Annotated in this window: 411 protein-coding genes, 2 tRNA genes, 1 other RNA gene and 1 pseudogene (1 of these 415 only partly in view); 219 read left to right on the top strand and 196 right to left on the bottom strand. The window is 68.4% G+C overall.

The genetic code is table 11. The features are described from left to right. Positions 1-223 precede the first annotated feature (223 nt). On the top strand, positions 224-1,324 hold the full coding sequence (locus tag GA0116996_RS05845) for an NAD(P)-dependent alcohol dehydrogenase (protein WP_092308127.1): 1,101 nt from the start codon (positions 224-226) through the stop codon (positions 1,322-1,324). Between the two features lie 26 nt (positions 1,325-1,350). On the opposite strand, the gene GA0116996_RS05840 is transcribed toward GA0116996_RS05845, so the two are convergent. The 3 genes from GA0116996_RS05840 to GA0116996_RS05830 form a co-directional block, all read right to left on the bottom strand. Continuing rightward, positions 1,351-1,788: a hypothetical protein gene (locus GA0116996_RS05840; RefSeq protein WP_092308125.1), complete on the bottom strand. Its 438-nt coding sequence runs from the start codon at positions 1,786-1,788 to the stop codon at positions 1,351-1,353. Positions 1,789-1,796: 8 nt separating this feature from the next. Continuing rightward, positions 1,797-2,432: an outer membrane lipoprotein chaperone LolA gene (gene lolA, locus GA0116996_RS05835; protein ID WP_018007095.1), complete on the bottom strand. Its 636-nt coding sequence runs from the start codon at positions 2,430-2,432 to the stop codon at positions 1,797-1,799. 174 nt (positions 2,433-2,606) lie between these two features. After that, on the bottom strand, positions 2,607-4,943 hold the full coding sequence (locus GA0116996_RS05830; RefSeq protein WP_092308123.1) for a DNA translocase FtsK: 2,337 nt from the start codon (positions 4,941-4,943) through the stop codon (positions 2,607-2,609). Positions 4,944-5,175: 232 nt separating this feature from the next. On the opposite strand from GA0116996_RS05830, the gene trxB reads away from it, so the two are divergent. The 3 genes from trxB (at position 5,176) to GA0116996_RS05815 (ending at position 7,582) form a co-directional block, all read left to right on the top strand. Then, the gene (gene trxB / locus GA0116996_RS05825; RefSeq protein WP_092308402.1) at positions 5,176-6,141 is read left to right on the top strand and encodes a thioredoxin-disulfide reductase; all 966 of its coding nucleotides are present in this window, start codon (positions 5,176-5,178) and stop codon (positions 6,139-6,141) included. A gap of 112 nt (positions 6,142-6,253) precedes the next feature. Beyond that, positions 6,254-6,928, top strand: a complete 675-nt coding sequence (locus GA0116996_RS05820; protein ID WP_092308121.1) for a Smr/MutS family protein — start codon at positions 6,254-6,256, stop codon at positions 6,926-6,928. A gap of 12 nt (positions 6,929-6,940) precedes the next feature. Further along, positions 6,941-7,582, top strand: a complete 642-nt coding sequence (locus GA0116996_RS05815) for a trimeric intracellular cation channel family protein (RefSeq protein WP_092308119.1) — start codon at positions 6,941-6,943, stop codon at positions 7,580-7,582. Positions 7,583-7,656: 74 nt separating this feature from the next. On the opposite strand, the gene glnK is transcribed toward GA0116996_RS05815, so the two are convergent. Next, positions 7,657-7,995 carry a P-II family nitrogen regulator gene (gene glnK, locus GA0116996_RS05810; RefSeq protein WP_006162803.1) on the bottom strand — a complete coding sequence of 113 codons (339 nt, stop codon included), beginning with the start codon at positions 7,993-7,995 and terminating at the stop codon, positions 7,657-7,659. Positions 7,996-8,241: 246 nt separating this feature from the next. Then, positions 8,242-10,290: an NAD(+) synthase gene (locus tag GA0116996_RS05805; protein ID WP_092308117.1), complete on the bottom strand. Its 2,049-nt coding sequence runs from the start codon at positions 10,288-10,290 to the stop codon at positions 8,242-8,244. A gap of 182 nt (positions 10,291-10,472) precedes the next feature. On the opposite strand from GA0116996_RS05805, the gene GA0116996_RS05800 reads away from it, so the two are divergent. Further along, positions 10,473-11,714, top strand: coding sequence for a GNAT family N-acetyltransferase (locus GA0116996_RS05800; RefSeq protein WP_092308115.1), 1,242 nt, complete (start codon positions 10,473-10,475; stop codon positions 11,712-11,714). 17 nt (positions 11,715-11,731) lie between these two features. Here the strand turns inward: GA0116996_RS05800 and GA0116996_RS05795 are convergent, their stop codons facing one another. Next, the gene (locus tag GA0116996_RS05795) at positions 11,732-12,304 is read right to left on the bottom strand and encodes a cytochrome b (RefSeq protein WP_092308113.1); all 573 of its coding nucleotides are present in this window, start codon (positions 12,302-12,304) and stop codon (positions 11,732-11,734) included. A gap of 125 nt (positions 12,305-12,429) precedes the next feature. Beyond that, positions 12,430-12,957 carry an inorganic diphosphatase gene (ppa, locus tag GA0116996_RS05790; protein ID WP_012352043.1) on the bottom strand — a complete coding sequence of 176 codons (528 nt, stop codon included), beginning with the start codon at positions 12,955-12,957 and terminating at the stop codon, positions 12,430-12,432. Between the two features lie 204 nt (positions 12,958-13,161). Between ppa and GA0116996_RS05785 the strand changes: the two genes are divergently transcribed. The 5 genes from GA0116996_RS05785 (at position 13,162) to GA0116996_RS05765 (ending at position 18,161) form a co-directional block, all read left to right on the top strand. Next, complete coding sequence (locus GA0116996_RS05785; RefSeq protein WP_092308111.1) at positions 13,162-14,598, top strand: aldehyde dehydrogenase family protein; 1,437 nt, start codon at positions 13,162-13,164, stop codon at positions 14,596-14,598. Next, on the top strand, positions 14,591-14,833 hold the full coding sequence (locus GA0116996_RS05780) for a hypothetical protein (protein ID WP_010813008.1): 243 nt from the start codon (positions 14,591-14,593) through the stop codon (positions 14,831-14,833). The genes GA0116996_RS05785 and GA0116996_RS05780 overlap by 8 nt, the downstream gene beginning before the upstream one ends. Positions 14,834-14,982: 149 nt before the next feature. Continuing rightward, positions 14,983-15,741 (top strand): SDR family oxidoreductase, encoded by a 759-nt coding sequence (locus GA0116996_RS05775; protein ID WP_092308109.1) that lies wholly within the window; start codon positions 14,983-14,985, stop codon positions 15,739-15,741. Between the two features lie 84 nt (positions 15,742-15,825). Then, positions 15,826-17,133, top strand: coding sequence for an MFS transporter (locus GA0116996_RS05770; protein ID WP_092308107.1), 1,308 nt, complete (start codon positions 15,826-15,828; stop codon positions 17,131-17,133). A 173-nt stretch (positions 17,134-17,306) separates the two neighbouring features. Beyond that, the gene (locus tag GA0116996_RS05765; RefSeq protein ID WP_092308105.1) at positions 17,307-18,161 is read left to right on the top strand and encodes a hypothetical protein; all 855 of its coding nucleotides are present in this window, start codon (positions 17,307-17,309) and stop codon (positions 18,159-18,161) included. A gap of 117 nt (positions 18,162-18,278) precedes the next feature. On the opposite strand, the gene GA0116996_RS05760 is transcribed toward GA0116996_RS05765, so the two are convergent. The 6 genes from GA0116996_RS05760 to GA0116996_RS05735 form a co-directional block, all read right to left on the bottom strand. After that, the gene (locus GA0116996_RS05760; RefSeq protein WP_092308103.1) at positions 18,279-24,239 is read right to left on the bottom strand and encodes a hybrid sensor histidine kinase/response regulator; all 5,961 of its coding nucleotides are present in this window, start codon (positions 24,237-24,239) and stop codon (positions 18,279-18,281) included. 127 nt (positions 24,240-24,366) lie between these two features. After that, complete coding sequence (locus tag GA0116996_RS05755) at positions 24,367-26,589, bottom strand: methyl-accepting chemotaxis protein (RefSeq protein ID WP_092308101.1); 2,223 nt, start codon at positions 26,587-26,589, stop codon at positions 24,367-24,369. 111 nt (positions 26,590-26,700) lie between these two features. After that, on the bottom strand, positions 26,701-27,264 hold the full coding sequence (locus GA0116996_RS05750; protein ID WP_092308100.1) for a chemotaxis protein CheW: 564 nt from the start codon (positions 27,262-27,264) through the stop codon (positions 26,701-26,703). 53 nt (positions 27,265-27,317) lie between these two features. After that, a complete protein-coding gene (locus GA0116996_RS05745) occupies positions 27,318-27,689 on the bottom strand; it encodes a response regulator (protein WP_012352035.1) in 372 nt (123 codons plus the stop codon). 38 nt (positions 27,690-27,727) lie between these two features. Beyond that, a complete protein-coding gene (locus tag GA0116996_RS05740; protein ID WP_092308098.1) occupies positions 27,728-28,255 on the bottom strand; it encodes a response regulator in 528 nt (175 codons plus the stop codon). A gap of 338 nt (positions 28,256-28,593) precedes the next feature. Then, positions 28,594-28,764: a rubredoxin gene (locus GA0116996_RS05735; RefSeq protein WP_010813017.1), complete on the bottom strand. Its 171-nt coding sequence runs from the start codon at positions 28,762-28,764 to the stop codon at positions 28,594-28,596. A gap of 242 nt (positions 28,765-29,006) precedes the next feature. Between GA0116996_RS05735 and hemL the strand changes: the two genes are divergently transcribed. From hemL to GA0116996_RS05715, 4 genes are all read left to right on the top strand, one after another. After that, positions 29,007-30,299 carry a glutamate-1-semialdehyde 2,1-aminomutase gene (gene hemL / locus GA0116996_RS05730; RefSeq protein WP_092308096.1) on the top strand — a complete coding sequence of 431 codons (1,293 nt, stop codon included), beginning with the start codon at positions 29,007-29,009 and terminating at the stop codon, positions 30,297-30,299. 99 nt (positions 30,300-30,398) lie between these two features. Further along, complete coding sequence (locus GA0116996_RS05725) at positions 30,399-31,037, top strand: LemA family protein (protein ID WP_092308095.1); 639 nt, start codon at positions 30,399-30,401, stop codon at positions 31,035-31,037. 14 nt (positions 31,038-31,051) lie between these two features. Then, positions 31,052-31,918: a TPM domain-containing protein gene (locus tag GA0116996_RS05720; protein ID WP_092308094.1), complete on the top strand. Its 867-nt coding sequence runs from the start codon at positions 31,052-31,054 to the stop codon at positions 31,916-31,918. 20 nt (positions 31,919-31,938) lie between these two features. Then, complete coding sequence (locus tag GA0116996_RS05715) at positions 31,939-32,442, top strand: TPM domain-containing protein (RefSeq protein WP_092308092.1); 504 nt, start codon at positions 31,939-31,941, stop codon at positions 32,440-32,442. Positions 32,443-32,458: 16 nt separating this feature from the next. Here GA0116996_RS05715 and GA0116996_RS05710 read toward each other — a convergent pair whose 3' ends face one another. Continuing rightward, the gene (locus tag GA0116996_RS05710) at positions 32,459-33,757 is read right to left on the bottom strand and encodes an MFS transporter (protein ID WP_092308400.1); all 1,299 of its coding nucleotides are present in this window, start codon (positions 33,755-33,757) and stop codon (positions 32,459-32,461) included. An 81-nt stretch (positions 33,758-33,838) separates the two neighbouring features. Here GA0116996_RS05710 and GA0116996_RS05705 point away from each other — a divergent pair, with 81 nt between their 5' ends. The 4 genes from GA0116996_RS05705 (at position 33,839) to GA0116996_RS05690 (ending at position 38,477) form a co-directional block, all read left to right on the top strand. Then, positions 33,839-34,807 carry a LysR substrate-binding domain-containing protein gene (locus GA0116996_RS05705; protein WP_092308090.1) on the top strand — a complete coding sequence of 323 codons (969 nt, stop codon included), beginning with the start codon at positions 33,839-33,841 and terminating at the stop codon, positions 34,805-34,807. A 1,141-nt stretch (positions 34,808-35,948) separates the two neighbouring features. Continuing rightward, complete coding sequence (locus GA0116996_RS05700) at positions 35,949-37,325, top strand: sigma-54 dependent transcriptional regulator (protein WP_092308088.1); 1,377 nt, start codon at positions 35,949-35,951, stop codon at positions 37,323-37,325. Between the two features lie 31 nt (positions 37,326-37,356). Next, positions 37,357-38,091, top strand: a complete 735-nt coding sequence (locus GA0116996_RS05695) for a class I SAM-dependent methyltransferase (RefSeq protein ID WP_092308086.1) — start codon at positions 37,357-37,359, stop codon at positions 38,089-38,091. Further along, positions 38,088-38,477: a GtrA family protein gene (locus GA0116996_RS05690; RefSeq protein WP_092308084.1), complete on the top strand. Its 390-nt coding sequence runs from the start codon at positions 38,088-38,090 to the stop codon at positions 38,475-38,477. The genes GA0116996_RS05695 and GA0116996_RS05690 overlap by 4 nt, the downstream gene beginning before the upstream one ends. Before the next feature lie 30 nt (positions 38,478-38,507). Here the strand turns inward: GA0116996_RS05690 and GA0116996_RS05685 are convergent, their stop codons facing one another. Both GA0116996_RS05685 and GA0116996_RS05680 read right to left on the bottom strand, forming a co-directional pair. After that, the gene (locus tag GA0116996_RS05685) at positions 38,508-39,527 is read right to left on the bottom strand and encodes a glycosyltransferase family 2 protein (RefSeq protein ID WP_092308082.1); all 1,020 of its coding nucleotides are present in this window, start codon (positions 39,525-39,527) and stop codon (positions 38,508-38,510) included. 38 nt (positions 39,528-39,565) lie between these two features. Beyond that, the gene (locus GA0116996_RS05680; RefSeq protein ID WP_244159765.1) at positions 39,566-40,846 is read right to left on the bottom strand and encodes a glycosyltransferase family 87 protein; all 1,281 of its coding nucleotides are present in this window, start codon (positions 40,844-40,846) and stop codon (positions 39,566-39,568) included. Positions 40,847-41,888: 1,042 nt separating this feature from the next. Here GA0116996_RS05680 and GA0116996_RS05675 point away from each other — a divergent pair. The 15 genes from GA0116996_RS05675 (at position 41,889) to GA0116996_RS05605 (ending at position 55,644) form a co-directional block, all read left to right on the top strand. Beyond that, the gene (locus tag GA0116996_RS05675; protein ID WP_092308078.1) at positions 41,889-42,092 is read left to right on the top strand and encodes a Flp family type IVb pilin; all 204 of its coding nucleotides are present in this window, start codon (positions 41,889-41,891) and stop codon (positions 42,090-42,092) included. An 85-nt stretch (positions 42,093-42,177) separates the two neighbouring features. Continuing rightward, a complete protein-coding gene (locus GA0116996_RS05670) occupies positions 42,178-42,360 on the top strand; it encodes a Flp family type IVb pilin (RefSeq protein ID WP_092308076.1) in 183 nt (60 codons plus the stop codon). A 15-nt stretch (positions 42,361-42,375) separates the two neighbouring features. Continuing rightward, a complete protein-coding gene (locus GA0116996_RS05665; RefSeq protein ID WP_092308074.1) occupies positions 42,376-42,879 on the top strand; it encodes an A24 family peptidase in 504 nt (167 codons plus the stop codon). A 73-nt stretch (positions 42,880-42,952) separates the two neighbouring features. Further along, complete coding sequence (locus GA0116996_RS05660; RefSeq protein ID WP_092308072.1) at positions 42,953-44,374, top strand: ATP-binding protein; 1,422 nt, start codon at positions 42,953-42,955, stop codon at positions 44,372-44,374. Positions 44,375-44,416: 42 nt separating this feature from the next. Further along, positions 44,417-45,262, top strand: a complete 846-nt coding sequence (gene cpaB, locus GA0116996_RS05655) for a Flp pilus assembly protein CpaB (RefSeq protein WP_092308070.1) — start codon at positions 44,417-44,419, stop codon at positions 45,260-45,262. A gap of 71 nt (positions 45,263-45,333) precedes the next feature. Further along, positions 45,334-47,199, top strand: a complete 1,866-nt coding sequence (locus GA0116996_RS05650) for a type II and III secretion system protein family protein (RefSeq protein ID WP_092308068.1) — start codon at positions 45,334-45,336, stop codon at positions 47,197-47,199. Between the two features lie 23 nt (positions 47,200-47,222). After that, positions 47,223-47,558, top strand: coding sequence for a hypothetical protein (locus GA0116996_RS05645; RefSeq protein WP_092308066.1), 336 nt, complete (start codon positions 47,223-47,225; stop codon positions 47,556-47,558). A 25-nt stretch (positions 47,559-47,583) separates the two neighbouring features. Continuing rightward, a complete protein-coding gene (locus GA0116996_RS05640; RefSeq protein ID WP_167355476.1) occupies positions 47,584-48,885 on the top strand; it encodes a pilus assembly protein TadG-related protein in 1,302 nt (433 codons plus the stop codon). Positions 48,886-48,894: 9 nt separating this feature from the next. Further along, positions 48,895-49,428 carry a TadE/TadG family type IV pilus assembly protein gene (locus GA0116996_RS05635; protein WP_244159763.1) on the top strand — a complete coding sequence of 178 codons (534 nt, stop codon included), beginning with the start codon at positions 48,895-48,897 and terminating at the stop codon, positions 49,426-49,428. After that, the gene (locus GA0116996_RS05630; protein WP_092308062.1) at positions 49,425-49,892 is read left to right on the top strand and encodes a TadE/TadG family type IV pilus assembly protein; all 468 of its coding nucleotides are present in this window, start codon (positions 49,425-49,427) and stop codon (positions 49,890-49,892) included. The genes GA0116996_RS05635 and GA0116996_RS05630 overlap by 4 nt, the downstream gene beginning before the upstream one ends. Before the next feature lie 70 nt (positions 49,893-49,962). Beyond that, positions 49,963-51,156 carry a CpaE/TadZ family protein gene (locus GA0116996_RS05625; protein WP_092308396.1) on the top strand — a complete coding sequence of 398 codons (1,194 nt, stop codon included), beginning with the start codon at positions 49,963-49,965 and terminating at the stop codon, positions 51,154-51,156. Positions 51,157-51,217: 61 nt separating this feature from the next. Further along, positions 51,218-52,591 carry a TadA family conjugal transfer-associated ATPase gene (locus GA0116996_RS05620; RefSeq protein ID WP_092308060.1) on the top strand — a complete coding sequence of 458 codons (1,374 nt, stop codon included), beginning with the start codon at positions 51,218-51,220 and terminating at the stop codon, positions 52,589-52,591. A 44-nt stretch (positions 52,592-52,635) separates the two neighbouring features. Continuing rightward, positions 52,636-53,613 carry a type II secretion system F family protein gene (locus GA0116996_RS05615; RefSeq protein WP_092308058.1) on the top strand — a complete coding sequence of 326 codons (978 nt, stop codon included), beginning with the start codon at positions 52,636-52,638 and terminating at the stop codon, positions 53,611-53,613. Between the two features lie 74 nt (positions 53,614-53,687). Then, positions 53,688-54,659, top strand: a complete 972-nt coding sequence (locus GA0116996_RS05610; protein WP_092308056.1) for a type II secretion system F family protein — start codon at positions 53,688-53,690, stop codon at positions 54,657-54,659. A 211-nt stretch (positions 54,660-54,870) separates the two neighbouring features. Next, positions 54,871-55,644, top strand: coding sequence for a metallophosphoesterase (locus GA0116996_RS05605; RefSeq protein ID WP_092308054.1), 774 nt, complete (start codon positions 54,871-54,873; stop codon positions 55,642-55,644). Positions 55,645-55,758: 114 nt separating this feature from the next. Here the strand turns inward: GA0116996_RS05605 and groL are convergent, their stop codons facing one another. The 3 genes from groL to GA0116996_RS05590 all read right to left on the bottom strand — a co-directional run bounded on the left by groL (position 55,759) and on the right by GA0116996_RS05590 (position 58,930). Further along, a complete protein-coding gene (gene groL, locus GA0116996_RS05600; protein WP_092308052.1) occupies positions 55,759-57,402 on the bottom strand; it encodes a chaperonin GroEL in 1,644 nt (547 codons plus the stop codon). Positions 57,403-57,449: 47 nt separating this feature from the next. Next, entirely contained in the window at positions 57,450-57,740 is a 291-nt protein-coding gene (gene groES, locus GA0116996_RS05595) for a co-chaperone GroES (RefSeq protein ID WP_008644494.1), read from the bottom strand. Positions 57,741-57,979: 239 nt separating this feature from the next. Continuing rightward, positions 57,980-58,930 (bottom strand): LysR family transcriptional regulator, encoded by a 951-nt coding sequence (locus GA0116996_RS05590; protein WP_208601235.1) that lies wholly within the window; start codon positions 58,928-58,930, stop codon positions 57,980-57,982. Positions 58,931-59,069: 139 nt separating this feature from the next. Here GA0116996_RS05590 and GA0116996_RS05585 point away from each other — a divergent pair, with 139 nt between their 5' ends. The 5 genes from GA0116996_RS05585 (at position 59,070) to GA0116996_RS05565 (ending at position 62,897) form a co-directional block, all read left to right on the top strand. Further along, positions 59,070-59,993, top strand: a complete 924-nt coding sequence (locus GA0116996_RS05585; RefSeq protein ID WP_244159761.1) for a hydroxyacid dehydrogenase — start codon at positions 59,070-59,072, stop codon at positions 59,991-59,993. A gap of 99 nt (positions 59,994-60,092) precedes the next feature. Beyond that, positions 60,093-61,106, top strand: coding sequence for a Bug family tripartite tricarboxylate transporter substrate binding protein (locus GA0116996_RS05580; RefSeq protein WP_092308046.1), 1,014 nt, complete (start codon positions 60,093-60,095; stop codon positions 61,104-61,106). A 68-nt stretch (positions 61,107-61,174) separates the two neighbouring features. Further along, positions 61,175-61,465, top strand: coding sequence for an antibiotic biosynthesis monooxygenase family protein (locus tag GA0116996_RS05575; RefSeq protein WP_092308044.1), 291 nt, complete (start codon positions 61,175-61,177; stop codon positions 61,463-61,465). 265 nt (positions 61,466-61,730) lie between these two features. Beyond that, positions 61,731-62,504, top strand: a complete 774-nt coding sequence (locus GA0116996_RS05570; protein ID WP_092308042.1) for an SDR family NAD(P)-dependent oxidoreductase — start codon at positions 61,731-61,733, stop codon at positions 62,502-62,504. Positions 62,505-62,555: 51 nt separating this feature from the next. Then, complete coding sequence (locus GA0116996_RS05565) at positions 62,556-62,897, top strand: carboxymuconolactone decarboxylase family protein (RefSeq protein WP_092308040.1); 342 nt, start codon at positions 62,556-62,558, stop codon at positions 62,895-62,897. Positions 62,898-62,974: 77 nt separating this feature from the next. Here GA0116996_RS05565 and gcvA read toward each other — a convergent pair whose 3' ends face one another. Then, entirely contained in the window at positions 62,975-63,895 is a 921-nt protein-coding gene (gcvA, locus tag GA0116996_RS05560; RefSeq protein ID WP_092308038.1) for a transcriptional regulator GcvA, read from the bottom strand. 155 nt (positions 63,896-64,050) lie between these two features. After that, on the bottom strand, positions 64,051-65,010 hold the full coding sequence (locus GA0116996_RS05555; protein ID WP_221221465.1) for a hypothetical protein: 960 nt from the start codon (positions 65,008-65,010) through the stop codon (positions 64,051-64,053). Between the two features lie 423 nt (positions 65,011-65,433). Here GA0116996_RS05555 and GA0116996_RS28215 point away from each other — a divergent pair, with 423 nt between their 5' ends. After that, entirely contained in the window at positions 65,434-65,865 is a 432-nt protein-coding gene (locus GA0116996_RS28215; RefSeq protein ID WP_092308034.1) for a hypothetical protein, read from the top strand. Positions 65,866-65,945: 80 nt separating this feature from the next. On the opposite strand, the gene GA0116996_RS05545 is transcribed toward GA0116996_RS28215, so the two are convergent. The 3 genes from GA0116996_RS05545 to GA0116996_RS05535 all read right to left on the bottom strand — a co-directional run bounded on the left by GA0116996_RS05545 (position 65,946) and on the right by GA0116996_RS05535 (position 69,181). Then, positions 65,946-66,233, bottom strand: coding sequence for a helix-turn-helix domain-containing protein (locus GA0116996_RS05545; protein ID WP_092308394.1), 288 nt, complete (start codon positions 66,231-66,233; stop codon positions 65,946-65,948). A 208-nt stretch (positions 66,234-66,441) separates the two neighbouring features. Next, positions 66,442-68,700, bottom strand: a complete 2,259-nt coding sequence (locus tag GA0116996_RS05540; protein WP_092308032.1) for a xanthine dehydrogenase family protein molybdopterin-binding subunit — start codon at positions 68,698-68,700, stop codon at positions 66,442-66,444. A gap of 16 nt (positions 68,701-68,716) precedes the next feature. Further along, entirely contained in the window at positions 68,717-69,181 is a 465-nt protein-coding gene (locus GA0116996_RS05535) for a (2Fe-2S)-binding protein (RefSeq protein ID WP_092308030.1), read from the bottom strand. 352 nt (positions 69,182-69,533) lie between these two features. On the opposite strand from GA0116996_RS05535, the gene GA0116996_RS05530 reads away from it, so the two are divergent. Beyond that, positions 69,534-70,598 carry an acyltransferase family protein gene (locus GA0116996_RS05530; protein ID WP_208601234.1) on the top strand — a complete coding sequence of 355 codons (1,065 nt, stop codon included), beginning with the start codon at positions 69,534-69,536 and terminating at the stop codon, positions 70,596-70,598. Here the strand turns inward: GA0116996_RS05530 and GA0116996_RS05525 are convergent. Both GA0116996_RS05525 and GA0116996_RS05520 read right to left on the bottom strand, forming a co-directional pair. After that, positions 70,595-71,482, bottom strand: coding sequence for a c-type cytochrome (locus GA0116996_RS05525; protein WP_092308028.1), 888 nt, complete (start codon positions 71,480-71,482; stop codon positions 70,595-70,597). The genes GA0116996_RS05530 and GA0116996_RS05525 overlap by 4 nt on opposite strands. 98 nt (positions 71,483-71,580) lie before the next feature. Then, positions 71,581-71,979, bottom strand: a complete 399-nt coding sequence (locus tag GA0116996_RS05520; RefSeq protein ID WP_092308026.1) for a nuclear transport factor 2 family protein — start codon at positions 71,977-71,979, stop codon at positions 71,581-71,583. 352 nt (positions 71,980-72,331) lie between these two features. On the opposite strand from GA0116996_RS05520, the gene GA0116996_RS05515 reads away from it, so the two are divergent. From GA0116996_RS05515 to GA0116996_RS05475, 9 genes are all read left to right on the top strand, one after another. Next, positions 72,332-75,715, top strand: coding sequence for a diguanylate cyclase (locus GA0116996_RS05515; protein WP_092308390.1), 3,384 nt, complete (start codon positions 72,332-72,334; stop codon positions 75,713-75,715). A gap of 102 nt (positions 75,716-75,817) precedes the next feature. Continuing rightward, positions 75,818-76,519, top strand: a complete 702-nt coding sequence (hutC, locus tag GA0116996_RS05510; protein WP_181486957.1) for a histidine utilization repressor — start codon at positions 75,818-75,820, stop codon at positions 76,517-76,519. Between the two features lie 173 nt (positions 76,520-76,692). Then, the gene (gene hutU, locus GA0116996_RS05505) at positions 76,693-78,378 is read left to right on the top strand and encodes a urocanate hydratase (RefSeq protein WP_092308022.1); all 1,686 of its coding nucleotides are present in this window, start codon (positions 76,693-76,695) and stop codon (positions 78,376-78,378) included. Positions 78,379-78,465: 87 nt separating this feature from the next. Then, complete coding sequence (locus GA0116996_RS05500) at positions 78,466-79,764, top strand: MFS transporter (RefSeq protein ID WP_092308020.1); 1,299 nt, start codon at positions 78,466-78,468, stop codon at positions 79,762-79,764. Further along, positions 79,761-80,753: a formimidoylglutamase gene (hutG, locus tag GA0116996_RS05495; RefSeq protein ID WP_092308018.1), complete on the top strand. Its 993-nt coding sequence runs from the start codon at positions 79,761-79,763 to the stop codon at positions 80,751-80,753. Before GA0116996_RS05500 ends, hutG begins: the two co-directional genes overlap by 4 nt. 644 nt (positions 80,754-81,397) lie before the next feature. Continuing rightward, complete coding sequence (locus GA0116996_RS05490; protein ID WP_092308017.1) at positions 81,398-82,708, top strand: dicarboxylate/amino acid:cation symporter; 1,311 nt, start codon at positions 81,398-81,400, stop codon at positions 82,706-82,708. A gap of 165 nt (positions 82,709-82,873) precedes the next feature. After that, on the top strand, positions 82,874-84,859 hold the full coding sequence (locus GA0116996_RS05485; RefSeq protein WP_092308014.1) for a sensor histidine kinase: 1,986 nt from the start codon (positions 82,874-82,876) through the stop codon (positions 84,857-84,859). Next, positions 84,849-86,168, top strand: a complete 1,320-nt coding sequence (locus GA0116996_RS05480; protein WP_092308389.1) for a sigma-54-dependent transcriptional regulator — start codon at positions 84,849-84,851, stop codon at positions 86,166-86,168. The genes GA0116996_RS05485 and GA0116996_RS05480 overlap by 11 nt, the downstream gene beginning before the upstream one ends. A 470-nt stretch (positions 86,169-86,638) precedes the next feature. Then, positions 86,639-87,235, top strand: coding sequence for a helix-turn-helix domain-containing protein (locus GA0116996_RS05475; protein ID WP_092308012.1), 597 nt, complete (start codon positions 86,639-86,641; stop codon positions 87,233-87,235). Positions 87,236-87,251: 16 nt separating this feature from the next. Here GA0116996_RS05475 and GA0116996_RS05470 read toward each other — a convergent pair whose 3' ends face one another. Both GA0116996_RS05470 and GA0116996_RS05465 read right to left on the bottom strand, forming a co-directional pair. Next, entirely contained in the window at positions 87,252-88,337 is a 1,086-nt protein-coding gene (locus GA0116996_RS05470; RefSeq protein ID WP_092308010.1) for an ornithine cyclodeaminase, read from the bottom strand. Between the two features lie 35 nt (positions 88,338-88,372). Beyond that, positions 88,373-89,251, bottom strand: a complete 879-nt coding sequence (locus tag GA0116996_RS05465; RefSeq protein WP_092308008.1) for a dimethylarginine dimethylaminohydrolase family protein — start codon at positions 89,249-89,251, stop codon at positions 88,373-88,375. Between the two features lie 173 nt (positions 89,252-89,424). On the opposite strand from GA0116996_RS05465, the gene GA0116996_RS05460 reads away from it, so the two are divergent. The 7 genes from GA0116996_RS05460 (at position 89,425) to GA0116996_RS05430 (ending at position 97,064) form a co-directional block, all read left to right on the top strand. After that, complete coding sequence (locus tag GA0116996_RS05460; RefSeq protein WP_092308006.1) at positions 89,425-89,844, top strand: Lrp/AsnC family transcriptional regulator; 420 nt, start codon at positions 89,425-89,427, stop codon at positions 89,842-89,844. Between the two features lie 158 nt (positions 89,845-90,002). Further along, a complete protein-coding gene (locus tag GA0116996_RS05455) occupies positions 90,003-91,139 on the top strand; it encodes an HPP family protein (RefSeq protein ID WP_092308004.1) in 1,137 nt (378 codons plus the stop codon). A gap of 1,043 nt (positions 91,140-92,182) precedes the next feature. Further along, a complete protein-coding gene (locus tag GA0116996_RS05450) occupies positions 92,183-93,343 on the top strand; it encodes an AI-2E family transporter (RefSeq protein WP_092308002.1) in 1,161 nt (386 codons plus the stop codon). Then, positions 93,343-94,041, top strand: a complete 699-nt coding sequence (locus tag GA0116996_RS05445; protein ID WP_092308000.1) for a paraquat-inducible protein A — start codon at positions 93,343-93,345, stop codon at positions 94,039-94,041. Before GA0116996_RS05450 ends, GA0116996_RS05445 begins: the two co-directional genes overlap by 1 nt. Further along, positions 94,038-94,784 carry a paraquat-inducible protein A gene (locus tag GA0116996_RS05440; protein ID WP_092307998.1) on the top strand — a complete coding sequence of 249 codons (747 nt, stop codon included), beginning with the start codon at positions 94,038-94,040 and terminating at the stop codon, positions 94,782-94,784. The genes GA0116996_RS05445 and GA0116996_RS05440 overlap by 4 nt, the downstream gene beginning before the upstream one ends. Further along, positions 94,771-96,435 (top strand): PqiB family protein, encoded by a 1,665-nt coding sequence (locus GA0116996_RS05435; protein ID WP_092307996.1) that lies wholly within the window; start codon positions 94,771-94,773, stop codon positions 96,433-96,435. Before GA0116996_RS05440 ends, GA0116996_RS05435 begins: the two co-directional genes overlap by 14 nt. Continuing rightward, positions 96,432-97,064 (top strand): PqiC family protein, encoded by a 633-nt coding sequence (locus GA0116996_RS05430; protein ID WP_092307994.1) that lies wholly within the window; start codon positions 96,432-96,434, stop codon positions 97,062-97,064. The genes GA0116996_RS05435 and GA0116996_RS05430 overlap by 4 nt, the downstream gene beginning before the upstream one ends. Here GA0116996_RS05430 and GA0116996_RS05425 read toward each other — a convergent pair. Then, a complete protein-coding gene (locus tag GA0116996_RS05425) occupies positions 97,061-97,591 on the bottom strand; it encodes a nucleoside 2-deoxyribosyltransferase (RefSeq protein WP_092307992.1) in 531 nt (176 codons plus the stop codon). The genes GA0116996_RS05430 and GA0116996_RS05425 overlap by 4 nt on opposite strands. A gap of 187 nt (positions 97,592-97,778) precedes the next feature. On the opposite strand from GA0116996_RS05425, the gene GA0116996_RS05420 reads away from it, so the two are divergent. From GA0116996_RS05420 to GA0116996_RS05400, 5 genes are all read left to right on the top strand, one after another. After that, positions 97,779-98,720 carry a 2-hydroxyacid dehydrogenase gene (locus tag GA0116996_RS05420; protein WP_092307990.1) on the top strand — a complete coding sequence of 314 codons (942 nt, stop codon included), beginning with the start codon at positions 97,779-97,781 and terminating at the stop codon, positions 98,718-98,720. A gap of 80 nt (positions 98,721-98,800) precedes the next feature. Continuing rightward, complete coding sequence (locus GA0116996_RS05415; RefSeq protein WP_062797129.1) at positions 98,801-98,995, top strand: DUF1059 domain-containing protein; 195 nt, start codon at positions 98,801-98,803, stop codon at positions 98,993-98,995. Positions 98,996-99,213: 218 nt separating this feature from the next. Beyond that, positions 99,214-99,984, top strand: coding sequence for a molybdate ABC transporter substrate-binding protein (gene modA, locus GA0116996_RS05410; protein WP_092307987.1), 771 nt, complete (start codon positions 99,214-99,216; stop codon positions 99,982-99,984). Between the two features lie 18 nt (positions 99,985-100,002). Then, on the top strand, positions 100,003-100,713 hold the full coding sequence (modB, locus tag GA0116996_RS05405; RefSeq protein ID WP_062797125.1) for a molybdate ABC transporter permease subunit: 711 nt from the start codon (positions 100,003-100,005) through the stop codon (positions 100,711-100,713). Positions 100,714-100,735: 22 nt separating this feature from the next. Then, positions 100,736-101,458, top strand: a complete 723-nt coding sequence (locus GA0116996_RS05400) for a sulfate/molybdate ABC transporter ATP-binding protein (RefSeq protein ID WP_092307985.1) — start codon at positions 100,736-100,738, stop codon at positions 101,456-101,458. Here GA0116996_RS05400 and GA0116996_RS05395 read toward each other — a convergent pair. The 4 genes from GA0116996_RS05395 to GA0116996_RS05380 are packed head-to-tail and all read right to left on the bottom strand — an operon-like array spanning position 101,428 to position 105,782. After that, positions 101,428-101,967, bottom strand: coding sequence for a class IV adenylate cyclase (locus tag GA0116996_RS05395; RefSeq protein WP_092307983.1), 540 nt, complete (start codon positions 101,965-101,967; stop codon positions 101,428-101,430). The genes GA0116996_RS05400 and GA0116996_RS05395 overlap by 31 nt on opposite strands. Positions 101,968-101,982: 15 nt before the next feature. After that, entirely contained in the window at positions 101,983-102,582 is a 600-nt protein-coding gene (locus GA0116996_RS05390; RefSeq protein WP_092307981.1) for a LysE/ArgO family amino acid transporter, read from the bottom strand. A gap of 52 nt (positions 102,583-102,634) precedes the next feature. Further along, positions 102,635-103,429, bottom strand: a complete 795-nt coding sequence (locus GA0116996_RS05385; protein ID WP_092307979.1) for a TOBE domain-containing protein — start codon at positions 103,427-103,429, stop codon at positions 102,635-102,637. A 49-nt stretch (positions 103,430-103,478) separates the two neighbouring features. Beyond that, positions 103,479-105,782, bottom strand: a complete 2,304-nt coding sequence (locus GA0116996_RS05380; protein ID WP_092307977.1) for a DUF3141 domain-containing protein — start codon at positions 105,780-105,782, stop codon at positions 103,479-103,481. Between the two features lie 310 nt (positions 105,783-106,092). Here GA0116996_RS05380 and GA0116996_RS05375 point away from each other — a divergent pair, with 310 nt between their 5' ends. Together GA0116996_RS05375 and GA0116996_RS05370 are read left to right on the top strand one after the other, a co-directional pair. Next, positions 106,093-107,085, top strand: coding sequence for a phosphate acetyltransferase (locus GA0116996_RS05375; protein ID WP_092307975.1), 993 nt, complete (start codon positions 106,093-106,095; stop codon positions 107,083-107,085). A gap of 40 nt (positions 107,086-107,125) precedes the next feature. Then, positions 107,126-108,361: an acetate/propionate family kinase gene (locus tag GA0116996_RS05370; RefSeq protein ID WP_092307973.1), complete on the top strand. Its 1,236-nt coding sequence runs from the start codon at positions 107,126-107,128 to the stop codon at positions 108,359-108,361. 20 nt (positions 108,362-108,381) lie between these two features. Here GA0116996_RS05370 and GA0116996_RS05365 read toward each other — a convergent pair whose 3' ends face one another. Both GA0116996_RS05365 and GA0116996_RS05360 read right to left on the bottom strand, forming a co-directional pair. Further along, entirely contained in the window at positions 108,382-109,206 is an 825-nt protein-coding gene (locus tag GA0116996_RS05365; RefSeq protein WP_092307971.1) for a tyrosine-protein phosphatase, read from the bottom strand. 45 nt (positions 109,207-109,251) lie between these two features. Beyond that, positions 109,252-109,497 (bottom strand): RNA recognition motif domain-containing protein, encoded by a 246-nt coding sequence (locus tag GA0116996_RS05360; RefSeq protein ID WP_092307969.1) that lies wholly within the window; start codon positions 109,495-109,497, stop codon positions 109,252-109,254. Between the two features lie 265 nt (positions 109,498-109,762). On the opposite strand from GA0116996_RS05360, the gene GA0116996_RS05355 reads away from it, so the two are divergent. Next, a complete protein-coding gene (locus GA0116996_RS05355; RefSeq protein ID WP_092307967.1) occupies positions 109,763-111,283 on the top strand; it encodes a DASS family sodium-coupled anion symporter in 1,521 nt (506 codons plus the stop codon). Positions 111,284-111,326: 43 nt separating this feature from the next. After that, a complete protein-coding gene (locus tag GA0116996_RS05350) occupies positions 111,327-112,022 on the top strand; it encodes a transglycosylase domain-containing protein (RefSeq protein ID WP_092307965.1) in 696 nt (231 codons plus the stop codon). A gap of 25 nt (positions 112,023-112,047) precedes the next feature. Here the strand turns inward: GA0116996_RS05350 and GA0116996_RS05345 are convergent, their stop codons facing one another. Genes GA0116996_RS05345 through GA0116996_RS05325 form a run of 5 tightly spaced genes read right to left on the bottom strand, consistent with a single transcriptional unit; the run spans position 112,048 to position 118,168 of the window. Continuing rightward, positions 112,048-112,272, bottom strand: coding sequence for a formate dehydrogenase subunit delta (locus tag GA0116996_RS05345; protein ID WP_018008943.1), 225 nt, complete (start codon positions 112,270-112,272; stop codon positions 112,048-112,050). Beyond that, positions 112,269-113,144 (bottom strand): formate dehydrogenase accessory sulfurtransferase FdhD, encoded by an 876-nt coding sequence (gene fdhD, locus GA0116996_RS05340; protein WP_092307963.1) that lies wholly within the window; start codon positions 113,142-113,144, stop codon positions 112,269-112,271. The genes GA0116996_RS05345 and fdhD overlap by 4 nt, the downstream gene beginning before the upstream one ends. A gap of 15 nt (positions 113,145-113,159) precedes the next feature. After that, entirely contained in the window at positions 113,160-116,039 is a 2,880-nt protein-coding gene (gene fdhF / locus GA0116996_RS05335; RefSeq protein WP_092307961.1) for a formate dehydrogenase subunit alpha, read from the bottom strand. Positions 116,040-116,069: 30 nt separating this feature from the next. After that, positions 116,070-117,632: a formate dehydrogenase beta subunit gene (locus GA0116996_RS05330; protein ID WP_092307960.1), complete on the bottom strand. Its 1,563-nt coding sequence runs from the start codon at positions 117,630-117,632 to the stop codon at positions 116,070-116,072. Further along, positions 117,629-118,168 carry a formate dehydrogenase subunit gamma gene (locus GA0116996_RS05325; RefSeq protein WP_092307958.1) on the bottom strand — a complete coding sequence of 180 codons (540 nt, stop codon included), beginning with the start codon at positions 118,166-118,168 and terminating at the stop codon, positions 117,629-117,631. The genes GA0116996_RS05330 and GA0116996_RS05325 overlap by 4 nt, the downstream gene beginning before the upstream one ends. 160 nt (positions 118,169-118,328) lie before the next feature. Here GA0116996_RS05325 and GA0116996_RS05320 point away from each other — a divergent pair, with 160 nt between their 5' ends. Beyond that, entirely contained in the window at positions 118,329-119,429 is a 1,101-nt protein-coding gene (locus GA0116996_RS05320; RefSeq protein ID WP_092307956.1) for a substrate-binding domain-containing protein, read from the top strand. On the opposite strand, the gene fdxA is transcribed toward GA0116996_RS05320, so the two are convergent. Next, on the bottom strand, positions 119,426-119,755 hold the full coding sequence (fdxA, locus tag GA0116996_RS05315; RefSeq protein WP_092307955.1) for a ferredoxin FdxA: 330 nt from the start codon (positions 119,753-119,755) through the stop codon (positions 119,426-119,428). The two genes, GA0116996_RS05320 and fdxA, sit on opposite strands and share 4 nt — an antisense overlap. A 141-nt stretch (positions 119,756-119,896) precedes the next feature. After that, positions 119,897-120,364, bottom strand: a complete 468-nt coding sequence (locus GA0116996_RS05310; RefSeq protein WP_092307953.1) for a hemerythrin domain-containing protein — start codon at positions 120,362-120,364, stop codon at positions 119,897-119,899. A gap of 260 nt (positions 120,365-120,624) precedes the next feature. On the opposite strand from GA0116996_RS05310, the gene GA0116996_RS05305 reads away from it, so the two are divergent. Together GA0116996_RS05305 and GA0116996_RS05300 are read left to right on the top strand one after the other, a co-directional pair. After that, the gene (locus tag GA0116996_RS05305; protein ID WP_243419793.1) at positions 120,625-121,365 is read left to right on the top strand and encodes a recombinase family protein; all 741 of its coding nucleotides are present in this window, start codon (positions 120,625-120,627) and stop codon (positions 121,363-121,365) included. A gap of 73 nt (positions 121,366-121,438) precedes the next feature. After that, entirely contained in the window at positions 121,439-121,888 is a 450-nt protein-coding gene (locus GA0116996_RS05300) for a hypothetical protein (protein WP_092307951.1), read from the top strand. Between the two features lie 16 nt (positions 121,889-121,904). On the opposite strand, the gene GA0116996_RS05295 is transcribed toward GA0116996_RS05300, so the two are convergent. The 8 genes from GA0116996_RS05295 to GA0116996_RS05260 all read right to left on the bottom strand — a co-directional run bounded on the left by GA0116996_RS05295 (position 121,905) and on the right by GA0116996_RS05260 (position 130,047). Continuing rightward, complete coding sequence (locus GA0116996_RS05295) at positions 121,905-122,852, bottom strand: glycosyltransferase (protein ID WP_092307949.1); 948 nt, start codon at positions 122,850-122,852, stop codon at positions 121,905-121,907. After that, on the bottom strand, positions 122,845-123,846 hold the full coding sequence (locus GA0116996_RS05290; RefSeq protein ID WP_244159771.1) for a glycosyltransferase family 9 protein: 1,002 nt from the start codon (positions 123,844-123,846) through the stop codon (positions 122,845-122,847). The genes GA0116996_RS05295 and GA0116996_RS05290 overlap by 8 nt, the downstream gene beginning before the upstream one ends. A 125-nt stretch (positions 123,847-123,971) precedes the next feature. Further along, positions 123,972-124,958, bottom strand: coding sequence for a glycosyltransferase family 2 protein (locus tag GA0116996_RS05285; RefSeq protein WP_092307947.1), 987 nt, complete (start codon positions 124,956-124,958; stop codon positions 123,972-123,974). Beyond that, on the bottom strand, positions 124,945-126,726 hold the full coding sequence (locus GA0116996_RS05280; RefSeq protein ID WP_092307945.1) for a carbamoyltransferase family protein: 1,782 nt from the start codon (positions 126,724-126,726) through the stop codon (positions 124,945-124,947). The genes GA0116996_RS05285 and GA0116996_RS05280 overlap by 14 nt, the downstream gene beginning before the upstream one ends. Then, entirely contained in the window at positions 126,707-127,945 is a 1,239-nt protein-coding gene (locus GA0116996_RS05275) for a glycosyltransferase family 9 protein (RefSeq protein WP_092307944.1), read from the bottom strand. Before GA0116996_RS05275 ends, GA0116996_RS05280 begins: the two co-directional genes overlap by 20 nt. Continuing rightward, the gene (locus tag GA0116996_RS05270; RefSeq protein WP_092307942.1) at positions 127,942-128,583 is read right to left on the bottom strand and encodes a D-glycero-alpha-D-manno-heptose-1,7-bisphosphate 7-phosphatase; all 642 of its coding nucleotides are present in this window, start codon (positions 128,581-128,583) and stop codon (positions 127,942-127,944) included. Before GA0116996_RS05270 ends, GA0116996_RS05275 begins: the two co-directional genes overlap by 4 nt. Then, complete coding sequence (locus GA0116996_RS05265; RefSeq protein ID WP_092307940.1) at positions 128,580-129,350, bottom strand: SDR family oxidoreductase; 771 nt, start codon at positions 129,348-129,350, stop codon at positions 128,580-128,582. The genes GA0116996_RS05270 and GA0116996_RS05265 overlap by 4 nt, the downstream gene beginning before the upstream one ends. Before the next feature lie 184 nt (positions 129,351-129,534). After that, positions 129,535-130,047, bottom strand: coding sequence for a hypothetical protein (locus tag GA0116996_RS05260; RefSeq protein ID WP_092307938.1), 513 nt, complete (start codon positions 130,045-130,047; stop codon positions 129,535-129,537). Positions 130,048-130,438: 391 nt separating this feature from the next. Here GA0116996_RS05260 and GA0116996_RS05255 point away from each other — a divergent pair, with 391 nt between their 5' ends. Genes GA0116996_RS05255 through GA0116996_RS05240 form a run of 4 tightly spaced genes read left to right on the top strand, consistent with a single transcriptional unit; the run spans position 130,439 to position 134,515 of the window. Beyond that, positions 130,439-131,710, top strand: a complete 1,272-nt coding sequence (locus GA0116996_RS05255; protein ID WP_092307936.1) for a glycosyltransferase — start codon at positions 130,439-130,441, stop codon at positions 131,708-131,710. Positions 131,711-131,761: 51 nt separating this feature from the next. Then, positions 131,762-132,790 carry a UDP-glucuronic acid decarboxylase family protein gene (locus GA0116996_RS05250; RefSeq protein WP_092307934.1) on the top strand — a complete coding sequence of 343 codons (1,029 nt, stop codon included), beginning with the start codon at positions 131,762-131,764 and terminating at the stop codon, positions 132,788-132,790. A gap of 27 nt (positions 132,791-132,817) precedes the next feature. Further along, positions 132,818-133,591, top strand: a complete 774-nt coding sequence (locus GA0116996_RS05245; RefSeq protein ID WP_092307932.1) for a PIG-L family deacetylase — start codon at positions 132,818-132,820, stop codon at positions 133,589-133,591. A gap of 15 nt (positions 133,592-133,606) precedes the next feature. Next, positions 133,607-134,515, top strand: a complete 909-nt coding sequence (locus GA0116996_RS05240; protein WP_092307930.1) for a glycosyltransferase family 2 protein — start codon at positions 133,607-133,609, stop codon at positions 134,513-134,515. Between the two features lie 26 nt (positions 134,516-134,541). Here GA0116996_RS05240 and GA0116996_RS05235 read toward each other — a convergent pair whose 3' ends face one another. Beyond that, positions 134,542-137,250, bottom strand: a complete 2,709-nt coding sequence (locus GA0116996_RS05235) for an ABC transporter transmembrane domain-containing protein (RefSeq protein WP_092307928.1) — start codon at positions 137,248-137,250, stop codon at positions 134,542-134,544. Between the two features lie 176 nt (positions 137,251-137,426). On the opposite strand from GA0116996_RS05235, the gene GA0116996_RS05230 reads away from it, so the two are divergent. Further along, positions 137,427-138,035: a UdgX family uracil-DNA binding protein gene (locus GA0116996_RS05230; protein ID WP_092307926.1), complete on the top strand. Its 609-nt coding sequence runs from the start codon at positions 137,427-137,429 to the stop codon at positions 138,033-138,035. Positions 138,036-138,039: 4 nt separating this feature from the next. Here the strand turns inward: GA0116996_RS05230 and GA0116996_RS05225 are convergent, their stop codons facing one another. Beyond that, positions 138,040-138,321: a hypothetical protein gene (locus GA0116996_RS05225; protein WP_092307924.1), complete on the bottom strand. Its 282-nt coding sequence runs from the start codon at positions 138,319-138,321 to the stop codon at positions 138,040-138,042. Between the two features lie 258 nt (positions 138,322-138,579). Between GA0116996_RS05225 and GA0116996_RS05220 the strand changes: the two genes are divergently transcribed. After that, on the top strand, positions 138,580-138,963 hold the full coding sequence (locus GA0116996_RS05220; protein ID WP_092307923.1) for a hypothetical protein: 384 nt from the start codon (positions 138,580-138,582) through the stop codon (positions 138,961-138,963). A 13-nt stretch (positions 138,964-138,976) separates the two neighbouring features. Here GA0116996_RS05220 and GA0116996_RS05215 read toward each other — a convergent pair whose 3' ends face one another. Then, on the bottom strand, positions 138,977-139,918 hold the full coding sequence (locus GA0116996_RS05215; RefSeq protein ID WP_092307921.1) for a zinc-binding dehydrogenase: 942 nt from the start codon (positions 139,916-139,918) through the stop codon (positions 138,977-138,979). Positions 139,919-140,129: 211 nt separating this feature from the next. On the opposite strand from GA0116996_RS05215, the gene GA0116996_RS05210 reads away from it, so the two are divergent. Together GA0116996_RS05210 and GA0116996_RS05205 are read left to right on the top strand one after the other, a co-directional pair. After that, on the top strand, positions 140,130-141,143 hold the full coding sequence (locus tag GA0116996_RS05210; protein WP_092307919.1) for a LacI family DNA-binding transcriptional regulator: 1,014 nt from the start codon (positions 140,130-140,132) through the stop codon (positions 141,141-141,143). 79 nt (positions 141,144-141,222) lie between these two features. Further along, complete coding sequence (locus tag GA0116996_RS05205) at positions 141,223-142,167, top strand: LysR family transcriptional regulator (RefSeq protein ID WP_092307917.1); 945 nt, start codon at positions 141,223-141,225, stop codon at positions 142,165-142,167. 230 nt (positions 142,168-142,397) lie between these two features. On the opposite strand, the gene GA0116996_RS05200 is transcribed toward GA0116996_RS05205, so the two are convergent. The 5 genes from GA0116996_RS05200 to xseA all read right to left on the bottom strand — a co-directional run bounded on the left by GA0116996_RS05200 (position 142,398) and on the right by xseA (position 148,930). Beyond that, positions 142,398-144,110 carry an amidohydrolase gene (locus GA0116996_RS05200; RefSeq protein ID WP_092307915.1) on the bottom strand — a complete coding sequence of 571 codons (1,713 nt, stop codon included), beginning with the start codon at positions 144,108-144,110 and terminating at the stop codon, positions 142,398-142,400. A gap of 60 nt (positions 144,111-144,170) precedes the next feature. Continuing rightward, complete coding sequence (locus GA0116996_RS05195; protein ID WP_092307913.1) at positions 144,171-145,151, bottom strand: tripartite tricarboxylate transporter substrate binding protein; 981 nt, start codon at positions 145,149-145,151, stop codon at positions 144,171-144,173. A gap of 53 nt (positions 145,152-145,204) precedes the next feature. Beyond that, a complete protein-coding gene (locus GA0116996_RS05190; RefSeq protein ID WP_092307911.1) occupies positions 145,205-146,299 on the bottom strand; it encodes a porin in 1,095 nt (364 codons plus the stop codon). A gap of 463 nt (positions 146,300-146,762) precedes the next feature. Further along, positions 146,763-147,344: a superoxide dismutase [Fe] gene (gene sodB, locus GA0116996_RS05185; RefSeq protein ID WP_012351891.1), complete on the bottom strand. Its 582-nt coding sequence runs from the start codon at positions 147,342-147,344 to the stop codon at positions 146,763-146,765. A gap of 200 nt (positions 147,345-147,544) precedes the next feature. Further along, on the bottom strand, positions 147,545-148,930 hold the full coding sequence (xseA, locus tag GA0116996_RS05180; RefSeq protein ID WP_092307910.1) for an exodeoxyribonuclease VII large subunit: 1,386 nt from the start codon (positions 148,928-148,930) through the stop codon (positions 147,545-147,547). Between the two features lie 1,083 nt (positions 148,931-150,013). Here xseA and GA0116996_RS05175 point away from each other — a divergent pair. The 7 genes from GA0116996_RS05175 (at position 150,014) to GA0116996_RS05145 (ending at position 155,347) form a co-directional block, all read left to right on the top strand. Continuing rightward, the gene (locus GA0116996_RS05175; protein WP_026164567.1) at positions 150,014-150,634 is read left to right on the top strand and encodes a MotA/TolQ/ExbB proton channel family protein; all 621 of its coding nucleotides are present in this window, start codon (positions 150,014-150,016) and stop codon (positions 150,632-150,634) included. 24 nt (positions 150,635-150,658) lie between these two features. Then, complete coding sequence (locus tag GA0116996_RS05170) at positions 150,659-151,084, top strand: ExbD/TolR family protein (RefSeq protein WP_092307908.1); 426 nt, start codon at positions 150,659-150,661, stop codon at positions 151,082-151,084. A gap of 153 nt (positions 151,085-151,237) precedes the next feature. Continuing rightward, entirely contained in the window at positions 151,238-152,341 is a 1,104-nt protein-coding gene (gene lpxK, locus GA0116996_RS05165) for a tetraacyldisaccharide 4'-kinase (RefSeq protein WP_092307907.1), read from the top strand. Continuing rightward, on the top strand, positions 152,322-152,525 hold the full coding sequence (locus tag GA0116996_RS05160) for a Trm112 family protein (RefSeq protein WP_012351886.1): 204 nt from the start codon (positions 152,322-152,324) through the stop codon (positions 152,523-152,525). Before lpxK ends, GA0116996_RS05160 begins: the two co-directional genes overlap by 20 nt. 11 nt (positions 152,526-152,536) lie before the next feature. Continuing rightward, positions 152,537-153,346 (top strand): 3-deoxy-manno-octulosonate cytidylyltransferase, encoded by an 810-nt coding sequence (kdsB, locus tag GA0116996_RS05155; protein WP_092307905.1) that lies wholly within the window; start codon positions 152,537-152,539, stop codon positions 153,344-153,346. A gap of 402 nt (positions 153,347-153,748) precedes the next feature. After that, positions 153,749-154,414, top strand: a complete 666-nt coding sequence (gene adk, locus GA0116996_RS05150; protein WP_018008913.1) for an adenylate kinase — start codon at positions 153,749-153,751, stop codon at positions 154,412-154,414. A gap of 174 nt (positions 154,415-154,588) precedes the next feature. Beyond that, positions 154,589-155,347, top strand: a complete 759-nt coding sequence (locus GA0116996_RS05145) for a 3-hydroxyacyl-CoA dehydrogenase (RefSeq protein ID WP_092307903.1) — start codon at positions 154,589-154,591, stop codon at positions 155,345-155,347. Positions 155,348-155,365: 18 nt separating this feature from the next. Here the strand turns inward: GA0116996_RS05145 and GA0116996_RS05140 are convergent, their stop codons facing one another. Beyond that, the gene (locus GA0116996_RS05140) at positions 155,366-156,175 is read right to left on the bottom strand and encodes an MmyB family transcriptional regulator (protein ID WP_092307902.1); all 810 of its coding nucleotides are present in this window, start codon (positions 156,173-156,175) and stop codon (positions 155,366-155,368) included. Positions 156,176-156,334: 159 nt separating this feature from the next. Here GA0116996_RS05140 and GA0116996_RS05135 point away from each other — a divergent pair, with 159 nt between their 5' ends. Then, positions 156,335-157,114 (top strand): class I SAM-dependent methyltransferase, encoded by a 780-nt coding sequence (locus GA0116996_RS05135; protein ID WP_092307900.1) that lies wholly within the window; start codon positions 156,335-156,337, stop codon positions 157,112-157,114. Positions 157,115-157,147: 33 nt separating this feature from the next. Here GA0116996_RS05135 and GA0116996_RS05130 read toward each other — a convergent pair whose 3' ends face one another. Further along, positions 157,148-158,065 carry a LysR family transcriptional regulator gene (locus GA0116996_RS05130; RefSeq protein WP_092307899.1) on the bottom strand — a complete coding sequence of 306 codons (918 nt, stop codon included), beginning with the start codon at positions 158,063-158,065 and terminating at the stop codon, positions 157,148-157,150. A 103-nt stretch (positions 158,066-158,168) separates the two neighbouring features. Here GA0116996_RS05130 and GA0116996_RS05125 point away from each other — a divergent pair, with 103 nt between their 5' ends. Continuing rightward, positions 158,169-159,194: a bile acid:sodium symporter family protein gene (locus tag GA0116996_RS05125; RefSeq protein WP_092307897.1), complete on the top strand. Its 1,026-nt coding sequence runs from the start codon at positions 158,169-158,171 to the stop codon at positions 159,192-159,194. A gap of 66 nt (positions 159,195-159,260) precedes the next feature. Here the strand turns inward: GA0116996_RS05125 and GA0116996_RS05120 are convergent, their stop codons facing one another. Both GA0116996_RS05120 and tsaE read right to left on the bottom strand, forming a co-directional pair. Further along, complete coding sequence (locus GA0116996_RS05120) at positions 159,261-160,763, bottom strand: N-acetylmuramoyl-L-alanine amidase (RefSeq protein ID WP_092307895.1); 1,503 nt, start codon at positions 160,761-160,763, stop codon at positions 159,261-159,263. Beyond that, positions 160,757-161,269: a tRNA (adenosine(37)-N6)-threonylcarbamoyltransferase complex ATPase subunit type 1 TsaE gene (gene tsaE / locus GA0116996_RS05115; protein ID WP_092307893.1), complete on the bottom strand. Its 513-nt coding sequence runs from the start codon at positions 161,267-161,269 to the stop codon at positions 160,757-160,759. Before tsaE ends, GA0116996_RS05120 begins: the two co-directional genes overlap by 7 nt. A gap of 16 nt (positions 161,270-161,285) precedes the next feature. On the opposite strand from tsaE, the gene queG reads away from it, so the two are divergent. Beyond that, on the top strand, positions 161,286-162,500 hold the full coding sequence (gene queG / locus GA0116996_RS05110) for a tRNA epoxyqueuosine(34) reductase QueG (RefSeq protein ID WP_092307891.1): 1,215 nt from the start codon (positions 161,286-161,288) through the stop codon (positions 162,498-162,500). A 21-nt stretch (positions 162,501-162,521) separates the two neighbouring features. Here the strand turns inward: queG and GA0116996_RS05105 are convergent, their stop codons facing one another. Then, positions 162,522-163,415 (bottom strand): AEC family transporter, encoded by an 894-nt coding sequence (locus GA0116996_RS05105; RefSeq protein ID WP_092307889.1) that lies wholly within the window; start codon positions 163,413-163,415, stop codon positions 162,522-162,524. Between the two features lie 158 nt (positions 163,416-163,573). Between GA0116996_RS05105 and GA0116996_RS05100 the strand changes: the two genes are divergently transcribed. From GA0116996_RS05100 to plsY, 6 genes are all read left to right on the top strand, one after another. Further along, positions 163,574-164,269, top strand: a complete 696-nt coding sequence (locus GA0116996_RS05100; protein ID WP_092307887.1) for a chalcone isomerase family protein — start codon at positions 163,574-163,576, stop codon at positions 164,267-164,269. A 103-nt stretch (positions 164,270-164,372) separates the two neighbouring features. Then, the gene (locus GA0116996_RS05095) at positions 164,373-165,341 is read left to right on the top strand and encodes a tripartite tricarboxylate transporter substrate binding protein BugE (protein WP_092307885.1); all 969 of its coding nucleotides are present in this window, start codon (positions 164,373-164,375) and stop codon (positions 165,339-165,341) included. 105 nt (positions 165,342-165,446) lie between these two features. Beyond that, on the top strand, positions 165,447-165,926 hold the full coding sequence (locus GA0116996_RS05090) for a methylated-DNA--[protein]-cysteine S-methyltransferase (protein ID WP_092307883.1): 480 nt from the start codon (positions 165,447-165,449) through the stop codon (positions 165,924-165,926). Then, entirely contained in the window at positions 165,923-166,861 is a 939-nt protein-coding gene (gene xerD / locus GA0116996_RS05085) for a site-specific tyrosine recombinase XerD (protein WP_092307881.1), read from the top strand. Before GA0116996_RS05090 ends, xerD begins: the two co-directional genes overlap by 4 nt. A gap of 24 nt (positions 166,862-166,885) precedes the next feature. After that, positions 166,886-167,377: an aminoacyl-tRNA deacylase gene (locus GA0116996_RS05080; RefSeq protein ID WP_092307879.1), complete on the top strand. Its 492-nt coding sequence runs from the start codon at positions 166,886-166,888 to the stop codon at positions 167,375-167,377. A 124-nt stretch (positions 167,378-167,501) separates the two neighbouring features. Next, a complete protein-coding gene (gene plsY, locus GA0116996_RS05075) occupies positions 167,502-168,110 on the top strand; it encodes a glycerol-3-phosphate 1-O-acyltransferase PlsY (RefSeq protein WP_092307877.1) in 609 nt (202 codons plus the stop codon). Positions 168,111-168,218: 108 nt separating this feature from the next. Here the strand turns inward: plsY and GA0116996_RS05070 are convergent, their stop codons facing one another. Further along, entirely contained in the window at positions 168,219-169,490 is a 1,272-nt protein-coding gene (locus GA0116996_RS05070; RefSeq protein WP_092307875.1) for an ATP-binding protein, read from the bottom strand. Between the two features lie 47 nt (positions 169,491-169,537). Beyond that, a complete protein-coding gene (locus GA0116996_RS05065) occupies positions 169,538-170,281 on the bottom strand; it encodes a response regulator (RefSeq protein WP_092307873.1) in 744 nt (247 codons plus the stop codon). Between the two features lie 335 nt (positions 170,282-170,616). On the opposite strand from GA0116996_RS05065, the gene GA0116996_RS05060 reads away from it, so the two are divergent. Genes GA0116996_RS05060 through GA0116996_RS05045 form a run of 4 tightly spaced genes read left to right on the top strand, consistent with a single transcriptional unit; the run spans position 170,617 to position 180,006 of the window. After that, a complete protein-coding gene (locus GA0116996_RS05060) occupies positions 170,617-172,053 on the top strand; it encodes an MdtA/MuxA family multidrug efflux RND transporter periplasmic adaptor subunit (protein ID WP_092307871.1) in 1,437 nt (478 codons plus the stop codon). A 9-nt stretch (positions 172,054-172,062) separates the two neighbouring features. After that, on the top strand, positions 172,063-175,185 hold the full coding sequence (locus tag GA0116996_RS05055) for an MdtB/MuxB family multidrug efflux RND transporter permease subunit (protein WP_092307869.1): 3,123 nt from the start codon (positions 172,063-172,065) through the stop codon (positions 175,183-175,185). Between the two features lie 2 nt (positions 175,186-175,187). Continuing rightward, the gene (locus tag GA0116996_RS05050; RefSeq protein ID WP_092307867.1) at positions 175,188-178,496 is read left to right on the top strand and encodes an efflux RND transporter permease subunit; all 3,309 of its coding nucleotides are present in this window, start codon (positions 175,188-175,190) and stop codon (positions 178,494-178,496) included. 16 nt (positions 178,497-178,512) lie between these two features. Beyond that, positions 178,513-180,006, top strand: a complete 1,494-nt coding sequence (locus tag GA0116996_RS05045; RefSeq protein WP_092307865.1) for an efflux transporter outer membrane subunit — start codon at positions 178,513-178,515, stop codon at positions 180,004-180,006. On the opposite strand, the gene GA0116996_RS05040 is transcribed toward GA0116996_RS05045, so the two are convergent. Continuing rightward, positions 180,003-180,905, bottom strand: a complete 903-nt coding sequence (locus tag GA0116996_RS05040; protein ID WP_092307863.1) for a LysR family transcriptional regulator — start codon at positions 180,903-180,905, stop codon at positions 180,003-180,005. The genes GA0116996_RS05045 and GA0116996_RS05040 overlap by 4 nt on opposite strands. A gap of 108 nt (positions 180,906-181,013) precedes the next feature. Here GA0116996_RS05040 and GA0116996_RS05035 point away from each other — a divergent pair, with 108 nt between their 5' ends. The 7 genes from GA0116996_RS05035 (at position 181,014) to GA0116996_RS05005 (ending at position 187,701) form a co-directional block, all read left to right on the top strand. Continuing rightward, a complete protein-coding gene (locus GA0116996_RS05035) occupies positions 181,014-181,478 on the top strand; it encodes a PACE efflux transporter (RefSeq protein WP_092307861.1) in 465 nt (154 codons plus the stop codon). Positions 181,479-181,632: 154 nt separating this feature from the next. Beyond that, on the top strand, positions 181,633-182,886 hold the full coding sequence (locus GA0116996_RS05030; RefSeq protein WP_092307859.1) for a flavin-dependent oxidoreductase: 1,254 nt from the start codon (positions 181,633-181,635) through the stop codon (positions 182,884-182,886). Between the two features lie 65 nt (positions 182,887-182,951). Continuing rightward, the gene (locus GA0116996_RS05025) at positions 182,952-184,103 is read left to right on the top strand and encodes an ABC transporter substrate-binding protein (RefSeq protein ID WP_092307857.1); all 1,152 of its coding nucleotides are present in this window, start codon (positions 182,952-182,954) and stop codon (positions 184,101-184,103) included. Next, entirely contained in the window at positions 184,100-184,687 is a 588-nt protein-coding gene (locus GA0116996_RS05020) for a MarR family winged helix-turn-helix transcriptional regulator (protein WP_092307855.1), read from the top strand. The genes GA0116996_RS05025 and GA0116996_RS05020 overlap by 4 nt, the downstream gene beginning before the upstream one ends. Positions 184,688-184,738: 51 nt before the next feature. Beyond that, the gene (dacB, locus tag GA0116996_RS05015) at positions 184,739-186,352 is read left to right on the top strand and encodes a D-alanyl-D-alanine carboxypeptidase/D-alanyl-D-alanine endopeptidase (protein ID WP_092307853.1); all 1,614 of its coding nucleotides are present in this window, start codon (positions 184,739-184,741) and stop codon (positions 186,350-186,352) included. 189 nt (positions 186,353-186,541) lie between these two features. Beyond that, positions 186,542-187,378 (top strand): AzlC family ABC transporter permease, encoded by an 837-nt coding sequence (locus tag GA0116996_RS05010; protein ID WP_092307850.1) that lies wholly within the window; start codon positions 186,542-186,544, stop codon positions 187,376-187,378. Next, positions 187,375-187,701, top strand: a complete 327-nt coding sequence (locus GA0116996_RS05005) for an AzlD domain-containing protein (RefSeq protein WP_092307849.1) — start codon at positions 187,375-187,377, stop codon at positions 187,699-187,701. Before GA0116996_RS05010 ends, GA0116996_RS05005 begins: the two co-directional genes overlap by 4 nt. 164 nt (positions 187,702-187,865) lie before the next feature. On the opposite strand, the gene GA0116996_RS05000 is transcribed toward GA0116996_RS05005, so the two are convergent. The 7 genes from GA0116996_RS05000 to GA0116996_RS04970 all read right to left on the bottom strand — a co-directional run bounded on the left by GA0116996_RS05000 (position 187,866) and on the right by GA0116996_RS04970 (position 195,603). Further along, complete coding sequence (locus GA0116996_RS05000; protein ID WP_092307847.1) at positions 187,866-188,855, bottom strand: L-threonylcarbamoyladenylate synthase; 990 nt, start codon at positions 188,853-188,855, stop codon at positions 187,866-187,868. A gap of 39 nt (positions 188,856-188,894) precedes the next feature. Continuing rightward, on the bottom strand, positions 188,895-190,139 hold the full coding sequence (locus GA0116996_RS04995; RefSeq protein WP_092307845.1) for a 5-(carboxyamino)imidazole ribonucleotide synthase: 1,245 nt from the start codon (positions 190,137-190,139) through the stop codon (positions 188,895-188,897). A gap of 34 nt (positions 190,140-190,173) precedes the next feature. Then, positions 190,174-190,671, bottom strand: coding sequence for a 5-(carboxyamino)imidazole ribonucleotide mutase (purE, locus tag GA0116996_RS04990; RefSeq protein WP_092307844.1), 498 nt, complete (start codon positions 190,669-190,671; stop codon positions 190,174-190,176). 80 nt (positions 190,672-190,751) lie between these two features. Continuing rightward, complete coding sequence (locus GA0116996_RS04985; RefSeq protein ID WP_092307842.1) at positions 190,752-191,660, bottom strand: phosphoribosylaminoimidazolesuccinocarboxamide synthase; 909 nt, start codon at positions 191,658-191,660, stop codon at positions 190,752-190,754. Positions 191,661-191,763: 103 nt separating this feature from the next. Then, on the bottom strand, positions 191,764-192,828 hold the full coding sequence (fba, locus tag GA0116996_RS04980; protein ID WP_018008879.1) for a class II fructose-bisphosphate aldolase: 1,065 nt from the start codon (positions 192,826-192,828) through the stop codon (positions 191,764-191,766). A gap of 50 nt (positions 192,829-192,878) precedes the next feature. After that, positions 192,879-194,315, bottom strand: a complete 1,437-nt coding sequence (pyk, locus tag GA0116996_RS04975) for a pyruvate kinase (RefSeq protein WP_092307840.1) — start codon at positions 194,313-194,315, stop codon at positions 192,879-192,881. Positions 194,316-194,406: 91 nt separating this feature from the next. Beyond that, complete coding sequence (locus GA0116996_RS04970; protein ID WP_092307838.1) at positions 194,407-195,603, bottom strand: phosphoglycerate kinase; 1,197 nt, start codon at positions 195,601-195,603, stop codon at positions 194,407-194,409. A gap of 416 nt (positions 195,604-196,019) precedes the next feature. Here GA0116996_RS04970 and GA0116996_RS04965 point away from each other — a divergent pair, with 416 nt between their 5' ends. Together GA0116996_RS04965 and GA0116996_RS04960 are read left to right on the top strand one after the other, a co-directional pair. Further along, positions 196,020-197,123: a helix-turn-helix transcriptional regulator gene (locus GA0116996_RS04965; RefSeq protein ID WP_092307836.1), complete on the top strand. Its 1,104-nt coding sequence runs from the start codon at positions 196,020-196,022 to the stop codon at positions 197,121-197,123. Positions 197,124-197,222: 99 nt separating this feature from the next. Further along, positions 197,223-198,362, top strand: coding sequence for a helix-turn-helix transcriptional regulator (locus GA0116996_RS04960; RefSeq protein WP_092307834.1), 1,140 nt, complete (start codon positions 197,223-197,225; stop codon positions 198,360-198,362). Positions 198,363-198,396: 34 nt separating this feature from the next. Here the strand turns inward: GA0116996_RS04960 and GA0116996_RS04955 are convergent, their stop codons facing one another. Beyond that, positions 198,397-199,425 carry a Bug family tripartite tricarboxylate transporter substrate binding protein gene (locus GA0116996_RS04955; RefSeq protein WP_092307833.1) on the bottom strand — a complete coding sequence of 343 codons (1,029 nt, stop codon included), beginning with the start codon at positions 199,423-199,425 and terminating at the stop codon, positions 198,397-198,399. A 196-nt stretch (positions 199,426-199,621) separates the two neighbouring features. Next, a complete protein-coding gene (locus GA0116996_RS04950) occupies positions 199,622-202,621 on the bottom strand; it encodes a DEAD/DEAH box helicase (protein WP_092307831.1) in 3,000 nt (999 codons plus the stop codon). Positions 202,622-202,784: 163 nt separating this feature from the next. On the opposite strand from GA0116996_RS04950, the gene GA0116996_RS04945 reads away from it, so the two are divergent. The 6 genes from GA0116996_RS04945 (at position 202,785) to GA0116996_RS04920 (ending at position 207,324) form a co-directional block, all read left to right on the top strand. Further along, positions 202,785-203,705: a branched-chain amino acid transaminase gene (locus tag GA0116996_RS04945; RefSeq protein WP_062796961.1), complete on the top strand. Its 921-nt coding sequence runs from the start codon at positions 202,785-202,787 to the stop codon at positions 203,703-203,705. Between the two features lie 95 nt (positions 203,706-203,800). Next, positions 203,801-203,995 (top strand): zinc-finger domain-containing protein, encoded by a 195-nt coding sequence (locus GA0116996_RS04940; RefSeq protein ID WP_010812205.1) that lies wholly within the window; start codon positions 203,801-203,803, stop codon positions 203,993-203,995. A gap of 118 nt (positions 203,996-204,113) precedes the next feature. Next, on the top strand, positions 204,114-205,136 hold the full coding sequence (waaF, locus tag GA0116996_RS04935) for a lipopolysaccharide heptosyltransferase II (protein ID WP_092307829.1): 1,023 nt from the start codon (positions 204,114-204,116) through the stop codon (positions 205,134-205,136). Positions 205,137-205,167: 31 nt separating this feature from the next. Continuing rightward, positions 205,168-205,608 carry a YybH family protein gene (locus tag GA0116996_RS04930; RefSeq protein WP_012351840.1) on the top strand — a complete coding sequence of 147 codons (441 nt, stop codon included), beginning with the start codon at positions 205,168-205,170 and terminating at the stop codon, positions 205,606-205,608. A 40-nt stretch (positions 205,609-205,648) separates the two neighbouring features. Beyond that, positions 205,649-206,728, top strand: coding sequence for a YheT family hydrolase (locus GA0116996_RS04925; protein WP_092307827.1), 1,080 nt, complete (start codon positions 205,649-205,651; stop codon positions 206,726-206,728). 29 nt (positions 206,729-206,757) lie between these two features. Further along, positions 206,758-207,324 (top strand): DUF2946 family protein, encoded by a 567-nt coding sequence (locus GA0116996_RS04920; protein ID WP_092307825.1) that lies wholly within the window; start codon positions 206,758-206,760, stop codon positions 207,322-207,324. Positions 207,325-207,340: 16 nt separating this feature from the next. On the opposite strand, the gene GA0116996_RS04915 is transcribed toward GA0116996_RS04920, so the two are convergent. Both GA0116996_RS04915 and GA0116996_RS04910 read right to left on the bottom strand, forming a co-directional pair. Beyond that, on the bottom strand, positions 207,341-208,366 hold the full coding sequence (locus tag GA0116996_RS04915; RefSeq protein WP_092307824.1) for a serine hydrolase: 1,026 nt from the start codon (positions 208,364-208,366) through the stop codon (positions 207,341-207,343). Between the two features lie 140 nt (positions 208,367-208,506). After that, positions 208,507-210,330 (bottom strand): beta-barrel assembly-enhancing protease, encoded by a 1,824-nt coding sequence (locus GA0116996_RS04910; RefSeq protein ID WP_092307822.1) that lies wholly within the window; start codon positions 210,328-210,330, stop codon positions 208,507-208,509. A gap of 100 nt (positions 210,331-210,430) precedes the next feature. On the opposite strand from GA0116996_RS04910, the gene moaC reads away from it, so the two are divergent. The 3 genes from moaC (at position 210,431) to GA0116996_RS04895 (ending at position 212,118) form a co-directional block, all read left to right on the top strand. Next, entirely contained in the window at positions 210,431-210,910 is a 480-nt protein-coding gene (gene moaC / locus GA0116996_RS04905; protein WP_035816150.1) for a cyclic pyranopterin monophosphate synthase MoaC, read from the top strand. A gap of 234 nt (positions 210,911-211,144) precedes the next feature. Further along, the gene (locus tag GA0116996_RS04900; RefSeq protein ID WP_092307820.1) at positions 211,145-211,588 is read left to right on the top strand and encodes a hypothetical protein; all 444 of its coding nucleotides are present in this window, start codon (positions 211,145-211,147) and stop codon (positions 211,586-211,588) included. A 14-nt stretch (positions 211,589-211,602) separates the two neighbouring features. Then, positions 211,603-212,118: a hypothetical protein gene (locus GA0116996_RS04895; protein WP_092307818.1), complete on the top strand. Its 516-nt coding sequence runs from the start codon at positions 211,603-211,605 to the stop codon at positions 212,116-212,118. A 1-nt stretch (position 212,119) separates the two neighbouring features. On the opposite strand, the gene GA0116996_RS04890 is transcribed toward GA0116996_RS04895, so the two are convergent. The 8 genes from GA0116996_RS04890 to recA all read right to left on the bottom strand — a co-directional run bounded on the left by GA0116996_RS04890 (position 212,120) and on the right by recA (position 220,654). Beyond that, positions 212,120-213,922, bottom strand: a complete 1,803-nt coding sequence (locus GA0116996_RS04890) for a PglL family O-oligosaccharyltransferase (RefSeq protein ID WP_092307817.1) — start codon at positions 213,920-213,922, stop codon at positions 212,120-212,122. 97 nt (positions 213,923-214,019) lie between these two features. Beyond that, positions 214,020-214,493: a pilin gene (locus GA0116996_RS28535; protein ID WP_092307815.1), complete on the bottom strand. Its 474-nt coding sequence runs from the start codon at positions 214,491-214,493 to the stop codon at positions 214,020-214,022. A gap of 316 nt (positions 214,494-214,809) precedes the next feature. Beyond that, on the bottom strand, positions 214,810-215,505 hold the full coding sequence (locus tag GA0116996_RS04880) for a TerC family protein (protein WP_092307813.1): 696 nt from the start codon (positions 215,503-215,505) through the stop codon (positions 214,810-214,812). A gap of 245 nt (positions 215,506-215,750) precedes the next feature. Next, positions 215,751-216,632 (bottom strand): succinate--CoA ligase subunit alpha, encoded by an 882-nt coding sequence (gene sucD / locus GA0116996_RS04875; RefSeq protein WP_092307811.1) that lies wholly within the window; start codon positions 216,630-216,632, stop codon positions 215,751-215,753. Between the two features lie 88 nt (positions 216,633-216,720). After that, complete coding sequence (gene sucC / locus GA0116996_RS04870; RefSeq protein WP_092307810.1) at positions 216,721-217,887, bottom strand: ADP-forming succinate--CoA ligase subunit beta; 1,167 nt, start codon at positions 217,885-217,887, stop codon at positions 216,721-216,723. 89 nt (positions 217,888-217,976) lie between these two features. After that, positions 217,977-218,684 carry a DUF2889 domain-containing protein gene (locus tag GA0116996_RS04865; protein ID WP_092307808.1) on the bottom strand — a complete coding sequence of 236 codons (708 nt, stop codon included), beginning with the start codon at positions 218,682-218,684 and terminating at the stop codon, positions 217,977-217,979. Between the two features lie 328 nt (positions 218,685-219,012). Then, the gene (recX, locus tag GA0116996_RS04860) at positions 219,013-219,480 is read right to left on the bottom strand and encodes a recombination regulator RecX (protein WP_092307806.1); all 468 of its coding nucleotides are present in this window, start codon (positions 219,478-219,480) and stop codon (positions 219,013-219,015) included. A gap of 109 nt (positions 219,481-219,589) precedes the next feature. After that, the gene (gene recA / locus GA0116996_RS04855; protein ID WP_092307804.1) at positions 219,590-220,654 is read right to left on the bottom strand and encodes a recombinase RecA; all 1,065 of its coding nucleotides are present in this window, start codon (positions 220,652-220,654) and stop codon (positions 219,590-219,592) included. 236 nt (positions 220,655-220,890) lie between these two features. On the opposite strand from recA, the gene GA0116996_RS04850 reads away from it, so the two are divergent. From GA0116996_RS04850 to GA0116996_RS04830, 5 genes are all read left to right on the top strand, one after another. Beyond that, a complete protein-coding gene (locus tag GA0116996_RS04850) occupies positions 220,891-221,580 on the top strand; it encodes a response regulator (RefSeq protein WP_092307802.1) in 690 nt (229 codons plus the stop codon). A gap of 48 nt (positions 221,581-221,628) precedes the next feature. Continuing rightward, positions 221,629-223,176: a sensor histidine kinase gene (locus tag GA0116996_RS04845; protein ID WP_092307800.1), complete on the top strand. Its 1,548-nt coding sequence runs from the start codon at positions 221,629-221,631 to the stop codon at positions 223,174-223,176. Then, positions 223,173-223,505 carry a DUF4212 domain-containing protein gene (locus tag GA0116996_RS04840; protein ID WP_092307798.1) on the top strand — a complete coding sequence of 111 codons (333 nt, stop codon included), beginning with the start codon at positions 223,173-223,175 and terminating at the stop codon, positions 223,503-223,505. Before GA0116996_RS04845 ends, GA0116996_RS04840 begins: the two co-directional genes overlap by 4 nt. Before the next feature lie 247 nt (positions 223,506-223,752). Continuing rightward, positions 223,753-225,450 (top strand): MFS transporter, encoded by a 1,698-nt coding sequence (locus GA0116996_RS04835; protein ID WP_092307796.1) that lies wholly within the window; start codon positions 223,753-223,755, stop codon positions 225,448-225,450. Positions 225,451-225,583: 133 nt separating this feature from the next. Then, a tRNA-Met gene (locus tag GA0116996_RS04830) sits at positions 225,584-225,660 on the top strand. Positions 225,661-225,778: 118 nt separating this feature from the next. On the opposite strand, the gene mepK is transcribed toward GA0116996_RS04830, so the two are convergent. The 4 genes from mepK to GA0116996_RS04810 form a co-directional block, all read right to left on the bottom strand. Further along, a complete protein-coding gene (mepK, locus tag GA0116996_RS04825) occupies positions 225,779-226,366 on the bottom strand; it encodes a peptidoglycan L,D-endopeptidase MepK (RefSeq protein WP_092307794.1) in 588 nt (195 codons plus the stop codon). Between the two features lie 33 nt (positions 226,367-226,399). Continuing rightward, positions 226,400-227,989: a L,D-transpeptidase family protein gene (locus GA0116996_RS04820; protein WP_092307792.1), complete on the bottom strand. Its 1,590-nt coding sequence runs from the start codon at positions 227,987-227,989 to the stop codon at positions 226,400-226,402. Positions 227,990-228,091: 102 nt separating this feature from the next. Further along, positions 228,092-228,718 (bottom strand): response regulator transcription factor, encoded by a 627-nt coding sequence (locus GA0116996_RS04815; RefSeq protein ID WP_092307790.1) that lies wholly within the window; start codon positions 228,716-228,718, stop codon positions 228,092-228,094. 176 nt (positions 228,719-228,894) lie between these two features. Next, on the bottom strand, positions 228,895-229,962 hold the full coding sequence (locus tag GA0116996_RS04810) for a CaiB/BaiF CoA transferase family protein (protein ID WP_092307788.1): 1,068 nt from the start codon (positions 229,960-229,962) through the stop codon (positions 228,895-228,897). Positions 229,963-230,312: 350 nt separating this feature from the next. On the opposite strand from GA0116996_RS04810, the gene GA0116996_RS04805 reads away from it, so the two are divergent. Next, on the top strand, positions 230,313-230,753 hold the full coding sequence (locus GA0116996_RS04805; protein WP_092307786.1) for a universal stress protein: 441 nt from the start codon (positions 230,313-230,315) through the stop codon (positions 230,751-230,753). Positions 230,754-230,802: 49 nt separating this feature from the next. Here GA0116996_RS04805 and GA0116996_RS04800 read toward each other — a convergent pair whose 3' ends face one another. Then, on the bottom strand, positions 230,803-231,849 hold the full coding sequence (locus GA0116996_RS04800; protein WP_092307784.1) for a serine/threonine protein kinase: 1,047 nt from the start codon (positions 231,847-231,849) through the stop codon (positions 230,803-230,805). Positions 231,850-231,868: 19 nt separating this feature from the next. Then, entirely contained in the window at positions 231,869-233,419 is a 1,551-nt protein-coding gene (locus GA0116996_RS04795; RefSeq protein WP_092307782.1) for a DEAD/DEAH box helicase, read from the bottom strand. A 310-nt stretch (positions 233,420-233,729) separates the two neighbouring features. Here GA0116996_RS04795 and GA0116996_RS04790 point away from each other — a divergent pair, with 310 nt between their 5' ends. The 15 genes from GA0116996_RS04790 (at position 233,730) to GA0116996_RS04720 (ending at position 249,857) form a co-directional block, all read left to right on the top strand. Beyond that, the gene (locus tag GA0116996_RS04790) at positions 233,730-235,415 is read left to right on the top strand and encodes a ClcB-like voltage-gated chloride channel protein (RefSeq protein WP_092307780.1); all 1,686 of its coding nucleotides are present in this window, start codon (positions 233,730-233,732) and stop codon (positions 235,413-235,415) included. 130 nt (positions 235,416-235,545) lie between these two features. After that, entirely contained in the window at positions 235,546-235,941 is a 396-nt protein-coding gene (locus GA0116996_RS04785; protein WP_092307778.1) for a hypothetical protein, read from the top strand. Between the two features lie 90 nt (positions 235,942-236,031). Then, a complete protein-coding gene (gene miaB / locus GA0116996_RS04780; protein ID WP_092307776.1) occupies positions 236,032-237,384 on the top strand; it encodes a tRNA (N6-isopentenyl adenosine(37)-C2)-methylthiotransferase MiaB in 1,353 nt (450 codons plus the stop codon). 50 nt (positions 237,385-237,434) lie between these two features. Beyond that, positions 237,435-238,442 (top strand): PhoH family protein, encoded by a 1,008-nt coding sequence (locus tag GA0116996_RS04775; RefSeq protein WP_092307774.1) that lies wholly within the window; start codon positions 237,435-237,437, stop codon positions 238,440-238,442. Beyond that, positions 238,443-239,198: an rRNA maturation RNase YbeY gene (gene ybeY / locus GA0116996_RS04770; RefSeq protein ID WP_092307772.1), complete on the top strand. Its 756-nt coding sequence runs from the start codon at positions 238,443-238,445 to the stop codon at positions 239,196-239,198. It abuts the gene before it with no gap. A 132-nt stretch (positions 239,199-239,330) separates the two neighbouring features. Further along, a complete protein-coding gene (locus GA0116996_RS04765) occupies positions 239,331-240,218 on the top strand; it encodes an HlyC/CorC family transporter (protein ID WP_092307770.1) in 888 nt (295 codons plus the stop codon). Further along, positions 240,215-241,822 (top strand): apolipoprotein N-acyltransferase, encoded by a 1,608-nt coding sequence (lnt, locus tag GA0116996_RS04760; RefSeq protein ID WP_092307768.1) that lies wholly within the window; start codon positions 240,215-240,217, stop codon positions 241,820-241,822. Before GA0116996_RS04765 ends, lnt begins: the two co-directional genes overlap by 4 nt. A 557-nt stretch (positions 241,823-242,379) precedes the next feature. Next, the gene (gene glyQ / locus GA0116996_RS04755) at positions 242,380-243,327 is read left to right on the top strand and encodes a glycine--tRNA ligase subunit alpha (RefSeq protein ID WP_092307766.1); all 948 of its coding nucleotides are present in this window, start codon (positions 242,380-242,382) and stop codon (positions 243,325-243,327) included. Then, a complete protein-coding gene (locus GA0116996_RS04750; protein ID WP_092307764.1) occupies positions 243,324-243,953 on the top strand; it encodes a hypothetical protein in 630 nt (209 codons plus the stop codon). Before glyQ ends, GA0116996_RS04750 begins: the two co-directional genes overlap by 4 nt. A 38-nt stretch (positions 243,954-243,991) precedes the next feature. Further along, complete coding sequence (gene glyS / locus GA0116996_RS04745) at positions 243,992-246,115, top strand: glycine--tRNA ligase subunit beta (protein WP_092307762.1); 2,124 nt, start codon at positions 243,992-243,994, stop codon at positions 246,113-246,115. A 38-nt stretch (positions 246,116-246,153) separates the two neighbouring features. Further along, positions 246,154-246,762, top strand: coding sequence for a D-glycero-beta-D-manno-heptose 1,7-bisphosphate 7-phosphatase (gene gmhB, locus GA0116996_RS04740; RefSeq protein ID WP_092307760.1), 609 nt, complete (start codon positions 246,154-246,156; stop codon positions 246,760-246,762). A gap of 50 nt (positions 246,763-246,812) precedes the next feature. Continuing rightward, complete coding sequence (locus GA0116996_RS04735) at positions 246,813-247,580, top strand: lysophospholipid acyltransferase family protein (RefSeq protein WP_092307758.1); 768 nt, start codon at positions 246,813-246,815, stop codon at positions 247,578-247,580. After that, positions 247,577-248,449, top strand: a complete 873-nt coding sequence (locus tag GA0116996_RS04730) for a M48 family metallopeptidase (RefSeq protein ID WP_092307756.1) — start codon at positions 247,577-247,579, stop codon at positions 248,447-248,449. The genes GA0116996_RS04735 and GA0116996_RS04730 overlap by 4 nt, the downstream gene beginning before the upstream one ends. Before the next feature lie 83 nt (positions 248,450-248,532). Further along, positions 248,533-248,940, top strand: coding sequence for a lactoylglutathione lyase (gene gloA, locus GA0116996_RS04725; RefSeq protein WP_092307754.1), 408 nt, complete (start codon positions 248,533-248,535; stop codon positions 248,938-248,940). 65 nt (positions 248,941-249,005) lie between these two features. After that, on the top strand, positions 249,006-249,857 hold the full coding sequence (locus tag GA0116996_RS04720) for a DMT family transporter (RefSeq protein WP_167355478.1): 852 nt from the start codon (positions 249,006-249,008) through the stop codon (positions 249,855-249,857). Between the two features lie 173 nt (positions 249,858-250,030). Here the strand turns inward: GA0116996_RS04720 and trpS are convergent, their stop codons facing one another. From trpS to GA0116996_RS04695, 5 genes are all read right to left on the bottom strand, one after another. Then, positions 250,031-251,068 (bottom strand): tryptophan--tRNA ligase, encoded by a 1,038-nt coding sequence (gene trpS, locus GA0116996_RS04715; protein ID WP_092307750.1) that lies wholly within the window; start codon positions 251,066-251,068, stop codon positions 250,031-250,033. Positions 251,069-251,136: 68 nt separating this feature from the next. Then, the gene (gene rsmA / locus GA0116996_RS04710) at positions 251,137-251,970 is read right to left on the bottom strand and encodes a 16S rRNA (adenine(1518)-N(6)/adenine(1519)-N(6))-dimethyltransferase RsmA (protein WP_092307748.1); all 834 of its coding nucleotides are present in this window, start codon (positions 251,968-251,970) and stop codon (positions 251,137-251,139) included. Between the two features lie 17 nt (positions 251,971-251,987). Continuing rightward, the gene (gene pdxA / locus GA0116996_RS04705) at positions 251,988-253,076 is read right to left on the bottom strand and encodes a 4-hydroxythreonine-4-phosphate dehydrogenase PdxA (RefSeq protein ID WP_092307746.1); all 1,089 of its coding nucleotides are present in this window, start codon (positions 253,074-253,076) and stop codon (positions 251,988-251,990) included. Between the two features lie 49 nt (positions 253,077-253,125). Next, positions 253,126-254,598, bottom strand: a complete 1,473-nt coding sequence (locus GA0116996_RS04700) for a peptidylprolyl isomerase (RefSeq protein WP_092307744.1) — start codon at positions 254,596-254,598, stop codon at positions 253,126-253,128. 9 nt (positions 254,599-254,607) lie between these two features. Next, positions 254,608-257,049 carry an LPS-assembly protein LptD gene (locus GA0116996_RS04695; RefSeq protein WP_092307742.1) on the bottom strand — a complete coding sequence of 814 codons (2,442 nt, stop codon included), beginning with the start codon at positions 257,047-257,049 and terminating at the stop codon, positions 254,608-254,610. Between the two features lie 252 nt (positions 257,050-257,301). Between GA0116996_RS04695 and GA0116996_RS04690 the strand changes: the two genes are divergently transcribed. From GA0116996_RS04690 to GA0116996_RS04610, 17 genes are all read left to right on the top strand, one after another. Then, positions 257,302-258,336: an aminoglycoside phosphotransferase family protein gene (locus tag GA0116996_RS04690; protein ID WP_092307740.1), complete on the top strand. Its 1,035-nt coding sequence runs from the start codon at positions 257,302-257,304 to the stop codon at positions 258,334-258,336. Between the two features lie 4 nt (positions 258,337-258,340). Further along, positions 258,341-259,144: an AzlC family ABC transporter permease gene (locus tag GA0116996_RS04685; protein WP_092307738.1), complete on the top strand. Its 804-nt coding sequence runs from the start codon at positions 258,341-258,343 to the stop codon at positions 259,142-259,144. After that, a complete protein-coding gene (locus GA0116996_RS04680) occupies positions 259,141-259,467 on the top strand; it encodes an AzlD domain-containing protein (RefSeq protein WP_012351792.1) in 327 nt (108 codons plus the stop codon). Before GA0116996_RS04685 ends, GA0116996_RS04680 begins: the two co-directional genes overlap by 4 nt. Continuing rightward, on the top strand, positions 259,464-260,189 hold the full coding sequence (gene murU, locus GA0116996_RS04675; protein ID WP_092307737.1) for an N-acetylmuramate alpha-1-phosphate uridylyltransferase MurU: 726 nt from the start codon (positions 259,464-259,466) through the stop codon (positions 260,187-260,189). The genes GA0116996_RS04680 and murU overlap by 4 nt, the downstream gene beginning before the upstream one ends. A gap of 81 nt (positions 260,190-260,270) precedes the next feature. Next, positions 260,271-261,683 carry an aminopeptidase P N-terminal domain-containing protein gene (locus GA0116996_RS04670; RefSeq protein WP_092307735.1) on the top strand — a complete coding sequence of 471 codons (1,413 nt, stop codon included), beginning with the start codon at positions 260,271-260,273 and terminating at the stop codon, positions 261,681-261,683. Beyond that, positions 261,680-262,159: a hypothetical protein gene (locus GA0116996_RS04665; RefSeq protein ID WP_092307733.1), complete on the top strand. Its 480-nt coding sequence runs from the start codon at positions 261,680-261,682 to the stop codon at positions 262,157-262,159. The genes GA0116996_RS04670 and GA0116996_RS04665 overlap by 4 nt, the downstream gene beginning before the upstream one ends. Continuing rightward, positions 262,140-263,378, top strand: coding sequence for a UbiH/UbiF/VisC/COQ6 family ubiquinone biosynthesis hydroxylase (locus tag GA0116996_RS04660; RefSeq protein WP_092307731.1), 1,239 nt, complete (start codon positions 262,140-262,142; stop codon positions 263,376-263,378). Before GA0116996_RS04665 ends, GA0116996_RS04660 begins: the two co-directional genes overlap by 20 nt. 334 nt (positions 263,379-263,712) lie before the next feature. After that, complete coding sequence (gene dusB, locus GA0116996_RS04655; protein ID WP_092307729.1) at positions 263,713-264,774, top strand: tRNA dihydrouridine synthase DusB; 1,062 nt, start codon at positions 263,713-263,715, stop codon at positions 264,772-264,774. Beyond that, positions 264,771-265,004, top strand: a complete 234-nt coding sequence (locus GA0116996_RS04650) for a Fis family transcriptional regulator (RefSeq protein ID WP_010813887.1) — start codon at positions 264,771-264,773, stop codon at positions 265,002-265,004. The genes dusB and GA0116996_RS04650 overlap by 4 nt, the downstream gene beginning before the upstream one ends. 22 nt (positions 265,005-265,026) lie before the next feature. Further along, a complete protein-coding gene (purH, locus tag GA0116996_RS04645; protein WP_092307727.1) occupies positions 265,027-266,601 on the top strand; it encodes a bifunctional phosphoribosylaminoimidazolecarboxamide formyltransferase/IMP cyclohydrolase in 1,575 nt (524 codons plus the stop codon). Between the two features lie 170 nt (positions 266,602-266,771). After that, positions 266,772-267,317 carry a crossover junction endodeoxyribonuclease RuvC gene (gene ruvC, locus GA0116996_RS04640; protein WP_018008809.1) on the top strand — a complete coding sequence of 182 codons (546 nt, stop codon included), beginning with the start codon at positions 266,772-266,774 and terminating at the stop codon, positions 267,315-267,317. Between the two features lie 84 nt (positions 267,318-267,401). Then, positions 267,402-268,643, top strand: coding sequence for a glycerophosphodiester phosphodiesterase (locus GA0116996_RS04635; protein WP_092307725.1), 1,242 nt, complete (start codon positions 267,402-267,404; stop codon positions 268,641-268,643). Between the two features lie 65 nt (positions 268,644-268,708). Next, positions 268,709-269,290: a Holliday junction branch migration protein RuvA gene (gene ruvA / locus GA0116996_RS04630; protein WP_092307723.1), complete on the top strand. Its 582-nt coding sequence runs from the start codon at positions 268,709-268,711 to the stop codon at positions 269,288-269,290. A gap of 70 nt (positions 269,291-269,360) precedes the next feature. Then, a complete protein-coding gene (gene ruvB, locus GA0116996_RS04625) occupies positions 269,361-270,425 on the top strand; it encodes a Holliday junction branch migration DNA helicase RuvB (protein ID WP_092308384.1) in 1,065 nt (354 codons plus the stop codon). A 199-nt stretch (positions 270,426-270,624) separates the two neighbouring features. Then, on the top strand, positions 270,625-271,218 hold the full coding sequence (locus tag GA0116996_RS04620) for a hypothetical protein (RefSeq protein WP_092307721.1): 594 nt from the start codon (positions 270,625-270,627) through the stop codon (positions 271,216-271,218). A gap of 44 nt (positions 271,219-271,262) precedes the next feature. Further along, a complete protein-coding gene (locus tag GA0116996_RS04615; RefSeq protein WP_092307719.1) occupies positions 271,263-271,847 on the top strand; it encodes a BPSL1445 family SYLF domain-containing lipoprotein in 585 nt (194 codons plus the stop codon). A gap of 188 nt (positions 271,848-272,035) precedes the next feature. Next, complete coding sequence (locus GA0116996_RS04610; RefSeq protein ID WP_092307717.1) at positions 272,036-272,761, top strand: queuosine precursor transporter; 726 nt, start codon at positions 272,036-272,038, stop codon at positions 272,759-272,761. Positions 272,762-272,769: 8 nt separating this feature from the next. Here the strand turns inward: GA0116996_RS04610 and GA0116996_RS04605 are convergent, their stop codons facing one another. The 4 genes from GA0116996_RS04605 to tyrS form a co-directional block, all read right to left on the bottom strand. Continuing rightward, entirely contained in the window at positions 272,770-273,444 is a 675-nt protein-coding gene (locus tag GA0116996_RS04605) for a histidine phosphatase family protein (protein WP_092307715.1), read from the bottom strand. An 83-nt stretch (positions 273,445-273,527) separates the two neighbouring features. Continuing rightward, entirely contained in the window at positions 273,528-274,187 is a 660-nt protein-coding gene (locus GA0116996_RS04600; RefSeq protein WP_092307713.1) for a YbhB/YbcL family Raf kinase inhibitor-like protein, read from the bottom strand. Between the two features lie 52 nt (positions 274,188-274,239). Further along, on the bottom strand, positions 274,240-274,701 hold the full coding sequence (gene dtd, locus GA0116996_RS04595; RefSeq protein ID WP_092307711.1) for a D-aminoacyl-tRNA deacylase: 462 nt from the start codon (positions 274,699-274,701) through the stop codon (positions 274,240-274,242). Between the two features lie 7 nt (positions 274,702-274,708). Beyond that, the gene (gene tyrS / locus GA0116996_RS04590; protein WP_092307709.1) at positions 274,709-275,950 is read right to left on the bottom strand and encodes a tyrosine--tRNA ligase; all 1,242 of its coding nucleotides are present in this window, start codon (positions 275,948-275,950) and stop codon (positions 274,709-274,711) included. A 249-nt stretch (positions 275,951-276,199) separates the two neighbouring features. On the opposite strand from tyrS, the gene GA0116996_RS04585 reads away from it, so the two are divergent. Further along, complete coding sequence (locus GA0116996_RS04585; protein ID WP_092307707.1) at positions 276,200-277,591, top strand: M23 family metallopeptidase; 1,392 nt, start codon at positions 276,200-276,202, stop codon at positions 277,589-277,591. Positions 277,592-277,641: 50 nt separating this feature from the next. Further along, the gene (locus tag GA0116996_RS04580; protein ID WP_221221495.1) at positions 277,642-278,730 is read left to right on the top strand and encodes an anhydro-N-acetylmuramic acid kinase; all 1,089 of its coding nucleotides are present in this window, start codon (positions 277,642-277,644) and stop codon (positions 278,728-278,730) included. On the opposite strand, the gene GA0116996_RS04575 is transcribed toward GA0116996_RS04580, so the two are convergent. Continuing rightward, the gene (locus tag GA0116996_RS04575; protein ID WP_092307703.1) at positions 278,718-279,632 is read right to left on the bottom strand and encodes a LysR family transcriptional regulator; all 915 of its coding nucleotides are present in this window, start codon (positions 279,630-279,632) and stop codon (positions 278,718-278,720) included. The genes GA0116996_RS04580 and GA0116996_RS04575 overlap by 13 nt on opposite strands. Positions 279,633-279,721: 89 nt before the next feature. On the opposite strand from GA0116996_RS04575, the gene GA0116996_RS04570 reads away from it, so the two are divergent. Then, the gene (locus GA0116996_RS04570; protein ID WP_092307701.1) at positions 279,722-280,519 is read left to right on the top strand and encodes a phytanoyl-CoA dioxygenase family protein; all 798 of its coding nucleotides are present in this window, start codon (positions 279,722-279,724) and stop codon (positions 280,517-280,519) included. A gap of 61 nt (positions 280,520-280,580) precedes the next feature. Here GA0116996_RS04570 and erpA read toward each other — a convergent pair whose 3' ends face one another. The 4 genes from erpA to rplM form a co-directional block, all read right to left on the bottom strand. Further along, a complete protein-coding gene (erpA, locus tag GA0116996_RS04565; protein ID WP_010813904.1) occupies positions 280,581-280,949 on the bottom strand; it encodes an iron-sulfur cluster insertion protein ErpA in 369 nt (122 codons plus the stop codon). A gap of 100 nt (positions 280,950-281,049) precedes the next feature. Further along, a complete protein-coding gene (locus GA0116996_RS04560; protein WP_092307699.1) occupies positions 281,050-281,547 on the bottom strand; it encodes a bactofilin family protein in 498 nt (165 codons plus the stop codon). 259 nt (positions 281,548-281,806) lie between these two features. Then, on the bottom strand, positions 281,807-282,199 hold the full coding sequence (gene rpsI / locus GA0116996_RS04555; RefSeq protein ID WP_012351769.1) for a 30S ribosomal protein S9: 393 nt from the start codon (positions 282,197-282,199) through the stop codon (positions 281,807-281,809). Between the two features lie 12 nt (positions 282,200-282,211). Further along, on the bottom strand, positions 282,212-282,640 hold the full coding sequence (gene rplM, locus GA0116996_RS04550) for a 50S ribosomal protein L13 (RefSeq protein WP_010813907.1): 429 nt from the start codon (positions 282,638-282,640) through the stop codon (positions 282,212-282,214). Positions 282,641-283,362: 722 nt separating this feature from the next. Here rplM and GA0116996_RS04545 point away from each other — a divergent pair. Beyond that, positions 283,363-283,785: an OsmC family protein gene (locus GA0116996_RS04545; RefSeq protein ID WP_092307697.1), complete on the top strand. Its 423-nt coding sequence runs from the start codon at positions 283,363-283,365 to the stop codon at positions 283,783-283,785. 55 nt (positions 283,786-283,840) lie between these two features. On the opposite strand, the gene rnpB is transcribed toward GA0116996_RS04545, so the two are convergent. The 5 genes from rnpB to GA0116996_RS04520 all read right to left on the bottom strand — a co-directional run bounded on the left by rnpB (position 283,841) and on the right by GA0116996_RS04520 (position 288,523). Then, positions 283,841-284,181: RNase P RNA component class A (gene rnpB / locus GA0116996_RS04540), an RNA gene on the bottom strand. 43 nt (positions 284,182-284,224) lie between these two features. Further along, positions 284,225-285,061 carry a DUF3025 domain-containing protein gene (locus tag GA0116996_RS04535; RefSeq protein ID WP_092307695.1) on the bottom strand — a complete coding sequence of 279 codons (837 nt, stop codon included), beginning with the start codon at positions 285,059-285,061 and terminating at the stop codon, positions 284,225-284,227. A 4-nt stretch (positions 285,062-285,065) separates the two neighbouring features. Beyond that, complete coding sequence (pyrC, locus tag GA0116996_RS04530) at positions 285,066-286,100, bottom strand: dihydroorotase (RefSeq protein ID WP_092307693.1); 1,035 nt, start codon at positions 286,098-286,100, stop codon at positions 285,066-285,068. Positions 286,101-286,145: 45 nt separating this feature from the next. Continuing rightward, complete coding sequence (locus GA0116996_RS04525) at positions 286,146-287,453, bottom strand: glycerate kinase type-2 family protein (protein ID WP_092307691.1); 1,308 nt, start codon at positions 287,451-287,453, stop codon at positions 286,146-286,148. After that, entirely contained in the window at positions 287,450-288,523 is a 1,074-nt protein-coding gene (locus GA0116996_RS04520; RefSeq protein ID WP_062796822.1) for a tartrate dehydrogenase, read from the bottom strand. Before GA0116996_RS04520 ends, GA0116996_RS04525 begins: the two co-directional genes overlap by 4 nt. 156 nt (positions 288,524-288,679) lie before the next feature. Here GA0116996_RS04520 and GA0116996_RS04515 point away from each other — a divergent pair, with 156 nt between their 5' ends. Beyond that, a complete protein-coding gene (locus GA0116996_RS04515; RefSeq protein ID WP_062796820.1) occupies positions 288,680-289,510 on the top strand; it encodes a class II glutamine amidotransferase in 831 nt (276 codons plus the stop codon). 79 nt (positions 289,511-289,589) lie between these two features. On the opposite strand, the gene GA0116996_RS04510 is transcribed toward GA0116996_RS04515, so the two are convergent. The 10 genes from GA0116996_RS04510 to GA0116996_RS04465 all read right to left on the bottom strand — a co-directional run bounded on the left by GA0116996_RS04510 (position 289,590) and on the right by GA0116996_RS04465 (position 300,284). Then, the gene (locus GA0116996_RS04510; RefSeq protein ID WP_092307689.1) at positions 289,590-290,324 is read right to left on the bottom strand and encodes an amino acid ABC transporter ATP-binding protein; all 735 of its coding nucleotides are present in this window, start codon (positions 290,322-290,324) and stop codon (positions 289,590-289,592) included. Beyond that, positions 290,321-291,004, bottom strand: a complete 684-nt coding sequence (gltK, locus tag GA0116996_RS04505) for a glutamate/aspartate ABC transporter permease GltK (RefSeq protein ID WP_092307687.1) — start codon at positions 291,002-291,004, stop codon at positions 290,321-290,323. The genes GA0116996_RS04510 and gltK overlap by 4 nt, the downstream gene beginning before the upstream one ends. A gap of 9 nt (positions 291,005-291,013) precedes the next feature. Beyond that, entirely contained in the window at positions 291,014-291,742 is a 729-nt protein-coding gene (locus GA0116996_RS04500; RefSeq protein ID WP_092307685.1) for an amino acid ABC transporter permease, read from the bottom strand. Positions 291,743-291,805: 63 nt separating this feature from the next. Continuing rightward, positions 291,806-292,705, bottom strand: a complete 900-nt coding sequence (locus tag GA0116996_RS04495) for a glutamate/aspartate ABC transporter substrate-binding protein (RefSeq protein WP_092307683.1) — start codon at positions 292,703-292,705, stop codon at positions 291,806-291,808. A gap of 267 nt (positions 292,706-292,972) precedes the next feature. After that, positions 292,973-294,280 carry a Glu/Leu/Phe/Val family dehydrogenase gene (locus GA0116996_RS04490; protein WP_092307681.1) on the bottom strand — a complete coding sequence of 436 codons (1,308 nt, stop codon included), beginning with the start codon at positions 294,278-294,280 and terminating at the stop codon, positions 292,973-292,975. A 117-nt stretch (positions 294,281-294,397) separates the two neighbouring features. Next, positions 294,398-295,342 carry a LysR family transcriptional regulator gene (locus GA0116996_RS04485; RefSeq protein ID WP_092307679.1) on the bottom strand — a complete coding sequence of 315 codons (945 nt, stop codon included), beginning with the start codon at positions 295,340-295,342 and terminating at the stop codon, positions 294,398-294,400. 45 nt (positions 295,343-295,387) lie between these two features. Continuing rightward, positions 295,388-296,161, bottom strand: coding sequence for an ABC transporter permease (locus GA0116996_RS04480; RefSeq protein ID WP_174549307.1), 774 nt, complete (start codon positions 296,159-296,161; stop codon positions 295,388-295,390). 24 nt (positions 296,162-296,185) lie between these two features. After that, positions 296,186-297,046: an ABC transporter ATP-binding protein gene (locus GA0116996_RS04475; protein ID WP_092307677.1), complete on the bottom strand. Its 861-nt coding sequence runs from the start codon at positions 297,044-297,046 to the stop codon at positions 296,186-296,188. Next, the gene (locus GA0116996_RS04470) at positions 297,043-298,185 is read right to left on the bottom strand and encodes an ABC transporter substrate-binding protein (protein WP_208601233.1); all 1,143 of its coding nucleotides are present in this window, start codon (positions 298,183-298,185) and stop codon (positions 297,043-297,045) included. Before GA0116996_RS04470 ends, GA0116996_RS04475 begins: the two co-directional genes overlap by 4 nt. 200 nt (positions 298,186-298,385) lie before the next feature. After that, positions 298,386-300,284 (bottom strand): ABCB family ABC transporter ATP-binding protein/permease, encoded by a 1,899-nt coding sequence (locus GA0116996_RS04465; protein ID WP_092307673.1) that lies wholly within the window; start codon positions 300,282-300,284, stop codon positions 298,386-298,388. A gap of 112 nt (positions 300,285-300,396) precedes the next feature. Between GA0116996_RS04465 and GA0116996_RS04460 the strand changes: the two genes are divergently transcribed. Beyond that, on the top strand, positions 300,397-300,801 hold the full coding sequence (locus tag GA0116996_RS04460) for an acyl-CoA thioesterase (protein ID WP_062796782.1): 405 nt from the start codon (positions 300,397-300,399) through the stop codon (positions 300,799-300,801). A 137-nt stretch (positions 300,802-300,938) separates the two neighbouring features. Here GA0116996_RS04460 and GA0116996_RS04455 read toward each other — a convergent pair whose 3' ends face one another. The 7 genes from GA0116996_RS04455 to clsB all read right to left on the bottom strand — a co-directional run bounded on the left by GA0116996_RS04455 (position 300,939) and on the right by clsB (position 310,679). Then, on the bottom strand, positions 300,939-301,715 hold the full coding sequence (locus tag GA0116996_RS04455) for an enoyl-CoA hydratase (protein WP_092307671.1): 777 nt from the start codon (positions 301,713-301,715) through the stop codon (positions 300,939-300,941). Between the two features lie 20 nt (positions 301,716-301,735). Beyond that, positions 301,736-302,692, bottom strand: a complete 957-nt coding sequence (locus tag GA0116996_RS04450; RefSeq protein WP_092307669.1) for a DegV family protein — start codon at positions 302,690-302,692, stop codon at positions 301,736-301,738. Positions 302,693-302,809: 117 nt separating this feature from the next. Continuing rightward, the gene (locus GA0116996_RS04445) at positions 302,810-304,009 is read right to left on the bottom strand and encodes an acetyl-CoA C-acyltransferase (RefSeq protein WP_092307667.1); all 1,200 of its coding nucleotides are present in this window, start codon (positions 304,007-304,009) and stop codon (positions 302,810-302,812) included. Positions 304,010-304,030: 21 nt separating this feature from the next. Continuing rightward, positions 304,031-306,454, bottom strand: coding sequence for a 3-hydroxyacyl-CoA dehydrogenase/enoyl-CoA hydratase family protein (locus GA0116996_RS04440; RefSeq protein ID WP_092307665.1), 2,424 nt, complete (start codon positions 306,452-306,454; stop codon positions 304,031-304,033). Between the two features lie 76 nt (positions 306,455-306,530). Next, positions 306,531-308,318: an acyl-CoA dehydrogenase C-terminal domain-containing protein gene (locus GA0116996_RS04435; RefSeq protein WP_092307663.1), complete on the bottom strand. Its 1,788-nt coding sequence runs from the start codon at positions 308,316-308,318 to the stop codon at positions 306,531-306,533. 75 nt (positions 308,319-308,393) lie between these two features. Then, positions 308,394-308,984, bottom strand: coding sequence for a TetR/AcrR family transcriptional regulator (locus tag GA0116996_RS04430; protein WP_025583452.1), 591 nt, complete (start codon positions 308,982-308,984; stop codon positions 308,394-308,396). A gap of 348 nt (positions 308,985-309,332) precedes the next feature. Next, positions 309,333-310,679, bottom strand: a complete 1,347-nt coding sequence (gene clsB / locus GA0116996_RS04425) for a cardiolipin synthase ClsB (protein WP_092307661.1) — start codon at positions 310,677-310,679, stop codon at positions 309,333-309,335. A gap of 90 nt (positions 310,680-310,769) precedes the next feature. On the opposite strand from clsB, the gene mobB reads away from it, so the two are divergent. Next, on the top strand, positions 310,770-311,300 hold the full coding sequence (mobB, locus tag GA0116996_RS04420; protein WP_092308382.1) for a molybdopterin-guanine dinucleotide biosynthesis protein B: 531 nt from the start codon (positions 310,770-310,772) through the stop codon (positions 311,298-311,300). Positions 311,301-311,320: 20 nt separating this feature from the next. Here mobB and GA0116996_RS04415 read toward each other — a convergent pair whose 3' ends face one another. From GA0116996_RS04415 to GA0116996_RS04335, 17 genes are all read right to left on the bottom strand, one after another. Beyond that, positions 311,321-312,103 (bottom strand): endonuclease/exonuclease/phosphatase family protein, encoded by a 783-nt coding sequence (locus tag GA0116996_RS04415; RefSeq protein ID WP_062796766.1) that lies wholly within the window; start codon positions 312,101-312,103, stop codon positions 311,321-311,323. Next, positions 312,100-312,609: a dihydroneopterin triphosphate diphosphatase gene (nudB, locus tag GA0116996_RS04410; RefSeq protein ID WP_092307659.1), complete on the bottom strand. Its 510-nt coding sequence runs from the start codon at positions 312,607-312,609 to the stop codon at positions 312,100-312,102. The genes GA0116996_RS04415 and nudB overlap by 4 nt, the downstream gene beginning before the upstream one ends. Before the next feature lie 103 nt (positions 312,610-312,712). Next, on the bottom strand, positions 312,713-313,624 hold the full coding sequence (locus tag GA0116996_RS04405; RefSeq protein ID WP_092308380.1) for a hypothetical protein: 912 nt from the start codon (positions 313,622-313,624) through the stop codon (positions 312,713-312,715). Between the two features lie 219 nt (positions 313,625-313,843). Next, positions 313,844-315,652: an aspartate--tRNA ligase gene (aspS, locus tag GA0116996_RS04400; protein WP_092307657.1), complete on the bottom strand. Its 1,809-nt coding sequence runs from the start codon at positions 315,650-315,652 to the stop codon at positions 313,844-313,846. Between the two features lie 65 nt (positions 315,653-315,717). Next, a complete protein-coding gene (locus GA0116996_RS04395; protein ID WP_092307655.1) occupies positions 315,718-316,440 on the bottom strand; it encodes a DUF502 domain-containing protein in 723 nt (240 codons plus the stop codon). Between the two features lie 13 nt (positions 316,441-316,453). Further along, positions 316,454-316,789, bottom strand: coding sequence for an FmdB family zinc ribbon protein (locus GA0116996_RS04390; RefSeq protein WP_092307653.1), 336 nt, complete (start codon positions 316,787-316,789; stop codon positions 316,454-316,456). A 167-nt stretch (positions 316,790-316,956) separates the two neighbouring features. Continuing rightward, entirely contained in the window at positions 316,957-318,393 is a 1,437-nt protein-coding gene (locus GA0116996_RS04385) for a high affinity choline transporter 1 (protein WP_092307651.1), read from the bottom strand. 292 nt (positions 318,394-318,685) lie between these two features. Then, positions 318,686-319,306 (bottom strand): methyltransferase domain-containing protein, encoded by a 621-nt coding sequence (locus tag GA0116996_RS04380; protein ID WP_092307649.1) that lies wholly within the window; start codon positions 319,304-319,306, stop codon positions 318,686-318,688. A 36-nt stretch (positions 319,307-319,342) separates the two neighbouring features. Next, positions 319,343-320,920, bottom strand: a complete 1,578-nt coding sequence (ubiB, locus tag GA0116996_RS04375; protein ID WP_092307647.1) for a ubiquinone biosynthesis regulatory protein kinase UbiB — start codon at positions 320,918-320,920, stop codon at positions 319,343-319,345. A gap of 67 nt (positions 320,921-320,987) precedes the next feature. Beyond that, a complete protein-coding gene (locus GA0116996_RS04370; protein WP_092307645.1) occupies positions 320,988-321,668 on the bottom strand; it encodes a ubiquinone biosynthesis accessory factor UbiJ in 681 nt (226 codons plus the stop codon). A 128-nt stretch (positions 321,669-321,796) separates the two neighbouring features. Next, on the bottom strand, positions 321,797-322,765 hold the full coding sequence (locus GA0116996_RS04365) for a Tim44 domain-containing protein (protein WP_092307643.1): 969 nt from the start codon (positions 322,763-322,765) through the stop codon (positions 321,797-321,799). A gap of 73 nt (positions 322,766-322,838) precedes the next feature. Continuing rightward, positions 322,839-323,570: a bifunctional demethylmenaquinone methyltransferase/2-methoxy-6-polyprenyl-1,4-benzoquinol methylase UbiE gene (ubiE, locus tag GA0116996_RS04360; protein WP_092307641.1), complete on the bottom strand. Its 732-nt coding sequence runs from the start codon at positions 323,568-323,570 to the stop codon at positions 322,839-322,841. A 31-nt stretch (positions 323,571-323,601) separates the two neighbouring features. After that, complete coding sequence (locus GA0116996_RS04355; RefSeq protein ID WP_092307640.1) at positions 323,602-324,018, bottom strand: gamma-butyrobetaine hydroxylase family protein; 417 nt, start codon at positions 324,016-324,018, stop codon at positions 323,602-323,604. Between the two features lie 79 nt (positions 324,019-324,097). Then, complete coding sequence (locus GA0116996_RS04350; protein ID WP_092307639.1) at positions 324,098-325,963, bottom strand: ABC transporter ATP-binding protein/permease; 1,866 nt, start codon at positions 325,961-325,963, stop codon at positions 324,098-324,100. A gap of 130 nt (positions 325,964-326,093) precedes the next feature. Further along, positions 326,094-326,531, bottom strand: coding sequence for an HIT family protein (locus GA0116996_RS04345; RefSeq protein ID WP_092307638.1), 438 nt, complete (start codon positions 326,529-326,531; stop codon positions 326,094-326,096). 32 nt (positions 326,532-326,563) lie between these two features. Then, a complete protein-coding gene (locus GA0116996_RS04340; protein WP_092307637.1) occupies positions 326,564-330,538 on the bottom strand; it encodes a DUF3683 domain-containing protein in 3,975 nt (1,324 codons plus the stop codon). A gap of 181 nt (positions 330,539-330,719) precedes the next feature. Next, positions 330,720-331,298, bottom strand: coding sequence for a YqaA family protein (locus GA0116996_RS04335; protein WP_092307636.1), 579 nt, complete (start codon positions 331,296-331,298; stop codon positions 330,720-330,722). Positions 331,299-331,617: 319 nt separating this feature from the next. Between GA0116996_RS04335 and GA0116996_RS04330 the strand changes: the two genes are divergently transcribed. The 8 genes from GA0116996_RS04330 (at position 331,618) to GA0116996_RS04295 (ending at position 339,776) form a co-directional block, all read left to right on the top strand. Further along, positions 331,618-332,115, top strand: coding sequence for a (2Fe-2S)-binding protein (locus tag GA0116996_RS04330; protein WP_092307635.1), 498 nt, complete (start codon positions 331,618-331,620; stop codon positions 332,113-332,115). Positions 332,116-332,126: 11 nt separating this feature from the next. Continuing rightward, the gene (locus tag GA0116996_RS04325; RefSeq protein ID WP_092307634.1) at positions 332,127-334,508 is read left to right on the top strand and encodes a xanthine dehydrogenase family protein molybdopterin-binding subunit; all 2,382 of its coding nucleotides are present in this window, start codon (positions 332,127-332,129) and stop codon (positions 334,506-334,508) included. A gap of 26 nt (positions 334,509-334,534) precedes the next feature. Beyond that, positions 334,535-335,335, top strand: coding sequence for an FAD binding domain-containing protein (locus GA0116996_RS04320; RefSeq protein WP_092307632.1), 801 nt, complete (start codon positions 334,535-334,537; stop codon positions 335,333-335,335). Positions 335,336-335,436: 101 nt separating this feature from the next. Further along, positions 335,437-336,333, top strand: coding sequence for an AAA family ATPase (locus GA0116996_RS04315; RefSeq protein WP_092307630.1), 897 nt, complete (start codon positions 335,437-335,439; stop codon positions 336,331-336,333). A gap of 9 nt (positions 336,334-336,342) precedes the next feature. After that, a complete protein-coding gene (locus tag GA0116996_RS04310; protein ID WP_092307628.1) occupies positions 336,343-337,593 on the top strand; it encodes a vWA domain-containing protein in 1,251 nt (416 codons plus the stop codon). Continuing rightward, positions 337,584-338,141, top strand: a complete 558-nt coding sequence (locus GA0116996_RS04305) for an SRPBCC family protein (protein ID WP_092307626.1) — start codon at positions 337,584-337,586, stop codon at positions 338,139-338,141. The genes GA0116996_RS04310 and GA0116996_RS04305 overlap by 10 nt, the downstream gene beginning before the upstream one ends. Next, positions 338,114-339,151 (top strand): XdhC family protein, encoded by a 1,038-nt coding sequence (locus GA0116996_RS04300; protein WP_092307624.1) that lies wholly within the window; start codon positions 338,114-338,116, stop codon positions 339,149-339,151. Before GA0116996_RS04305 ends, GA0116996_RS04300 begins: the two co-directional genes overlap by 28 nt. A gap of 19 nt (positions 339,152-339,170) precedes the next feature. Continuing rightward, positions 339,171-339,776: a nucleotidyltransferase family protein gene (locus GA0116996_RS04295; RefSeq protein WP_092307623.1), complete on the top strand. Its 606-nt coding sequence runs from the start codon at positions 339,171-339,173 to the stop codon at positions 339,774-339,776. Positions 339,777-339,893: 117 nt separating this feature from the next. Here the strand turns inward: GA0116996_RS04295 and GA0116996_RS04290 are convergent, their stop codons facing one another. The 4 genes from GA0116996_RS04290 to otsB all read right to left on the bottom strand — a co-directional run bounded on the left by GA0116996_RS04290 (position 339,894) and on the right by otsB (position 344,455). Then, positions 339,894-340,247, bottom strand: coding sequence for a 4a-hydroxytetrahydrobiopterin dehydratase (locus GA0116996_RS04290; protein WP_092307621.1), 354 nt, complete (start codon positions 340,245-340,247; stop codon positions 339,894-339,896). Between the two features lie 54 nt (positions 340,248-340,301). Beyond that, the gene (gene otsA, locus GA0116996_RS04285; RefSeq protein WP_018008747.1) at positions 340,302-341,693 is read right to left on the bottom strand and encodes an alpha,alpha-trehalose-phosphate synthase (UDP-forming); all 1,392 of its coding nucleotides are present in this window, start codon (positions 341,691-341,693) and stop codon (positions 340,302-340,304) included. A gap of 76 nt (positions 341,694-341,769) precedes the next feature. Further along, on the bottom strand, positions 341,770-343,635 hold the full coding sequence (locus GA0116996_RS04280; RefSeq protein ID WP_092307619.1) for a glycoside hydrolase family 15 protein: 1,866 nt from the start codon (positions 343,633-343,635) through the stop codon (positions 341,770-341,772). Positions 343,636-343,648: 13 nt separating this feature from the next. Further along, complete coding sequence (gene otsB / locus GA0116996_RS04275; RefSeq protein ID WP_092307618.1) at positions 343,649-344,455, bottom strand: trehalose-phosphatase; 807 nt, start codon at positions 344,453-344,455, stop codon at positions 343,649-343,651. Between the two features lie 305 nt (positions 344,456-344,760). Here otsB and ilvA point away from each other — a divergent pair, with 305 nt between their 5' ends. The 7 genes from ilvA (at position 344,761) to GA0116996_RS04240 (ending at position 352,799) form a co-directional block, all read left to right on the top strand. Beyond that, a complete protein-coding gene (gene ilvA, locus GA0116996_RS04270; protein ID WP_092307616.1) occupies positions 344,761-346,299 on the top strand; it encodes a threonine ammonia-lyase, biosynthetic in 1,539 nt (512 codons plus the stop codon). 16 nt (positions 346,300-346,315) lie between these two features. Next, the gene (queF, locus tag GA0116996_RS04265) at positions 346,316-347,149 is read left to right on the top strand and encodes an NADPH-dependent 7-cyano-7-deazaguanine reductase QueF (RefSeq protein WP_018008743.1); all 834 of its coding nucleotides are present in this window, start codon (positions 346,316-346,318) and stop codon (positions 347,147-347,149) included. Between the two features lie 323 nt (positions 347,150-347,472). Beyond that, positions 347,473-348,210, top strand: a complete 738-nt coding sequence (locus GA0116996_RS04260) for a TetR/AcrR family transcriptional regulator (protein ID WP_092307614.1) — start codon at positions 347,473-347,475, stop codon at positions 348,208-348,210. Next, on the top strand, positions 348,207-349,196 hold the full coding sequence (locus GA0116996_RS04255) for an HlyD family secretion protein (protein ID WP_092307613.1): 990 nt from the start codon (positions 348,207-348,209) through the stop codon (positions 349,194-349,196). Before GA0116996_RS04260 ends, GA0116996_RS04255 begins: the two co-directional genes overlap by 4 nt. After that, positions 349,193-350,152, top strand: coding sequence for an ABC transporter ATP-binding protein (locus tag GA0116996_RS04250; RefSeq protein WP_092307611.1), 960 nt, complete (start codon positions 349,193-349,195; stop codon positions 350,150-350,152). Before GA0116996_RS04255 ends, GA0116996_RS04250 begins: the two co-directional genes overlap by 4 nt. Beyond that, positions 350,149-351,294: an ABC transporter permease gene (locus tag GA0116996_RS04245; protein WP_092307609.1), complete on the top strand. Its 1,146-nt coding sequence runs from the start codon at positions 350,149-350,151 to the stop codon at positions 351,292-351,294. The genes GA0116996_RS04250 and GA0116996_RS04245 overlap by 4 nt, the downstream gene beginning before the upstream one ends. An 11-nt stretch (positions 351,295-351,305) precedes the next feature. Continuing rightward, entirely contained in the window at positions 351,306-352,799 is a 1,494-nt protein-coding gene (locus tag GA0116996_RS04240; RefSeq protein ID WP_092307607.1) for an efflux transporter outer membrane subunit, read from the top strand. Between the two features lie 20 nt (positions 352,800-352,819). Here the strand turns inward: GA0116996_RS04240 and GA0116996_RS04235 are convergent, their stop codons facing one another. From GA0116996_RS04235 to GA0116996_RS04210, 6 genes are all read right to left on the bottom strand, one after another. Beyond that, positions 352,820-356,020, bottom strand: coding sequence for a pilus assembly protein (locus GA0116996_RS04235; protein ID WP_092308378.1), 3,201 nt, complete (start codon positions 356,018-356,020; stop codon positions 352,820-352,822). Between the two features lie 131 nt (positions 356,021-356,151). Beyond that, positions 356,152-356,703, bottom strand: coding sequence for a pilus assembly PilX family protein (locus GA0116996_RS04230; RefSeq protein WP_092307605.1), 552 nt, complete (start codon positions 356,701-356,703; stop codon positions 356,152-356,154). 39 nt (positions 356,704-356,742) lie between these two features. Next, positions 356,743-357,798 (bottom strand): PilW family protein, encoded by a 1,056-nt coding sequence (locus GA0116996_RS04225; protein WP_092307603.1) that lies wholly within the window; start codon positions 357,796-357,798, stop codon positions 356,743-356,745. Continuing rightward, complete coding sequence (pilV, locus tag GA0116996_RS04220; RefSeq protein ID WP_092307602.1) at positions 357,795-358,415, bottom strand: type IV pilus modification protein PilV; 621 nt, start codon at positions 358,413-358,415, stop codon at positions 357,795-357,797. Before pilV ends, GA0116996_RS04225 begins: the two co-directional genes overlap by 4 nt. Next, positions 358,412-358,906, bottom strand: coding sequence for a GspH/FimT family pseudopilin (locus GA0116996_RS04215; protein ID WP_092307600.1), 495 nt, complete (start codon positions 358,904-358,906; stop codon positions 358,412-358,414). The genes pilV and GA0116996_RS04215 overlap by 4 nt, the downstream gene beginning before the upstream one ends. Positions 358,907-358,908: 2 nt before the next feature. Then, positions 358,909-359,325 carry a type IV pilin protein gene (locus GA0116996_RS04210; protein WP_243419613.1) on the bottom strand — a complete coding sequence of 139 codons (417 nt, stop codon included), beginning with the start codon at positions 359,323-359,325 and terminating at the stop codon, positions 358,909-358,911. 397 nt (positions 359,326-359,722) lie between these two features. On the opposite strand from GA0116996_RS04210, the gene GA0116996_RS04205 reads away from it, so the two are divergent. Then, a complete protein-coding gene (locus GA0116996_RS04205; protein WP_092307597.1) occupies positions 359,723-360,658 on the top strand; it encodes a MurR/RpiR family transcriptional regulator in 936 nt (311 codons plus the stop codon). Between the two features lie 50 nt (positions 360,659-360,708). Here the strand turns inward: GA0116996_RS04205 and GA0116996_RS04200 are convergent, their stop codons facing one another. From GA0116996_RS04200 to GA0116996_RS04185, 4 genes are all read right to left on the bottom strand, one after another. After that, positions 360,709-361,056, bottom strand: a complete 348-nt coding sequence (locus tag GA0116996_RS04200) for a hypothetical protein (RefSeq protein ID WP_092307595.1) — start codon at positions 361,054-361,056, stop codon at positions 360,709-360,711. 48 nt (positions 361,057-361,104) lie between these two features. Then, positions 361,105-362,550, bottom strand: coding sequence for an HdeD family acid-resistance protein (locus tag GA0116996_RS04195; RefSeq protein ID WP_092307593.1), 1,446 nt, complete (start codon positions 362,548-362,550; stop codon positions 361,105-361,107). Between the two features lie 96 nt (positions 362,551-362,646). Further along, complete coding sequence (locus GA0116996_RS04190) at positions 362,647-363,147, bottom strand: ion channel (RefSeq protein ID WP_092307591.1); 501 nt, start codon at positions 363,145-363,147, stop codon at positions 362,647-362,649. 216 nt (positions 363,148-363,363) lie between these two features. Then, positions 363,364-364,356 carry a collagen-like domain-containing protein gene (locus tag GA0116996_RS04185; protein WP_092307578.1) on the bottom strand — a complete coding sequence of 331 codons (993 nt, stop codon included), beginning with the start codon at positions 364,354-364,356 and terminating at the stop codon, positions 363,364-363,366. A gap of 445 nt (positions 364,357-364,801) precedes the next feature. Between GA0116996_RS04185 and GA0116996_RS04180 the strand changes: the two genes are divergently transcribed. Continuing rightward, positions 364,802-365,050 carry a hypothetical protein gene (locus tag GA0116996_RS04180; protein ID WP_092307576.1) on the top strand — a complete coding sequence of 83 codons (249 nt, stop codon included), beginning with the start codon at positions 364,802-364,804 and terminating at the stop codon, positions 365,048-365,050. A 64-nt stretch (positions 365,051-365,114) separates the two neighbouring features. On the opposite strand, the gene GA0116996_RS04175 is transcribed toward GA0116996_RS04180, so the two are convergent. Continuing rightward, entirely contained in the window at positions 365,115-365,453 is a 339-nt protein-coding gene (locus GA0116996_RS04175; RefSeq protein WP_092307574.1) for an RcnB family protein, read from the bottom strand. Positions 365,454-365,849: 396 nt separating this feature from the next. Here GA0116996_RS04175 and GA0116996_RS04170 point away from each other — a divergent pair, with 396 nt between their 5' ends. From GA0116996_RS04170 to GA0116996_RS04150, 5 genes are all read left to right on the top strand, one after another. Next, positions 365,850-367,022, top strand: coding sequence for a GGDEF domain-containing protein (locus tag GA0116996_RS04170; protein ID WP_092307572.1), 1,173 nt, complete (start codon positions 365,850-365,852; stop codon positions 367,020-367,022). 795 nt (positions 367,023-367,817) lie between these two features. Next, entirely contained in the window at positions 367,818-369,641 is a 1,824-nt protein-coding gene (locus GA0116996_RS04165) for an AAA family ATPase (protein WP_092307570.1), read from the top strand. Positions 369,642-369,643: 2 nt separating this feature from the next. Further along, complete coding sequence (locus tag GA0116996_RS04160; protein ID WP_092307568.1) at positions 369,644-370,288, top strand: 4Fe-4S single cluster domain-containing protein; 645 nt, start codon at positions 369,644-369,646, stop codon at positions 370,286-370,288. A gap of 17 nt (positions 370,289-370,305) precedes the next feature. Beyond that, on the top strand, positions 370,306-376,614 hold the full coding sequence (locus GA0116996_RS04155; protein WP_092307566.1) for an AAA domain-containing protein: 6,309 nt from the start codon (positions 370,306-370,308) through the stop codon (positions 376,612-376,614). Then, positions 376,611-377,972 (top strand): hypothetical protein, encoded by a 1,362-nt coding sequence (locus GA0116996_RS04150; RefSeq protein WP_092307564.1) that lies wholly within the window; start codon positions 376,611-376,613, stop codon positions 377,970-377,972. The genes GA0116996_RS04155 and GA0116996_RS04150 overlap by 4 nt, the downstream gene beginning before the upstream one ends. 114 nt (positions 377,973-378,086) lie before the next feature. Here the strand turns inward: GA0116996_RS04150 and GA0116996_RS04145 are convergent, their stop codons facing one another. Further along, positions 378,087-378,623, bottom strand: coding sequence for a single-stranded DNA-binding protein (locus GA0116996_RS04145; protein ID WP_092307562.1), 537 nt, complete (start codon positions 378,621-378,623; stop codon positions 378,087-378,089). Positions 378,624-378,847: 224 nt separating this feature from the next. After that, complete coding sequence (locus GA0116996_RS04140) at positions 378,848-380,098, bottom strand: MFS transporter (protein WP_092307560.1); 1,251 nt, start codon at positions 380,096-380,098, stop codon at positions 378,848-378,850. A 225-nt stretch (positions 380,099-380,323) separates the two neighbouring features. Between GA0116996_RS04140 and uvrA the strand changes: the two genes are divergently transcribed. Then, entirely contained in the window at positions 380,324-383,188 is a 2,865-nt protein-coding gene (gene uvrA / locus GA0116996_RS04135; RefSeq protein ID WP_092307558.1) for an excinuclease ABC subunit UvrA, read from the top strand. A gap of 27 nt (positions 383,189-383,215) precedes the next feature. On the opposite strand, the gene GA0116996_RS04130 is transcribed toward uvrA, so the two are convergent. Continuing rightward, positions 383,216-383,809: a histidine phosphatase family protein gene (locus GA0116996_RS04130; RefSeq protein ID WP_092307556.1), complete on the bottom strand. Its 594-nt coding sequence runs from the start codon at positions 383,807-383,809 to the stop codon at positions 383,216-383,218. Positions 383,810-383,926: 117 nt separating this feature from the next. On the opposite strand from GA0116996_RS04130, the gene GA0116996_RS04125 reads away from it, so the two are divergent. Then, on the top strand, positions 383,927-384,412 hold the full coding sequence (locus GA0116996_RS04125) for an adenosine-specific kinase (RefSeq protein ID WP_092307554.1): 486 nt from the start codon (positions 383,927-383,929) through the stop codon (positions 384,410-384,412). A 9-nt stretch (positions 384,413-384,421) separates the two neighbouring features. On the opposite strand, the gene GA0116996_RS04120 is transcribed toward GA0116996_RS04125, so the two are convergent. From GA0116996_RS04120 to GA0116996_RS04110, 3 genes are all read right to left on the bottom strand, one after another. Further along, on the bottom strand, positions 384,422-386,101 hold the full coding sequence (locus tag GA0116996_RS04120) for a Na/Pi cotransporter family protein (RefSeq protein ID WP_092307552.1): 1,680 nt from the start codon (positions 386,099-386,101) through the stop codon (positions 384,422-384,424). A gap of 211 nt (positions 386,102-386,312) precedes the next feature. Beyond that, on the bottom strand, positions 386,313-386,924 hold the full coding sequence (locus GA0116996_RS04115; RefSeq protein ID WP_092307550.1) for a LysE family translocator: 612 nt from the start codon (positions 386,922-386,924) through the stop codon (positions 386,313-386,315). A gap of 40 nt (positions 386,925-386,964) precedes the next feature. Then, positions 386,965-387,537 (bottom strand): adenine phosphoribosyltransferase, encoded by a 573-nt coding sequence (locus tag GA0116996_RS04110; RefSeq protein ID WP_092307548.1) that lies wholly within the window; start codon positions 387,535-387,537, stop codon positions 386,965-386,967. Positions 387,538-387,745: 208 nt separating this feature from the next. Here GA0116996_RS04110 and GA0116996_RS04105 point away from each other — a divergent pair, with 208 nt between their 5' ends. Further along, positions 387,746-388,324: a DJ-1/PfpI family protein gene (locus GA0116996_RS04105; protein ID WP_092307546.1), complete on the top strand. Its 579-nt coding sequence runs from the start codon at positions 387,746-387,748 to the stop codon at positions 388,322-388,324. 98 nt (positions 388,325-388,422) lie between these two features. Next, positions 388,423-388,797, top strand: coding sequence for a ribbon-helix-helix domain-containing protein (locus GA0116996_RS04100; protein ID WP_062802030.1), 375 nt, complete (start codon positions 388,423-388,425; stop codon positions 388,795-388,797). A 27-nt stretch (positions 388,798-388,824) separates the two neighbouring features. Here the strand turns inward: GA0116996_RS04100 and GA0116996_RS04095 are convergent, their stop codons facing one another. Together GA0116996_RS04095 and GA0116996_RS28210 are read right to left on the bottom strand one after the other, a co-directional pair. Continuing rightward, positions 388,825-390,804 carry a monovalent cation:proton antiporter family protein gene (locus GA0116996_RS04095; protein WP_092307544.1) on the bottom strand — a complete coding sequence of 660 codons (1,980 nt, stop codon included), beginning with the start codon at positions 390,802-390,804 and terminating at the stop codon, positions 388,825-388,827. After that, positions 390,804-391,061: a hypothetical protein gene (locus GA0116996_RS28210; RefSeq protein ID WP_165835130.1), complete on the bottom strand. Its 258-nt coding sequence runs from the start codon at positions 391,059-391,061 to the stop codon at positions 390,804-390,806. The genes GA0116996_RS04095 and GA0116996_RS28210 overlap by 1 nt, the downstream gene beginning before the upstream one ends. Here GA0116996_RS28210 and GA0116996_RS04090 point away from each other — a divergent pair. The 11 genes from GA0116996_RS04090 to GA0116996_RS04040 all read left to right on the top strand — a co-directional run bounded on the left by GA0116996_RS04090 (position 390,948) and on the right by GA0116996_RS04040 (position 400,352). Beyond that, entirely contained in the window at positions 390,948-391,931 is a 984-nt protein-coding gene (locus GA0116996_RS04090; RefSeq protein ID WP_092308376.1) for a KpsF/GutQ family sugar-phosphate isomerase, read from the top strand. The two genes, GA0116996_RS28210 and GA0116996_RS04090, sit on opposite strands and share 114 nt — an antisense overlap. A 46-nt stretch (positions 391,932-391,977) precedes the next feature. Then, positions 391,978-392,607, top strand: coding sequence for an LPS export ABC transporter periplasmic protein LptC (gene lptC / locus GA0116996_RS04085; protein ID WP_062796657.1), 630 nt, complete (start codon positions 391,978-391,980; stop codon positions 392,605-392,607). A gap of 119 nt (positions 392,608-392,726) precedes the next feature. Next, positions 392,727-393,371 carry a lipopolysaccharide transport periplasmic protein LptA gene (gene lptA / locus GA0116996_RS04080; protein ID WP_092307542.1) on the top strand — a complete coding sequence of 215 codons (645 nt, stop codon included), beginning with the start codon at positions 392,727-392,729 and terminating at the stop codon, positions 393,369-393,371. Positions 393,372-393,379: 8 nt separating this feature from the next. Next, positions 393,380-394,180 carry an LPS export ABC transporter ATP-binding protein gene (gene lptB / locus GA0116996_RS04075; protein ID WP_092307540.1) on the top strand — a complete coding sequence of 267 codons (801 nt, stop codon included), beginning with the start codon at positions 393,380-393,382 and terminating at the stop codon, positions 394,178-394,180. A 123-nt stretch (positions 394,181-394,303) separates the two neighbouring features. Continuing rightward, positions 394,304-395,782, top strand: a complete 1,479-nt coding sequence (locus tag GA0116996_RS04070) for an RNA polymerase factor sigma-54 (protein ID WP_092307538.1) — start codon at positions 394,304-394,306, stop codon at positions 395,780-395,782. Positions 395,783-395,830: 48 nt separating this feature from the next. Continuing rightward, on the top strand, positions 395,831-396,181 hold the full coding sequence (gene hpf, locus GA0116996_RS04065; protein WP_010814386.1) for a ribosome hibernation-promoting factor, HPF/YfiA family: 351 nt from the start codon (positions 395,831-395,833) through the stop codon (positions 396,179-396,181). A 350-nt stretch (positions 396,182-396,531) separates the two neighbouring features. Then, the gene (locus tag GA0116996_RS04060) at positions 396,532-396,987 is read left to right on the top strand and encodes a PTS sugar transporter subunit IIA (protein ID WP_018008706.1); all 456 of its coding nucleotides are present in this window, start codon (positions 396,532-396,534) and stop codon (positions 396,985-396,987) included. A gap of 82 nt (positions 396,988-397,069) precedes the next feature. Next, positions 397,070-398,041: an HPr(Ser) kinase/phosphatase gene (gene hprK / locus GA0116996_RS04055; RefSeq protein WP_012351664.1), complete on the top strand. Its 972-nt coding sequence runs from the start codon at positions 397,070-397,072 to the stop codon at positions 398,039-398,041. Between the two features lie 171 nt (positions 398,042-398,212). Then, positions 398,213-398,605, top strand: coding sequence for a PsiF family protein (locus tag GA0116996_RS04050; protein ID WP_092307536.1), 393 nt, complete (start codon positions 398,213-398,215; stop codon positions 398,603-398,605). Between the two features lie 116 nt (positions 398,606-398,721). After that, complete coding sequence (gene rapZ / locus GA0116996_RS04045) at positions 398,722-399,600, top strand: RNase adapter RapZ (RefSeq protein ID WP_092307534.1); 879 nt, start codon at positions 398,722-398,724, stop codon at positions 399,598-399,600. 92 nt (positions 399,601-399,692) lie between these two features. Then, entirely contained in the window at positions 399,693-400,352 is a 660-nt protein-coding gene (locus tag GA0116996_RS04040) for an LON peptidase substrate-binding domain-containing protein (protein ID WP_092307532.1), read from the top strand. Positions 400,353-400,383: 31 nt separating this feature from the next. Here GA0116996_RS04040 and mutY read toward each other — a convergent pair whose 3' ends face one another. The 3 genes from mutY to mutM all read right to left on the bottom strand — a co-directional run bounded on the left by mutY (position 400,384) and on the right by mutM (position 404,772). After that, positions 400,384-401,559, bottom strand: coding sequence for an A/G-specific adenine glycosylase (gene mutY, locus GA0116996_RS04035; protein WP_092307530.1), 1,176 nt, complete (start codon positions 401,557-401,559; stop codon positions 400,384-400,386). Positions 401,560-401,668: 109 nt separating this feature from the next. Further along, positions 401,669-403,621 carry a dynamin family protein gene (locus GA0116996_RS04030; RefSeq protein ID WP_092307528.1) on the bottom strand — a complete coding sequence of 651 codons (1,953 nt, stop codon included), beginning with the start codon at positions 403,619-403,621 and terminating at the stop codon, positions 401,669-401,671. A 260-nt stretch (positions 403,622-403,881) separates the two neighbouring features. Then, on the bottom strand, positions 403,882-404,772 hold the full coding sequence (mutM, locus tag GA0116996_RS04025) for a bifunctional DNA-formamidopyrimidine glycosylase/DNA-(apurinic or apyrimidinic site) lyase (protein ID WP_092307527.1): 891 nt from the start codon (positions 404,770-404,772) through the stop codon (positions 403,882-403,884). A gap of 153 nt (positions 404,773-404,925) precedes the next feature. Here mutM and GA0116996_RS04020 point away from each other — a divergent pair, with 153 nt between their 5' ends. From GA0116996_RS04020 to GA0116996_RS03985, 8 genes are all read left to right on the top strand, one after another. Further along, positions 404,926-406,866 carry a tetratricopeptide repeat protein gene (locus tag GA0116996_RS04020; RefSeq protein WP_092307525.1) on the top strand — a complete coding sequence of 647 codons (1,941 nt, stop codon included), beginning with the start codon at positions 404,926-404,928 and terminating at the stop codon, positions 406,864-406,866. A 91-nt stretch (positions 406,867-406,957) separates the two neighbouring features. After that, positions 406,958-407,569, top strand: coding sequence for a lipoprotein insertase outer membrane protein LolB (gene lolB / locus GA0116996_RS04015; RefSeq protein ID WP_092307523.1), 612 nt, complete (start codon positions 406,958-406,960; stop codon positions 407,567-407,569). Positions 407,570-407,592: 23 nt separating this feature from the next. Then, positions 407,593-408,471: a 4-(cytidine 5'-diphospho)-2-C-methyl-D-erythritol kinase gene (ispE, locus tag GA0116996_RS04010; protein ID WP_092308374.1), complete on the top strand. Its 879-nt coding sequence runs from the start codon at positions 407,593-407,595 to the stop codon at positions 408,469-408,471. Positions 408,472-408,530: 59 nt separating this feature from the next. Beyond that, a tRNA-Gln gene (locus tag GA0116996_RS04005) sits at positions 408,531-408,607 on the top strand. 96 nt (positions 408,608-408,703) lie between these two features. After that, positions 408,704-409,657, top strand: coding sequence for a ribose-phosphate pyrophosphokinase (locus GA0116996_RS04000; protein ID WP_018008696.1), 954 nt, complete (start codon positions 408,704-408,706; stop codon positions 409,655-409,657). 144 nt (positions 409,658-409,801) lie between these two features. Continuing rightward, a complete protein-coding gene (locus GA0116996_RS03995) occupies positions 409,802-410,419 on the top strand; it encodes a 50S ribosomal protein L25/general stress protein Ctc (protein WP_012351653.1) in 618 nt (205 codons plus the stop codon). A 150-nt stretch (positions 410,420-410,569) separates the two neighbouring features. Further along, positions 410,570-411,166: an aminoacyl-tRNA hydrolase gene (gene pth, locus GA0116996_RS03990; RefSeq protein ID WP_092307521.1), complete on the top strand. Its 597-nt coding sequence runs from the start codon at positions 410,570-410,572 to the stop codon at positions 411,164-411,166. 206 nt (positions 411,167-411,372) lie between these two features. Continuing rightward, positions 411,373-413,232 carry a PhoX family protein gene (locus GA0116996_RS03985; RefSeq protein ID WP_092307520.1) on the top strand — a complete coding sequence of 620 codons (1,860 nt, stop codon included), beginning with the start codon at positions 411,373-411,375 and terminating at the stop codon, positions 413,230-413,232. 140 nt (positions 413,233-413,372) lie between these two features. Here GA0116996_RS03985 and GA0116996_RS03980 read toward each other — a convergent pair whose 3' ends face one another. The 5 genes from GA0116996_RS03980 to GA0116996_RS03960 all read right to left on the bottom strand — a co-directional run bounded on the left by GA0116996_RS03980 (position 413,373) and on the right by GA0116996_RS03960 (position 418,069). Then, entirely contained in the window at positions 413,373-413,633 is a 261-nt protein-coding gene (locus tag GA0116996_RS03980; RefSeq protein ID WP_092307518.1) for a YfhL family 4Fe-4S dicluster ferredoxin, read from the bottom strand. 67 nt (positions 413,634-413,700) lie between these two features. Further along, a complete protein-coding gene (gene coaD / locus GA0116996_RS03975; RefSeq protein ID WP_092307516.1) occupies positions 413,701-414,186 on the bottom strand; it encodes a pantetheine-phosphate adenylyltransferase in 486 nt (161 codons plus the stop codon). Positions 414,187-414,419: 233 nt separating this feature from the next. Continuing rightward, complete coding sequence (gene rsmD / locus GA0116996_RS03970; protein WP_165835131.1) at positions 414,420-415,067, bottom strand: 16S rRNA (guanine(966)-N(2))-methyltransferase RsmD; 648 nt, start codon at positions 415,065-415,067, stop codon at positions 414,420-414,422. A gap of 61 nt (positions 415,068-415,128) precedes the next feature. Then, a complete protein-coding gene (locus GA0116996_RS03965) occupies positions 415,129-416,511 on the bottom strand; it encodes a M16 family metallopeptidase (protein WP_092307512.1) in 1,383 nt (460 codons plus the stop codon). 10 nt (positions 416,512-416,521) lie between these two features. Beyond that, positions 416,522-418,069 (bottom strand): M16 family metallopeptidase, encoded by a 1,548-nt coding sequence (locus GA0116996_RS03960; protein ID WP_092307511.1) that lies wholly within the window; start codon positions 418,067-418,069, stop codon positions 416,522-416,524. A 227-nt stretch (positions 418,070-418,296) separates the two neighbouring features. On the opposite strand from GA0116996_RS03960, the gene ftsY reads away from it, so the two are divergent. Then, entirely contained in the window at positions 418,297-419,466 is a 1,170-nt protein-coding gene (ftsY, locus tag GA0116996_RS03955) for a signal recognition particle-docking protein FtsY (protein WP_092307509.1), read from the top strand. Positions 419,467-419,535: 69 nt separating this feature from the next. Here ftsY and maiA read toward each other — a convergent pair whose 3' ends face one another. Then, positions 419,536-420,183, bottom strand: a complete 648-nt coding sequence (gene maiA / locus GA0116996_RS03950) for a maleylacetoacetate isomerase (protein WP_092307507.1) — start codon at positions 420,181-420,183, stop codon at positions 419,536-419,538. Between the two features lie 4 nt (positions 420,184-420,187). Continuing rightward, entirely contained in the window at positions 420,188-420,889 is a 702-nt protein-coding gene (locus GA0116996_RS03945; RefSeq protein WP_092307505.1) for a fumarylacetoacetate hydrolase family protein, read from the bottom strand. Positions 420,890-421,096: 207 nt separating this feature from the next. Between GA0116996_RS03945 and GA0116996_RS03940 the strand changes: the two genes are divergently transcribed. The 5 genes from GA0116996_RS03940 to ybiB all read left to right on the top strand — a co-directional run bounded on the left by GA0116996_RS03940 (position 421,097) and on the right by ybiB (position 426,314). Then, positions 421,097-421,735 carry an ANTAR domain-containing response regulator gene (locus GA0116996_RS03940; protein ID WP_092307503.1) on the top strand — a complete coding sequence of 213 codons (639 nt, stop codon included), beginning with the start codon at positions 421,097-421,099 and terminating at the stop codon, positions 421,733-421,735. A gap of 421 nt (positions 421,736-422,156) precedes the next feature. Beyond that, positions 422,157-423,485 (top strand): CmpA/NrtA family ABC transporter substrate-binding protein, encoded by a 1,329-nt coding sequence (locus tag GA0116996_RS03935; RefSeq protein ID WP_092307501.1) that lies wholly within the window; start codon positions 422,157-422,159, stop codon positions 423,483-423,485. Between the two features lie 31 nt (positions 423,486-423,516). Beyond that, entirely contained in the window at positions 423,517-424,407 is an 891-nt protein-coding gene (gene ntrB, locus GA0116996_RS03930) for a nitrate ABC transporter permease (RefSeq protein ID WP_092307499.1), read from the top strand. 19 nt (positions 424,408-424,426) lie between these two features. Then, positions 424,427-425,230 carry an ABC transporter ATP-binding protein gene (locus GA0116996_RS03925; protein ID WP_092307497.1) on the top strand — a complete coding sequence of 268 codons (804 nt, stop codon included), beginning with the start codon at positions 424,427-424,429 and terminating at the stop codon, positions 425,228-425,230. Positions 425,231-425,321: 91 nt separating this feature from the next. Then, the gene (ybiB, locus tag GA0116996_RS03920; protein ID WP_092307495.1) at positions 425,322-426,314 is read left to right on the top strand and encodes a DNA-binding protein YbiB; all 993 of its coding nucleotides are present in this window, start codon (positions 425,322-425,324) and stop codon (positions 426,312-426,314) included. Positions 426,315-426,333: 19 nt separating this feature from the next. On the opposite strand, the gene GA0116996_RS03915 is transcribed toward ybiB, so the two are convergent. Further along, entirely contained in the window at positions 426,334-427,209 is an 876-nt protein-coding gene (locus GA0116996_RS03915) for a pirin family protein (RefSeq protein ID WP_092307493.1), read from the bottom strand. Between the two features lie 344 nt (positions 427,210-427,553). Here GA0116996_RS03915 and rpoH point away from each other — a divergent pair, with 344 nt between their 5' ends. Beyond that, entirely contained in the window at positions 427,554-428,483 is a 930-nt protein-coding gene (gene rpoH / locus GA0116996_RS03910; RefSeq protein WP_092307491.1) for an RNA polymerase sigma factor RpoH, read from the top strand. Between the two features lie 103 nt (positions 428,484-428,586). Here rpoH and GA0116996_RS03905 read toward each other — a convergent pair whose 3' ends face one another. The 5 genes from GA0116996_RS03905 to GA0116996_RS03885 all read right to left on the bottom strand — a co-directional run bounded on the left by GA0116996_RS03905 (position 428,587) and on the right by GA0116996_RS03885 (position 432,853). Further along, positions 428,587-429,207 carry an SCO family protein gene (locus tag GA0116996_RS03905; RefSeq protein ID WP_092307490.1) on the bottom strand — a complete coding sequence of 207 codons (621 nt, stop codon included), beginning with the start codon at positions 429,205-429,207 and terminating at the stop codon, positions 428,587-428,589. A 112-nt stretch (positions 429,208-429,319) separates the two neighbouring features. Continuing rightward, positions 429,320-430,264, bottom strand: a complete 945-nt coding sequence (cyoE, locus tag GA0116996_RS03900; protein WP_092307488.1) for a heme o synthase — start codon at positions 430,262-430,264, stop codon at positions 429,320-429,322. Continuing rightward, positions 430,261-431,364 carry a COX15/CtaA family protein gene (locus GA0116996_RS03895; RefSeq protein ID WP_092307486.1) on the bottom strand — a complete coding sequence of 368 codons (1,104 nt, stop codon included), beginning with the start codon at positions 431,362-431,364 and terminating at the stop codon, positions 430,261-430,263. Before GA0116996_RS03895 ends, cyoE begins: the two co-directional genes overlap by 4 nt. A gap of 9 nt (positions 431,365-431,373) precedes the next feature. Continuing rightward, entirely contained in the window at positions 431,374-432,024 is a 651-nt protein-coding gene (locus tag GA0116996_RS03890) for an SCO family protein (RefSeq protein WP_092307484.1), read from the bottom strand. A gap of 73 nt (positions 432,025-432,097) precedes the next feature. Then, complete coding sequence (locus GA0116996_RS03885) at positions 432,098-432,853, bottom strand: SURF1 family protein (RefSeq protein WP_092307482.1); 756 nt, start codon at positions 432,851-432,853, stop codon at positions 432,098-432,100. Between the two features lie 93 nt (positions 432,854-432,946). Here GA0116996_RS03885 and GA0116996_RS03880 point away from each other — a divergent pair, with 93 nt between their 5' ends. Then, positions 432,947-433,156 (top strand): twin transmembrane helix small protein, encoded by a 210-nt coding sequence (locus GA0116996_RS03880; RefSeq protein WP_012351630.1) that lies wholly within the window; start codon positions 432,947-432,949, stop codon positions 433,154-433,156. A 142-nt stretch (positions 433,157-433,298) separates the two neighbouring features. Here GA0116996_RS03880 and GA0116996_RS03875 read toward each other — a convergent pair whose 3' ends face one another. The 8 genes from GA0116996_RS03875 to GA0116996_RS03845 all read right to left on the bottom strand — a co-directional run bounded on the left by GA0116996_RS03875 (position 433,299) and on the right by GA0116996_RS03845 (position 440,114). Beyond that, on the bottom strand, positions 433,299-434,159 hold the full coding sequence (locus GA0116996_RS03875) for a cytochrome c oxidase subunit 3 (protein WP_092307480.1): 861 nt from the start codon (positions 434,157-434,159) through the stop codon (positions 433,299-433,301). A 145-nt stretch (positions 434,160-434,304) separates the two neighbouring features. After that, positions 434,305-434,529 (bottom strand): DUF2970 domain-containing protein, encoded by a 225-nt coding sequence (locus GA0116996_RS03870; RefSeq protein WP_012351628.1) that lies wholly within the window; start codon positions 434,527-434,529, stop codon positions 434,305-434,307. A gap of 52 nt (positions 434,530-434,581) precedes the next feature. Beyond that, positions 434,582-435,193, bottom strand: a complete 612-nt coding sequence (locus tag GA0116996_RS03865) for a cytochrome c oxidase assembly protein (protein WP_092307477.1) — start codon at positions 435,191-435,193, stop codon at positions 434,582-434,584. 17 nt (positions 435,194-435,210) lie between these two features. Continuing rightward, on the bottom strand, positions 435,211-435,342 hold the full coding sequence (locus tag GA0116996_RS28420; RefSeq protein WP_217449847.1) for a cytochrome oxidase small assembly protein: 132 nt from the start codon (positions 435,340-435,342) through the stop codon (positions 435,211-435,213). A gap of 75 nt (positions 435,343-435,417) precedes the next feature. Then, positions 435,418-437,025: a cytochrome c oxidase subunit I gene (gene ctaD / locus GA0116996_RS03860; RefSeq protein WP_092307475.1), complete on the bottom strand. Its 1,608-nt coding sequence runs from the start codon at positions 437,023-437,025 to the stop codon at positions 435,418-435,420. Positions 437,026-437,063: 38 nt separating this feature from the next. Continuing rightward, complete coding sequence (gene coxB / locus GA0116996_RS03855; RefSeq protein ID WP_092307473.1) at positions 437,064-438,323, bottom strand: cytochrome c oxidase subunit II; 1,260 nt, start codon at positions 438,321-438,323, stop codon at positions 437,064-437,066. Positions 438,324-438,381: 58 nt separating this feature from the next. Further along, entirely contained in the window at positions 438,382-438,891 is a 510-nt protein-coding gene (locus GA0116996_RS03850) for a DUF2244 domain-containing protein (RefSeq protein ID WP_092307471.1), read from the bottom strand. Between the two features lie 269 nt (positions 438,892-439,160). Continuing rightward, positions 439,161-440,114, bottom strand: coding sequence for a methyltransferase domain-containing protein (locus GA0116996_RS03845; protein WP_183300831.1), 954 nt, complete (start codon positions 440,112-440,114; stop codon positions 439,161-439,163). Between GA0116996_RS03845 and GA0116996_RS03840 the strand changes: the two genes are divergently transcribed. Then, positions 440,103-440,960, top strand: coding sequence for a ComF family protein (locus tag GA0116996_RS03840; protein ID WP_244159758.1), 858 nt, complete (start codon positions 440,103-440,105; stop codon positions 440,958-440,960). The genes GA0116996_RS03845 and GA0116996_RS03840 overlap by 12 nt on opposite strands. A 98-nt stretch (positions 440,961-441,058) precedes the next feature. Beyond that, positions 441,059-441,529, top strand: coding sequence for a tRNA (uridine(34)/cytosine(34)/5-carboxymethylaminomethyluridine(34)-2'-O)-methyltransferase TrmL (gene trmL, locus GA0116996_RS03835; RefSeq protein ID WP_092307467.1), 471 nt, complete (start codon positions 441,059-441,061; stop codon positions 441,527-441,529). 15 nt (positions 441,530-441,544) lie between these two features. On the opposite strand, the gene GA0116996_RS03830 is transcribed toward trmL, so the two are convergent. The 5 genes from GA0116996_RS03830 to GA0116996_RS03810 form a co-directional block, all read right to left on the bottom strand. Then, complete coding sequence (locus GA0116996_RS03830) at positions 441,545-442,522, bottom strand: Bug family tripartite tricarboxylate transporter substrate binding protein (RefSeq protein ID WP_092307465.1); 978 nt, start codon at positions 442,520-442,522, stop codon at positions 441,545-441,547. Positions 442,523-442,562: 40 nt separating this feature from the next. Further along, complete coding sequence (locus GA0116996_RS03825) at positions 442,563-443,579, bottom strand: NAD(P)H-dependent glycerol-3-phosphate dehydrogenase (RefSeq protein ID WP_092307463.1); 1,017 nt, start codon at positions 443,577-443,579, stop codon at positions 442,563-442,565. Between the two features lie 114 nt (positions 443,580-443,693). After that, positions 443,694-444,212 (bottom strand): protein-export chaperone SecB, encoded by a 519-nt coding sequence (gene secB / locus GA0116996_RS03820; protein WP_012351616.1) that lies wholly within the window; start codon positions 444,210-444,212, stop codon positions 443,694-443,696. Positions 444,213-444,404: 192 nt separating this feature from the next. Further along, positions 444,405-444,662 (bottom strand): glutaredoxin 3, encoded by a 258-nt coding sequence (gene grxC / locus GA0116996_RS03815; protein ID WP_092307461.1) that lies wholly within the window; start codon positions 444,660-444,662, stop codon positions 444,405-444,407. 78 nt (positions 444,663-444,740) lie between these two features. Then, positions 444,741-445,154, bottom strand: a complete 414-nt coding sequence (locus tag GA0116996_RS03810; RefSeq protein WP_012351614.1) for a rhodanese-like domain-containing protein — start codon at positions 445,152-445,154, stop codon at positions 444,741-444,743. Positions 445,155-445,355: 201 nt separating this feature from the next. On the opposite strand from GA0116996_RS03810, the gene gpmA reads away from it, so the two are divergent. The 5 genes and pseudogenes from gpmA to GA0116996_RS03785 form a co-directional block, all read left to right on the top strand. Continuing rightward, a complete protein-coding gene (gene gpmA, locus GA0116996_RS03805) occupies positions 445,356-446,102 on the top strand; it encodes a 2,3-diphosphoglycerate-dependent phosphoglycerate mutase (RefSeq protein WP_092307459.1) in 747 nt (248 codons plus the stop codon). Between the two features lie 179 nt (positions 446,103-446,281). Next, positions 446,282-447,889 carry a S41 family peptidase gene (locus GA0116996_RS03800; RefSeq protein ID WP_092307457.1) on the top strand — a complete coding sequence of 536 codons (1,608 nt, stop codon included), beginning with the start codon at positions 446,282-446,284 and terminating at the stop codon, positions 447,887-447,889. Between the two features lie 31 nt (positions 447,890-447,920). Continuing rightward, entirely contained in the window at positions 447,921-448,718 is a 798-nt protein-coding gene (locus GA0116996_RS03795; RefSeq protein ID WP_092307455.1) for a HesA/MoeB/ThiF family protein, read from the top strand. Positions 448,719-448,988: 270 nt separating this feature from the next. Then, a pseudogene (locus tag GA0116996_RS03790) lies at positions 448,989-452,041 on the top strand (type VI secretion system Vgr family protein). Between the two features lie 7 nt (positions 452,042-452,048). Continuing rightward, on the top strand, positions 452,049-452,536 hold the start of the coding sequence (locus tag GA0116996_RS03785; protein WP_092307453.1) for an esterase/lipase family protein. The gene runs 1,174 nt beyond the window's last position; the window shows 488 of its 1,662 coding nt (coding positions 1-488); it begins with the start codon at positions 452,049-452,051; its stop codon lies beyond the right edge, outside the window.

Below are 452,536 nucleotides of genomic sequence, written 5' to 3'. Positions count from 1 at the left end.
GAGTCAGAGGATTCTGGGACACATGGCGCCGCATGGGGTTCAGTTTCTTTTCATTCAGATCTGAAACTTTTGCCGAATCGGCGCGACGCCGGCGTTTTCCGCTGTCTGATCCGCGCTTGACCTGGATAAACCAGCCTATAACCCATGGGTGCTATCAAGGAATCAGGCGGGCCCGGCAACGGCCGGGCCCATTCGCCACACCCGTACCCACTGGGAGAAACGCATGACCGCAATGATGAAAGCTGCCATCTTTGTCGAGCCCGGCCGGATCGAACTGGCCGACAAGCCCATCCCCGATGTCGGCCCCAACGATGCGCTGGTCCGCATCACCACCACCACGATCTGTGGCACCGACGTGCACATCCTCAAGGGCGAATACCCGGTCGCCCGGGGCCTGACGGTGGGCCACGAGCCGGTCGGCGTGATCGAGAAGCTGGGCAGCGCGGTGGCCGGCTACCGCGAAGGCCAGCGCGTCATTGCCGGCGCGATCTGCCCCAACTTCAATTCCTACGCCGCGCAGGATGGCGCGGCCTCGCAGGACGGCAGCTACCTGGTGCAACAGGGGCTGTGCGGCTGCCATGGCTACAAGGCCACCGCGGGCTGGCGCTTCGGCAACCTGATCGACGGCACGCAGGCGGAATATGTGCTGGTGCCCGATGCGCAGGCCAACCTCGCACCGATTCCGGACGGGCTCACCGACGAACAGGTGCTGATGTGCCCCGACATCATGTCGACCGGCTTCAAGGGCGCGGAGAATGCCAACATCCGCATCGGCGACACCGTCGCGGTGTTCGCCCAGGGCCCGATCGGCCTGTGCGCGACGGCCGGTGCCCGGCTATGCGGCGCGACCACCATCATCGCCATCGACGGCAACGACCACCGGCTCGAGATCGCGCGCAAGATGGGCGCAGACGTCACGCTCAATTTCCGCAACTGCGACGTGGTGGATGAAATCATGAAGCTGACCGGCGGCCGCGGCGTCGATGCCTCGATCGAGGCGCTCGGCACGCAGGCGACCTTCGAGCAGGCCTTGCGCGTGCTCAAGCCCGGCGGCACGCTGTCCAGCCTGGGCGTGTACTCGAGCGACCTGACCATCCCGCTGGCGGCCTTTGCCGCCGGGCTGGGCGACCACAAGATCAACACGGCGCTGTGCCCCGGCGGCAAGGAGCGCATGCGCCGGCTGGTCAATGTGATCGAATCGGGCCGCGTCGACCTGGGCCTGCTGGTGACCCACCACTACCCGCTGGAGGATATCGTCGCGGCGTACGACCTGTTCGCCAACCAGCGCGACGGCGTGCTGAAGATCGCCATCAAGCCGCACTGAGCCGCGCCGCGCGCCGGCAGGGGGACTCAGCCCCGGGCGCGGCTGGCCAGGGTCTTCATCGCGTCGGCCGGCAGCGGGCCGTGGCAGGTACGTTCGCCGCCGGCCTCGCTGACCACCAGCCATACCTGGCCGGGCTTGTCTTTCGGATGCAGCAGCCAGGCCGGGCCGCGCGCGTTGCTGCTCGGCGGCAGGTCTTCCAGCACGCCGGTGCTGGTCGATTGCAGCATCACCGCGCATTCGGTGGCGGGCACGCGGGTGGCTGCGAGGAAGGCCGGATTGCCGACCACTTCGGGCAACGCCGAATCCGGCGCGCGCAGGAAGGCATCGACATCGAACTTGCTGGCGCCACCGCCGCTGCTGGCGCACGCCGCCAGCGCGAGCACGCCAGCGCCGGCCAGCAACGCCACGCCACCGCGACGATACGTTCTTCCCGATCCTGCCGACCCTTCGTGCGCATCGATCATGGCGGCCCTCATTGCTTCATCACGTCGGCGCCCTTGGGCACCGTGAACCGGAACGCATCGGCTGCCAGAGGCGGGTTCTTCTGCATGCCGGTGAAGGTCAGCAGCGTGGTGTTGCCGAACGCGTCGCGCAGCTCCATCGCCTCGAGATTGCCGGCCTTGAAACCGATGCCGATGCGCTCGAACTGCGTGTCCTTGGCCTTGGGCGTCAGCTCCAGCCATTCCACGCCATCGCGCGTCGGCCCGTTCCTGACCACGAAATTCTTGTCGAGGTCGTTGCTGCCGAACAGGATTGCCGCCGGGCTGGAACCCAGCGCGCCGTCGAGCTTGCGCTCGGTGACCTGGTTCAGGTCCTTGTCATAGATGTACAGGGTCTGGCCGTCGGCCTGCAGCAGTTGCTCGTAGGGCTTGGTATAGCGCCATGTGAACTTGCCCGGACGCGAGAACACGAAGGTGCCGCTGGACGTGCCGGTCACCTTGACGTTGGCGCCCTGCCCCTTGACCTGACGCTGCGTGAATTCGCCGCGCGCGCTCTTCACGCCGGTCACAAAGCTCTGCAACTGGTCGGTGGCGGCGGCGTGGGCCGGCGCCTGCAGCGCAAACATCGCCAGCGCGGCGCAAGCCGACACGAGGATGCGGTTTCGCATGGTTGGGATCCTGGTAGTGGTAGGGGTGGTGCCGCGCCCCGCCGTATCGCATCGGGGCCGGGCGCGTGCGACCTGTCCTTTTAGAGCCGCCGTCAGCGCGGGGATTCCGCGCGCCACGCGCCGGCGGGTAACTGGATATTACGAGCGATATTCCGAAGGCCGCGCGAGCGACGCTCAGTCATCTTCGCGCGCGGCGCCGCCACCCTGCACCAGGATGTCGCGGTTGCCGTTGCCCGACATGGCCGAGACCAGCCCGGCCTTCTCCATGTCCTCGAGCAGCCGCGCGGCGCGGTTATAGCCGATGCGCAGGTGGCGCTGCACCAGCGAGATCGACGCGCGCCGGTTCTTCAGCACCACCTCGACCGCCTGGTCGTACAGCGGATCGGCTTCGCCGCCGCCTCCACCGATGCCGGCGCCGCCGCCAAACCCGTCGCCACCGGCGCCGTCATCGGTCAGCCCGCCTTCCAGGATGCCCTCGATGTAGTTGGCCTCGCCGGATTCCTTGAGCTTCTCCACCACCCGGTGGACTTCTTCGTCCGAGACAAAGGCGCCGTGCACGCGCACCGGCAAGCCGGTGCCGGGCGCCAGGTAGAGCATGTCGCCCATGCCCAGCAGGGTTTCGGCGCCCTGCTGGTCGAGAATGGTGCGCGAATCGATCTTGCTGCTGACCTGGAATGCGATCCGGGTCGGCACGTTGGCCTTGATCAGGCCGGTGATCACGTCCACCGACGGGCGCTGCGTGGCCAGCACCAGGTGCAGGCCGGCGGCGCGCGCCTTCTGCGCGATGCGGGCGATCAGTTCTTCCACCTTCTTGCCGACCACCATCATCAGGTCGGCCAGCTCGTCGATGACGATGACGATGGTGGGCAGCTTTTCCAGCGGTTCCGGCGCGTCCGGGGTCAGGCTGAACGGATTCGGGATCTTCTCTTCCTTCGCCGCGGCCTCGTCGATCTTCTTGTTGTAGCCGGCCAGGTTGCGCACGCCCAGCTTGCTCATCAGCTTGTAGCGGCGCTCCATCTCGCCGACGGCCCAGTTCAGCGCGTTGCCGGCCTGGCGCATGTCCGTCACCACCGGGCACAGCAGGTGCGGGATGCCCTCGTAGACGCTCATTTCGAGCATCTTCGGGTCGATCAGGATCAGGCGCACGCTTTCGGGCTTGGCCTTGTACAGCAGCGACAGGATCATCGCGTTGATGCCCACCGACTTGCCCGAGCCGGTGGTGCCGGCCACCATGCAGTGCGGCATGCGCGCCAGGTCGGCCACCATCGGCTTGCCGGCAATGTCCTTGCCCAGCGCCATGGTCAGGCTGGACGCGCTCTCGTTGTAGACCTGCGAGCCCAGGATTTCCGACAGGCGCACGGTCTGGCGCTTCGGGTTGGGCAGCTCCAGCCCCATGTAGTTCTTGCCGGGGATGGTCTCGACCACGCGGATCGACACCAGCGACAGCGAACGCGCTAGGTCGCGCGCCAGGTTCACCACCTGGCTGCCCTTGACCCCGGTGGCGGGCTCGATCTCGTACCGGGTGATGACCGGGCCCGGGTAGGCCGCCACCACCTTGACCTCGACGCCGAAGTCCTTGAGCTTTTTCTCGATCAGGCGCGAGGTGAATTCGAGGGTCTCGGCGCTGACGGTTTCCTGGTGCGGCGGGATCGGGTCCAGCAGCGACAGCGGCGGCAGGTCCGAGTCCTGGATATCGGCGAACAGCGGCTGCTGCTTCTCGCGCTCGACGCGCTCGTGCTTGGGCACCGCCTGCGGTCGCACGATCTGCACCGGCGCGGCCTCTTCGATGCGCACACGCTGGACCTCGACGGTTTCCTTGCGCTCGGTCTTGGCGGCCTCGCCGATGATGCGGTCCTGCTTGCTCTCGCGGCGGGCCTTGAAGCCAAGGAACAGGGTCTCGACAAAGCCGCCGATCTGCTCGGCCACGGTCAGCCACGAGAAATGGAAGAACAGCGACAGCCCGATTGCCAGCAGCAGCAACAGCAGCAGGGTTGCGCCGGTAAAGCCCAGCGCCACCTGCAGCCAGCCGCCGAGCAGGTCGCCCAGCACCCCGCCGGGCGCGCGCGGCAGCGCGGCCCGCAGCGGGTACATGCGGATCGCCTCCAGGCCCATGCTGGAGAACAGGGTCAGCACAAAGCCGATCCAGCTGACGGTCACACCCTGGCGGTGCAGGCTGTGGTCGGTGCGCTCCGGCAGCTCGGCGGTCAGCGTGCGCCAGCCGCGCCAGCAGCGGCGCACCAGCAGCACCGCCAGCCAGTAGGCCGAAAAGCCGAAGATGAAGAACAGCACATCCGCCACCCAGGCGCCGACGCGGCCGCCCAGGTTGTGGATATCGGCCACCTGGTTGGCATGCGACCAGCCGGGATCGGTCTTGCTGTAGCTGGCCAGCACGCACAGGAAACCCAGCGTGACGGCCAGCAGCAGGAACCAGCGGACCTCGCCCAGCAGTTTGCCGATGCGGGATGGCAAGGCTGAGGGATCGGTGCGGGTGGTCGTGGTAGCTCGGGCCATGCCTGGTTGAAACTCGCGTGTTAGGGATTCCGGATGGGTTCGGACCGATACCGCCAGCGGCCGGGGCTCGCTCGCCAGGTGACTGGCAGGCATCGTGGCGGCCATTTTAACGTGGCCCGAGACTATCGCACCCATTGGAATTTGCAACAGTGAGCAAATGCGGCTCCTCTTATAATGTCGCTTTCGAGCAATGCCGGTGGGCACCATGCCGCACCGGCCACAGGAACGCATCATGGCAAAACACGCAAAAGTGCTGATTCTCGGTTCCGGTCCCGCCGGCTACACCGCCGCGGTCTACGCGGCCCGCGCCAACCTGGAACCGGTGCTGATCACCGGCCTGGCCCAGGGCGGCCAGCTGATGACCACCACCGACGTCGAGAACTGGCCGGGCGATGCCAAGGGCGTCCAGGGCCCCGAGCTGATGCAGCGCCTGCTGGCGCACGCCGAGGAATTCAAGACCGAAATCATCTTCGATCACATCCATACCGCCAAGCTGGTGGACGAACGCGGCCAGCCGGCCCGCCCCTTCACGCTGATCGGCGACGCCGGCGAGTACACCTGCGACGCGCTGATCATCGCCACCGGCGCTTCGGCCCAGTACCTGGGCCTGCCGTCGGAAGAATCGTTCATGGGCCGCGGCGTGTCGGCCTGCGCCACCTGCGACGGCTTCTTCTACAAGAACCAGGAAGTGGCCGTGGTCGGCGGCGGCAATACCGCCGTGGAAGAAGCGCTGTACCTGTCGCATATCGCCAGCAAGGTCACCGTGATCCACCGCCGCGACAGCTTCCGCGCCGAACCGATCCTGGTCGACCGCCTGCTGCAGCGCGAGAAGGAAGGCCGCGTGGTGATCCGCTACGACAGCGTGCTGGACGAAGTGCTGGGCGACGACTCCGGCGTGACCGGCATCCGCGTGCGCGGCACCAAGACCGGCCAGACCGAAGACCTGAAGCTGGCCGGCGTCTTTATCGCCATCGGCCACAAGCCCAACACCGACCTGTTCACCGGCCAGCTGGCCATGGAAAACGGCTACCTGGTGACCAAGTCGGGCCTGCAGGGCGATGCCACCGCCACCAGCGTGCCGGGCGTGTTCGCCGCGGGCGACGTGCAGGACCACGTCTACCGCCAGGCCATCACCAGCGCCGGCACCGGCTGCATGGCCGCGCTCGACGCGCAGCGCTTCGTCGAAGCCCTGAAGTAAGCAACCCCTCCGCCGGCGGCCATCACCGCCGCCGGCGCGTCACACGGGCGCGGGCCCGCCCGCGGCCCCGCCAGTCGATATAATCGGCGCCGAGCCTCCGGAGATTTTTTCAATGACGCACGGCGCCCGCAAACCCGACCGACCGCCCCAACGACTCGGCCTGAACGACCTTGCCAGGCTGCGCGACACCCTCAAGGCCGATACCGAGCGCCGCGAAGCCGAGCGCCTTGCCGCCGAGCAGGCGGCCGAGCGCGCCCGCGCCGAAGCCGATGTGTTCCGCACCAGCGTGGGCCAGGTCAGCCAGCTGCGCGACCGCAACCGCGCCCACCATCCCCCCAGCAAGCCCGCGCCCGTGCCGGTGCAGTCGCAGCGCAACGACCAGGCCGTGCTGCAGGCGTCGCTGTCCGACGAGTTCGATGTCGAAAGCCTGCTCGAGACCGACGAGACGCTGTCGTTCCGCCGGCCCGGCATTGGCATGGACGTGGTGCGCAAGCTGCGCCGCGGCGAATGGGTGCCGCAGGACAAGGTCGACCTGCACGGCCTGCGCAGCGACGAGGCGCGCGAGGCGCTGGCCGAGTTCCTGCGCCGCTCGGTGCGCAACGGCGTGCGCTGCGTGCGCGTGATCCATGGCAAGGGCCTGGGCTCGCCGGACAAGCTGCCGGTGCTCAAGGGCAAGGTGCGCAGCTGGCTGGTGCAGAAGGAGGAGGTGCTGGCCTTCGTGCAGGCACGCGAGGCCGAAGGCGGCGCCGGCGCGCTGATGGTGCTGCTGCGCCAGCCGCGCGCCTGACGCCGCGCCCGGATGCATCTTCCGCTCGAGTTGCTGATGGGGCGGCTGCCCCTGATCCTCCACATCATGGAGGTGATCGGCGTGCTCGCCTTCGCGGTCTCGGGCGTGGTCGACGCGCGCAAGCAGCGCCTGGACGTGGTCGGCACCTTCGTGGTGGCCTTTGCCACCGCCTTCGGCGGCGGCACCGTGCGCGACGTGCTGCTCGACCGGCGCCCGTTCTACTGGGTCGACCACGAGGGCTACGTGCTGCTGATCTTCGTGATGTCGTTCGGCGCGTCGTTCGTGCTGCGCGTGGTCAGCCGGGTGGCCTCGGACCGGGCCATGATCGTGGCCGACGCCATCGGGCTCGGGCTGTTCTCGGTGACCGGCGCCTCGCTGGCGCTGGTGGCGCAGATGACGCCCACCGTGGCAGTCATGATGGGCATCATCTCGGCCGTGTTCGGCGGCGTGGTGCGCGACGTGCTGTGCAATGAAGTGCCGATGATCCTGCGCGACCGCTCGCCCTATGCCACCTGCTCGTTCATCGGCTGCTGGATCTATATCGGCCTGACCTGGGTCGAGGTACAGCAGGAGGCGGCGCTGCTGACCGGCGCGCTGGCGATCATCGCCATGCGCCTGGCGTCGGTGCGCTACGGCTGGAAGCTGCCCAGCTGAGCTGGCGGCTCACGCGTACCCACCAATGAAAACGCCGCCCTGCAGGGCGGCGTGTCGCTGAGCTGGCCGGTGGCTCAGACCGCGGCTTCGTCCTGCTCGCCGGTGCGGATGCGGATCACGCGCTCGATCTCGGTGACGAAGATCTTGCCGTCGCCGATCTTGCCGGTGTGGGCGGCCTTGACGATGGCGTCCAGCACGGTATCGAGCTGGTTCTCGGCCACCACCACTTCAATCTTGATCTTGGGCAGGAAGTCGACCACGTACTCGGCGCCGCGGTACAGCTCGGTATGCCCTTTCTGGCGGCCAAATCCCTTTACTTCGGTCACCGTCAGCCCGGTCACGCCGACGTCAGCCAGGGCTTCGCGCACCTCGTCGAGCTTGAACGGTTTGATGATGGCGGTAATCTGCTTCATGACTGGCCCCTGTTTATCGTTTGTTCACGCGCCTGGCGGCGCATCGCCGCGGACGCGGCGCTCTCCGGAGGGCATTTTAACAGCCCTTGCGCGCTTGCATTTCCGCCAGGGCAACAGCCGGCGCGGCCGTTGCGTGGGTTGGCGCGCATCCGGAGCCGTCCGCGCCTGTGGATAACCCTGTGGGCAGCCGCTGGAGAACCTGTGCATAAACCGGCACTCCAGCGCCACGCCAACCGGGCCCGGCGCTCAATCCGGCACCTTCTCCAGATCCGCCAGCCACACCACGGACTCCGAATCACTGGGCGCGCGCCAGTCGCCGCGTGGCGACAGCGAGCCGCCCGACCCCACCTTGGGCGCATTCGGCACGCATGAGCGCTTGAACTGGCTGGTGCGGAAGAAGCGGTCCAGGAAGATCGCCAGGTTGCGCTTGATGTCGGGCAGGCCGTACTGGTTGCGCACCACGTGCGGGCCGTTGGGCCAGATGCCGCGCTCGCGGTCGCCCCAGGCATGCTGCGCCAGGAAGGCGATCTTGGACGGGGCAAAGCCGAAGCGCAGCGTGTAGTAGAGGTTGAAGTCCTGCAACTCGTACGGGCCGATGGTGCTCTCGGTCTTCTGCTCGGGCCCATGGTTGCTGTCGCCGGGGATCAGCTCCGGGCTGATGTCGGTGTCGAGCACGGCCAGCAGCACGTCCGAGCCGCCCTCGCCCACCTGCCCGGTCTCGGCGACCCAGCGCACCAGGTGCGAGATCAGCGTCTTGGGCACGCTGGCGTTGACGTTGTAGTGCGACATGTGGTCGCCCACGCCGTAGGTGCACCAGCCCAGCGCCAGCTCGCTCAGATCGCCGGTGCCGATCACGATGGCATGGTGGAAGTTGGCCAGCCGGAACAGGTGGTTGGTGCGCTCGCCCGCCTGCACGTTCTCGAAGGTCACGTCGTAGACCTTCTCGCCGGCGGCATAGGGGTGGCCCAGGTCCTTCAGCATCGCCAGGCACGACGGCCGGATATCGATCTCGGTCGCGCTGCAGCCCACCACCTGCATCAGCTGGCGCGCCTGCTGCAGCGTGCGCCCGCTGGTGGCAAAGCCGGGCATGGTGTAGGCAAGGATATTGGCGCGCGGCAGGCCCAGCCGGTCCATCGCCTTGGCGCACACCAGCAGCGCGTGAGTGGAATCGAGCCCGCCCGAGACGCCGATCACCACCTTGCTGATCTTGCTCGCCGACAGCCGCTGCACCAGGGCCTGCACCTGGATGTTGTAGACCTCCATGCAGCGTTCGTCGCGCTGGCGCGGATCGGCCGGCACGTACGGGAAGCGCGCCACGTTGCGCTCCAGCGGCAGCGACTTTTCCAGCGTCAGGTCGAGCGGGAAGCGGACCACGCGGAACTGGTCCACCTCGGCCTTGTGCCGCCGCACCGAGTGGCCGAAGGTCACCTGGTGCATGCGCTCGCGCGACAGCCGCTCGACGTCGATATCGGCGAACAGCAGGTGCGAGGTGTCGGCAAAGCGCTCGGACTCGGCCAGCAGCTCGCCGTTCTCGCAGATCAGCGCCTGGCCGTCCCAGGCCAGGTCGGTGGACGACTCGCCCTTGCCGGCCGAGGTGTACAGGTAGGCCGCCAGGCAGCGCGCCGACTGCTGCGACACCAGCTGGTGCCGGTAGCCCGACTTGCCCACCACGATATTCGATGCCGACAGGTTGACCAGCACGGTGGCCCCGGCCAGCGCCGCGAACGACGACGGCGGGATCGGCACCCATACGTCCTCGCAGATTTCGGCGTGGAAGCGGAAGTCGGGGATGTCTTCGATGTCGAACAGCAGGCCGGCGCCGAACGGCACCTCCTGGCCCAGCAGCTGGATCGACGTGACCGCGGCGTTGTCGGCGGCGCTGAACTGCCGGGCCTCGTAGAACTCCCAGTAGTTGGGCAGGTAGGTCTTGGGCACCACGCCCTGGATGCGCCCGCGCGCCACCACCACGGCGCAGTTGAACAGCTGGTGCTCGACCCGCAGCGGCATGCCCACCACCACCGCCGCCGGCAGCTTGCGCGAGGCCTCGACGATGGTGGCCAGCGCCGCCTGGCAGGCATCCAGCAGCGCGCGCTGGTGGAACAGGTCGTCGCAGGTGTAGGCCGACAGCCCCAGTTCCGGGAACGCGACCAGCACGGCGCCGCGCTGCGCCGCCTGCGTCGCCAGGGCAATGGTCTCGTTGGCGTTGAAGGCCGGGTCGGCCACGCGGCAGACCGGCACGCCCACCGCGACGCGCGCAAAGCCGTGCGAATACAGGTTGAAAAACAGGTTTTTCATATCGGGCCTTGGTGTTGGGAGTGGTGCGGCGGCCCGTTGGACCAGCCGCAAGCGTGCGGGTCGCCCGGTGCATCCGTGGATGCCTGCGAAAGCACTATTGACCAGGATGCTCCATTTTACGACGCCGGCCCCGGAGCGGGGTTTCCGGTAGACTCGACCGGTCCACAGAGGGAACTGGTGCAATGCAGTCTGAATCATGCGTGCCCGGACAGGGCCAGCCGGCACGGCAAACGCGCAGCGAAGCGGGCGATGCCGCCCCGCAATACCGTACCGAGATCGTCTCCGACCTGGGCCAGGTCGATGCCGCGGCCTGGGACGCCCTGGTGGCCCGCCACGCCGACGCCACGCCCTTCCTCAAGCATGCCTTCCTGCACGCGCTGCACGCCAGCGGCAGCGCCTGCCCGGACACCGGATGGCATCCGCGCTACCTGACGTTATGGGCGCCGCCCGCGGCCGGCCGCCCGCAACGGCTGGCCGCCGCCATGCCGCTGTATGCCAAGGCGCATTCCTATGGCGAGTATGTCTTCGACTGGGCCTGGGCCGACGCCTACGCGCGCAACGGCATCGAGTACTACCCCAAGTGGCTGGCGGCGATCCCGTTCACGCCGGTGCGCGGCGCGCGGCTGCTGGCCGAAGACGCCGAGGCGCGCCGGCTGTTGCTGCAGATGGCGCTGGCGCTCGCCGCCGACAGCCAGATGTCGTCGCTGCACATCCTGTTTCCGGACGAGGCCGAGGCCGCGCTGATGGCGCAGGCCGGCATGCTGATGCGGCACGGCGTGCAGTTCCACTGGACCAATGACGGCTACGGCAGCTTCGACGACTTTCTCGCCACGCTGTCGCAGAAGAAACGCAAGAACATCCGCGCCGAGCGCCGCCAGGTGGCCCAGGCCGGCATCACCTTGCGCCGCCTGCGCGGCGCGGAGATCGACGACGACGCCTGGCAGTTCTTCAACCGCTGCTATCGCCAGACCTACCGCGAGCACCATTCCACGCCTTACCTGAACCTGGATTTCTTCCGCCGCATCGGCGCCGCCATGCCGCAGCACCTGCTGCTGGTGATCGCCGAGCGCGCGGGCCAGCCCATCGCCAGTTCGCTGCTGGTCTATGACGCGGCGCCCGAGGTCAGCACGCTCTACGGACGCTACTGGGGCGCGCTCGAATACCACCCGTGCCTGCATTTCGAGACCGCTTACTACCAGCCGCTCGAGTTCTGCATCGAACACGGCATCGGCACCTTCGAGGGCGGCGCGCAGGGCGAGCACAAGATGGCGCGCGGCTTCCTGCCGGTGGCCACGCGCTCGGCCCACTGGCTGGCGCACCCGGCCTTTGCCGATGCCGTCGAGCGCTTCCTGGCGCGCGAACGCCAGGGCATCGACGCCTACCTGGACGAGCTGGGCGAGCGCAACCCGTTCGCGCGCGCCTGAGGCTTATGTGCTGGCGCTCAGCGCCACATGCGCCGCAGCGTGTCGTCGCCCAGCATGTAGTGATGGAACAGCGATGCCATCGCATGCAGGCCGATGACCATGTAGAACGCGGTGCCGAGGGTTTCGTGCAGGTCCTTGACGCTGTTCTTCAGCGCCGGGTCGGCCGCGACCAGCGCGGGCACTTCGATCCCCAGAGCCGGCAGCGCCAGCAGGTGGCCGCCGGCATTCATCGCCAGCAGGCCCAGCAGCGGCTGGGCCAGGATGAACAGGTACAGTACCCAGTGCATGGCCGCGCCGGCCAGCTGCATCCAGCGCGCGCCCGGCTCCGGCGCGGGCGCGCCGCGCAGCAGGCGCCACAGCAGGCGCGGCAGCGCCAGCACCAGCACCAGCGCGCCGGCCCATTCATGCACCGCCATGGCCAGCGCGCGCGGCGGCGTGCCCCTGGCGAAGCTGCCCTTCAGCTCGATCGCGGCATAGGCCAGTGCCACCAGCACGAACACCGCCCAATGGAAGGACACCGCCAGCCGGTCATAGCGGCGCGCCGACGGCAGGGCCTGCGGCGATACCTGGATTTCGGTCACGGGTTGCATGGGGGACTCCTGTTGTCAGTACCGGCCTAGCGTAGCGTGCGCCACCCGGACGGGTGCTAACGCGCATCAAGCGCGCGGCAATAAAAAACCCCGCCGGAGCGGGGCTGATTCAGCGGCGGTTCAGCTTACTTCTTGTAGTTCGCCACGCCGTCGGTGATTTCCTTGTGGGCTTCCTCGATGCCGGCCCAGCCTTCGACCTTGACCCACTTGCCGGCTTCCAGTGCCTTGTAGTGCTCAAAGAAGTGCTTGATCTGGTCCAGCAGGTTCTGCGGCACGTCGGACAGGCCCTTCATGTAGGCCGTAGCCGGCGACAGCTTGTCGACCGGAACCGCCACCAGCTTGGCGTCGACGCCGGACTCATCGGTCATCTTCAGCATGCCGAGTGCGCGGCAACGCACCACGGCCCCGGCCAGGATCGGGAACGGCGACAGCACCAGCACGTCGACCGGGTCGCCATCGCCCGACAGCGTCTGCGGGATGTAGCCGTAGTTGGCCGGGTAGCGCATGCCGGTGCCGATGAAGCGGTCGACGAACAGCAGGCCGGTTTCCTTGTCGGCCTCGTACTTCACCGGATCGCTCTGGGCCGAGATCTCGATGATGACGTTGAAATCGTTGGGGATGTCCTTGCCCGGGGATACGAGGTTGAAGCTCATGCGGTTCTCCAGATGCCTGCGCTGTGTTGTCGGATGGCGGGCATTATAGCGGCTCGCGCCTGACCGGTTGCTGACAAGCCCTCGCCCGTCCTGGCTTCGCTGGCCCGCTGCAACGCGTTGCAGCGACGCCAGCGTCGGCGATAATGGCGCATTCTTCAGCCGACACTGAATAGCCGCAGCCCTTATGCTGCCCCGGAGCCACCCATGCACGCCCAGCACTTCGTCGCCAACCGCCTGATCGCGCCCGACAACGGCCTGCGCATCAAGGTTTTCGATCCCTCCAACGGCGAGCCGTTCGCCGAGATCGCGCGCGGCAACGCCACCGATATCAATGTCGCCGTCCACGCGGCGCGCCAGGCCGCCGACGGCGCCTGGGGCCAGATGGCCCCGGCCGAGCGGGTGCGCCTGCTCAACCGCGTCGCCGTGGCGCTGATCGCCCACGAGGAAGAACTCGCCGCGCTCGAGGCCCGCGACACCGGCAAGCCGCTGCGCCAGGCGCGCGCCGACGCCCGCGCGGTGGCGCGCTACTTCGAGTTCTACGCCGGCGCGGTCGACAAGCTGCACGGCCAGACCATTCCCTACAACCCGGGCTATACCGTGCTGACGGTGCGCGAGCCGCACGGCGTGACCGGCCATATCATCCCGTGGAACTACCCCCTGCAGATCTTCGGGCGCAGCGTCGGCGCGGCGCTGGCCGCCGGCAACGCCTGCGTGGTCAAGCCGGCCGAGGACGCCTGCCTGTCGCTGCTGCGCGTGGCCGAGATCGCCGCCGAAGCCGGCCTGCCCGAAGGCGCGCTCAACCTCATCACCGGCTACGGCCACGAGGCCGGCGCCGCGCTGGCGCGCCACCCCGGCATCAACCACATCTCGTTCACCGGCTCGCCGCAGACCGGCAAGCTGGTGTCGCAGCTGGCCGCCGAGAACCATGTTCCCGTCACGCTGGAACTGGGCGGCAAGTCGCCGCAGATCGTCTTTGCCGATGCCGACCTCGACGCGCTGGTGCCGGTGGTGGTCAACGGCATCGTGCAGAACGCCGGCCAGACCTGCTCGGCCGGCAGCCGCCTGCTGGTGGAGCGCCCGGTCTACGACGTGCTGCTGGACCGGCTCGCGTCGGTATTCGAATCGCTGCGCGTGGGCCCGTCCGAGCTGGACCTGGAATGCGGCCCGCTGATCAGCCGCAAGCAGCAGCAGCGCGTGTGGGACTTCGTCTCCGACGCGCAGCACGCCGGCGTGGCGGTGATGGCGCAGGGCCAGATCGTGGCCGAGGCGCCCGAGGCCGGCTACTACCAGGTGCCGATGCTGTTCCGCGACGTGCCGCCCGCGCACCGGCTGGCGCAGGAAGAAGTGTTCGGCCCGCTGCTGGCGGCGATGCCGTTCGACACCGAGGCCGAAGCCATCGCGCTGGCCAACGGCACGCCGTACGGGCTGGTCGCCGGGGTCTGGACCCGCGACGGCGGGCGCCAGCTGCGCCTGGCGCACAAGCTGCGCGCGGGCCAGGTCTTTATCAACAACTACGGCGCCGGCGGCGGCGTGGAGCTGCCCTTCGGCGGCAGCGGCCAGTCCGGCTACGGCCGCGAAAAGGGCTTCGAGGCCCTGTACGGATTCACCACCCTGAAAACCATCGCCATTCAACATGGGTAACATCAATTTCCTGTCGGTCGCCTTTGCCATCTTCTTTTTCTGGATGGCATGGCATGTCCGCAACAAGCGCGCCACCAATCCTTCGGGCATGCCGCGGCTGCAGGTGTTCAAGCGCAAGTGGGGCGACGTGGTCGGTGACCGCGTGCACTGGTGCCTGTACGTGGCGCTGCCGTTTTTGCTGGCGCTGATGATGGTGGCGAATGCCTTGAGGGGGCGCGGGCCGTTTTCGCATTGAACGAACGGGACTCACGCACTGCTGTCGCTTGATTGCCCACCACCCGTAGCAAAGGCTCCCCTCTCCCGCGAGCGGGAGAGGGGAGCAAACCCGCAGGACTTGATCACTCGGCAGCAAACACAGTACCCACACCAGAAAGGAGACAACCCATGAGACTGGCCAACAAGGTAGCGATCGTCACCGGCGGCGGTTCCGGCTTCGGCGAAGGCATTGCCCATACCTTTGCGCGCGAAGGTGCCAACGTGGTGGTGGCCGACCTGCGCGAGGATGCCGCCGAGCGTGTCGCCGCGGCGATCCGCGACGCCGGCGGGCGCGCCCGCGCGGTGCGCGCCGATGTCTCGCGCGAAGCCGATACCGAGGCCATGCGCGACGCCGCGCTGGCCGTCTTCGGCGACGTGCATATCGTGGTCAACAACGCCGGCACCACCCATCGCAACAAGCCGATCCTGGATGTCGCCGAAGACGAGTTCGATCGCGTCTATGCCGTCAACGTCAAGAGCATCTACTGGTCGGCGCGCGCCTTTATCCCGCATTTCCGCCAGCGCGGTGGCGGCGTGTTCGTCAACATCGCCTCCACCGCCGGCATCCGGCCGCGCCCGGGCCTGGTCTGGTACAACGGCAGCAAGGGTGCGGTGATCACCGCCAGCAAGGCCATGGCCGCGGAGCTGGGCCCGGACAATATCCGCGTCAACTGCGTCAACCCGGTGATCGGCGCCACCGCGCTGCTCGAAGAATTCATGGGCATGCCCGACACGCCCGAGAACCGCGCGAAGTTCCTCGCCACCATCCCGATGGGGCGCATGTCGACGCCGCAGGACGTGGCCAACGCCTGCCTCTACCTGGCCTCGGACGAAGCCGCCTTCATCACGGGCACCTGCATCGAAGTGGACGGCGGCCGCTGCGTCTAAGCCGCGCGCCCTGGCCTGCTTGCCCAGTCGTACGGTAGCTGTAAGAACGCGTCACACAGAAACGCCAATTCCTCAGGAGACAGCATGACAACGACCGCAGTAAACCCCGGCGTCAGCGACGCCGCCTTTGAAGACGCAACGTACCGCAAGGTCAGCTGGCGCCTGGTGCCCTTCCTGCTGCTGTGCTACGTGGTGGCCTACCTGGACCGCGTCAACGTGGGCTTCGCCAAGCTGCAGATGCTGAACGACCTGCAGTTCAGCGAGACCGTCTACGGCCTGGGCGCCGGCATCTTCTTCATCGGCTACTTCCTGTTCGAAGTGCCGAGCAACGTGATCCTGCACAAGGTGGGCGCGCGCGTCTGGATCGCGCGCATCATGATCACCTGGGGCGCGATCTCGGCGGCGATGATGTTCGTCACCACGCCGACCATGTTCTATGTGCTGCGCTTCTTGCTGGGCATCGCCGAGGCCGGCTTCTTTCCCGGCATCATCCTGTACCTGACCTACTGGTACCCGGCCAACCGGCGCGGGCGCACCACCACCTTCTTCATGACCGCGATCGCGCTGTCGGGCGTGATCGGCGGGCCGCTGTCGGGCTGGATCATGCAGTCGTTCGACGGCCACAACGGCTGGTCGGGCTGGCAGTGGATGTTCCTGCTGGAAGGCATTCCGTCGATCCTGGTGGGGCTGTGGGTGCTGGCCTACCTGGATGACCGCATCGCCCACGCCAAATGGCTGTCGTCCGAGGAAAAGGCACTGCTGGAGCGCAATATCGCCAGCGAGAACGCGCACAAGGAAGACCCGCCGATCCGCACCGTGCTGTCGAGCCCGCGCGTGTGGCTGATGAGCGCGATCTACTTCTGCTTCGTCATGGGCCTGTACGGCGTCAGCTTCTGGCTGCCGACCATCATCAAGCAGACCGGCGTCAAGGGCGCGCTCGATATCGGGCTGCTGACCGCCATCCCCTATGGCTGCGCGGTAATCGGCATGGTGCTGGTGGCCTACAGCGCCGACCGCAGCGGCGAGCGCCGCTGGCATATCGCAGTGCCGGCGCTGGCCGGCGCTGTCGGGCTGCTGCTGTCGGTGCAATGGCACGGCGACACCACGCTGGCGATGGTGGCGCTGACGCTGGCGACGATCGGCATCCTGACCACGCTGCCGCTGTTCTGGAGCCTGCCCACGGCGTTCCTGGCCGGCACCGGCGCGGCCGCGGGCATTGCGCTGATCAATTCGCTGGGCAACCTTGCCGGCTTTCTCAGCCCCTACGCGGTGGGCTGGCTCAAGGACCTCACCCGCAGCACGGATTCCGGCATGTACCTGCTGGCCGCGTGCCTGGTGGTGGGCGCGGCGCTGACGCTGTCGGTGCCGAAGCGGCTGGTGAGCCGGCAGTGAAGTCGCGCGCGCGCCGCTTGCCGGCGCGAATGCGCCGTCGGCTGACGCGGATGTAGGACCACGCCCGGCAGTGTCGCCTATTCCTGGGCCCTAGCATGGAAAAGAGACACCCGGAGTGATCCCCACGGGGTCCTCCGGGGCATCTGATTCCCAAGCTTGCCAAGGAGGCCACGATGCCGCAACTGCTTCCGTTTGCCCCTACCCGTTCGCTCAAAGTCATCGAAGCGCGCCTGGCGCGCCGCTCGCGCGTGAAGCGCCTGGTGCTCGCGCTCAGCGCCGGTGTGGTCGCGCTGCTGGCCCTGGTGCCCGCCGCCAGCCATGCGCAGGCACCCGTGGTCGATGCCAGCCCCGTGCCGGCAACGCCGGCCGCGCCAGCGACTGCTGCACCGGCCCCTGCGCCAGGCACGATGGCACCGACGCCGGGCGCCACCGCGCCGCCCGCCACCACTGTGCCGCCGGCCGCAACCGTGCCGCCCTCCACCACCGTGCCGCCCTCCACCACAGTGCCGCCAGCGGCCACCATGCCGCCTGCCACCCAGCCCGCGCCCGGCATAGCGGCGCCGGCCACGGCAGCGCCGCCGCCAACCGCTTCACCGATGCCCGCGCCCACCGGCACGCCGCCGGCAATGCCCGCGCCGCCGCCCGTGGCAGCCCCGGGGCAACCCCGGCCGCCTTTGACGGTACCGCCCCCGCCGCCGCCGCGCGACGCGATGGTGCAGCGCCAGGCCGGCCCGGTGGCTTATATCTGCGGCGGCGTGGCCGAGGACGAGCAGGTCGCGCTGCAGTCGCAGGCGCGCAAGTACAACATGAGCCTGCTGTTCACGCAGGGCGCGCGCGGCGAATATCTGTCGGATGTCGACGTCAAGCTGATGCGCGGCGGCAAGGAAGTCGCCAGCTTTGTCGCCGACGGCCCGCGCTGCCTGCTGAAGGCGCCGTCGGGCACCTACAACGTGCGCGCGACGTACCAGGGCCGGACCAAGACCATGACGGTCAGTACCAACAGCAAGAATGCGCAGATGCGGTGGTAGTGCGCTGAAGCAGTGAACCCTGGATGCGCCTCGGGTGATCGCGTGGGGTACTCCCTCTCCCGCATGCGGGAGAGGGTTGGGGTGAGCGCGGGAGCATCCACGAAGTGAAGGTTGTCGCTATTGCGCGCGCCCGCCTTCCCCCCCCTGCCCGTCCCCCAGCATCTGCGCCACCGACCCCGCCGTCCCCGCCGCCCGCTCACCCAGCAAGCGGTGCAGCGTCCCCAGCAGTTCATCCTCGTTATACGGTTTGCCCAGGTACACGTTGACGCCGATTTCCTCGGCATAGCGACGGTGCTTGTCGGCGGTGCGCGAGGTGATCATCACCAGCGGCAGGTGCGCGGTGCGCGCGTCGGAGCGCACGTTGCGGGTCAGGTCGAAGCCGTCCATGTGCGGCATCTCGATATCGACCAGCATCGCATCCGGCATCACGTCCTGCAGCTGCTTGAGCGCATCGACGCCGTCGCGCGCCAGCACCACGTGGTAGCCGGCGCGGCCCAGCAGGCGCTGGGTGGCCTTGCGCACGGTCAGCGAATCGTCCACCACCATCACGGTAGGCTGCGCCGCCAGCCCGGCCACGGGTTCGGCGGTGCCGTCGCCCGCCAGTTCCGCGACCGCGCCCGGTTGCGCGGCCACGGCCGGCCGTTGCTGCGATGGCGCCAGCGGCGGATCGAGCGGCAGCGACCGGCCGCGCTCGCGTATGAAGCGCTGTGCCAGCACCACCGGGTTGTAGATCAGCACGATCTCGCCATCGCCGAGCGTGGTGGCACCGGCGATGCCCTCCAGCCGCGCCAGGTGCGGGCCGATGTGCTTGACCACCACTTCGCGGTTGCCGACCACGTCGTCGACATGCACGGCAACGCGCTCGGCGCCGCTGCGCACCAGCACCACCGGCGAGTACTTGCGCCCTGCGGGCGCGGCCTCGCCCTGTTCCAGCAGCGCGCCGAAGTAGAAGAACGGCACCTCGGCGCCGGCCACGGCCAGGCGGCCGTGGTTGTACGCGTCGAGCAGCGCCGGCGCGCGCAGTTGCTGCACCTGGTCGATCATGCCGCTGGGCACCGCATAGCGGCGCGCGCCCAGCGCGATCACCAGCACCTGCGTGATGGCCGTGGTCAGCGGCAGGTGCACGGTGAAGGTGGTGCCCTGCCCCGGCTGCGATGCCAGCGTGATACGCCCGCCGAGCGCCACGGTCTCGGCGCGCACCACGTCCATGCCCACGCCGCGGCCGGCCAGTTCGGACACCGCTTCGGCGGTGGAAAAGCCGGGTGTGAAAATCATCTCGGTCAGGCGCGCCTCGCTGGCGTCGTCGTCCGGCGCCAGCAGCCGGCGTTCGACCGCGCGGGCGCGGATGCGCGCCAGGTCCAGCCCACCGCCGTCGTCGATGAAATGCAGCACCACCTCGTTGCCTTCCTGCTGCACCTCCAGCGTGAGCGCGCCGGTGGCGGGCTTGCCCGCGGCACGGCGCTGCGCGGCGGTCTCGATGCCGTGCGCCACCGCGTTGCGGATCAGGTGCTCGATCGGGCCGGCCATGCGGTCCAGCACCGAGCGGTCGATCTCCACCGTGCCGCCCTTGATCAGCAGCCGCACTTCCTTGCCGGTCTCGGCCGCGGCCTGCCGCGCCACGCGGTAGAGCCGCTCGGCGAGCGCGTCGAACTGCACCATGCGCGCCTGCATCAGGCCGCGCTGCAGCCCGCGCGTCAGCCGCGCCTGCGCGGCCAGGTCGCCGGCGGCGCGGTCGAAGCCGCGCTGCAGGTTCTGCTCGACGGTGGCGACGTCGTTGACCGACTCGGCCATCATCCGCGTCAGTTCCTGGAAGCGCGTGAAGCGGTCGAACTCGAGCGGGTCGAATTCCTGCTTGTGCTGCGCATCGGCAATGCGCGACGCCATCTGCGATTCGGCCTGGATCTCGATTTCGCGCAGCTGGCCGCGCAAGCGCGCGACGTTGTCGTTCAGTTCGCCCAGGTAGGCGCGCATCGCCTCCAGCTCGCTGTCCAGGCGCGCGCGCGTGGCACCGACCTCGCCGGCCTCGTTGATCAGCGTGTCGAGCGCGCGCGCCTGCACGCGCACCAGCGCGCGCTGCGGCTCGACCGATGCCAACGGTGCGAGCGGAGCCAGCGGCGCGGCCGGCGGCATCGGCACCATCACGTCGGACGGCCCGGGCACCGCGGGCAGGTCGGGCGCGGGGGCCTCCGCGGCGGAATCGCCGGAAACTTCGGCGGCCTCAGGCTGCGCCGTGGCCGCGTCGGCCGCCTGCGCGGGATCGGCCAGGCCGTTGACCACATCGGCATCGTCGGCCGGCAGCAGGCGGCCGGCCTGCAAGGCCTCGGCATGCGCCAGGATGCGGTCGTACCAGGCGTAGAGCCGCTCGAACACCTTCGGCGCAACCGGCTGGCGCCCCTGCCCGCGCAGCGTGCTGTCGAGCAGTGTCTCCATCTCGTGCGCGGCCTGCCCCAGCGCCATCGCGCCGGCCATGCGCGCGCTGCCCTTGAGCGTATGCAGCGCGCGCAGCACCAGCCCGCCATGGCGCGCATCGTCGGGCGCGGCTTCCCAGCCGCGCAACAGCTTGCCCAGTTCGGGCAGCGAGCCCTGCGCCTCTTCCAGGAAGATCTGCACCAGTGCCGGGTCGGGGGCGGTGCCGGCGTCGGCGGCAGGCGCTTCCGGCGCGCGCGGCACCGTCGGCAGCGCGATCACCACCGCATCATGCGCGGTGACAAGCGGCACGGCAGGGGCTTCGGCGGCTGCGTCAGCGTCGGCCGCCGGCGGCACCGCGGGTGCGGCCTGTGCCGCGGGCGGCAGCGGGCCAAATGCCTGCGCCATGGCGTCATCGGACTCGGCCGGCGGCGGCGGCGCGGGCAGCGCCACGCGCGGGCGCAGCAGCGCGCGCTCGCCGAACTCGACCAGGCTGCGGCGCAACGCGGCATCGGCCTGCGGCCAGATGCCGGCGGCAAACTGGTGCAGCATGCCGCGCATGCGCTCGGCGGCCTGCTCCAGCAGGCGGAAATCGCCCGCGTGCATCGCCACCGGATGCGCGCCCAGCTGCAGCAGCAACGCTTCCAGCGCCTCGGCGATCTCGCGCACCGGCTCCAGGCCAACGGTCGATGCGCTGCCCTGCAGCGTGTGGGCGACGCGCAGCGCCAGTTCGCTCGGGCATGGATGGGCTTCATGCCGCCATTCGGAGATATCGGTGGCGAACTGTCGCAGCAGGCCGTCGGCCTCCTGCAAATAGACGTTGTACAGCGCCAGGCCGATGCGCACCGGGCCGATGACCTTGTAATGGTCGTCCTCGTCCGACAGGCCACCGGCCAGGCGGAACGGGATCACGTTGCCGTCGGGCGTGCCGGTATCGGCGGGGGCGTCGGTATCGGCGGCGGTATCGATGTCGGTTGCGGCGTCGGTTGCGGCTGCGTCCGGATGCTCGTTCGGCGCCTCGCCGCCAGCCACGTCAGGCGCGGCCTGCGCCAGGTCCGCGGCGGTGCCGGCATCGCGCACCGCCTCGGCGGCTGCAACCAGCGGCGCGATGTCGTGCCATGCCGCGGCATCGCCGTGCAGCCGCGCCACCCACGCCGACAGTTCGGCATGCGCGCGGCGCAGCAGCGCCAGCAGCGCCGGCGCGGGCTCGCGCGCCTCGGCCAGCCACAGGTTCATCACCTGCTCCACCGCCCATGCCGCCTCGCCGTAGCGATGCAGGCCGACCATGCGGCTGGAGCCCTTCAGCGTATGGAATGCGCGCCGCAGCCGGCTGAGCATGTCGGCATCGCGCAGCGCCTCGACGCCGGCGCCAAGGTCGCCGGCGATGCCGCCCAGCACCTCGTCGGCCTCGTTGAGGAAGATGTCGAGCAGCTCGGCATCGATGGCGGCGTGGTCGCCGGCCGCGGGCATGGACGGCGTGGACGGCGTGGTCGCGACGGCCGGCACCGGCGCGGGCTCCGCCGGCATCGCGGCGAGCGCCATCACCATGCGCGCGCCGGCGTCGTCGCTGCCGGCAAGCCAGGCGTTGCACTGCGTGACGGCATCGGCGGCCAGGCGGCGCAGCGCGGCGTCGTCGTCGATCGCGGCCTGGTCGGAGAGCGCCTGCAGCGCGGCACGCAGCCGCTGCACCGCCGGCGCGTCGGAAACGGCGCCGGCACGCAGGGCCTCGTCGGCGGCGGCGCGCGCCGCGTCGAGCGGATCCTGCGGCGCATGCGCGTCGCCCGCGGCAGCGACATCCGGCAATGCCTCGGCGTGGCGGGCACGGCCGAATTCGAGCGCATCGGCGAAGGCATGGACCACGCCCAGTTCCGCCGCCACCGTGCGCAGCAGCGCCGCGCGCGCGCCGGCGTCGGCAAGCTCGCCCTCCTCGGCAAGCGTTGTCTTGACGGCCTCCACGGCAGCGCTGGCCTGTGCGGCATCGCCGGCCAGCACGTCCGGCAGCGCCGGCGACGCCTGCAGCTGCGCCAGCGTGCCCGCCAGCGCGGCGAAGGCCTGGCGCGCGTCGCGCAGGTGCGCGGCGCCGTCGGGGCGCGCCGCATTGCGGTCATAGCTGTCGAGCCAGGATTCGCCACTGTCGAGTTGCGCGCGCAGCTGCGCCACGGCTTCGCTGCGCTGCGCCTGGGCGCGCGCCTCGTCAACCATGCGCGCCAGCCAGGCCGGCGCGGCGGCGACAGGGTCCGCCAGGCAGGCGCCCAGCGCGTCGCACTGCGCGGCAAAGTGTGCCGCGGCCGGATGGGCGGACAGTCCGTGCACGCGCCACGGCAGCGCCAGCGCCCGCGACAGGAACAGCGCGATGCCGGCGGCGCCGAGCGCGTCGCCGCAGCCGCGCTCGCGCCCCGGCATGGCGGCCTGCGCCAGGCAACGCTGCAGCGCCGGCTGCGCCAGCGGCTGCGCGGCCTCGGCCAGCGCGGCCAGCGCGATCTCCCACGCGGCCTGGTCCGCGGCGGCGGCGCGTTCGAGCCCGGCCGCGGCCTGCTGCAGGTTGCGCGTGTCGATCGGATCGAGCCAGCCGTAGTAGCGCAGCCGGAAATCGGCACGGGCCTGCGCGTGGGCGGCATCGAGGCGGAACGCCGCCAGCGTGCGCGCGATGTCGGCGCGCAGCGCCGCCGCGTCGTCATTGCCGCCCTCGGCCAGCCCGGTGCAAACCAGCAGGAACACCGCGTCGTTCAGCAGCGCCTGCGGCACGCGCACATGGCCCTGCTGGTACTGGCGCAGCAGCAGATTGGCGCGGCCGGCAAAGCGCTTGGCCAGCAGGTCCGACGGCAGCAGGCCCAGCGCCAGCGCGCGGCACACCAGCCCGAGCACGTGCCAGACGCCGCGGTCGGGATGGTCGGCGGCACGGCGCGCTTCCTGCTCGTTGGCACGCAGTTCATCCAGCGCCGCGTGCAGCGGCAGCCAGGCTTCGCGCAGCAGCGCCGCGTCGGCGCATGGCGTCGGCAGGCGCAGCGCCTTGAGCAGCGCCGACTCGAACTGCTGGCGCGCGCGCGTGACCGCAGCCGGCCCCTTCGGCGGCAGCAGCATGCCGGGCAGCATCTGCAGCTCGTCGAGCCACAGGTCGGCCGGATGCACGCGTTCCTCGCCCAAGCGGGCGAGCACGGCGGCATAAGGCTGGAACAGGCGCAGCGGGGCCTCGTCGTCGCCGGCCATCAGATCGTCGACATATTCGGCCAGCGCCTGCACGCCGGCGCGGAATACCTCCAGCGCCTCGGGGCCGGCGGCAACGGTGCCGGCGTCGATGGCATCGAGCAGGCGGCGCAGCGCCTGGCAATACGGATCGGTCCCGCGCAGCCCGACGATATGCACGGCGCCGGCGGCCTGGTGCAGATGCTGGCCGGCCAGGCGCAGCGAGGTGGTATCGCGCGCGCCCAGCGCCTCGGGCGCCTGGCGCACTTCATCGACATAGTGGCCCAGCTCCGCGGCGGCGTCTTCGAGCGCGCTGCGCAGGCTGGGCGCCAGCCACGCCAGGCCGGACAGGTCACGCGCGGCGCCGCCGTCGGGCGACGGCGGCGCGCTGGCCGGCAACGGTGCGGGTTCGGGTTCAGGCAAGGCGTCGGGGCCGGCCGGCATGCCGGCTGCGGCCGCGTCGCGCGGGATCGGGGAATTCAGGGACATGACGGCTTCCAGTGCGGCGCCGGCACGGCAGCCGCAGTCCGCCCGCCGCGACGGGCGGCGGGCGCGGAGTTGGCATAAGGCGCGGGGCCGCGGTGCGCGGAAGCGGTCGCAGGCGTCATCCGGCCACTCAGGCGATCTTGAAGCGCGACACCGAGTTGCGCAGCTCCTCGCTCAGCAGCGTCAGCTGGCGCACCGACTGCGCGGTCTGGCGCGTGCCGGTGGTGGTCTGCTCCGTGACCTGCAGGATGCGTTCGATATGGCGCGCCACGGTGGTGGCCAGGTCGGCCTCGTGCGAGGTGGACTGCGAGATCTGCTCGATCAGCTCGGCGAGCTGGCGCGACACGCGCCCGATCTCGACCAGCGCGGCACCGGCGTGGTCCGACAGCCGCGCGCCCTCGACCACGCCCTGGGTGCTGCGCTCCATCGCGTGCACCGCGTCCTGGGTATCGGTCTGGATGGTGCGGATCAGCGCGCCGATCTGCTTGGTGGCCTCGCCGGAGCGTTCAGCCAGCCGCTGCACTTCTTCCGCCACCACCGAGAAGCCGCGCCCGGCCTCGCCCGCCGAGGCCGCCTGGATGGCCGCGTTGAGCGCCAGCACGTTGGTCTGCTCGGTAATGTCCGAGATCAGCTCGACGATTTCACCGATCTCCTGCGACGACTCGCCCAGCCGCTTGATCCGCTTGGAGGTTTCCTGGATCTGCTCGCGGATGTCGTTCATGCCGGCAATCGCGTTCTGCACCGCCTGCTGGCCCTGTTCCGCGGCGGACAGCGAGGCGCGCGCCACGTTGGCGGACTCGGCCGCGCCGCGCGATACCTGCGTGATGCGGTCGGCCATCTCCACCACCGACTCGCCGGTCTGGCGGATCTGGCGCGACTGCTCTTCGGTGGTCGACACCAGCTGGGTCGAGGTGGCCTGCACCTGCCCCGAGGCCTGCGTCACCTCGCCGGCGGTCTGCTGCACCCGGCCGACCAGCTCGCGCAGTTCTTCCACGGTGTAGTTGACCGAGTCGGCGATCGCGCCGGTGATGTCCTCGGTCACGGTGGCCTGGCGCGTGAGGTCGCCGTCGGCGATGTCCTGCAGCTCGTTCATCAGCTGCAGAATCGCCTTCTGGGTGTTGTCGTTGTTGCGCTTTTCGTCGAGCCGGCGGGCCTCGGCCTCGCGCTCGCGCGCCTCGGCTTCGAGCGTGCGCATGCGCGAATCGCGCAGGTACAGCGCGGCCAGGCCGACCAGGCACAGCAGCGTCAGCGCCGCCGACACCACGGTCGCGCCCAGCGTCACCGGGCGGCTTCGCGCCGACTCCGCGTAGGCGCGCTGCAGCGCCGACAGTTCGGCGCGCAGCGCCTCGTTGTCGTTGAAGATCTGCTGCTGCGCGCGCTTGGCCGCGATCAGCCCGGGCAGGTTCTGCAGGATGGTCTGGGTGGTCTTCTGCACCGCCTCGAAGCGCTGCGACAGCTGCTGCAGGTAGCCGCGTGTCTCTTCGTCGGCGGCGGCCGACAGACGCAGCGCCTCGCTGCCGTTGAGCAGGCCGTCCAGGGTCTCGCGGAAGGTGTTGGTGTCCTTGCCCAGCAGGAAGGCGGTCTCGGGGTTGACGCCTTCGCCGGCCAGGAACTCGTTCAGGTTCTTGCCCAGGCGCTGGGTCAGCATCACCAGCTGCGCCGAGGCCGCCACCTCGCGCGCGTTGGCGCCGGACTGCAGCTTGATCGCGGCCACCTGTTCGGCGGACTCGAGCAGCTCGGGGTTGGAGGCGTTGAAGATCTGCAGGGTCTGGCCGATGGTGGTCAGCACGGGCTGCTGCGCCAGCACGTCGGCGGCGCTTTTCTCGGAGCGCGCCCATGACTGCATGGCGGCCTGCAGCAGCGGTTCGGCCGCGCCGGTGGTGGCGCGCACGCGCTTTTCGTCGCTGCCCTGCTGCAGCGCCCTCAGGTCGCCCGAGAGCGCGTCCCGGGACTGGCGCAGCTGGGTGAAGGCCTGCGCATTGCCCAGCAGCGCGACCGGCACGGCCTTGCCCAGGCGCTGCGAGTGCATCAGCATGTCGCCGGCGACTTCGATCTGCGCGGCGGCATTGTTGGCGATGCGGTTATCCAGGTACACCGAGCCCAGCAGCGCCACCAGCGACACCACCACGCCCACGGTCAGCAGCCGCTGCTGCGACGCGAACGGCATGCGGCCGAGCCAGCGGCCGAGGTGCTCCAGCGGGGTCGCGCCCAGCCCCGCGGCGACGGGTGGCACGGGCGCGGGTTCCGGTCCCGCGGCATAGGCCACGCCCGGCTCGTCCGGCCCACCCGCAAGGCTGGTGGCGGCGTCGGCTGCCGGCGTGCGCCGGCCCAGGCTGAATCTGTTGAAACCCATGGCACCCTCTTCCGTTTTATCGTTGTCATGCCCGGCGGCTCGTGCCGGGTGCGGCGGGCAGTGGCCTGCGCGCCGTCTTTTTGTCTGTGCCTGGCGCTATCGGCCCGCGCGTCAGGCGGCGGCCCTGCCCGCTTGCAGGAAAGCCGGCGCGTCCAGCAGCGCGCGCACGTCCAGCACCTGCCAGTCGCGTCCCTCGCGGTCGGCATAGCGCTGCCCTTCCCATGCCGGCGCCGCGCCGGTGCCGCGGGCCGCGGCGTCGCCGTGCGGCAAAGCCAGGTCAGCCGCATGGCGCAGCCCGGCCACGCGCGTGGCCAGGATCGCGCAGGCGCGTTCCGCGTCGCGCGACAGCACCACGATCTTGCTGCCCGGCTGCAGGGGCGTCGGCGCGCCGCCGCAGAACAGGCTGAAATCGATCACCCCCAGCAGGCTGCCGCGCGCATTGACCAGGCCGCTGTACCACGGCTGCGTCAGCGGCACTGGGCTGGGCTGGCGCATGTCCAGCACCTCGCCGGCATCGGCCAGCGGCACCAGCCAGTGGCGGGCACCCACCTGCAGCGCCAGGTAGCTGTCGGCGGCCGGCAGGCTGCGCGCCTCGCGCAGGCGCCGGGCCAGCATGGCCTGGTAGTCCTGCAGGCGGGTGTGGCGGGCGCGGAGGTCTTGGCGTGGCGCGTTCATGGCGGTCCCCGGAACAGGTGGCAGTGGCGTGCCGTGCGGCCGGCGCGGGCGGCTCAGTGCGCCAGCGCGGCGATCTTGCCCAGCAGCTCTTCGCCGTCGACGGGCTTGACGATGTAGTCCGACGCGCCCTGGCGCATGCCCCAGATGCGGTCGGTGTCCAGGCCCTTGCTGGTGCACATGATCACGGGGATGTCCTTGAAGCGGTCGTCGCGCTTGATCGCGCGGGTGGCCTGGTAGCCGTTCTGGCCGGGCATCACCACGTCCATCAGGATCAGGTCGAAGGCTTCGGCCTGGAGGCGGGCGAAGGCCTGCTCGCTGTTGCTGGCGACCGCGACCTTGAAGCCGCGCTTGCCCAGCAGGTCGGACATGAACAGGGCTTCGGTCGGGGAGTCGTCGACGATCAGGATCTTGTGAATGGCGGTCATGAGGTTTTCCTTCGATTCGTACACGGCGCGCCTGCGGTTCAGGCAGGCAACGCCTCGCCCGCGGGCTGGCATGGCAGGCAGGCCTGCACGGCCTGCAGCAGCGCGTCGCGGGTGAATGGCTTGGCAAGGTGGTCATGCGCGCCGACCAGGCGGCCGCGCGAGCGGTCGAACACGCCGTCGCGCGAGGACAGCATGATCACGGGAATGGCGTGGAAACGCGGACTCTTCTTGATCAGCGAACAGGTCTGGTAACCGTCCAGCCGGGGCATCAGGATGTCGCAGAAGACCAGGTCGGGATGCAGCTCGCCCACCTTGGCCAGCGCCTCGAAGCCGTCCTCGGCCAGCATCACCTGGTATCCGGCCTGCGCCAGGAAGATCTCCGCGGTACGGCGGATGGTGCTGGAATCGTCGATCACCAGCACCTTGCGGCGCGGCTGCGGAGCGATCCCGGGCGTCAGGTCCGGCTTGATGTCCGGCGCGGTACCCGGAACAGGAACGCCAGGCGCCAGACCCTGGGCGCCGGCGGTATTGACCCGCTGGTTTTCTTCTAGATGAGCGACCCGCATGTTGTTCCCGCGACCGGCAGCTCCTGGCGGAGCGCCGGCAAGCACCAGAGAACACCCGTGCGGAGCAGCGCGACCCATGCGCGCCCCGACGGACCCCCGAAATTCTTTTTATTTCCCTTCCAAGGCCGGGCTGAGCCCGGCAGCGGCGATGCGTGATCCCCGCATCTGCCCGCCGTCCTCCCCGCCGCGGGCGGAGGGACAGCCAGTCATTTTTGCAACAGAGTGTGACAAGACGCCGGGGGGCCGTCAATCCGGTGCGGCCAGCCCCCGGCGGCGTTCTGTCGCATCGGCGCGACGGGCGCGCCGGCCGTATCGTTGTTCTTCTGGATAGTGGCCGCTCAGATCGCGACCATCTCGAAATCTTCCTTGCGCGCGCCGCATTCCGGGCAGGTCCAGTTGATCGGCACGTCTTCCCAGCGGGTGCCGGGGGCGATGCCGTCTTCCGGCGCGCCTGCGGCTTCGTCGTAGATCCAGCCGCAGATCAGGCACATCCAAGTCTTGTATTCCATAACAGGCTCTGGCCACTCTCCATTAAAATCCAGCGCAGATGGTACCGAAACCGTGCCGCCGGCGCCAGCCGCGCGAGGGCCGGAATCGGGCCAGTTCCGCCGTGTTCGCACCCGTTAGCGCCTTGTTAGCGCACGATTGGCGGGCAATTCCAGCGAACTTCCGCTGTTTTTGCCGCATGTCAACGCCAGGCCCGGAGGCCTGCCGAGCACGATCCCTGCAGTCCTGTCCTCACCTCAACGCCATGTCCCGTAATCAGCAGCTTTTCGACCGCGCCCAGCAGACCATTCCCGGGGGCGTCAATTCGCCCGTGCGCGCCTTCCGTTCGGTAGGCGGCACGCCGCGCTTCATCACGCGCGCCGAGGGCGCGTTCATGTGGGACGCGGACGGCCAGCGCTATATCGACTACATCGGCTCGTGGGGCCCGATGATCGTCGGCCACGCTCATCCGGAGGTAGTGCGCGCTGTCCAGGAAACCGCCGCGCACAGCTTCTCGTTCGGCGCCCCGACCGAGGCCGAGATCACCATGGCCGAGGAAATCTGCAAGCTGGTGCCGTCGATCGAACAGGTGCGCCTGGTCTCTTCGGGCACCGAAGCCACCATGAGCGCGCTGCGCCTGGCGCGCGGCTTCACCGGCCGCGACCTGATCATCAAGTTCGAAGGCTGCTACCACGGCCACGCCGACAGCCTGCTGGTCAAGGCCGGTTCCGGCCTGCTGACCTTTGCCGACACCACCCGCAACGCGCCGTCGTCGGCCGGCGTGCCGGCCGACGTGACGCGCCACACCATGGTGCTGGAGTACAACAACGTCGAGCAGCTGGAACAGGCCTTCGCCAAGCATGCGGGCGAGATCGCGGCGGTGATCGTCGAGCCGGTGGCCGGCAACATGAACCTGGTGCGCGCCAGCGACGCCTTCCTCCAGGCGATGCGCGAACTGTGTACCCGCGACGGCGCGGTGCTGATCTTCGACGAAGTCATGACCGGCTTCCGCGTGGCGCTGGGCGGCGCGCAGGCGCACTACGGCATCCGCCCCGACATGACCTGCCTGGGCAAGGTCATCGGCGGCGGCATGCCGGCGGCGGCCTTCGGCGGACGGCGCGACATCATGGCCAGCCTGGCGCCGCTGGGCGGCGTGTACCAGGCTGGCACGCTGTCGGGCAACCCGCTGGCGGTCGCGGCGGGCCTGACCACGCTCAAGCTGATCCAGGCGCCCGGCTTCTATGACCGCCTGGCCGCGCAGACCCGCAAGCTGGCCGACGGCCTGGCCGAAGCCGCGCGCGCGGCGGGCGTGCCGTTCGCGGCGGATGCGGTCGGCGGCATGTTCGGGCTTTACTTCCGCGACGGCGTGCCCGGCAGCTTCGCCGAAGTCACGCAGAGCGACACCGCGCGCTTCAACCGCTTCTTCCATGCCATGCTGGAGCACGGCGTCTACCTGGCGCCGTCGGCGTTCGAAGCCGGCTTTGTCTCCGCGCAACACGACGACGCCATCCTGGACGCCACCTTCGACGCCGCGCGCAAGGCCTTCGCGGCGGCCTGAGCCCACGCGGGCCGCCCGGCGCCAGGTTGCGCCGGCGGCCCACGTGACGACAAGGGCGGTGCGCTACACTTGGAGTTCGTCCAATCGCCGGAGCCTCCGATGCGCGCCTCCTCGTCCCCTTCGCTGCCCACTCCGCTGCCTGCCCGCTCGCCCCTGTCCGTGTTGCGCTGGCTGGTGCTGGCGGTCATGGCCAGCCTGCTGTCGGCCTGCGGCTACAACGACTTCCAGGCCAAGGACGAGGCGGTCAAGGCGGCCTGGGGCGAAGTCATCAACCAGTACCAGCGCCGCGCCGACCTGATCCCCAACCTGGTCAACACCGTCAAGGGCTACGCCTCGCACGAGCGCGAGACGCTCGAAGCCGTGACCAAGGCGCGCGCCGCCGCCACCAGCATCCAGGTCTCGCCCGAAACCCTGAACGACCCCGAAGCCTTCAAGCGCTTCCAGCAGGCGCAGGGCGAACTGTCCGGCGCGCTGTCGCGGCTGCTGGCTGTGTCCGAGAACTACCCGCAGCTCAAGGCCGATGCCTCGTTCCGCGACCTGCAATCGCAGCTCGAGGGCACCGAGAACCGCATCACCGTGGCACGCCAGCGCTATATCGCCGCGGTGCAGCAGTACAACGTGCTGGCGCGCAGCTTCCCGACCAACCTGACGGCGATGATCTTCAAGTACCCGGTCAAACCCTCGTTCACCGTGGAAAACGAGAAGGCCATCTCCACCCCGCCCGCGGTCAAGTTCTGATCAAGATGGCTGCAATGCGCCATCCCTGGCGTTGGTTCGCCCGGCACGGCTGGCTGGCCGCCGCCCTGCTGTGGCTGGCGGCCCTGCTGAGCGGCCCGGCGCTGGCGGCCGACGGCTTCGTCGCGGTGCCGCCGCTGACCCAGCGGGTCACCGACCTGACCGGCACGCTGACGCCGCAGCAGCGCGGCGCGCTGGAAAACGTGCTGGCCGAATACGAGCAGCAGCGCGGCAGCCAGATCTTCGTGCTGATGGTGCCGACCACCGATCCGGAGCCGATCGACGCCTACAGCATCCGCGTGGCCGACGCCTGGCGCGCCGGGCGCCAGGGCATCGACGACGGCGTGATCGTGCTGATCGCCAAGGACAATCCGCCCGGTCTGCGCAAGATGCGGCTGGAAGTGGGCCGGGGCGTGCAGGGCTCGCTGACCGACGCCATGTCCAAGCGCATCCTGCAGGACGTGATGGCGCCACACTTCCGCCAGAACGACTTCTACGGCGGGCTCGCGGCCGGCATCTCGGCGATCCAGGCCACCATCGACAAGGAAGGCCTGGCGGCGCCGCAGCGCAGGGCGCAGCAGGCGTCGGCACTGGACCAATGGCTGCCGGCGCTGCTGCCGCTGGCGATCATCGTGTTCTTTTTCCTGAGCGCCATCCTGCGCCGGCGCGGGCCGCAGATCGTCACCAGCCGGCGCGGCCGCGACGTGATCGCCGGCGGCCTCGGCGGCCTGGGCGGCTATACCATCGGGCACGACTGGGGCCGGCGCAGCGGTGGCTGGGGTGGCGGCTTCGGCGGCGGCGGTGACAGCGGCGGCGGCTTCGGTGGCTTTGGCGGCGGGGGCGGCGGCGGCTTCGACGGCGGCGGCGCGTCCGGCAACTGGTGACAGCACGAGGAACGACAACCATGCCGCATCTCAAACGCGCCCTGCACCATATCGCCACCACCGCCGGCACCGCGCGCAGGCACTTTCCGCCGGAAGCGCAGCAGCAACTGCACCACGCCGTGCACGCCGGCGAATCCAGCCACCGCGGCGAGATCCGCGTGGTGATCGAAGCCAGCCTGCCGGTCGGCGACGCCTGGGCCGGCGTCACGCCGCGCGAGCGCGCGCGCTTCCTGTTCGGCGCGCTCGAGGTCTGGAACACCGCCGACAAGACCGGCGTGCTGCTCTATATCAACCTGGCCGACCACGCCGTCGAGCTGCTGGCCGACCGCGGCATCGACGCCAGCGTGGGACCCGTCACCTGGCGCGAACTGTGCGACGAACTGGCGCAGGGGCTCCGGCAGGACCTGTCGGTGCGGCCGGTGCTGGCCACGGTGGCGCGCATCCATGGCTTGCTGGCCACGCACTTCCCGTCGGACGGCGGGCATAACCCGAACGAGCTGGACGACCGGCCGGTGTTTTTGTAATCCGGAGCGTCCCGGATCAGCCTGCGGCAGCCGCCTCGCGACGCGCGCGCCGCCCGCCCAGCGCATACCACACCGCTGCCAGCACCTGCAGTCCCACCAGCCCGGTCCACGCCGCCAGGTGCGCCGCCTTCGGGTAATGGCCGCCGGTGGCCGGCCACAGGTCCAGCACGAAGCCGACGCCCACCTGGCAGGCAAAGGTCGACAGGAACACGGTCAGTGTCAGCGCCGTGGTGGCGCGGCCGATCAGTGCATCGGGAAAGCTGCGCGCCAGCACCGCATAGGTCAGGATGCCGCTGGAGCCGAACACGCCATAGGCCGCCCACAGCAGCACCGGAGGCAGCGGCACCTGCGCCATCAGCAGCAGCTGGACCACGATAAAGCCGGTCATGCCGGCGCCGGCAAAGGCATAGAGGCTCACGCCCAGGCGCTCCAGGTGGCGCGCGGCCCAGCCCGAGCCGACGCAGCCGGCCATCATGGCAAAGCCGATCACCGACACCAGCCGGGCGCCGGTGCCCGCATCGAAGCCGGACACATCGCGCAGGAAGGCGCCCACCCACAGCGTCTGCACCGCCAGAAACACGCCCTGGTTGAGCAGCGTCAGCGGCACCACGCGCCAGAAGCGCTCGCTGCCCAGGATCTGGCGCGTGCCGCGCAGCTGCTCGCGCAGGCTTTCCTTGCCGACGCGAGGCTTGTCGGGCGCGCTGAACCACAGCAGCGCCGCCATCGCCAGCGACACGCCGGCCAGGCCGATGCTGACGGTGCGCCAGTCGGTCAGCGACAACAGCCACGACAGCGGCGTGCCGACCAGCACCGCGCCCAGTCCGCCGATGGCCATCACCACGCCGTTGAGCAGGGGCATGCGCGACAGCGGGAACCACATCGACAGCGCCTGGATGGCGGCGCCCAGGCACACCGACACGCCCACGCCGATCAGCAGCCGGCCCGCGGCCAGCCCGGCCATGCCGGGCGCGAGCGCGAACACCAGCGAGCCGGCCACGGCCACCAGCAGCATCGCCGCCTCGGTGCGGCGCGGACCGTAGCGGTCCAGCAGGATGCCCGCCGGCAGCTGGGCGCAGGCAAAGCCAAGGAAATAGAAGCTGGTGAGCAGGCCCAGGTCGCCGGCATCGAGGCCGAGCTCGCGCGTCAGGTGCGGCGCGAAGCCCAGGTTGACGCCGCGGAAGACATAAGACACCAGGAAGCCCAGCGAGAACACGGCCAGCACGCGCCAGCGGGCACTGGCCGCGGCACCGCCGGCCGGTTGCGCGTGCGAACGCTGCGAGGATGCGGAAGACAAGTTTGAAGTCGAAGTCGTCATGATGGCCTGCATTGTCTTCCCCATCCCGGTGCAAAGCCAACGAAAGATACCCGCGGCAATTGTGAGTAGAATTTGACGGCCATGGCCAAATCCCCCGCCAGAACCGCCCAACGCCCCGTCCACCTGCCGCCGCTGCAAGCGCTGCGTGCACTGGAGGCCGCCGCGCGCCATCGCAGCTTCTCGCGCGCGGCCGAGGAACTGGCCCTGACCCACAGCGCCATCAGCCACCATGTCCGCGCGCTGGAAACCAGCCTCGGCACCAAGCTGTTCCAGCGCAGCGGCAGCCAGATGGCGCCTACCAGCGTGGGCGCGCGGCTGGCCGAACAGGTACGCGGCGCCCTCGACGACATCGAAAGCGCGCTGCGCGAGGCCGGCAACAGCGCCGGTCCGCCGGTGATCCGGCTGCAGGTCAGCGTGATGGCCGACCTGGCCAATGCCTGGCTGATCCGGCGCCTGCCCAGCCTGCACGCCCAGGTGCCGTCGCTGGACCTGCACCTGCGGCTGCATGCGGAAATCACGCCGCCCGACCCGTACAGCGTCGATGTCGGGATCTGGCACCAGCGCATCGACCTGCCCGGCTTCGAGTGCCACAACCTGATCGAAGACCATGTAATCGCGGTGGCCAGCCCGGCGCTGCTGGCGCGCTACCCGGGCTTTACGCTGGCCGACGTGCCGCGCATGCCGATGCTGCGCTTTGCCTTGCGCCCCTGGCGCGACTGGCTCGAAGCCGCCGGACTGCCTGGCGACGAACCGGAGCGCGGCCCGATCTTCCAGGACGCCGGGCTGATGCTGCAGTCCGCCGTGGCCGGGCTGGGCGTGGCCACGGCGCGCGCGCAGCTGGCGCACGACTATTTGGCCAGCGGCGAACTAGTGCAGATCGGGCCCACCCGGATCCCTTCGAGCCTGCACTACTGGGTCACTTGGCGCGAAGGCAACCCGCGCGAGAAAGCGATCCAGCAGTTCCATGCCTGGCTGCAGGAACAGGTGCGGCAGGAAGGCGCGCAAGCGGATGCCACCGCCCCCGGCCATACCGCGCAGTTTCATCCGTGAAATCGATTGGTGCGGCGATGTTGGCAATACGAATCATTTTCGTCTAGGCCAGGGAAATCAAGGGCTTGGCGCCCGCCCCGAGCCCACGGCCACCGTCCATTCCACGGCATAGTCACCTCGTTGCCACGATGTCCGGGTTTCATGGATGCAACCACTTTGACCAGCGTGCCAGCCGCGCTGGAAATCCTGCACGCCCCATCCAAACAGATGAGAACCGGCTGAGGCGTGCGGCCGCGATTCGTGCGAAGGCCTGTCAACGCGCCGATTGTTTCCATCCCGCCGCCGCCGCCAGCGCGCGTGCGGCACCAAAAGGCTGAGGTCCGCGCTGTCGCCAAATGTCAGCGGAAGATGTATGCCCTTTAAATCCTTGTAACGGAAATGAAACTGTTTCGAAGGGCGGCGACGTGCAGTATCGGAGCCCTCCGTGGCGAGCGTTTCAAATTTTTCATTCCCTCATTCAGGTGGGTACGGGCCTCGGAAAATGGCGCATCCCACACGTCCGCCCCCCGTTCAGTGCCGGATACACCCCTTGATGCCTTGCGATTTTTTTGCGTTGCAACATGAAATTGGCGCGCGGCGTAACAAGAGCGGAACGTTTTGGCTCGCGCGCGGCGGGCGATGGGCATCTCGCGACATTGCCTTTCCTTTCTTTTCAATGACTTAGCTCGCTCTGGCACATTCGTCGCACATATGTCTGCGCGAACAGAAGCCCGGAACAAAGGGGAAGTCTGAAACGACAGCGGCAAGCACACTGGCACGCGTTCGCCGAAGGATCAGTTTCAGGACGACCCCCGCAACCCAGGGCGGGGAATTGGACTGGCGCTGTAAGCGGGGGCCACGCGGCAGGAACTGGCCCGCATCGGCACCCGCCATGACATTGGGCGTCGACAAGATAAAGCGGAGGTCATTCAGGCGCACGGGCCGCGAGCGCAAGCAAGCGGTCCGTGCCACCTGAATCCCGCGGCAAGCCGTTCAATGCGGCGTCCCGCGGGCAGCAGAACGGGGTGAAACAACAGAAATTGGGGAGCGCGCCGCGCGGCATCGCCACGATGCGGCCGGTGCAAGCCTTAGAGCCAACGGAGCGAGCGGCCGGCCATGCCGGCCGCCAGTTCCGCAAAAAACAAGAATCCGGGGAAATCTCATGAGCGCGTACGCCAACCGCCCGCTGCTGTATCTGTCGCAACACCATGACGCCTCGCTGTGCCGGCTGTTCGCCCAGCGTGGCTGGAAAATCAGCTTCGCGTCGAACCTGCAGGACCTGCAGGCCCTGCCCCCAGGCAGCCAGCCGCTCGCCGCGCTGCTGGACCTGCAAGGCGGCTTCGGCGATGCCGAACTGGAAACCTTTGAACCCTGGCTGGCGCAGCGGAATATCGGCTGGATCGGCATCGTCGCCGGCCAGCACGCGCTGAGCGAGACCGCGCGCCGGCTGCTCGGCCTGTATTTCGTCGACTACCACACCGCCCCGCTGGAACACCCGCGCCTGGCCGAGGCCCTGGGCCATGCGCTCGGCATGGCCGGGCTGCGGCCCGGCGCGCAGCATGAGGCCCCGCGCACGGCCCGCCCCGATGGCATGATCGGCAGCTGCCCGGCGATGCAGTCGCTGTTCCGCGGCATCGAGAAGGTGTCGCGCTGGGATACGCCGGTGCTGATCTCGGGCGAGTCCGGCACCGGCAAGGAACTCGCCGCCCAGGCCATCCACCGCGCCTCGGCGCGGGCCTCGCGTCCCTTCATCGCGGTCAACTGCGCGGCGATCCCGCCCACGCTGCTGATGTCCGAGCTGTTCGGCTACGAACGCGGCGCCTTTACCGGCGCCACCAAGCGCAAGCCGGGCCGCATCGAGATGGCGCAGGGCGGCACGCTGTTCCTCGATGAAATCGGCGACATGCCGATCGAAAGCCAGACCAGCCTGCTGCGCTTCCTGGAGACCGGACGCATCGAGCGGCTGGGCGGCACCGAGTCGGTCGAGGTGGATGTGCGCATCATCTCCGCCACCCACGTCGACCTGGAAGCCGCGATCGCCGCCGAGCGCTTCCGCGGCGACCTGTACCACCGGCTGTGCGTGCTGCGCGTGCGCCAGCCCCCGCTGCGCGAGCGCGGCAGCGACATCCTGCTGATCGCCGAACATGTGCTGGACACCGTGCGCAAGCAGTCGCCGGCGCGCATCCGCGGCTTCTCGCCGATGGCGCTGCGCGCGATCCAGCTGCACACCTGGCCCGGCAATGTGCGCGAGCTGATCAACCGCATCCGCCACGCCGCGGCGATGTGCGAGGACGGCGTGATCCAGCCGGACGATCTGGAGCTGGCCGCGCCCGCCGACGACCGCCCGCAGACGCTGGCCGCGATCCGCGAGGCCGCCGAGCAGAACGCCATCGTCGAAGCGCTGCAGCGGCACCATGAACGGCTGATCGACGTGGCCGCCGAGCTCGGCATTTCGCGGGTGACGCTGTTCCGGCTGATGCGCGACTACAAGCTGCAGGTGAAGAAGGGAGATCTGGGATTGATCTGCGTGCAGGGCTAGCACGCGACGCCTCGCTTCTAAGGATCTCTTCATGTCCCCTGACGCCTACCTCGAGATGGCCGACACCGAAGCCAGCCACTGGTGGTTCCGCGGCCGGCGCGAGATCGTCGCCACCATCCTCTCAGGCCTGGCCTTGCCGCGCCACGCGTCGATCCTCGAGATCGGCGCTGGCACCGGCGGCAACCTGGCGATGCTGTCGCAGTTCGGCAAGGTCAGCGCGGTGGAAATGGACGTCACCGCGCTGCGCCTGGCACGAGAAAAAACCGGCGACGCCTACGACCTGCGCCACGGCAAGTGCCCCGACCAGATGCCGTTCGCCGAGCGCAGCTTCGACCTGGTCTGCCTTCTCGACTGCCTCGAGCACATCGCCGACGATGCCGGCTCGCTTGACTGCTCGGCCAGGCTGCTGAAGGCGGGCGGCGCGGTCTTTATCACCGTGCCCGCCTACCAGTGGCTATGGAGCGCGCACGACGTCTTCCTGCATCACCAGCGCCGCTACAGCAAGGGTTCGCTGCACGCGCTGGCCAGCCGCTGTGGCCTGCGCGTGGAACGGATGTCGTACTTCAATACGATGCTGTTCCCGCTCGCGGTCGCCGCGCGCATCGGCGACCGCTTGCGCGGCAGCCGCCACGCCACCGGCGCCGGCCTGCCGCCCGCACCGGTCAACGGCGCGCTGCACCGCGTGTTCCGCAGCGAGCGCCACTGGCTCGCGCGCGGGTCGCTGCCGTTCGGCATTTCGCTGATGGCCGTGCTGCGCGCATCGTGAACGCCAGCGGCACCGCGCCCGGGCTGCGCCAATTCACGCGGTTCCTGGTTTCCGGCGCCACTTCGACCGGCGTGCATGTCGCCATCACTGCGACGCTGGTGAGCGTGCTCGACGCCTCGCCCGTGGCGGCCAACGGCGTCGCCTTCGTTTCCGCCACGGTGTGCTCGTACTTGCTCAATACCCTGTGGAGTTTCTCGTCGCGCTTGCGCCATCGCACCCTGGCGCGCTTTGCCGGCGTCTCGCTGCTGGGGCTGGCGCTGACCGTGGGTATTTCGTGGACCGCGCAGCGGCTAGGGGCCAGCTATTGGGCAGGCCTGGCGGGTGTGGTGCTGACTGTGCCGATGCTCACCTACCTGCTGCACCGGGCCTGGACCTACCGCGACTGATTCGCGGCGGGGCCCAGGCGGCAGCTTGCTTCAGCGGCCGTTGCTGACTTGCCCGCGGTCGATCCGGATCACGCGCCGTCCCGACGCCAGGCTCCTGCTCTGCCCGGTCTCCTGGTAGCGCCGCCGCACCAGGTAGATCGGCCGGCCCTTGGCCTCGTCGTAGATGCGGCCGACATATTCGCCGACCACGCCCAGGCCGATCAGCTGAATGCCGCCGAGAAACAGCAGCGCCGACAGCAGCGAGGCATAGCCCGGGACATCGATGCCCAGCACCAGCGTGCGCGCCACGATAAACGCGCCGTAGCCGAATGCCCCCAGCGCGATCGCCACGCCGATATAAGTCCAGCTGCGCAGCGGCATGGTGCTGAAGCTGGTAATGCCCTCGAGCGCGAAATTCCACAGGCGCCAGCCGGAGAATTTGGAGTGCCCGGCGCTGCGCGGCTCGCGTTCATAGGGCACGATCACGGTGCGGTAGCCGACCCAGGCGAACAGGCCTTTCATGAAGCGATGCCGCTCCGGCAATTGCTTGAGGGCGTTGACCACGGTCCGGTCCATCAGGCGGAAATCGCCGACGTTTTCCGGGATCTTCAGGTCGGACAGGCAATTGTGCACGCGATAGTAGGCCGCCGCCGTGATGCGCTTCAGAAATGAGTCGGTGGCCCGGCTAACGCGCTGTGCCAGCACGACCTCCGCGCCCTGCCGCCAGCACTGGACCAGCATGGGGATGAGTTCGGGCGGATCCTGCAGATCAGCGTCGATCGGAATCACTGCATCCCCCGACGCTTCATCGATGCCAGCGGTCAGCGCAGCCTCCTTGCCGAAGTTGCGCGTCAGGTCGACCACGCGGATTCGCGCTTCGCGCCGCGCTTGCGCCAGCAGCATGGCAAGCGTGTCATCGGTGCTGCCATCATTGACGCAGACAACCTCGAATTGCGTCCCTGGAATCGATTCCAGAATCGGCAGCACGCGCGCAAAAAAAACGGCCAGCGCGGCTTCCTCGTTGTGGAACGGCACCACCAGTGACAGCAGCCTGGATTCAAAGTTGGCCATGATCCGTTTCCTCCATGGCGCGCGACGCACGCCTCTTCTCAGGCATCGCGCGGTGCCTTGCCGGTCCGCTCCTGCCGGATTCGCCAGACGCCAAGTCCAAGCGCCAGCATCAAGCCCAGCGCCATCGGCTGAAAGCCTAGCCGCTCACCCATCGTCATGCCGCATAGCGGCAGCAGCCACAGCGCCACCAAAAGCTCGCGCTCGCCACGCAACCACCCGTTGCGGTAGCCATGCATGCCCAGCCAGGCGATGGCCAGGCCGAGAAAAGCGAGGTCGTAGTCCCAGAGATAAGCTGGCACCAGCAGCCCGGCGCAGCACAGCACGGCCGCGCGCAGCGCGAAGCTGCATGGCCGCGACCATGCATAGACCACCGCGGCCAGCGCCGCCGCGGCAACCATGCCGTGCAGCGCATAAGACAATGCCGTGCCACCGCCCAGCGCCTGCACGGCGGCGAACACGGTCGCCATGCGCACGAGCAAGGCGGCGCCGTTCTCCACCTGGGCCGCCGCGCGGTTGGCGTTGCCCAGGAACGCCACGAACGGCTCGGTGCCAAACGCCAGCAACGCCATCAATACCAGCCCCAGCGCTGTCACCGCCATCGAGCCCAGCGCGCGCCAGTTGCGCGCGCACAGCAGCGCCACCGGGAACATCAGCGCGAGATGCGGCTTGACCGTGAGCAGGCCCAGCAGCAGGCCAGCTAGCACCGGCCGCGTGCGCAGACAGGCCAGCGCCAAACCGGCGCAACCGGCCAGCCACAATGCATTCTGACCTGCGGCAAGTACCACGGCGATGCCGGGGAATGCCAGCGCGGTCAGCCAGGCCTCGCGCGGCAGCGTGCGGCACAGCGCCCATGCATACCAGGCAGCGCCCCCTGCGAGAAACAGGAATGTGGCCAATCCATAGGGCAGCAGCCCGAAGGCAAGCACGAAGAAAAGGAAAGTCGGGGGATACAGCCATGGCAGCGCCTCATACCCGAGAGCCATCTCAGGCACGGTGGCAAACTCCATCTTCCCCAACATCGCATAGTCGTACGGCGCGGCCCCGCCGTTGACGAGCGTCAGTTTGGCGGCACTCCAGAACACCACGAAATCTCCGCCCGGGTCAAACACCCCTGACACGTCGAGCACGCAGGCGCGGAAGGTCCAAATGCCAAAAAACAGCGCATAGCAGACCAGTGCCACGTACGAATAGAGGCGCAGGCGTCCGAAGTCTAGCCAGTGCGCACCGGGCGCGCGCCGTGTGCGCTGGCCGCGCGTGACCGTGGATGTCTGCGTCATGGAAGCCCCCCCCTTTGCTTGCCTGTGCGGGCTGCCGTGCACGCATTGCGCAGCGGATGCCTGCGGCAACGGGGACGCGCCCTTTTTGCGTAGTCTTGTAGAGCCAGCACATTCGCGCAAGGCAGTGGAAGGGCTAAGAGCTTGGCGGACGTGGCAGAAAACACGGCACGGGCTGCTGACGTTTCAGTTCTGAATCACGACCGCTCTGCTGGCGCAACGCCGCTGGCGCAAAGGATTTCCGGTGCGCCGCGCCGTGGCCCTGGCCCTGGCGGCGCAATACGCGGGAAGCGAACGTTTCCTCGCGGAAACGTCGGCCGCGCAGCGACAGGACTCGTCCATCTGTCAGCCGCGGACACTTCGCCTACCAGTCTGCAATCCGATTGCTCAACCAGGCGCGGTAGGCATCGCATCGCTTCTCATGCTTATGGCTGAGGCGCGCAGACGGCCCGGGACGTAGGCCATCACGACTGCGCCATGCATGGCCTCATTCAAAAGTCTTGTCATCCAAAAACCGTTGCGGCGCGCGCGTTTCCCGGTGGCAACAAGCTTCTGCCCAAATCCCCGCTTTGCCGCCGCGCCGACGCTCGCAGCTTCACACAGCCAGCCGGAAAGCCTTTGGCCACAAGGACTTGCGTCTGGCTGGCCCGCGCTTTGCCTAATGGCTGGCATGCGGCGCACCGCCAGACGCTCCGCAAGTGCCAGCACAGCGATTGCCGGCAGAACCACGTACACAAGGGGAGCATCACCATGCCAGCTGACCGCCAGCCCGCGATTCCGCACCGCTACGCCAAGGAGATCCTCTCCGCGCGGCGCGGTAGCAGCGTGCCGCCGCGCAGCGCGGCATGCGCGGGCACAAGCCATCACGCCTCACGTTGCATGCACGCCTCGGCCGAACGCCGGCTGCAGGCACGCAGCCCGCGTGGCGCGCGCGCTGGCGCCGGTCGCTGGCCATTCCATGCCTGTGCAACGTGTGCGCCGCCCGGCAACCGTCTGAGCAGTCGATTTACCCCACGCTGAATCCGTAGCGATGTTGAAGAGAAGTCCGCAAGCCCGCGAGGGCGCTTTTCCACCCAAGGAGATTGTCATGCAAAGCCTGATCCATACCCTGAAGCAGTTTGTCCGTGACGAAGACGGCGTTACCGCCATCGAGTACGGCCTGATCGCCGCACTGATCGCTGTCGTGATCATTGCTTCGGTCACGCTCGTTGGCACGCAGCTGAGCGCCATCTTCAACTACATCCAAGGAAGGCTCGTGGTGCCGGCAGCGCCGGCGGGCGGTGGGGCGTGATGTAAGTAGCGGCATCAAGCGACGGCGTGGATCCTTGCGGTCCACGCCCTTACCGGAAATCGAATAGCCCCGTTGGGAAGACACCATGCGACCAGCCCATGCACTGTGGAACGACTTCCGGCAGGACGAGCGTGGCGTGACTTCAATCGAGTACGCGCTCTTGGGCTCGCTGATCGCCATGGTGATAGTGAGTGCAGTCACCACGCTAGGCACCCAGGTCCGGACGCTTTATGAACTGGTGGTGTCGGTCGTGCCATTGATGCCATAAGAGACGGAAATTGCCATGTCTGCCACCTCGACGCTCTCACCCTTTATCGGCCCGCTCACCATAGTGATCGTGCTGACGGCCGCTGCCATCGATCTGCAGCGCCGTCGGATCCCGAACTGGCTGACCTTTGGCGCATGGATGCTGGCCGTGCCCGTGCAAATCGCGATGCACGGATTCGGGCACGGATTGATGGATTGGACGCTCGGCTGGCTCACCGGCCTGGCGATCTTCCTGCCGCTATATGCGTTGCGCGGCATGGCAGCCGGCGATGTAAAGCTCATGGCTGCCGTTGGCGCGTGGCTCGGCCCGGCCATGGCCTTCGAGATCGCACTGATGGCATGCCTGGTGGGCGGCGTTTGGGCGCTGGCGCTGGTCTACTGGTTCCGCAGCGGTGCCCTCGTGCTACGCAATGTCTGGGGCATCGTGCGAGCAAAGCCAGGTGCCCAGTCGGTGGGCTCGCTGCCCTACGGCGTGGCGATCGCCGCGGGCACGCTGGTCACGCTGTTCGCCAGCACATGACATGAACCACGCAACGAACCCGTCAACGGCTGAACCATTGACGAACGCGCACACCAGCGAACGGGGAACGGCAATGATCGAGCACCACGAATCAACAGGCCATGCAGCGCGGCATCTCGAACCGGTGCCGCTCAGCGCCCACGACGGGCACGCCGATCCCGGCATCGCCCCAACGCCGCCCTGGCACGTCATGCCCCGGACCATCGCTGATACGGGGCTGGATATCTCCCTGCTGCTCGGCCTGCTGCTGAAGGCCGCGTACCTGCACCGCAGTGTCACCCTGGCGGTGCTGACCGATACGCTGAAGCTGCCGGCCACCGTGGTCAACGAAGTCGCTACCGTGGCGGTGCGCGAGCGCCTGCTCGAGATTGCCCACCGCGGCGCAAGCGACCTTGACGTGCGCTTCCGCCTGACCGACGCCGGCTACACCCGCGCTGCCGAAGCGATGGCGCGCTGCTGCTACGCCGGCGCCGCGCCGGTAACGCTGAGCGCTTATCTCGATGCCGTGCAGCGCCACTCGGTCAGCCATACCTCGGTGACCAAGGCCGACGTCACCGCGGCGTTCCACGACCAGGTCGTGCCGCTGCAGCTGCTCGATGCGATCGGCATGGCGCTCAATACGTGCCGCGCATTGATGATCTACGGCCCGCCAGGCAGCGGCAAGACCTACCTGGCGCAGCGACTGGGCGCGCTGCTGCCCGGCGCGGTGCCGGTGCCGCAGGCGATCACGGTCGCCGGAGAAATCATCCAGGTATTCGACCCGCTCGTGCATGTGCCGTTCGACGACAGCGAGACCTCGCTTGGGCGCCGCTCGCAGGACCGCCGCTGGATCCTGTGCCACCGGCCGGTGGTGCTCTCGGGCGGCGAGCTGACCCTGTCGATGCTGGACCTGCGCTATGACGGCACCTCGGGCTTCTACCAGGCGCCGCCGCACATGAAGGCCAACAACGGCATCTACATCGTCGACGACCTGGGCCGCCAGTTGGTCGGGGTCTCCGAGCTGCTCAACCGCTGGATCGTGCCGCTGGACCGCAACGTCGACATGTTCACCCTGCGCACCGGCGTGCGCTTCTCGGTGCCGTTCGATGTCTGGCCGGTGTTCTCGACCAACCTCCAACCGTCCGAGCTCGCCGACGATGCGTTCCTGCGCCGCCTCGGCAGCAAGCTTTACGTGGGGCCGCTGTCACAGGACGACTATCGCGAGGTGTACCTGCGCACCGCCGCCGAATTCGGCCTGACCAGCAGCGACACGGTGCTCGATTTCCTGATGCAGGGCCTGCATTTCTCCGGCGATACGCCGCTGCTGGCTTGCATCCCGCGGGACCTGCTGCGGCTGGTCGCATCGGGGGTGCGCTACCACGGCCACGCTGCGCAGGTCACCGAAGAAGCGCTGCTCAATGCCTGGCAGAGCTACTACGGGCTGCGGCCTGCACCTGACACCCCGCCGCCCGGCCTGCGCGACCGCTGGCCCGACGGGCACCGCGCCGCCGGCTGACACGGCAACCCACACACACGGACCATTGCAGGGAGAGTCATCATGAAAAACACACGCGCAATCCTGATGCTGCTGATCGCCCTCGTCGCGGGCGCCGCGGCGGTGGTGTCGGCCTCACGCTGGCTGATGCAACAGTCTTCGAGCGCAGTCAAGCAGGTGGTCGTGGCCACCGTTGACCTGAACCTGGGACAACCACTCAACGGCAGCCAGTTGCGGCTCGTCAGCTGGCCGTCGGGCAGCGTGCCGCCCGGTGCCTTCGAAGACGTAAAAGCGCTGGAAGGCCGCGTGGTGCGCACCAGCCTGCAGCGCGGCGAGCCCGTCCTCGACGCCAAGCTGGCGCCGATCGGCACCAAGGGCGGCCTTTCCGCCGTGATCAATGACGGCAAGCGCGCCATTACCGTGCGCGTGAACGATGTCGTAGGCGTAGCCGGCTTCGCGCTGCCGGGCAACTACGTCGACGTGATCGTCAATACCAACGAGGAAGCCAAGAGCACGCAGGCCGGCAGCATCTCGAAAATCGTGCTCGAGAAGATCCTGGTGCTGGCGGTGGCACAGCAGGTCAGCCGCGACGACACCCAGCCCAAGGTGGTCAATGCCGTGACGCTGGAGGTCACGCCGGAGCAGGCCGAGAAACTGGACGTGGCGCGCAGCGTCGGCACGCTGTCGCTGGTGCTGCGCAACCAGATGGACGTGGCCGACATCAACACCGGCGGCGCCACCAAGGGCACGTTGCTCGGCAAGGCACCGGAAGCGGCGCCGGTCAAGGTAGTCACCCAGACCGCCACGCGCACCGTGGTCAAGACCCGCACGGTGGTGGCCCAGCCGGCGCGCCCGGGCAACTGCATCGGGGTGCTGGCCGGCATGCAGGGCGGCGTCGAGTGCTTCTGAGCCACCGCGCCAAGGAAACGGCCCATTCCCGTCAAACCAGACAGGCATCACGCTCCGGGGGGAGATCCAACATGAAACACAGCCAAACCAACGCCGCCGGCGGCACCCGCATCCTGGTGCTGGCCGCCATCCTCTGCACGCCGTTCGCGGCGGCCGCGCAGGCCGCCATGGAGGCGGGCAGCGTGACCAAGGCCACCACGCCGGCCGCCGCCAAGGCCCCGGCGACGCCAATGCAGATGACGATCAGCATGACGCCCGGGGCGCCGGCAACGGTCGCGCAGAACACGGCGCCGGCACCAGCGCCGGCCGCCGAGGCGCGCGGGCCCAACTGCACCGGAGCGATCCGCAATGAGTCCAACGTGATCGTGCCGGTCGGCAAGTCGCAGCTCATTCCGCTACCGGAGGCAGTACGCAACCGGACCCTGGGCAATCCCAACGTGGTGCAGGCCACCATGGTGTCGCCGCAGACACTGTATGTGCTGGGCCGCAGTGTCGGCACCACCAACATGATCGTGCAGGGCCGCAGCGGCTCCTGCAGCATCATCAACGTGGTGGTCAACGCCGATTCGGGCGGCCTGCAGACCTCGCTTGGTCAGCTCCTGCCCGGCGAGCCCGGGATCCGCGTGATGACGGCAGCCGACAACCTGGTGCTGACCGGCAGCGTCACCAACGCACAGTCGGCGCAGATGGCCATGGACATCGCGCAGGCCTACGCCAACGCCGCGCACAGCGATGGCACCAAGAAGGGCGGCGTGATCAACATGATGTCGGTCGATACGCCGCAGCAGGTGATGCTGGAAGTCAAGGTGGCCGAGGTCTCGAAGACGCTGCTGAACCAGCTCGGCTCGACCGTGAACCTGCAGGGCGGCTTCGGTTCCTGGAGCGGCGGGCTGGTGACGTCGCTGCTGACCGGCGCTTCCACCGCGATCTTCGCCAGCAAGGCCAACAACCGGCCGTTCGACGTGGCCCTCGATGCGCAGAAGAACGACAGCCTGGTCAAGATCCTGGCCGAGCCCAACCTCGTCACCATCAGCGGCCAGGAAGCCAGCTTCCTCGCCGGCGGCAAGATCTACATCCCGGTGGCGCAGAGCAACGTCCTGAACGGTGCCGGCACGGTCACCCTGCAGGAAGAGGAATTCGGCGTGGGGCTGAAGTTCACGCCCACGGTACTGGCCAACGGCCGCATCCACCTGAAGGTGGCACCGGAAGTCTCCGAACTGTCGCCCACTGGCGCGACCGTGCGCGGCGGCACCCTGGCCGGCCAGACTGTATTGCCGGTGATCACTACCCGCCGTGCCTCCACCACCGTGCAGATGCGCGACGGCGAAAGCTTCGCCATCGGCGGCCTGCTGACAGACAGCGCGCGCGGCTCACTGAAGGCGCTGCCGGGGGCGGGAGAAGTGCCGGTGCTGGGCACGCTGTTCCGCAGCACCCAATACCAGCAGGACCTGACCGAGTTGGTGTTCATCATCACGCCGCGCCTGGTCAAGCCGATGCAAACCAGCAACTACCCGCTGCCGACCGACAGCTTCTCCACGCCCAACCCGCTGTCGCTGTACTTCATGGGCAATATGGAAGGCAGCGGCAAGCCGGTACCGGCACCCGCGCCCGCCCCGTCGCAGCCGGCCGCGCCCGCCGCAGCGCCCGCCACCGCACCGGCGGCACCGCGCAGCGAAGCCGCGCCGACATCGGTGTCGATGGGCCCGTTGCCGAACGGCCGCCCGCTGAACGAGCCGGCCGCACCTGCGGCGGCACCGCTGGCCGTCGCCGCGGCGCTCAACCAGGCCAGGACAGCGCCGGCGGCAGCGGCCGCGCCGCCGGCAGAAGACACCGCCGCGCGCATCGCCCGCATCGAAGCCACCGCCGCGCGCCTGGCGCAGGCACGGACTGCCACTACCGCGAGCCCAGCCGGGCGCAATGCCTCGGGCGGCAACTGAACCGCGCCACAGGAGAAACGATCATGAGCAAGAACCTGAACCTCTCGCGCGGCGCCGCCGCAGTGGTGCTCGGCACCCTGGCCTGCCTGACGCTATCCGCCTGCATGACCTCGACCCCGGTGTGGGATCGCCAGCGCGGCGTGGCCCTGGCCACGGTCACGCAAATGCAGATCATCAACCCCGACGCGCCGGCGGGCCTGCCCACCGTCACCGGCACCGACGGCAAGACCGCAGTAGCGGCGATGCGGAACTTCGACCGCTCGCTGTCGAAGCCGCAACAGGGCGGCACGCCCGCCATGACCATCGACTTCGGCGCCGGCAGCTACGGCGGCGTGGGCATGGGCGGCGGCTCGCGCTGATCTCAACCAAACCGGGAGCGCCATCATGACCAGACCCAGGTTTCACGGCACCGCGCTGGCGCACCGCCACGCACGGCAGCGCGGCGCCGTCGCCATCATCATGGGGATTGTGATCGTGGTCCTGGTCGGTTTCGTGGGCCTGGCGCTCGATCTGGGCAAGCTGTACGTGGCCAAGAGCGAGCTGCAGAACAGCGCCGATGCATGCGCGCTGGCTGCGGCGCGCGACCTCACCGGCGCCACGCCGCTGGCAGTGTCCGAGGCGGCCGGCATCACCGCCGGCTCGCGCAACCAGGCCCTGTTCCAGCGCGAACAGGTGCAGCTCGTCGCGAGCGAAAGCGTGACTTACACCGATTCGCTCGACAATCCCTTCCTCGACAAGGATTCGGCTACCTATCCGCTCAATACCATCAAGTATGTGCGCTGCGACGTAGCCCGCGTGGGCATCGCGCATTGGTTCGCGCATGTGCTCAATGCCATGCCGGGCGTCAACATCGGACCCAGCACCGTGGCGGCCTTCGCCGTGGCGACCACCACCTCGGCGCAAACCGCCTGTGCGATCCCGGTATTCGTGTGCCGGCCCGACACCGCCTCGCCGCCCGTGCCCGGAGGCTACACCATCGGGCAGTGGCTGATCACCAAATCAGGCACCGCGGACAAGGACAGCGTGGCCTATGGCGGCGGCAATTTCGGCTGGGCCGACCTGACCGGCGGCAGCAGCGCCAAGGACCTGGCCAACCAGCTCAAGGGCGCGGGCCAGTGCAACCTGCCGGCTACGGGCACCCAGATCGGCACCACCGGCGACAAGGCTTCCATTGCCGACGAATGGAACAGCCGCTTCGGCATCGTCAAGGCCGGCAAGACCGTGGGGGTAACCGACTTCACCGGCTTTGCCTATACGGACGCGACCTGGACCGCCCAATTCAATGCCTACAACGGCAGTTCGAGCGACAGCCTGGGCAATGCACAGCCGAACTTCCTCGCCGCGCGCAACTCCTTCCGTTCGTACCAGGGCGACGCCACCACGCTGCTCGACACGCAAGGCAACGCCTCGGCCAGGGCCACGCACGAGGCCGGGGCCGACCGCCGGCTGGTGCTGGCGCCGGTCGTCGACTGCACCTCGCTCGCCACCGCCGGCACCCACAAGATTCCGGTCACCGGCTGGGCCTGCCTGCTGATGGTCGAGCCGATGCAAAAGGGCGGCCGCAACGACACCGTGCGGCTGGAATACCGCGGCGACTCGACCATGGCGGGCAGCCCGTGCGCGACGCAGGGCATGCCCGGCGCAGGCGGCGGGGCCGGCCCGCTGGTTCCGGTGCTGGTGCAATAGGAGACGGCGATGACACGGCTCTTGATGCTGCGCAAGCAAACGCGCAAGCCCTCGGCAAGGCGCCAGCGCGGCGTGGCCGCAGTGGAGTTCGGCATCCTGCTTGCGCCGATGGTGCTGATGGCGTGCGGCGTGGCCGAATTCGGCCGCGCGATCTACCAGTACGACACGCTGACCAAGGCGACCCGTACGGCAACGCGCTACCTGTCGCAGTTTTCCCCGGACGATGTCGGTTATCCGGCAGCCGCTGCCAAGTGCCTGGCGGTGTATGGCAACAGCGCCTGCAGCGGCGACACGCTTGCGCCTGGACTAAGCACCTCGATGGTAGTGATTTGCGATCGGGTGGACGCCAGTGGATGCGCTGGCCAGTCGTTCAGCAACGTTAATACCTACGACAACCCGGGCGGTGCCGGCACGCCGGCCGGTACGGTGAACCTGGTCGCAGTACGGATTACCGGCTTTGCCTACTCGCCGCTGCAGTCCTTTATCGACGTGAGCGGGTTGACCTTCAGCGACATCACTACCGTCATGAGGCAAGTGCTATGAGACCGCTCGCCCTTCCCCATCCCGCTCGCACGCGGTCGTGCCAGCGCGGTGCCGCCATCGTCGAATTCGGCCTGATTGCGGGCGTGTTCTTCACGCTACTGGTCGGCATCGCGGAATTCTCGCGCGTGCTGTTCTACTGGAATACCGCCGCGGAGGCGACCCGCCTGGGCGCGCGCATGGCGGTGGTGTGCGACGCCGGCGACGCCGTCATCAAGACACGCATGCGCGACATGCTGCCGCTGCTGCAGAACTCGAACATCAGCCTGGCCTATGAGCCCGCAGGCTGCGCCGCCGATGCGGCCACCGCGCGCGCAAGCTGCCAGAGCGTCACCGTGAGCGTGACAGGCGTTACGGTGAACACGGTGATCCCGCTGGTACCAGTGAGCCTCGGCATGCCGCCGTTCACCACCACCATGACGCGCGAGAGCCTGCGCACGTCCACTGGCGGCACGGTTTGCAGCTGATGCCTCCAGACCGCTTCCACCCGAACCCAGACATCGCCCCAAGCATCGACAAGTGCATCGCGAGGACATCATGCTGAAGATCCTGATCGCATCCGAAGACAGCGACCGGCTCGCCGAGATCACCCGGCTCAGCGCCGTGGTTGGAAACTTCCAGGCCATGCCGCTCGAGGAAAACCTGGCGCGCTTTCCCTTCCATGCCAACCGGCTGCGCATGGCCGACCTGATGATCCTCGAGCTGCCCGCGGTCGGCCCGGGACAGATGCTCGCCATCGAGACCCTGCGCCAGCAGCACCCGGGCCTGCCCTGCATCCTGGTCACGCAGGCGCTGGACTCCGACGTGCTGATCAAAGCGATGCGCGCAGGCATCCGCGACGTGCTCTCATGGCCGCTGGACAAGGCCCAGCTGGCCGAGGCGCTCAAGCGGGTGGAAGCCACGCACGTGCCGCGCGAGCAGGAAGCGGCACAGGTCATCTCGGTGATCTCCTGCAAGGGCGGTGCCGGCACCAGCTTTGTCGCTGCCAACCTGGGCGACGCGTTGGCACGCCACCTCGGCAAGCGCGTGCTGGTGGTGGACCTGAACCGGCATTTCGGCGACCTCACCCACCTGGTCAGCGACAAGGTCCCGCCGTCGACGCTGCCCGAGATCTGCAGTCAGATCGAACGGGCCGACGCCGCTTTCCTTGACGCCTGCCTGGTGCATGTGGACAACGGCTTCGACGTGCTCGCCGGCGCGCGCGATCCGGTCAAGGCCAGCCAGATTCAGCAGGACAAGCTGGAGTGGATTCTGTCAGTGATCCAGCCTGGCTACGACTTCGTGATCTTCGATATCGGACAGAGCATCGACCCGGTTTCACTCTGCATGCTGGACCACAGCGATCGCATCTGCGTGGTGGCGGAACCCGCCATTGCCTACGGACCGCCGGGGCGCCGCCTGATCGAGATCCTGCGGGCGTTGCGCTATCCCCCCGACAAGATCCGCCTGGTGCTGAACCGGACCGGGCGCAAGAACGAAGTGCCGCGCGCATCGATGGAAGATATCTTCGGCATGAAGGTCGCGTTCGCGTTGCCTGACGATCCGTCGGTGGTGGAGGAATCGGTCAGCCATGGCGAGCCCGTGGCAAAGCTGAGCCGGCGCAGCGGCATTGCACGCGCGCTGCAGGCCATGGCCACGCAGCTTGCCGCCAGCCCCGAGGCCGAGCGGCGGGTGCGGTCCGAAGCGGTATCGCCGCTGCGTCGGCTGATGCTGCGCGCCAGGAACACCTGACCCTCGGGACGCACTTCAAGTCCGCACGGCAACGCGCAAAACACATACAAGGGGAACCATCATGTCCATTCGCGAACAGCTGACCACCGCCGCACCCGCTTTCCATGCCAACGGCAGCGCATCGATCCAGTTCGGCGGGCAGGCCAGGGCCTCGACCTCGCCCGGCTACCACGCACTGAAGCGCGACGTACACGAGACCGTGCTCGACCGGGTCGAGCTGGAGCGCCTGGCGCGCTTCCCGCAAGAACAGGTGCGGCAGGAGATCGCGGCGCTGGTCAGCCTGATTGTCGATGAACAGAAGGTGCTGCTCAACGATAACGAACGCCGGCAGCTCACCGTTGAGATCTATGACGAGATGTTTGGCTTTGGCCCGCTCGAGCCGCTGTTGAAAGACCCCACCGTCTCGGACATCCTGGTCAATACTTCGCGGCAGACCTATGTCGAGCGGCGGGGCAAGCTCGAGCTTACCGATGTGGTTTTCTACGACGACGCGCACCTGATGAAGGTGATCGAGAAGATCGTGTCGCGCATGGGCCGCCGCATCGACGAGACCAGCCCGATGGTGGATGCACGCCTGCCCGACGGCTCGCGCGTGAACGCGATCATCCCGCCCTCCGCGATCGATGGGCCGCTGCTGTCGATCCGCCGCTTTGCCGTCAATCCGTTGCAGGTCACCGACCTGGTCAACCTGCGCAGCCTGACCCCGCCGATGGCGCAACTGCTGCAAGCGCTGTCGACCGCCAAGGTGAACGTGCTGGTCTCCGGCGGCACCGGCAGCGGCAAGACCACGCTGCTGAACATCCTTTCAGGCTTCATCCCGGAAGATGAGCGGGTCATCACCATCGAGGATGCGGCCGAGTTGCAGATGCGCCAACCCCACGTGCTACGGCTGGAAACGCGCCCGCCCAATATCGAAGGCAAAGGCGAGATCAACCAGCGCGCGCTGGTGCGCAACGCGCTGCGGATGCGCCCCGACCGCATCATCCTCGGCGAGGTGCGCGGCGGCGAGGCGCTCGACATGCTCAATGCAATGAACACCGGCCACGAAGGCTCGCTCACCACCATCCATGCCAACACACCGCGCGACGCGCTGACGCGGCTGGAAAACATGGTCAGCATGGCCGGGCTGAGCATGCCCGCCAAGGCCATGCGCCAGCAGATCGCCTCGGCCATCACCGTGATCGTGCAGGCGGCACGCCTGACCGACGGGCGCCGCAAGATCATCAGCATCTCCGAGATTACCGGCATGGAAGGCGACATCATCAACATGCAGGAGATCTTCACCTTCCAGCGCACCGGCGTGGACAAGGACGGCACCGTGCGTGGACTGTTCCGCGCTACCGGCGTCTATCCCAAGTTCGCCGAGCGGCTGCGCGTGTTTGGCGTGGGCTTGCCGGACGAAACCTATGATCCGGCCAAGCGCTTCGAGGTCTGAGCACGACCCACGCCATCCAGGTTCATCATTCCGGGGAGACGCAAATGAGCATGATCTTCTACGCCTTCGGCATCCTGCTGTTCGCTGCCGTGGTGCTTTGTGTCGAGGGCATCTACTTGTGGTGGAACAGTTACCACGGCCCGGCCGCCAAGCGCATCGAGGCGCGCCTGCGGGCACTCTCGGCGGGCGGCAATGTCAGCGCGGAACGCCTGTCGATCCTGAAGAAGCGCATGCTGAGCGATTCGCCCCGCATGCAGCGCTGGCTGATGAATGTGCCGCGTATCAGCACGCTCGACCGCTGGCTGGAGCAATCGGGCAGCAGCTGGTCGGTAGCGCAGCTGTTCGGCTACTGCGCGCTGGTGGTGCTGTGCACGGTGGCGCTGATACCGCTGCTGCCAGTGCCGATGCCGATCATCCTGCTGGGCGCCGCACTGGCGGGCATGCTGCCGGTGCTCCACGTGATACGGCTGCGCCAGAAACGCCTCAAGAAGATGGAGGCGCAACTGCCGGATGCGGTCGATATGATCAGTCGCGCGCTGCGCGCCGGCCATGCCTTCAGCGGGGCGCTTGGCATGGTGGGCGAGGAGATGAAAGCGCCGATCGGCCCCGAGTTCCGCACCACCTTCGAAGAGATCAATTACGGCGTGGCTCTCGGAGACGCCATGACAAATCTGGCCATGCGGGTACCTATCAACGATCTCCGCTACTTTGTCATCGCGGTGCTGATCCAGCGCGAGAGCGGCGGCAACCTTGCCGAGATCCTCGACACGATCGGCACCCTGGTGCGCGAGCGCCTGAAACTGTACGACAAGATCCGCGTGCTGTCCGCCGAAGGCCGCCTGTCGGCATGGATCCTGGGGCTGCTTCCCTTTGCCACGGCCGGTATGGTCCTGATCGTCAATCCCGGCTTCATGCGGGTGCTGTGGGAAGACCCGGTAGGGCTGCGCATGGCGGGCGGCGCGCTGGCATCGATGATGATGGGCGTGCTGTGGATGCGCAAGATCATCCGCATCAGGGTATGAGCATGGGCATCGACAACCAGGTGCCGCACAGAGCCAAAACCGGGCAAGGACAGCCCTCCTGAGGAGAGTCCATCATGCAAGGCATTATCCAGGGGTTTCAGACAGACCAGTTGATCATACTGGGGCTGATCTTCGTCGCCGCGTTCGGCACTGTGTTCGGAGTGCTGCATGTGTTCTCCCCCAACCGTATGCGAGGGCGCATGGAACAACTCGCCGGCCAAGGGGGCATGGCGCCGGAGCCCGGCAGCATGAATGCATGGCTCGACAAGCTGGTGCAGTGGGCGACGCCCGTGTCGCGGCTGTCCCTGCCCAAGGAAGGCTGGGAGAACTCTCAGTTGCGCGTGCGTTTCATGAACGCCGGCTGGCGCAACCAGCACGCCGCGCCGCTGTACTTTGCCGCCAAGACGGTACTGGCAGTGTCGCTGCCGATGATCGGGCTATTGGCCCTTGCCGGCCAGCCGGCGCTGCAGGAGCGCAACCTGATGTTCGCGCTGCTGGCGCTGCTGGGCGCCGTCGGTTACTACCTGCCCAACGTCGTACTGGCGCGCAAGGTTTCCCAACGCCAGCGCACCGTCTTCGAAGAATTCCCCGACGTGATCGACCTGCTGACCGTCTGCGTCGAAGCCGGCCTCGGCCTGGACGCGGCGCTGATGCGCGTGGCCGACGAACTGGCGCTGCGCTGCCCGGTGCTGGCCGATGAGCTGCAACTGATGCTGCTGGAACTGCGCTCGGGTTTCTCGAAGGAAAAGGCCCTGACCAACCTGTCGCTGCGCACCGGCGTCGAAGACGTGGACAAGTTTGCGTCGATGCTGGTCCAGGCCGACCGCTTCGGCACCAGCCTGGGCGAGTCGCTGCGCGTGCTGTCCGACATGCTGCGCACCAAGCGCCGCATGCGCGCCGAGGAGCAGGCCGCCAAGATTGCGCTGAAGCTGCTGTTCCCGCTGATCTTCACCATCTTCCCGTCATTGCTGCTGGTGTTGCTCGGGCCGGCCTTCATCCAGATCTATCGCGTGCTGCTGCCAACCATGGCAGGACAAGGAGGATAAATCCCCCGGGAAACCGCGACAGTTTCCCCCGGCTGTCTCCCGGTGCAATGCCGGCAAGACAGTCACTTGCCCGGAACCCAGGTTCCGGGCTTTTTTGCTTTGCCGGGCGGGTCCCGGGGCTTGACCGGACCGTCTTGCTTCTGAAGAATGCAGGCAATCCCCCCTGCCGGCGCCGAGGCCTTGCAGTGCGCCCTACCCGCCTGGAGTCCCGATGAAGCTACGCATCCTGAGCGACCTCCACATCGAACACAACCTGCCGCAGTCCGTACCCGCATGCGACGCCGACCTCGTGATACTGGCCGGCGACATCGCCAACGGCCGCGACGGCATCGACTGGGCCATCGGCACGTTCAGCCAGCCGGTGGTCTACGTGCCGGGCAACCACGAGTACTACGAGAGCAATTTCGACACCGTGGACCAGCAGATGGCCGAGGCCGCCGCAGCGCATCCCCGGGTGCGCCTGCTCAATGGCGAGGTGGCGGAATTCGATGGCGTGCGCGTCATCGGCACGACATGGTGGACCGACTACACGCTGTTCGGCACCGACCGGCGCGACGAGGCGATGCAGGCGTGCGCGAAAGCAATGTACGACCACCGGCTGATCGAGATCCGCGGCGATGACGGCCACATGCGCCAGTTCACGCCGCAGGATGCACTGGCACGCCACCTGGCCGCCTCTGACTGGCTGCAGGCGCAGCTGGCGCTGCCCTACGCCGGCAAGACGGTCGTGGTCACGCACCACGGCCCGGACCTCGGCAGCCTGGATCCGCGCTTCTCGCACGACCTGGTCTCCGGCGGCTTCCTGTCCCGCCGCCCCGACCTGGTGGCGCAGGCGGACCTGTGGATCCACGGCCATACCCATACCAGCTTCGACTACTGTGTCGACAACTCACGCGTGGTGTGCAACCCGCGCGGCTATGTCAGCCGCCGTACCGGCGAGCTGGAAAACAAGTCGTTCGACTGGTGCTGCGTGGTCGAAGTCTGACGCAAGCCGGCCCCCACCGACCGCGCCGGCCATCCAAAGAAAAACCCCCGCGGACTCGCGTCCGCGGGGGTTTTTTATCGCAGCCTGCCCTTGCGGGCAGTGGCCCGAGATGGATTACATCATGCCTTCCATGCCGCCCATGCCGCCCATGCCGCCCGGCATTGCCGGAGCCGACTCTTCCTTCGGCGTTTCGGCCACGGCGCAGTCGGTGGTCAGCATCAGCGAAGCCACCGAAGCGGCGTTCTGCAGTGCGGTGCGGGTGACCTTGGTCGGGTCCAGCACGCCCATTTCGACCAGGTCGCCGTACTCGCCCGAAGCGGCGTTGTAGCCGTAGTTGCCCTTGCCTTCGATCACCTTGGCAACGACCACCGAAGCTTCTTCACCGGCGTTCAGCACGATCTGGCGCAGCGGCTCTTCCATCGCGCGCAGCACGATCTTGATACCGGCGTTCTGGTCGGCGTTGTCGCCGGTCAGTGCCGAGATCGCGGCGCGGGCGCGCAGCAGGGCCACACCACCGCCGGGGACGATGCCTTCTTCCACCGCAGCGCGGGTGGCGTGCAGGGCGTCTTCCACGCGGGCCTTCTTTTCCTTCATTTCGACTTCGGTGGCAGCGCCAACCTTGATCACGGCAACACCGCCGGCCAGCTTGGCCACGCGCTCTTGCAGCTTCTCGCGGTCGTAGTCCGAGGTCGCTTCTTCGATCTGGGCGCGGATCTGCTTCACGCGGCCTTCGATGCCAGCTGCGTCACCGGCGCCATCGATGATGATGGTGTTTTCCTTGCCGATTTCGATGCGCTTGGCCTGGCCCAGGTCGTTCAGGGTTGCCTTTTCCAACGTCAGGCCGACTTCTTCGGCGATGACGGTGCCGCCGGTCAGGATGGCGATGTCTTCCAGCATGGCCTTGCGGCGGTCGCCGAAGCCCGGGGCCTTGACGGCTGCGGTCTTCAGGATGCCACGGATGTTGTTGACCACCAGGGTCGCCAGGGCTTCGCCCTCGACGTCTTCAGCGATGATCAGCAGCGGGCGGCCGGCCTTGGCCACTTGCTCCAGCACCGGCAGCAGGTCGCGGATGTTGCTGATCTTCTTGTCGAACAGCAGCACGAACGGGTTGTCCAGCTGGACAACCTGCTTTTCCGGGTTGTTGATGAAGTACGGCGACAGGTAGCCGCGGTCGAACTGCATGCCTTCCACGACTTCCAGCTCGTCGGCCAGCGACTTGCCGTCTTCGACGGTGATCACGCCTTCCTTGCCGACCTTGTCCATGGCTTCGGCGATGCGCTCGCCGATCGAGGCGTCGCTGTTGGCCGAGATCGCGCCAACCTGGGCGATTTCCTTGCTGGTGGTGGTGGGCTTGCTGATCTTCTTCAGCTCTTCCACGGCCGCGCCGACAGCCTTGTCGATGCCGCGCTTCAGGTCCATCGGGTTCATGCCGGCGGCAACGTACTTCATGCCTTCGCGCACGATCGACTGGGCCAGCACGGTAGCGGTGGTGGTACCGTCACCGGCGTTGTCGCTGGTCTTGGAAGCCACTTCCTTGACCATCTGGGCGCCCATGTTCTGCAGCTTGTCCTTCAGCTCGATTTCCTTGGCCACGGACACGCCGTCCTTGGTCACGGTCGGGCCGCCGAAGCTGCGCTCCAGCACCACGTTGCGGCCCTTCGGGCCCAGGGTCACCTTGACTGCGTTGGCGAGGATGTTCACGCCTTCGACCATCTTGGCACGTGCGGCGTCGCCGAACACTACGTCTTTTGCTGCCATGTTCTGAATCTCCTGAAATCTGTACGGGTGGGGCTACAAGTAACGGATTACTTGTTGACCACGGCCATGATGTCTTCTTCGCGCATGACCAGCAGTTCCTGGCCATCCACCTTCACGCCCTGGCCGGCATACTTGCCGAACAGCACGCGATCGCCGACCTTGACGTCCAGGGCAATGTTGTTGCCCTTGTCATCCTTCTTGCCGGGACCGATTGCCAGCACTTCGCCTTGATCGGGCTTCTCGGCAGCGTTGTCGGGAATCACGATACCGGACGCGGTCTTGGTTTCGTTGTCCAGACGCTTCACGATCACACGGTCGTGCAGAGGACGCAGATTCATACGGACTCCTAGATACAAAGTGAGTTTTTGATCACAAATCGGCCGGCTACCGAGGCGACGGCCGTCAGAAATGTTCAGGTGTCGCAGGGGTTGTTAGCACTCCCCCCTGACGAGTGCTAATTATAGGGACGGGGTGGGGGCATTTCAAGACAGGCCCCGGATGCGGGTTTTCCCGGAGCCGGGGAACGCTGCGGGCCGCGTACCCGCTCCTGCCGTGCAGCAGGAAGCGATGTCCACGGCTAGCTCATGACAGACTTGGCTGCGGAGGACCGCTTTATTTTCCCGACGCCCTCGAAGCAATGCTCGAGGAAGGCCTCGCCGCCGGCACCAAGCCGACGCTCCCGGTGCGTCACCACCGCGAGCTGGCGCACCGCCGTGGGAAGAAAGGCGCGCAACTCCTTCAGCTCGCCGCGCCGGAGTGACGCTGCGACGCTGTGGCGGGGCAGGATCGCCAGCGCGTCGCCGGCCGCCACCAGGGCCTTGATGGCCTCCGGCGTGCCGAGTTCGAAATCGACGTGTACGTCCTCGAGCTGCGCCAGCAGCCAACGGTCCGCCGCCTCCCGTGTGCCGGAGCCCCGCTCGCGCAAGGCCCACCGCGCCTCGCGCAGCGCCTCACGCGTGACCATTCCCCGCGCCAGCGGATGAGAAGACGAAGAAATAATCACCATTTCGTCCGTCATCCATTCGCGCAGGAGCAGATCGGGGTGGGACTGCGGCCCTTCGATGAATCCGATGTCGGCATCAAAGGCGGCCACTGCGGCGAGCACTTCGGTGGTGTTTGCAATCTGCAGGCGCACCGGGCTGTTGGGATGGGACACTTTCCATCGCGCCAACAAGGGTGGCAGGATGTGCTCCCCGATCGTCATGCTGGCCGCCACGCGCAGGGGCGCGGCGTGCTGCCCATGAAACAAGTGCTCGAGTTCGCCGGCGGCTTCGATCAGCGAGGCTGCGCGCGGCAGAAATGCCCGCCCGTTCTCATTGAGGACCAGGCGACGTCCACTGCGATCAAACAGCTGGACGCCGAGCAGCGATTCCAGCTCGACCAGCGCACTGCTGGCAGCCGACTGGGACCTGGCGACGCGATCCGCAGCCGCCCGCGTCGAACCGTCATGGGCGGTGGCAAGAAAGACTTCCAGCAGCTTCAGGTTGATACGCAGCCTGCCTCCGGATTGACCTGTTTTTCGGGTCACCATAAGCTGATTTATCCGTTTTTTCAGATTGCTCGGAGGCCATTATGCTCGCAAATCACAAGACCGGCGACCGCCAGGCGAAGCGGCTCGATCGCGGCGATATCGCTTACAGAAATTCCAGGCATTGATGGAGAAGACGATGAAGATCCTGATCACCGAGTTCATGGACGCACCCGCAGTGGACCAATTGCGTGCGGCGCATGACGTCACCTACGACCCTCAACTGGTCGACGATCTCCCGCGCCTCGTGCGCGAAGCGCCGCAGTGCGACGCGATCATCGTGCGCAATCGCACCCGGGTGCGGGGCGACCTGCTTGCGGCGCTGACGCGGTGCAAGGTAGTGGGACGCCTCGGCGTGGGCCTGGACAACATCGACGTGCAGGCGTGCGAGACACGCGGCATCCGCGTCATTCCAGCCACCGGGGCCAACGCGCACAGCGTGGCGGAGTACGTCATTGCGAGCGCCATGTTGCTGCTGCGCGGCGCCTACGCCAGCACTGCAGACGTAGCGGCCGGACGCTGGCCGCGCAGCGCCTTGTCGCAGGGGCGCGAACTTGCCGGCAAGACCCTCGGGCTGATCGGGTTCGGTTCGATCGGGCAGCTGACGGCTCGGCTTGCCAGGGCGCTGGGCATGCAGGTCATGGCATTCGACCCGGCCATGGCCGACAACGCCCCGCCCTTTGCCGAGCTGGGCGTATCGCCAGCGCAGCTCGACCACCTGCTCGCCGGGGCTGACGTGGTGAGCCTGCACATACCGCTGATCGAATCCACGCGGAACTTCATCGATGAGCGCCGGCTCGCGGCAATGAAGCCTGGCGCGATCCTGGTGAACACGGCGCGCGGCGGCATCGTGGATGAGCATGCCGTTGCCACGGCGCTGCGTACCGGACAGCTCGGCGGGGCGGCGCTCGACGTGTTTGCTGATGAGCCGCTGGCACTGGCGCCGCATTTCGAAGGCTGTCCAAACCTGATCCTCACGCCTCACATCGGCGGACTGACGATCGAATCGAACGAGCGGGTGAGCAGTCTCGTGGCGTCGAAAGTCCTGGAAGCCCTGGCCTGACCACGGAGACCGTTCGCGCCAAGCCTGGCCACACCTCGCTCGCGCATTACCTCAGAAGGGCCGGCATCTACCACGGCCTCACCATCAGGAGACATAGACATGACCCCGAAGCGGAACCTCGATTCATCGACGAAGCGGATCTTTGCCAGGCGCGCCGTGCTCGCCTTCGCCTGTGCGCTGGCCTTGCCCGGTATTGCCTGGGCGCAAGCCAGCGACTACCCGAAGCCGGGTGCGATGCTACGGTACGTCGTGCCGTTCCCGCCCGCGGGCCTGACCGATGTCATGGCGCGACTGGTTGCGCAGCAGCTCGGCGAGCGCTGGAAAACCAACGTCATCGTTGAGAACAAGCCCGGGGCCAACGCCATGCTCGGTGCGGAGACAGCAGCCCGGGCTGCGCCTGACGGCAATACCCTGCTAGCGGTCAACATGACGCATTCGGTCAACGCAACGCTGTTCCGCGGCAGGTCAAAACTGAATTTCGACAAAGACCTGAAGCCTGTCGCACTGCTGGCAGGCACGCCGGTTCTGGTCGTGGTACCGGCCGACAGCAAGATTCAATCTCTCGCTGACCTCGCCGCCGCCGCAAAGTCCAGGTCTCTCAACGCGGGCTCGAGCGGTGTCGGCACGCCCTCGCATATGTCGCTGGCACTGTTCAATCAGCTCAACGGCACCAAGATCCTGCACGTGCCCTACAAGGGCGGCGCGCCATCGCTGACCGATCTGATGGGCGGGCAGCTCGATGTCATCTTCAGCAACTTCCCCGAATCGCTGCCGTTCGTGAAGTCCGGCAAGCTTCGCGCCATCGCCATTGCCAGCGCCCAGCGCAATCCGCAGGTACCGAACGTGCCGACGACCGCGGAAGGCGGGATGCCGAAGCTGAACGTAGAGCAATGGACCGCCGTGATGGTACCGGGCGCCACGCCGGATGCGATCGTCCAGAAGCTTGGCGGCGAGCTGGTGCGCATCATGTCGACACCGGACGTGGCCAACAAGGCGCGGGAACTTGGATTCCGGGTCGATCCCCGCGGGCCACGCGAGTTCGCCGCGTTCTGGAACAGCGAAGTCCAGCGTTGGCGCACCGTGGTGGAATCGGCGGGCATTACACCGGAGTAATGCCGGAACCGGCATGGGGCTTCGGCCCCGTGCCACACGAATCCCCCTACTCCAACAGGCAGCGCCTCATGATTCACGAAATCGTACAGATCACCATCAAGCCAAGCATGGAGGCCCAGTTCGAAGCCAGTGTCGCCAGGGCCAGGCCCCTGTTCCTGGATTCGAAAGGCTGCCATGGGGTGAACCTGCAACGCTCCATCGAACAGCCGTCGCACTACACGCTGGTGGTCGCATGGGAAACGCTTGAAGACCATACCGTGCACTTCCGCCAGTCCGAAGCGTTTCATCAATGGCGCGGTCTCGTCGGTGACTGCTTCGCCGCACCGCCGGCCATCCATCACGTCAATACGGTGCTCTGATCTGCGACGACTCGATGCTTTGCACGAGTCGCTCTCCGCCCCCCCAATCGACACCCGCCAAGCCAGAGGCGCAGGCTCTTCACGCAAAGAAAACCTTTCTCACCCGCACACATTATCTCGTTTGCCCGCGTACGCGATATCGCCAAAAATTACATACATGCAGTGTTCTGCTGACGCTTGAACCGAGGCCCGTTCCGGGCCTTGAACGGTGAAGATTTTCTTCCACCTCAAGCGTCTTTACAGACTTTGAATGGAGTGATGCGATATGAGCAACGAATTTGCAGGCAAGAAGGTTCTGGTGGTTGGCGGCACGAGCGGCATGGGCCTGGAAACGGCGCGCATGGTGCTGGCCCAGGGTGGTAGTGCCGTCATCATCGGCAACCGTCCGGAGAAGACCGAGGAAGCGCGCAAGGAACTGGCCCCCCTCGGCAACGTGTGGGCGCTGACTGCCGACCTGTCGAGCGACGCCGGGCTGGCTGCCCTTCTGCAGGCCATCGACGAGGCGCATCGGGACATCGATCTGCTGGTCAACGCCGCAGGCGTGTTCTTCCCGAAGCCCTTCCTCGATCATGAGGATGCGGATTACGACCAGTACATGAAGCTGAACAAGGCGTTCTTCTTCGTGACGCAGAAGGTCGCCGCCAACCTGGTTGCCGCCGAGCGCCCGGGAGCGATCGTCAACATCGGCTCGATGTGGGCAAAGCAGGCCATCGCCGCGACGCCGTCGTCCGCTTACTCGATGGCCAAGGCCGGCCTGCACTCGCTGACGCAACATCTTGCGATGGAACTCGCCCCCAGGCGTATCCGTGTCAACGCGGTATCGCCCGCGGTGGTCCAGACGCCGATCTACGAAGGCTTTATTCCCAAGGCGGAAGTCCACAGCGCGCTGCAGGGCTTCAACAGCTTCCACCCGATCGGCCGCGTGGGCACCCCTCGCGATGTGGCCGAGGCCATCGTCTTCCTGCTTTCGGACAAGGCGAGCTGGGTCACCGGCGCAATCTGGGATGTGGACGGCGGCGTGATGGCCGGCCGCAACTGAAGCTCGACGGGCAAGCTCCCTTCACCATCCCACTCAACAGGAACCACAACCATGATGAAAGACTGGAATGCCTATCGCGACGCCCTGCTGGCGCGCGTGGGCGAGTTCGCCCAGCAAAGCCCCGATGTCATCCGTGGCTTGCAGACGATCGACAACGCAGCGGTCAAGACCGGCCATCTCGAGCCCAAGATGCATGAGCTGATCGCGCTGGCCGTGGCCGTGACCACACGGTGCGACGGCTGCATCTCGGTGCACACCAGGAAGGCCGTGGAGCATGGCGCCACGCTGGGTGAAATCTCCGAAGCGCTGGGCGTCGCGGTCGCGCTGAACGCCGGTGCTGCACTGACCTACTCGGCGCGCGTGCTGGACGCCCACGCACAACTGACAAAATAGGTCACGGAGCGCTCTGGCCCCACCGGACGGGTCGGGCTGGAGCGCTTCACAAGCAGCAGGCCGTCCAACCAAGGCCGTCACTTCGCCCGGGCGTTCGCCACTTCCTCGAACAGCCAGTCGCGAAACGCCACCAGTCTCGGCAGGCTTGCACACTCCGGGCGATAGACGACGTAATAGGCCAGTGCGGACAGGCATTCGATATCCGGAAAAAGCCGCACCAGCCGGCCAGACACCAGATCGTCCCGCGCCATCACGCTGCGGCCCAGTGCGACGCCATGGCCATCGATCGCCGCCTGCAAGACCGCCGCCGAGTTATTGATCCGCATGCCGCGCTTGACTTCGACGCCCTCGACGCCGGCCGCCCCGAGCCACGCACTCCAGGAGGCAAAGCCGGCGTGACTCGGGACCGAGAGGTCATGGATCAGCGTGACGCCGGCGAGATCGGCAGGCTTGCGAACCCGTTTGCCGCGGGCATATTCCGGCGAGCAGACCGGATAGATCTGCTCATCCATCAGCTTCTCCGCCGCAACGTCAGGCCATTGCCCTGCGCCATAACGCACGCCGATATCAATGCCATGCGTGGCGAAATCCAGGGGCTTGAGGTTGGTGTCCAGGCGCACGTCGGTATCCGGCCACCGCGCCTGGAAGCGTTCGATGCGCGGCAGCAGCCATTTGGCGGCGAAGGCAGGGCTGGTGGTCACTGTCAGGATGCCGTTGGCCGAGCCTTCCTTCAACCGGTCCAGGCCGACGGCAAGCCGGTCCAGGCCCGCGCGGATGTCGGGCAGCGCCCGCTCCGCGACTTCGGTGGGAATCAGGCGCGCGCGGCCCTTGGCCTGGCGATGGAACAGCGGCGTGCCGAGCCAGTCTTCCAGGCTGCGCACAAGCTGGCCGATCGCGGCGGGCGTCACGTTCAGTTCGGCGGCTGCGGCCGAAAAGCTCTGATGCCGGGCGCTGGCTTCAAAGGCGCGAAGGGCATTCAGATAGACGGGCGACTTCATGGCGGGAAAGTTTTGCTTGATCTCGCCGGAAGCGTAGCACGGGCCTGGCCGCGCTGCTTCGGACGAATTTCCCGCCCTCTTATCGCTGCATTTCGCGCATCGTTGCCGCTTGCGGCGCGGCCCGGACAGACAGATTTTCTTTCAGACCGGGTACGCTAGAAGCTCGCGGCAAGCCCGAACGACACCCCGGAGACGTTGTTCCCGAAGACGTACCGCACCACCGCCCGAACCCGGGTCACGAACACTTCGTGGGCGCTGGTGTCGAGTTCCAGCCCGGTGCCCAGCGTGGTGAGGTAGTTGAACCCCAGCGCCCCGGCCTGGCTGCCGAGGTAATGCGAGTGCGACAGCTCCAGCACGTAGCGCACCGGCCGGTCGAGCGCGCGCAGCCCGGTTGGCGCGCGCCAGCGCGCGTACAGGCTGGCGGTCTGCGCTGCGGACGAAGCCTCCACCCCCGACGAGGTGCCGAAGCTGCGCAGGTAGATATTGGTATAGCGCAGCTCGACGTCGATATCGCGGTTGTCGCGGTGGCTCTCCCAGTCGAGCATCACCGATCCGCCCAGGCCATACGCATTCATCGCGCCGTCGTCGAGGAAGGCGATGTCGCGCTCGGTCTTGTGCTCGACCGCGAACTGGGCGATGGACAGGTCGCTGGCGACGCGGCCGATCGATGCGTTGAAGATGGGACGGAACACCAGCTCCTTGCTGGGGATCAGCGGAAAATCCCAGCCGATGCCAACCGTGCCGGCAAACGTATTCCACTTGGCCGGCAGCCTGCGGGACTCCTGGCCGTTGGTGGCGACAAAGGCGGGGTCGTAGCGGTTGTAGGCGATCGAGCCTTCCAGATAGAGCGGGAACGACTGGCTCAGCGTGAAGCCGCCGCCGAGCTGCCACAGGGTCAGGTCCGGGTTGTCGGTACTGGCACTGCTGATGGAAAGCGAGCTGGAAGCCAGGTCCGGCACCACCGCGAACGACATCAGCGTCAGCACCGCATTGGACTGCTTCTGCACATCGGCGCCGACCACGCGAAACGCCGGCTCCGCCTGGGCCAGCGCGGGCACCGGCGCGGCCGCAAGGCCGGCCAGCAGCATGAACACCAGGGGGCCTCGCGTTCGCATCGTTTCCCTCATCCGCTCCTGTGCCATCGCACGCTACGTCAACATCGTGACAACAACGTCATCGGCAGCTGGTCCAGGCTGGGGGACCGCGGCGTCACGCTTTCGTGGGGGCCATGGTGGCAAAGGTGCTGCGCCGGCAGAAGTGAATCTTATTGGCGCCGAATTAAAGAATCTTGAAAGGGTATGCCTTGGCGAAGCGGCCAGGCGGGGTGCGGCCCTTCCCGTTGGTGGGTTCCGGCGGCACGGCGGCGCGCTTGTAGGAGCAATTCGGGCGTCTCATCGGCGCCAGCCCGACAGCGCCAACCCTGGCCACTGCCTAGACTGGCCTTGTCGCCGCTTGGCCTGCACGGCAGGCATGTGCGGCAAACGTCGCGCCGGACCCGACCGGGCCGGCGCTTCCGACCCTAACCCTGGAGGTATTCCATGGATCCCAAACAACCCGCTCGCCATACCCGAATCGCCAGCGTGATTGCGGCAGGCCTGGCAGGCCTCAGCTGCGCCGCGGCCATTGCACAGACCGCCACGCCCGCCACCCCCGCCACCCCGGCCACACCCGCCGCGCAGGGCATGCCGGCAACGCCCGCAACCCCGGCAACGCCTGCCGTGCCGGCCGCCGCGGCCAGCCCCGCCGGCCAGGGCGCCGCACCCGGCGTGACCCAGATCCAGCCGCCGAAGGACCCGCTGGTCGAGCGCCGCGAGGCACGCCGCGAGGCCGCCGCCGAATACAAGGCGAAGAAAAAGGCCGCCAAGGGCGAGTACAAGGACGAAGTCGGCGCCGCCAAGCAGGAGCGCAAGGTCGAGAACAAGGCAGCGGATGCAACGGCCCGCCAGGAAATGGCCGCGCCGAAGCAGTAACGCAGCACTCGCAAGGTTCGCGGCAAGGCATGCGCCGCCGCGCCAATGCAAACGGGCCCCGCGGGGCCCGTTTTGCCGTGTCAGTCGGCCAGTCCGCTGGCGTCGATATAGCCCAGCGCTTCGGTGACGGCGCGCCGCGCCTTCAGCACGTAGCACACCCGCCGCTCCTGGATCGACAGCGCCAGCACGTCGGCCTGCACCAGCTCAGAGAAGACATGGCCGGCACGCCCCAGGCTCAGTCGCGCCACCTGCGCCAGGTCGGTGGCCGGCAGCCCGGCCTCGCCTGCCTCAAGCAGCGCGCGGCAGATGCGGATGCGCGCGGGCTCGGTCATCAGCGCCAGCGTCAGCGTACTTTCCTGGGTCTCCATGATCACACCTCGGTCTCCGGGCACGGCACCCGGGCCGGGCGATACGCGGCGTCGGGGGCGATGCGGGGGTCATTTCTTGCCGCGCAGTCTGGCGCGCGCGGTTTTCCCCGTTCTACGCGGCTCGCCCCGCAAAGGCAATAGGGTGCTGCCACGGCCGGGCGGACACTGGCGCGATTACAACAGCGCCAGTGCCGCCCGGCCGCCGCGCTCAGGCCATCACAAACGGCAATTGCCGCTGGCGCTTGCCGGTGAGCGTGAACAGCGCATTGGCCACCGCCGGGGCGATCGGCGGCACGCCGGGTTCGCCCAGCCCGGTGGGGTTGTCCTGCGACGGCACGAAGAACACGTCCACCACCGGCGCGTCGGTGATGCGCGGCGGCGGATAGTCCGGGAAGTTGCTGTTCTTCACCGCGCCGTTCTCGATCTCGATGGCAAACCCGGGGCGGGTCATGGCCAGCCCGAACACGCAGGCGCCCTGGATCTGGGCCTCGGCCGACAACGGGTTGACCACGCGGTTGGCATGCACGCCGGCGGTGACGCGGTGCACGCGCGGCTCGCCCTTCACCAGCGAGACGTCGACCACATAGGCCACCACGGTGCTGAACGACTCATGCACCGCCACGCCCCAGGCATGTCCCTTGGGCAGCTTGCGCTTGCCGTAGCCGGACTTGTCCACCGCCAGCTGCAGCGCGGCGCGATGGCGCGCGTGCTTGTTCTCGTCGAGCCGCGCCAGGCGGAATGCCACTGGATCCTGCTTCGCGGCGGCGGCCATCTCGTCGGCCAGCGTTTCCTTGACGAAGGCGGTGTGCGTATTGCCGACCGAGCGCCACCACAGCACCGGCACGTCCACCTGCGGGTGGTGCACCGACATCTGCAGCGGCAGGTCGTAGTCGTTCTCGACAATGCCCTCGGTCATGGTGGCGTCGACGCCGTTCTTGACCATGAACGGCTCGAACGGCGTGCCCTTCAGGATCGACTGGCCGACGATGGTGTGCTGCCAGCCCACCACCTTGCCCTGCGCGTCCAGGCCGACGCGGGCGCGGTGCAGGTGCAGCGGGCGGTAGTAGCCGCCGCGGATATCGTCCTCGCGGCTCCACACCACCTTGAGCGGCTCGGTGTGGCCCGCGGCGACCCAGGCCTTGAGCACGTTGGCCGCTTCGACGATGTAGTCCGAGGTGGGCACCGCGCGCCGGCCGAAGCCGCCGCCGGCCATCATGGTATTGAGCACCACCTTGTCCGGCGCCAGCCCGAGCGTGCGGGCCACCGCGGCCTGGTCGACGGTCTGGAACTGCGAGCCCACCCAGACCTTGACCGACTGCACCTTGCCGCCGGCCACCTCGGGCTGCAGCGTGCAGTTCAGGGGCTCCATCGGCGCGTGCGCCAGGTACGGGAAGCGGAAGTCGGCCTCGATCTTGCGCGGCGCGCGCTGGATCGCCGCGGCGATATCGCCCTCGCCGGCGCGCGCGACCGTGCCGGGCTGGCCGGCCAGCTTCGCGTATTCATCGAACAAGGCCTGCGACGATACTTTCGAGCCGGCGTCCTCCCACTGGACCTCGAGCGCATCGCGGCCCATCTTGGCGGGCCAGTAGCCGCTGGCGATCACGGCCACGCCGCTGCCGCCGCGGTCGACCGGCACCTGCAGCACGCCGCGCACGCCCGGTACCGCGCGGGCCTTGTCGGCGCCGAAGCTCTTCACCTTGCCGCCAAAGCGCGGCGGGCGCGCGACCACGGCCACCACCATGCCCTTGAGCTGCGTGTCGATGCCGAACGGCGTGGTCGCTTCCATCTTGCCGCGCGCATCCAGCCGCGGCGTGGGCTTGCCGACGATGCGGAACTGCGCCGGGTCCTTCAGCGTGACCTGCTGCGGCACCGGCAGCTCCATCGCCGCCGGCGCCAGTTCGCCGAAGGTGGCGCGCTGGCTGCCGGAGGTGACGACGCCCTGCTCGACCTTGCAGCTGGCCGGGTCGACCTTCCAGCGCTGCGCCGCGGCCGCGACCAGCATCGCGCGGGCGCGCGCGCCCAGTTCGCGGTACTGCTGGAACGAGTGGTTCAGCGCGGTGGAGCCGCCGGTCATCTGCATGCCGAAGCCGGGGTCCTTGTACGGATCGCCCGCCGGGGCCAGCGCCGCGCGCACGTTGCGCCAGTCGGCATCCAGCTCTTCGGCCAGCGCCATCGGCAGCGCGGTATGCACGCCCTGGCCGAATTCGAGCCGGTTCACGGCCACGGTCACGGTGTTGTCGGGCGCGATAATCAGGAACGCCTGCGGCGCCGCCGGCGGCGCCTTGGGCTTGCCGCCTTCCTGCGCCTGCGCCAGCGGTGCCACGCCCAGCGCCAGTCCGCCGCCGGCCAGGCCGGTCAGCTTCAAGAAACCGCGGCGGTCCAGCGTCGCCACGCCGGCGTCGGCACGTGCCTCGCCGCTGTTGCCTGCCTGGCCGCCGGCCAGGGCTTCGATGCCTCGGATACGCATATCGGTTCGCTCCCGCTCAGGCCAGCGCACGGGCGGCGTCTTTGATCGCCGCGCGGATGCGCTGGTACGTGCCGCAGCGGCACAGGTTGCCGGCCATGGCCTGGTCGATGTCGGCATCGGTGGGCCGCGGCTTGCTGCGCAGCAGGCCGACGGCGCTCATCACCTGGCCGTTCTGGCAGTAGCCGCACTGGGCGACATCGTGCTTGAGCCAGGCGTCCATCACGGCGCGCCCGACGCGGTCGGTGCCGATGCCTTCGATGGTGGTGATGCGCGCACCGGCGACGGCGGAGGCCGGCGTCACGCAACTGCGCGTGGCCTGGCCGTTGACGTGGACCGTGCAGGCACCGCACGCGGCCATGCCGCAGCCGAACTTGGTGCCGGTCATTGACAGGTTGTCGCGCAGCGCCCACAGCAGCGGCGTGGACGGGTCCACGTCGACTTCACGGGTCTTGCCGTTGACGTTGATGGAGAGGGTGGTCATGGGGGGACACTCCTTGGGTACGTTGCCCGCTGGTCATTGCCTGTGCGCCGCAGCCCGGCGCAACGGACAAGTGAGGATAGTGCAATTTGCGCCACCTTGCCGGGCGCTTTGCGCACTACCCTGCCCGTCAGCGCAGGTTGCACGAACTTTGTGCAAGCGACGGCTGTCCCTCATGGATTGCCTTGCAATTCGAATCGATCCGGTTCCCTCCACTGAAACAGTGCCGTCGACTATTCCAGATAATTCATTTGCCGCGGCCCGCACGGCCCCGGCCCCATCCCCTGACGCCGCCGGCGCGCCCGGCATCACCGCCCCGCCCGCGGCCCGTGCCCTCGCGGCACAGCCACCGCAGGTGGCGCGGCTCGACAGCATCCAGGCCCTGCGCGGGCTGGCAGCGGCGCTGGTGGTGGTCTATCACTCCGGGCTCACGCTGGGCGGCGCCAACGCGCCGGTGCTGAACTGGCTGACCCACAACGTCATCAAGCGCGGCCATGTCGGCGTGGACGTGTTCTTCGTCATCAGCGGCTTCATCATCGCCTGGGTCGCGGTGCTGGCCCGGCCGCGTCCGGAGCGCCCGCTCAGCTTCATGATCCGGCGCCTCTGCCGGCTGGCACCGCCGTACTGGACCATGTCGGCGCTCCATGCACTGCTGCTCAACCCGGTCACGCCGGCGCTGTTCGCCGCGTCGCTGGCGTTCCTGCCGACCGCCACCAGCCATGCGCCCTACTACGGCTATCCGGCGCTATACGTGGGCTGGTCGCTTAACTACGAGCTGGCGTTCTACGCGGTGTTTGCGCTGGGGCTGCTGCTGGCCGGGCGGCGCGCGCTGCTGGTGGTGCTGGGGGTGTTCGCGCTGTTCACGCTGGTGCTGCCGTGGTGGCGCTTCGGCACGCTGGTGGCCGATCCCGCGCAGGGCTATCCGTTCGCGGCGCCATGGCTGGCCATGGTCAGCAATCCGCTGGTGCTGGAATTCCTGCTGGGCTGCGGGCTGGCCTGGGCCTATGCGCGCTGGCGGCACTTGCTGACCCCGGCACTGGCGCTGGCGTTGCTGGCCGTCGGCAGCGCGGCGTTCGCGCTGTCGCTGCCGCTGGTCGGTCCGGATTTCAGCCTGGCGGGGCGCGGCTTGCCCGCCGCGCTGCTGGTGGCCGGCGTGGTCGCGGCCGAGCACACCGGCATGCTGCGCGTGCCGCGCGCGCTGATCTGGCTGGGCGAACTGTCCTACGCCCTCTACCTGACCCACCCCACCGTGATCGAGGCGGTGAAGCGCCTGATGCCCGAGCTGAGCCCGGACCAGACTGCCATGCAGCTGCTGCGCTTTGCCATCGATGCCGGCCTGGCACTGGCGCTGGCCTGGCTGCTGCACCGCTGGGTCGAGCTGCCCGGCATCGCCGCCGGGCGCAGGCTGGCACGCGGCTAGCGTTGCGGCAAGCCGGCCAGGAACAGGTACAGGGCGGTCAGGTCGGTATCGTTCATGCGCCCGAAGGAATCGAACGGCATCACCCGGCTGAGCGCGGTGCCGTCTGGCCGCTTGCCGCTGCGCATCATCTCGATGAACGCCGCGGGCTGGCCGTAGCGCGCCATCGCGCCGCCCGGCCCCGGGCGCAGGTCCGCGGCCGGCGGCCAGTCGGGCGGCGCCCCGGGGATCTTGCCGCCACGAAACGCCGGCCCGTGGCATCCCAGGCAGACATTGGCCACGTAGGCGCCATACCGGGGCGTCGGCTCCGGCACCATCGCCTGCTGCGCCGGCAGGCTGTGGTCGATCTTGGACGCTGCATCCTGCACCACGCCCACGCCGTACAGGGCCCGCACCAGCCACGGCATGTCGATCTCGGCCGGCGCGCCCATCGCGGCCGGCAGGGTGCGCAGGTAGCCGATCAGGGCGCCGAGATCCTCATCGCTCAGCCGGTTGTAGTCTTCGCTGGGCATCACCAGCAGAGGGCGGTGCGACGGCGCCACGCCATGGCGGATGCTGCGCACCCAGTCCACCGGCTGGTAGGCAGCGATGTCCGGATTGGCGGGGGTCAGGTCCGGCGCGCGCACGCGCAGCCCGCCGGGGTCGTCGATCACCTGCTTGCCGCCCCCGCCGGCGCCATGGCATTCCATGCAGCCGCGCGATTCATACAGGTACTTGCCATGCGCGATGGCGGCGGGATCCTCGCGGATGGCGACGGGGGCGACCTGGATCTCCACCACGCGCTGCGCCTTGCGCTCGCCCACCCACGCCGCGGCGAACGCCGCCGCGGCCACGACTGCAGCCGTGCCGGCGAGCCCCCATGCCGCCCTCCGCAGAACCCGCGCCATTTGCCGCCCCCTGTCCGCCGCACTGGATGCCGCAGCTTGCCGCCAGGGGCCGGGGGGCTGTCGGTGGGAAAGGCCACACAGGGCAGCGCGCGCGGCGCTCAGGCAAGCCCGGCCGGAGCGCGGTCGATAAAGCCGGTCATGCGCGCCAGCCGGCCATCGGCCGACACGGTGGCAAAGTCGGTGCCGACCACCAGCGCCGCTTCGCCGGCGGGGCCGAGCTCCCAGGTAAAGCGCAGGTGTTCGCCGTGCGCATCGACCGGGCTGACGCGCGTGAAGCGGAAACCGGGAAACTTCGCCTGCACCGCGGCGATCATCGCGTCGATGCCGGCATGGCCGTCGCCCCGCATCAGCGGATCCACATAGCTCGCCGTTTCCGTCCACGCCGCCGCGATCAGCTCGCGCCGGCGCGCGGCATCGGTCTCGTTCCAGGCGGCAAGGTAGCGGTCGGCAAGGGTGGCGGCGTGTTCAGCGTGGGGGGACTGGGTGGCAGCGGACATGGCTTTCTCCTCGGGGTTGAGTGGTCAGGGTCTGGGGGCCTGGGGTCAGGCCATGGCTGCATGATCGGCGCTGGGGCGCGGCGGCGCGATTACCGGGGAGGTTATCGAGGCGGATACCGGCATCGCGGACCCCGGCGCTTGCCGCCCTACCAAAAAATCGCCCCCAACACCAGAGGCAAGTAACCCCCCAACCTGCCCCCTGTCCTGCCGATGGCCATGCGCTTATCCTCGCTACATTGCCCCTACGCTGGGCGGCAGTCTGTCCGGGCGTTTCGGGGGCATGCCGCCGGGCGCGCCGGTCACGCCGCCTCCTTCCCACCCGCATCGCACCGCCTTTGCCTCGTTCTCGTCCATGACGCCCGACACGGCCCCGCCGAGCCTTCCGGCTGCCCCAGCCCCTTCCGCCGCGCCGCGCCGCTGGCTGCCCTTGCTGCTGGCCGGCGCCGCCTATTTCGTGCTGGCGGCGGCGGCGCTGTGGCTGGCGCGGCTGCCCGGCACCGTGGCCTCGGTGTGGCTGCCCAACGCATTCGGGCTGGGCCTGCTGCTGCACCGGCCCCGTGCGGAAGGACCGTGGCTGCTGGCCGGCATGGTGGTGGCCAGCGTGCTGGCCAACCACGGCGCCGGCGACAGCGTCGGCACCGCGCTGATGCTGACCGGCGCCAACCTGGCGGAGATGCTGTCCGCGCTGCTGCTGTTGCGCCTGCTGGACCGGCACGGCGTGACCGGGCGCCACGGTCCGCTGGCCGCGTTCGCGGTGATGCTGGCGGTCGGCGGCATCCTGGCGCCGATGGTGGGCGCAACCGCCGGCGCGGCAGCTATCGCCGCGGTCGAGGGCAGCCGCTTCGCGCCAGTGTGGTGGACCTGGTGGCAGGCCAGCGCGCTGGGCATGGCGCTGCTGCTGCCGCTGATGCTGTCGACGACCGAGGTGCGCGTGCGCGCCGCCGCCGCGCGCCCGATGCTGGCGCCGCAGGCGGGGGCGCTGGCGCTTAGCCTGGCCATCGGCTCATTCGCGCACTGGCAGGGCCACGACCCGTTCGCGGCGATGTCGCTGCCGCTGGTGCTGCTGGCGCTGGCCGGCAATCCGTTTGCCACCGCGCTGCTGGCGCTGGTGGCCACGCTGTGCCTGCAGGCACTGATGCTGCTGTCGCACCGCCATGAAGCGGTGCCGCTGTCGGCCGCGGTGATCATGGTGCTGCCGGTCTGCATCGCCTACCTGACCGAGCAGAACCGGCACGGCCGCGCCAGCCTGCGCAGCAGCGACAAGCGCTTTCGCCAGGCCATGGAGCATTCGGCCATCGGCATGGCGCTGGTCGACATGGACGGCCGCTGGCAGACCGTCAACCGCGCCATGACCGAGTTGCTGGGCTACAGCGCGGCCGAACTGCGCGAGCTGAGCTACCAGCAGCTGACCCACCCCGACGACCTCACCGGCGACCTGCGCCAGGTCGCCAACCTGTTGTCCGGCAAGGTCGAGGCCTATCGCCTGGAAAAGCGCTACCGCCACAAGGACGGCCACTACCGCTGGGTGCTGCTGGCGGTCTCGCTGGTGCGCGACGAGCAGACCGGCGAGCCGCAGCACTTCATCACGCAGGTGGAAGACATCCACGCGCGCAAGCTGGCGCAGCAAGAGCTGGAACGGCTGTCGCGGCGCATCCAGCTGGCCGTGGAAGCCGGCGGTGTCGGCATCTGGGAATGGGACCTTGCCAGTGCCGGCATCACCTGGGATGCGCGCATGCATGCGCTGCACGGCACCGACCCCGCCGCCGGCGCGCCGCTGTCGGAGCAATGGATCGCGCTGCTGCATCCCGACGATGTCAGCCGCGTGCGCGCCGAGATGCGCCGCGCCATCCGTGGCGAAGCGCCGTTCGATACCGAATACCGCATCGTGCGCCCCGGCGGCGAGGTGCGCCACGTACGCGCGATGGCGATGGTGACCCGCGGCGCCGACGGCACCGCCCACGCGCTGGTCGGCACCAACTGGGACACCACCGAGCAGCGCCGCCTGACCGAGGCGCTGTTCGAGGAGAAGGAGCGCCTGCATATCACGCTGCGCTCGATCGGCGATGCGGTGATCTGCACCGACGCCACCATGCACGTGACCTTCATGAACCCGATCGCGGAACAGCTGACCGGCTGGACCATGGCCGCCGCCACGGGCCTGCCGCTGGAACGGGTCTTCCGCATCGTCGACGAGAGCACCGGCGAGCCCATCCCGAGCCCGGTCGAGGCCTGCCTGCGCACGCTGACGCCGGCCTACCTGCAGGAAGGCGCGGTGCTGCAGAGCCTGACCGGCGAGCGCCACGACGTGCAGGACTCGGCCGCGCCGGTGCTGACCGCGCGCGGCGAGGTGCTGGGCGCGGTGCTGGTGTTCCAGGACATCACCGCCGCGCGCGCGCTGCAGCGCGAGCTGGCGCGCTCGGCCATGCACGATGCGCTGACCGGCCTGCCCAACCGCACCTGGTTCGAGAAGCGCCTGCGCGAGTCGTGCGACGCGGCGCGGCTGCACGGCCATCGCGCCGCGCTGTGCTTTATCGACCTGGACCGCTTCAAGATCGTCAACGACACCGCCGGCCACGGCGCCGGCGACGTGCTGCTGCGCGAGCTCGGCTACCTGATCCGCAACCATGTGCGCCCGGACGACGTGCTGGCGCGCCTGGGCGGCGACGAGTTCGCGCTGCTGCTCAAGGACTGCACCGTCGACCAGGCCGAGCAGGTGTGCCAGGGCGTGATCGACGCCATCCGCGGGCGCCGCTTCCCGTGGGAAGGGCGCGTGTACGACATCGGCGCCAGCATCGGCATCGCCGCCATCGACCTGGACGTGCCGCCGGTCAGCGAACTGATGAGCCGCGCCGACGTGGCCTGCTATGCGGCCAAGGCCGCGGGTCGCAGCCGGGTCTCGGTGTACCGCCGCGACGAGAGCGACGCGCGCCGCCACCACCGCGAGCTGGAAGTCGCCGCCGGCATCCACTCGGCGCTCGAGGCCAACCGCTTCCGCCTGTTCGCGCAGGAGATCCGCGCGCTGCAGCCGGAACAGAACGCGGACGGCAGCGCCCACCGCCATATCGAGATCCTGGTGCGCATGGTCGACGAGCACGGCGAGCTGATCCTGCCCGGCGCCTTCATTCCCGCCGCCGAGCGCTACGACCTGATGGGCCATGTCGACCGCTGGGTCATCCGCAACGTGCTGCGCGGCTACGGCGAACGGCTGGGCGCGGTGCCGGGGCTTTCCGTATCGATCAACCTGTCGGCCAACTCGCTGGGCGAGCCGTTCCTGCTGCCGTTCCTGCACGCCGAACTGGAAGCCAGCGCCCTGCCCGCCAGCCGCATCCGGCTGGAAATCACCGAAACCGCGCTGATCAACAACATGGCCGCGGCCAACCGCCTGGTGGCGGAGATGCGGCGCGCGGGCTGCACCGTGTCGCTGGACGACTTCGGCTCGGGCCTGTCGTCGTTCGCCTACCTGAAGCAGTTCCCGGTGGACTTCCTCAAGATCGACGGCAGCTTTATCCGGCAGCTGGCCGACAACGCGGTGGACCGCGAGATCGTCAGCTCGATCAACGACATCGGACACCGCCTGGGCGTGCGCACGGTGGCGGAATGGGTCGAGGACGAACGCACCCTCGATGCGTTGCGCGCGATCGGCGTGGATTACGCGCAGGGCTATGCGATCGGGCGGCCGGTGGCGCTGGACGTGTTCCTGGCCGGCTACGCGCAGCGCAACGCGCAGGCCTCATAGCCGGCCGGTCTGCCCGCGCAGCGACCGTGATACATTCGGCGCCTGTCGCATGGCCGCCTGGCCGAAACCAAGGGGAACCCGTTGTCGCTCGTGTCCGACCCGATGCCGGCGCCGCTGTATGCGCGCGTCAAGCAGCACATCAGCAGCCGGATTGCTGACGGCAGCTGGCCGCCCCATCACCGCGTGCCGTCCGAGACCGAGCTGGTCGAGGCGCTTGGCGTCAGCCGCATGACCGTGCACCGCGCGCTGCGCGAGCTGACGAGCGAGGGCATGCTGGTGCGGCTGCAGGGCGTCGGCACCTTCGTCGCAGAGCCCAAGCGGCGCACCGCGCTGTACGCGGTCAACAATATCGCCGACGACATCGCCGCGCGCGGGCATCGCCATCGCGCCCGCGTGATCAGCCTGGCGGCCGAGCGCGCCGGTCCGGCGCAGGCCGCGGCGCTGGAGGTCGCGCTGGAGGCGCGGGTGTTCCATTCGGTGATCGTCCACTACGAGGACGACGTGGCCATCCAGCTGGAAGACCGCTATGTCAATGCCGCGGTCGCCCCGGACTACCTGGCGCAGGATTTCGGCAGCGAAACCCCTTACCAGTACCTGTCGCGCATCGCCCCGCTGACCGAGGGCGAGCATGTGGTCGAGGCCGTGCTGGCGCTGCCGGAAGAGTGCGAGCTGCTCGCCATCGAACGCGGCGAACCGTGCCTGCTGATCCGCCGCCGCACCTGGTCCGCCGGGCGCGTGGTGACGTCGGTGCGGCTGGTGCATCCGGGGTCGCTCCATCGCCTGGAAGGCCGCTTCACATCCTAGGCCCCGGTGCCGAAACCGGAACCTTTCCCGCTTTTGTAACGAAAACGACGCATCGCGCGCGCCCATCCTACGGGATTACCCCGATTCATACGTACTTGTATATACAGGAACATACATGCCTATGCGTTGACCAAAGCGCGCGTTCCAGACCCGCCAGACCGAAGGAGTTTCCCGTGACCCAGACCCCCAACCAACCTACGCGTTTCCGCGACACCGAAATCCGCGCCGCGCGCGGCACCAAGCTGACTGCCAAAAGCTGGCTGACCGAAGCCCCGCTGCGCATGCTGATGAACAACCTCGACCCCGAGGTCGCGGAGAACCCGAAGGAACTGGTGGTCTACGGCGGCATCGGCCGCGCCGCCCGCAACTGGGAATGCTATGACCGCATCGTCGAGGCCTTGACCCGCCTGGAAGACGACCAGACCCTGCTGATCCAGTCGGGCAAGCCGGTCGGCGTGTTCCAGACCCATCGCGACGCCCCGCGTGTGCTGATCGCCAATTCCAACCTGGTCCCCCACTGGGCCAACTGGGAGCACTTCAACGAGCTCGACGCCAGGGGCCTGGCCATGTACGGCCAGATGACCGCCGGCAGCTGGATCTATATCGGCAGCCAGGGCATCGTGCAGGGCACCTATGAAACCTTCGTCGAAGCCGGCCGCCAGCACTACCACGGCAACCTGAAGGGCCGCTGGGTGCTGACCGCGGGCCTGGGCGGCATGGGCGGCGCGCAGCCGCTGGCCGCGACCCTGGCCGGCGCCTGCTCGCTGAACATCGAATGCCAGCAGAGCCGCATCGATTTCCGCCTGAAGACCCGCTATGTCGACGAGCAGGCCACCGACCTCGACGACGCGCTCGCCCGCATCGACCGCTACACCGCGCAGGGCAAGGCCATCTCGATCGCGCTGTGCGCCAACGCCGCCGAAGTGCTGCCCGAACTGGTGCGCCGCGGCGTGCGCCCCGACATGGTCACCGACCAGACCAGCGCGCACGACCCGCTCAACGGCTACCTGCCCGCCGGCTGGAGCTGGGACGAATACCGCGAGCGCGCCCAGCGCGAGCCGGCCGTGGTGGTGAAGGCCGCCAAGGCCTCGATGGCCGCGCATGTGCAAGCCATGCTGGACTTCCAGAAGCTGGGCGTGCCGACCTTCGACTACGGCAACAACATCCGCCAGATGGCCAAGGAAGAAGGCGTGGCCAACGCTTTCGACTTCCCCGGCTTCGTTCCCGCCTATATCCGCCCGCTGTTCTGCCGCGGTATCGGCCCGTTCCGCTGGGCCGCGCTGTCGGGCGATCCGCAGGACATCTACAAGACCGATGCCAAGGTCAAGGAACTGATCCCCGATGACGAGCACCTGCACCGCTGGCTCGACATGGCGCGCGAGCGCATCAGCTTCCAGGGCCTGCCGGCGCGGATCTGCTGGGTCGGCCTGGGCCTGCGCGCCAAGCTGGGCCTGGCGTTCAACGAGATGGTCCGCAGCGGCGAGCTGTCGGCGCCGGTGGTGATCGGCCGCGACCACCTGGACTCGGGTTCGGTCGCCAGCCCCAACCGCGAGACCGAAGCGATGCAGGACGGCTCCGACGCCGTGTCCGACTGGCCGCTGCTGAACGCGCTGCTGAACACCGCCAGCGGCGCCACCTGGGTCTCGCTGCACCACGGCGGCGGCGTGGGCATGGGCTTTTCGCAGCATTCAGGCGTGGTGATCGTGTGCGACGGCACCGATGAAGCCGCCGCGCGCATCGCCCGCGTGCTGCACAACGACCCCGCCACCGGCGTGATGCGCCATGCCGACGCCGGCTACCAGATCGCCGTCGACTGCGCGCGCGAGCAGGGCCTGGACCTGCCGATGCTGCGCGACTGATCGGGCCAGCAAGAGCCTGGCAAACGCCAACCCGGCCGGGCCGCGCCACGCGCGCCCGGCCGCGGCCATACTTTTACGGAGACACCCATGTCCATCGACACCACCGCCGGCATGGCGGTCGCGGCGCCGCAACCGCAGCTGTCGCGCACGCGCGCCATTGCCGCCATCACCATCGGCAACGGCCTCGAGTTCTACGATTTCGTGGTCTACAGCTTCTTTGCCACGCTGATCGGCCGCCTGTACTTCCCCGTCGACAACCCCTCCGGCCAGCTGCTGATGTCGTTCGCCACCTTCGGCGTCGGCTTCCTGATGCGACCGCTCGGCGGCCTGCTGATCGGCATGTACGCCGACCGCGCCGGGCGCAAGCCGGCGGTGGCACTGACGCTGTGGCTGATGGGCCTGAGCTCGCTGATCTTCGTGGTGACGCCGCCGTACGCGCAGATCGGCATCCTCGCGCCGGTCATGGTGGTGATCGCGCGGCTGGTGCAGGGCTTCGCCATCGGCGGCGAGATGGGCGCGTCGACCGCGCTGCTGCTGGAATACGCCGACGACCGCACGCGCGGCTTCTATACCGCGTGGCAGCCGTTCAGCCAGGGCCTGGCGGCGCTGCTGGGCGCCGTCACCGGGCTGGTGCTGAGCAATCTGCTGGCGCCGGCCGAGCTCGAATCCTGGGGCTGGCGCCTGGCCTTCCTGATCGGCATCCTGGTGATCCCGGTCGGCCTGCTGATCCGCCGCCGCCTGGAAGAGACCGCCACGCCGGCGCATCACGGCGAGCACGCCGCGCAATGGCCGCTGCTGCGCCAGCATGCGCGCGAAGTCTTTGCCAGCATCCTGCTGATGATCGGCCTGGCCTCTTCCACCTATATCGTCGTCTACTACCTCAGCAACTACGCCGTCAGCGTGCTGAAGATGCCGCTGTCGCTGGGCATCTGGGCCGGCTGCGTGGCCGCGGCGGTGCAGGTGGCGCTGTCGCCGTTCGCCGGCTGGCTGGCCGACCGCGTCGGCCGCAAGACCGTGGTGCTGTGGTCGCGCGTGGCGCTGCTGGCGATGGTCTACCCGGCGTTCGTGCTGATCAATGCCGAGCCCTCGCTGGCGCGGCTGCTGGTGGTGGTGGCGTGCCTGTCGGTGCCGATGTCGATGACCGCGCCGGCGTCGATGGTGCTGGTCAGCGAGGTGCTGCCCAGGCGCCTGCGCGCCACCGGCCTGTCGATCGCCTATTGCGTCGCCATCGCCATCTTCGGCGGCTTTGCGCAGTACTTCTCGACCCAGCTGATCCAGGTCACCGGCGACGTCAACGCCCCGGCGCTGTACGTGATCGGCTGCGGCGTGGTATCGCTGCTGGGCCTGCTGATGGTGCCCGAAACCCTGGGGCGCCGGCTGAAATGAGCGACCTGGCAGAGTTTGCGCCGGCGACCGACGCCACGGCAACCACGGCCGCCGCCGGCCACGAGACGGTCTGGCGCGGCCGCCGCGATACCGGCGAGGCCGGCGACACCCGGCGCCTGTTCGATATCGTCGCCGGCCCCGCCACGCCGCGCACGCCCGGGGTGCCGGTATTGCTGGGCTTCTGCTGCGACGCCGGCGTGGTGCGCAACCAGGGCCGGCCCGGCGCCGCCGCCGCCCCGCGCGAGATTCGCCGCGCGCTGGCGGGCGTGCCGGCGCATGCCATCGGCCGCCTGATCGACGGCGGCGACATCCACTGCGAAGGCGATGCGCTGGAGCACGCGCAGCAGCGGCTCGGGCAAGCCGTCGCCGCCGAACTGGCGGTCGGCGCCTGGCCGCTGGTGCTCGGCGGCGGGCATGAAGTGGCCTGGGGCACGTGGCAAGGCCTGCGCATGCACCTGGACGCCCACGGCGACCGCGGCCGCGTGCTGATCGTCAATCTCGACGCGCACTTCGACCTGCGCGGCAGCCGCCCCGGCAGCTCCGGCACGCCCTTCGACCAGATCGCCGCCGACTGCCGTCATCGCGGCCTGCCGTTCGACTACGCCTGCCTTGGCGTCAGCCGGCTGGCCAACACGGCCGCGCTGTTCGCGCGCGCGCACGCACTGGGCGTGCGCCATGTCGAGGACACCGACATGCAGGAGCGCCACCTCGACGCGCGCCTGGCCGAACTGGAGCGCTGGGTCGCCGATGCCGAGCACGTCTACCTGACCATCGACCTCGACGTGCTGCCCGCCGCGGTGATGCCCGGCGTCTCGGCCCCGGCCGCGTACGGCGTGCCGCTGGCGGTGGTCGAGGCCATCGCCACGCTGCTGCGCGACAGCGGCAAGCTGCGCGTGGCGGACCTTGCCGAGTTCAACCCGCTGCACGACCGCGATGGCTGCGGCGCGCGGGTGGCGGCAAGGTTGTGCTACCGGTTGCTGGGCGGCTGAAGTCCCACCCCTGCCAACGCACCGACGGTGTACTCCCTCCCCCCCTCGCGGGGAGAGGGCCGCCGTGAGGGCGGTCTAGCAAGGCACCACCGCAGACAGCGCCTCCGGTTTTCACCCACCGACATCAGTCTTCGCCCCTCCCGCCCTCACTCCGGCCCCTCTCCCGCGCGGCGGCAGAGAGGAGCAAACCAGCGGCAACCCCACCCCCTCCACACCCCACAAAACCCCGGGTTTACACCTAGAACACCGTTCGGATTCCCGAACGGCGCTGTGGCCAGCCAATCCGGTTTCCCGAACCGTGCGCCGGCATCACATCATTTTCCCCTTTGTATTCAACAGCTTGCATAGCCCCGGCGAGGCCGTGGAGCTGGCACGGCACGTGCAATATAGGCCGCCGCTCACAGCGCCAGACAGGTACGCCGGCACGCTCCCAGCGTCCCGGCCGATGCCGAAAAAACAAAGGAGGACACACCCATGACCGACCCTGCCTTGCCCACCCCCGTCGCCATCCCGGCGCACCCCCGGCACCTGTTGCCGCGCTGAACCCTGACACGGCCGGCCCGGCGCCCCGACGTCGCCCAGCCTTCCTGCAATACACAGTCGCCCGTCCCGGTACCGGAACGGTCGCACAGGCCTGATCCACGATGAAACTGAATCGACTGCCCACCCTGATCTTCATTGCGATGCTGCTAGGCGTGCTGGCCGGCACCGCCGCGCACAACCTGGCGCCGGACGCCGCCACCGCCAAATCGATCGCCAACCACCTGTCCATCCTGACCGACATCTTCCTGCGGATGATCAAGATGATCATCGGCCCGCTGGTGTTCGCCACGCTGGTGGCCGGCATCGCCAGCATGGGCGACGGCCGCGCCGTCGGCCGCATCGGCATGAAGGCGATGACGTGGTTCATCGGCGCCTCGGTCACCTCGCTGCTGCTCGGCCTGGTCATGGCCAACCTGCTGCAGCCCGGCCACGGCATGAACCTGGCGCTGCCGGCGGCGGACGCCACCTCGAACCTGAAGACCGGGGCGCTGAACCTGCGCGACTTCATCGCGCACATGTTCCCCAAGAGCTTCGTCGAGGCCATGGCGCACAACGAGATCCTGCAGATCGTGGTGTTCTCGCTGTTCTTCGGCTTTGCGCTGGGCACCGTCAAGGACGGCGTCGGCAAGCCGGTGCTGCAAGGCATCGAGGGCCTGGCCGACGTGATGCTGAAGGTCACCAACTACGTGATGGCGTTCGCCCCGGTGGGCGTGTTCGGCGCGATCGCAGCCGTGATCACCGCGCAGGGCCTGGGCGTGCTGGTGGTCTACGCCAAGCTGCTGGGCAGCCTGTACCTGGCGCTGGCGCTGCTGTGGGTGGCGCTGATCGCCGGCGGCTACTGCTTCCTGGGCCGCGACGTGTTCCGCCTGCTCAAGCTGATGCGCGCGCCGCTGATGATCGGCTTCGCCACCGCCAGCAGCGAATCGGCCTACCCGAAGGTAATTGACCAGCTGACCCGCTTCGGCGTCAAGGAGCGCATCACCAACTTCGTGCTGCCGCTGGGCTACTCGTTCAACCTGGACGGCTCGATCATGTACACCTCGTTCGCCGCGCTGTTCGTGGCCCAGGTGTATGGCATCGAGCTGTCGCTGAGCCAGCAGATCACCATGCTGCTGGTCCTGCTTGTCACCAGCAAGGGCATCGCCGGCGTGCCGCGCGCCTCGCTGGTGGTGGTCGCCGCCGTGCTGCCGATGTTCGGCCTGCCGGAGGCCGGCATCCTGCTGGTGCTCGGCATCGACCACGTACTCGACATGGGTCGCACCGTGACCAATGTGCTTGGCAATGCGATTGCCACCGCCGTCGTCGCCAAAAGCGAAGGCGCCATCGGCGCGCCGGTAACGTCCGAGGAGGATGAACCCGCCGCGGATACCACCACCGGCCTGGCACCTGCCCAGGTCCTGGCGGCCAAGTAACACCGTCCGCCAGGCGTGCCAGGGCCCGGTTGCCAATCAGGCAACCGGGCCTTTTTGCATTGCGGCGGCCGGCACCCCCCGTTGGTGTGGTAAAAGTAGGCTCCCGCGCCAGGCTCCAGCCATTGCCGGCGCGGCGGCTTTGCCACCTGCCTCGCCCAACACCTGATGACCGGCCCGCTACACCCTCCCGGCGATACCCCCCGCGCCACCGCCGCCAGCCCCGCGGCTCCGGCGACCTCCGCTGCCCCGGCCGCGGCCAACGGCGCGCGCCTGCCCCACGGCCTGCGCGGCGCCGCGCCGCTGCTGGCGCTGCTGGCGCTGGCCGTGCTGGTCGGACTGGCCGGCGCGCTCGGCTACCGCTACACCTACGACACCGCGCTGGCGCGCCAGGCCGAACGCGGCCAGGTGCAGCTGCGGCTGTACACGCAGGCGCTGGAAAGCGAGCTGGCGCACTACGACTACGTGCCCGGCCTGCTGTCGCTGGACGAGCGCATCGCCGCGCTGATGCTGCGCCCCGACGACGCCACGCGCACCGCGCGCGCCAACGAATACCTGAGCGCCCTCAATACCCGCGCCGGCACCCGCGTGATCTATGTGCTGGATGCGCACGGCAAGGTGCTGGCCACCAGCAACTGGCAGCGCCCGGACAGCTACCTTGGCGAAGACCTGAGCTTCCGCCCGTATTTCCGCTCGGCGATGGAGGGCCAGCTGGGCCGCTTCTACGGCGTCGGCACCACGCGCAGCGAATCCGGCTACTACCTGTCGGCGCCGCTGGGCGAGCGCGACAACCCGGTCGGCGTGGCGGTGGTCAAGATCGGCCTGGAGCCGCTGGAAAACCGCTGGCAGGGCGCCGACAGCCAGATGCTGCTGACCGACGAGAACGGCGTGGTGATCCTGGCCTCGGACCCGTCGTGGAAGCTGGCCGCGCTGCGCCCGCTGTCGGCCGAGGCGCGCGAGCGCCTGGCGCGCAGCCTGCAGTACAACCGCGCCCCGCTGCCGCAGCTGCCGCTGACCCTGGTGCGCAAGGTGAACAACGGCAACGGCAGTGCCGGCAACACCAGTAGCGACGAACTGGTGCGCCTGCGCCGCGGCCCGCCGATGCTGGCCCAGCATGCCGCGCTGCCCGGCACCGACTGGCAGCTGACGCTGCTGACCAACACCTCGCAGGCGCGCGTGGCCGCGCTCAACACCGCGGCGCTGGCCGGCGTGCTGACCGCATTCGTGCTGCTGCTGGGCGCGGCCTGGAACGTGCGCCGGCGCATCATCAACGAGCGCCTGGCGGCGCGCGCGGCGCTGGAGGCCGCCAACAGCGAACTCGAGCGCAAGGTGGCCGAGCGCACCGCCGACCTGTCCACCTCGAACCAGCGCCTGCAGGCCGAGGTCACCGAACGCATCCGCGCCGAGACCGTGCTGCGCCAGGCCCAGGACGGGCTGCTGCAGGCGGGCAAGCTGGCCGCGGTCGGGCAGATGTCGACCGGCATCGCGCATGAACTGAACCAGCCGCTGGCGGCGCTGCGCACCATCTCCGGCAATACCGGCAAGTTCCTCGAGCGCGGCGACTACGCCACGGTGCGCGCCAACCTCGACACCATCATCGGCCTGGTCGAGCGCATGGGCCGCATCACCGGCGCGCTCAAGTCGTTCGCGCGCAAGCCCGGCAACGGCAGGCGCCAGGCGAAGCTGGCCGAGGCGGTCGACAACGCGCTGTTCCTGCTGCAGACCCGCGTCGACGCGGTGCAGCCGGCGCTGCAGCGCGATGTCGACCCGGCGCTGGCAGTGGTGTGCGACCCCAACCGGCTGGAACAGGTGCTGGTCAATTTGCTCGGCAACGCGCTCGACGCGGTCGCCGGCAAGCCTGGCCCGCGCATCGCGCTGCACGCGCACGTGGCCGGCGGGATGGTCCACCTGACCGTGCGCGACAACGGCGCCGGCCTGTCCGAGGAAGCCTTCGCGCGGCTGTTCGAGCCGTTCTTCACCACCAAGCCCGCGGGCCAGGGGCTGGGGCTGGGCCTGACGCTGTCGGCCGGCATCCTCAACGAGAACGGCGGCAGCCTGTCCGCCACCAACCATCCGGACGGCGGCGCCTGCTTCACGCTGGTGCTGCCGCTGGCGCCGGAATCCCATTCACAGGATGCCGATCATGCCGGCTGATCTGACCGTACTGGTCGTCGAAGACGATGCCGATGTGCGCCTGGGCTGCGAGCAGGCCCTGCGCCTCGAAGGCATTGCCACGCGCGGCGTGGGCAGCGCCGAGGCCGCGCTGCGCGAGGCCGGCCCGGGCTACGCCGGCGTGGTGGTCAGCGACATCCGCCTGCCCGGCCAGGACGGCATGGCACTGCTGGCGCAATTGCGCGCGCGCGACCCCGCCCTGCCGGTGATCATGATCACCGGGCACGGCGATGTCGGGCTGGCGGTGCAGGCGATGAAGCAAGGCGCCTACGACTTCCTGGAAAAGCCGTTCTCGCCCGAGCAGCTTGTGGATGCCACCCGCCGCGCGCTCGAGCAGCGCCGGCTCGCGCTGGAAGTATCAGAACTGCGAGAACGGCTGGCCGGCCGCGAGAAACTCGAAACCCGTCTGATCGGCCATTCGCCCGCGGTCGAGCGGCTGCGCCGGCTGATCGCCGACCTGGCCGGCACCGACGCCAACGTGCTGATCCACGGCGAGACCGGCACCGGCAAGGAGCTGGTCGCGCGCTGCCTGCACGAGGCCAGCCAGCGCCATGCGCGCAACTTTGTCGCGATCAACTGCGGCGGCCTGCCCGAGCAGCTGTTCGAAAGCGAGATCTTCGGCCACGAGGCCGGCTCCTTCACCGGCGCCGCGCGCCGCCGCATCGGCAAGATCGAGCATGCCGAAGGCGGCACGCTGTTTCTCGACGAGATCGAGAGCATGCCGATGCCGCTGCAGATCAAGCTGCTGCGGGTGCTGCAGGAGCGCGTGGTGGAACGCCTGGGCTCGAACCAGCCGGTACCGGTCAATACCCGCGTGGTGGCCGCCACCAAGGCCGACCTGCGCGCGCTGTCCGATGCCGGCCAGTTCCGCGCCGACCTGTACTACCGCCTCAACGTGATCACGCTGGAGCTGCCGCCGCTGCGCGAACGGCGCGAAGACGTGCCGGCATTGTTTGAACATTTCGTCGCGCAGGCCGCGTTGCGCTTCGAGCGCGACGCGGTGCCGGCCACGCCGGCGGAACTGTCGGCGCTGGTGGCCTACCCGTGGCCGGGCAATGTGCGCGAACTGCGCAACCTCGCCGAGCGTCATGTGCTGGGCCTCGGCTGCAATCCCGGCCAGGGCGGCAGCGCACCCGAGGCCATGCCGCTCGCGCAGGCCGTCGAGCAGTTCGAGCGCGCGCTGATCGCCGACGCCATGCGCCGCCACGACGGCAACCTCAGCCGCGCCAGCGAAGCGCTGGGCGTGGCCAAGACCACGCTGTTCGACAAGGTGCGCAAATACGGATTGTGAAACAGACGGTAACGCGGTGTTTGAAGCGGTACCGTTAAACGGAACCGTTGTGCGGAACTGTGAAGCGCCCGCTGAATTCAGCACCCGCTGCAGACATTGCAGTCATGGGAACCATGACGACGCTGGCAGGTCTGCACTGACAACCCTGTTGTCATCACAATGCACTCAATGTGCGTTAAGAAACAAAAGCCCCGCAGATTTATGTTTTTTCCTACAGATACTTTGTCGTTTGCGGCATATTATTAGCTTCCAGCAAATCCAGCATCGAGACCTCCAGACATTGGGATCGTGCTGCGCTTGCTGGAAATGCACAAAAGATCAAAACAACCACAAAAAGCAGCCTGGCCGGCGGGGGAGCGGGCCGGGCACACAGGGTCAGTCAACTGTTGGCAGTGACAATCGCGCGGCGCCAGTGCCAGGGGCCGCGTGCGCCATGACGGCGCGACTGCCTATGGACTACGGGTGATGGGATGAAACTTGATCCGGCACTGGCTGAAAAGCCTTACTACAGCACGCGTACAGCGGCAAAACTGCTCAACGTCTCACTGGGCACCGTCCAGAAGATGGTCGAGCGCGGCGAACTGGGGGCCTGGAAGACCAATGGCGGCCATCGGCGCATCCACAAGGAAACCGTGCATCGCCTGCTGGCGACGCGCATCGGCCCCGAGTCGGCATCGCCGCACGGGCTGGACCTGGTGGTGTTCCACCCCAACCACCAGGAGGCACAGCGCATCCACAGCCAGCTTGGCAAATGGGGCCTGCCGCTCAAGAGCGTGGTGGTGGACGATGTGCTCGACACCGTCATCACTTCGGTCAGCGAGCATCCGCGCGTGGTGCTCTACTACGTCGACGAGCTCAACGATGCCGAGTCGGCCACCGTCGAGAAGCTGCAGAACTTCTTTGCCAGCCAGCACGTGATCTTCGCCGTCATCACCAACCGCCAGGCCTATGACGGCGTGGCCGATGCCCTGCAGCACTGGGGCATCATGGTGTTCCTGAAGACGCCCTCGCTCGAAGAGGTCAAAGGCTTCCTGCGCGCGCAGCTGATGATGGGCCGCGCCGCCTGAAGCCCCGGGTCACGCTTCAGGCCACGGCCGCCGGCCGTGGCACCGGCCGCCCGGCGCCATCGCCTTCCGCCTGCGCCAGCATCCAGCCGTACAGGTTGCGCGGGTCGGGCGGCATCGCCACCAGTTCCACCGCGGTGCCGGCGCGATGCGCCAGCGCCGCGGCGTAGAGCCAGCGCAGCGCGGCGTAGTCTTCCAGCGCAAACCCCACCGAATCGAATACGGTCACCTCGTCCGCCGCGGCACGGCCCGGGGCCTGGCCCGCCAGCACCTGCCACAGCTCGGTCACGGGCGCGTCGGCGGGCAACTGCTGGATCTCGCCCTCGATGCGGGTCTGCGGTTCGTACTCCACCACGATGCGCGCGCGGCGCAGGATATCGGCATGCAGCTCGGTCTTGCCGGGACAGTCGCCACCGACCGCGTTCAGGTGCATGCCCGGCCGCACCAGGTCGGGCGTCAGGATGGTGGCGCGGGTCTTGTCGGCGGTGACGGTCGAGACGATGTCGGCGCCGGCCAGCGCGGCCCCGATCGAATCGGCACGCCGGATCGCCAGGCCGGGCACGGCGGCAAGATTGCGCATCAGCCGCGCGCTGGCGGCGGGGTCGATGTCATAGGCGGCGATCTCGCGCACGCCCAGCATCGCATGGAACGCCAGCACCTGGAATTCCGCCTGCGCGCCATTGCCGATCAGCGCCATGGTGGCCGCGCCGGGCCGCGCCATGGCACGCGCCGCCAGTGCCGAGGTGGCCGCGGTGCGCAGCGCGGTGGCCAGCGTCAGGTCCGCGAGCATCAGCGGGAAACCGGTCTCCACCTCGGCCAGCAGGCCGCACGCCATCACCGTGGGCATGCCGTGCTGCGCATTGCGCGGATGGCCGTTGACGTACTTGAACGCATACTGGCTGCCGTCGCTGACCGGCATCAGCTCGATCACGCCGCGTGCGGAATGGCTGGCCAGCCGCGCGGACTTGTCGAAATCGGACCAGCGCGCGAACGCCTGGCGCACCTGCGCGGCCAGGTCGACGATGGCTGCCTGCGCGCCGATCGCGGCCACCAGCCGGGCGACATCGGTCGCGTCGAGAAACAATGATCGGACGGTGTTCTTCATGACCCTCTCCCTTGCTGTTGCTGTCGTGCCTGGACTCAGGCAGCCGCCGCGGCGACGCCGCGACCGCTGCTGCGGTCCAGCCGCAGGGTCATGCAATAGGCGCCGCCGCCCGACAGCATGAACGGCGACAGGTCGACCTCATGCAACTGGTAGCCGCGCCGTCCCAGCTCGGTGCGCAGGTGCGGCGTGGTGCGGGTCATCACCACCTGGTCGTCGAGGTTGACCGCATTGACGCTGAAATGGCGCAGGTCGTCGGCGCTGGCCTCGATGCGCAGCCGCGCCGGCACGCGCGCGCGCAGCTCGCGCAGCGCCGCTGCGCTGAACGCCGGCGGGTAGTACAGCACCTCGCCGCCCGACAGCGGGCAGAAGCACACGTCGAGGTGATAGCTTTGCTCGGTGGCCAGCTCCAGCGCCACCACGTCCTTGCCGAAATAGCGCGACACCGCCAGCGCCGCCTCGTGCGACGAACGCGGGCCGAAGCCGGCCCAGAAATGGCCGCGCCCTGCGTCCCAGATGCAATCGCCGGCGCCTTCCTGGTAGCACCCTTCCGGCAGCAGCGCGACTTCGTCGAGCACCCCCCGCTCGCGCAGCTTGCCGAAGATGTCGGCGAACGGCGCTTCCTCGCCGCGGCGCTGCGGATAGCGGAAGCGCGCCAGCAACGCGCGCCCGTCCAGCACCACGGCGGCGTTGGCCGGGAACACCATGTCGGGCAGCCCCGGCGCGCCCGGCGCCAGCTCCACCGCGAAGCCCGCGCGGCCAAGCGCGTCGCGCAACGCGTGGAACGACTGCGTCGCGTTGCGGTGCATGCCGTGCGGATCGCGCGCCCAGGCGGCCGGGTCCATCCACGGATTGATGCTGTACGACACGTCGTAGAAGGTCGGCTCGACCAGCAAGATGGTGGCGGTCTGGATCACGGCAGCTCCTGGTTGCATGGCGGGCGACGGCATCCCGTCAGGGAAATCCATCCGTCGATGGAATTCTGCTGCAAGCACGCGTTAGCCAAAAGCCAGCAAACTGCCCGGTTTGCGCCTACCATTGTGCAAAACGCCAGGTTCCGCTGGCGCTTTGCCAATCGCCCCCTCGCCCCATGGATGCCACCGACCAGCAGCTGATTGCCCTCCTGCGCGACAACGCGCGAACGCCGGTGACGGCACTGGCGCAGGCGCTGCGCGTATCGCGCGCGACAGTGCAGAACCGCATCGACAAACTGGAGCAGGAAGGGCTTATCGTCGGCTACACCGTACGCCTGCGACCCGAGGCCGAGGCGCATCGCATCCGCGCCTGGATGACGGTCGCCGTCGACGGCAACAAGACCCGCAGCGTGCTGCAGGCGCTGCGCGGCGAGCCCAACGTGCAGGCGCTGCACACCACCAACGGCCGCTGGGACATCATCGCCGAGCTGCGCGCCGACACCCTCGAGGCCTTCGACCGCGCGCTCGACCGGATCCGGCTGATCGACGGCATCAGCGCCACCGAGACCAGCATCCTGCTGTCGACCTACAAGTAAGGCCGCCGGGGCCTTGCCTCCGGCCGCGCCTCACCCTGCCGCGCCCTTGTGCGGTGCGGCATGCCCCATCACCGGGATGCGCCGCACCAAGAACGACCCGATATATCACCCCGTGATATATTACGTGCACCATTCCAAAGCGCCCCCCCGTCCCAAGAATGCAAACCGCCCCCGTCTCCGCCCTGGCGCATAACGCTCGTGCCTGGCTGCGCACATTCGTTCCCTTGCCGGTCGCCGCCAGCCGCAAGGAGCGCCTCAAGAGTTGCTTCGGCGCCCTGCTGGGCCTGCTGTGCACGGAATGGATCAGCCACCAGACCCTGGGCGGCTTCAATCCCTGGTTCGTCGCGCCGATGGGCGCCTCGGCGGTGCTGCTGTTCGCGGTGCCGTCGTCGCCGTTGGCGCAGCCATGGTCGATCATCGGCGGCAACCTGATCGCGGGGGTGGTCGGCGTGGCCTGCGCGCGCTGGATCCCCGACCCCGGCCTCGCCGCCGCCGTCGCAGTGGCCGTCGCCATCGCGCTGATGTTCCAGTTCCATTGCGTGCACCCGCCCAGCGGCGCGGTGGCCATCACCGCCGTCTTCGGCGGGCCGGCGGTCAGTGCGCTGGGCTTCGGCTTCGTGGCCGTGCCGGTGCTGTTCAATTCGATGCTGATGCTGATGATGGCGCTGGCCTTCAACAACCTGTCGCGCCGGCGCTACCCCCATCGCCCGCCCGAACCCGCGGTGCAGCATGGCACCAAGGACGTACCCCCCACCCAGCGCGTCGGCGTAACCCGCGCGGACCTCGATGCGGCACTGAAGGTGCGCGGCGAATTCCTGGATATCGAGGAAGACGACCTCGAGCAGATCCTGGTCGCGGCGCAACTGCGCGCCTATCGCCGCCATTTCGGCAACGTGCTGTGCGGCGAAATCATGTCGCGGGACGTGATCACGGTGACGCCGGACCAGCCCGCGCACGAAGCCGGGCACCTGCTGTCGCGGCATCGCATCAAGGCCCTGCCGGTGGTCGATGCGACGCGCAAGCTGGAGGGAATCATCACGCAGAGCGATTTCTTTGCGGCGCAGCGCGACACGGGGGCACGGCGGCTGGCCGGCACGGTTCGCAACCTGATGACGCGGGCGGTCGTTACCGCGCGGCCCGACCAGCCGATGGTGGAACTGGCGCAGGCGTTTTCCGACGGCGGGCTGCATCATGCGCCGGTGATCGATGACCAGCGGCGGGTGGTGGGGATGGTGACGCAGTCGGATCTGGTGGCGGCGTTGTTGAAGAGTGGGGTGATGGCGGTGCCGGATTAAGGGGGGCTGGAGCTTGGTTCTGGTTTGGGGGTTTGTCGCTTTTGGTGACATGCTGTCGGCCTTTGAACCGCTTGGTTCCGCCCTCCTGGGCGGGTCACTTTTTGGCCGAGCGCCAAAAAGTAACCAAAAAGCGCGTTTACTGCCCTGCGGGCGGCATGTCTTATCGTAGTGTGCCCGGGGGTTTTCGTACGGGGCTTTGCTTCCTCACATAGCTGGACTGCCTGCCGCAGGGGTGCACCACGGTGACAGGGGCGTTGGCGTGGTGTTTGAACGAGCCCAGAGCGCTTGGTGGCCGCCTGCTGCGGGCCTTGTCGTAGGAACGCCTACGGCTGCTGCGCCGTCAGTATCGCGGGGCGTGGGCCCTGGCACAGAACGCGTCGCTGCGCTCGCTTGGCGCTGACGGGCGATGGTCTGGGCTGGCGAGCGAAATCCACAACCCTTTGGCTGAGCTGCGCGCAAACGCCAATGACCGTCACCGCAATTGAGCCCGCGGCAGCCGCAGGCATCTCCGCAATACGGCCGCCCGCAGACTGCCGAGCCGGGTCACCAACCTGCAGCGCCAAGCGAGCGCAGCGACGCGTTCCAAGCCAGGGCCCCTGACCTACGATACTGACCGCGCGCAGCGCAGCCGTAGGCGTTCCTACGACAAGGCCCGCAGCAGGGGCCACTCCGCGCTCTGGGCTCGTTCAACCCACACTTCAACGCCCCTGCCACCGTCGCGCACCACCGCGGCAGGCAGTCCAGCTATGTGAGGAAGCAAAGCCCCGTACGAAAACCCCAACGCACACTACGATAAGACATGCCGCCCGCAGGGCAGTAAACGCGCTTTTTGGTTACTTTTTGGCGCTCGGCCAAAAAGTGACCCGCCCAGGAGGGCGGAACCATACGGTTCAAAAGCCGACAGCATGTCACCAACAGCGACAACCCCCCAAAAACCGCCCCCCAAACCCCCCGTTTCCCAACCCACCCTCCCCCTTAAGCTATATTTACGCCGTCCCCGTCACACCCAACTCTCAAAGGGGACAAACGGAGAACCCCCAACCATGAGTTCCGGCCAGTTAATCGAAAAAATCGCCGCCGTCTTCGCGCTGATCGTGCTGATCGGCGGCTCGCTGCTGGTCCTGGCGCCGTTCACCACGGCCCTGCTGTGGGGCGCGATCCTGGCGTTCAGCTCCTGGCACCCCTACACCGTGCTGTCGCGCTGGCTCGGCAATCGCCGCGGCCTGGCCGCGCTGATCTGCGTGCTGCTGGCGACGGTGATCGTGCTGGGCCCGTTCGTCTATGCCGGCGCCAGTTTCTCCGCGCACCTGGACGACCTCGCCGCGCTGGTCGACCGCTATATGGAGCACGGGCTGCCGCAGCTGCCGCTGTGGCTGAGCAGCCTGCCCTATGTCGGCAGCTACCTGCAAAGCTCGTGGGACAGCCTGATCAATGCCGATTCCGAGATGGTCGCCAACCTGCGCAAGCTGATCGCACCGGTCGGCCACGTGCTGCTGGGCGCGGGGCTGTCGATCGGCGCCGGACTGGGGCAGCTGGCGCTGTCGATCATCCTGGCGTTCTTCTTCTACACCGGCGGCGAGTTCGCCATTGCCTGGCTGCGCGCCGGCATGCGCCGCATTGCCGGCGAGCGCGCCGACCACCTGCTGGAGCTGGCGGGCAGCACCGTCAAGGGCGTGGTCTACGGCGTGCTGGGCACCGCCTTCATCCAGGCCGTGCTGGCCGGCCTCGGCCTGTGGATCGCGGGCGTGCCGGGCGCCGCCATCCTCGGCTTCGTGACCTTCTTCCTGTCGGTGGTGCCGGTCGGGCCGCCGCTGGTGTGGCTGCCGGCCGCGCTGTGGCTGTACCACACCGGCGCCACCGGCTGGGCCATCTTCCTGGTGGTGTGGGGCGTGGGCGTGGTCAGCATGGCCGACAACATCGTCAAGCCGCTGCTGATCAGCAAGGGCACCGGCATGCCGCTGATCTGGATCATGCTGGGCGTGCTCGGCGGCGCGCTGGCGTTCGGCTTCCTGGGCGTGTTCATCGGCCCGACGCTGCTGGCGGTGGCCTATGCCCTGCTGCGCGACTGGACCATCGGCTCGCAGGGCGAGCTGCAGCGCGACCTGCGCCAGGGCGCGGCGCTGGCATCCGCGCCGGCACCGGCCCCGGCCGTGGTCGACAATCCCGATGTGCCGCCGGCAGCCACCGGCAAGCGATCCGGCTGATGGCGGCACACGACGTACCCCCGGCCCCGCCAGAGACCGCACTGCCCGACACCTTGCCGGCCGCGCTGCACCGGCTGGTGGCCTGCGAATACTGCGACGCCGTCTACGAGCGCACCCCGATCTCGCCCGGCGAGCGCGCGCTGTGCCTGCGCTGCGGCGGCCAGCTCTACCGCGAGAGCCGGCGCCACTACCACCGCCTGCTGCCGCTGGTGATCACCGCGCTGATCCTGTTCCTGATCTCCAACGCCTACCCCATCGTCGAGATGGACCTGAAAGGGGTACGCACCCAGACCACCCTGCTGGGCGCGGTGCAGGCGCTGTATGCGGACCAGATGGCGCTGGTGGCGGCGCTGGTGTTCGCCACCACCATCCTGTTCCCGCTGTCCGAGCTGCTGATGATGATTTACCTGCTGGTGCCGATGGCGCAGCACCGCATGCCGGCCGGCTTCGACCGCATCGTGCGCGGCATCCGCCAGACCCGGCCGTGGGGCATGATCGAGGTCTTCATGATCGGCGTGCTGGTGACGCTGGTGAAGCTCTCGACCATGGCGCGCGTGCTGCCGGGCATTGCGCTGTGGTCGTTCGCGGCGCTGGTGATCGTGCTGGCGGCGATGCTGTCGTTCGATCCGCGCGACCTGTGGCGCCACCTGGAAACGCCCGATGACAAGGCCGCGGCGGCGGACGAGGAGCGCCGATGACGCCACCGCAGCAGCCGCAGCAACCGCCGCCGCCCGCCGGACGCCTGGCCCGTCCGCGCCAGCTCGCGCGCGAGGTGGTGGCGGAACTGACCGACGACGACGAGAACACCCCGCTGCCGCAGGTGCCCACCGCGAGCGGCCTGGGCCTGGTGTCCTGCCACGCCTGCGACCTGGTCAGCCCGCGCACGCTGGAAGGCGCGCCCTGCCCGCGCTGCGGCGCCACCCTGCACCATCGCAAGCCGAACAGCCTGGCGCGCACCTGGGCCTTCCTGCTGGCCGCGTACATCCTCTATATTCCTGCCAACATGCTGCCGGTGATGGTGACGCAGTCCATCCTCGGCACGCAGCGGGACACCATCCTGTCGGGCGTGATCTACCTGTGGCTGTCCGGCTCGCACATGCTGGCCGTGCTGGTGCTGATCGCCAGCATCGTGGTGCCGCTGCTGAAGATGGCGATCCTGACCTTCCTGCTGCTGTCGGTGCACTTCCGCTCGAGCTGGCGGATCCGGCAGCAGACCCGGCTGTACGGCCTGGTGGAGGTGATCGGCCGCTGGTCGATGCTCGATATTTTCGTGGTGGCGCTGCTGGCCTCGCTGGTGCGGGCCGGGGCGCTGGCCACCATCATCCCCGGCGGCGGCGCGCTCGCCTTCGGCGCGGTCGTGGTGCTGACCATGCTGGCCTCGCTCAGCTTCGATCCGCGCCTGCTGTGGGATTCGCTGGAACCTGACAATGCCCGACACTGACAACCAAGCCCCGGCGGGTGCCATGCCGCCCTCGCCGCCCCCGCCCCCTCCGTCCGGCCTGCCGCGCCCCGAACGCCGGCGCCGCGCGCGCTGGCTGCCCTCGCTGGTGTGGCTGATCCCGATCGTTGCCGCGGTGGTCGGGATCTCGCTGCTGGTGCACACGCTGGCCTCGCGCGGGCCCGAGATCACCGTCAGCTTCCGCACCGCCGAAGGCCTTACACCCGGCAAGACCGCGGTGCGCTACAAGGACGTCGACATCGGCCTGGTCAAGTCGGTGCGCCTGGCGCGCGACCGCTCGCACGTGGTGGCGACGATCGACCTGACCAAGGACGCCGAGAACTTCGCCGTCGCCGACACCCGCTTCTGGGTGGTGCGCCCGCGCTTCGCCGCCAGCGGCGTGTCGGGGCTGGAGACGCTGCTGTCGGGCGCCTATATCGGCGTCGACGCGGGCAAGTCGACGGACTCCGCGCGCGACTTCAAGGGCCTGGAAGTGCCGCCGGTGGTGACCACCGACGCTTCCGGCAAGCAGTTCGTGCTGCGCGCGTCGGAGCTGGGGTCGCTCGATATCGGCTCGCCGGTCTACTACCGGCGCGTGCTGGTTGGCCAGGTGGTGGCCTACCAGCTCGATCCCAACGGGCGCGATATCACGCTGCGCGTGTTCGTCAACAAGCCCTATGACAAGCTGGTCACCGCCGACACGCGCTTCTGGCATGCCAGCGGGGTCGACCTGAAGCTCGATGCCGGCGGGCTCAAGCTGTCGACGCAATCGCTGGTGACGGTGCTGCTGGGCGGCGTCGCCTTCCAGGCGCCGGACCACACCACCGCCACCGACGCCGCCGCCGAGAACACCCAGTTCCTGCTGGCCGGCGACCAGGCCGAGGCGATGAAGGAGCCGGAAGAGCTGGCGCCGACGCTGGCGGTGCTCAATTTCGACCAGTCCGTGCGCGGCCTGTCGCCGGGCGCGCCGGTGGACTTCCGCGGCGTGGTGGTGGGCCAGGTGCGTTCGATCGGCATCGAGTTCCAGCGCGAGAAGCGCGCCTTCCGCATGCCGGTGGTGGTCGAGCTGTACCCGTCGCGCATGGGCTTCCGCGAACGCGACGTCGAAGACCGCGAACGCGCGCGCAAGATCATCCAGGGCCTGCTGCAGCGGGGCATGCGCGCGCAGCTGCGCACCGGCAACCTGCTCACCGGGCAGCTGTACGTGGCGCTGGACTTCTTCCCGAAGGCGGCGCCGGCCAAGGTCGACCTGGACGCGCCGATTCCGGAGTTCGCCACCACGCCGGGCGCGTTCGACCAGCTGCAGGCGCAGGTGGGCGACATCGTCAACCGCATCGACAAGGTGCCGTTCGACCAGATCGGCCAGGACCTGCGCACCACGGTGTCCAGCCTGAACAAGACCCTGGCCACCGCCGACAAGCTGGTGCAGCAGCTCAACGGCGATGTCGCGCCGCAGGTGCTGGCCGCGCTGCAGGACGCGCGCAAGACCCTGACCGCGGCCAACGGCACGCTGGCGTCGGACGCGCCGCTGCAGCAGGACACGCGCCGCATGCTGCAGGAGCTGACACGCACCGCCACATCGCTGCGCACGCTGACCGACTACCTTGAACGCCACCCTGAAGCGCTGTTGCGCGGCAAGCCGGAGAAAGAATGATGAAGCGCCTTCCGCTCACCCTGGTCTGCGCCAGCGCCGCCGCGGCGGTGCTGGCGGGCTGCGCCTCGCCCGAACCGCGCTACTACACGCTGGCGCAAGGGCCGGCGGCGGTTGCCGCGCCAGCGCCGGCAGCGGCGCCGTCGACGGACACGCTGTGGCTGGAAGTGGCACCTGTGCGGGTGCCGGAGCGCCTCAACCGGCCGCAGCTGGTGGTGCGCGATGGCCGCGGCGGTAACGACAGCGGCGGCGGCAACGATGCGGGGGTGCGACTGCTGGACCTGTCACGCTGGTCGTCGCCGCTGCCGGACGAGCTGCGCGATGCGCTGTCGCAACGCCTGCAGGCCACGCTGGGCGCGGTCGACACCTACCAGCAGGGGCTGTCCGACGTGCAGCCGCTGTACCGCATCACCACCGAAGTGCTGCGCCTGGACGCCGACGTGGGCCAGCGTGCCGGCGCCACCATCAACTGGACCGTGCGGCGGCTGCCCGATGGCAAGGTGGTCAGCGGCAGGACGCAGGCCGAGCTGCCGGCGCCGGGCGCCGTCGACGGCGTGGTCGCGGCGTATCGCGAGATCGTCGCGAGCACGGCCAACGATATCGCGGCCGGCGTGCAGGCGCTGCGGCGCTAGCCGCCGCTGCGGACGGCCGCGTCGAGGTCGTGCCGGGCGGCGGCCATGGCCGCCAGGCATTCGGCCGCCCCGCCCCGCACCAGCCGGACCGGGCACGCCAGCATCAGGTTCTTGCCCAGGCCGAAGTCCTCGACGGTAAAGCCGCGCGCATCCAGCGGCGTGCCGTCGGCATCGGTGGCCACCGTGACGCGCTCGCGCAGCGTGCCGGCATCGGCGCTGTAGGCCCACACGGGCTTGCCCAGCGCCACCGCAAAGCCGACTTCGAACGCCGTGCCGGAATCCGCTTCGCCGGGGCCGCGGAAGTCATCCAGGTTGGCCATCACCAGGTCGGCGCGCCGCAGCAGCGCGATGTTGGCGTCATAGATCCAGCGTGCGGTGTCGGGGCCGGACAGGCCTTCTGGCGCGGACTGGTCGAGCGGATACAGGCCGGTGAAGCCATGCGCCGCGCACAGCGCCTTGAGATGCTCGCCCCAGGCGCGCGCGTCCTTGCGGAACACGTCAAAGCCGGCGAGGTAGATGGTGGTCATGGCACGTGGAACAAGCGTGGCGCGGCGTCAGGCCGCGAGGATTGCAGCATAACCCGCGGCCCGCGCCGGTGGTGCGCGGCCGCTGCCCGAACATCGCACAGCTTGCGCGCACGCGGCCGGCCGCGCGCCGGCGCGGGGTCAGCCCTTGCGCTAACATTGCCGGTCACGCCTCGACCGCCTCATTCCCATGCCCGCTCCCCAGATCCTCCAGGTCGGCCCGCTCGCGCCGCAGACCAATGCCACCCTGCAGCAACAGTACGGCGCCGCGGCGCTGTGGCAGCAGGCCGATCCGCTGGCCTGGGCGCGCAGCGAGGGGCAGCAGGTGCGCGTGGTGGTCACCTCGGCGCGCCACGGCTGCAGTGCCGCGCTGATCGACGCGCTGCCGCGCCTGGAAGCCATCGTCAGCTTCGGCGTGGGCTATGACGCGATCGCGCTGGACGCCGCCCGCGCGCGCGCCATCCAGGTCAGCAACACGCCCGACGTGCTCAACGACTGCGTCGCCGACCTCGCCTTCGGGCTGCTGCTGGATGCGGCCCGCGGCATTGCCCATGGCGACCGCTACGTGCGCGCCGGGCGCTGGCCGCAGGGCGGCTTCCCGCTGACCACGCGCGTAGCGGGCAAGAAGCTGGGCATCCTCGGCCTGGGCCGCATCGGCGAGATCGTCGCGCGGCGCGCGCAGGGCTTCGACATGGAGATCGCGTACCACAACCGCCGCCCGCGCACAGGCGCGCCGTGGCGCTTCGAAGCGGACCTGAAGGCGCTGGCAACGTGGGCGGATTTCCTGGTGGTGGCCACCGTCGGCGGACCCTCCACCGCGGGGCTGGTGTCGCGCGAGATCCTCGATGCGCTCGGCCCGCGCGGCATCCTGGTCAATGTCTCGCGCGGCAGCGTGGTCGACGAGGCGGCGCTGGTCGCGGCGCTGGCCGAAGGCCGGCTCGGCGGCGCGGGGCTCGATGTGTTCCAGGACGAACCCAACGTGCCGCCGGCGCTGCTGGCGATGGAACATGTCGTGCTGGCGCCGCACATGGCCAGCGGCACGCACGAGACGCGCGCCGCGATGACCGCGCTGACGCTGCAGAATCTCGACGCGTTCCTGGCCGGCGGCAAGGTGCTGACGCCGGTGCCGTAGGGCGCCAACCGGCAGGCACGGCGTGCCTATACTTGATGCACCGGCTCCACCCAGCCCGCGGGCCGGCGTCAGGAGGCATCATGGCACGCAAGTTTATCGATTGCCGCGAGTTTCCGAGCGACACCCACTGCACGGTCGCGCTGAGCGCCGACAGCGAGGACGAACTGCTCGAAGCCGCGGTCCAGCATGCGGTGGCGGTGCACAAGCATCAGGACACCCCTGAGCTGCGCAGCCAGCTGAAATCCATGTTCAAGGAAGGCACGCCGCCGGCCTGAAGCCGGCAGGGCTGGCGCCAGGCAGGCGCCAGCCGTTCCCGCCGCGGGCTCATTCGCAGCCCCTGATACAGCACTTATGCGCGTTGGAATACCCCTGACACCCGTCATGGCGCATCATTGACGCGTCGCTATATACAGACGTATATTGCGCCTGACAGTCCACCCGCTCCGGCCTTGCCGCGCCCTTGCATGCCGGCGGCCGCTTCCCGAGGATTCCGATGCCTGCCTTCCGTTCCCGCCGCCGCGGGGTGCTGCTGGCCGCCGCCGCGATGCTGGCGCTGGCCGCCCCGCCCGCCTTCGCCGCCGATCTGGTGGTGTCCGCGGCCGCCAGCCTGACCAACGCCTTCAAAGCGCTGGCCGAGTCCTACGAGCGCGCCCACCCCGGCACGCACGTGGTGCTGAACTTCGGCGCCTCGGACGTGCTGATGCAGCAGATCGTCAAGGGCGCGCCGGCCGATGTGTTCGCCTCGGCCGACCAGGAGGCGATGAACAAGGCCGAGGCCGAGAAGGTGATCGCGCCGGCCTCGCGCCGCAACTTCGCCGCCAACCAGGTGGTGATGATCGTGCCGGCCGACAGCAAGCTGCCGATCGCCTCGCTGCAGGACCTGACGCGCCCGGAAGTCCGGCGCATCGCCTACGGCAACCCGGCCTCGGTGCCGGTGGGCCGCTACACCCGCGGCGCGCTGGAAGCGGCCGGGCTGTGGGACGCGGTCGCCGCCAAGGGCGTGCCGGCGCAGAACGTGCGCCAGAGCCTGGACTACGTCGCGCGCGGCGAGGTCGAGGCCGGCTTCGTCTTCGCCACCGACGCCACCGTGATGCCCGACAAGGTCAAAGTGGCGGTGCGCGTGCCCAGCCGCACGCCGGTGACCTACCCGATTGCGGTCACCAGCCAGGCGCGCCAGCCGAAGGAAGCGGCGCAGTTCGTCGACTATGTCGCCTCGCCGGACGGCCAGGCGATCCTGTCGCGCTTCGGCTTCCTCAAACCCTGAGGCCGCGCCGCGCACGCCATGGATGCCGTCTGGGTACCGCTGCTGCTGTCGCTGAAGGTGGCGGGCTGGGCCACCGCGCTGAACGCCGTGCTCGGCGTCGGCGCGGCGTGGGCGCTGGCGCGCTGGCGCTCGCCGCTGCGCGACGTGGTCGATGCGGTGCTGACGCTGCCGCTGGTGCTGCCGCCGACGGTGCTGGGCTATTACCTGCTGGTGCTGGTGGGACGCCGCGGCGTGTTCGGCGAGTGGCTGGCGCGACTGGGCATCGAACTGGTCTTTACCTGGCAGGGAGCGGTGCTGGCGTCGACCATCGTCGCCTTCCCGCTGGTGCTGAAGTCCGCGCGCGCCGCCTTCGAAGGCGTGGACCACCAGCTCGAAAACGCCGCGCGCGTGCTGGGCGTGCCCGAGGCCGGCATCTTCTTCCGCGTCACGCTGCCGCTGGCGGCGCGCGGCATCATCGCCGGCGTGCTGCTGGCGTTTGCGCGCGCGCTGGGCGAATTCGGCGCCACGCTGATGATCGCCGGCAACCTGCCCGGGCGCACGCAGACGCTGTCGGTGGCCATCTACGAGGCGGTCCAGGCCGGCGACGACAACACCGCCAACCTGCTGGTGCTGGTGACTTCCGTGACCTGCGTGCTGCTGCTGGTGATTGCCGGACGCCTGGTGCCGGCGGCCGCGCGCAATCCCGCTGAACTCTACGAACGCCGGCGCTTGCGCCCGCGCGTCCGCTAACGCCAGGGCCACGCATATCGCCATGAGCATGCACGTCAGCATCCGCAAGCAGATGGTTTCGGCCGACCGCCACTTCGGGCTCGATATCGAATTCGATTCGGCCAGCCGGCGCATTGCGCTGTTCGGCCCCTCGGGCGCGGGCAAGAGCCTGACGCTGCGCGCCATCGCCGGCCTGCTGACCCCGGACAGCGGCCGCATCGTGCTGAACGGCCGCACCCTGTTCGACGCCGACGCCGGCATCGACGTGCGTCCGCAGGAACGCCGGGTGGCCTACCTGTTCCAGGAATACGCGCTGTTCCCGCACCTGACCGTGGGCCAGAACATCGGCTTCGGCCTGGCGCGCGGCTGGCGCAACCCACGTCGCGGCGCGGTGCATCCGCAGGCGCAGCGCTGGATCGATGCCTTCGGCCTGGCCGACATCGCCGGCAACTACCCGGGGGAGATCTCCGGCGGCCAGAAGCAGCGCGTGGCGCTGGCGCGCGCACTGGTGGCGCAGCCCGACATCGTCCTGCTCGATGAACCGTTCTCGGCGCTGGACCCCGCGCTGCGCGCGCGCATGCGGGCGGAGCTGCGCACGCTGCAGGCCAGCCTCGACGTGCCGATGCTGGTGATCTCGCACGACCCGGCCGATGTCGAGGCGCTGGGCGACCACGTGCTCGAAATCCGCGAAGGCCGCATCTTCGGCAGCGGCACCAGCCGCCACCACCCGCCGGTCTACGCGCCGGTGTCGGCGCGCGTGGCCTGAGCCGCGCGCAGCAGGTCGACGTACGCGCCTTCGATCAAGGCGGACGCGGGAACGCCCAGGCGGGCCAGCAAGGCGTGGGCCTCGGCCACGCCGTCGTCGACGCTTTCCGCATCGGCCAGCACCACTTCGAGCTCCAGGAAATCGCCGAGCGCCTCGACCCGGTCCAGGTGCACGCGCGTGCGTCCGGCCAGGTACAGCGTGCGCAGCTTGCGCACCCGCCCGCCCTCTCCGTGCGCGGCGGCCAGCGCGGCGCGCAGCGTGCCGGGCGACGGCGTCGGCGACAGGATGTAGAAGCTCTCTTTCGGGCCGGCCTCGTCGGCGCGCGCGTAGAAGATCAGTTCGCCGCGGTCCGGCGCGAACTCGCGCAGCTTGAGCCGCCCGTTGGCGCAGCGGAAGAAGGTATCGTCCTGGCAGATGTACTCAGGCCCGTGGTCGGCCAGCGCTGCGGCGCGCGGCAACAGCGCCTCGACGCTGTCGATGCGGGCCTTGATCTCGACGTTTCTCGGCATCCGTGCTCCTTCGGTTCAACCGATCAGCAAACGCGCGGCAATCACCCACATGGTGATGCCGATCACCACTTCCAGCACCTGCCACGCCCGCGGCCGCGCAAACACCGGCCGCAGCAGCGCCGCGCCGTAGCCCAGCGCAAAAAAGAACAGGAACGACGCGGTCATGGCACCCGCGGCGAATGCACGCGTGTTGCCCGCGAACTGGGTCGACACCGAACCGATCAGCATCACCGTGTCGAGGTACACATGCGGATTCAGCCAGGTGAACGCCAGGCATACAGCCAGCGTCTGCGCCAGCGGCCGCGACGCGGCATCGCTGGGGTCCAGCACCGCGTTCGAGCGCCACGCCGCGATAAAGCTGCGCGCGCCATACCAGACCAGGAAAGCCGCGCCGCCATAGCGCATCGCCTCGCCCAGCCACGGCAGCGTGCGAATCATCACGGCAAAGCCCGACACGCCCAGCAGGATCAGCAGCGCATCCGACAGCGCGCACACCAGGCAGACCCAGAACACATGCTCGCGCCGCAGGCCTTGCCGCAGCACGAAAGCATTCTGGGAACCAATGGCAAGAATCAGGGAAAGACCGAGGGAAAAGCCAGCCAGCGCGGCGTGCATTGCGGGGGAAACGACATGCTTCAGGGGCGGCTATTATTGCACGCCGCGGCAGTCATCCCACCACGCCCAGGATCACGCTCGAGGCCTTGAATATCGCCACCGCGGCCACGCCCGCCTGCAGCCCCAGCGCCTCGACGCTGCCGTTGGTGACGATGGCCGCCACCGTGCCGCCACCGTCGAGTTCGATCACCACCTCGGCGTTCACCGCCCCGGGCATCACGCGCGCCACCACGCCCGCCAGCTGGTTGCGCGCCGACAGCCGCAGGCCCGGTTCGGGCAGCCCCACCAGCACCGACGACGCCTTGATCAGCGCAAAGGCCTCCACGCCCTCGGCCAGCTCCAGCGTCTCGACACTCTCGTGCGTGATGGTCGCGACGATGCGCTGCCCGCCGGCCAGTTCCAGCACCACCTCGTCATTGACCGCGCCGCCGCGCACGCTGGCGACGCGCCCGAACAGCTTGTTGCGCGCACTGGTCTTGATCATCATTCGCCTCATCAGGTGGATATCGTCGGCCACGCCCTCGCCCAGGCGCGACAGCTGCGCGACAAAGCGCCGGTGCTCGTCTTCGAGCGCGCGATAGGTGCGGATCAGCTGTTCGCCGCGCGCGGTCAGGCGCGTGCCGCCGCCGCCCTTGCCGCCCGCGGCGCGTACTACCAGCGGTTCGCCGGCGCTGTTGTTCATCGCGTCGATGGCGTCCCACGCCGCCTTGTAGCTGATGCCGACGGCGCGCGCGGCGGCCGTGATCGAGCCATGCTCGCCGATGGCGGCGAGCAGCGCGATGCGGTCCTTGCCGCCCCAGTCCTGCGAGCCGGAGCGGAACCAGATGGCTCCCTGGAGTTCAAGCATTGGGGGTCGGGCGCCGCTGGCCGGCAGCGCAAAGAAGTCGGAAACGCGGTTATGGTAATCCGATTCCGGGATCGGCCCCGGCGCCGGGCGTATCCGCCTGCGGCGCATCGCCTGTGCCCAGGATCTCCGCGACCTCGCGATAGCGCGCCAGCCGCTCGCCCGCCAGCGCACCGCTGACGGTCATCACGCGATGCGCCGCCGCCATCAGCTTGCGCCGGGTCTCGCGGTCCGGCACCAGCGCCGGCAGGGCCCGGATCGCGCGCTGCGGGTCGAGCCGGACGATAAAGCTCTGCTGGCGCACCGCGGTCTTGAACGCGGCCAGGTCGGCATGGCCGCCGCCGGATTCGGTGGCCTGCTGCTGCTCGCGCGCGATGCGGCGCAGCAGGTTGAAGGGCCGCTCCTCGATCGCGCTGGGCCGTTCGACGACGTAGGCCAGCACGCGCACGAAGGCTTCGAGCGTGCCGCCCTGCGCGATCGCGGCCTCGGCATCGCGCAGGCGCCGCGCGGCCAGTTCCTCGCGCAGCGCCACCGTGACGGGCGACTCCAGGTTGGCCGGCGCTTGCGCCTGAAGCCCGACCAGCGCCGCCATCGCGGGCGCCTGGTAGATCGCCTCGAACACCTGCTCGTAGCAGGCATCGCGCCAGTCGCGGAACTGGTCGAGCGCGCGGATGATCTGCGCCGAGGCCGCCTGCTCCAGCGTCAGCAACGGATTGTCCGGCGCCACCGGCGCGCGATGCGCGCGCACCCATGGCGCGAGCGCGCCGATCCACGCCATCCACGGGTTCATATCGGTCGCCAGCGTGCGTTCCAGCCGCGCGGGATGCAGCGCGCGCAGCCATTGCGCGCTGAACTCGCTGGAAACGGCGCGCACCCACGGCGAGGCGAAGGTGTCGTAGACATGCTGGTTGATCTCGGCCACGCGCCGCACCACCTCGAAGGCACGCTCGTCGTCGCGGCCATCGTCCAGCGCCAGGATGTCGGCGATGCCGCGGCGCTCGAAGCGCACCAGGTAGCGCCCTTCGACCAGCTCGCGATGCGGCAGGTCCGGGGCGATGTCTTCGATCTTGGCCTCGTACAGTCCCGGCGGCAGCACGTCGATCAGGTCCAGCGCGCAGAACAGTTCGCTGTGCTCGCGGTTGGCCACGCCGGCGGAGACGAAGATGCCCAGGTGGCCCACGGTCGGGTGCAGGCAGTAGACGATGACCTGGTCGTTGGCGACCAGGTCATCGTCGCTCGCATACAGGTCCGGGATCCAGTTCAGCGCCTGCTGCGGCGGCGTGATGTTGTCCCCCCACGAGGCAAAGATGATCACCGGCGAGCGCACGTTGCGCAGGTCCACCACGGTCTTGCCGTCGCTGCTGCGCACCGCGCCCGCCGTGAGCCGGTTGCCGACGAACAGCTGCTGCACGATCCAGTCGATCTCGGCGCGGTTCATCAGGAAATGGCCGCCCCACCAGCGCTCGAAGTCAAGGAAGCGCGGGCCTTCGGTGTCGACCCGCGCATAGACGTCGTAGAGCTTCTGCCACAGCGTGTTGGCGGGATTGAGCTGCTCGAAGTTCTGCACCAGCCAGGCCCCGTCGAAGCGGCCATTGCCCAGGTCCGCCGCCAGCGATGCCAGCCACGATCCGCCCAGCAGCCCGCCGCTGTAGCGCATCGGGTTGCGCCCGCGCACGCCCGACCAGTACGCCAGCGGCGCGCCGGCCAGCAGCAGCGGGCCGGTGCGCCCGGGCGCCACCGCGGCCAGCATCATCAGCGCCCAGCCGGCCTGGCAGTTGCCGATGACGAAGGGCTTGCCGGGCGCATCGGGATGCCGCTCGCCGACGAGGCGCAGGAACCCGGCTTCGGCGCGCGCCACGGCCTCGATGGTCTGGCCCGGGCAGGGTTCGTGGAAGAAGGTGATGAAGTAGCACGGATGGCCGGTGCGCAGCGCGATGCCGATCTCGCTGTCGGCCTTGAAGCCGCCGATGCCGGGGCCATGGCCGGCGCGCGGATCGATCACGACGAAGGGTCGCTTGGCGGGATCGGTCGGGCTGCCTGCGGGCGGCACGATGCGCAGCAGCGCGTAGTTGGCGGGCTCGGGCAACTGGCGGCCATCGGCGAGCAGTTCATGCTCAAATACCAGCACCGGGGGCATGCCCTCGCGCTCATGCTCGGCCGACAGATTGCCGCGCTGGCGCAGGATGTCGAGCAACAGCACGCTGCGCTGCCAGGCGTCATGGGCGTACTCGAGAAACGGCCGGGCCAGTGCGCCAAGCGGGTCTGCATGCGCCAGTTCGCGCGGTGGCGTGTCAGGCGTGGAACCCGCGGTGGCAGTGCCGTCCTGCGGCAGGACGGCGCGTTCGCGTGCGGTCATGGCACTCCCCTGGTGGGCGCCATGCCGGGATTCCGCGCGCGTGGCGCGCGGCCGGCGTGACGCTTGTTGCCCTGCAACAAAAAACAAGCCTAGCAGCGGCGGGGGCGCCGTGCAACCCGCGCCTGGTTGGGGCAAACAGCCGCACCGCCGGCCGCGTCCATGTTCATCGGCCTGCCCCGGTTGGCGCCTATACTGTGGCACGGCGCCTTGCGCATTGCAGCAACCGGCGTCCACGCAAGTCCCGGCGCGGGCTCGACGCCTGCCCGCAGGGCCGGTACCCTGACCGCTGCGTTGTCCACGGAACATCGTCATGAGTGCTGCCTCGCCTGCCATGTCCGCCATGTCCGAACTTGCCTCGCCCGCCGCGCCGGCGCCGGACAAATACGCCACGCTGCTGGCGCGCTGCGCCGGGCTGCCGCCCATCCCGACCGCGGTGGCGCATCCGTGCGATGCCGCTTCGCTGGGCGGCGCGCTGCAGGCCGCGCAGCTCGGCCTGATCGTGCCGATCCTGGTCGGTCCCGTGGCGCGCATCCGCCAGGTCGCAGCGGAGCACGGCATGGCGCTGGGCGACACCGTCATCATCGACACGCCGCACAGCCATGCCTCGGCCGCGCGCGCGGTCGAGGCGGTGCGCGCCGGCGAGGCCGAACTGCTGATGAAGGGCAGCCTGCATACCGACGAGCTGCTGCACGAGGTCACCGCGTCGGCCAGCGGGCTGCGCACCGGGCGGCGCCTGTCGCATGTGTTCGCGATGGACGTGCCGCGCTACCACAAGCCGCTGTTCATCACCGACGCCGCGGTCAACATCTTCCCCACGCTGAACGAGAAGGCCGATATCTGCCGCAACGCCATCGACCTGCTGCGCACGCTGGGGATCGAACGGCCCAAGGTGGCGATCCTGTCCGCGGTCGAGACCGTCACCGACAAGATCCCGTCGACTATCGACGCCGCCGCGCTGTGCACCATGGCGCGGCGCGGGCAGATCACCGGCGGCGTGCTCGACGGCCCGCTCGCCTTCGACAACGCCATCAGCCGCGAGGCCGCGACCACCAAGGGCATAGATTCCGACGTCGCCGGCGACCCCGACATCCTGCTGGTGCCGGACCTGGAAGCCGGCAACATGCTGGCCAAGCAGCTCACCTTCCTGGCCGGGGCCGAAGCCGCCGGCATCGTGCTGGGCGCACGCGTCCCCGTGGTCCTGACCAGCCGGGCCGACAGCGTGCGCGCGCGCATCGGCAGCTGCGCCATCGCGGTGCTGCTGGCCCACGCGCGCCGCGGCGCCGAAGCCGCGGCCCAGGTCTGACCGACCCGCGCCCTGCGCCCTGACAACGGAGCTTTCCAGCGTGACCACCCTCCATACCGCCGCGCCCGCCGTGATCCTCGTCGTCAACGCAGGCTCGTCCAGCGTCAAGGTCTCGGTCTATGCCGTGCCCGAGGCCGCGCACGGCAATGCCGACATCAACCCGGTGCTGAGCGCGCACGGCCAGATCGAAGGCATCGGCGTCGCGCCGCGGCTGCGCGCCAGCATGGCCGACGGCCGCGTAGTTGCCGACGAGACCTTCCCGCAGGCCCAGGTGGCCGACCACGACGCCGCCTTCCGCCTGGTGCGCCTGGTGCTGAGCGTGGGCCTGCGCGACCACCCGCCGGTGGCGATCGGCCATCGCGTGGTGCATGGCGGCGCCGGCTACGCGCAGGCGGTCTGCATCGACGACACCGTGCTCGAAAACCTGGAGGCGCTGGTGCCGCTGGCGCCGCTGCACCAGCCGCACAACCTGACCGCGATCCGCGCGGTGCGCCAGGCCATGCCGGAACTGCTGCAGGTGGCGTGCTTCGACACCGCCTTCCACGCCGGCCACGACGTGCTGGCGCAACTGATGGCGCTGCCCTATGCGTATTTCGAGCGCGGCATCCGGCGCTATGGCTTCCACGGCCTGTCGTACGAGTACATCGCGCGCCGGCTGCGCCAGGTGGCACCCGACCTGGCCGAAGGCCGCGTGGTGGTGGCGCACCTGGGCAACGGCGCCAGCCTGTGCGCCATGCGCGACGGGCGCAGCGTCGACAGCACCATGGGCCTGACCGCGCTCGACGGCCTGCCGATGGGCACCCGCTGCGGCGCGGTCGATCCGGGCGCGCTGCTGTGGCTGGCGCAGCAAGGCATGAGCGCCGCCGAGATCCAGGCGATGCTGTACCAGGAATCCGGGCTGAAGGGACTGTCCGGCGTCAGCAGCGACATGCGCGCGCTGCTGGCCAGCGATGCGCCGCGCGCGCGGCTGGCGGTGGACTTCTACGCCTACCGCGCGGCGCAGGAAATCGGCAAGCTCGCCACCACGCTGGGAGGGCTCGATGCGCTGGTGTTTACCGCGGGCATCGGCGCCAATTCGCCGCCGGTGCGCGCGCGCATCTGCGAACACCTGGCCGGGCTGTTCGGCATTACGCTCGATGCCGGCGCCAACGGCAACAACAGGCAGCGCATCAGCCGCGACGACAGCCGCGTGCCGGTGCTGGTGCTGCCGACCGACGAAGAAGGGATGATCGCGCTGAGCACCGCGCGCATCCTGCGCGACAGCGGCAAGCTGTGAGGCTTCCGTGAGTCTGCAACTCAGCCGGCCAGGTAGTGCGCGCGCAGCTGCGCGACGTCGACCTGGAGCGCGTCGCACAGGTAGTTGCCGACGCTGCCCCAGCCCGCGTCGATGGCCTGCATCGAGGCCTCGAGATAGCTGGCCCGGACTTCCAGCAGCGGCGTCATCACCGCGGCATCGATGCCGAGCGAGCCCATCTGCGCCAGCGCGGCCGCGTTGAACTGCGCGTTGCGCTGGTTCGATTCCAGGTAGTTGGCCAGGATGTCGTCCTGGCCGACGCCCAGCGCGGCCAGCAACAGCAGCGCGGCAAAGCCGGTGCGGTCCTTGCCCGCGGTGCAGTGGAACAGCAGGGTCTGGCCGCCCTGCACGGTCTGCATGAAGCCGCCGAAAGCCGCGCGGTAGCGCACCGGGAAATCGCGGTACACCTCGAGCATGAAGGCATCCATCTGCGCCGGCGTGCTGGCGCGCAGGCGCGGCATCAGCACATCCATCGCCATGCTGCCTTCCAGCACCGGCACCGCCTGCCAGCGGAAGCGCTGGCCGAAGGCCGCTTCGCCCGCAGATTTCTCGCCGGGCGAGCGGAAGTCCACCACCATGTCGAGCCCGAGCGCCTGCAACCGCTCCAGGTCGGCGTCGCTCGCCAGCGCCGGGTTGCCGCTGCGGTAGAGCCGGCCGTGGCGCACGCGGCGCCCCTCCGCGCCCACCAGTCCGCCCAGGTCGCGCGCGTTGCTGATGCGCTCGAACACCAGGTCCGGCACGTCCGGCGCGATGCCGGTCGCCGCCGGAGTTGGCGGCATGGCCGCGAGGGCATGCGGGCAGGCCGCGCGTTGAAGCCACTTGAGCATTGTTCTTTCCAGTTTGTCGTTACCGGGCGTGCCGGTGCGGGCGCGTCAGCGCTCGCGGTACGCCGGCACGTGCCAGCGCAGGTGGCTGCCGGCGATATAGCGCCGGTCCAGCCGCGCCACCAGCTTCCACACCGTCAGCGCGCCGGCGTCGATGTCGACCCAGGCCCAGGGATGCCGGGGGTCGCCTTCCTCCACCAGCTCCACCGAACGGATCTTCGCATACCGTGCCAGCGCGTTGCGCAGCGCCGCCGGGTCCAGTCCGGCCTTGAGACCGCGTACTAAAACCTTCATGGTCGGCTCCAATTATTTCAGATCACTCCGGCTCGTGCCTCACGCACCCCGGCGCGGCGCCGGTGTCGGATCATGCGGACTGCCGCGCGGGCCTTGTATGGCGAGCCTCTCATTGGTATGACGCGTGCGGCGGCCGGAGAATCCGGCGATCTGCCATCGCCTTGATCTTGCGCATCACGGGCGTAACTATTCCGTCCCGGTCCTCGACATCGCCGGCTGCGCGCCGGAAAATTTCAGACAGGTCGAACTACAAGGAATGTCGGCAATGCCAGAACTTCCCGCCTCCCAGCCGCCTGCCCCGGCCGCGGCCATACCAGCACCCGCAGCCACACCCAAGCCAACCCTGCACTGGGGCCTGTTCGCAGCCGCCGCCGCGCTGATCGCGGTGCTGGCGATCCCGCAGCCCGACGGGCTCACCATTGCGGGCCAGCGCATGCTGGCGATCCTGGCGTTCGCCATCGTGGTGTGGATCACCGAGGCGGTGTCGTACGAAGCCAGCGCCATCATGATCACCTCGCTGATGGCCGGGCTGATCGGTTTTGCCCCGACCGTGAACGACCCCTCGGTCCAGTACGGCACATCGAAGGCGCTGGGCATGGCGCTGGCCGGATTCTCCAATACCGCGCTGGCGCTGGTCGCCGCGGCACTGTTCATCTCCGCCGCGATGACGGTGACCGGGCTCGACCGACGCATCGCGCTGGTGACGCTGTCGGCAATCGGCACCAGCACGCGCCGCATCCTGATTGGCACCATCGCGGTCACCATCGCGCTGAGCCTGGTGGTGCCCAGCGCCACCGCGCGCAGCGCCTGCGTGGTGCCGATCATGATGGGCGTGATCGCCGCGTTCGGCGTCGACAAGAAGTCCAATATCGCCGCCGGCATCATGATCACGGTGGCGCAGGCCACCAGCATCTGGAACGTCGGCATCCAGACCGCCGCCGCGCAGAACCTGCTGACGGTCGGCTTCATGGACAAGCTGCTGGGCGAGCGCATCACCTGGCTGCAATGGCTGATCGCGGGTGCGCCGTGGGCGGTGGCGATGTCGGTGGTGCTCTATGTGCTGGTGCGCTGGCTGCTGCCGGCCGAGACCGAGGCCATTCCCGGTGGCAAGCAGGCGGTGCAGCGCGAGCTGTCAGCGCTCGGCCCGATGAGCAGCCCGCAGAAGCGGCTGGCCGCGGTGTCGCTGGGCCTGCTGCTGTGCTGGGCCACCGAGGGCAAGCTGCACAGCTTCGACACCGCCACGGTGACCTTCGTCGGGCTGGTGATCCTGATGCTGCCGCGCCTGGGCGTGATGGACTGGAAGACCATGCAGCAGCGCACGCCGTGGGGCACGCTGATCGTGTTCGGGGTCGGCATCAGCCTGGGCACGGCGCTGCTGTCGACCCAGGCGGGGCAGTGGCTGGGCCAGTTCGTGGTCACGCATTCGGGCCTGGCGGCGCATGGCGCGCTGCTGGTGTTTGCGATCCTGTCGGCCTTCCTGATCCTGATCCACCTGGGCTTCGCCAGCGCCACCGCGCTGACCGCGGCGCTGCTGCCGATCCTGATCTCGGTGCTGCAGACCCTGCCCGGCGACATCAACCGCGTCGGCATCACCATGCTGCTGGGCTTTACCGTCAGCTTCGGCTTTATCCTGCCGATCAACGCGCCGCAGAACATGGTGTGCCTGGGCACCGAGACCTTCAACGGGCGGCAGTTCGCGCGCATCGGCATCCCGGTCACGATCATCGGCTACGCCATGATGCTGCTGTTCGCCGCGACCTACTGGCGCTGGCTGGGCTGGGTGTAGTCAGACTCGCGCGGGCGGCGCGGCGGCTGGCACAATACGCGCCATGAAACGCCTCTGCTCCGCCCTGCTCAAGCTGCTGCTGCTCGCCGCGATCGGCGGCGCGCTGCTGGCCGCCATCGCCATCCTCGCCGCCAACCGGCAGCTGCCGTCGCTCGACGCCCTCACCGCCTTCCGCGACACGCCGGACTACGTGCCCATCGACAGGATGCCGCGCGCGCTGACCGAGGCGGTGGTGGCGATCGAGGACGAACGCTTCTACCTGCATGACGGCATCGACTATGTCGGTGTGGTCCGCGCCGGCGTCGCCAACCTGTCGGACGAGCTGTCGCAGGGCGCGTCGACCATCACCATGCAGGTCGCGCGCAACTTCTACCTGTCGCGGGAGAAGACCTATACGCGCAAGCTGTACGAGGTGCTGCTGTCCTACCGGATCGAAAAGGCCCTCAGCAAGGACGAGATCCTCGAGCTGTACCTGAACAAGATCTACCTGGGACAGGGCGCCTATGGCTTTGCCGATGCCGCGCGGACCTACTTCGGCAAGCGGCTGGACCAGCTGACGCTGGCCGAATGCGCGATGCTGGCGGGCCTGCCCAAGGCGCCCTCGGCGAACAACCCGGTGGCCAACCCCCGGCGCGCGCGCCAGCGGCAGGTCTATATTCTGCAACGCATGCTGGAGCTGGGGCGGATTTCACGCGGCGAGTACGACGGCGCCCTGCTGGAGCCGTTGCGCTTGCGCTGAGCCGCGCCGGCAAGCGCTGCGCCTGCTACTCGAGCATGGCGCGGTGCCGGCCCAGCGCCTCCCGCACGATCTCCAGCAGCCCGCTGCCGGCATCGGCATCGACATGCCCCAGCAAGGCCCGGCGCATGCGCGGTTCCCAGAAGCGCTTGATATGCCCGGCGATATCCGCGACCGCCTCCTCGCGATCGGGCATGGCTTCAAAGAAGCTGCCGATCTGGTTGGCCATGGTGACAAGGTTATCGATCTTCATGCCAGGCTCTCGTGGGTGCTGCCGTGCTGCAGCCGTTGCGGATGGGCATAGACCACGTGCGCGCCGGCGCGCACGAAGCCGGCCAGGGTAATGCCTGCCTGTTCGGCCAGGCGCACCGCCAGCGCCGTCGGGGCGGACACCGCCGCCAGCACGCCGGCGCCGATCGCGGCGGCCTTCAGCACCATTTCATAGCTGGCGCGGCTGGTCACCAGCACCGCGCCGCCGGCGATGTCCTCGCCGCCGCGGGCCAGCGCGCCGGCCAGCTTGTCGAGCGCATTGTGGCGGCCCACGTCCTCGCGCACCAGCGACACATGGCCGTCGGCGCGCAGCCAGGCGGCGGCGTGGGTCGCTCCGGTATGGCGCTGCAAGGCCTGGCGCAGCTGCAGCTGCACGAAGGCGGCCTGGATCACGTCGGTATGGAAGCTCGCCGTGCTGTGCACGGGCGCCGGCGCGCGCATCACCTGCTCCAGCGATTCGGTGCCGCACAGCCCGCAGCCGGTGCGCCCGGCCAGCGAGCGGCGCCGGTCCTTGAGCCGCATGAAGGCTTCCGAAGCGATCTCCAGCTGCACGGAAATGCCGTGCTCGCGTGTCTCGATCTCGATGTCATAGACGTCGCTGGCGCGGGCCACGATGCCCTCGCTCAGGCTGAACCCAAGCGCGAAATCTTCCAGGTCAGCCGGCGTGGCCAGCATCACCGCGTGCGAGATGCCGTTGTACACCAGCGCGACCGGCACTTCCTCAGCCACCTCATCGGGACTGAGCATCAGCTCGCCGCCGCGCCAGCGGTTGACCGCGAAGGTGCTGTGGGTCGCGGCCGCGGCATCTTCCGCCGCGGCCGGATCGACTTCCGGCGACTGCATGCAGCGCATCATGGCGTGGTCCTCCGCTCAGCCCGCGGCCCGCGCCGGGTCGGCGCTGGCGGCTTCCAGCAATTGCAGCTGCTGGGTGTTGAACTCCCGGTACTCCCGCTGCCACGCCGACGGCTGCGCCACCGGCAGCACCTGCACCGCGGTCACCTTGTACTCCGGGCAGTTGGTGGCCCAGTCGGAGTTGTCGGTGGTGATCACGTTGGCGCCGGATTCCGGGAAGTGGAAGGTGGTGTAGACCACGCCCGGCTGCATGCGCTCGCTGACGATCGCGCGCAGCACGGTGTCGCCGGCACGGCTCTGCACCCCGACCCAGTCGCCGTCCTTGATGCCGCGCTCTTCGGCATCGTGCGGGTGGATCTCCAGCCGGTCCTCGGCGTGCCAGTGGACGTTGTCGGTGCGGCGCGTCTGCGCGCCGACGTTGTACTGCGACAGGATGCGCCCGGTGGTCAGGACCAGCGGGAAGGCGCGCGTGACCTTCTCGGTGGTCGGCACATACTTGGTGATGATGAACTTTCCCTTGCCGCGCACGAAGGCGTCGATATGCATGGTCGGCGTGCCTTCCGGCGCTTCGGCGTTGCACGGCCACTGGATGCTGCCGAGCTGTTCCAGGCGCTGGTAGCTGACGCCGGCGAAGGTCGGCGTCAGCCGCGCGATCTCGTCCATGATTTCCGACGGATGCTTGTAGTCCATCGGATAGCCGAGCGCATTGGCCAGCAGCATGGTGGCCTCCCAGTCGGCATAGCGCGCCTTGGGCGGCATCACCTTGCGCACGCGCGAGATGCGGCGCTCGGCGTTGGTGAAGGTGCCGTCCTTTTCCAGGAACGAAGAGCCCGGCAGGAACACATGCGCGTACTTGGCGGTCTCGTTCAGGAAGATGTCCTGCACCACGATGCATTCCATCGACGACAGCGCCTCGGACACGTGCTGCGTGTTCGGGTCCGACTGCACGATGTCCTCGCCCTGGCAGTACAGGCCCTTGAAGCTGCCCGCCAGCGCGGCCTCGAACATATTGGGAATGCGCAGGCCGGGCTCGGGGCTGATCTCGACATTCCACGCCGATTCGAACAGGCCGCGCACGGTCGAGTCCGACACGTGGCGATAGCCCGGCAGCTCATGCGGGAACGAGCCGATATCGCAGGAGCCCTGCACGTTGTTCTGCCCGCGCAGCGGGTTCACGCCCACGCCCTCGCGGCCGATATTGCCGGTGGCCATGGCGAGGTTGGCGATGCCCATCACGGTGGTGGAGCCTTGCGCGTGCTCGGTCACGCCCAGGCCGTAGTAGATCGCCGCGTTGCCGCCGGTGGCGTACAGGCGCGCCGCGCCGCGCAGCTGCTCGGCGGGGATGCCGGTGACGCTCTCCATGGCCTCGGGCGAGTTCTCCGGCAGCGCGACAAAGTCGCGCCACTGCCCGAACGCGCGGTCCTCGCAGCGCTCGGCGATAAAGGCTTCGTTGAGCAGGCCTTCGGTGACGATCACGTGCGCCAGCGAGGTCACCAGCGCGACGTTGGTGCCCGGGCGCAGCTGCAGGTGGAAGTCGGCGCGGATATGCGGCGAATCGACCAGGTCGATGCGGCGCGGGTCGACCACGATCAGCTTCGCGCCGGCGCGCAGGCGCTTCTTCATGCGCGAGGCGAACACGGGGTGGCCGTCGGTCGGGTTGGCGCCGATCACCATGATCACGTCGGCCTTCTCGACCGACTTGAAGGTTTGCGTGCCGGCCGATTCGCCCAGGGTCTGCTTCAGCCCGTAGCCGGTCGGCGAATGGCACACGCGCGCGCAGGTGTCGACGTTGTTGTTGCCGAACGCGGCGCGCACCAGCTTCTGCACCAGGTAGCCTTCTTCGTTGGTGCAGCGCGACGACACGATGCCGCCGATGGAATCCTTGCCGTGCTGCGCCTGGATGCGCTTGAACTCCGACGCGGCATAGTCGATCGCCTCTTCCCACGATACCTCGCGCCACGGATCGGTGATCTTCGCGCGGATCATCGGCTTGAGGATGCGGTCCTTGTGGGTGGCGTAGCCCCAGGCAAAGCGGCCCTTGACGCAGGCGTGGCCCTCGTTGGCCTTGCCGTCCTTGTACGGCACCATGCGCACCACTTCATTGCCCTTCATCTCGGCCTTGAACGAACAGCCCACGCCGCAATAGGCGCAGGTGGTCACGGTGCTGTGCGAAGGCTGGCCCAGCTTGATGATGGACGTTTCGGTCAGCGTCGCGGTCGGGCAGGCCTGCACGCACGCGCCGCAGGAGACGCAGTCCGATTCCATGAACGACTGGCTGGTGCCGGGCGAGACGCGGGAATCGAAGCCGCGTCCGCTGATGGTCAGCGCGAAGGTGCCTTGCGTTTCCTCGCAGGCGCGCACGCAGCGGTTGCAGACGATGCACTTGGAGGGATCGTAGGTGAAGTAAGGATTGGATTCGTCCTTCTTCATTTGCGTGTGCGTCGCGATCGGCGCAGATTCCGGACCACCGTCGTTGTAGCGCACTTCGCGCAGGCCGACCACGCCGGCCATGTCCTGCAGCTCGCAGTTGCCGTTGGTGGGGCAGGTCAGGCAATCGAGCGGGTGGTCGGAGATATACAGCTCCATCACGCCGCGGCGCAGGTCGGCGAGCTTGTCGCTCTGGGTCTTTACCTTCATGCCGGCTTCCACCGGCGTGGTGCACGAGGCCGGATAGCCGCGCCGCCCCTCGATCTCGACCAGGCACAGCCGGCACGAGCCGAAGGCTTCCAGGCTGTCGGTGGCGCACAGCTTGGGTACGGCAATCTGCGCCTCCATCGCGGCGCGCATCACCGACGTGCCGGCCGGCACGGTGACGCTGACGCCGTCGACCTCCAGGGTGACCATGTCGGTCGAGGGGCTGGCGGGTGTGCCGAAATCAATCTCGTTGCGGGCGTTCATGGCGGTTGGTCTCCCGTGTCTCTGCCTGGCTCAGGCGGCCCTGGCCGGATTGGATGCGAGGCCGAAGTCCTCGGGGAATTCGTTCAGCGCGGACAGCACCGGGTACGGCGTCATGCCGCCCATCGCGCACAGCGAGCCGTTGAGCATGGTGTCGCACAGGTCGCGCACCAGCTGCACATGCCGCACCGGCTGCTCGCCGGCAATAATGCGGTCCATCACTTCGACGCCGCGGGTCGAGCCGATCCGGCACGGCGTGCATTTGCCGCACGATTCGATCGCGCAGAACTCCATCGCGTAGCGCGCCTGCTTTGCCATGTCGACGGTCTCGTCGAACACCACGATGCCGCCGTGGCCGACCACGCCGCCGAACGCGGCATAGGCCTCGTAGTCCAGCGGCACGTCGAAGCGCGACTCGGGCAGGTAGGCGCCCAGCGGCCCGCCCACCTGCACCGCGCGGATCGCGCGGCCGCTGCGGGTGCCGCCGCCGTAGTCGACCAGCAGCTCGCGCAGCGTGACCCCGAACGCCTTCTCCACCAGCCCGCCGTGCCGGATGTTGCCGGCCAGCTGGAACGGCAGCGTGCCGCGCGAGCGGCCCATGCCGAAGTCGCGGTAGAACTGCGCGCCGCGCGCCAGGATCACCGGCACCGTGGCCAGCGAGATCACGTTGTTGATCACCGTGGGCTGGCCGAACAGCCCCTTCAGCGCCGGCAGCGGCGGCTTGGCGCGCACCACGCCGCGGCGGCCTTCCAGGCTCTCCAGCAGCGCGGTTTCCTCGCCGCAGACATAGGCGCCGGCGCCCTTGCGCACTTCAAGGTGGAAGCGCCTGCCGCTGCCGCGGATGTCGTCGCCGAGCCAGCCCGCGGCGCTGGCGATGCCGATCGCGCTTTCCAGCACGGCGATTGCGTGCGGGTATTCGGAGCGGCAGTAGATGTAGCCCTGCTCCGCACCCACCGCCAGGCCGGCGATGGTCATGCCTTCGATCAGCATGAAGGGATCGTCTTCCATCACCATGCGGTCGGAGAAGGTGCCCGAGTCGCCCTCGTCGGCATTGCAGACGATGTACTTGACTGCGGACTGGGCGCCGAGCACCGTCTTCCACTTGATGCCGGTCGGGAAGGCCGCGCCGCCGCGGCCACGCAGGCCCGAGTCGGTGACTTCCTGCACGATCTCGGCGGGCTGCATGGCCAGCGCGCGTTCCAGGCCGGCGTAGCCCTCGTGCGCGCGGTAGTCGTCCAGCGACAGCGGGTCGGTGATGCCGACGCGGGCGAAGGTCAGGCGCTCCTGCCGTTGCAGGAACGGGATCTGGTCGGTCGGGCCGTGCGCCAGCGCGTGCGCACCGCCCTGCAGCAGGCCGGCATCGAACAGGCCCGGCACGTCGGCCGCGCTGACCGGGCCGTAGGCCACGCGGCCGGCGGCGGTCTGCACCTCGACCAGCGGCTCGAGCCAGAACATGCCGCGCGAACCGTTGCGCACGATGCGCACGGTCTCGCCGCGCGCGGCGGCTTCGCTGGCGATGGCGCGCGCGACCTCGTCGGCGCCCAATGCCAGCGCGGTGGAGTCGCGCGGCACGAACAGGGTGGTGACGGTGCTCATGCCTGGGCCTCCGCTTCTGCCGGGGTGGACGACGCGCGCAGCGCGCGCACCAGCGCGTCGAAGCGCGCGCCATCGACATAGCCGTGCAACTGCTCGCCGACCATCACCGCCGGGCCGCAGGCGCACTGGCCCAGGCAATAGACCGGCTCCAGCGTCACCTGCCCGTCCGCGCTGGTTTCATGGAAGCTGCAGCCGAGCGCGCGCTGCGCGTGCTCGGCCAGCGCCTCGGCGCCGACCGCCTGGCACGCCTCGGCGCGGCACACCTGCACCACGTGGCGGCCGGCGGGCTGCTGGCGGAAGTGATGGTAGAAGGTGATCACGCCATGCACCTCGGCGCGCGACAGGTTCAGGGCGCGGGCGATCACGGGCACGGCGGTGTCGGGGATAAAGCCCTGGGTGTCCTGGATCTCGTGCAGGATCGGCAGCAAGGCGCCCGGCATGTGCTGGCGTGCCGCGACGATGGCGGCGATGTGCGCGGCATCGGCTGATGCCGTGGCACCGGGGGCACGGGGTGCGTGGGGGGCGATGTCTGGCATGGCGTCTCCTGTGAGGGCTCGCCAGGACCGGCCGAAGTGCCTGCCGGATCCCGCTTATATGCTATTTTTTTCCTATTTCCGGGCTTGCGGATCGCCGTTTCGCCCGTTAGGCGGACTATATTGGAGTGACAGCGGCCCTTCAATAAGCTATTTTCTACATATGATCCGCATCTCGATCCAACCTCACCTGCAAATCCGGGACGACGCCCGGCCGGGCACCGAGCCGCTGGACGTGTCGCGGCTGGTGGCCCTGCTCGGCCATATCGGGGAATCCGGCAGCATCAGCCAGTCGGCCCAGGCGGTGTCGCTGTCGTACCGCTATGCCTGGGGCATCCTGCGCGACGCCGAGGCGCTGTTCGGCGGTCCGCTGATCGACAAGACCCGCGGGCGCGGCAGCGCGCTGACGCCGCTGGCGCAGCAACTGGTGTGGGCCAGCAAGCGGATCGGCGCGCGGCTGTCGCCGACGCTGGACAGCCTGGCGTCCGAACTGGAGATCGAGCTGAAGAAGCTGATGGCGCAGCCCGAGGCCACGGCGCGGCTGCATGCCAGCCACGGCTTCGCGGTGGCGGCGCTGCGCGACTTCCTCGACGAGCAGCAGGTGCGGCACGACCTGAAGTACTGCGGCAGCGTCGAGGCCGTGGCGGCGCTGGCCGAAGGCGCCTGCGACATCGCCGGCTTTCATGTGCCGGTGGGCGAGTTCGAGCATGGCATGTGGCGCCACTTCACCACCTGGCTCAAGCCCGAGACCCACTGCCTGGTGCACCTGGCGGTGCGCAGCCAGGGCCTGTTCGTGCGGCCGGGCAACCCGCTCGGCATCCATACGCTCGAGGACCTGACCCGGCGCGAAGTGCGCTTCGTCAACCGGCAGGTCGGCTCGGGCACGCGGCTGCTGCTGGACCTGATGCTGACGGCGCGCGGCATCGACGGTGCGCGCATCGAGGGCTACAGCAATGGGGAATTCACCCACGCCGCAGTGGCGGCGTACATCGGCAGCGGCATGGCCGACGTGGGCTTTGGCGTGGAAACCGCGGCGCGGCGTTTCGGGCTGGCCTTCGTGCCGGTAATCAAGGAGCGCTACTTCTTTGCCATCGAGCGCGCCAAGCTACGCAGCGCGGCGCTGGCCGGCGCGGTCGGGGCGCTGACCAGCGAGGCCTTCCGCCAGCGCGTCAATGCCCTGCCCGGCTATGACGGCTCCCTGACCGGCACCGTGCTGACCTTGCCGGAAGCCTTCCCTGATTACCGCGACACACCGCCGCGCTAGCGTTGCAGCAACGACAGCCGGTCAGGATGGCCGGCCCACTGCTCATGGTCCGGCAGCGGTCCCTTCGCCTGCATCAGCGGCAGCCAGTCCGGCCGTCGCGACAGCTCGGCGTTGAGCGCAAGGAAATGGCGCTGGTCTGCCGGCAGGTCATGCTCGGAATAGATCGCGCCCACGGGGCACAACGGCACGCACATCGAGCAGTCGATGCATTGGTCGGGATCTATGGCAAGGAAGTTCGGCCCTTCGTGGAAGCACGACATCGGGCAGACTTCGACGCAGTCGGTATGGCGGCACTGGATGCAGGCATCCGTCACGACAAAGGTCATGGGGCAGCTACGGCACGACAGGAAATCAGTGCGCGATGGTAACGCCCGGCCGGCGCGCGTGGGCGGCACCGGCTTTGTGCGAGTCCTTCAAATCCGCTGAAGCGGCGGGGCGCCGCGCGCGCCCCGCCCTGGCCCGCCGCGTCAGGCGGTCTCGCGCATCAGCGCTTCCTTGCGCGCCGCCATGGCCTGCGCCACGTCGCGCAGGTTGATCTTCTCCTTGATCACGTTCTTGAACAGCTCGCCTTCCTCTTCCTCGATGTGGTGGGAGACATATTCCGACAGCACCGTGTAGTTGGCCTCGAGCATGTCGCCGGCCGGGTCTTCCTCGATCGCCGCGATCAGGTCCTTGGCCACCTGGTGCTCGACCTGGGCCTCGTCCAGCATGTCGTCGATCTCGTCGCTGACGCCCCGCAACGCCGGGTAGAAGATTTCTTCCTCGATGGTGGCGTGCACCGTGAGCTGGTGGCACACGTCCAGCGCGATCGACTCCTTCTCGTCGCGGTCGTCGGTGTCCTTGAACGCCTTGAACTGCTTCTTGACCGCGCGATGGTCGTCCATCAAGGCACCGAGCGCCTCGGCCTGGTCTGCGGGGATCTTCGACTTGTCCACGGTTTTCTCCTGGTGGGGGAGCCGGCACTGCGGCTTCGCCCCGCAACGCAGGCAGGTTCCGTGCCCGCGCAACCTCCAGCGCGGTGGCGCGCGCGCGGGCGGCTGGCCTGCGAGTCATTGCAATTCCTGCGCGAAGCCTTGTAATTGTGCCCGCGGCGGCGCGCGAGGCAACGCCCTGGGTCCCGCATCGCATGGGCGCGCCGGCAGAACGTTGCGCCGCCACAGCCACGAGGCGTAGCGCGCGGCATGAAAGTTGCGGCATGACCCGCAAGCCGGAACAGAGCCGCTGTCCGCAGCGGGCTCTGTCCGAACCGAATCACCAGCGCACGGCGTCCGCGCCGTCCGACACCATCATGCCGACCACCTTCCTCTACTCGAATTGCGCCGATGCACCGTCGGCCGTCCAGGATGAACTGCAGGCCGCCAGCGCCGCCGGCTATGGCGTCGACCCGCAACACGTATTCTGGGAAGTCGCGCCGGCCTCGGTGCCGGCGTTGCAGCGCCCGCGCCTGCGCGCGCTGCAGCACCAGGCGCAGCCCGGCGACGCGGTGGTGGCATTGCGCCTCTGCAGCCTGGGCTGGAGCGTGCCCGAAGTGCTCGCCACGGTCAGGCGCTTCCGCCTGCTGGGCGTGGCGCTGTACTGCGTGCAGCTGTCGCGCGACGACCTGGCCAGCGCCACGCCGCCCGAGGCGGTCGAGGTGTTGCGCGCAGTGGCCGCGCTGGAAGGCGCGACGCGCAGCGTGCGCGTACGCGAGAGCCTGGCCGCGGCCAAGGCCATGGGGCGCCAGGTCGGCCGGCCGCCCAAGCACACGCCCGAGCAGCGCCACGCCATCCTGAGCGCGCTGTCGGCGGGCTATTCGGTCAGCGAGACCGCGCGGCGCTTCAGCACCTCGCGCCAGACCGTGCTGCGCATCCGCGCCGCCGAGCCGATGGCGCAGCGAGCGGCCGCCGTGGCCATCGCCAACGCCGAAGAATCCGCCACCGAAGCGGCGACGGAATGAAACCCGCCGTCGCAACGTGCGGCGCGGCCGTATCGCGCGCGGCCGCATGCCTGGCACCCTTCGGCTGTCTGCCATGACCATGCGCCCACCCGACGCCACGCCCCTGCCCGCGGCGCTGGTCGATACGGCGGCGCCAGCCGTGCCGGCATCGTCCCCTGCGGCAGCCGCGCACGAGCCCGCGCCGCCCGCGCGCTTCGCCCGGCCCACCATGCTGCTTGAAACGCTGCTGGCGACGCGACTGGAATTGCTCAGCCGCGACCACACCTGGCCCCCGCATACGCTGGCGCAGCGGCGTGCCGTGCTGATGCGGCTATGGGAGCAGCGCGCGCCCGGGCTGTTCGAGCAAGGCGGCACCGCCGACAGCATCGCGCGCTGTCTGCAGGCGGCGTTTGCCGAAGCCGCCGAGGGCCGCAGGCTCGAAGCCGCGCTGCAGTTCAAGCGTGCGTACTATCTGGTGTGCTGCACGGCATCGTCAGGCAGCCGCGCGCGGCTGCACGTCGGCAACAACGGCGAGCCGGGCTAGCCGGCGCGTGTTGCGGTCACGCGCAGACCGCGCGCAGCGTCTCGTCCCACTCCGCCACGAAGCGGCCGATGCCGAAGCGCTCGCGCGCCACCCGGCAGCCGCGTTCCCCCCAGACCCGCGCCAGTTCCGGATCGTCGAGCAGTTCGCGCATCACGCTGACCAGCACCTCGATGCGCGTATCGACATAGCCGTTGTTGCCGCTCTGGATCACCGTGGCCAGTTCGGTCGTGGCCAGGCCCACCACCGGCACCCCTAGCATCATCGCCTCCACCACCGCCAGCCCCAGGCTGGTGTAGCGGATCGGGTTGAAGAAGAAGCGATAGCGCGCGACGAACGCCGCCAGGTCGGGGTTGGCCACTTCGCCCAGCCCGCCCGCCTCCTGCGCCGCCATGCCGACCAGGTCCAGCGGCACCTGCTCGCGCACGCGCGCGAACAGGTCCGCGCCGAGGCGGCGGCCGCGCCGCGACAGGTGGTTGACCACGCTGATGCCGCGCGCCAGTTCGCCGCTGTAGCGCACCGCCTCGTCGACCAGCACGCCGTGCTCGATCACGCGGCAGGGCGTGACGCCGCTGTCCCACATCAGCGCGTTGAACGGGGTCACGTGCACCAGCAGCATCGACGGATCCTGCACCGGATGGCGCGTGTTGGTCGGGTGTTCCTGCGGCGGATCGTGTTCCAGGTAGAGCGCCGGCAGCGCGCGCTGCGCGGCGCTGAGCAGGTCTACGCGGTCATGCTCGTAATGGTGGCGGTGCTGGTACAGCACGCAGTCGAAGCGGCCCGCAGGGACCGCGTCGTAAGGCACCTCATGCACGTTGGCGCCCCACGGCAACGCGCCGCCGGCGCCGGCATAGCCGGGGGTGCCGTCATCGCGCGTGACCAGGTACAGCTCGTGCGGGATCTGCGACAGGTAATAGAGGTAGTTCCCGTGCACGTGCCAGGTGAGGATGCGCAGTCGCCTAGCCATGGCCGCGCTCCTGAGCCGCCAGCGCCAGCGCGGCCTCCACCACGCTGGCCACGCTGATATTCGACGCGCACGGGTGCCCGGCGAGCGGGCAGCGCTGGTGCATGCACGGGCGACACGCGGGCTGGTCGGCCAGCACGCGATGCAGCGTGGTGTCGAGCGGCGCCCAGCGCGCGCTGTCGCTGCCGCAGGACACCACCACGCTGGGCGTGCCCAGCGCCGCGGCAATATGCGAGGCGCCGGTGTCATTGCACAGCAGCAGACGCGCATCGCGGATCAGTGCGGCCAGTGTGCCCAGCGCGGTCTGCCCGCACAGGTTGACCACCGGCTTGCCCAGGCGCCGCGCCAGCTGCCCCACCAGCGCGGCCTCGTCGCGGCTGCCGGTCAGTACCACCTTCCAGTGGCGCCGCAGCGCACGCCCGGCCTCGGCAAAGCGCTCCACCGGCCAGCGCCGCGACAGCATGCGCGCGCCGGCGTGCAGGCAGACGTATTCGCCGGCGACCAGGCCGTGCTCGGCGGCCAGCAGCCGCCAGCTGGCATGGTCGAGCGGGCGCAGCGGAAACGCCAGGCCGCGGTCCGCGCACGGATAGCCCAGCGCCTGCATCAGCGCCAGCAGCCGCTCGACCTCGTTGCCCTGCGGCCATGGCACCAGCACGCCGGCGCGGCTGCAGCGCGCCGCCGCGGGGTCCGGACAGAAGCCGGCCATGCGCCGGGCGCCCAGGCGCTGCACCACGGCGTTGGTCAGCGCGCCGCTGCCGTGCAGCTGGATCGCCAGGTCGAAGCGCGCCGCGTGCGCGGCCGCGTAGAACGGTCCCGCCGCCGCTTCGGCGCAAGGTTGCTCGGGCATTCCCGGTGCGCCGGGAAACACCATCAGGTCATCCACCAGCGCACTGAAGCGGGACACGAACTCCTGTGCCCAGGGCAGGCCGATCAGCGTGATGCGGGCATCGGGCTCGCCCGCGCGCAGCGCCCGCAGCGCCGGTACCGCGCACAGCATGTCGCCCAGCTGCAGCGCGCGGAACACGGCGATGCGCCGCACCCGCGCCGGCGCCGCGCGGCGCCGCGCCGCATGCTGCGGATGCCGGGCGAGGGGCAAGGCCGTGAGCGGCTCGACGCATGCGCTCACAGGAACACCACCCGGAAGGCCAGCGCGCCGCGCAGCCGCCAGTACAGCGACAACGGCGGTATCAGCATCGAGGTAAACGCCATCTCGGCCACATGCGCCGGCGTCAGCGCCGCGCCGCGCAGGCGCCGCGCGCAGAATGCCGCGGTAAATCCGAGCCACAGCAGGCCCGCCGCGGCGGCCACGGCGGGCGCGCCCGCCAGCCATGCGATCGGCACGGCCAGCAGCGCCAGCACCGTCACGTAGTAATGCCAGGGCGGCACGCGGCGGATGCGTTGCCGGTACAGGCGCGGATGCTTCTTGTACAGCAGCGCGTCGAAGTACACCTTGGCCTGCGCCGCCACGCTGCTGCCCCAGGCGGCGGGCCGCACCGGGTGCGCCACCACGGCCGCGGGCGCGCGGCCCACCGGGCAGACCTGCTGCATCAGGCGGAACTGCAGGTCCGAATCCTCGCGCCACGCGCGCGTGAAGCGCTCGTCGAAGCCGCCGATGCGCAGCAGCGCGTCGCGCCGGACGAAGCAGTTGGCGGTGACGAACTCGGCGTGCGCAAGGCCGCCGGTATCGCGCTCGTGGTCGGTGGGACGCGCCGGCAGCGGCACGTGCACGGTGCCGGCCACCGCGCAGCACTCCGGCTGGTCCGCAAGCGCGGCGCAGCCCGCTTCGAGCCAGCCCGGATCCGGCACGGTGTCGTCGTCGGTAAAGGCAATCACCGACGCGCGCGCGCGGCGCCAGCCCGCATTGCGCGCGCCCGACGGCCCCTGCGTGCCCGGCACCGGCACATAGCGCAGCGCATGGCGCGGATGCTGCGCGGCCATCAGCGCCACCAGCCGTTCGATGCGGGCCTCGCAGCCATCGTCGGCCACGATGATCTCGTACGCCTGCGCGGGCAGGCGCTGTGCGCACAGCGCCTGCAGGCAGCGCGCCAGCAGCGCCGGCCGGCGCCAGGTGGGCACGACCACCGCGACCCTTGGCTCAGGCCTGTCCATGGGCCCCTCCCGTCTGTCCATAGGCGCCTTCGGCTGAGGGCTTTTCCAGCAGGAACGGGCCGATCACCAGCGCGTCCAGCGGCGAGGTCCAGAAGCACTCGACCGCATCGCGCGGCGTGCACACGATGGGCTCGCCGCGCGTGTTGAACGAGGTGTTGACCAGGATCGGCACCCCGGTGCGTTGCTCGAACGCGGCCAGCAAGTCGTAGTAGGCCGGGTTCTGCTCGCGCCGCACGGTCTGCACGCGCGCGGTGCCGTCGACGTGGCAGACCGCGGGGATGCGCGCCGCCTGCTCGGGGCGCACGTCGTAGATAAACAGCATGAACGGCGCTTCGCCGCGGCCGGGCTTGGCCGCGCTGAACCAGTCCGGCGCGCGCTCCTGCATCACCACGGGCGCCACCGGGCGGAAGTCTTCGCGGTCCTTGATCTGGTTCAGCCGCTGCTGCATGCCGGGATCGATCGGCGAGGCCAGGATCGAGCGCGCGCCCAGCGCGCGCGGGCCGAATTCCATGCGGCCCTGGAACCAGCCGATGATCTTGTTCTGCGCCAGCAGCTCGGCGGTCTGCCCGGCCAGGTCGTCGAGCCGGCGGTAAGGCAGCTTGGCCCAGTCGAGGAAGGCCGCGATCTCGTCCTCGCCATACGCCGGCCCCAGGTAGGCATGTTCCATCGACCATTGCCGCGCCGGACGTCCGCGTTGCAGGAAGTCGATCCACAGCGCCGCGCCCAGCGCGGTGCCGGCATCGCCGGCGGCGGGCTGCACCCAGACCTCGTCGAACGGGCTCTGGTCGCGCACGCGCGCGTTCATCACGCAGTTCAGCGCCACGCCGCCGGCCATGGCCAGCTGCCGTTCGCCGCTGGCCTCGGCCAGCCAGGTGGTCATGCCGACCACGGTTTCCTCCAGCACCTCCTGCAGCGAGCGCGCGATATCGAAATGCGCCGCGCCGAGGGCCTCGCCGCGCTGGCGCGGCGGGCCCAGCAGGGCTTCCAGGTCGGGCTGCGCCACGCGGTAGCCGCCTTCGGCATCGCGCCGGACCATGTCGCGGAACACGCCGAGATGCGCGGGCTTGCCGTAGGAGGCCAGCGCCATCACCTTGTACTCGTCCGACGAATGCAGGAAGCCCAGGTGGCGCGTGACGCGTTCGTACAGCAGGCCGAGCGAGTCCGGCAGGTCGATCTGCTTGATGCGCCGGTATTCCTTGCCGTCGAACACGCCGTAGCTGGTGGTGGCGCGCTCGCCGCGGCCGTCCATGGTCAGCACCGCGCAGCGCCCGAACGGCGCCGCCAGGAAGGCGCTGGCTTCATGCCCCATGTGGTGCTCGACGAAATGCCAGCGGAACGGCCCGTCGTGGCGCACGCCGCGAAAGCGCGCGGCCAGGTGGTGCGGCGCGCCGCTGGCCAGTTGCCGCGGCGCGTTGACCACGTAGGACAGGAACAGCGGATCCCACGGCGACTCGTGCCCGCCGGGCGCGCCTTGCGCCGATGGCTCCAGCGGCAGCGTCACGGTGGCGTCATGCCGGCGCGCACCCAGCATCAGCGCGGGGTCGAAGGCGTAGGCGACATGGTCGACTTCGCGCAGCGCGATGCCGGCTTCGCCCAGGCAATAGTCGATGGCGTGGAACGGCAGCTCCCACGCCGTGAACGGCACCGGGCGCTTGCCGTGCTTGATATGGGTAAAGCGCTCGTCCTCCGCCGCGGCGATGACCGCGCCATCACGCACCAGGCAGGCGGCGGAGTCATGGTAGGCGGCGTTAATGCCAAGGGTGTACATGGTCGGCCTCGTCGTGGGGGATGTGGCGGATGGGATGGCCTTCAGTCATGGCCGGCCCGGCGTCGGACTGCCGGGGCGCCGCGGCGGCGAGCGCGCCCGGCCAGGGCAGCTCGACCGCTGGCATGCTGTCCGGAGCGCCGCCCAGCAGCGCCAGCGCGGCCTGCACCGCGTGCGCGGCCGGCACGTCTTCCAGGCAGCGATGGTGTCCCTGCGGGCACATGCTCTTGTAGCAATAGCGGCACGGCACATCGGCAAACAGCGTGCGGTGCGGCACCTGCCAGGGCGTGTGCTGCGGGTTGGTCAGCGCGTACAGGTCCACCACCGGCGTGCCCAGCGCGGCGGCCAGGTGGACCGGCCCGGTGTTGTTCGACACCAGCAGGTCGGCGGCTTCCAGCAATGCGCCCATTTCGCCCAGGCGCAAGGCGCCGGCGAGCGGCACCACGCGCGCATGGCCGGCGGCGGCGCAGACCGCGCGCACGATGTCGTGCTCGGCGGCATCGCCGGTCACCAGCACGTGCGCGCCGGCCTTCACCGCCAGCGCGTGCGCCACCTGGGCAAAGCGCGCCGGTGGCCAGCGCCGCGACGGCGCGCTGGCGCCGGGATGCACCACTACCACCGGCCCGCTGCGTCCGGCGCGGATCGCGGCCAGGCGCCCCGCGACCGCGGTGCGATCCGACGCCAGCACGCGAAAGCGCAGGCGCGTGTCGCGCGGGATCGCTCCCACCTGCGCCACCAGGTCGAGCTGGCGCTGCGCCTCGTGGCGCGGACGCTGGCCCGGCTGCGTGCCCGGCTCGGTGTCGGGGACCCAGTCGCTCAGCAAGGTGTAGGGGTTCTCGCGGCAGCAGGCCAGCCGCAGCGGAATGCCCGCCAGCGCGCACAACACCGCGGCGGGCAGGGGGCTCTGGCTGTAGACGGTAAAGATCACGGCCGCGTCGAAGCGCAAGCGCGCCAGCCAGCGCGCGCACGCGGCGATCTCCGGCCCGGGCGCCGGTGCCGCCTGGTCCTCGGCATGCCTGGCCCAGGGCGCGTCCCAGGCCAGCACGCGGCTGACCATCGGCAGGTGCGGCGCCAGGGCCGCAGCGCTGTGCGAAGTCAGCAGCGTCAGCCGGCGGCCCGGCAGCGCATCGGCCAGCGCCTGCATCGCCGGCGTGCTCATCAGCACGTCGCCCATGTTGTCGAGGCGCACGCACAGCACGCTGCGCGCGGATTGCCAGTTCATGGCGCCTCCGCACGGCATGGTGACGCGCCCGTCGAGGCTGCCGCGCCGGCATGGTCCGCGCTCCGGGTGCGCGCAACCACCAGGCGCGCGGCGGCGTCAAGCGTGGGCACTACGTAATCGGCCTGGCGCGCGGGCGACAGCTGCCACTCGGTCTCGTTGCCGCAGTCGACCAGCACGGTGGTGCAGCCGGCGCGGTTGCCGGCCTCGACGTCGTTGAGGATGTCGCCGATCATCCAGGACCGCGCCAGGTCGAGCCGCCATGCCGCGGCCGCCTGCAGCAGCAGCCCGGGCATGGGCTTGCGGCACAGGCACGCGCGCGCGTAGGGCGCCACCTGCCCTTGCGGATGATGCGGGCAATACAGGAAGCCGCTCAGCGCCGCGCCATGTTCGGCAAACATGGCCGCCAGCCGTTCGCGCACCGGCACCAGTTCGGCCTCGGTATGCAGTCCATGGGCCACCCCGGGCTGGTTCGTGACCACCAGCAGCGGCAGGCCCAGGCCGCCCAGCAGCCGCAGCGCGGCGGCGGCGCCTGGCGCAAGCCGCATGCGCGCCGGATCGACGTTGTAGGGGACGTCGTGCAGCACCGTGCCGTCCTTGTCCAGCAGCACGGCCGCACGGAGCGCGGGGGCGAGGCTCATGGCCACGAGGTCTCCTTCATGGGCAGCACCATCACCTCGGGGATCACGGTTTCTTCCGGCTGCGTCAGCACGAAGCGCACCGCGTTGGCAACATTGGCCGGATCCTGCAGGTTGCCCTGGTCGATGTCGGGAAAGCGGTCGAGCAGGAACGGCGTACGCATGCCGCCCGCGACGATCGCCGACACCTTGATCCCGTGCGGCCGCAGTTCCGCATGCAGCGCGTGCGAGAAGCCGAGCAGGCCCCACTTGGTGGCGTGGTAGGCCGAGGCATTGGGCCATGCGCGCTTCGACGCGGTCGAGGCGATGTTGACGATATGCCCCCCGCCCTGCGCCTTCAGCACCGGCACGGCGGCATGCGCCATCAGGTAGGGGCCGTACAGGTTGACCATCAGCACCTTGCGCCAGGCCTCGGCATCGACCTCGTCCACCGGCAGCGTGATGTCGATGGCGGCGTTGTTGACGATGCCGTCGAGGCGCCCGCCGCGCGCGCGCAGCGACTCGAAGGCCGCGCGCACGGAAGCGGGGTCGGAGACATCCAGGTGCAGCGGCCACGCATGCGCGCCGGCCTCGGCCAGCTCGCCGGCGCTGTCGTGGGCGAGCTTGTCGTCGATATCGGCCACGATCACGGTCGCGCCGGCCGCGCTCAGCGTGCGGCAAATCGCGGCGCCCAGTCCCCTGCCCGCGCCACTGACGAGATAGGTGCGGTCGAGCAGCGGAACCGTGGTGTCGGGGTGCGCGGCAGGGCGCGGGGGCTGCGAAGTCTGCATGGTTGGCTTCCTTGACGATCGGGTGGTGTGTGGTCGATGGTGATTCGGACAACGCATCGGACATCGGCACGGGTGCGTTGGCGGCATGGGCACGCTGCGTCCCGGACAGGCACCCCCTGGTACGCAGGCTTGCTGCCGGTGCGAAATGTGTGCCAACCGTCAGGCGAACGCGCGGGCGCCGCCATCAGCCAGCCGGCTGTGCCTGCACGCACGCGCCTTGCGCCACGGCCCGCAGCAGCATCGCCACGCAGCCGGCAAAGGCCTCGTCGTACCAGGCATTGGCCCCGCTGACGGCGACCACGATGCCATCGACCACGGCGGCGCCGCCGAGCAGCGTGTCATCGCTTCGCAGCCGGTGCGGGCTGCAGTGGACCACCTGCGCGCTGGTCATGCCGGTGCGCCAGCTAAGGCTCGCCTTGGCGCGCGCATAGCGGCTGTAGTCCGCATCCCAGGCCTCGCGCGATGGCAGCGAATGCTCATAGAGGATCGCTTCCTCGAAGGCGCAATCGCCGGGCTGCAGCGTCGGATCCATCACGACCACATGCATGCAGCCGCTTTCGCCGACGGCCTTGTCGCGCAGCGAGGCCTGCAGCATCGGCAACGCCAGTTCGACTGCGCGCCGCGCCGCGGCGGGATCGCTGAAGCGGCTGGCGCCGGCGTGGGAGGCGCGGGGCGGCTGGCCCGCATCGGGGGTCATTGGCATGGGCAACTCCAATCGATGGTTGAACGGCAGGCCACTGCGGCAGCGCGTGCAGCAAGGCCTGCATGAGCGCCATCGACGCAGCAAACATTGGGCCGGTTGCAACGCTGCGCGACGCGGGTCCACAGATGAAAGATCCGTAAGCGCAAATTACAAAGGGGCGGCGTAAGAATGACCAAAGCGCGGGCGCGCTGCTGGTGCGTCCTCGGCGCTATGCGGTCCCGCATGGCGGGCGAGAACCGCTATATCGCTTCTCCATCGGTTCCCTGTGCGAAGGCGCGGAGGGCATGGCAGCCGGGGGCGCACTGGCACACTAGCTGCAGGGGCCACCACCTCCCCGACCCCTGTCCGCGTGGCAGGCACGAGCGCAAAACACCGGAGGCCCACCATGCGCAAGATCGCGCTGATCAGCGAACATGCCTCGCCACTCGCCAGTGTCGGCAGCACCGACTGCGGCGGGCAGAACATCTATGTGGCGCATCTTGCAAGGCAGCTTGGCAGCCGCGGCTACCAGGTCGATATCTTTACGCGGCGCGACAAGGCGCTGCTGCCCGAGGTGGTGGCCTTCGCACCCAACGTGCGCGTGATCCACGTCACCGCCGGGCCGCCGGTGCAGATCCCGAAGGAACAGCTGCTGCCCTATATGGAGGACTTCGGCGCGTTCCTGGCCGACTTCGTGCGCGGCGATGCCACCGGCTACGACGTGCTTCATGCCAACTTCTTCATGTCCGGGCTGGCAGCGCTGCGCGCGCGCCACACGCTCGGCATCCCGCTGGTGATGACCTTCCATGCGCTGGGCAAGGTGCGCAGGTTGCACCAGGGCAGCACCGACGGCTTCCCGGACGACCGCTTCGGCATCGAGGACACGCTGGTGCGCGAGGCCGACTGCGTGGTGGCGGAATGTCCGCAGGACCTGGACGACCTCGTCAACCTCTACAGCGCCGATCCCGCGCGCGTGCAGACCGTGCCGTGCGGCTTCGACGCGGCCGAGTTCGCGCCGGTGCCGCGCGACGCGGCGCGGCGCGCACTGGGCTGGCCGCAGCACGGCTTCCGCGTGCTGCAGCTGGGCCGGCTGGTGCCGCGCAAGGGCATCGACAACGTGATCCGTGCGCTGGGCTGCCTGCGCCGCGACACCGGTCTCGACGCCACCCTGTACGTGGTCGGCGGCAACGCCGAGCAGCCGAGCGTGCAGGCCACGCCTGAAATCGGCCGGCTGCAGGAGGTGGCCAGCGCCGAGGGCGTGGCCGAACGCGTGGTGTTTACCGGCCGGCGCGGGCGCGACACCCTGCGCCTGTTCTACAGCGCCGCCGATGTCTTCGTGACCACGCCGTGGTACGAGCCGTTCGGCATCACGCCGGTGGAGGCGATGGCGTGCGGCGCGCCGGTGATCGGCGCCGACGTCGGCGGCATTCGCTCCACCGTGCTGGACGGACACACCGGCTTCCTGGTGCCGCCCAAGGCGCCGGCGGCGCTGGCGGCACGGCTGGCACAGCTGGCCGCCAACCCCGCGCTGGCGCGCAGGCTGGGCGAAGCGGGCCGGCGCCGCGCCCAGGCGCATTTCACCTGGGCCGGCGTGGCCCGGCAGATGGAGGCGGTCTATGCGCGCGTCTGCGCCGGCGCGCCGGCGCTGCAGGCCGGGGCCCGCCGTGTCGCGGCCTGATGCGGGCGCGGCGGCCAGCCCGCACGAGCAAGCAATCCAAGGAGAGCGGAAATGAAGGAAAGCGATCGCAAGCGCATCCTGGTCACCGGCGGCGCGGGATTTCTCGGCTCGCACCTGTGCGAGCGGCTGGTGCGCGCCGGGCAGGACGTGCTGTGCGTGGACAACTTCTACACGGGCACCAAGGAGAACATCGCGCACCTGCTGGGCCGGACCAATTTCGAGCTGCTGCGGCACGACGTCACCTTCCCGCTGTATGTGGAAGTCGACGAAATCTACAACCTCGCGTGCCCGGCCTCGCCGGTGCACTACCAGCACGACCCGGTGCAGACCACCAAGACCAGCGTCAACGGCGCCATCAACATGCTGGGACTGGCCAAGCGGCTCAGGGCGCGCATCCTGCAGGCCTCCACCAGCGAAGTCTATGGCGACCCCGAGCATCATCCGCAGCAGGAAGGGTACTGGGGCCACGTCAATCCGGTGGGCATCCGCTCCTGCTACGACGAAGGCAAGCGCTGCGCCGAGACCCTGTTCATGGACTACCACCGCCAGCATGGGCTGGACGTGCGCATCGCGCGCATCTTCAACACCTACGGTCCGCGCATGCACCCGGCCGACGGCCGCGTGGTCTCGAACTTCATCACCCAGGCACTGGCCGGGCAGCCGCTGACGGTTTACGGGGACGGCTCACAGACGCGTGCCTTCTGCTATGTCGACGACATGGTCGACGCGCTGATCCGGCTGATGGAAGCCCCCGCCAGCGGCACGCCGGTCAACCTGGGCAACCCGCGCGAGACCACCATGCTCGAGATCGCGCAGGCGGTGCTGCGCGCCACCGGCTCGCAGTCGCGCATCGAGATGCGCCCGCTGCCGGCCGACGACCCGCACCAGCGCTGCCCCGACATCTCGCTGGCGCGCCGGCTGCTGGGCTGGGAGCCCCACACCGCGCTGGAAGACGGCCTGCGCCGCACCGTCGACTACTTTGCCGCGCGGCGCGCCGCGCAGGCGCATGCCGAAGGGGCGCCGGGCAACGTGGTGCCGGTGTCGGCCACCGCGCGCGAAGCGCGTGCCGCGCTCAGTTGACGGCGTGCCGTAGCGCGAGGAGGCGGCATGGGCACGGCGATGGTGGTCGATCTCGCCGCCGCGGTGACCGTGATCTCGCCGCACCTGGACGATGCCGTGTTCAGCTGCGGCGGGCTGATCGCGGCCGCGCGCGCGGCGCGCGTGGTGACCGTGTTCGCGGGCGTGCCGCCGGCGGACATGCCAGCCCCGGACTGGGACCAGGCCGCCGGCTTCGCCAGCGCCGAGCAGGCGGTGCTGTCGCGCCGGCGCGAGGACAACCACGCGCTGACCATGCTAGGCGCGCACGCGGTGTGGCTGGATTTCTGGGACAGCCAGTATGGGCGCCGCTACACCGCCCGACAGCTTGCCGACGCCCTGCGCACCGTGCTGCTGACGCAGACCGAGGGCGTGGTGGTGGCACCGCTGGGACTGTTCCATTCCGACCATGCGCTGGTGCATGACGCCTGCCGGCTGCTGATGCTGGCCGCGCACGCGCATGGCCCCGCCTGGAGCGCGCCGCCTGCCGCCGCGCCAACAGCCGCACCAACCGTCGCACCGCCGCCCGTGCAGTGGCTCTTTTACGAGGACGCGATCTACCGCCGCATGCCCGGCCTGCTGCAGCAGCGGCTGGTGCAATGCCGGGACAGCGGCCTGCTCGCCACGCCCGTGAATTTGCCGGTGGCGCAGTACCTGACGCAGAAGAGCTACGCGCTCAACGCCTACCAGAGCCAGCTGCAGCTGTTCAGCGAAGACCGGCTGTGCGACCTGTGCGCGCCCGAGCGCTACTGGATGCTGCAGCCGGCCGGCGCCGGCCCTGCCTGAGCCATGCCAATCCCCATGCCGATACCAGCCACCGCCTCCCCTGCCCGCCTGTCCCCGCGCGCCCGTCCTTGCGACATCAGCGTGGTGGTGCTGACGCACAACCGGCGCGATTCGGTGCGCACCGCACTGGCGCGCCTGAGCGCGCTGCCGGAGCGCCCGCCCATCGCCGTGGTCGACAACGCCTCGGACGACGGCACCGACGCCATGGTGCGCAGCGAATTCCCGCACGCCGCGCTGCTGCGCAGCGCGCGCAACCTCGGTGCCGCCGGCCGCAACCTGGGCGCGGACTGGGCCCGCACCCGCTACGTCGCCTTCTGCGACGACGACTGCTGGTGGGCCCCCGGATCGCTGTCGGCGGCCTGCGCCATGTTCGAGCGCCATCCGCGCGTCGCCGCGCTGACGGCGCGCATCCTGGTGGGCGAGCACCGCGGCGAAGACCCGACCTGCACGCGCATGGCCGCCAGCCCGCTGCCCTCGGCAATGCTGCCGGGCCGCGCGATCCTGGGCCTGATGGCGGGCGCCACCGCGTTCCGCACCGATGCCTTCCGCCAGGCCGGCGGCTACCATCCGCGCTTCTTCCTCGGCGGCGAGGAAACGCTGCTGGCACTGGACCTGGCCGCGCATGGCTGGCAGCTGGTGTACGCGCCGCAGCTTGTGGTGCACCACCATCCCAGCCCGCTGCGCAATCCCGCGCAGCGCCGCTCGCTGCTGGCGCGCAATGCGATCTGGTCCGCCTGGCTGCGGCTGCCCTGGCATGTGGCGCTGGGCGAGACCGCGGCGGCATTGCCGCAGCTGTGGCGCTGCCAGGGATGGCGCGGCTTGGCCGAGGTGCTGGGCGGCATGCCATGGGTATGGCAGGAGCGGCGCGTGATCCCGGCGGAAGTGCTGAAGCTGCGCCGCCGGCTGCGCGAGCCGCGCGCCTGAGGCGCGGTGCGGTCAAGGTGGCCGCGCTACGCTTGCGGCTCGTCCTGCGTCGAGCGCACCGCCAGCGAACGGATCGCCGCCACCAGCTCGCCCACCCTCACCGGCTTGGACAGGTGCAGCTGGAACCCGGCCATCAGCGCGCGCATGCGGTCCTGCGGCTCGGCGTGCCCGGACAGCGCGATCGCGGTCATGCGCTTGCCCAGCGGCACCTGCATCTGCGCCTCGAGCCGCCGCACCCGGCGCAGCACGGTGTAGCCGTCTTCCTCGTCGAGTGCGAGGTCGCACAGCAGCACCTGCGGCCATTGCCCCGGATGCGTGCCGGCCAGCAGCGCGATCACGTCGTCGCCACGCTGCTGCGCGATGGCATGGGCGCCGTAGTCTTCCAGCGAGGCGCTCAGCACCTCGCGCGTGGGCTCGTCGTCGTCCAGCAGCAGCACGCGCAGGCCCTTGAGCGCCTGCGCATCCGGGGCCTCGGGCGCGGGCGCGGGTCCGGCGCCGGGCGCGGCGGCGGGCGCGCGGCGCGGCTCAAGCTCCTGCACGGCGCGCATCGGCATCAGCAGCTGGTAGGCGTGCGCGGGCCCGTCGGCGCTCAGCGTGACGCCGTGCTCGGCCAGCCATTCGTGCAGGCCCTGCGCATCCGGCAAAGGCAGTTCGCCCGGCGTGGCGGACAGCCGCAGGCCGGCCTGGCCGTCGAGCCGCTCGAGCCGCAGTTCCAGCCGCCCGCCCGGCTCGATGGTGGCGATCATGTGCTGGCACAGCTCCCAGATCGCCTTCTGCAGCACGCCCGGATCGCCGGTGACGCGCAGCTCCGACTCGCTCTGCACCGTGAACAGGTTGATATGGCGCTCGGCGATCAGCTCGCGCAGCCCGTCGACCACGCTGGCCAGCAGGATCTCCAGGCGCACCGGCTGCAGCGCCAGGCGCCGTTCGGCGCGCTCCAGCTCGCGCTGCTGCTGCTGCAACTGCCACATCTGGGTGTAGATGCCGCCGCGCTCCAGCAGCGTGGCGTGGTTGCCGTCTTCGACGATGCGGCCATGCTCCATCACCAGGATGCGGTCGGCATCGACGATGGTCGAGAGCCGGTGCGCGATGATCAGCGCGGTGCGCCCGCGTGCGACCTCGGACAGCTCCTGCTGGATCGCGCGCTCCGAGCGCGTGTCCAGCGCCGAGGTGGCCTCGTCGAAGACCACGATGGGCGGGCGCTTCAGCATCGCGCGCGCAATCGCCACGCGCTGGCGCTCGCCGCCCGACAGGCGCACGCCGCGCTCGCCCACCTGGGTTTCGTAGCCGTCGGGCAGGCGGTCGATGAAGGCGTCGAGCTGAGCCGCGCGCGCCGCGGCGACGATGTCGGCGCGGGTGGCGCCTTCGCGGCCGTAGCCGATGTTGTAGGCGATGGTGTCGTTGAACAGGATGGTGTCCTGCGGCACGATGCCGATCAGTTCGCGCAGGCTGCGCTGGGTCACCAGGCGCAGGTCCTGGCCGTCGATGCTGATGCTGCCGCTGTCGGGCTGGTACAGCCGGAACAGCAGGCGCGCCAGCGTCGACTTGCCCGAGCCGCTGCCGCCCACCACTGCCACGGTCTGGCCGGCGCCGGCGCGGAAGCTGACGTCCCACAGGGTCTGGTGGCTGGGGTCATAGCTGAAGTTGACGCGGTCGAACACGATCTCGCCGCGGCTCACGCGCAGCGGGCGCGCAGCCGGCGCGTCGCTGTCCTCGCCGGGCTTGCCATGTGCGTCGAGCAGTGCGAACAACCGCTCGACGTTGGTCATGGCATCGTTCGACTCGCGGAAGATAAAGCCCAGCGTATTGAGCGGCAGCACCACCTGGATGATGTAGGCATTGATCAGCACCAGGTCGCCCACCGACAGCGAGCCTTGGATCACCCGCTGCGTGGCCAGCAGCATCACCGCGCCGACCCCCACCGCGATGCACAGGCTCTGCCCGATATGCAGGGCCGACAGCGCATACTGGTTTTCCACGCTGATGCCGATCCAGCGCTGCAGCATCTCGGACAGCCGCCGGGTCTCGAACGACTCGCGCGCGAAGAACTTGACGGTGTCGTAGTTGAGCAGGCTGTCCACCACCTTGCTGTTGGTGGTGGCCTCGACCGCATTGACCTGGCGCTGCACGCGCATGCGCCGCTGCGTGAAGACATAGGTAAAGCCGGCGTACAGCACGAACACGCCCAGGATGATGGCGGCGAAGGCCGCGCCATAGGCGCCGATCATGATGGCCAGCACCGACACGATCTCCATCAGCGTGGGCACGATGGTGAAGACCGCCACGCCCAGCAGGAAGCCGATCGCCGCGGTGCCCTTCTCCAGGTCGCGGATCACGCTGCCGGTGGCGCGCTGCGCGTGGAAGCGCGCGCCCAGCGCATGCAGGTGCGCGAAGGCGCGTTCCATGAAGCCCGCCACCGTGCTTTGCGTCACGTAGGCAAAGACCACGTCGCGCAGCTCGCTGAAGGCGTTGCCGAGCAGCCGCAGGATGGCATAGGCCAGCACCAGGAACACCGGCATCGCCACCAGCCCCAGGCGCGCGGCATCGGTGCCGGCCGCGGCCGGCGTGACTTCATCGACCACCAGCTTGAGCAGCAGCGGCACCGCCACCGCGCACGCCTTGGCCAGCAGCAGCAGCGACACCGCGATCAGCACGCGGGCGCGAAAGCGCCAGATCGCGCGGAACAGTTCGGCGGCGATGCGGCGGCGCGAGGCGGGACGGATAGTCTGGGGCATGCGCGCGGTTCAGGCGTCAGTCGTTCGGTACGGCACGGCAAGGCGCGCGGTGGCGTGGCCGGCGCGCGGTCTTGGGAGGAGGCAAATTCCATACCGATCGCAACGCGGCGCCATGGCGCGAAACCTGCAGCGGCTCGGCTGCAGCGCCGGTGCGCGCTGCACCACCGCCATCCGCCATGCCCGAGCGCAACAAGCCGCCTGTCAGCCGCGGCGAACTGAACGAATGCCGGCGCTGCCCGTTGTGGCGCAACGCCACCCAGGGCGTGCCCGGCGCCGGCGCGGCCCACGCGCGCATCATGCTGGTGGGCGAGCAGCCCGGTTCGCAGGAAGACCTGCAAGGCTCGCCCTTTGTCGGGCCGGCCGGGCACTTGCTGGATGAAGCGCTGCAGGCCGCGGGCCTGGACCGCGACAAGCTCTTCATGACCAACGCGGTCAAGCATTTCAAGTTCGAGTGGCGCGGCAAGCGCCGGCTGCACAAATCGCCGGCGCAGCAGGAGATCGAGGCCTGCAACGTGTGGCTGGAGCGGGAGCTGGAGAAAGTGCACCCGACGGTGGTGGTAGCGCTCGGCGCCACCGCGGCGCGCGCGGTGCTGGGCCGCAAGAGCGTCACGCTCGCGGGCATGATGGAGACACCGGTGGAGCATGAGGGGCGGCTGGTCATCGCCACCTACCACCCCTCCTTTGCCCTGCGCCAGCGCAGCGACGAAGCGCGTGCCGCGGCCTTCGACCGCATCGTGCGCAGCCTGCGCGCCGCCGCGCGGCTGGCGCGCGGCGCGCATGCCTGACCGGTCAGGACCGGTTCACGGTCGGCGGTGCGTCGGGATCGCGGCTGCCGGGATCGTGCAGGTCACGCGAACCGACGCCGGGCGGCATTTCGCCCTTGCCGGACTGCCCGCTCGCGGGACGTTTCGGCTCCTGCTTGCGGTGTGACGCGGCATTCTCCCACTCCGCGCGGGCGCGTTCGCGGGCGCGCTGGTTGTCCGCAGCGTTTTCCTTCAGCTCACGGTCATCCAGCCCCTGGCGCTTGTCGAGCGAAGGGTTGTTCGAGGTGTCGTGCTTGCTGTGCTTCATAACGCCTCCGGTAATGCCGGCGACAAGTGCCGGCCAACACCGCAAGCGCGCAACTTCCGTTCCCACCCCTTCCCCCACGCTACGCCGGCATCCGGCTGCTTCCCGGCCACGCATGCTTGTAACAACCGCCGGCGCTTGTAGAAAGTGCTTTGCGCCGGTCAGCCGCCGCGCCGTGCGCGCCAGCGCGCAGGTTGGCCCGGCAAATGCTTTTCCCGTACCACCAGCCTGCGCTTGTCTACCTTTACCAGGAGAATCCCGATGCGATCCACCATCCCCCATGCCGCAGCGCTCGTGCTGCTATCCGCGTTTGCAGGCGCGGCGCTCGCGCAGCCGGCCGATACCGGCGTGCGCACCGACAAAGGCCCCAAGGGCAGCCAGACGATTCCGCCCCCCGGCGCCAGCACCACGCCCGGCAGTACGCCGGGCGCCACCCCGACCAACCCGGGCGGCCTCGCCAAGGATCTCGGCGACGTCCCCAAGGAGCCGCACACCGCGGGCGGCCTGCCCGGCCGCGACAAGCCCAAGCCGGCCTCGGAAAGCGCCGGCAAGGCCGACCGCGACGGCCTGCACGGCAAGCCGCGCACGGGCAGCGGCGGCGCCTCGATCGACCAGACCCGCGTGCCGGACGCCAAGGGGCGCTGATCCGGACGCGCCTTCAGGGCACGAGCACGAAGCGCTGGCGCGCTCCCCGGGCCTGCGCCGCCCACACGCGCCCGACCGCTTCCAGCGGCTCGGCAACGATATCGATCTCCATGCGCCCGGCGGCGGTATGCCGGCACAGTTCGGCGTAGGCCTGTGCCTGCGCCGCGATGGGCGCGTGGTAGTAGGCGAAGCCCATGATGTCGAAGCACGCCTGGCGCGCGGCGGCGCCGGCAAAGGTGATGGTCGGCGCGACCGTGGTGCCGATATGGACCAGCCGGCCGCCGTGGCCGAGCGCCAGCAGCGCGGCCTCGGCGGGCGCGCCGCACAGGTAGTCCAGCACGATATCGACGCTGCCGTCGGCCGCACTGCGATAGGCGTCGAGCAGGTCGCCGGGCTGGTCGAGCGGCACCACGGCGTCGGCGCCCAGGCGGCGCGCACGCTGCAGCGCGTGCACGTCGCGCCCGGCGGCGATGACGCGGCCGGCGCCCAGCAGCTTTGCCGCGGCCACGGCCAGCAGCCCTGAAACGCCGGTCGCCCCCAGCACCAGCACGGTCTCTCCCGGCTGCATGCGTGCGCGCCACGACAATGGCAGCCATGCCGCCAGGCCGGCGTTGCCCAACGCGGCCGCGCGCGCGTCGTCGATGCCGTCAGGCACCGCGAAGGTGAGTGCCGGGTCCACCAGCGCGCGCTGCGCCATCGAACCGTACGGTGCGTGCGGCGCATTGACGTTGAAGTAGACGCGCCGCCCATCGGCGAGGCGCCCAACGCCCTCGCGCCCCACCACGAAGCGGCCCGCGCCCGGCTTGAGGTAGTGGCGCCCTTCGGCAATCGCCATGTCCAGCCGCGTCAGCGCCGCCGCCGCGACCTCGACCACCACCTTGCCCGGCCCTGCGGCCGGCTCGTCGAATTCCTGGTACACCGGCGCCTGGCCGGCCAGCGAAACCGCTGCTTTCATCTCCCTCTCCTTTTGCTGGGCCCGGCCGGCCACGGCTTGGCATGACCGCGCCGGGCAGATTACAATGCAATCGATTGCACGACGAGCGCGAGGCTGCGCGCATCCGGGCCGATTCTAGGAAGCGCCCGTGGCCAGCGTCCAATCCACTTTTTGTCGGTATCCCCATAACCAGGCGGTATGGCGCGGCGCCTGCCCCACGTAGCACATAGCGATGAGCAAGCCCACCATCAAGCAGATTGCCGAAGCGCTCGACGTGCATCCGTCGACCGTGTCGCGCGTGCTCAACCCGCAGACCCGCCACCGCATCGGCGACGAACTGGTCGCGCGCGTGCTGAAGGCGGCGCAGGACCTGCACTACTCGCCCAACCGCATTGCCGCGGCGCTGCGCACGCGGCGCTCCGGCACCATCGGCGTGGTGGTGCCGGACATCGGCAGCCCGGTGTTTCCGCCGATCGTGCTCGGCATTGAAAACGCCTTGTCCCGGCACCGCTATATCCCGATCGTCGCCAACGCCGGCGGCGACAAGGCGCGCCAGACCTTTATCGTCGACCAGCTGCTGGCGCGGCAGGTCGACGGCCTGATCCTGGCCACCGCCGAGCGCAACGACCCGGTGGTGGACCATTGCCTGGCGCAGGGCGTGCCGTTGGTGATGGTGAACCGCAGCGACGATGCCGGGCGTGTATCCAGCATCGTCGGCGACCACCGCCAGGCGATGGCGCTTGCCGTCGGCCACCTGCACGCGCTGGGCCACCGGCGCATCGGGCATGTCGCCGGCCCGTCCAGCCTGTCGACCGGCCATGAACGCGAAGCGGGCTTCCTGCAGGCAGCGGCCGACCTTGGCCTGCCCGTGTCGCACTGTCCGGTGGTGCGGGCGCCGGCCTATACGGAAGCCGCGGGCCAGGCCGCGTGCGCGCAACTGCTGGCGCAGTGCCGGCGCGTCACCGCGGTGGTGGCAGCGAATGATTTCCTGGCGCTGGGCTGCTATGCGGCCGTGCGCGCCGCCGGCGGCAGCTGCCCGTCCGACCTGTCGGTGGTGGGGCACAACGACATGCTGCTGATGCATGCAGTGGCCCCGGCGCTGACCACCATCCGCGTGCCGTTCTACGAGATGGGGACGCGCGCCGCCGCCTTGATGCTGGGCGCGCTGGACGGCAGCATCGCCACCACGGCGCGGACCCTGCTGGCGCCAGAGCTGGTGGTGCGGGCATCGACACAACCTGTGTAAAGCGGGCGGCTCAAAGCGCCCGCTTTTTTCTTGAGAATTATGTGCAATCGATTGCACGCGGACCACGGAAACATCGGCCATGGACCTTCGACAACTTCGCTACTTCAAGGCGCTGGCCACGCTGCAGCACTTCGGCCGCGCCTCGGCCGCGCTGCATATCGCGCAGCCCGCGCTCAGCCGCCAGATCCGGCTGCTCGAGGAAGAACTGGGCGTACGGCTGCTGGAGCGCCACGTGCGCGGCGCCACGCCGACGCCCGAGGGACTGGTGCTGCTGGACCGCGCGTCGTTCCTGCTGCGCTATGCCGACCAGGTCAAGGTGGACATCGCCGACCTCGCTGCCTCGCCGCGCGGGCTGGTGGCGCTGGGGCTGACGCCCGCTTTGGCGCCGCTGCTGTTCATCCCGCTGGCCGAGGCGTTGCGCGGCCAGTATCCGGAGATCCGGCTGCGCCTGGTGGAGAACTTTGCTCCCGCGCTGCAGGATGCGCTGCTGCAAGGCACGCTCGACGTCGCGCTGCTGAGCGGGCCGGTGTCGAGCCCCGGGGTCTCGGTGGTGCCGCTGGTGGCGGAGAGCCTGTGCGCGATCGGCCCGTGGGGCGATGCGGCGCTGGGGGACGGGCCGGTGGACATCGAACAGCTGCGGGGCCTGCCGATGATCCTGACCGGCGTGCCCAAGTCAGGCGTGCGGCTGGCGCTGGAGGCGCTGGCAGCGCGCCAGGGGCTCGAACTGCAGGTCACGATGGAAGTTGAATCGATCGAGGTGGCCAGGCGTCTGGTGGCGCGCGGGTTCGGCTGGACGGTGCATTTTGCCGCGGCGATACGCGAGGAACTGGAGGCGCAGCGTCTGCAGGCCGTGGCGATTCGTGGGTTGGAGTTGCAACGGATGATCGGCTATGCGGCCGCGCGGCCGCCGTCGCGGGCTTCGCTTGCTGTGATGGAGACGTTGAGGGGGGTTGCTACGGCGTTAACGGTGGAGGGGAAATGGCCTCATAGCAGGTTGTTGGGGGAGATGGGGGATGGGTCTTAGTGGGCGTGGCTGATTTGGCTTGCATGGCATGCGATTGGTCGCCGTCCCTGGCGGGCGTGGCTGTTTCGACAGCGTAGCTGGTGGGCTGCTTTTGGTTTTTGGGGGTGGGCGCTGTTGGTGACATGCAGTCGGCTTTTGAACCGCCTGGTTCAACAGCCGACAGCATGTCACCAATCCCGCACTGTGTTTGCCGATCAACGCAACACCCACCCCATCCCCACGACAAACACCTACCGCACCGTGCGCGCAGCAAAACCCCCATCCAAATGCACCACCTTCCCATCGACCATCGTCAAGACCGACCGGATACGGTGAATATCCTCCACCGGCACGGTCAGGTAAGGCTTGTCCAGCACCGCCAGGTCAGCCAACTTCCCAGCCTCCAGCGTGCCACGCGACCCCTCGTCGAACGAAATCCACGCCGCATTGGCGGTGTAAAGCCGCAACGCCTCCAGCCGCGAAAGCCGGAAATCTGCATTACGCCGAACCTCCCTGCCAATCGAATAGCCGCCGACATGGAACTCCAGCGCACGCCAGACGCCCGGGATACCGATGCGCGTGGCATCCGTCCCCCCTGCCACCTTCAGCCCTTGCTGCAGGGCCAGCCGCACCGGCGGCGCGGCTTCGGCCACATGATGGCCATTGGCATGGCCGATGGCGCCGGCCTCGAAGTACGGCCCCATCTGCACCGTGTAGGCCAACCCTAGCGACTTCATGCGCCGGAAGGTCTCGGGCTTGCCGGTGTTCAGGTGGGCCATGGCCCAGCGCAGCTTGCCCAGGTCATGGTGTCTTGCCACTTCCTCGAAGACATCGAGGATCGCGTTGGCGGCATCGTCGGTATAAGCGTGGATCTCCACCGGATAGCCGCGGCTGGCGGCAAAGGTGGCAACCTTGAGCAGCTCCTCGCGATCCTTCGCCGCGGGGCGGAAGCCGGGGCCCATGGTGACGCCGTCGTCCATGCCATGCACCAGCATCTCGCCCGGCCCGAGGAAACGCAGCCTGCCGTCGCCCATGCGCGGCGGCAGGTAGGCCAGCGTATTGCGGAACCACTCGGCCTCGTTGCCCGCGACCAGGGTGGGGATGCGATAGCCGACCCGCACCGACAGCCGGTCTTCGCGCCACAGTGCGAACAGCGGATCGTACGCAGCGCCCGGACCGGCGGTCGGGTCGATCAGCGCGGTGACACCGAGGCGGTTCAACCGGCCGAAGAAGGCCTGCAGGCTGGCCTTGGCATCGACCTGGCTCTGCGCCAGGATGCGCCCGAACAGTGCCGACAGCGGCCGGATCGCGCCGAAGATCCGGCCGGTGAGACGGCCTTCGCTGTCGCGCTCCATGCGGATGCCGGGCGGCAGCGCGTCGGGCTGGTCGAGCCCGAGCACCTCGATCGCCTTGGCGTTGACCAGCGCGTAGTCGTACAGGTACTGCACGTAGGCCGGATTGTCGGGCAGCAGCGCCGTCAGCTCAGCCGGCGTCGGTGCGCGTTTCTCGGTGAACTGGTCGGGGTGCCACGAACCGGTCACGGCCACCCACTTGCCCGGGCCGCGCGCCTGCGCGGTCTGCCGCAGCTGCGCCAGCCCGGCGGCCAGGCTGGTGGTTTCGCCTTCGTACCAGTAGGTCTCGAAGGCATAGCTCTGGCCGCCGCGGATGGCGTGGATATGGGTGTCGATCAGCCCGGGAATCACGGTGCGCCCGCGCAGGTCGATCACCTCGGTAGCCGGACCGGCCAGGCGGCGGATCTGCGGGTTGGCGCCTACTGCGACGATGCGCTCGCCGCGGATGGCAATGGCCTGCGCCACCGTGTCGGCGGCGTCCATGGTGAGCACCGTGCCGTTGACCAGGATCCGGTCCGCATGCGCGGCGGCGGCCTGCGCCGGTGTTCCCCAGGCCGCCATCAGGCAACCAACCGCCATGGCATGCGCCAGGGCCCGTGCAATGCATCGCATAACGGTATTCCGTGTGTGAGTGGAAGCGGCGCCCGGAGAGCGGGCGCCAGCGCCCCCGTGTTACTGGCCAGGCTGCGCGCCCGAGCGCTTGACGATGGGCTCGAGCTTGGCGATGTCGGCGGCGATCAGCCTGTCGAACGCGGCCGGGGTCGATGGCTTGGCCTCGGCGCCTTGCGCCATCAGCTTGTCGCGCGTCGCCGGCGCGCCCAGCGCCTGCTGCATCGCCGTGTTCAGGCGCGCCACGATCTCCTTGGGCGTGCCCGCCGGCGCCAGCACGCCGAACCAGGCATCGAACACATAGCCCGGCACCCCCGCCTCGGCGATGGTGGGCACGTCCGGCAGCGACGGCACCCGCGCCGCCGTGGCTACGCCGAGGATGCGCAGCTTGCCGTCCTTGACGAACTGCAGCGCGGTGATCGACGGGGCGAAGAACATGTCGACGCGTCCGCTGATCACGTCGGTGATCGCGGCCGGCGCGCCCTTGTACGGGATATGCCGGGTCTGCACGCCCGCGGTCACGTCGAACAGCTCGCCGCTCAGGTGCGACGAGCTGCCGCTGCCCGCCGAGCTGTAGGTGACCGAATCCGGCCTGGCGCGCGCGGCGGCCAGCAGGTCCTTGAGCGTGCGGTACGGGCTGGAGGCGCTGACCACCAGCAGGTAGGGCATGGTCGCCACGGTCGAGATGCCCTTCAGGTCGCGCGTGGTGTCGTACGGCAGCTTCGGATAGAGCGTGGGATTGACGGCATGGCCGGCGGACGTCAGCAGCAGCGTGTAGCCGTCAGCGGGCGCCTTGGCCACCACCGCGGTGCCGATGGTGCCGCCGGCGCCGGGCCGGTTGTCGACGACGATCTGCATGTTCGACGAGGCGCTCATCTCGGCGCTGACGATGCGCGCGAGCAGGTCGGTGGCGCTGCCGGCGGCAAACGGCACCACCATGCGGATCGGCTTGTCGGGATAGGCGTCGGCGTGCGCCGCGCCCGGCAGCAGCGACAGGCACAGTGCGGCGGCCAGCGCCGCGTGCAGCATGTGGCGGAATTTCATGTGGGGTCTCCTGGATCCTGGGGATCTTGCTAATGGCCTGGGGCGCAGCGCGTTCAGAACACGTGGCGCATGCCCAGTGCAAAGGTCTGCGGATCGGCGCCGGCGGAAATGCCCAGCTCGTTGATGGCAAAGTCGTAGGTCGCGTTTTTCTTGTTGAAGATGCGGCTGTAGAAGCCGAACACCGAGGTGCGCTTCGACAGGGGGTATTCGTAGCCAAGCGTGGCCTGCACCGCGCCCGTATCCGGACCGCTGCGGAAGAAGCCGACGGTCTCGGTGGCGCTGCCGCGGCCATTGCCGGCAAAGCCGACGCCCGCACGCAGGCTGCCGGTCCACAGCTTCTGCACCACCGAGGCGTAGTAGGCATCGCGCTTGAGGTCGCCGGTGGCGGTGCGGTAGTGCAGCCGCTCGTAGATGGCGGACACCCTGGTGGTCGGGAACTGGTACGACAGGCCGATCTTCATGCCTTCGTCGTCGCGGCCCGCGGCCTGGTAGTTGTTGTGGCGCTCGTAGGCCAGCACCACGTTCAGCGGGCCGTTGTCATAGGCCCCGGCGAACGACCACAGGCTGGGGTTGCGCGGCACCGTGGCGCGCTCTTCATTGACGCCCCAGGTCACGCCGCCGCTGAAGCCGTTCCACTTCGGGCTGCGGTAGTGCAGGCTGTTCTTCTGGCGGCGATCGAAGGCGCTGGTGTCCTGGATGTTGTCGGAAGTCGGCGTCGAGCCATTGCCGATCAGCGCCATGTAGCCCGCGGTGGTCGGATAGAACGGGTCGTAGGAAGACGTGGCTTCCAGGTAGGGCGTGGTCCAGTTGCCCATGAAAAAGCTGCCGGCTGAGCCGGCCAGTCCAAGGCGGGTATTGCGGCTGGCCAGTTGCCCGCTGCCCGTGTCCAGCGAGATATTGCTTTCGATCTGCCAGATCGCCTTGAGGCTGCCATACAGCGCTTCCTCGCCGCGCATGCCGAACACCGAGCGGTTGTTGGTGAGGCGGCCGGTGCCGTCCAGCCTGGTGCCGTCGGTCGCCGTCGACGCATCCGAATATTCCATCGACGTATTCAGCCGGCCATACAGCGTGACGTGGTTCTGCGCCGAAGCGACGGTGCAGCAGGCCGCGAGCGCCGCAAAGGTGGCGCCCGCAAGGGGGTTCTTCATGTTGTCTCCAGTGTCTGTCTTGCGCCTGTCCGAATCGATACGGGGATGCCTGCCCCGCCCCGTGCACGAAATCGCGGGCAGCAGCAACCCCTGCCCGGACTACGGCATCAGCAATTTCTGGATTCTTGATTGCGCTATCTCATGCGGCGGATGTACGCGGCGATGCAGCGTGAGGGGATTCTAGAAATCGGGTATCGCAGCGTCCATTCGCATTTTCTTTTGGTCACCATATCGATTTGTTATCGTGATGGCGGACCCTGCTGGCATGGACATCCGCAGCTTAGGGCGCGGGCGCGGGACCCGGTAGTCGGCGCTGGTGTGTCGCTGTGTTCCAGCCATGGGACGCCGTGAACACAGGCAATGCGGGAAGTGCGCGGAGCGTGCGCGAAGTGCGGAATCGGAGGGCAACAAAAAAGGGCCTGGCGGCCCTTTTTTGATTTCTGCGGTGCGGACGATCCGTGGATCAGCCAGCGAAGTTCTTGCCGGCGAAGTCCCAGTTCACGACATTCCAGAATGCCTCGACGTACTTCGGGCGGGCATTGCGGTAGTCGATGTAGTAGGCGTGTTCCCACACGTCGCAGGTCAGCAGCGGCTTGGCGTCCGTGGTCAGCGGCGTGGCGGCGTTGGAGGTGGACACCAGGTCCAGCGAGCCGTCGGCCTTCTTGACCAGCCAGGCCCAGCCCGAACCGAAGGTGCCGACGGCAACCTTGGTGAACTCTTCCTTGAACTTGTCGAACGAGCCCCACTTGGCGTTGATGGCATCGGCCAGTGCGCCGGTCGGCTGGCCGCCGCCGTTGGGCTTCAGCGAGTCCCAGTAGAAGGTGTGGTTCCACACCTGGGCGGCGTTGTTGAAGATGCCGCCCGACGACTTCTTGACGATCTCTTCCAGGGTCGCGTTCTCGAACTCGGTGCCCTTGATGAGGTTGTTCAGGTTGGTGACGTAGGTCTGGTGGTGCTTGTCATGATGGAACTCCAGGGTCTCCTTGGAGATGTGCGGAGCCAGGGCATCATGCGCGTACGGAAGCGGGGGGAGCTTGTGTTCCATTGTTCTGTCTCTGTGGGTTGGGGTTGTAGGGTCCGGAATTGCCGATTGTAGGGGACTTGCAAGACCCGCGCAAACCGCGGCGCAAAGCCCCCTGCTCCGATGTTAGTTTGTCCGCGCGCGGCTTTCCGGGAGATTTCGGCGCGTCCTTTCGGACCTGTGCCGCACGCGAATGGGAGGCGTTCCCGGCGCCGCGCGGCGGCTCAGAATTCCGGCAGCTTGGCCTGCACGCCGGCGATCGCCAGGTCGGCCACGCCTTCGGCCAGGTGCGCTTCGACCACGCTGCCGGCGCGGATCTCGGCGGGAGCGCGCAGCGCGCGTCCGCGCTGGTCAAGCAGCACCGCATAGCCGCGTTCGAGTGTGCGTTGCGGCGCCAGCAACTCGAGCGCGCCGGCGCTGCGCGCCAGGCGCTGGCCCGCGCGCTCGTGCTGGCGCAGCGCGGCCGCCTGCAGCCGCTGCCAGAGGCGCGCCACGTCGGCGTGGGCCGCGGCGGCGTCGGGGCGGCATGCGCGCCAGCGCATCGCCAGCAACTGGTGGCGATGGCGCTGCGACACCACGGTGTCACGCAATGCCGACCGCAAATGTCGCGCCAGATTGTCGACCTGCGCGCGGCGCTCCTGCAGCTGTGCCTGCGGGCTGCGCACGCGCCGCGCCAGCCAGTCCAGGTGTTGCGCGCGCAGGTCCAGCCCGCGGCGCAGGCATTGCCTGAGCGCATCGCGCGCGCGCAGCGTCTGCGCCAGCAGGTGCGCGCGATCGGGGCTGACCAGCTCGGCCGCGCCGGTGGGCGTCGGCGCGCGCACGTCGGCGACAAAATCGGCGATGGTGAAATCGGTCTCGTGGCCGACGCCGGATACCACCGGCAGCGTGCAGCGCGCGATCGCCTGCGCCACCACCTCTTCATTGAACGACCACAGGTCTTCGATGCTGCCGCCGCCGCGGCACAGGATCAGCACGTCGCATTCGGCGCGTGCGGCCGCCGCGTCGAGCATGTCCGCGATCTTCTGCGCCGCGCCCGTGCCCTGCACCGGCACCGGATAGACCACCACCGGCACATGCGGCGCACGCCGCCGCAGCGTGCTCAGCACATCGCGCAATGCCGCCGCCTGCAATGACGTGATCACGCCGATGGTGCGCGGCTGCGCCGGGATCGGGCGCTTGCGCTCCGGCGCGAACAGGCCGGCCTGCGACAGCTTTTCCTTGAGCCGCAGGAAGGCTTCATAGAGGTTGCCGAGGCCGGCGCGGCGCATGGCCTCGACCCCCAGTTGCAGCTCGCCGCGCGCTTCGTACATCGAGACCACGGCGCGCACTTCGACCGCCTCGCCCTCGCGCGGCTGGAAGTCGACATGCAGGTTGCGCCCGCGGAACATCACGCAGCGGATCTGCGCACGCGCGTCCTTCAGCGAGAAATACCAGTGGCCGCTGGCGGCGCGCGTGAAGTTTGAGATTTCGCCCCGTACCCAGGCGAGCGGGAAACTGCGTTCGAGCACGCGTGCGATCGCGTGGTTGAGTTCGCCGACGGGGATTACCTCGCGGCCGCTGCGCGGCGTAGTGGTGGAAGGGTCACGCGAAAAATTCGGCAAGTCAGACATGGCGAAGCCGCGGGCACGCGGCGTGGATCAGACATGTCCACAGCATAACTGCAATGTCAAGGGGGTATCACTGATGGACGACGGCCACCCTGGAAGCCGCATGGATTCGTGCAAGCCTTTGATTCTTATGTGGTTTATGAACACAACAAAAATTAGGCAATATAACCATTTCTCTTTTGCATCAACCACTTACATGCCCGGCCAAGAGCTTGTTCACAAAGTTATCCACAGCTTCTCTGGATAAAATGCGGCGCATAGGACATTTTCTGGGTAGGCGTGGCGCCTAGTCCGCTTATCGGATGCGCCAAGCGCCTCGCCCTGCGCCCGGCCAACGGGGGCCTGAAACCGGCACCTTCCCGGAACGCTTCTGCTGCATTTGCACATTTTCTCGGCAGCGCCAAAAAACCCTTTGATATTCAACAGCTTGAGTATCTTCTCCCGGATTTGTCCACAAGCCATCCACAGTACTCTCCCTGATCGTTGTGGACAAACCCCGCTTTTGACTACGCCAGCCCGCTACAGCGCCGGCCGGCAGGGAACAAGCCTGTCTGCCTGTTTTTTAGGCAAGGGATTGGAGTGCCTTTGGAATCAATGACTTATGAAACCTCTCAGTCACCTTTCCACAAGCCCTCCACAGTACTGTCCCGCTGCTTTGTGGAAAGTCGCTTCGAAATGTGCGCCTGCGCACCGAAACATGCCCGGACGCCGTGGCAACCGCCGCCTCTGCACGTGCCGGATGCGTCGCAGCCGCTGCCCAGCCTCGTTGCACAAAATTTAAGCAGAATCGGCTTTACCCTTTCCGATCAATGGCTTAGCCAGCTTGTCCGGCAGCTTTCCACAATCGATCCACAACACTGTCCCTGCCGGCTGTGGAAAGCGGCAGCCAGCGCGGCAGGGACACGATGCGCGCCGGAGACAGGCGTGCGTCGTCCCTTGCCGCGCGCCAGGCAGCGGGTTAGAGTGGCGCCTGTTTTTTCAGAGCAATGCCGGAGCGCGCAGCAAGGCATCATGCCCACGCGCCTCAAGGCATGCCGGCTGGTGGTTTGGGGTTTCGTAATTCGGTTGTCGATCCCGGGGGTCCAATTGTTTTCCATCATTCAAGCGGCCGGCTGGCCGATCTGGCCGCTGTTGCTCGCCTCGGTCATCGCCCTGGCGCTGATCGTCGAACGCTTCCTGTCCCTCAAGCGCAGCAAGGTGCTGCCCGCCAAGCTCTATGAAGAGGCGCTGGCGGCCGCGCAGCAGCGCCGCGCCACGCCGGAAGTGGTCAACACGCTGGAACAGAATTCACCGCTGGGGCGCGTGCTGGCCGCGGGGCTGCGCCACGTGGTGCTGCAGCCGCATACCTCGCGCGATGCCGCCAAGGACGTGGTCGAGGAAGCCGGCCGCGTGGTCGCGCACGAGCTCGAGCGCTACCTGAACGCGCTCGGCACGATCGCCTCGGTGGCGCCGCTGATGGGGCTGCTGGGCACGGTGATCGGCATGATCGAGATCTTCGGCAGCCAGGGCGGCACCGGCACCAGCCCCGAGCAGCTGGCGCACGGCATCTCGGTGGCGCTGTACAACACCGCCTTCGGCCTGATCGTGGCGATCCCGGCGCTGATCTTCTGGCGCTACTTCCGCCGCCGCGTCGACGACTACGTGGCCGAACTGGAATTCCGCGCCACCTCGTTCCTCGACGCCATCCTGCCGCAGCGCCGCGCCTGAGCGCCGCACGCACCCCGGACCACCATGCACTTCCGTTCCCGCCAGCGGCGCGAAGAGCCGGAGATCAACCTGATCCCGCTGATCGACGTGCTGCTCGTGATCCTGATCTTCCTGATGATCACGACCACGTACTCGCGCTTTACCGAGCTGCAGATCCAGCTGCCCACCGCCGACGCCGAGCGCGCGCGCCAGCAGCCGCAGGAAATCGTGGTGTCGGTGTCGGCGCGCGGGGTCTACTCGGTCAACAAGCAGGTGATGGAGCACAAGGACGTCACCAGCCTGGCCGACCAGCTGCGCACCGTCGCGGGCGCCGGCGGCCAGCCGCCGGTGGTGATCGTCAATGCCGACGCACAGGCGACGCACCAGGCCGTGGTCAATGTGTTGGAGGCCGCGCGACTGGCCGGGCTGTCGCGCCTGACCTTCGCCACGCAGAGCGCGCAGCCGCGCTGACCCTCGTACGGGCCTGCGCGCCAGCATCGGCGGCGGCCGGCGGGCTTGCCCCATGCGCACGGCAATGCCCATAATGGTTGTGCCGCCCCGAGGGGCGAAGCCGCGAGCGCACTACAATCGCATCCCGACCATCGACTCTCGCCCGCCGCGTCCATGCCCGTTCCCCGCCATGCCCTTGCCGACTTCGTGACCGCCCAGTGGCAACGCCGCGGCTGGTTCGCGTGGGTCATGCTGCCGTTCTCGCTGCTGTTCGGCCTGGTCGCGCGGGTGCGCCGCCATGGCTACCAGCGCGGCTGGTTCAAGTCGACGCGACTGCCGATGCCGGTAGTGGTGGTCGGCAACGTCACCGTGGGCGGCACCGGCAAGACCCCCGCGGTGATCGCGCTGGCGCATGCGCTGACCGAGGCCGGGCTGCGGCCCGGCGTGGTCTCGCGCGGCTACGGCGTGGCGCTTAAGCACCCGCGCCGGGTCAAGCCGACCTCGCAGGCCGGCGACGTCGGCGACGAACCGCTGCTGATCGCGCGCGCCACCGACGTGCCGGTCTGGGTCTTCCCCGACCGCGCGCTGTGCGCGCAGGCCATGCTGGTGTCGCACCCCGGCATCAACGTGCTGCTGCTCGACGACGGCCTGCAGCATTACAAGCTGCAGCGCGATTTCGAGATCGTGATGTTCGACGCGCGCATGGGCGGCAATGGCCTGATGCTGCCGGCGGGTCCGCTGCGCGAGCCGCTCTCGCGCCCGCGCGACGCCACCCTGATCAACGACCCCAACTTCCGCGCCACGCCCGACCGCCCCGGCGTGTACGGCATGCGCCTGGAACTCGATGACGCCTGGCAGCTTGCCGACCCCACCATGGCGCGGCCGCTCAGCGCCTTTGCCGGACGGCGCGTGCTGGCCGCCGCCGGCATCGGCAACCCCGAGCGCTTCTTTGCCAGCCTGCGCGGCGCCGGCCTGGCGCCCAGGACGCTGCCGCTGCCCGATCACTATGACTTCGTCGCCGACCCGTTCGTCGACCATCCCGATGCGCTCGATGCCGACGTGATCCTGATCACCGAGAAGGATGCCGTAAAATGCGAGCGCTTCGACGACCCGCGCATCTGGGTCGTGCCTACCAGGCCCGTGATCGATGCGGGCCTGATCGATAAAATCCGCCGCGCCGTGCAGGCGCAAATCCAACCCGCGCCGACCGCGCCGGCCGCCGCGAGCGGCGCCGCCGGGCGCAACGAGGAACACCGAGATGGACAACCGGCTGCTTGAAATCCTGGTCTGCCCGCTATGCAAGGGCAAGCTGGAATACGACCGCGCCGCGCAGGAGCTGATCTGCCACGCCGACAAGCTGGCCTACCCGATCCGCGACGGCATCCCCGTGATGCTGGCCGACGAGGCCCGCCAGTCGGTGCCGGGCCGCGTCATCGAGCCGGACGCGCCTGCAGGCAACTGAGCAGCGCGGCCATGACCCTCCCCGCATTTACCGTCGTCATTCCCGCGCGACTGGCTTCGACCCGCCTGCCCGACAAGCCCCTGGCCGATATCGGCGGGCGCCCGATGGTGGTGCGCGTGGCCGAGCGCGCGCACGCGTCGTCGGCACAGCGCACCGTGGTCGCCACCGACGCGCCCGCGGTGGCGCAGGCCTGCGCCGCGCACGGCATCGAAGCCGTGCTGACCCGCGCCGACCACCCCTCCGGCACCGACCGCCTGTCCGAGGTCGCCGCGCACCTGGGCCTGCCCGATGACGCCATCGTCGTCAACGTGCAGGGCGACGAGCCGCTGATCGAGCCGGCGCTGATCGACGAAGTCGCGCTGCACCTGGCGCACCACGCGGATTGCGCCATCGCCACCGCGGCCCATCCGCTGCACGACAGCGCCGAGGTATTCAATCCCAACGTGGTCAAGGTGGTGTGCGACGCCGCCGGGCGCGCGCTGTATTTCTCGCGCGCGCCGATTCCGTGGGCGCGCGACGCATGGTCCGGCGTGCCGTCCATGCCCGCCGCGTCGGCCCGGGTGCCGCTGCCGGACATGCCGGTGCTGCGTCATATCGGCCTGTACGCCTATCGTGCCGGATTCCTGCGCCGCTTCCCGACGCTGGCCCCGGCACCGCTGGAGCAGGCCGAGGCGCTGGAGCAGCTGCGCGCCATGTGGCACGGCGAGCGCATTGCCGTGATGCAGACCGCCGCCGCGCCCGCTCCCGGCGTCGACACCCAGGCCGACCTCGAGCGGGTGCGCGCGCTGTGGGCGCAGTCGATGGCACAGGAAGGGCCCTGAGCGGCATCCCCGGGCGTTTGCGCCGGTGCCGGCCGGGCCACCATGCGGGCGCCTGCCCGCTCCGGTCGATTCTGCTGCAACCGAACCGGGGGGCCGAATTCGGGCCGAATCCCCGCTGCCTCATGGCATAATGCTTGCCGATACAGAGCCGCCCCGCTGGCGCGAGCAATCGCGCCGCCGGCCAAGGCTCGGTGGGGAGATAAAGATAGAGCCCGTCCGGTGCGCCGCGCCGCCATCCCCCTGGCAGCCGCCGCCGGCCGTACGCGTGGGTACGCCTGAGCCGTGCCCGCGCTGAACGCAGTCAGCGCGCACCGGGACCGCAGTCAGTCTCGCGTCAAGTTACGGCGTTACCCTCCTTCTGATCTCCCGCCATACCGGATTAAAAACACTGAGGACCCGTAAATGCGTTTGATCCTGTTGGGCGCGCCTGGCGCCGGCAAAGGCACGCAAGCCAAGTTCATCTGCGAGAAGTTCGGCATTCCGCAAATCTCCACGGGCGACATGCTGCGCGCCGCGGTGAAGGCCGGCACGCCGCTGGGCGTGGAAGCCAAGAAGGTCATGGACGCGGGCGGACTGGTGTCGGACGACATCATCATCGGCCTGGTGAAGGACCGCCTGAAGCAGGACGACTGCAAGAGCGGCTACCTGTTCGACGGCTTCCCGCGCACCATTCCGCAAGCCGAGGCGATGAAGGACGCGGGCGTGGCAATCGACTACGTGCTCGAGATCGACGTGCCGTTCGACGCCATCATCGAACGCATGAGCGGGCGCCGCGTGCACGTGGCATCGGGCCGCACCTATCACCTCAAGTACAACCCGCCCAAGGCGGAAGGCGTCGACGACGAGACCGGCGAGCCGCTGATCCAGCGCGACGACGACAAGGAAGAGACCGTCAAGAAGCGCCTCGACGTCTATTCGCAGCAAACCCGCCCGCTGGTCGACTACTACTCGGCATGGGCCGCCAACGGCGACGCCGCGGCCAAGGTGGCGCCGCCGAAGTACCGCAAGATCCTGGGCGTCGGCAACGTGGACGAGATCACGGCGCGGGTGTTCGAGGCGCTGAAGTAACCGGTTCTTCGCCAGTGCACCACGATTGAAAAAGCGGCCTTCCGGCCGCTTTTTCATTTTTAGCCCCGTATACAGCCCACCCGAAACCACCCTTGATACCCCTTGCATGCCACGCCTTGGCCCGTACAATATTGACGTTTACGTAAACGGCAATCACACCGAGGAGACACCATCGTGGAAATCAAGGACAACGTATTCATCATCACCGGCGGCGCGTCCGGCCTTGGCGCCGGCAGCGCCCGCCTGCTGGCCGAATCCGGCGCCAGGGTCGTCATCGCCGACCTGAACGAGGCCGCCGGCCAGGCCCTGGCGGCCGAAACCGGCGGCCGGTTCGTGCGCTGCGACGTGACCTCGGAAGCCGATGGCCAGGCCGCGGTCGCGGCGGCCCAGTCCCTTGGGCGTCTCGCCGGGCTAATCAATTGCGCTGGCATTGCCACCGCCAACAAGACCGTCGGCAAGAACGGCCCGCACCCGCTCGATGCCTTCGACAAGACCATCCGCATCAACCTGATCGGCACCTTCAACATGATCCGCCTGGCCGCCGCGGCGATGGTGCAGAACACCCCCGACAGCGAGGGCGAGCGCGGCGTGATCATCAATACCGCCTCGGTGGCGGCCTTCGACGGGCAGATCGGCCAGGCCGCCTATGCCGCGTCCAAGGGCGGCGTGGTCGGCATGACGCTGGCGATCGCGCGCGACCTGGCGCGCGATGGCGTGCGCTGCATGACCATCGCCCCGGGGCTGTTCGAGACCCCGATGCTGCTGGGCATGCCGCAGGAGGTGCAGGACGCGCTGGGCAAGATGGTGCCGTTCCCGTCGCGGCTGGGGCGGCCCGCCGAATATGCGAAGCTGGCGCGCTCGATCATCGAGAACCCCATGCTCAACGGCGAGGTGATCCGCCTGGACGGGGCGATCCGGATGCAGCCCAAGTAAGCGCCGCCCGCTGCCCGCTCAGCCGGGCAGCAGCATCACCAGCATCAGCCCCGGCGCCGCCGCCGGCACCAGCGTCAGCTGCTCGAACTGCAGCGCGCCCTGGCGTGGATGGCGAAAGCCGCGGCGCCCGCCCTCGCGCTCTTCCACGTCCTGCGACAGCCAGGCGGCGCGGAAGTCCGCGCTCTCCGCCATCAATCCCTCGATCAATGCCCGCGTCGGCGCCGCATCGGCGTGGCGGATGCTGTGCGCGCGGAATTCGGCCACCAGGCGCGCGGCGCGGTGCGGCCAGTCTTGCACCAGTGCCTGCAGCGCCGGCGACAGGAACATCGCGCGCAGCAGGTTGCGCTCGGTGGCGGCGTCGTCGAGCCAGCCGGTGAACAACGCCGCGGCCGCGGCGTTCCAGGCCAGCGCGGTCCATTGACGGTCGAGCAGGTACGCCGGTCCGTCGATGGCATGCACGCTGGCCAGCACCGCGGGCGGCACCGGCTCGCCGGCGGCGTGCTGCGGATCGCGCCGGCCGGCCAGCTCGAACAGGTAGGCGCGCTCGGCGCGCGACAGCCGCAGCGCCGCGGCCAGGCTGGCCAGCGCGCGCGCCGAAAGAGCTACCGGCCGGCCCTGCTCCAGCCATGTCACCCACGTTGTGCTCAGTCCTGCCAGCTGCGCGACTTCCTCGCGGCGCAGCCCCGGCGTGCGCCGGCGCCGGCCTGGCGCCAGCCCCACGTCCGCCGGCGCCATGCGTTCGCGGTGCGCGCGCAGGAAGGCGCCGAGCACGGCTTCGCGCGAGGCTGGCGAGGATGGCGGGTCTTCAGGTCGGGCGGGTGGCGGCATGGCAGGCTGGTGGCGTTTATACCAGGATAAAGCGATGACTTGTACCGGGAAAATGGCCCGCCTACAGTATGCCGAACCCGCCTCGCGGGCAAGTCCCGTCCCCGACAACGACAGCGCCCGCCCGACCTGGCTCGGCCGCGGCCCAAGGAGCCCAGCACCATGCAGCAACAGGAACTCGTCGCCGCCCAGTTCGGCGCCACCGCCAGCGCCTATCTCACCAGCGCGGTCCACGCCAGCGGCGCGGACCTGCAGCAACTGAAGGACGAACTGGCCGCGCTGATTCCCGCGGCCAACCGCGCGCGCAGCCGCGTGCTCGATCTCGGTTGCGGCGCCGGCCATGCCAGCTTTGCCGCCGCGGCGGTGGCGGGCGAGGTGACCGCTTACGATTTGTCGGCCGACATGCTGGCCGTGGTCGAGGCCGCGGCGCGCGAGCGCGGGCTGGCCAACGTGCGCACCCGCCAGGGCGCGGCCGAGCAACTGCCGTTCGACGATGCCAGCTTCTGCGCGGTGGTGTCGCGCATGAGCGCGCACCACTGGCGCGACGTGCCGGCGGCGCTGACCGAGATCCGCCGCGTGCTCAAGCCCGGCGGCAAGGTGGTGCTGATCGACATCGCCGGCGCGCCGGACCCGCTGCGCGATACCTGGCTGCAATCGGTCGAGTTGCTGCGCGACCCTTCGCACGTACGCGACTACACGCCGGCGGGCTGGCGCGCGATGTTCGAAGCCGCGCGTTTTGCCGCGGATGGCATTGCCGTATCGGGGACTTGGCGCATCGGCATCGATTTCGACAGCTGGGTGCAGCGCATGCGCACGCCGGCGGTGGCGGTGGACGCGATCCGGCACCTGTGGCAGGTCGCGCCAGCGGAAGTGCGCGAGCACTATCGCGTGCAGGCAGACGGCAGCTTCGAGCTGGAAGCGGTGATGGTCACCGCGCGCTGACCGGATCTGTCCGGACGCAGGCGCTTCAGCGATTCAGGCCGCGGCGCTGATCGTCGGCGCCTCGGCCCGAACCGTCAGGCGCCGCACCAGCTCCCACACCGCCGCCGCGGCCGGCGACAAGGAGCGGTCCTCGCGCCGCACCATGACGATGCTGCGTTCCTCGCGCGGCACCAGCGGGCGCCACACCAGCGGGGACGCCGCCGGCAGCGGCAGCGAGAACGACGGCAGCACCGACGCGCCGATGCCGGCCTCGACCATGCCGAACACGCTGGCCGAATGGCCCAGCTCCTGCACCACGTGCGGCACCACGCCATGGCGGCCGAACACGCGGTCGATCAGTGGCCGGCTGCCCGAGGCGAAGTCCAGCAGCACCAGCCGCATCCCATGCAGCGCCGACCACGGCACCGATTCCGCCTGCGCCAGCGGATGGTCGCGCCGGCATACGAAGCAGAACGGGTCGGTCGCCACCGGCTCCACCAGCAATCCGTCGCGCACCAGCGGGTCGATCAGCACGCCGAAGTCCACCGCGCCGGCGCGGACCTGCTCCAGCCCGTCGGCCTGGACGTTATCGCGCACGGTCAGGCGGATTTCCGGATATTGCGCGGCGCAGGCGGCCACGTAGAGCGGCATCAGGCGGGCGGAGATGGTCGGTGCACCGGCTATTACTACACGGCCGCGATAGCGCTCACCGAGCTGCCGCGTTTCTTCGAGGGTGTCGTCCAGTTGCCCGAGCAGTCGCTCCAGCGCCGGTGCCAGCGCATGGCCGGCCTCGGTCAGCACCACTTCGCGCGTGGTGCGGTCCAGCAGGCGCACGCCGAGCGCGTCTTCCAGCTCGGCAACGCCCCGGCTGACTGCCGGCTGGGTCAGTCCGACGGCGTCCGCGGCCCGGCTGAAGCCGCCACTGCTGGCCACCGCCAGGAACACACGCAACTGACGCAATGTGTAATTCATGCAACAAGCGGATAAATAGATTCTATAAATGAATTTGCATTCTAGACCCGGCTAGCGTCCAATACTAGGCAAAACCCTAACATCGCAGGATTTCACCGCAGTCATGTCCCGTATTGTCCGCAATCTCAAGAAGCTCTATGACCTGATCGACGGCTTTGTGCTCGTCATGCTGACCGCCATCGCCATCGCGCTCGCCGCGCCCGAACTGGGCACCGGCGACGGCCCGCTGCACCTTGGCGTGGTGACCAGCCTGGGCGTGGCACTGGTGTTCTTCCTGCACGGCGCGGCGCTGTCGCGCGACAAGCTGGTGGCGGGCGCGAAGCACTGGCGCCTGCATGTGTTCGTGCAGGTCTTCACCTACGTGGTGTTCCCGGTGGTGGGCGCGCTGCTGATGCTGTCGCTGCGCAATACGCTGCCGGCCGACCTGCTGCTGGGCGTGTTCTTCCTGTGCGCGCTGCCGTCCACGGTGTCGTCGTCGGTGGCCATGACCTCGATGGCGCGCGGCAATGTCTCGGGCGCGATCTTCAACGCCACCATTTCGGGTCTGATCGGCATGCTGGTGACGCCGCTGCTGATGGGGCTGGTGATCAGCGCCAGCGGCGCCTCGATGCCGCTGGGCAAGGCGCTGACCGGCGTGGCGCTGCAGCTGCTGCTGCCGTTCGCGCTGGGGCAGCTGCTGCGCCCGCTGATCGGCAGCTGGCTCGCCAAAAAGAAGCACATCACCAACAAGATCGACCGCGGCGTGATCGTGCTGATCGTCTACTCGTCGTTCTGCGACGCCACCGCCGAAGGCCTGTGGCACCAGTACCAGTGGCAGACCATCGGCGCGGTGATGGGGATTGCCGCGGTGCTGCTGTTCGTGGTGCTGGGCTTCACCACGCTGACCGCGCGCCGCCTGGGCTTTGCGGTCGAGGACGAGATCACCGCGGTGTTCTGCGGCTCGAAGAAGAGCCTGGCCAACGGCATCCCGATGGCCAAGATCCTGTTTGCCGGCCATCCGGCGCTGGGCTTGCTGGTGCTGCCGCTGATGGTCTACCACCAGCTGCAGCTGATCGTCTGCTCGGTGATCGCGTCGCGCTATGCCAACCGCGATGCGCTGCTGGAGGACCAGGCCACGGCGCGTGCCTGAAGCCCGCCGCCATGAAAAAACCGGGGCATGCCCCGGTTTTTTTGTGCCTGCCGCCCGCGCGGCGGGTCAGACCGACGGATTCTTCGACAGCGGCGGATTGCGCGCGAAGTACGAGCGGATGCCCTTCAGGATGGCATTGGCCAGCTGTTCCTGGTGCGCGTTGTCGTTGAGCTTGCGCTCTTCTTCCGGATTGCTGATGAAGGCGGTCTCGATCAGGATCGAGGGAATATCCGGGGCCTTCAGCACGGCAAACCCGGCTTGTTCGACGTGGGCCTTGTGCAGCTTGTTGATGCCGCCGATCTCGCCCAGCACGGCCTTGCCCACCAGCAGGCTGTCGTTGATCTGCGCGGTGGTCGACAGGTCCAGCAGCACGCGCGCCACCTGCGCATCCTTGTTGCCCATGTTGGCGCCGCCGATCAGGTCGGAGGCGTTTTCCTTGTTGGCCAGCCAGCGCGCCGCGGTACTGGACGCGCCGCGCTCGGACAGCGCGAACACCGACGCGCCGCGCGCCTCGGGCGACAGGAAGGCGTCGGCGTGGATCGACACGAACAGGTCTGCCTGCACGCGGCGCGCCTTCTGCACGCGCACGTTCAGCGGCACGAAGAAATCGGCGTCGCGCGTCATCATCGCGCGCATATTGGGCTGGGCGTCGATCTTGGCGCGCAGCCGGTGCGCGATCTGCAGCACCACGTCTTTCTCGCGCGAGCCGGCCGCGCCGATCGCGCCCGGGTCTTCGCCGCCATGGCCGGGGTCGATCGCCACGGTCAGCAGGCGGCGCATCTTGAACGGCCGCTCGGCGGTGGGATTGTCGCGCGCGACCGGCGGCACCACCGGCGCGTTCGGGGCCGGCACCGGCGGTGCCGACGGCTTCGGCCGGGCCGCGGCCACCGGTGGCGGCAGTGGCGCGGTGGTGGGCGGCATCTCGCCCTTCTCGTCAAAGCGGCGCACCAGCGCGCCGATGGCGTCTTCCTCCGCGCCGGCCGGGGCGCCGGCGATGCCTTCGGCGCCCGGCGCCGGGTCGGATGTCGCAAAGCGGCGCTGCTTTTCCTCGGTGTCGCGCACCAGCTTCCACAGCGGGTCGGGCGGGTTGACCGGGTACAGGTCGAACACCAGCCGGTTGCGGTAGCTGCCGATGGGCGCCAGCGTGAATACCTGCGGCGCCACGTTTTCCTTCAGGTCGAACACCATGCGGACCACGCGCGGGCGGTTCTGGCCGACGCGCACGGTCTGGATATACGGGTCGTTCGGCGTGATCTTGGCCACCAGCTCGCGCAGCGTGGGCGACAGGTCAAGGCCGTCGATGTCCACCACCAGCCGGTCGGGGTCGCGGATCATCTGGTGCACCGCGGCCAGCGGCGTATCGGATTCGATGGTGACGCGGGTGTAGTCCTCCGCCGGCCACACGCGCACCGCGACGATGCCGGCGCCGAACGCGATCTGCGGACCGGCCAGCGTCAGGACGGCGGTGCCCGCGCCCAGCTTCAGTGCCTGCGCCATCCATTTGCGGCGCGCCTGCAGCAGGCCGTCGGGTCCATCGGGGCGGTCGGTGGCAAGTCGCTTGATCAGCATGCGTTCAGCAAGGTAAGTCCAGTGGGAGTATAGGCGCGCATCGTCGCGATCCGCCGCTCGCGGGTGTCATCGGCGCCGGCCATGTCCGATTGGAGCAACACGTGCAGGTCGGGTTCCCCCAGCAGGCGCCCGGCCTTTTCCGGCCACTCGACCAGGTTGAAGGCCGGTTCGGCGAAGCAGTCGCGAAAACCCGCGTCGAGCCACTCTTCGGGATCGGCAAAGCGGTACAGGTCGAAGTGGTAGACCGTCAGCGGCGAGCCGTCGGCGCGAGCGACGTCATAGGGCTCGCACAGCGTATAGGTAGGGCTGCGGACCTTGCCCGCATGGCCCAGCGCGCGCAGCACTGCGCGCGACAGCGTGGTCTTGCCGGCGCCCAGGTCGCCGGACAGCTGCACATGCACCGTGCGCGGCGGCATCGCCTGCACGGCGGCGGCCAGCGCGGCGCCCAGGCGCGCGGTGGCGGCTTCGTCGGGCAGCGTCAGGGTACGTTCTTCGAGCAAGGGCATTGCGTACAATTCAGGAATGATCGACCGAGTCGCCCCGGGGCAGGCGGATGCGCCGCCCACACCAGTACCAGACACCAGCGGCCATGCGGCCGCGGGCCCGGGGGAGCTTGCGGCACTGGCCGCGTCGATCCGCGCATGGGGCGCGGCGCTGGGCTTTGCCTCGGTGCGCATCGCCGATGTCGACCTCGCGCACGCCGAGCCCGGACTGCTGGCCTGGCTGGCGCAGGGCTACCACGGCGACATGGATTATATGGCCAACCACGGCCTGCGGCGCGCCCGTCCGGCGGAACTGGTGCCCGGCACGGTGCGCGCGATCGTGGCGCGCATGCCCTATGTCCCGGTCGCCGGCGCGCACGCGCAGGCCGCCGACTGGCGCCGCCACGAGCTGGCGCGGCTGGACGACCCGGCCACCGCGGTGGTGTCGCTGTACGCACGCGGACGCGACTATCACAAGGTGCTGCGCAGCCGCCTGCAGCAGCTGGCCACCCGGATCGAGGCCGAGATCGGCAAGTTCGGCTACCGCGTCTTTACCGATTCGGCCCCGGTGATGGAAGTGGCGCTGGCCAGCCAGGGCGGACTGGGCTGGCGCGGCAAGCATACGCTGCTGCTGGACCGCGATGGCGGCTCGATGTTCTTCCTCGGCGAGATCCTGGTCGACATCCCGCTGCCCGCCGATCCGCCCGAGTCGGGCCATTGCGGCAGCTGCCACCGCTGCCTGGACATCTGCCCCACGCGCGCCATCGTCGCGCCCTACCGGCTGGATGCGCGCCGCTGCATTTCCTACCTCACCATCGAGCACAAGGGCGCGATCCCGGTGGAATTCCGCGCACCGATGGGCAACCGCGTCTACGGCTGCGACGACTGCCAGCTGGCCTGCCCGTGGAACAAGTTCGCGCACGTGGCCACGGTGCCGGACTTCGACGTGCGCAATGGCCTGGACGCACCCGACATGGTGGCGCTGTTCCAATGGACCGAAGCGGAATTCAACCAGCGCCTCGAGGGCAGCCCGATCCGCCGCATCGGCCACGAGCGCTGGCTGCGCAACCTGGCGGTGGGACTGGGCAACAGCCTGCGCACGGCGCTGTCGGGCATGCGCGCCGAGGACGCGGCACTGGCCGCGCGCATCCGCGCCGCACTGCTGGCGCGGCGCGAGACCGCCACGCCCATGGTGCAGGAACATATCGACTGGGCCCTGGCGCAGGGCGGGCCGCCGGCGCAACCGGGCGGCTGATCTCCAACCGCCCCGCTCGGATCAGCTCACCAGCGCCAGCCACAGCGGCGTGGTGACGATCGCCGCCACCGTCATCAGCGAGATCGTCGCCGCCACCATCGGCCCGTTGCCGCCCATGCGCACGGCCAGGATGTAGGCACTGGAGGCGGTCGGCAGCGAGGCGTACAGCACCACGATCTGGTACTGCAGCGCGGTCAGCGGCAGGTGCCGCCCCACCAGCCATGCCACGCACGGCATCGCCACCAGCTTGACCCCGGTCCACCACGCCACCGGCCCGGCGGTGCCGGTGGCGCCGCTCATCTGCAGCCCGGCGCCCACCGTCATCAGGCCCAGCGCGGTCGACGCCGAGCCCAGCCGGTTCAGCGTCATGCCCAGCACCTCGGGCGCGTGCAGCCCCATCAGGTTGGTCGCCAGGCCGCCGGCGGTGGCCAGGATCAGCGGATTGCGCGCCAGTTCCTTCCACAGCGCGGCCTGGCCATGCCGGGCCAGCGCCCACACCGCGGCCACGTTGCACAGCGGCACGGTACAGCCGACGATCAGCGCCATCAGCGCCAGGCCTTCGGAGCCGCCCAGCCGCGCGGCCAGCGCCAGCCCGATATAGGAATTGAAGCGGAACGCGGTCTGCAGCCCCGAGGCAAAGCTGACCGGGTCCGGGCGCAGCACCCATTTGACGGCGTAGCCGCCGGCCAGGCCAGTAGCCAGCACCAGCAGCGCCAGCCCCAGCATGGCCGAGGTCGACGAGAAATCGAGCACCGCGGTATTGGTCGACTGCAGCAGCAGCGCCGGGAACAGCACGAAGTAGACCAGCCGCTCCACCCCGCCCCAGAAGGCGCGGTCGAAGGGGGAATAGCGCACCAGCAGCCAGCCGATCAGGATCAGGCTGAAGTCCGGGACCAGCAGGAGGGCGGAAGACATCTGGGGTTGTAGTTGTGGTGGCAGTGGCATGGCGCTGCAACTGCCCGCGCAGCCGTCGCACAGAAGCAGCGGCGCGGAGAGATAACGGCAACAAAGCCGGAATGTGCAGACTAGGGCAGATACGGATAGGTATTTTTCCAGATTTCGGGCAGCATGGCATGCCAAGTTGTACGCCTGCCGCCATGTTGTCCCGCATCCGTTCCGCGCGCACGCGCGTGGACACCCTCCTCCGCTCCCGCTTCCGCCCTGGCTTCCGGCCGGGCCGCCGCCTGCGCCTGGCTGTCGTGCTGGCGGCGCTCGGCGCCGTGGCCGTGGTGCATGCCGTGCCGGGGCCGGCGCGCGCGGTCGAGATCGCCGGCGTACGCTTCGACGATGCCGCGCGCGTGGGCGGCAAGGAACTGCAGCTCAATGGCGCGGCGCTGCGCACCGGCTTCCTGACCAAGGGCTACGTGGCCGCGCTGTACCTGGAGGAAAAGGCCCGCAACGCGGCCGTGGTACTGGGCACCTCCGGCGCCAAGCGGCTACAGTTACGCATCCTGCGCGAGACCGAGCCGCCGGCGGTGGTGCGCGCGATCCGCCAGGGCATGCGCGACAACCACAGCGAGGCGCAGATGCAGGGCCTGGCGGCGCGGCTGGTACAGTTCGAGCGCACCCTGGGCGAGATCGGCACCGCGCACAAGGGCGATGTCATCAACCTGGATTTTTCCCCGCAGACGGGGACGGTCGTCGCCATCAACGGCACGCCGCGCGGCCGGCCGATTCCCGGCGAAGACTTTTACCAGGCCCTGCTGCGGGTGTTCCTGGGCGAACGCCCGGTCGACGCCGGCGTCAAGCGCGGCCTGCTGGGCGGCTGACCCAGATTACGCTGCCGACGCACCGCCCGACCTGTGGCACTGCGACGGTTTTTTTGCTTCCGGGCGGCACCCTGCCCGGATTTCTGACGGGAGACATGATCTCATGCAAGCTGGCAAACTCGCACTGACCCTGGCCCTGGCGGCCGCCGCCACCGCGGCGCAAGCCCAGAGCTACCCCACCAAGCCGATCCGCCTGATCATTCCGTTCGCACCCGGCGGCACCACCGACATCGTCGGCCGTGGCGCGGCGGACCAGATGAGCCGCATCCTGGGCCAGCCGGTGGTGGTGGAAAACCGCGCCGGCGGGGGCGGTTCGATCGGCGCCGACGCCATCGCCAAGGCCGCGCCGGACGGCTACACCATCGGCATCTCGACGGTCTCGACCATGGCCGTGAACCCGGCCTGCAACCCCAAGCTGTCGTACGACCCGATCAAGGACTTCAAGCCCATCACCAACCTGGCCAACGTGGCCAACGTGATCGCGGTGAACCCGAGCTTCCCGGCCAAGGACTACAAGGAGTTCCTGGCCGTGCTGAAGGCCAACCCGGGCAAGTATTCGTACGCATCGTCGGGCACCTGCGGCTTCGGCCACATGCTGGGCGAGCAGTTCAAGGTCTCGACCAAGACCTTCATGGTCCATATCCCGTACCGCGGCGCGGGCCCGGCACTGAACGACGTGCTGGCCGGCCAGGTGCCGATCATGGTCGACAACCTGCCGTCGTCGATGCCCTACATCAAGGCCGGCAAGCTGCGCCCGCTGGTAGTGGCCTGGAACAAGCGGCTGGACTCGCTGCCGGACGTGCCGACCTTCGGCGAAATGGGCCTGAAGGAGCCGAACGATCCGGCCTGGTACGGCCTGGTGGCGCCGGCCGGCACGCCTGACGAGGTCATCAAGAAGCTCAACGAAGCCGCGGTCAAGGCCCTGCAGGACAAGGACTTCCAGCAGCGCCTGCGCACCGCCGGCGCCGAGCCGTCGGGCAACACGCCGGCGCAGCACGCGGCCGAGATCAAGAAGGAATTCGACAAGATGAAGAACCTGGTCAAGGTGCAGAACATCAAGCTGGAGCAGTAATCCGGCCGGTGTGACACCAACCGCCAAAGGGCCGCCGCAAGGCGGCCTTTTTTCTGCCCCCGCCAAAAAGCACTAAAATCCAGCATTCGCCCCAGCCTGACCGCCATGCCCGCCACCTACGACGCCATCCTTACCGCCCCGTTCGGCAAGATCGGCGTGCGCACGGACGGCGCGCGCATCCGGGGCATCGTGTACCTTCCCGGGCACGTCGAGGCGCTTGCGCCGGCCGATGCGCTGACGCAGCGGCTCGCGGCGCAGCTGGCGGCCTATTACGACGATCCCGACACCGCCTTCGACGTGCCGCTGGCCGCCGCCGGCAGTGCCTTCCAGCAGCGCGTGTGGCAGGCCATCTGCGCCGTGCCGCGCGGCGCGACCACCACCTACGGCACCATCGCCGAAGCCATCGGCGCGATGCCGCGCGCGGTCGGCCAGGCCTGCGGGCAGAACCCGTTCCCGATCCTGGTGCCATGCCATCGCGTGGTCTCGGCGCGCGGCATCGGCGGGTTCTCGCACCATGCCGAGGACGGCTTCTACCTCGACGTCAAACGCTGGCTGCTGCGCCATGAGGGCGCCATGCTGATATGAGCGGCGCCCCGGCGCCAGCCGAGCTCACCGCCGTCGCCAGCGCTGCCGACGTGGCCCTGGTCAGCCGCTTCTGCGATGCGCTGTGGCTGGAAGACGGGCTCTCGCGCAACACCATCGATGCCTACCGGCGCGACCTGACGCTGCTGGCGCGCTGGCTGCAGCAGGAGCAGCGCGGCGAACTGCTCGGCGCCGACGACGGCGCGCTGTCGGCGTACTTCAGCGCGCGCCATACGCAGACCCGAGCGTCGTCGGCCAACCGGCGCCTGGCGGTGTTCCGCCGCTTCTACCAGTGGGCGCTGCGCGAGCACCTGGTGCAGACCGACCCCTGCCTGCTGCTGCGCCCCGCCAAGCAGCCGCCACGCTACCCCAAGACCCTGACCGAGGCCCAGGTCGACGCGCTGCTGGAGGCGCCCGACACCGAGACCCCGCTGGGCCTGCGCGACCGCACCATGCTCGAGCTGATGTACGCCAGCGGCCTGCGCGTGTCGGAACTGACCCAGATGAAGACCGTCGAGATCGGCCTGAACGAGGGCGTGGCGCGCGTGGTCGGCGGCAAGGGCGACAAGGAGCGCCTGGTGCCGTTCGGCCAGCAGGCCGGCGACTGGCTGCGGCGCTACCTGGCCGGCGCACGTCCGGTGCTGCTGGCCGGGCGCGCCTGCGACGCGCTGTTCGTCACGCAGCGCGGCGAGGGCATGACGCGGCAGGCGTTCTGGCACCTGATCAAGCGCCATGCGCGCGACGCCGGCGTGCATGCCCCGCTGTCGCCGCACACGCTGCGGCATGCCTTTGCCACGCACCTGCTCAACCACGGCGCCGACCTGCGCGTGGTGCAGCTGCTGCTGGGCCACGCCGATATCTCCACCACCCAGATCTATACCCACGTTGCGCGCGAGCGCCTGCGCGAGCTGCACCAGCAGCACCATCCGCGCGGCTGAGCGGCACTGAGCGACCCCATCGCCATGAGCAAGAACAAGCACGTGTCCGAAACCCCTGCCACCCAGTTCCTGCGCAAGCAAGGCGTGGCCTTCGGCGAACACCCCTATGACTACGTCGAGCATGGCGGCACCGGCGAATCGGCGCGCCAGCTGGGCGTGCCCGAGCATGACGTGATCAAGACCCTGATCATGGAAGACGAGCGCGCGCAGCCGCTGGTGGTGCTGATGCACGGCGATTGCTCGGTCTCGACCAAGAACCTGGCGCGCCAGTCCGCGCGCAAGAGCGTGCAGCCGTGCAAGCCCGAGGTGGCGCAGCGGCACAGCGGCTACCTGGTGGGCGGCACCTCGCCGTTCGGCACCAGGAAGCGCATGCCGGTGTTTGTGGAAGCGACCGTGCTGGAGCTGGCGCGCATCTATATCAACGGCGGGCGCCGCGGCTACCTGGTCAGCCTGGATCCGAAGCTGCTGCCCGCGCTGCTCGACGCCCAGCCGGTGCAGTGCGCGCTGCCGGACTGAACTTGCCAGCCGCGTGGCGCCGCTTCAGACCGAAGCAAGCCTCCACGCCAATCCGGGTAGTCACGGTCGTGGCCAGGCCCCCGCCGCGCTACAATCGCGCCAGCCTGAAAACATCCCACTCCACATGGCCAATCTGCTTTTTGCCCTTGCCGCCTACCTGATCGGCTCCGTTTCCTTCGCTGTGGTCGTCAGCAAGCTGATGGGGCTGCCGGATCCGCATTCCTACGGCTCGGGCAACCCCGGCGCCACCAACGTGCTGCGCACCGGCAACAAGAAGGCGGCGATCCTGACGCTGATCGGCGATGCCCTGAAAGGCTGGCTGGCGGTCTGGCTGGCGGCGCGTTTCGGCCCGGCTTACGGCCTCAACGACACCGGCCTGGCCATGGTGGCGCTGGCGGTGTTCCTCGGCCACCTGTTCCCCGTATTCCACCGCTTCGCCGGCGGCAAGGGCGTGGCCACCGCGGCCGGCATCCTGCTGGCGATCAATCCGATCCTGGGCCTGGGCACGCTGGCCACCTGGCTGATCATCGCCTTCTTCTTCCGCTATTCGTCGCTGGCGGCGCTGGTGGCGGCGATCTTCGCGCCGTTCTTCCATGTGCTGATGAACGGCGTCGACGTGATGGCCGGAGCGATCTTCGTCATCAGCGTGCTGCTGATCGCGCGGCACCGGCAGAACATTGCCAAGCTGCTGGCGGGCAAGGAAAGCCGGATCGGGGAGAAGAAGAAGGTTTGAAGAATTGACGCAAACGGCTGCGCGCGACCACATGCGGCCGGTTTGCTCCCCTCTCCCGCACGCGGGAGAGGGAGCAGGCAAGCGATCATCGGGCCACAGCCGCCCGCATCAAGCCGTAGCCGCCCCAAACAGCATCTCCACCCTCAACCCGCCCCCCTCGGCATTCACCAGGTTGAGCTTCCCCCCCGCCTGCCGCACCAGCCGGTCGACGATCGCCAGCCCCAGCCCGGAGTGCGCATTACCGCCGCGCGCCGGGTCGAGCCGCACGAACGGCAGCGTGGCGCGTTCCATGTCGTGGTCGGGAATGCCGTCGCCCTGGTCTTCCACCACCAGCATGTAGCCGTCGGGCGTGCGCGAGGTCGCGATGCAGACCGGCGGCTTGCCATAGGCGTAGGCGTTGTCGACCAGGTTGCCGACGATGCGGTCCAGCTGCGTGGCGATCATGCGGAAGCCCTCGCCCGCGCCCAGCGACAGCACCACCTGGCGCTCCTGCTCGGCCAGCGAGGCGGCCAGCTCGTTGACGCGCCGGTCCACCGGCACCGGCCGCGCGGTGGACTCGCTGGTCTGCGCGAAGCTCAGGAACTGCTCGACGATGGCCGCCATCGAATCGACGTCGCGCGTGACCCCGGCGGCGGCCTTGGGATCGGCCAGCATCTCGGCGCGCAGGCGCAGCCGCGCCAGCGGCGTCTTCAGGTCGTGGGCGATGCCGGCCAGCATGGTGTTGCGTTCCTGGTCGATGCGCGCGAGGTCGGCCACCATGCGGTTGAAGCGCTCGATCAGCTGGCGCAGCTCGTGCGGGCCGCGCTCGCGCAGCGGCGGTACGGCGTGCTGGCGCGACAGCAGCGCGGCCGCGTTGGCCATGTCGCGCACCGGGCGCTGGATCTGCCACGCGATCAGCACGGCGAACACGATCGCCACGCCCACCACCAGCATCACCCCCGGCACCAGCCGGTTGTCCGGCGGCGGGTTGTGGACCCACAGGATCGGCATCGCGATCCAGTCGGCGCGGTCCGGCAGCTTGATCCAGATGCGCGGCGTGGTCTCGTCCTCCAGCCGGATCTCGGTGCCTTGCGGCAGGCGGCTGATGAACTGCTCCACCAGCCGGCGCGAGCGGCCGCCCTTGGGCGCGGTGGCGTGCTCGTCGGCATCGGCGGTGTTGGCGGTTTCCACCAGGCTGGGCAGCTTGGCGGGCGGGCGCGCATCGAGCGCGCGCTCGATGCTGTCGAGCTGGAACAGCATCTGCTCCACCGAATAGTCGACCTGCTGCTGGCGCCGGTCCATGCGCAGGATGGCCAGCCACGAGAAATGGCTGATCACCAGCACCGCGGCGATCAGCAGCGCAATGCGGCCGAACAGGGTATCGATACGTCGCAACTTCATCGGAAAGCAGGTCCTCGCCGGGGGCTATTCGTGGCGCCGGCGCCGGGTTATTCGGGGAGGCCCGCGGGAATCTCTTCCGCTTCGTCGGGCACGAAGGTGTAGCCGCGGCCGCGCACGGTCTGGATATAGCGCGGGCGCTGCGCGTCCTCGTCCAGCAGCCGGCGCAGGCGCCAGATCTGCACGTCGATGCCGCGGTCGCTGATGCCGCTGGCGCTGCCGTACATCAGCTCGACGATGCGCTCGCGCGACAGCACTTCGAGCGGATGCATCAGCAGCAGCTTGAGCAGCGCGAACTCGGTATCGCTGATCGACAGCGCCTGGCCGGCACGCGTCAGCATGCGCTGGCGGAAGTTGACGCGGAACGGCCCGAAGGCCACCGACTCGCGGTCCTCGGGCGCCGCCGCCGGGCGCGCCAGCTTGCGGCGCAGCACGGCGTTGATGCGCGCCAGCAGCTCGCGCGGCGAGAACGGCTTGCCGAGATAGTCGTCGGCGCCGATCTCGAGGCCGACGATGCGGTCGATCTCGTCGCTGCGGGCGGTGAGCAGGATCACCGGGATATCGTCGTTCCGGGCGCGCAGGTTGCGCAGCGCGGTCAGGCCGTCGACCTTGGGCATCATCAGGTCCAGCACGATCAGCGCCGGCCGCTCGCGCTCCAGGCGCGCCTGCAGGCCGTCGCCGTCATGCATCACCGAGACCGCGAAGCCCTGCTGGGTCAGGTATTCACGCAGCAGGTCGCGCAGTTCGGGATCGTCGTCGACGACAAGGATCTGGGTAGGCTGGTTCGTTCGCATAGGCACATGATAGTCAGCCCGGGCGGCGCACACGCCGGATCGGCCGGGCGGTATTGTTTCCGGAGGTTACACCCGGGCCGCTGGTAATCCTCTGTAATAAAAGCGCCGGGCGCCGAAATACGGGCGTCCGCGCCCGCACATTATCCTTGCCGCATGACTTGCCGTCAGCGCCGCCCGATGCGCGCCGCACGGCACGCGCCGGCACGCCGGCGGCCCTTGCGCGCGCTGCCCCGCCGGGCCGGCCGGCGCCCATGGCGATGCGGCATACTGCGGCATCGTCACTTGCCAGCAGAACATGACGGTGCGCCGCGCGCACCGTTTCCAGGATTGCGTACATGTCCAACCCCGAACCAGGCCAACCTAACCCCTCCCCCTCCCCGTCTTCGCGCCCGCCGCGCCGGAACCGGCGCCGGCTCTATGCCGGGCTGCTGGTGCTGTTGCTGGCCGGGGGCGGCTGGTACTGGTATGCGCACCGCGGCGACGCCCCCCGGGGCACCGCGGCGGGCCCGGGCGGTGCCAGCGGGCCCGCGTCGGCAGGCCCTGGCGGCCCCGGCGGTCGTGCCGGCATGCCGCGCTCGCCGGTGGTGGTCGCCACCGTGGCCCAGCGCGACATGGACGTGGTCCTGAACGGGCTCGGCAACGTCACCCCGGTCTCGAACGTGACCGTGCGCGCGCAGGTGTCCGGGCCGCTGCTCAAGGTCCTGTTCAGGGAAGGCCAGATGGTCAAGGCCGGCGACGTGCTGGCCGAGATCGACCCGCGCCCGTTCCAGGCCGCGCTCGACCAGGCCGTGGGGCAGCTGGCGCGCGACCAGGCGCTGCTGCAGAACGCACGGCTGGACCAGCAGCGCTACCGCACGCTGCTGGGCCAGGATTCGATCTCCAAGCAGCAGGTCGATACCCAGGACGCGCTGGTGCGCCAGTACGAGGGCGTGGTCAAGACCGACCAGGGCAATGTCGCCAACGCGCGCCTGCAGCTGGGCTACACCCGGATCGTGGCGCCGGTGTCGGGCCGCATCGGCCTGCGCCAGGTCGATCCCGGCAATATCGTCAATACCAGCGACACCAACGGCATCGCGCTGATCACGCAGATCCAGCCGATCGCGGTGATGTACACCATCCCCGAGGACAACCTGCCCTCGGTGCTGAAAAAGCTCAACGCCGGCGAAAAGCTGCCGGTGCAGGCCTGGGACCGCCAGGTGCGCAACCAGCTCGGCGAAGGCGAGCTGCTGACCACCGACAACCAGATCGACACCACCACCGGCACGGTCAAGCTCAAGGCGGTGTTCCCCAACGCCGACGGCATGCTGTTCCCCAACCAGTTCGTCAACGTGCGCACGCGCGTCGATACGCTCCGGGATGCCACCGTGATCCCGGTGGCGGCGATCCAGCGCGGCCAGCAGGGCACCTTTGTCTACACCGTCGACCAAGCCAGCAAGGTCAAGGTGCAGGTGGTCGAGCTGGGGCCCGGCGACGGCACCCGTACCGCGGTGCTCAAGGGGCTCGAGCCGGGCCAGCGCGTGGTGGTCGACGGCGCCGACCGGCTCAAGGAAGGCATGACGGTCGAAACCGTCGACCCGGCGGCGCGCGCCGCCGCGGTGGTGCCGGCCAGCCAGCCGCGCGCGCGCGGGCGGCGCCATCGAGATGGTGCTGGCGGTGCCAGCGCTGCGCAGGCCGATGCCGGCGCGGCGGGCGCTTCGGCACCGCAAGGCGAACGCCGCCGCCAACGCGAAGCCGGCGCCAGCGCACCGGCCGCGCGCACGCCGCAGCAGTAAGGACGCCGCATGAACCCGTCCCGCCTCTTCATCGAGCGCCCGGTCGCCACGGCGCTGCTGATGCTGGCCATCCTGCTGTCCGGGCTGGTGGCCTACCGGCTGCTGCCGCTGTCGGCGCTGCCCGAGGTCGACTACCCCACCATCCAGGTCACCACGCTCTACCCCGGCGCCAGCCCGGACGTGATGACCTCGTCGGTGACCGCGCCGCTGGAGCGCCAGTTCGGGCAGATGCCGGGCCTGAAGCAGATGTCGTCGTCCTCGTCGGGCGGCGCCTCGGTGATCACGCTGCAGTTCGAGCTGACACTGCCGCTGGACGTGGCCGAGCAGGAGGTGCAGGCCGCCATCAATGCCGGCAGCAACCTGTTGCCTTCGGACCTGCCGATGCCGCCGGTCTACAGCAAGGTCAACCCGGCCGACGCGCCGATCATGACCATCGCCATGACCTCCGACACCATGCCGCTGCCCAAGCTGCAGGACATGGTCGACACGCGCGTGGCGCAGAAGATCTCGCAGATCCAGGGCGTGGGCCTGGTCACCATCAGCGGCGGCCAGCGCCCGGCGGTGCGGATCCAGGCCAACCCGGCCGCGCTGGCATCGCTGGGCATGTCGATCGACGACCTGCGCACCGCGATCGGTTCCGCCAACGTCAACGGCGCCAAGGGCAGCTTCGACGGCCCGCAGCGCGCCTCCACCATCGACGCCAACGACCAGCTGCGCTCCGCCGACGAATACCGCCAGATCATCCTGGGCTACAAGAACGGCGCGCCGATCCGCATCACCGACGTGGCCGAGATCGTCGACGGCCCCGAGAACAGCCGCCTGGCCGCGTGGGCCAACGACAAGCCCGCGATCGTGCTGAACATCCAGCGCCAGCCCGGCGCCAACGTGATCGAGGTGGTCGACCGCATCAAGGCGCTGCTGCCGCAGCTGCAGAACGCGCTGCCGGCGTCGGTCCACGTGCAGCTGCTGACCGACCGCACCACCACCATCCGCGCCTCGGTCGAGGACGTGCAGTTCGAGCTGCTGCTGGCGATCGCGCTGGTGGTGCTGGTGATCTTCCTGTTCCTGCGCAATATCCCCGCCACCATCATCCCGGGCGTTGCGGTGCCGCTGTCGCTGGTCGGCACCTTTGGCGTGATGTACCTGGCCGGCTTCTCGATCAACAACCTGACGCTGATGGCGCTGACCATCGCCACCGGCTTCGTCGTCGATGACGCGATCGTGATGATCGAGAACATCATGCGCTACATCGAGAAGGGCGACTCGCCGATGCAGGCGGCGCTGAAGGGCTCGAAGCAGATCGGCTTCACCATCATCTCGCTGACCTTCTCGCTGGTGGCGGTGCTGATCCCGCTGCTGTTCATGGGCGACGTGGTCGGGCGCCTGTTCCGCGAGTTCGCGATCACACTGGCGGTGTCGATCCTGATCTCGGCGGTGGTGTCGCTGACGCTCACGCCGATGATGTGCGCGCGCCTGCTGCACCATGTGCCGGAAGAAAAGCTGTCGCGCTTCCACCGCGCCACCGGCCGCTTCTTCGACAACGTGATCGAGCGCTACGGCCGCGGGCTGGAGTGGGTGCTCGAGCGCCAGAAGGCGACGCTGGTGGTGGCAGTGGCCACGCTGGCGCTGACCGTGCTGCTGTACCTGCTGGTGCCCAAGGGCTTCTTCCCGGTGCAGGACACCGGCGTGATCCAGGGCATCACCGAAGCGGCGCAGACCACCTCGTTCAGCGCCATGGCGCGCAAGCAGGAGGCGGTGGCCAAGGTGGTGATGCAGGACCCGGCGGTGGCCAGCCTGTCGTCGTTTATCGGCGTGGATGGCAGCAACACCACGCTCAACGCCGGGCGCATGCTGATCAACCTCAAGCCCAAGGGCGAGCGCGACCCGATCGACGTGGTCACGCAGCGCCTGCAGCAGTCGGTGCAGAGCCTCGGCGGCGTGTCGCTGTTCACGCAGCCGGTGCAGGACCTGACCATCGAGGACAAGGTCTCGCGCACGCAGTACCAGTTCACGGTGGAAGATCCGGACCCCGAGACGCTCGCCACCTGGGTGCCGAAACTGGTGGAGCGCCTGCGCCAGGAGCCGGAGCTGCGCGACGTCACCAGCGACCAGCAGAACAACGGCCTGCGCGCGTACGTCGATATCGACCGCGACGCCGCGGCGCGCTTCGGCATCACCACCGCGGTGATCGACAGCGCGCTGTACAGCGCCTTCGGCCAGCGGCTGGTGTCGACCATCTTCACGCAGTCGAGCCAGTACCGCGTGGTGCTCGAGACCATGCCGGAATTCCGCACCAGCCCGCAATCGCTGGCCGAGCTGCGCCTGCCCTCCTCTTCCGGCGGACAGGTGCCGCTGGGCGCGTTCGCGCGCATCACCGAGCGCACCGGGCCGCTGGTGATCAACCACCAGGGGCAGTTCCCGGCGGCGACGATCTCGTTCAACCTGGCACCCGGCGAATCGCTGGGCGCGGCAGTCGACAAGATCACCAAGGTGGAACAGGAACTGGGCCTGCCGATCTCGATGCAGACCAGCTTCCAGGGCGCGGCGCTGGCGTTCCGCGCGTCGCTGTCGAACACGCTGTGGCTGATCCTGGCCGCGGTGGTGACCATGTATATCGTGCTGGGCGTGCTGTATGAAAGCACCATCCACCCGGTCACGATCCTGTCGACGCTGCCGTCGGCCGGCGTCGGCGCGCTGCTGGCGCTGCTGGTGGCGGGGATGGACCTGGGCATCATCGCCATCATCGGCATCATCCTGCTGATCGGCATCGTCAAGAAGAACGCGATCATGATGATCGACTTCGCGCTCGAGGCCGAGCGCGAGCAGGGCATGTCGCCGCGCGACGCGATCTTCCAGGCCTGCCTGCTGCGCTTCCGCCCGATCCTGATGACCACCATGGCCGCGTTGCTGGCGGCGCTGCCGCTGATGCTGGGCTCGGGCATCGGCAGCGAACTGCGCCGGCCGCTGGGCGTGACCATGGTCGGCGGCCTGCTGGTCAGCCAGGTGCTGACGCTGTTCACCACGCCGGTGATCTACCTGGCCTTCGACCGCGTGGCGACGCGCGTGAAGGGCTGGCGCAAGCGCCGCTTCGGCGATCCGGAGGAAGGCGGCACGGGCGAGGAGCCGGTCTGACCATGAACCTTTCGGCCGCCTTTATCCACCGCCCGGTCGCGACCGCGCTGCTCACGCTTGGCATCCTGCTGGCAGGGCTGGCGGCGCTGCGGCTGCTGCCGGTGTCGCCGCTGCCGCAGGTGGACTTCCCCACCATCTCGGTGTCGGCGTCGCTGCCAGGCGCCAGCCCGGAAACCATGGCCGCCACCGTGGCCACGCCGCTGGAGCGCGCGCTCGGCACCATCGCCGGGGTGACCGAGATCACCTCGAGCAGCTCGCTGGGCTCGACCCGGGTGACGCTGCAGTTCGACCTGTCGCGCAATATCGACGGCGCCGCGCGCGACGTGCAGGCCGCCATCAACGCCTCGCGGGCGACGCTGCCGACCAGCCTGCCCAACAACCCGACCTACCGCAAGGTCAACCCGGCCGACGCGCCGATCATGATCATCGCGCTGACCTCGCCGACCATGACGCGCGGGCAGCTCTACGACGCGGCCTCGACCATCCTGGCGCAGAAGCTGTCGCAGGTCGAAGGCGTGGGCCAGGTCACCATCGGCGGCGCCTCGCTGCCGGCGGTGCGGGTCGAACTGAACCCGACCGCGCTGAACAACTACGGCATCTCGCTCGAGGATGTGCGCAACACCATCAGCGCGACCAACGCCAACCGGCCGCTGGGCACGCTGGAAAACGCCCGCAACAACTGGCAGGTCTACGCCAACGACCAGGCCATGAAGGCGGAAGACTACATGCCGCTGATCATCCGCTACGCCACGCCGGGCACGTATTCGTCGGCGTCGGCTGGCGCGCTGATCGCCAGCACCGCCAACGCCACCGCCAGCGGCGGCGTCAGCACCAAGGTGGTCAACGGCGTCACCGTGACCACGCTGACCACCAGCAGCGGCACCACCACCATCACCAGCGGCGCCACCGGCGGCACCAGCGCCACCAGCGGCCCGAATTCGTTCGCTGTGCCGGTGCGCCTGCGCGATGTGGCCAACGTGGTGGATTCGGTGCAGGACATCCGCAACGCCGGCTCGGCCAACGGCAAGCCGTCGGTGCTGCTAGTGCTGAACCGCTCGCCCGGCGCCAACATCATCGAGACCGTCGACCGCGTCAACGAGATGCTGCCGCAGCTGCAGAAGATGATCCCGGCGGCGATCTCGATGGACGTGATGATGGACCGCACGCCCACCATCCGCGCCTCGCTGCGCGAGGTCGAGCACACGCTGATGATCTCGGTGGCGCTGGTGATCATGGTGGTGTTCGTGTTCCTGCGCAACGTGCGCGCCACCCTGATTCCCAGCGTGGCGGTGCCGGTATCGCTGATCGGCACGTTCTCGGTGATGTACCTGGCCGGGTTCTCGCTCAACAACCTGTCGCTGATGGCGCTGACCATCGCCACCGGCTTCGTCGTCGACGATGCCATCGTCGTGCTTGAGAACATCTCGCGCCATATCGAGGAAGGCATGAAGCCGCTGGCGGCGGCGCTGCGCGGCGCGCGCGAGGTCGGCTTCACGGTGCTGTCGATGAGCCTGTCGCTGATCGCGGTGTTTATCCCGCTGCTGATGATGGGCGGCATCGTCGGCAGGCTGTTCCAGGAATTCGCGATCACGCTGTCGGTGGCGATCCTGGTGTCGCTGGTGGTCTCGCTGACCACCACGCCGATGATGTGCGCGCGCATGCTGCGGCAGGTGGAGCCGGAACGGCAGGGACGCTTCTTCCGCGCCACCGAGCGCATGTTCCAGTGGCTGCATGACGGCTATGCGCGTTCGCTGTCCACGGCGCTGCGGCTCAGCCCGCTGGTATGGCTGGTGCTGCTCGCCACCATCGCGCTCAACGTCTACCTGTATGTGATCGTGCCCAAGGGCTTTTTCCCGCAGCAGGACACCGGGCGGCTGATCGGCTTTATCCGCGCCGACCAGGCCACGTCGTTCCAGGCCATGCGCGGCAAGCTCGACAACTTCATCAAGATCGTCCAGTCCGACCCGGCGGTGGTCAACGTGACCGGCTTTACCGGCGGCTCGCAGCGCAATACCGGGCAGATGTTCGTCACGCTCAAGCCGCTGTCGGAGCGCAAGGAATCGGCCGACGCCATCATTGCGCGGCTGCGCGGCAAGCTGGCCAAGGAGCCCGGCGCCAGCCTGTTCCTGCAGTCGGTGCAGGACATCCGCGTGGGCGGGCGCCAGAGCAGCTCGCAATACCAGTTCACGCTGCAGTCCGACGACCTCGAGGTGCTGCGCGCGTGGGAGCCCAAGGTGCGCGCGGCGCTGTCCAACCTGAAGGGGCTGGAGGATATCGACACCGACACCAACGACAAGGGCCTGCAGACCTCGGTGATCATCGACCGCGACGCGGCCTCGCGCCTGGGCGTGACCGCGCAGCAGGTCGATGCGGTGCTGAACGATGCCTTCGGCCAGCGGCTGGTGTCGACCATCTACCATCCGCTGAACCAGTACCGCGTGGTGATGGAACTGAGCCAGGAATACCTGCAGGGGCCCGATGCGCTCAAGGACATCTATGTCGTCACCGGCAACGGCAACCGCGTGCCGCTGGCCGCGTTCGCGCGCGTGACGCCGAGCAGCACGCCGCTGGGCGTGAACCACCAGGGCCAGTTCGCGGCCTCGACGATCTCGTTCAACCTGGCCGAAGGGACTTCGCTGTCCCAGGCAACCGACGCCATCAACCGCGAGATGGCGCGCATCGGTGCGCCCGAGACCCTGCGCGCCAACTTCCAGGGCGGCGCCAAGGCGTTCCAGGACTCGCTCAAGAGCCAGCCGATCCTGATCCTGGCGGCGCTGATCACGATCTATATCGTGCTGGGCGTGCTGTATGAAAGCTATGTCCACCCGCTCACCATCCTGTCGACGCTGCCGTCGGCCGGCGTGGGCGCGCTGCTGGCGCTGCTGGCCTCGAAGACCGACTTCAGCATCATCGCGCTGATCGGCGTGATCCTGCTGATCGGCATCGTCAAGAAGAACGCGATCATGATGATCGACTTCGCCATCGACGCCGAGCGGCGCGAGGGGCTGTCGCCGCGCGACGCCATCTACCGCGCCTGCCTGCTGCGCTTCCGCCCGATCCTGATGACCACCATGGCCGCGCTGCTGGGCGCGGTGCCGCTGGCACTGGGCCGCGGCGACGGCGCCGAGCTGCGCGCGCCGCTGGGCATTTCCATTGTCGGCGGGCTGGTGGTGAGCCAGCTGCTGACGCTGTACACCACGCCGGTGGTCTACCTGACGCTGGACCGCTGGCGCCTGAAGGTCAAGGCCTGGCGCCAGCGCAGGCGTGGCACCGGCGGCGCCGGCACGCCCGACCAGCCGGCCGCCGTTTAGTAATGCAGAGTTCGCCATGATTGCCATTTCCCGCTTGCTGACCCATGCCCTGCCGGTACCCCTGGCGTGCGCGCTGCTGCTGGCCGGCTGCGCCGTGGGTCCCGACTACCAGCGCCCCGATGCACCGGTGTCCGAATCCTTCAAGGAAGCAGACGCCGCCACGCCCGCCTGGACCGGCGACTGGAAGCCCGCCGAGCCGCAGGATGCGCTGGCGCGCCCCGACTGGTGGACGGTGTTTGGCGATGCGCAGCTCGACGCGCTGATGGCCGAAGTGCAGATCTCGAACCAGAACATCAAGGCCGCCGAGGCCCAGTACCGCCAGGCAGTGGCATCGCTGCAGGCCGCACGCGCCGGCTTCTTCCCGCTGGTCGATGCGCAGGCCGGCGCCTCGCGCGCGCGCAATGCCAGCGGCAACACGCTCAACGGGCAGAACGCCACGCTGGGCGCGACCTGGGAGCTCGACGTGTGGGGCCGGGTGCGGCGCCAGGTCGAAAGCAGCGAGGCCAGCGCGCAGGCGAGCGAGGCCGACCTGGCCTCGACCCTGCTGTCGACGCAGGCCACCCTGGCGCAGAGCTACTTCCTGCTGCGCGTGGCCGATGCACAGAAGGCGCTGCTGGACCGCACCGTGGCCGACTACCAGAAGTCGCTGCAACTGGTGCAGAACCAGTACGCGGCGGGCACCGCGCAACGCTCCGACGTGCTGCAGTCCGAAACCCAGCTCAAGAGCGCGCAGGCGCAACAGATCGACATCCAGATCACGCGCGCGCAGCTGGAACATGCCATCGCCGTGCTGGTGGGCAAGCCTCCGGCGGCGCTGTCGCTGGCCGCCGGCGAGTTCCGTGCCGCGCCGCCACGCGTGCCGGCGGCGGTGCCGTCGCAACTGCTGGAGCGCCGCCCCGACATCGGCGCGGCCGAGCGACGCATGGCGTCGGCCAATGCGCAGATCGGCGTGGCGCAGGCGGCCTACTATCCGACCCTGTCGCTGTCAGCCAGCGGTGGGCTGACCGCCAGCACGCTGGCGCGCTGGATGTCGCTGCCGGACCGGATCTGGTCGATCGGCGGCGGCCTGGCCGGCACGCTGTTCGACGGCGGCGCGCGCCGCGCCGCCAAGGCGCAGGCGGTGGCCGCCTACGACCAGACCGTGGCCAACTACCGCCAGACCGTGCTGGGCGCGTTCCAGGAAGTCGAGGACAACCTCGCCGCGCAGCGGCTGCTGGAACAGGAGGCGGTGGTGCAGAACGACGCGCTGCGCTCGGCGCGCGAGGCGCTGGCGCTGGTGAACAACCGCTACCGCGCCGGCACCGCCGGCCTGCTCGACGTGCTGACGGCGCAGACCAGCGCCTACACCGCCGAGCGCACCGCGCTGTCGATCACCGGCCGCCAGTACACCGCGGCGGTGGTGCTGATCAAGGCGCTGGGCGGCGGCTGGCACGCGCAGCCGGCGGCCGATAGTGGCAGCGGCAGCGCCGGCGGGCCAGCCGCCACGCCCGCCACCGTCGGGCGGCGCTAGGCGCCGCGCTGCGGCGCGCTTGGTAGCGACTGCGCGCAGATGCGCTCGCGCAGCCAGGTGGCGGCCTTGCCCAGCGGCCGCTGCTTGTGCCAGACCAGCTCCATCGCCACCGGCCAGTCCTGCTGCTGGAACGCCAGCGGCGGCGACACCAGCTGCGCCGCGGCAGGCGAATTGGCGACCACGTGCCACGGCACGAAGGCCCAGCCCAGGCCGCGCTTGACCAGCTCGACGATCACCCACTGGCTTTCCACCCACCACACGTCGGCGGCGACGCGCAGGCGCATCTTTTCCTCGCTGTCGGTGCGGGTCGCGACCATCAGCTGGCGGTAGCGCTTGAGCTCTTCCCAGTCGACCCGCTGCGACGCCAGCGGATGGTCGGGCGCGCACAGGATCTGCATCGGCATCCAGCCGAGCGCATGGAAGCCCAGCTCTGGCGGCAGCACCTCCTGGCGCCACATGATGCCGAGGTCGGCACCCCCCGCCAGCACCAGCCGGCTGACGTCCTCCATCAGCGGGAACAGCAGTTCCAGCTCGACCGCCGGGAAGCGCCCGGAAAACTCCACCAGCAGCGCGCCCAGCGTCTCTTCCGGATAGAGCTCGTCGACCGCCAGCACCAGCCGCGTCTCGACGCCCTCGCCCAGGCTCTTGGCCACGCCGCGGAAATGCTCGCAGCGCTCCAGGATCACGCGCGCCTCGGCCAGCAGGCGCTCGCCGGCCGGGGTCAGCACCGGGTAGCGGCCGCTGCGGTCGAACAGCGCGTTGCCGGCATCGATCTCGAGGTTGGACACGGCCGCGCTGACCACCGACTGGGCCTTGCCGAGCCGGCGCGCGGCGGCCGAGAACGAGCCCGTGTCGGCCGCCGCGACAAAGGCCTGCAATTGCTCCAGCGAGAGACTCATTGGTACCTCCGCCCCATCATCTATCTGTTAAACCGATAGTATCCAACTTGGCAATCCCTGCCCAGCAGATAGACTAGGCCCCATCGTGCTTGCCCGCAAGGAGAAACCATGCGCAATACCTGGGACCGGATCCGCCATGCCGTTGGCTTCGAGGTGGTCGGCCTGCTGATCTTCGCCCCGCTGGCGAGCTGGGCCTTCGGCTATGAACTGCACCAGATGGGGCTGATCGGCGCGGTCGCCTCGCTGATCGCCACCGGCTGGAACTACCTGTACAACGTGCTGTTCGACAAGGGCATGCTGCGTTTCACCGGCCAGCTGCGCAAGTCGGTGCCGGTGCGGGTGCTGCACGCGCTGCTGTTTGAACTGGGCCTGTTGGTGGTGTTCCTGCCGTCGCTGGCGTGGTACCTCGATATCAGCCTGGTCGACGCGCTCATCATGGACATCGCCGTGGCAGGCTTCTACATGGTCTACGCGCTGGTGTACAACTGGCTCTACGACATCGTGTTCCCGGTGCCGTCGCTCAAGGCCCCGGCCACCTCCCAAGCCAAGCCGGAAAGCGCCGCGCTGGGCTGAGCGCGGGTTTTTCCCGACCCCGGGTGCCAGTGGCCGGGGTCTTTCCCGTCTTGCCGCCACCGGTCGAATCGTTATACTCCATAACAAATTCGATCCGCCGGCGGCGGCGCCCTGCGCGCGGCCCCCGGCACGACCTGTACGCGGGGAGACACCAATGAAGATCGCAATCGCCGGGGGCGGCATCGGCGGCCTGACGCTGGCGCTGCTGTGCCACCGCCACGGCATCGAGGCCGAGGTCTGGGAGGCCAGCGAAACGCTGCGTCCGCTGGGTGTCGGCATCAACCTGCTGCCGCACGCGGTGCGCGTGCTGTCCGAGCTGGGCCTGCGCGATGCGCTCGCCGCGATCGCGGTCGAGACCTCATCGCTGTCGTACTACAACAAGCTGGGCCAGCGCATCTGGCATGAGCCGCGCGGGCTGGCCGCCGGCTATGACTGGCCGCAGTTCTCGATCCATCGCGGCGAATTCCAGATGCTGCTGCACCGCACCGTGGTCGAGCGCCTGGGCCCCGCTGCGGTCCATACCGGCCACAGCTTCGAGTCCGTGCTGGATACCGGCGCGCAGGGACAGGCGCGCTTCGTGCTGCGCCGCCGCGGCGACAACGCCGAAGTCGAGTCCAGCGCCGACGTGCTGGTCGGCGCCGACGGCATCCATTCGGCGGTGCGCCGCCATTTCTATCCCGCCGGCGACCTGCCGCGCTTCTCGCGCCGGCTGCTGTGGCGCGCGGTGACCGAGGCGCCGCCCTACCTGGATGGCCGCTCGATGTTCATGGCCGGGCACCAGGACCAGAAGTTCGTCGCCTACCCCATCTCCGAACCGCTGCGCCGCCAGGGCCGCTCGCTGGTCAACTGGATCGCCGAGCTGCGCGTGCCCGACAGCGTGCCCGACACCCCGCCGCGCAGCGACTGGAACAAGCAGGTCGATAAATCCGTGTTTCGCGCGCGGTTTGCCGGCTGGCAGTGGGACTGGATCGACCTCCCCGCGCTGATCGACGGCGCCGAAGCCATCTACGAATTCCCGATGGTCGACAAGGATCCGCTGCCGCGCTGGACCTTCGACCGCGTCACGCTGCTGGGCGACGCCGCGCACCCGATGTACCCGATCGGCTCCAACGGCAGCGCCCAGGCCATCCTCGACGCGCGCTACCTGGTCGACAGCCTGCTCGGCACCCGCGACACCGGCTACGCGCTGCGCGAATACGAGGCCGAGCGCCTGCCGCGCACCGCCGGCATCGTGCTGCGCAACCGCATGAACGGGCCCGAGCAGGTGATGCAGCTGGCCGAGGAGCGCGCGCCACAGGGCTTCAGCGATATCGACCAGGTGATCCCGCGCGCGGAGCTGGAAGCGATCTCGCTGCGGTACAAGCAGCTGGCGGGTTTCGACCGGCAGTCGATGCAGGGCAAGGCGTAACCCGAGGGATTACACCGACGGGGATTGAAAACACATAAGATCATTCAGCATCGAGGAGAACTCCCATGGCGTTTCACCCCCCGGCCAGGCTCACCCGCCTCGCACTCGGCATCGCCGTAACCTTCGCCGCCGCCACCGCCCGCGCCGACATCACCGTCGGCGTCAGCCTGTCGACCACCGGCCCGTCCGCTTCGCTGGGCATCCCGCAGAAAAACTCGCTGGCCTACCTGCCGCAGAAGATCGGCGGTGAGCCGGTGCGCTACATCGTGCTGGACGACGCTTCCGATCCCACCCAGGGTGCCAAGGTCGCGCGCCGCTTCGTCGCCGAGGACAAGGTCGACATCATCCTGGGCTCATCCGCGGTGGCGCCGTCGATCGCGATTGCCGAGGTCGCCGACGAAGCCCAGACCGTGCAGCTGGCGTTCTCGCCGATCGAGCTGAAGCCCGGGCGCGGCGCCTGGACCTTCCGGCTGGCGCAGCCGGTGCGGCTGATGGCCAATGCCGTGGCCGCCACCGCCAAGACCCAGGGCGTCAAGACCATCGGCTTCATCGGCTTTGCCGATGCCTACGGCGAGACCTGGCTGAAGGATTTCACCGCCGCCGCCACCGCCAACGGCATCCGCCTGATCGCCACCGAGCGCTACGGCCGCGCCGACACCAGCGTGACCGCGCAGGCGCTCAAGCTGATCGCCGCCAAACCCGATGCGATCCTGATCGCCGGCGCCGGCACCGGCGCGGCGCTGCCGCACACCACGCTGCGCGAGCGCGGCTACGGCGGCACCCTCTACCAGACCCATGGCGCGGCCACCAAAGACCTGATCCGCATCGGCGGGCGCCTGGTCAACGGCGCGATCCTGCCCGCCGGCCCGGTGATCGTGCCGGAGCAACTGCCCGCCGGCGATCCGGTGCGCAAGCCCGGGCTGGACTACGTCACCCGCTATGAAAAGCAGTACGGGGCCGAGACCCGCACGCAGTTCGGCGCCCACGCCTACGATGCCGGGCTGGTGCTGGAGCGCATCGTGCCGGTGGCGCTGAAGCAGGCCCGCCCCGGCACGCCGGCCTTCCGCCAGGCGCTGCGCCACGCGCTGGAAACCGAGCGCGACATCGTGGTCTCGCACGGGGTGCTGAACTTCAGTGCGCAAGACCACTATGGCTTTGACCAGCGTGGTCGGGTTATGGTGACAATAGAGAACGGCAACTGGAAACTGCTCAAATGATTCCCGACGCATCCGCCACATCGCCCGCCACCCCCGCGCGGCGGGCCCGCACCGCCGCAGCCCCCGCGCGGCGCAGGACGCGCGATGCGCTGGCGCCCGACCCGGCCGCCGGCGACGGTGCCGGTGGCGGCTTCGACCCGCATGTGCCGAACATCGACTACGGCGTGCTCGACAACCTGGTCGGCTACGCCATCCGCCGCGCGCAGATCCGCATCTACGAAGACTTCGTGCAGTCGCTGGCGCAGTGGCAGATCACCCCGCCGCGCTTCTCGGCGCTGGTGATCATCTCGCGCAACCCGCACCTGAAGCTGACCGAGCTGGCGCAGATCCTGGGCATCGCGCGCTCCGGCGCGGTGCTGCTGGTGGATGCGCTTGAAGCCATGAAGCTGGTGGCGCGGCGCCCCGCCGCGGCCGACCGGCGCGCCTACAGCCTGGTGCTGACCCCGGCCGGACGCCGCACGCTTGAAGCCGCCACGCAGGCGGTGCTGGCGCACGATGCCCACGTCAGCTCGGCGCTCAGCGAAACCGAGCAGGCCACGCTGAAAGCCCTGCTGGCACGGCTGGCGCCGCCGCGCGCCGGCTGAACCGCCGCGCCGCCGTAACTGTCATCCGCTTGTGGACGGCCATGCGTTAACATGGCCGCCATGCCAAGAACCCTCGCCGCGCCCACCGCAGCGCGACCCGGCGCGCTGCTGCGCCGCCTGTCGCCACTGCTCTCGCCTCTCCTTGCCGCCGTGCTGCTGGCCGGCGGCCCGGCACTGACACCGGCCTACGCCAAGCCGCCTGCCAAGGCGACCAAGGCGACCAAAGCCACCAAGCCCGCCAAAGCGCCGAAAGCCGCCACCAAGGCCGCCGCCGATCCGGCGCTGGTCGGCGCCGGCGTGCCCGCCCCGGTAGCTGCGGCCCTGCGCCGCGCCGGCGTGCCGGCCGCGGCCGCCAGCTTCTACGTGGTGCGGCTGGGCGACACCACCGCGCGCGCCAGCTGGAACGCGCAGCAGCCGATGAACCCGGCCTCGACCATGAAGCTGGTCACCACCTTCGCCGGCCTGCAGCTGCTCGGGCCGGACTACCGCTGGCAGACCTCGCTCTACGCCGACGCGCAGCCAGGCTTCGACGGCACCGTCAACGGCAACGTCTACCTGCGCGGCCACGGCGATCCCAAGCTGGTGCCCGAGGAAATGGCCAAGCTGGTGGCGCGGGCGCGCGCCGCCGGCGCCAGCACCATCAACGGCGACCTGGTGCTCGACCGCAGCTACTTCGCCGATGGCCTGGACAGCAACGGCACCATCGACGGCGAGGTGCAGCGCGCCTACAACGTCGGGCCCGATGCGCTGCTGTACGCGTTCAAGACGCTGTCGTTCACGCTGACGCCGGACCCGGCCTCGCAGACCGTGGCGGTCAGCGTCACGCCGGAGCTGGCGCAGCTCAAGCTGGACAACCGCCTCACCCTGACCAACGGCCGCTGCGGCGACTGGCAGAGCAGCGCCAGCCCGACCGTGCTGCCGCAAGCCGACGGCACCGTGCTGGCCTCGTTCTCGGGCGACTATTCCAGCGACTGTGGCGAGCACGTGCTCAATATCGCCACGCTGTCGCACGCGGAGTTCACCTGGGGCGGCTTTGTCGCCGAGTGGCAGCGCGCCGGCGGGCGCTTTGCCAGGCTGCCCGCGCTGCGCAGCGGCAAGGTGCCGCGCGGCGCGGTGCTGCTGGCGCGCCACTACGGCCTGCCGCTGGCCGATATCGTGCGCGACATCAACAAGTTCTCGAACAACGTGATGGCGCGGCAGCTGTTCCTGACCCTCGGCGCCGAGATGGACCGCGGCGGGCCCGCCAGCACCGGCCGCTCGATCCGCGTGGTGCAGCGCTGGCTGGCGCGTCAGGGGCTGGACATGCCGGGCCTGGTGCTCGACAACGGCTCGGGCCTGTCGCGCGCGGAACGCATCAGCGCCTATGACATGGCGCGGCTGCTGCAGCAGGCCGCGGCCAGCCAGGTCGGGCCGGTGCTGATCGACTCGCTGCCGGTGCTGGGCGTCGACGGCACGCTGCGCAACCGCCTGACCCGCGCCAGCGCAGCCGGCAGCGGCTACCTGAAGACCGGCACGCTGGCCGATGTGCGCGCGCTGGCCGGCTACGTCGACGCCGCCGAAGGCGGCCGCTACGTGGTGGTGAGCATGATCAACCATGCCAACGCCGCGCAGGCGCAGGAGGCGCACGACGCGCTGCTGCAGTGGGTGTACCGCGGGGCGCACTGACGCCGCTGCGGCCGGGCCGCGGCGCGGCGCCGTGGCCTGCCGCCAACGCCGCGGCGGCATTTTGTTAAGCGCTCGCTTACCAGCCCGCCATCCCACCCTATAATGCCAGGGTGCCGGCCGCGTCCTGCGGCGGCAGCCTTCCGGGCCGGCCTTCGGCCCCGGGCCGCATCGCCCCCGCCTTCCTCTGACATGACTTCCCGACAACCCCCGGTGTGGTTGCGCCTCTGGCATCGCTTCGCACCGGCCGAACGCGCCGGTTTTATCGACGGCGCGCGCCGCTTTGCCCCGTCCCTGCCCGCGGTATTTTCGTGGGGCCTGGTGACGGGCGTGGCCATGAGCAAATCCGTGCTGACCGTGCCCGAGGCCATCGGCATGTCGCTGCTGGTCTACGCCGGCTCGGCGCAGCTGGCGGTGCTGCCGCTGTTCGCCGCGGGGCTGCCGCTGTGGACCATCTGGCTGACCGCGGCCATGGTCAACCTGCGCTTCGTCATCTTCAGCGCCGGCATGCAGCCGCATTTCAGCTACCTGACGCTGGCGCGGCGCACGGTGCTGGGGTTCTTCAACGGCGACCTGCATTTCGTCTACTTCCTGCAGAAGTACAGCACGCCCGGCTATGAGCCCGGCAAGGAAGGCTACTTCTGGGGCATGGCGCTGACCAATTTCTGCATGTGGCAGGTGTCGTCGATCATCGGCATCGTGCTGGCCAGCCTGTTCCCCGACAGCTGGGGGCTGGGGCTGGCCGGCACCATGGCGCTGATCCCGGTGATGATCGCCACCATCAATTCGCGCTCGACGCTGATGGCGGTGGTGATTTCGGCGGTGCTGGCGCTGCTGTGCTTCGACCTGCCATACCGGCTCGGACTGGTGGTGGCCGTGGTGGGCGCGATCGCCGCCGGCATGGCCAGCGACGAACTGGCCGCGCGTGCCGCGCTGCGCGGCATCCAGCGGCGCAGGGAGGCACCGCACGCCAAGCCCGCACCCAAGCCGGCACCCGAGCCCGCGGACGTACCCGGAGACCGCGCATGAGCCATACCGAAGTCTGGATCGCGCTCGTCGGCATGGCGGTCGTCACCGTGATCACCCGCGCGCTGTTCCTGATGGCCGGCGAGCACATCACCGTGCCGGACCGCATCCAGCGCGCGCTGCGCTATGCGCCGGCCGCAGCGCTGGCCGCCATCATCCTGCCGGACCTGATGACCTGGCAGGGGCATTTCACCGTGGCGTTTTCGAACTACAAGCTGATGGCGGGCGTGGCGGCGACGGTGTTCTACCTGCTGACGCGCAAGATGGTGGGGATGATCGTGGTGGGGATGGCGGTGTATACGGCGTTGCGGTTGCTGGGGGGGTAATGTCGACGGCAGCGTGCCTGGCATACGCCTGCCCTCACCCCGGCCCTCTCCCGCACGCGGGAGAGGGAGCACACAGGCGGTAAGCGAGAGCAACCGAACTGGCTGACCACTGGGGAGTGCCGGCGTATCGACGAAGTGAGGCGAGCGGCAAGCCGCCGCCCGCCCTACCCGGCGAACGCTGCCGCCGCCCGCTCCAGCCGGTCGCGCACACCGGCCCAGTCCTGTCCCTCGGGCAGCATCTCGAACACCAGCTGCGTATAGCCCTTCTTGTCGAGCGTGCGCAGCAGCCGGTACAGCTCGCGCGCGTAGGTGCTGGCGTCGGCGGGAGCCTGCACCCAGGTGCAGCGCTGGTCCGCCAGCGGCGCGCGCCCGACCCAGGCCACGCGGGCATCCACCGGCAGCGCTTCCAGGCGCGCGGCAGCGGCCTGTGCATCGGCCAGCAGCAGCGGCGTGTGGGGGGCGTAATGGGCCTTCAGGGTGCCCGACGCGCGCGGTGCCGCGGCGTCCGGCGGCAGCGGGGCTTCGCCCAGCACCTGCGCGAGCATCCCCACCGTGACGGCACCGGGGCGCAGCAGCACCGGGCCGATGCCCTGGTCCAGCCGCGACAGGTCGACGATGGTCGATTCGATGCCGACCTCGACGCCATCGCCCTCCAGCACATAGACCGCATCGCCGAATTCATCGCGCACATGCTGCGCGGTGGTCGGGCTGACCTGGCCGAACTTGTTGGCGGAAGGTGCGGCAATGCCGCCGCGGCCGCGCTTGAAGCGCGACAGCAGCGCCTGCGCCACCGGATGCGACGGGCAGCGCAGGCCGATGCTGTCCTGCCCGCCGGCGACGGCGGCGTCGATATGCGCGGCGCGCTTCAGGATCAGCGTCAGCGGGCCGGGCCAGAAGGCATCGATCAGTTGCTGCGCGGCCGCGGGGACGTCGTCGGTCCAGTAGCCGATGTCGGCGCCGTCGACCACGTGCACGATCACCGGATGGTTCGACGGCCTGCCCTTGAGCGCGAAGATGCGGCCGACCGCCGCGGGGTTTTCTGCATCGGCGCCAAGGCCGTAGACGGTCTCGGTCGGGAAGGCGACCAGTTGCCCGGCCTCGAGCAGGCGGACGGCTTCATCCAGTTCGGCGGCCGTGGGCGTGCGCGGCGACATCGTGTTCCTTCAAAGGGTGGCGTGGCGGTCGACGGAAATTCAGAGCGGGATGTGCAGCGCCTGCGCGGCCGCCTGGAACGCGGCGTCGGCGGCTTCGGCATGCTCGCCGATGCAATTGACGTGCCCCATCTTGCGCGACGGGCGCGCATCGCTCTTGCCATACAGGTGCAGCTTGGCGCCGGGTTGCGCCACCACTTCGTCCCAGGCAGGGGTGCGCTCCAGCCCGAACTCGAACCACACGTCGCCCAGCAGGTTCAGCATCTTGCCGGCGGAATGCTGGCGCGTACTGCCCAGCGGTAGCCGCGCCATGGCGCGCACCTGCTGTTCGAACTGGCTGGTCTCGCACGCGTCCATGGTGATGTGGCCGGAATTGTGCGGGCGCGGCGCCATTTCGTTGGCGACCAGCGAACCATCGGTCAGCACGAAGAACTCGATGCAAAGCACGCCGACATAGCCCATTTCGGTGGCAATGGCGGCGGCGGCGGCGCGGGCGCGCTCGGCGATCTCGGGCGAGACGCTGGTCGACGGCATCTCGGTCGAGAACAGGATGCCGTCGCGGTGCACGTTCTCGGCCAGCGGCCAGGTCGCGGTGGCGCCGTCCGCGCCGCGCGCGGCCAGCACCGACACCTCGTACGCCAGCGGCAGCATCTGCTCCAGCACGCACGGCACGTGCTGCATCGCCTTCCACGCGGCGCGCACGTCGTCGCGCGTCTTCACGCGCGCCTGCCCCTTGCCGTCGTAGCCCATGCGCGCGGTCTTGAGGATGCCCGGCAGCACGTGGTCGGGCAGCTGGTCGACGTCGGCGTCGTGCTGGATCACCCAGTGCGGTGCTGTCGGCACGCCGGTGCGCTCGGCGCAGGCGGCAAAGAACTTCTTCTCGCCGATGCGGTTCTGCGCGATCGACACGCAGTAGCCGCGCGGCGCGACGAACGCGCCCAGCTGCTCGAGCCGGTCCAGCGACAGCGACGGCACGTTCTCGAACTCGGTGCTGACCGCCTGGCACAGCTTGCCCATCTCGGCCAGCGCGGCCTCGTCGGTGTACTGCGCGCAGATATGCTTGTCGGCGACCACGCCCGCCGGGCTGTCCTGGTCCGGGTCGAGCACGCACACGCGATAGCCCATCGCCTGCGCCGCATGCGTGAACATGCGGCCGAGCTGGCCGCCGCCCAGCATGCCCAGCCACGCGCCGGGCAGGATGGGCGCGTCGGGACGGTCGACGCCGAACTCGGCGCGCGATTCCGGCGTGTGGGCTTCGGAGAGGTGGGGATGGATATCGGTAGGCATTGCTCGGTTCCGTGTGGGTCCGGAGAGTGGCAGGTTACAGCGGCAGCGTCATCGCGCGCGCGGCTTCGGTCTGCTTCGCGCGGAACGCTTCCAGCGCGCCGGCCAGCGCCTCGTCGGTCGTGGCCAGGGTGGCGATCGCGTGCAGCGCGGCGTTGGCCGCGCCCGCCTCGCCGATGGCGAAGGTGGCCACCGGCACGCCCTTGGGCATCTGCACGATCGACAGCAGCGAGTCCTCGCCGCGCAGGTACTTCGACGGCACCGGCACGCCGAACACCGGCACGATGGTCTTGGCGGCGATCATGCCGGGCAGGTGCGCGGCACCGCCGGCCCCGGCGATGATGGCGCGCAGGCCGCGGCCGCGCGCGCTCTCGGCATACTGGAACATGTCGTCGGCCATGCGGTGCGCGGACACCACCTGGGCTTCGAACGGCACGCCGAAATCCTTCAGCATGGCCACGGCGTGCTGCATCACGTCCCAGTCGGAACTGCTGCCCATGACGACGCCGACCAATGGCTTGTCTTGCTTGCTCACGTTTGATCCTTGCTTGTTTGCTCCCCTCTCCTCATGAGGAGAGGGGAGCAGCGCCGGCTTGCGGGAAGCCGGAGGAAAACTTACTTCAGTTCTTCACCCGTCAGGCGCGTCAGCGCCTCGCGGTACTTCGCCGCGGTCTTCTCGATCACGTCGTCCGGCAGCTGCGGCGCCGGCGCGGTCTTGGGCCACGGCTTGCCGTCGATGCGCACGGCTTCCAGCCAGTCGCGCACGAACTGCTTGTCGAACGACGGCGGGTTGGTGCCCACCTGGTACGAATCGGCCGGCCAGAAGCGCGAGGAGTCGGCGGTCAGCACTTCGTCCATCAGCGTCAGCACGCCGTTGTCGTCCAGGCCGAACTCGAACTTGGTGTCGGCGATGATGATGCCGCGCGTGGCCGCGAACTCGGCCGCTTCCTTGTACAGGCGGATCGAGATCTCGCGCATCTGGCGTGCCAGCGCGATGCCGATGCGGGCCTCGACCTCGGTGAACGAGATGTTCTCGTCGTGCTCGCCCATCTCGGCCTTGGCCGCGGGCGTGAAGATCGGCTCGGGCAGCTTCTGCGCGTTCTGCAGGCCCGGCGGCAACTCGATGCCGCACACCTTGCCGGTGGCCTGGTAGTCCTTCCAGCCGCTGCCGGCAAGGTAGCCGCGCACCACGGCCTCGACCAGGATCGGCTTCAGGCGCTTGACCACCACCGCGCGCCCCTTGACCTGCTCCACTTCATCCGCGGCCACCACGGTCTCGGGCGCGATGCCGGTCTCGTGGTTCGGCACGATGTGGGCGAGCTTGCGGAACCAGAAGTTCGCCATCTGGTTCAGCACGCGGCCCTTGTCGGGGATCGGCTCGCCCATGATGACGTCAAACGCCGACAGGCGGTCGGTGGTGACGATCAGCAGCTTGTCGTTGCCGACGGCGTAGTTGTCGCGCACCTTGCCGTGGCCCAGCAGCGGCAGCGAGTTGATGGAGGACTGGTAGAGAGCGTTGGACATGATGGTTCCGATAAAACGGCGAAGCCGCCGGGCGCTGGAAGCGTGCCGCGGCGGCCGGAACTGCAAGCCGCCTTCCCCTTGCGCGGAAGGCGGACACGGGACATTACTGCACGACCTGCGCCAGCTTGCCCGACTTGTACTGCTGCGCGATCTCGCTCAGCGCCACCGGCTTGATCTTGCCGGCCTGGCCTTCGCAGCCGAACGCGAGGTAGCGCGCCTTGCACACCTGCTTGGCGGCTTCGCGGGCCGGCTTCAGGTATTCGCGCGGGTCGAACTTGCTCGGGTTCTCGACGAAGAAGCGGCGGATCGCGCCGGTCATGGCCAGGCGGATGTCGGTGTCGATGTTGATCTTGCGCACGCCGTACTTGATCGCTTCCTGGATTTCCTCGACCGGCACGCCGTAGGTTTCCTTCATGTCGCCGCCGAACTTGCGGATCTCTTCCAGCAGTTCCTGCGGCACCGACGACGAGCCGTGCATCACCAGGTGGGTGTTGGGGATGCGGGCGTGGATTTCCTTGATGCGGTTGATCGCCAGGATATCGCCGGTGGGCTTGCGGGTGAACTTGTAGGCGCCGTGCGAGGTGCCGATGGCGATGGCCAGCGCGTCGAGCTGGGTGGCCTTGACGAAGTCGGCGGCCTGCTCGGGGTCGGTCAGCAGCATGGAGTGGTCCAGCTTGCCTTCGGCGCCGATGCCGTCTTCCTCGCCGGCTTCACCGGTCTCGAGAGAGCCCAGGCAGCCCAGTTCGCCCTCGACGGTCACGCCGATGGCGTGCGACAGCTGCACCACCTTGCGGGTCACGTCGACGTTGTATTCGTAGTCGGCCGGGGTCTTGCCGTCTTCGCGCAGCGAGCCGTCCATCATCACCGACGAGAAACCCAGGTCGATCGCGGCCTGGCAGATCGCCGGCGACTGGCCGTGGTCCTGGTGCATCACCACCGGGATGTGCGGATAGGCTTCGACCGCGGCTTCGATCAGGTGGCGCAGGAAGTGCTCGCCGGCGTATTTGCGGGCGCCGGCCGAGGCTTGCATGATCACCGGAGCGTTGACCTCGTCGGCCGCCTGCATGATGGCCTGCACTTGCTCGAGGTTGTTCACGTTGAAGGCCGGCAGGCCGTAGCTGTTTTCGGCTGCGTGGTCCAGCAGCTGGCGCATCGAAACGAGTGGCATGTCTAACTCCTAAATGAAAATGGGATGTCTCGGTATTGTTCTGTCGGCGCTCAATGCCCCACCCTGACGATCTTCAGGGTGTTGGTACCGCCCGGCTGCCCCATCGGCTCGCCGATGGTCAGCACGATGAAATCGCCCCGCTGCACCACGCCCTGCGCCAGCAGCAGTTCCTCGGCCTGCTCCAGCGCGGTATCGCGGTCGGTGCTGGACTGCAGCGGCAGCGGCACCACGTTGCGGTAGAGCTGCATCTTGCGCTGCGACGCCAGGTTGGGCGTCATCGCGTAGATCGGCACATGGATGCGGTGCCGGCTCATCCACAGCGCGGTCGCGCCGGAATCGGTCAGCGCCGCGATCGCCTTCACCTGCAAATGATAGGCGGTGAACAACGCCCCCATCGCCACCGACTGGTCGATGCGCGAGAAGGTCTGGTTCAGGAAATCGGTGTCGAGCTGCACCACCTCGGACTTCTCGGCCTCGATGCAGACCGCGGCCATGGCCTCGACGGTTTCCACCGGATAGCGGCCCGCGGCGGTCTCGGCCGACAGCATCACGGCGTCGGTGCCGTCGAGCACGGCGTTGGCCACGTCCGAGACCTCGGCGCGGGTCGGCACCGGGTTGACGATCATGCTTTCCATCATCTGCGTGGCGGTGATGGTGAGCTTGTTGGCCTCGCGCGCCAGCCTGATCATGCGCTTCTGCAGCGCCGGCACGGCGGCGTTGCCGACTTCCACGGCAAGGTCGCCGCGCGCCACCATGATGCCGTCGGAGGCCTGCAGGATTTCTTCCAGCACGCCCGGATGGATGGCCTCGGCGCGCTCGATCTTGGCGATCATGCGGGCCCGGTGGCCATGCGGCTGGCCGGCCACGGCCGCCAGCTGGCGCGCCATTTCCATGTCGGTGGCGTTCTTGGGGAAGCTGACCGCGAGGTAGTCCGCGCCCAGGGCCATGGCGGTCTTGATGTCTTCCATGTCCTTGGCCGTCAGCGCCGGCGCCGACAGCCCGCCGCCCTGGCGGTTGATGCCCTTGTTGTTGGACAGCTCGCCGCCCACGCGCACGGTGGTGAAGATCTCGTTGCCCAGCACGCGGTCGACCACCAGCACGATCAGGCCGTCGTTGAGCAGCAGCAGGTCGCCCGGGCCGACGTCGCGCGGCAGGTCCTGGTAATCCAGGCCGGCGCGCTCTTCATTGCCGAGCTTGCAGCTGGAATCGAGGATAAAGGGCTCGCCCGCCTTGAGCTGGACCTTGCCGTGCTCGAACTTGCCCACGCGGATCTTGGGGCCCTGCAGGTCGGCCATGATGGCGACCTCGCGCCCGCATGCCTGCGCCGCCTCGCGCACCAGCCGGGCGCGGTCGAGATGGTCCTGGGCGGTGCCGTGCGAAAAGTTCAGCCGCACCACGTCGACCCCCGCCGCGATCATGCGCGTCAGGATCTCCAGCGAGCTGGAGGCGGGGCCGATGGTGGCGACGATCTTGGTGGAACGGGTCATGCGGGGTTTCCTGGTTTCAGCGCTCGATGGCCCGACGGCCGGTTGACGCGACCGGCGGGCCGACGGCTCCGCCAGGCGCGGGGCGGATGCGTCAGCCTGCGGCGCGCTGCTCCAGCACTTCGAAGGCGGGCAGCGTCTTGCCTTCCAGGAATTCCAGGAACGCGCCGCCGCCGGTGGAGATATAGCCCACGCGGTCAGCGATGCCGTACTTGGCGATGGCGGCCAGCGTGTCGCCGCCGCCGGCGATCGAGAACGCCTTCGATTCGGCGATGGCCGCGGCCAGCACCCTGGTGCCGTTGCCAAACTGGTCGAACTCGAACACGCCCACCGGGCCGTTCCAGACGATGGTGCCGGCGGCCTTCAGCTGATCGGCCAGCATCGCGGCGGTCTTCGGTCCGATGTCGAGGATCATGTCGTCGTCGGCCACGTCCTTGACGTCCTTGACGGTGGCCGTGGCGGTCGCGCTGAATTCCTTGGCGCAGACCACGTCGACCGGAATCGGCACCGAGGCGCCGCGCCGGGCCATGATGTCGATGATGGCCTTGGCGTCGCCGACCAGGTCGGCTTCGGCCAGCGACTTGCCGATCTTCAGGCCGGCGGCCAGCATGAAGGTGTTGGCGATGCCGCCGCCGACCACGAGGTTGTCGACCTTGTCGGCCAGCGACTTCAGGATGGTCAGCTTGGTCGAGACCTTGGAGCCGGCCACGATCGCCACCAGCGGGCGCGCCGGCTGGCCCAGGGCCTTGCCCAGCGCGTCGATCTCGGCGGCCAGCAGCGGGCCGGCGCAGGCGATGGGGGCGTACCTGGCGATGCCGTGGGTGGTGGCTTCGGCGCGGTGCGCGGTGCCGAAGGCGTCGTTGACGTAGACATCGCACAGCCGGGCCATCTTCTGCGCCAGTTCGTCGCTGTTCTTCTTCTCGCCCTTGTTGACGCGGCAGTTTTCCAGCAGCACCACCTGGCCGGGCGCCACTTCGACGCCGTCGACCCAGTTCTGGACCAGCTTGACCGGCTTGCCAAGCAGTTCGGACAGGCGCGCGGCGATCGGCGCCAGCGAGTCTTCAGGCTTGAACTCGCCCTCGGTCGGGCGGCCCAGGTGGGACGTGACCATCACCGCGGCGCCGGCGCCCAGGCAGGCCTCGATGGCCGGCACGGAGGCGCGGATGCGGGTGTCTTCGGTGATGTTGCCGGCGTCATCCTGCGGCACGTTCAGGTCGGCACGGATGAACACACGCTTGCCGGAGAGTTTGCCTTGGGAAATCAGATCGGAAAGACGCAGGACAGAGGTCATGACGGTGGATGGCGCGAGATTTCGCTGCGGACTCGGGGAAACCGGCATTTTACCTGAACGCGATCGGGGCTTTGCCGAATCCCGACCGGCGCCTGCCATGATGAGCACCGCAAGGCACAAACCGGCCCGCCAGCCAGCGCGGAGGTTCGCCCCGCCTGACCTGACTCCCCACCAAAGAAGGGGCGCTCGCGTTTTCCGCGAGACCCCCAAGTGCGGTAATGTACGCAACGTCTGCTACATCAGACACGCAATCACGCCAGAGCCGGTCTACAAACGGCCAAGACAAGCGGCGGCCGACAAGAGGCTAACAATACGGCCCAATACCAGCAGCCAGAACAACAAAGCATGCCGGGGTGCGAGCGGACGCACCACCGGCGCCGCGCATTATTTTGTCGCGAATGCAAGAGGTAAGTCAGATGAATGAAGCCGACATGCACGGAGCCATCCGCGGCTTGTACGAGGGCATTCTGGATCCGGGGGCCTGGCAGGACAGTCTGCGCGCCCTCACCGGGCTGGCGGGCACGGCGCACGCCTCGATGATGGTGTGGGACACGGTGCGCGACCAGGTCACGGTCAACGAGATCGTCAACCCGGTGGTCGAACTGTTCTCCGAATACGAAGCGGATTACCAGGCCATCGACCCGGCCAAGCAGTTCGCGCCGCGCATGCAGCCGGGCGACTGGTACATCGACGCGCGCGAACTCGGCGAAGGCACCATGGCGCGCCATCCGTTCTACCGCGACTTCTTCCACCGCTATGGCCTGCGCTCCTACGTCGCCTGCCTGGTGGAGCGGCAGCCCCATTACGAAGTCTATTTCTCGATGCAGCGCGCGCGCCGGCAGCCGCTGTTCTCGGCCGCCGACACCAGTGGCCTGGACTGGATCATCCCGCATATGCGCAGCGCCATGGCGATGCGCGACCGCACGCTCGGGCTGACCGTGCTGGCGCGGCTGTCGACGCAACTGGTGGAGCGGCTCGATTTCGCCCTGCTGGTGTTGTCGCCGCAGCGCCACGTGCTGTTGTGCAACCGCGCCGGCGAACGCTGGGCGCGGCGGCTGGACCCGGCCGGCAAGGTTTCGGAGTGGACCCTGTCGCGCTCGTTCGCCGACATGGTCCAGGCCGCCTGCGACCCGCGCCACGCCGTGGCCGCGCAGGCGGCGCGCGCGACCAGCGGCGAGACCAGCGCGCAGGTCATCGTGCTGCCGCTGCCGCCGTCGCACGCCTTTGCCGCGCAGTGGCAGGAACCGGCCGCGCTGGTGATCGTGCACGAGCAGGACCGCGCGCCGCTGCTGCTCGGTCCCGTGCTGCGCGACCTCTACGGGCTGACGCCGGCCGAGACCCGGCTCAGCGTCCAGCTGGCGCACGGCCAGGGCCTGCCCGAAGCCAGCGCGCAGCTGGGCATCCGCCACGAAACCGCGCGCACGCAGCTCAAGGCGGTATTCCACAAGACCGGCTGCAACAGCCAGGCCCAGCTCACGCATCTGCTCTCGCGCCTGGGCGCGGCGCTGGAACAGGGCTGAACACGCAAGCCTTGCGACGTGCCGGCGCCGCGCCGGCGGCACGCGCGCTGCCACGCGAGTAAAGTGCTAAAAATACAAGAAGTAAAAAGAAGGGAAGCCATGAGCGACACACAGATGCACGACACCATTCGCGCGCTGTACGAGGGGATTTTCGACGCCGATGCCTGGCAGCGCAGCCTGAGCGCGCTGTGCCAGGCCAGCGGCAGCAGCCACGCCCACCTGCTCGTGCTCGACACCGTGCACGAGCGCGTGCTGGTGCACCAGGAGGTCAACCCGATGCCCGAGGCCGTGGCGGCCTACCGCGAGCAGTTCGCCGCGATCGATCCGGCCCTGCCGTTCGCGCGGCGCATGGCGGTGGGCAGCTGGTATATCGATTCGCGCGAGCTGGGGCCGCAGGTCATGCGGCAGTCGCCCTTCTACGGCGAGTTCCTGCGGCCGATCGGACAGTCATCGGTGATGGCGTGCCTGATCGAGCGCCAGCCGCATTACGACGTGTTCCTGTCGCTGCAGCGCCCGCACGGCCACGACCATTACTCGCCCGAGGACGCGCGCGCGCTCGACTGGGCCATCCCGCACGTGCGTCAGGCCATGGCGCTGCGCGAGCGCACTCACCAGGTGTCGGCGCTGGCGCATGCGTCGTCGCAGTTGATGGAGCGGCTGCCGTTCGGCGTGATCGTGTTCCGCGACGATGGCAAGCCGCTGCTGGCCAACAGCATCGGCGAAACCTGGGTGCGCCGGCTGCTGCCGGCGGTGGCGATCGAAACCAGCGCCGCGGCGCCGCTTTCTGCGGCGCGCGACGATGGCGGCTGGACCCTGTCGCGTCCGTTCGCCGATGCGCTGCGCGCGGTGGCCAATCCGGCCAGCGCGCTGCCGGCGCAGGCCCTGCGCGCCGTCGACAGCGCCGGCCGGCAGGCGCAGGTGATCCTGCTGCCGCTGCCCCCGGCGCATCACCTGGCGCTGGACTGGCAGCGCCCCAGCGTGCTGGTGGCGATCCATGAACCCGGCGCCGCGCCGATGACGCTACCGGCCGTACTGCGCGACCTCTACGGCCTGACGCCGGCGGAGATCCGGCTGGCGCTGCAATTGTCTTCGGGCATCGGCCTGCCCGAGGCCTGCGAGCTGATCGGCATCCGGCGCGAGACCGGGCGCACCCAGCTCAAGGCGATCTTCACCAAGACCGGCACCGGCACGCAGGCGCAGCTGGCGCACCTGCTGACGCGGCTGGGGGTTCGCGCCTAGCGGCGCAGGCGAGCTCCAGCCGCGCCGGGGCGGATCAGTCGATCGACGCGCCCACGGTCTTGACCACGCCCGCCCACTTCTGGCGGTCGGCCTTCACCGTGGCCTTGAACTGGTCCACGGTCTCGACCCGCGGCGTGTTGCCGGCATCGATCAGCTTCTGGCGGATCGCCGGCGTTTCCAGCGCCACCTTGACCGCGTCATTGACCTTGCGCGCGATCTTCGGGTCCAGCCCCTTCGGCCCGAACAGGCCGAACCAGATGGTGCTGTTGAAGCCGGGCAGGCCGCTTTCGGCAATGGTCGGCACGTCGGCGATCACCTGCACGCGCTGCCTGGTGGTCACACCCAGCAGGCGCACCTTGCCGGCGCGGAACTGCGGCAGCACGCTCTGCACCTGGTTGAAGATGCAGCAGACTTCGCCCTTCACCACCGCCTGCAGCGCGTCCGGGCCGCCCTTGTAGGGCACGTGCACCATGTCCAGCCCGGCGCGCGCATTGAACTCGGCGAACGCCAGGTGCGTGCCGGTGCCGTTGCCGGTGGAGGCAAAGTTGTACTTGCCGGGATTGGCCTTGACCTTCTCGATGAATTCCTTGACCGACTTGACGTCGAGCACCGCCGGGTTGACGGTCAGCACGTTGGAGACCTCGACCAGCGGCGCGATCGGAGTGAAGTCGGCGTCGGCATCGAACGGCAGGGTCTTGTACAGCGCCGGGTTGATGCCGTGCGTGGCGGCGGTGCCGAGCAGCAGCGTGTAGCCGTCCGGCTTGGCATGCGCCACCACCTCGGAGGCAACGTTGCCGCCGGCGCCCGGCCGGTAGTCATAGACGATGGTGGTCTTGAGCGACTTCTGCAGCGATTCCTGCAGCGTGCGGCCGACGATGTCGACGCCGGAGCCGGCGGTGAAGCCCATCAGGATCGTCACCGGCTGCGTCGGCCATTCGCCCTGCGCGTGGGCGGGCAGGCTGGCCGTGCCGGCCACGGCGGCGCACAGCGCGGCCACGCGGGCGGCCAGACGGGCGGCGGAATGGAAGGACAAGCGCGGAAGCAGGCGGGACGAGTTGGGCATGGGGGCACCGTCGGTGAATAACAGCAAAATGCGTCAGCAAGAAAGCGGCCCGGCGCGGCGGGTCGGCGCGATGGCCGGGGTCTGAGCCCCGGGCCAGCGCAACAAGATAGCAAGGTTCCTGCCAAATCCAAACGACTGAGTTTGCCTGAAGGTATGCCGTGCGGGCATATGGCAACAACTCGAGGCGTTTTGCGCTTCAGCGCCGCAGCAGTCCCACCAGTTCATCGACATCCGGCAGCGGCGCGCCGGTGCCGGCGGTGTGGTCGTCGTCGGCCTCCAGCAGGCCGTCGGCGAGCGCGCGCTTGTCGCGGTGCAGCTCGACGATGCGCTCCTCGATGGTGCCCGCGTTGATCAGCCGGTACACCGTGACCGGGCGCTGCTGGCCGATGCGGTGCGCGCGGCCCATGGCCTGGTCTTCGGCGGCGGGGTTCCACCACGGATCGGCAATGATCACGTAGTCGGCCGCGGTCAGGTTCAGGCCGAAGCCGCCGGCCTTCAGGCTGATCAGGAAGACATCGCCCTCGCCCGCCTGGAACGCGGCCACGCGGCGCGTGCGCTCGGCCGCGGGGGTGGCGCCGTCCAGGTATTGCAGCGCCAGCCCGGCGCGCTCCAGCCCCTGGCGCAGCAACTGCAGGAAATCGACGAACTGGCTGAACACCAGGGTCTTGTGGCCGCTGGCGGCCAGTCCGCTGGCCAGCTCGACGAAGGCGCGCACCTTGGCGCCTTCGCTCAGTTGCCCACTCACTTCGGGCGTGACCAGGCGCGGGTCGCAGGCGGCGCGGCGCAGCCGCATCAGCTGCGCCAGCACGTGCAGGCGCGCCTGCGCCTGGTGCTGGGCCTGCGCCCGAGCCCTGGCGCCGGCGGGCGCCTCGCGGGTGGCCTTGCGCGCGGCTTCGACGCGTGCCAGCGCGGCCTCGGCCTCGGTCTGGGCCTGGCGGCGCAGCGCCTCGTAGTGCGCGGCTTCGACCGGCTCGGGCTCGACCCGGATCACCAGCTCGGTACGCGGCGGCAGTTCGTCGAGCACCTGCGCCTTGGTCCGGCGCAGCACGAACGGCGCGATCATGCGGCGCAGCCGCAGGCGCGCCTCGCGGCTGCCGGCGCGTTCGATCGGGTTGGCAAAATGCTCGTTGAAGCGCGCCAGCGAGCCCAGCAGGCCCGGATTGCAGAACCGCATCACCGACCACAGCTCGGCCAGCCGGTTTTCCACCGGGGTGCCGGTCAGCGCCATGCGAAAGTCCGACGGCAGCGCGAACATTGCCTGCGCCCGCCGCGTGACCGCGTTCTTGAAGGCCTGGGCCTCGTCGGCCACCACGGTATGCCAGGCGCGCGCGCAGAAATCGTCGCTGGCCTGCTGCAGCAGCGTGTACGAGACGATCACCAGGTCATGCGGCCCGGCCTGCGCCAGCAGCGCGTCGCGATCGCCCTCGGCATAGACGTGGACGTTGAGCGTGGGCGCGAAGCGCCGCGCCTCGGCGGCCCAGTTGCCGCACACCGAAGTCGGCGCGATCACCAGCGCCGCGCCGCCGGCGGCGCGGGCGACCAGCACGGCCAGCGCCTGCAGGGTCTTGCCCAGGCCCATGTCGTCGGCCAGGCAGGCGCCCAGCCCGGAGGCGGCCAGCGTCATGGCCCAGCGGTAGCCGGCCTCCTGGTAGGGGCGCAGCTCGGCCGCCAGCGTGGCGGGCAGCGCGACCGCGGTCTCGCGCGCGGCGCGCAGCCGGGCGATACGCGCGCGGAAATGCGCATCGGGATCAACGCCCGCGCCGGCCAGCACGTCGTCGAGCCACGGCGTCGCCATCTGCGGCACGCGGATGCCGTCGGGCACCCGTTCGCCCACGCCGGCGAGGTCGCGCAGCCGGCCGCGCAGCATCTGCGTCAGCGCCACGTAGACCCCCTGCCCCATCGGCACGAAGCGCCCGGCATGGCTGCCGGTCCAGTCGATCAGCTTGCCCAGTTCCAGCACCAGTCCCTCGGCCACGCGCAGCTCGCCCGCCAGCTTGTACCACGCGCCGCGGCTTTCGATCTGCACACCCAGCTGCGGCAGGTCGGCGGGCAGCACGCGCAGTGCCTTGCCGCGCGGCCATTCGACCGCCTGCACCGCGGGCAGCGCCGGCAGCGCCTCGACCACCGCGAGCGCATCCTCGGGATCGTCCAGCGTCCAGGTGTATTCGCCGCCAGGCGGCGACAGCGCCACCAGCTGCGGCAGCGTGGCGAAGACTTCGGCCACGCTGGCCAGTTCGGCGTCGAGGTCGCGTTGGGTGGACAGGGTCTCGCCGCGCACCGTCGCCATCAGCCGTTCGCGCCCGGCGCCGGGCGCCAGCCGCGGCCCGAGCGGGCCCAGCGGCGCCACCACCAGCCGCAGCGAGATGCCGCGCCCCACCGGCGCCACTTCGGCACGCAGCCGTGCCTCGGCCTCGACCGCACGCGTGCCGGCCGCGGCATCGGCCTGGATCTGGAACTGGCCGGCCAGCGCGCGCAGGGTCTGGTCGAGCCGGGCGTGGCCTTCCTCGGGAATCGCCAGGCCGTTGCCGATCAGCCGCGCGGCCTCGAACTGCGCCGGGGTATAGCGGATCAGCCGCAGCCGGTGCGGGCCGTCACGCAGCAGCGTAAGCTGGCGCAGCGCCTCGGCCTCCTGCCGCGCGGCGGCGGGCAGCAGCGCCTCCAGCGCGGGCGCCTCGCGCACGGGCGGGAACAGGCGCAGTACATAGCGGCCGGCACTGCGCACCGCCTCCAGCGCGGGCGCGTCCTCGACCACGTCCAGCGTCTGCGTGGGCGCGTGGGCCATCACCACGCCCGGGTGCCCGGCCAGCGCCATCAGCGCCATGGCGCGGTCGAGCACATAGCGCCGGTTGTGCGAGGCATCGCGACGGATAGCGCGCGCCACGCGTGCATCCCACGGCTCGAGCCGGTCGTCCTCGGCGATGCGCGCCAGCGGCACCGGCCGGGGCTTGCCCCAGCCCTTCGGGCCGCGCACCTGCTCGAGCGGCTCGATCGTGCCGGGCGCGCCGTCGGCGTCCAGCGTCAGCGCCCACAGCAGGCGCCGCGCAGGCTGGGCCGCGCCAGCCGCAGCGTCGGGAACAGCGCCGGCAAGGGCGCGCAGCGCGTCCAGCGCCTGCTGCCAGTCAACCTCCGGCGCGCCAGGGGCGTCCGGTAGCGCGTCAGGCTGGCGGTCGGGGCTGGAATGTGGGCTCGGAGGCACGGCTTGCAGGAAGGTCGGCTGGCGGCATGCCGCCGCCAGCGCGGCGACAATGCCCGGAAAAAGCGCATTCTAGACCGCCGCGGCGCCCGCGCTGCGTTGTGACCCATGCCCCCGGGGCTTACAATATCGTTTTTGCTACTTTCACGGCGCAGGGAGAACAGACATGTCGATGGCGGATCGCGACGGCAAGATTTGGATGGACGGCAAGCTGATCGAGTGGCGCGACGCCAAGATCCACGTGCTGACGCATACGCTGCACTACGGCATGGGCGTGTTCGAGGGCGTGCGCGCCTACAAGACCCCCGAAGGCACCGCCATCTTCCGCCTGAAGGAGCACACCCGCCGCCTGTTCAACTCGGCCAAGATCTTCCAGATGGCGATGCCGTTCGACGAGGCCACGCTGGAAGCCGCCACGCGCGAAGTGGTGCGCGCCAACAACCTGGAATCCTGCTACATCCGCCCGATCGTGTGGATCGGCTCGGAAAAGCTGGGCGTCTCGGCCAAGGGCAACACCATCCACGTCGCCATCGCCGCGTGGCCGTGGGGCGCCTACCTGGGCGAGGAAGGCATGGAGCGCGGCATCCGCGTGAAGACCTCGTCGTTCACCCGCCACCACGTCAACGTGTCGCTGGTGCGCGCCAAGGCCAGCGGCTACTACATCAACTCGATCCTGGCCAACCAGGAAGCCACCGGGCTGGGCTACGACGAAGCGCTGCTGCTCGACACCGACGGCTACGTCAGCGAAGGCTCGGGCGAGAACGTCTTTATCGTGCGCAACGGCGTGATCTACACCCCGGACCTGGCCTCGTGCCTGGACGGCATCACCCGCGACGCCACCCTCACCATCGCGCGCGACCTGGGCATCGAAGTGCGCGAGAAGCGCATCACCCGCGACGAGATGTACTGCGCCGACGAAGCCTTCTTCACCGGCACCGCCGCCGAAGTCACGCCGATCCGCGAGCTGGACGACCGCATCATCGGCGAAGGCCGCCGCGGCCCGGTGACCAAGCAGATCCAGGACGCATTCTTTGCCGCCGTCGGCGGCACCGACGAAAAGTACAAGAAGTGGCTGACGCTGGTCTGAGCACCGGCCGGCAGCGCGCGTGCCAGCCGCCCGCCCGTGCGGGCGCGGCACGTCCCTTGTTTTGACGAACGATAAGTTTTATTCCCTGCAACACCATGACGCAAACCGCGACCATCATCGAAATCGGCGCCGAAGACATTCCGCTGCACTGCCCGACCGCAAACACCCCGGCCTGGAATTACCATCCGCGCGTGTTTCTCGACGTGGCCGACACCGGCGAAGCCAAGTGCCCGTACTGCGGTACCGTGTACAAGCTCAAGCCGGGCACCGTGCTGAAGGGCCACCACTGACCCGAGCCGCCTGCCATCGCACCACCCTGACGCTCCGGGCCGCCCACAGGCGCCCCGGAGCGTCGGCGTTGCCGGCGCCCGCGCCGCTGCGCCCGTGCCGGCTCCTTGCGCCCCTTCCATGAAGAAAGCCCTCGTCATCGCCCCCAACTGGATCGGCGACGCCCTGATGGCGCAGCCGCTGTTCGCGCTGCTCAAGGCGCGCCATCCGCGCCTGGTCATCGACGCCCTCGCGCCCAAGTGGGTCGCGCCGGTGCTCGCGCGCATGCCGGAAATCGGCCGCGTGTTCCCGTCGGACCTTGCGCACGGCAAGCTGCAGCTGTCGGCGCGGCTGATGTTCGCGCAGCAGCTGAAGAACGAAGGCTATGACCTCGCCTACGTGCTGCCGAACTCGCTCAAGTCGGCGCTGATCCCGTGGCTGGCCGGCATTCCGCTGCGCATCGGCTATCGCGGCGAAGCGCGCTTCGGCATGCTCAACGTGCGCCACGCCAATCCGCCGCGCGACCACCGCCCGCCGATGGTGGAGCACTACGCCCGCCTGGCGCTCAAGCCCGGCGCGCGCCTGCCCGAGAACCTGAGCGAGCCGCGCCTGCGCGTGGACCCGGCGCGCGTGGCGGCCACCGCCGAGCGCTTCGGCCTGGCGCCGCACACGCGCGTGATCGCGTTCTGTCCGGGCGCCGAATTCGGCCCGGCCAAGCGCTGGCCCGCGGCCCATTTCGCGAAGCTGGCGCAGATGCTGCGGCGCTCCTACCCGTACGCGCAGATGATCACGCTGGGCTCGGCCAAGGATGCCGAGATCGCCGCCGAGATCGTCAGCGAGGCGCCGTTCGTGCGCAACCTGTGCGGCCAGACCTCGCTCGACGACGCGGTCGACCTGCTGGCGCTGTCCGAAGCCGCGGTCTGCAACGATTCGGGCCTGATGCACGTGACCGCGGCGCTGGGCCGGCCCCAGGTGGCGGTGTACGGCTCGAGCGATCCGCGCCACACGCCGCCGCTGTCACAGGCAGCGAGTATCATGTGGCTGCAGCTGGAGTGCAGTCCGTGCTTCAAGCGCGAGTGCCCGCTGGGCCACCTGCGCTGCCTGAAAGAGATCGAACCGGAAATGGTGTTCGTCGAGTTGCGCAAGCTGCTGCACCGGCCCTGACCTACCCGCCCTAGCCACGTCCATTGCCAACATGCCTCGCTTTGCCCGCCTGTTCGATTCCGCCGAAGACATCGTCGACGCTTTCCGCGAAGCGCTGAAGCTGCGTGACGCCGAGGGCGCGCTGCGCCTGTGGCTGGACGAAGACTCGATCACCTGCGTGCTGCCCGACGGGCAGCGCCTGATCGGCCATGAGCAGCTGCGCCAGGCATTCTCGCAGTTGCTGGAAGAGCAGCCGGTGCTGGTCGACGCCATCGAAACCAGCAGCCATGCGTCGATGGCCGTGTCGATCTTCGACGTGACCGAGGCGCTGCGCTTCGGCAGCGACCGCGTCGAGGCCGACCTGTACGTGCACACCACCTACGTGCTGATGCAGAACCACGAAGGCTGGCGCCTGGCCCACATCCACTGCAGCCCGGCCAACGCGGTGCAGGTGGCCGCCGTGGCCGCCACGCCGGGCCAGGCGCTGCACTGAACCCGCGGCCGCGCAGCGGCCTGCTGCAACACAAGCCGGCATGACGCAGCTTCCGCACCACCGACTGCCCTACCCCATCCAGGCAGATCCCGCCAGCGCGCATGGCTATGGCGAGGGCACGCCGATGCCCTGGTGGCTGCGCGGCGGCCACGCCCAGACCATCATTCCCGCGCGTTTCACGCGCCGCCCGCCGCGCGTCGGCTTTCGCCGCGAACGCTGGGCCACGCCCGACCAGGACTTCATCGACCTCGACTGGACCACCCATGAGGTGCAGGCGCAGACGCCGCTGGTGGTGATGTTCCACGGCCTCGAGGGCGACTCCGGCAGCCACTACGCGCAGGCGCTGATGCATGCGCTGTCGCTGCGCGGCTGGCAGGGCGTGATCCCGCATTTCCGCGGCTGCTCGGGCGAACTCAACCTCGCGCCGCGCTTCTACCACTCGGGCGATTCGGCCGAGATCCGCTGGGTGCTCGAGCGCATGCGCCAGCACCACTGCGCCGGCGGGCGCAAGCTGCTGGTGGTGGGGATCTCGCTCGGCGGCAATGCGTTGCTGCGCATGCTGGGCGAAGACGGCAGCGGTGCCGGCTACGTGCACGCGGCCGCGGCGATTTCCGCGCCGCTGGATCTCGCCGCCGGCGGCGCGGCGCTGTCGGCAGGCTTCAACCTGGTCTACACGCGCATGTTCCTGCAGACGCTCAAGCGCAAGTCGCTGGCCAAGCTGGCGCAGTTCCCGGGCCTGTTCGACCGCGACACCATGCTGGCCAGCCGCGACCTGTACGCCTTCGACAACGTCGTTACCGCGCCGCTGCACGGCTTTGCCGATACCGACGACTACTGGCGCCGCGCCGCCAGCAAACCCGTGCTGCGCGACATCGCCGTGCCCACGCTGGTGCTCAACGCGCGCAACGATCCCTTCCTGCCAGGCCAGCACCTGCCCGGACCCGCCGACGTCAGTCCGCAAGTCTGGCTGGAACAGCCCGAGCACGGCGGCCATGTCGGCTTCATGACCCCGCCCGCGGGCTGGCGCCGGCACCTGCCGCTGCAGGCCGACGGACGCTTCGGCGGCCACATCGAATGGCTGCCGGCGCGGATCCTGCAATTTTTCGACAGCATGATGTAAGGCGGGCACCGGTCCGCCGGGAGGCAATGATGGACGACATCGTCAGGCAGGCCATGGCACGCTGGCCCAACGTGCCCAATGCCTATGGCTGGCTCACGCTGGACCGCCGCGGGCAGTGGCGCCTGCGCAATGAATATGCGCAGCAGCACGGGCTCTCGGGCGACCCCATCCGCCATGAGGCGCTGATCGGCTTTATCGAGCGCAACTACCAGTGCGACGAGCGCGGCTGCTGGTACTTCCAGAACGGGCCGCAGCGGGTGTTCGTGTCGCTGGGCTATGCGCCGTGGATCGTGCGGCTGCATGCCGGCGCGTTGCGCACCACCACGCAGCAGGCCTTCACGCTGCAGGCCTGCTACGCCGATGAGCATGGCAACGTGGTGCTGGCAGGTACCGTGGACGGCGTCGATGGCCTGCAGGCAGCCCTGCTGCACGACCACGACCTGGAACAGTTCAGCGGGGCCAGCACCTGGCATGGCGAGGCCTGCGGCGCGGACCTGGGCGTGTTCCACCACGATGGCGTCGACCTTCCTATCGAGCCGATTGCCGAGAGCGAGGTGCCCAAGCGCTTCGGCTTCGTGCGCCAGCCGGCGGCCTGACGCACGCGCCGCCGCGTCAGGAGGCCCTGGAGGCCTTTGCCGCTTCGCCCAACACGTCCGCCGCGGTGCGGATGAACTCGCCGGTGCGCTCGGTGCTCAGCGGGCCGCCGTTCCAGTTCAGCGTGAGGCAGAACGTTACCGGCACCTGGCCGGCCAGCAACTGCCCGGCGAAGCTCAGGCAATGGAAGCTCTCCCAGTCGATGCTGCCGCCCTTGCCGAAGCCCTGGGCGCCGGCCGGCACGGCCATCCATATCGCATCGGCCATGGCCTGGATGCGGCGGAATTCCCTCAACGTCGCCGGCTGCGTGAAGAACCTGCCCGCCAGCGCTTGACGGTACCAGTTCACCATCTCGGTCGCGGTGCTCAACATCGCCTGCTTGTCGTTGATGACATCGGTGCGCGACGTCAGCCCGAGATCCTCGCCGTTGACCATCCTGGCCATGCCGTCCCATCCTAGATCGACGCCGGCCTCGGCCCCCGCCAGGTACGAGAACAGCTTGCGGGTCGAATCCGGAATGCGGGTCTGGACCAGGCCCGCTTCGGCGATCAGCGCGCGCACGCGCTCAGGACCGACTGCGGCCAGCGCGATGTCGGTCCCGGTATTGTCGCTGTGCGTGATCATGGCCTCCAGCGCGCTGCGGTACGTGGTCTTGCCGGTCAGCCCCAGGAATACGGGGCTGCCGGGGGAACGGAACGTATCGCTGACCTCGCAGGGCAGGCTCTCGCCGAGCCCGCCGCGGCCAGCTTCGGCGTCGCGCAGGAACTGCGCCAGGATGAAGGTCTTGACGGCGCTGCCGACGAATAAATGCCGATCGGGATGGTAGCCGGCCGACCACGCGCCGGCGCCATCGCCGCCCGGCTCGGCATGCACCAGGCAGCTGGCGGTAGCCGGCGCCAACGCGGCAAAACGCGCGATGGCGGCTTCCACGCGCGGCGGCGCCGCGGCTTCGGCGCTGCCCCCACAGGCAGCGATGGCGGGCAATGCCAGGGACGTGGCGGCGAGCTTGAGCGTACGCCGCCTGGCGGGCTGGAAGGCAGACATGCGAAGGTTCCCGTCAAAGACCGGCCGGCGACGCCGGCGCGTTGATATGGCCGGTGCGGCGCGATGTCGCCGCACCGCACGGTCTGGCTGATGTTGGAGCAGCTTATGCCAGAATCAGCCCCGCTCAACGGGCCGCGCAATCAGTTCGGCATGCCCTTGTTGTCCTGCTTGTCCTCGCGGTACTGGCGCTCCAGCTGGTGCAGGCGCGCATCGACCTCGGACAGCGTATAGAAATCGCCGTCGCCGGCCTTGCGCGCGATCTGCAGCTGTTCGATCGCGGCCTGGTAGGCGCCGTCCATCGCATACTTCTCGGCCAGCGCCTGGTGTTGCTGCAGCCGCTTGCCCTGGCCGGCGTAGGCGCGCGCCAGCATCTCCCACCATTCGCTGCGGCCGGTCTCCTGGCGCGTGCGCTCGCGCAGGAAGCGCACGGCTTCGTCATGGCGGCCGGAGCCGATCAGGGTCTCGGCGTAGACCACGGCCACGGCGTGCGACAGCGGGAAGGCCTTCATCGACGCGCTGGCCTGCGACAGCGCCTCGGGCACGCGGCCCTGCGCGCGCGCCAGTTCCACCGCCATCACGTCCAACATCGGGCTGCCCGAGCTGGCGCCGGGGATATTGCCGTACAGGCGGCGGGCTTCGGCCAGTTCCTGTTCGGCGGCCGGATAGCGGCGCAGGCGCTGCTCGACGAACGCCAGCGCGTAGTGCAGCGCCGGCGCGCGCAGCGCGGATGCCCCGGCCAGTTGCGTGCGCAGCGCCGCGCGCAGGTTCTGCAGTTCGCTCGGCGACGCTTCCTGGATCACGCGGGCGCGCATGCGCGCGAACTCGTACTCGGGCGTGTTGGGCACCTTGCGCTGGCTGGCATGGCTGACGCGGTCCTGCATGTCGGCGATGCGCTCGGAGGTCAGCGGGTGGGTGCGCACATAGGACGGCACCGAATTCTCGGCGGTGCCTGAAGCGCGCTGCAGCCGCATGAAGAAATCTGGCATGCCCTGCGGATCGAAACCCGCCGCGGTCAGGATCTGGAAGCCGACCCGGTCGGCCTCGCGCTCCGCGCCGCGCGAGAACGACAGCTGGTTGGCGATGGCGGCGCCCTGCCCGCCCATGGCCAGCGCCGCCGCCGCATCCGGGCTGCGCGTCGCGGCCAGCCCGGCCAGCACCATCGACGCCAGCGCAATCCACATCGACTGGTCCTGCTGGGTGATGCCGCGCGCGATATGCCGCTGCATCACGTGGCCGATTTCATGGCCCAGCACCGAGGCCAGCTCGGACTCGGTATCGGACTGCACCAGCAGCCCGGTATGCACGCCGATATAGCCGCCCGGCAGCGCAAAGGCGTTGATGCTGCGGTCGCGCACCGCGAACAGGTCGAAGCCGGTGGCGAAGGTGCCGGCGCCGGTCGAGCCGGAGATGCTCTGGCGCCGCGCCGCCTGCACCAGCCGGTAGCCAAGCGCGTTCAGGTAATCGGACAGCAGCGGATCGGGCACGTACAGCGGATCGCGCCGGATATCGCGCATGATGCGGTCGCCCAGGCGTTTTTCCATGTCGGGCGACAGCGACGCGGTGGACGGGTCCCCCAGGTCCGGCAGCTGCACGCCGCCGGCCTCCACTACCGCGTTGTTGGTGCGCAGGCCAAACTCGGATTTCTGGCCCGCCTTCACGCTGCGGTTCAGGTTGTCGTAGACCTGGTCCGCTGCCTCGGCCGAGGTGGCGGGCGCCGGCGCACGGGGCGCAGCCACCGGCGTCGCTGGCGCCGCTGCCGTGCGCGGCGTACCCTGTGGCCAGGCCGGTGCCGCGAACGTCAGCGCCAGCAGCGCCGCCAGCGGCCGCCGCCAGGGCGCCCAGGCGCCGCCGGCGCGGCGGTGGCTGCCGGCTTCGCGAAGTGACGCGGAACCCGCAGGAGCGGCATCTGCCACGGCGCCACGGCCATATGCGGCAGACCTGCGAAGCGATGGGTGTTTTGGCATGTTGCTATGATAGCGGCCTCCCGTGGCCGTTCCCATCGGACGCGTCTCCCGCACGCTCCCCGGTGGCTCCATGCACGCAGTTCGCCCGAAGCTCTCGATCATGACCCAGCTCACCCATTTCGACACCGCCGGACAAGCCCACATGGTCGATGTCGGCGACAAGGCCAGCACCCACCGCGTCGCGGTGGCCACCGGCACCATCACCATGCAGCCCGCCACCTTCGCGCTGGTGCGCGACGGCAGCGCCAAGAAAGGCGACGTGATCGGCATCGCCCGCGTGGCAGCGATCATGGCCACCAAGCGCACCGCCGACCTGATCCCGCTGTGCCACCCGATCGGCCTGACCAAGGTGGCGGTCGAGTTCGCGCTGGACGAGGCCACCGCCACCGTCGCCTGCACCGTGCGCACCGAGACCCGCGGCCAGACCGGCGTGGAGATGGAGGCACTGACCGGCGTGCAGGTCGCGCTGCTGACGATCTACGACATGTGCAAGGCGGTGGACCGCGGCATGGTGATCGGCAACGTGAAGCTGCTGGAGAAGCATGGGGGCAAGTCCGGGGATTGGGTGGCGGCCGGTTGATACCTGCCCTCGCGGCACGGCTTACGTGATGCCCGCGGTACGCCCGGCGAAGGCGGACGCGGCCTCTTCTTACGCCATCTTCGTTCCCTGGTAATAAAGGTAACGACGCATTTCCACACGCGCCGTCCCCGGCATCCGCGCGCGACAATTTGGTATTCAATATGATTGCGGGCCGCCGCGGGATCGCGGCCGGCTGACCCTGCCCGCGGCGCGCGCGGGGATGAGGGGGATACCATGAACGGGCGCATGCTCTGCCAGATCGCCCTGGCACTCGCGGCCACGGCCGCCAGCGGCGCCGCCCTGGCCGGGCGGGCCGATCTCCACGATGCCGCCTGGCAGGGCGGCGACCTGCGCGACGGCATGGTCAGGACACGCGCCAGCGTAGGCGTCGGCATCTATCTCGGTCCCGGCGCGTTCTACGGTGGCTATCCCTACGGCTATCCCGCTCCGTACTATTACCCGCCCGCCGTGGTGGCGGTACCTGCCGTGCCCGCGGCGCCGCCGCAATACATCGAGCAGGGGCCCAATGGCCCGGTGCCCGCGCCCGGCCCCGACGGCGTCATGCCGCAGCAGGGCTGGTGGTACCACTGCAACCAGCCTGAAGGCTACTATCCCTACGTGGCGTCCTGCCCCGGCGGCTGGCAACGCGTACCGGCACAGCCGCCGGCCAATTCCTGACACGGGGTGACACCATGCATGCCCTGATCCGCGCCACGCTGGCCGTGGCCACCCTCGCCCTCGGCGCCTGCGCCGTGCTGCCCTCGGGGCCCAGCGTGATGGCGCTGCCCGGCACCGGCAAGAATTTCGACCAGTTCCGTGCCGACGACTACAACTGCCGGCAATTCGCCTTCGGACGCGTCGGCGGCGTGTCTTCGGCACAGGCCGCCAACAATGCCGCGCTCGGCAGCGCCGCGGTGGGGACCGCGCTGGGCGCCGCCGCGGGGGCGGCTTTCAACGGTGGCTCGGGTGCGGCGGTGGGCGCGGGCATCGGCCTGCTTACGGGCGCGGCGGTGGGCGCGGGCAATGCGCAATACGCGGGCTACGGCACGCAGCAGCAATACGACGCCGCCTACGTGCAGTGCATGTACGCCAGCGGAAATCGCGTGCCCGTACCGGGCCGCGTGGCCGCAGTCCCGGCGCCGGCGCCGCGGTACTACTATCCGCCACCCCCGCCGCCGGTCTACTACAGCCCGTACCCGTACTACTAGGTCAGTCCCGGCCCAGTTCCGCAAGGCGGCGCGAGCGATCGGCCACCCAGCCGCAGAACACCTGCGGGCGCTGGTCCGCCTTCACGCCGCGGCATGCCTGCGCGATCGTCGCGTACTGCGCGGCCTCGTCGCCAAGGTAGTACCACCTCAGGCGCTCCATCCACAGCCGGCCTTGCGCGGCATCGCCCGTCAGCGCCAGCAGCCATGCCGTGCGCGCGATCATGGCCGGCGTCGGCAGCAGGTGCACCGCCGCGACATGCGCGGGCAACAGTGCCGCGGCATTCTCCGGCGTGATGGCGGCCTGTCCGGCCGCATCGGCCTGCGCATGCTGGCGGAACCAGAAGCGCGGCATCGGCAGGGCCTGGCGGCCTTCGCTGCTGGCATACTCGCGCGCTTCGGCACGGCGATAGTCCTGCCACATGGTGCCCAGCACCACCGCGGCTACCGCGACCAACGCCAGCGCCAGCCCGCGCGCCACCGGCAACGGCACCCGCCAGCGACCGAAGCCCGACGGCTCCAGCCAGCCCAGCATGAAGCAGAACGGCAGAAAGAAATACAGGTAATGCAGTGGGTATTCCAGCATCGAATGCGCGCACAGCATCGCCAGCCACGTCAGCACCAGCACGGTCTGCCTGCGCTCCTCCCAATCTCCATGCCACAAGCGCACCCGCACCACGCGCCACAGCCACGCCAGCAGGATCACACCCACGCCGGCGGTGCCGACGATGCCGGTCTTCGCCAGCAGGTCGAGAATCGCGTTGTGGGCGTGCAGCGACATCTCCACCTTCACGCCCACCTGGTCCAGTTGCTGGAACTGCGCCCAACCGAACTCGCCCCAGCCGACGCCGAACCACGGATGGGCGCGGAACATGGCGATGGCGTGCGCCCACAGCGCACCGCGCGCCGAAATCTGGTCTTCGGCTTCGAGTTGGGCGATGGTGTCGAACAGGCGCCAGTCAAAGGCCTGCCCCGCCGCCTTGATGGCGGCCTGCAGGGCCAGCAGCATTGCCACCATGGCAACGGCAGCCACCACAAGCCCCACCGGACGCTGCATGGGATCCGGGCCGCGGCGTTCGCCTCGCGCCAGCCACGCCGCAATCAACGCGTAGCACGCGGCAAGGCCGACATGCAACACGCCGGTGCGCGAGCCGGACAGCACGATGCCGCTTTCCAGCAAGGCCACCGCGGCCAGCCACATCGGAAAACGCAGACGGCCACGCGAGGCCAGCCACACTGATGCGACCAGCGCGAGGCCGTGCACGGTGGCCTGATGGTTGGGCTGGTTCAGGTTGCCCCAGAGGCGGCGGTTGGTGTCGTAGAAGTAGGTGGAGACCAGGCCGAAGGAGCGGGGTTCGAGTTGGAACAACTGCACCCATTGCGAAACGGTACCCAGCAGTCCCGCGATCAGGGCCGCAACGGCAAGGGCGTCGCCAGTATCCGATTCGCTGCCAGCCGGCGTATGGCGGTACCACCATGCGGCAGAAGCCACGGCGGCGCCGAGCAGCAGCGTCAGGACAGTCGTCAGGCGGCTGCCGGAAACGTCGGCGTGTCCGAGGCTGGCGAAGATCAGGCTGATGATGACAAGCCAGAGGAACAACAGCGAGATTGACGGCAGGTACGCGGAAGGCGCCGATCTGCTGGTCGCCCGCATGGCAACCGCTGCGACCGCGGCAACGCTACAGAGCGCGGCGGCCCATTCGCCGTAAAACGTCGCTAGCGGCAGCGTGTGCCGGGAGACCAGCAGCGGGATGACGATTGCTGCGATGAGAACAGCCGAAGACAGGTTTGGCCGGGACGGCGGCATTGCGGCGCCTGGGTTGGGAAAAGGCGCATGATAGCTTGGGCGCCAGATAAAGAAAAAGCGCCCGAAGGCGCTTTTTCCGTGGACGACTTAAATTGCATTACACGCCGGTTTGAGCACGAGTGCAAGCCGGTGCAGCCGCAGTTGCGATGGCCCAGTTCAAAACAGCGCTACCCGCAACAGGGTTAGGCGTGAGCGTTACCACGCAGTTGGCTGCGGCCGCATTCCCAGTGATCGTGATAACAGCGTTGCCTGCGACAGCCGCCGTTCCGTTCGGCAGAACCAATGCACCGTTAGCATCTAGTGTTGCTGCCGGGATGTTAATAAGAGCCATGGTGTTGCAACTGGCGGGGGCGCCATTGTTTTCTTGCAAGCATTGAGCAATGGCTTGCTTCACGGCTTGAACGCCAGAGATATTGGAGGCCCACCGACTCCGCGTCACATAGTCCTGATACTGCGGAATCGCAATCGCCGCCAAGATACCAATGATCGCCACCACGATCATCAGTTCGATCAGCGTAAAGCCCTTCTGGACGCGGCGGCCCAGCTTCTTCAGTTGTTGTACCCGTTGCATGATTTGACCCCTCGAAGAGATTTTGGTTAAGCGTTGCACGTCTTCGGTTTCGTGACGCGGGGACGATTGAGCAGCAAGTGTGCCAGGCGCATCCCCCATCGGTAGGGGGTGGAAAGCGACAAATTTCGTCACCCGTCGGGGTGAAGCTCGCCGATTGCGCCAAAAATTGTCACCTGGGACCGCTACCACAGGCACGCGCGACAAAAAGTGCGATCACTCACATGAGTTAGTGGGCATGGGCACCGACACGCCCGTCGCCGTGTCCAAAAAAAAAGGGCGGCCAGTTGGCCGCCCTTCCGCATCCGGCAGATCGACGTCAGGCCGTCTGTGCCGACCGGCGGCTCAGCAGCTTGCCGATGATCACCACCAGGATCGCACCGGCGGCGCCGAAGACCAGGTGGGCGTGCGGCACGTGGACTTCGAACCAGGCGGCGTCGACCGGGTCGCTGACCAGCATTTCACCGGCGAGGTAGCCGAGCAGCGCGGCGCCCAGCACGATGATGACCGGGAAGCGTTCCATGACCTTGAGCAGGATGGTGCTGCCGAACACGATCAGCGGGATCGACAGGCCCAGGCCGATGACCAGCAGCAGCAGCTGGCTGCCCTCGGGCCCCTTCTGCGCGGCGGCGGCCACGGCGACCACGTTGTCCAGCGACATCACCAGGTCGGCGATCAGGATGGTGCGGATGGCGGCCCAGATATTGTCCTTGCCGTCGTGGCCTTCCTCGTCGTCATCGCCGGTCAGCAGTTGCACGCCGATATAGACCAGCAGCACGGCGCCGACGATCTTCAGGTACGGCAGGCTCAGCAGCTTGACCGCGGCCACGGTCAGCACCACGCGCATGATGATGGCGGCGGCGCTGCCCCAGAAGATGGCCTTCTTCTGCTGGGCGGGCGGCAGGTTGCGCGAGGCGAGCGCGATGACCACCGCGTTGTCGCCGGACAGGACGATATTGGTCAGGATGATCGATCCCAACGCAATCCAGAAAGTGGTGGAAGACAGCAGTTCCACGGGGAGGCTCCTCGAGTTTCTATGTGGTGGCGCGCCCCGTCATCCGACGGGATTTTGGATGTCTGAAAGCGCAGACATGACTGTTTAACGCATCAACCTTTCGATTAGATTTCAATTTTGTAATCTTCAGGTCGGACGTACCAGCCAGGCCACTTCGGGAGCCGGAAAAGACAATGCCCCCGCGGGGCGGGGGCATTTCAAGCCGGGGCCTTCTCCGCAACGGCGGAGCAAGGCTGGACTGCCTGTTACAGCATTGCCTTCAGCAGGCGGCCCATTTCCGACGGGTTCTTGGTCACCTTGATGCCGCAGGCTTCCATGATTTCCAGCTTGGCCTGGGCGGTGTCGGCACCGCCCGAGATCAGCGCGCCGGCGTGGCCCATGCGCTTGCCCGGAGGCGCGGTCACGCCAGCGATGAAGCCGACCACCGGCTTCTTCATGTTGTCCTTGATCCAGTGGGCCGCGTTGGCTTCGTCCGGACCGCCGATCTCACCGATCATGACCACGGCGTCCGTGTCCGGATCGTCGTTGAACATCTTCATCACGTCGATGTGCTTCAGGCCGTTGATGGGGTCGCCACCGATGCCGACGGCCGACGACTGGCCCAGGCCCAGCGCGGACAGCTGGCCCACGGCTTCGTACGTCAGCGTGCCCGAGCGCGACACCACGCCGATGCGGCCCTTCTTGTGGATGTGGCCCGGCATGATGCCGATCTTGATTTCGTCCGGCGTGATCAGGCCCGGGCAGTTCGGCCCCAGCAGCAGGGTCTTCTTGTTTTCGCGGCGCATGCGGTCCTTGACTTCCATCATGTCGCGCACGGGAATGCCTTCGGTGATGCAGACCACCAGGTCCAGGTCGGCGTCAACGGCTTCCCAGATCGCGGCAGCGGCGCCTGCGGGCGGCACGTAGATGACCGACACGGTGGCGCCGGTCTGGGCCTTGGCGTCCTTGACGCTGGCGTAGATGGGAATGCCTTCGAAGTCTTCGCCGGCCTTCTTCGGGTTCACGCCGGCGACGAAGGCGTTCTTGCCGTTGGCGTAGTCGCGGCAGCCACGGGTGTGGAACTGGCCGGTCTTGCCGGTGATGCCCTGGGTAATGACTTTGGTGTCTTTGTTGATCAGAATCGACATGCTTTCGTCCTTTGCTTGACTCTGGCAGCGCGGGCAAAGGCCACGCGCGCTGCCGAAGTTCGCTTGTATTGGGTAACGGCGCCTCGGCTTACTTGCCGGCGGCGGCAGCCACGACCTTCTGGGCGGCTTCTTCCATCGTGTCGGCCGAGATGATCGGCAGGCCCGAGTCAGCCAGCATCTTGCGGCCCAGTTCTTCGTTGGTGCCCTTCATGCGCACGACCAGCGGCACCGTCAGGTGCACGGCCTTCGAGGCCGAGATCACGCCTTCGGCGATCACGTCGCAACGCATGATGCCGCCGAAGATGTTGACCAGGATGGCCTGCACGTTCGGGTTCTTCAGCATCAGCTTGAAGGCTTCGGTCACCTTCTCGGTGGTGGCACCGCCGCCCACGTCGAGGAAGTTGGCCGGCTCGCCGCCGAACAGCTTGATGGTGTCCATGGTGGCCATGGCCAGGCCGGCGCCGTTCACCAGGCAGCCGATGTTGCCGTCCAGCGAGATGTAGGCCAGGTCGAACTTCGAGGCTTCGATTTCGTTGGCGTCTTCTTCATCCAGGTCGCGGTAGGCGACGATTTCCGGATGACGGAACAGCGCGTTCGAGTCGAAGTTGAACTTGGCGTCCAGCGCGATCACCTTGCCGTCGCCGGTCAGGATCAGCGGGTTGATTTCGGCCAGCGAGGCGTCGGTTTCATAGAACGCCTTGTACAGGCCTTGCAGGGCCTGGCGGGCTTGCGCCACACTCGCGTCGGGCACGCCGATCTTGCGGGCGATGTCGTCGGCGTCAGCGTCGGTCAGGCCGGTCGACGGCTCGACGATCAGGGTGTGGATCTTTTCCGGGCTGTGGGCGGCGACTTCTTCGATGTCCATGCCGCCTTCGCTCGACGCCATCAGGGCGATCTTCTGCGACACGCGGTCCACCACCAGCGAAACGTACAGTTCCTTCTTGATGTCGGCGCCTTCTTCGATCAGCAGGCGGTTGACCTTCTTGCCTTCCGGACCGGTCTGGTGCGTGACCAGCTGCATGCCCAGGATGTTGGACGCATAGGTCTTGACCTCGTCCATGCTCTTGGCAACCTTGACGCCGCCGCCCTTGCCGCGGCCACCCGCGTGGATCTGCGCCTTGACAACCCACACCGGGCCGCCGAGTTGTTCTGCGGCCTTCAGGGCCTCGTCAACCGAGAACGCGGGGATGCCGCGCGGAACCGGCACATTGTATTTGCGCAGGATTTCCTTGCCTTGATACTCATGGATATTCATGCGTGTTTCCTTTCGGGTAGGCGTAAAAGGTAGAAGGGAAGAATCTGAAAGAAGACGAACTCTCTCGTCGGGCTGGCCGATCCTGAGAATCAGCCGGAGGTGCCGGTCGGCCGGTCGGCCGGGACAGCGTCGTTGCCGTCGATTGCGTGACCACCGCGGTCGCCATTGGCCGCGGGCTGCTGCGCCTGAGGCGCGGATGCGACGGCAGGCGCGGCCTCGGCCCGTACCTTGGGCGTCGGCTGGTGACCATACCAGCGCGGGTAAAACTGACGAACCACCTCGCCGTCGAAACGCAGGGCGTGGCAGCCGTTCAACTGATAGGGCGGCTCCGGATTCGGATCGTCCTCGCCGTTGTCGCGGATACTGATGACCTCGCCGGCAAAGGCCTGGATCGCGGTGCTCGGCAGCACGCCGGCGGCTTCGGTCAGGTGCGAGCAGCCGTGCATGCCGCCCAGGCGCTCGCGCACCGCCTTGCGAAAGCCCTTGCGCAGGTTCAGCCCGATCAGCTTGCGGTAGGCCTCGCCGATCGTGTCGCAATGGGACGGGTACGGCACCCAGTCCGAGCAGGCCTCGGCATCCAGCACCGTCATTTCCTCGTCGATCGTGATGCGCAGCCACAGGTCGTGCAGCGGCTGGCCTTGCGGGCGGATGCGGTCGCCGGCCAGTTCGATGTCACGGGGCTTGGTGTCGGTCAGGCGCACCTCGATGTCCCACAGGCCGTCCTCCCTCTGGTACGCCTCGGCCGCGATGGCGCGACGGTGACGCAGGGAGCGGTTGACGGGCTGGGACAGAGGCATGGCCAGGCTGGGAAACGGACGAGAATACGGAGATACCGGGAATACGGGGGGCTGGGGCACCGTGGTGCCGCGGCACCGAATAACCCGGGGAGTTTAACATGCCATGCCGCGTTGGCCGGGAACATCCTTGTGCGGCAACTGTCGCGCCTGGATTGTCGGCCGACCATGGCACCGTGGCAGGCTGGGTCGCCTTGCCGCAATGCACCAGCAGGCACCGGCTTGCCGGCCGCGACAAACGTCAGGCGCCGGCGGGGCGCGATGACGCAACGCAGCGAAATACACATGACGGCAGCACAGGTACTGCACTAGCCTGCCACGCGACGCCGGCTCAGTCCGCGTCGCCGTAGTCCTCGTCCGCGCCCTGGATGATCCTGCCGACCACCGCGCGCGAAAAGCCGCGTGCCACCATGAAGCGGATCTGCTTCGCCCGCGCCTCGGGCGTTTCGGGCGGCGCGCCGAAGCGCTTGCGCCAGACCTCGCGCGCGCGCTCGGCTTCGGTGGCGCGCAGGCGCTCCTGCAGTTCGCCCAGCTGCTCGCTGTCGAGCTTGTGGGTCTTGGCCTCCTGCATCACGCGCGCGGTGCCGTAGCGGGCGCCGCGGCGATGCACCAGGCTGTCGGCGAAGCGCTGGTTCGACAGCCAGTTCTCGCGCTCCAGCGCATCCAGCAATTGCTCCAGCTGCTCCGGCGACTCGGCATGCGGCGCCAGCTTGCGCGCCAGCTCGGCGCGGCTGTGCTCGCGGCGCGACAGGTAGCCGACGGCGCGGGCCTTCAGCGACAGCGGGGGACGGATTGCCATGGGTGACCGGGGATCAGCGGATGAAGGACCGGCCCTGCGGGCCAAGCAAAAAGGCCGGAGCATCGGCGATGCCCCGGCCTTCGGGATGGCGCAGCGGCCGTCGGCGCGATCAGTCTTCGATCGTTGCGGCCGCGGCTGCGGCCGTCGGGTTCATGGCCACCACGCCCAGCGCCGCGCGCACCTTGTTTTCGATCTCGGCGGCAATGTCGGGATTCTCGCGCAGGTATTCACGGGCGTTGTCCTTGCCCTGGCCGATCTTCTCGCCGTTGTAGCTGTACCAGGCGCCGGACTTCTCGACGATCTTGGCATCGACGCCCAGGTCGATGATCTCGCCCTGGCGCGAGATGCCCTGGCCGTAGAGGATGTCGAAGAAGGCCTCGCGGAACGGCGGCGATACCTTGTTCTTGACCACCTTGACCTTGGTCTCGTTGCCGATCACGTCGTCGCCCTTCTTGATCGAGCCGATGCGGCGGATGTCCAGGCGCACCGAGGCGTAGAACTTCAGCGCATTGCCGCCGGTGGTGGTTTCGGGCGAGCCGAACATCACGCCGATCTTCATGCGGATCTGGTTGATGAAGATCACCAGGCAGTTGGTGCGCTTGATGGTGCCGGTCAGCTTGCGCAGCGCCTGGCTCATCAGGCGGGCCTGCAGGCCGGGCAGCGAATCGCCCATTTCGCCTTCGATTTCGGCCTTCGGCACCAGTGCGGCGACCGAGTCGATGACGATCAGGTCGATCGAGCCCGAGCGCACCAGCGCGTCGGTGATTTCCAGGGCCTGCTCGCCGGTGTCGGGCTGCGAGATCAGCAGGTCGCCGACGCTGACGCCGAGCTTGGAGGCATAGTTGACGTCCAGCGCGTGCTCGGCATCGATAAAGGCGCAGGTGCCGCCCAGCTTCTGCATCTCGGCCACGACCTGCAGCGTCAGCGTGGTCTTGCCCGAGGATTCCGGCCCGTAGATCTCGACCACGCGGCCGCGCGGCAGCCCACCGACGCCAAGCGCGATGTCCAGGCCGAGCGAACCGGTGGAAACCACCTGGATGTCCTTTTCGACCTCGCCGTCGCCCAGGCGCATGATCGAGCCCTTGCCGAACTGCTTCTCGATCTGGGAGAGCGCGGCGGCAAGCGCCTTCTGCTTCTCGGCGCTCACGCCGGCACCTGCCTTCTTGTCGTCCATGGTCGTCCTTGAATCAAATGGTGTATAAATAGGCCGCATGTGGCGCGGCACCGGCATTTGCCGGCATCAGCGCCGGCCCGGCTGTCTGCGCGGCCGCACTCCAGGGGGTCTCCCCGGGCGGCCCCAGCGGAACGTGCGGGTACTGTATAAAAAAACAGTATGCTTGGCAAGCCCCTTCGCGCCCCCGTGCCCGTTGCGCACCGGTGCCGGCTATGCCGGCCAGGGTGGAGACAACCATGCGCATTCTGATCGCCGAAGATGACGACGTGCTGGCCGACGGCCTGACCCGTTCGCTACGCCACTCGGGCTACGCCGTCGACCATGTCGCCAATGGCCTGGAAGCCGATTCGGCCCTGTCGACCCAGACCTTCGACCTGCTGATCCTCGACCTGGGCCTGCCGCGCATGTCGGGGCTGGAGGTGCTCAAGCGCCTGCGCGCGCGCGGCGCGATGCTGCCGGTGCTGATCCTGACCGCCGCCGACAGCGTCGACGAGCGCGTCAAGGGCCTGGACCTCGGCGCCGACGACTACATGGCCAAGCCCTTCGCCCTGACCGAGCTCGAGGCGCGCGTGCGCGCCCTGGTGCGGCGCGGCGCCGGCGGCGGTGCCACGCTGATGCGCCACGGGCCGCTGGCCTACGACCAGGTCGGGCGCATCGCCTACCTGAACGACCAGATGCTGGACCTGTCCGCGCGCGAGATCGGTTTGCTGGAGATCCTGCTCACGCGCAGCGGCCGCCTGGTGTCGAAGGAACAGCTGGTGGACCACCTGTGCGAATGGGGTGAGGAAGTCAGCAACAACGCCATCGAGGTCTATGTGCACCGCCTGCGCAAGAAGATCGAGGTGGGCGGCATCCGCATCGCCACCGTGCGCGGGCTGGGCTACTGCCTGGAGAAATTCCAGCCGGCGGTGGCCGCGCCGCATTGATCCCGTCACCGCAGGCCATGCGACCGACCTGAGCGCAACCTCGCCGACATGAGCCTGCTGCGACTGCCCTGGCGGCGCGTGCCGCGCGCCACGCCCCCTTCCCCCTCCACGCCCGAGGCCACCGACCAGGACCTGGCCGACGCGCTGCCGCACCTGGAGGAAAGCACCGCCCACCCCGCCCCGCGCTCGCTGTTCGGCGAGATCCTGGACTGGATGCTGGCACCGTTGCTGCTGCTCTGGCCGATGAGCATCGCGGTGACCTACCTGGTGGCCAAGTCGATCGCCAACGGTCCCTTCGACCGCGCGCTCGAAGCCAGCGCCATCGTGCTGTCGCAGCAGGTGCGCGAGGTCAACGGCCGCGTCACGCTGCAGCTGCCGCTGTCGGCGCGCGAGATCCTGCGCGCCGACGAGACCGACAACATCTACTACCAGGTGGTCGGCAAGCGCGGCGAGTACATCGCCGGCGACCAGGACCTGCCGCTGCCGTCCGAGGACAACCAGGGCCACGCGGGGCTGGTGTCGCTGCGCGATGACCGCGTGGCCGGCAACGACGTGCGCGTGGCCTACACCTATATCGAGCTCAAGCAGGTCAGCGGCACCCAGCCGGTGCTGGTGCAGGTGGCCGAAACCCTGGACAAGCGCGCCCGGCTGGCCAACGAGATCATCAAGGGCGTGATCCTGCCGCAGTTCGTGATCCTGCCGCTGGCGGTGGTGCTGGTGTGGTTCGGGCTGTCGCGCGGGCTGGCGCCGCTGACCGCGATCCAGCAGCGCATCCGCGCGCGCAACCCGGGCGATACCAGTCCCATCGACGAACGCGCCGCGCCGCAGGAAATCACGCCGCTGGTGGGCTCGTTCAACGATCTGCTGGCGCGGCTGGACCAGTCGGTGCAGACCCAGAAGCGCTTTATCGCCGATGCCGCGCACCAGATGAAGACGCCGCTGGCGGGCCTGCGCATGCAGGCCGAGCTGGCGCAGCGCGAGCAGTCGCCGGAAGAACTGCGGCGCTCGCTGGCGCAGATCGCGGGCAGCTCGGAACGCACCGCGCACCTGGTCACGCAGCTGCTGTCGCTGGCGCGCATGGAAAACCTGGCCGGCACCGGCGGCATGGCCGCGCTCGACCTGGCGGCGCTGGCGCGCGAAGTGGTCAAGGACTGGCTGCCGCGGGCGTGGGCGCGCGACATCGACCTGGGCCTCGATGCCGACGACCATCCGGTGATGGTCCAGGGCAACCGCCTGATGCTGACCGAGATGCTGAACAACCTGCTCGACAACGCCATCCGCTACACGCCGCGCGGCGGCCGCGCCACGGTGCGGGTCAGCGCCGACGCCTTCGAACCGTTCGCCTACCTCGACGTGGAAGACACCGGCCCGGGCATTGCACCGTCAGAGCGCGAGCGCGTGATGGAGCGCTTCTACCGCGTGCTGGGCACCAACACCGAAGGCAGCGGCCTGGGCCTGGCGATCGTGCGCGAAATCGTGCAGCAGCACGGCGGCGACGTCCAGATCTCCGACCACGTCTACCAGCAATCGCCACGACTGGCCGGCGCGCACTTCCGCGTGACGCTGCGCCGCCCCGAAAACTTTCCGCCCGCATGAACGACACCCCTGCCCCCGGCAGCACCGAGGCACGCCATCGCCTTGCCTGGCATCGCAACCTGCGCTGGATCTGCGGCCTGCTCGCGGTCTGGTTCACGGTCACCTTCGTGGTGGCGTGGTTTGCACGCGACCTGCGCTTCAACTTCTTTGGCTGGCCGTTCTCGTTCTGGGTCGGCGCGCAGGGCGCGCTGGTGGTCTATGTGCTGATGGCCGCGCTCTACGCCTGGCGCATGAATCAGGACGATGCCGAAACCGACCGCGCCGAGCCCCCGCCGGCGGCAATGCCATCGCAAGGCGCCTCGCGCGGGCCCGGCGCGGATGCTGCATAGCCGCACGCCCGCAACGCGCACAGCTGTGCGGCGCGCATGCGCCAAGGGCCCGCAGCGCAGCATCCACGGCCCTGTGCGCGCCTAGCGTATACCCCGACGTTTTTTGCTGCAGGTACGCAGGAATCTGTCAGAACGCAGTAAGTTTCGCCACCCACAATCCTCTGCAACTCTGGGCATAGCGGCCAGCCGCGCGGCGCTTTCCGCGCGCCACGCCCGCCCCGGGATCCATTCCAGACGGAGGAGACAAATGGCAAACGTGCAAAACGTTGCGGTGCCCGGAGGGGGCGCGCAGAACGCACCGATGACTGCCGAAGAGCGCAAGGTGATCTTTGCCTCGTCGCTGGGCACGGTGTTCGAGTGGTACGACTTTTACCTGTATGGCTCGCTGGCGGCGATCATCGCCAAGCAGTTCTTTGCCGGGCTGGACCCGACCTCGGCCTTCATCTTCGCGCTGCTCGCGTTTGCCGCCGGCTTTATCGTGCGGCCGTTCGGCGCGCTGGTGTTCGGCCGCCTGGGCGACATGATCGGGCGCAAGTACACCTTCCTGGTGACGATCCTGATCATGGGCGTGTCGACCTTCATCGTCGGCCTGCTGCCCGGCTACGCCACCATCGGCTGGGCCGCGCCGATCATCCTGATCGCGCTGCGCATGCTGCAGGGCCTGGCGCTCGGCGGCGAGTACGGCGGTGCCGCGACCTACGTGGCCGAACACGCCCCCCACGGCAAGCGCGGTGCGTACACCTCGTGGATCCAGACCACCGCCACGCTCGGCCTGTTCCTGTCGCTGATCGTGATTCTGCTGTGCCGCGAGGCGACCGGTCCCAACTTCGAGGTCTGGGGCTGGCGCATCCCGTTCCTGCTGTCGATCCTGCTGCTGGGCGTGTCGGTGTATATCCGGCTGTCGATGAACGAATCGCCGGCGTTCCAGCGCATGAAGGCCGAGGGCAAGACCTCCAAGGCACCGCTGACCGAATCGTTCGGCCAATGGCGCAACCTGAAGATCGTGATCCTGGCGCTGCTGGGCCTGACCGCCGGCCAGGCCGTGGTCTGGTACACCGGCCAGTTCTACGCGCTGTTCTTCCTGACCCAGGTGCTCAAGGTCGATGCCAAGACGGCCAACCTGCTGATTGCCGGCGCACTGGTGATCGGCACGCCGTTCTTCATCTTCTTCGGCGCGCTGTCGGACAAGATCGGCCGCAAGTGGATCATCATGGCGGGCTGCGCGCTGGCCGTGCTGACCTACTTCCCGCTGTTCAAGGCCCTGACCCACTACGCCAACCCGGCGCTGGAGCGCGCCCAGCAAAGCGCCCAGATCGTGGTGACCGCGGATCCGAAGCAGTGCTCGTTCCAGGGCAGCCCGATCGCCCGCGAGATCGACTTCCGCAGCTCGTGCGACATCGCCAAGCGTACCCTGGCCCAGGCCTCGGCAAGCTATGAAGTGGTCGAGGCCCCGGCCGGGACCGTGGCCAGCGTCAAGATCGGCGACAAGGAGATCAAGGCCTTCGATGCCAAGCTGGTGAACGGCCACAGCTTCGACGATGCCAGCAAGCAGCAGATCGCGGCGTTCAAGAAGGAAGTAGGCAGCTCGATGGCCGCGGCCGGTTACCCGACCAAGGCCGACCCGGCGCAGATGAACACGATCATGGTGCTGGTGATCCTGGTCATCCTGGTGATCTACGTCACCATGGTGTACGGGCCGATTGCCGCCATGCTGGTGGAACTGTTCCCGACCCGCATCCGCTACACCTCGATGTCGCTGCCCTACCATATCGGCAACGGCTGGTTCGGCGGCCTGCTGCCCACCATCTCGTTCGCGCTGGTGGCGCAGAACGGCAACATCTACTACGGCCTCTGGTACCCGATCATCATCGCTGCCCTCACCTTCGTGATCGGCGCGCTGTTTATCCGCGAGACCAAGGACGTGAACATCTACGCCAACGACTGAGCGGTCGTGCGGCACTGAGCAGAACGGCAGGCCCGCGGGCCTGCCGTTTTTTTATGCACGGAAGCCCCGTGCAAAATCTTCGCCGGAAGGTGTTGACAGTCGCGAAAGCCCAGGTATAATCGCAGTCTTCGTTGGCGAATTAGCTCAGTCGGTTAGAGCGACGGAATCATAATCCGCAGGTCCGGGGTTCGAGTCCCTGATTCGCCACCATCTATTTGAAAAGCCGCGATCCCGCAAGGGTTCGCGGCTTTTTGCTTTGGTTCTCGCGGACAGACGTTCCGGGCCACGACACCAGGCTGTCCGTGACGGACAGCTCCGCCGGCAACGCTTACCAGTAGCGCACGCGCCCGGTGTCGATATGCACGAACTGGTCGGACTCGTAGTAGCCGACGCCTCCGCCCTGCAATGACTTGGCGGCATCGCGCACATCGGCCAGCGACACGCCGGCCAGCCGGATGTCGATGGCCTTGCCGTCCATATGCAGGCTGTGCTTTGCCACCCCGCCGCTGCGCGAGTTGCGCAGGCGCGAATTGGTGGCCGGGCTGCGATAGCCGGAAATGACCTGGAACGGCTTGTCGGTGCCGAGCTCGCGCCGCACCTGGAACAGCAGGTCGAACAGCTGCGGATCGATGGCGCCGACCTTGCCGGAATAATGGTCGCGCAGGAAGCCGTTGAGCGTCGTCAGCGCCTCGGGCACGAAACGGTCGCCCACGGCATAGACCAGCGACACGCGCTCGCCGGTGTGGGTGTGGTCGAACGCCAGCGTGCGGGCATCCGGCAGGCCGGCCAGCGCCTGGTTGGCGGGCAGGCTTGCCAGCGCGCGGCGCGGTGCGAGCGGCATCAGTCCGGCGGCGAGCGCCAGGGTTCCGGTGGTATGAAGAAAGCGGCGGCGTGCCTTGCGCGTCGCGTCAGTCATGGTACTTCCTCTGAATATGCGGGGTGCGTCGCTTCAATGGATGACGCCGGAGGCGCTTGCCACAGCGCGCTGCTGGGGGCGACCGTTGCGTTGCCGCAGCGCCTTGTCCAGCAATTTGTCGTGACCGTAGATGTCAGGCAGGAAGGATACACGACCATCGGCGCGCGCGATGACCGTGCCGTAAGCCAGCACCACCGGCAACGGCTGCTGCAGGCGCACCGTGTTCGACTTGCCACGTGCCATCGCCTCGCGGATCCGGTTCTCGTCCCAGTCCGGCATATCGTGCAACACGAACTGCGCCAGCGCTACTGGGGCTTCCACGCGGATGCAGCCGTGGCTGAAGTCGCGCCGGTCGCGCTTGAACAGCTGCGGCGAAGGCGTGTGGTGCAGGTAGATGTTCTCGTTGTTGGGGAACACGAACTTGATGTCGCCCAGCGCGTTGAGGGGACCGGGCCGCTGGCGGATGCGCAGGCTGCCGTTCAGCACCGCGTTCAGGTTTTCCTCGGACAGCGTGGTCACGGCCTTGCCGTCGCCGCCGACGAACTCCAGCCCCTGGCGGTTGAAATAGCCCGGATCGCGCTGCAGCCGCGGCACCGTCTCGCGGCGCGCGATCGACGGCGGGATGTTCCAGTACGGGCTGAATTCGATATAGCGCATGTCCTCCTCGAACAGCGGCGTGCGCGTATCGAGCGCCTTGCCGACGATCACCTTCATTTCCAGCTTGATGTCGAGCTTGCCGTCGCGGATTTCATAGGCGCGCAGCATGAACTCCGGCACGTTGACCACGATCATGCGCGGGCCGTCCAGCGGGGTCCAGCGCAGGCGCTCCATGGTCAGTTCGATCTGCCGCACCCGCTCGGCGATGGGCAGGTTCAGCTGCGCCAGCGTGGCCGCGCCGATCACGCCATCGGGCTGCAGCCCATGGCGCGACTGGAACGCCTTGACGCCATCGACCAGCGCGCCCTCATAGCGCGGCGGGGGCTGCGTGCCGGCGGGCAGGTCGCCCAGCGCCACCAGGCGCGCGGCCAGAGCGGCGGTGCCGGCCCACGGCTGGCCCGGCGTCAGCTTGCTGGCCGGCAGTGGCGGCAGCGGCTGCTGCCACACCGGTTGCCGGGCGATGTCGCGGTAGCGGGCCAGGGCCTGGCGCAGCGTGCCGTACAGCGGGAACGTCGGCGCCGCCTGGCGGATGGCATCGGGCAGGCGGTGCTGGGCGACGGCATCGCGCAGCGAGGTGGCGGCATCGAAAGGCCGTTCGGCCGGCGGCGCGAAATTGGCATGGACCGCGCGCGGGTTGATGCGGCCACCGTGCAGGTCGGACAGCATCCGCTCCATGGCGGCGCTCAGCGCCGCGTCGAGCCGGGCCGCGGCATCGGGCGGCAGCGCCGGGCCGTGGGCGGCCTGGGTCACCGCCTGGCGCAGGGCTTCGGCATCGTAGTCGCGCGGGTCGAGGCCATCGGCGGCCACGGCGGCCAGCGCGTCCACCGCCTGGCGCGCCTCCGGCACTGGTCGGCCCTGCACGAACCACATCGGCTCGTTGGCGAAGGCGGGAACGGCGAGCCATGTGGAGCAGGCAATGGCGACGGCGCCGAGGCGGCGCACGACAGCATTCAGGGTCTGGGGCATCGGGCGGATAGCTCGGATTCGTCACAGATGCCCACAGTCTACCCGCGATGGCCGACGGGCGCGGCAGCGCGCGCATGCCGCGGCAAACCCGCCAGGTGACGTTCACCACACCAGCTGGTGCCGGCGCGCGTAGTCCACCATCTCGACCAGCGAGCCCACGTGCAGCTTGGCCATGATATTGGCCTTGTGCGTGCTGACGGTCTTGCTGCTGATCAGCAGCTGCGCGGCGATCGCCTTGTTGGAATGCCCGCGCGCCAGGTATTGCAGGATAGTGATCTCGCGGTTGCTCAGCCGCGGCAGGCCGGTCTGCTGCTGCTCGCCGAGCTGGCGCACCGTCTCCAGCGTCTGCAGCGGAAACACCAGATAGCCGCTGAGCACGCCGCGCACGGCCTGCATCACTTCCTCGACGCCGCGCTGCTTGACCACGAACCCGTGCGCGCCGGCGCGCAGTGCCCGTACCGGCGCCTGGGCGGTGTCGTTGCCGGACAGCACCAGCAGCGGCATGCCGGGCAGTGTGGCGACCACCCTGCGGACGAAGTCGATGCCGGGATTGCCGAAGCGTTCGACGTCGACCAGCACCAGGCCGGGCCGGTGCTCGCGGGCAAGGCGGTATCCCTCCCTGACTCCATCCGTTTCCAGGACCTCGTCGGTGTCAAACTCGGCGGCGAGTTCGGCGCATAACAAGGTGCGGAACCTCGAGGGTTCGTCGACGATCAGCGTTGGGGGCAATTCAGGGCTCCTTAACAACTGGCGGGGAATTGGCCAGGGGACTGGCTATGCCAAGATTAAGGGCCCTGAGGGGCCTTGATGCGCCGAATTCTCACTGCGCGGACGCAGCAGATTCTGCACGAGAGTCAGGCTTTTCCTTCGATGACGCGGCTAGCGTCAAGTGGCTGCAGCGCCGGTTATTCCGTCCCGGCAGGCAGGAAGCGCGGCGCCGGCGCGGAACGCGGCACCTCGCGCTCGCCCTGCTGATAGAGACGATACGTGCCCCGCGCCTGGTTGTGCGGATGGCGCGCGGCCTCGTCCAGCGTCAGCACGCGCGCGAAGCAGACGTCGGTGCCGCCCAGCACGGACTCCCAATGCGTGCTCGGCCTGGCGGCAATCGCCGCGGCGATGCGGGCCTTGACCGCCGGCCATTCGGCGCGGTCGTATTGCGCGGCCGGGTCGATGTCGGTCAGTTCCAGGCGCTCGAGCAGTTCGCGGTAGAACTGAGGCTCCAGCGCACCGAGCGTGATGGCGCGCCCGTCCGCGCACGGGAACACGTCATAGAACGGCGAGTCATGGAACGGACTCGGTTGCGGGCCGCCCAGCGTGCCGGCCGCGCGCGACACCTGCACCAGCGAGCCGAGCATGGCGACGATGTCGGTGATGGCAGCATCGACCACGCAGCCCTCGCCGCTGGCGCGCGCGCTGAGGATGGCGCTGGTAATGCCGAACGCCAGCCCGAGCGCGCCGGTGGCATCGCCCATCACGGTCGGCGGCACCATCGGCAGGCTGCCTTCGCGCGCGGCCATCGACAGCAGGCCGGTCAGCGCGATGTAGTTGAGGTCATGTCCGGCGCTCTGCGACAGCGGACCGGTCTGGCCCCAGCCGGTCATGCGGCCGTAGACCAGGCGGGGATTGCGGGCATGGCAGGCCTTGGGGCCCAGCCCCAGGCGCTCCATCGCGCCGGGACGCAGGCCCTCGATCAGCGCGTCGGCGCCGGCCACCAGCTCGAGCGCGGCGGCCACGTCCGCGGGCGCCTTCAGGTTCAGCTGCACCACGCGCTTGCCGTGCTCCAGCTCCATCTCGGCCGGCACCGACTGGCCGCGCAGGATGCGCCGCGCGTCGGGGGCCACCGGGCGGGTCACCAGCGTAACCTCGGCGCCCAGGCCGGCCAGCATGGCGCCGCACAGCGGGCCGGGGCCGATGCCTTCGAATTCCACGACCTTGATACCGCGCAGGGGCTGCAGGTTGCCACGCTCACTCATGATGGTTGTCTCCGGTTCGCCGCCTGCGCGCGCCGTGGCGGGAGGCGGCTGGTATTTGGTGGTTGGATCGTCTGCCCGTTGCCGCACGGGCGGGCCATGCGGCCCTGGGGCTCGGGAGCATGCTACGCGCCGCCGCGTTGACGGGGCAATGGCCAAATGCATCAGCCGGAATGACGGAATAAATCAACGGACCGGCCAACCGGTTATCGCACCAGGAAATCGGACAATTCCGATCCGACTTGATCTGAATCGCATCCTGGCGGGACACTAGGGGGCATGATGGTTCCAGATGGCGTTGCGGCCACATGGCCGCGGCGCTTCCCTAAAGCCCCCATCCAGGAGATTCCGCCATGACCAATATCGTCCTCGCCACCGACGGCTCGGCCTTCAGCGACGCCGCGGCACGCTTTATCGCCGAAGGCAGGCTGCTGCAGAACGGCTTCACCGTGCATGTCGTCCATGTCGCCCCCGAGGTCAGCGGCCAGGTGCGCGCCTTCGTCAGCAAGGAAACCATCGACGACTGGCACAAGGAAGCCAGCGACAAGGCGATGGCGGCGGTCTGCGATATCCTCGCCGCGGCCAATGTGCCGTTCGAGCGGCACCCGCTGCACGGCTTCGCGCCCGAGCGCATCGTCGCCTACGCGAACTCGGTCGACGCCGCGGCCATCGTGATGGGCACGCACGGGCGCGGGTCGTTCTTCGATGCCGTGATCGGTTCGGTGGCGGGCCGGGTGCTGGCCCAGGCGGACTGTCCGGTGGTGCTGGTCAAGACCCCGGAAAAGAAGGGTTAAGCCCCCAGGTGACGGGCGGTGCCGCAACGGCGCCGCCTTGCGGCAGGCCTCAGGCGCCCCACAGGGGCGCTTCGTCCATCAGCGCGACCTGTTCGCGCAATTCCAGGATCCGGTCCTGCCAGTAGCGCGCGGTGCCGAACCACGGGAAGGCGGCCGGAAAGGCCGGGTCGGCCCAGCGGCTGGCGAGCCACGCGCTGTAGTGCAGCAGCCGCAGCGTGCGCAGCGCTTCCACCAGCCATAGTTCGCGGGTCTGGAACTCCGCAAAATCCTCGTAGCCGGCGACGATGTCGGCAAGCTGGCCTTGCATCGCCGCGCGGTCGCCCTCGAGCAGCATCCAGATGTCCTGGATCGCGGGGGCCATGCGGCTGTCGTCGAAGTCGACAAAATGCGGGCCCGGCTCGCCATGGGCGCCGCCACGGGCATCGTCCTCGTCGATCCACAGCACATTGCCGCGATGGCAGTCGCCATGGACGCGCAATAGCCGCACTTCGCCGGCGCGCTCATAGCAGCGCTGCACGCCGTCCAGCGCCAGCTGCGCCACCGACTGCCAGGCCGGCAGCAGATCGGCGGGAATGCAGCCGCTGGCGAGCAGCCAGTCGCGCGGGGCAATGCCGAAGGTGTCCAGGTCCAGCGCCGGGCGCGCCTGGTAGGGCTGGGCCGCGCCCAGGGCATGGATGCGGCCGATGAACCGGCCGAGCCAGGTCAGCGTATCGGCGCGGTCCAGCGCGGGCTCGCGCCCGCCGCAGCGGGGAAAGACGGCAAAGCGGAAGCCCGCATGATGCAGCAGCGTGCCGGCCTCGCCCGCCGCCAGCGCCATGGCCGGCACGGCGGGAATCTCGGCGTCGGCCAGCTGCTGCACGAACGCGTGTTCTTCCAGGATGGCCGCATCGGTCCAGCGGCCCGGGCGATAGAACTTGGCGATCACCGGCGCGGCGTCCTCGATACCCACCTGCCAGACCCGGTTCTCGTAACTGTTGAGCGCCAGCAGGCGCCCGTCGGGGCGCAGGCCGGCGCCCTCGAGCGCGTCCAGCATCAGCTCCGGCGTCAGGCCGGCATAGGGCACACCGGAGTCGGCGGGGGCGTCGGACGCGTGCATGGTGCCGGCCGGCTCCGCTTTAGCGCGCCGGCTTGCGGCTGCCGCCCAGCAGCGCCGCCTGCGGCGCCGGACGGCGGTTGCGCGCCGGTGCCGGCGCGGCGTCATTGGGCTGGCGTACGGGCTGGGCCGCGGCGCGTGGCGGGCGCGCCGGTTCCTGGCCGTCGCGGCGCGGCGCGGGGTTGCGCGCGCCGGCGGGCTGGGCGGCACGATTGCCGTTGGCGGCGCCGTTGCCGCGCTGGCCCTGGCTTTGGCCCTGGCCCTGGCGCGGCGCGCCCTGCCCCTGGCGCGCCGGACGCTGGCGCTGCGCGCCCTCGCCGTCGCCGGCCGGACGGCCCTCGGCCCGTCCACGGCCCTGGCCCTGGCCGCCGCCACGTTGCTGGCGGCCCTTCTGGATCGGCTCGGGCGCGATGCTGGGGTCGACCTCGAAGCCCGGCAGCACGGTCTGTTCGAGCTTGCGCTTGATCAGGCGCTCGATATCGCGCAGCAGCGCCAGCTCGTCGACGCAAACCAGCGAGATCGCCTCGCCCTCGGCGCCGGCGCGGCCGGTGCGGCCGATGCGGTGGACGTAGTCCTCGGGCACGTTGGGCAGGTCGAAGTTGACCACATGCGGCAACTGGTCGATGTCGATGCCGCGCGCGGCGATATCGGTCGCCACCAGCAGCCGCAGCGTGCCGGCCTTGAATTCCGTCAGTGCCCGGGTGCGTGCCGACTGGCTCTTGTTGCCGTGGATCGCCAGCGCCGACAGGCCGTCCTTGGTCAGCTGCTCGGCCAGGCGGTTGGCGCCATGCTTGGTGCGCGTGAACACCAGCACCTGGTGCCAGTCATGCTGGCGCACCAGGTGGGCCAGCAGTTCGCGCTTGCGTTCGCGATCGACCGGGTAGACGCGCTGGTCGACGGTCTCGGCGGTGGTATTGCGCCGCGCGACTTCGATCGACGCGGGATTGTTCAGCAGGCGGTCGGCCAGCGCGCGGATATCGTCCGAGAACGTCGCCGAGAACAGCAGGTTCTGGCGCTTGGCCGGCAGCACGTTGAGGATCTTGCGGATATCGTGGATGAAGCCCATGTCGAGCATGCGGTCGGCTTCATCGAGCACCAGCAGTTCCACCTGCGACAGGTCGATGGTGCGCTGTGACACATGGTCCAGCAGGCGGCCGGGCGTGGCCACGACGATCTCCACGCCGCGCTTGAGCTGCTCGATCTGCGGGTTGATGCCGACCCCGCCGAACATCACCATCGAGCGCAGGCGCAGGTACTTGCCGTAGTTGCGCACGCTCTCCTCGACCTGCGCCGCCAGTTCGCGCGTGGGCGTCAGCACCAGCGCGCGCACCGCCACGCGGCCGCTGCGCTGGGCGCCGCCGGCCTGGCGCGCCGCGGTTTCGGACAGCAGCTGCAGCATCGGCAGGGTAAAGCCGGCGGTCTTGCCGGTGCCGGTCTGGGCGCCGGCGAGCAGGTCGCCACCCTTGAGGATGGCGGGAATTGCCTGGGCCTGGATGGGAGTCGGGGTGGTGTAGCCCTGTTCGGCTACGGCACGCACAATCTTTTCGGACAAGCCGAGTTCAGAAAAAGACATGAATTGCTGCTTGGGCCATCGCTGCGCGCGCAGTGCGCCAGACGCCGGATGGCTCCTTGTAATCGATCGGAATCGGAACGCGAACGCCGGGAAGCCGGCGTGGCAGGCAACCGGCCCGCCCGCGAAGGAAAGAGCGGTAGTGTACCAGTCCGGCGCGGGCGGGTTATGCACCCCGACCGGCAACCAACCCGCCACGGATGCGCGCCGGCGCACATAGGGTCGGCGCGGGTGGCGCTGCGCTATCATGACGGCCTCGGGCCGCCCGGCCGCCCCGCGCCGGCACGTCGCCCCGCCTGCCCGGAAAGCCGCCATGCGCTTGCGTTTCCTCGAAGACCAGGAAGTCACACTGCTCGCGGCCATCCCGGTCGGGATCGTCGCCGCCATCGCCACCACGCTGTTCGAGGAGGCGCTGGAGGGCGCGGGCGTCGTGCTGTTTTCCAGCCATGCCGACGTGGTCACGGTGTTCGCAACGCTGGCGCTGGCATGGCGCGTGGTGGTGCCGGCCGTCGGCGGCGCGCTCGCGGGCGGCCTGCTGGTGCTGGCCAACCGCCTGGCCAGCACCCATCCCGGCGCCACCGACTATATGGAAGCGGTCGCCAGCGGCAGCGGCCGGCTGCCGGTGCGCATCACCCTGCTGCGCGCGCTGTCTTCTTTCTTCTCGATCGTCAGCGGCAGCTCGGTCGGCAAGGAGGGCGCGATGATCCAGCTGGCGGCGCTGTGCGGATCGCTGTTCCCGTCGACCCGGATCGAGCGCGGCGGCGGCTCCAACATGCGCCGCATGCTGACCGCCTGCGGTGCCGCGGCGGGCCTGGCCACGGTCTACCACACCCCTTTTTCCGCCGCCGTCTTTGTCGCCGAAGTCGTGTTCGGCGCGCTCGCGGTGCAGCGCCTGATGCCGCTGTTCCTGGCCTCGGTCGCCGGCGCCATGGTCAGCCAGTGGCACGGCGGGCTGCAGCCGCTCTACCCCGGCCTCGATATCGCCCCGGACCTGCGCCCGCAGATCCTGCTGGCCGCGGCGGCGCTGGGCGTGGCTGCCGGCATCGCGGGCGCGCTGTTCCTGCGCGCCGCCGGCTTCGCGCGCAGCCGCTTCGCGGCGCTGCCGGGCGGGCCGGTGGCGCGGCTGACGCTGGGCGGTGCGCTGGTCGGCGTGCTGGCGATGGCGGTGCCGGAGGTGGTCGGCAACGGCTTTTCCACCATCCAGACCCTGCTGCAGGAGCAGCCGCTGAGCGTGCCGGTGGCGGTCGTGCTGCTGGCCAAGCTGGCGGCCACGGTGATCAGCATGGGCTCGGGCGCGGTCGGCGGCGTGTTTACGCCGTCGCTGTTCGTCGGCGCGGCGCTGGGCCAGCTGCTGGCGCTGGGCATGCAGGGCGCGGCGGCGGGCGCGGCGCCGCTGCTGCCGCTGGTGGGCATGAGCGCCTTCCTGGCGGCCACCAGCCAGGCGCCGCTGATGTCGGTGCTGATGGTGTTCGAGATGACGCTGGCGCCGGCGCTGCTGCTGCCGTCGATGATCGGCGCGGTGGCGGCGTACTACACGGCGTCGCGCTGCCAGACGCTGTCGCTGTACAGCGTGATCGCCGAGCGCGCGCAGGCGTCGGCGGCCGCCGAGCATGCCCGCACGCTGACGCTGGCCGGCCTGTGCGACCCGACCGACACTGTGCTCGCCCCCAGCGCCACGCTGGCCGCCGCCGCCGACAAGTTCGCCGAGACCGGCACGCGCTACCTCTACCTGGTGCAGGCCGACGGCCGCCTGCTGGGCGCGCTGTCGATCCATGCCTTGCAGCGCGCGCAGCGCGAGGGCGCGCCCGACGACGTGCTGGCGCTGGCGGAACGCGATTTCCCGGCGCTGACGCCGGACTCGCGGCTGCGCGACGCCCTGGCCGTGTTCGCCGAGCACGGCATCAACCGCATCCCGCTGGTGCGCGACCGGGCCGGACGCGAGCTGATGGGCACGGTTTCCAAGCAGCGCGTGCTGCAGGAGGCATCCTGCCTGTTCTGACGCCGCTTGCGTGCCACACCGTCGGCCACACCGGGCAGGCGCCGGCGAGGTAAAATGCGCGGTTGCCCGCCTTTCGGCCACGGCCGCGGGCCATCCACCCACCGCATCGCCCCATTTGCCGGAGTTCCCCATGCCAGCAGGTCGTGATACGCGCCGCCAGGCGCCGGAGTCCATGACATCCAGCCGCCTGCGCAAGCGTTGGGCCGGACTGGCGTGCGGCGCGGCGCTGCTGCTGGGCACGGCGGTCGCCGCGGCCCAGCCGGTGCGCGTGCTTCCGGACGATGCCGCGGCGGCCAGGCTGGTCATCGCCGCGCCGTCGGCGGGCGCGCCGCAGACCGCCACGCTCGACGGCAAGCGCGTAGGCGTGGCGCCGGGCCTGCGCCTGTTCGGCACCGACAACCAGTTGCTGGCCAGCACCGCGGTGGCGGGCCAGAAGCTGCCGGTGCGGTACAAGCTGGACCTGTACGGCCAATTGCTGACAGCGTGGGTGCTGAGCGAGGCCGAACAGCAGGCGCTGAAAAAATAACCACCCCCGAAGTGCGACCGGTGCGCCCCACGCGCCGGCCGTGTTGTTGCCACACCCTGATGCCCCCAGGTCAACCACTGAGATCGGCATATGAAGAAAGTTTTCGTCAAGACGTACGGCTGCCAGATGAACGAGTACGACTCGGACAAGATGGTCGACGTCCTCAACGCCAGCCAGGGGCTGGAAGCCACCGACAACGTCGAAGACGCCGACGTGATCCTGTTCAACACCTGCTCGGTGCGCGAGAAGGCGCAGGAGAAGGTGTTTTCGGAACTGGGCCGGATGAAGGCGCTCAAGGCCGCCAAGCCCGACCTGGTGATCGGCGTGGGCGGCTGCGTGGCGAGCCAGGAAGGCGCCAGCATCGTCTCGCGCGCGCCCTATGTCGACGTGGTGTTCGGCCCGCAGACGCTGCATCGCCTGCCTGACCTGATCGCACGCCGCCAGCGCACCGGCCAGTCGCAGGTGGACATCTCCTTCCCCGAGATCGAGAAGTTCGACCACCTGCCGCCCGCGCGCGTCGAGGGCCCGAGCGCGTTCGTGTCGATCATGGAGGGCTGCTCCAAGTACTGCAGCTACTGCGTGGTGCCGTACACGCGCGGCGAGGAAGTGTCGCGCCCGTTCGAGGACGTGCTGGCCGAAGTGGCGGGCCTGGCCGAACAGGGCGTGCGCGAAGTCACGCTGCTGGGCCAGAACGTCAATGCCTACCGCGGCAAGATGGGCGACACCAGCGAGATCGCCGACTTCGCGCTGCTGATCGAGTACGTGGCCGAGATCCCGGGCATCGAGCGCATCCGCTACACCACCAGCCATCCCAAGGAATTCACCTCGCGCCTGGTCGAGCTGTACGGCCGCTGCGACAAGCTGGTGAACCACCTGCACCTGCCGGTGCAGCATGCGTCCGACCGCATCCTGATGGCGATGAAGCGCGGCTACAGCGTGCTGGAATACAAGAGCATCATCCGCAGGCTGCGCGCGCTGCGCCCGGACATGTCGATGTCGTCCGACTTTATCGTCGGCTTCCCCGGCGAGACCGATGCCGATTTCGACAAGCTGATGGCGATGATCGAGGAGATCGGCTACGACACCTCGTTCTCGTTCATCTTCAGCCCGCGCCCCGGCACGCCAGCGGCCAACCTGCACGACGACACCCCGCGCGAGGTCAAGCTCCAGCGCCTGCAGCGGCTGCAGGCCACGATCGAGGAAAACGTGCAGCGCATCAGCCGGAACATGGTCGGCACGGTCCAGCGCATCCTGGTCGAAGGTCCGGCGCGCAAGGACCCGACCGAGCTGCATGGCCGCACCGAGAACAACCGCGTGGTCAACTTCGCTTTGCCCGGCGTGCCGCAGGCGGGGCGCGACCGGCTGGTCGGCCAGCTGGTCGATGTCAGCATCACGCAGGCGTTCCCGCACTCGCTGCGCGGCGAAATCGTGGTGCGCCAGTAAGGCTCCGACCCATCCACCCCAGCAGCTTCCAGCGAGGCCATCGCCCAACGATGAAAATCCCTTCCGCAGAATTTGTCGCCCCGCGGGACGACAACACCCGGCTGCAGAACCTGTGCGGCCCGCTCGACGAGAACCTGCGCCAGATCGAGCAGGCGCTGGACGTGACCATCCAGCGCCGCGGCCACCGCATGACCATCCGCGGCACCTACGCGCAGGATGCCGCGCTGGCGCTCGAGCGCTTCTACAACCAGGCGCGCACGCCGCTGTCGATCGACGACGTGCAGCTGGGCCTGGTCGAGACGCGCCAGCTCAGCGCGCATGGCAGCTACCTGCCGGGCAACGGCAACGGCGATGACGACGAGGCCGAGCGCGAGGAAGGCGACGAATCGCCGGTGCTGCATACGCGCCGCACCGGCCTGCAGGGCCGCACCGTGGCGCAGCGCGACTACCTGCGCAATATCCTGTCGCACGACCTGACCATGGGCATCGGCCCGGCCGGCACCGGCAAGACCTACCTGGCGGTGGCGTGCGCGGTCGACGCGCTCGAGCGCGACGCGGTCAAGCGCATCGTGCTGACCCGCCCCGCGGTGGAAGCCGGCGAACGGCTCGGCTTCCTCCCCGGCGACCTGGCGCAGAAGGTCGACCCCTACCTGCGGCCGCTGTACGACGCACTGTACGACCTGCTCGGCTTCGATCGCACGCAGAAGATGTTCGAGCGGCAGATGATCGAGATCGCGCCGCTGGCGTACATGCGCGGGCGCACGCTGAACCATGCCTTCATCATCCTGGACGAGGCGCAGAACACCACGCCCGAGCAGATGAAGATGTTCCTGACGCGCATCGGCTTCGGCTCCAAGGCGGTGATCACCGGCGACACCACCCAGATCGACCTGCCCAAGGGCCAGAAGAGCGGCCTGGTCGAAGCGCAGCACGTGCTGCGCGACGTGCGCGGCATCGCCTGCACCCGCTTTACCAGCATCGACGTGGTGCGCCATCCGCTGGTGGCGCGCATCGTCGATGCCTATGACGAATACCACGCCCAGCACAAGGACGCTTAATTGAAATCGCAGAAACCCCAGTCTTCCGGCGTCAGCCTGACCCTGTTCGATGGCGAAGGCCGCGCGCGCAAGAGCGCCGCGCACGCGCTGCGCGTGCAGCTGCCCGACGGGCGCAGCCTGACGCTGGACCTGACGCAGGCCGCCGACGGCGTGATCGCGCTGCTGGCCGAGCACACCGATACCAACCAGCAGGCCGGCCTGCTGGTACGCCCGGACAACCATGACGCGCTGTCGGTGGCGGTGACCGCTGCGCCGCTGACCACCACCACCGGCACCCCGGCCACGCCGCCGGCGCTGGAGCTGGAGGTCCAGCACGGCGACGGCATCGCCAAGGGCAACGGCCTGCCGGCGCGGCGCAAGCTGGAGACCTGGGTCAAGTCGGCGCTGTACGCCGACGCCGCGCTGACCATCCGCTTTGTCGGCGAGGAAGAAGGCCGCACGCTGAACCGTACCTATCGCGGCAAGGACTACGCCACCAATGTGCTGACCTTCGCCTATGCCGAGCGCGAGGAAGACCCGGTCAGCGGCGACATCGTGCTGTGCTGCCCGGTGGTGGAAGCCGAGGCGCGCGCGCAGCGCAAGCCGCTCGAAGCGCACTACGCCCACCTGGTCGTGCATGGCGTGCTGCATGCGCAAGGCTACGAGCACGAGGACGACGCCGAAGCCGAGGAAATGGAAGCGATCGAGACCGAGACGCTGCAGGCCCTCGGCTATGCCGATCCTTACCGGGCGGAGAAGGCCGACCGGGCCGCGTGATGCGGCTGCCGCAGGCGGCGCCGTCGAGCGTCTCCTGCGGCACATCTGAAGTACGGCCGCGGCCCGCCGTCACGGGATCGACAGGCTTTTAGTGTATCCTTCAGACGATCTCCACCACGCGCTCGCCGCGAAATGAACGACCCCTATCCCAGTTCGAAGCCCGCTTACCTGAAGCAGGCCGATCGGCCCAGATCGCTGCTCGAACGCCTGTCAGACCTGATCTCCCCCGAGCCGGACACCCGCGCGGAATTGCTTGAAGTGCTCCAGGAAGCGCATGAGCGCAGCCTGATCGATGCCGATTCCCTGTCGATGATCGAGGGCGTGTTCCAGGTTTCCGAACTGACCGCCGCCGACATCATGGTGCCGCGCGCGCAGATGGATCTGGTCAATATCGCCGACGCGCCGGAGACCTTCATCCCCTTCATGCAGCAGACCGCGCACTCGCGCTTCCCGGTCTACGAAGGCAGCCGCGACAACATCATCGGCATCCTGCTGGCCAAGGACCTGCTGCGCTACTACACCGATCCCGCCTTCGACCTGCGCGAGACCCTGCGCCCGGCGGTGTTCATCCCGGAATCCAAGCGCCTGAACATCCTGCTGCGCGAGTTCCGCATCAACCGCAACCACATCGCCATGGTCGTCGACGAATACGGCGGCGTGGCCGGGCTGGTGACGATCGAGGACGTGCTGGAACAGATCGTCGGCGATATCGAGGACGAATTCGACCTCGACGAAGACCAGGACAATATCCTGCCGATGCCCGACGGCAGCTGGCGCGTGCACGGCCTGACCGAGATCGCGCAGTTCAACGAAGCCTTCGGCACGGCCTTCTCCGACCAAGATGTCGACACCGTCGGCGGGCTGCTGTCCAACCACGTGGGCCACGTGCCCCACCGCGGCGAAATCATCACGCTGCCGCCGATCCGCTTCGAGGTGCTGCGCGCCGACGCGCGCCAGGTGCACCTGCTGCAGGTGCACCGCGAAGCCAACACTGACAGCGCCAGCGCGGCCAGCGCATGAAGCTCCCCGCCCCGCTCCCTGACGGCGCCGCTGCCGACGCCGGCGCCACCGGCGTGCCCGGCACGCGCGCGCCTTCGCGCGCCGCGACGCTGGCGCGGCTGCTGCTGGCGGGCGTGCTCGGCATCGCCCATACCCAGGCCTTCGCCCCACACGACTGGTGGTGGCTGCAGGTCCTGTCGCTGACCGGCCTGGCCGCGCTGATCGCCGATGCGCCGCGCACGCGCGTGGCGGGCGCCATCGGCTATGCCTTCGGGCTGGGCTGGTTCCTGTCCGGCATCTGGTGGCTCTATATCAGCATGCATGTGTACGGCGAGATGCCGTCGTGGATGGCCGCGCTGGCGGTGGTGCTGTTCTCGGGCTTCCTCTCGCTCTACCCCGCGCTGGCCGGCGCGCTCTGGTACCGGCTGACGGCACGCCCGCCCGCGGGCACGCTGCTGGCGCCGCTGGCGTTCGGCGCGGCGTGGGGCCTGAGTGAATGGCTGCGCGGCGTGGTGTTCACCGGCTTCCCGTGGCTGTCGGGCGGTTATGCGCACGCCGACGGCCCGCTGGCGGGGTTCGCGCCGGTGCTGGGCGTGTACGGCATCGGCGCGCTGGCCGCCGCGGTGGCGGCGCTGCTGGCGGCGGCGGTGCGCGGGCTGGGCCGGGGCGAACGGCGCCGCGCGCTGGTTGCGCTGGCGCTGGCCCTGCTGGTGCCCGCCGCCGGCGCGGCGCTGGCGCCGCTGGCCTGGACCACGCCCGCCGGCAAGCCGCTGACGGTGCGGCTACTGCAAGGCAACGTGGCGCAGGACATCAAGTTCGAGCCCGCCGGCATCCAGCGCTCGATCGAGCTGTACCGCGACATGATCACCGCGGCGCCGGCCGACCTGGTGGTGACGCCCGAAACCGCGTTCCCGGTGATCCTGCAGGAATTGCCGGTCGATGTGGCCGTCGCCGTGCGCGACTTCGCGCTGGAGAGCGGCACCACGGTGCTGTTCGGTGCCGCCGGCGCCGATTCCCCGGTCGACTTCACCAACAGCGTGTTCGGCCTGGGTCCGGAAACCGAGCGCCTGTACCGCTACAACAAGCATCACCTGGTCCCGTTCGGCGAATTCATCCCGCTGGGGTTCCGCTGGTTCGTCGACATGATGAAGATGCCGCTGGGCGACTTCCGCCGCGGCGGGCTGGACCAGGCCTCGCTGCCGGTGCGGGGCGTGCGCGTGGCGCCGAACATCTGCTACGAGGATTTGTTTGGCGAAGAAATCGCGCAGACGCTGCGCCAGCAGCCGGCACCGGCCAACCTGCTGGCCAACCTGACCAACCTGGCGTGGTTCGGCGACACCATCGCGCTGGACCAGCACCTGCAGATCTCGCGCATGCGGGCGCTGGAAACGCGCCGGCCGATGCTGCGCTCGACCAATACCGGCATGACCGCGGTGGTACGCCCGGACGGCTCGGTGCAGCACCGCCTGCCCACCTTCACCGTGGGCACGCTGACGGCCGAGGTGCAGGGCATGCAGGGGCTGACGCCCTATATCCGCTGGGGCAACGCGCCGGTGCTGGCGCTGATGGCGCTGGTGCTGGGCACGGCGGCGTGGCGCGCGCGCCGGGCGCGCAAGGCCGGCTGAAGGCGCAAGGCTGGCAGGCGCCGGGCGCAGCGGATTACCGCCGCCGGCCCGGCGCCGGTGGCGCGTCGGTGGCGCGCCGGCAGGTTCAGTTCACCAGTCCGGTCACCACGGACACGGTGGCCGCGGCGATCATGACCGCGATTGCGACCAGATAAGGTTTGCGAGAAAGAAGTGCCATGATCCGAATGTCCCCATCGATAATCAGTGTCTGACAGACGGCTGCCGCGGTACGGCCCGGCACGGCCTGTCAATCGCAACGCTCTGAAACGGGTTGCTTACTCATACTGTATACAAAAACATTATCGGCAAGCAGCGGCGTGACTTGAAATCGGCGTCAGTATTTTCCCGATACGTTGCGCAGGGCCGACATCCGCACAACGCGCCGCAACGCGACGCACCGGCCCGGCCATCGGTGCGTGCCCTATGCAGCCCCGCCAAACGGGGCGCCGCGCCAAAAAGCCGATAGAATTCAGGGTTTGGCAAAATCCGTATGCGGCGGCTCCGGCACGTGCTGCGCGGCCTCGGCTTGCCTCCGCTTGCCTCTACCTAGTCTTCCTATGCTGACCTTCCAACAAATGATTCTGACCCTGCAGGCCTACTGGGACCGGCAGGGCTGCGCGCTGTTGCAACCCATCGATCTGGAGGTCGGCGCCGGCACTTCCCACGTACACACCTTCCTGCGCGCGATCGGCCCCGAGCCCTGGCGGGCGGCCTACGTGCAGCCGTCGCGGCGCCCCAAGGACGGCCGCTACGGCGAGAACCCGAACCGGCTGCAGCACTACTACCAATACCAGGTGGTGCTCAAGCCCGCGCCGGAGAACATCCTGGAGCTGTACCTGGGCTCGCTCGAGGCGCTCGGCCTGGACCTGAAGCAGAACGACATCCGCTTCGTCGAGGACGACTGGGAAAACCCCACGCTGGGCGCGTGGGGCCTGGGCTGGGAAGTCTGGCTCAACGGCATGGAGGTGACCCAGTTCACCTACTTCCAGCAGGTGGGCGGCATCGACTGCAAGCCCATCACCGGCGAAATCACCTACGGCATCGAACGCCTGGCGATGTACCTGCAGAAGGTCGAGAACGTCTACGACCTGGTCTGGACCGAGTGGGTCGAGAACGGCGAGACGCGCCGCCTGACCTACGGCGACGTGTACCACCAGAACGAGGTGGAGCAATCCACCTACAACTTCGAGCACAGCAACACCGAAATCCTGTTCCGCCATTTCGCCGAGCACGAGGGCGAGGCCCGGCGGCTGATGGGCAACGGCGAAGATGCCGACGCCGCCAAGGAAGCCGGCACGCGCCTGGCGCTGCCGGCCTACGAACAGGTGCTCAAGGCCGCGCACACCTTCAACCTGCTCGATGCGCGCGGCGCGATCTCGGTCACCGAGCGCGCGGCGTATATCGGCCGCATCCGCAACCTGTCGCGCCAGGTGGCGCAGGCCTACTACGACTCGCGCGAAGCCCTCGGCTTCCCGATGTGCGGCCAGCGCGGAGCGCGGGCATGAGGCTGCTGGCGCGCAGCGCGCTGGGCTGCGCCCTGGCCCTCGCCGCGCTGGCCGCGGCGGGCAATGCCGCCGGCGCGCGCGCGCAGGCCGCTCCCAGCGCGCAGGTGCTGATGCTGCCGGCCGAACTGAGCAACGTGTGCGAGGCCGACGCGCAGGCGCTGCAGCTGGCGATGGCGCGCCAGTGGCGGCCGTCGCTGAACGCGCTGGACCAGTGGACGCAGCTGGTGCGCTCGTTCTCGTGCGACCTGTCCGGCCAGCGCGACCTGGGCTGGCACCGGGTGCCGCTGCGCGCCTATGAAAGCGCGATCCGCTACCCGCTGACCTGGGTGGAAACCGAGACCCACAACGGCCGCACCCGGCGCAAGGTCAAGACCTACTACTCGGCCTCGCAGCTGCCGCCGAAGATTGATTTCTGGGTGGGCGGGCGCATCGACGAGATCCGCTACGACAAGCGCCTGCGCCGCATCGACGCGCGCTTCCCGGCGGCGGGCAGCCGCGGCGGCAGCAACGGCGCCGCCAGTGCCGCGGCGGCCGCGCAATGCGCCTACACCACGCTGCAATTCCGGCAACAGAACGGCCTGTGGCTGCTGTCCGGAGTCGAACCTAATCTTTCGCCGCGCTGCTGAGCCAAGCGGCGCGCGCTACAACCTGTTGGATACGATTCATGTCGCAACCCATGACCGACTCGCTGCTGATCGAACTGTTCACCGAAGAGCTGCCCCCCAAGGCGCTGGCGCGCCTGGGCGACGCCTTCGCGCAGGGCCTGTTCGCCGGCCTGGGCGAGCGCGACCTGCTTGAGCCGGGCGCCACCGTGACGCCGTTCGCCACCCCGCGCCGACTGGCGGCGCTGGTCAGCGGCGTGCGCCGCAACGCGCCGGACCGCGAGCAGCGCGAGAAGGTCCTGCCGCTGTCGGTGGCACTGGACGCCAACGGCGAACCGACCGCCCCGCTGGCCAAGAAGCTGGCCGCGCTGGCCAAGTCGGTCGGCGTTGCCGAGATCGACTGGCAGTCGCTGGAGCGCGCCTCCGACGGCAAGGCCGAGGCCTTCTTCTACCGCTACACCGCGCGCGGCGCCGAGCTGGCCGCCGGGCTGCAGGCCACGCTGGAAGACACCGTGGCCAGGCTGCCGATCCCCAAGGTCATGAGCTACCAGCGCCCGGACGGCAGCACGGTGCATTTCGTGCGCCCGGCGCACAGCCTGATCGCCCTGTTCGGGGCCGAGATCCTGCCGGTGACGCTGCTGGGGCTGCAGGCCAGCAACCTGACCCAGGGCCACCGCTTCCTGTCGCATGGCGCGATCGAGATCCGCCACGCCAGCGACTATGCGCAGCAGCTGGAATCCGCCGGCCGCGTGGTGGCCAGCTATGCCGAGCGCCGCGAGCGCATGCGCAGCGCGCTGCTGCAGGAGGCCGGCGCCGACCAGGTCATCATGCCCGACTCGCTGCTCGATGAAGTCAACTCGCTGGTGGAATGGCCGGTGGTGTACGCCTGCCATTTCGAGGAAGCCTTCCTGGCGGTGCCGCAGGAATGCCTGATCCTGACCATGCAGACCAACCAGAAGTACTTCGCGCTGACCGATGCCGACGGCCACCTGCGCAACCGCTTCCTGATCGTGTCGAACCTGGCCACCGAGACGCCGCAATCGATCATCAGCGGCAACGAGCGCGTGGTGCGCCCGCGCCTGGCCGACGCCAAGTTCTTCTTCGACCAGGACCGCAAGAAGACCCTGGCCTCGCGCGTGCCGCAACTGGCCAGCGTGGTCTACCACAACAAGATCGGCACGCAGCTGGACCGCGTGCAGCGCCTGCAGCAGATCGCCGGCCATATCGCCGATGCCCTCAACGCCGCCGGCGTGGCCACCGACAAGGCCGCCGCGATGCGCGGCGCCGAACTGGCCAAGGCCGACCTGCTGACCGACATGGTGGGCGAGTTCCCCGAGCTGCAAGGCACCATGGGCACCTACTACGCCCGCCACGACGACGAAGCCGAGGACGTGGCGCTGGCCTGCTCCGAGCACTACCGCCCGCGCTTCGCCGGCGATGCGCTGCCGGCAAGCGCGGTCAGCACCGCGGTGGCGCTGGCCGACAAGCTCGAGACCCTGGTCGGGATCTGGGGCATCGGCCTGCAGCCGACCGGCGAGAAAGACCCGTTCGCGCTGCGCCGCCACGCACTGGGCATCCTGCGCATGCTGATCGAGAAGCCGCTGGCGCTGTCGCTGTCGTCGCTGCTGGCGCAGACCCAGCAAACCTTTGCCGGCATCGCCGCGGTCAAGCCGGCGCCCGAGGCCATCCTCGACTTCCTGTACGACCGCGTGCGCGGCTACCTGAAGGACAAGGGCTACACCACCAATGAAGTCGAGGCCGTGGTCAGCCTGCGCCCGGACCAGCTGCATGACATCCTGGGCCGCATGGAAGCGGTGCGCACCTTCGCCGCGCTGCCCGAGGCCGAGGCCCTGGCCGCCGCCAACAAGCGCATCACCAACATCCTGCGCAAGAACACCGAGCCGGTGGGCGCGGTGAACCCGGCGCTGTTCCAGGAAGACGCCGAAGGCGCGCTGCACGCCGCCATCGAGCGCGTGCGCCCGGCGGTCGAGGCCGCCTTCGCCAGCGGCGACTTCACCGCCGCGCTGCGCGACCTGGCCCAGCTGCGCGACGCCGTCGACCGGTTCTTCAACGACGTGATGGTGATGGCCGAGGATGCGCAGCTGCGCGCCAACCGGCTGGCGCTGCTGGCCTCGCTGCATGCGCTGGCCAACCGCGTGGCCGACATCTCCAAGCTGGCCGCCTGAGCGGTTGCCCCAGACCCCAGCAACCGCCGGAGCCGCACATGCCGCAGACACCTCCCAAGTTTGTCATCCTGGACCGCGACGGGGTGGTCAACCTCGACAGCGACCAGTTCATCAAGACCCCCGATGAATGGGTGCCGATCGACGGCAGCCTGGAAGCCATCGCCGCGCTCAACCAGGCGGGCTACCGCGTGGTCATCGCCAGCAACCAGTCCGGCATCGGCCGCGGCTTGTTCGAGATGAGCGCGCTCAACGCCATGCACGAGAAGATGCATACGGCGCTGGCACGGCTGGGCGGACGCGTCGAAGCGGTGTTCTTCTGCCCCCATACCGCCGCGGACGGCTGCGAATGCCGCAAGCCGCGCTCGGGCATGCTGGAACAGATCAGCGAGCGCTTCGGCATCGAGCTGCGCGGCGTGCCGATCGTTGGCGATTCGCTGCGCGACCTCGAAGCCGGCGTGGCGGTCGGCTGCGCGCCGCACCTGGTGCGCAGCGGCAAGGGCCTGAAGACGCTCGACAAGGGCGGGCTGCCGCCCGGCACGCAGGTGCACGACGATCTGCGCGCCTTTGCCCGCTGGCTGACCGGCAACGACGGCGGGCAGCGCCAGCCTGCCCAGAGTGCCCAGAGCGGCCACGGCGCCGCCGGCTGACCAGGCCCGCGGCTGACCGCCCGCACCCATTCCCTATTTGCGCCCCCCGCATGACGTTCCTTCGTTCCCTGTTGTTCGCGCTGTACCTGCTGGTGCTGACGCCGCCCTACGCCTGCGCCTGCTTCCTGGTGTTCCCGTTCATGAATGCCGACCAGCGCTTCCGCTTCGTGCGCGGCTGGCCGCGGCTGGTCATCGGCGCCGCGCGCATCATCTGCGGCATCCACTACCGCATCCAGGGCCATGAGCACATGGACAGCATGCTGGACAAGCCGGTGGTGCTGCTGTCCAAGCACCAGTCGGCCTGGGAAACCGTGGCCTACGTCGCGCTGATGCCCAAGCCGCTGTGCTTCGTGTTCAAGCGCGAGCTGCTGCTGGTGCCGTTCTTCGGCTGGGCGCTGGGCATGCTGAAGATGGTCCATATCAACCGCAAGGAAGGCACGCGCGCGTTCGCCTCGGCCGCGCGCCAGGGCCGCGAGCGGCTGGCCGAAGGCGCCTGGATCATCATGTTCCCGGAAGGCACGCGCACCCCTTCGGGCCTGGAAAAGACCCGCTACAAGAGCGGTGGCGCGCGCCTGGCGGTGGAGACCGGCGCCTGGGTGCTGCCGATGGCGGTCAACTCGGGTCGGGTCTGGCCGCGCAATTCCTTCCTGAAATATCCCGGCATGGTGACGATCTCGGTCGGCCCGCCGATCGCGTCGGCGAACAAGACCGCCGACCAGCTCAACCAGGAAGTGGCCGACTGGATCGAACGCGACATGCGCCGCATCGACCCGGACAGCTACCGGCCCGCGCAGCAGCGCAGCGAGTCGGCCGCATGAAGCTGCTGCGACCCGCTGCGGAGGCCGACGGCGCGCAGCTGGAGCTGCCGCTGGCGGAACCCGCCCACGCGCCGCAGCCGGCGGCGCCGCTGGCGCCGGAGCTGCCCCATCCGCAGCAACAAGCGCCCGTCTGGCCGGTGCCGCAGCCCAATGCGCGCCTGCTGCAGATCGGCGAGCGGCCGCTGCACTACACCCTCAAGCGCTCTGCGCGCCGCACCATCGGCTTCACCATCGACGACCGCGGCCTGTCGATCACCGCGCCGCGCTGGGTCACGCTGGCCGATGTCGAGGCGGCGATCCTGGAAAAGCAGCGCTGGATCTTCAACAAGCTGGGCGAGTGGCGCCACCGCGAAGCGCGCCGCGTGCTGCCGACGGTCCAGTGGCGCGAGGGCGCTGCCCTGCCCTTCCTCGGCCAGCCGCTGACGCTGGCGCTGGAGTCGCCGATCGGCGCGCTGCTGTTCGATGCCGACCGCCGCGTGCTGCACCTGGCGCTGCCGGCCCATGCCGACGAGCAGCAGATCAAGGACCGCGTGCAGGGCTGGCTGCAGCAGCAGGCGCGCCGCCTGCTGGCCGAACGGCTGGACCTCTATGCCGCCAGGCTGGGCGTGCGCCACACCGGCTTCGCGCTGACCTCGGCCGCGACGCGCTGGGGCAGCTGCACCGCCGACGGCAAGATCCGGCTGAACTGGCGCCTGATGCATTTCCCGCTGTCGATGATCGACTATGTCGCCGCGCATGAACTGGCGCACCTGAAGGAAATGAACCACGGCCCGCGCTTCTGGGAAACCGTGGAGTCGATCTTTCCCGAGTTCCGCGACGCCCGCGCGCAATTGCGCGCGCACCCGCCCGAGCTGCTGCCGACATTCTGAGGGCCGGGAGCGGGCCCGGTGGGTTTCGGCCAAAGGCACTAAAATGGCGCCTTCCTATACCGATAACAGTTGAAGGCCCTCCCATGCGACTCCTCCACACCATGCTGCGCGTCGGCGACATGCAGCGCTCCATCGATTTCTACACCCGCGTGCTCGGCATGCAGCTGCTGCGCCAGAGCGACAACCCCGAGTACAAGTACCGCCTCGCCTTCGTCGGTTATGGCCCCGAGAGCGAAACCGCGGTGCTGGAGCTGACCTACAACTACGGCGTCGACAGCTACGACCTCGGCACCGCCTACGGCCACATCGCGCTGGAGACCGACGATGCCGCGGCCGCCTGCGACCGCATCCGCGCCGCGGGCGGCAAGGTTACGCGCGAGGCCGGCCCGGTCAAGGGCGGCACCACCGTGATTGCCTTCGTCGAAGACCCCGACGGCTACAAGATCGAGCTGATCGAGCGCCATTCCACCCTCGACGCCAGCCGTCCCTGAAGGCCTGGTCCGTGAGCACGCAAGGCGTCGCGCGGCAGCCGCTCGACGGCATCGCCATCGGCCTGATGGTGGTGCTGTGTGCCGCCTGGGGACTGCAGCAGGTGGTGATCAAGGTGACCGCGCCGCTGATGGGCGCGGTGCTGCAGGCCGGCGTGCGCTCGGCGGTGGCGGCGCTGCTGGTATTCGGCTTCGCGGCGTGGCGCGGCACCCCGCTGTGGCGGCGCGACGGCACGCTGAACGCCGGCCTGCTGGCCGGGCTGTTGTTCGGCGCGGAATTCTTCTGCATCTTTGTTGGCCTGGGCCACACCACAGCGTCGCGCATGGCGGTGTTCCTGTACACCGCGCCGATCTTCACCGCGCTGGGACTGCATTTCGCGGTGCCGGGAGAGCGGCTGCGCACCGGGCAATGGCTGGGCGTGGCACTGGCGTTCGCCGGCATGGCGCTGGCCTTTGCCGATGGCATCGCTGCGCCGTCGGCGCAGGGCAGCACGCTGCTGGGCGATGCGCTCGGCATCCTCGCCGGCGCGCTGTGGGCCGCCACCACCGTGGTGGTGCGCGCCAGCCCGCTGGCCGGCGCACCGGCCAGCAAGACGCTGCTGTACCAGCTGGCGGTGTCCGCGGTGATGCTGCTGGCGATGGCGGTGGCCGCAGGCCAGACCATGACGGTACAGCTCGACGGCGTGGTGCTGGCCAGCCTGTTCTACCAGTCGGTGCTGATCGCCTTTGCCAGCTACCTGGCGTGGTTCTGGCTGCTGCAGCGCTACCTGGCGTCGCGGCTGTCGGTGTTTTCCTTCCTGACGCCGCTGTTCGGGGTGGCCTTCGGCGTGGTGCTGATGCACGACGCCGTGGGCCCGCGCTTCGCCGTGGCGGCGGTGCTGGTGCTGGCGGGGATCGTGCTGGTGAATCGAAGGGCGTGAGGGGCGCCACGGTTCGTGGTTGAAAGCCGTTGGCCTTGCTTCGTGTGGCCCGTTGCTAGCCCACCCCTCACCCCTGCCCTCTCCCCATGAGGGGAGAGGGAGAACACCTTGCTCAGGCGAGCTCGGGCGGCTTGGGAGCGCCCAGACCAGTGCCGCCTGGCGGCGTCCCAGATTTAGCGGCGCGCCTCGAACGAGAACATGCCCAGCGCGTCGCGCACCTCTTCCAGCGTTTGCTGGGTCAGCGCGCGCGCCTTCGCGGTGCCCTGGCGCAGGATGTCGAAGACATAGTCCGGATCCTTGGCCAGCGCTTCGCGGCGCTCGCGGATCGGGGCCAGCATGTCCTGCAGCACGCCCTCGATGCGGCGCTTGAGCACCATGTCGCCGAGCCCGCCGCGCTGGTAGTGTTCCTTCAGCGCCTGGACTTCCTCGGCGTTCGGATCGAATGCATCCAGGTAGGTGAACACCACGTTGCCCTCGACCTGGCCGGGATCGGACACGCGCAGGTGGTTGGGGTCGGTGTACATGCTGTGCACAGCGGCCTTGATCTGCTCGGGCGCGGCCCCCAGCGCGATCGCGTTGCCCATCGACTTGCTCATCTTGGCCTTGCCGTCGACGCCGGGCAGGCGGCCGAACTGCGGAATCATCGCCTTGCACTCGGGCAGCACGTCGCGGCCGACCTGGTGGTTGATGCGGCGCACGATTTCGTTGGTCTGCTCGATCAGCGGCGCCTGGTCCTCGCCCACCGGCACCACCTCGGCCTTGAAGGCGGTGATGTCGGCGGCCTGCGAGGCCGGATAGCACAGGAAGCCGGCCGGGATGTCGCGGCCGAAGCCGCGTGCCTGGATCTCTTCCTTGATGGTCGGGTTGCGCTCCAGCCGCGCCACCGTGACGAAGTTCAGGTACATCAGCGTCAGTTCGGCCAGCGCGGGCAGGTGCGACTGCACCGTGATCGTGGTCTTGGCCGGGTCGATGCCGACCGCCAGGTAGTCCAGCGCCACCTCCAGCACGTTGCGGCGCACCTTGTCGGGATCGTGCGCGTTGTCGGTCATGGCCTGGGTGTCGGCCAGCAGCAGGTACTGCTCGTGCGAATCCTGCAGCGCGACGCGGCTCTTGAGCGAGCCGACAAAGTGGCCGAGGTGCAGCGGGCCGGTGGGACGGTCGCCGGTCAGGATCACGGGACGCCGGTTGGTTTGGCTGGTTTGGGCTGTCATGGGACGGTCTTGCACGGAAATAGTCGCGGGAAAATCGGGATGCTTGGGAATGCGGGAAGCCGGCGCGCTCAGGCGGCCTGGCCGGGAGCCTTGTCGCCCAGGCGCCGGGCCAGTTCGACATACTCGCCGACCGGCACTTCCTCGGCGCGCCGGCCCAGGTCGAAGCCCATGGCATCGAAATCGACCTGGTCGCGCAGGAACGACAGCGTGTTGCGCAGCACCTTGCGCCGCTGCGAAAACGCCGCCGTGACCACGTCGCCGAGCACGGTGATGTCGCAATCGGCATGCGGCGAACGCAGCCGGCCGTCGCCGTGGCGCGGCCACGGGATCATGCGGACCACGGCGGAGTCGACCTTGGGCGGCGGATTGAAGGCGCCCGGCGGCACGTCCAGCACGTGTTCCATGTAGTAGCGCACCTGCAGCATGATCGACAGCCGGCCGAAGGCCTTGCTGCCGGGCTCGGCGACCATGCGCTCGACCACCTCCTTCTGCAGCATGAAGTGCTGGTCGTGCACGTGGTCGGCGAACTCCATCAGGTGGAACAGCAGCGGGCTCGAAATGTTGTACGGCAGGTTGCCGACGATGCGCAGCGGGCGGCCCGGCACGGCCAGCTTGTCGAAGTCGAAGTCGAGCGCGTCGCCGGCGTGGACCTGCAGGCGGTCGCCATAGCGGCGGCGCAGGCGCTCGACCAGGTCGCGGTCCAGCTCGACCACCTGCATCTGCGGAATCCGCTCGAGCAGCGGGTCGGTCAGCGCGCCCAGGCCCGGCCCGATCTCGACCAGCACGTCGCCGGCCTGCGGGCTGATGGCATTGACGATGCCGTGGATGATGGTGTCGTCGACCAGGAAGTTCTGCCCGAATCGTTTGCGGGCCACATGGCCCTGGTGCACGTTAGAACGCATGATGTATTAGTCCGGCGTCAGCATGGCGGCTGCGTGCCGGAAGGGGTATGGCCCGGGGCACCGCCGCCGGGCCGGCGGCCGTTGGCATGGCCAGACATGATAACCGCCGTGCGGATGGCCTCGATCATGCTGCCGTGCTCGGCCTGGCCGGTGCCGGCGAGATCGAGCGCGGTGCCATGGTCCACCGACGTGCGGATGAAGGGCAGCCCCAGCGTGATATTCACACCGTGGCCGAAGGTGCCGTACTTGAGCGGCGCCAGCCCCTGGTCATGGTACATCGCCAGCACGCAGTCGGCATCGCGCAGGTGGCGCGGCTGGAACAGCGTGTCGGCCGGGAACGGTCCGCGCGCATCGATGCCGGCATCCTTGGCCTGCGCCAGCGCGGGCGCGATGACGTCGATCTCTTCGCGGCCCATATGACCGCTTTCGCCGGCGTGCGGGTTCAGGCCCGTGACCAGGATGCGCGGCCGCGCGATGCCGAAGCAGCGGCGCAGGTCGGCATCGATGATGGCCAGGGTCTGCACCAGCAGCGGCACCGACAGCGCATCGGGCACCGCGCGCAGCGGCAGGTGGGTGGTGGCCAGCGCCACGCGCAGCATGGCATCGTCGTGCGCCGGCTGCGGGCCGGCCAGCATCATCACCACGCGCGGCGCGCCGGCGCTGTCGGCCAGGTATTCGGTATGGCCGGTGAAGGGCACGCCGGCGTCGTTGATGGTGCTCTTCTGCACCGGCGCCGTGACCATCGCGGCATAGCGGGGCGCGGCGCCGCCCTGCGCACGGCAGCCGTCGATGGCGGCATCAAGCAGCTTCAGCACATAGCGGCCGTTGCGCGCGTCGAGCCGTCCGGCCTCGCACGCCACCGCCAGCGCGATGTCCTCGATCACCACGCCGCCGTCGGCAATGCGCCGCTCCCAGGCATGGGTGACGCCCAGCGCCTCGGCCCGTTCGGCCAGCATGCGGGCATCGCCCAGCACATGGAAGCGGCAGGCCCGGGCCTCGGCGCCATGGTTGGCGCCCGCCAGCTGCAGCAGGGCCCCGATGGTGATATCGGGGCCGATGCCGGCAGGTTCTCCGGTGGAAATGGCCAGGGCTAGCGGGTCGGGCATGTCGGCTTGGCGCTGAGGGGCTGAAGGCGGGCGGACGGGGGCCGGCGCGTCAGCGCTGCCGGTTGACCCGGTACTCCACGTACGCCTGCGAGCGCAGCTGGCGCACCCAGTCATCATAGGCGGCGCGCAGCTTCTGTTCGCGCACTTCGGCACGGGCGAAGTCGCGCTGCTTCTCCGGCGACAGCTCGGTCTCGCGGCGGTTCAGCACCTGGATCAGGTGCACGCCGAACTGCGTGACCACCGGCTCCGAAATCTCGTTCGGGCGCAGCCGGCTCATGGCCTGCTCGAACTCGGGCACCAGCTCGCCCGGCGACACCCAGCCGAGATCGCCGCCGTTCTGCGCCGAGCCATCCTGCGAGAAGCGCTTGGCCGCGTCGGCAAAGTCGCCGCCATGGGTGATGCGGTCGCGCAGCGTGCCGAGCTGGCGGCGCGCCTCGGCCTCGGGCATGTTGGGGCCGGTGCGGATCAGGATGTGGCGCACCTGGGTCTGCGTGATCTTGCCGGCCGCGGCCGGGCCCGAGGCCGGCGCCGCGCGCTTGGCCACCAGCTTGATCACGTGGAAGCCGGCGGCGCTCTCGACCACCTGCGGCGCCACCGCGCCGGGCTGCAGGTCGACCACGGCATTGGCGAACAGCGCCGGCAGGCGGCCGATCTCGCGGAAGCCCATGGCGCCGCCCTGGGCCGCTTCCGGGCCTTCGGAGCTGGCCTGCGCCAGCTGCGCGAAGTCGGCGCCGTCCTGGGCCTGCTTGAGCAGCCCCTCGGCCTTGGCGCGCAGCGCCTGCTTCTGCGCGTCCGAGGCATTCTCGGGCACGCGCACCAGGATCTGCGCCATGTTGTATTCGGTCGGGCCGCCGGCCGCGCCCTGGCCGCCGCGCGCCGCCAGGTAGTTGTCGATCTCGCCGTCGTAGACCTGCACCTTGGAGTCGACCTCGCGCTCGCGCAGGCGGATCACCTGCACCTGCTTGCGCAGCTCATCGCGGTACTTGGTCCAGGTCATGCCGCTGCCCTCGACCCGGCGACGCAGCTCGGCCGCGTTCATCTGGTTCTGCTGCGCCACCGATTCGATCGCGCGGTCGACTTCCTGGTCGGTCACGCGGATGCCGGCGTCCTGCGCGGCCTGGGTCTGCACGCGTTCCATCACCAGGCGCTCGAGCACCTCGCCCAGCAGGTCGGCGCGCGCGGGTACCGGACGGCCGCCGGCACGCAGCTGGCTCTCGATCTCGTCGGCGCGGTCAAGCAGTTCGCGTCGCGTGATCACGCTGTTGTTGACCACCGCCACCACTTCGTCGATCAGCTGCGAGCGCTTCTGGCCGCCGGCCTGCGGCACGCCCAGCTTGGGCTGGCTGGACGGCGCGGTAACGTCGGACGCCTGCGGCACGAAGATGCCGCTGGCGCGCGGCGTGCCGGGCGCCTTCAGTTGCGCGGCGGCGGGCACCGCCATCGCGGCCAGCACGGCCGGCAGCAGCAGCCGGTGCCAGGACGTCAGCAAAAAGGAAAACACGGCGAATTCTTGACGTTTCATCGTAATCCGTCATTCATAGTGATCGAACTGGGTCGTCGGCACCGGCTTGGCCGAGACCGGCTCGTAGCCCGGCACGTTCAGGCGCAGGATGTTCAACGGGTTGGACCCGATCTTGGAAAGGCCACGGAACTCCACCTGCAGGAAGACCCGCCCGGTGTAGCCCTGGGTAGTATTGCGGAAACGCTGGTAGACCACGCGGCCGACCCAGCAGTCCGCGGCGTACTCGACGCCGGCGAGCGCATCGACCATCTGGCTGGCGGTCAGGTCGAAGGCGAAGCGCGCGATGCCGTAGGCCCGGCGCGTGATCGGCCACTGGCTCGACAGCTCGAACTGGTCGATCGCGGTGTTGTCGGTCACCGAGGTGGGCCGGCGGTAGCGGTAGCCGGCGTTGAACACCTTGCGCGACTCGGGGCGGTACGTGAACGCCACGTTGCCGTAGTTGACCCGGTCCGAGTCGGGGTTGTACTGCACCCCCGCATCCAGATAGTAGCCGCGGAACAGCTGGATGGTGGTGGCGGCGAGCAGGTCCGACGAGCCCGATTTGGGATCGGCCAGGGTGCCGTTGAGCTGCACGCGCTGCCCGGTGAAGTCATAGCGCTGGGCAATGGTGCCGCGGAAGCGCTCGATGCCGGTATCGGATTCGATCAGGCGCGTGGTCACGCCACCGGTCAGCTTGTTGTTGTCGGCGATGCGGTCGTAGCCGGTGAACGGGTTTTCGCTGAAGATCTGCCCGTAGCCGAAGTCGGACTGCACCGTGTCGAACAGCGGGAACTGGCTCTGGTCGCGGAACGGCGTGTAGACGTAGAACAGGCGCGGCTCGAGCGTCTGCACGTAGTTGACCCCGAACAGGCGGCTGATGGTCGGCGCATCGCGCTCGAAGGTCATGCCCGAATCCAGGCTGACGGTCGGGATCGCGCGCGACAGGTTGTTCTGCGCGGTCGGCGTGTTGGTGGCCGCTTCCATCTGGTACTGCGCGGCGTTGAACGACACCTTGGGCGTCACGTACCAGCCGGCGCGCACGATCGGGTAGCTGATGCTGGGCTGGAAATACATGCGCTCGCCCTGCGGCTGCTGGAAGCCGGTGGACGTCAGCGGGATGCGGAAGCGGGTGTAGTCGGCTTCCATCTGCACGTCGAAGCCGCCCAGGTCATAGCGGATGTACTTGCCGTTGAGCTGCGGCACGCGCTCGTACGAGGGCTCGCTGGGGCGCAGCGTCTGGAACTTCTGCACCCGCGCCAGCAGGGTGAAATCCTGCCAGTTGTAGGTGACGCCGCCCTCCTGCGTGTACTGCCGCAGCGTCGATTGCGACACGCTGCGGTTGAAGTCGTCCGGGTAGCGGTCATCGGACACCCGGTTCAGGTTCAGGTACGCGGCCAGACCCGGCGCCAGCCGCTGGGTGTGCTGCAGCGAATAGGCCCAGCGGTTCGAGTTGGTCTTCCTGTCGTCCGGCAGGAACTCTGCGCGCACGCGCCCGGAGTAGGTCTCGCTCAGGTAGCGGTATTCGCCGCCGAGCTGCAGGCCGCGCTCGGTCATCAGCCGCGGGTAGATGGTCAGGTCGCGGTTGGGCGCGATATTGACGTAGTACGGCGCGGTGACATCGAAACCCGATTTCGAGCTGTAGCCCATCAGCGGCGGCAGGAAGCCGCTGCGGCGATCGTCGTTCAGCGGGAAGCTGAACGCGGGCGCGGCCGCGACCGGCACGCCGAAGAAGTTCAGCACGCCGCCGTAGGCCACGCCCACCTGGCGGTCGCTGTCCAGGTCGATCCGGTTCGCGCTGAAATACCAGTCGGCATTGTCGGGCGAACAGGTGGTGTACGACGCCTGCCGGGCCGTGCTGCGGTTCTGGTCGAGGAAGTCGATGCGCTCGGCCTTGCCGGTGCCGCCGGTCTGCTGGAAGTAGTAGTCCGGCGACAGCATGTAGCCTTCGTTGGCCTCGACCCTGAGCCGCGCTTCCGGGCCCACCGCCAGCGTGCCGGCGCGCGACATGCGCACATTGCCCTGCGCGAAGGCCTCGTCGGTGTCCTGGTCGTAGCTCAGCTTGTCGCCCTTGATCACGCCGCCGTCGCGGCGCAGCTCGGCATGGCCTTCCAGTTCGACGCCGCGTTCGCTGTAGCCGGTCATGCGGTCGGCTTCGATGAAGGTGGGGGCGTCGGGATCGGACTCGCCCCTGGCGGCCGGCTCGGCCAGGCGCGGCACCAGTTCGCCGGACTCCACCGGCAGCGGCGGCGCCGGCGGCGCGGCTTCGAACACCGGCTCGACCTGGTCGAGGTCGGGGATCGCCGAGCCGGTCATCTGCGCATGGGCGCCGGCCGACAGGCCGGCCATGGCCAGCACCAGCGGGCGCAGCGCGCCTGCGTGCAGGCCGCCGGCGCGCCTGGCACGGGCCGGGGCGCGGGGGGAAGCAGGCGAAGGCAAGGCCCTGTTGTTCGGTGATCGTTGTGGTTCGGTCATTCGCACGGGTGGTCAGTCTCGGCACGGGCAGCGGCTCGCCTGCAGGCCGCCAGTCCCCCGCCGGGGCAGGCTGCGGGGCAACGCGGCCCCTCCCGGAGGCCACCGGCGCCCCGGTCTGGTCGGGTATTATACGGGGCAACCCGGGGTGCTCTTGCCGCTTACTTCCGGTTTCATTTCTGGTGTCATCGAGGGCTTTCACTTTCGTTCCGCCCCCGCGCCCCATCCCCACACGTACCTCCGACAAGTACCTGTATGGCAGCTCTTCCCCACGACCCGCGCCTGGACCAGCTCAAGGCCTGGGTGGCCGGACTCGGACCGGCATGGTCCGCCGATCCCGAGTCCTGCGTCCCGGCCTCGGCCGATGCCAGCTTCCGGCGCTATTTCCGCGTCCGCACCGGCCATCACGCGCATCCCACCGCGATCGTGATGGACGCCCCGCCCGCGCATGAAGACTGCCGCCCGTTCATCCATGTCTGCCAACTGTTCGGCGCCGCCGGCGTGACCGTGCCGACGGTGCTGGCGCAAGACCTTGAGCAGGGCTTCCTGCTGCTGGCCGACCTTGGCAGCCAGACCTACCTGTCGAAGCTGGATGATTCCTCCGTGCACGGCCTGTACACCGACGCCGCCGCCGCGCTGGTCCGCATCCAGGCCGCCACGCGCCCCGGCGAACTGCCCGCCTACGACCGCGCGCTGCTGCAGCGCGAGCTCGACCTGTTCCCGCAGTGGTACGTGGCCAGGCATCTCGGCGCCACCCTGACCGAGGCCCAGCAGGCCGACTGGCACGAAGTGACGGAGGCGCTGCTTGCCAACAACCTCGCCCAGCCCCAGGTCTACGTGCACCGCGACTTCCACTCGCGCAACCTGATGGTGCTCGAAGGCGCCGCCAACCCGGGCGTGCTCGACTTCCAGGACGCGGTGGCCGGCCCGATCACCTACGATGCGGTGTCGCTGTGGCGCGACGCCTATATCGAATGGGAGGAAGAGCAGCAGCTCGACTGGCTGATCCGCTACTGGGAACGCGCGCGCAAGGCGGCGCTGCCGGTCAACCCTGACTTCGGCGAGTTCTACCGCGACTTCGAGTGGATGGGACTGCAGCGCCACCTCAAGGTGCTGGGGATCTTCGCCCGCCTGTACCACCGCGACGGCAAGGACGGCTACCTCGCCAACCTGCCGCTGGTGATGAAATACACGCGCCAGGTGGCCGGGCGCTATACCGAACTGCGCAAGCTGATCCGCCTGCTGGACGCGCTCGAAGGCGTGGCCAGCCCGGCCGGCTATACGTTCTGACGCCATGCGCGCCGACCCATCCGGTCCGCACGACAGTGCCGCGCCCGCCATCACCGCCGCCGGCGAATGGCTGGCCGGCGCGCGCGCGCTTGCGCCGATGCTGCTGGGCGTGGTGCCGTTCGGGCTGATCTACGGCGTGCTGGCGGTCGGCGCCGGCATGCCCGCGTGGCTGGCCTGCGCCATGAGCGCGATCGTGTTCGGCGGCGCCTCGCAGATGATCCTGACCCAGCTGTGGACCGCCGGCACCCCGGCGGTAGTGATCACGCTGACGGTGGCCATGGTCAACCTGCGCCACGCGCTGTACTCGGCCACCATCGCGCCGACCCTGGCGCACCTGCCGCGGCGCTGGAAGGCGCTGATCGCCTACCTGCTGACCGACGAGGCCTTTGCCGCGATGACGCACCGGCTGGGCGACACCGGCCCGCGCGCCCGCTACCGCCACTGGTATTACTTTGGCGGCGGCTTCGCGCTGTGGGCCAGCTGGCAGCTCTCGACCCTGGCCGGCGTGCTGGTCGGCGCCCAGGTGCCGCGCCACTGGCCGCTGGATTTCTTCCTGCCACTGACCTTTATCGGCATCATCGTGCCGGGCCTCAAACATCGCTCGCATGTCGCCGCGGCGCTGGCGGCCAGCGCGCTGGCGGTGGCCTGCTTCAGCCTGCCGCACAAGCTTGGCCTGATGGTGGCGGCGCTAGGCGGCATCGCCGTCGGCATGCTGGTGCTGGGACGCGGCAACCGCCCCGGGCCCCGTGCCGCCAGCCACGCCGCGGATGCCAGCACTGCCGGCACCGCTGGCAAGGAGGCCGCATGAGCGCGCTGACGCTGCTGTGGGTGTTCCTGGCCGCGGGCCTGGCCACCTTCCTGATTCGCCTGTCGTTCATCGCCGTCGAAGGGCGGGTGCGGCTGCCGTCGTGGTTTCGCACCGCGCTGCAGTTCGTGCCAGCCGCGATGCTGTCGGCGCTGATCGCCCCCGACCTGCTGATGCAGCAGGGCGAACTCGCCCTGACCCCGACCAACGCCAGGCTGGTGGCCGGCGTGGTCGCCATCCTGATTGCCGCGCGTACCCGCAGCGTGGGCTGGACCATTGCCGGCGGCATGGCCACGCTGCTTGCCCTGGAGGCCCTGTTCCGATGAAGGTGATGATCTTTGCCGCCGGCCGCGGCGACCGCATGCGTCCGCTGACCGATGCCTGCCCCAAGCCGCTGCTGACGGTGGGCGGCAAGCCGCTGATCGTCTGGAAGATCGAGGCGCTGGCGCGCGCGGGACTGCGCGACATCGTCATCAACCACGCCTGGCTGGGCGCGCAGATCGAAGCGGCGCTGGGCGACGGCAGCCGCTTCGGCGTGCGCATCGCCTACTCGGCCGAGGGCGAGGCACTGGAAACCGCCGGCGGCATCGCCAAGGCCCTGCCGCTGCTCTCGCACGACCCGGTCCGCGGCGAGATCTTCCTGGCCGTGTCCGGCGACATCTTCTGCGACTACGATTTCCGCGCGTTGCTGCCGCGCGCGCAGGCGCTGGCGGGCGCGGCCGCACCGCACATGCACCTGGTGATGGTGCCGAACCCGCCGTTCCACCCGCGCGGGGATTTCGCGCTGGACGATCATGGCCGGCTCTCGCTCGAGACCGAGCCGGCCAGCGGCGAGCGCCTCACCTTCGGCAATATCGGGCTGTACGACACCCGGCTGTTCACCGATATCGTGCCGGGCACGCGGCTGGCGATGACGCCGATCTACCACGCCGGCATCGCCGCCGGCACCGCCACCGGCGAGCGCTTCGACGGTCGCTGGGAGAACGTCGGCACGCCGGCGCAGCTGGCCGGCCTGGACGCGATGCTGTCGGCCGCACCAGGGCGCTAGCGCGCGACTTTGGCGCCACTGGCGCAGCGGCGCCGCCAGCGGCGGTAGAATCGGCCTGATCCTTCTTATCCAGGCCAGACCATGTCCGCACCTGATCCCGCCCCCCTCGCCGCCCCCCTCGCCGCTTACCGCGAACGCCGCGCCCGTGTGCTGCAGCACCTGCGCGCCGGCGGCGGCGGCGTGGCCATCCTGCCCACGGCGCCGGAAGCCATGCGCAACCGCGACAGCGACTATCCGTACCGGCACGACAGCTATTTCTATTACCTGAGCGGCTTCACCGAGCCCGAAGCGGTGCTGGTGCTGGTGGCGGGCGCGCCCGGCGAGCCGGCCGAGGCCGACCGCAGCATCCTGTTCTGCCGCCCCAAGCATGAAGAGCGCGAGATCTGGGACGGCTTCCGCTTCGGCCCGGAAGGCGCGCGCGCCGCGTTCGGCTTCGACGAAGCGCATTCGGTCGAAGAGATCGACGCCACGCTGCCGCCGCTGCTGGCCAACCGCGCGCAGCTGGCCTACCCGCTCGCCGATTCGATCCGCACCGACATGCAGATGCGCCGCTGGCTCGACGCGGTGCGCATGCAGGGCCGCGCCGGCGTGGCCGCCCCGTCGGTGGCGCTCGACATCCGCACGCTGCTCGACGAAATGCGGCTGTTCAAGGATGCCGGCGAGCTGGCCGTCATGCGCCGCGCCGCGGCGATTTCCGCCGGCGCCCATGTGCGCGCGATGCAGGCCACCCGCGCCGGCCTGCGCGAATACCACCTCGAGGCCGAGCTGCTCTATGAATTCCGCCGCCATGGCGCGCAGAGCGTGGCCTACAACTCGATCGTCGCCGCCGGCCCGAACGCCTGCGTGCTGCACTACCGCGCCGGCCCGGCCGAACTGAAGGATGGCGACCTGTGCCTGATCGACGCCGGCTGCGAGCTGGATGGCTACGCTTCGGACATCACCCGCACCTTCCCGGTCTCGGGCCGCTTCTCGCCGGCGCAGCGCGAGCTGTATGACCTGGTGGTGGCCGCGCAACAGGCCGCCATCGACGAGACCCGCGCCGGCGTGCCCTACGACGTCCCGCATGACGCCGCCGTGCGCGTGCTGGCCCAGGGCATGCTCGACACCGGCCTGCTCGACCGCAACAAGGAAGGCACGCTCGACGACGTGCTGGCCAGCGGCAGCTACCGCCGCTTCTACATGCACCGCACCGGCCACTGGCTGGGCATGGATGTCCATGACGTCGGCGAATACCGCGTGGCCAGCCACAGCGGCGAGGGCGAGCGGCCATGGCGGCCGCTGCAGCCCGGCATGGTGCTGACCATCGAGCCCGGCATCTACGTGCGCCCGGCCGAGGACGTGCCCGAGCGCTACTGGCACATCGGCATCCGCATCGAGGACGACGCCGTGGTCACCGAGGGCGACTGCGAGCTGATCACGCGCGGCGTGCCGGTGCTGGCCGACGAGATCGAAGCGCTGATGCGCGACCGCGCCCCCGCCGGAGGCCAGCGATGATCGGCTGGCTGCGCAGGATCCTGCCGGGCCAGGGCGGCGCCCGCGACCAGGCCGGCAGTGCCCGGCGACCCGATCCGTCCGAACCGTTCATCGTCAACCTGTACGACGACCGCGTGGTGGTGCACCGCCCCGACGGCCAGCGCGAGGAGCTCGCCTGGAACGTGCTCGAGCGCGTGGTGGTGCGGGTCTCCGACCGCGCGCCATGGGCCGGCAGGGCCTGGCTGATCCTGATCGGCGCGCCGGACTCTGGTCAGGGCTGCGTGGTGCCGTTCGATGCCGCCAACCATGCCGCGCTGCTGGAGCAGCTGCGCGCGCTGCCGGGCTTCAACCAGCAGAAGCTCGACAACGCGCTGCGCGACGTCGCGGCCGGCAAGTCGCGCTCGGACGCGATCTGCTGGAAGCGCGGCACCGAAGCCCGGCCCGGAACCGACGCAGACCAGGCAGGAGACCGTGACAATGGCGGCCCCGCAGCCTGATTTCGACGGCCCGGCCGATATCGCCATCGTCGGCGGCGGCCCGGTCGGACTGGCGCTGGCTTGCCAGCTGTTGCGCACCACCGGCTGGCGCATCGTGCTGGTCGACGCCGCCACGCCGGCGCGCGCGGCGCGCGACCCGCGTGCGATCGCGCTGTCGCACGGCAGCCGCCAGCTGCTCGAGCAGATCGGCGCGTGGCCGGTGCAGGGCAGCCCGATCGAGCATATCCATGTGTCGCAGCGCGGCCGCTTCGGCCATGTCCGCCTGCACCATGACGACTACGGCGTGCCCGCGCTCGGCTACGTGGTGCGCTACGGCGAGCTGTGCAACGTGCTCGAGCGGGCGCTGGCGCAGGCCGCGCAGGCGGCCGGCGCAGACCAGCTTCGGCGGGTCTTCGAAACCCGCATCGAGCGGATCGAGCAGGATCCGGTGCCGCGCGCCGCGGACGTGGCGGACGCCGGCATCGTGCATCTGGAGGGCACGGGCCACGACGGCCAGGCGGCGCGGTTTGCCGCGCGCGTGGCGGTGCAGGCCGAGGGCGGGCTGTTCCATGAACAGGCCGCGCACCAGGGCCGCGGCGCGCGCACGCGCGACTACCGCCAGACCGCGGTGATCGCCCATGTGACCTGCTCGCGCCCGCAGCCCGGCTGGGCCTGGGAGCGCTTTACCGAGGAAGGCCCGCTGGCGCTGCTGCCGCACGAGGAACACGGCACGCCCGGCTACGCGCTGGTGTGGTGCTGCCCGCCGGAACAGGCCGCGCGCCGCATCGCGCTGCCGGACGCGCAGTTTGCCGCGGAGCTGGGCCGCGTCTTCGGCGACCGCATGGGCCAGTTCACGCTGGCGGGCAAGCGCCATGCCTTCCCGCTGGGGCTGAACGCCGCGCCGGTCACGGTCAACGGGCGCGTGGTCGCGGTCGGCAATGCCGCGCAGACGCTGCATCCGGTGGCCGGACAGGGGCTGAACCTGGGCCTGCGCGATGCCTTTGCGCTGGCCGACTCGCTGCGCGGCGCCTGCACCCCGCAAGCGCTGCAGGCGTTCGCGGCCCGCCACCGCCTCGACCGCGCCGTCACCATCGGCGTGACCGACCTGCTGCCGCGCGTGTTCGGCGTGGCCTACCCGCTCGCGGCCCATGCACGGGGCGCGTCGCTGGCGGCGCTGGCATGCCTGCCGCCGCTGCGGCACGCGCTGGCCCGCCACATGATGTTCGGCATGCGCCGTTGAATGGCCGGCCGCGCACCGCCAGTGGCGCTTGCGCCACTGGCGGTGCGGCAGGACACCACGGTCACCGGCGCCCCGCGCCGTGGATGCTCAAATCTTGGGCAACGGCGACCGATTGGCGGTAGAATCCTGCCCTCGCACATGTCCCGATCCACCGCCGGCAGCAGTTTCGGCAGGGACATGTTTTTCCGTTTCGTCTCTGTTTCCCTCCGGCCTCAGGGCAGGCTGTCCCGGTCCGTCGCGGCGCATGGCGTGCCGCGCGCAGCCGGGATTGCCGTGACGGGTCGCCAGGACCGCCCCTTTCACCGCTACAACCGCCACAACCGCGACCACCGCCGTGCAGATCGGACCTCACCAACTCCGCAACAACCTGTTTGTCGCCCCGATGGCGGGCGTGACGGACCGTCCCTTCCGCCAGCTGTGCAAGCAGCTGGGCGCGGGCTACGCGGTGTCGGAAATGGTCGCCTCGAACGCCCAGCTGTGGAAGAGCGAGAAGACCATGCGCCGCGCCAACCACGCCGGCGAGGTCGAACCGATCGCGGTGCAGATCGCCGGCGCCGAGCCGTCGATGATGGCCGAGGCGGCGCGCTACAACGTCGACCGCGGCGCGCAGATCATCGACATCAATATGGGCTGCCCGGCCAAGAAGGTGTGCAACGTCGCCGCCGGCTCGGCCCTGCTGCAGAACGAGCCGCTGGTGGTGCGCATCGTCGAGGCGGTGGTCGCCGCCGTAGGCGAGCGCGTGCCGGTCACGCTCAAGATCCGCACCGGCTGGAACCGCGAAAACCGCAATGCGCTGCGCATCGCGCGCATGGTCGAGGACGCCGGCATCAGCATGCTGACCATCCACGGCCGCACGCGCGCCGACCTGTACCACGGCGACGCCGAGTACGAGACCATTGCCGCGGTCAAGGCAGAGCTGTCGATCCCGGTGGTCGCCAACGGCGACATCACCACGCCGCAGAAGGCCAGCGAGGTGCTGGCGCTGACCGGCGCCGACGCGCTCATGATCGGCCGCGCGGCGCAGGGCCGGCCCTGGCTGTTCCGCGAGATCGAGCATTTCCTGAAGACCGGCGAGATGCTGCCGTCGCCGGAAGTCGCCGAGATCCGCGCCATCATGAACGCGCACCTGGAAGACCACTACGCCTTCTACGGCGAGTTCACCGGCGTGCGCACCGCGCGCAAGCACATTGCCTGGTACACGCGCGGGCTGCGCGGCGCCAACCTGTTCCGCCACCGCATGAACACGCTGGAAAGCACCGCCGAGCAGCTGGCCGCGGTCAATGCTTTCTTTGACGAGCAGGCGCAGATTTCCGACCGGCTGGTGTATGTCGACGACGCGGCGCAAGACAAAGACGAAGCGAACAACAACAAAAACGGGGAGTTGCTTGCCGCATGAGCCGCAACGCTATCGACCAGTGCATCCGGGAAAGCCTGGATACGTACTTTCGCGACCTGGACGGCGAAGAGCCGTCGAACATGTACAACATGGTGCTCGAGGCGGTCGAACGGCCGCTGCTGGAAGCCGTGATGGTGCGCGCCGAGCGCAACCAGTCGCTGGCGGCCGCCTACCTGGGCATCAATCGCAATACGCTGCGCAAGAAGCTGCAGCAGCACGGTTTACTTTGAATTTGAAGCGTTTCCCACTGCCATGATCAAGCAAGCCCTACTCTCCGTTTCCGACAAGACCGGCATCGTCGAATTCGCGCGCGAACTGAACGCGCTCGGCGTGACGCTGCTTTCCACCGGCGGCACCGCCAAGCTGCTGGCCGACAGCGGCCTGCCCGTGACGGAGGTGGCCGACTACACCGGCTTCCCGGAAATGCTCGACGGCCGCGTCAAGACGCTGCACCCCAAGGTCCACGGCGGCATCCTGGCGCGCCGCGACCTGCCCGAGCACATGGCCGCGCTGGCCGAACACAATATCCCCACCATCGACCTGCTGGTGGTGAACCTGTACCCGTTCCAGGAGACCGTGGCCAAGGATGACTGCACGCTGCCGGACGCGATCGAGAACATCGACATCGGCGGCCCGACCATGCTGCGCTCGGCGGCCAAGAACCACCGCGACGTGACCGTGATCGTCGACCCGGCCGACTACGCCGTGGTGCTCGATGAAATGCGCGCCAACGGCAACAGCGTCGGCTACGACACCAACTTCCGCCTGGCCACCAAGGTGTTCGCGCACACCGCGCAGTACGACGGCGCCATCACCAACTACCTGACCAGCCTCGGTGCCGACAAGTCGCACCAGGCCCGCAGCGCCTACCCGCAGACGCTGAACCTGGCCTTCGACAAGGTGCAGGAAATGCGCTACGGCGAGAACCCGCACCAGTCGGCGGCGTTCTACCGCGACCTGAAGGCGGTCGACGGCGCGCTGGCCAACTACGTGCAGCTGCAGGGCAAGGAGCTGTCGTACAACAACATCGCCGACGCCGATGCCGCGTGGGAATGCGTGAAGTCGTTCGACGCCGCCGCGGGCGCCGCCTGCGTCATCATCAAGCACGCCAACCCGTGCGGCGTGGCGCTGGGCGCGAGCGCGCTGGAAGCGTATGACAAGGCCTTCAAGACCGACTCGACCTCGGCCTTCGGCGGCATCATCGCCTTCAACGTCGAGCTGGACGAAGCCGCCGCGCAGGCCGTGGCCAAGCAGTTCGTCGAAGTGCTGATCGCGCCGTCGTTCAGCGCCGCCGCGCGCGCCGTGTTCGCGGCCAAGCAGAACGTGCGCCTGCTCGAGATCCCGCTGGGCAAGGGCATCAACCAGTTTGACTTCAAGCGCGTCGGCGGCGGCCTGCTGGTGCAGAGCCCGGACGCCAAGAACGTGCAGCCGTCCGAGCTGCGCGTGGTGACGCGCCGCCACCCGACGCCGAAGGAAATGGACGACCTGATGTTTGCCTGGCGCGTGGCCAAGTTCGTCAAGTCCAACGCCATCGTGTTCTGCGGCGGCGGCATGACGCTGGGCGTGGGCGCCGGCCAGATGAGCCGCGTCGATTCGGCCCGCATCGCCAGCATCAAGGCGCAGAACGCCGGCCTGACCCTGGCCGGCTCGGCGGTGGCATCGGACGCGTTCTTCCCGTTCCGCGACGGCCTCGACGTGGTGGTCGATGCGGGCGCGACCTGCGTGATCCAGCCGGGCGGCTCGGTGCGCGACGATGAAGTGATTGCCGCCGCCGACGAGCGCGGCATTGCGATGGTGCTGACGGGCACGCGGCATTTCCGCCATTAAGCAGGCCGGCATCCCGCCGGTTTGCTCCCCTCTCCCGCCTGCGGGAGAGGGAGCCTGCAACAGGCCCATTCGAAGGCCCTCTCAGATTCTGCCTCGCCTCAAGGGCTACGCCGCCCAGCCCTCCGCGCAAAAAGCAATACACTAGTCGGCGTCCTCCCTACCCCATCCCCATGCGAATCCTAGGCATCGACCCCGGCCTGCGCACCACCGGCTTCGGCGTGATCGAGAAGCAGGGCAACAAGCTTGCCTACATCGCCTCGGGCACGATCAAGAGCGATGGCAATGCCAACCTGCCGGAGCGGCTGAAGACGCTGTACGACGGCATCAGCGAAGTGTCGCGGACCTATGCACCCGACTGCGCGGCGATCGAGAAGGTCTTCGTCAACGTCAACCCGCAGTCCACGCTGCTGCTCGGCCAGGCCCGCGGCGCGGCGATCTGCGGGCTGGTGGGCTACGGCCTGCCGGTGTTCGAGTACACCGCGCTGCAGCTCAAGGTGGCGGTAGTCGGCTATGGCCGCGCCAACAAGGCGCAGGTGCAGGAAATGGTGACGCGGCTGCTGATGCTGCCCGGCCAGCCCGGCAGCGATGCGGCCGATGCGCTGGGCGTGGCAATCTGCCATGCCAACGGCGGCGATACCCTGGGCACGCTCGCCGGCCTGGCGCCCGAACTGGTGCGCAAGGGCATGCGCGTGCGGCGCGGACGCCTGGTCGGCTGAACACGCCGGCCGCAGCTGCCGTTGCCGCCTGCACGCTTGCGCGTCTTTTACAATCGGGGCTTGGTCCCACCACAGGAACGCTGCATGCCTAGCCAGTCCCGACTGCGCGCGCCGCGCCCGCGCGCCAGCCTCGCCCGTGTCGTTGCCGCCTGCCGCCGCTGGCTGTTGCCGACCGTCGCCGCCGCCGCATGCGCGGCGCTGGCCGCCGGTTGCGCCACGGCGCCGCGCCCCAAGCGCGCCGCACCGCCGGCTGGGCCGGCGCCGGCGCCCGCCGCGAGCGCGCCGGCCGCGGTGGCGGCGCCGCCGCCCAAGCCGCTGGTGATCGCGCACCGCGGTGCCAGCGCGCTGCGTCCGGAACATACGCTGGCCGCCTATGCCAAGGCGATCGAGGACGGCGCCGACGCGATCGAGCCCGACCTCGTCATGACGCGCGACGGCGTGCTGGTGGCGCGCCACGAGAACGACATCACCGGCACCACCAACGTGGCCGAACTGCCGCAGTTCGCCGAGCGCAAGCGCACCAAGGTGATCGACGGCGAGCGCCTGACGGGCTGGTTCACCGAGGACTTTACGCTGGCCGAGCTGAAGACGCTGCGCGCGCGCGAGCGCATCCCGCGCCTGCGCCCGGCCAATGCGCGCCTGAACGACCAGTTCGAGGTGCCGTCCTTCGACGAGATCGTGCGCCTGGCCGAGCAGGCCGCGCTGCGCACCGGCAAACCCGTCGGCATCTATGCAGAGCTGAAGCATCCCAGCTACTTCCGCGGCATCGGCCTGCCGCTCGAGGACAAGCTCGCCGCGGCGGTGCGGGCGCAGCCCTACCTGCGCAGCGCGCCGGTGTTCATCCAGTGTTTCGAGAGCGGCAGCCTGCGCGCGCTGCGCCGCACGCTGGGCAACGGCTTGCCCAACGTCAAGCTGGTCCAGCTGATCGGCAACCCGCGCAAGGGCCCGGCCGACTGGAAGCTGGCCGGCGACGGCCGCACCTTCGGCGACATGCTGAGCACGACCGGCCTGCGCGAAGTCGCGGCCTACGCCGACGGCATCGGCCCCGAGAAAAGCAGCGTCGTACCCCGCGATGCGCAGGGTGCCCTGGGCGCGCCGACCGCGGTGGTACAGCAGGCCCATGCCGCCGGGCTCTTTGTCCACCCATACACCTTCCGCCCGGAAAACAACTTCCTGCCCAAGGCGCTGCAGAGCGGCGGCGACGAGGCCACGCGCAGCCCGGCGGGCATGGAGCGCGAAGTGCAGGCCTTCGTCGCGGCCGGCATCGATGGCTTCTTCACCGACGACCCGGCGCTGGGCCGGCGCGCCGTCGATACGGCGCGCTGAGCCGGCCGGGCGGCCGCCGCGCTACACTGGCGGCCGCCTCTTTCCTGACCTCCTGTTCCCGCACCATGATCGGACGCATCGCCGGCACCCTTATCGAGAAGAATCCCCCGCACCTGCTGGTCGACTGCCACGGCGTCGGCTACGAGGTCGACGTGCCGATGAGCACCTTCTACAACCTGCCCGCGGTGGGCCAGCCAGTGACCCTGCTGACGCAGCTGATCGTGCGCGAGGATGCGCACCTGCTGTACGGCTTCGGCAGCGCGGCCGAGCGCAACACCTTTCGCGAGCTGATCAAGATCACCGGCATCGGCGCGCGCATGGCGCTGGCGGTGCTGTCGGGCATGTCCGTGCCCGAGCTGGCGCAGGCGATCACGCTGCAGGAAGCCGGGCGCCTGACGCGCATCCCCGGCATCGGCAAGAAGACCGCCGAGCGGCTGCTGCTGGAGCTCAAGGGCAAGCTGGGCGCGGAACTGGGCCACGCGCCCGGCGCGGCGGCGGTGCCAGACAGTGCCGTCGACGTGCTCAATGCGCTGCTGGCGCTGGGCTACTCGGAGAAGGAGGCCGCGGCCGCGATCAAGCAGGTGCCGGCCGGCACCGGGGTGTCCGAGGGCATCAAGCTGGCGCTGAAGGCGCTGTCGAAGGGCTGAGCCCGGGGTTGCGCCGCAAAATGGCGCGTAGAATGGCGCATTGTTGCCGCTGTCCGGGCCCCTGACCACCATGATCGAAACAGACAAGCTTGCCGCCCCCTCCCGCGTGATCGCCGCCACCCCCGCCTCGTCGCAGGAGGAGGCGTTCGAGCGCGCACTGCGGCCCAAGCTGCTGGACGAGTATGTCGGCCAGGAAAAGGTGCGCGGCCAGCTGGACATCTTCATGCACGCGGCGCGCAAGCGCCGCGAGGCGCTCGACCACGTGCTGCTGTTCGGCCCGCCCGGGCTGGGCAAGACCACGCTGGCCCACATCATCGCGCGCGAGATGGGGGTCAACCTGCGCCAGACCTCGGGCCCGGTGCTGGAGCGCCCCGGCGATCTCGCCGCGCTGCTGACCAACCTGGAAGCCAACGACGTCCTCTTCATCGACGAGATCCACCGGCTCTCGCCGGTGGTCGAGGAAATCCTGTACCCGGCGCTGGAGGACTACCAGATCGACATCATGATCGGCGAAGGCCCGGCGGCGCGCTCGGTCAAGCTGGACCTGCAGCCGTTCACGCTGGTGGGCGCCACCACGCGCGCCGGCATGCTGACCAACCCGCTGCGCGACCGCTTCGGCATCGTTGCGCGGCTGGAGTTCTACACCGCCGAGGAGCTGGCCCGCATCGTCAGCCGCTCGGCGCAGTTGCTGCACGCCCGCATCGATCCGCAAGGCGCGCTGGAAATCGCCCGGCGCGCGCGCGGCACGCCCCGCATCGCCAACCGGCTGCTGCGCCGGGTGCGCGACTACGCCGAGGTCAAGGGCGACGGCACCATCACGCGCCAGATGGCCGATGCCGCACTGGCCATGCTCGATGTCGACCGCGTCGGCTTCGACCTGATGGACCGCAAGCTGCTCGAGGCGGTGCTGCACAAGTTCGGCGGCGGCCCGGTCGGGGTGGACAACCTTGCCGCCGCCATCGGCGAAGAACGCGACACCATCGAGGACGTGCTCGAGCCCTACCTGATCCAGCAGGGCTATCTGCAGCGCACCCCGCGCGGGCGCGTCGCCACAGCGGCGGCCTACCGGCATTTCGGCCTGGCCAGCCCGCAAGGCATGGCTGGCGACGGCGGCGAACTGTTCGGCGACGCCTGAACCTGGCCGGCGAAGACGTGTGCCATGGCGCACATGTCGCGATCAATTAAACGTTTTAAATTCGCACCCCAAATTTTTTCGAAGTGGATTGCTGGCCGGTGGCCGATTGTCCACAATGGCTTCATCGGCACCTGCCCGGTGCCATGACGGCTGTGTCCGCCCGAGGCACGGCTCCTTTGCAAACCTGTCAAGGAAAGCCATGATCCGCCAGTGTTCCAGCCTGCTCGCCGCCCTTATCGCCCTGACCGCATTCAGCGCCGGCACGGCCAACGCCCAGCGCCCGCCGGGGCCGGTCGGCGTGGCGGAAGAAGCGGTCATCAGCGGCAAGATCGTCGATATCGATCCCGAAACCAAGGCAGTGCTGGTGCAAGGCCCGCGCGGCAATGTGGTGGAACTGGTAGGCGGCGACGAAGTCCGCAATTTCGGCCAGATCCGCAAGGGTGACATCCTCACCGTGGCGCGCGGCGCCGCGCTGGTCGCTGCGCTCGAGCCGGTCGACAGCAAGGCGACGGCACTGGCGGAATCGGTCGACCGCACCACGCGCGCGGCCGAGGGCGGCAAGCCCGGCGTCATGCGCGAGATCACCACCACGGTGACCGCCCAGATCACCAAGATCGACCCGGCCAAGCGCCTGCTCACCTTCCGCGGCCCGCGCGAGACGCTGCGCACGGTCAAGGTGCAAGACCCGGCCATCGACCTGAAGGGCATCAAGCAGGGCCAGATGGCCAAGATCGTCTACCGTGAAGTCGTGGCCATTACGGTCAGGGCGCCAGCGGCAGCCGCAGCAAACTGAGCCACTGAATCAGGCGCGGTACTTTTCCCATCAGGAGGTTACCTATGAATCGTCGCCACTTTGTTACCCGGGTTGCCGGATCGGGCCTGCTCGTCGCCACCGTGATGGCCGCGGGCTGCACCACCACCGGCACCAGCGCCTCGAACGATCCGGCCGCCAAGCGCAAGGAAATCGATGCCGGCGTCGATGGCGCGCTGAACCGGCTGTACTCGTCGGCCAACGGCTCGCGCGAGCTGGCCCAACGCGCGCAGGGCATCCTGGTGTTCCCGCGCGTACTGGCAGGCGGCTTTATCGTGGGCGCCGAATACGGCGAGGGCGCGCTGCGCTCGAAGGGCTCGACGGTCGGCTACTACAGCACGACGCAGGCCTCGGTCGGTCTGACCGCCGGCGGACAATCCAAGGCCGTCATCATCATGTTCATGACGCCCGAGGCTTACAACAAGTTCGTATCCAGCAAGGGCTGGACAGCCGGTGCGGATGCCAACGTGGCGGTCGCGAAGATCGGCGCGGACGGCCGGCTCGACACGCTGACCAGCCAGCAGCCAGTGATTGCCTTTGTGCAGACCAACGCCGGCCTGATGTTCGACGTCTCGGTGAACGGGTCCAAGATCAGCAAGCTGGATATCTGACACCACGGCGATGCCGCTCTGGCAGCGGCCGTCCTCTCTGACACGATTCCCGGCCCAGGCCGGGAATTTTCTTTCTGGGCCCGCGGTGGCTGCGGCGCGCTGCGGCGCCCGGCGTGCGCGAACGCTCCGCCTGCTGGCATAATCGCGCCCAACTCACTGCGCCAGCGCGCACGCGACCGGGAGTCCCCATGCCTGCCACCACCGCCAGCCCGCCCCAGGCCGGCCGCGTCTACCGCTACTACGACTTCGTCATGGTGGCCTTCGTCACCGTGCTGCTGTGCTCGAACCTGATCGGCGCGGCCAAGGCGGCGCAGGTCACTCTGCCGCTGATCGGCACGGTCACCTTCGGCGCGGGCGTGCTGTTTTTCCCGGTCTCATACATCTTCGGCGACGTGCTCACCGAGGTCTACGGCTACGGGCGCGACCGCCGCGTGGTCTGGGCAGGCTTTGCCGCGCTGGCCTTCGCCACCTTCATGAGCGTGGTGGTGCTGAACATGCCGGTCGCGCCGTTCATGGCGGACTACCAGAAGAGCCTGCAGGACGTGTTCGGCAACACCTGGCGCATCGCGCTCGGTTCGCTGATTGCGTTCTGCTGCGGCAGCTTTACCAACAGCTACGTGCTGGCCAAGATGAAACTGTGGACCGGCGGCCGCTGGCTGTGGACGCGCACCATCGGCTCGACGCTGGCCGGCGAGCTGGTGGACTCGTCGCTGTTCTATGTGATCGCCTTCTACGGCATCTGGCCGCTGGAGCAGGTGGTCCAGGTGGCGGTGGCGCAGTACGTGCTGAAGACCGGCTGGGAAGTGGTGATGACACCGGTGACGTACAAGGTGGTGGGCTTCCTGAAGCGGGCCGAGAACGAAGATTATTTCGACCGGCATACCAACTTCACGCCGTTCCGCGTCAGGGTCTAGCGCCGCGGCTACGGCACGCGCCGGTCCACCTCGTCCAGCGCCAGGTTCTCGAGGTGGCTGACGTCGCCCCACTGGGCCAGGGTCAGGTGGGTGCTGTCGCTGCGCAGCCGGTTGACGCTGGCATTGAGCAGCTCGTGCTGGCGTGGCGCTTCCAGCGTCATGCCGGTGGCCTCGCGGTAGAGGCAGTCGAGCACGCCGCCGTGCGCGACCAGCGCGATGCGCTCGCCCGGGTGCCGGCGCGACAGCGCCAGCACCGCATCGACCGCGCGTTCGTGGAAGCCCAGCAGCGACTCGCCCTCGGGCGGCGCGTAATCGGGCACGCGCGCCTGCCAGCGGGCAAAGTCTTCCGGAAGGTGCTCGGCCACCTCGGCGTATGTCTTGCCCTGCAGCGCGCCGTAGCTGCGCTCGCGCAGGCGCGCATCGGCACGCACCTGCAGCCCCAGCGCCTCGGCCAGCGGCGCGGCGGTTTCCATCGCGCGCGACAGGTCGCTGGAATACACCGCATCGATCGGCTCGCCCGCCAGCGCAGTTGCCAGCGCCCGTGCCTGCGCATGGCCGGTGTCGTTCAGCGGAATATCGAGCTGGCCTTGCAGCCGGCGCTCCCGGTTCCAGGCCGTTTCGCCGTGGCGGATCACGATCAGGTGGGTAAAGGCCAGCGAATGCGGCCCGGGGCTTTGCGACATGCCGTTTCCTTCGGGGTTGCTGCGGGTGCTTGCTTGGGGCCATGCCGGCCCGGCACCGCGCAGGACGCGGCACCGGCCCGGCTTCAGGCTGCCGATGCCTTTGCCAGCTTCGGGTTCAGCGTATAGGTGCCGGTCAGGCTGGCCTGCGCCAGCACGTGGCCCTGGATCGCCTCGCGCACCTGGGTGCCGGTAAAGGTGCCTTCCAGCGGCAGCCGGTCGAGGTCGAGCGCATACAGCGTGAACACGTAGTGGTGCAGCAGCGCGTCGTTCCACGGCGGGCACGGGCCGTCATAGCCGTAGTAGTCGCCCTTCATGTCGGCATCGCCGGCGAACCAGCCGGTATAGTCGTTGATGCCGTGGCGCAGGCCGCCCGCGGTGGCAGTGCCGCCGGTGGCCTCCGGGCCCGGCTTGCCGCGCGCGATCACGCCGTCGCTGTGCGAGCCCGCGGCGATCGAGGTCAGGCCGGGCGGGATGTCGACCAGCACCCAGTGGAAGAAGTCCACGCGCGGCAGCGAGGCCGGCACTTCGCGGCCTTCCTGGTTGACGTCGTCACCCTTGCTGGGGACGTCGCGGTCGTGGCAGATCAGCACGAACGAGCGCGTCTCGGCCGGCGCATCTTCCCAGTGCAGGTCGGGATTGCGGTTGTTCGACAGGGCCACGTGGGCGGCGGCGTCGGGCACGCAGAAGGCGAACTCACCGGGGATCGGCGCGTTGTCGTTGAAGGACTTGCTCCAGAGTTTCATTTGTCTCTCCTGTCTTGATGCCGCGCCGTAGACGCGGCAGCTTCGAATCGGTTCAGGCCGGTGCCACGCGCAGCCAGAACGTGACCGGACCGTCGTTGACCAGGCTGACCTGCATCATCGCGCCGAACTCGCCGGTCTGCACCTGCGGATGCGCCGCGCGCGCCCGCGCCACGAAATGCTCGTACAGGCGCCGGCCGTCCTCGGGCGAGGCCGCGGGGGTAAAGCTGGGCCGCGTGCCGCTGTTGGTATCGGCCGCCAGCGTGAACTGCGACACCACCAGCAATCCGCCCGGATTGCCGTTGCCGTCCATGTTCTGCACCGGCAGGTTCATTTTGCCCGCCGCATCGGAAAACACCCGGTACGACAGCATCTTGGCCAGCAGCCGCTCTGCCTGCGCCTCGGTGTCGCCCCGCTCGGCGCAGACCAGCGCCAGCAGGCCGGCGCCGATCTCGCCGGTGGTGCGGCCTGCGACCGTGACGCGGGCCTGGGCCACCCGCTGGATCAGCGCGATCATCGCCGCCTCAGGCCAGCGTCACGCGCGCGAAGCGGCGCTTGCCGACCTGCACGACGTAGGTGCCCGCGGCCACCTTGGTGGCCTTGTCGCTCACGGTGGCGCCGTCGATCTTGACGCCGCCCTGCTCGATATTGCGGTTGGCTTCCGAGGTCGACGGCACCAGGTTGGCCTGCTTGAGCAGCTGCGCGATGCCCAGCGGCGCGCCGGCCAGGCTTACCGCCGGGATATCGTCCGGCACGCCGCCGCGGGCGCGGTGGTTGAAGTCTTCCAGCGCCTTCTCGGCATCGGCCTGGCTGTGGAAGCGCGCCACGATCTCCTGCGCCAGCAGCACCTTGCAGTCGCGCGGGTTGCGGCCGGCGGCGATCTCCTGCTTCATCAGGTCGATCTCGCTCATCGGGCGGAACGACAGCAGCGTGAAGTACTGCCACATCAGGTCGTCGGAGATGCTCATCAGCTTGCCGAACATCTCGTTCGGGGCCTCGGTCACGCCTACGTAGTTGCCCTTGGACTTGGACATCTTCTCGACGCCGTCCAGGCCCACCAGCAGCGGCATGGTCAGGATGCACTGCGGTTCCTGGCCGTATTCCTTCTGCAGCTCGCGCCCCACCAGCAGGTTGAACTTCTGATCGGTGCCGCCCAGTTCCAGGTCGGACTTCAGCGCCACCGAGTCGTAACCCTGCATCAGCGGGTAGAGGAACTCGTGCACGGAAATCGGAATCCCGGAGCGGAAGCGCTTGGTGAAGTCGTCGCGCTCCATCATGCGCGCCACGGTGTACTTGGCGGCGAGCTGGATCATGCCGCGCGCGCCGAGCGGATCGCACCATTCGCTGTTGTAGCGGATCTCGGTGCGGGCCGGGTCGAGCACCAGGCTGGCCTGGCGGTAGTAGGTCTGGGCATTGGCCTCGATCTGCTCGCGCGTGAGCGGCGGGCGCGTGCTGTTGCGGCCCGATGGGTCGCCGATGGTCGAGGTGAAGTCGCCGATCAGGAAAATCACCTGGTGGCCGAGGTCCTGCAGCTGGCGCAGCTTGTTCAGCACCACGGTGTGGCCGATATGGATGTCGGGCGCGGTCGGGTCCAGGCCCAGCTTGATGCGCAGCGGCACGCCGGTGGCCTCGCTGCGCGCCAGCTTCTGCGCCCACTCCGCTTCGATCAGCAGCTCGTCGCAGCCGCGCCTGGAGATTTCCAGGGCCTGCATCACCGAGGGCGTCAGGGGGTATTTGGCCGGTGCGGCCGAGGCAACTTCAGTCATCACGTAAGTCTTTGAAATACTTGAAATTTTAGGAAATCTGCCGACAGCCGCCAGGGCCGGATTTTGGTATAATCCGCGTTTCCGGGCGCCTGCGGAAGCCTTTCCGGTGCGCCACCCGTCACTTTGCACAGCAAGGCAGGCGGCCAAGATTACTGAATACTGACAGCACGCGCCGCACCTCGGGGGAGGAAGGCAGACGAGACACATCGTCCCCGGCAGCGGGCTCAGACCAAGGTTGAATTTTACGTGATGTGGTCCAGACTCCGCGAAGTTTTCGCGCGTGAGCTGGTGGTGCTGGTCGATCCGACCAATCCCCAGCATGCGCGGCGGCGCAAACAACTGACGGCCTCGGTCGGTGCGATCTTCACGCTCGGCATGGCCGCGGCCATGGGTGTCGCGCCCCGCAGCGCCTACGACGATCCGCGCGCGCCCCGCACCCAGCAGGCCCTGCGCATGCCCGACGTGCGCGAACAGCTCGAACAGCTCACCGATACCCAGGCCGTGTACGTGCGCGAAGAGCGCATGCAGCGCGGCGACACCATTGCCAGCCTGCTCAAGCGCCTGGGCGTGGACGATGCCGACGCGCAGGCGTTCATCGTCAAGAACCCCACCGCGCGCGGCCTGTTCAACCTGAACCCGGGCCAGGCGGTGCAGGCGGAAATCGACGAGAGCAACACGCTGGTGTCGCTGCAGGCCAACCTGGGCGGCGACGCCGCGGCCTCGCGCGAGCTGGTGATCGAGCGCGTGCGCGCCGCCAGCGGCGACACCGCCGCCGCCTACAAAGCCAAGGTGCAGCGCGTCGACAACGACGTGCACTACGAGATGGCTTCGGGCGCGATTTCCTCCGGCGGCTTCTTCAAGGCCATGGACGCGGCCAACGTGCCCGACGAAGTGGTGCAGCAGATGCTGTCGATCTTCTCCGGCGTGATCGACTTCCACCATGACATCGCCGCCGGCGACCGCTTCCGCATCATCTATGAGGCGGGCTTCCGCGACGGCACCTTCGTGCGCAACGGCCGCGTGGTCGCGCTCGAACTGATCAACCGCAACCAGCTGCACCAGGCGCTGTGGTTCGCTCCCGAGGGCAGCAAGGACGGCGGGGCCTACTACACCTTCGACGGGCGCAGCATGAAGCGGCCGTTCCTGCGCTCGCCGGTGGAGTTCTCGCGCGTGTCGTCGGGCTTCGGCGGCCGCGAGCATCCGCTGCATCACGACTGGGCCCAGCACAAGGGCGTCGACTTCGCCGCCCCCACCGGCACCAAGGTGCTGGCGACCGGCGACGGCGTGGTCGAGTTCGTCGGCCAGCAGAACGGCTACGGCAACATCATCATCCTGTCGCATCCCAACGGCTACTCCACCTACTACGCGCACCTGTCCGGCTTTGCCGGCATGCGCCAGGGGCAGACGGTGCGTCAGGGCCAGCTGATCGGCTATGTCGGCGCGACCGGCTGGGCCACCGGCCCGCACCTGCACTACGAGTTCCGCTTCAACGACGTGCCGCAGAACCCGCTGACCATCACGCTGATGGAATCGCCCGCGCTGACCGGCAAGTCGCGCCAGGAATTCCTGACCTACACCAGCGGGCTGCTCAGCCGCATCAACGCGCTGCGCACCTACAACGTGCTGACCGCCGCCAACTGACCGCGTCCACCGTGATCCCCGTGCCCGGCAGCGAACGCTATATCGGCATTATGTCCGGCACCAGCATGGACGGTGCCGATGCGGTGCTGGTCGATTTCAGCGGCGCGCGCCCCGCGGTGCTGGCGGCCGCCAGCCAGCCCTTCCCCGACACGCTGCGCGCCGCCTTCGGCGCCCTGCAGCAGCCGGGCGAGGACGAGATCCACCGCGAAGCCCTGGCGGCCAACGCGCTGGCGCAGGTGTACGCCGACTGCGTCGCCGCGCTGTTGCGCGAGGCGCGCATCGATGCCGCCTCGGTCGCCGCCATCGGCGCCCACGGCCAGACCATCCGCCACCGGCCCGGCCTCTACGACGGCATCGGCTATACCCGCCAGAGCCAGCATCCGGCGCGGCTGGCCGAGCTGGCCGGCATCGACGTGGTGGCGGACTTCCGCAGCCGCGACCTCGCCGCCGGCGGACAGGGCGCACCGCTGGTGCCGGCGCTGCACCACGCGCTGTTCGGCAGCGACGCCGAGACCCGCGTGGCCTGCAATATCGGCGGCATCTCCAACATCAGCATCCTGCCGGCTGCGGACGGCCCCGTCAGCGGCTTCGACTGCGGGCCGGGCAATGCGCTGCTCGACTACTGGATCGGCCGCCACCGCGGACTGGCCTTCGACAGCAACGGCGACTGGGCCGCCAGCGGGCGCGTCGACGCCGCGCTGCTGGCGCAGTGCCTGGCCGAGCCCTATTTCAGCGCGGCGCCGCCCAAGAGCACCGGTCGCGACCTGTTTCATCCCGGCTGGCTGGAAGCCCGGCTGACGGCGTTTGCGCAGCTCGCGCCAGCCGACGTGCAGGCCACCCTGGCGGCACTGACCGCCGAGGCCATCGCGCGCGACGTGCGCGCCAGCGCGCCCGCCGCGCGGCGGCTGATCGTCTGCGGCGGCGGCGCGCGCAATGCCTTCGTGATGGCGCGGCTGGCGCAGGCCCTGCCTGGCGTGGCCATCGAGACCTCCGACGACTACGGCGTGCCGGTGTCGCAGGTCGAAGCCATCGCCTTTGCCTGGCTGGCGCGCCAGTGCCTGCTGCGCCTGCCCGGCAACGTCCCCACCGTGACCGGCGCCGCCGGGCCGCGCGTGCTGGGCGCGATCTACCCGCGCTGAACCCCGGCGCCGCCCTCCCCTGCATCGACCCAATCCATGAACGCCTGCGCCAGCGGCGACGCCCGCATGGCCGGCGAATGCGCCAGCACCACACGCTGCGGCGTCACCGGCTCGCGCAGCGGCAGGCAGGCGATCGGCACGCCGTCGTAGCTGTGGTCGCCCGCGGGCCGCGTGCACGACAGCGCCACGCCATAGCCATGCGCCACCAGCCCGCGCTGCATCTCGAAGGTCTGCGTGTACTGGTGCAGCGCCGGGCGCAGCCCATGCGCCCAGAACAATGACAGGAAGTACTCGCGGGTCTGGGGAATGTCTTCGAGGATGAGCCGCTCGCCGGCCAGGTCGGCCAGGCTGACATCGGCGCCGCCTGCCAGCGGATGGGCAGCCGGGATCAACGCGTAGGGCGCCAGCTCTGCCAGCGTACGGCGCTCGGTGCGGGCGTCGAGTCCCAGTTCGTAGGTCAGCGCCAGCTCAGCCTTGCCGGCGTGCAAGGTGCGATGAACGGTGGCGAGGTCGGCCTCGAACAGCGTCACCGAGATGCCGGGGTGGCGCTCGCGCAGTCCCGCAAGCAGGCGCGGCACGAAGTATGGGCCCAGGTCCTGGAAACAGGTCAGCGACAGCTGGCCGCTCAGGCCGCGGCCGGCGCCATCGTCGGCGGCAAGCCCCGCGGCCAGCGCCAGCACGTCGCGGGCCTTGCCCAGCAGGCGCTGCCCGGCCGGGGTCAGCGACAGCCCGCGGCTGACCTGCCGCCTGAACAGCGGCTCGCCCAGCGTGCCCTCCAGCTGGGCGATCGCGGTCGATACCGACGGCTGCGACACATGGCGCGCCCGAGCCGCCGCGCTGATGCTGCCGTGCTCGGCGGCGGCGACAAAATACTCGAGCTGGCGGAATGAGAAGGGGATCATGTTTTCCTATATCGCAACATAGGAAATATATGCTTTTCCTATCCCACGCGCATGGCGATACTGGGCCCATCGCCCCCACACCTATCGCCATGGACATCACCCCGGAACAGATCGACACCTACCAGCGCGACGGCGTACTGGTCTTGCGCGGCGCCTTTACCGACTGGGTCGAGCGCCTGCGTGAAGGCTTCGCGCAGAACCTGGCCGAGCCCGGCCCCTTTGCCATCGAGAACGTGCGCGCCGGGGAGGGTGGGCGCTTCTTCGAGGACTATTGCAACTGGCAGCGCATCGCACCGTTCGCCGCCTTTATCCGCGAGTCGGCCGCGGCCGGCATCGCCGGACGGATCATGCAGTCGCAGGCGGTGCAGGTGTTCCACGAGCACATCCTGGTCAAGGAGCCCGGCACCGCCAAGCCGACCCCATGGCACCAGGACTTGCCCTACTACTGCGTCGACGGCACCCAGACCGCGAGCTACTGGATTCCTCTGGACCCCGTCACGCAGGCCAACACACTGCGCGTGGTGGCCGGCTCGCACCGCTGGCCGCGGCTGGTGCGGCCCAAGCGCTGGGCCAGCAACGAGAACTTCTACGGCGGCGACGACGCCTTCATGGAGATGCCGGACGTGGAGGACGGCAGCCACACGCTGCTGGCCCCGGAACTGGAGCCGGGCGATGCGGTGGTGTTCGACTTCCGCACCGTGCACGGTGCCGCCGGCAATACCGGCACCGGGCGGCGGCGGGCGTTCTCGGCCCGTTTCCTCGGCGACGACGTGCGCTTCATGCAGCGCCCCGGACGCACCTCGCCGCCGTTCCCCGGCATCGGCCAGCAAACCGGCGAGCGCATGCGCGAAGACTGGTTCCCGGTGGTCTGGCGCGCGCCGCGCTAAGCCGGCGCGGACAACAAAAAACGCACCCGAAGGTGCGTTTTTTTGTTGAGACCGGGATCGCTCAGACCGAGAACGACGAGCCGCAACCGCAGGTGGTCGAAGCATTCGGGTTCTTGATCACGAACTGCGCGCCGTTGATGTCTTCCTTGTAGTCGATCTCGGCGCCGACCAGATACTGGTAGCTCATCGAATCGATCAGCAGGGTGACGCCGTTCTTGACCATGGTGGTGTCGTCTTCGTTGACTTCCTCGTCGAAGGTGAAGCCATACTGGAAGCCGGAGCAGCCGCCGCCCTGCACGAACACGCGCAGTTTCAGCTCGGCATTGCCCTCTTCCTCGATCAACTGCTTGACCTTGTCGGCGGCGCTGTCGGTAAAGACGAACGGTGCCGGCACGTCCTCGGTAACGGGTGCCTCTGCGACTGCGTTCATGGGGTGTTCTCCTGTTTAGATACGCCTGTATTCTAAGCGCTACTGGGAAATCGTGCCGAAACCTTGTGTTTTCAAGGGGTTCCGACCAACGAAGTCGCCGCTATGCGGCCTTTGCAGTGGGACTGGCCCCGACCGCGGGAGTTTCGCCTGCGGCGGCCGGTTCGTTATCGGCCGCTTCAGTCGCTTCCGTCACTTCGTCCGCGGGCGCGGCCTCCATCAAGTTCGGCAACGCCTTGACCTCGCCCTGCACCATCGGCATCAGGCGACCTTCGACCAGTGCACCCTGGTGCATTTCGAGCGCAGCATAGCGCACGTCGCCGAGCACCCGTGCCTGCGGCTGCAGCTCCAGCAGGTCGGCGGCCTGCACCGGGCCCTTGACGGTGCCGTTCAGCACCAGGTGGCCGACGCTGATTTCGCCCTCGACCATGCCCTTCTCGCTCACCACCAGCATGCTGGGCTTGCCCGGCGCCGCGGTCACGTTGCCGCGCACGCGTCCGTCCAGGCGCAGGCCGCCGGCAAACACCAGGTCGCCGTCGATGGCGGTGTCCTCGCCAATCAGCGTGTCGATCGAAAGGCCCTTCTTCTTGGAAAACAGCATGACTCTCACTCCTCTCTCGTTCGTGCCAGGCTGGCCTGCCCGTGGCGCAACCGCGCCGGCAAGCCGGACTTGCCGTCGGCGACAGGGCGTGATTGTAGCCGCGTGCGGCCGGATACCCCACAAAAGTATGGCAGACTGCTCACTATGACGGCAGCACGGCGCCGGTTCCGTAGCCCGCGAGCGAAAAAAAACCGCACGGCCAGCGTGCGGTTTTTCTGGTTTCGCAAGATCCGGCACAGGCGGGATCCGCGAAAACGCATCAGCGCTTCGAGAACTGCTTGCGACGACGCGCCTTGTGGAAGCCGACCTTCTTACGCTCGACTTCACGTGCATCGCGCGTGACGTAGCCTGCCTTCGACAGGGCCGACTTCAGGGTCGCGTCGTAGTCGATCAGGGCGCGGGTGATGCCGTGGCGCACTGCGCCGGCCTGGCCGGTTTCGCCGCCGCCGGTGACGTTGACCTTGATGTCGAACGTTTCAGCGTGAGCGGTCAGTTCCAGCGGCTGGCGCACGATCATCAGCGAGGTTTCGCGAGCGAAATACTCTTTGATGGGCTTGCCGTTGACGACGATGTCGCCCTTGCCCGACTTGATGAAGACACGTGCCACAGCGCTCTTGCGGCGGCCAGTACCGTAATTCCAGTTACCGATCATGGATTGGCCTCCTTAGATTTCCAGCGCCTTGGGCTGCTGCGCTTCGTGCGGATGCTCGGCTTCGGCGTAAACCTTCAGCTTCTTGATCATCGCGTAGCCCAGCGGACCCTTCGGCAGCATGCCCTTCACAGCCTTTTCCAGGGCACGGCCCGGGAAACGCTGCTGCATCTTGCCGAACGTCGTTTCGTAGATACCGCCCGGGTAGCCCGAATGGCGATAGTACTTCTTGTCCGTTTCCTTGGTACCCGTGACACGCAGCTTGGCTGCATTGACGATGATGATGTAATCACCCGTGTCGACGTGCGGAGTGAATTCCGGCTTGTGCTTGCCGCGCAGACGGCGTGCCACTTCGCTGGCAACACGGCCGAGGACTTTGTCCGTCGCGTCAATCACGTACCAGTCGCGCTTTACCTCATGAGGCTTGGCGGAAAAGGTCTTCATGATTTTTCCTGACTATTGGTTCGTGCCCGTAATCCGACTCGCGAAGGCTTGTGCTCGCCCCTGCAAGTCTTGTGGCCGCCACGGGGGTGGCCGGGTCCTGCTGTCTTCTTCTTCCGCGGGCATGACGGAAAAGCCCTCGATTATACTGGCGGCCGTGGCGAGCGCACAAGCAAAGACTGAGATTTTCGTCAAGATCGACGCCGATGGACTTTGCTCCCGGGCCGTTCAACGCACTTGTGAGGCCGGCGCGATTGGTTCAGGCGAAAAAAAACCCAAGCGTTCGAGCTTGGGTTTGAATCCACCAAAGGAGGAGGGTGGAGGAGACACCTGGAGATCGACGGAGGGACCTGCGGGCGGTGCGGCGGGCTTGGCCGGGGGCTTCGCTTTCGCACTCTGGCGCGCTGTCTGCGCCGTCGTTCAATGATTGGAATTATACCTAGGGTTTGTCCGGATGCAAGGGAAATTTGCAGTGCGAAATGTGATTTCGTATTACGAAACGTTACCGGGACTGATCCGTTGTGAATCAATTCCTTAAAAATCAACAACTAACAGACCAAACGAACGTATCATCCCGACGACATATTAGAGGAAACCCTCAGGTTTTCTAAGGTTATCGGCGTCGATGCCCCGAACTTGACCTTGCCATATACTGGGAAAAGCAAGATTCGAGATCACGCGCTTGTGATCGCAAACCGACAAAACACAGCACAGGAACGAACAAAATGGAATGCAAAGTAACATGGTTGGGCGCCGACGGCATGAGCTTCGTCGCCCAGACCGGCAGCGGCCATATCGTTGCCATGGACGGCGCCCCCGAAGGTGGTGGCCACAACCTGGCCCCGCGGCCCATGGAAATGGTGCTGCTGGGCACGGGCGGCTGCACCGCCTATGACGTGGTGCTGATCCTCAAGCGCAGCCGCCAGGACGTTACGGGCTGCAGCGTGCAGCTGCAGGCCGAACGCGCCGGCGAAGATCCCAAGGTGTTCACCCGCATCAACTTCCATTTTGTGGTCACCGGCAAGAATCTCAACCCCGCCACGGTCGAGCGCGCGATCAAGCTGTCGCACGAGAAGTACTGCTCGGCGTCGATCATGCTGGCCAAGACGGCCGAGATCACGCACACGCTGGAAATCGTCGAAGGCTGAGGGAAGTTTGGCCGGCCCGGTGCGCCGCGCGGGCGCCGGGTCGTGCCGATGACTGAAGCAAAGCAGGCCGATAAGCCGGATTCTGTGCGCCCCGCCCGCCTTGCGGCGCGCGGCGCGTGACAACCATTCCTCTAGGCCGGCTGTTACCAGCCGGCTCCAGCTCCCTACCCGCAGACTCAGCGGGCCGCTTCATCGCCTGCCTATTTGGGATTGCTCCAGGTGGAGGTTACCGCGTTTCACCCTTCCCGCCGGGCGAACCCGGCGGCAAGACTCGTCTCTGTGGCCCTATTCCGCACGTTACCGTGGATGGCTGTTAGCCAACACCCTGCCCTGTGGAGTCCGGACTTTCCTCCCCCTGCACCTTGCGGTGCAGGCAGCGGTTGCCTGGCCTGCTTTGCGGCCCGCAGTCTAACACCGATTGCGCCCGCCTGCCGGGGCGTCAGCCGGCCTCCCGGTCGCGGCGCCGGCCGGGGCGGAATACGGTGGCATCGGCATAGAAGTCCGGGTCCGCGTTGTCTTCGCACCAGCCCGGGATGCCCATCACCGGCAGCGGCGCAAAGCTGCGTCCGCCCCGCAACGCGCCGGCATCGGCCGCGGACAGCAGTGACCCGGCAAGCACCGCATCGAGCGCAGGATCGCCGGGCACCAGCGGCAGTGGCCAGGCATGCGCCGTCACCGACTTGTACGGCTGCACCAGTTTTTCGAGCAAGGCGTGGCCGAACGGCACCACCGCGCAGTCCATGTCCCATCGGGACCGACCATCGACGAACAGCCGCCCCCACGCAAACCCCCTGAGCGCCGCGGTCATGCCCTGGTCGGTGCCGAGGAACAGCACCGCGTTCTCGTCGAACAGCGTCGCCGCATCGCGCACGCCGCCGCGCGTGGTCGTTACGCCATCGCGGGCGATGACCTCGGCCTGAATCTGGTTGAGGGCGCGTTTGGCCTGCGGGAAATGCAGCCAGACCAGCGCGTTGAAGAAGTCGTGGAGATTGTGGCGGGTAGGGACTTCGCCAGTGGCATGGATATGCGCTTCATAGGCGCTGCCGTCCGGCAAGGCGTGCTCGGCGACAAAGCGCAGCGGCAGCCCGCGCGCATTGCGCAGGTCCAGTGCCGCGGCGCGTGCATCAAGCCCGCTGCGCAGGTCGGCACCGCCCTGCACTGCCGCCGCCAGCGCGGCGCCGTGTGCGGCAAAAGGCTGGAACCACGGCCGGGACCAGTCGATCCCGGCCAGCGCGGCGGCGAAGTGCTCGCCGGCCGCGGTCTGCTGCGTGCGCAAGGCTTCAGCGTGCCTTCCAGCGCAGCGTCTCGCCGCCGCGCAGCGGCACCAGCGTGGCGTCGCCGTAGGGCAGCTCGGCCGGCAGTTCCCAGTCCTCGCGCTCCAGCGTCAGCGTGCCGGTGTTGCGCGGCAGGCCGTAGAATGCCGGGCCGTTGAAGCTGGCGAAGGCTTCCAGCTTGTCGAGCGCGCCGGCGGCGTCGAAGGCTTCGGCATACAGCTCCATCGCATGCAGCGCGGTATAGCAGCCGGCGCAGCCGCAGGCATGTTCCTTCAGGCCACGCGCGTGCGGCGCGCTGTCGGTACCCAGGAAGAAGCGCTCGCTGCCCGAGGTGGCGGCCGCCACCAGCGCCTCGCGGTGGGTTTCGCGCTTGAGCACCGGCAGGCAATAGTAGTGCGGCCGGATGCCGCCGGTGAAGATGGCGTTGCGGTTGTAGAGCAGGTGGTGCGCGGTGATGGTGGCGCCGACCGGGCCGCTCGCGTCGCGCACGTACTGTGCCGCATCCTTGGTGGTGATGTGCTCGAACACCACCTTCAGTTCAGGCATGTCGCGGCGCAGCGGCGTCATCACCCGCTCGATGAACACGGCCTCGCGGTCAAAGATATCGATGGCCGGGTCGGTCACTTCGCCGTGCACCAGCAGCGGCAGGCCTTCGCGTTGCATCGCTTCCAGCGCCGGATAGCAGCGGCGGATATCGGTCACGCCGGCGTCGCTGTTGGTGGTGGCACCTGCCGGGTACAGCTTGACGCCGTGCACGAAGCCGCTGGCCTTGGCCACGGCGATTTCCTCGGCGCTGGTGTTGTCGGTCAGGTACAGCGTCATCAGCGGCTCGAACTGCATGCCGGCCGGCAGCGCCGCCAGGATGCGGGCGCGATAGGCCTGTGCCTGCGCCACCGTGGTTACCGGCGGCTTCAGGTTGGGCATGATGATGGCACGGGCGAACTGGCGGGCGGTGTCGGGCAGCACGGCGGCCAGCGCCGCGCCGTCGCGCAGGTGCAGGTGCCAGTCGTCCGGGCGGGTGATGGTGAGCTTCTGGGTCATGGCTAGCTTGGGGCCGGCCGCGGCGGCGGCCGGCGTTCGTCGAAATCAGAGAATCAGGATGGCGCGGTAGTCGTTGACGTTGGTGCGCGTGGGGCCGGTGACCACGAGGTCGCCGATCGCTTCGAACAGGCCCCAGGCATCGTGCGCGTCTAGCTGGCGCTGGCCGGGCAACCCGGCGGCCTCGGCGCGCGCCAGCGTGGTCGGGTCGGCCAGCGCACCGGCATTGTCTTCCGAGCCGTCTATGCCGTCGGTGTCGGCGGCGATGGCGTACACATCGGGCATGCCTGCCAGTTCGACCGCCAGCGACAGCAGGAACTCCGAGCAGCGCCCGCCGCGCGCCTTGCTGGCGCCGCCGCCGGCCGGCAAAGTGACCGTGCACTCACCTCCGGAAATCAGCGCCACGGGCGTGGCGAACGGCGCATTGTACGCGCGAATCTCGCGCACCAGCGCGGCATAGACGCGGGCCACTTCGCGCGCCTCGCCGGTCACGGTATCGCCCAGCACCACCGGCGTGATGCCGCGCCGGCGGAACAGCGCGGCGGCGGCCTCGAGGCTGCCGTGGGCGGTGGCGATCATGATGTTGTCGACCCGATCGAACAAGGGGTCGCCGGGCTTGGGCGTCTCCGCCACTTCGCCACGCGCGCCGCGTTCCAGGTGCGACTGCACGCTGGCCGGCACCTCGGCGCCGTAGCGGCGCAGGATCTGCAGCGCGTCATCGAACGTGCTCGGGTCCGCCACGGTCGGGCCCGAGGCAATCGCGCTGGGATCGTCGCCGGCCACGTCCGAGACGATCAGCGTGGTCACCGGCGCCTGGCTCGCCTGCGCCAGGCGGCCGCCCTGGATGCGCGAGATATGCTTGCGCACGATATTCATGTCGGTGATCGGCGCGCCACAACGCAGCAATTCCCGGGTGGTCGCCTTCAGGTCGGCCATCGGAATGCCCTCGGCCGGCAGCGACAGCAGGCTCGAGCCGCCGCCCGAGACCAGCACCAGCAGCCGGTCCTGCGGCGTCAGCGATTGCACCGCGGCCAGGATCTCCGCCGCGGCCTGCTCGCCCGACTCGTCGGGCACCGGGTGGCCGGCCTCGATCACGCGGATATGGTCGGTCGGCATGCCGTGCGCGTAGCGCGTGACCACCAGCCCCTCCAGCGTTGCCTTGCCGGCGTAGGCGCGCTCGACCGCCGCGGCCATCGACGCAGCGGCCTTGCCCGCGCCCACCACCAGCGTGCGGCCGCCGGCGTGCGGCGGCGGCAGGTGCTGCGCGACGATCTGCAGCGGGTCGGCCGCCGCCACCGCGGCATGGAAGGTCTCGAGCAGCAGTGCGCGGGCGTCCCCCGCGAACGCGGCGCTCACAGCGCCTCCGCGATGGCGCGGCCCAGGTCGGCGGTACCGGCCTTGCCGCCGATGTCGCGCGTCAGCGGCGCGTGCTCCGGCCCGGCCGCCAGCACCTGCTCGATCGCGCCGAGCACGGCGGCGCCGGCCTCGTCATGGCCCAGGTGCTCCAGCATCATGGCGCCGCACCAGATCTGCCCGATCGGGTTGGCCACGCCGCGCCCGGCGATATCCGGGGCCGAGCCGTGCACCGGCTCGAACAGGCTGGGGAAGGTGCGGTCCGGATTGATGTTGCCCGACGGCGCAATGCCGATGGTGCCGGTGCAGGCCGGCCCGAGATCGGACAGGATGTCGCCGAACAGGTTGCTCGCCACCACCACGTCGAACCAGTCCGGATGCTGGACGAAATGCGCGGTCAGGATGTCGATGTGGTACTTGTCGACCTTGATGCCGGGGTAATGCGCCGCCATGGCCTCGACCCGCTCGTCCCAGTACGGCATCGTGATCGAGATACCGTTGGACTTGGTCGCCGAGGTAAGGTGCTTTTTCGGGCGCTTCTGGGCCAGTTCAAAGGCGAACTTCAGGATGCGGTCGACGCCGGTGCGGCTCATCACCGTTTCCTGCACCACGATCTCGCGCTCGGTGCCGGGGAACATGCGGCCGCCGATGCTGGAATACTCGCCTTCGGTGTTCTCGCGCACCACGTAGAAATCGATATCGCCTGGCTGGCGGCCGGCCAGCGGGCTGCGGATGCCCGGCATCAGCCGCACCGGGCGCAGATTCACGTACTGGTCGAAGGAACGGCGGAACTGCAGCAGCGAGCCCCACAGCGAGACGTGATCGGGCACCGTGTCGGGCCAGCCGACCGCGCCGAAGTAGATGGCGTCGTACTTCACCAGCGTGTCGAACCAGTCGTCCGGCAGCATCTTGCCGTGGCGGGCGTAATAGTCGCAGCTGGAAAAATCGAAGTGATCCCACTGGAAGTCGATGCCGAAACGGCGCGCCGCGGCGTCCATCACGCGGATGCCCTCGGGCATGACTTCCGTGCCGATTCCGTCTCCGGGAATCACGGCAATCTTGTATTGGCTCATCGTTCTCGGGATTGCTAGCAGGTATGGTGGCGCCGTGGCTGGCGTCATTGGCACCGCGGGGGAGCGTCCGCGGTTGCTTGGCAGCGGCGCGGGCGCGCGGGATAATGCCTGCATTCTATTGCAAAGCGGCAGCCCCCTGCCGACCGGTGCCCCGACATGTGCCAGCTGCTAGGCATGAACTGCGCCACGCCGACCGACGTGACGTTCTCCTTCACCGGCTTTGCCGCGCGCGGAGGCCTGACCGACCACCACGCCGACGGCTTCGGTGTCGCCTTCTTCGAAGACAAGGCCTGCCGCCTGTTCATCGACAACCAGTCCGCCGGCACCTCGCCGGTGGCGGATTTGATCAAGCGCTATCCGATCAAGTCCAAGAACGTCATCTCGCATATCCGCAAGGCCACGCAGGGCACCGTGCTGCTGGAAAACTGCCACCCCTTCATGCGCGAGCTGTGGGGCCGGCACTGGATCTTTGCCCACAACGGCGACCTGCACGGCTTCACCCCGTTCCTGTCCGGCGTCTACCAGCCGGTGGGCGACACCGACAGCGAACTCGCCTTCTGCACGCTGATGCAGGGCCTGCGCAAGCGCTTCCCGGGCTCGCAGCCGCCGCTGAACGAGCTGGGCCACGCGCTGGCCGACATCACCCGCGAGATCACGCTGCACGGCGTGTTCAATTACCTGCTGTGCAACGGGCAGGCGCTGTTTGCCCACTGCTCGACCCGCCTCTACTACATCGTGCGGCAATGGCCGTTCTCGACCGCGCACCTGATCGACGCCGACCTGTCGATCGACTTCGCGCAGGTGACCACGCCGGACGACCGCGTCGCCGTGATCGCCACCGCGCCGCTGACCGACAACGAGACCTGGACCCAGTTCGCCCCCGGCGAGCTGATCATGTTCGAGCACGGGCGCCCGACCATGACGCTGACCGTGCCGATCCCGCCCGAGGTCCAGGCCAAGAACGCGGCCAATACGGCCTGCACCTGAGCCATCCGGCACAAAGGAAAAAGGGACGCCGAGGCGTCCCTTTTTTTTATATGGCTGCCAGTCGTGGCCGCCAGTCCGTTCAGTGATGCAGGATCTTCGACAGGAACTGCCTGGCGCGCTCCGAGCGGTGCTCGATATCGCCGAAGAACTCTTCCTTGTCGGCATCCTCGACGATCTTGCCCTGGTCCATGAAGATCACGCGGTTGGCCACCTTGCGCGCGAAGCCCATTTCGTGGGTCACGCACATCATGGTCATGCCTTCCTGCGCCAGCTGCACCATCACGTCCAGCACTTCGTTGACCATTTCCGGATCCAGCGCGGAGGTCGGCTCGTCGAACAGCATGCAGATCGGGTCCATCGACAGCGCGCGCGCAATCGCCACGCGCTGCTGCTGCCCGCCCGACAGCTGGCCGGGGTACTTCTCCGCCTGGCTCTTCAGGCCCACGCGCTCCAGGTACTTCATGCCCTTGGCCATGGCCTCGTCCCTGGAGCGGCCAAGCACCTTCATCTGCGCGATGGTCAGGTTCTCGGTGATCGACAGGTGCGGGAACAGCTCGAAGTTCTGGAACACCATGCCCACGCGCGAGCGCAGCTTGGGCAGGTTGGTCTTGGGATTGCCCACCGAGGTGCCGTCGACCAGGATGTCGCCCTTCTGGAACGGCTCGAGCGCGTTGACGGTCTTGATCAGCGTGGACTTGCCCGAGCCCGACGGGCCGCACACCACCACCACTTCCCCCTTGGCAACCTTGGTGGTGCAGTCGGTCAGCACCTGGAAGGAGCCGTACCACTTGGAAACGTTATTAATTTCGATCATACAGCCACCTTTTTCTGATAACGCTTGACCAGCAGCGAAGCGGAGAAACAAATGATGAAGTACACCAGGCCGGCGAACAGCAGCATCTCGACGATGCGGCCATCACGCTCGCCGATGCCGTAGGCCTGGCCGAAGAAGTCCGCCAGCGCGCTCACGTACACCAGCGACGTATCCTGGAACAGGATGATGCCCTGCGTCAGCAACAGCGGCACCATGTTGCGGAACGCCTGCGGCAGGATCACCAGCCGCATCGTCTGCCCGTAGGTCATGCCCAGCGCCTGCGCGGCAAACATCTGCCCGCGCGACACGCTCTGGATCCCCGCCCGGATGATCTCGGAGTAGTAGGCGGCCTCGAACAGCGCGAACGCCACCAGCGCCGAGGTCATGCGCAGGTCGGTCGCCGGCGACAGGTTGAAGATGCCCTGCAATACCTGCGGGATGATCAGGAAGAACCACAACAGCACCATCACCAGCGGGATCGAGCGGAAGATGGTCACGTACCCCTGCGCGAACCAGTTCAGCAGCCGGAACGACGACAGCCGCATCATCGCAAGGATGGTGCCCCAGATGATGCCGACCACCACCGCGGTGACGGTGATCTTGAGCGAGACCATCATGCCCTCGCCCAGCACATGCAGCGTGGCCGGGTTGATCGAGGTGAAATCGAAGGAATAAGCCATGGCGCCCCCTTACTTGCCGCCGATGAAGCCGGGCACGCGCGTGCGGGCCTCGACCCAGCGCATCACCAGCATCACGGTGACGTTGATCAGCGCGTACATCAGCGTGACCGCGATGAACGATTCATACGGACGCGCGGTGTAGTCCACCAGCTGGCGCCCCTGCGCGGCCAGTTCCAGCAGGCCGATGGTCGACGCCACCGCCGAGTTCTTGAAGATATTCAGGAACTCGGAGGTCAGCGGCGGCACGATCACGCGGAACGCCATCGGCAGCAACACGTGGCGGTACGTCTGCGGCAGCGTGAAGCCCATCGCCAGGCCGGCGTTCTTCTGCCCGCGCGCCAGCGAGTTGATGCCGGAGCGCACCTGCTCGCAGACCCGCGCGGCGGTAAACGTGCCCAGGCACAGCATGGCGGCCAGGAACTGCTGCGCGAACGGGTTCATCTGCTTGATCGCCTCGCCGCCGGGCAGCAGCTCGGGCGCGACGAAGTACCAGATAAACAGCTGCACCAGCAGCGGGATGTTGCGGAAAATCTCGACATAGGTGGCGGCGATGCCGGCCAGCCATTTGTTCGGCACCGTGCGCAGCACGCCGAGCACCGAGCCGATGACCAGGGCAATGACCCAGGACGAAAGCCCCAGCGCGAGCGTGACCTTGAGACCAGAGATCATCCAGTCCAGGTAGGTCTCGTTCTGGGCGGCCTGTTCGAGGAAAACTCCCCAATGCCAGTTGTAGTTCATGTTGCGTCCTCAAAAAGAAACGGAAGGACGAGCCTTCCGTTTCGCAGTGCTGTCAACGGCAGGTCAGTCCAGCGCCTTGTCGTTAGGCGCCTTGATCAGCGTCTTCATGTCTTCGGACAGCGGGAAGTCCAGGTTCAGGCCCTTGGGCGGAACCGGTTGCATGAACCACTTGGTGTACAGGGTGTTGACCGAGCCGTCCTTCATCATGCCGGAGATCACGGTGTCGGACAGCTTCTTGAACTGCGGGTCGTCCTTGCGGATCATGCAGCCGTAGGACTCGCGCGATTGCGGCTTGCCCACGACGATCCAGTCGGCCGGGTTCTTGGCCTTGGCGCGCTCGCCGTACAGCAGCGCGTCGTCCATCATGAAGGCGACCGCGCGGCCGGATTCCAGCGTCAGGAACGACTGGCCGTGGTCCTTGGTGCTGATGATGTTCACGCCCAGCTTCTGCTCGTCGTTCATCTTGCGCAGCAGGCGCTCCGACGTGGTGCCGGCGGTGGTGACGACGTTCTTGCCCTTCAGGTCGGCCCAGTCCTTGATGCCGGCGTCCTTCTTCACCATGATGCGCGTGCCGATGATGAAGATGGAGTTGGTGAAGGCGACCTGCTTCTGGCGTTCCAGGTTATTGGTGGTCGAGCCGCACTCGATATCGATGGTGCCGTTCTGCAGCAGCGTGATGCGGTTCTGCGAGGTGATCGGGATTTCCTTGACCTGCAGGTTCGGCAGCTTCAGCTGGTCCTTGATGGCTTCCACGATCTTCATGTTGATATCGTAGGAATAGCCGACCTGGCGCACGCCGCCCAGGTTGTAGTTGAACGGAATCGACGATTCGCGCACGCCGAGCGTGATGACGCCGGTGTCCTTGATCTTCTTCAGCGTGCCCGTCAGTTGTTCGGCTGCCTGTGCCGTCCCGCACATTACGCCCCCGGCAATCATCAGGGCAGCCAACTTGGCGAAATTCATAACATCTCCTTGACCATGAAGAGAAAGCGGGATTCTAAGAATAAAACCCCCACTGGTGAAACAGTATTGCGCAGCATCCGCCGCAATACAACTGGGTTTTCTCCTAGAACCCCACTTCGGGGCAATCCGTGCGCAGCGCGTCCGGATACGACAACGCGGCCTCCGGCGCTTGCCGGAGACCGCGTCTGACGGTCATGAAGCCGGGGTCCGGGGCGATTTATTGCACTGCACCATACGAGTGCCTCGACCCGGGCCTGCCTGCCCCGATCAGGGGTACAGGCCGCGCATTTCGCGCGCCTGCAGGATCCGCGTACAGGCCACGATGAACGCCGCCGTGCGCAGCGTCACCTTGTTTTCCTGTGCCACTTGCCAGATTGCCCGGAAGGCTTCTTGCATGATCCGTACCAGGCGCTGGTTGATCTCTTCCTCGGTCCAGAAAAAGCTGGAGAAATCCTGCACCCATTCGAAGTAGGACACGGTCACGCCGCCGGCGTTGGCGATCACGTCCGGGCAGACCAGGATATTGCGCTCGCGCAGGATGTCGTCGGCCTGCGGCGTGGTCGGGCCGTTGGCGCCCTCGATCACCAGCTTTGCCGTGATCTTCGGCGCGTTTTCGGCGGTAATCTGGCCTTCCAGCGCGGCCGGGATCAGGATGTCGCAGTCGACTTCCCAGAACTGCTCGCTGCGCAGGACTTCGCCGCGGAAACCGTCGATGGTGCCGCTGTGCGAGGCGTATTCCATCATCGCCGGCACGTCCAGGCCGGCCGGGTCGAACAGCGTGGTGCGGTGGTCCTGCACTGCCACCACCTTGGCGCCGGCCTCATGGAACAGCTTGGCGGCCACGGCGCCAACGTTGCCGAAGCCCTGCACCGCCACGCGCGCGCCCTTGACTTCGAGGCCGATATTGCGCGCGGCCTCGGAGCCGACCACGAACACGCCGCGGCCGGTGGCCTCGTGGCGGCCCAGCGAGCCGCCCAGCGAGATCGGCTTGCCGGTCACGACGCCGGTCGAGGTGCTGCCCGAGTTCATCGAATAGGTGTCCATCATCCACGCCATCACCTGTGCGTTGGTGTTGACGTCCGGCGCCGGGATGTCCTTGCTCGGCCCGATGATGATGTTGATTTCGCTGGTGTAGCGGCGCGTCAGGCGTTCCAGCTCGGCCTGCGACAGCGTGCGCGGGTCGACGCGGATGCCGCCCTTGGCACCGCCGTACGGCACGTTCACCGCCGCGTTCTTGACCGACATCCAGGCCGACAGCGCCATCACCTCGGACAGCGTCACGTCCTGGTGGAAGCGCACACCGCCCTTGCCCGGGCCGCGCGACAGGTTGTGCTGCACCCGGTAGCCCTCGAAATGGGCGATGGTGCCGTTATCCAGCTCGATGGGAACGTCGACGATCAGGGCGCGCTTGGGGCGCTTCAGGGTCTCGACCCAGCGCGCCAGCGAGCCCAGGTAGGGCGTGACGCGGTCGACTTGCTGCAGGTAGATACCCCAGGGGCCGAGGTTGTCGGCGTTGAGGTAGGACGGAAGTGCGTGCTTTTGGCCAGCAATGTTGGTCGGTGCTGCGGAAGACATCGGGTGGGTTCCGGGGTGGAAGATGGGCGCAAGCTTAGGCCTGGCGGCCGCTCGGAATCCAATGCCGTTTGTTCATCGGGTTATGCAGGACACGCATAACCTTGGAGCAATCCCTCGCTACGCCGAAGTCAACGTCCCCCACACCTGGTCCACCAGTTGCCGCTTGCGCCGTGCCCCGGCGCGCCGTTCCCCGCCGTTCTCGCCCGGCTTCTCCCGATACAACCGGATTTCCATGTCGATCGACAACGGCAGGCCGCGCGCCGACTCGGCCCGCACCAGCCGTCCCGCCGCGACGTCTTCGCGCACCGCGCTTTCGGGCAGGAAGGCCATGCCGTGGCCGGACAGCGCCATCACCTTGAGCGCCTCGGCCATATCGGTCTCGTAGCACTTGTCGAGCTTGAGCGCCTCGGCGGTTTCGGCCAGCAGCAGGTCGACCATGCGGCCAAGGAAGGCGTTGGGCGTATAGCTGAGGAACGGCACCGGCTTCTTGTCGGTGCCCGGCAGCCGGAACAGGGGCTTGCCGGCGGCGTCCGGCACGCTGTAGGGCGACAGCCGTTCGGTACCGAGCACCAGCATGTCGTACCGCGCCGGATCGAGCTGGATGGCCTGGCGCGCGTGGTGGTAGACCATCACCAGGTCGCAGCCGCCTTCGACCAGCATCAGCACCGCGTCATGGACGTTGAGCGCACGCAGCCGGCACGGCAGCGTGCCGAGCTTGCGCTCCAGCGCCTTGAGCCATTCCGGGAAGAAGGTCAGCGACAGCGTGTGCGGCACCGCGAATTCCAGCACCTGCGCGTTGGCCGAGCGCTGGCCGCGCATCAGCGCGCGGGTCTCGCTGACCTGCGCCAGCATGGCCAGCGCCTGCTCGTAGAACACCTTGCCGGCCGGGGTCAGGCTGGTGGGATAGCTCGAGCGGTCGATCAGCTCGGTGCCGACCCATGCCTCCAGCGACTGGATCCGGCGCGAGAACGCCGGCTGCGTGACATGGCGCAGCTCGGCCGAGCGCGAGAAGCTGTGCGTCTCGGCCAGGCTGACGAAGTCTTCAAGCCATTTGATTTCCATGACGCGGATTATCCACCGGCGCGCGGCGCTTCGCCAGCCACCGCCTCAGCCCCGGTGGGCCCAGCCGGTCATGCGCTTCTCGACCACCGCGAACAGCTCGTACATCGCCATCGCCATCACCGCGATCACCACCAGGCCGGCAAACGCCAGCGGCATCTTCATGGCGGAGCCGGCCGACACCAGCAGGTAGCCGATGCCTTCGTTGGCGGCATTCATCTCCGACACCGTGGTGCCGACAAAGGCCAGCGTGATCGCAACCTTGAGCGAGGCGAAGAAATACGGCAGCGCGCGCGGCAGGCCGACCTTGAACAGCACGTCGCGCCGCTTGGCGCCGAGCACGCGCAGCACGTCTTCCAGTTCCGGCTCGAGCGTGGCCAGCCCGGTGGCGATATTGACCATGATCGGGAAGAACGAGATCAGGAAGGCGGTCAGGATGGCCGGGCCCGCGCCGAGCCCGAACCACACCACCAGGATCGGCACGAAGGCGGCCTTGGGCAGCGCGTTGAAGGCGGTCATCAGCGGGTAGCTGGCGGCGTAGAGCAGCCGCGACGAGCCCATCGCCAGCCCGAGCAGCACGCCCACGCCGATGGCCACGGCAAAACCCACCATGGTGGTCCAGAAGGTGCGCCAGGCATGGCCGGCGATCACGTCGGCGTAGTCCACCAGCGCGGCCACGATCGCGGACGGCGTCGGCAGGATGAAATCGGAGACATCGAAGGCCATGCACGCGCCCTGCCACAGCAGCAGCACCGCAGCCAGCAGCAGCCACGGCGCCACGCGCTGCACGCGGCGCTCCTGCGCGGAAGTCAAAGTCATCATCATCGTCGGGTCTCGGTGTTGGCCTCAGTGTTGGCGCACATGGCCGATCTTCTCGCGCAGCGCGTGCACCAGCTCGGCGAAGGGCTCGGTATAGGTCAGTTCCAGATCACGCGGCCGCGGCAGGCCGATCTCTTTGCGCATCACGATGCGGCCGGGGCGCTGGCTCATCACGTAGACCGTGTCGGCGAGGAACACGGCCTCGCGCAGGTCATGCGTGACCAGGATTACGTTGAAGCGCTGCGCCTGCCACAGGTCGCGCAGCACGCACCACAGTTCCTCGCGGGTGAAAGCGTCGAGCGCGCCGAACGGTTCGTCGAGCAGCAGCATGCGCGGCTGGTGGATCAGCGCGCGGCAGATCGACGCGCGCTGCTGCATGCCGCCGGAGAGCTGCCACGGGTATTTGTCCTCGTAGCCGCCCAGGCCCACGGTATGCAGCAGCCGGCGGGCGCGGTCGACGTACTCGTCGCGGCGCGCGCGCAGGGTCGAGCGGTAGGGCTCGACGATCTCCAGCGGCAGCATCACGTTGTCGAGCGTGGTGCGCCACGGCAGCAGCGTCGGCGCCTGGAACGCCATGCCCACCTGCTTGAGCGGCCCGCTCACCTTCTGCCCGGCAACCTTGACGATGCCGCGCGTGGCGGGTTTCAGGCCGGTGGCCAGCTTCATGAAGGTGGATTTGCCGCAGCCGGACGGGCCGACGATGGCGATGAACTCGCCCGGCGCGGCCTGCAGCGACAGGTCTTCCACCGCGAACTCGCCCTGGCGCGCGAGCGTGTCGTCATAGGCCAGCCAGACCCGGTTGAAATCGACGAAGGGCTCGACGGGCGCGGTCGCGGCAGTCGCGGCAGTCGCGGCGGCCGGCATGGATTCAGCCAGGCGCGCCATCATCGCAGCACATCCAGTTCGGCCGCGCTCGGCAGGTACGCGTCGGTCCACAGCGCATCGGCGTTGATACGGCCCTTGGTGCCGAAGGCATCGGCCACTTGCGAGGCCATCAGCGACAGGCGGGGCTTGCTGATGCGGCCAAAGCCCTCGGCCCTGGCGTCGGGCGACCTGACCACGCTGTCCAGCGCCAGCTTCAGCCGGCGCGTTTCCAGCTTCTCGTCGATGATGCCGTCGCGCACCTTGAGCGCGCGGATGCCCTCTTCCGGACGAGCGATCACGTCGCGCGCCGACTTGCTGAAGGCACGCAGGAATGCCTTCACCGCCTCCGGGTTCTTCTTGATGAATTCCTCCGACGCAATCACGGCGTTGCCGTACAGCTTCACGCCGAACCGCGGGTATGGCAGCACCACGATGTCTTCGTCCTTCACGCCGCGCGCATTCAGGTTCAGGACCGACGTGAACGAAAAGCCGGTGATGGCATCGAGGTCGCCGCGCACCAGCATGGTTTCGCGCAGCGTCGGGTCCATCGCCTGCCAGTTGAACGACGATGCCTGCAGGCCGTTGGCCCGGGCGAAGATCGGGAAGGCGCGGCGACCGGCGTCGAATACCGGCGCGCCCAGGCGCTTGCCGGCCAGGTCCTTCGGCGCGCGGATGCCCGACTTCTTCAGTGCCAGGATGGCCGCGGGCGTGTTGTTGTAGACCATCATCACGGCCACCGGCTTGTTCTTCGCATCCGGATTGTTGCCGTAGAATTCCATCACCGACGACATGTCGGCGAAGCCCATGTCATAGGTGCCCGAGGCCACGCGGTTGACCACGTTGCCCGAGCCATTGCCGGCATCGATCGAGACTTCGAGCTTTTCGGCCTTGTAGTAGCCCTTCTGCTCGCCGAGCAGGAACAGTGCCGCCGGCCCTTCGAAGCGCCAGTCGAGCTGGAACCTGACCTTGGTGGCCGCGGCCTGCGCATGGGCAGCACCGGCGAATTGTGTCGACAGCACCAGGCTGGTGCCGAGCATCGCGCCCAGCTTCAGAAGGCGGCGGCGTGCCGGAGCACGGGACGGACGTGCGGCGGGGTTACTGGCGTTCTCGCTGACAGCCGTAAAAACGTCGGGCGACACTTGCGCAGCGCGGGATTGGGGCATGGCATCTCTCCGTGGATAGTGATTTCGGAGGGATCCGTCCGCAAGGGACATGCCAGCCTTGCAGGCCCCGTTTCAGGGCGTGCCCGCGCGCGATTGTCGAACCAGAAATGGGCGCGGCGATTGCCGCAGCGGCATCGTCGGCAGCGATTGCCGACAATCCGCGCCGCGCCCTGGTGCAAGCCGGCGCGGCGGATAGCGGCTCAGGCGTCCTGGGTGGCGTCGCCCACGTCGAGTGCGAGCGCCTCGCCGCCGACGGCGTCGCCGCCCCTGGCGGCGGCGCGCGCCTGGATGTCCCACATCTCGGCATAGCGCCCGCCCGCGCGCATCAGCTCGGCATGAGTACCGCGCTCGACGATGCGGCCGTGGTCCATCACCAGGATCTGGTCGGCATGGACCACCGTGGAGAGCCGGTGCGCGATCAGCAGCGTGGTGCGGTTCTGCGCCAGGCGCATCAGCTCGGCCTGGATCGCCTGCTCGGTGCGCGAATCCAGCGCGGAAGTGGCCTCGTCGAACACCAGCACCGGCGGGTTCTTCAGCAGCGTGCGCGCGATCGCCACGCGCTGCTTCTCGCCGCCGGACAGCTTCAGGCCGCGCTCGCCTACCGGCGTGTCGTAGCCCTGCGGCAGTTCGCGGATAAAGGCGTCGATCTGCGCCGCCTGCGCCGCGGCGATGACTTCGTCGCGGGTCGCTTCCGGGCGGCCGTAGGCGATGTTGTAGTAGATGCTGTCGTTGAACAGCACGGTGTCCTGCGGCACGATGCCGATGGCGCGGCGCAGGCTGTCCTGGGTGATGGCGCGGATATCCTGCCCGTCGATCTCGATCGCGCCGCTGTTGACGTCGTAGAAGCGGAACAGCAGCCGCGCCAGCGTCGACTTGCCCGAGCCGCTGTGGCCGACCACGGCGGTCGTGGTGCCGGCCGCGATATCGAAATCCACGCCATCCAGGATGGTGCGGTCCGGCTCGTAGCCGAAGCGCACGTCGCGGAACCGCACCTGCGCGCCGTTGACCTTGAGCGGCTGCGCGCCCGCGGAGTCGGCCACCTCCTGGTTGGTGCCCAGCAGCACGAACATCCGGTCCATGTCGGTAGTGGCCTGCTTGATCTCGCGGTAGATCACGCCGAGGAAGTTCAGCGGGATATAGAGCTGGATCATCAGCGTGTTGACCAGCACCAGGTCGCCCAGCGTCAGCTTGCCATCGACCACGCCCACGGTGGCGCGCCACAGGATCAGGATCAGCCCGACCGCGATGATGACCTGCTGGCCGAAGTTCAGGAAAGACAGCGAATTCTGTGAGCGGATCGCCGCGGCGCGGTAGTTGAGCAGGTTCTCGTCGTAGCGCCGGGCTTCGTATTCCTCATTGCCGAAGTACTTGACGGTCTCGAAGTTCAGCAGCGAATCGATCGCCTTCTGGTTGGCGCGCGAGTCCAGCTCGTTCATCTTGCGGCGGAAATGCGTGCGCCATTCCGTCACGACGATGGTGAAGACGATATAGCTGACCAGCGCGCAGCCGGTGATCGCCGCGAACCAGATGTCGTAGTGCAGCACGAAAAAGCCGATCACCAGCGCCATCTCGACCAGCGTGGGCAGGATGCTGTACAGCGAGTACGAGATCAGCGACTGGATGCCGCGCGTGCCGCGCTCGATGTCGCGGCTCATGCCGCCGGTCTGCCGGTCCAGGTGGAAGCGCAGCGACAGCGCATGCAGGTGCCGGAACACCTGCAGCGCGATCTCGCGCACGGCGCTCTGCGTGACCTTGGAGAAGAGGATTTCGCGCAACTCGGTGAACAGCGTCGCCGACAGGCGCAGCATGCCGTAGGCGACGATCAGCCCGACCGGCACCACCAGCAGCGCGCGCGGGTCGCCGGCGGCGATGTTCATGCTGTCGATCAGGCGCTTCATCAGCACCGGCACGCCCAGGTTGGCCACCTTGGCCGCGACCAGGCACGCGAGCGCCAGCATCACGCGCCACTTGTAGTGCCAGACGTATGGCAGCAGGTTGCGGACGGTCTGCCAGTCGCTGCGGGGGGCGCGCTGGCCGGGAAAGAGCTTGACCGAGGCGGGGTCGGGGGCCTGCTCGGCGGTCGTGGAATAGCGGCGCATACGTTAGAATTCGGGCCAATGCGCGATTGTCGCAGGAATCGCATTGCGCGGCAGGCGAAGGGTTTTTCGTCGCGGCCGGCGCCCCTCTTCGGAAGTCCACCCGCATACCGTCATGAACGCTCCCCATACCGTCCCCGCCCTGCCCGCCGGCAAGAATCCCGCCCTGCGCGTGGTGCCGATGCCCGCGGACGCCAACGTACATGGCGACGTGTTCGGCGGCTGGATCATGTCGCAAGTGGATATCGCCGGCTCGATCCCGGCGGTCGAGCGCGCGCAAGGGCGCGTGGCCACCGTCGCGGTCAATTCCTTCCTGTTCAAGCACCCGGTGTTCGTCGGCGACCTGGTAAGTTTCTACGCCGACATCGTCAAGACCGGCCGCACCTCGATCACGGTCGAGGTCGAGGTCTATGCGCAGCGCATGCGGCACAGCAACGAGATCGTCAAGGTGACGGAGGCTACGTTGACGTATGTGGCGACGGACGAGTCGCGGCAGCCGCGGGTGTTGCCGACGGCTTGAGGGTCTGACGGCTCCTGATCGTCGATGGGTGTGCCCCCTCTCCCGCTTGCGGGAGAGGGAGAACACCTTGCTAAGGCAAGCTCGAGCGGCGTGGGCGCATCAGACACCGCTCTCCTCTTCCACTCAGTCGCAGCCACTCACTCAAACTTGGAGAAATCCGGCTTCCGCTTCTCGAAGAACGCGCTGAACGCCTCCTTCGCCTCCGGTGCCACCAGCATGCGCCGGAACACCGCGCCTTCGTCGGCCATCTGCTTTTCCACTTCAGCCACCGCGCCCGATTTCATCAGCCGCTTGGTCTCGCGCAGCGACGAAGCCGGCAGCGCCGCCAGCTTGCGCGCCTGCTGCAGCGCGACGTCGTGCAGTTCCGCCCCCGGCAGCACACGCGTCACCAGGCCGATCTCGAGCGCTTCCTGCGCGCTGAACGCCTCGCCCAGCATCAGCTTCTCGGCGGCGCGCTGGTAACCGACCAGGCGCGGCAACAGCAGGCTCGACGCCGCCTCGGGGCAAAGCCCCAGCTGCACGAACGGCAGCGACAGCTTGGCCGTGTCCGACGCGTAGACCAGGTCGCAATGCAGCAGCATGGTGGTGCCCACGCCGACCGCCGCACCGCTGACCGCCGCGACGATGGGCTTGCTGGCATGGCTGATCTGGTACAGGAACTGGAACACCGGCGCCTGCTCCGCGCCCTCGCCCGCCGTCGGCGGGCGCTGCATGAAGTCTTCCAGGTCATTGCCGGCGGTAAAGATCTCAGGCTTGCCGCGCAGCAGGATCACGCGCACATTGCGGTCGGTCTCGGCCGCGCGCAGCGCGTCGGCCAGCGACTGGTACATCGCCGCGGTGATGGCATTCTTCTTGTCGATGCGGTCGAATTCGAGCGTCAGGATGCCCTGCTCGATGCTGGTACGGATGCTCATGGTGTCCTCGTCTGTGGGATTTATTCGAAAGGTGGCGGCGATGCGGAAAGATAGCTAAGGCCGAATGCCCGCGCACCGACATTCAGCGCCACCGTCAGGCTCATCGGCGCCAGCATCAGCTCGACGCCCTGGCTGCGCGCGACCTGTGCCAGCGACTGGTAGGCCGGCATCGCCCGCACGTCATCGAGGGGCCCGGCGTAACAGACCGAAATCGCCGGCACCAGCAGGTCACCTGCGCGGATACATTGCCCGGCATGCTCCAGCACGCGGCGTGCGCCCTCTTCCGAGCCGCGCGCCCTGGCGATGGCTTCGGTATGGCCGCGATGCATGCGCACCACCGGCCGGATATTGAATGCGCTGCCCATCATGTAGCGGCCCCAGGTGATGCTGCCCTCGCCCTTCTGGCGCGCGCGGGTGTACATGTAAAGCAGTTCGTCCGGCACCAGGAACATGTGGGCGGCATCGCGCAGGCGCGTTTCAACAGCCTCGCTCACTGCCTGCGGGCTGGCGCCGCCGATGGCCATGCGCGCGGCCTCTCGCACGATCAGCGCCTGGCCCGGACCAATGGCACCGGTGTCGATCACGGTCAGGTCGAACAACCCTGAGCGGCCGGCTTGCTTGCGCAACCGCACGCTGCGGGCCACGGTGCCGATCACGGCGCCGCTCGCATGCGCATACAGCTTGCTGCGCGCGCTGGCGATGGTGAGCAGGATGGCGCGGTCGCATTGCGTGACCACATTGCGCAGCAGGTGTTCTTCCAGCTCGCGTTCGAGCAGCGGAATGGATTCGGCGTAGTGGTCCTGGCGGCCGACCAGGTATTGCCGGTAGAGCGTGGGCAGCGCGTCTTCGTCGCGCGTGTCGGCGACAAAGCGTTCGCCCGCGCGGATGCGGAACGGAATGGTGTGGACCTTCAGCGCGGCCATGATGTCGCGCGGCAAATCGCACGCGGCATCGGCCAGGATGGCTGTCTCCTGCATATTGTTGTCTCCTCCCTGCTGGTGACCCGCGCTCGCGGGCGGCAGCCCCCGGTACTGCTCTCTTCACCTGACAGAAGGGCGGGACGGTCCCCCCGGGAAACCGTCCCGCAGGCGCGTTTATACGCGCTCGAAGATGCCTGCGGCGCCCATGCCCGTGCCGACGCACATGGTGACCATGCCGTACTTCAGGTTGTGGCGGCGCAGCGCGTGCACCACCGTGGCCGAGCGGATCGCACCGGTGGCGCCGAGCGGATGGCCCAGCGCGATTGCGCCGCCCATGCGGTTGACCCTGGCGGGATCGAGATCCAGGTCGCGCATCACGGCCAGCGATTGCGCGGCGAAGGCCTCGTTCAGCTCGATCCAGTCGATCTGGTCCTGCGTCAGGCCGGCGGCCTTCAGCGCGGCCGGGATCGCTTCCTTCGGACCGATGCCCATGATCTCGGGCGGCACGCCGCGCACCGCGAACGAGACGAAGCGCGCCAGCGGCACCAGGTTGAACTGCTTGAGGATCTTTTCCGAAACCAGGATCAGCGCGCCGGCACCGTCCGAGGTCTGCGAGCTGTTGCCGGCGGTGACGCTGCCCTTGTTGGCAAACACCGGGCGCAGCTTGCCGAGGCCTTCCAGCGAGGTTTCAGGCCGCGGGCCTTCATCCAGCGAGATGGTGCGCGTCTTCACGCTGACCTGGCCGCTGGCGAGGTCGGGGAAGCGCTCGACGATCTCGATCGGCGTGATCTCGTCCTTGAACTCGCCGGCCTGCTGCGCCGCGATGGCCTTCTGGTGCGAAGCGAGCGAGAACGCGTCCTGGTCCTCGCGGCTGACCTTCCATTGCTGCGCCACCTTCTCGGCGGTCAGGCCCATGCCGTAGGCAATGCCCACGTTCTCGTCGCGCGTAAAGATATCCGGCGACATCGACGGCGAGTTGCCCATCATCGGCACCATGCTCATCGACTCGATACCGGCGGCGATCATCACATCGGATTCGCCCACGCGGATGCGGTCGGCCGCCATCGCCACCGCGCTGACGCCCGAGGCGCAGAAGCGGTTGACGGTGATGCCGCCCACGGTGTTGGGCAGGCCCGAGAGCAGCGCGCCGATACGCGCCACGTTCAGGCCCTGCTGCGCTTCGGGAATGGCGCAGCCGACGATGGCGTCCTCGATCAGCTTCGGGTCCAGGTCCGGCACCTGTGCCACCGCGGACTTCAGGATGGTGGCCAGCAGGTCGTCCGGGCGCGTGTTCTTGAACGCGCCCTTGGGCGCCTTGCCGATCGGCGAGCGGGTGGCCGCAACGATATATGCGTCTTGCAGTTGTTTCATGATCTCGGTTCCTCGCTAGCCTGATTAGTTGCGCACCGGCTTGCCGGTCTGCAGCATGCCCATGATGCGCTCCTGCGTCTTGCCGGTTCCCAGCAGGTCGACGAAGGCCTTGCGCTCCAGCGTCAGCAGCCAGTCTTCGCTGACCAGCGAGCCGGCCTCGACGTCGCCGCCGCACACCACTTCGGCGATGCGGGTGGCGATCAGGAAGTCATGCGCGGAGATAAAGCCACCGTCGCGCATATTGACCAGCGATGCCTTGATGGTGGCGATGCCCGAGCGGCCGGCCACCGGGACCAGCGCCGGCAGCGGCGCGCGGTAACCGGCGTCGGCCAGCGCGCGCACTTCGTTCTGCGCCACGTGCAGCAGCTCATGCACGTTGAAGACGACCTTGTCGGACGGCTGCAGGTAGCCCATCTGGCGCGCTTCCAGTGCCGATGCGGATACCTTGGCCATCGCCGCGCTCTGGAAGCGGCTGGTCAGGAATTGCAGGTAGTTGGTGCTGCCTGCCGCCTGCGCGGCGCGTGCAGCGGCCAGCGCGGCTTCCTTCAGCCCGCCGCCGGCCGGGACCAGGCCCACGCCGACCTCCACCAGGCCGATATACGTTTCGAGCGCGGCCACGCGCGCAGCCGAATGCAGCATCAACTCGCAGCCGCCGCCCAGCGCGATGCCCGACGCCGCCGACACCACCGGCACCGCGGCGTACTTCACGCGCATCATCCCGTCCTGGAATTTCTTCACGAACGGCTCGATGCCCTTGGCGCCGCCCATCATGAAGGCGGGCATCGCCGCTTCCAGGTTGGCGCCGGCCGAGAACGGGCCGCCCGGCGCGCCCAGCTGCAGCGAGGTCGGCTGCCACACCACCAGGCCCTTGTAGCCGGCTTCGGCCAGGTCGATGGCGCGGGTCAGGCCGTCGATCACGTCCGGCCCGATGGTGTTCATCTTGCTCTTGAACGAGACCACCAGCACATCGTCCTGGCCCTCGCCCACCCAGATGCGCACCGCATCGTTCTCTTCGACGGTGCGGCCGGCCTTGCGCGGATCGGCAGCGGCGGTGCCCTGGATCGCGGCGCGGAAGGCCTGGCGCTGGTACACCGGCAGCGTGCTGCGCGCGACGAACGATTGCGTCGCGGGCGACCACGAGCCTGCCGCCGCGTGCACACCCCGGTTGTCGGCAACCGGGCCGGAGAATACCCACGCCGGCAGCGGCGCGCCCGACAGCGCCTTGCCGCCCTCGACGTCTTCCTTGACCCACTCGGCCACCTGCTTCCAGCCGGCCGCCTGCCAGTCCTCGAACGGACCCGAGTTCCAGCCGAAGCCCCAGCGGATCGCCAGGTCGATATCGGCGGCCGAGCCGGCGATCTGCTCCAGGTACACGGCGATGTAGTGGAACACGTCGCGGAACACCGCCCACAGGAACTGCGCCTGCGGGTTGGTCGACTCGCGCAGCAGCCGGATACGCTCGGCCGGTTCCTTCTTCAGCATGCGCACCACGATCTCGTCGGCCTTCTTGCCGGCATCGACGTACTGGCCGGTGCTGGCATCGAGCACCTTGATGGCCTTGCCTTCCTTCTTGTAGAAGCCGGCGCCGGTCTTCTGCCCGAGCGCGCCCGCGTCGACCAGGCCCTTGAGCACCGCCGGGGTCTGGTAGACCGGCGCGAACGGGTCGTCGTGCAGGTTGTCCTGCATGGTCTTGATCACGTGCGCCATGGTGTCGAGACCGACCACGTCCGCGGTGCGGAAGGTGGCGGACTTGGCGCGCCCCAGCTTGGAACCGGTCAGGTCGTCGACCACGTCGAACGGGATGCCGAACTTCTGGGCCTCGGCGAACACCGCCAGGATCGAGAAGATGCCGACACGGTTGGCGATGAAGTTGGGCGTGTCCTTGGCGCGCACCACGCCCTTGCCGAGCGTGGTGGTCAGGAAGGCTTCCAGCTGGTCGAGGATCTGCGGCTGCGTGGTCGCGGTCGGGATCAGCTCGACCAGGTGCATGTAGCGCGGCGGGTTGAAGAAGTGGACGCCGCAGAAGCGCGACTTCAGGTCCGCATCGAACCCGTCGGACAGCGCGGTGATCGACAAGCCAGAAGTGTTGGTCGCAAAGATCGCGTGCGAGGCCAGGTGCGGCGCGACCTTCTTGTACAGGTCGTGCTTCCAGTCCATGCGCTCGGCGATCGCCTCGATCACCAGGTCGCATTCCTTGAGCAGCGCGATATCGTCTTCGTAGTTGGCGGCCTGGATCAGGCCGGCCTCTTCCTTCAGGCCCAGCGGCGCGGGCGACAGCTTCTTCAGGTTCTCGATGGCGCGCAGGGCGATGCCGTTCTTGGGGCCTTCTTTTGCGGGAAGGTCAAACAGCACCACCGGCACGCGCGCGTTGATCAGGTGGGCGGCAATCTGCGCGCCCATGACGCCGGCACCCAGCACGGCGACTTTCTTGACGATGAAATTGGACATGCTCGCTCCTGGATTAGTGAGCGTTAGACAGATGCAAGGCCACCGTTCCCGGGCGGGAACGGCGGATAGAGTCGACTCAGAACAGGTCTGCGTCCAGCGCCATCAGCGACGCCGAACCCGCGCGCGCCTTGCGGATCTCGCCGGCCGTTTCCGGCAGCAGCCTGGCAAAGTAGAAGCGCGCGGTGGCCAGCTTGGCGGTGTAGAACTTGTCGCCGCTGCCCTGCTTCTCCAGCGCGACCTTGGCCATGCGGGCCCAGAAGTAGGCAAACACCAGGTGGCCCACCACGCGCAGGTACGGCACCGCGGCGGCGCCGACTTCGTCGGCGTTGCCCATCGCCTTCATGCCGATTTCCATGGTCAGCTTCTGCACCTTGTCGCCCAGGTCGGCCAGCGGGTTGACGAACTCCTGCATGGCTTCGCTGGTGCCTTCGGCCTCGACGAATTCCTGCACGATCTTGCCGAAGGCCTTCATCCTGGCGCCCATGTCGCCCAGGATCTTGCGGCCCAGCAGGTCCAGCGCCTGGATGGTGTTGGTGCCTTCGTAGATCATGTTGATGCGGGCGTCGCGCACGTATTGCTCCATGCCCCATTCGGAGATGTAGCCGTGGCCGCCGAACACCTGCATGCCCTCATTGGTGGCGGTGAAGGCGTTGTCGGTCAGGAACGCCTTGATCACCGGCGTCAGCAGCGCGACCAGGTCGCCGGCCTGCTTGCGCACGGCCTCGTCCGGGTGCGACAGCTCGCGGTCGATCTGCAGCGCGGTCCAGTAGCTGAAGGCGCGGCCGCCCTCGGCGTAGGCGCGCTGGGTCAGCAGCATGCGGCGCACGTCGGGGTGCACGATGATCGGGTCGGCGGCCTTCTCGGGCGCCTTGGGACCGGTCAGCGCGCGCATCTGCAGGCGGTCCTTGGCGTAGGCGACCGAGTTCTGGTACGCCACCTCGGTCAGGCCCAGGCCCTGCGCGCCCACGCCCAGGCGCGCGGCGTTCATCATCACGAACATGGCGTTCAGGCCCTTGTTGGGCTCGCCCACCATCCAGCCGCGCGCGCCGTCCAGGTTCATCACGCAGGTGGCGTTGCCGTGGATGCCCATCTTGTGCTCGATCGAGCCGCACTGGATGCCGTTGCGCTGGCCCGGGTTGCCGCTGGCATCGGGGATGAACTTGGGCACCACGAACAGCGAAATGCCCTTGGTGCCGGCGGGCGCGTCCGGCAGGCGCGCCAGCACCAGGTGGATGATGTTCTCGGCCAGGTCGTGCTCGCCGGCTGAGATGAAGATCTTGGTGCCCGTGATCAGGTAGGAGCCGTCGGCCTGGGGCTCGGCCTTGCTGCGCAGGATGCCCAGGTCGGTGCCGCAATGCGGCTCGGTCAGGCACATGGTGCCGGTCCACACGCCGGACACCAGCTTGGGCAGGTAGGTCTGCTGCAGCTCGGGGGTGCCGTGTGCGTGCAGGGCCTCATAGGCGCCGTGCGACAGGCCCGGGTACATGGTCCAGGCCTGGTTGGCCGAGTTCAGCATCTCGTAGACCACGTTGTTGACCACGATCGGCAGGCCCTGGCCGCCAAAAGCGGGATCGCACGCCAGCGCCGGCCAGCCGGCCTCGACATACTGCTGGTAGGCTTCCTTGAAGCCGGTGGGCGCCTTGACCACGCCGTCGCCGACGTAGGTGCAGCCTTCGCGGTCGCCCACCTGGTTGAGCGGGAACACCACGTCCGCGCAGAACTTGCCGGCTTCCTCGATGACCTGGTTGATGGTGTCCGCGTCGATGTCCGCGTGCGGCGGCATCGCCTTGAGTTCGGCTTCGGCGCCGAGCAGTTCATGGAGCACGAACTGCATGTCGCGCAACGGTGCGGTGTACTGGCCCATCAGAGACTCCTTGGAGTTGTGCGATGCCGCCACGCCGCCCGTCCCGCTTGCGCGCGACGGCCCGACCGGGCGACCTCAGGTACGGTAAGACTGAATCAGTTTGTTGAGCGCGACCATGGCAAGCTCGGCGCTGTCAGGCAGGCGCAGGAAACGGGCGTCATGATGCAAGCCTAGTTCAAGGCTGTACATCTCGAACAGCATCAGGCGCGGATCGCAGTCCGCGCGCAGATGCCCCTCTTCCTTGGCCTGGTTGATGGCCCGGGTCAACGCTGCCCGCCAGATGGTGACGCTCTTGACCAGCTCGTCACGCACCAGGCTGCCGGCACGGTCGTCGTACTCCACCGCGCCGCTGATGTAGATGCATCCCGTCGTCACTTCCTGGATGCGCTTCTCCATCCAGCGCCGCACCATCGACCACAGCCGGGGCAGTCCGCGCGGCTCCTGCAGCGAGGGATAGAACACCTCCTGCTCGAACCGGCGGTGATACTCCCGCACCACCTCAACCTGCAGGTCCTCGCGCGAACCGAAATGCGCGAAAACGCCGCTCTTGCTCATCTGCATGCGTTCCGCGAGCAGCCCGATGGTCAGACCTTCGAGCCCGTCGCGGGACGACAATTCCAGTGCGGCATCCAGAATCGCCACGCGCGTCATCTCGCCCTTGCGCATGGGCGAGGGTGACGAGGCGGCGGATTCGAGACGGGCTGACTGGTGTCGCATGTTTTTTCTCCGTTCTGCGGGGCCTGTCGCGGCTCCGCGTATGACCCTGACGTTGCATTCATTGCTTGCGGGCGGCCGGCGGATTTGCCGGTGCATACCGCGAATGCACGCAGTCTAAGCCAAAAAAGAACGGTCGTTCAGATTATTCTGGCGCGGCACCTGCCCATCAAGCTTTTAATTAGACCGCTGTTTCTAAACGGACTGCAATGCAGCATGTCCGCCAGCCGCGATGCTGCAACCGGTTTCAGCATTGGCGTTGCCGCATGGCAGCAAACGCACACCGGGCAACGCGGCGTTTCAGTAGCGGCCGGTGACGCCGGCGATGATCACGCCGAGGCGCAGCAGCATATAGGCCGCCCAGTTGCCCAGCCGGTGCAGCGGCGAGCGCCGCGCGTGCACATCGGGCAGCACGCGCACGCTGCGGTGCGCAATGGCCCGCTCCAGCGCTTCGCGCAGTTCAGCGGCGAAGGCCGCATCATAAACGGCAACGTTGGCCTCGCGCGCGAGCAGCAGGCTGAACGGGTCCATGTTGCTCGACCCGACCGTGGCCCAGGCCTCGTCGACCACGCCGACCTTGGCGTGCAAAAAGCTCTCGGCGTACTCGTAGATCTCGACGCCGGCCTCGAGCAACGAGGCATAGAGCGCATGGGTGGCGTAGTGTTGCAGCCGGTATTCGACCATGCCCTGCAGCAGCAGCCGCACGCGCACGCCGCGCTCGCGGCACGCCAGCAAGGCGCGCCGCATCTTGTGGCCGGGCAGGAAGTAGGCGTTGGCGAGGATCACGTCGTGGCGCGCCGCGCCCAGCGCGCGCAGATATTCGCGCTCGATGGTGCGGCGGTTGCGCAGGTTGTCGCGCAGCAGCAGCGCGGCGCGGATGCCGCCGCTCGCTTCGGGGCGCGGCGGCAGGTCGGTCACCAGCGGGTAGTCGGCGACCGTGGCGGCGCGCTCGCTGCCGCGCGCCTCGCGCAGCGACAGCCGCCACCACAGGCGCTCGGACGACAGCGCGATGCGGTCCACCAGCGGCCCGCTGACCTGCACCGCGAAGTCGTAGCGCGGCCCCAGGTTGGCGCCTTCGAAGGGCCCGTGGTTGTGGTCGTCGATGATGTTGATGCCGCCGACAAAGGCGATGTGGCGGTCGATCACGGCGAGCTTGCGGTGCAGCCGGCGCAGGTGGCGCCGCGCCAGGCGGAAGCCGCGCAGGGCACGGTAGACGCGCAGCCGCACGCCGCCCGCGCGCAGCCGCCCGGCCAGCTCGGCGGGCATGTCGCCGGCGCCGAAGCCGTCCACCGTCACGCGCACCGCGACCCCGCGCGCGGCGGCACGGATCAGCGCATCGGCAACGGCGCGGCCGACCTCGTCGTCGGCATAGATATAGGTTTCCAGCATGACCTGGAACGCGGCCTGGTCGATGGCGGCGATCAGCGCCGGGAAGAAGTCCTGGCCGCCGTGCAGCAGCCGCACCGTGTTGCCGGTGGTGGGCCTGCCGCGGCGCCAGGCCCAGCGCAGCATGTGGTGGCGATAGGTCGGCTCGCCGGTGGTGGCGGTGTCGTGCACCGGGGCGTCCTCGGCCTGGGCGGAGTGGGAGATCCGTGACATGCCGTGATTATCGGACAGTTTGCGGCGCGCAAGGCGCCGCCTGCACATTGGCGCGCGGAACTCTGCTATCGTCGATGCCGATGCGCTGCGCCGATACCGGCGTACAGGCAGACTCCCGACGCCCCTACGGAAACCATGGTGAAGGTATTCGGCATTACCGGCTCGTCCGGCAGCGGCAAGACCACGCTGCTGGACCAGCTCATCCCCTGCTTCGTCGGCGCCGGCCTGCGCGTGGCCGGCGTCAAGCACACCCACCACGGCTTCGATCCCGACACGCCCGGCAAGGATTCGTGGCGCATGCGCGCGGCCGGCTGCGCCAACGTCGTGCTGGTCGGCGCGCGCCACCTGACGCTGATGCGCCACTACCCCGAAGCCGTGCCTTCGCCGGAACTAGACGATGCGCTCGCGGTGCTGCCGCCCGATACCGACCTGGTGCTGGTGGAGGGCTACAAGCGCAGCGATTTCCCCAAGCTGGAAGTCTTCCGCCCCGCGCTGGGACGTGCGCCGCTGTGGGACGAGGTGCCGGGCGTGGTGGCGGTCGCAACCGATGACCCCGCCACCGTCGCCGCCATGACCACGCTGCCGGTGCTGGACCTGAACGATGCGCAGGCGGTGTTCGCCTTTATCCGCGACTATTCCCCGCCCGCCGGCGACGGCGGCACCGCCTGACTGCGTGCCGGACCAGGTCCTCACGCAGCCTTGTCGGCGGGCGCGTCCCGCTCCACCATTTCGCCCAGCGGATGGCCCAGTTCCGCCACCAGCGGCACGTGGTCGGAGCGTTGCGCCCAGTCGCGGCCGGTTAGCGCGTGGGCGCGCTCGATCTCGTAGCCGCGCACATAGATGCGGTCGAGCTGCCACCACGGCATATGGCTGGGGAAGGTATGCAGCCGCGCGCCGCGCGCGTGCGACGCTTCGACCGCGCCCAGCGTATTGCAGATCTGCGCATCGAGCCGGTGGTTCCAGTCGTTGAAGTCGCCGGCGATCACCAGCGGCACGCCGGCCGGCACCACGTTCTGCACCCGCTCGACCAGCGCCTCGGCCTGGCGCGCGCGGCTGCGCGCGAACAGGCCGAAATGCACGCAGATGAGGTGGGTCTCGACGCCGTGCACGTCCGCCACCGCGTGCAGCAGGCCGCGCTGCTCGAAGCGGTGATCGGAGATGTCGAGGTTTTCGGACATCAGGATCGGATGACGCGACAGGATCGCGTTGCCGTGATGGCCGTAGTCGTAGACCGCATTGCGGCCGTAGACCGAATGCGGATAGGCGTCGGTGGCGAGGTAGTTGAGCTGGGTGTGCTCCGGATCGAACAGCGCCGCGGCCACCAGGCGGTCGTTGCGGTCCTGCACTTCCTGCAGGAAGACGATGTCGGCGTCCATCGCGTGCAGGCCGGCACGCACGTTCTGGATGCGCGGGCGCCGCGCGATGCCGGTCACTCCCTTGTGGATGTTGTAGGTGACCACGCGCAGCTTCATGGCTGCCCTCCGACGGCCGCGTGGCGGCTGGCATCGCTTTCCGTCGGGCCCGGCGCGCCGGCAACGCCCGCGCGCCACGCCAGCTGGCGGATGGCGTCGGCATTGCTGCTGGAAAAGCATTGCTGCGCCGCCTGTTGCCATGGCAGCCACTTGTATTGCAGGTGCTCGCGTGGCGCCAGCGTCACCGGCAACGCCTCGGCCACGCGCAGGCCGAACCAGTGCTCGGTATTGCGCGTCACGCCTTCGGCGTAGCGGTGGCGCCACTGCGGGTAGATGTCGTACTGGATGGCATGACCCCAGTCGGTCAGCTGATGCTCGCCGGCGATGATGCCGGTTTCCTCGGCGACTTCACGCGCGGCGGTCAGGGCCAGGGGTTCGTCCAGGGTGTCGAGGCTGCCGGTGACGGACTGCCAGAACCCCGGGCGATCGGCGCGTTCCAGCAGCAAGACTTGAAGATCTGGCGTGTAAATCACCACCAGCACGGATTCCGGGATCTTGTAGGACATGGGTCTGGGCCAAAGGACAAACCCAAGGATAGCGCAGGCGCGCGCGCTTGCCACGGGAAAGCGCCGCGGCGCCTGCGCGCGGGCGCCGCAACTTCCGGGCGGATCAGGCGGCGCTGCGCGCGCCCTGCATGCCGTGCGGGGCCAGGTAGGGCTCGGTGCTGCCGTGGCGCTGCCAGGTGTCGAACACCTGCGGCGATTCCCCATGGCCCCAGGCCGCGCGCAGCTGCTCCATCAGCGGCGCCAGCGCGTGGCGGTAGCGCTTGGAGGCGGCATGCGCGTGGGTGGCCAGGGCCTCGGCGCGCAGCCGCGCTTCGCCCTGCAGCCGCGTGCGCTCCTGCGCGATTTCCTTCTCGCGCTGGCCCAGCGTGTTGTACTTCTGGATCAGGAAGCGCTGGTAATCGCCGCCATCCATGCCCTGCGCCGCCTGCGCGTTGACCTGCTCGAAGCGCAGCACGATGCTGCCGGTTTCCTGCTCGATATGGGCGACCTCGGCGTCCAGCGCCTGCAGCGCCTCCTGCACGCGCTGGGCGTCGCGGCGCAGGGCCTGCACCTGCGCGGCCTCGTCCTCGAACACGCGCTGCGCATCGAGGTAGGCCTGCACCACCGGTTGCGGCGCCACCACCAGCAGCGGATCGGCGCCGTCGGCGCGCTGGCCGGCAAGCAGGGCGTCGTCGGCCAGGCGCAGGTTGCCGAGCTCGTCCAGCCAGCGCCCGCGCGTCATCACCACGCCGACGGTGTCCAGCGCCAGCCGGCGCAAGGCTTCGGCGCGCTGCATCTCGACCGGTTCGGCCGCCGCCTGGGGCGACGCCGCCTGCACCGCATGGGCGATATCCGGCACGCACGCGGCCACCGTGGTGGCCACCGATTCGGACATGGCCTGCGCCGCGCGGCGCTGGGCGCGGCGCAGCTCGAAACGGGCCAGCAGCATCATGATCAGTCCCGCGGCCAGCCAGGTCAGGATGGTTTCCTGGTGAGCCAGCAGGAACTGGCGGATCAGTTCGGTATCCAGGTTCAGGTTCACGAATTTCCTCCCGAGTGCCGGGAACCTTCATGACAGGGCCCCTCGGCAAATTGCGTGTCGAATTACGGATCAAAGGGAGAAGACCGGCCTGCCGCCCCCATCGTTCCGACCGGTAACAAATCGAAACCAATGCGCCGGGTGCCGGCATTGCGCATAAAGAAAAAAAGCCGCGCAATCGCGCGGCTTTCTTGCGGCCAGAGCCACCCGGGACCGTCAGGCGTTGGGCTTGGGCTCGGCGGCGCGCAGGCGGATATGCAGCTCGCGCAGCTGCTTCTCGTCGACCGAGCTCGGCGCCTGCGTCAGCAGGTCCTGGGCGCGCTGGGTCTTGGGAAAGGCGATCACGTCGCGGATCGAGTCGGCGCCGGCCATCATCGTGACGATGCGATCCAGGCCGAAGGCCAGGCCGCCGTGCGGGGGCGCGCCGTACTGCAGCGCGTCGAGCAGGTAGCCGAACTTGGCGCGGGCTTCCTCGTCGTTGATCTTGAGCGCGCGGAACACCTTGCTCTGGATGTCCGAACGGAAGATCCGCACCGAGCCGCCGCCCATTTCCCAGCCGTTCAGCACCATGTCGTAGGCCTTGGCCAGGCACTTGCCCGGGTCGGTCTCGAGGTATTCCAGGTGCTCGTCCTTGGGGCTGGTGAACGGGTGGTGCATCGCCACCCAGCGCGCGTCTTCCTCGTCGTACTCGAACATCGGGAAGTCCACCACCCACAGCGGCTTCCAGGCGTCCTCGAACAGGCCGTTGGCCTTGCCGAAGTCCGAATGGCCGATCTTCAGGCGCAGCGCGCCGATCGAGTCGTTGACCACCTTGGCCTTGTCGGCGCCGAAGAAGATGATGTCGCCGTCCTGCGCGCCGGTGCGCTTCAGGATCTCGGCAATGGCGGCGTCGTGCAGGTTCTTGACGATCGGCGACTGCAGCCCGTCGCGGCCCTTGGCCACTTCGTTGACCTTGATCCAGGCCAGGCCCTTGGCGCCGTAGATGCCGACGAACTGGGTGTAGGCGTCGATCTCGCCGCGCGAGATGGCGCCGCCGCCCGGCACGCGCAGGCCGACCACGCGGCCGTTGTCGCTGTTGGCGGGGCCCGAGAACACCTTGAAGTCGACGTCCTTCATCACCTCGGTCAGCTCGGTGAATTCCAGCTTGACGCGCAGGTCAGGCTTGTCCGAGCCGAAGCGGGCCATGGCCTCGCGGAACTCCATCACCGGGAACCTGGCGTCGAGGTCGACGTCGATGGCGTTCTTGAACACCGTGCGCATCATGTCCTCGAACAGGTCGCGGATCTCCTGCTCGGTGAGGAACGAGGTCTCGCAGTCGATCTGCGTGAACTCGGGCTGGCGATCGGCGCGCAGGTCTTCGTCGCGGAAGCACTTGGTGATCTGGTAGTAGCGGTCGAAGCCCGACACCATCAGCATCTGCTTGAAGATCTGCGGCGATTGCGGCAGCGCGAAGAAGTGGCCCGGGTTCACCCGCGACGGCACCAGGTAGTCGCGCGCGCCTTCGGGCGTGCTCTTGCCCAGCATCGGGGTCTCGATGTCGATGAAGCCCTGCGCGTCGAGGAACTTGCGCACTTCCATCGCTACCTTGTAGCGCAGGCGCAGGTTGTATTGCATCTGCGGGCGGCGCAGGTCGAGCACGCGGTGCGTCAGGCGGGTGGTTTCCGACAGGTTGTCGTCATCGAGCTGGAACGGCGGCGTGACCGACGGGTTCAGCACCGTCAGCTCGTGGCACAGCACCTCGATCTTGCCCGAGGTCAGGTTGGCGTTCTCGGTGCCGGACGGGCGCGGGCGCACCTTGCCGGTGACGCGGATGCAGAACTCGTTGCGGATCTCTTCCGCGGCCTTGAACATCTCGGGGCGATCCGGGTCGCACACCACCTGCACCAGGCCCTCGCGGTCGCGCAGGTCGATGAAGATCACGCCGCCATGGTCGCGGCGGCGCTGGACCCAGCCGGTCAGGGCCACTTCCTGGCCCGAGAATTGTTCGGTCACCAGACCGCAGTAGTGAGTACGCATGGAGGACATAAGGAGATTCCCGGTAAAACGCGGCTGCCCGATGCGATCGGGCAGCCCGTGATCAGTTTGGAGGCTCAAGGATCGGTCGTCCGGACCGGTTCCTCGCTGCTGGACCTGCCGGCCGGACTGGCCGCACTGGACGGGGCAGCCGGCCGGGGCGCGCTGCCGTTCTTGCGCGGCAATTCCGCCGGTGCCACCACGCCCATCGAGACGATGTACTTGAGCGCGGCGTCGACGGTCATGTCGAGTTCGATGGTGTCGGCCTTGGGCATCATCAGGAAGAAGCCCGAGGTCGGATTGGGGGTGGTCGGCACGTAGACGCTGACGTATTCGCCCTGCAGGTGGTTCTGCACGTCGCCGCCGGGGCGCCCGGTCAGGAAGGCGATGGTCCACGAGCCCTCGCGCGGGTACTGCACCAGCAGCGCCTTGCGGAAGGCATTGCCCGACGACGACAGCAGCGTGTCCGAGACCTGCTTGACGCTGGTGTAGATCGGCCCCACCACCGGGATATGGCCCAGCAGCGCTTCCCACCAGCGCACCAGGCGCTGGCCGATGAAGTTATGCGCCAGCAGCCCGACCAGCAGGATAAACAGCAGCGTCAGGATCGCGCCCAGGCCGGTCACGCGCTTGCCGAACATCAGCCGGTCCGGCCGCCAGGCTTCCGGCAGCAGCGCCAGGCTCTGGTCCATCGTGCCGATGATCAGGCTGAGCACCCACAGCGTGATGCCCAGCGGCACCAGCACCAGCAGCCCGGTCAGGAACCAGGTCTTGAGAGCGGAAGTCTTCTTGGCTACCACGGGCGGGTCCGGCTCAGTGGCAGGCGCAGGCGCTGCCGCAGCCGCCGGCGGCCGGGGCCGAGGTTGCCGCAGCGGTGCCGCCCGACGACGATTCAGCCGCCGCCGGCGCGCTGGCCGCAGCCGCGGCGCCACCGGTCGCCGCGGGCGCGCTGGCGCCGCCGCTGCCGCCGCGGAAGTCGGTCACGTACCAGCCCGAGCCCTTGAGCTGGAAGCCGGCAGCGGTCAGCTGCTTCTTGAACGCGCCGGCGGCGCCGCACGACGGGCAGTCCGTCAGCGGGGCATCGCTCATTTTCTGCAGCACATCGCGCCCGTGGCCGCAGGCGTCGCAACGGTAGGCATAGATCGGCATGGTGTTATTTCGCGAGAAAACTTGGGAATCGGTACCAGGACAGGCATCGCCCCGAGCCGTGGCGGCGGTGCGGGAATATCCCGCGCGGCGATGCAAAGCCTTGAATTATAAACCGTTCCGGGGCTGCCTGATCGGCGGAAATAAGGGGGGTGGCATCCCCCGCGCCGTCAGGCGATATGGACTTCCTTGACCGGCGCGTGATCTGCAATCCACTGCGGCAGCAGTGAACCGATCACCATGCCGCTGATCGAGAACAGCAGCCCCACCATCTGCGGCGGCACCACGGCATCGGCAAAGGCGATCTCGCAAGTCAGCCAGGACGACAGGCCCAGCAGGATGGCCGCCAGCCCGCCCTGGCGGGTGGCATGCTTCCAGAACATGCCGAAGGCCAGCGGCACGAAGGACGACACCAGCGTGACCTTATAGGCATTTTCGACCATATGGAAAATCGACAGGTGCGAATTCAGCGCGAACAGCGTCACCAGCGTGGTGAACACCAGCACCACGGTCTGCATCACGCGCAGGAACTGCTTGTCGTCGAGATGGCGGAAGTACGGGCGCAGGATGTTCTCGGCAAAGGTCACCGACGGTGCCAGCAACGTCGCCGAGGCGCAGCTCTTGATCGCCGACAGCAGCGCGCCGAAGAACATCACCTGGGCGAACATCGGCGCGTGCTGCAGGATCAGCTGCGGCAGGATCAGCTGCGAGTCGGTGTCGATGTACCTGGCCACCATGCCCGGATCGATCAGCGTGGCCGAGTACGCCAGGAACATCGGGATAAAGGCGAAGCCGAAGTACAGCACGCCGCCCAGCACCGAGGCGCGCCCGGCGATCTGCTCGGTGCGCGACGAAGTCACCCGCTGGAACACGTCCTGCTGCGGGATCGACCCCAGCATCATGGTGAACAGCGCCGCGGCAAAGCCGATGATCTGCACGAAGTCAAGCGCCGGCCAGAATTCGAACTTGCCGGCCGCGGCCGCGTGCGACACCACCGCGGTGACGCCGCCGGCCTGGCCGCTGACCTCGTAGCCGATATACATCATGCCGATCACGATGATGATCATCTGGATGAAGTCGGTGATCGCCACCGACCACATGCCGCCGAACAGCGTATAGACCAGCACGCTGGCCGCGCCGATCATCATGCCGGCCTCCTGCGACAGCGCGCCGTCCGACACGGTATAGAACACCAGCCCCAGCGCCTTGATCTGCGCCGCCACCCAGCCCAGGTACGAGACCACGATGCACAGCGTGGTCAGCACCTCGGCCAGCCGGCCATAGCGGTTGTGGTAGTAGTCGCCGATGGTCAGCAGGTTCATCCGGTACAGCGGCCGGGCAAAGAACAGGCCCACCAGGATCAGGCACAGCGATGACCCGAACGGATCGGACACCACGCCGGACAGGCCTTCCTTCAGGAACACGGCGGGGATGCCCAGCACCGTCTCCGAGCCAAACCAGGTGGCGAAGACGGTGGCGGTGACGATGTGGAACGGCAGGCTGCGCCCGGCGACGGCGAAATCGGTGGTGTTGCGCACGCGCAGCGCCGCCCACAGGCCGATGCCGACCGAGATTACCCAGTAGATGATGACAAACCAGATCAGCATGCCGCTGCCCTATGCAGAAGGTGCCCTTGTGGCGAGAAACCGAATGCCGGGCGGCTGGGCGCGGGGTGGCGCACGGGGCCCGGAGTCCAATTCATCGGTCGGGGCCGCATATCGGGGTGCCTGGCGCTGTCCCGACGAGGCGGGCAACGCGGCGGGGGCCCGCGGTCGTAGCCGAATCAAAACGCGGATTATAGCGACGCAGACCGGCACGGGCGAAAAAAATTCCCCGCTGGCGCGAATGCGCCACGCGGGGGCACCGCCTTCGCCACAGGGCGGCCGGCCGGGGATGGCTTCAGACGCCGCGCCGGCGCCATACCTGCCATCGCTCCTGCCCCTGGAACACCGGCAGCGGCGCGGCCGAGAGCCGGTCCTCGATGCGCTCGAAGGCCGGCGCCAGCAGCGCATCGAGCTCCGCCTGGGGCATCGCGAACGGCGGCCCGCCGCGGTTCTCGCCCAGGTAGAAGTAGCCAGCCAGCAGCCCGGCCGGGTGCAGCAGCTCGGCCACGCGCGCACCATAGGCCGCGCGCAGCGCCGGCGGCAGCGCGCACAGGAAGGCGCGCTCGTAGATCAGTTCGCACGCCGGCTGCGGCGTGAAGGCAAAGAAATCGCCCTGATGCACCACCGCCCCGGCCGGCCCGAGCGCGCGCCGCGCCGACGCCACCGCCTGCGGCGAGAAGTCGATCGCCGTCACCGGCCAGCCGCGCTCGAACAGCCAGGCGGCCTCCCAGCCGTTGCCGCAGCCCGGCACCAGCGTGGGACACGGTGCGCGGCCTTCGATAAAGCGGCGGAATTCCTCGGGCACGCCGCCCAGGTCCCAGGGCGTGAAGCCCTCCTTGAAACGTTCGTCCCAGAACGCCGGATCCCCGGCATCGCGCGTGGCGAAGCTGGGCACTGGCCTGGTGGTATCGCTCATGGGTCTGCCTCCGTCCGTTGTTCTATTGACCTGCGCCTACCAGTAGCCCGACCAGCCCAGCACGTGGGTCAGCACGATGCCGGCGACAAAGCCGCCCACCAGCAGCACCGCCGTGCCGAGCAGCCGGTTGGTGCGGCGCTGCTCCAGCACCAGCATCGCCAGCAGCTTGTCCTGCTCGCCGTTGCTGGTGAGCGCGCGCCGCTCCAGGAACTGGTGCGCCAGGCGCGGGAAGTCGGGCAGCATCTTGGCCCACAGCGGCGCCTCTACCTTGATCCGCTCCCACGCGCCCTGCCAGCCGACCTGCTCGTGCATCCATCGTTCCAGGAACGGCTTGGCGGTCTTCCACAGGTCCAGGTCCGGATCGAGCTGGCGGCCCAGGCCTTCGATATTGAGCAGGGTCTTCTGCAGCAGCACCAGCTGCGGCTGGATCTCGACGTTGAAGCGGCGCGAGGTCTGGAACAGCCGCATCAGCACCATGCCCAGCGAGATTTCCTTCAGCGGCTTGTCGAAGTACGGCTCGCAGCAGGCCCGCACCGCGCTTTCCAGTTCTTCGACGCGGGTCTCGGGCGGAACCCAGCCGGACTCCACGTGCAGCAGCGCCACGCGGTGGTAGTCGCGGCGGAAGAAGGCGATGAAGTTCTGCGCCAGGTAGTTCTTGTCGAATTCCGACAGCGCGCCGACGATGCCGAAGTCCAGCGCAATATAGCGGCCGAAGGTCTCGGGCTGCACCGACACCAGGATGTTGCCCGGGTGCATGTCGGCATGGAAGAAGCCGTCGCGGAACACCTGGGTGAAGAAGATCTCGACGCCCTCCTCCGCCAGCTGGTGCATGTCGACGCCGGCGGCCTTGAGCGATTCGGTGCGCGAGATCGGGATGCCGTGCATGCGCTCCATCACGAACACCGTGCTGCTGCACCAGTCCCAGAACACCTCGGGCACCAGCAGCAGGTTGGTATCGGCAAAGTTGCGGCGCAGCTGGCTGGCGTTGGCCGCCTCGATCATCAGGTCGAGCTCGTCGTGCAGGTATTTGTCGAACTCGGCCACCACCTCGCGCGGCTTCAGGCGCTTGCCGTCGGCCCAGAAGCGTTCCAGCCAGGTGGCCATGTCGCGCATCAGCGCCAGGTCGCTGTCGATCACCGGCAGCATGCCGGGGCGCAGCACCTTCACCGCGACTTCGCGCCCGTGGCAGGGGCCGCCCTTGAGCGTGGCGAAGTGCACCTGCGCGATCGAGGCGCTGGCCACCGGCTGGTGCTCGAAGGTCTCGAACAGCTGGTCCAGCGGCCGCCCGAGCGAGCGCTCGATGATCCTGACAGCCACCGCCGAATCGAACGGAGGCACCTGGTCCTGCAGCTTGGCGAGTTCGTCGGCAATGTCCGGCGGCATCAGGTCGCGCCGGGTCGACAGCACCTGGCCGAACTTGACGAAGATCGGGCCCAGCCGCGTCAGCGCCAGCCGCAGCCGCACGCCGCGCGGCATGTCGAGCTTGCGGCCGATGGTGATGACCCGTACCAGGAAGCGGATCCTGCGGCTGCTGAAGCCCGAGAGCACCAGCTCGTCCAGGCCGTAGTAGAGGATGACGAAAAGGATCTTGCCAAGGCGCAGGAGGCGGGTCATTCGGGAGTCTTCACGGGGCCGGGCAGGCAGTCAGGGGAGGATCGGAAGGAAGCGCGGCTGGGCCGGCTCAGCGATGCGGCGACGGCAGCTTGCCGGATGGGCCGGACACGCCCGGCGTGCCGCCCCGCTCCAGGCGCTCCAGCCGCTTCTCCAGCCGCGCCAGGCGGTCGCGCAGCCGGCTTACGTCGGTGCCGAAGTCGTCCAGCGCGGCGTGGCGCACCAGGGTCGGGCGTTCGTCGAGCAGGTAGTCGGTGACGTTGTCCACCAGCGCGCGGCCCACGCGCGTGGCCTGCTCGTGGACCTGGCGCGCGCCGTCGACCACGCGCTGCGCCACGCTGTCGCTGACCGGCCCGCCCAGGATGCCGCGCAGCGCGCGCGACAGGTCCTCGGCGGCATCCCAGCGCAGGTTGCGCGCCAGCGCCGAAACGGTATTGGCCAGCTCGGCGTCGCCCTCGATGCGCACATGGCGCATGGCGGCGGCCTGGCCGCCTTCGGCCACGTCGGCGGCCACCAGCGGCCACTGCTGCACCGGCACGCGCAGCGTCACCGCGGGCGCCTCGGCCGCGGGCGCCAGCTCCGTGCAGCCGTGCTCGGTCACCTTCAGCGACAGCTCGAAGGCGGCGGCATCGAAACGGATCACGCGTCCGGCAAACGGCGCCAGCTGGTTGCGGGCCCACGGCTCCTGCTCGAGCAGGTGGTTCAGTGCCGAGATGGCGGGCGTGGCCAGGGCGGAAGGCAGAGTATTCATGACGGCGCGGTTGGCGGGCAGGCGGCGACGCGCGGGGCTCGCGTCCCAAACAAAAAGGCCCACGCTTTCGCGTGGGCCTCCATTCTAAGCTACTCCCCCCGGCGCATCACCGCCGTGGGGGTGCGGCATCAGGACTCTTGCTGGATCCCGGCCAGCAGCCAGCCGCCGCTGCCCGAGACCGGCTTGGCCAGGTTCCAGACCTCGCCGAACGGCTGCGCCGCCTCGCCCGCCTTCTCGCGGATCATGCCCGAGAAACGCACGCTGGCCAGGTGCTGGGCCGGCGACGACTCGATGCCGAGCAGCTGGGCTTCGAGCGTGACCACGTCGGTCTTGTTGACCTCGGCGCCGCGCTCAGCCAGGTCCATCTTGATCTCGGCGAACATCTCCGGCGTGGTGAACTCGCGGATATCGTCCAGGTTGCCGGCATCCCATGCGGCCTGCAGGCGCACGAAGTGGACCTTGGCGTTGCGCAGGAACGATTCGGCGTCGAAGTCGGCCGGCACGCCCCACGGCTGCTGGGCCACCGCACCGGCGGCAGCGGCGGCGCCAGCGGCGGGCAGAACCGGGCTGCCCGACACATTGCCGGAAACCGGCGTCGGCTCGCCGCGGAACATCGGCTCGGCGTCGCGGCCCAGGTTGGGCGCGCCGCCGGCACCGGCGTAGGCCGGTTGCGCGGTGCGCTTGCTGCCGCGGAACTTGCGGATCAGCCAGATCGCGGCAAATGCCACCAGCGCGATCAGGATCAGGTTGGACAGGAAGGTCAGCGCCGCGCCACCCAGGCCGAAGTGCGACAGCAGCCAGCCGATGCCCAGGCCGGCGGCGATGCCGCCCAGGATGCCGCCCCAGTTGCGCTTGGGCGCCGCGGCCGCGGCCGCGCCGGCTGCGCCGGCGGTGGCCGGTGCCGCCTGCTGTGCAGGTTGCTGCGCCTGTTGCGTGGGCGAAGTGGGCTGGGTCTGCTGGCGCTGGGTCACCGACTCAGACTGCTTGCCAATGCTGCGCGAGCCGCCCATGCGCTTGGCCTCGGCGTCGAAGGCCATGCCGACGGCCAGCGCCGTGACCAGCGACCCCACCAGGAATTTTCCACGAATTGACGACATATGCTGTTATCCCCTCTCAGTTTCACCCATATACGGGCGAGCATGGCGATTTCAAGTGTTCTTTCAAGTGTTCTCAATACTTGCGTCCGACATGGAGCGCCACCACTCCGGCCGTCAGATTGAAGTATTCGACATTTTCCAGGCCCGCATGTTCCATTAAGCGTACAAGCGAAACCTGGTCTGGATGCATTCTGATCGATTCCGCGAGATAGCGATAGCTCGGGGCATCCCCTGCCACGCGCTGGCCCAGCCACGGCAGCACCTTGAAAGAATAGACGTCGTAGGCCTTCTCCAGCGGTTTCCAGACCTTGGAGAATTCCAGCACCATGACCTTGCCGCCCGGCTTGACCACGCGGCGCATCTCGGCCAGCGCGGCGTCCTTGTGCGTCATGTTGCGCAGGCCGAAGGCGACCGTGACCAGGTCGAAGTAATTGTCGGGGAACGGGATCTTCTCGGCGTCGCACAGCGCCACCGGCGTGACGATGCCCTTGTTCAGCAGCCGGTCGCGGCCCACCCGCAGCATCGACTCGTTGATATCGGTCAGCCAGACCTGCCCGGTCGGGCCGGCCTGTTTCGCGAACGCCTTGGCCAGGTCGCCGGTGCCGCCGGCGATGTCCAGCACCTTGTGGCCCGGGCGTACCCCCGCCTGCGCGATGGTGAACATCTTCCACAGCCGGTGCATGCCGCCCGACATCAGGTCGTTCATCACGTCGTACTTGCTGGCCACCGAATGGAACACGCCGGCAACCTTGTCGGCCTTTTCCGTTTCGTCGACCTTTTCGAACCCGAAGTGGGTTTCACTCATCTTTCAAGACTCCAGGATTGTCGGGGGCGGCTCAGTGATGGCCGCAGGCGTGCCCGCCGCCGGCGGCGGGCATCGGGGTGTCGCGATCGGCGCCGGCCGCTTCCAGGCGCTGCAGGTAGTCCTGCCACAGCGCGTCCTGGTTGTCGCCCAGGCGGTACAGCAGGTCCCAGGAATAGATGCCGGTGTCGTGGCCGTCGGAGAAGCGGATCTGGATGGCGTAGTTGCCGACCGGCTCGACCGCCTCGACGCCGACCTCGCGCTTGCCGGTCTGCAGCACTTCCTGGCCCGGGCCGTGGCCCTGGACTTCGGCGGAGGGCGAGTACACGCGCAGCAGCTCGAACGGCAGCCGGAAGCTGCGGCCGTTGTCGAAGCCGATCTCGAGCACGCGCGATTGCGTGTGCACCGTCAGCGCGGTGGGATGGGGGGTGTCTTTTTCCAGGCCTGCCATGGTGATCGCGGCCCGGTGACGGGCGCTTGTGTGGGTGATTGCCGCATGATGCCGCGCCGGCTGCCGCGGCAGCCCCGCATCACGCTTCGCATACGACCCGATAGCTTACCCCAGGCTCGCCGGCTTGCGCAGCCCGGGCCGCGTCGGCGTCCTGCGGCACGTAGCGCAGCCGGCGCTGGTGGAAGGCCGCCACGGTGCTGCGGTGCGCAATGCTGACGATCGCCGTTTGCGGCAGCTGCTCCACCATCAGCTGGTACATGGCGCGTTCGGTGTCTTCATCCAGCGCGCTGGTGGCTTCGTCGAGGAACAGGTAGTCCGGCCGCTGCAGCAGCGCGCGCGCAAAGGCCAGGCGCTGCTGCTCGCCCGGCGACAGCCGCAGCGACCAGTTATCGAACACGTCGAGCTGGTCCGCCAGCGCCGCCAGGCGGGTCTGGCGCAGCGCCGCCTGCAGGACGTCCTTGCTGTGCTCGGTGCCGGCGTCGGGGTAGGCCAGCGCATCGGCCAGCGTGCCGATCGGCAGGTAGCTGCGCTGCGGCAGGAACAGCCGGCGCGCGCCTTCCGGCATGGTCACGATACCGCTGCCGTATGGCCAGATCCCGGCGAGCGCGCGGAACAGCACGCTCTTGCCGCAGCCCGACGGGCCGCTGACCAGCCAGCGCTCGCCCGGCGCCACCGCCAGCGAGAACGGCGCCACCAGCGGCCGCTGCCCCACCGCCGCGCCGCGCGCGGCGCGCACTGGCAAGGCCAGCGCCAGGCTGTCGATGGCGATGCCGTCCTGCGGCTTGCCGTGATACGCCACCTCAATATCGCGGCTGCCGTCCTGCGACGCATCCTGCCGCTCGGCCACGCGGATCGCTTCCTGGAAATCGATCAGGCGGTTGGCCGCCGCCTTCCAGCCCACCAGCGTGGCATAGCTGTCGACGAACCACGACAGCGCGCCCTGCACCTGCCCGAATGCCGAACTGGTCTGCATCAGCCCGCCCAGCGTCATCTTGCCGGCAAAGTAGCGCGGCGCCGCCACCAGGATCGGGAAGATGATGGCGAACTGCGCATAGCCGGAACTGACGAAGGTCAGCCGCCGCGTATAGCGCATCAGCTGGTTCCAGTTGGCGCGGATGCGGTCGAAGCGCGCGCGCAGGCCGGCCTGCTCGGTCGGCTCGCCGCGGTACAGCGCCACCGGCTCGCTGTTCTCGCGCAGGCGCACCAGCGTGAAGCGGAAGTCCGCTTCGTATTGCTCCTGCTGGAAGTTCAGCCCGATCAGCGGGCGGCCGACCACGTGCGCCACCAGCGAGCCGATCACCGCATAGCCGGCCGCGAACCACACCATATAGCCTGGGATGGTCCACTCGGTTCCGCCCAGCGCGAAGCTGATCGGGCCCGACACGGTCCACAGGATGCCGACGAAGGACAGCAGCGTCACCACCGAGTTGAGCAGCCCCAGCGACAGCGACAGCGCGCCGTCGGTGAACAGCCGCAGGTCATCGGCAATCCGCTGGTCGGGGTTGTCGGTGGCGTGGGTCTGTTCGATGCGGTAGTAGGCCTGGTGCCCGAGCCAGTGCCCCATGAAGCGGCCGGTCATCCAGGTACGCCAGCGCATCTGCAGCATCATGGTGTAGTACTGGCGCGAGATCGCCGCGACGATAAAGAACGCCGCGATCCACGAGAAGCGCAGCAGCAGCACCTTGAACGAGGCATAGTCGCGCTGCTCCAGCGCGTTGTAGAACACGCGGTTCCATTCGTTGAGCAGCACGTTGATATAGACGATGCCCAGGTTGAGCACCACCACCAGCGCCAGCAGCCCCAGCCCGGCGAGGCGGTCTTCGGATTTCCAGTAGGGCTTGATCAGCGCCCAGGTCGCGGCCATGCGCAGCCGGCTCTGGATCTTGAGGGCCCGGGCGGGAACGGCCGGGCCCGGTACGGTGACGGAAGTCGGGGTCGAGGACATAGCGGCAGCTTTCTGGCCCGCCAGCGCGCTGCCTGGCCGGGCCTGTTGTTCTGGTGCCGCGGCGCAGGCGCGACCGCGGCGGCATCAGCATTCAGACGGTTGCCTGCCGGCGCGGGTTCCGCGCCCGGCTTCAGGCGTCGCCCGCTTCGACCAGCGCAAGCGCCGTGCGCAGCGCCGGCAGCCGGCTGGCCAGTTCCTGCACGCGCACGGGATCCGCCGCGCGCTGCGGCGCGGCCCAGATCGCCTCGGGGAAATGCGTGTCCCAGCGGTAGCGCGGGATGATGTGCCAGTGCAGGTGCGGCACCATGTTGCCGAACGCCGCCAGGTTGACCTTGTCGGGCGCCATCACCTCGCGCAACACGCGCTCGACGCGCGCCACCAGCCGCATCAGCCAGGCCTGGTCGCCCTCGTCGAGGTCGCTCAGTTCGGCCACATGGTCGTTCCAGACGATGCGGCAGAAGCCGGGAAAGCGGTCATGCTCGACCAGGATCAGGCGGGCGCGGTCGCCCATCCAGACCAGTTCGCCGCCATCGGTTTCGCAGAGGGGGCAGTTCGGGCTCTTGATCATGCGGCGCGTTCCCTTTCGTGCTGCTTCAGCCTTTACACCAGCACCCGCTCGATCCCGCCCGCATTGGCCTTGGCCACATACTCGGGCATCCAGTTCTCGCCCAGCAGGTGCTTCGCCATCTCGATCACGATGTAATCCGCCTGCACCGACGCATCTTCCTTGTAGCGCGACAGGCCCTGCAGGCACGACGGGCAGCTGGTCAGGATCTTGACGTCGCCGGTAAAGCCGTCAGCGCGCAGCTTGTCGGCACCCTTGGTCATCTCTTCTTCCTTGCGGAAGCGGACCTGGGTCGAGATGTCCGGGCGCGTCACCGCCAGCGTGCCCGACTCGCCGCAGCAGCGTTCGTTCTTCTCGATCTTGCCCAGGCCGGCGTTGCCGCCCATCAGGTCGTTGACCAGCTTGGTCGGATCGACCGTCTTGATCGGGGTGTGGCAGGGATCGTGGTACATGTAGCGCGTACCGGTCACGCCCTCCAGCTTGACGCCCTTCTCGAGCAAGTACTCGTGGATGTCGATGATGCGGCAGCCCGGGAAGATCTTGTCGAATTCATAGCCCGCGAGCTGGTCGTAGCAGGTGCCGCAGCTGACCACCACGGTCTTGATGTCGAGGTAGTTCAGCGTATTGGCGACGCGGTGGAACAGCACGCGGTTGTCGGTGACGATCTTCTCGGCCTTGTCGTACTGGCCGTTGCCGCGCTGCGGATAGCCGCAGCACAGGTAGCCCGGCGGCAGCACGGTCTGCACGCCGACATGCCACAGCATCGCCTGCGTCGCCAGCCCCACCTGCGAGAACAGCCGCTCCGAGCCGCAGCCCGGGAAGTAGAACACCGCTTCCGATTCCGGCGTGGTCGCCTTGGGATCGCGGATGATCGGCACGATCTCGTTGTCTTCGATGTCGAGCAGCGCGCGCGCGGTCTTCTTGGGCAGGTTGCCCGGCATCTTCTTGTTGATGAAGTGGATCACCTGCTCGCGCACCGGCGGCTTGCCCACCGTCGCGGGCGGATGCGCGGTCTGCTTCTTGGCGATCTTCTTCAGTACGTCGTTGCCCAGGCGCTGCGCCTTGTAGCCCCAGTCGATCATGACCTTGCGGGTCAGGTTGATGGTCTCGGGGCTGGTGGCGTTGAGGAAGAACATCGACGCCGCGGTGCCGGGGTTGAACTTCTTCTGCCCCATCTTGCGCAGCAGGTTGCGCATGTTCATCGACACGTCGCCGAAGTCGATCTTGACCGGGCACGGCGTCACGCACTTGTGGCACACGGTGCAATGGTCGGCCACGTCGGAGAACTCGTCCCAGTGCTTGACCGAGATGCCGCGGCGGGTCTGCTCCTCGTACAGGAAGGCCTCGACCAGCAGCGAGGTCGCCAGGATCTTGTTGCGCGGGCTGTACAGCAGGTTGGCGCGCGGCACGTGCGTGGCGCACACCGGCTTGCACTTGCCGCAGCGCAGGCAGTCCTTGACGCTCTCGGCGATGGCGCCGATGTCGCTCTGCTGCATGATGATCGACTCGTGTCCCATCAGCCCGAACGACGGCGTGTAGGCGTTGCGCAGGTCGGCGCCGGGCAGCAGCTTGCCCTTGTTGAAGCGGCCCTGCGGGTCGACCTTCTGCTTGTAGGCGCGGAAGTCGCCAATCTCTTCCTCGGTCAGGAATTCCAGCTTGGTGATGCCGATGCCGTGCTCGCCCGAGATCACCCCGTCCAGCGAACGCGCCAGGTCCATGATGCGGGCCACCGCGCGGTGCGCGTCCTGCAGCATGTCGTAGTCGTCGGAGTTGACCGGGATGTTGGTGTGCACGTTGCCGTCGCCGGCGTGCATGTGCAGCGCCACGAAGACGCGGCCGCGCAGCACCTGCTTGTGGATCTTCTGGGCTTCGTCGAGGATCGGCTTGAACTCGCCGCCGTTGAAGATCTTGCGCAGTTCGGCGCGGATCTCGGTCTTCCACGAGACGCGGATGGTGCGGTCCTGCAGCAGGTGGAACACGTTGGCGTCCGGCTGCTGGTGCAGCCGCGCCTCGAATTCCTGGCCCAGCAGGCCCAGCCCGTGCCCGATCAGCGAGGCCTTGGCCTGCGCCAGCGGCGTGTCGAGATGGGCTTGCAGATAGCGCCAGCGCGCGCGGATCTCGCGCAGCAGCGTCAGCGCGTGCTGCACGCGGTCTTCCAGCAGCTCGGCGCTGGGGATCTCGTTGGCGTCGTCGCTGCGGCCCAGCGGCAGGTTGCCGCGCGCGAAGAACGCTTCCAGCGTGTCGACCAGCTTGAGCTTGCTCTTGATCGACAGCTCGATATTGATGCGCTCGATGCCGTCGGTGTACTCGCCCATGCGGTTGAGCGGGATCACCACGTCTTCGTTGATCTTGAAGGCGTTGGTGTGCTTCGCGATCGCGGCGGTGCGCGAGCGGTCGAGCCAGAACTTCTTGCGCGCCTCGGGGCTGACGGCGATAAAGCCTTCGCCGCTCTTGCCGTTGGCCATGCGGATCACTTCCGAGGTGGCGCGCGCCACGGCGTCTTCATCGTCGCCGACGATATCGCCGATCAGCACCATCTTCGGGAAGGCGTTGCGCTTGCTCTTGGTGGCGTAGCCGACCGCGCGCAGGTAACGCTCGTCCAGGTGCTCGAGGCCGGCCAGGATGGCGCCGCCCGGCTTTTTGGTCTCGGCGTCGAGGAAGTCCTTGATCTCGACGATGCTGGGGATGGCGTCGCGCGCCTGGCCGAAGAACTCCAGGCACACGGTGCGGATGTGCTTGGGCATGCGGTGCAGGATCCAGCGCGCGCTGGTGATGATGCCGTCGCAGCCTTCCTTCTGCACGCCGGGCAGGCCCGCCAGGAACTTGTCGGTGACGTCCTTGCCCAGGCCTTCCTTGCGGAACTTGCGGCCTTCGATGGCGAGCGTCTCGGTGCGCAGCACCTTCTCGCCCGGGGCGCGGTTGCCGTCCGACCACTTCAGCTCGAAGGTGGCCACCGGCACGTCGTGGATCTTGCTCAGGTTGTGGTCCAGCCGGGTGATTTCCAGCCAGTTGCCTTCCGGGTCCACCATGCGCCACCAGGCCAGGTTGTCGAGCGCGGTGCCCCACAGCACGGCCTTCTTGCCGCCGGCGTTCATGGCGACATTGCCGCCGATGCACGAGGCGTCGATCGAAGTCGGGTCGACGGCGAACACCAGGCCGGCGCGGTCGGCCGCGTCGGCGACGCGGCGCGTCACCACGCCGGCGCCGGAGAAGATGGTCGCCACCTTGTGCGACACGCCCGGCAGGTCGGTCTGCTCGACCGGCCCCAGCTGCTCCAGCTTCTCGGTATTGATTACCGCGCTCATCGGCGTCAGCGGCACGGCGCCGCCGGTGTAGCCGGTGCCGCCTCCGCGCGGGATGATGGTCAGGCCGAGTTCGAAGCAGCCCTTGACCAGGCCGGCGATCTCTTCCTCGGTATCCGGGGTCAGCACCACGAACGGATATTCCACCCGCCAGTCAGTGGCATCGGTCACGTGCGACACGCGCGACAGGCCATCGAACTTGATGTTGTCCTTCTGCGTGACGCGGCCGAGCACGCGCTGCGCGCGCTTGCGCAGGTCGTAGGCGGCGGCGAATTCGTTCTTGAAGTCCTCGATCGCCTGCTTGGCGAACGCGACCAGCTGCTCCACGCGGTGCGAGCGGTCCTCGGCGGCGGGCTCGGCGTGCTCGGCACGGTCGGCGGCGCGGCGCTTCTCGATCTCGTTCAGGCGGTGGTGCAGCGCGCTCACCAGCATCTGGCGGCGCTTGGGATTTTCCAGCAGGTCGTCCTGCAGGTAGGGGTTGCGGCGCACCACCCAGATATCGCCCAGCACCTCGTACAGCATGCGGGCGGAGCGGCCGGTGCGGCGCTCGCTGCGCAGCTCGTCCAGGATGCGCCAGGCTTCCTCGCCGAGCAGCCGGATGACAATCTCGCGGTCCGAGAAGGACGTGTAGTTATAGGGGATTTCACGCAGGCGCGGCGGGGCGTCCTGCGCGGCGAGCTTGGCGTCGAGCACGAGTGGGGCGTTCATTGGGGGACCGCTTCCTGCTGCGCACGGGGACAGTGCGCGAATCGTTCATTAAAGGGCGATTGTACTGCAAGCCCTGCTTTCGCCGCACCGCAGCATGACGGAATCCTTGTCGGAACAAGGGATTAGCGTGTGTCCGGGGCGCCGGATGCGCCCCGCATAACGGTCCCGGGCCCCGCCGGAATCAGAACCAGGCCTTTACCGTGTGCGCAATGTTCTGCCAGAAAGTATCCGGAATCCACATCAGCCCGGCGGTCATGACCAGGTAGCGCAGGAACTTGCCGACCGCCATCCAGGCCAGGCTGGGCCAGAACGAGAGGCGCAGCCAGCCCGCCAAAGTGCACAACGGATCACCAACGCCAGGCAGCCACGACAGCAGCAGCGTGGGCGGGCCCAGCCGGCGCATCCAGCGGAAGTAGCGGGCATCGAGCTTGGGCTTGGGCGGCTTGCGCGCGTGGGCGCGGTGCTCCAGGTGCTCGGCCTCGTGCTCGCGCGCGCGGCGCCGCTTGTGGTAGCGCACCAGCGCCAGCTTGGCGGCGTAGCCCAGCCACCAGTCGATCGCGCCGCCGACGGTATTGCCGGCGGTGGCCACCAGGATCGCCGGCCAGAACATCTGCGGATTGAGCTTGACGTAGCCGAACACGGCGGGCTCGGAGCCGAGCGGCAGCAAGGTGGCCGACACCAGGCTGACCACGAAGATCGCGGGCAGGCCTACCTTGGGCAAGGCAATGGTTTCAAACAGCCAGTCGAAAAAGGCTTCCATGTAAGGGGACAGGGCCGGTGGCGCGGCTCATTCTAGCGGGCCCTGCCCCAAACGGGGCGCGGGCAATCCACATGGCACCTGTGCAGGATTTGTGATTAACTGTTAGAGCCTGTCGCGGCCAAACGTTCGCCGGCCGTGCCGATGCGCCGGCCGCAAGGTTCGCTGGCGCACCAACAGCAGTTGCAGCGGCAGCACCAATATCACGAATTAGCCGTCCTATAGCCGTCTTAAGCGGCAGTACCGCGTCGTGGCCAGTCCCGCGCAGTTGCCTTGGGATCTGGGTATTGGTCATGCGCGTCCACCCCACATGGAGACAAGCATGGCGATTCCGATCCGCCTGACGGTCAACGGCAAGCCCGTTGACGCGCAGGTAGAACCCAACACCCTCCTGGTCCAGTTCCTGCGCGAACAGCTGCGCCTGACCGGCACCCACGTCGGCTGCGACACCGCGCAATGCGGCGCCTGCACGGTCCACCTGGACGGCCGCGCGGTCAAGTCGTGCAACCTGCTGGCGCTGCAGGCGGACGGCGCCACCGTGACCACCATCGAAGGACTGGCCGGGACGGTCGGCGACAAGGTCGGCAACGGCCTGCATCCGATGCAGGAGGCCTTCCGCGAATGCCACGGGCTGCAATGCGGCTTCTGCACGCCGGGCATGGTGATGAGCGCCACCGCACTCGTCCAGGAACATCCCGGCGCCGACGCCGCCACCATCCGCAAGCACCTGGAGGGCAACCTGTGCCGCTGCACCGGCTACCACAATATCGTGCGCGCGGTGCAGCAGGGCCAGGCGGGCATGCAGTCCAGCGCTGAATGAGGGAGACCGCCATGAACGCACCCGAGAACCAGCGCCTGGTGGGCGCCTCCGTCAAGCGCAAGGAAGACTATCGCTACCTGACCGGCAACGGCCAGTACACCGACGACATCGTGCTGCCGCAGCAGAGCTACGGGTACTTCCTGCGCTCGCCGCACGCGCACGCGCGCATCCGCGCCATCGACACGAGCGCGGCGCAAGCCGCGCCCGGCGTGATCGCGGTGCTGACCGGCGCCGAGCTCGCCGCCGACAAGGTCGGCGGCCTGCCCTGCGGCTGGCTGATCCACAGCATCGACGGCACGCCGATGAAAGAGCCGCCGCACCCGGTGATCGCCCACGACAAGGTGCGCCACGTCGGCGACCAGGTGGCGCTGGTGATTGCCGAGACCTTGCAGCAGGCGCGCGACGCCGCCGAGCAGATCGACGTCGACTACGAAGAGCTGCCGGCCGTGGTCGGCGCCGCCGATGCCGCGTCGGCGTCGACGCTGGTGCACGACGACGTGCCGGCCAACACCTGCTACACCTGGGGCCACGGCGACAAGGCCGCCACCGACGCCGCCTTCGCCAGGGCCGCGCACGTGACCACGCTGGAGATCGTCAACAACCGCCTGATCCCCAACGCGATCGAGCCGCGCGCGGTCAACGCCAGCTATGCGCGCCAGGACGACAGCTACACCGTCTACGTGGCCAGCCAGAACCCGCATGTCGAGCGCCTGCTGATGGGCGCGTTCGTGCTGGGGCTGCCGGAATCGCGGCTGCGCATCATCGCGCCCGACGTCGGCGGCGGCTTCGGCTCCAAGATCTTCCTGTACCCGGAAGACGTGGCGCTGACCTGGGCCTCGAAGAAGGTGGGGCGGCCGGTCAAGTGGACCGCGGATCGCAGCGAATCCTTCCTGACCGACGCGCATGGCCGCGACCATGTCACCACGGCCGAGCTGGCGCTCGACGCCGACGGCAAGTTCCTGGCGATGCGGGTGCATACCGTGGCCAATATGGGCGCGTACCTGTCGACCTTCGCCAGCAGCGTGCCGACCATCCTCTATGCGACGCTGCTGGCCGGCCAGTACGCCACCCCGGCGATCTATGCGGAGGTCAAGGCGGTGTTCACCAACACCGCGCCGGTCGACGCCTACCGCGGCGCGGGGCGGCCCGAAGCGACCTTCGTGGTCGAGCGCCTGGTCGAAACCGCCGCGCGCGAGCTGAACCTCGATCCGGCCGAACTGCGCCGCAAGAACTTTATCCGCCAGTTCCCGTACGCGACCCCGGTCGGCCTGACCTACGACACCGGCGACTACGAGCCCTGCCTGGCGCGCGCGCAGGAGCTGGCCGACGTCAAGGGCTTCCCGGCGCGGCGCGACGAGGCCAGGCAGCGCGGCAAGCTGCGCGGCCTGGGTTATTCCTGCTATATCGAAGCCTGCGGGCTGGCGCCGTCCAACATCGCCGGCGCGCTCGGCGCGCGCGCGGGCCTGTTCGAGGTGGGCGAGATCCGCGTGCATCCCACCGGCACGGTGACGGTCTTCACCGGCTCGCACAGCCATGGCCAGGGGCACGAGACCACCTTCGCGCAAGTGGTGGCGGACCGCCTCGGGCTGCAGCTCGACCAGGTCGAGATCGTGCATGGCGACACCGGGCGCGTGCCGTTCGGCATGGGCACCTACGGCTCGCGTTCGCTGGCGGTAGGCGGCTCGGCCATCGTCAAGGCGCTCGACAAGATCGAGGCCAAGGCCAAGAAGATCGCCGCCCACCTGCTGGAGGCGTCGGACAGCGACATCGAGTTCAGCAACGGCGTGTTCCGCGTGGCCGGCACCGACCGCACCAAGACCTTCGGCGAGGTCGCGCTGAGCGCCTACGTGCCGCACAACTACCCGCTCGACAAGCTGGAACCGGGCCTGAACGAAAACGCCTTCTACGACCCGACCAACTTCACCTACCCGTCCGGAGCCTATGTATGCGAGGTGGAGGTCGATCCCGACACCGGCGCGTCGCAGGTGGTCAAGTTCACCGCGGTCGACGACTTCGGCAACATCATCAACCCGATGATCGTCGAGGGCCAGGTGCATGGCGGCATCGGCCAGGGGCTGGGCCAGGCCATGCTGGAGCAGTGCGTCTACGACAACGACAGCGGCCAGCTGCTGACCGGCTCGTACATGGACTACGCCATGCCGCGCGCCGGCGACCTGCCTGACTTTACTGTGGAGACCGCCAGCGGCACGCCGTGCACGCACAACCCGCTGGGCGTGAAAGGCTGCGGCGAGGCCGGCGCGATCGGCTCGCCGCCGGCGTTCATCAACGCGCTGGTCGATGCGCTGTCGCCGCTGGGCGTGAAGGACGTGCAGATGCCCGCCACGCCGCATCGCGTGTGGCAGGCGATCCAGGCCGCGCAGCCCCAGCCCTGAGCCACCGCACCGCAAAGGAAACCGACATGTACGCATTCAACTTTGAACGCGCCGCGGATGCCAAGGCGGCAGTGGCCAAACTCAAGGCCGATCCCGACGCCAAGTTCCTCGGCGGCGGCCAGAGCCTGCTGGCGGCGATGAAGCTGCGGCTGGCATCGCCGTCGACGCTGGTCGACGTCGCGCGTATCCCCGGCATGGCCGAGATCCGCGTCGAAGGCAAGGAGATCGTCGTCGGCGCCGCCGCGCGCCATGCCGACGTCGAAGCCAACGCCGAGGTGCGCCAGCGCATCCCGGCGCTGGCGGCGCTGGCCGGCGGCATCGGCGACCGGCAGGTGCGCGCGATGGGCACCATCGGCGGCGCGCTGGCCAATGACGATCCGGCGGCAGACTACCCGGCCGGCGTGCTGGGACTGGGCGCGACCGTGGTCACCGACCGCCGCAGCATCGCGGCCGACGACTTCTTCAAGGGGCTCTATGAGACCGCGCTGGAAGCGGACGAGCTGATCACCGCCGTACGCTTCCCGATACCGGACCAGGCCGCCTACACCAAGTTTGCCAATCCGGCGTCGCGTTTCGCGCTGGTGGGCGTGCTGGTGGCGCGCACCGGCAACGCGGTGCGCGTCGCGGTCACGGGCGCGGCGGACAGCGTGTTTCGTTGCCAGCCGCTGGAGCAGGCGCTGTCGGCGAATTTCACCGCGCAGGCGGCGCGGGGAGTGAAGGTCGATGCGGGACGTCTGAACAGCGACCTGCATGGGTCGGCGGAATACCGGGCGCATTTGATTCCGGTGCTGGCGGCGAGAGCGGTGGAGGCGGCGCTGAAGGGGTAGGGGCGTTTCCCGTTTCCAATTGTGTACTCCCCTCTCCCGCCTTGCGGGAGAGGGGCGCAAACCGCCGGCATGTCGAATGCACCGGCTCGGAAAATCGCCCCATGCTCCCCACCTCCATCGACGACACCCTCGCCCAGCTCGAACACCAGCAATACTTCGCCGACCGCGAAACCGCCACGGTGCTCTACCTTGCCCTGCGCATGCAGCGGCCGCTGTTCCTCGAAGGCGAGCCCGGCGTCGGCAAGACCGCACTGGCCCAGGCGATGGCCGGCGTGCTCGGCACGCGGCTGCTGCGGCTGCAATGCTATGAGGGCCTCGACGCCGCCAGCGCGCTGTATGAATGGGACTACCCGCGCCAGATCATGGCGCTGCGCCTGGCCGAAGCCCGCGGCGAGCGGCCGGAGGCGCAATCGCTGTACCACGACGACTACCTGCTCAAGCGCCCGCTGCTGGAGGCGCTGCTGCCCGACCCGGCCGCGCCGGGGGTGCCGCGCGTGCTGCTGATCGACGAGATCGACCGGGCCGACGAACCCTTCGAAGCCTTCCTGCTGGAGATCCTGTCCGAATTCCAGGTGTCGATCCCGGAAATCGGCGTGATCCGCGCCGAGCGCCCGCCGCTGATCGTGATCACCTCCAACCGCACGCGCGAGGTGCATGACGCGCTCAAGCGCCGCTGCCTGTACCAATGGGTCGGCTATCCGGAGCGCGAGCGCGAGCTGCAGATCGTCGCGGCGCGCGCGCCCGAGGCCGCGGCCGCGCTGCAGGCGCAGGCGATCGATTTCGTGCACCGGCTGCGCGGCATCGACCTGTTCAAGGCGCCCGGCATCGCCGAGGCCATCGACTGGTGCCGCGCGCTGGCCGCGCTGGGCACCACCGAGCTCGATCCGCAGTCCGTGCGCGATACGCTGGGCGTGCTGCTCAAGTACCAGGACGACCTGGCGCGCGTCGACGGCCCCACCGTGGCGGAATTGCTGGCGGGCGCCGCGCCCGGAGGCTGAGCCGTGCCGATGCTGCACGCTGGCGCGCGCAGCGGCGGTCCGCCCGCGGGACTGCCGGTGCTGGCGCGCAACGTCACCCACTTCATGCGCCTGCTGCGCGACGGCGGCTTTGCGCTGTCTCCGGCGCACGCGGTCGATGCCCTGGCCGCGCTGCGGCTGGTCGATATCGGCCAGCGCGACGAGGTGCGCGCCGCGCTGGCGGCGCTGGTGCTGTCCGGCCCCGACCAGCGGCCGCTGTTCGATGCGGCCTTCGACCTGTTCTGGCGCGACCCCGACTGGGAAGGCAAGCTGCGCGCGCTGCTGCTGCCGCGCGTCGACGCGGGCGCGCCGCCGCCCAAACGCAGCAACCGGCTGGCCGATGCGCTGGCCGCGCGCCAGGCGGAAATGCCATCGCGCCCGGCCCAGACCGAGGCCGAACGCATCCACGTGCCGCTGACCTTCTCCGACCAGGAGCGCCTGGCGCAGCGCGATTTCGAGACCCTGACCGCACAGGAATGGCGCGCGCTGCAGCACCTGGTGCGCACCCGCCGCGCCCGCCTGGCGCTGCAGCGCACGCGCCGGCTGCGCGCCGCCACCTGCGGCACCCACGCCGACCTGCGCGCCAGCGCGCGCCTGGCGGTGCGCCAGCACGGCGAGTGGCTGCGCTGGAAATTCCGCAAGCATGCCGAGCGCAAGCCGCCGCTGGTGCTGCTGCTCGATATCTCCGGCTCGATGAGCCAGTACTCGCGCGCGGTGCTGTACTTCTGCCACGCGCTGATGCAGTCGCGCGAACGGCTGGCGGTATTCCTGTTCGGTACGCGGCTGACCAACATCACCCGCTCGCTGCGCGAACGCGACCCGGACGAGGCCGTCGCCGTCATCACCGGCCAGGTGCGCGACTGGGCCGGCGGCACCCGCATCGGCGCGGCGCTGGCGAGCTTCAACCGCCACTGGGCGCGGCGCACGCTGTCCGGGCGCGCCACCGTGCTGCTGGTCACCGACGGCCTCGACCACGAGCAGATCGACCTGCTGGGGGAAGAGATGGCGCGGCTGCGCCGCTTTGCGCACCGCATCGTCTGGCTCAATCCGCTGCTGCGCTACCCCGGCTTCGCGCCGCAGGCGCGTGGCGTGCAGGCCATCCTGCCGCACGTCGACGCGCTGCGCCCGGCCCATAACCTGGACAGCCTGCTGGCGCTCGAGACGCTGCTGTCCGACCACGGCGGCCCGGCCCGGGCCGCCGCTCCCGCCACGCCCCACAAGGAAGCCCCGCCATGGAAATGAACCAGAGCCAGCGCCTGCCGGTCCCGCAGCAGGTGGCATGGGAAGCGCTCAACGACACCGAGCTGCTCAAGCAATGCATCCCCGGATGTGAGAGTATCGAGCCCGACGGCGACCACGCCTACCTGCTGGCCATGACGGCCGCGGTGGGCCCGGTCAAGGCGCGCTTCAAGGGCCGCATGGCGCTGGAAGACATCCAGGCGCCCGACAGCTACACCATCCGTTTCGACGGCCAGGGTGGCGCGGCGGGCTTCGGCAAGGGCAGCGCCCGGGTCCGGCTGGAACCAGACGGCGATGAAACTGTCCTGACCTATACCGTCAACGCGCAGGTGGGGGGCAAGATCGCACAGATCGGCTCGCGGCTGGTGGACGCCGCGGCACGCAAGATGGCTGACACCTTCTTTGCGCGCTTCACCGAAGCCGTCACCCCTGACGCCACAGACAGCACGCCAGCGGCCGAGGGCGCCCCCGCCGCAGCCGCCGGCGATAACGAACCGACAGAGCAAGCGAAGCGGAAACGATCATGGACAGCGTGGATCTCGAAGTCCTGAAGAACAGCGTGCAGTGGCAGCAGCAAGGCCATCGCGTGCTGCTGGTAACGGTAGTGCGCACCTGGGGCTCGTCGCCCCGGCCCGAGGGAGCGATGCTGGCGGTGCGCGACGACGGCCTGGTGGTGGGCTCGGTCTCGGGCGGCTGCATCGAGGACGACATCATCGACCGCGTGCGCCGCCAAGGCATCACCTCGGACCGTCCCGAAGCGATCAAGTACGGCATCAGCGCCGAGGAGGCGCACCGCTTCGGCCTGCCGTGCGGCGGCACCATCGAGCTCGTGGCCGAGCCGCTCAAGCCGGCCAGCGGCATCGCCGAACTGCTCGATGCCGTGGAAAACGGCCGGCTGGTCGCACGCACGCTGGACATGACCACGGGCGTGGCCTCGCTGGGCCCGGCCAACGCCACCGACGGGCTGGCGTTCGACGGCAAGACCCTGCTGACCATCCACGGCCCGCGCTACCGCATGCTGGTGATCGGCGCCGGGCAGCTGTCCAAGTACCTGTGCCAGATCGCCGTCGGCCTGGGCTTCCAGGTCACCGTCTGCGATCCGCGCGAGGAGTACACCGAGACCTGGGACATCCCGGGCGTCACCATGGTGCGCACCATGCCGGACGACACCGTCACCGACATGAAGCTGGACGAGCGCTGCGCGGTGATCGCGCTGACGCACGACCCCAAGCTCGACGACCTGGCGCTGATGGAAGCGCTGCGCACCCGCGCCTTCTATGTGGGCGCGCTGGGGTCACGCCGCAACAACCAGGCGCGCCGCGAACGGCTCAAGGAATTCGACCTCACCGAGCTGCAGCTGGCCCGCCTGCATGGGCCCGTGGGCATCTATATCGGCAGCCGCACGCCGCCGGAGATCGCGATCTCGATCCTGGCCGAGGTGATCGCGGCCAAGAACCATGTCTCGCTGCCCGACATCCTGCAGGTGGAAGGCGCCAAGGCCGCGCGCGAAATGGCCGCCAGCACCGGCAGCAGCTGCGCCGTGGCGCCCGATCCTGCCTGACGACCCCGCGAGTGCCGCCATGACCGCCGCCCCCAACGCTCCCCTGCTCCGCACCGACCTGCCCACCGGCATCCTGCTGGCCGCGGGCTTCGGCCGCCGCTTCGATGCCGCCGGCCAGCGCAACAAGCTGCTCGAGGTCCTGCCCGGCGGCCGCACCGTTGCCTGGCGCAGCGCCCGCACGCTGGCCGCGGCGCTGCCGGAATCGATCGCCGTGATCCGCCCCGGCAACCCCGCGCTGGCGGAAGAACTGCGCCGGGGCGGCTGCCGCGTGCTGGAAGCGCCCGAGGCCGAAGCCGGCATGGGCGCGGCGCTGCGCGCCGCCGTGGCGGCGACGCCGGATGCGCGCGGCTGGGTGGTGGCGCTGGCCGACATGCCGTGGCTGCCGATGGAGCTGATCCGCGCGGTGGCGCTGACCATCACCACGCCCGACACCATCGCCGCACCGTGGCGCAACGGGCAACGCGGCCATCCGGTGGGCTTTGGCGCGGCCTGGCGCGACGCCCTGCTGGCGCTGGACGGCGACGAAGGCGCGCGCGCGCTGCTGCAGGACAAGCCGGTGACGCGGATCCTGACGGAAGACGAGGGGGCGTTCCGGGATATCGATACGCCGGCGGATCTGCGCTGAGGCTGAGGCGATCAACCTGCCGCTTGCGTGCTCCCCTCTCCCGCGAGCGGGAGAGGGAACCGGCTTGCGGTGGTTCAAACGGCAACGCTGCCAGGCAGCTCGGCAGCCGCGGCAGCCTCAGCCGCCCCCGTCCTGCCCCTCGGCCAGCTCCGTAGTCTTCACCGCCATGATGAAATCATTGCGGTGCAAGCCCTTGATCTTCTTGGTGCGCCACGACACCGTCGCATGTCCCCAGCCAAAGCTGATCTCGGGATGATGCCCCTGCGCCTCGGCCAGCTGGCCGACGCCGGTCACGAACGCCAGCGCCTGCGCGAAATTGCCGAAGGTAAAACGCCGTTCGAGCCGCGTCGCGCCATCGGCCAGCTCCCAGCCGGGCGCCTGCTGCAGCAGGGCCTCGGCCTCATCGGGCGTCAGCGGCGGCACGCCGCCGCGGCAAGGCGTGCAGGATTGCGCTGCCAGGTTTTCGCTCATGGTCTTGCTCCCCGACCGGAACGCGCCCTGCCCTATGCAGGAACGCGCCGCGCGCTATGCGCCCTCGGTCTCAGTCAGTGCGCGCAGGTATTCCCGGCTCCACCAGTGCACATCCTGCGCGCGGATGCGCTCCAGCAGTTTCTGGTGGCGCTGCTGGCGCTCGGCCAGCGGCATGTGCAGCGCCTGCTGGATCGCCTGCGCGGTGGCGCGCGTGTCGTAGGGGTTGACCAGCAGCGCCTCGCGCAGTTGCTCGGCGGCGCCGGCAAAGCGCGACAGCACCAGCACGCCCGGATCCTCCGGGTCCTGCGCCGCGATGAATTCCTTGGCCACCAGGTTCATGCCGTCGCGCAGCGGCGTCACCAGCGCCACGCGGCTGGCGCGGCACAGACCGGGCAGCCGCTTGCGCGCGGTGGTGCGGTGGATATAGCGCACCGGCATCCAGTCCAGCTCACCGAATTCGCCGTTGATCGAGCCGCTCAGCTGCTCCATCTCGCGGCGCAGGTCGACGTAGGCGTCGACCGATTCGCGCGAGGGCGCGGCAATCTGCACCAGCGTTGCGCTCGAGCGGTTCTCGGGGTATTCGGCCAGCAGCCGGTAGAACGCCTTGAGCCGCTGCGGCAGGCCCTTGGAATAGTCGAGCCGGTCGATGCCCAGCAGCAGCCGGCGGCGCGCATATTGCGCGCACATCATCTCGTAGGTTTCCTGCGCTTCCTCGCCGCGGCCCAGCTCCATGAACTCGTCGACGTCGATGCCGATCGGGAACGCCTGCGCCCGCACGGTGCGGTGGAAGGCGCGGTAGCGATGCTCGCCCATCGGCTCGGCCTGCGCCTCGGCCTGCACGTAGCGCGAGAAATGCTCGACGTCGGCATGGCTCTGGAAACCGAGCAGGTCGTAGGCAAAGAGCGCGCGCATCAGCCACTCGTGCTGCGGAATCGCGGCCAGGATCAGCGGCGGCGGCAGCGGCACGTGCAGGAAGAAGCCGATCTTCTGCCCGCAGCCGATCGCGCGCAGCTCGGACGCCAGCGGGATCAGGTGGTAGTCGTGGATCCAGATGATGTCGTCGGGCTGCAGCAGCGGCGCCAGCTTGCGCGCGAACAGTTGGTTCACGCGCCGGTAGCCGTTCAAAAAGTTGGAATCGAAATCCGCCAGGTCGAGCCGGTAGTGGAACACCGGCCACAGCACGCCGTTGCTGTAGCCCAGGTAGTAGGCGTCGTGGTCCTCGCGGCTCAGGTCGACGGTGGCCAGCGTGACATTGCCGGCCTGCTGCAAGTGCAGGTCGCCTTCGCCGGGGGTGCCGCCCTGGGCGGTTTCCAGCGCCTTGCCGCTCCAGCCGAACCACAGGCCGCCGGTCTGCCGCAGGGCTTCGGAAAGCGCGACGGCCAGGCCGCCCGCGGCCACGTTGCGGGGATCTGCGACCCGGTTGGATACCGCTACAAGTCTTGGCATAAATCTTTTTCTTGGTCCCTTGTTGTTTGCGCGGTCGCTGCCTGCCGTGCCCGGGCTGCCGCGCCGCGTTCCAGGCTCAGATCACCGTGTCCCACGGCGCCGACAGCCGCATGGCGCCATTGATCAGGCCCACCATCGAATAAGTTTGCGGGAAATTGCCCCACATCTCGCCCGTCACCGGATGGGTATCCTCGGACAGCAGCCCGAGCGGGTTGCGCGCGGCCAGCATGGCCTCGAAGATTGCGCGCGCCTCGTCGCGGCGGCCGATGCGCGCGAGCGCGTCGATGCGCCAGAAGGTGCAGATATTGAACGCGGTCTCGGGCTTGCCGAAGTCGTCCGGGGCCTCGTAGCGGCGCATATAGGGGCCGTCGCACAGCGAGGTCTCCAGCGCCTTGACGGTGGCGATAAAGCGCGGGTCGCGCGGGTCGATGAAGTTGACTTCGGCCATCAGCAGCACGCTGGCGTCCAGTTCGCGCCCGCCGAAGCTCTCGGCGAAAGCCTGGCGCGATTCGCTCCACGACTCGGCCAGGATGCGTTCCTTCATGCGCCCGGCGTGGCCGTGCCAGTAGGCGGCGCGCTCGGGCAGCACCAGCTTCTCGGCCACCTTGGCGAGCCGGTCGCAGGCGGCCCAGCTCATCAGCGCCGACGAGGTATGCACGCGCGCGCGCGTGCGCAGCTCCCACATGCCGGCGTCGGGCGTGCCGAACACCCGCACCGCCTGCTCGCCCACCGCTTCGAGGCGGCCGAACTCGGCCGGACCGCCGCGATGCAGCAGCCGGTGGTCATGGAAGGCCTGCGCCGCGCCCAGCACCACGTTGCCATAGACGTCGTGCTGGAAGTGCTCCTGCGCCTGGTTGCCCACCCGCACCGGCCCCATGCCGCGGTAGCCCGGCAGGTGGTCGAGCATGCTTTCGGGCAGCTCGCGCTCCAGGCCGATGCCATAGAGCGGCTGGATATGGCCGTCCTGCGACTGCATCACCACGTTGGAGAGCCAGCGCAGGTAGTCCTCCATGGTGCCGACCTCGGACAGGCTGTTGAGCGCGCGCACCACGAAAAACGCGTCGCGCAGCCAGCAGAAGCGGTAGTCCCAGTTGCGGCCGCTGCCCGGTGCTTCCGGAATGCTGGTGGTCATGGCCGCGACGATGGCGCCGGTCTCTTCGTACAGCGACATCTTCAGCGTGATGGCGGCGCGGATCACCGCGTCCTGCCATTCGCGCGGCACCGCCAGGCGTCGGCTCCACAGCCGCCAGTAGGCGGTGGTCTCCTGCTCGAAGTCGCGCGCGGTCTCTTCCACGCCGTGCGCCAGGGTCTCGTCCGGGCCGAGGATGAAGTTATGCCCGCGCGTGACCAGGAACGGCGTGTGCGACAGCACGTAGGCAAGCGGTGCGTCGGTGGTCATGCGCAGCGTCATGTCGTCGCCGATGTAGCGCACGTGGCTGCTGCCGCGCGTGACCTGCGGCGCCTTGCGGCCCCATTCGAAGCGCGGCGCTACCACCACGCGCACGCGCGGCGCGCCGCGCACCGGGCGGATGCGGCGAATCAGCGTGGTCGGGCGGAAATAGCGCCCGAGCCGAAAAAAGCGCGGGGCGAAGTCGGTGATCTCCAGGCAGTTGCCGTGGATATCCGTCAGCCGCGTACGCAGCACCGCGGTATTGGGCTCGTACCACTGCCGCGACGAATGGAAGTCCTCGATCTCGATCGAGAAATGGCCGGCGTTCTCGCTCGGGTCCAGCAGCGCATTGAACACCGGGTCGCCGTCGAAGCGCGGCAGGCAGGTCCAGACGATGCGTCCGCGGCAATCGACCAGCGCCGAGATGGCGCAGTTGCCGATCATGCCAAGCGACAGCGACGGGTTGGCGAAGCGCGTGCCGCCGTCGACGGTTCGATTCACGCCTTCGCTCGGCGGCTTGCCCAGCTCGGCCGGGCTGCTCGGGTTGGTCACGGCAGGTTCTCCCTTACGATGTCGTGGGGCGCCGGCCCCGGCCTGGCCCGGCCTCGTGGGGCACGGCGCGCGGTGCGCCGGCGCTGGCCGATGACGCCAGCGCATGCGCCGAGCGGTGCAGCCAGCTGCGCAGCGCCGCCGGCCCGGGCACGCTCACCGCGGCGACGGTCTCGCGCTGGCCCACCAGCACACCCAGTCCGCCCAGCTTGCGCACCGCGGCGAAGCCGGGTTCGTCGGTCATGTCGTCGCCGGCAAAGAGCGGCACGCGCTCGGCAAAAGGCGCGGCCTTCATGAAGGCCGCGATGGCATCGCCCTTGTCGACGCCGGCCGGCTTGATCTCGACCACCATCTTGCCCGGCAGCGCTTCCAGGCCGACGGCATGGCGCAATACGTCAGTGACCGCGGCATCCACGATGCCGGCCAGCTCGGGCGCCTGCCGGTAGTGGATCGCGACCGCGACCGACTTGCGCTCCAGCCGCAGTGCCGGATAGGCGTGCACCAGCGCTTCCAGGTGGGGGATCAGGGGCTCGAGTCCGGGGGCCGGGGTCTTGGTCACCATGCCGCCGTCGGTGCGGAATTCGGCGCCGTGGATGCCGGCCGCGGGCAGTTGCAGCGGCTGCAGGAAGTGGTCGAGTTCGAGGATCGGCCGCCCGGAGATGACGGCCAGCGCGCCGTCCAGCCGCTGGTACAGCGTGCGCAGCGTGCCGACCAGTTCTGGTTCGACCTGCACCAGTTCGGGCCGCGGGGCCAGGTCGGCCAGCGTGCCGTCGAAGTCGAGAAACAGGGCGGTATTGGGTTCGATTAGCGGTAGCTGTGGCATCGCGTTAAACCGTAACACGTCGTTTTGACCGGCGTCCACCGGGCGCCGTCCTACATGGCGCAAGCGCAACCCGGCGACGATGCAAGCCTGGCGCCGGCCCGGCGTGCCGTCCCCACCACGCCCCGAGTGAATGCCGATCCACTCCGCGGCCGCGGCTCACGCCTGGCGGGGGCCAGTACCGGGCGGCGGCTGCGCCGCCCGGTCCGGGTGCGGCAGGCCGGCATCCTTTATCATTGACGGTTTCCGCCAGAATTTCCCGGCTTTTTTGTGCGCCTGCCGCGCGCGCGCCGGCCAGCCCCGAGACCATGACCCGCCAGTCCGCCGCCCGACCCGATTATTTGAAGAAGATCCTGACCGCCAAGGTCTATGACGTGGCGCAGGAGACCGAACTGACCTTTGCGCACCAGCTGTCGGCCCGCACCGGCAACTCGGTCTGGTTCAAGCGCGAGGACACCCAGCCGGTCTTTTCCTTCAAGCTGCGCGGCGCGTACAACAAGATGGCCTCGCTGTCGCCGGAAGAACTGAAGCGCGGCGTGATCGCCGCGTCGGCCGGCAACCACGCGCAAGGCGTGGCGCTGGCCGCGGCCCGGCTGCAATGCAAGGCCATCATCGCCATGCCGGTGACCACGCCGCAGGTGAAGATCGACGCAGTGCGCGAGCGCGGCGGCCAGTGGGTCGAGATCGTGCTGCACGGCGAGTCCTACAGCGACGCGTACACCCACGCCGCGGTGCTGGAGACAAAGCACAAGCTGACCTTCATCCACCCGTTCGACGATCCCGAGGTGATCGCCGGCCAGGGCACCATCGCCATGGAGATCCTGCGCCAGCACCCGGGCCCCATCCACGCCGTGTTCGTCGCCATCGGCGGCGGCGGGCTGATCTCCGGCATCGCCGCGTACATCAAGGCGGTGCGTCCCGAGATCAAGGTCATCGGCGTGCAGACGGTCGATTCGGACGCGATGAAGCGCTCGGTCGATGCCGGCAAGCGCATCGAGCTGAAGGAGGTGGGCCTGTTCTCGGACGGCACCGCGGTCAAGCTGGTCGGCAAGGAGACCTTCCGCATCACGCGCGAACTGGTCGACGACATCATCCTGTGCGATACCGACGCGATCTGCGCGGGCGTGAAGGACGTGTTCCAGGACACCCGCAGCATCCTCGAGCCGGCCGGCGCGCTGGCGGTGGCGGGCCTGAAGGCGTACGCCGAGCGCGAGAAGCTCAAGGGCCAGCACCTGGTGGCGATCGCCTGCGGCGCCAACATGAACTTCGACCGCCTGCGCTTTGTCGCCGAGCGCGCCGAGGTGGGCGAGGCCCGCGAAGGCGTGTTCGCCGTGACCATCCCGGAAGAGCGCGGCAGCTTCAAGCGCTTCTGCGAACTGGTGGGCACGCGCAACGTGACCGAGTTCAACTACCGCATCGCCGACACCAGCATGGCGCATATCTTCGTTGGCGTGCAGATCGCCAGCCGCGCCGAGAACGACAAGATCGCCGCCAGCTTCCGCAAGCATGGCTTCGACACGCTCGACCTGTCCAACGACGAACTCGCCAAGCAGCATATCCGCTACATGGTGGGCGGCCGCTCGGCGCTGGCGCATGACGAACTGCTATACCGCTTCGAGTTCCCGGAGCGGCCGGGCGCGCTGATGAAGTTCCTGTCGAGCATGAGCCCGAACTGGAACATCAGCCTGTTCCACTACCGCAACCAGGGCGCCGACACCTCCAACATCCTGGTCGGCATCCAGGTGCCGAAGAACGAGAAGCGCGCCTTCCGCGCCTTCCTTTCGACGCTGGGTTACGTACACTGGGACGAGACCGACAACCCGGTGTACAAGCTGTTCCTGTCCTGATCCCGCCGAGCGCGCCATGAGCCTTCCTGAACACTCGCCGCTGGGCAAGCCCTCGGCCTACAAGACCGAGTACGACGCCACCCTGCTGTTCCCGATCCCGCGCCAGCCCAAGCGCACCGAGATCGGCCTGCCCGAGGGCCGGCCGGTGCCGTTCTTCGGCGTCGACATCTGGAACGCATACGAGCTGTCGTGGCTGAACCTGAAGGGCAAGCCGCAGGTGGCGCTGGCCACCTTCATCATCCCGTCGGACACGCCCAACATCATCGAGTCCAAGTCGTTCAAGCTCTACCTGAACTCGTTCAACCAGACCCGGATCGCTTCGCCCGAAGCGCTGCAGCAGCTGCTGCACCACGACCTGTCCGAAGCCACCGGCGGCACCGTGCAGGTGCGGCTGGTGACCGAAGCGGAGCTGGGCACGCAGAAGATGGGCGAGCTCGACGGCCTGCTGCTGGACCGCCTCGACATCGAAGTGGACCGCTACGAGCCCGCGCCGGAACTGCTCAGCGCCGACCAGGAAGAAACGCCGGTGGAAGAGACGCTGGTATCGCACCTGCTCAAATCCAACTGCCTGGTCACCGGCCAGCCGGACTGGGGCAGCGTGCAGATCCGCTACGTCGGCGCGCCGATCAACCAGGAAGGCCTGCTCAAGTACCTGATCTCGTTCCGCAATCACAACGAGTTCCACGAGCAATGCGTCGAGCGGATCTTCATGGACGTGATGCGCCAGTGCAAGCCGGTGAAGCTGGCGGTGTATGCGCGCTATACGCGGCGTGGCGGGCTGGACATCAATCCGTTCCGCACCAACTTCAATACGGCATGGCCGGATAACAAGAGGAATGCGCGGCAGTAGCGTTCACCTGCCGCTTGTTTGCTCCCCTCTCCCGCTCGCGGGAGAGGGGCGGGGTGAAGGCGGGCGGTGGCAATAGCGACGGCCTTCACTTCGTTGATGCTCCCGCCCTCACCCTAGCCCTCTCCCGCACGCGGGAGAGGGAACCGCCCTGCGGCATATGGAACGGCAACGTTGCTTGCTGTGCCTCCCCCCTCATATCCCCGAAAGCACAATCCCTCCTGAGGCGCCCACGACGCGCATTCAAGTTGTAACCGTCCTTGAATTAATTAACGAAAAAATTAATATGAGCTGAACACACCCCTGCCGCACAGAAAACAGCCGCCATGCCCCGCACACCCGCCTCTCCCAAGCCTCCCAGGCGCAGTCCGGGCCGACCGGCGGCGGGCCAGCCCGGCCAGCGCGAGCGCATTCTCGACGCGGCCACCGAGCTTTTTTCGCGCCAGGGCGTGGCCGGCACGCCGGTCAAGGCTATCGCGGCGCTGGCCGGCGTCACCCCGGCACTGGTGCACTACTACTTCAGCGATCGCGACCTGCTGCTCGATGCCGTGATCGAAGAGAAGGTGCAGCCGCTGGTGGCCCGCTTCTTTGCCGGCAGCCAGCCCGGCGATGAGCCGCTGGCGATGCTGGTCGGCATCGCCACCCGGCTGATCCGCGCCGTCGCCGACGCCTCGTGGTTTCCGGGACTGTGGATTCGCGAAGTGGCCAGCGACGACGGCGCGCTGCGCGAGCGCGTGCTCAGGCGCTTTGCGCTGGAACGCGCCGGCGCGCTGATGGCGCCGCTGCAGGCGGCGATTGCGCGCGGGCAGCTCAATCCCGGCCTGGAGCCGGCGCTGGTGGTGCCGTCGCTGATCGGGCTGACGCTGTTGCCGCTGGCCACCACGCATATCTGGCGCCGGCTGCCCGGCGCGGAGGCGGTCGATACCGACGCGCTGGTGCGCCATGTCACGGCGCTGCTGACGCATGGGCTGTCCGCGGCGCCGGCCACGGCCGTCCGGACGGCGCCCGCAGGCGCCGCCAAACGGAAGGGCCGCACGGCCCGGCATTTCCCGGAGTCCGCATGAACCACGCTGCTTCCCTCCATCGTCCGCGCCTGCGCACGGCGCTGCGAGGCACCGCCCTGCTCGCCGCCGCATGGCTTGCCGCCGCTTGCGGCAACGCCCGCACCGACACCTGGCAAGGCTACGTCGAAGGCGAATTCGTCAGCGTGGCCTCGCCCTTCGCCGGGCGCCTCGACGCGCTCTCGGTGCAGCGCGGCCAGCAGGTTGGCCAGGGCGCCGCGCTGTTCGCGCTGGAAGCCGACGACGAGCGCGCAGCGCGCCAACAGGCCGAGGACCAGCTGCGCGCCGCCGAAGCCACGCTGCAGGACCTCAAGACCGGCAAGCGTCCGCTCGAGGTCGAGGTCAGCCGGGCCCAGCTTGCGCAGGCGCAGGCCCAGGCCCAGCGCAGCGCCGCGGCCCTGCGGCGCGACCAGCGCCAGTACGAGATCGGCGGCATCGCCCAGGCGCAGCTCGACGAATCGCGCGCGCAGGCCAGCAGCGACGCCGCGCGCGTGCGCGAACTGCAGCGCGATATCGACGTGGCGCGCCTGCCTGGCCGCGATGCGCAGCAGGCAGCCCAGGCCGCACAGGTGGCGGCCGCGCGCGCCGCGCTGGCGCAGGCGCAGTGGAAGCTGTCGCGCAAGACCGTGGCCGCCACGCAGGCCGGGCTGGTCTACGACGTGCCCTACCGCCTGGGCGAATGGGTGCCTGCCGGCAGCCCGGTGGTGCGCATGCTGCCGCCGGGCAACGTCAAGGTGCGCTTCTATGTGCCGGAAACCGTGGTCGGCGCGCTGCGCAACGGCCAGGCGGTGCAGGTGCGCTGCGACGGCTGCGCCGCGCCGGTGGCGGCCACCATCAGCTATGTCGCCAACGAGGCCGAGTACACGCCGCCGGTGATCTACAGCAACGAGACCCGGCGCAAGCTGGTGTTCCTGGTCGAGGCGCGCCCGTCGGCCGCCGATGCGCCCAAGCTGCGGCCCGGGCAGCCGGTGGAAGTGGTGCGGCAATGAACACGACCGCCAACGGCAACGGCCTCGCCATCGACGTGCGCGGCCTGAACAAGCACTTCGGCGACAAGCATGTGGTCAACGACCTCAGCATGCAGGTGGCGCGCGGCGAGATCTTCGGCTTCCTCGGCCCCAACGGCAGCGGCAAGACCACCTCGATCCGCATGATGTGCGGGCTGCTGACGCCGGACTCCGGCACAGGCACCTGCCTGGGCTACGACATCCTGACCGAGTCCGACGAGATCAAGCGCCGCGTCGGCTATATGACGCAGAAGTTCTCGTACTGGGACGACCTGTCGATCCGCGAGAACCTGGACTTCGTCGCGCGCGTGTACGGCATGCCGAACCGGCGCGAGGCGGTCGAGCGCGCGCTCGAAGACCTGGGCCTGGCGACGCGCTCGGCGCAGCTGGCCGGCGCGCTGTCGGGCGGCTGGAAGCAGCGCCTGGCGCTGGCGGCCTGCCTGCTGCACGAGCCCGAGCTGCTGCTGCTCGACGAGCCCACCGCCGGCGTGGATCCCAAGGCGCGGCGCGAGTTCTGGGAGCAGTTGCACCAGCTGGCCGCGCGCGGCATCTCGGTGCTGGTCAGCACGCACTACATGGACGAGGCCGAGCGCTGCCACAAGCTGGCTTATATCGCCTACGGCAGGCTGCTGGCGCAGGGCACCGCCGATGAAGTGGTGGCAAGCCAGCGGCTGTCGACCTGGAGCGTGGAAGGCGACGACCTCGCGACGCTGTCGGCGCAGCTGCAGGGCGCGCCGGGCGTGGAGCAGACCGTGGCCTTCGGCACCGCGCTGCACGTGACCGGGCGCGATGCGCAGGCGCTGGCCGACACCCTCGCGCGCCTGGCAGGCCCGGGCCGGCGCATCGAGCAGGCCCAGACCAGCCTGGAAGACGTGTTCATCCACATGATGAGCGGGGCCGAGGACAACATGGCGCGCAAGAAAAAGGAGGCGTCATGACGACCGCTCCGGCGCGTTTCTCGCTGCAGCGCTGGTGGAGCATCGTGCTGAAGGAGTTCCTGCAGCTGCGGCGCGACCGCGTCACCTTCGGCATGATCGTCGGCCTGCCGATCATGCAGCTGCTGCTGTTCGGCTTTGCCATCAACACCGATCCGCGCCAGCTGCCAACCGCGGTGATCGCCGCGGACCAGAGCGAGTTCACGCGCTCGTTCGTCGCCAGCATGGAGCAATCGACCTACTTCCGGCTGGTCGGCACGCTGCCCGACGAGCGGGCCGGGCGCGAGGCGCTGATGAAGGGCGAAGTGCAGTTCGTGCTGACCATCCCGCCCGACTTCACGCGCCGGCTGCTGCGCGGCGAGCGGCCCGCGCTGCTGGTCGAGGCCGATGCCACCGACCCCGCCGCCACCGGCCAGGCCATCGCCGCGCTGGCGCAGCTGCCCTACCGCGTCGCCGCGCACGATCTGAAGGGAGCGCTGGCGCCGCTGGCCGGCGGCAAGCCGCCGTTCGAGGTGCAGGTGCAGCGGCTCTACAACCCCGAAGGCATCACCCAGTACAACATCATTCCCGGGCTGATGGGCGTGATCCTGTCGATGACCATGGTGATGATGACCGGGCTGGCGATGACGCGCGAACGCGAGCGCGGCACCATGGAGAACCTGCTGGCCACGCCGGTGCGGCCGATCGAAGTGATGACCGGCAAGATCGTGCCGTACATCTTCATCGGCCTGATCCAGTCGACCATCGTGCTGCTGGCCGCGCGCTGGATCTTCAGCGTGCCCTTTGTCGGGTCGGTGCTGGCGGTGTACCTGGCGGCGCTGCTGTTTATCGCGGCCAACCTCACCGTGGGCATCACGCTGTCGTCGCTGGCGCGGAACCAGCTGCAGGCGATGCAGCTGACCTTCTTCTACTTCCTGCCCAACATCCTGCTGTCCGGCTTCATGTTCCCGTTTGCCGGCATGCCGGGCTGGGCGCAGGCGATCGGCAACATCCTGCCGATGACCTACTTCCACCGCATGGTGCGCGGCATCCTGCTCAAGGGCAACGGCTGGTTCGAGCTGTGGCCCAATGTGTGGCCGATGGCGCTGTTTATCGTGGTGGTGATGCTGATCGCGGTGCGCTTCTACCGGCGCACGCTCGATTGAAGGAGCGGGCCATGCAACGACTCACGTCCCTGTTCGCCGCCGCGCTGCTGTGCGGCTGCGCGGTCGGCCCCGATTTCCGCGCGCCGGCGCCGGTGGACGATGCCGGCTACGTGCCGGGTCCGCAGCCGGTGGCCACCGTTGCCGCGGACGGTGCCGGCGCGCCGGGCCAGGCCCACGCGCAGACGCTGGCGGCCGGCGCCGATGTGCCGGCGCAGTGGTGGACGCTGTTCCGCAGCCCGGCGCTCGACGCCACCATCCGCAGTGCGCTGGAGGCCAGCCCGACGCTGGCGCAGGCCCGCGCGCGGCTGCTGGAAGCTCGCGAGAACCTGGCCGCCCGCACCGGCGCGACGCGCTGGCCTGCCATCGACGCGAAGCTGGACACCGCGCGCCAGCAGGTCGATTTCCAGTCGATGGGCATCACCGCCATCCCCAGCCCCGGCCCGTTCACGCTGTACGGCGCGACGGTGCAGGTGTCCTATGCGCTGGACCTGTTCGGCGGCCAGCGGCGCGAGCTGGAGGGCCTGCAGGCCGTGGTGGACTACCAGCGCTACGAGCTCGAGGCCGCGCGCCTGGCGCTGGCCGCCAACGTCGCCACCGCCGCCATCCGCGAAGCCGGCCTGCGCGCGCAGCTGGCCGACACCGCCGCGATGGTGGCGGCGCAGCAGCGCCAGCTTGGCATCACCGAGGCACGCCTGCGCGCGGGCGGCGTGGCACGCGTCGAGGTGCAGCGCCGGCGCGCCGAGCTGGCGCAAACCCAGGCGCTGGTGCCGGCGCTGCAACGCCAGCTCGATGCCACGCGGCACCAGCTTGCGGTCTACACGGGCCAGACCCCGGCCTCGGCCGCGCTGCCCGAGTTCCACCTTGACGCGCTGCACCTGCCCGACACGCTGCCGCTCAGCCTGCCCGCCACGCTGGCGCGCCGCCGGCCCGATATCCGCGCGGCCGAGGCGCTGCTGCACCAGGCCTCGGCCAATATCGGCGTGGCCACCGCCAACCTCTATCCGCAGGTCACGCTGAGCGCCAGCGGCGGCACGCAGGCCACCGCGGCGCGCGACCTGTTCAGCAGCCTCAACGTCTGGAGCCTGGCCGCCGGCCTGGTGCAGCCGGTCTTCCGCGGTGGCGAACTGCAGGCGCGCAAGCGCGCCGCGCAAGCTGCGTATGAGCAGTCGCTGGCCGCGTACCGGCAAGCCGTGCTGCAGGGCCTGCAGGATGTCGCCGACGCGCTGCGCGCGCTCGAGGCCGACGCCGCCGCGCTGCGCGAACGCGCCGACAGCGCGCGCCAGGCGCGCGATACGCTGGCGGTGGTGTCGGAGCAGTACCGCCTCGGCGGCGTCAGCCAGCTGGCGCTGCTGGATGCCGAACGGCAGTCGCGCCAGGCCGCGCTGAAACTGGCGCAGGCGCGCGCCGACCGGCTGGCGGATTCGGCGGCGCTGCTGCAGGCGCTGGGGGGTGGGTGGTGGCAGGAGCCGCCGGACACGAATGCGGCGGCGGTGTCATCACGCTAGCGCGGCAGCGCCGATGGCATTCACTTTTTGTCGGTCTGGGTGTACCAGTAGGTACGCTTGCGCTTGCCGATGCCGGGCGGGGAGATTTTCTGCGCGCCCAGCGACGAAGTATTGTCGCCACCCCCGGGACCGGTCTGATTGCCGCCACCGATCAGCACCGGCACGTTGCTGGTGTTGCCCGACTTGTCCGTGACGGCAACCACGCCGAACACCGGCGACGGCGGCAGGCCACCATTATTGAACACCACGTAGCGGTTATTGTTGATGCCCTTGCCGGTCAGGAACGACACTGCATATCCGCGAGCAGTGCCAAGGTCGGGATAGCAGGCGCCGGGCTTGGGAACGCTTGGCTGGTTGGTCCCGAAGTAGGTATAGCCAGCCACGGTGAGGGGTGCGTTGACCACCTTCTCGCCGGCGCCCAAGGTCAGGTAGAAGCCTTTTGCGGTGGTCGCATCGGCGTATTCGGTGGTGGTGGCGTCGAACAGGCTGCTCTCGGTCAGCGGCGTCCAGGTCGATGGCAAACCGCCGGTGAGTGCGGTGTCCTTCAGCATGTAGAACCGGTTGACGACGTTGTAGGCCAGTCCCGGCGTGGTGCTGGTGGTATATAGCGGATGCTCGCGGTCGCCGCTGCCGATCATCACCGCATCGTAGCCCCCGGTGGTGATGACGTCGGGCGGGTACATGAACTTGCGCGCGTCGTTGGTATCCTGTGCGCCGCCCAGCGCGGCGAACTTGCCCAGCGTCCACGCAGCCGGCCCGGTGCCGGCCGCCGTCTCGAAATCGAGCCGCCAGATATTGCCGCCGACGTCGCCGACATAGCCCTTGTCGACCAGCGCGTCGCCGTTGCGATCGACCACCGCCACGTCGGACGGGATCGCGCGGCTCATGCCGGCCGGCGTACTGCAGACCGTGTCGGCGAGGCCGGAGCAATTCGCCAGCCAGGCGCGCACCACATTGCCTTCGAACGCGTCGAAGACAATGACACCGCGCCCCTGCGCGCCGCTGCCGCCGCCCTTCGACGGCTCCGCGTCCTCGCCCGGATCGTAGCCGGCACCCATCACCACCAGCGGGTTGTCATAACCCTTGACGCGGATCACGCGCGGTTGCGACCAGGTCTGGCCGAGCTCCGCAATCGCGCCACTGTCGGATTTCCACAAGAACTGCGGCGCCATCGGATCGGTCACGTCCAGCGCATAGACCAGCCGCCCGCCGCGACGCGCGGTCAAGTAGATCACCACACGTGGCTTCGACGGGTCGCGCAGGTCCTGGTACACCGTGGTGGTGCCGTCGAAGAAGTAGTCGCGCGGCCTGGCGCCCGAGCCGGTCGGCGAGCCGCTCAGTTGCACCTCCGGCGCGTTGGTATAGAGCCGGCTGAGCTTGCCGTAAAACTCTGGCGGGACGAAGCCCCACAGTTCCCCGCCGGGACGCACCCCGCCAATGCCGCTGGCCTGGTTGCCGTTGACCGCATGGAACACGCCATCGTTGGCGCCGTAGAACACCACCACGCCGGTACTGCCGCCGTAGTTGATCACCACCGGCCGTGAATGCAGTACGTCGCCGTGGACCGAACCGCGCACCGTCACGTCCCCGCCCGGACCCGCCTGGAGTTCCTTGCCGGCCACCGTGCTTTCCTTGAGCGCGTACACGTCGCGGCCGCGCACCCAGTTGATGAGGTTGGCGACATCGGCCGCAGTGCTGTTCAGCGCCGACTGTCCAGCCGCGCCGGTCAGCGCGGCATTGCCGGTATCGAACGACACCAGCGCCTTGCTGGTCTTGCTGCAGCCACCGCTGGGGCAGGTATAGAGCTTGCGCCCCGACTGGTCCCTGACGATCTGCGCACGCAGCATCTCGCCCGCGCCGCCCTTCTCGACGATCTCGCCGTCGCCGCCAACGATGCCGCTGACACCATCGGCCGAATCCAGCGCGCCCGCGGCGCCCGATGGACTATTGACCCAGAAGCCCTTGGCCGGCCACCCCGCCACGGCGCTGCCGGTATAGCTGTTGCCGCTGAACCCCTGGGGCGGCTCGGCGGTCCAGAAGCTCTTGGCATTGGGCGAGATGAAACCCGTGCCGGCGCTGCTGATCGCACTCTGCTGGTTTGGCCCGGGCGGATTGGCGTCCAGTACCACGATCTGGTTCTTGTTGTCGTAGCCGAGCTTGTACTGCTTCAGGTTGCCCATCCACCGCGGCGCCGCGGTGGCGTCGGGCCGGAACATGCCAATGTAGATCTGGTTCAGGTACGAACCCTGCCCGTTGACGCTGACCGGCAGGCTCACCGACGAGAACACGTTGTTGATCGCCTGCATCTCGTTGAAGATCTGCAGCAAGGCGTCGACCATTGCCTGGACATCGCCGAGCTCGACCACATAGCGCTTGCCGCCGGCGTTGTCGGCCATGCTGCGGGTCGATTCGACATAGTCCGGGTTCCTGCCGTCGGTGACCGCAATCGTGTAGGTGATGATGTTCTGGTTGTTGTCGAGATTGCCGTTGATGTCGGTCTCGTACATGAACCGCGCCCACTCATCGCCCCAGTTGCTGGAGTACTTGTCCTTGCCGGCCTCGAGCTTGAGCGGGGTCAGCTGCCTGGTCGTGGCACCCGCCGACACCAGCGCATCGTAGGCCACCGATCCGGTGTCCTGCGGCTTGCCGTTGTTGACCGCGTTGGCGATATAGATGACGAAGTTCTTCTGGCAGGGATTGGTGATGGGCGAGGTGTACTGCGTGCCCGACAAGCCCTTCCTGCCTCCGAAGAAGGCCCATGCCTCCTGCATGCCGGCGCCGACCTGCGAATTGTTGGAGTTGTCGGCCTGGCGATCGATGGTCGTGATGTACTTGAGAAATTCGGCGCCATTCGTGGCATCCATCACCGGCAGCGTGTACGGGGCCGCCGCCGGATGACGGAAACTGCCGCCGACGTTGTTGCCGGTGCCGAACATCATCAGCCCCATATTGATGTTGCCGCTGAGCTGGGGGTTGGTCACCAGCGTGTTGACCGCGCGGTACAGCGCGCACTGGATCGCGCCGACATCGGTGCCCGCGTTGTTGGCGCTGACGACGTTGGGCGTGTCGCAGCCCCTGATGGTCGTGGCGGCATTCCAGGTCGAGGCATTGTCGAGCAGCAACAGGACGTTGGGCTTGGTGCCGGCATTGGTCTGCAGGCCGGTGAACAGGTCAATGTCTTCCGCCCGTGCTCCTTGCCATCCGACGAGGGTCAGCAGCATGGCGAAGCCGGCATGCGTGAAACAGGTGCGCAGGCGAAGGTTCATGTTCGAGACGCAACGGCGGCGGGCAGGGTTCGTCATGCGGGTTCCCGTGCTGGGCATGGTGAAAGGGTGGCGCTGCGGCGTCGACATCACGGGCATGCCGAGCCGGTCGGCATCCGTACCGCCACCCCCTGGTGGACGGTCGCCGCGGCACCCGTGCCGGCGGCGTCATTCACCGTGGCGGCAACGTCCCACTGGGTGGCATTGCACAGCGAATTGCCGGCGTTGTTGCCGGCCGTGACGATGCCAGTGTTCTGCACGTTGCTGCCGACGAAGCAGGACACGTCGTCGGGATCGGCCAGGTCCAGCTCGACGTTCTTCATTGGCTTGCTGGCTACGCACTCCGGCTTGGCCACCTGGGCGACGTAGTCGGCCTTGCCATCGGCGCTGACGTCCACCGGCACGCTGAGCGCCGCCGGTGCCTTGGTGAAGTCGTCCGAGATCACCTGTTCAATGGCCTGCTGCGCAACGTCGCGTGCCTCCATCGCGTTTTGCTGGTTGGCCGCAACCTTGACGTTGATCAGTCCGGAGTTGACCATCGCCACGGCGATCAGCAAGAACAACACCATGAACACCAGCGTCACGACCAGCGTGACCCCGGTTTGCCTGCGGCGCGGCGCCGTGCCGGATGACCTTTTCATTGCATGCCTTGACGATATCGGGTGATGACGGCCTTCGGCCTATTGCTCGCGCAGCCCGGCGACGTTGACCACGCGCGCCACCTGGGCGTAGACATGGCGCTTGTAGCCGTCGTTGAAGGGGCCGCTCGCCAGCGCGCGCCCCAGGTCGTAGGTGCGGTTGTCCGCCTGGCCGCCGGAAGGCCGCAGCGTGCGGGCCAGCACGTCGACACGCACGGTTGTGACGTTGCCCCAGTTGGCGAGCGCATTGGTCCAGTCGTAGCCCGGCACGACCGCACAGGCGGCGGCGTTGTTGGCGCCCGGGTCTTCCACATAGCAGTCGGCGGAACCATTGCTGTCGAGATCCATGCCGTAGCGGATGTGCATATCCTGCACGCCCTGCGCCACGGAGCGCGCCTGGAATGCGCCATTGATCAGCTCAGCCATCTTGAGGGTGGGAATGCCGTCGCCGCCGTTGGTGCAGCGGTCGCAGCCGGCAAGGTAGAAGACGCGCACCACGGCCTGGCGCAGTTCCGCGCGGATGCCGGGATCGCAAGCCTTGGTGAGCAGCGGGAAAGCCGCGGCCGCGCTGGCGTCGAAAACGAAAGACACACTGTCCTCGGGACAGGCGGAGACCTGCAGGTAGGGCACGCCGGGCACCGGCGCAGCCACGGGGGTGGTCGACACGCGCCGTACCACCAGCACTTCCGAATTGGCCGACATATCGGGCAGGCACGGCGCCACCACGCCCGGGGCATAGCCGGCAAGCGCCAGCGGCACGGTGGTGCCCGCAACGAATCCCAATGCCGCTGGATCGGTCGCACACAGCGCCGGACCCGCAAGGGTCGCGCCGCGCGCAATGCTGCCCACCCCGAAGAACCCCGCCAGCTCCACCTCGCGCCGGATCTGCTCCAGCGCGTACCGTCCGTTTTCCACCTGTTCGGCCGATCTGGCGAACTCCGTGCGCGACAGGCTGTTGGCGTAATACAGGCTGGCCAGCGCGGTCAGCAGCACCAGACCGATGGTGATGCCGATCATCAGCTCGATCAGCGAGATGCCGCGCTGGCGGCGCAGGCGCGTGGCGCGGGATGAAGGCACAGGGAAACGCGGCGCGGTCATGACACGGTCCCGAGGGTGCCGATGCGGATCTGGGTGCTGACCGCGCGGCGATAGGCATCGTTGCCGTACTGGTCCTTGCCGCACCCGAGCGCCGGCGCGGCCGTGATGGCCAGGCCCTGCCACGCCACGGTGATGCGGTAGACCTGGTTGACCGCGTCGACGGTCTCGATGCAGCCGCGCGCGCCGATCATCGCGCCCACCGCTTGCGCGGGATCGACCGCGCTGGCGCCCGGACGCATCTCGGCGCTGCCGAGCAAGGCCGCGTTCCAGGCCTGCAGGTCGGCGTTGGCGGTGGCGTTCTGCGCGGCGCTGCCCTGCGTGCATGCGGCCGGCGGCGCGGCCGCGCTGCCCAGCTGCATGCCGGCAGCGCCGTTGGCATAGCACGCTGCCACCTGGCGGTTGGCGTTCAGGCGCGCGGCCATGTCCTGCAGCAGCGCGAGCGCCTGCACGCGCTGGTAGGACTCCATCTCGGTCTGGCCCGAGCGCGCCACCAGTCCGGCGGTACCCAGCAGCGCGACCAGCAGTATCACTACCGCCACCAGCACTTCGATCAGCAGGAAGCCTGCCTGCGCGCGGCGCGCCGGCAGGCGCCGCCGCGATTTAATGATGCGCGTCATGTGCAGGCTCCGGTGGTGGAGGCGATGCGGCCGGTCTCGCTGACCTGCACGCATACGCGCGTGGTGGCCGAGGTCTCGCCGCCGGGCGCGAACTCGAAGGTCATCGCCGCGCCGGTCAGCCGGCCGTCGTTGCCAACTGCCAGGCCGCCGTCCGCACTGGGCGTGATGGTCAGCCCGCCATAGGGCCCGAACGAACGTACCGTCTCGGCGCCCGCGCTCACGGTCCACCCTGCCGTCCAGGCGGCGCCGGCCGGTGCCAGCGAAACCGTGGCATTGCGCTTGACCGCTTCGCTGCGCGCCAGCACCAGCGCCGAAGCCAGGTCGAGCGAGGCGCTGCGCACGCGCTGGCCGGCGATCAGCGTGGCAAAGGAAGGCGCCGCCGCGACCGCCAGGATTGCCAGCACCGACAACGCGCACAGCAACTCGATCAGCGTAAAGCCGCGGCGCGCGGGCCGCCGGCGATCATTCGCGCGCGAAAGGCTGGGCGGCATGGTCAGTTCCAGCAGTCGGTGCCTGCGCCCGACGCGGATTTGGCGCCGGCGCTGGTCAGCGTCAGCGTGCCGCAATCGGTGTCGCTGAGCTGGCTGCCCCTGGGCGTGGCGACGATGCTGTAGCGCGGCGGCGGCGCCGCGGCCGGTGTCACCGTGACGTCGTAGCGCGTGGCCAGCCCGGCGGGCACCGACATGCCGAGCGCGCCGAGGCTGGCGGCATAGGCGCGGTTGTCTACCAGGAAGCGCTCCTGCGCGCTCGAGACCTCCAGCATGAAGGACTCGATCGCCGCGCGGTTCGAGCGCACGACATAACGGCTGTAGTTGGGAATGGCGACGGCGGCAAGAATGGCGATGACCGCCACGGTGATCATCACTTCGATCAGCGTGAAGCCATGCGGCGGCCTGCCCCGGCATGACATGCCGGCAGCCCCCTGAGTCCCGTCAGGCCGGATTCCTGCGTAGGATCCGACCCCCGGGATGACCCTGAATATGACCCGAAACGGCGGGTTGACCCTCCCACCGTGTCGCACTGCCGGGCTTCTGTGTCCCATGCTCGCGCTCCGCTGCTCATTATGTTCCGGACGACCGAATTCCGGAGGTTATGGCGCGGAGTGTAAGTCACGATCTGTTAAGCGGGTAAGGAAAATACGATGCGGATGGACCGGCGTTGTAGCGAAGTGACAGTGGTGTGGCCCGGTGTCATCAGGGGTAAAGATTCCGGTCCGCGCGGACGTTAATCCGCCCGCCTCGCCCGACGCGGTGCGCAGGCGGCCGCACCTGTGCAACAATCGTTACATCCTTGAAGCCGGAGCACCCATGTCGTCCGATCCCCCCGCCTCTTCCCGGCCCGGGACACCAGCGCCGCCATCTTCGCCAGCGCCGCCCCATGACCTGGAGGCATTGCTGGAACTGCTGCGCCGCGGCTTTCCCACCCTCAGCACGCAGTTCCAGGGCGGTGCCCGCTACCTGCTCGACCATCCGCAGGACGTGCCGGTGCTGTCGATGCGCAAGATCGCGGCCAGCGCCGGGGTGCAGCCAGCCACCCTGGTGCGGCTGTCGCAGCACCTGGGCTTCGAGGGCTGGCAGGCCATGCGCGAGCTGTTTGTCGATGCGCTGCGCGGCGGCGCCCAGCCGTATGCGCGGCGCGCGCGCAAGGTGGTGCGCGAAAGCAGCGCCAGCCGCATGCTGGGCGAGATGCTCGAGGCGCAGCACCACAACCTGGACCGGATCGCCGCCAGCAACGAGAAGACCCTGCCGCAAGCCGCCGAGCTGCTGTCGCACGCCGCCTGCGTGCATGTGGCGGGCTTCCGCGCATGCTTCCCGATCGCCTTTACCTTCCACTATGTCTACCGGCTGTTCCGCAGCACCGTGCATTTGATCCGCGCCGATGCCGGCACGCTCGAAATGGAACTGCGCGGCCTGGCGCCCAAGGATGCGGTGGTGGTGGTCAGCTTCGCGCCGTACTCACAGGAAAGCATCCGCGTGGCCGAGGCCGCGCGCGAGTGCGGCTGCAAGGTGATCGCGCTGACCGACAGCACGGTCGCGCCAATCGCGCTGGCCGCGGACTGCACGCTGCTGTTCTCGGTCGAAAGCCCGTCGTTCTTTCCGTCGATCACGGCCGGCGTGGCCGTGGTCGAGGCGCTGGTCGAGCAACTGCTGGCGCGCAAGGGCAAGGGTGCCATCCGCGCGCTGGAGCAGGCCGAGGGCGAATTGCACCGCACCGGCGCCTACGTCACCCCCGGGCACGGCTGAGCGCGCGCAGCGGCGCCAGGCCTGGTCGAAATGCGCGGCCGGGCGGCCTACTACGTGCACTTCTCCCGGTACGCCTGCTGCAGCGACTTCTTCGGCCGGTCCCGTTCCAGCTCCGGCAACTTGCGGCCCTGGGCGGTCTCGATGGCCGGCTCAGTGGCGCGGTACTCGCGCTTGGGCGCCTGCGCGATCTGCTCGGCCAGCGCGCGGCACTCGTCCGACCGGATGCTGGCCGGCGTCGCCGAAGGGTCGGGCCGGTAAGGGGTGGTGCCTTGCTGCACGGCTTCATTGATGGCGGCGGCGGCACCGCCCTGGTCCTGCCTCTGCGCATGCGCGCCGCACGCCACCGCCAGGGCGGCGACGGCGGCAATGCGGGTCAGGATTCGCTGGCGTCTTGGCATGATGCGATGTCTCCTCTGGCTCGACGGTTTCAGGCACGTACCGCGAGCTTAATCGTTCCCGCGCGGCCTGGCACTACCGGCATTTGCGGCACTGGCGACATGACCAGCCTGCTGGTCCTCCCCGGCTTCGGCGCGCTGCGCCGCCTCACGCCAGTCCTGGCGCTGCCGCCGCATCTGTCCCAGCGCCATGCGCGTCATGCTGGCCCACCCGGACGGCCGCGGATCGGCCAGCATGCTGAGCGCGCGGGCGTAATCCAGCGTCAGGCCCGGGGTCCAGGCCATGGTCTTGGCGCGCTTGCGGATCTGCGCCGCCACCCATAGCTCGGGCGTGGTGAGCAGGCGCCACAGCGGCCGCCAGCCGCGGGCCTGGCGCCAGACCCGGGCCGATGCGCCTTCCAGCGCCGCTTCGAGCGCGTGCGAGACCGTGCTGGAGCAATTGCGGTAAGTCAGGTTGTAGGTGGTGTCCTGCCGGTACGCGTCCCAGAAGCGGCGCAGGCGCTCGGGGTCGTAGTTGCGGATGCGCACCTGTACCGTCGACGGGCACCAGGCGCGCGCCTCGGTCTGGTAATCCGGCTGGAACTTGCCCGGCACGTCGTTCTCGCGGGTGGCGCGCAGGATGCGGGTGAAATCATCGGGCGAGCGGTCGATCTCTTCGGCCGGATACAGGCTGATGTAGATGCCCTCGGGCGATTCCAGCGCGGCATGGCCGGTGGAGATCACGCCGTCGCGGTCGACCGCGGCGATATAGCGGTCCACCAGCGGCTGCCGGCGCGCCTCGCCTCGGGCGGAGCCGACCGGGGTCCAGACGTGCACCACCAGCGCATGCTCGCCGGGCTCGGGTGGGCCGTCCCACAGCGTCAGGTCGGGCGCGTCGCTGGCCGTGTGCAGCGTCTGCGCGGTCTCGGCCGGCACCGCATCGGCCTGGTCCATGCCGGGGTTATGGTCCAACCGGCGCAAACGCGAGGCCAGCAGCAACAGGTTCCAGCCGCCGAAGATCAGCCCCAGGCCAAGGCAATACGGCACGGTGCCGACATAGTGGGTCGGGTACGGCTGATAGAAGAAGATCGCGACCAGGATCTCGAACACGCCCACGGCCATCGCCAGGCGCCAGGTGCGGAAGCGCACCACCCGCGCCGACACGATCTGCAGCAGCCCGTCGGCCAGGAACAGCGTGGCGAAGATCATCGACAGCACGAAATGGCCGTGATGGTGGCCCGCCAGGATCAGCAACGCGGCAAGGCAGAACGACAAGCCCTTGACCTGGCGCAGCGTGCGCTGCCCGCCGATGCCGCTGCGCGCCACCACCAGCGTGGCCAGCCCTTCGAGCAGCAGCACCACCGCCAGCGGCGTCATCGGGAAGTAGATGGCGTTGTCCAGCGCATCGACGAACGCCACCACGCCCAGCAGCACGCTCACACAGCCCAGCCACAGCAGGCCGCGCCAGCGCGTGCGCAGGTAGTCGACGCCCAGCAGGATCATTACCAGTCTTGCCATGTCCGCTTATCCCCTTTTGTTGTTGGCCCCGGCCGCGGCCCGTGGCTTGAGCGCAGACGCAATGCGCAGAGGAAGGTGGAACGATACCGACAGACACTAGCCCCGGCGATGCTCGCCGCCTTCGTCGCGCTCCAGTTCCCAGTCGCGGCGCATCATGACATAGGTGAACGAGGTGGACCAGCCGATCAGGATCAGGCCGACCAGCGGCTCGATACTGGCGATCAGGCGGCTGGCGCCCACCGGCACGATATCGCCCAGGCTCTGGGTGGTAAAGGTTTCCAGCGCGAAGTAGGCGTAGAGCAGCGCGTCCGGCTGCGCGCGCGCGGCCCCGACCCCGGGCACCGCCACCCCGGCCAGTCCGCCCAGCCCCAGCACGCGGTCGGCAAACCAGAAGCCCGCGGCGAACACCATCGCCTCGAGGCAATGGACCAGGATGATGCAGACGATCAGCACGCCGATATTCATGCGCCCGCTCCAGCGCCGCGGGTGCATCGCGGACAGCAGGCGCAGCGCCTCGTAATGGATGCCGACCACCGTCACGGTCAGCACGGCGGCGCACAGCAGGGCCAGCGAATAATGTTCGGCGGAGGTTTCCATGCGCGGGGGCGCTCCCGTATGACGTCAGTGCAATCGGGATGGTACGGATCGGGCCGGGCAAAAAAATGACGCCCTCCAAAAATAACACCGGAAGGCGTGGGGGAAAACCAGGACGCGCTACGTGGCCCGCGCGCGTCGTGCGCCGGCCGCCCTGGCAGAGGGTGAGGAGGCGGCCTGGCGGCCGCTGTTTTGCTAGGCGCGACGCGGCGCCGTGGTTCAGTTACCGGACTTGCACGACAGGTTCACATACAGCCCGCCGCCCCAGTTGAAGGTGTTGTTGCCGCTGACCTGGACCTGGACCACGTCGTTGGCGGCCACCGGTGTGGTCGCCGGGGTCGAGCAGGTGCGCTCGCTGTTGTCGAGCACACATTGCGACGCGTCGGTGATGGGCAGCACGTCGACCTGGTCCAGCGCCGTGCCGCTGGCGACACGGTGCGCCGTGACGGTGTACGACGCCTTGGCCGGCACCTGTCCCGCCAGGATCGCGGTCAGGGTGAAGCCGCCCTCGCAGGCCACCGGCATCACTGCGCCGAAGTATGGATCGCTGCTCTGCAGCGTCAGCCCGGTACCGGTCATGACATAGGTGCCGACGCCACCCGGCGGCGCCGTGACGGCGAAGTTGGCGGTGTAGACGGTGGCGGCCGTGCCGGGCTCGCCCTGGTCTCCCTTCTCGCCTTGCTCGCCCTGCTCGCCCTTCTCTCCGGCGGGGCCGGGCGCACCATCGGCACCTGCGGGGCCCGCGGGCCCGACCGGGCCGGTCAGGCCGACCACCGAGATCCCCGCCGGCCACCCGTCCGCCGTCTTCGGCCCGAACAGCGTGCTGGTGGTGGTGTTCAGGTAGAAGCTGCCCACCGCGCCGTCCGCCGCGGTCGGATCGGCCGCGCCATGCAGCAGCGTGGCGCCCGGCGCCCCGGCCACGCCTTGCGGGCCGATCAGCGACACGCCCGCGGGCCACTCGCCGCCGGCCTTCGGGCCGTACAGCGTCGAGTTCGAGACATTGAGGTAGAAATCGCCATCGCCCCCCATGTCCGCGGTGGGCGCATTGGTACCGGACAGGATCGTCTTGCCATCGGCGCCGGCGGGGCCAGGCAGGCTGGCGGCCGGGCCAGCTCCGGCGCTGGTGGAATCGCCACCGCCGCCGCATCCGCCGAGCAGGATGGCAAGGCAGGCGAGCGGAATCGCCGCGCGTTTCAGGTCGATCGGTTGCATCGTGGAAGCCCCCCGTTTTCATGGATTGAAGTCCCGGTGCGATGCCGGGTAGCTCCAATTTAGAAAGCGAGGCGACTGCGATAAATCGTGCATTGGCATGGGCTGTTTCAGCCCTGAAGCGCCAGCCAGAACACGGAAAATGCCCTGGCCATTGCCATGCCCGGCAGTTGAGTCAGCCTGCAAAAAGGCCCGTGAAAATGCGGGACCCGACCATGGGGATGGCCCTCGCGGGCCCCGGCGCCGGCTTCGGCCAAATGGTTGAATACCGGATGAATTGCGAACCGCAGGGCCGGTGAAAGGCCGGCGCGGCAGCGTTCAAACGAGAAACAAAACCGCGCCATTTACCCCTTCGAGAGGGTATGTTCCGCGCCGCCGGCCGGCCTGCCGCCGATGGCAGTGCCATGCACTATGCTGAAGACTCCAACCGTCCCGCGTGGAGGCCACCATGCACAAGTTCCTTTCCATCGCCACGGCCATGGTGCTGTGCGGCGCGTCCGGCATGGCATTCGCCCATAACTGTCCCAACGAGATGAAGGCCATCGATGCCAAGCTGTCGACCAACCCCAAGCTCTCGACGGAGGACGCCGCCAAGGTCTCCAAGCTGCGCGCCGACGGCGAGGCCTATCACAAGGCCGGCAAGCACGATGAATCGATGAAGTCGCTGCTCGAGGCGAAAAAGATCCTGGGCATGTGACAGCCGCTGCCGGACACAAAAAAACCGCCACGCGTCAGGCGTGGCGGTTTTTCAATTTCTGGCCTCAGGAGCCTGACCCGACCTGCTGGATCACGCCGTTGGGCGCCACCAGGTAATACTCGGCGCCGACCCCGACCCAGCGCGTACCCTTGCGCGGCGCCGGCAGGTTGTACTGCTTGTAGTCGTCGATCACATACTGGCGGTCGCGGAACTCGGTGGGCAGCCGGTCGCCCTTCTTCCACTGCTGCACCTGCATATAGGGCGAGCTCTGCGCCATCGGCGCGGACGCGGGCATGGATTCGGTCATCGGGCTGGACCTGGCACCGCCCTGCGCCATCGCGAACGGCGCCGCCAGCACGCTTGCCGCCAGCAACAACACTGGCATCGCTTTCTTGGTCTTCATCGTGATCTCCTTGCGTACGGGAAAACCGAACTGCCGGAGGATCCGACAGCATCTACCAGATTAGTCACAAATGCCGGCAAGCGGGCATCCGGCGGCCGCGGCGCCCTGGGCAAGCGCGGGCGCGTGTGTTCACAATTGTTTGCCGGTCCGGCCCCCATTCGGGGGGGCGCCTCAGGCGCCACCCGTGTCTAGAATGCTCGCACAGAAACAATTTGTTACCAGCAGTTGCCGCCCGGCTCATTTGCTGCAGGCCGCGCTGCAGGCCCGTCCGACGGTGCGACTCAGCGCACGCGCGGGCGCATGCCGCTTTCCATGTTCCCTGGCTTGCGCGCTTTGACGCGCTTCGCACCGCGGGCTTCATTCCCTGCCAGAGAACATCAAGACAGGGGACTCTCCGTGTTGCATGATGCCGGTCTATTCCTGGCACTGGTCAATCCCGCCATTGCCTTGCTGCTTGCTCTCAGCTTCCTGTTTGCGTGGCACCACGAGCGCGCGCGGCCCCACCTGCTGCAGATGGGCGCCTGCTATCTGCTGGCCGCCGCGGCCATCGGCCTGCAGGTCTTGTGGCCGCCGCGCGCTGGCGGCGGGACCGCCACCGTCACCGGCGCGCTCTACCTGGGCAGCGCCGTGCTGCTGCTGCGCGGCATGCTGGCCCGGATCGGCGCGCGCCCTGACCGCTGCGCGGCGGTGGCGCTGCCGCTCGCCCTGTTCGGCATGGTGGCATGGTTCGACCTGGTGTATCCGAGCCTGGTCGCGCGCATCTACGTCCTGAATGTCGGGGTCGCGCTGGTCCTGCTGCCGGGGGTCGCGCCGCTGGCCCGGCTGCGCACCGGCCGCACCGTCGACCGGGTGCTGTTCTGGGTGTACCTGGTGTTCGCGCTCCAGTTCCTGCCGCGCACGCTGCTGGCGCTGGCGCCGGCCGCCGGGCACGATGCCGCCGTGCTGGCGCCCACCACGTACTGGCTATGGCTGCAGGCGACGCTGGCCTTGTTGCTGCTGGCGCTCGGGCTGGCACTGCTGGCAGCCACCGCGCAGGACGTGATCGACGGCTTGCGCCATGAACGCGATACCGATCCGCTGACCCAGCTGCACACGCGCCGCAGCCTCGAGGCGCTGGCGGCGCGCCAGATCCCGCCGCGCCCGGGCGAGGCGCTGAGCGTGCTGCTGTGCGACCTGGACTACTTCAAGTTCATCAACGACAACTACGGCCACAGCGCCGGCGATGCGGTGCTGACGCAGGTCGGCCGCGTCATCGCCGCAGGCATCCGCCGCCGCGATATCGCCGCGCGCCTGGGCGGCGAGGAATTCGTCGTGCTGTTGCCCGATACGCCGCACGAAGCGGCGCTGCAACTGGCGGAGCGGCTGCGCGAGACGCTGGCGCAGACCAGCATGGAGGCCTTGCCAGGCATGCACAACGTGACCGCCAGCTTTGGCGTGGCCACGCTACGGCCCGGAGAAGACCTGGAAGCGCTGCTGATGCGCGCGGACAACGTGCTGTATGCGGCCAAGAACAACGGCCGCAATTGCGTCGAGTGGGAGCGCGAGGCCGGCCTGGCGGCGCTGGCCTGAGGCCCGGTCTGGCGCGGCACGCTGGCGCGCCCGCGCCCGAAAAAGCAGAACCCCCGCAGCGCGGGGGTTCCATGGCGATACCGGCGCGCGTCTATCGCGATGCTCAGAACGGTTAGCGGAACGTGCAGCTGTCAAATTGCCACTAATGCCTGACTACATTAAGAGAAAAAGAAGCAAAATGACTGTTCTCAAGTCGGGTGAGGGCCATGCAGAGCGAGTTTCGGGACGACGCGCATCTCAATACAACTTGGCAAATGGGCTTGCTGTTGTTGCCGGCTATTCTCACCGCGACGACACTTGGGTGGATTTTCAGGAGCGTACTCGAACGCTATGCATCGAGGCCCGGCGACATACTGGAAAGCTTCTCAGGACCTGACCTCTGAAGCATCGGTGAGGACCCAGGCCTGGACAAACCTCACCTATCAATTGAGCCACAGCTATCGCGTGAGCGAAGCTCATAATGCACACTTGACTGGGCTCCAGATCGATCCTCAGAACGGTGTTGCCGATGCTGTGCAGCTCGTGATTTGCTGTCGCTGTATCATCAAAGAATGTCCTCAGACCTTGCGCGCACCGAAGCCATTATGCTGGCCAAAGTCGCACATCGGTATTTCGGCTCCGTCATTTCCCGCTGGTTCCGAGAAGGCACCTCAGTGCGGCTTCGCGGCATACTCCCTGTCGGCGGGGCCTCGACCATCCCACTTCGGTAGGGTCTGCCGGCGCCCCGACCTCGACCTTTCACCGATTTATGGCTGTGGTAACGTTTCTGCTTCGCTCAGCCAATATATCTGAGACATGTCGGCCTATGTAAAGCCTCGCTGGATGCGCGATTTACTGCGCTTTCTTCCCCTGAAGAGCCAATTCGTCTTGTCTGGCAATATCCGGGACCTTCAAGCCTGCGAGGTTGCTCCTGGCATCGTGACGGCGCAGCCCTTGACCGCCGCGCTCTGCGACAATCTCCGGGAAGCCGGATACGCTCAGGTGGTCGTTTGGGATCCGATTTCGGGATTTACCGTAGCCGAAGGCAGGACCAGTTTGGTGGTGCCAGCCGAGGACACGCTCCGCAGCCTCGGATTATCGCCCGTTGATGCTGCCGCGCCTGGAGGGATAGACATGCTGGCGGCAGCCTTCGAACGGCTGGTCAGCCTCGCCGGGGAGCCAGTGGCGCTGGTAGTCGATTTTGCATCGCGGCTGACCGTTCGGCCTGAAACGCTCAGCGCTTCCGAACATAATCTGTTCACGCGCGCCCTGGTGCTTGCACATCAAGCCAAACCTCGTCCTGCGGGGGCGCAACGTCGCCCGTTCTTCAATACGATTCTCTGGGTTGTCGATAAGGAAGGAGACCTGCCGGACTGGCTCCTCATCGACAATCCAAGGGTGAGGCACATTCCCGTATCCAAGCCCGACAGCGCGTCCCGGCGCGCCTTGTCTAAAGTACTCCTTCGTGGCGTGCCAGGCGCACAGGAGGCCTCGCCTGATGTCCTGGCGCAAGCCGACGTCGCATTCGTCGATGGCTCCGAGGGACTCCTGCTGGCTGACATGAACGCGATCGCAACGCTCGCTCGCGTTGAGAATGTCCCTGTCGGGAAGATTGCCGATGCGGTGCGTCGGTACAAGGTCGGCGTGACGGAGGACCCGTGGCTGCAGATTGATCGGGAAAAGATTCGGAACGCAGAAGTGTTCGTTCGAAATCGGGTGAAAGGGCAGGCACACGCTGTCACTCATTTGCTTGACTTGGTCAAGAGAGCCATGACCGGCGTGGGATCGCAGCGCAAGGGGAGCCGCCCCCGCGGGATTGCCTTTCTGGCCGGCCCAACCGGCGTGGGTAAGACTGAGCTTGCAAAGACCGTTACCAGTCTCTTGTTCGGCGATGAAAGCGCCTACATCCGCTTCGACATGTCTGAGTTCAGCGCTGAGCACGCCGATCAACGGCTCATTGGCGCGCCGCCCGGGTATGTCGGGTATGACGTCGGCGGCGAACTCACCAACGCCATCCGGGAAAGGCCGTTCAGCGTCGTGCTGTTTGACGAAGTTGAGAAGGCACATCCGCGCATCCTCGACAAATTCCTACAGATTCTTGACGACGGCGTGCTCACCTCAGGCCGGGGGGACAGAGTCTATTTTTCGGAAGCGCTGATCATTTTCACATCCAACCTGGGGATATACCGACAGGACGATACGGGAGAACGCATTGCCAATGTCCAGCCGGGCGACGCCTTCGAGACGATTCAGGAGAGGGTTCTCACCGAGATACAGCGACACTTCAAGTTGGTCCTGAACCGGCCGGAAATTCTTAACCGCATTGGTGAAAATATTATAGTTTTCGATTTCATTCGCGATGATGTCGGTGAAGAAATCTTCGATCAAATGGTGCGTGCCGTGCTCGATGACATCGCCGGCGAGGGAATAACGATCGAACTGGAAAGCGAATCGTTGGCCGCGCTCAGGAAGCGCTGCTTGCATGACCTTTCGAACGGCGGTCGCGGCATTCGCAACCAGATCGAAGCGCATCTCATCAACCCCCTGGCACGGGGACTCTTTGACCAGAATGCGAAGGCCGGTGACCACTTTGTTCTGACCGGCCTGGCGTCCGGGCAGCTCGAGTTACAAAGGCAGTAGGCATGAACCTGTATCTGTCGCGCGTGCATTTCCCCATCAGGAGCCTTGGACCGGGCCGACGCCTGGGGATCTGGTTCCAGGGCTGCGGCATTCGCTGCCCAGGCTGTATCTCAGCTGACACCTGGGCCGGCAATCGCGGCAAGACCACGCTTGAACGGTTGCTGGCGCGCATTGCCGCGTGGCTGCCGGAGGCGGAGGGCATCACCATTTCCGGCGGCGAGCCTTTTGAGCAGCCAGATGCGCTGATCGCCCTGCTCGAGGTCCTGCGCCAGCGGACGAGCGTCGATATCCTGGTCTACAGCGGACATCCGATAGAGGCACTGACGCCAACGCTTGCCAAAGCGTCCACTCTGATCGATGTCTTGATTTCGGATCCGTTTGACCTGGATGCATCACATACCCGCCCTCTGCGCGGCAGCGACAATCAGCGCATGCATCTGCTCACGGCTTTGGGCCGCGAAAGATTTACCCAGTACGACCGCCTCCTGACGGAAGGAGACAAGTCTCTGGATGTCATGTTTGACGAAGCTGGAAGCGTCTGGCTGGCTGGGATACCCAGTCGGGGTGATTTTCTGCGCTTGCAAGGCCTTTTGAACGACGAGGGTCATCTGGTCCAGATCAGCGCCGACAAGGCGCGAAGCCGATAAGACAGGAAATGTCAGCAATGATGCGTTTTTGCACCAATTGCAGGACCGAGCGGTCCGTGCAGGAGTGGTATTGCGAGGGGACCATTGCCGGCGCGCCCTGCCAGTGGGATCTGTCGAATCTTCCCATTCGCGAATGCGGCTGGAGACCACACGAAGTCGTCACTGCCGAGTCGGCGCAGCGCATTGCTGCTGACTCTGGACGCGTAGGCGCCGCACGGTCATTGCTTTGCACGAATGGCCACCCGATGAACGACGGCGACCTTATGTGCCTCGCGTGCGGTGCTGACCCGACCCCCGGGGCCGGGCATGAAGGCCAACCGCAGCGGCCGTCCGGCGATCCGGCTGACACTACGCAGGAAAGCCCGTCTTCGCCGGAGGAAACCCGGATTGAAGGCTGGCGACTGCTAAGGCAGATATCCGGCACGGATGCGACCCGCGAACGATACCTTGCCCAGCATCGCGACGATAACCGGCAGGCGGTACTCACGCTTTACCGCCCGGGTGCCGAGCCAGATCCGTCGATCTACGAGGTGGTTCGTCGGCTTCCGCGCGGACACGTGCCAGAGATCATTACGACCGGGCGTTGGGATGGTCGCGCATACGAAGTGGCAGAAGAGCTGAGCAACGGGACACTCGCAGACATCGGCATTGCGCTCCAGGACATGCCGACTATCCGACATGTGGTCGATGAACTGGGACAAGCGCTGCAAGCATTCTCTGAAGCCGGACTACGTCACCGGGACCTCCGCCCAAGTACGCTGCTGGTGCGCAGCCGCGACCCCATCGACCTGGTCATCAGCGGTTTCGGGTCGGCCCGCTTGTCGGACTTTGACCTTGACATCGTCTCCCCGCTTGAAACGACGCGCTATATGGCACCCGAGGCGATCGCCGGAGGCGTAGCGGCCGCGTCGGACTGGTGGAGTCTGGGGATGATTCTGCTGGAGCAATTGACGCAGGGGGCATGTTTCGAGGGCGTCAACCCGCACGCGTTCCTGATTCACGTGCTCGCGAACGGCGTCACCCTGCCTGACGACCTCGACCCGTCGCTACACCTGTTGCTTCGCGGTTTGCTTGCTCGCGACCGCCATCAACGATGGCAATGGCCCCAGGTGAAAGCGTGGCTTGAGGGCAAGGATGTCGAGGCCCCGTCCGCGAGCACCAAGGAAGGCGACAGTGAGGAAGGTGTCAGCATCGCGCTCGGCAAGCATCGGTATCGCAAGCCGACCGTCTTTGCATTGGCGGCCGCGGAACGCGAAAATTGGGCGGAAGCACTCGACCATCTGCAGCGCGGGGGGCTTGCCACATGGGCCGAAAACGCGGGGCTTTCGGCGAAGGCGCTCGCCGGCATACGCCACGTCACGCAACTCGATGGCGTCGACGACGATGCGCGGCTCATGATCGCACTAAAGCTACTGAATCCGGAAATTCCGCTCATTCTTCGCGGAGACATTGTTACGCCGGGCTGGCTACTTCAAAACCCGCTCGAGGGGTATGACCTGATCACCGGGCCGGTTCCCCCTTTCCTCGAACGGCTTGAAACCGAGACTTGGCTTTCGCGCCTGCGCTTGCGTGCCGAACAGGTGCGAAATCGGGCGCATGGTCATCATATCGAACTCGACGAGAATACGGTCCGTATCCACCTGCTCTCGACCTCGCGTGCACGCCTGGCCGCCATGTGGGAAGAGAGGCGGCTTCTCCTTCCGGATTCGGACCATCCAGGACTGCTGTCCCTGTCGGAGCGGCGTATCATCGGCGAAGAGGACCTGATTGTCCTCCTGGGTGCGTCCATCAGCCAGTTCCGGTCGGTTGATACCATTCTGGAAGAGGCTTCGCGGCTGGCCGAGATGGAACAGATTCTGGCGTTTGATCCCGAAGCGGCGCGCGCGGAACTCGCGTTGTCGCGAAGCGAACTTTTCCGAAAGGTTGACGACCGGATTGCCGGCTTTGCACGCACAGGCAACAAATCGATCGACGGCTGGGCCGAGCACTTCCGGCTTGAGCGTCGCCTGCCGCTCCACCAAGCCATCGTCCTCCTGTCGGTGCCGGTCGAGCAATGGCTGGGACCGCAAAAGCAGCAGTATGTCACTCAAATACTCGACTTCTTCGAGAAAAGGGTAGCGACGGCAGTTCTGCGTGGGCCTCTCGTGCGGATGACGATTGGCAAAACGACGGGCCGCGTCGATATTCACGAATTGAACGCCGATCGACACGCCAGTGCCGCAATACTAGAGCACCTGCTTCAGCGGAACGTGCAGACCGTGGCGATTGATCCGTCGATCTTCGGCACCAGCCCGAGCCTTGAGAGCCGCCTCGCCACGCTGTACCGGCAAACTTCCCTCTATAAAAGGGATACAGGCATTGACGGCCTTTATCTCGGCTTTCCCTTCCTGCTTTGGAAGGACACACGTAGTAACACCAAGCCTCGCATCGCACCGGTGTTGCTATGGCCGGTCAAGCTCCTGACGGAACTAGGTGCGCGCGGTCAGGTAGCGCTTGCCTTCGATGGTGAACGCGAAGAGGTCCGCCTCAACCCGGCGCTGGAGGGCCTGCTCGGTCGCGAGGCCATCAAGGCATGGCGGTCGGCGGCGGAAGACGTCCTTAGCCGCTCCGCCCTGAAGATTGCCGACGTGATCGACGCCTTTGGCATGGTGGCGGCTGCCGCGAGCAGACAGCTCGGGGCATTGCCGTCGGCGAACGTCGAGGTTCGCCCCGGCCAGCAGCAACTGTCTTGCTCCGCCGTGTTATTCCACGTCACGTTCATGGGGCAAGCAATCGGTGAAGACCTGCGTCAGTTGAAATCCCTGTCGCCGTCGGGCACCGCGCTTGAGACCATGCTGCGCCTCAAGGACAAGGCCGAGGCTGAACCTGCACCCGATAGTCACGCGGAAATCGACAGATACCTGACTGTGGCAAGCGATCCGTCGCAGGAGTCCGCCATTTTGCAGGCCCGTCAGGGGCCGGGCCTCCTGGTCGAAGGACCTCCCGGCACAGGAAAGAGCCAGACGATCGTCAACATGGTTGCGGACGCTATCGGGCACGGAAGAAGTCTGCTGATCGTCTGTCAGAAGCACGCGGCGCTGGAGGTGGTTCACAAGCGGCTCGTGGCTGAGGGTCTCGGAGACCGGATTATCATGGTCAACGATGTCAACAAGGATCGGGAACCGACCATACGCGCCGTGCGCGAGCAACTCGACGCCATTTTCAAGGGCTCGTCATTCGACAATGGCTGGACTCGGCAACGAGAGCGGATGGCGGCGCGAATCGAAGCACTCGAAGGAGAGCTAGACCGCCATCACCTGGCACTCCATGCAGTGGATGAAGCCACTGGCCTGAGCTATCGGGTGCTCCTCGGCGAGCTGATACAGCTTGAAACGGGGGAGCCGCCAGTTGACGTACCGCAGTTGCGGAGCAAGCTGTCCACCATGGACATCTCCACGCTGACCACGATCGAAGAGCAATGCTCCCCGCTCGCCCGGTATTGGTTGCCGGCACGGTTCGAAGGCAGCGCGCTTGTCCAGTTGAAGCCATTTGCAACGGATCCGGCGACCATCAAGGAATTTCACACGGCGTTCGCTTCCTTCCTCGAGGCCGAGCAGCTTCGAATAGATGCCATTGCGGCCCATCCCGCTAGATTCGACGTGGACGACCCTGCGCCATATCGCGCGTGGCTGGATGCCAATGCACGCACCCTAGTCGAACTTGACGACATACAGCGCAAACGCCTGGCGCAATGGTTACCGCTGTTCCGCCCGGCGGGCCAGGCCGATTCGCCAGGACACGTACACTACGCGTCGCTCAAGGCGCTGTATCAGGACCTCGTCCAGACGGACAACGGCCCCTTCGACGAACGACTATCTCCCGCCCTTGCCCGACTGCCTGCTTCCGAGCTTGCCCACATCGAAGTCCGCGCCACGCTCGCTACGCGTGCGCCGACATTCTTTGATCGTCTCAACCCGGCAACCTACATTCGGCGCCGTGGCCTATTGAAGTTCGTGGCCGGCCTTGGCGCACCTGACACGAATGAAACCCTTAACCGGCTGCTGGCCGCCGCACGCCTGGAGCTGAGGTGGCGGCCGTTGCGCGAATCCCTGAATACGACGAGCCAATCCCTACGTCTGGAGACCGTTGACCAGGACAGCGGCCCAACGCTTGCCGATGAATGTCTGATACGCCTCCGTCAACTCGAGGAAGTCCGGGAACTGGCGCAACATCTGGCCATTGCCCCGCGCGGTGACGAGTTCGATTCCGCCGTCATGACGGGCGACCGGGCTCCCGTTGAACAGCTCCTTGACGGATTTGAAACAGCGTTCATCCGCTACAACGCACGCAAGCACAGTACGGACGCGCTCTTGTCGCTGACGGACTGGTTCTCCCCGGAGCTCTTCGAAGCCTGCAAAGATGCGGTCGCCCGGAATATCAGCTATCAGGCGCCGCTGAACCGGATTCACGACGCACTGCCAACGTTGCCGGCGTATCAACAGTTCCGTACCCGTGCCCGACATCTGGGCAATGCTGCGCTTGAGATCTTTTCGTTGATGCGCACGCAAGAAGCTTCTCTGACAAGGGTGCGCCCCGAGAATCTGGACTCGGAGGTGCGCCGCCTGATCAACCGCGAAGCACGCTTGGGCTGGAAACGCAAAATGGAGCAGGCATATCCCGAACTGCTGTTGGACCAGAACGAGACAAAGGCAAAAATTGAAGCCTTGGCTGCCGCGGATGAGCAAATGCGCCATCTCAACCGCGACGTACTTCGTGAGGGCGTGGATCGTGGCAAGCTGCGTACGGCGCGCGAGTGGGAAGACGTAACCCGTCTGACAGGGCGCCGTTCCCGGCGCCTTCGGGAATTCATCGAACTCGGCGCCGGGCTCGGGCTGATGACCCTTCGTCCCGTGTGGCTCATGAACCCCGACGTGGCCAGTCGCGTTCTTCCGCTCAAATCGAACCTGTTTGACGCGGTCGTCTATGACGAGGCGTCGCAGATGCCGGTCGAATATGCCCTGCCTACCCTCTTTCGAGCCACCCTTTCGATTGTCAGCGGCGACGAGAAACAAATGCCGCCGACTGCCTTCTTCTCGAGTCGCGCAGAAAGCGACGAAGCGGAACTCTTCGATGGCGAACAGCCGGACGACGACGCGACAGAGGAAGAACGGGAGATTTTCGAAGACACGTGGAACCGGCGCGAGATCAAAGACTGTCCCGATCTGTTGCAGCTAGCCCGAACAACATTGCCGAGCTCGACGCTGCAGATTCACTACCGCTCTGCCTACCGCGAGCTGATTGGCTACTCGAATGCGGCTTTTTATGAGAACAATCTGAGTGTGCCGGTTCGCCATCCGGACGAAACCGTACGCGAGGTGAGACCTCTCGAACTCATTCAGGTCGACGGTCTGTATGAGCAGCAAACCAACGAAGCCGAGGCAGGCCGTGTGGTTGAGTATCTTGCCAAACTCTGGCAACAACCCTTCGACGAGCGGCCTTCCGTGGGCGTTGTGACCTTCAATCGCAAGCAGGCCGACCTGATCGAGGAAAAGCTGGAACTGCGCGCGGAAGAGGACATCCATTTCCGGAATGCATACCGGGAAGAAAGCGATCGTATTGAAGGCGGCGAGGACATGGCTGTCTTTGTCAAGAACGTCGAGAATGTTCAGGGCGACGAGCGCGACGTCATTGTTTTCTCGACGACCTTCGGTCGGAACAGCCAGGGCACGTTCCGTCGCCATTTCGGCGTTCTCGGCCAGAAAGGTGGCGAGCGTCGACTGAACGTTGCGGTCACGCGGGCGCGCAGGAAAGTAATTCTTGTGACATCCATGCCCATTCGCGAAATCTCCGACATGCTCAACACCCATCGCAAGCCGGCCATCCCACGAGACTATCTGCAGGGCTACATGGAGTATGCACGAGCCATGTCGAACGGCGAGCTCCCGAGCGGCCGCGCTCTCCTGGCCAGGATGTCCAATGAACGGGCTCAGGCCAGATCCGAGGAACGCGACAAGATCGACGGCTTCGCGAACGACGTCCTGGCATACATTGGATTGTGTGGCTTCCACGCCGTGCCGGCGCAGGAAGGTGATGCCTTCGGCATGGATTTCGCCATCGCCGATCCCAAAACGGGGCTGTACGCCATCGGGATCGAATGTGACGCTCCGCGACACCCCTTGTTGCGGCGTGCTCGTGCCCGCGAGATCTGGCGTCCGTCGGTTTTGCGGCGTGCGATACCACATCTGCACCGCGTATCTTCTCAAGCGTGGTATCACAACGGCGACGAAGAGCGCGCGCGACTCAAATCCGCCATTGAGGCCGCCCTGGCTATGGAGAGTTCAGCATGAGTGGCCCAAAGGTCGTACGCATTGTGACGCGCGAAGAGATCCTCGCCATCTGTGAGGGACAACTTCGCCAACTGGATCAGGCAATAACGCAATGGACCGCTCAGTGCGGGGAGATGGGAGAGCTTTCCGACGCAGAGGCAAGCGCAACGCGCGAGCGCCGACGTGTGCTCGCTGAGCTGCTGAAACAAGATGCCTTCATAGATTTGCAGAAGAGAGTCCCTGAGGAAATCGCCTTTCTCAAGGCTGACGCGCTTCGGCGTGAACGCTTGGCAATAGAAAGGGCCGCGGCGGCACGGCAGCGGGGGCGCAGGGGAAAGGAGAACGCGGCCACCCTTCTCAACGTGCTCAAAGCATGTGGCAGGAACGTTCCCGATGAGCTGAAAAAGCAACTGGAGTCGATCGCCCGCGGCGAAGGCGCCGATCATGTCGATGCGCTTCTCGCTCAGGGTTTCAATCTGCTGGCTACGGAGCAGAAATCGGCCCTGACCGCCGCACAGCGAGACCTGGCAAATCGGCTTGCCGAGCCCAACGAAGGGCAGAGTTTCGAAGCGTGGAAAGCGAGAAACAAGCCCACATCCCCCGTGGACATGCTGCTCGAGCGCGTGGACGCCCAGATTGCCGAAGCAGAGATCATTCTTGGTCGCGAGGAAACAGCGACGTACCTTACGCGGCTGCGATCGATGGAAAGCGAGCCAAATGAAGCACGAAGGAAGCTGCTGCTCGACAGCCTCATTCTCGACTTGTCAAAGGGAATAGAAACAGCGCGGGCTCGGCGCTCCGCCATTGAGAAACTTGTCGAAATTGCGGTACAAATCGAGCCGTTTACTTCCGAGGCGTCGACATCGCTGCGCGCGCAAGCCGCGGCTTGTACCGGAGCGACGCCCATATCGACGCTCACGGCACTTGTCGAACAGTGCCAGACTTTGCTCGAGAGTGAATTGCGGCGTAAGGCGGCAGAGGCGCGACGGGAAGTCATCCTACAAGGGCTTGCCCAACTTGGCTACGAGGTTCATGAAGGCATGGCCACAGCATGGGCAACAGATGGACGCGTCGTCCTGCGCAAATCTTCCTTGCCAGGCTACGGCGTCGAAATTGGCGGCCAGGCTGAATCGAGTCGCCTTCAGGTTCGTGCTGTTGCACTGACCAGCGATCGCGACACAAACCGCGACAAGGATGTGGAGACGATCTGGTGCGGAGAATTTGCCCGACTGCAGCAACTCGTCACCGAAAATGGAAGTGGCCTGCTTATTGAAAGGGCAATGGGTATCGGGCAGGTGCCCCTCAAGGTTGTTGACGATACCCGTCAGACTTCAGAATCGATCGACAATCGAAAGCTGTCGTCCCGACGCGCCATCTAGCGACAAAAAGTCGGTCGCTTGGCGTCAGTGACTGCGACCCACAAATTCCCGTCTAACCCATTGATTGGACGGGAATTTCAGGGCCTTTCGTTACACTTTTAGCGCAAGTTCCGATTAGAACGGAATGTCGTCGTCCATATCCTCGAAGCCGTTCGAGGCCGGCTGCTGCGGACGGCGCGCGGCGCCGCCCTGCTGGCCACCGCCCTGCGCGCCGCGGCCGCCGCCATAGCCGCCGCCCGAGGCTTCGCGGCTATAGCCACCGCCACCACCGCCGCCGCCGTAGCCGCCTTCATCGCCGCCACCGCCGCCGCCGCCCTGGCGCGAACCCAGCATCTGCATCTGGTCGGCAACGATCTCGGTGGAGTACTTGTCCTGGCCGGACTGGTCCTGCCACTTGCGGGTGCGGATGCGGCCCTCGATATAGACCGACGAGCCCTTGCGCAGATACTGGGCGGCGATTTCGGCCAGCTTGCCGAACATCGCCACGCGGTGCCATTCGGTGGCTTCCTTCATCTCGCCGGACTGCTTGTCCTTGTAGCGGTCGGTGGTAGCCAGGCGCAGGTTGGTGACCGCGTCGCCGCTGGGCATGTAGCGCGTTTCGGGGTCTGCGCCGAGGTTGCCGACGAGAATGACTTTGTTGACCGATGCCATGTGAATGTTCTCCAAAAGCCACGCGCGGTGTTGAAAAGCGTGGCAATACGATGACGGTAAAAGCGGGTTGTGGTGTGACGCCGTAGTTTGACGCGATAGCGCGGCGACGTAAACGGCGACGTAAACGAACATCGCGCCCCCGCCAGAATGCCGGGTGGCGCGATGATGCTAGGCCTCTTTCCGGCCCGAATGCTTTACGAAATGATGCGGAACCAGGCGCCGGCTCAGGCCGCGGTCGCCGGTGCGGCTTCCTGCCCGCGCGCCGGCGGCGCCTTCATGCTCCAGGCGATTATAAGCCACAGCAACAGCACCGCCGCGCAGCCGACGAACACGGCACTGCGGCCCTCGTGCTTGAGCAGCCAGCCACCGGCGGCGCCGCCCAGGAACAGGCCCAGCGCCTGAGTGGTGTTGTAGACCCCGAGCGCCGCGCCGCGCGCGGCCGCGGCGTAGCGCGACACCAGCGAAGGCTGCATCGCCTCCAGCACGTTGAAGGCGACGAAGAACAGCAGCAAGACCCCGACGATGGCCCACAGCCCGTGCACCGCGGCGAACAGCAGCTGCACCGCGGTCATCAGCGCGACCGCGCCCAGCAGCACCGGGCGCACGCGGCCGTAGCGCTCGGCCGCCATCATCGGGCCCAGCATCAGCACGAACGACACCAGCACCACCGGCAGGTAGACCTTCCAGTGCTGGTCCAGCGGCATGCCGGCATCGGCCAGCATCGCCGGCACCACCATAAACATCGCCACCTGCGACGCGTGCAGCGCCAGCACGCCGACATTGAGCCGCGCCAGGTCGCCGTTGAGCAGCACCTTGCGGAACGGCAGCCGCACCGGGTGCGGCGGCGGCGGGGTCGGCACCAGGAACACGGTCACGCCGATGGCGACCAGGCCCAGCACCGACATCAGCCCGAAGATGCCGGACATGCCGATGCTGTGCAGCAGCGGCGAGGCAATCACCAGCGACAGCGCGAAGGTCAGCCCGATGCTGCCGCCCACCATCGCCATGGCCTTGGTGCGATGGCGCTCGCGGGTCAGGTCGGCGATGCAGGCGGTGATGGCGGCGGAGATCGCGCCCATGCCCTGCAGCGCGCGCCCGGCGATGATGCCGGACAGCGTGTCGGAGAACGCAGCCACCAGGCCGCCGGCGATGAACAGCAGCAGGCCGCCCACCATCACCGGCTTGCGTCCGACGCGGTCGGACAGCCAGCCCAGCGGGATGTGCAGGAACGCCTGCATCAGGCCGTAGATGCCCATCGCCAGGCCGACGCGCTGCACGTCTTGCCCGTCGGGCAGGGCCCGGGCGTACTCGGCAAAGACCGGCAGGATCAGGAACAGGCCCAGCATGCGCAGCGCAAAGATGCTGGCCAGCGAGACCGCGGCGCGCAGTTCGGCGCGCGTCATGCGTTCGCGCGCGGGGGCCTGGGATGCGTCGGCGGCACCCGTTTCCGGGGAAGAAGAAGGGATCGACGGCATTGCGATCGTGGGATCGTGTGGATTCGGGGTCGGGCTGGTTGCCGGTGGGCGGCAATGGTCGGGTCCGCTGGTGGCCGGACAACCCCGGAAACCGAAGTTGGGTATATTAACAGGTTTGCTCCTTCGCGCTTCCCGGGTCACCTGGCCATGCCGGCTGCCCCCGAGAGGTGCGCCCGGGCGCGCATTCCGGCCGGGGCGGCCCGCCTGGCGACGACTTTTCGGCATATGGAAGAAATCAAGATCCGTGGGGCGCGTACCCACAACCTGAAGAACATCAATCTCGACCTGCCGCGCAACCGGCTGATCGTGATCACGGGTCTGTCCGGTTCGGGCAAGTCCTCGCTGGCCTTCGACACGCTCTATGCCGAGGGCCAGCGCCGCTACGTGGAATCGCTCTCCGCCTACGCCCGCCAGTTCCTGCAGCTGATGGAGAAGCCGGATGTCGACCTGATCGAAGGGCTGTCGCCGGCGATTTCGATCGAGCAGAAGGCCACCAGCCACAACCCGCGCTCGACCGTCGGCACCGTCACCGAGATCCACGACTACCTGCGCCTGCTGTACGCGCGCGCCGGCACCCCCTACTGCCCCGACCACAACCTGCCGCTGCAGGCGCAGAGCGTGTCGCAGATGGTCGACGCGGCGCTGGCGCTGCCGGAAGACACCAAGCTGATGATCCTGGCGCCGGTGGTGGTCGACCGCAAGGGCGAGCACTCGGACCTGTTCGACAGCATGCAGGCGCAGGGTTTCGTGCGCTTTCGCATCCGCTCGGGCGGCGGCACCGCGCATGAGGCGCAGGCCCGGGTCTACGAGGTCGACGCGCTGCCCAAGCTGAAGAAAACCGAGAAGCACAGCATCGACGTGGTGGTCGACCGCGTCAAGGTGCGCGCCGACATCAAGCAGCGCCTGGCCGAGTCGTTCGAGACTGCGCTGCGGCTGGCCGACGGCCGCGCGCTGGCACTGGAGATGGACAGCGGCAAGGAGCACACCTTCAGCTCGCGCTTTGCCTGCCCGATCTGCTCGTACTCGCTGCAGGAGCTGGAGCCGCGGCTGTTCTCGTTCAACAACCCGATGGGCGCGTGCCCGAGCTGCGACGGGCTGGGGCAGATCACGTTCTTCGATCCGAAGCGCGTGGTGGCATTCCCTAACCTGTCGCTGGCGTCGGGCGCGATCAAGGGCTGGGACCGCCGCAACCAGTTCTACTTCCAGATGCTGCAAAGCCTGGCGGCGTACTACGACTTCGACACCGAGACCGCGTTCGAGGCCCTGCCGGAGAACGTGCAGCAGGTGGTGCTGCACGGCTCGGGCGAGCAGGAAATCCCGTTCACCTACATCAACGAACGCGGCCGCACCACGGTGCGCGAGCATGTGTTCGAAGGGATCATCCCCAACCTGGAACGCCGCTACCGCGAGACCGATTCGGTCGCGGTGCGCGAGGAACTGGCCAAGTACCAGAACAACCAGCCCTGCCCGGCCTGCCACGGCACCCGGCTGCGCACCGAGGCGCGCCATGTCAAGCTGGGCGACGGCGAGCAGGCGCGCGCGATCTTCGAGATCAACGGCTGGCCGCTGCGCGATGCGCTGACCTACTTCCTGACGCTGGACATGCACGGCGCCAAGCGCGAGATCGCCGACAAGATCGTCAAGGAGATCACCGCGCGGCTGAACTTCCTCAACAACGTCGGGCTGGACTACCTGTCGCTGGAGCGCAGCGCCGATACGCTGTCCGGCGGCGAGGCCCAGCGCATCCGGCTGGCGTCGCAGATCGGCTCGGGCCTGACCGGCGTGATGTACGTGCTGGACGAGCCCTCGATCGGCCTGCACCAGCGCGACAACGACCGCCTGATCGGCACGCTCAAGCACCTGCGCGATATCGGCAACTCGGTGCTGGTGGTCGAGCATGATGAAGACATGATCCGCGCCTGCGACTACGTGGTCGACATTGGCCCGGGCGCGGGCGTGCACGGCGGCATGATCGTGGCCGAGGGCACGCCGCGGCAGATCGAGGATTCGCCGGCATCGCTGACCGGGCAGTACCTGTCGGGCCAGCGCCGCATCGAAGTGCCGAAGCAGCGCGCCGCCCCGGATGAAGAGCGGCTGCTGCGTATCGTCAACGCCAGCGGCAACAACCTGCGCAACGTCACCGCCGAGGTGCCGGTGGGCCTGCTGACCTGCATCACCGGCGTGTCCGGCTCGGGCAAGTCGACGCTGATCAACGACACGCTCTACCACGCGGTGGCGCGCCACCTGTACGGCTCGACCCCGGAGCCGGCGGCGCACGACCGCATCGAGGGGCTGGAGCATTTCGACAAGGTCATCAACGTCGACCAGAGCCCGATCGGCCGCACCCCGCGTTCCAACCCGGCCACCTACACCGGCCTGTTCACGCCGATCCGCGAGCTGTTCGCCGGCGTGCCGTCGGCCAAGGAGCGTGGCTACGACCCGGGCCGCTTCTCGTTCAACGTCAAGGGCGGGCGCTGCGAATCGTGCCAGGGCGACGGCGTGCTCAAGGTCGAGATGCACTTCCTGCCCGACGTGTACGTGCCCTGCGACGTCTGCCACGGCAAGCGCTACAACCGCGAGACGCTGGAGGTGCTGTACAAGGGCAAGAACATCTCCGAGGTGCTCGACCTGACCGTCGAGCAGGCGCACGAGTTCTTCAGCGCGGTGCCGGTGGTGCGGCGCAAGCTGCAGACGCTGCTTGACGTGGGCCTGGGCTATATCCGGCTGGGACAATCGGCGACCACGCTGTCCGGCGGCGAAGCGCAGCGCGTCAAGCTGTCGCTGGAGCTGTCCAAGCGCGATACCGGGCGCACGCTCTACATCCTGGACGAGCCCACCACCGGGCTGCACTTCCACGATATCGAACTGCTGCTCAAGGTCATCCACAAGCTGCGCGACCAGGGCAATACCGTCGTCATCATCGAGCACAACCTCGACGTCATCAAGACCGCCGACTGGCTGATCGACATGGGGCCGGAGGGCGGCGCCGGTGGCGGCCAGGTGATCGCGCGGGGCACGCCGGAGGCCGTGGCGAAGAGCAAGGCGAGCTTTACGGGGAAGTATCTGGCGCCGCTGCTCAAGCGTGCGTGAAGCGGGAACCGTCCGGCGGGCCGCGGCTCAATCCAGCCCGGCGGCCGGCAACACGCGCGTGCGCCGCGCCGTCCCACCCAGCGGCAATTCGATCACCACACCCCCTCCGCTGTCGGCACCATGCCCGGTCAGCGCGGTGATCACCACCTGGTGCGTGACCATCAGGTAAGGCCCGCCGCGCGGGTCGAGACCGTCGATCAGCCGCGACAGCTGCGCGACCTGCGCGTCGCGGCGCTGCGCATCCGCGCCGAAGAATGAATTGAGCAGCGGCTGCACCTGCACCGGTCCGAGCCCGATCAGCCGCGCGGTGTCCTGGCAGCGGCACCAGGCGCTGCTCCACACCTGCGTCGGCCGGAAGCCGGCCGCCTTCCAGCTCGCTCCCAGCCGCGCCGCCTGCTCGCGTCCGCGCGCGTCGAGGTTGCGCTGGGTGGCGCAATCCGCCAGCCGGAACCCGGGCGGATCGCCCACGCCCGGCGCGCTGGCATGGCGCAGCACCACCACGACATTCGGGTGCCGCAGTTCGGTCACCGCGATCTCGCGCTGTGATGCCGGAGCGACCTGCGCGGCGGCAAGCGTCGGGGCGATGGCAAGCAGGGCAAGCCATCTGCAAGAGGCGGGCATGGGCGGCTCCTCCGGTGGTGGGCCAACCCATCCGGTATAGCAGGCGCCGGCTTGCTTTCGCTATCTCGCGCCCTACCATGAAGCGGACGGCGACACCCATCGCACAGGAGCCCCGCCATGGAACTGACGGTCGTACCGGTCACCAAGCCGGAAGCCACCAACTTTATCTTCGGCCAGTCGCATTTCATCAAGACCGTGGAAGACCTGCACGAGGCGCTGGTGGGCACGGTCCCCGGCATCCGCTTCGGGCTGGCCTTCTGCGAGGCCTCGGGCAAGCGGCTGGTGCGCTGGTCAGGCACCGACGAGCACCTGATCGACATGGCCTGCGAGAACGCGCGCGCCATCGGCGCGGGCCACAGCTTCCTGATCTTCCTGGGCGACGGCTTCTTCCCGGTGAACGTGCTGGGCGCGGTGCGCGCGGTGCCGGAGGTATGCCGGATCTACTGCGCGACCGCGAACCCGACGCAGGTGATCGTGGCGCAGACCGATGCTGGGCGCGGCGTGGTGGGAGTGATCGACGGCGCTTCGCCGCTGGGGATCGAGACCGAGGCGGATGTGGCGGAACGAAAAGAGCTGTTGCGCAAGTTCGGCTACAAGCTGTAGCCGATCCGCTCAGGGCCGCGCTGCCTCTACGGTCGAGACCGGCGGCACATCGTCTTCCTTCATCCGGCTGCGGTTGAGCACGCCGGCCTGCTCCAGCACCGGATAGGCAGTGGCGCAGAACAGCGAGTTCAGCCGCTTCAGCTCGCTGATCACGTCCAGGTGCAGCGAGCTGGTCTCGATGCTTTCCGCGGTCTGCACCGCCACGCGCTGCAAATGGGTGCGCGCGTACTTGCGCTCCAGTTCGCGGAAGTTGGCCTTCTCCGCCATCAGCGCCTGCGCGCTCTTCAGGTCGCCGTTGAGAAACACCGACAGGCCCAGGCGCAGGTTGGCGACCAGGCGCGCGTGCATCTCGGCGATCTCCTGCATGCCGGCCTCGGAGAACATCAGGTTGTGGGCAATCTTCTTGTCCTTGGTATCGAGCAGGATGCGCTCGATGATATCGCCCGCGTGTTCCAGGTTGATGGTGAGCGAGATAATCTCGGTCCAGCGCTGGCCGTCGCGCTCGTCCAGCGCTTCCAGGCTGATGCGGGTCAGGTAAAGCTTGATCGCGGTGTAGAGGTCGTCGACCTCGTTGTCGATGCGGCAGGTGGCGGTGGCCAGCTTGGCGTCGTTGGTGCGCAGCACGCGCAGCATGTTGTCGAGCATCTGCTCGATGCGGTCGCCGATGCGCAGCACTTCGCGCGCGGCGTTGGACAGCGCCAGCGTGGGCGTCGACAGCGCGGCGGTATCGAGATGGCGCGGCGTGACCTGGCTGTCGCCGGTATTGCGTCCCGGCAGCACTTTTTCGCACAGGCGCGCCAGCGGCGCGGTGGCGCCGAGCAGCAGCACCGCCAGCGCGACGTTGAACAGCAGGTGGAAGTTGACGATCAGCCGTTGCGGCTCATGATCGACCAGCGCCAGCAGTTCCTCGGCCTGGCCCAGCAGAGGCAGCGCGATCAGGCAGCCGAGCAGGCGCGACAGCAGGTTGCCCAGCGTCACGCGCTTGCCCGGCTGGTTGTTGCCCGAGGTGGTCAGCAGCGCCGAGACGCCCGAGCCCAGATTGGCCCCCAGCACCAGCGCCAGCGCCACGTGGATCGACACCACCCCGGCCGAGGCCAGCGCGCCGCAGAACAGCACCACGGCCAGGCTGGAATAGCACAGGATGGTCAGGAACGCGCCCACCAGCATGTCGAGGCCCGAATCGCCGGTCAGCGAGGCGAACAGCACCTTGACGCCGGCGGCCTGCACCACCGGCCGCGTCGCGATCGAGATCAGTTCCAGCGCCAGCGTGATCAGGCCCAGGCCGATCAGCACGCGGCCGACGTGGCCGGGCTTGCTGCCCTTCCAGGTCAGGTGGCAGATCACGCCGACGAAGATCAGCAGGGGCGACAGCCATGACAGGTCCAGCGAGAACACCTGCACCATCAGCGCGGTGCCGACGTTGGCGCCCAGCATGATCGCCAGCGCCGGCGCGACGGCGATCAGGCCCTGGCCGACGAAGGAGCTGACGATGACCGCGGTGGCGTTGCTGCTCTGGACCAGACCGGTAACGCCCAGGCCGGCCAGGAAGGCGGTGAAGCGGTTGGAGACGCTGGTCGACAGCACGTGGCGCAAATTGGCGCCATAGACGCGCAGGATGCCGACCTTGACGATGTTGGTGCCCCAGACGAGCAGGGCAACGCCCGATAACAGGTGAAGGAGAACGCCCATGGTGCGCCTTTGTGTGACCGGTGCCGAATACTGACTGGAGGCTCCGCCCGGTCATCGTGTCGTTGTCAAGGGCTCATTATGCGCCCGGCCCCCGGCACCGGCAACGGCATGGGCCCCGCGCTGCGGGGCGCGGGCAACATGGCAACACCGCCTTCGGCAACCGCCGCGACGATGCGGCAGCGCAGCGCCGGCAGCGCTGCCAGGGTCCGGATCAGGGCAGCGCGACCTTGATGCCGAGCCCGACGAAGATGGCCCCGGCAGCGCGGTCCAGCCAGCGCCCGGTGGCCGGCCGCCGGCGCAGCCACGCGCCCAGCCAACCCGCGCACAGCCCGAACAGCGAGAACACCACCGCGGTCTGCAGCATGAAGACCACGCCCAGCAGCAAGAACTGCAGTCCGGGATGCGCGGCGTCGGCGCGCACGAACTGCGGCAGGAACACCAGGAAGAACAGCGTCACCTTGGGGTTCAGCATGTTGCCCAGCACACTCTGGCGGAATACGCGCGCGAGCGGCACGGCCTCGACCTCGCCGCCCTGCGCCAGCCCGCCCTTCGCACGCACCGCCTGGATGCCGATCCAGATCAGGTAGGCGGCGCCGGCGTACTTGATCAGCTGGAAGGCCAGCGGCGAAGAGCGCAGCACCGCGGCCAGCCCCACCGCGGCAATCACGGTATGGAACAGGCAGCCGACCGAAAAGCCCAGCGCCGCCACCAGCCCCGCGCGACGCCCCTGCGCCATGCCGCGCGCCAGCACCTGCAGGTTGTCCGGCCCCGGGGCCACGGTCACGGCGACGGAGGTCAGCAGGAACAGCAGCAGGTCAGGCATGAAGACTCCTTGCGTGGATCTTTACGCGGGCGCGCATCGCTCAGTGCCCCTCGAACTTGCACACGGTGAACAACGGCAACCCGGCGCCGTGCAGCAGCTTCGATCCGCCCAGCTCGGGCAGGTCGACGATGGCGGCGCCCTCCACCACCGTCGCGCCCAGGCGCTCCAGCAGCTTGCGCCCGGCCATCATGGTGCCGCCGGTGGCGATCAGGTCGTCGACCAGCAGCACGCGGTCGCCGGCCTTGCAGGCGTCGGCGTGGATCTCGACCGTGGCGCTGCCGTATTCCAGTTCGTATTCCTCGGCCACGGTCTGGAACGGCAGCTTGCCCTTCTTGCGGATCGGCACGAAGCCCAGGTTCAGCTCGTACGCGACGATCGCGCCCAGGATAAAGCCGCGCGCATCGATACCCGCGACCAGGTCGAGTTGCGCGTCCATATAGCGGTGCACGAACACGTCGATCAGCACGCGCAGGGTCTTGGGATCCTGCAGCAGCGGCGTGATGTCGCGGAACATCACGCCGGGCTGGGGCCAGTCCGGCACGGTACGGATGCGGTCGCGCAGGTAGCCGGTGACGTCGCCGAGATCGGGGGACTGGATGATGGAATCTGCCATAGGAAGTCGGGAGGATGGGCGCGCGGCGCGCCGGTCAGAAAGCGGTGGCGGCGACATGCGGGCGGCGCGGTAAGCCGGCGTGGTAACCCATTACCACCCGCGCCGCCGGGGTGCCCAGCACAATGGCCCTGCCGGCCGGACGGGCTGCCCGCGCCGGCTTGCCGCGTCCGGCACCCGCCGGACACCCGTAACCATACAGGAGACCACGATGGCAAAAAAGATTCTGATGCTGGTGGGCGACTACGCCGAAGACTACGAAACCATGGTGCCGTTCCAGGCGCTGCAGATGGTCGGCCACACCGTCGATGCCGTGTGTCCCGACAAGCGGGCGGGCGACGCGTGCGCCACCGCGGTCCACGATTTCGAGGGCGACCAGACCTACAGCGAGAAGCGCGGCCACAACTTCACCCTCAATGCCACCTTTGCCGAGATCGACCCGGCCGGCTACGACGCGCTGGTCATCCCCGGCGGCCGCGCCCCCGAATACCTGCGCCTGAACGCGCGCGTGCTGGAGATCGTGCGGCATTTCGCGCAGGCCGGCAAGCCGATTGCCGCGGTGTGCCACGGCGCCCAGCTGCTGGCGGCCGCGGGCGTGCTCGAAGGCAAGACCTGCTCCGCCTACCCGGCCTGCGCGCCGGAAGTGAAGCTGGCCGGCGGCACCTATGCCGAGATCGCCGTCGACCAGGCCCATACCGACGGCAACCTCGTCACCGCCCCGGCCTGGCCGGCGCATCCGGCCTGGCTGGCGCAGTTCCTTGCGGTGCTGGGCACGCGGATCGTACATTAGTGCTTTCCGCACGCGGCGCCCCCACGCGTGATGCATGGCTTGCCGCCCGGCCGGCCATGCACAGCCTGCCGGCCGCGCCGCTCGCCAGGGAGCCTTTCATGTGTGAAATCTTTATCCGCGCCAATCCGGCGTCTTACCAGAGCCAGTCGCGCTCGCTGCGCCTGCATGGCGCGGCCACCAGCATCCGCCTGGAAAGCCTGTTCTGGGAAGTGCTGGAAGAACTGGCGCAGCGCGACGGCATGACCGTCAACCAGCTGATCACGCGCCTGCACGACGAACTGACCGAACACCGCGGCAGCGAGGCAGTGGCGGGCAATTTCTCATCGTTCCTGCGGGTGTGCTGCCTGCGCTACCTGATGCTGCAGGGCGAGGGGCGCATCCCGGCCGATCGCGACGTCCCGATCCGCTCGCTGGACCCGCGCGCGGTGCTCGACAACCTGCCGGAATCCTGGGTCGAGCCGCGCCCACACTGAGGCTTGCTGCGGCGCCAGTTCCGGCGCTCAGCCGTTCAGGATGCGCGTCTCCGCGGCCTCCAGCGCCTCGGGCGGGCCGCGCAGCACAACGATATCGCCGGGCTCCAGCACGGTCTCGGGCTGTGGATCGAAGGCACGGATGCCGCGCCGGCGCACCGCGGTCACCTCGACCCCGATGCGGTCCAGCCCCAGCGCGCCCAGGCGCCTGCCCACCGCGGTGGATTGCGGGCCCAGCGACACCGAATGCAGCCGCACCGAGTCGCGCTCGACCATGTCCTCTTCGTCGTCGCGCCCGTGGAAGTAGCCGCGCAGCAGGCTGTAGCGCGCGTCGCGCGCCTGCTGCACGCCGCGCACCACCCGCCGCATCGGCACGCCCAGCAGCACCAGTGCGTGCGAGGCCAGCATCAGGCTGCCTTCGATGATCTCGGGCACCACCTCGGTGGCGCCGGCCTTCTGCAGCGTGTCGAGTTCGGAATCGTCGACCGTGCGCACGATCACCGGCAGCGCCGGCGCCAGCTCCTGCACATGGTGCAGCACCTTCAGCGCCGACGGCGTGTTGGCGTAGGTCACGATCACCGCGGCGGCGCGGTGCAGGCCCGCGGCGATCAGCGCCTCGCGCCGGCCCGCGTCGCCGTAGACCACGGTGTCGCCGGCGGCGGCGGCCTCGCGCACGCGGTCGGGGTCCAGGTCGAGCGCCACATAGTTGATGCCCTCGCGCTCCAGCATGTGCGCCAGGTTCTGCCCGCTGCGGCCGAAGCCGCAGATGATGGCGTGCTTCTCGGTCTGCAGGCTCTGCGCGGCGATGCGGGTCATGTTCAGCGACTGCATCAGCCATTCGTTGGCGGAAAAGCGCAGCACGATGGCGTCGCTGTACTGGATCAGAAACGGTGCCGCCAGCATCGACAGCAGCATCGACGCGAGGATTACCTGGATCAGCACCGGGTCGACCAGGTTCAGGCCGTCGATCTGGTTCAGCAGCACGAAGCCGAACTCGCCCGCCTGCGCCAGCCCCAGCCCGGTACGGATGGCCACGCCCTGGCGCGAGCCGAACGCGCGCGCCAGCGCCGCGATCAGCACCAGCTTGAACAGCACCGGCACCACCAGCAGCGCCAGCACCAGCCAGATATGGTCGAGCACCACGCGGATATTGAGCAGCATGCCGATGGTGACGAAGAACAGCCCCAGCAGCACGTCGCGGAACGGCTTGATGTCTTCCTCCACCTGGTGGCGGTAGGGCGTCTCGGAGATCAGCATGCCCGCCATGAAGGCGCCCAGCGCCATCGACAGGCCCAGCCGCTCGGTCAGCGCCGCCATGCCCAGCGTGACCAGCAGCAGGTTCAGCATGAACAGTTCCTGCGAGCGGCGCGCCGCCACCACATGGAACCAGCGGCTCATCAGGCGCTGGCCCAGGAAGAAGATCGCGCCCAGCGCCACCACGATCTTGAGCGTGGCCAGGCCTAGCGCCATGACCAGGTCGCCCGGATCGTGCGACAGTGCCGGAATCACGATCAGCAGCGGCACCACCGCCAGGTCCTGGAACAGCAGGATGCTGATGATGTTGCGCCCGTGCTCGCTTTCCAGTTCCATGCGCTCGGACAGCATCTTGGACACGATGGCGGTCGAAGACATGGCCAGGGCCCCGCCCAGCGCCACCGAGGCCTGCCACGACAACGGGAACAGCCAGTTGAAGGCCCAGCTGGCCGGCACCACCGCCAGCATCGACAGCACCACCTGCGAGCCGCCCATGCCGAACACCAGCCGCTTCATCGCGCGCAGCCTGGCCAGGCTGAATTCCAGCCCGATCGAGAACATCAGGAAGACCACGCCGAACTCGGCCAGGTACTTGGTCTGCGCGGTGTCGCTGGCCAGCCCCAGCGCATGCGGTCCGATCAGGATGCCGACGGCCAGGTAGCCCAGCATCGGCGGCAGCTGCAGCATGCGGAACGCGACCACGCCGAACACGGCGGCGGCCAGCAGCACCAGGGTCAGTTCCAGCGGAGAATGCATCAGGCGGTCAGGGTGACCGGCGAGGCGCGCGGCCGACCCGGCACGGGCACCCTGCCGGCGGAAATACGGCGAGCACGGGCGAGCGCGACGCGCGCGTTGGGTCGGCCCAGGTGCGGTCGCATTCGTTGGTATACTTCGTCGCCATGATAGCTAATTTCGATGCGGATCGAGCACTCAGGCTCGCCCGCGACACGCTCCAGACCGAAGCCGATGCGGTTTCCGCACTTTCCGGCCGCCTGAACGGCGACTTTGCCCATGCCGTGCAGCTGATCCTGCAATGCACCGGGCGCGTGGTTGTTTCGGGCATCGGCAAGTCCGGCCATATCGGCCGCAAGGTCGCGGCCACGCTCGCCTCGACCGGCACCCCCGCGTTCTTCGTGCACCCCGCCGAAGCCAGCCATGGCGACCTCGGCATGGTCACGCGCGACGACGTGCTGATCGCCTTCTCCAATTCCGGCGAGACCGGCGAGCTGCTGTCGATCATCCCGATCGTCAAGCGCATCGGCGCGCGCCTGATCTCGGTCACCGGCAATCCGGAATCCAACCTCGCCAAGCTGGCCGACGTCCACCTGGACGCGGCGGTCGAGAAGGAAGCCTGCCCGCTGAACCTGGCCCCGACCGCCAGCACCACCGCCGCGCTGGCGCTGGGCGACGCGCTCGCGGTGGCGGTGCTCGATGCGCGCGGCTTCGGCGAGGAGGACTTCGCCCGCTCGCACCCCGGCGGCGCGCTCGGCCGCAAGCTGCTGACCCACGTGCGCGACGTGATGCGTACCGGCAACGCCGTGCCCGAGGTGCGCGAAAGCACGCCGCTGGCCCAGGCGCTGATGGAAATCACGCGCAAGGGCATGGCCATGACCGCGGTGGTGGATACCGACGGGCGCGCCATCGGCGTGTTCACCGACGGTGACCTGCGCCGCCTGCTGGAAACCCCGCGCGACTGGAAGACCGTGCCGATCGGCGAGGTCATGCACCGCAACCCCCACGTGGTCAACCAGGACCAGCTGGCGGTGGAAGCCGTGCAAGTGATGGAAGCCAACCGCATCAACCAGCTGCTGGTGGTGGACGACGAAGGGCGCCTGACCGGCGCGCTGCATATCCACGACCTGACCCGCGCCAAGGTCATCTGAGCCGGCGCACCACCGACGGCACCAGCAGCACAACGCCAAGGACACCATGCAGGCACTCCTCGCCTCCCTCAGCGGCATCGTCATGCGGCTGCTGCCGCTGCTGCTGATGGCCATCGTGGCGGGCAGCACGTTCTGGCTGGTCCAGATCAACTCCCCCAAGGAAGACCAGGCCGCGCAGACCACCAAGAAGCACGAGCCGGACTACTTCATGGACCGTTTCTCGGCCACCGAGCTTGCGCCCGACGGCAGTACCAAGATCCGCTTCACCGGCGAGCGCATGGTCCATTTCGAGGACGACCAGACCTACGAGGTCACGCGCCCCGCGATGCGCGCCTACGAGCCGGACCGCCCGCCGGTGACCGCGCGCGCCGACATCGGCCGCATGAACGCCGAAGGCACGGTGATCGACCTGTACGGCAATGGCTACGTGCTGCGCCAGCAGGGCAAGGATCCGTCCAAGGATCCGCAGCTGACCGCGGCGTCGAGCTATTTCCAGCTGCTGGTCAATGACGACATCGTCAAGACCGACAAGCCGGTCAAGCTGACGCGCGGCCCTTCGGTCATGACCGCCAACGGACTCATCTTCAACAACGTCACGCGCGAAGTACAATTGCTCGGCAATGTACGCGGCACCATCATCACCGGGCCGTCCCCGGGCCGCGCGCCAGGGTCCTGAAATCCCGGTCCGGCGCAGCCGCGCGCGCGGTGCCGGCCGGCACCGCGCTGCAGCACGCGCCGAAGTCCGCGCAAACCGCACCATCACGCATCCCGACGCCCTTAAGCAACCCTGCCAACATGACCGCTTCCCTGACGACATCGTCCCGTCGACGCACCGCCCCGGCCCTGCTCGCGCTGGCCCTGGCCTTGGGCCTGCTGGCCCAGCCTGCCCTAGCCGAGCGCGCGGACCGCGACAAGCCGATGGTGCTCGAGGCGGACAACGCCAGCTATGACGATGTCAAGCAGATCTATACGCTGACCGGCAACGTGGTGCTGACCAAGGGCACCATGATCCTGAAGTCCGACGCCGCCGAGCTGCGCACCGACCCCGAGGGCTACCAGTTCGCCGTGGCCACCTCGAAGCCGGGCAAGCAGGCCTATATCCGCCAGAAGCGCGAGGGCGTCGATGAATACATCGACGGCTGGGGCGACCGCATCGAATACGACGGCAAGCAGGAATTCTCCAAGCTGATCGGCAATGCCCGCATGGCACGGCTGCAGGGCGCCAAGCTGGTCGACGAGATCCGCGGCGCGGTGCTGACCTATGACAGCCGCAAGGAACTCTATACCGCGGCGGGCGGCGGCAGCGGCGATGCCGCGGCGGCCAACCCGTCAGGCCGCGTGCGCGCGGTGCTGTCGCCGCGCCAGGACCAGAAGTCCGGCACCGCAGGCGGCTCGCCGCTGGACCTGAAGTCGGCGCCCGCGCCCGCCAACAAACCCTGACCGTACTTATGACCGATACCGCCACCATTGCCGACAAGCCTGTCGTCGAAGCCAACTCCGTCCTGCCCGGCGGCAGCACGCTGGTCGTGCGCCACCTGAAGAAGCGCTATGGCTCGCGCACGGTGGTCAAGGACGTCTCGCTCGACGTGAAGAGCGGCGAGGTGGTCGGGCTGCTCGGCCCCAACGGCGCGGGCAAGACCACGTCGTTCTACATGATCGTCGGCCTGGTGGCGCTGGACGAAGGCGACATCGTGCTCGACGGCGACCACATCAGCGGCCTGCCGATCCACGAGCGCGCGCGCATGGGCTTGTCATACCTGCCGCAGGAAGCCTCGGTGTTCCGCAAGCTCAACGTCGAGGAGAACATCCGCGCGGTGCTGGAGCTGCAGCAGGACAAGGGCAAGCCGCTGGCCAAGGCCGAGATCGAGCGCCGCCTGGATGCCCTGCTCGACGACCTGCAGATCGCGCACCTGCGCAACAATCCGGCGCTGTCGCTGTCCGGCGGCGAGCGCCGCCGCGTGGAAATCGCGCGCGCACTGGCGTCATCGCCGCGCTTCATCCTGCTGGACGAGCCCTTTGCCGGCGTGGACCCGATCGCCGTGGGCGAGATCCAGCGCATCGTCAGCTTCCTCAAGGCGCGCAATATCGGCGTGCTGATCACCGACCACAACGTGCGCGAGACGCTCGGCATCTGCGATCACGCCTACATCATCAGCGAAGGCACGGTGCTGGCCGCGGGCCAGCCCGAAGACATCATCGCCAACGACGCCGTGCGGCGCGTCTATCTGGGCGAGAACTTCCGCATGTGACAAGTCGGCGGCCCCGCACGGGCCGCCATGGCCGCATGGCGGGGAGAGCCAGCGGCGATCACGGCGCATCAGCGATAGCAATTTCCGTTCCAACATCGGAGAGATGCGCATAAAATAGGTCGCATGAAACCGTCGCTACAGCTCCGCCTCTCCCAGCACCTGGCACTGACCCCGCAGCTGCAACAGTCGATCCGGCTGCTGCAGCTTTCCACGCTGGAACTGCAGCAGGAAGTCGAACAGGCGCTGACGGAAAACCCGCTGCTCGAGCGGGAGAATGACTGGATCGAAAGCCCGCTGCGCGTGGCGGCCGATGGCTCGGTCAACGTCCAGAGCGCGCCCGCGCCCGCCCCCGCCGAGCCCCAGGGCAATGGCGACGCGCGCGCCGAAGGCGGCGCCGATGACAGCTACGGCGACAACAGCAGCGGCGACGACTACGGCAACGGCGACTGGAGCCTGGATGACTTCGCCCGCCGCCCGCAAGGCGACGAGGACGAAAAGACGCCGATGCAGCTGCGCGATGCCGAGCCCACGCTGCGCGAATACCTGATGGAGCAGCTGACACCGCTGAAGATCTCGGCGCGCGACAAGGGACTCGCCATCTTCCTGATCGAATCGCTCGATGACGATGGCTACCTTAGCGCCTCGCTCGAAGAGATCTGCGCGGAGCTGCCCGAAGAACTCGAGTTCGACCCCGACGAAGTCCACGCCATCCTGACGCTGCTGCAGAGCTTCGATCCGCCCGGCGTGGGCGCGCGCAACGCGGCCGAATGCCTGGCGCTGCAATTGCGCCGCCTGACGCACCCGCAGCGCGAACTCGCGCTGACCATCGTCACCCATCACCTGGAACTGCTTGCGGTACGGGACTACACCCGGCTGAAGAAGGCCCTGCAGGTCGATGAAGTCGCACTCAAGGCCGCGCATGACCTGATCCGCTCGCTGGCGCCCTACCCGGGCCATGCGTACAGCCGTCCGGAGGCCGATTTCGTCGTGCCCGACGTGTTCGTGCGCAAGAGCGGCGGCGGCTGGATCGCGCAACTCAATCCGGATGTGATGCCGAGGCTGCGCATCAACGATATGTATGCACAGATCCTGCGTGGCGCCAAAGGCGAGACCGGTACCGCCGGGCTGCAGCAGAAGCTGCAGGAAGCACGCTGGCTGATCAAGAATATCCAGCAAAGGTTCGACACGATCCTGCGTGTCTCGCAAGCCATTGTCGAGCGTCAAAAGAACTTTTTCACCCACGGTGAAATCGCCATGCGCCCCTTGGTTTTGCGGGAGATTGCCGATACACTGGGTTTACACGAGTCAACCATCTCCCGGGTGACGACCAATAAATATATGGCTACGCCGATGGGTACTTTCGAACTGAAGTACTTCTTCGGCAGCCACGTGTCCACCGAAACCGGTGGCGCGGCTTCATCAACGGCCATCCGCGCCTTGATCAAGCAACTGATAGGAGCCGAAGACCCGAGGAATCCCCTTTCCGACAGTCGCATCGCCGAACTGCTGGGCGAACAGGGCTTCGTTGTCGCACGCCGCACGGTCGCCAAGTATCGTGAAGCCTTGAAAATCCCCGCAGTCAATCTCCGCAAGTCTTTGTAGCCGAGCCCACCGCCTGCCTGGTGAGGCTCTTTCAGAAGGAGAAGCGCTATGAACTTCAAGATCAGTGGACACCACCTGGACATCACGCCCCCTCTGCGTGAGTACGTGGAAACGAAGCTGGAGCGAATCGTCAGGCATTTCGATCAAGTCATTGGCGTTAGCGTGCTGCTCTCTGTCGACAATCACAAGGAAAAGGACCGGCGTCAGTACGCGGAAATCAATCTGCATCTAAAGGGCAAGGACATCTTTGTCGAGGCGCATCACGAAGACCTGTATGCGGCGATCGACGCACTCGTCGACAAGCTGGACCGTCAGGTGATTCGCTACAAGGATCGCGTGCAAGGCCACGACCGCGAAGCGGTCAAGTATCAGATGGCCGCAGCGCAAATGCAGCAATAAACCCGTGCCCGGCAGCCCGCAGAGGGCTGCTGAACCAGGATTCCACAGGCAAGCCGCGCCGCGAAGCGCGGCTTTTTTGCGCCCTGGCGCTGTGCCGGCTGTGGCAGCGGAGCAAACCTTGCCACGCATGGAAGCCCGAAAGGTTCGCAAGCGCAGCGCCAAGGTGTATGCTGCGCCATACAAAGAGAGAGAAATCGTGGCCGCGCCTGCCCGCGCTGCACCGCACAATGCAAGGGTAGTCGCTGCTCTATAATGGGCCGGACGTCTTCCCCCGCGCCGGCAGCGGTCAGGGAGCCAGACGCTGCCCGGCGGAACGATCCGCCCGCTAACTGAAATCCTGCGCATCGCCCATGAATCGTTTGGCCAAATTGCTGCCACCCGGCAACATCACCCTCGACGTCAGCGTCACCAGCAAGAAACGTGTGTTCGAGCAGGCCGGGCTCCTCTTCGAGAACAACCATGGCGTGGCGCGCGCCATCGTCACCGACAACCTGTTCGCGCGCGAGTCGCTGGGCTCGACCGGACTGGGCGCCGGCGTGGCGATCCCGCATGGGCGCATCAAGGGCCTGAAGCAGCCCCTGGCCGCGTTCATGCGACTGGCCGAGCCGATTCCGTTCGAATCGCCGGACGGCAAGCCGGTTTCGCTGCTGATCTTTTTGCTGGTGCCCGAACAGGCCACGCAGCAGCACCTGGAAATCTTGTCCGAGATCGCGCAACTGCTGTCGGATCGCGACATGCGCGAGGGCCTGGCGACCCTCCCCACGCCCGATGCCGTGCACGAACTGCTGATCGCATGGCATCCCTGATCCACTGATTCCCCCGGAGCGGGCCGGCACCAGACCGGGGAAGCGCCACGCGCTTCGAACACCGCCTTACCAGCCATACCGCATGGAACTCACCGGTGTCACCTCCCAGTCAATCTTCGACGACAACGCAGCCGACCTCAAACTCTCGTGGGTCGCTGGCCTGGAGGGCGCGGACCGCGCCTTTGACGTGGAATTTGCCCGCGAAGCGACTTCCGCCGCAGACTTGGTGGGCCACCTTAACCTGATCCACCCGAACCGGATCCAGGTCCTCGGCAAGCCCGAAATCACGTACTACCAGCGCCTCGACGACGAGACCCGCAAGCGCCAGATGGGCGAGCTGATCCTGCTGGAGCCGCCGTTCCTGGTGATCGCCGACGGCATGGAGCCGCCGCCGGACCTGGAACTGCGCTGCACACGCTCGTCGACGCCGCTGTTCACCACGCCGGTGTCGTCCGCCGCGGTGATCGACCACCTGCGCCTGTACCTGTCGCGCATCTCCGCCCCGCGCGTAACCATGCACGGCGTGTTCCTCGACATCCTGGGCATGGGTGTGCTGATCATGGGCGAATCGGGCCTGGGCAAGAGCGAACTGGGCCTGGAACTGATCTCGCGCGGCCACGGGCTGGTGGCGGACGATGCGGTCGACTTCGTGCGGCTGGGGCCGGATTTCATCGAGGGCCGCTGCCCGCCGCTGCTGCAGAACCTGCTGGAAGTGCGCGGCCTGGGGCTGCTCGATATCAAGACCATCTTCGGCGAGACCGCGGTGCGGCGGAAGATGAAGATCAAGCTGGTGGTGCAGCTGGTGCGGCGCAACGACGGCGAGTTCGAGCGGCTGCCGCTGGATTCGCAGTATCTGGATGTGCTCGGTCTTCCCATCCACATGGTCAAGATCCAGGTGGCGGCCGGCCGCAACCTTGCCGTGCTGGTCGAAGCCGCCGTGCGCAACACCATCCTGCGCCTGCGCGGCATCGACACGCTGCGCGACTTCATGGACCGCCAGCGCGCAGCGATGCAGGCCGATGCCGTCTCGCGCGGGCAGGGCCGGCTGCTGTAAGCCCACGTCCGCCGCGGTTTTCAATTGCTTACAACGGCGTGGCAAGCGCTAGTCAACGTTTCTCAGGCATGCTCCGTTTTGTGCTGTAATGGGCATCACGCCCGTTACGGAAGCTGCAACGCCGACCCCGGCACACGCGGCGATAAGGTTGTCCACCCGAGGAGAGCAAGCATGAAGACCCTGATTGCAGTGTGCGCGCTGGTGACCCCGCTGTTCGCAGCCAGCGCCTTTGCGCAGACCGCCACGCCGGCCACCCCTGCTACGCCGGCCAAGCCGTCGGCCGCGGCCCCGGCAACGCCTGCCGTGCCGGCCACGCCTGCTACCCCGGCCAATCCGGACAAGCCCGCGGCCAACACCCAGCAGGACAAGATGAAGGCCTGCAACGCGCAGGCCTCCGGCAAGAAGGGCGACGAACGCAAGGCGTTCATGAAGGAATGCCTGTCGAAGTCCGGCGCGCCCAAGACCCAGCAGGAGAAAATGGCGGCCTGCAGCAAGTCGGGCAAAGGCAAGAAGGGCGACGAATACAAGGCCTACATGAAGGAATGCCTGTCGAAGGAAGCCTGAGCGCCGCCACTGGCGAAATGGCGAACAAGGATGGCGAACCGGGAGGTTCGCCATTTTTGCTGGTGTCAAACTGCTGTCATGACGCAGCCGGCACCTGATGCTATGCTTCAGTTGCTATGCGCATCATCCTCATCACCGGCATATCCGGTTCCGGCAAGTCCGTCGCACTGAACGTCCTCGAAGATGCAGGCTATTACTGCGTGGACAACCTGCCGGCGCAGTTCATCCCTGAACTGACCCGCTACCTCGACGCTCAGGGCTACACGCACCTGGGCGTGGCTACCGACATCCGCAGCCGCGAGTCGCTCGACCAGTTGCCCGACACCGTGCGCGCGCTGGCCGCCGAGCACCAGGTCGAGGTCATTTTCCTGACCGCCAGCACCGATGCCCTGGTGCAGCGCTACTCCGAGACGCGGCGCCGCCATCCGCTGTCGGCCCGCACCGACAGCGCAGCCGGCGGTGGCGGCGCCTTCAACGACACGGCGCTGATGGAAGCGATCGAGATGGAGCGCGCGCTGCTGAGCCCGCTGGCCGAGGCTGCGCACCGGATCGACACCAGCAATGTGCGCACCAATACGCTGCGCAGCTGGATCAAGGAGCTGATCCGCGACGATAGCCAGCGCCTGACACTGCTGTTCGAGTCGTTCGGCTTCAAGCACGGCGTGCCCAGCGATGCCGACATGGTGTTCGACGTGCGCTCGCTGCCCAACCCGTACTACGACCTGGCGCTGCGGCCGCTGACCGGCCGCGACATGCCGGTGATCGACTTCCTGCAGGCACAGCCGATGGTGCTGGCGATGGCCGAGGATATCCGCGCCTACGTGGAAAAGTGGCTGCCAAGCTTCATTGCCGACAACCGCAGCTACCTGACCGTGGCGATCGGCTGCACCGGCGGCCAGCATCGCTCGGTCTATATTGCCGAAAGGCTCGCCAACTATTTCCGGGCACATGGTAATGTGCTGGTCAGACACCGAGAGCTCGCACCGGCGGGCTGACGCACGCGGCATGGCACCCCGGGCTGCACGGGGCATCTGAGCGCGGCGTCGGCCTGGCGGCCCAATGCTGCGCGACCCCAAGCCTGCACCGCATGTCCTCGACCGACCTCTACCGTCCCACAGGGTCCGAAGACCCGCCACGGACGCTCGAAAACCTGCCGCTGTTCCCCCTGCACACGGTGCTGTTTCCCGGTGGACGGCTGCCGTTGCGCGTGTTCGAGGCGCGCTATGTCGACATGGTGCGCAACTGCCTGCGCGACAGCGCGCCGTTCGGCGTCTGCCTGATCGCCAGCGGCGAGGAAGTGGCCCGGCCCAACCAGCCCACCGTGCCCGAACTGGTCGGCTGCCTCGCCGAAATCGTCGACTGCAACATGGAGCAGCTGGGCGTGCTGCTGATCCGCACGCGCGGCCGCGAGCGCTTCCATATCATCAGCCACGAAACCCGCGACGACGGCCTGCTGGTGGCGCGCGCCGAGGTGCTTCCCCCCGACATCATCGACTGCAAGCTGGAACTGCTGGGCGAATGCCTGGACGCGCTGCGCCGCATCGTCACGCGGCTGCACGCCGAGCAGCCCGACCGCATGCCGTTCGACGAGCCCTACCTGTGGGACGACCCGAGCTGGGTCGCCAACCGGCTGTGCGAACTGCTCCCGGTGCCGCTGAAGGCCAAGCAGATGCTGATGGCCTTGCCCGACGCGGGCATGCGCATCGAGATCGTGCACCGCTACATGCGGCAGAACCACATGCTGTAGGGCGGCCTTTCCTCCCCGCCCTGCCCCCGCTTCAGAACAAGCCCGCCCGCGCCTGGTCCTCAAGCAGCCGGCGCACAGGCGCGGGCGTGCCCAGCGCATCGAGATCGTCGAGCGACAGCCAGCGCTGCCCGGCCGGCGTCGCGCTGTCCTGCCGCAGCACGTTCGCCTCCGCGTCGAGGTCGACCCGGATGGCGCGGATCAGCAGGCGGAAGTGCGTGAACATATGGGTCAGCTCGCCGGCCAGCACGGCGCGCGCGGGGCTGCCGAAAGCGCGCGCGTAGTCGAGCGCGCGGACCTCGGCGGCCTCCGCGTCGAAGGGAACGGTGTCGACCGGCATTTCCGGCAGGCTCCACAGGCCGCCCCAGATGCCGCTGTCCGGACGCAGGCGCAGCAGCACTTCACGCTCGCGCCGCACCAGCAGCATCACCGTGCTGCGCTCGGGGATCGCCGCGCGCGGCTTGGGCGCAGGGAGCACGCCGGTCAGGCCGTCGCGGCGCGCGACACAATCGGCGGACAGCGGGCAAGCTGCGGCATCGGCCAGGCAGGCAGGCTTGCCGCGCGAGCACACCGTCGCGCCGAGGTCCATCAGTCCCTGCGTATAGGCGACCATGTCGTCGGCCTGGTGCGGGCCAGGTGCCGGCAAGGCCAGTTCCGCGAGTTGCCACATGCGCGCTTCCACCGCGCGCTCGCCCGGATGGCCATGGATGCCGAAGCAGCGCGCGAACACCCGCTTGACGTTGCCGTCCAGGATCGGCGAACGCACCCCGGCGCTGAACGCCGCAATGGCCGCCGCGGTGGAGCGGCCGATGCCCGGCAACGTGACCAGCACCGCGGGGTCAGTGGGGAAGCGCCCGCCGTGCTCGGTGACCACTTGCATGGCGCAGCGGTGCAGGTTGCGCGCGCGCGAGTAATAGCCCAGCCCGGCCCACAGCGCCATCACCTGGTCGGCAGGCGCGGCCGCCAGATCCTGCACCGTGGGCAGTTGCGCGACGAAGCGCTGGAAGTAGTCGATCACCGCGCTGACCTGGGTCTGTTGCAGCATGATCTCGGACAGCCAGATGCGGTACGGGTCGCGGGTGTTCTGCCAGGGCAGGTCGTGCCGCCCGTGCCGGCGCTGCCACGTGACGACGCGCGCGCCGAAGTCGGGGGGCACGCAGAGGTCGTCAGGCAGGGCGGGAGCGGTACGGAGGGCTGGTTTGCGGGGCATCGGTGTGGCAACGTGGCGCGCTGACATGGGACATCGGCGCGCCAAAGAAAAAGGCGCCGCAAGGCGCGGCGCCACATGATATACCGGCCGACGAAGCCGTCGAAAGCGGCTACGCTACCGCAAGGCTGGCACTGTCCGCATCGCTCCCCGGCCGCATCAGCCGCTGGGCAAAGCCTTCGATCCGTCCGCTGCGTTCGTCCAGCCCGTTCAGCACTTCTTCCAGCTGCGCGATGCGGCTTTCCAGCGTATCGGTGGCCTCATGGATGCGCTCGATCGAATCGACGCGCCGGCGCAGCTGCTTCTGGTGTTCGCGCACCTGCGCTTCCAGCGGCGTCATCACCGACTTGAGCCAGACCTCGATGTCGCGGTTGAGGCCGCGGAAATTCTCCAGCACCCGGCTGGCCATGGTGTTGAACGCGCTTTGCACCAGCTGCGGGCGCGAGCGCGTCAGCATGCTGATCGTGCCGAAATGCGCCTGCACCAGCCGCAGCGTCTCCTGCAGTTCGGCCAGGTAGCGTTCGGCGGTGAACTGCATCGGCGCGGGCAGCGTGAAGCCGTGTTCGGCATTGAAGCGCCGGTACATGCTTTCGATCAGCTGGTGCAGCTGGCCGATCTTGTTGTCGGCATCGCTGACCAGCCCGCTCAACTGCGCGAACAATGCTTCCATGTCCTCGCGCATGCCGCGCGAAAAGAAGCGCTCCTTCATTTGCTCGCGCGCGCTGCGCATGGTGCGGCGCACGTCGCGCAATTGCAGGCTCTTGATGATGTCGGCGCTGTGCCGGCCGAAGACCAGGCGCAGCGCCTGGAACTTGCTGATGCTCTGCTCGAACTCGTCCTTCTCGCCCTGCACCCGCATCAGCATGTGCTTGACCATCGCATGGTTCTTGCCGCGCAGTCCGCGCAGCTCGAACAGCTGCTCGACGATATCGCGGCGGCGGCTCTGCAGCAGCTGCTGCGCGGCGCGCGCCATGTCCTGCACCAGCCGGTAGACTTGGTCCGAGACGATCTCGCGCCGGCGCGGAATCAGCTGGTCCGACAGCACGTGCTCGAACTCCGGCAGGCCGCTGCGCGCGAGCAGGGTGTCGTCGTGCGTGACCTTGGCCACCAGTCCCTTCTGCGCCGACACCGGATACACGCGCGATTGCTCGATGCCCAGCACCTGCGCGGTGGTCGACACCTGCCGCGCGATTTCCTGCGCGATCTCGCCCGGCTGGCGCAGCGGATCCCACAGCCCGTCGATCTTGTTGAGCACCGCCAGGCAGCCGCGCCGGTGCCCGGCGCCGACATGGCTGCGCCACAGCTCCAGGTCGCTCTTGGTCACGCCCGCGTCGGCGGCCAGCACGAACACCACCACGTGCGCATCCGGAATCAGCCGCAGCGTCAGCTCGGGTTCGGTGCCGATCGCGTTCAGCCCCGGCGTGTCGAGGATCACCAGGCCCTGGCGCAGCAGCGGATGCGGAAAATTGATGACGGCGTGGCGCCAGCGCGAGATCTCGACCATGCCCTCGGCATCGACCGCATAGGCGGCATCGGGGTCATTCTCGTGGTACAGCCCCAGCGCCTCGGCCTGCTCGGGCGGCACGCGCATGGTCTGCACCACGTGCTGGAACGCCTCGAGCATGCCCTCGGGCGACGACGGGTCCAGCGGCACCGAATGCCAGTGCGATGCCGAAGTGCCGGCCTCGATGAAGTCTGCGGTGGAGGCGTCCTGCAGGCGCGTCTCGATCGGCAGCAGGCGGATGCTGGGCGGCTCGGCCTCGTCGTAGCGCAGCTCGGTCGGGCACATGGTGGTGCGCCCCGCCGACGACGGCAGGATGCGGCGCCCATAGTCGGCAAAGAAGATGGCGTTGATCAGTTCGCTCTTGCCGCGCGAGAACTCGGCGATGAAGGCGACCTTGAGGCGGTCGCTGCGCAGCACGCTCTGGATGCGCTGCACGCGATCGTCGGCCTGCGCATCGTACAGGTCGTGCTGCTGCAGCCAGGACTGGAATTCGGCCAGTGACTGGAGGACTCCGGTTCTCCAGGCGCCGTATTGTTCGAATTGGTGGGCGAGCGTTGTCATGGACCTGTTGGGCTGGCTGGGTTTTGCCTCGGGGCCAGCCACCCTGTGCGGCATGCCCGTGTTTACGCAATGCCGGTCCGCCCCTGCCGTTCACGCGCGGCCGGCCATTTTGTAACTTTTTATGACTGCGCACACGATACAGGTTTCCACGGCGCTTTTGTGGAATTCGCGTCCCTTGGATGCCAGTGGCCCCGCCAGTGTTGCGCCGAGCCATCGACCCGCGGCAGCGGGCGGTCCCTGAAGCACTCCGCCCCCGGCGATCAGTGCTGGCAGTTGGTGCAATAGAAGGTGGAACGCTGGCCCTGCACGATCTGGCGCACCGGCTTGGCGCACACCTTGCACGGCAGGCCGGCGCGGTCGTAGACAAAGCAATCGAGCTGGAAGTAGCCGCTGGCACCGTCGCTGCCGACAAAGTCGCGCAGCGTGCTGCCGCCGCGCTCGATCGCTTGCGCCAGGGTGTCCCGCACCGCCTGCGCCAGCCGGTCGCAACGCGCGCGGCTCAGGCGCCCGGCCGGGGTGGTCGGGTGGATGCCGGCACGGAACAGGCTTTCGGACGCGTAGATGTTGCCCACCCCGACCACGATCGCGCCGGACAGCAGCACGGTCTTGATCGCGGCACTGCGACCGCGCGTATGGCGGTGCAGCCAGGCGCCGTCGAAGGCGGGATCGAATGGCTCGATGCCCAGGGTGCTCAGCAACGGATGCGACGGCAGCTCCGCCTCCGGCAGCGTGGTCCAGAGGATGGCGCCGAAGCGGCGCGGATCGCGGAAGCGCAGCACGATGGTACCCGGCTGCTGGTCCGGTGCCGCTGCCGACGCTGCGCCGGGCCCGGCTTCGAGCACCAGGTCGAAGTGGTCGTGCACGCCCGGCGGCGGCGCCTCGGGCAGGACCCGCAGCGTGCCCGTCATGCCGAGATGCACCAGCAGCCAGCCGACCGGCTGCGCCGCGTCGGCGCTGACGCATTCGAGCAGCAGATACTTGCCGCGGCGCTCGATGCGGCGCACCAGGCGCTGGGCCAGGCAGGCTTCGAGTCCGGGGTCGACCGGCCAGCGCAGGCCGCGGTGGCGTACCGTGACCGCGGCGATGCGCCGCCCCACCACATGCGGCAGCAAGCCGCGCCGGGTCACCTCGACCTCGGGCAATTCAGGCATCGAACCTCTCCGTTGGTTACCGCTCAAAACTCCTGCAGCGCCTGGCGGCACCGGCCTGCGGCGCCAAGCAGCGCATTGTAGCGGCAGGCTACAATGCCCTTATCAATGCGCAATCTCCCATCCTTCGCCAGCGCGCGCCGGAGCACTCAATACATGTCGGACCTGATGCCGGACCTGATGCCGGACTCCACGTTGCAAGCCACCGCGGGCGGCGGCCTGACCACATCGCCGGGTGCCGGCTCGCGCACGGCGCGCCGTGCCGGCACCCTGGCCCGCTGGTGGCAGGCGCCGCGACGCCATGTGCGCGCACTGGCCGCCGGCGCGCTGCTGGCAGCGGCAAGCGCCAGCTACGCGGCGCCCCCGGTCGGCGCCGGTTCGCTGCCCATGCTGCAACTGGCCGCGGCGGACACCCCGGCGGCCAAGCCCGCGCGCCCGGCACTGCCGTCGCTGGAGCTGACCGACGATATCGTCTATATGGTGCTGGCCGCCGAGATTTCCATCCAGCGCGGCCTGGTCGGCCCGGCCTACCGCACCTACCTGGAACTGGCGCGTCAGACCCGCGACCCGCGCTTCGCCCAGCGTGCCACCGAGATCGCCTTCAACGCGCGCATCCCGCAGCAGGCGCTTGACGCCGCACGTCTGTGGAAGGAAATCACCCCGACCTCGCCGGCCGCCGGCCAGGTGCTGTCGACGCTGCTGGTGCTCAACGGCCGCTGGGACGACGCCCGCCCGCTGCTGCAGCAGCAACTGGCTGCGGTGCCGGCCAGCCAGCGCGGCGATGCCATCCTGCAGCTGCAGCAGCAGCTGTCGCGTACCAGCGATCCGGCCGGCGCGGCCACGCTGCTGCAGGACCTGACCCGCAACGAAATCAAGCTCCCGGAGACCCAGCTGGCACTGGCGCGCGCGCGCGAAGTGGCCGGCGACGAGCCGGGCGCGCTGGCCGCGCTCGACCAGGCCTTGCGGTTGCGGCCGGGCTATGAAGCGGCCGCGCTGATGTCGGCCGAACTGCGCGCCGAGAAGCAGCCCGACGAAGCCGTGGCAGTGCTCAAGCGCTTCCTGGAAAAGTCGCCCGAATCGGTCAACGGCCATATCACGCTGGCGCGGCTGTACCTGCTGAAGAACGACATGCCGGCGGCCCGCCAGGAATTCGAGACGCTGCGCAGGGTGGCGCCCGCCGACCCGCGCGTGCCGCTGGCGCTGGGCCTGACCAGCCTGCAGGCCAAGAACTACGGCGAGGCCGAGCAGTACCTGCAGGAATACCTGCAGCTGGTCGAGAAACAGCCAAGCGCCAATCCCGATATCGCCTACCAATACCTGGCGCAGATCGCCGAGGAGCGCAAGGATTACGCGGGCGCGATCCGCTGGCTCGATCGCATCGAGGACATCCGCCTGGCGCCGGCGGCCACCGCCAAGCGCGCCCAGCTGCTGGCGCGCATGGGCAAGCTCGACGACGCGCAGGCACTGTTCGGCGAGATGCTCAGCGACGCCGAGGACATCTCCGATCCCACCCAGCGCTCGCAGCGCGTGACCGCCATCCGCCAGGCCGAAGTGGCCACGCTGATGGAAACCAAGGCCTACGACCGCGCCCGCAAGGTGCTGAACGACCGCATCGCGGCGGAGCCCGACAACGCCGACTGGATCTACGAGCTGGCCATGCTCGACGAGCGCCAGAAGCGCTACGCCAGCATGGAAACCGGCCTGCGTCGCGTGATTGCGCTGCAGCCGCAGCAGAAGCAGGGCTACAACGCCCTCGGCTATTCGCTGGCGGACCGCAACGAGCGCCTGCCCGAGGCGCTCAAGCTGCTGGAGCGTGCTTCCGAGCTGGGTCCGGACGATCCGTACATCATGGACAGCCTGGCCTGGGTCAAATTCCGCATGGGCGACCTGCAGCCCGCGGCCGCGCTGCTGCGCAACGCCTATGCCAAGGCCCCCGAGGCTGAAATCGGAGCGCACCTCGGCGAGGTGCTGTGGCAGCTCGGCGAACACGACGAGGCCCGCAAGACCTGGACCGAGGCCGTGCGCATCGATCCCGAGAACGAGACCCTGATCGACACGCTGCGCCGCTACAAGGTCAACGTGCAGCCGTCCAAGTAAGCCCGTGCGCCGCGGCCGGCTCGCCCCGCCCGCGGCGCCGGATTCCCGTCAGCCCGGCGGCCGCCGCGCCGCCGTTCTCACGACCATGCCCATGAACCGATCCCGACGCCTGGCGCTGCTTTGGCTTGGCGCGCCCCTGCTGCTGCAGGCGTGCGCCAGCGTGGCGCCGTCGCGCAGCTTCGATGTCGACCAGGACGCCGCGAACCAGCAGTACACCGGCCGCTTTTCCGCGAATTACGTGCGCTACGGGCGCGACGAGGGCGTGCAGGGCAGCTTCCGCTGGGAGGAGCAGGGCCGCAACGTGCGGCTCGACCTGGTCTCGCCGCTCGGCCAGACCCTGGCCGTGGTCACCGCCACGCCGTCGGGCGCCACGCTCGACCTGCCCAACCAGCCGCCGCGCAACGCGCCCGAGGTCGACACGTTGATGGAGGAGGCGCTCGGCTTCGCGCTGCCGGTGGCCGGCATGCGCGACTGGCTGCACGGGCGCCCCACCCAGGGCACGCCGGCGCGCGCCACGCGCGACGAGCAGGGCCGGCTGGCGACGCTGGCGCAGAACGGCTGGACCGTGCGCTACGTCGCCTGGCAGGAGACGCCCGCCAGCGGGACTGCCGCCACCCAGGTGCCGCGCCGAATCGACCTGGCGCGCGACGCCGGCAGCAATCCGCTGTCGGTGCGGCTGGTCATCGATCCTCAGACGCCATGACGGGCGCCGCGCCATCACGCACCATGCCACGCAGCCATCCCCTGCCCCCGCCCGAACTGCGCGACTGCCCCGCGCCGGCCAAGCTCAACCTGTTCCTGCACGTGACCGGCCGCCGCGCCGACGGCTACCACACGCTGCAGACCGTGTTCCAGCTGATCGACTGGTGCGATACGCTGCATTTCCGCCGCCGCGACGACGGCGTGGTCACGCGCGTCACTGACGTGCCCGGCGTGCCGGCCGAGACCGACCTGGTGGTGCGGGCCGCGCGCGCGCTCCAGGCCGCCTCCGGGACCAGCTTCGGCGCCGACATCGCCCTCGACAAGGTGCTGCCGATGGGCGGCGGCATTGGCGGCGGCTCTTCCGACGCCGCCACCACGCTGCTGGCGCTGAACCACCTGTGGGGCCTGGGGCTGACACGCGCCGAGCTGATGCGGATCGGGCTGACGCTGGGCGCCGACGTGCCGGTGTTCGTGCTCGGGCAGAACGCCTTTGCGCAGGGCATCGGCGAGGAACTCACGCCGGTCGAGCTGCCCGACAGCTGGTTCGTGATCATCCATCCGAAACAGCATGTGCCCACCGCTGAAATTTTTTCGGACGAGTGCTTGACAAGGGATACGCCCGTCTCCATAATTGCGGTCTTCGCTGCTCGCACAAACAAATTCGATTTCGGTCGCAACGACCTGGAACCGATAGCAACAGCGAAGTTCGGCGAAGTCGCCCGAGCCCTGGCATGGCTGAAGCAACACAATCAGCATGCCCGGATGACCGGCTCCGGAGCCTGCGTGTTTGCGCGTTTTCCTGACGCAAAAACAGCGCAGCAGGTTTTGGAAAGGTTGCCGCCCGAATGGGATGGCAGGTGTGTGAGAAGTCTGGCACATCACCCGCTCGCGACGTTCGCATAGCAAGTTATCGTTCGGCGCGGTACGGCAGTTTGGTACCACGAAGAACGGCCCGGTTGTGTAGGGGAGTCGCCAAGTTGGTCAAGGCACCGGATTTTGATTCCGGCATTCGAAGGTTCGAATCCTTCTTCCCCTGCCATTACTTCCTATAGTGTCCTAACGGAACACGATATCTCCAAGTCACCGGCTGCGCCGGTGACACCAAGCTCCCCCAGCAGCAAGACAGGTGCCCCGAATGAGCAGCGAAGGCTTGATGGTATTTACCGGCAACGCCAACCCCAAACTCGCGGAGGCTGTCGTACAGCACCTCGGCATTCCGCTGGGCAAGGCTCAGGTTGGCCGTTTCTCCGACGGTGAAGTCCAGGTCGAAATCCAGGAAAACGTTCGCGGCAAGCACGTCATCGTGCTGCAGTCCACCTGCGCGCCGACCAACGACAACCTGATGGAACTGATGGTGATGGTCGATGCGCTCAAGCGCGCCTCGGCACGCAGCATCACAGCCGCCATGCCCTACTTCGGCTATGCCCGCCAGGACCGCCGCCCGCGTTCGGCGCGCGTGGCGATCTCGGCCAAAGTGGTGGCCAACATGCTGGAAGTCGCCGGCGTCGAGCGCGTGCTGACGATGGACCTGCACGCCGACCAGATCCAGGGCTTCTTCGATATCCCGGTCGACAACATCTACGCTTCGCCGGTACTGCTGGGCGACCTGCGCGAGAAGAACTACGGCGACCTGCTGGTGGTCTCGCCGGACGTCGGCGGCGTGGTCCGTGCCCGCGCGCTGGCCAAGGAACTGAACTGCGACCTGGCCATCATCGACAAGCGCCGTCCCAAGGCCAACGTGGCCGAGGTGATGAACATCATCGGTGAAGTCGAAGGCCGCAACTGCGTCATCATGGACGACATGATCGACACCGGCGGCACGCTGTGCAAGGCCGCCCAGGTGCTGAAGGAGCGCGGTGCGCTGAAGGTCTTCGCCTACTGCACGCACCCCGTGCTGTCGGGCGGCGCGGCGGCCCGCATCGCGGATTCGGCGCTGGACGAAGTGGTGGTGTGCGACACCATCCCGCTGTCCGAAGAAGCCGCCAAGTGCACCAAGATCCGTCAGCTCTCGACCGCCCCGCTGCTGGCCGAGACCTTCACCCGCATTATCAAGGGCGACTCGATCATGTCGCTGTTCGCGGGTTCCTGATAGAATATAAGGCTTTACTGCGTTGAGCGCCGCCTGTCTTACGGCAATGCGGCGCCCGGCGTGACTGGATCGGCGCATATATTTGCCTTTGCGCCGCAACGAGGCTGTCTGGTCGCGGACAGCCTTCTTACATTTGGAGTCATCATGAAAGTTGTCGCTTTCGAGCGTAGCGTACAGGGAACGGGTGCGAGCCGCCGCCTGCGCAATTCGGGCAAGACCCCCGGCATCATCTACGGCGGCGCCGCCGAGCCGAAGATGATCGAACTGGATCACAACGCGCTGTGGCACGCCCTGAAGAAGGAAGCGTTCCACTCGTCGATCCTCGACCTGGAAGTCGCTGGCAAGTCGGAAAAGGCGCTGCTGCGCGCATTCCAGATGCACCCGTTCAAGCCGCTGGTGCTGCACGTCGATTTCCAGCGCGTGTCGGCCAACGACAAGATCCACGTCAAGGTGCCCCTGCACTTCATGAACCAGGAAACCGCTCCTGGCGTGAAGCTGGGCCACGGCCTGGTCAACCACATCGTCAACGACCTGGAAGTGTCGTGCCTGCCGGCCGACCTGCCCGAGTTCATCGAAGTCGATGTCGGCGCCATGGAACTGGGCCAGACCCTGCACCTGTCCGACCTGAAGCTGCCGAAGGGCGTGACCGTGATCACCCACGGTGACGACAACCCGGCCATCGCCAGCATCTCGCAACCGGCTGGTGCCGTGTCGGAAGCTGCCGAAGGCGGCGAAGCCGCTGGCGAAACCCCGGCTGCCTAAGCTGTCGCAGCGGTGGCGGCCCGCGGGCCGCGCCACGAAGAAACCGCCGCTCTTGCGGCGGTTTTTTTTCGCCCGGCAGCGGACTGCCGGTTTTTCGGTATCCTTGGCGCCTGTGGCGCAGTCCCGCGCGCCAACGACACAGTCATACGCATGATCAAGCTTATCGTCGGCCTCGGCAATCCCGGTGCGGAGTACGAGGCCACCCGGCACAACGCCGGCTTCTGGCTGGTGGACCAGCTGGCCCGCATGGGCGGCGCCACGCTGCGCGTGGAGGGCCGCTTCCATGGGCTGGCCGCGCGCGCGCGGCTCTGGGACCAGGAGATCTGGCTGCTCAAGCCGTCGACCTTCATGAACCGCTCCGGCCTGGCGGTGGTGTCGCTGGCGCGCTTCTACAAGATCCTGCCCGGCGAGATCGTGGTCGTGCATGACGAGATGGACCTGCCGGCGGGCGCCGCCAAGCTCAAGCGCGGCGGCGGCGCGGGCGGCCACAACGGCCTGAAGGACATTTCGGCCCACCTGACCACGCAGGACTACTGGCGCCTGCGCCTGGGCGTGGGCCATCCGCGCAATGCGCCCGGCGGTGCCGGCGCGGGCCGCGAGGACGTGGTCAATTTCGTGCTCAAGCCACCGCGGCGCGAGGAGCAGGAAGCCATCGATGCCGCGATCGACCGCTGCATCGAGCCGCTCGGCCTGCTGGCGCGCGGCGATACCGAGCGCGCCATGGCGCAGCTGCATACCGCGCGCTGAGCGCCGCACGCCAGCCAGCATATTTCTGCGACAGCAGCATGAAAACGGGCCGCATCCGCGGCCCGTCGTCGTTTGGCCGCACCGGTCTGCAGTTGCAGACATAGTGTCATCAAAGTGCCATGGGCACCACCTAAATTGCGGGGTTTCCAATCGCGTCGGTATCGCATGGTTGCCGATGCGCATGACATCCCACAGGAGGAAAGCCCATGTCGTACCTGACCGACGAAGCGCGCGCCGCAAGCCGCGCCGCCAAGCCCGACGTTGACGTGCCCGGCCAGATGCTCGAGGACATCGTCGCCGCCAACCCGGCCCGCCGCCGGGTGCTGCGCGGCGGCCTGGGCCTGTCGCTGGTGTCGGCATTCGGCAGCGGCCTGCTGGCCGCCTGCGGCGGCGATGACGATCCCGCTCCGGCTCCGGCGCCCGCACCGGCTCCTGCCCCGGCACCCGCTCCGGCCCCGGCGCCGGCCACGCCGAGCTACGAGGTCACCTTCGAGCCGATCGCCAAGTCCACCGCCGATACCGTGGTGGTGCCCAGCGGCTACAGCGTCGACGTGCTGTTCTCCGCCGGCGACCCGGTCGAAGCCGGCGCCACCGGCTATGCCGGCGCCTTCCAGTCGTCGGCCGAGACCGAGCGCCAGGCAGGCGGCAACCACGACGGCATGCACTACTTCGCGCTGCCCGGCGTCGATCCGCAGAAGGGTGGCCTGCTGGCGATCAACCACGAGCTGCCGGACTACAAAATCCTGTTCCCGACCGCCTACGACGCCGCCACCGCGAGCCCGGAGCAAAAGCGCATCGCCCTGTCGGCGGTGGGCATTTCGGTGATCGAAGTGGAACTGGCCGCCAGCGGCAAGTGGCAGGTCAAGCGCGACTCGATCTACAACAAGCGCTACACCGGCAACACGCTGTACCGCGTGGGCGGCCCGGCGGCACCGGTGGTCGGCGCAACCGTGGTCGGCATGCTCAACAACTGCTCGAGCGGCCACACCCCGTGGGGCACCTACCTGACCTGCGAGGAAAGCACCGACAACTACATCGACCCGAGCCAGGCCGACAACGGCTACGGCTGGGTGGTGGAGATCGACCCGTACGGCACGCTGGGCGCGCCGGCCAAGCGCACCGCGATGGGCCGCTTCGACCACGAGAACGTCGCCTACATCACCGATGCCAACAACAACGTGGCCTTCTACATGGGCGACGACGGCACCCCGGGCTGCATCTACAAGTTCGTTCCGAGCAAGGCCTTCGATCCGAACAACCGCGCCGCCAACGCCAACCTGCTGGACACCGGCACGCTGTACGTGGCGAAGTTCAACGCCGACGGCAGCGGCCAGTGGATCGAACTGTCGCAGGGCAAGAACGGCCTGACCGTCGGTGCCTCGGACCCGGGCAACTGGACCCAGTCGGCGGTGTCGCCGGCACCGACCACGGTCGACTTCGCCACCCAGGCCGACGTGCTGATCAACACCAAGTCGGCCGCGCGCGTGGCTGGCGGCACGCTGATGGACCGCCCCGAGTGGATCACCGCGGCACTGGACAACACGCTCTACTGCACGCTGACCAACAACAGCGGCCGCCAGCAGACCGACGCCGCCAACCCGCGCAAGAACAACCTGCACGGCCATATCGTCAAGTGGAATGAAGCCGGCAATTCGCCGCTGGCCACGACCTTCACCTGGAGCATCCTGCTGCAGGCCGGCGACCCGTCGCTGGCCACGGACAACCTGAAGGGCAACATCAACGGCGATACGTTCTCGAGCCCGGACGGCCTGCGCGTCGATCCCAAGGGCCGCCTGTGGGTGCAGACCGATTCGAGCACCAGCGCCACCTACACCGGCACCTTCGGCAACAACAGCATGTACTACATCTCGCCGACGGGCCAGTCCAAGCGTTTCCTGGCGGGCCCGACCGGTTGCGAGATCACCGGCATCGCCTACACGCCGGACCTGACCACCTGCTTCATCAACATCCAGCACCCGACCGGCACGTGGCCGGACCCGACCAAGCCGGCGCGCTCGTCCACCATCGTGGTGCGCCGTGCCGACGGCAAGCCGATCGGTGCCTGACCAGTGCAGTAGGCAGTAACCGTAGTAATTGGGGAAAGGTTAAGCCCCCGTCACCTTGCGGTGCCGGGGGCTTTTTTTGCGCGGCGCAAGCCGGATAAGCGTGAGCGAACCAGGCGCGGGTGAGCGAAGCGTGGCCGGTGTCAGGCCGCGTGCCGGGCCGCGGTCAGCAGCCGGTACCGCTGCATCAGGACCTCATGGGTCTCGGCGCGGTTCGGGTCCTTGGGGATGCATGCAACCGGGCAGACCTGCTGGCATTGCGGCTCGTCGAAGTGGCCGACGCACTCGGTGCACCTGTTGGGGTCGATTTCATAGATCTCGGGCCCCATCGAAATGGCTTCGTTCGGGCACTCGGGTTCACAAACGTCGCAGTTGATGCAGTCGTCGGTGATCATCAGCGCCATGGTGTTTCCTTCCTGCGGACACGCCCGCGCCCGACTGGCCGCGGTCTGACGTGTCTGAAGCCGTATTTTATTCCGGTTTGGCGATTTTCTCTTGCAGCCAGCGTTCCACCGACGGGAACACGAACTTGCTGACGTCGCCGCCCAGCACCGCGATCTCGCGCACGAAGGTGCCGGAGATGAACTGGTACTGGTCCGACGGGGTCAGGAACATGGTCTCGACGTCGGGCAGCAGGTAGCGGTTCATGCCCGCCATCTGGAACTCGTACTCGAAATCGGACACCGCGCGCAGGCCGCGCACGATCACGCGCGCATTGTTCTTGCGCACGAAGTCCTTGAGCAGCCCGGAAAAGCCCTCGACCCGCACGTTGGGATAGTGCCCGAGCACTTCGCGGGCAATGCTGATGCGCTCTTCGAGCGAAAAGAACGGGCGCTTGTTGGGGCTCTGCGCCACGCCGACCACCAGTTCGTCGAAGATGTTCGACGCACGGCGGACCAGATCCTCGTGTCCCCGGGTCATTGGATCGAAGGTGCCGGGATAGACCGCGCTGACCATACTTCCTCCTTGATCTGCCCGCTGCCGGCCGTGGAGGGGCCGCCTCTTGCACCGGCCGGGCCGGCGTGGGTGCTGCGTCGCGAGCGTTGTGACAGCGGCGTAGTGTAACCCTAAATGCCCCGCTTGGAAGTCGCCGCGGGCACCGTTTTGCGGCGGTGCAGCTAAGAATCGGTTCCGCAATCAGGAAGGGTCCCTTCCCCGTTCCGGAACCGCCGCGCCACCGGCCTGGCGGATCAGCCGGCGCCGTTGCCCGGCACGCGGTGCTGCAGCAGGTGGAAATGCACCGCCCCGGCGCGCGCGTGCCGCACGATTTCGAGCGCGGCCGGCACCGGCGCATCGGCGCCGGTCAGCGGGTGGTCGGTCTCGACATAGACCGCCCCGCCCGGGCGCGACAGCCGCGCCGCGTGCGCCAGCGACGGCCCTATCCAGTCCTCGGCGAACGGCGGATCGAGGAACACCACGTCGAAGCTGGCGTCCGGCAACTGCGCGGCAATGGCGAAGGCGTCGCCTTGCAGCACGCGCACCTGCCCGGCATCGAGCCGGGTCACGTTGTCGCGCAATTGCCTGGCCACGCGCGCATTGGACTCGACCAGCGTCACCGCGGCCGCGCCGCGCGAGGCAGCCTCGAAGCCGAGCGCGCCGGAGCCGGCGAACAGGTCCAGGCATTCCACCCCGGACAGGTCCTGGCCCAGCCAGTTGAAGAGGGTCTCGCGCACGCGGTCGGGGGTCGGGCGCAGGCCCTGGGCGTCAGGCACCGGCAGCAGCGTGCGCTTCCAGCGTCCGCCGATGATGCGGACCTGCGCGGGTGCCTGGCGCGGCACGGGAGAGACGGGAGATCGCCCGCGAGGCGCGGGCGAGGGCAATCGGGAACGCGAATTCATGCCGTGATTGTAGAGCCTGCGGCAGGCTCCGCCGCAGGCGATGCCGCCGTCACCGCCGGCATCACTGCCGCGAAGCCGTGGGCGCGGTGCCCACCGGCCCGCCGACGATCACCGTGGCCATGTTGTCCGGGTGCACATGACGCTGGAACGCCGCCCTGACCTGCTCGCGCGTGACCTTGCCGATCTGCGCGGTCCAGGTATCGAGGTAATCGAGCGGCAGCCCGTACCAGCCGATGTTGGCCACGTTGGTCAGCAGCTTGCGGTTGTTGTCGATGCGCAGCGGGAAACCGTTGACCAGGTTGTCCTTGGCCGCGCGCAGTTCCTTCTCGCTCGGGCCTTCGGCGACAAAGCGCGCCAGCACCTGGCGCACCAACGCCAGCGCCTCGTCGGTCTGGGCCTTCTTGGTCTGCAGGCTGATGCCGAACGGCCCCGGCTGCTTGGACGGCGCGAAGTAGCTGTCCACGCCGTAGGTCAGGCCGCGCTTCTCGCGCACTTCGTCGGTCAGGCGCGAGCTGAAGCCGCCGCCACCGAGCACGTAGTTGCCCACCAGCAGCGCGAAATAGTCAGGGTCGCCGCGCGCGATCGCCGGCTGGCCCAGCGCCACGCTGGACTGCTGCGCCGGGTGCGGCAGGCGCTGCTCGCTGGGCGCGATCCTCAGCCGCACCTGCGGCAGCGTGGGGGCGGCACGGCCGGGTGGCAGCCCGCGCGTCAGCTGCTCGGCGATGGCCTCGGCCTGCTTGCGGTCGACCGCGCCGATCAGCGTCACCACCGCGCGCTGCGCGCCATAGTTGTCGCGCCAGAAGCCGACGATGTCGTCGCGCGTGATCGACGCCACGCTGTCCGGGGTCGCGGCAATGCCGTAGGGATGGTCGGGATACATGGCCCGGGCCAGCGCCTTGTCGGCAATCACGCCGGGCTTGGTATCGGCCTCGCGGATGGCGGTGATCAGGCGCTGCTTTTCGCGCCCGACCACGGCATCCGGGTAGGTCGGTGCCTTGATCAGCTGCGCCGCCAGCGCGACCGACTGGTCCAGCTCCGGCTGCGCGGTCAGGGTACGCAACCCGATGCCGCCGCGGTCGCCGCCGGCGGCGCCGCCAAAGGCGGCGCCGGTATCGGCAAAGGCATCGGCGATCTTCGCCTCGTCGCGCGCCGGCTGGCCGTCCTGCGCGGCGGCGCCCTTGTCCAGCAGGGCCGCGGTCAGCGTGGCCAGTCCGGCCTTGCCCTGCGGGTCATAGCGGCTGCCGGCGTCGAAGTCGATATTGATGTCGAGCATCGGGATCGACGGGCTGTGCACGAAGAACACGCGGGCGCCGGTGGACGCGGTCCAGTGTTCGATCGGGATCGCTGCCTGCGCCAGCTGCGCGGCCAGCAGCACCACGGCGCCGAACGCGGCGCCGGCCAGTTTGCGCAGCGGGCGCCGCGCGGAAGTGACGGACTGGGTCATCGCCTTGTTCTCAGTGGCGCAGGCCCGACGGGGCCTGCGACTTGGGCTTGTTCGGATCGATCGGCTGCGGCACCAGGGTGGCCACGGTCAGGTTGTCGTCGTTGAAATACTTCGCGGCGACGGCCTGCACCTGCGCCGGCGTGACGGCCTTGATCTTGTCGAGCATGCGATCGATCTGGCGCCAGGAGATCTCCGAGATCTCGGCCACGCCGATCTCCATGCCCTGCCCGAATACCGAATCGCGCTTGTAGATCTGGCCGGCCACCACCTGCGCCTTGACGCGCTTGAGCTCTTCCGGCGACACGCCTTCGCGCGCGATGCGCTGGATCTCCGCGCGCAGCGCGCGCTCGATCTCGTCGGTGTTGTGGCCCGCCGCCGGCGTGCCGTCGAGCACGAACAGCGACTCGCCGCGATTGATGCTGTCGTAGCCGACATTGACATCGTCGGCCAGGCGCTGCTCGCGCACCAGTTCGCGGGTCAGGCGCGCGTTGTCGTAGCCGTTGAGCACGGCCGCCAGCACCTCGAGCGCATAGGGATCGACGTCTTTCTCGACGTCGCGCAAGCGCGGCACCTTGTAGGCCATCACCATGTACTGGTTCTCGGCGGGCGCCTTGACCCAGATGCGCTTGATGCCCTTCTGCGCCGGCTCTTCCTGGTCCTTGCGCGCCGGCAGCGCGCGTGGCTTGAGCTTGCCGTAGTAGCGCTCGGCCAGCGCGCGCACTTCGTCGGCCCTGACGTCGCCGGTGACGATCACCGTGGCGTTGTTGGGCACATACCAGTGGCGATACCAGTCCTTGACGTCGTCGACGCGCATGTTGACGAGGTCGTCCATCCAGCCGATCACCGGGTGGCGGTAGGCGGCGGCGGTGTAGACCGTGGCCAGCAGCTGCTCGTACACCGTGCCGCGCGCGGAGTCGTCGGTGCGCAGGCGGCGTTCTTCCATCACCACCTTCATCTCGCGCTCGAACTCGTCCTTGGTGATGACCAGATTGGCCATGCGGTCGGCTTCAAGCTCCATCATTTTCGGCAGGTACTGCTTGCCGATCTGCTGGTAGTACATGGTGAAGTCGCGGTTGGTCATGGCGTTCTCGCGCCCGCCCAGGGCCGCCACCTGCTTCGAGAATTCGCCCACGCCGACCTTGGGCGTGCCCTTGAACATCATGTGTTCCAGCATGTGAGCCACGCCGGTAGTGCCGCTGACCTCGTCGATGCCGCCGACGCGGTACCAGACCTGATGTGCCACGGTCGGGGCGCGGTGGTCTTCCTTGACGATCAGCCGCAGTCCGTTGGACAGGCGGTATTCGGTCGTGCCGTGGGCGGTGGCGCCGGCAGGGGCGGTCTGCGCACCCGGCATCGGCGAGGCCACCACGCCCTGCGCCGCCACGGGCTGGGACCAGGGCAGCGCGGCCAGCAGCAGCGCGGGAATGGCACGCCGCGCAAGCCGCGCCGCGCGGGCGGGAAGAATCCGGAAAGGCGGTGCGTGGCGTTGGATGCGCGTTTGGGCGGCGGCGTGACTGCCTGGTGCGCCCGTTGCGGTCATGACAGCGCAATGGTTCATGCGACCCCGTCTGTTAAAATTTTGCCGATCGACTCGCGTGGGCAACGCTGCGCGCGAATCTGCCATGTAGTAAACACGTGTAGCGAACTATACGCAATCGCCGGCCAGGACCACAACGGTTTCTCCCCGGTCCTCGCGAAGCCTGCGTAACCCATTGATTAATCACCGGTTGCCTGCGGCAGTGGCTGCCGCCAGGGTTTCGGCCCCGGTATTGACCCCGTTCCCCAATGTTTAGTTTCTGGAAGAAGCGCAAGGCCGAGCCGACGCCCGTCGAGGCCCCCGTCGAGGCGCCCGTGGCAGCCCCGGCCCCCGCGCCGGAGGTGCCCGCGCCCGCCCCGGCACCGTCCCCGACGCCAACGCCAACGCCCACGCCAGCCCCCGCGCCCGTGCCGGTTCCCGTGCCCGTCCCCGTGCCGGCGCAAGTGCCCCCGCCCGCGCCCGCGCCAGTGGCCGCCGAGGCGCTGGAGCTGGTGCCGCCGCCCGCGCCCAGCGCCGAAGCCCGGCAGGGCTGGATGCAGCGCCTGCGCACCGGCCTGTCCAAGACCAGCCGCAACCTCGGCACGCTGTTCGTCGGCGTCAAGGTCGACGAGGACCTGTTCGAGGAACTGGAAACCGCGCTGCTGATGGCCGACGCCGGCGTCGAGGCCACCGAATACCTGCTCGGCGAACTGCGCAAGCGCGTCAGGTCCGAGCGCATCGAAACCGCCGAGGGCGTCAAGGCGGCGCTGCGCGAGCTGCTGACGCAGCTGCTGCGCCCGCTCGAAAAGACCATGGCGCTGGGCCGCGAGCAGCCGCTGGTGATGATGATTGCGGGCGTCAACGGCGCCGGCAAGACCACCAGCATCGGCAAGCTGTGCAAGCACTTCCAGCGCTATGACCAGAAGGTGCTGCTGGCCGCCGGCGACACCTTCCGCGCCGCCGCGCGCGAGCAGCTCGCGATCTGGGGCGAACGCAACAACGTCACCGTGGTGGCCCAGGAAAGCGGCGACCCGGCTGCGGTGATCTTCGACGCCGTCAACGCCGCCAAGGCGCGCGGCATCGACATCGTCATGGCCGACACCGCCGGGCGCCTGCCGACGCAGCTGCACCTGATGGAAGAGCTGAAGAAGGTCAAGCGCGTGATCAGCAAGGCCATGCCCAGCGCGCCGCACGAGGTGCTGCTGGTGATCGACGCCAATACCGGCCAGAACGCCCTGCAGCAAACCCGCGCCTTTGACGACGCGCTCGGGCTCACCGGCCTGATCGTGACCAAGCTCGACGGCACCGCCAAGGGCGGCATCCTGGCGGCGATCGCGCGCCAGCGCCCGGTGCCGGTCTACTTCATCGGCGTGGGCGAGAAGGTGGAAGACCTGCAGCCGTTCAAGGCCGAGGAGTTCGCCGAGGCGCTGCTGGGGTAGATCCCGCCGTCCTCCAAGACAAAACGCCCCGGCCGTGCCGGGGCGTTTGTGCTTTGCCGGTGCGAAAAACTATTCCGCGTCGGGCTGCGACTTCGGCTCCGCCTTCTGGAACGCCGGCAGCGCCATGCACGCTTCATAGATCTTCGCGATCGCCGGATGGCGCGCCACGTCGATATTGAAGCGCTGCGCGTTGAACACCTGCGGCACCAGGCACACATCGGCCAGCGTGGGCGTGTCGCCAAGGCAGAAACGCCCGGCCTTGCCGCTGCGCTCCAGGTTGGCTTGCAGCGAGGCAAAGCCAAGCTCGATCCAGTGGCGGTACCAGGCGTCCTTGACCTCGTCGGTCACGCCCACCGTGTGCTTCAGGTACTTCAGCACGCGCAGGTTGTTCAGCGGATGGATCTCGCAGGCGATTTCCTGCGCCAGGCCGCGCACATAGGCGCGGTCCAGCGCCGTGCCGGGCAGCAGCTTCGGCTCGGGGTGGACCTCGTCCAGGTACTCGACGATAGCCAGCGATTGCTGCAGCACGTGCTCGCCATCGACCAGCGCCGGCACCAGGCCGTCGGGGTTCACCGCGCGGAACTCCGGCTTGAGTTGCTGGCCGCCCTCCTTGAGCAGGTGCACCGGCACGTAGTCATAGGACAGGCCCTTCAGTTCCAGCGCGATACGCACGCGGAACGAGGCCGAACTGCGGAAATAGCTGTAAAGCTTGAGCATCGGTTCAGACTACCTTGATGGTGAGATCGCCCACGCCGCCGACGTGGCACTGCATGACATCGCCCCTGACCACGGGCCCCACGCCCTCGGGCGTGCCGCTGAAGATCAGGTCGCCGGGCTGCAGCTCGAACAGCTTCGACAAGTACGACACCATCTCCGGCACCGACCAGATCAGGTCCGAGAGATCGCCGCGCTGCTTTTCCACGCCGTTGACCGACAGCGTGACCTCGCCCTTCTCCGGATGGCCGATGGCCGAAACCGGCACGATCGGGCCGATCGGCGCGGAGCGGTCGAAGGCCTTGCCGGTCTCCCACGGGCGGCCGGTCTTCTTCGATTCGTTCTGCAGGTCGCGGCGCGTCATGTCCAGGCCCACGGCATAGCCGAACACATGGCCGGCGGCCTGCTCGACCGGGATGTCGCGGCCGCCCTTGCCGATCGCTACAACCAGTTCCACTTCATAGTGGCAATTGCTGGTGCCCGGCGGGTACGGGAAGGCGCCCTCGGTGCCGTCGGCGACGTAGCTGACCGCATCGGACGGCTTGCAGAAGAAGAACGGCGGCTCGCGGTCGGGGTCCGAACCCATTTCCCGGGCATGGGCGGCGTAGTTGCGGCCGACGCAGTACACGCGCCGGACCGGAAAGCTGGCGTGGCTGCCGCGCACAGGCACGCCGACGGGCGCGGGCGGGGCGAACACGAATTCGGTCATGCATCTCTCCAGATAGTTCTGATCGGTGCTGCGCCGGGACCCGGTGCCGGGCGCAGCAGGGCAACAGGATACACCGCGGGCCGGGGCCTGCGTACGGCCGCATACAATGAATCCAGGCACGCTCGCAGCGCCGCCGCACCGGACTGGGGCGCCATCCCTGGCGCTGCCGGCGCGAATCTTGCATGGCGCACTGCAACAGAGCCAGCCATGACACGACGCCATCCGCCCCCCACGCCCACGCCGTCGACCGCGGCGCCCACCAGCCGGGTGCTGCGCATCCTGCTCGTGCGCGACCCGCTCGACGCCGACCCCCTCAACGTCGAGACCATCCGCAGCGGGCTGGTGAACGCGGGCTTCACCGAGATCCAGATCGTCGACGCCGACCTGCGGCTGCCCGACGTGATCACCGCCAGCCAGCCCGACATGCTGATCATCGCGTCCGAGTCCGCCGCGCGCGACACCATCGAGCACGTGTGCGTCTCGACCCAGCATGCACCGCGCCCGATCGTGCTGTTTACCGACAACGACGACAGCCAGCGCATCAAGGCCGCCCTGAGCGCGGGCATTACCGCCTATATCGTCGACGGCCTGCGCGCGGAGCGCGTCAAGACCGTGCTCGATGTCGCTTATGCGCGCTTCGAGCTGGACCAGCAGCTGCGCGCCGAACTCGACGCCACGCGGCTGAAGCTGGCCGAGCGCAAGGTGGTGGAGCGCGCCAAGGGCCTGCTGATGCAGGCGCGCGGGCTCAGCGAGGAAGACGCCTACAAGCGCCTGCGCAGCATGGCGATGGAACGCGGGCTGAAGCTGGTGGATGCCGCGCAGCGCGTGATCGACGTGATGGGCTGAACGTCCGGGCTGAACGCCCGGCGCCGGCCGTCGCGGTGCAACGCCGCACGCGGCTGGTGCGCTGCACGTTCGTGGCGCCACCCCGCATGCCCGCGTCGCCGGTCCCTTGCCGCAGGACGGCCTCGACGGTGTCCGGACCGCGTCACGTACGCACCGACCTCGCCCATTCCGCTCCCATCCGCGCCCCATTGCGCCCCATTGCGCCCCGTTCCGGGACAACGCTCCCCGAAATGTTGCACCGCACAGTGCTGGCATACGCCTTGCGTCATGCAGGCATCGGCCAACGGCGGCCGATCGACAATTCAGGCGGACACGGCCAATGCGGGCCGCGTCACGCCACGGACAACGGCGTCCCCGCAGCGCACCGGTCTTCTGGCGAAGCCGGCGGTGCCAGGGGACGCTTTTTTCTTGGAGCCATGCAATGCCCTCTCGCCTCAGCCATGCCAGGCCGCTGCACCCGGCCGTCCAGCACTCCGACGCCGCTGCCGACGCGGTACCGGCCAGCAGCGGCCGGCGCCGTGCGCTGGCCACCATCGCCGGTGCCAGCGTGATGACGCTGGTTGATCCGCTGGTGCGCGCCGGCGCCTGGGCCGCCGGCTCGGACGCGCCGGAGAAGACCGAGGTGCGCATCGGCTTTATCCCGCTGACCGACTGCGCCTCGGTGGTGATGGCCGCCGCGCTCGGGCTCGACAAGAAGCACGGCATCAAGATCACACCGACCAAGGAAGCCTCGTGGGCGGGCGTGCGCGACAAGCTGGTCAACGGCGAGCTGGACGCGGCCCACGTGCTCTACGGCCTGGTCTATGGGGTGCAGCTCGGTATCGGCGGGCCGAAGAAAGACATGGCCGTGCTGATGAGCCTGAACCACAACGGCCAGGCCATCACGCTGTCGTCCAAGCTGGCCGAGAAAGGCGTCCGCGACGGCGCCAGCCTGAAGGCGCTGATGACGAAGGAAAAGCGCGACTACACCTTCGCCCAGACCTTCCCGACCGGCACGCACGCGATGTGGCTGTACTACTGGCTGGCGGCCAACGGCATCAACCCGATGCAGGACGCCAAGGCCATCACGGTGCCGCCGCCGCAGATGGTGGCGAACATGCGCGTGGGCAATATGGACGGCTTCTGCGTGGGCGAGCCGTGGGGCGCGCGCGCGATTGCCGACAAGATCGGCTTCACCGCCGAGACCACGCAGGCAATCTGGAAGGACCATCCGGAAAAGACTTTGGGCACCACCGCCGAGTTCGTGCAGAAGCATCCCAACACAGCGCGCGCGATGGTGGCCGCGGTGCTGGAGGCGTCGAAGTTCATCGACGCATCGGCTTCCAACCGCCGCAAGACCGCCGAGACCATCGCCGCCAAGTCCTATGTCAATACCGACATGGACATCATCCTCGACCGGATGCTGGGCCGCTACACCAACGGGCTGGGCAAGACCTGGGACGACCCCGACGCGATGAAGTTCTACCAGGACGGCAACGCGAACTTCCCGTTCCTGTCCGACGGCATGTGGTTCCTGACGCAGCACAAGCGCTGGGGCCTGCTCAAGGCCCACCCGGATTACCTCGCCGTGGCCAGGCAGGTCAATCGCATCGATATCTACAAGCAGGCCGCCGCCGCCGCGCAGGTGCCGCTGCCCAGGAGCGACATGCGCAGCTCGAAGCTGATCGACGGCGTGGTCTGGGACGGCAAGGACCCGAAAGCCTATGCCGACGGTTTCAAGATCAAGGCCGCCAGCTCGCTTGCCGCCTGACCCGCAGTGCCCCTGACCAAAGGAGCCCGACGTGAATGCCATTGCCTCCACCACGCCCGACGCCGCAGCCGATCCCGACACCAAGGAACGGACACGCCGGCGCGAACAGGAAATCTCCGCGCAGGCCCGGCGCGCGGCACGCCGCGACGCCGCCGCCGCGCTGGTGCTCAAGGCGGTGCCGCCGCTGCTGGGCTTCGCCCTGTTCGTGCTGGCCTGGCACGGCATCGCCACCATGATCCCGGCCATCCCCACCCCTGGCGCGACGTGGAACGCCGCGGTGCCGCTGTTCGCCGACCCGTTCTACCGCAACGGGCCCAATGACCAGGGCATCGGCTGGAACGTGCTGGCGTCGCTGGCGCGCGTGGCGGCGGGCTTCGGCCTGGCCGCGCTGGTCGGCATCCCGGCCGGTTTCCTGATCGGGCGCTTCGCCTTTCTGAATGCCATGACCGCGCCGGTGATCAGCCTGCTGCGGCCGGTCTCGCCGCTGGCGTGGCTGCCGATCGGGCTGCTGCTGTTCAAGGCCGCCAATCCCGCCGCGATCTGGGCGATCTTTATCTGCTCGATCTGGCCGATGGTGATCAACACCGCGGTGGGCGTCACGCGCGTGCCGCAGGATTACCTGAACGTGGCGCGCGTGCTCGACCTGTCCGAGTGGAAGGTGTTCACGCGCGTGCTGTTGCCCGCGGTGCTGCCCTACATGCTGACCGGCGTGCGCCTGTCGATCGGCACGGCCTGGCTGGTGATCGTCGCGGCGGAGATGCTGACCGGCGGCACCGGCATCGGCTTCTGGCTGTGGGACGAGTGGAACAACCTGAAGGTGGAGCACATCGTGATCGCCATCTTCGTCATCGGCCTGATCGGCCTGCTGCTGGAACATGCGCTGCTGGCGCTGGCCCGGCGCTTCAGCTACGGCACCCATTGACCGGTACGGGAGAGACGCCATGGACAAGTTCGTCAGCATCGAAAACGTGGGCCAGACCTTCAAGACCCGCAAGGGCCCGTTCGTCGCACTACGGGACATCCAGCTGCAGATTGCCGAGGGCGAGTTCATCACGCTGATCGGCCACTCCGGCTGCGGCAAGTCCACGCTGCTTAACCTGCTGGCGGGGCTGGCCACACCCACCACCGGCGCGCTGATCTGCGCCGGGCGCGAAATCGCCGGGCCCGGGCCGGAGCGCGCGGTGGTGTTCCAGAACCATTCGCTGCTGCCGTGGCTGACCTGCTTCGAGAACGTCTACCTGGGCGTGGAGCGTGTGTTCGCGGCCAGCGAGGACAAGGCGCAGCTCAGGGCGCGCACGCACGACACGCTGGCGCTGGTGGGCCTGAGCCACGCCGAAGGCAAATATCCGCACGAAATCTCCGGCGGCATGAAGCAGCGCGTGGGCATTGCCCGCGCGCTGGCGATGGCGCCCAAGGTGCTGCTGATGGACGAGCCCTTCGGCGCGCTGGATGCGCTCACGCGCGCGCACCTGCAGGACGAGCTGATCAAGATCGTGGCGCGCACGCGCAGCACGGTGGTGATGGTGACGCACGACGTCGACGAGGCCGTGCTGCTGGCCGACCGCATCGTGATGATGACCAATGGTCCGGCCGCCACCATCGGCGAGATCCTCGCGGTGGACCTGCCGCGTCCGCGCGACCGCGTGGCGCTGGCTGAAGACGCGGCCTACCACGGTTGCCGCACCGCGGTGCTGGACTTCCTCTACCGCAAGCAGCGCAATCCGGCGCTGCAGGAAGCGGCTTAGCCCCTAGCCGTGTAGCGGCGCGCCAGGCGGCCATGGGCGCGGCCGCCGCGCTCCGCTATCATGAACCCGGAACACACTACCCCACGCCGCCATGACCACCACCGCCGCCCCATTTCCCGCCGCCCGCTTTATCAAGGAGATCGGCCGCGGCGTCAACGGCGCGCGCGCGCTGCCGCGCGAGGACGCGCAGGCCCTGTTCGACGCCATGCTGGCGGGCCGCGTGTCCGACCTGGAACTGGGCGCCATCCTGATGGCCTATCGCATCAAGGGCGAGGCGCCGCACGAGCTGGCCGGCATGCTGGAGGCCGCCCATGCGCACTGCCAGCCGCTGCCGGCGCCGCCGGACCGGCAGGTGGTGGTGATTCCCAGCTACAACGGCGCGCGCAAGCAGCCCAACCTGGTGCCGCTGCTGGCACTGCTGCTGGCCCGCGAAGGCATCCCCGTCCTGGTGCACGGCACGCGCGAGTTCGAGGGACGCGTGACCAGCATGGCGCTGTTCGAGGCGCTGGGCGTGCCCCTGTGCGCGAGCACCGGCGAAGCGTCGGCAAAGCTGCGGGATGGCGATGCCAATGGCCCGCTGGCGGTGCTGCCGGTGGACGTGCTGTCGCCCGGGCTGTCGCGGCTGCTGGAGCGGCGCACCGTGATCGGCCTGCGCAACTCGTCGCATACGGTGGCCAAGATGCTGCAACCCGTGGGCGAGCACACGCCCGCCGAAGGCCTGCGCCTGTACAGCTACACGCACCCCGAATACCGCGAGACGCTGACCGACTACTTCTCCCACGAACCCGCCAACGTGCTGCTGGCGCGCGGCACCGAGGGCGAGGTGGTGGCCGATGCCCGGCGTACCGGCCGCATCGACTGGCTGCATGAAGGCCACCAGCAGACGCTGGTGGGCCAGGCCGGGGGCTCGATCGGCGACGTGCCGGAGCTGCCGCCGGGCAGCGATGCCGGCCTGACCGTGGCCTGGATCCGGCGCGTGCTCGATGGCGCGGTGCCGGTGCCGGCGCCCATCACCATCCAGATCGAGGCCATCCGCGAATGCCTGCGCCAGGGCACGCGCGTGACCTGGGCCAGCCCGGTCTGAGCCGGCCCGGCGACAACCGTCAGGGCTTGCGCGGGGGCAGCGGAATGCGCTCGCTCTCGCCCGGCACGTGCGGGAACTGGTCGTCTTCCCAGCGCTGGGCCGCGGCCTCGATCGCCACCTTGCTGCTGGCAACGAAGTTCCAGTAGATAAAGCGGTGCCCGTCGGTCGGGTCGCCGCCCAGCAGCATCACCCGCGACGGCGCCGTGGCCGTCAGCGTCGCCGGCTGGCCCGGCGTCAGCACCACCATGTGCTCGGCCGGCAGCGGCTCCCCGTCAAGCGCCACCGCGCCGTCGACCGGATAGACGCCGCGCTCGACGTGCTCGGCGGGAATTTCCACGCTGGCGCCCGCATCCAGCTCGATCGCCACGTACAGGGTGCGGCTGAAGACCTTGACCGGCGAGGTCTGGCCGAACGCATCGCCGGCAATCACCACCATGCGCAGGCCGGGCCGCTCGATGCGCGGCAGGGTCGCGGCGGGATGGTGGAAGAACGACGGCTCGGCGCCCTCATGCTGCTGCGGCAGCGCGACCCAGGTCTGGATGCCATGCAGGCGCGCGCCCTCTGGCCGGACATGCTCCGGCGAACGCTCCGAATGCACGATGCCGTGGCCGGCGGTCATCCAGTTGACGTCGCCGGGACGGATCGCCTGGTCGCTGCCCAGGCTGTCGCGATGGATGATCTCGCCCTCGAACAGGTAGGTGACCGTGGCCAGGCCGATATGGGGATGCGGACGCACATCGGCGCCCTGGCCCGGCGGCAGCTGCACCGGTCCCATATGGTCGAAGAAGATAAACGGCCCGACGGTCTGGGTTGCCGCGGCCGGCAGCAGCCGGCGCACGGTGAAATCGCCCAGGTCGCGCACATGCGGCTTGAGCAAGTGTTCGATAGCAGACATAACTCCTCCGATCCGATAAGAGAGGCTCGCAAGCATGCCAGTGCGCTGCCCGCCGGTCGAGTGTAGCCGGTGGTGGAACAGTGCATTGCAGCGCCCGGCAGAACCCCGTGGGCACCGCAGGCTCTAACTACCAGTGCGCGATGGCAGCGGTATCGTTGCCGTCTCTTTATCATCTACCTGGCTATCCGATCAGGCGGAGCGATACGCGGGAACTATCGGAGTCATCGGAACTCCAATTAGCACTCACCCGGCCAGAGTGCTAAGATGTGTTGCAGTGCCGCCGATCCCCCAAGGGGCCGCGGTGCACCGGCAACCAAACCGCCGGACGCGAAAGGAGCCATTGAGTGAACGCAGTCTTGTCTGCCGACCAAACCCTGACGAATAACCGTCTGCCGACGGTGCCCCGGAACACGGGCAGCTTTGCGCTGACCTTTCCGGCGACCGTGGGCAACCTCGACAGCTATATCCAGGCTGTGCACCGCATCCCGCTGCTGACCGCGGAAGAAGAGCAACGCCTGGCGCGCGAGCTGCGCGACCACGATTCCGTCGACGCGGCGCGCCGCCTGGTAATGTCGCACCTGCGGCTGGTGGTGTCGATCGCCCGTCAGTACCTGGGCTACGGGCTGCCCCACGCCGACCTGATCCAGGAAGGCAATATCGGCCTGATGAAGGCCGTGAAGCGTTTCGATCCGGACCAGGGCGTGCGCCTGGTGTCGTACGCGATGCACTGGATCAAGGCCGAAATCCATGAATACGTGCTGAAGAACTGGCGCATGGTCAAGGTGGCCACCACCAAGGCCCAGCGCAAGCTGTTCTTCAACCTGCGCAGCCACAAGCAGGGCGGCCACACGTTCACGCCGGAGCAGGTCGAGGCCGTGGCGCGCGAGCTGAACGTCAAGCCCGAAGAAGTGATGGAGATGGAAACCCGCCTGTCGGGCGGCGACCTGGCGCTCGAAGGGCAGGTCGACGACGGCGAAGAGGAATTCGCCCCCATCGCCTACCTGGCTGACAACCACAACGAGCCGACCCGCGTGATGGAAGCCAAGCGCCACGACCGCATGCAGGTCGAGGGGCTGGAAGAAGCACTGGGCAAGCTCGACGAACGCAGCCGCCGCATCATCGAGGCGCGCTGGCTCAACGTCGAGGACGACGGCTCGGGCGGCGCCACGCTGCATGAGCTGGCCGACGAGTTCGGCGTGTCGGCCGAGCGCATCCGCCAGATCGAGGCGGCGGCGATGAAGAAGATGAAGGGCGCGCTGCAGGCCTTCGCCTGATCCTCACCGCAACCATGCAAAAGGCCGGTCCATGGACCGGCCTTTTTTGTTGCCCGCGAAGCGCTGGTGCGACGTTATGCCGCACCCTTTCGCCGCGGCTGCGTCAGGACAACAGCTGTTTCAGGTCGTGGGCGATGGGCTCCGGGCCCTGGCCGTGGCGGATGAACAGCCGCAGCTTGCCCTGCGGATCGAACACATAGCTGCCGGCCGAGTGATCCACGGTGTAGTTGTTGGGTGAGCTGCCCGGCACCTTGGCGTAGAACACCTTGAAGTCCTTGGCCAGCTTCTGCAGCGCGGCCTCGTCGGCGGGGCGCAGCCCGACGAAGCGCGGATCGAAGGCGGGCACGTACTGCGCCAGCAGCGCCTGCGTATCGCGTTCCGGATCGACCGTGACAAACAGCACCTGCACGCGGTCCGCATCCGGCCCCAGCTGCTCCACGACCGCCTTCAGTTCGGCCATGGTGGTGGGGCAGACATCCGGGCAGTGGGTGTAGCCGAAGAACATCACCACCGCCTTGCCCTTGTAGTCGGCCAGGGTGCGCACCTTGCCGGTGTGGTCGGTCAGCGAGAAGTCCTTGCCGAAGTCGGCGGCGCCGGTGATATCGACATTGCGGAACGACGCCTTCTGCTGCCCGCAGGCGGCGACGGCCAGGGCCAGCGCGGCCAGCAGGGAAAAGCGGCGGAAGGCGGCGAACAGGCCGGAAGCGGAGCTGAGGCGTGGCATGCGGGGGACGGGTCGGGAATGGGAAGGAAACAGCATGCAGTATCGCCGATCATGCTGCCGCGCTCGCGCCGGCGCGGCAAGATGCCGCAGCCGGGGCGCACGCCGGCGCAGGTCAGACCTGCGGCACGAACTTGAAGTAGTGGTCGATCAGCAGCGCGGCAAACAACAGCGACAGGTACAGGATCGAGAAGCGGAAGGTGCGCTGCGCCAGTTCGTCCGAATAGTTGCGGTACAGCTTCCAGGCATAGGCCAGGAAGCCCGCGCCCAGCGCCAGCGCGGCCGCCAGGTAGATGTAGCCGCTCATGCCGTAAACGAAGGGCAGCAGCGTCGCCGCGATCATCACCAGCGTGTACAGCAGGATATGCAGCAGCGTGTAGCGCTCGCCGTGCGTGACCGGCAGCATCGGCAGGCCCGACTTGGCGTAGTCGGCGCGGCGGTACAGCGCCAGCGCCCAGAAGTGCGGCGGGGTCCAGGTGAAGATGATCAGCACCAGGAACCAGGCCTCGGCCGGCACTTCGCCCGCGACCGCGGCCCAGCCCAGCGCCGGCGGCATCGCGCCGGACAGGCCGCCGATGACGATGTTCTGCGGCGTGGCCGGCTTGAGCAGGATGGTGTAGACCACCGCATAGCCCAGGAACGTGGCAAAGGTCAGCCACATGGTCAGGTCGTTGGCGTAGACGTGCAGCAGCCACATGCCCGCTCCGCCCAGGATGGCGGAGAACACCAGCGTCTGCCGCGTGGTGATCTCGCCGGTGGCGGACGGGCGCCAGGCGGTGCGGCGCATCAGCGCATCGATCTTCTGCTCGACCAGGCAATTGATGGCAAAGGCCGCGCCGGCCAGCAGCCAGATGCCGGCGGCGCCGCCGATCAGCACCGGCCACGGCACCATGCCGGGGGTGGCGAGGAACATGCCGATGATGGCGCAGAACACGGCCAGCTGCGTCACGCGCGGCTTGGTCAGGGCGGCATATTGCCGGGCCAGGTGCCGCATACGGCTCAACTTGCCCAGGGAATGGGGATGGGTAGCGGTAACCACGGAAGGGGTCTTGTCTTTCATGTGGCGCGGGCGGCAGTCGGCACGGCAGCGGGGGCGCCGGCGGCCCGGGTCGTCAGCCCGATATTGTAGTGGAGACGGACCAGCAGCAGCAGCAGCACCGCGGCGCCGCCGTTATGCGCGACCGCCGCCACCAGCGGCCAGTCGAACACGATATTCGACAGCCCGGTGGCCAGTTGCAGCACCAGCGTCGCCAGCAGCCAGCCGGCGGCGCGGCTAAGCCCTTCGAGCCGGCGCGCGCGCAGGCCGAACCATGCCAGGTAGCCCAGCACGATCACGGCAAAGCCGCGATGGACCCAGTGAATCGCCACCAGCGCCGCGTGCGGGATGTAGTCGCCGTCCGCGGTCATGCCCAGCTGGCGCCACAGCGTGAAGCCATGGCGGAAGTCCATCTCGGGCACCAGCTGGCCGTTGCACAGCGGGAAATCGGTACAGGCCAGCACCGCGTAGTTGGTGCTGACCCAGCCGCCCAGGAAGATCTGGACCACCAGCAGCAGCAGGCCGATGCGCACCGGCCAGCGCAGCCGCGCCGCCTGCGGCGCGACCGGGTGCGGCGGGTCGTTGCGCGAGCCCAGCTGGATCAGCACCGCCAGCAGCGCCATGCCCAGCATCAGGTGCGTGACGACGATGATCGGCTGCAGCTTGAGGGTCACGGTGAAGGCGCCGAAGGCGCCCTGCACGCACACCAGCAGCAGCACGCCCGTGGCAAACCACGGCGACTGCTTCAGTTCGCGCCGCTTGACCCACGCCAGCACCATCAGCGTGATGATCAGCACGCCGACGGCCATGGCGAAGTAGCGGTGGATCATCTCGATCCACGCCTTGGCCAGCGTCACCGGCCCGCTGGGCATCGCGGTCTCGGCCGCGCGGATCGGCTCCAGCGCCGCATGCGGATTGGAGTGCCCGTAGCAGCCGGGCCAGTCCGGGCAGCCCAGCCCGGAGTCGGTCAGCCGCGTGAAGCTGCCGAACATGATCAGGTCCAGCGTCAGGAACGCCGTGATCCAGGCAAGCTTGCGGTACTTGTTGCGGTCGCCCTTCACCATCACGTAGGACAGCGGGAACAGCGCGATCAGGACGCCGATGATGGCCAGTTGCAGCAGCATGCCGTCCCCTCAACCGATGCGCGAGACCTTGAGCAGCTTCTTCAGGTCGCCGCTCATCTTCTTGGGGTCGGGGTCCTGCGGGAAGCGCATCATCAGGTTGCCCAGCGGGTCGACCAGGAACAAGGTGTCCTCGGCGCGCTTGCCCGGCTCGGCCGGCAGCCACTGCTGCGCGGCCTGGCGGTCGATGCGCAGGAAACGCACGCCCGCGTAGGGCTCGTTGTAGGCGGCGGCCAGGCGCTCGTCGATCTTGCCGTCGTCGGTGACCAGCCACACCGGCACGATGCGCAGGCGGTCCTGGCCCTGCCCGGCGCGGATCTGGCGGATGGTGAACAGCTTCTTCGCGCAGGCCTCGTCACAGGCCGACGGATCGGCGCTGACCAGCAGCCACTTGCCGCGGAACTGCTCCAGCGGTACCGCCTGGCCCTGCTCGTCGGTGACGCGCACCGGCGGCATCGGCCGCTGCGGGTCGACCAGCGCGCCGTAGTTGGTGGCGCCGCCGCGCGGCTTGATCACGTAGTAGGTGAAGTAAGAGGCGATCACCGGCGACGCGCACACCAGCAGCAGCATCAGCATCTGCAGGCGGCCACGGCGCGTGCGCGCGTCGATGCGGGGGTCGCGCGGCGAGGCCGCGGCGGCCGGAGCGGAGTCTTGCTGTGCCATGGAGTACGTCTGTCCTTTGTCTTCGGCAAGCCCATGCACCGGTATGCGGCACATGGACGGTCAATTCATTCGATCAGGGTGCGGCCAGCCGGCGCGCGCGGCGCCAGCCCAGCACGACCACCAGCACCACCGTCAGCGCGGCCAGCCCGAACCACTGAAAGGCATAGCCATAGTGGCGCTCGGCGCCGACGTCGGCAGGCGGCCAGTCTCGCGCCAGGCCGTCGCCGCTATCGTTGCGCTGCTCGATCACCAGCGGGTGCAGGGCCAGGCCGGTTTCGGCGGCATACGGGGCGATCTCGAGGTTCTGGCGGATCCTGCTGCCGGCGGCCTCCTGGCCCAGGCTATAGACCCGCGGCACGCCGGCCAGTGCCGTGCCGGTGATGGTCACCTCGCCCTCGGGCGTCGGAAACGGCGCGATCCGGGTGCGGTCCTGGGCATCGCGCGGCAGCCAGCCGCGCAGCACCAGCACGGCTCGCATGGCGCCGGCCTCGCCCGCCGCCGCGCCGATCAGCAGCGGCGTCACCACCAGGAAGCCCGCGCGGCTGTCGCCGCTGCGACCGCCGGTGCCGTGGGGGCGATTATCCAGCAATACGGTGCGCGATGCGTCGAAGCGCCCGGTCACGCGCACCGCCCGGTCGGTCACAACTTGTGACAGCGGCGCCGTGCCCAGCACCACCGGCGGCTGGGTTGCCAGCGCCTGCAGCCGTGCGGCGCGCACTTCCTTCTCGTGCGCGCGATCGAGCTGCCAGTTGCCCAGCGCACAGGTCACCGCGATCACGACCAGCGCGGCGGCCAGCGGCAACGGGCTGGCGAAGCGGCGCCAGCTCATCGTCCCTGCGGCACTGCTGTGAAGCGCGCCCCGGTGCGATAATGGGCCTGTGCGCCGCACGTCGCGCCGCCCCTGCCCCCAACCCGCCCCGCCATGCGCTTTGTCATCATCATTGCCTTCATCCTGATCATCGCCAGCCTGGCCTCGGCCTTGTTCTTCATGATGCGTGACCGTGGCAAGACGCCCAACATGATGCGCTCGCTGATGCTGCGCGTGGGCTTCTCGGTAGCGCTGTTCCTGTTCATCCTGTTCTCGAGCTGGATGGGCTGGATCCACAGCACGGGCATCCGCATGGCGCCCTGAACCGGCGCACCGCGACGGCCCCATCCGGGGCCCGCAAAAGACAAACGCCGCAGGCTGGCCTGGCCCCCTGCGGCGTTTCTCTTTTGCGCTGGCGCCGGCGGCCCCGGTCAGTCCCGGGGCCGCCGGCCGGTACGGCAACCGGTTACAGCCAGTACACCACGATGTAGAGGAACAGCCACACCACGTCAACGAAGTGCCAGTACCAGGCCGCGCCTTCGAAGGCGAAGTGGTGCTCGGGAGTGAAGTGGCCCTTCAGCACGCGGATCAGCACCACTGCCAGCATGATCGCGCCCATGGTCACGTGGAAGCCGTGGAAGCCGGTCAGCAGGAAGAAGGTCGAGCCGTAGATGCCCGAGCTGAGCTTCAGGTTCAGGTCCGAGTAGGCGTGCATGTACTCGTACACCTGGAAGCCCATGAAGATCGCACCCAGCAGGATGGTCAGCGACAGGCCCTGGATCAGCTGGCTGCGCTTGCCGGCCAGCAGCGCGTGGTGCGCCCAGGTCAGCGTCACGCCCGACATCAGCAGCAAGGCAGTGTTGATGGTCGGGATCGGCCACGGGCCCATGGTCTGGAAGGTTTCCACCACGCCGGCCGGGCCGGTGTTGGGCCATACCGCGGCGAAGTCGGGCCACAGGATCTTGTTGTTCAGGTCGCCCAGCCACGGCATGGCGATGGCGCGGGCATAGAACAGCGCGCCGAAGAACGCGGCGAAGAACATCACCTCGGAGAAGATGAACCAGCCCATCGACCAGCGGAACGACAGGTCGATGTTCTTGCCGTACATGCCGCCTTCGGACTCGCTGATGGCGTCGCCAAACCAGCTCTTGAGCACGAACAGGAACCACAGCAGGCCGAAGCCGCAAACGTACGGCGCCCAGGGCTGCCCGTTTACCCAACCGGCGGCGCCGGCACCCGTCAGCAGCAGGCCGAAGCTTGCGGTGATCGGGTGGCGCGACGGGCCCGGTACGAAGTAGTACGGAGCGTTTGCGCGATTCGCACTCATTCTTTTATCTCCAGCTCAGAGTCTTTGATTCAGTATTCGTTGTCCCGCCTTGGCACTGCAGGCCGCCCGCCTCCTCTGGGCCGGCCCCGCCGCCGCGGTTGCTTTTGTTCTGCGACTGCTTTTGTTGTCTACCCTTCCTGCCCTGCTACGCCGCCGCCTGGCTGACCACCAGGCGCACGATCACGACCAGGATCGCGATGAACACCGCCGCCGCGATCAGTCCGGCGATCACCACATGCACCGGGTTCAGCCGGGCCATGTCGCGTTCGTGCTCCGCGCCCTTGCGCAAGCCGATGAACGACCACAACACCGCGCGCATGGTCTGCGCAAACGACAGCTTGCGCTTGACCGCGTCCTTCATCTCATCCATCGCCCGTCCTCCGCTTGACCGGCTTCAGCCGGGCTCGCGCCGGCGGTCCGCTTCAGCTGCCCTTGCCGGCCGGCGCGGGCTGCGGCGCCAGCTGGCCGTCGGGCGCCTGCGCCACCGGCGTGCCCACCTCGAAGAAGGTGTACGACAGCGTAATGCTCTTCACGTCCTTGGGCAGCGCGGGATCGATCACGAACACTACCGGCATCTCGCGCGCCTCGTTGGCCTTGAGGGTCTGCTGCTTGAAGCAGAAGCACTCCAGCTTCATGAAATACTGGGTCGCCTGCTTGGGCGCGTAGCTCGGGATGGCCTGCGCCGAAATATCGCGCGGCTGCCCGTTGGCCACCTCATAGACGATCGTCGCCATCTCGCCGGGATGCACTTCCATGCTGTTCTTCACCGGCCGGAAGGCAAACGGGCCGCGCGCGTTGGAGTCGAACTCCACCGTGATGGTGCGGCTCTTGTCGATCTGCGTGTTCTTCACCGCGCCATGCAGCTCGCGCGTGGTGATCACGTTGAGGCCGGTGATTTCGCAGATCTTCTTGTACAGCGGCACCAGCGCATAGCCAAAGCCGAACATCACGGCAACGATCACGACCAGCCGCAGCATCATGCCGCGGTTGAACCGCTTGTCTGCTTCCCTGCCCGGCTGCTGCTCGATGCTCATGTCGCTACCCTGCCGCCTCAGCCCAAGAACTTCATCTTGGCGAAGAACCCCAGAAAGAAAACCACCACGATCGACAACAGGATCAGGCCAAGGCGCCGGTTGGCGGCCTTGTGGTCCGGGCGTGACGGGCTTTTGTCTGGAGACTGCATAACGGTCTTGATACCTGCCGGCGCGGAGGGGCGGACGCTTCCGCCCCTCCGCGGCCTGGTTACGCGGGTGCCGCCTTAGCGGACCTGCGGGGGGACTTCAAAGGTGTGGAACGGCGCCGGCGACGGCACGGTCCACTCCAGGCCCTCGGCGCCATCCCAGGGCTTGTCCGTGGCCTGCTGGCCGCCGCGGTACGACGGCAGCACCACGAAGAAGAAGAAATACACCTGCATCAGGCCGAAGCCGAGCGCACCGATCGACGCGATCGCGTTGAAGTCGGCGAACTGGGTCGGGTAGTCGGCATAGCGGCGCGGCATGCCGGCCAGGCCCAGGAAGTGCATCGGGAAGAAGGTCACGTTGAAGAAGATCAGCGAACCCCAGAAGTGGATCTGGCCGCGGGCCTCGTTGTACATGAACCCGCTCCACTTCGGACCCCAGTAGTAGAAGCCCGCGAACAGCGCGAACAGCGAGCCGGCCACCAGCACATAGTGGAAGTGCGCCACGATGAAGTAGGTGTCCTGCAGCTGGATGTCGATCGGGGCCACGGCCGGCATCAGGCCGGTGAAGCCGCCGATGGTGAACACGAAGATAAAGCCGATCGCGAACAGCATCGGGGTCTCGAAGGTCATCGAGCCGCGCCACATGGTGGCGATCCAGTTGAAGATTTTCACGGCGGTGGGCACCGCGATCAGCATGGTCGCGTACATGAAGAACAGCTGGCCGGTCACCGGCATGCCGGTCGTGAACATGTGGTGGGCCCACACGATGAACGACAGGATGGCGATCGAAGCGGTGGCGTACACCATCGAGCTGTAGCCGAACAGGCGCTTGCGCGCGAATGCCGGCACCACGTGCGAGACGATCCCGAATGCCGGCAGGATCATGATGTACACCTCGGGGTGGCCGAAGAACCAGAAGATATGCTGGTACATCACCGGGTCGCCGCCGCCGGCAGCCGAGAAGAAGCTCGTGCCGAAGTGACGGTCGGTCAGCACCATGGTGATGGCGCCGGCCAGCACGGGCATCACGGCGATCAGCAGGTAGGCGGTGATCAGCCAGGTCCAGCAGAACATCGGCATCTTCATCAGCGTCATGCCGGGGGCGCGCATGTTGAGGATGGTCACGATGATGTTGATCGAGCCCATGATCGACGACGCGCCCATGATGTGCATGGCGAAAATGGCCATGTCCATGCCCGGGCCCATCTGCACCGACAGCGGTGCGTACAGGGTCCAGCCCGCGGCGGTGGCGCCGCCCGGCACGAAGAACGAGCCGGCCAGCAGGAGCGCGGCCGGCGGCATCAGCCAGAAGCTGAAGTTGTTCATGCGCGCGAACGCCATGTCCGACGCGCCGATCTGCAGCGGGATCATCCAGTTGGCGAAGCCGACGAAGGCCGGCATGATCGCGCCGAACACCATCACCAGGCCGTGCATGGTGGTGAACTGGTTGAACAGCTCGGGGCGGAAGAACTGCAGGCCCGGCTCGAACAGTTCAAGGCGGATCAGCAGTGCCAGCACGCCGCCCGACAGCAGCATGATGAACGAGAACAGCAGGTACAGCGTACCGATGTCCTTGTGGTTGGTGGCGAACAGCCAGCGGCGCCAGCCATGCGGGTGATCGTGCGCGTGGTCGTCATGCGCGTGATCGTGCGGATGGGCGAGTGCGTCCGGGGTAGCAGTACTCATCGCAAATGCTCCTCTAATCCTGTTCTGTCTTCAGCGGGTCAGCCGGCGACGCGGTCGCCCGCGAGACTGGCCTGCTTGTCAGCCTGAGCCGGCTTGGCCTCGGCCTTCGGCGCTTCGCCGCCGGCCGCGCCGCCGCCTTCGGGGAACTTGCCCGCGCGGGCGCCCACGAATTCGCTCGGCTGGATCACTTCACCCGTCTTGTTGCCCCAGGCGTTGCGCGTATAGGTCATGACCGTGGCGAGCTCGGTGTCCGACAGCTGCTTCCACGACGGCATGCCGCCCTTGCCTTCCAGCAGCATGTGCATCTGGCCTGCCTTCGGGCCGGTCACGATCTTGGAGCCGTCCAGCGCCGGGAACGCGCCGGCGCCCTTGCCGTTGGGCTGGTGGCAGACCGCGCAGTTGGCCGCGTAGATCTTTTCGCCGCGCACCTTGGCTTCGTCCAGGGTCCAGGTCTTGTTGGGATCGTCGGCCTTGGCCGCCAGCTCCTTCTTCTTGCCGTCGACCCACTTGGTGTAGTCGGCGTCGGAGACCACGCGCACCACGATCGGCATGAAGGCGTGTTCCTTGCCGCACAGCTCGGCGCACTGGCCGCGGTACACGCCGATCTTCTCGGCCTTGAACCAGGTGTCGCGCACGAAGCCCGGAATCGCATCCTGCTTGACGCCGAAGGCCGGGATCATCCAGGCGTGGATCACGTCGTTGGCGGTGGTGACGATGCGGATCTTCTTGTTGACCGGCACCACCAGCTCGTTGTCCACCTCCATCAGGTAGGTGTTCGACTTGGCCTGCTCGTTGTTGATCTGCTCGCGCGGGGTGGTCAGGGTCGACACGAAGGAGATGCCCTCGCCTTCGCCCTTCAGGTAGTCATAGCCCCACTTCCACTGGTAGCCGGTGGCCTTGATGGTGACGTCGGAGTTGGTGGTGTCCTTCATCGCGACCACGGTCTTGGTGGCCGGCAGGGCCATCGCGATCACGATCAGGAACGGGACGATGGTCCACACCACCTCGACGGTGATGCTCTCGTGAAAGGAGGCGGGCTTGGCGCCCTTGGCCTTGCGGTGCGTGAAGATGGAATAGAACATCACGCCGAACACCGCGATGAAGATCACCGTGCAGATGATCAGCATCATCCAGTTCAGCCAGTGAATCTGTTCGGCGATCTTGGTAACCGGCTCGGTCAGGTTGAGCTGGCGCACGGCGGGGCCGCCCGGCATGTCGCTGACCGCGGACGCCGCCTGGCTGGCAAGCAGGGACGCGCCGGCCAGACAAACTGCGGATGCCTTCTTCCACATTTTCATTTGTTATCTACCCAATTTACAGATTCAAATCTGTCCCCGCCGCCGCTCCCGCCGCCTCTCAGAGGTGGCGCAAGGCCGCTGCGAGCTCCTGCGCGAACTTGCGTCGCCGGTACGGGTCCACGTAACACCCCACCTGTACCGCACGCCTGCCCGAGCGCAGCGTCACCAGCGCGCGGAACGATTCACCCAGTTCGATCCGCACCCAGCACGGATTGAATTCCTGGCGCGTCACCCGTCCGGCGCTGGCTGTCTCCACGACCAGCGTGCCGTCGGTGATGCTGACGCGCTCATAGTCTGTCGCATGGCGCGCATACACAAGCAGGGCGATGCCCAGCCCGATCAGCTCGATGCTGGCAAAGGGCAGCACGAGCCACGACCCTTGCCAGGCAAAAAACAACGCGATGGCAAGCGAAACCGTGAGGATCGAGAGGTAAAACCAGCCGACCTGGCGTGGACTCAGCGAGCAGTTCCGCTTCATCAGCCAATCGTGGGGCGAGGAGGAAGGTCCGTCGAGATTTCCGCCGGAGTCACCACCTGCCGTCTGGAATGCGATACCCAAGTCTTGCATCGCCAACCACTCTGCATCGGATGCACACCCGGGACGATGGCGTCCGGACCGCACAGTGCGTGCAAACCAGGACGTTCTTGTGCCAGGGGACCACTGCGACAAACTGGCGCATTATAGGGCGCTTCCCATACACGGACAAGGGCGCGCCTTGACCGCGAGGCTTGCGCGCCGCCTGATTCTGTGCATGGGCCGAAATGCGCCCATCGCCCTGCCCGCCGCGCCGGCACTATGTTTGCGGCAATCCGCCGCCGGCGCAAGTTAACTCAGTTTTAACCTGCGCGACGCGGTTTTGCACGGCCGATCTGGTCCAGCGGCACCACCGCGCGGCCTTCGCCGTCGCGCGCCTGGCCACCGCGCGGCGCCAGCTTCCAGGCATGGCCGTAGACGATCTCGAAACTCAGCGGGATCACGCCGTCGGCGTCGCGGCGCCGCTCCAGCGCCTGCGTCAGCGCCTGGTACCAGCGGCGGCCGCGCAGGCCTTGCGGCGGCGCCCCGGCGGGCACGCGCAGGCCACCGAAGGCCTGCACCTCGCGCAGCAGCGTGGCGGGCGACTCGTAGGTCACGGTCAGGGTTTCCATGTCCATCACCGGCGTCGACCAGCCGCTGTGCACGAGCATGTCGCCGATGTCGTGCATGTCGACAAAGCGCAACGTATGGGGCGCGTGGTCGACCTCGGCAAAGGCCGCGCGCAGCTCCTTCAGCGTGTCCGGCCCGAACAGCGAGAACAGCACCAGCCCTTCATCGCGCGCCACCCGGTGCCACTCCGGGAACACGCGGTGCGGCTCCGGATGCCAGTGCAGGGCCAGGTTGGACCAGAGCAGGTCGAAGCTCGCGGGCGCAAAAGGCAGTGTGGCAAGATCGCCCTGGACCAGGTCGAACAGCGGCCGCTTGCCCAGCATGCGGCCAATCCAGCCGGGCCGGCGCTGCGGATCGCGCTGGCCGGCCTCGGCCAGCATCGCGCCGGAGATATCCAGGCCGGCGATCTGCGCATCCGGAAAGCGCGCGCGCAGCCCGGCCAGCCCCTGGCCGTGGCCGCAGCCGATATCCAGCGCGCGCTGCGGCGCCAGGCGGATCACCTCCATGCGCTCCTGCATGCGGCGCCCGATCTCGCCCAGCAGGAAATCGAGCTGGCCGAAGCCGCGGCTGCGCCGGTCGAAGGCGAGCCGGGTCAGGCGCGCGGGCGGCAGGAAGGCATCGGGAGAATCGGCGGCATGCAGGGACACGGGCAGACAGGGCAGCAAGGAAAACAGGAACCGGCGCGCGGGCAGGCTCTGCCCCAGGCGCCGGACGAACAAGGCCGCCGCGCCCGATGGGCCGCGACCGGACGGCAAGTATACGCGCGCGCCGCGCAGGCTGCCGGCGCTGCCGGCCGCGCTTGGTCCAGTGCGCGCGAACAGTTGTTGCCCAGCGCCTGCGCGCTGTGCGGGGCGGTGCAGCGGCAGGTGGTATGCGCGCCCTGCGCCGCCGACCTGCTGCGCCCGGTGCGGCGCTGCCCGGTGTGCGCGCTGGCCCTGGGGCGGCATTGGCACTGCCCGGCCTGCGGCGCCTCGCCCCGCGCCTTCGACCACGCCCATACGCTGGGCGACTACGCCTCGCCGCAGGACCAGCTGGTGCTGGCGCTCAAGTTCGGCCACGCCCTGCCGCTGGCGGCGTGGCTCGCCGCCAGGCTGGCCGAGGGCCTGCCCGGGGCCTGGGCCGCGGCCAGGCATGCCGCACCCGACCTGATCGTGCCGGTGCCGCTGGCGCCGCAACGCCTGGCCGCGCGCGGCTTCAACCAGGCCTGGGAAATCGCGCGGCCGCTGGCGCGCCGCCTGGGCCTGCGCGCCGACCCGGTGCTGCTGCAGCGCCAGCGCGACACCGGCAGCCAGCGTGCGCTGGACCTGGCCGCGCGGCAGGTAAACCTGCGCGGCGCGTTCGCGCCCACGCGCGCCTCGCGGCTCGACGGCCTGCACGTGGCGCTGGTGGACGATGTCATGACTTCCGGCGCGACCCTGCACGAGGCCGCCGCCGCGCTCAAGGCCCGGGGCGCGGGCCGGGTCAGCGTGATCGTCGCGCTGCGCACGCCGTAGTGGGATAACGCGGGGCGGGATGACACGGGCACAGGCGCGCGGTAAGCTGCGCACCGTTCTGACGAAGGGCGCCCGCGCGCCCGCCATCGCCCCGCATCATGTTCAACGTCGTCCTGGTCGAACCGGAAATCCCGCCCAATACCGGCAATGTGATCCGCCTGTGTGCCAACACCGGCGCGCAGCTGCACCTGGTCAAACCCCTGGGATTTCCGCTGGAAGACGCACGCATGCGCCGCGCGGGGCTGGATTACCACGAGTACGCCACCATGCGCGTGCACGACAGCTGGGACGCGCTGATGGCCAGCGAACAACCCGACCCGACGCGCATGTTTGCCCTGACCACGCGCGGCTCCACGCCGTTCGGCCAGGTGGCATTCCGGCCGGGCGACTGGTTCGTGTTCGGCTCCGAGACACGTGGGCTGTCGCCCGAGCGCCGCGAGTGGTTCCCGCCCGCGCAGCGCATCCGGCTGCCGATGCGGCCGGACAACCGCAGCCTGAACCTGTCCAACACGGTCGCCGTGGTGGTGTTCGAGGCCTGGCGGCAGAACGGCTTCGAGGGCGGCAGCTGAAGCTGCCGAGGCGGTTTACTCTGGCTGCACGCCGGCTGCGCGGATCACCTTGTCCCAGCGCGCCTTCTCGCTCGCCATGGTTTGCCGCAGCGACGCCGGCGCGGTCCCGGCTGGCACGAAATACTGCGCGCGCATCTTGTCGCGCACGTCGGCGCTGCCGATGATCGCCACCAGTTCGCGGTAAAGCCGGTCGATCACTGCCTGCGGCGTGCCCGCGGGCGCCAGCACGGCCTGCCAGGAAATCGCCTCGAAGCCGGGGTAGCCCGATTCCGCCACCGTCGGCACCGATGGCAGCACCGCGGTGCGCCCCGTGGTGGTCACGGCCAGCACGCGCAGCTTGCCGGCATTGACCTGCGGCATCGCGATCGCCGGCACCATGAAGGCCGCCTGCACCTGTCCGCCGACCATCGCCGTGGTGATCTGCGGGAAGCCGGGATACGGCACGTGCTGCAGGTCGACGCCCGCCATCGCCTTCAGCTGCTCCATCGCCAGGTGCGAGGCGCTGCCGTTGCCGGGCGAGCCATAGTTCAGTTCACCCGGCCGGGACCGCGCCAGCGCGACGAACTCGCGCAGGTTGTGCACCGGCAGCCGCGCATCGACCACCAGCACGTTGGGCGAGGTCGCCACCAGCGTGACCGGCGCCAGCTGGCGGAACGGGTCGTAGTTGAGGTTGCGCGACAGCGTGGGCGCGGTCACCAGCGGGCCGTTGATGGTGAACAGCAGCGTGTAGCCATCCGGCGCGGCGCGCGCGACCATGCCGGTGCCGATGTTGCCGCCGGCGCCGGGGCGGTTTTCCACCACCACCGGCTGGCCCAGCGCCGTGGCCAGCTTTTCGGTCAGGATGCGCGCGATCAGGTCGGGCGACGAGCCCGGCGGGAACGGCACCACCATGCGCAGCGGCCGCGCCGGCCACGATTGGGCGAAAGCGCTGGCGGAAGCGCCGGCGGCGCAGGCGGCCGCGAGCGCGATCAGCGCTTGGCGTCGTGTGGACATGCGAGGCGAAGGCTCAGGAACAAGGGAAAAACGCGGTCGGTCATTCGTCGCGCGCGTCGCGCTGCAGCAGCTGCGCCACCGCGTCGGCGGCGCTGAGCCCGTCGAACAGCACCGCGCAGACCGCGCGTGCGATCGGCATCTCGATGCCGTGCGTGGCGGCCAGCTCGGCCACCGCCTGCGCACAGCGCACGCCTTCGGCAACGTGCCCCAGGCCCGCCAGGATCTGCTCCAGGCTCTGCCCGGCAGCGAGCTGCTGGCCGACCTTGCGGTTGCGCGACAGGTCGCCGGTGGCGGTCAGGATCAGGTCGCCGACGCCGGCCAGGCCCATGAAGGTCTCGACCCGGCCGCCCAGCGCCAGGCCCAGCCGCGTCATCTCGGCCAGCCCGCGCGTCACCAGCGCGGCGCGCGCGTTCAGCCCCAGGCCCAGCCCGTCGCTGGCGCCGGTGGCGATCGCCAGCACATTCTTGACCGCCCCGCCGACTTCCACGCCGGTCAGGTCGTCGCTGCCATAGATGCGCATGGCGTGGTGGTGGAAGGCCGCCTGCGCACGGTCGGCCAGCGAGGGCTCGGTGCCCGCCACGGTCAGCGCGCAGGGCAGCCCCAGGGCCACCTCGCGGGCAAAGCTGGGACCGGTCAGCACGCCATAGGCAAAGCCCTCGGTGCGCCCGGCGGCGTCGAGCTCGGCCCGCACCATCTGGTGCGGCAGCAGGTGGGTGCCGGCCTCGAAGCCCTTGCACAGCCACAGCATCGAGACCGGCTTGGCGCCCCGCGCGGCCAGCCGGCGCGTCATCTCGCGCAGGCCCGCCACCGGCGTGGCCACCACCACGATGCCGTCCGGATCGTCGGCGGCGTGCGCCACCGCCTGCTCGAAATCCGCCTGCACCGCCAGCCGTTCGGACAGTGTCACGCCGGGCAGGTAGGCAGCGTTTTCGCGCGTAGCCGCGAGCGCCGCGAGCTGCGCCGGGTCGCGTGCCCACAACACCACGTCATTGGTGGCCGCGGCATGGCTGGCGAGGGCGGTGCCCCACGCCCCGGCACCCAGGAAGGTCAGTTTCATGGCAGCTCGAACAGTAGTTGGCGCAAGCGCTCTGGCCGCTTGCGCCAACGATGGTAGCCCAAAGGCAAAACGGGGCCGCAGCCCCGTTTCAGTGGATGGCGCAGGACGCCGGGATCAGTGGCGAGCCTGGCTGCCGTCGGGCATGACGATGCCGCTGTTGCCGCCTTCGGCACCCTGGGCTTCTTCCATGGCGGCTTGCAGGCGTTGCTCATACAGCGCCTGGAAGTTGATTTCCGACAGGTGGATGGCCTGGAAACCGGCGCGCGTGATCACGTCGGCGATATTGCCGCGCAGGTACGGGTAGAGGATGGTGGGGCAGGCAATGCCCAGCAGCGGGTCCAGCTGCTCGACCGGCACATTGCGGATATCGAAGATACCGGCCTGGTGCGCTTCCACCAGGAAGGCTACCTTGTCCTGCACCTTGGTCGTCACGGTACCGGTCACCACCACTTCGAAGATGCCTTCCTGCAGCTGCGAAGCGCCGACGTTCACCTGCACCTCCACCGACGGGGCTTCCGATTCCAGGAAGATGGCCGGCGAGTTGGGCTGCTCCAGCGACATGTCCTTCAGGTAGACGCGCTGGATGTTGAAGAAAGGTTGATCGTCCTGCTGGGTGTTTTGCTGGTCGCTCATGAAAGGCTTCCGGGAGGATGGGCTGGATGCGTGTCGGGTACGGCGGCGGCATCGTGCAAGGCCGGCCGGTGCCCGGTTGGAAAACGCATATGGTACATGACGCGGGTGGCGAATTCACCCGCGCCGGGAGGGATGCCGGGACCGCCCCGCGCAAAATCAGACGATTCTTCGCAGGGCCAGTCCCGGGTCGACTCAGGCGGCCAGCAGCGGCACCAGGCCGCCCTGGCGGTCGAGCGCCGAGAGGTCGTCGAAGCCGCCCACGTGGGTGTCGTCGATGTAGATCTGCGGCACGGTGCGGCGCCCGGTGCGGCTCATCATCTCTTCACGCTTGCCCGGTTCGCGGTCGATCAGGATCTTCTCGATCGTTTCCACGCCGCGGGACTTGAGCAGGCGTTCAGCCATCTGGCAATACGGGCACACCACGGTGCTGTACATGACGACGCGGGCCATGCGGGGTCTCCTTGAATGCAATGGGCGCGCCCCGGCCTGGCCGGGACACGCCGTGACGGTTACGACAGGTTGCCGCGCTTACTTCACCAGCGGCAGGCCCGCCTGCTGCCAGGCGGCAATGCCGCCCTCGAGCGCGTAGATCTCACTGTAACCGGCTTCCTTCAGCGCTGCCTGGGCCTTGCCCGAGCGCTGGCCGGTCTGGCATACCACGATGATGGGGGCGGCCTTGTCCTTTGCAAGCCCGGCGGCGCGCGAGGCCAGGTCGGCCAGCGGCGCGCTCTTGGCCTGCGGCAGGTGGCCCTTGGCATACTCCGCGGGCTCGCGGATGTCGACCACGACGGCGCCGCGCTTGTTGATCAGCTGGGTCGCGGTGGCCGTATTGACCGACTTGCCGCCCGCGCTGCGCGAGATCGCGGGCCAGGCCAGCAGGCCGCCCGACACCACGGCGAGGGCGATCAGGGCGAGGTTGTTGTAGTCGGCGAAGAAATTCACGTTGGCTTTCCGGTAGGTTGGGTCGGCGGCATTATAAAATACGCGGTTTGGCGTCCAGGCCCTGCCGCTGCACGGCCATCCGCCATTGTCGCCTGTCCGAGACATGGGATGCTTACCGAATCCCGTCATGGCCGTTTTTCACGGCCCCTCCAGGTGACGGCGCGGACGCATGCAGGTTACCTACTCTCTGGAAGCAGCAGCATGTACAAGCTCGTCCTCATCCGCCACGGCGAATCCACGTGGAACCTCGAAAACCGCTTTACCGGCTGGGTCGACGTCGACCTGACCGAGACCGGCGCCGCCCAGGCGCGCCAGGCCGGCAAGCTGCTCAAGGAAGCCGGCATGGGCTTCGACGTGGCCTACACCTCGGTGCTCAAGCGCGCCATCCGCACGCTGTGGCACGTTCAGGATGAAATGGACCTGATGTGGATTCCGGTGCGCAACGAATGGCGCCTGAACGAACGCCACTACGGCGCACTGGCCGGCCTGAACAAGTCCGAGACCGCCGCCAAGTTCGGCGACGAACAAGTGCTGGTATGGCGCCGCAGCTACGACACGCCGCCGCCGGCGCTGGAGCCGACCGATCCGCGCGCCTCGTACGACGATCCGCGCTACGCCAATGTGCCGCGCAACGAAATCCCGCTGACCGAGTGCCTGAAGGACACCGTGGCCCGCGTGATGCCGCTGTGGAACGAATCCATCGCCCCCGACATCCAATCCGGCAAGCGCGTGGTGATTGCCGCTCATGGCAACAGCATCCGCGCGCTGGTGAAATACCTGGACCAGATTTCGGATGACGACATCGTCGGCCTCAATATCCCCAACGGCACCCCGCTCGTCTACGAGCTGGACGCCGACCTGCGCCCCCTGCGCCACTACTACCTGGGTGACCAGGACGCCATCGCCGCCTCGCTGGCGGCCGTGGCCAGCCAGGGCAAGGCACGCTGAGATCCGCCCGGGCGGCCGCAGCACGATGTGCGGCCGCCCACCCTGAGCCGGGACGGGACAGGCCCATTTCTCCACTCGCACTTATACTGTCGGACAAACCGCCCGGCGCCGGGCGGCCGCAGCCGGCATAATCCCCATACCGTACACCCGTACTTCGCGTACAAGTTCAGGCAGCCCTCATGCGCAAGACGCTCAAGAACATCAGCCTAGTTTCTGTCGGCCTCGTCGCCGGCGTGCTCGCCACGCTGCAGATTTCGGCGACCGCGCAGAATTCATCGGGGCCCCTGCCGCTGGACCAGTTGCGGCTGATGGCCGATATCTTCGGGCAGATCAAGCGCGAGTACGTGGAGCCGGTCGATGACAAGAAGCTGCTGACCGAGGCCATCAAGGGCATGGTCGCAAGCCTCGACCCGCATTCGTCCTACCTCGACGAGAAGGATTTCAAGGAACTGCAGGAAGGCACGCGCGGGCGCTTTGCCGGCCTGGGCATCGAGATCTCGCAGGAAGAAGGCCTGGTCAAGGTGATCAACCCGATCGAGGACACGCCCGCCTTCCGCGCCGGCATCCAGCCCGGCGACCTGATCACCCGTATCGACGACAAGCCCGTGCGCGGCCTGCCGCTGGAGCAGGCGGTCAAGCGCATGCGCGGCGAGCCCGGCACCAAGGTCACGCTGACGATCTACCGCAAGAGCGAGGAACGCACCTTCCCGGTCTCGATCACGCGCGCCGAAATCCGCGTGCAGTCGGTCAAGGCCAAGATGCTGGACAACAATATCGGCTGGATCCGCCTGACCAGCTTCCAGGAACGCACCATTTCCGATCTGGCGCGCAAGCTGACCGAGCTGGCGCAGAAGAACCCCAACATGAAGGGCCTGGTGCTGGACCTGCGCAACAACGGCGGCGGCGTGCTGCAGGGCGCGGTCGGCGTGGCCGCGGCCTTCCTGCCGCAAGACGCCACGGTGGTGTCGACCAACGGCCAGGTGCCTGACGCCAAGCGCGTGTACAAGGCTACGTACAACAACTACCGCCTGTCGTCGCTGGAAGATGATCCGCTCAAGGACCTGCCCGCGCTCTACAAGAAGATCCCGATGGTGGTGCTGACCAACGCCTACTCCGCCTCGGCCTCCGAGATCGTGGCCGGCGCGCTGCAGGACCACCATCGCGCCCAGATCATGGGCAAGACCACCTTTGGCAAGGGCTCGGTGCAGACCGTGCGCCCGCTCACCAACGACACCGGCATCAAGCTGACCATCGCGTATTACTACACGCCGAGCGGCAAGTCGATCCAGGCCAAGGGCATCCGCCCGGATATCCCAGTCGACCAGAACCCCGAAGGCGACCCTGACGACGCGCTGATCACGCGCGAGATCGACACCGAGCGCCACCTGCACAACAAGCAGGAATCGGAAGAACCGGAAATGACCGAGCGCGAGCAGCGCCGTGTCGAGGAACTGCGCCGCCTGGAAGAAGAGAACGCGAAGAAGACCCCGGAAGAGCGCGAAAAAGAGCGCCGCAAGAAGCCGGTGGAATTCGGCTCGACCGACGACTTCATGCTGCAGCAGGCCATCGCCCAGCTCAACGGCCAGCCGGTCAAGCGCTCCAAGTCCAAGCTGGAAACGAACCCGCCGGCCGACAACGGCAAGGCGGCGAAGCCTTCGGGCAAGAGCGGCGCCAGGGGCGCCAGCGCACCGGCCGCCAAGCCGGCGGCACCGGCCCCCGGCAAGCAGCCGCCGGCCAGCGCGCCGATCGGCGAGCCGCTGGGAACGCCGACCGGCAAGGCACCGTGAAGTCCCGAGGCCTTTCAGTGAGCCTGCCGGCATGAACGACGCGATCCACGAAGGCCCGCAAGACGCCCTGTCCGACGGCCTCGACGACGAACAGCTGCTGCGCTATTCGCGCCACATCCTGCTCGACGAGCTGGGCATCGAAGGCCAGCGGCGCCTGCTGGCCGGCCATGCCGTGGTGATCGGTGCCGGCGGCCTCGGCGCCGCGGCCCTGCCCTTCCTGGCCTCGGCCGGCGTCGGCCGCATCACCGTGGTCGACAACGACGAGGTCGACCTGACCAACCTGCAGCGCCAGATCATCCACACCACCGCCAACGTGGGCCGGCCCAAGGTCGACTCCGCCCGCGAAGGCATGCTGCGCATCAACCCCGGCCTGGACATCGTCACCGTGCCGGCACGCGTGGGCGATGCCGAACTGGACCAGCTGGTGGCGTCGGCCAGCGTGGTGCTCGACTGCTGCGACAACTTCGCCACGCGCCAGGCCGTCAATCGCGCCTGCGTGCGCCACAAGGTGCCGCTGGTATCCGGCGCCGCGCTGCGCTTCGACGGCCAGATCAGCGTGTTCGACCGCCGCCAGCCCGACGCCCCCTGCTACGCCTGCCTGTTCCCCCCGGCGGAACCCGCGCCGGAAGTCGCGTGCGCCACCATGGGCGTGTTCGCACCGCTGGTCGGCATGGTCGGCACCGTACAGGCGGCCGAGGCCCTCAAGCTGCTTGCCGGCGTGGGCGACAGCCTCGCCGGCCGGCTGCTGATGGTCAATGCGCTGTCGATGGAATGGACCACGATGCGGCTGGCACGTACGCCGGACTGTCCGGTTTGCGGCGGACACTGAGCCCCGTAGTTCCCCGCTGACGATGCGGCCGGCGCTGACAGGCGCCAGCATGGCCGCGACAACGCTCCCGCTTCGACTCCCCCACCTCTCCCATGCCCCCTGCTCGCGAGTCCATCGTGACTACGGCAGGCGCGGCCGCTGCATGCGCGGAATTTTCTGCTGCCCGGCATTAGCGCACGGCACTAGAATGTGGCGGATATTTTTGACACATTTACCACTTATTCTGCTGGCGCGCCCCACAGCGATTGACGCAGGGAGTTCGGACAGCGAATGGATGCAGCCACCATTTACCAGCACCTCTTCAGTGCGGCCCATCGCTTGTATGCGCTCGAAGGCGACGGTGCGATCCGCGAACTGACGATAGAAGCCTGGACCGGCCGCGAGGCCATCTCTGCGGTGTTCGAATGGCGCATCGTTGCGGTCAGCGCCAATGCCGATATTGCGCTGGATTGCCTGCTCGGCCAGCGCATCACACTGCTGACCACGCTCGCCGGCGGCGGCCAATCCCGCCGCACCGGCCTGATCCGCCAGGCCGAGAAGCTTGGCGCCGACGGCAGCCTCGCGCGTTACCGCCTGACCGTGGTGCCCTGGCTATGGCTGACTACGCAGCAGCGCCACAGCCAAGTGTTCCAGAACCGCAAGCTCGACAGCATCATCGACGCCCTCCTGCAGGACTACGCGCCGTACGCACAGTGGCGCTATGCCGCCGCAGCAGAAGCCCGCATCGCCGCGTTCGGCGAACGCGACCACATCGCGCAATTCCGCGAGACCGACTACCACTTCCTGTCACGCCTGCTGGCCGAGGCCGGGCTGGGCTACACCGTGGTCGAAGACGACGAAGCGCCTTTCGGCCATGTGGTGGTGATCTTTGCCGACAGCGCGCAATTGCCGGAAGACCCCGAGTCAGCCGCTTGCGGCGGCATCCGCTACCACCGCGCGCATAGCCAGGAGTCGGCCGACGCGACCAGCAGTTGATCTGTGAAACCCGTGCCGCGGTGGGCGGCGTCGCAGTCGGCGCCTGGGACCCCGAAGCCAAGCGCACCATCCGCAGCCACGCGCCCGCGCGCTTCGACGTATTTTCAGGCCGGGCAGCCAGCCCCGATCCTTATCTTTCGGTCAGCCTGTCGCTGGCGCCGGACACGGCCAGCGCGCAGCGCGTCGCCGAGCAGGTGATGGAAGCCATCGAAGCGCGTGCGCTGGTGTTCACCGGCAGCGCTTCCGTACGCACGCTGCGCAGCGGCACACGACTGCGCGTCACCGGCTGCCCGCACCTGCCGCCACAGGAAGACGATACGGCGGGGTATCCGCTGCTGCTCGACGCGGTGGAGCACTGTGGCATCAACAACCTCGCAGTGGAGACGCGCGCCGCGCTCGCCGACCGAATGGGGCCGCTGGAAGCGGCACTGCGCTTCGACACGCCGCCGCCGGCGCCGGATGCCGCGGCGACCACCGCCGGCCTGATGCGCAGCTTCCCCGTTGGCCCGGCCGAGCGGCTGGTACCGACCGCCGCCCTGCTGGCGGCGGCTCGGGAACACGGCCATGCGGCGCTCTTTCGTGCCTTCGATGCGCGCCGTCCATGGCGCGCCGCCGTGCTGGAAGGCGATTGTCCGCGCCTCTACAGCCGATCCACGCCGCTGGGCGTCCATACCGCGATCGTGGTCGGCCCGGAGGGACAGACCGAGGCCGGCGGCAACGCCGAACACCACACCAGCCCGCGCGGCCAGATCCGCGTGCGCTTTCCCTGGCAGCGCGGCGAGCGCGACGACGACCGCAGCAGTCGCTGGCTGCGCGTGGCGCAGCGGCAAGCCGGCGCCGGCATGGGCTGGCAATGGCTGCCGCGTATCGGCCAGGAGGTGCTGGTCAAGTTCACGGACAACGATATCGACCAGCCGTTCGTGATCGGCGCGCTGTACAACGGCCAGGGCGAAGCCGGCATCGCGCCCACGCCGGGCGGCAAGTCGATGGCCGCCACTACGTTCTCCCAGCCCTATGACGCCAGCGGCCTCTATGCGATGGGCTCAGACAGCCAGCCGAGCGCACAGGGCAACCTAGCCGGCGGCAACAGCCCGGCGTGGCACGGCATGGGTGCAGATCCGGACGGCCACCGCAACGACGCCGCACTGACCGGGTTCAAGAGCCAGGAGCACGGCGGCAAAGGCTACAACCAGCTGGTGTTCGACGACACCGACGACCAGTTGCGCACGCAACTGGCCACCACCGAACAAGCCACCCAGCTCAATCTGGGCCATGCGATCCACCAGCAGGACAATCGCCGCGGCAGTTTCAGGGGCCAAGGGTTCGAGCTGCGTACCGATGGCTACGCCGTGGTGCGCGGCCGGGCCGGCCTGCTGCTGACAACCTATCGCGATGCCGTCACCGGCCACGTGCTGCCGACCGGCGACAACGCCGCCGGCATCGCGCTGCTGCGGCTGGCGGGCGATCTGGTCAGGACGCTGAGCGATGGCGCGACCACGCATCAAAGCCAGGCTCTGTCGACCGGCAAGGGTGTCGATTCGCCGCTGGCGAAGCAAGCCAAAGCGGCAGCCGGCATGGTCGATAGGCAATCGCTCGAAGCGGCAAGGGCGGATGCGGCTGGCGGCAATACCAGCACGCCGGGAAAGGTGCCGCATCAGGGCGAGCCAATGGCCCACCTCAACGGAAGGGCTGGCGTGGCTATGGTGGCGGGCCAGGATCTGCAAATCGCCAGTGGGGAAAGCGTCGTGATGGCCAGCGGCCAGGACAACAACGTCGCCGTCGCAGGCCAGGCGCGTGTGCATGCGGGTCAGGCGATTGGCGTGGCCGCAGGACTGTCTTCGGCCGGTGAAGGCAACGTCGGCCTGCAACTGACAGCAGGTCAGGGCGATATCGATCTCCAGGCGCAGCACGATTTGCTGAAGCTGGCGGCGCGAGAGGACCTGACCATTGTGTCGGCCAACATGAATGTGGACTTTGCCGCGGCCAAGCGGATTCGCATCGCGACGGCTGGCGGGGCGGCCATCACGATTGAAGGCGGGAATATCACCTTCGAATGTCCCGGCCCGATTACCTACAAGGCGGCGCAGAGGAAGTTCGAAGGACCGACCCATGCTTCGCGGGAGATGAATACGTGGCCCCAGACGCCGTTCGATGACGCCTACCTTTTGAGAGACGAAATCACCGGAGAGCCGCTGCGAAACGTGCAAGTTGAACTGCGCCGGAACGGTGGCGCACGCATCAAACTTGTGACAGACAGCGAGGGGCGCTTGCCGAAGCAGCGAGGCATTTCGATGGAGCATGTTCAGCTGCGCGTACTTGGAAAGTACACGCGTGACCAAAAGGGCTGAGGAGGCAATGCAAAACGAGCGCAATTCGTCCGATCCAGAAGTCGTGATATCGCGCACGCGCGATATCGATGGGCGACCGGTCTTTGACACACACCTGACACCCACCGAGGACACACGAACCAAGGTTATCGAGACCAAGCTGCCCGCAGTGATCCCGATCGTGTTCCTGCCCGGCATCATGGGGACCAACCTGAAGAACAAAAAGACAGGCAATGCTGTCTGGCGGCCACCGAATATGAGCCTGAACCTGGCCGACATACTCGGCGTTGTCGCCGCCTTGGCGACATGGGGCATACGAGGACCAAAGCAACGGCAGCAAATCCTGAAAGCGGAAGATTTGACTGTGGACGACGGAGGCGCTATTGACGTCGGGGAATCGGGACTAGCAAAAGAAACCGCGCGCAAGCGAGGCTGGGGCAGCGTGCTGCGTACCTCCTATAACCCGGTCATGGGGTTACTGGAGGCGCGCACCAGCCGCATCGTTGCCAACCGCAC

It is taken from the genome of Cupriavidus alkaliphilus, from assembly GCF_900094595.1.
GTDB lineage: Bacteria > Pseudomonadota > Gammaproteobacteria > Burkholderiales > Burkholderiaceae > Cupriavidus > Cupriavidus alkaliphilus.
The sequence above is the reverse complement of the archived record's forward strand: the minus strand, read 5'-3'. Positions and strand labels throughout refer to the sequence as shown.

Excerpts from the sequence above, each read along its gene's own strand:
- GA0116996_RS05275 (WP_092307944.1), bottom strand. The coding sequence starts at position 127,945 with ATGAACTGGCAATCCGCGCGCAGCGTGCTGTGCGTGCGCCTCGACAAC.
- GA0116996_RS05305 (WP_243419793.1), top strand. The coding sequence starts at position 120,625 with ATGACCCGCAAGCCGGAACAGAGCCGCTGTCCGCAGCGGGCTCTGTCC.
- GA0116996_RS05265 (WP_092307940.1), bottom strand. The coding sequence starts at position 129,350 with ATGCAGACTTCGCAGCCCCCGCGCCCTGCCGCGCACCCCGACACCACG.
- GA0116996_RS05280 (WP_092307945.1), bottom strand. The coding sequence starts at position 126,726 with ATGTACACCCTTGGCATTAACGCCGCCTACCATGACTCCGCCGCCTGC.
- GA0116996_RS04840 (WP_092307798.1), top strand. The coding sequence starts at position 223,173 with ATGAACGACACCCCTGCCCCCGGCAGCACCGAGGCACGCCATCGCCTT.
- GA0116996_RS04060 (WP_018008706.1), top strand. The coding sequence starts at position 396,532 with ATGAATCGTTTGGCCAAATTGCTGCCACCCGGCAACATCACCCTCGAC.
- GA0116996_RS03980 (WP_092307518.1), bottom strand. The coding sequence starts at position 413,633 with ATGGCGCTGATGATCACCGACGACTGCATCAACTGCGACGTTTGTGAA.
- GA0116996_RS03870 (WP_012351628.1), bottom strand. The coding sequence starts at position 434,529 with ATGGATGAGATGAAGGACGCGGTCAAGCGCAAGCTGTCGTTTGCGCAG.
- hutG (WP_092308018.1), top strand. The coding sequence starts at position 79,761 with ATGAGCGACCTGGCAGAGTTTGCGCCGGCGACCGACGCCACGGCAACC.
- queF (WP_018008743.1), top strand. The coding sequence starts at position 346,316 with ATGAGCCTTCCTGAACACTCGCCGCTGGGCAAGCCCTCGGCCTACAAG.
- GA0116996_RS05200 (WP_092307915.1), bottom strand. The coding sequence starts at position 144,110 with ATGCGATGCATTGCACGGGCCCTGGCGCATGCCATGGCGGTTGGTTGC.
- cpaB (WP_092308070.1), top strand. The coding sequence starts at position 44,417 with ATGAAAAACACACGCGCAATCCTGATGCTGCTGATCGCCCTCGTCGCG.
- GA0116996_RS05230 (WP_092307926.1), top strand. The coding sequence starts at position 137,427 with ATGCCCGAGCGCAACAAGCCGCCTGTCAGCCGCGGCGAACTGAACGAA.
- GA0116996_RS05125 (WP_092307897.1), top strand. The coding sequence starts at position 158,169 with ATGTCCCGTATTGTCCGCAATCTCAAGAAGCTCTATGACCTGATCGAC.
- GA0116996_RS05665 (WP_092308074.1), top strand. The coding sequence starts at position 42,376 with ATGTCTGCCACCTCGACGCTCTCACCCTTTATCGGCCCGCTCACCATA.
- GA0116996_RS04205 (WP_092307597.1), top strand. The coding sequence starts at position 359,723 with ATGTCGTCCGATCCCCCCGCCTCTTCCCGGCCCGGGACACCAGCGCCG.
- GA0116996_RS05100 (WP_092307887.1), top strand. The coding sequence starts at position 163,574 with ATGCCAAGTTGTACGCCTGCCGCCATGTTGTCCCGCATCCGTTCCGCG.
- GA0116996_RS04320 (WP_092307632.1), top strand. The coding sequence starts at position 334,535 with ATGTACGCATTCAACTTTGAACGCGCCGCGGATGCCAAGGCGGCAGTG.
- GA0116996_RS04915 (WP_092307824.1), bottom strand. The coding sequence starts at position 208,366 with ATGTCTGCCTTCCAGCCCGCCAGGCGGCGTACGCTCAAGCTCGCCGCC.
- GA0116996_RS05105 (WP_092307889.1), bottom strand. The coding sequence starts at position 163,415 with ATGTCTTCCGCCCTCCTGCTGGTCCCGGACTTCAGCCTGATCCTGATC.
- GA0116996_RS05210 (WP_092307919.1), top strand. The coding sequence starts at position 140,130 with ATGAGCAAGCCCACCATCAAGCAGATTGCCGAAGCGCTCGACGTGCAT.
- GA0116996_RS05820 (WP_092308121.1), top strand. The coding sequence starts at position 6,254 with ATGACGCACGGCGCCCGCAAACCCGACCGACCGCCCCAACGACTCGGC.
- GA0116996_RS04970 (WP_092307838.1), bottom strand. The coding sequence starts at position 195,603 with ATGACCTCTGTCCTGCGTCTTTCCGATCTGATTTCCCAAGGCAAACTC.
- GA0116996_RS05815 (WP_092308119.1), top strand. The coding sequence starts at position 6,941 with ATGCATCTTCCGCTCGAGTTGCTGATGGGGCGGCTGCCCCTGATCCTC.
- GA0116996_RS04865 (WP_092307808.1), bottom strand. The coding sequence starts at position 218,684 with ATGCCTCTGTCCCAGCCCGTCAACCGCTCCCTGCGTCACCGTCGCGCC.
- GA0116996_RS03985 (WP_092307520.1), top strand. The coding sequence starts at position 411,373 with ATGTCGTACCTGACCGACGAAGCGCGCGCCGCAAGCCGCGCCGCCAAG.
- GA0116996_RS05415 (WP_062797129.1), top strand. The coding sequence starts at position 98,801 with ATGGCACGCAAGTTTATCGATTGCCGCGAGTTTCCGAGCGACACCCAC.
- GA0116996_RS04385 (WP_092307651.1), bottom strand. The coding sequence starts at position 318,393 with ATGCTGATCTGGTTTGTCATCATCTACTGGGTAATCTCGGTCGGCATC.
- aspS (WP_092307657.1), bottom strand. The coding sequence starts at position 315,652 with ATGTCCTCCATGCGTACTCACTACTGCGGTCTGGTGACCGAACAATTC.
- GA0116996_RS04575 (WP_092307703.1), bottom strand. The coding sequence starts at position 279,632 with ATGATCCCCTTCTCATTCCGCCAGCTCGAGTATTTTGTCGCCGCCGCC.
- GA0116996_RS05630 (WP_092308062.1), top strand. The coding sequence starts at position 49,425 with ATGAGACCGCTCGCCCTTCCCCATCCCGCTCGCACGCGGTCGTGCCAG.
- ubiE (WP_092307641.1), bottom strand. The coding sequence starts at position 323,570 with ATGAGTGAAACCCACTTCGGGTTCGAAAAGGTCGACGAAACGGAAAAG.
- GA0116996_RS04225 (WP_092307603.1), bottom strand. The coding sequence starts at position 357,798 with ATGACCGCGCCGCGTTTCCCTGTGCCTTCATCCCGCGCCACGCGCCTG.
- GA0116996_RS03880 (WP_012351630.1), top strand. The coding sequence starts at position 432,947 with ATGCGCTTTGTCATCATCATTGCCTTCATCCTGATCATCGCCAGCCTG.
- gmhB (WP_092307760.1), top strand. The coding sequence starts at position 246,154 with ATGCCGCAGACACCTCCCAAGTTTGTCATCCTGGACCGCGACGGGGTG.
- GA0116996_RS05250 (WP_092307934.1), top strand. The coding sequence starts at position 131,762 with ATGAAGGAAAGCGATCGCAAGCGCATCCTGGTCACCGGCGGCGCGGGA.
- GA0116996_RS04455 (WP_092307671.1), bottom strand. The coding sequence starts at position 301,715 with ATGAGCATCCGTACCAGCATCGAGCAGGGCATCCTGACGCTCGAATTC.
- ruvC (WP_018008809.1), top strand. The coding sequence starts at position 266,772 with ATGCGAATCCTAGGCATCGACCCCGGCCTGCGCACCACCGGCTTCGGC.
- hpf (WP_010814386.1), top strand. The coding sequence starts at position 395,831 with ATGAACTTCAAGATCAGTGGACACCACCTGGACATCACGCCCCCTCTG.
- GA0116996_RS04435 (WP_092307663.1), bottom strand. The coding sequence starts at position 308,318 with ATGGGCCAGTACACCGCACCGTTGCGCGACATGCAGTTCGTGCTCCAT.
- GA0116996_RS05220 (WP_092307923.1), top strand. The coding sequence starts at position 138,580 with ATGCGATCCACCATCCCCCATGCCGCAGCGCTCGTGCTGCTATCCGCG.
- GA0116996_RS04040 (WP_092307532.1), top strand. The coding sequence starts at position 399,693 with ATGTCCTCGACCGACCTCTACCGTCCCACAGGGTCCGAAGACCCGCCA.
- GA0116996_RS05720 (WP_092308094.1), top strand. The coding sequence starts at position 31,052 with ATGCGCCATCCCTGGCGTTGGTTCGCCCGGCACGGCTGGCTGGCCGCC.
- recA (WP_092307804.1), bottom strand. The coding sequence starts at position 220,654 with ATGGACGACAAGAAGGCAGGTGCCGGCGTGAGCGCCGAGAAGCAGAAG.
- sucD (WP_092307811.1), bottom strand. The coding sequence starts at position 216,632 with ATGTCGATTCTGATCAACAAAGACACCAAAGTCATTACCCAGGGCATC.
- GA0116996_RS05745 (WP_012352035.1), bottom strand. The coding sequence starts at position 27,689 with ATGACCGCCATTCACAAGATCCTGATCGTCGACGACTCCCCGACCGAA.
- GA0116996_RS04155 (WP_092307566.1), top strand. The coding sequence starts at position 370,306 with ATGATGCGTTTTTGCACCAATTGCAGGACCGAGCGGTCCGTGCAGGAG.
- GA0116996_RS05240 (WP_092307930.1), top strand. The coding sequence starts at position 133,607 with ATGCCGATACCAGCCACCGCCTCCCCTGCCCGCCTGTCCCCGCGCGCC.
- GA0116996_RS04685 (WP_092307738.1), top strand. The coding sequence starts at position 258,341 with ATGCGCGCCGACCCATCCGGTCCGCACGACAGTGCCGCGCCCGCCATC.
- GA0116996_RS05840 (WP_092308125.1), bottom strand. The coding sequence starts at position 1,788 with ATGATCGATGCGCACGAAGGGTCGGCAGGATCGGGAAGAACGTATCGT.
- ilvA (WP_092307616.1), top strand. The coding sequence starts at position 344,761 with ATGACCCGCCAGTCCGCCGCCCGACCCGATTATTTGAAGAAGATCCTG.
- uvrA (WP_092307558.1), top strand. The coding sequence starts at position 380,324 with ATGGAAGAAATCAAGATCCGTGGGGCGCGTACCCACAACCTGAAGAAC.
- GA0116996_RS04720 (WP_167355478.1), top strand. The coding sequence starts at position 249,006 with ATGGTGGTGCTGTGTGCCGCCTGGGGACTGCAGCAGGTGGTGATCAAG.
- GA0116996_RS04965 (WP_092307836.1), top strand. The coding sequence starts at position 196,020 with ATGAATGAAGCCGACATGCACGGAGCCATCCGCGGCTTGTACGAGGGC.
- GA0116996_RS04610 (WP_092307717.1), top strand. The coding sequence starts at position 272,036 with ATGCCTGCCACCACCGCCAGCCCGCCCCAGGCCGGCCGCGTCTACCGC.
- coxB (WP_092307473.1), bottom strand. The coding sequence starts at position 438,323 with ATGAAAATGTGGAAGAAGGCATCCGCAGTTTGTCTGGCCGGCGCGTCC.
- GA0116996_RS05445 (WP_092308000.1), top strand. The coding sequence starts at position 93,343 with ATGGCGGCACACGACGTACCCCCGGCCCCGCCAGAGACCGCACTGCCC.
- GA0116996_RS04945 (WP_062796961.1), top strand. The coding sequence starts at position 202,785 with ATGTCGATGGCGGATCGCGACGGCAAGATTTGGATGGACGGCAAGCTG.
- rapZ (WP_092307534.1), top strand. The coding sequence starts at position 398,722 with ATGCGCATCATCCTCATCACCGGCATATCCGGTTCCGGCAAGTCCGTC.
- GA0116996_RS04070 (WP_092307538.1), top strand. The coding sequence starts at position 394,304 with ATGAAACCGTCGCTACAGCTCCGCCTCTCCCAGCACCTGGCACTGACC.
- secB (WP_012351616.1), bottom strand. The coding sequence starts at position 444,212 with ATGAGCGACCAGCAAAACACCCAGCAGGACGATCAACCTTTCTTCAAC.
- lptB (WP_092307540.1), top strand. The coding sequence starts at position 393,380 with ATGACCGATACCGCCACCATTGCCGACAAGCCTGTCGTCGAAGCCAAC.
- GA0116996_RS05030 (WP_092307859.1), top strand. The coding sequence starts at position 181,633 with ATGAAGATCGCAATCGCCGGGGGCGGCATCGGCGGCCTGACGCTGGCG.
- GA0116996_RS04460 (WP_062796782.1), top strand. The coding sequence starts at position 300,397 with ATGAACGCTCCCCATACCGTCCCCGCCCTGCCCGCCGGCAAGAATCCC.
- plsY (WP_092307877.1), top strand. The coding sequence starts at position 167,502 with ATGGCCAATCTGCTTTTTGCCCTTGCCGCCTACCTGATCGGCTCCGTT.
- GA0116996_RS05485 (WP_092308014.1), top strand. The coding sequence starts at position 82,874 with ATGACCGGCCCGCTACACCCTCCCGGCGATACCCCCCGCGCCACCGCC.
- GA0116996_RS04890 (WP_092307817.1), bottom strand. The coding sequence starts at position 213,922 with ATGCCGCCGTCCCGGCCAAACCTGTCTTCGGCTGTTCTCATCGCAGCA.
- GA0116996_RS04290 (WP_092307621.1), bottom strand. The coding sequence starts at position 340,247 with ATGAGCGAAAACCTGGCAGCGCAATCCTGCACGCCTTGCCGCGGCGGC.
- modA (WP_092307987.1), top strand. The coding sequence starts at position 99,214 with ATGCCTGCCTTCCGTTCCCGCCGCCGCGGGGTGCTGCTGGCCGCCGCC.
- GA0116996_RS05435 (WP_092307996.1), top strand. The coding sequence starts at position 94,771 with ATGCCCGACACTGACAACCAAGCCCCGGCGGGTGCCATGCCGCCCTCG.
- GA0116996_RS04310 (WP_092307628.1), top strand. The coding sequence starts at position 336,343 with ATGCTGCACGCTGGCGCGCGCAGCGGCGGTCCGCCCGCGGGACTGCCG.
- GA0116996_RS05390 (WP_092307981.1), bottom strand. The coding sequence starts at position 102,582 with ATGCACGCCGCGCTGGCTGGCTTTTCCCTCGGTCTTTCCCTGATTCTT.
- GA0116996_RS04255 (WP_092307613.1), top strand. The coding sequence starts at position 348,207 with ATGAACCACGCTGCTTCCCTCCATCGTCCGCGCCTGCGCACGGCGCTG.
- GA0116996_RS05350 (WP_092307965.1), top strand. The coding sequence starts at position 111,327 with ATGAAACGCCTCTGCTCCGCCCTGCTCAAGCTGCTGCTGCTCGCCGCG.
- ruvB (WP_092308384.1), top strand. The coding sequence starts at position 269,361 with ATGATCGAAACAGACAAGCTTGCCGCCCCCTCCCGCGTGATCGCCGCC.
- GA0116996_RS05160 (WP_012351886.1), top strand. The coding sequence starts at position 152,322 with ATGGACAACCGGCTGCTTGAAATCCTGGTCTGCCCGCTATGCAAGGGC.
- GA0116996_RS05645 (WP_092308066.1), top strand. The coding sequence starts at position 47,223 with ATGAGCAAGAACCTGAACCTCTCGCGCGGCGCCGCCGCAGTGGTGCTC.
- GA0116996_RS04390 (WP_092307653.1), bottom strand. The coding sequence starts at position 316,789 with ATGCCGATCTATGCCTACCGTTGCGACGCCTGCGGCCACGGGCGCGAT.
- glyQ (WP_092307766.1), top strand. The coding sequence starts at position 242,380 with ATGCTGACCTTCCAACAAATGATTCTGACCCTGCAGGCCTACTGGGAC.
- miaB (WP_092307776.1), top strand. The coding sequence starts at position 236,032 with ATGAAGAAAGTTTTCGTCAAGACGTACGGCTGCCAGATGAACGAGTAC.
- GA0116996_RS05120 (WP_092307895.1), bottom strand. The coding sequence starts at position 160,763 with ATGCTGATCAAGCGACTTGCCACCGACCGCCCCGATGGACCCGACGGC.
- GA0116996_RS04330 (WP_092307635.1), top strand. The coding sequence starts at position 331,618 with ATGGCGATTCCGATCCGCCTGACGGTCAACGGCAAGCCCGTTGACGCG.
- fdxA (WP_092307955.1), bottom strand. The coding sequence starts at position 119,755 with ATGACCTTTGTCGTGACGGATGCCTGCATCCAGTGCCGCCATACCGAC.
- GA0116996_RS05225 (WP_092307924.1), bottom strand. The coding sequence starts at position 138,321 with ATGAAGCACAGCAAGCACGACACCTCGAACAACCCTTCGCTCGACAAG.
- GA0116996_RS05725 (WP_092308095.1), top strand. The coding sequence starts at position 30,399 with ATGCGCGCCTCCTCGTCCCCTTCGCTGCCCACTCCGCTGCCTGCCCGC.
- otsB (WP_092307618.1), bottom strand. The coding sequence starts at position 344,455 with ATGCCACAGCTACCGCTAATCGAACCCAATACCGCCCTGTTTCTCGAC.
- GA0116996_RS04490 (WP_092307681.1), bottom strand. The coding sequence starts at position 294,280 with ATGTCTTCCGCAGCACCGACCAACATTGCTGGCCAAAAGCACGCACTT.
- GA0116996_RS04200 (WP_092307595.1), bottom strand. The coding sequence starts at position 361,056 with ATGCCAAGACGCCAGCGAATCCTGACCCGCATTGCCGCCGTCGCCGCC.
- GA0116996_RS03795 (WP_092307455.1), top strand. The coding sequence starts at position 447,921 with ATGAACGACGCGATCCACGAAGGCCCGCAAGACGCCCTGTCCGACGGC.
- GA0116996_RS04850 (WP_092307802.1), top strand. The coding sequence starts at position 220,891 with ATGCGCATTCTGATCGCCGAAGATGACGACGTGCTGGCCGACGGCCTG.
- GA0116996_RS04260 (WP_092307614.1), top strand. The coding sequence starts at position 347,473 with ATGCCCCGCACACCCGCCTCTCCCAAGCCTCCCAGGCGCAGTCCGGGC.
- GA0116996_RS04735 (WP_092307758.1), top strand. The coding sequence starts at position 246,813 with ATGACGTTCCTTCGTTCCCTGTTGTTCGCGCTGTACCTGCTGGTGCTG.
- GA0116996_RS04620 (WP_092307721.1), top strand. The coding sequence starts at position 270,625 with ATGATCCGCCAGTGTTCCAGCCTGCTCGCCGCCCTTATCGCCCTGACC.
- GA0116996_RS05285 (WP_092307947.1), bottom strand. The coding sequence starts at position 124,958 with ATGGACAGGCCTGAGCCAAGGGTCGCGGTGGTCGTGCCCACCTGGCGC.
- mutM (WP_092307527.1), bottom strand. The coding sequence starts at position 404,772 with ATGCCTGAATTGCCCGAGGTCGAGGTGACCCGGCGCGGCTTGCTGCCG.
- GA0116996_RS05765 (WP_092308105.1), top strand. The coding sequence starts at position 17,307 with ATGCCGCAACTGCTTCCGTTTGCCCCTACCCGTTCGCTCAAAGTCATC.
- GA0116996_RS03940 (WP_092307503.1), top strand. The coding sequence starts at position 421,097 with ATGACACGACGCCATCCGCCCCCCACGCCCACGCCGTCGACCGCGGCG.
- GA0116996_RS05635 (WP_244159763.1), top strand. The coding sequence starts at position 48,895 with ATGACACGGCTCTTGATGCTGCGCAAGCAAACGCGCAAGCCCTCGGCA.
- GA0116996_RS05620 (WP_092308060.1), top strand. The coding sequence starts at position 51,218 with ATGTCCATTCGCGAACAGCTGACCACCGCCGCACCCGCTTTCCATGCC.
- clsB (WP_092307661.1), bottom strand. The coding sequence starts at position 310,679 with ATGTGCAGGCGGCGCCTTGCGCGCCGCAAACTGTCCGATAATCACGGC.
- GA0116996_RS05365 (WP_092307971.1), bottom strand. The coding sequence starts at position 109,206 with ATGCTCAAGTGGCTTCAACGCGCGGCCTGCCCGCATGCCCTCGCGGCC.
- GA0116996_RS04790 (WP_092307780.1), top strand. The coding sequence starts at position 233,730 with ATGCGCTTGCGTTTCCTCGAAGACCAGGAAGTCACACTGCTCGCGGCC.
- GA0116996_RS05320 (WP_092307956.1), top strand. The coding sequence starts at position 118,329 with ATGATCCGCATCTCGATCCAACCTCACCTGCAAATCCGGGACGACGCC.
- GA0116996_RS04235 (WP_092308378.1), bottom strand. The coding sequence starts at position 356,020 with ATGCTGCTGACCCTCGTCGGATGGCAAGGAGCACGGGCGGAAGACATT.
- rplM (WP_010813907.1), bottom strand. The coding sequence starts at position 282,640 with ATGAAGACCTTTTCCGCCAAGCCTCATGAGGTAAAGCGCGACTGGTAC.
- GA0116996_RS04690 (WP_092307740.1), top strand. The coding sequence starts at position 257,302 with ATGGCAGCTCTTCCCCACGACCCGCGCCTGGACCAGCTCAAGGCCTGG.
- GA0116996_RS04700 (WP_092307744.1), bottom strand. The coding sequence starts at position 254,598 with ATGAAACGTCAAGAATTCGCCGTGTTTTCCTTTTTGCTGACGTCCTGG.
- coaD (WP_092307516.1), bottom strand. The coding sequence starts at position 414,186 with ATGGTCAGCGCGGTCTATCCCGGCACCTTCGATCCAATGACCCGGGGA.
- hprK (WP_012351664.1), top strand. The coding sequence starts at position 397,070 with ATGGAACTCACCGGTGTCACCTCCCAGTCAATCTTCGACGACAACGCA.
- rpsI (WP_012351769.1), bottom strand. The coding sequence starts at position 282,199 with ATGATCGGTAACTGGAATTACGGTACTGGCCGCCGCAAGAGCGCTGTG.
- GA0116996_RS05000 (WP_092307847.1), bottom strand. The coding sequence starts at position 188,855 with ATGTCGCCGCGCACGCCCACGGCCGCCGAACTGGATGAAGCCGTCCGC.
- GA0116996_RS05170 (WP_092307908.1), top strand. The coding sequence starts at position 150,659 with ATGCACTTCCGTTCCCGCCAGCGGCGCGAAGAGCCGGAGATCAACCTG.
- GA0116996_RS05775 (WP_092308109.1), top strand. The coding sequence starts at position 14,983 with ATGAGACTGGCCAACAAGGTAGCGATCGTCACCGGCGGCGGTTCCGGC.
- GA0116996_RS05235 (WP_092307928.1), bottom strand. The coding sequence starts at position 137,250 with ATGCCCCAGACTATCCGTCCCGCCTCGCGCCGCCGCATCGCCGCCGAA.
- GA0116996_RS04140 (WP_092307560.1), bottom strand. The coding sequence starts at position 380,098 with ATGCCGTCGATCCCTTCTTCTTCCCCGGAAACGGGTGCCGCCGACGCA.
- GA0116996_RS05750 (WP_092308100.1), bottom strand. The coding sequence starts at position 27,264 with ATGAACGCGCCACGCCAAGACCTCCGCGCCCGCCACACCCGCCTGCAG.
- xseA (WP_092307910.1), bottom strand. The coding sequence starts at position 148,930 with ATGTCTGACTTGCCGAATTTTTCGCGTGACCCTTCCACCACTACGCCG.
- GA0116996_RS05705 (WP_092308090.1), top strand. The coding sequence starts at position 33,839 with ATGGCCAAATCCCCCGCCAGAACCGCCCAACGCCCCGTCCACCTGCCG.
- GA0116996_RS03925 (WP_092307497.1), top strand. The coding sequence starts at position 424,427 with ATGGACAAGTTCGTCAGCATCGAAAACGTGGGCCAGACCTTCAAGACC.
- GA0116996_RS04150 (WP_092307564.1), top strand. The coding sequence starts at position 376,611 with ATGAGTGGCCCAAAGGTCGTACGCATTGTGACGCGCGAAGAGATCCTC.
- GA0116996_RS04520 (WP_062796822.1), bottom strand. The coding sequence starts at position 288,523 with ATGAGCCAATACAAGATTGCCGTGATTCCCGGAGACGGAATCGGCACG.
- trxB (WP_092308402.1), top strand. The coding sequence starts at position 5,176 with ATGGCAAAACACGCAAAAGTGCTGATTCTCGGTTCCGGTCCCGCCGGC.
- GA0116996_RS05535 (WP_092308030.1), bottom strand. The coding sequence starts at position 69,181 with ATGACCACCCTCTCCATCAACGTCAACGGCAAGACCCGTGAAGTCGAC.
- GA0116996_RS04470 (WP_208601233.1), bottom strand. The coding sequence starts at position 298,185 with ATGCCCCAATCCCGCGCTGCGCAAGTGTCGCCCGACGTTTTTACGGCT.
- GA0116996_RS04295 (WP_092307623.1), top strand. The coding sequence starts at position 339,171 with ATGACCGCCGCCCCCAACGCTCCCCTGCTCCGCACCGACCTGCCCACC.
- GA0116996_RS05675 (WP_092308078.1), top strand. The coding sequence starts at position 41,889 with ATGCAAAGCCTGATCCATACCCTGAAGCAGTTTGTCCGTGACGAAGAC.
- GA0116996_RS04500 (WP_092307685.1), bottom strand. The coding sequence starts at position 291,742 with ATGAACTACAACTGGCATTGGGGAGTTTTCCTCGAACAGGCCGCCCAG.
- GA0116996_RS04160 (WP_092307568.1), top strand. The coding sequence starts at position 369,644 with ATGAACCTGTATCTGTCGCGCGTGCATTTCCCCATCAGGAGCCTTGGA.
- GA0116996_RS05055 (WP_092307869.1), top strand. The coding sequence starts at position 172,063 with ATGAACCCGTCCCGCCTCTTCATCGAGCGCCCGGTCGCCACGGCGCTG.
- pth (WP_092307521.1), top strand. The coding sequence starts at position 410,570 with ATGATCAAGCTTATCGTCGGCCTCGGCAATCCCGGTGCGGAGTACGAG.
- GA0116996_RS04570 (WP_092307701.1), top strand. The coding sequence starts at position 279,722 with ATGGACATCACCCCGGAACAGATCGACACCTACCAGCGCGACGGCGTA.
- GA0116996_RS04695 (WP_092307742.1), bottom strand. The coding sequence starts at position 257,049 with ATGACCGAACCACAACGATCACCGAACAACAGGGCCTTGCCTTCGCCT.
- gpmA (WP_092307459.1), top strand. The coding sequence starts at position 445,356 with ATGTACAAGCTCGTCCTCATCCGCCACGGCGAATCCACGTGGAACCTC.
- GA0116996_RS04345 (WP_092307638.1), bottom strand. The coding sequence starts at position 326,531 with ATGATCAAGAGCCCGAACTGCCCCCTCTGCGAAACCGATGGCGGCGAA.
- waaF (WP_092307829.1), top strand. The coding sequence starts at position 204,114 with ATGAAGAAAGCCCTCGTCATCGCCCCCAACTGGATCGGCGACGCCCTG.
- GA0116996_RS05455 (WP_092308004.1), top strand. The coding sequence starts at position 90,003 with ATGCAAACCGCCCCCGTCTCCGCCCTGGCGCATAACGCTCGTGCCTGG.
- GA0116996_RS05395 (WP_092307983.1), bottom strand. The coding sequence starts at position 101,967 with ATGCCGAGAAACGTCGAGATCAAGGCCCGCATCGACAGCGTCGAGGCG.
- GA0116996_RS04650 (WP_010813887.1), top strand. The coding sequence starts at position 264,771 with ATGAGCCGCAACGCTATCGACCAGTGCATCCGGGAAAGCCTGGATACG.
- hutC (WP_181486957.1), top strand. The coding sequence starts at position 75,818 with ATGCCGGCGCCGCTGTATGCGCGCGTCAAGCAGCACATCAGCAGCCGG.
- sucC (WP_092307810.1), bottom strand. The coding sequence starts at position 217,887 with ATGAATATCCATGAGTATCAAGGCAAGGAAATCCTGCGCAAATACAAT.
- GA0116996_RS05430 (WP_092307994.1), top strand. The coding sequence starts at position 96,432 with ATGATGAAGCGCCTTCCGCTCACCCTGGTCTGCGCCAGCGCCGCCGCG.
- GA0116996_RS05325 (WP_092307958.1), bottom strand. The coding sequence starts at position 118,168 with ATGCCAGACATCGCCCCCCACGCACCCCGTGCCCCCGGTGCCACGGCA.
- moaC (WP_035816150.1), top strand. The coding sequence starts at position 210,431 with ATGACCCAGCTCACCCATTTCGACACCGCCGGACAAGCCCACATGGTC.
- GA0116996_RS05615 (WP_092308058.1), top strand. The coding sequence starts at position 52,636 with ATGAGCATGATCTTCTACGCCTTCGGCATCCTGCTGTTCGCTGCCGTG.
- GA0116996_RS04615 (WP_092307719.1), top strand. The coding sequence starts at position 271,263 with ATGAATCGTCGCCACTTTGTTACCCGGGTTGCCGGATCGGGCCTGCTC.
- GA0116996_RS05020 (WP_092307855.1), top strand. The coding sequence starts at position 184,100 with ATGATTCCCGACGCATCCGCCACATCGCCCGCCACCCCCGCGCGGCGG.
- GA0116996_RS05050 (WP_092307867.1), top strand. The coding sequence starts at position 175,188 with ATGAACCTTTCGGCCGCCTTTATCCACCGCCCGGTCGCGACCGCGCTG.
- GA0116996_RS04215 (WP_092307600.1), bottom strand. The coding sequence starts at position 358,906 with ATGCCGCCCAGCCTTTCGCGCGCGAATGATCGCCGGCGGCCCGCGCGC.
- gcvA (WP_092308038.1), bottom strand. The coding sequence starts at position 63,895 with ATGAAGTCGCCCGTCTATCTGAATGCCCTTCGCGCCTTTGAAGCCAGC.
- queG (WP_092307891.1), top strand. The coding sequence starts at position 161,286 with ATGATCGACCGAGTCGCCCCGGGGCAGGCGGATGCGCCGCCCACACCA.
- GA0116996_RS04805 (WP_092307786.1), top strand. The coding sequence starts at position 230,313 with ATGACCAATATCGTCCTCGCCACCGACGGCTCGGCCTTCAGCGACGCC.
- GA0116996_RS04670 (WP_092307735.1), top strand. The coding sequence starts at position 260,271 with ATGTCCGCACCTGATCCCGCCCCCCTCGCCGCCCCCCTCGCCGCTTAC.
- GA0116996_RS05095 (WP_092307885.1), top strand. The coding sequence starts at position 164,373 with ATGCAAGCTGGCAAACTCGCACTGACCCTGGCCCTGGCGGCCGCCGCC.
- fdhF (WP_092307961.1), bottom strand. The coding sequence starts at position 116,039 with ATGAACGCCCGCAACGAGATTGATTTCGGCACACCCGCCAGCCCCTCG.
- kdsB (WP_092307905.1), top strand. The coding sequence starts at position 152,537 with ATGACCCTCCCCGCATTTACCGTCGTCATTCCCGCGCGACTGGCTTCG.
- GA0116996_RS04765 (WP_092307770.1), top strand. The coding sequence starts at position 239,331 with ATGAACGACCCCTATCCCAGTTCGAAGCCCGCTTACCTGAAGCAGGCC.
- GA0116996_RS05190 (WP_092307911.1), bottom strand. The coding sequence starts at position 146,299 with ATGAAGAACCCCCTTGCGGGCGCCACCTTTGCGGCGCTCGCGGCCTGC.
- GA0116996_RS05070 (WP_092307875.1), bottom strand. The coding sequence starts at position 169,490 with ATGAAGTTGCGACGTATCGATACCCTGTTCGGCCGCATTGCGCTGCTG.
- GA0116996_RS03905 (WP_092307490.1), bottom strand. The coding sequence starts at position 429,207 with ATGCCACGCCTCAGCTCCGCTTCCGGCCTGTTCGCCGCCTTCCGCCGC.
- GA0116996_RS05685 (WP_092308082.1), bottom strand. The coding sequence starts at position 39,527 with ATGGCCAACTTTGAATCCAGGCTGCTGTCACTGGTGGTGCCGTTCCAC.
- GA0116996_RS04145 (WP_092307562.1), bottom strand. The coding sequence starts at position 378,623 with ATGGCATCGGTCAACAAAGTCATTCTCGTCGGCAACCTCGGCGCAGAC.
- GA0116996_RS04095 (WP_092307544.1), bottom strand. The coding sequence starts at position 390,804 with ATGCATTCTCCGCTGGAACTGACCCTGGTGCTGCTGGCCGCCGCCGTG.
- GA0116996_RS04465 (WP_092307673.1), bottom strand. The coding sequence starts at position 300,284 with ATGCGCCGCTATTCCACGACCGCCGAGCAGGCCCCCGACCCCGCCTCG.
- grxC (WP_092307461.1), bottom strand. The coding sequence starts at position 444,662 with ATGGCCCGCGTCGTCATGTACAGCACCGTGGTGTGCCCGTATTGCCAG.
- rsmA (WP_092307748.1), bottom strand. The coding sequence starts at position 251,970 with ATGCGTTCTAACGTGCACCAGGGCCATGTGGCCCGCAAACGATTCGGG.
- GA0116996_RS05580 (WP_092308046.1), top strand. The coding sequence starts at position 60,093 with ATGACCCCGAAGCGGAACCTCGATTCATCGACGAAGCGGATCTTTGCC.
- GA0116996_RS04130 (WP_092307556.1), bottom strand. The coding sequence starts at position 383,809 with ATGCCCGCCTCTTGCAGATGGCTTGCCCTGCTTGCCATCGCCCCGACG.
- GA0116996_RS04230 (WP_092307605.1), bottom strand. The coding sequence starts at position 356,703 with ATGAAAAGGTCATCCGGCACGGCGCCGCGCCGCAGGCAAACCGGGGTC.
- ruvA (WP_092307723.1), top strand. The coding sequence starts at position 268,709 with ATGATCGGACGCATCGCCGGCACCCTTATCGAGAAGAATCCCCCGCAC.
- ubiB (WP_092307647.1), bottom strand. The coding sequence starts at position 320,920 with ATGACCCGCCTCCTGCGCCTTGGCAAGATCCTTTTCGTCATCCTCTAC.
- GA0116996_RS04340 (WP_092307637.1), bottom strand. The coding sequence starts at position 330,538 with ATGAACGCCCCACTCGTGCTCGACGCCAAGCTCGCCGCGCAGGACGCC.
- ybiB (WP_092307495.1), top strand. The coding sequence starts at position 425,322 with ATGACCACCACCGCCGCCCCATTTCCCGCCGCCCGCTTTATCAAGGAG.
- GA0116996_RS05470 (WP_092308010.1), bottom strand. The coding sequence starts at position 88,337 with ATGAAGAACACCGTCCGATCATTGTTTCTCGACGCGACCGATGTCGCC.
- GA0116996_RS04090 (WP_092308376.1), top strand. The coding sequence starts at position 390,948 with ATGATAGCTAATTTCGATGCGGATCGAGCACTCAGGCTCGCCCGCGAC.
- GA0116996_RS04605 (WP_092307715.1), bottom strand. The coding sequence starts at position 273,444 with ATGTCGCAAAGCCCCGGGCCGCATTCGCTGGCCTTTACCCACCTGATC.
- ppa (WP_012352043.1), bottom strand. The coding sequence starts at position 12,957 with ATGAGCTTCAACCTCGTATCCCCGGGCAAGGACATCCCCAACGATTTC.
- GA0116996_RS05375 (WP_092307975.1), top strand. The coding sequence starts at position 106,093 with ATGAGTGCTGCCTCGCCTGCCATGTCCGCCATGTCCGAACTTGCCTCG.
- GA0116996_RS05640 (WP_167355476.1), top strand. The coding sequence starts at position 47,584 with ATGACCAGACCCAGGTTTCACGGCACCGCGCTGGCGCACCGCCACGCA.
- mutY (WP_092307530.1), bottom strand. The coding sequence starts at position 401,559 with ATGCCCCGCAAACCAGCCCTCCGTACCGCTCCCGCCCTGCCTGACGAC.
- GA0116996_RS04450 (WP_092307669.1), bottom strand. The coding sequence starts at position 302,692 with ATGCAGGAGACAGCCATCCTGGCCGATGCCGCGTGCGATTTGCCGCGC.
- GA0116996_RS03895 (WP_092307486.1), bottom strand. The coding sequence starts at position 431,364 with ATGCTGCTGCAACTGGCCATCATCGGCGTCCTGATCGCGCTGTTCCCG.
- cyoE (WP_092307488.1), bottom strand. The coding sequence starts at position 430,264 with ATGAAAGACAAGACCCCTTCCGTGGTTACCGCTACCCATCCCCATTCC.
- GA0116996_RS04125 (WP_092307554.1), top strand. The coding sequence starts at position 383,927 with ATGGAACTGACGGTCGTACCGGTCACCAAGCCGGAAGCCACCAACTTT.
- gltK (WP_092307687.1), bottom strand. The coding sequence starts at position 291,004 with ATGGCTTATTCCTTCGATTTCACCTCGATCAACCCGGCCACGCTGCAT.
- GA0116996_RS04925 (WP_092307827.1), top strand. The coding sequence starts at position 205,649 with ATGACGCAGCTTCCGCACCACCGACTGCCCTACCCCATCCAGGCAGAT.
- GA0116996_RS04930 (WP_012351840.1), top strand. The coding sequence starts at position 205,168 with ATGCCTCGCTTTGCCCGCCTGTTCGATTCCGCCGAAGACATCGTCGAC.
- lnt (WP_092307768.1), top strand. The coding sequence starts at position 240,215 with ATGAAGCTCCCCGCCCCGCTCCCTGACGGCGCCGCTGCCGACGCCGGC.
- GA0116996_RS05660 (WP_092308072.1), top strand. The coding sequence starts at position 42,953 with ATGATCGAGCACCACGAATCAACAGGCCATGCAGCGCGGCATCTCGAA.
- GA0116996_RS04560 (WP_092307699.1), bottom strand. The coding sequence starts at position 281,547 with ATGCTGTTTTCCAAGAAGAAGGGCCTTTCGATCGACACGCTGATTGGC.
- lptA (WP_092307542.1), top strand. The coding sequence starts at position 392,727 with ATGACCGCTTCCCTGACGACATCGTCCCGTCGACGCACCGCCCCGGCC.
- GA0116996_RS03890 (WP_092307484.1), bottom strand. The coding sequence starts at position 432,024 with ATGGCACAGCAAGACTCCGCTCCGGCCGCCGCGGCCTCGCCGCGCGAC.
- GA0116996_RS05330 (WP_092307960.1), bottom strand. The coding sequence starts at position 117,632 with ATGAGCACCGTCACCACCCTGTTCGTGCCGCGCGACTCCACCGCGCTG.
- GA0116996_RS05800 (WP_092308115.1), top strand. The coding sequence starts at position 10,473 with ATGCAGTCTGAATCATGCGTGCCCGGACAGGGCCAGCCGGCACGGCAA.
- GA0116996_RS03915 (WP_092307493.1), bottom strand. The coding sequence starts at position 427,209 with ATGTCTGCTATCGAACACTTGCTCAAGCCGCATGTGCGCGACCTGGGC.
- GA0116996_RS05245 (WP_092307932.1), top strand. The coding sequence starts at position 132,818 with ATGGGCACGGCGATGGTGGTCGATCTCGCCGCCGCGGTGACCGTGATC.
- GA0116996_RS04515 (WP_062796820.1), top strand. The coding sequence starts at position 288,680 with ATGTGCCAGCTGCTAGGCATGAACTGCGCCACGCCGACCGACGTGACG.
- nudB (WP_092307659.1), bottom strand. The coding sequence starts at position 312,609 with ATGTCCTACAAGATCCCGGAATCCGTGCTGGTGGTGATTTACACGCCA.
- GA0116996_RS05295 (WP_092307949.1), bottom strand. The coding sequence starts at position 122,852 with ATGGCTAGGCGACTGCGCATCCTCACCTGGCACGTGCACGGGAACTAC.
- GA0116996_RS05080 (WP_092307879.1), top strand. The coding sequence starts at position 166,886 with ATGAGCAAGAACAAGCACGTGTCCGAAACCCCTGCCACCCAGTTCCTG.
- GA0116996_RS04110 (WP_092307548.1), bottom strand. The coding sequence starts at position 387,537 with ATGGCAGATTCCATCATCCAGTCCCCCGATCTCGGCGACGTCACCGGC.
- GA0116996_RS04180 (WP_092307576.1), top strand. The coding sequence starts at position 364,802 with ATGCACAAGTTCCTTTCCATCGCCACGGCCATGGTGCTGTGCGGCGCG.
- GA0116996_RS05780 (WP_010813008.1), top strand. The coding sequence starts at position 14,591 with ATGGGTAACATCAATTTCCTGTCGGTCGCCTTTGCCATCTTCTTTTTC.
- GA0116996_RS05035 (WP_092307861.1), top strand. The coding sequence starts at position 181,014 with ATGCGCAATACCTGGGACCGGATCCGCCATGCCGTTGGCTTCGAGGTG.
- GA0116996_RS03885 (WP_092307482.1), bottom strand. The coding sequence starts at position 432,853 with ATGAGCTGGCGCCGCTTCGCCAGCCCGTTGCCGCTGGCCGCCGCGCTG.
- GA0116996_RS04210 (WP_243419613.1), bottom strand. The coding sequence starts at position 359,325 with ATGTCATGCCGGGGCAGGCCGCCGCATGGCTTCACGCTGATCGAAGTG.
- GA0116996_RS05360 (WP_092307969.1), bottom strand. The coding sequence starts at position 109,497 with ATGAAGGTTTTAGTACGCGGTCTCAAGGCCGGACTGGACCCGGCGGCG.
- GA0116996_RS05425 (WP_092307992.1), bottom strand. The coding sequence starts at position 97,591 with ATGACCACCATCTACCTCGCCGGCTTTGACGTGTTCCGCAAGGACGCG.
- GA0116996_RS04985 (WP_092307842.1), bottom strand. The coding sequence starts at position 191,660 with ATGTCCAACGCTCTCTACCAGTCCTCCATCAACTCGCTGCCGCTGCTG.
- trmL (WP_092307467.1), top strand. The coding sequence starts at position 441,059 with ATGTTCAACGTCGTCCTGGTCGAACCGGAAATCCCGCCCAATACCGGC.
- GA0116996_RS05385 (WP_092307979.1), bottom strand. The coding sequence starts at position 103,429 with ATGCTTGAACTCCAGGGAGCCATCTGGTTCCGCTCCGGCTCGCAGGAC.
- GA0116996_RS04900 (WP_092307820.1), top strand. The coding sequence starts at position 211,145 with ATGAACGGGCGCATGCTCTGCCAGATCGCCCTGGCACTCGCGGCCACG.
- GA0116996_RS04485 (WP_092307679.1), bottom strand. The coding sequence starts at position 295,342 with ATGGAAATCAAATGGCTTGAAGACTTCGTCAGCCTGGCCGAGACGCAC.
- GA0116996_RS04185 (WP_092307578.1), bottom strand. The coding sequence starts at position 364,356 with ATGCAACCGATCGACCTGAAACGCGCGGCGATTCCGCTCGCCTGCCTT.
- GA0116996_RS04175 (WP_092307574.1), bottom strand. The coding sequence starts at position 365,453 with ATGAAGACCAAGAAAGCGATGCCAGTGTTGTTGCTGGCGGCAAGCGTG.
- recX (WP_092307806.1), bottom strand. The coding sequence starts at position 219,480 with ATGGCAATCCGTCCCCCGCTGTCGCTGAAGGCCCGCGCCGTCGGCTAC.
- glnK (WP_006162803.1), bottom strand. The coding sequence starts at position 7,995 with ATGAAGCAGATTACCGCCATCATCAAACCGTTCAAGCTCGACGAGGTG.
- xerD (WP_092307881.1), top strand. The coding sequence starts at position 165,923 with ATGAGCGGCGCCCCGGCGCCAGCCGAGCTCACCGCCGTCGCCAGCGCT.
- GA0116996_RS04100 (WP_062802030.1), top strand. The coding sequence starts at position 388,423 with ATGTGTGAAATCTTTATCCGCGCCAATCCGGCGTCTTACCAGAGCCAG.
- GA0116996_RS04355 (WP_092307640.1), bottom strand. The coding sequence starts at position 324,018 with ATGGCAGGCCTGGAAAAAGACACCCCCCATCCCACCGCGCTGACGGTG.
- GA0116996_RS05500 (WP_092308020.1), top strand. The coding sequence starts at position 78,466 with ATGTCCATCGACACCACCGCCGGCATGGCGGTCGCGGCGCCGCAACCG.
- mepK (WP_092307794.1), bottom strand. The coding sequence starts at position 226,366 with ATGACTGACGCGACGCGCAAGGCACGCCGCCGCTTTCTTCATACCACC.
- GA0116996_RS05140 (WP_092307902.1), bottom strand. The coding sequence starts at position 156,175 with ATGCCGCCACCCGCCCGACCTGAAGACCCGCCATCCTCGCCAGCCTCG.
- GA0116996_RS04820 (WP_092307792.1), bottom strand. The coding sequence starts at position 227,989 with ATGCCCCAGACCCTGAATGCTGTCGTGCGCCGCCTCGGCGCCGTCGCC.
- GA0116996_RS05545 (WP_092308394.1), bottom strand. The coding sequence starts at position 66,233 with ATGGAGACCCAGGAAAGTACGCTGACGCTGGCGCTGATGACCGAGCCC.
- GA0116996_RS05270 (WP_092307942.1), bottom strand. The coding sequence starts at position 128,583 with ATGAGCCTCGCCCCCGCGCTCCGTGCGGCCGTGCTGCTGGACAAGGAC.
- GA0116996_RS05570 (WP_092308042.1), top strand. The coding sequence starts at position 61,731 with ATGAGCAACGAATTTGCAGGCAAGAAGGTTCTGGTGGTTGGCGGCACG.
- otsA (WP_018008747.1), bottom strand. The coding sequence starts at position 341,693 with ATGCCAAGACTTGTAGCGGTATCCAACCGGGTCGCAGATCCCCGCAAC.
- GA0116996_RS05740 (WP_092308098.1), bottom strand. The coding sequence starts at position 28,255 with ATGCGGGTCGCTCATCTAGAAGAAAACCAGCGGGTCAATACCGCCGGC.
- GA0116996_RS04960 (WP_092307834.1), top strand. The coding sequence starts at position 197,223 with ATGAGCGACACACAGATGCACGACACCATTCGCGCGCTGTACGAGGGG.
- GA0116996_RS28420 (WP_217449847.1), bottom strand. The coding sequence starts at position 435,342 with ATGCAGTCTCCAGACAAAAGCCCGTCACGCCCGGACCACAAGGCCGCC.
- GA0116996_RS03935 (WP_092307501.1), top strand. The coding sequence starts at position 422,157 with ATGCCCTCTCGCCTCAGCCATGCCAGGCCGCTGCACCCGGCCGTCCAG.
- GA0116996_RS05010 (WP_092307850.1), top strand. The coding sequence starts at position 186,542 with ATGACTTCCCGACAACCCCCGGTGTGGTTGCGCCTCTGGCATCGCTTC.
- GA0116996_RS05005 (WP_092307849.1), top strand. The coding sequence starts at position 187,375 with ATGAGCCATACCGAAGTCTGGATCGCGCTCGTCGGCATGGCGGTCGTC.
- GA0116996_RS03850 (WP_092307471.1), bottom strand. The coding sequence starts at position 438,891 with ATGCAAGACTTGGGTATCGCATTCCAGACGGCAGGTGGTGACTCCGGC.
- GA0116996_RS04370 (WP_092307645.1), bottom strand. The coding sequence starts at position 321,668 with ATGAATACTCTGCCTTCCGCCCTGGCCACGCCCGCCATCTCGGCACTG.
- GA0116996_RS04955 (WP_092307833.1), bottom strand. The coding sequence starts at position 199,425 with ATGCCCAACTCGTCCCGCCTGCTTCCGCGCTTGTCCTTCCATTCCGCC.
- GA0116996_RS04440 (WP_092307665.1), bottom strand. The coding sequence starts at position 306,454 with ATGTCCAATTTCATCGTCAAGAAAGTCGCCGTGCTGGGTGCCGGCGTC.
- GA0116996_RS04365 (WP_092307643.1), bottom strand. The coding sequence starts at position 322,765 with ATGTCGTCAATTCGTGGAAAATTCCTGGTGGGGTCGCTGGTCACGGCG.
- GA0116996_RS05040 (WP_092307863.1), bottom strand. The coding sequence starts at position 180,905 with ATGAGTCTCTCGCTGGAGCAATTGCAGGCCTTTGTCGCGGCGGCCGAC.
- GA0116996_RS04845 (WP_092307800.1), top strand. The coding sequence starts at position 221,629 with ATGAGCCTGCTGCGACTGCCCTGGCGGCGCGTGCCGCGCGCCACGCCC.
- GA0116996_RS04800 (WP_092307784.1), bottom strand. The coding sequence starts at position 231,849 with ATGCACGCGTCCGACGCCCCCGCCGACTCCGGTGTGCCCTATGCCGGC.
- GA0116996_RS04105 (WP_092307546.1), top strand. The coding sequence starts at position 387,746 with ATGGCAAAAAAGATTCTGATGCTGGTGGGCGACTACGCCGAAGACTAC.
- maiA (WP_092307507.1), bottom strand. The coding sequence starts at position 420,183 with ATGCTCAAGCTTTACAGCTATTTCCGCAGTTCGGCCTCGTTCCGCGTG.
- GA0116996_RS05130 (WP_092307899.1), bottom strand. The coding sequence starts at position 158,065 with ATGAATTACACATTGCGTCAGTTGCGTGTGTTCCTGGCGGTGGCCAGC.
- GA0116996_RS05760 (WP_092308103.1), bottom strand. The coding sequence starts at position 24,239 with ATGTCCCTGAATTCCCCGATCCCGCGCGACGCGGCCGCAGCCGGCATG.
- GA0116996_RS05490 (WP_092308017.1), top strand. The coding sequence starts at position 81,398 with ATGAAACTGAATCGACTGCCCACCCTGATCTTCATTGCGATGCTGCTA.
- GA0116996_RS03960 (WP_092307511.1), bottom strand. The coding sequence starts at position 418,069 with ATGAACCATTGCGCTGTCATGACCGCAACGGGCGCACCAGGCAGTCAC.
- GA0116996_RS05480 (WP_092308389.1), top strand. The coding sequence starts at position 84,849 with ATGCCGGCTGATCTGACCGTACTGGTCGTCGAAGACGATGCCGATGTG.
- GA0116996_RS04775 (WP_092307774.1), top strand. The coding sequence starts at position 237,435 with ATGAAAATCCCTTCCGCAGAATTTGTCGCCCCGCGGGACGACAACACC.
- GA0116996_RS04600 (WP_092307713.1), bottom strand. The coding sequence starts at position 274,187 with ATGAAACTCTGGAGCAAGTCCTTCAACGACAACGCGCCGATCCCCGGT.
- ctaD (WP_092307475.1), bottom strand. The coding sequence starts at position 437,025 with ATGAGTACTGCTACCCCGGACGCACTCGCCCATCCGCACGATCACGCG.
- GA0116996_RS03825 (WP_092307463.1), bottom strand. The coding sequence starts at position 443,579 with ATGAAACTGACCTTCCTGGGTGCCGGGGCGTGGGGCACCGCCCTCGCC.
- tyrS (WP_092307709.1), bottom strand. The coding sequence starts at position 275,950 with ATGACTGAAGTTGCCTCGGCCGCACCGGCCAAATACCCCCTGACGCCC.
- adk (WP_018008913.1), top strand. The coding sequence starts at position 153,749 with ATGCGTTTGATCCTGTTGGGCGCGCCTGGCGCCGGCAAAGGCACGCAA.
- GA0116996_RS04020 (WP_092307525.1), top strand. The coding sequence starts at position 404,926 with ATGTCGGACCTGATGCCGGACCTGATGCCGGACTCCACGTTGCAAGCC.
- GA0116996_RS04325 (WP_092307634.1), top strand. The coding sequence starts at position 332,127 with ATGAACGCACCCGAGAACCAGCGCCTGGTGGGCGCCTCCGTCAAGCGC.
- GA0116996_RS04495 (WP_092307683.1), bottom strand. The coding sequence starts at position 292,705 with ATGAATTTCGCCAAGTTGGCTGCCCTGATGATTGCCGGGGGCGTAATG.
- purH (WP_092307727.1), top strand. The coding sequence starts at position 265,027 with ATGATCAAGCAAGCCCTACTCTCCGTTTCCGACAAGACCGGCATCGTC.
- GA0116996_RS04190 (WP_092307591.1), bottom strand. The coding sequence starts at position 363,147 with ATGGAAACCTCCGCCGAACATTATTCGCTGGCCCTGCTGTGCGCCGCC.
- GA0116996_RS05795 (WP_092308113.1), bottom strand. The coding sequence starts at position 12,304 with ATGCAACCCGTGACCGAAATCCAGGTATCGCCGCAGGCCCTGCCGTCG.
- GA0116996_RS04995 (WP_092307845.1), bottom strand. The coding sequence starts at position 190,139 with ATGCCTACCGATATCCATCCCCACCTCTCCGAAGCCCACACGCCGGAA.
- GA0116996_RS04510 (WP_092307689.1), bottom strand. The coding sequence starts at position 290,324 with ATGATCGAAATTAATAACGTTTCCAAGTGGTACGGCTCCTTCCAGGTG.
- GA0116996_RS05290 (WP_244159771.1), bottom strand. The coding sequence starts at position 123,846 with ATGCTGTGCGCGGTACCGGCGCTGCGGGCGCTGCGCGCGGGCGAGCCC.
- trpS (WP_092307750.1), bottom strand. The coding sequence starts at position 251,068 with ATGACAGCCCAAACCAGCCAAACCAACCGGCGTCCCGTGATCCTGACC.
- groES (WP_008644494.1), bottom strand. The coding sequence starts at position 57,740 with ATGAATCTGCGTCCTCTGCACGACCGTGTGATCGTGAAGCGTCTGGAC.
- GA0116996_RS05785 (WP_092308111.1), top strand. The coding sequence starts at position 13,162 with ATGCACGCCCAGCACTTCGTCGCCAACCGCCTGATCGCGCCCGACAAC.
- GA0116996_RS05845 (WP_092308127.1), top strand. The coding sequence starts at position 224 with ATGACCGCAATGATGAAAGCTGCCATCTTTGTCGAGCCCGGCCGGATC.
- GA0116996_RS05515 (WP_092308390.1), top strand. The coding sequence starts at position 72,332 with ATGACGCCCGACACGGCCCCGCCGAGCCTTCCGGCTGCCCCAGCCCCT.
- GA0116996_RS05300 (WP_092307951.1), top strand. The coding sequence starts at position 121,439 with ATGACCATGCGCCCACCCGACGCCACGCCCCTGCCCGCGGCGCTGGTC.
- GA0116996_RS05400 (WP_092307985.1), top strand. The coding sequence starts at position 100,736 with ATGAGCATGCACGTCAGCATCCGCAAGCAGATGGTTTCGGCCGACCGC.
- fba (WP_018008879.1), bottom strand. The coding sequence starts at position 192,828 with ATGCCACTCGTTTCGATGCGCCAGCTGCTGGACCACGCAGCCGAAAAC.
- GA0116996_RS05450 (WP_092308002.1), top strand. The coding sequence starts at position 92,183 with ATGAGTTCCGGCCAGTTAATCGAAAAAATCGCCGCCGTCTTCGCGCTG.
- ispE (WP_092308374.1), top strand. The coding sequence starts at position 407,593 with ATGCCACGCAGCCATCCCCTGCCCCCGCCCGAACTGCGCGACTGCCCC.
- GA0116996_RS05215 (WP_092307921.1), bottom strand. The coding sequence starts at position 139,918 with ATGAAAGCAGCGGTTTCGCTGGCCGGCCAGGCGCCGGTGTACCAGGAA.
- GA0116996_RS05440 (WP_092307998.1), top strand. The coding sequence starts at position 94,038 with ATGACGCCACCGCAGCAGCCGCAGCAACCGCCGCCGCCCGCCGGACGC.
- GA0116996_RS04730 (WP_092307756.1), top strand. The coding sequence starts at position 247,577 with ATGAAGCTGCTGCGACCCGCTGCGGAGGCCGACGGCGCGCAGCTGGAG.
- GA0116996_RS03800 (WP_092307457.1), top strand. The coding sequence starts at position 446,282 with ATGCGCAAGACGCTCAAGAACATCAGCCTAGTTTCTGTCGGCCTCGTC.
- sodB (WP_012351891.1), bottom strand. The coding sequence starts at position 147,344 with ATGGAACACAAGCTCCCCCCGCTTCCGTACGCGCATGATGCCCTGGCT.
- gloA (WP_092307754.1), top strand. The coding sequence starts at position 248,533 with ATGCGACTCCTCCACACCATGCTGCGCGTCGGCGACATGCAGCGCTCC.
- GA0116996_RS28535 (WP_092307815.1), bottom strand. The coding sequence starts at position 214,493 with ATGCAACGGGTACAACAACTGAAGAAGCTGGGCCGCCGCGTCCAGAAG.
- groL (WP_092308052.1), bottom strand. The coding sequence starts at position 57,402 with ATGGCAGCAAAAGACGTAGTGTTCGGCGACGCCGCACGTGCCAAGATG.
- GA0116996_RS04580 (WP_221221495.1), top strand. The coding sequence starts at position 277,642 with ATGTCCGGCACCAGCATGGACGGTGCCGATGCGGTGCTGGTCGATTTC.
- GA0116996_RS05650 (WP_092308068.1), top strand. The coding sequence starts at position 45,334 with ATGAAACACAGCCAAACCAACGCCGCCGGCGGCACCCGCATCCTGGTG.
- GA0116996_RS05695 (WP_092308086.1), top strand. The coding sequence starts at position 37,357 with ATGTCCCCTGACGCCTACCTCGAGATGGCCGACACCGAAGCCAGCCAC.
- GA0116996_RS05460 (WP_092308006.1), top strand. The coding sequence starts at position 89,425 with ATGGATGCCACCGACCAGCAGCTGATTGCCCTCCTGCGCGACAACGCG.
- GA0116996_RS05090 (WP_092307883.1), top strand. The coding sequence starts at position 165,447 with ATGCCCGCCACCTACGACGCCATCCTTACCGCCCCGTTCGGCAAGATC.
- lptC (WP_062796657.1), top strand. The coding sequence starts at position 391,978 with ATGCAGGCACTCCTCGCCTCCCTCAGCGGCATCGTCATGCGGCTGCTG.
- dtd (WP_092307711.1), bottom strand. The coding sequence starts at position 274,701 with ATGATCGCGCTGATCCAGCGGGTGGCCCAGGCCCGCGTCACGGTCGCA.
- GA0116996_RS04635 (WP_092307725.1), top strand. The coding sequence starts at position 267,402 with ATGCCTAGCCAGTCCCGACTGCGCGCGCCGCGCCCGCGCGCCAGCCTC.
- modB (WP_062797125.1), top strand. The coding sequence starts at position 100,003 with ATGGATGCCGTCTGGGTACCGCTGCTGCTGTCGCTGAAGGTGGCGGGC.
- GA0116996_RS04030 (WP_092307528.1), bottom strand. The coding sequence starts at position 403,621 with ATGACAACGCTCGCCCACCAATTCGAACAATACGGCGCCTGGAGAACC.
- GA0116996_RS05700 (WP_092308088.1), top strand. The coding sequence starts at position 35,949 with ATGAGCGCGTACGCCAACCGCCCGCTGCTGTATCTGTCGCAACACCAT.
- GA0116996_RS05670 (WP_092308076.1), top strand. The coding sequence starts at position 42,178 with ATGCGACCAGCCCATGCACTGTGGAACGACTTCCGGCAGGACGAGCGT.
- fdhD (WP_092307963.1), bottom strand. The coding sequence starts at position 113,144 with ATGATGCGCTGCATGCAGTCGCCGGAAGTCGATCCGGCCGCGGCGGAA.
- dacB (WP_092307853.1), top strand. The coding sequence starts at position 184,739 with ATGGCCGCCATGCCAAGAACCCTCGCCGCGCCCACCGCAGCGCGACCC.
- GA0116996_RS05260 (WP_092307938.1), bottom strand. The coding sequence starts at position 130,047 with ATGACCCCCGATGCGGGCCAGCCGCCCCGCGCCTCCCACGCCGGCGCC.
- GA0116996_RS05420 (WP_092307990.1), top strand. The coding sequence starts at position 97,779 with ATGCCCGCTCCCCAGATCCTCCAGGTCGGCCCGCTCGCGCCGCAGACC.
- GA0116996_RS05355 (WP_092307967.1), top strand. The coding sequence starts at position 109,763 with ATGCCAGAACTTCCCGCCTCCCAGCCGCCTGCCCCGGCCGCGGCCATA.
- GA0116996_RS05625 (WP_092308396.1), top strand. The coding sequence starts at position 49,963 with ATGCTGAAGATCCTGATCGCATCCGAAGACAGCGACCGGCTCGCCGAG.
- GA0116996_RS05575 (WP_092308044.1), top strand. The coding sequence starts at position 61,175 with ATGATTCACGAAATCGTACAGATCACCATCAAGCCAAGCATGGAGGCC.
- GA0116996_RS03965 (WP_092307512.1), bottom strand. The coding sequence starts at position 416,511 with ATGACCCAGTCCGTCACTTCCGCGCGGCGCCCGCTGCGCAAACTGGCC.
- GA0116996_RS05755 (WP_092308101.1), bottom strand. The coding sequence starts at position 26,589 with ATGGGTTTCAACAGATTCAGCCTGGGCCGGCGCACGCCGGCAGCCGAC.
- GA0116996_RS04810 (WP_092307788.1), bottom strand. The coding sequence starts at position 229,962 with ATGAGTGAGCGTGGCAACCTGCAGCCCCTGCGCGGTATCAAGGTCGTG.
- GA0116996_RS05380 (WP_092307977.1), bottom strand. The coding sequence starts at position 105,782 with ATGACCGCACGCGAACGCGCCGTCCTGCCGCAGGACGGCACTGCCACC.
- GA0116996_RS04245 (WP_092307609.1), top strand. The coding sequence starts at position 350,149 with ATGACGACCGCTCCGGCGCGTTTCTCGCTGCAGCGCTGGTGGAGCATC.
- GA0116996_RS04920 (WP_092307825.1), top strand. The coding sequence starts at position 206,758 with ATGGACGACATCGTCAGGCAGGCCATGGCACGCTGGCCCAACGTGCCC.
- GA0116996_RS05525 (WP_092308028.1), bottom strand. The coding sequence starts at position 71,482 with ATGGCGCGGGTTCTGCGGAGGGCGGCATGGGGGCTCGCCGGCACGGCT.
- GA0116996_RS05205 (WP_092307917.1), top strand. The coding sequence starts at position 141,223 with ATGGACCTTCGACAACTTCGCTACTTCAAGGCGCTGGCCACGCTGCAG.
- GA0116996_RS04250 (WP_092307611.1), top strand. The coding sequence starts at position 349,193 with ATGAACACGACCGCCAACGGCAACGGCCTCGCCATCGACGTGCGCGGC.
- GA0116996_RS04350 (WP_092307639.1), bottom strand. The coding sequence starts at position 325,963 with ATGTCCTCGACCCCGACTTCCGTCACCGTACCGGGCCCGGCCGTTCCC.
- GA0116996_RS04785 (WP_092307778.1), top strand. The coding sequence starts at position 235,546 with ATGCCAGCAGGTCGTGATACGCGCCGCCAGGCGCCGGAGTCCATGACA.
- GA0116996_RS28215 (WP_092308034.1), top strand. The coding sequence starts at position 65,434 with ATGGATCCCAAACAACCCGCTCGCCATACCCGAATCGCCAGCGTGATT.
- GA0116996_RS05135 (WP_092307900.1), top strand. The coding sequence starts at position 156,335 with ATGCAGCAACAGGAACTCGTCGCCGCCCAGTTCGGCGCCACCGCCAGC.
- GA0116996_RS04305 (WP_092307626.1), top strand. The coding sequence starts at position 337,584 with ATGGAAATGAACCAGAGCCAGCGCCTGCCGGTCCCGCAGCAGGTGGCA.
- lolB (WP_092307523.1), top strand. The coding sequence starts at position 406,958 with ATGAACCGATCCCGACGCCTGGCGCTGCTTTGGCTTGGCGCGCCCCTG.
- GA0116996_RS04165 (WP_092307570.1), top strand. The coding sequence starts at position 367,818 with ATGTCGGCCTATGTAAAGCCTCGCTGGATGCGCGATTTACTGCGCTTT.
- GA0116996_RS05475 (WP_092308012.1), top strand. The coding sequence starts at position 86,639 with ATGAAACTTGATCCGGCACTGGCTGAAAAGCCTTACTACAGCACGCGT.
- GA0116996_RS03945 (WP_092307505.1), bottom strand. The coding sequence starts at position 420,889 with ATGACCGAATTCGTGTTCGCCCCGCCCGCGCCCGTCGGCGTGCCTGTG.
- GA0116996_RS04050 (WP_092307536.1), top strand. The coding sequence starts at position 398,213 with ATGAAGACCCTGATTGCAGTGTGCGCGCTGGTGACCCCGCTGTTCGCA.
- GA0116996_RS04750 (WP_092307764.1), top strand. The coding sequence starts at position 243,324 with ATGAGGCTGCTGGCGCGCAGCGCGCTGGGCTGCGCCCTGGCCCTCGCC.
- GA0116996_RS04910 (WP_092307822.1), bottom strand. The coding sequence starts at position 210,330 with ATGCCAAAACACCCATCGCTTCGCAGGTCTGCCGCATATGGCCGTGGC.
- GA0116996_RS04335 (WP_092307636.1), bottom strand. The coding sequence starts at position 331,298 with ATGGAAGCCTTTTTCGACTGGCTGTTTGAAACCATTGCCTTGCCCAAG.
- GA0116996_RS03995 (WP_012351653.1), top strand. The coding sequence starts at position 409,802 with ATGAAAGTTGTCGCTTTCGAGCGTAGCGTACAGGGAACGGGTGCGAGC.
- ftsY (WP_092307509.1), top strand. The coding sequence starts at position 418,297 with ATGTTTAGTTTCTGGAAGAAGCGCAAGGCCGAGCCGACGCCCGTCGAG.
- GA0116996_RS04300 (WP_092307624.1), top strand. The coding sequence starts at position 338,114 with ATGGACAGCGTGGATCTCGAAGTCCTGAAGAACAGCGTGCAGTGGCAG.
- GA0116996_RS05585 (WP_244159761.1), top strand. The coding sequence starts at position 59,070 with ATGAAGATCCTGATCACCGAGTTCATGGACGCACCCGCAGTGGACCAA.
- pyrC (WP_092307693.1), bottom strand. The coding sequence starts at position 286,100 with ATGACCCAGAAGCTCACCATCACCCGCCCGGACGACTGGCACCTGCAC.
- GA0116996_RS05830 (WP_092308123.1), bottom strand. The coding sequence starts at position 4,943 with ATGGCCCGAGCTACCACGACCACCCGCACCGATCCCTCAGCCTTGCCA.
- GA0116996_RS03875 (WP_092307480.1), bottom strand. The coding sequence starts at position 434,159 with ATGAGTGCGAATCGCGCAAACGCTCCGTACTACTTCGTACCGGGCCCG.
- GA0116996_RS04240 (WP_092307607.1), top strand. The coding sequence starts at position 351,306 with ATGCAACGACTCACGTCCCTGTTCGCCGCCGCGCTGCTGTGCGGCTGC.
- GA0116996_RS05045 (WP_092307865.1), top strand. The coding sequence starts at position 178,513 with ATGATTGCCATTTCCCGCTTGCTGACCCATGCCCTGCCGGTACCCCTG.
- GA0116996_RS04000 (WP_018008696.1), top strand. The coding sequence starts at position 408,704 with ATGAGCAGCGAAGGCTTGATGGTATTTACCGGCAACGCCAACCCCAAA.
- GA0116996_RS04940 (WP_010812205.1), top strand. The coding sequence starts at position 203,801 with ATGACGCAAACCGCGACCATCATCGAAATCGGCGCCGAAGACATTCCG.
- GA0116996_RS03840 (WP_244159758.1), top strand. The coding sequence starts at position 440,103 with ATGCAGGGACACGGGCAGACAGGGCAGCAAGGAAAACAGGAACCGGCG.
- GA0116996_RS05610 (WP_092308056.1), top strand. The coding sequence starts at position 53,688 with ATGCAAGGCATTATCCAGGGGTTTCAGACAGACCAGTTGATCATACTG.
- pdxA (WP_092307746.1), bottom strand. The coding sequence starts at position 253,076 with ATGCCCGACCCGCTAGCCCTGGCCATTTCCACCGGAGAACCTGCCGGC.
- GA0116996_RS05195 (WP_092307913.1), bottom strand. The coding sequence starts at position 145,151 with ATGAAATTCCGCCACATGCTGCACGCGGCGCTGGCCGCCGCACTGTGC.
- GA0116996_RS04115 (WP_092307550.1), bottom strand. The coding sequence starts at position 386,924 with ATGCCTGACCTGCTGCTGTTCCTGCTGACCTCCGTCGCCGTGACCGTG.
- glyS (WP_092307762.1), top strand. The coding sequence starts at position 243,992 with ATGTCGCAACCCATGACCGACTCGCTGCTGATCGAACTGTTCACCGAA.
- GA0116996_RS05025 (WP_092307857.1), top strand. The coding sequence starts at position 182,952 with ATGGCGTTTCACCCCCCGGCCAGGCTCACCCGCCTCGCACTCGGCATC.
- GA0116996_RS04380 (WP_092307649.1), bottom strand. The coding sequence starts at position 319,306 with ATGAGCGATACCACCAGGCCAGTGCCCAGCTTCGCCACGCGCGATGCC.
- rsmD (WP_165835131.1), bottom strand. The coding sequence starts at position 415,067 with ATGAATTCGCGTTCCCGATTGCCCTCGCCCGCGCCTCGCGGGCGATCT.
- GA0116996_RS04795 (WP_092307782.1), bottom strand. The coding sequence starts at position 233,419 with ATGTCTTTTTCTGAACTCGGCTTGTCCGAAAAGATTGTGCGTGCCGTA.
- pilV (WP_092307602.1), bottom strand. The coding sequence starts at position 358,415 with ATGACGCGCATCATTAAATCGCGGCGGCGCCTGCCGGCGCGCCGCGCG.
- GA0116996_RS04660 (WP_092307731.1), top strand. The coding sequence starts at position 262,140 with ATGGCGGCCCCGCAGCCTGATTTCGACGGCCCGGCCGATATCGCCATC.
- tsaE (WP_092307893.1), bottom strand. The coding sequence starts at position 161,269 with ATGCCCTTGCTCGAAGAACGTACCCTGACGCTGCCCGACGAAGCCGCC.
- GA0116996_RS05520 (WP_092308026.1), bottom strand. The coding sequence starts at position 71,979 with ATGTCCGCTGCCACCCAGTCCCCCCACGCTGAACACGCCGCCACCCTT.
- GA0116996_RS04195 (WP_092307593.1), bottom strand. The coding sequence starts at position 362,550 with ATGGCAAGACTGGTAATGATCCTGCTGGGCGTCGACTACCTGCGCACG.
- GA0116996_RS04835 (WP_092307796.1), top strand. The coding sequence starts at position 223,753 with ATGGCAAACGTGCAAAACGTTGCGGTGCCCGGAGGGGGCGCGCAGAAC.
- GA0116996_RS04585 (WP_092307707.1), top strand. The coding sequence starts at position 276,200 with ATGTGGTCCAGACTCCGCGAAGTTTTCGCGCGTGAGCTGGTGGTGCTG.
- GA0116996_RS28210 (WP_165835130.1), bottom strand. The coding sequence starts at position 391,061 with ATGGGCAAAGTCGCCGTTCAGGCGGCCGGAAAGTGCGGAAACCGCATC.
- GA0116996_RS04480 (WP_174549307.1), bottom strand. The coding sequence starts at position 296,161 with ATGATGACTTTGACTTCCGCGCAGGAGCGCCGCGTGCAGCGCGTGGCG.
- GA0116996_RS05065 (WP_092307873.1), bottom strand. The coding sequence starts at position 170,281 with ATGCGAACGAACCAGCCTACCCAGATCCTTGTCGTCGACGACGATCCC.
- GA0116996_RS05605 (WP_092308054.1), top strand. The coding sequence starts at position 54,871 with ATGAAGCTACGCATCCTGAGCGACCTCCACATCGAACACAACCTGCCG.
- GA0116996_RS05805 (WP_092308117.1), bottom strand. The coding sequence starts at position 10,290 with ATGAAAAACCTGTTTTTCAACCTGTATTCGCACGGCTTTGCGCGCGTC.
- murU (WP_092307737.1), top strand. The coding sequence starts at position 259,464 with ATGAAGGTGATGATCTTTGCCGCCGGCCGCGGCGACCGCATGCGTCCG.
- lpxK (WP_092307907.1), top strand. The coding sequence starts at position 151,238 with ATGCCCGTTCCCCGCCATGCCCTTGCCGACTTCGTGACCGCCCAGTGG.
- GA0116996_RS05555 (WP_221221465.1), bottom strand. The coding sequence starts at position 65,010 with ATGCGAACGCGAGGCCCCCTGGTGTTCATGCTGCTGGCCGGCCTTGCG.
- GA0116996_RS05710 (WP_092308400.1), bottom strand. The coding sequence starts at position 33,757 with ATGACGACTTCGACTTCAAACTTGTCTTCCGCATCCTCGCAGCGTTCG.
- GA0116996_RS03865 (WP_092307477.1), bottom strand. The coding sequence starts at position 435,193 with ATGAGCATCGAGCAGCAGCCGGGCAGGGAAGCAGACAAGCGGTTCAAC.
- GA0116996_RS04315 (WP_092307630.1), top strand. The coding sequence starts at position 335,437 with ATGCTCCCCACCTCCATCGACGACACCCTCGCCCAGCTCGAACACCAG.
- GA0116996_RS05735 (WP_010813017.1), bottom strand. The coding sequence starts at position 28,764 with ATGGAATACAAGACTTGGATGTGCCTGATCTGCGGCTGGATCTACGAC.
- GA0116996_RS04545 (WP_092307697.1), top strand. The coding sequence starts at position 283,363 with ATGGAATGCAAAGTAACATGGTTGGGCGCCGACGGCATGAGCTTCGTC.
- GA0116996_RS03830 (WP_092307465.1), bottom strand. The coding sequence starts at position 442,522 with ATGTCCACACGACGCCAAGCGCTGATCGCGCTCGCGGCCGCCTGCGCC.
- GA0116996_RS05345 (WP_018008943.1), bottom strand. The coding sequence starts at position 112,272 with ATGAAGATCGATAACCTTGTCACCATGGCCAACCAGATCGGCAGCTTC.
- GA0116996_RS04120 (WP_092307552.1), bottom strand. The coding sequence starts at position 386,101 with ATGGGCGTTCTCCTTCACCTGTTATCGGGCGTTGCCCTGCTCGTCTGG.
- hemL (WP_092308096.1), top strand. The coding sequence starts at position 29,007 with ATGTCCCGTAATCAGCAGCTTTTCGACCGCGCCCAGCAGACCATTCCC.
- GA0116996_RS05715 (WP_092308092.1), top strand. The coding sequence starts at position 31,939 with ATGCCGCATCTCAAACGCGCCCTGCACCATATCGCCACCACCGCCGGC.
- pyk (WP_092307840.1), bottom strand. The coding sequence starts at position 194,315 with ATGACCCGTTCCACCAAGATCGTCGCCACCATCGGCCCCGCCTCCAGC.
- GA0116996_RS04415 (WP_062796766.1), bottom strand. The coding sequence starts at position 312,103 with ATGAAGCTGCGCGTGGTCACCTACAACATCCACAAGGGAGTGACCGGC.
- GA0116996_RS04475 (WP_092307677.1), bottom strand. The coding sequence starts at position 297,046 with ATGATGGCGCGCCTGGCTGAATCCATGCCGGCCGCCGCGACTGCCGCG.
- GA0116996_RS04895 (WP_092307818.1), top strand. The coding sequence starts at position 211,603 with ATGCATGCCCTGATCCGCGCCACGCTGGCCGTGGCCACCCTCGCCCTC.
- GA0116996_RS05770 (WP_092308107.1), top strand. The coding sequence starts at position 15,826 with ATGACAACGACCGCAGTAAACCCCGGCGTCAGCGACGCCGCCTTTGAA.
- GA0116996_RS04665 (WP_092307733.1), top strand. The coding sequence starts at position 261,680 with ATGATCGGCTGGCTGCGCAGGATCCTGCCGGGCCAGGGCGGCGCCCGC.
- GA0116996_RS05540 (WP_092308032.1), bottom strand. The coding sequence starts at position 68,700 with ATGCGTATCCGAGGCATCGAAGCCCTGGCCGGCGGCCAGGCAGGCAAC.
- erpA (WP_010813904.1), bottom strand. The coding sequence starts at position 280,949 with ATGAACGCAGTCGCAGAGGCACCCGTTACCGAGGACGTGCCGGCACCG.
- GA0116996_RS04430 (WP_025583452.1), bottom strand. The coding sequence starts at position 308,984 with ATGCGCAAGGGCGAGATGACGCGCGTGGCGATTCTGGATGCCGCACTG.
- GA0116996_RS05060 (WP_092307871.1), top strand. The coding sequence starts at position 170,617 with ATGTCCAACCCCGAACCAGGCCAACCTAACCCCTCCCCCTCCCCGTCT.
- GA0116996_RS04680 (WP_012351792.1), top strand. The coding sequence starts at position 259,141 with ATGAGCGCGCTGACGCTGCTGTGGGTGTTCCTGGCCGCGGGCCTGGCC.
- GA0116996_RS05255 (WP_092307936.1), top strand. The coding sequence starts at position 130,439 with ATGCGCAAGATCGCGCTGATCAGCGAACATGCCTCGCCACTCGCCAGT.
- lolA (WP_018007095.1), bottom strand. The coding sequence starts at position 2,432 with ATGCGAAACCGCATCCTCGTGTCGGCTTGCGCCGCGCTGGCGATGTTT.
- GA0116996_RS05565 (WP_092308040.1), top strand. The coding sequence starts at position 62,556 with ATGATGAAAGACTGGAATGCCTATCGCGACGCCCTGCTGGCGCGCGTG.